General features: G+C 72.4%; 288 protein-coding genes, 2 tRNA genes and 2 pseudogenes (1 of these 292 cut by a window edge). 164 read left to right on the top strand and 128 right to left on the bottom strand.

Translation table 11 applies throughout. The features are described 5' to 3' along the window. Positions 1-336 precede the first annotated feature (336 nt). Both ACIO5E_RS20225 and ACIO5E_RS20220 read right to left on the bottom strand, forming a co-directional pair. Positions 337-2,724: a SulP family inorganic anion transporter gene (locus ACIO5E_RS20225; RefSeq protein WP_400669558.1), complete on the bottom strand. Its 2,388-nt coding sequence runs from the start codon at positions 2,722-2,724 to the stop codon at positions 337-339. Positions 2,725-3,184: 460 nt separating this feature from the next. Next, positions 3,185-4,192 (bottom strand): ATP-binding protein, encoded by a 1,008-nt coding sequence (locus tag ACIO5E_RS20220; protein ID WP_400669556.1) that lies wholly within the window; start codon positions 4,190-4,192, stop codon positions 3,185-3,187. Positions 4,193-4,411: 219 nt separating this feature from the next. Here ACIO5E_RS20220 and ACIO5E_RS20215 point away from each other — a divergent pair, with 219 nt between their 5' ends. Beyond that, positions 4,412-5,302 carry an oxidoreductase gene (locus ACIO5E_RS20215; RefSeq protein ID WP_400669555.1) on the top strand — a complete coding sequence of 297 codons (891 nt, stop codon included), beginning with the start codon at positions 4,412-4,414 and terminating at the stop codon, positions 5,300-5,302. Between the two features lie 467 nt (positions 5,303-5,769). On the opposite strand, the gene ACIO5E_RS20210 is transcribed toward ACIO5E_RS20215, so the two are convergent. Next, positions 5,770-6,669 carry an HAD family hydrolase gene (locus ACIO5E_RS20210; protein WP_400669553.1) on the bottom strand — a complete coding sequence of 300 codons (900 nt, stop codon included), beginning with the start codon at positions 6,667-6,669 and terminating at the stop codon, positions 5,770-5,772. A 725-nt stretch (positions 6,670-7,394) separates the two neighbouring features. Here ACIO5E_RS20210 and ssd point away from each other — a divergent pair. The 7 genes from ssd (at position 7,395) to ACIO5E_RS20175 (ending at position 13,180) form a co-directional block, all read left to right on the top strand. Further along, positions 7,395-8,519 carry a septum site-determining protein Ssd gene (gene ssd, locus ACIO5E_RS20205; RefSeq protein WP_400669550.1) on the top strand — a complete coding sequence of 375 codons (1,125 nt, stop codon included), beginning with the start codon at positions 7,395-7,397 and terminating at the stop codon, positions 8,517-8,519. A 95-nt stretch (positions 8,520-8,614) separates the two neighbouring features. Next, a complete protein-coding gene (locus ACIO5E_RS20200; protein ID WP_400669548.1) occupies positions 8,615-9,868 on the top strand; it encodes a TadA family conjugal transfer-associated ATPase in 1,254 nt (417 codons plus the stop codon). A 169-nt stretch (positions 9,869-10,037) separates the two neighbouring features. After that, on the top strand, positions 10,038-11,057 hold the full coding sequence (locus tag ACIO5E_RS20195; RefSeq protein ID WP_400669545.1) for a type II secretion system F family protein: 1,020 nt from the start codon (positions 10,038-10,040) through the stop codon (positions 11,055-11,057). Then, positions 11,057-11,845: a type II secretion system F family protein gene (locus ACIO5E_RS20190; protein WP_400669542.1), complete on the top strand. Its 789-nt coding sequence runs from the start codon at positions 11,057-11,059 to the stop codon at positions 11,843-11,845. The genes ACIO5E_RS20195 and ACIO5E_RS20190 overlap by 1 nt, the downstream gene beginning before the upstream one ends. A 144-nt stretch (positions 11,846-11,989) precedes the next feature. Continuing rightward, positions 11,990-12,262, top strand: a complete 273-nt coding sequence (locus ACIO5E_RS20185) for a DUF4244 domain-containing protein (protein WP_400669539.1) — start codon at positions 11,990-11,992, stop codon at positions 12,260-12,262. An 88-nt stretch (positions 12,263-12,350) separates the two neighbouring features. Continuing rightward, positions 12,351-12,692: a TadE family type IV pilus minor pilin gene (locus tag ACIO5E_RS20180; RefSeq protein WP_400669536.1), complete on the top strand. Its 342-nt coding sequence runs from the start codon at positions 12,351-12,353 to the stop codon at positions 12,690-12,692. Beyond that, positions 12,680-13,180 carry an Rv3654c family TadE-like protein gene (locus ACIO5E_RS20175; RefSeq protein WP_400669534.1) on the top strand — a complete coding sequence of 167 codons (501 nt, stop codon included), beginning with the start codon at positions 12,680-12,682 and terminating at the stop codon, positions 13,178-13,180. Before ACIO5E_RS20180 ends, ACIO5E_RS20175 begins: the two co-directional genes overlap by 13 nt. Here ACIO5E_RS20175 and ACIO5E_RS20170 read toward each other — a convergent pair. Continuing rightward, the gene (locus ACIO5E_RS20170) at positions 13,175-15,628 is read right to left on the bottom strand and encodes a DEAD/DEAH box helicase (RefSeq protein ID WP_400669531.1); all 2,454 of its coding nucleotides are present in this window, start codon (positions 15,626-15,628) and stop codon (positions 13,175-13,177) included. The genes ACIO5E_RS20175 and ACIO5E_RS20170 overlap by 6 nt on opposite strands. 221 nt (positions 15,629-15,849) lie before the next feature. Between ACIO5E_RS20170 and bldG the strand changes: the two genes are divergently transcribed. The 13 genes from bldG (at position 15,850) to ACIO5E_RS20105 (ending at position 33,214) form a co-directional block, all read left to right on the top strand. After that, on the top strand, positions 15,850-16,191 hold the full coding sequence (bldG, locus tag ACIO5E_RS20165) for an anti-sigma factor antagonist BldG (RefSeq protein ID WP_030240921.1): 342 nt from the start codon (positions 15,850-15,852) through the stop codon (positions 16,189-16,191). 158 nt (positions 16,192-16,349) lie between these two features. Then, positions 16,350-16,769, top strand: coding sequence for an ATP-binding protein (locus ACIO5E_RS20160; RefSeq protein ID WP_400669526.1), 420 nt, complete (start codon positions 16,350-16,352; stop codon positions 16,767-16,769). A gap of 194 nt (positions 16,770-16,963) precedes the next feature. Next, positions 16,964-17,332, top strand: a complete 369-nt coding sequence (locus ACIO5E_RS20155) for a cyclophilin-like fold protein (RefSeq protein WP_400669523.1) — start codon at positions 16,964-16,966, stop codon at positions 17,330-17,332. A gap of 142 nt (positions 17,333-17,474) precedes the next feature. Further along, positions 17,475-18,227, top strand: a complete 753-nt coding sequence (locus tag ACIO5E_RS20150) for a small secreted protein (protein ID WP_400669520.1) — start codon at positions 17,475-17,477, stop codon at positions 18,225-18,227. Positions 18,228-18,378: 151 nt separating this feature from the next. Further along, on the top strand, positions 18,379-19,911 hold the full coding sequence (locus ACIO5E_RS20145; RefSeq protein ID WP_400669518.1) for a methyltransferase: 1,533 nt from the start codon (positions 18,379-18,381) through the stop codon (positions 19,909-19,911). A 243-nt stretch (positions 19,912-20,154) separates the two neighbouring features. Then, entirely contained in the window at positions 20,155-20,613 is a 459-nt protein-coding gene (locus tag ACIO5E_RS20140) for a DUF3592 domain-containing protein (RefSeq protein ID WP_400669515.1), read from the top strand. 389 nt (positions 20,614-21,002) lie between these two features. After that, positions 21,003-23,873 (top strand): type I DNA topoisomerase, encoded by a 2,871-nt coding sequence (topA, locus tag ACIO5E_RS20135; protein WP_400669512.1) that lies wholly within the window; start codon positions 21,003-21,005, stop codon positions 23,871-23,873. A 236-nt stretch (positions 23,874-24,109) separates the two neighbouring features. Next, on the top strand, positions 24,110-27,559 hold the full coding sequence (gene tmk, locus ACIO5E_RS20130; RefSeq protein ID WP_400669509.1) for a dTMP kinase: 3,450 nt from the start codon (positions 24,110-24,112) through the stop codon (positions 27,557-27,559). Between the two features lie 270 nt (positions 27,560-27,829). After that, complete coding sequence (locus tag ACIO5E_RS20125) at positions 27,830-29,041, top strand: DNA polymerase III subunit delta' (RefSeq protein ID WP_400669575.1); 1,212 nt, start codon at positions 27,830-27,832, stop codon at positions 29,039-29,041. 295 nt (positions 29,042-29,336) lie between these two features. Then, positions 29,337-30,473 (top strand): hypothetical protein, encoded by a 1,137-nt coding sequence (locus tag ACIO5E_RS20120; protein ID WP_400669506.1) that lies wholly within the window; start codon positions 29,337-29,339, stop codon positions 30,471-30,473. A gap of 119 nt (positions 30,474-30,592) precedes the next feature. Continuing rightward, on the top strand, positions 30,593-32,296 hold the full coding sequence (locus ACIO5E_RS20115) for an alpha/beta hydrolase (RefSeq protein ID WP_400669504.1): 1,704 nt from the start codon (positions 30,593-30,595) through the stop codon (positions 32,294-32,296). Between the two features lie 105 nt (positions 32,297-32,401). Continuing rightward, positions 32,402-33,058: a leucine efflux protein LeuE gene (leuE, locus tag ACIO5E_RS20110; protein WP_400669574.1), complete on the top strand. Its 657-nt coding sequence runs from the start codon at positions 32,402-32,404 to the stop codon at positions 33,056-33,058. Positions 33,059-33,140: 82 nt separating this feature from the next. Continuing rightward, a tRNA-Thr gene (locus ACIO5E_RS20105) sits at positions 33,141-33,214 on the top strand. Here ACIO5E_RS20105 and ACIO5E_RS20100 read toward each other — a convergent pair. Further along, positions 33,214-34,620, bottom strand: a complete 1,407-nt coding sequence (locus ACIO5E_RS20100) for a tyrosine-type recombinase/integrase (RefSeq protein WP_400669573.1) — start codon at positions 34,618-34,620, stop codon at positions 33,214-33,216. The genes ACIO5E_RS20105 and ACIO5E_RS20100 overlap by 1 nt on opposite strands. Positions 34,621-34,726: 106 nt before the next feature. Continuing rightward, positions 34,727-35,044, bottom strand: coding sequence for a helix-turn-helix domain-containing protein (locus tag ACIO5E_RS20095; protein ID WP_400669501.1), 318 nt, complete (start codon positions 35,042-35,044; stop codon positions 34,727-34,729). A 144-nt stretch (positions 35,045-35,188) separates the two neighbouring features. On the opposite strand from ACIO5E_RS20095, the gene ACIO5E_RS20090 reads away from it, so the two are divergent. The 5 genes from ACIO5E_RS20090 to ACIO5E_RS20070 all read left to right on the top strand — a co-directional run bounded on the left by ACIO5E_RS20090 (position 35,189) and on the right by ACIO5E_RS20070 (position 39,937). Next, complete coding sequence (locus ACIO5E_RS20090; protein WP_400669498.1) at positions 35,189-35,689, top strand: VOC family protein; 501 nt, start codon at positions 35,189-35,191, stop codon at positions 35,687-35,689. A gap of 98 nt (positions 35,690-35,787) precedes the next feature. Then, positions 35,788-36,657: a hypothetical protein gene (locus ACIO5E_RS20085; protein WP_400669495.1), complete on the top strand. Its 870-nt coding sequence runs from the start codon at positions 35,788-35,790 to the stop codon at positions 36,655-36,657. Continuing rightward, a complete protein-coding gene (locus ACIO5E_RS20080; protein WP_400669492.1) occupies positions 36,654-38,459 on the top strand; it encodes a gamma-glutamyltransferase family protein in 1,806 nt (601 codons plus the stop codon). Before ACIO5E_RS20085 ends, ACIO5E_RS20080 begins: the two co-directional genes overlap by 4 nt. 26 nt (positions 38,460-38,485) lie before the next feature. Then, positions 38,486-39,187 carry an FMN-binding negative transcriptional regulator gene (locus ACIO5E_RS20075; protein ID WP_400669489.1) on the top strand — a complete coding sequence of 234 codons (702 nt, stop codon included), beginning with the start codon at positions 38,486-38,488 and terminating at the stop codon, positions 39,185-39,187. Positions 39,188-39,250: 63 nt separating this feature from the next. Next, positions 39,251-39,937, top strand: coding sequence for a hypothetical protein (locus tag ACIO5E_RS20070; protein WP_400669486.1), 687 nt, complete (start codon positions 39,251-39,253; stop codon positions 39,935-39,937). Here the strand turns inward: ACIO5E_RS20070 and ACIO5E_RS20065 are convergent. From ACIO5E_RS20065 to ACIO5E_RS20050, 4 genes are all read right to left on the bottom strand, one after another. Next, positions 39,922-43,740: a condensation domain-containing protein gene (locus ACIO5E_RS20065; protein ID WP_400669483.1), complete on the bottom strand. Its 3,819-nt coding sequence runs from the start codon at positions 43,738-43,740 to the stop codon at positions 39,922-39,924. The genes ACIO5E_RS20070 and ACIO5E_RS20065 overlap by 16 nt on opposite strands. Positions 43,741-43,744: 4 nt before the next feature. Continuing rightward, complete coding sequence (locus tag ACIO5E_RS20060; RefSeq protein WP_400669480.1) at positions 43,745-48,682, bottom strand: amino acid adenylation domain-containing protein; 4,938 nt, start codon at positions 48,680-48,682, stop codon at positions 43,745-43,747. A gap of 407 nt (positions 48,683-49,089) precedes the next feature. Continuing rightward, on the bottom strand, positions 49,090-50,913 hold the full coding sequence (locus tag ACIO5E_RS20055; protein ID WP_400669477.1) for a Xaa-Pro dipeptidyl-peptidase: 1,824 nt from the start codon (positions 50,911-50,913) through the stop codon (positions 49,090-49,092). An 83-nt stretch (positions 50,914-50,996) separates the two neighbouring features. Further along, positions 50,997-51,398 (bottom strand): MmcQ/YjbR family DNA-binding protein, encoded by a 402-nt coding sequence (locus tag ACIO5E_RS20050; protein WP_400669474.1) that lies wholly within the window; start codon positions 51,396-51,398, stop codon positions 50,997-50,999. Positions 51,399-51,551: 153 nt separating this feature from the next. Here ACIO5E_RS20050 and ACIO5E_RS20045 point away from each other — a divergent pair, with 153 nt between their 5' ends. Next, positions 51,552-51,944 carry a VOC family protein gene (locus ACIO5E_RS20045; protein WP_400669472.1) on the top strand — a complete coding sequence of 131 codons (393 nt, stop codon included), beginning with the start codon at positions 51,552-51,554 and terminating at the stop codon, positions 51,942-51,944. Between the two features lie 80 nt (positions 51,945-52,024). Here the strand turns inward: ACIO5E_RS20045 and ACIO5E_RS20040 are convergent, their stop codons facing one another. The 3 genes from ACIO5E_RS20040 to ACIO5E_RS20030 are packed head-to-tail and all read right to left on the bottom strand — an operon-like array spanning position 52,025 to position 54,957. Continuing rightward, positions 52,025-53,827, bottom strand: a complete 1,803-nt coding sequence (locus ACIO5E_RS20040) for a PA domain-containing protein (protein WP_400669469.1) — start codon at positions 53,825-53,827, stop codon at positions 52,025-52,027. A gap of 46 nt (positions 53,828-53,873) precedes the next feature. Beyond that, positions 53,874-54,281: a nuclear transport factor 2 family protein gene (locus tag ACIO5E_RS20035; RefSeq protein WP_400669466.1), complete on the bottom strand. Its 408-nt coding sequence runs from the start codon at positions 54,279-54,281 to the stop codon at positions 53,874-53,876. A gap of 34 nt (positions 54,282-54,315) precedes the next feature. Further along, the gene (locus ACIO5E_RS20030; protein WP_400669464.1) at positions 54,316-54,957 is read right to left on the bottom strand and encodes a DNA-binding response regulator; all 642 of its coding nucleotides are present in this window, start codon (positions 54,955-54,957) and stop codon (positions 54,316-54,318) included. A 393-nt stretch (positions 54,958-55,350) separates the two neighbouring features. Here ACIO5E_RS20030 and ACIO5E_RS20025 point away from each other — a divergent pair, with 393 nt between their 5' ends. From ACIO5E_RS20025 to ACIO5E_RS20015, 3 genes are read left to right on the top strand one after another with little or no spacing between them, the layout of a single operon-like run. After that, on the top strand, positions 55,351-56,643 hold the full coding sequence (locus tag ACIO5E_RS20025) for a cation:proton antiporter (protein ID WP_400669461.1): 1,293 nt from the start codon (positions 55,351-55,353) through the stop codon (positions 56,641-56,643). Continuing rightward, positions 56,640-56,831: an MbtH family protein gene (locus ACIO5E_RS20020; protein WP_395295468.1), complete on the top strand. Its 192-nt coding sequence runs from the start codon at positions 56,640-56,642 to the stop codon at positions 56,829-56,831. Before ACIO5E_RS20025 ends, ACIO5E_RS20020 begins: the two co-directional genes overlap by 4 nt. A 25-nt stretch (positions 56,832-56,856) precedes the next feature. After that, a complete protein-coding gene (locus ACIO5E_RS20015; protein ID WP_400669457.1) occupies positions 56,857-60,180 on the top strand; it encodes an amino acid adenylation domain-containing protein in 3,324 nt (1,107 codons plus the stop codon). A 185-nt stretch (positions 60,181-60,365) separates the two neighbouring features. Here ACIO5E_RS20015 and ACIO5E_RS20010 read toward each other — a convergent pair whose 3' ends face one another. Beyond that, positions 60,366-61,469 (bottom strand): ParB N-terminal domain-containing protein, encoded by a 1,104-nt coding sequence (locus ACIO5E_RS20010; RefSeq protein ID WP_400669454.1) that lies wholly within the window; start codon positions 61,467-61,469, stop codon positions 60,366-60,368. A gap of 53 nt (positions 61,470-61,522) precedes the next feature. Further along, positions 61,523-62,275: a leucyl/phenylalanyl-tRNA--protein transferase gene (locus ACIO5E_RS20005; protein WP_400669452.1), complete on the bottom strand. Its 753-nt coding sequence runs from the start codon at positions 62,273-62,275 to the stop codon at positions 61,523-61,525. 83 nt (positions 62,276-62,358) lie between these two features. On the opposite strand from ACIO5E_RS20005, the gene ACIO5E_RS20000 reads away from it, so the two are divergent. The 3 genes from ACIO5E_RS20000 to ACIO5E_RS19990 are packed head-to-tail and all read left to right on the top strand — an operon-like array spanning position 62,359 to position 65,405. Next, positions 62,359-63,150 (top strand): thioesterase II family protein, encoded by a 792-nt coding sequence (locus ACIO5E_RS20000; protein WP_400669449.1) that lies wholly within the window; start codon positions 62,359-62,361, stop codon positions 63,148-63,150. Positions 63,151-63,165: 15 nt separating this feature from the next. Beyond that, the gene (locus tag ACIO5E_RS19995; protein ID WP_400669447.1) at positions 63,166-64,176 is read left to right on the top strand and encodes a fatty acid desaturase; all 1,011 of its coding nucleotides are present in this window, start codon (positions 63,166-63,168) and stop codon (positions 64,174-64,176) included. Further along, the gene (locus ACIO5E_RS19990; RefSeq protein ID WP_400669445.1) at positions 64,173-65,405 is read left to right on the top strand and encodes an acetyl-CoA carboxylase biotin carboxylase subunit family protein; all 1,233 of its coding nucleotides are present in this window, start codon (positions 64,173-64,175) and stop codon (positions 65,403-65,405) included. The genes ACIO5E_RS19995 and ACIO5E_RS19990 overlap by 4 nt, the downstream gene beginning before the upstream one ends. Here the strand turns inward: ACIO5E_RS19990 and ACIO5E_RS19985 are convergent. The 4 genes from ACIO5E_RS19985 to ACIO5E_RS19970 form a co-directional block, all read right to left on the bottom strand. Then, complete coding sequence (locus ACIO5E_RS19985; protein ID WP_400669443.1) at positions 65,392-65,535, bottom strand: hypothetical protein; 144 nt, start codon at positions 65,533-65,535, stop codon at positions 65,392-65,394. The genes ACIO5E_RS19990 and ACIO5E_RS19985 overlap by 14 nt on opposite strands. A gap of 36 nt (positions 65,536-65,571) precedes the next feature. Beyond that, positions 65,572-67,407, bottom strand: a complete 1,836-nt coding sequence (locus tag ACIO5E_RS19980; RefSeq protein ID WP_400669441.1) for a carbamoyltransferase — start codon at positions 67,405-67,407, stop codon at positions 65,572-65,574. Continuing rightward, positions 67,400-69,547, bottom strand: coding sequence for an iron-containing redox enzyme family protein (locus ACIO5E_RS19975; protein ID WP_400669439.1), 2,148 nt, complete (start codon positions 69,545-69,547; stop codon positions 67,400-67,402). Before ACIO5E_RS19975 ends, ACIO5E_RS19980 begins: the two co-directional genes overlap by 8 nt. 102 nt (positions 69,548-69,649) lie before the next feature. Continuing rightward, positions 69,650-70,687 (bottom strand): Inducer of phenazine A, encoded by a 1,038-nt coding sequence (locus ACIO5E_RS19970; protein WP_400669438.1) that lies wholly within the window; start codon positions 70,685-70,687, stop codon positions 69,650-69,652. A gap of 210 nt (positions 70,688-70,897) precedes the next feature. On the opposite strand from ACIO5E_RS19970, the gene ACIO5E_RS19965 reads away from it, so the two are divergent. The 17 genes from ACIO5E_RS19965 to ACIO5E_RS19885 all read left to right on the top strand — a co-directional run bounded on the left by ACIO5E_RS19965 (position 70,898) and on the right by ACIO5E_RS19885 (position 90,392). Further along, positions 70,898-71,392, top strand: coding sequence for a GNAT family N-acetyltransferase (locus ACIO5E_RS19965; protein ID WP_400669436.1), 495 nt, complete (start codon positions 70,898-70,900; stop codon positions 71,390-71,392). Between the two features lie 516 nt (positions 71,393-71,908). Beyond that, entirely contained in the window at positions 71,909-72,874 is a 966-nt protein-coding gene (locus ACIO5E_RS19960) for a fatty acid desaturase family protein (RefSeq protein ID WP_400669433.1), read from the top strand. 30 nt (positions 72,875-72,904) lie between these two features. Continuing rightward, on the top strand, positions 72,905-74,668 hold the full coding sequence (locus ACIO5E_RS19955) for a SidA/IucD/PvdA family monooxygenase (RefSeq protein ID WP_400669431.1): 1,764 nt from the start codon (positions 72,905-72,907) through the stop codon (positions 74,666-74,668). Next, a complete protein-coding gene (locus ACIO5E_RS19950; RefSeq protein WP_400669428.1) occupies positions 74,665-74,871 on the top strand; it encodes an MbtH family protein in 207 nt (68 codons plus the stop codon). Before ACIO5E_RS19955 ends, ACIO5E_RS19950 begins: the two co-directional genes overlap by 4 nt. Further along, entirely contained in the window at positions 74,868-76,544 is a 1,677-nt protein-coding gene (locus ACIO5E_RS19945) for a carbamoyltransferase N-terminal domain-containing protein (protein ID WP_400669425.1), read from the top strand. Before ACIO5E_RS19950 ends, ACIO5E_RS19945 begins: the two co-directional genes overlap by 4 nt. Then, positions 76,537-77,619 carry an amidinotransferase gene (locus ACIO5E_RS19940; RefSeq protein ID WP_400669422.1) on the top strand — a complete coding sequence of 361 codons (1,083 nt, stop codon included), beginning with the start codon at positions 76,537-76,539 and terminating at the stop codon, positions 77,617-77,619. The genes ACIO5E_RS19945 and ACIO5E_RS19940 overlap by 8 nt, the downstream gene beginning before the upstream one ends. An 88-nt stretch (positions 77,620-77,707) precedes the next feature. After that, positions 77,708-79,507, top strand: a complete 1,800-nt coding sequence (locus tag ACIO5E_RS19935) for an ABC transporter ATP-binding protein (RefSeq protein ID WP_400669419.1) — start codon at positions 77,708-77,710, stop codon at positions 79,505-79,507. Beyond that, positions 79,504-81,300 (top strand): ABC transporter ATP-binding protein, encoded by a 1,797-nt coding sequence (locus ACIO5E_RS19930; protein WP_400669416.1) that lies wholly within the window; start codon positions 79,504-79,506, stop codon positions 81,298-81,300. The genes ACIO5E_RS19935 and ACIO5E_RS19930 overlap by 4 nt, the downstream gene beginning before the upstream one ends. Positions 81,301-81,550: 250 nt before the next feature. After that, a complete protein-coding gene (locus ACIO5E_RS19925) occupies positions 81,551-82,429 on the top strand; it encodes a chlorinating enzyme (protein WP_400669413.1) in 879 nt (292 codons plus the stop codon). After that, positions 82,429-82,710, top strand: a complete 282-nt coding sequence (locus ACIO5E_RS19920; protein WP_400669410.1) for a hypothetical protein — start codon at positions 82,429-82,431, stop codon at positions 82,708-82,710. The genes ACIO5E_RS19925 and ACIO5E_RS19920 overlap by 1 nt, the downstream gene beginning before the upstream one ends. Before the next feature lie 61 nt (positions 82,711-82,771). After that, on the top strand, positions 82,772-83,704 hold the full coding sequence (locus ACIO5E_RS19915; RefSeq protein WP_400669407.1) for a hypothetical protein: 933 nt from the start codon (positions 82,772-82,774) through the stop codon (positions 83,702-83,704). Continuing rightward, entirely contained in the window at positions 83,701-86,022 is a 2,322-nt protein-coding gene (locus tag ACIO5E_RS19910) for an amino acid adenylation domain-containing protein (protein ID WP_400669405.1), read from the top strand. The genes ACIO5E_RS19915 and ACIO5E_RS19910 overlap by 4 nt, the downstream gene beginning before the upstream one ends. Positions 86,023-86,039: 17 nt before the next feature. Further along, positions 86,040-87,446 (top strand): FAD-binding oxidoreductase, encoded by a 1,407-nt coding sequence (locus tag ACIO5E_RS19905; protein ID WP_400669403.1) that lies wholly within the window; start codon positions 86,040-86,042, stop codon positions 87,444-87,446. Next, on the top strand, positions 87,443-88,333 hold the full coding sequence (locus ACIO5E_RS19900) for an LLM class flavin-dependent oxidoreductase (RefSeq protein ID WP_400669401.1): 891 nt from the start codon (positions 87,443-87,445) through the stop codon (positions 88,331-88,333). Before ACIO5E_RS19905 ends, ACIO5E_RS19900 begins: the two co-directional genes overlap by 4 nt. Positions 88,334-88,407: 74 nt before the next feature. Continuing rightward, complete coding sequence (locus tag ACIO5E_RS19895) at positions 88,408-89,265, top strand: aspartyl/asparaginyl beta-hydroxylase domain-containing protein (RefSeq protein ID WP_400669400.1); 858 nt, start codon at positions 88,408-88,410, stop codon at positions 89,263-89,265. Between the two features lie 246 nt (positions 89,266-89,511). Continuing rightward, a complete protein-coding gene (locus ACIO5E_RS19890) occupies positions 89,512-90,051 on the top strand; it encodes a hypothetical protein (protein ID WP_400669397.1) in 540 nt (179 codons plus the stop codon). 125 nt (positions 90,052-90,176) lie between these two features. Then, positions 90,177-90,392, top strand: coding sequence for a hypothetical protein (locus ACIO5E_RS19885; RefSeq protein WP_400669395.1), 216 nt, complete (start codon positions 90,177-90,179; stop codon positions 90,390-90,392). A 71-nt stretch (positions 90,393-90,463) separates the two neighbouring features. Here the strand turns inward: ACIO5E_RS19885 and ACIO5E_RS19880 are convergent, their stop codons facing one another. The 13 genes from ACIO5E_RS19880 to sbnA all read right to left on the bottom strand — a co-directional run bounded on the left by ACIO5E_RS19880 (position 90,464) and on the right by sbnA (position 116,470). Further along, positions 90,464-91,108, bottom strand: coding sequence for a LuxR C-terminal-related transcriptional regulator (locus ACIO5E_RS19880; RefSeq protein ID WP_400669392.1), 645 nt, complete (start codon positions 91,106-91,108; stop codon positions 90,464-90,466). Then, complete coding sequence (locus tag ACIO5E_RS19875) at positions 91,072-92,391, bottom strand: sensor histidine kinase (RefSeq protein ID WP_400669390.1); 1,320 nt, start codon at positions 92,389-92,391, stop codon at positions 91,072-91,074. Before ACIO5E_RS19875 ends, ACIO5E_RS19880 begins: the two co-directional genes overlap by 37 nt. Positions 92,392-92,582: 191 nt before the next feature. Next, positions 92,583-93,086, bottom strand: a complete 504-nt coding sequence (locus ACIO5E_RS19870; RefSeq protein ID WP_400669388.1) for a MaoC family dehydratase — start codon at positions 93,084-93,086, stop codon at positions 92,583-92,585. Positions 93,087-93,311: 225 nt separating this feature from the next. Then, on the bottom strand, positions 93,312-94,343 hold the full coding sequence (gene sbnB, locus ACIO5E_RS19865) for a 2,3-diaminopropionate biosynthesis protein SbnB (RefSeq protein WP_400669386.1): 1,032 nt from the start codon (positions 94,341-94,343) through the stop codon (positions 93,312-93,314). A gap of 68 nt (positions 94,344-94,411) precedes the next feature. Continuing rightward, complete coding sequence (locus ACIO5E_RS19860; RefSeq protein ID WP_400669384.1) at positions 94,412-96,112, bottom strand: phytoene desaturase family protein; 1,701 nt, start codon at positions 96,110-96,112, stop codon at positions 94,412-94,414. Positions 96,113-96,123: 11 nt separating this feature from the next. Continuing rightward, positions 96,124-96,852, bottom strand: a complete 729-nt coding sequence (fabG, locus tag ACIO5E_RS19855; protein WP_400669383.1) for a 3-oxoacyl-ACP reductase FabG — start codon at positions 96,850-96,852, stop codon at positions 96,124-96,126. Beyond that, positions 96,849-97,970 carry a beta-ketoacyl synthase N-terminal-like domain-containing protein gene (locus ACIO5E_RS19850; protein ID WP_400669380.1) on the bottom strand — a complete coding sequence of 374 codons (1,122 nt, stop codon included), beginning with the start codon at positions 97,968-97,970 and terminating at the stop codon, positions 96,849-96,851. Before ACIO5E_RS19850 ends, fabG begins: the two co-directional genes overlap by 4 nt. A 2-nt stretch (positions 97,971-97,972) precedes the next feature. Next, a complete protein-coding gene (locus ACIO5E_RS19845; RefSeq protein ID WP_400669377.1) occupies positions 97,973-99,241 on the bottom strand; it encodes a beta-ketoacyl-[acyl-carrier-protein] synthase family protein in 1,269 nt (422 codons plus the stop codon). A gap of 61 nt (positions 99,242-99,302) precedes the next feature. After that, positions 99,303-99,551 carry an acyl carrier protein gene (locus tag ACIO5E_RS19840; protein ID WP_280673314.1) on the bottom strand — a complete coding sequence of 83 codons (249 nt, stop codon included), beginning with the start codon at positions 99,549-99,551 and terminating at the stop codon, positions 99,303-99,305. A 288-nt stretch (positions 99,552-99,839) separates the two neighbouring features. Further along, on the bottom strand, positions 99,840-100,043 hold the full coding sequence (locus tag ACIO5E_RS19835) for an MbtH family protein (RefSeq protein ID WP_280673312.1): 204 nt from the start codon (positions 100,041-100,043) through the stop codon (positions 99,840-99,842). A gap of 80 nt (positions 100,044-100,123) precedes the next feature. Next, positions 100,124-107,404, bottom strand: a complete 7,281-nt coding sequence (locus ACIO5E_RS19830; protein WP_400669374.1) for an amino acid adenylation domain-containing protein — start codon at positions 107,402-107,404, stop codon at positions 100,124-100,126. Beyond that, the gene (locus ACIO5E_RS19825; RefSeq protein ID WP_400669371.1) at positions 107,401-115,356 is read right to left on the bottom strand and encodes an amino acid adenylation domain-containing protein; all 7,956 of its coding nucleotides are present in this window, start codon (positions 115,354-115,356) and stop codon (positions 107,401-107,403) included. The genes ACIO5E_RS19830 and ACIO5E_RS19825 overlap by 4 nt, the downstream gene beginning before the upstream one ends. Positions 115,357-115,432: 76 nt before the next feature. After that, a complete protein-coding gene (gene sbnA, locus ACIO5E_RS19820) occupies positions 115,433-116,470 on the bottom strand; it encodes a 2,3-diaminopropionate biosynthesis protein SbnA (protein WP_400669368.1) in 1,038 nt (345 codons plus the stop codon). Between the two features lie 220 nt (positions 116,471-116,690). Here sbnA and ACIO5E_RS19815 point away from each other — a divergent pair, with 220 nt between their 5' ends. Further along, entirely contained in the window at positions 116,691-123,842 is a 7,152-nt protein-coding gene (locus ACIO5E_RS19815) for an amino acid adenylation domain-containing protein (protein WP_400669366.1), read from the top strand. Between the two features lie 149 nt (positions 123,843-123,991). On the opposite strand, the gene ACIO5E_RS19810 is transcribed toward ACIO5E_RS19815, so the two are convergent. The 15 genes and pseudogenes from ACIO5E_RS19810 to ACIO5E_RS19740 form a co-directional block, all read right to left on the bottom strand. Next, positions 123,992-124,672, bottom strand: coding sequence for a BTAD domain-containing putative transcriptional regulator (locus tag ACIO5E_RS19810; RefSeq protein WP_400669364.1), 681 nt, complete (start codon positions 124,670-124,672; stop codon positions 123,992-123,994). Between the two features lie 214 nt (positions 124,673-124,886). Further along, positions 124,887-125,177, bottom strand: coding sequence for a helix-turn-helix transcriptional regulator (locus tag ACIO5E_RS19805; protein WP_280675737.1), 291 nt, complete (start codon positions 125,175-125,177; stop codon positions 124,887-124,889). Between the two features lie 243 nt (positions 125,178-125,420). Next, entirely contained in the window at positions 125,421-127,646 is a 2,226-nt protein-coding gene (locus ACIO5E_RS19800; RefSeq protein ID WP_400669361.1) for an MMPL family transporter, read from the bottom strand. 153 nt (positions 127,647-127,799) lie between these two features. Beyond that, positions 127,800-128,375 carry a 4'-phosphopantetheinyl transferase family protein gene (locus tag ACIO5E_RS19795; protein WP_400669358.1) on the bottom strand — a complete coding sequence of 192 codons (576 nt, stop codon included), beginning with the start codon at positions 128,373-128,375 and terminating at the stop codon, positions 127,800-127,802. 203 nt (positions 128,376-128,578) lie between these two features. Then, complete coding sequence (locus tag ACIO5E_RS19790; protein ID WP_400669355.1) at positions 128,579-129,739, bottom strand: acyl-CoA dehydrogenase family protein; 1,161 nt, start codon at positions 129,737-129,739, stop codon at positions 128,579-128,581. Beyond that, on the bottom strand, positions 129,736-130,458 hold the full coding sequence (locus ACIO5E_RS19785; RefSeq protein ID WP_400669353.1) for a hypothetical protein: 723 nt from the start codon (positions 130,456-130,458) through the stop codon (positions 129,736-129,738). Before ACIO5E_RS19785 ends, ACIO5E_RS19790 begins: the two co-directional genes overlap by 4 nt. After that, positions 130,455-131,348: a hypothetical protein gene (locus tag ACIO5E_RS19780; RefSeq protein ID WP_400669350.1), complete on the bottom strand. Its 894-nt coding sequence runs from the start codon at positions 131,346-131,348 to the stop codon at positions 130,455-130,457. The genes ACIO5E_RS19785 and ACIO5E_RS19780 overlap by 4 nt, the downstream gene beginning before the upstream one ends. 2 nt (positions 131,349-131,350) lie before the next feature. Continuing rightward, positions 131,351-131,617 carry an acyl carrier protein gene (locus ACIO5E_RS19775; protein WP_280675725.1) on the bottom strand — a complete coding sequence of 89 codons (267 nt, stop codon included), beginning with the start codon at positions 131,615-131,617 and terminating at the stop codon, positions 131,351-131,353. 47 nt (positions 131,618-131,664) lie between these two features. Beyond that, complete coding sequence (locus ACIO5E_RS19770; RefSeq protein ID WP_400669347.1) at positions 131,665-132,951, bottom strand: type III PLP-dependent enzyme; 1,287 nt, start codon at positions 132,949-132,951, stop codon at positions 131,665-131,667. Between the two features lie 2 nt (positions 132,952-132,953). Further along, positions 132,954-134,354, bottom strand: coding sequence for an ATP-grasp domain-containing protein (locus ACIO5E_RS19765; RefSeq protein WP_400669344.1), 1,401 nt, complete (start codon positions 134,352-134,354; stop codon positions 132,954-132,956). A 75-nt stretch (positions 134,355-134,429) separates the two neighbouring features. Further along, positions 134,430-135,362, bottom strand: coding sequence for a 3-oxoacyl-[acyl-carrier-protein] synthase III C-terminal domain-containing protein (locus tag ACIO5E_RS19760; RefSeq protein ID WP_400669342.1), 933 nt, complete (start codon positions 135,360-135,362; stop codon positions 134,430-134,432). Positions 135,363-135,450: 88 nt separating this feature from the next. Further along, positions 135,451-135,669, bottom strand: a pseudogene (locus ACIO5E_RS19755) (ATP-binding cassette domain-containing protein); the annotation flags it as partial. Between the two features lie 129 nt (positions 135,670-135,798). Continuing rightward, positions 135,799-136,383 (bottom strand): TrmH family RNA methyltransferase, encoded by a 585-nt coding sequence (locus ACIO5E_RS19750; protein ID WP_280675713.1) that lies wholly within the window; start codon positions 136,381-136,383, stop codon positions 135,799-135,801. Continuing rightward, positions 136,380-137,024 (bottom strand): class I SAM-dependent methyltransferase, encoded by a 645-nt coding sequence (locus tag ACIO5E_RS19745; RefSeq protein WP_400669339.1) that lies wholly within the window; start codon positions 137,022-137,024, stop codon positions 136,380-136,382. Before ACIO5E_RS19745 ends, ACIO5E_RS19750 begins: the two co-directional genes overlap by 4 nt. 181 nt (positions 137,025-137,205) lie before the next feature. After that, positions 137,206-137,682 carry a carboxymuconolactone decarboxylase family protein gene (locus ACIO5E_RS19740; RefSeq protein WP_400669336.1) on the bottom strand — a complete coding sequence of 159 codons (477 nt, stop codon included), beginning with the start codon at positions 137,680-137,682 and terminating at the stop codon, positions 137,206-137,208. A 200-nt stretch (positions 137,683-137,882) separates the two neighbouring features. On the opposite strand from ACIO5E_RS19740, the gene ACIO5E_RS19735 reads away from it, so the two are divergent. Further along, positions 137,883-138,080 carry a hypothetical protein gene (locus ACIO5E_RS19735; RefSeq protein WP_400669333.1) on the top strand — a complete coding sequence of 66 codons (198 nt, stop codon included), beginning with the start codon at positions 137,883-137,885 and terminating at the stop codon, positions 138,078-138,080. 10 nt (positions 138,081-138,090) lie between these two features. Here the strand turns inward: ACIO5E_RS19735 and ACIO5E_RS19730 are convergent, their stop codons facing one another. After that, positions 138,091-140,709 (bottom strand): lysylphosphatidylglycerol synthase domain-containing protein, encoded by a 2,619-nt coding sequence (locus tag ACIO5E_RS19730; RefSeq protein ID WP_400669331.1) that lies wholly within the window; start codon positions 140,707-140,709, stop codon positions 138,091-138,093. 170 nt (positions 140,710-140,879) lie between these two features. On the opposite strand from ACIO5E_RS19730, the gene ACIO5E_RS19725 reads away from it, so the two are divergent. From ACIO5E_RS19725 to ACIO5E_RS19710, 4 genes are all read left to right on the top strand, one after another. Continuing rightward, positions 140,880-141,146, top strand: coding sequence for a UBP-type zinc finger domain-containing protein (locus tag ACIO5E_RS19725; protein WP_280675703.1), 267 nt, complete (start codon positions 140,880-140,882; stop codon positions 141,144-141,146). A 168-nt stretch (positions 141,147-141,314) separates the two neighbouring features. Further along, on the top strand, positions 141,315-141,587 hold the full coding sequence (locus ACIO5E_RS19720; RefSeq protein WP_400669329.1) for a hypothetical protein: 273 nt from the start codon (positions 141,315-141,317) through the stop codon (positions 141,585-141,587). A 188-nt stretch (positions 141,588-141,775) separates the two neighbouring features. After that, positions 141,776-143,005 carry a serine hydrolase domain-containing protein gene (locus ACIO5E_RS19715; RefSeq protein ID WP_400669327.1) on the top strand — a complete coding sequence of 410 codons (1,230 nt, stop codon included), beginning with the start codon at positions 141,776-141,778 and terminating at the stop codon, positions 143,003-143,005. A gap of 70 nt (positions 143,006-143,075) precedes the next feature. After that, a complete protein-coding gene (locus tag ACIO5E_RS19710; protein WP_400669325.1) occupies positions 143,076-144,053 on the top strand; it encodes a sigma-70 family RNA polymerase sigma factor in 978 nt (325 codons plus the stop codon). On the opposite strand, the gene ACIO5E_RS19705 is transcribed toward ACIO5E_RS19710, so the two are convergent. Then, positions 143,961-144,287, bottom strand: a complete 327-nt coding sequence (locus ACIO5E_RS19705) for an STAS domain-containing protein (protein ID WP_400669323.1) — start codon at positions 144,285-144,287, stop codon at positions 143,961-143,963. The genes ACIO5E_RS19710 and ACIO5E_RS19705 overlap by 93 nt on opposite strands. Positions 144,288-144,517: 230 nt before the next feature. Here ACIO5E_RS19705 and ACIO5E_RS19700 point away from each other — a divergent pair, with 230 nt between their 5' ends. Continuing rightward, a complete protein-coding gene (locus ACIO5E_RS19700) occupies positions 144,518-144,955 on the top strand; it encodes an SRPBCC domain-containing protein (RefSeq protein WP_400669321.1) in 438 nt (145 codons plus the stop codon). Positions 144,956-145,037: 82 nt separating this feature from the next. Then, a complete protein-coding gene (locus tag ACIO5E_RS19695) occupies positions 145,038-145,529 on the top strand; it encodes an NUDIX domain-containing protein (RefSeq protein WP_400669318.1) in 492 nt (163 codons plus the stop codon). An 81-nt stretch (positions 145,530-145,610) separates the two neighbouring features. Here the strand turns inward: ACIO5E_RS19695 and ACIO5E_RS19690 are convergent, their stop codons facing one another. From ACIO5E_RS19690 to ACIO5E_RS19675, 4 genes are all read right to left on the bottom strand, one after another. After that, positions 145,611-146,372 (bottom strand): Clp protease N-terminal domain-containing protein, encoded by a 762-nt coding sequence (locus ACIO5E_RS19690; protein WP_400669316.1) that lies wholly within the window; start codon positions 146,370-146,372, stop codon positions 145,611-145,613. A 115-nt stretch (positions 146,373-146,487) separates the two neighbouring features. Next, positions 146,488-147,228: a tyrosine-protein phosphatase gene (locus tag ACIO5E_RS19685; RefSeq protein ID WP_400669314.1), complete on the bottom strand. Its 741-nt coding sequence runs from the start codon at positions 147,226-147,228 to the stop codon at positions 146,488-146,490. Between the two features lie 127 nt (positions 147,229-147,355). Further along, complete coding sequence (locus ACIO5E_RS19680) at positions 147,356-148,069, bottom strand: VC0807 family protein (RefSeq protein ID WP_400669312.1); 714 nt, start codon at positions 148,067-148,069, stop codon at positions 147,356-147,358. A gap of 171 nt (positions 148,070-148,240) precedes the next feature. Continuing rightward, complete coding sequence (locus tag ACIO5E_RS19675; RefSeq protein WP_400669310.1) at positions 148,241-148,504, bottom strand: hypothetical protein; 264 nt, start codon at positions 148,502-148,504, stop codon at positions 148,241-148,243. 53 nt (positions 148,505-148,557) lie between these two features. Here ACIO5E_RS19675 and ACIO5E_RS19670 point away from each other — a divergent pair, with 53 nt between their 5' ends. The 3 genes from ACIO5E_RS19670 (at position 148,558) to ACIO5E_RS19660 (ending at position 152,546) form a co-directional block, all read left to right on the top strand. Beyond that, positions 148,558-149,454, top strand: a complete 897-nt coding sequence (locus ACIO5E_RS19670) for an RNA polymerase sigma factor (protein ID WP_400669307.1) — start codon at positions 148,558-148,560, stop codon at positions 149,452-149,454. Next, positions 149,451-150,545 (top strand): hypothetical protein, encoded by a 1,095-nt coding sequence (locus tag ACIO5E_RS19665; protein ID WP_400669304.1) that lies wholly within the window; start codon positions 149,451-149,453, stop codon positions 150,543-150,545. The genes ACIO5E_RS19670 and ACIO5E_RS19665 overlap by 4 nt, the downstream gene beginning before the upstream one ends. Positions 150,546-150,995: 450 nt before the next feature. Continuing rightward, complete coding sequence (locus ACIO5E_RS19660; RefSeq protein WP_400669301.1) at positions 150,996-152,546, top strand: protein kinase; 1,551 nt, start codon at positions 150,996-150,998, stop codon at positions 152,544-152,546. A gap of 69 nt (positions 152,547-152,615) precedes the next feature. Here ACIO5E_RS19660 and ACIO5E_RS19655 read toward each other — a convergent pair whose 3' ends face one another. From ACIO5E_RS19655 to ACIO5E_RS19615, 9 genes are all read right to left on the bottom strand, one after another. Further along, complete coding sequence (locus ACIO5E_RS19655; RefSeq protein WP_400669298.1) at positions 152,616-153,071, bottom strand: pyridoxamine 5'-phosphate oxidase family protein; 456 nt, start codon at positions 153,069-153,071, stop codon at positions 152,616-152,618. 54 nt (positions 153,072-153,125) lie between these two features. Next, positions 153,126-153,752: a glyoxalase gene (locus ACIO5E_RS19650; RefSeq protein WP_400669295.1), complete on the bottom strand. Its 627-nt coding sequence runs from the start codon at positions 153,750-153,752 to the stop codon at positions 153,126-153,128. Between the two features lie 5 nt (positions 153,753-153,757). Then, positions 153,758-154,186 (bottom strand): helix-turn-helix transcriptional regulator, encoded by a 429-nt coding sequence (locus tag ACIO5E_RS19645; protein ID WP_400669292.1) that lies wholly within the window; start codon positions 154,184-154,186, stop codon positions 153,758-153,760. Positions 154,187-154,273: 87 nt separating this feature from the next. After that, entirely contained in the window at positions 154,274-154,684 is a 411-nt protein-coding gene (locus ACIO5E_RS19640) for a VOC family protein (protein ID WP_400669289.1), read from the bottom strand. Positions 154,685-154,774: 90 nt separating this feature from the next. After that, positions 154,775-155,338, bottom strand: coding sequence for a potassium channel family protein (locus ACIO5E_RS19635; RefSeq protein ID WP_400669286.1), 564 nt, complete (start codon positions 155,336-155,338; stop codon positions 154,775-154,777). 85 nt (positions 155,339-155,423) lie between these two features. Next, positions 155,424-156,800: a hypothetical protein gene (locus ACIO5E_RS19630; protein WP_400669284.1), complete on the bottom strand. Its 1,377-nt coding sequence runs from the start codon at positions 156,798-156,800 to the stop codon at positions 155,424-155,426. A gap of 158 nt (positions 156,801-156,958) precedes the next feature. Further along, positions 156,959-157,270: a Sec-independent protein translocase subunit TatA gene (gene tatA / locus ACIO5E_RS19625; protein WP_400669282.1), complete on the bottom strand. Its 312-nt coding sequence runs from the start codon at positions 157,268-157,270 to the stop codon at positions 156,959-156,961. A 229-nt stretch (positions 157,271-157,499) separates the two neighbouring features. Continuing rightward, positions 157,500-158,069, bottom strand: a complete 570-nt coding sequence (locus tag ACIO5E_RS19620) for a methyltransferase family protein (RefSeq protein ID WP_400669279.1) — start codon at positions 158,067-158,069, stop codon at positions 157,500-157,502. Positions 158,070-158,397: 328 nt separating this feature from the next. Next, a complete protein-coding gene (locus ACIO5E_RS19615; protein ID WP_400669276.1) occupies positions 158,398-159,948 on the bottom strand; it encodes an MFS transporter in 1,551 nt (516 codons plus the stop codon). A 109-nt stretch (positions 159,949-160,057) separates the two neighbouring features. Between ACIO5E_RS19615 and ACIO5E_RS19610 the strand changes: the two genes are divergently transcribed. Further along, positions 160,058-160,648 carry a TetR/AcrR family transcriptional regulator gene (locus ACIO5E_RS19610; protein ID WP_400669273.1) on the top strand — a complete coding sequence of 197 codons (591 nt, stop codon included), beginning with the start codon at positions 160,058-160,060 and terminating at the stop codon, positions 160,646-160,648. 34 nt (positions 160,649-160,682) lie between these two features. Here the strand turns inward: ACIO5E_RS19610 and ACIO5E_RS19605 are convergent, their stop codons facing one another. Next, a complete protein-coding gene (locus ACIO5E_RS19605; protein WP_400669270.1) occupies positions 160,683-161,000 on the bottom strand; it encodes a cupin in 318 nt (105 codons plus the stop codon). A 192-nt stretch (positions 161,001-161,192) separates the two neighbouring features. Here ACIO5E_RS19605 and ACIO5E_RS19600 point away from each other — a divergent pair, with 192 nt between their 5' ends. Further along, entirely contained in the window at positions 161,193-161,459 is a 267-nt protein-coding gene (locus ACIO5E_RS19600; RefSeq protein WP_400669267.1) for a hypothetical protein, read from the top strand. Positions 161,460-161,568: 109 nt separating this feature from the next. Here ACIO5E_RS19600 and ACIO5E_RS19595 read toward each other — a convergent pair whose 3' ends face one another. Next, positions 161,569-162,726, bottom strand: a complete 1,158-nt coding sequence (locus ACIO5E_RS19595; protein WP_400669265.1) for an acyl-CoA dehydrogenase family protein — start codon at positions 162,724-162,726, stop codon at positions 161,569-161,571. Between the two features lie 333 nt (positions 162,727-163,059). Here ACIO5E_RS19595 and ACIO5E_RS19590 point away from each other — a divergent pair, with 333 nt between their 5' ends. Continuing rightward, positions 163,060-164,211 carry a TetR/AcrR family transcriptional regulator gene (locus ACIO5E_RS19590; protein ID WP_400669263.1) on the top strand — a complete coding sequence of 384 codons (1,152 nt, stop codon included), beginning with the start codon at positions 163,060-163,062 and terminating at the stop codon, positions 164,209-164,211. A 77-nt stretch (positions 164,212-164,288) separates the two neighbouring features. Here the strand turns inward: ACIO5E_RS19590 and ACIO5E_RS19585 are convergent, their stop codons facing one another. Next, entirely contained in the window at positions 164,289-164,603 is a 315-nt protein-coding gene (locus tag ACIO5E_RS19585) for a hypothetical protein (RefSeq protein WP_400669261.1), read from the bottom strand. 338 nt (positions 164,604-164,941) lie between these two features. Between ACIO5E_RS19585 and ACIO5E_RS19580 the strand changes: the two genes are divergently transcribed. The 8 genes from ACIO5E_RS19580 (at position 164,942) to ACIO5E_RS19545 (ending at position 176,745) form a co-directional block, all read left to right on the top strand. Then, positions 164,942-166,873, top strand: coding sequence for an ATP-binding protein (locus tag ACIO5E_RS19580; RefSeq protein WP_400669259.1), 1,932 nt, complete (start codon positions 164,942-164,944; stop codon positions 166,871-166,873). A 148-nt stretch (positions 166,874-167,021) separates the two neighbouring features. After that, a complete protein-coding gene (locus ACIO5E_RS19575) occupies positions 167,022-169,379 on the top strand; it encodes a hypothetical protein (RefSeq protein WP_400669257.1) in 2,358 nt (785 codons plus the stop codon). 185 nt (positions 169,380-169,564) lie between these two features. Then, entirely contained in the window at positions 169,565-170,218 is a 654-nt protein-coding gene (locus tag ACIO5E_RS19570) for a DedA family protein (RefSeq protein WP_400669254.1), read from the top strand. 209 nt (positions 170,219-170,427) lie between these two features. Next, positions 170,428-172,149 (top strand): threonine/serine exporter ThrE family protein, encoded by a 1,722-nt coding sequence (locus tag ACIO5E_RS19565; protein WP_400669252.1) that lies wholly within the window; start codon positions 170,428-170,430, stop codon positions 172,147-172,149. A gap of 78 nt (positions 172,150-172,227) precedes the next feature. After that, positions 172,228-173,301 (top strand): hypothetical protein, encoded by a 1,074-nt coding sequence (locus tag ACIO5E_RS19560; protein ID WP_400669251.1) that lies wholly within the window; start codon positions 172,228-172,230, stop codon positions 173,299-173,301. Positions 173,302-173,539: 238 nt separating this feature from the next. Further along, a complete protein-coding gene (locus tag ACIO5E_RS19555; RefSeq protein WP_400669249.1) occupies positions 173,540-174,781 on the top strand; it encodes a C40 family peptidase in 1,242 nt (413 codons plus the stop codon). 121 nt (positions 174,782-174,902) lie between these two features. Further along, positions 174,903-175,424: a GNAT family N-acetyltransferase gene (locus tag ACIO5E_RS19550; RefSeq protein ID WP_400669246.1), complete on the top strand. Its 522-nt coding sequence runs from the start codon at positions 174,903-174,905 to the stop codon at positions 175,422-175,424. 40 nt (positions 175,425-175,464) lie between these two features. After that, positions 175,465-176,745 carry a GNAT family N-acetyltransferase gene (locus tag ACIO5E_RS19545; RefSeq protein WP_400669243.1) on the top strand — a complete coding sequence of 427 codons (1,281 nt, stop codon included), beginning with the start codon at positions 175,465-175,467 and terminating at the stop codon, positions 176,743-176,745. A gap of 82 nt (positions 176,746-176,827) precedes the next feature. On the opposite strand, the gene ACIO5E_RS19540 is transcribed toward ACIO5E_RS19545, so the two are convergent. Beyond that, a complete protein-coding gene (locus ACIO5E_RS19540) occupies positions 176,828-177,628 on the bottom strand; it encodes a TetR family transcriptional regulator (RefSeq protein WP_400669241.1) in 801 nt (266 codons plus the stop codon). A gap of 183 nt (positions 177,629-177,811) precedes the next feature. Here ACIO5E_RS19540 and ACIO5E_RS19535 point away from each other — a divergent pair, with 183 nt between their 5' ends. Beyond that, complete coding sequence (locus ACIO5E_RS19535; protein ID WP_400669238.1) at positions 177,812-178,387, top strand: GNAT family N-acetyltransferase; 576 nt, start codon at positions 177,812-177,814, stop codon at positions 178,385-178,387. 34 nt (positions 178,388-178,421) lie between these two features. On the opposite strand, the gene ACIO5E_RS19530 is transcribed toward ACIO5E_RS19535, so the two are convergent. Further along, positions 178,422-178,901, bottom strand: a complete 480-nt coding sequence (locus tag ACIO5E_RS19530) for a macro domain-containing protein (RefSeq protein ID WP_400669236.1) — start codon at positions 178,899-178,901, stop codon at positions 178,422-178,424. A 9-nt stretch (positions 178,902-178,910) separates the two neighbouring features. Then, entirely contained in the window at positions 178,911-180,170 is a 1,260-nt protein-coding gene (locus ACIO5E_RS19525) for an MFS transporter (protein ID WP_400669235.1), read from the bottom strand. 128 nt (positions 180,171-180,298) lie between these two features. Between ACIO5E_RS19525 and ACIO5E_RS19520 the strand changes: the two genes are divergently transcribed. After that, positions 180,299-181,258 carry a LysR family transcriptional regulator gene (locus ACIO5E_RS19520; RefSeq protein WP_400669234.1) on the top strand — a complete coding sequence of 320 codons (960 nt, stop codon included), beginning with the start codon at positions 180,299-180,301 and terminating at the stop codon, positions 181,256-181,258. Between the two features lie 194 nt (positions 181,259-181,452). Here ACIO5E_RS19520 and ACIO5E_RS19515 read toward each other — a convergent pair whose 3' ends face one another. Continuing rightward, positions 181,453-182,061: a YceI family protein gene (locus ACIO5E_RS19515; protein WP_400669232.1), complete on the bottom strand. Its 609-nt coding sequence runs from the start codon at positions 182,059-182,061 to the stop codon at positions 181,453-181,455. A 208-nt stretch (positions 182,062-182,269) separates the two neighbouring features. Between ACIO5E_RS19515 and ACIO5E_RS19510 the strand changes: the two genes are divergently transcribed. From ACIO5E_RS19510 to ACIO5E_RS19480, 7 genes are all read left to right on the top strand, one after another. Then, positions 182,270-185,482 carry a DEAD/DEAH box helicase gene (locus ACIO5E_RS19510; RefSeq protein WP_400669230.1) on the top strand — a complete coding sequence of 1,071 codons (3,213 nt, stop codon included), beginning with the start codon at positions 182,270-182,272 and terminating at the stop codon, positions 185,480-185,482. Then, positions 185,479-185,760: a hypothetical protein gene (locus tag ACIO5E_RS19505; protein WP_400669227.1), complete on the top strand. Its 282-nt coding sequence runs from the start codon at positions 185,479-185,481 to the stop codon at positions 185,758-185,760. The genes ACIO5E_RS19510 and ACIO5E_RS19505 overlap by 4 nt, the downstream gene beginning before the upstream one ends. Positions 185,761-185,831: 71 nt before the next feature. Next, positions 185,832-186,725, top strand: a complete 894-nt coding sequence (locus ACIO5E_RS19500) for an RNA polymerase sigma-70 factor (protein WP_280675615.1) — start codon at positions 185,832-185,834, stop codon at positions 186,723-186,725. Between the two features lie 34 nt (positions 186,726-186,759). Beyond that, a complete protein-coding gene (locus ACIO5E_RS19495) occupies positions 186,760-187,872 on the top strand; it encodes a MerR family transcriptional regulator (RefSeq protein ID WP_400669224.1) in 1,113 nt (370 codons plus the stop codon). Positions 187,873-187,960: 88 nt separating this feature from the next. Then, positions 187,961-188,425, top strand: coding sequence for a helix-turn-helix domain-containing protein (locus tag ACIO5E_RS19490; protein ID WP_400669222.1), 465 nt, complete (start codon positions 187,961-187,963; stop codon positions 188,423-188,425). Between the two features lie 2 nt (positions 188,426-188,427). Next, positions 188,428-188,979, top strand: a complete 552-nt coding sequence (locus tag ACIO5E_RS19485; protein ID WP_400669219.1) for a hypothetical protein — start codon at positions 188,428-188,430, stop codon at positions 188,977-188,979. A gap of 121 nt (positions 188,980-189,100) precedes the next feature. After that, positions 189,101-189,451, top strand: a complete 351-nt coding sequence (locus ACIO5E_RS19480) for a DUF2516 family protein (RefSeq protein WP_400669217.1) — start codon at positions 189,101-189,103, stop codon at positions 189,449-189,451. 79 nt (positions 189,452-189,530) lie between these two features. On the opposite strand, the gene ACIO5E_RS19475 is transcribed toward ACIO5E_RS19480, so the two are convergent. Beyond that, a complete protein-coding gene (locus ACIO5E_RS19475; RefSeq protein WP_400669214.1) occupies positions 189,531-191,003 on the bottom strand; it encodes a PP2C family protein-serine/threonine phosphatase in 1,473 nt (490 codons plus the stop codon). A gap of 235 nt (positions 191,004-191,238) precedes the next feature. On the opposite strand from ACIO5E_RS19475, the gene ACIO5E_RS19470 reads away from it, so the two are divergent. Further along, the gene (locus ACIO5E_RS19470) at positions 191,239-191,802 is read left to right on the top strand and encodes an O-acetyl-ADP-ribose deacetylase (RefSeq protein ID WP_400669212.1); all 564 of its coding nucleotides are present in this window, start codon (positions 191,239-191,241) and stop codon (positions 191,800-191,802) included. A gap of 200 nt (positions 191,803-192,002) precedes the next feature. Here ACIO5E_RS19470 and ACIO5E_RS19465 read toward each other — a convergent pair whose 3' ends face one another. Further along, the gene (locus tag ACIO5E_RS19465; RefSeq protein WP_400669210.1) at positions 192,003-192,833 is read right to left on the bottom strand and encodes a class I SAM-dependent methyltransferase; all 831 of its coding nucleotides are present in this window, start codon (positions 192,831-192,833) and stop codon (positions 192,003-192,005) included. A gap of 215 nt (positions 192,834-193,048) precedes the next feature. On the opposite strand from ACIO5E_RS19465, the gene mshA reads away from it, so the two are divergent. Continuing rightward, positions 193,049-194,422: a D-inositol-3-phosphate glycosyltransferase gene (gene mshA / locus ACIO5E_RS19460; RefSeq protein ID WP_400669207.1), complete on the top strand. Its 1,374-nt coding sequence runs from the start codon at positions 193,049-193,051 to the stop codon at positions 194,420-194,422. Positions 194,423-194,517: 95 nt separating this feature from the next. Beyond that, entirely contained in the window at positions 194,518-195,030 is a 513-nt protein-coding gene (locus ACIO5E_RS19455; RefSeq protein ID WP_400669205.1) for a YbjN domain-containing protein, read from the top strand. Between the two features lie 55 nt (positions 195,031-195,085). Here ACIO5E_RS19455 and ACIO5E_RS19450 read toward each other — a convergent pair whose 3' ends face one another. After that, positions 195,086-196,408 carry an MDR family MFS transporter gene (locus ACIO5E_RS19450; RefSeq protein WP_400669203.1) on the bottom strand — a complete coding sequence of 441 codons (1,323 nt, stop codon included), beginning with the start codon at positions 196,406-196,408 and terminating at the stop codon, positions 195,086-195,088. A gap of 150 nt (positions 196,409-196,558) precedes the next feature. Here ACIO5E_RS19450 and ACIO5E_RS19445 point away from each other — a divergent pair, with 150 nt between their 5' ends. Then, positions 196,559-197,317, top strand: a complete 759-nt coding sequence (locus tag ACIO5E_RS19445; protein ID WP_400669201.1) for a phosphoglyceromutase — start codon at positions 196,559-196,561, stop codon at positions 197,315-197,317. A gap of 273 nt (positions 197,318-197,590) precedes the next feature. Further along, entirely contained in the window at positions 197,591-198,178 is a 588-nt protein-coding gene (locus ACIO5E_RS19440; RefSeq protein ID WP_400669199.1) for a lytic polysaccharide monooxygenase, read from the top strand. A 109-nt stretch (positions 198,179-198,287) separates the two neighbouring features. Here the strand turns inward: ACIO5E_RS19440 and ACIO5E_RS19435 are convergent, their stop codons facing one another. Further along, the gene (locus tag ACIO5E_RS19435) at positions 198,288-198,470 is read right to left on the bottom strand and encodes a hypothetical protein (protein ID WP_400669197.1); all 183 of its coding nucleotides are present in this window, start codon (positions 198,468-198,470) and stop codon (positions 198,288-198,290) included. 261 nt (positions 198,471-198,731) lie between these two features. Further along, a complete protein-coding gene (gene phoU / locus ACIO5E_RS19430; RefSeq protein WP_280675590.1) occupies positions 198,732-199,412 on the bottom strand; it encodes a phosphate signaling complex protein PhoU in 681 nt (226 codons plus the stop codon). Positions 199,413-199,719: 307 nt separating this feature from the next. Between phoU and ACIO5E_RS19425 the strand changes: the two genes are divergently transcribed. Together ACIO5E_RS19425 and ACIO5E_RS19420 are read left to right on the top strand one after the other, a co-directional pair. After that, positions 199,720-201,093: a sensor histidine kinase gene (locus ACIO5E_RS19425; protein WP_400669194.1), complete on the top strand. Its 1,374-nt coding sequence runs from the start codon at positions 199,720-199,722 to the stop codon at positions 201,091-201,093. Between the two features lie 2 nt (positions 201,094-201,095). Further along, on the top strand, positions 201,096-201,791 hold the full coding sequence (locus ACIO5E_RS19420; protein WP_031069385.1) for a response regulator transcription factor: 696 nt from the start codon (positions 201,096-201,098) through the stop codon (positions 201,789-201,791). Between the two features lie 109 nt (positions 201,792-201,900). On the opposite strand, the gene ACIO5E_RS19415 is transcribed toward ACIO5E_RS19420, so the two are convergent. After that, positions 201,901-202,575, bottom strand: coding sequence for a DUF461 domain-containing protein (locus tag ACIO5E_RS19415; protein ID WP_400669192.1), 675 nt, complete (start codon positions 202,573-202,575; stop codon positions 201,901-201,903). Positions 202,576-203,002: 427 nt separating this feature from the next. Here ACIO5E_RS19415 and ACIO5E_RS19410 point away from each other — a divergent pair, with 427 nt between their 5' ends. The 7 genes from ACIO5E_RS19410 (at position 203,003) to ACIO5E_RS19380 (ending at position 210,248) form a co-directional block, all read left to right on the top strand. Then, a complete protein-coding gene (locus ACIO5E_RS19410; protein WP_030244332.1) occupies positions 203,003-203,485 on the top strand; it encodes a CarD family transcriptional regulator in 483 nt (160 codons plus the stop codon). A 318-nt stretch (positions 203,486-203,803) separates the two neighbouring features. Beyond that, positions 203,804-204,529 carry a 2-C-methyl-D-erythritol 4-phosphate cytidylyltransferase gene (ispD, locus tag ACIO5E_RS19405; RefSeq protein WP_400669190.1) on the top strand — a complete coding sequence of 242 codons (726 nt, stop codon included), beginning with the start codon at positions 203,804-203,806 and terminating at the stop codon, positions 204,527-204,529. After that, on the top strand, positions 204,519-205,070 hold the full coding sequence (gene ispF / locus ACIO5E_RS19400; protein WP_400669188.1) for a 2-C-methyl-D-erythritol 2,4-cyclodiphosphate synthase: 552 nt from the start codon (positions 204,519-204,521) through the stop codon (positions 205,068-205,070). The genes ispD and ispF overlap by 11 nt, the downstream gene beginning before the upstream one ends. A 240-nt stretch (positions 205,071-205,310) precedes the next feature. After that, on the top strand, positions 205,311-205,706 hold the full coding sequence (locus ACIO5E_RS19395; RefSeq protein WP_400669186.1) for a PPOX class F420-dependent oxidoreductase: 396 nt from the start codon (positions 205,311-205,313) through the stop codon (positions 205,704-205,706). A gap of 112 nt (positions 205,707-205,818) precedes the next feature. After that, the gene (cysS, locus tag ACIO5E_RS19390) at positions 205,819-207,228 is read left to right on the top strand and encodes a cysteine--tRNA ligase (RefSeq protein WP_400669184.1); all 1,410 of its coding nucleotides are present in this window, start codon (positions 205,819-205,821) and stop codon (positions 207,226-207,228) included. Between the two features lie 135 nt (positions 207,229-207,363). After that, on the top strand, positions 207,364-208,356 hold the full coding sequence (gene rlmB / locus ACIO5E_RS19385; protein ID WP_280675576.1) for a 23S rRNA (guanosine(2251)-2'-O)-methyltransferase RlmB: 993 nt from the start codon (positions 207,364-207,366) through the stop codon (positions 208,354-208,356). Positions 208,357-208,652: 296 nt separating this feature from the next. Beyond that, positions 208,653-210,248, top strand: a complete 1,596-nt coding sequence (locus ACIO5E_RS19380) for a DoxX family membrane protein (protein ID WP_400669181.1) — start codon at positions 208,653-208,655, stop codon at positions 210,246-210,248. Between the two features lie 122 nt (positions 210,249-210,370). Here the strand turns inward: ACIO5E_RS19380 and ACIO5E_RS19375 are convergent, their stop codons facing one another. The 3 genes from ACIO5E_RS19375 to ACIO5E_RS19365 form a co-directional block, all read right to left on the bottom strand. After that, positions 210,371-211,162: an NDP-sugar synthase gene (locus tag ACIO5E_RS19375; RefSeq protein WP_400669179.1), complete on the bottom strand. Its 792-nt coding sequence runs from the start codon at positions 211,160-211,162 to the stop codon at positions 210,371-210,373. Between the two features lie 163 nt (positions 211,163-211,325). Further along, complete coding sequence (locus ACIO5E_RS19370; protein WP_400669176.1) at positions 211,326-211,805, bottom strand: hypothetical protein; 480 nt, start codon at positions 211,803-211,805, stop codon at positions 211,326-211,328. Positions 211,806-211,987: 182 nt separating this feature from the next. Beyond that, positions 211,988-213,079 (bottom strand): sn-glycerol-3-phosphate ABC transporter ATP-binding protein UgpC, encoded by a 1,092-nt coding sequence (locus ACIO5E_RS19365; protein ID WP_280675568.1) that lies wholly within the window; start codon positions 213,077-213,079, stop codon positions 211,988-211,990. A 284-nt stretch (positions 213,080-213,363) separates the two neighbouring features. Here ACIO5E_RS19365 and ACIO5E_RS19360 point away from each other — a divergent pair. Next, positions 213,364-213,440: transfer RNA gene (locus ACIO5E_RS19360), tRNA-Thr, on the top strand. A gap of 86 nt (positions 213,441-213,526) precedes the next feature. Here the strand turns inward: ACIO5E_RS19360 and ACIO5E_RS19355 are convergent. The 3 genes from ACIO5E_RS19355 to ACIO5E_RS19345 all read right to left on the bottom strand — a co-directional run bounded on the left by ACIO5E_RS19355 (position 213,527) and on the right by ACIO5E_RS19345 (position 216,241). After that, complete coding sequence (locus tag ACIO5E_RS19355) at positions 213,527-214,645, bottom strand: tyrosine-type recombinase/integrase (RefSeq protein ID WP_400669174.1); 1,119 nt, start codon at positions 214,643-214,645, stop codon at positions 213,527-213,529. A 317-nt stretch (positions 214,646-214,962) separates the two neighbouring features. Next, positions 214,963-215,568 carry a hypothetical protein gene (locus ACIO5E_RS19350; RefSeq protein ID WP_400669172.1) on the bottom strand — a complete coding sequence of 202 codons (606 nt, stop codon included), beginning with the start codon at positions 215,566-215,568 and terminating at the stop codon, positions 214,963-214,965. Between the two features lie 55 nt (positions 215,569-215,623). Continuing rightward, complete coding sequence (locus ACIO5E_RS19345) at positions 215,624-216,241, bottom strand: helix-turn-helix domain-containing protein (protein WP_400669170.1); 618 nt, start codon at positions 216,239-216,241, stop codon at positions 215,624-215,626. 266 nt (positions 216,242-216,507) lie between these two features. Between ACIO5E_RS19345 and ACIO5E_RS19340 the strand changes: the two genes are divergently transcribed. The 3 genes from ACIO5E_RS19340 (at position 216,508) to ACIO5E_RS19330 (ending at position 217,287) form a co-directional block, all read left to right on the top strand. Further along, a complete protein-coding gene (locus ACIO5E_RS19340; protein WP_400669167.1) occupies positions 216,508-216,702 on the top strand; it encodes a helix-turn-helix transcriptional regulator in 195 nt (64 codons plus the stop codon). Further along, positions 216,699-216,926 carry a hypothetical protein gene (locus ACIO5E_RS19335; RefSeq protein WP_400669165.1) on the top strand — a complete coding sequence of 76 codons (228 nt, stop codon included), beginning with the start codon at positions 216,699-216,701 and terminating at the stop codon, positions 216,924-216,926. Before ACIO5E_RS19340 ends, ACIO5E_RS19335 begins: the two co-directional genes overlap by 4 nt. A 139-nt stretch (positions 216,927-217,065) precedes the next feature. Next, entirely contained in the window at positions 217,066-217,287 is a 222-nt protein-coding gene (locus ACIO5E_RS19330) for a hypothetical protein (protein WP_400669164.1), read from the top strand. A gap of 301 nt (positions 217,288-217,588) precedes the next feature. On the opposite strand, the gene ACIO5E_RS19325 is transcribed toward ACIO5E_RS19330, so the two are convergent. The 4 genes from ACIO5E_RS19325 to ACIO5E_RS19310 all read right to left on the bottom strand — a co-directional run bounded on the left by ACIO5E_RS19325 (position 217,589) and on the right by ACIO5E_RS19310 (position 220,441). After that, on the bottom strand, positions 217,589-218,278 hold the full coding sequence (locus ACIO5E_RS19325; RefSeq protein ID WP_400669162.1) for a hypothetical protein: 690 nt from the start codon (positions 218,276-218,278) through the stop codon (positions 217,589-217,591). A 34-nt stretch (positions 218,279-218,312) separates the two neighbouring features. Beyond that, complete coding sequence (locus ACIO5E_RS19320) at positions 218,313-219,350, bottom strand: C40 family peptidase (protein ID WP_400669160.1); 1,038 nt, start codon at positions 219,348-219,350, stop codon at positions 218,313-218,315. 223 nt (positions 219,351-219,573) lie between these two features. Then, positions 219,574-219,786 carry a hypothetical protein gene (locus ACIO5E_RS19315; RefSeq protein ID WP_400669158.1) on the bottom strand — a complete coding sequence of 71 codons (213 nt, stop codon included), beginning with the start codon at positions 219,784-219,786 and terminating at the stop codon, positions 219,574-219,576. 211 nt (positions 219,787-219,997) lie between these two features. Further along, positions 219,998-220,441, bottom strand: coding sequence for a hypothetical protein (locus ACIO5E_RS19310; RefSeq protein WP_400669156.1), 444 nt, complete (start codon positions 220,439-220,441; stop codon positions 219,998-220,000). Positions 220,442-220,750: 309 nt separating this feature from the next. On the opposite strand from ACIO5E_RS19310, the gene ACIO5E_RS19305 reads away from it, so the two are divergent. From ACIO5E_RS19305 to ACIO5E_RS19255, 11 genes are all read left to right on the top strand, one after another. Then, positions 220,751-221,068, top strand: a complete 318-nt coding sequence (locus ACIO5E_RS19305; RefSeq protein WP_400669154.1) for a hypothetical protein — start codon at positions 220,751-220,753, stop codon at positions 221,066-221,068. A 7-nt stretch (positions 221,069-221,075) separates the two neighbouring features. Further along, positions 221,076-221,825 (top strand): hypothetical protein, encoded by a 750-nt coding sequence (locus tag ACIO5E_RS19300; RefSeq protein WP_400669152.1) that lies wholly within the window; start codon positions 221,076-221,078, stop codon positions 221,823-221,825. A gap of 31 nt (positions 221,826-221,856) precedes the next feature. Continuing rightward, positions 221,857-223,668 (top strand): hypothetical protein, encoded by a 1,812-nt coding sequence (locus ACIO5E_RS19295; RefSeq protein ID WP_400669150.1) that lies wholly within the window; start codon positions 221,857-221,859, stop codon positions 223,666-223,668. Then, a complete protein-coding gene (locus ACIO5E_RS19290) occupies positions 223,665-225,206 on the top strand; it encodes an SCO6880 family protein (RefSeq protein WP_400669148.1) in 1,542 nt (513 codons plus the stop codon). Before ACIO5E_RS19295 ends, ACIO5E_RS19290 begins: the two co-directional genes overlap by 4 nt. Positions 225,207-225,454: 248 nt before the next feature. Next, positions 225,455-226,699 carry a VirB4 family type IV secretion system protein gene (locus ACIO5E_RS19285; protein ID WP_400669145.1) on the top strand — a complete coding sequence of 415 codons (1,245 nt, stop codon included), beginning with the start codon at positions 225,455-225,457 and terminating at the stop codon, positions 226,697-226,699. A gap of 1 nt (position 226,700) precedes the next feature. Then, on the top strand, positions 226,701-228,512 hold the full coding sequence (locus ACIO5E_RS19280; protein WP_400669142.1) for a type IV secretory system conjugative DNA transfer family protein: 1,812 nt from the start codon (positions 226,701-226,703) through the stop codon (positions 228,510-228,512). Next, the gene (locus ACIO5E_RS19275; protein WP_400669139.1) at positions 228,509-229,294 is read left to right on the top strand and encodes a DnaB-like helicase N-terminal domain-containing protein; all 786 of its coding nucleotides are present in this window, start codon (positions 228,509-228,511) and stop codon (positions 229,292-229,294) included. Before ACIO5E_RS19280 ends, ACIO5E_RS19275 begins: the two co-directional genes overlap by 4 nt. Beyond that, on the top strand, positions 229,291-230,118 hold the full coding sequence (locus ACIO5E_RS19270) for a hypothetical protein (RefSeq protein ID WP_400669137.1): 828 nt from the start codon (positions 229,291-229,293) through the stop codon (positions 230,116-230,118). Before ACIO5E_RS19275 ends, ACIO5E_RS19270 begins: the two co-directional genes overlap by 4 nt. After that, complete coding sequence (locus tag ACIO5E_RS19265; RefSeq protein WP_400669134.1) at positions 230,115-231,152, top strand: DnaB-like helicase N-terminal domain-containing protein; 1,038 nt, start codon at positions 230,115-230,117, stop codon at positions 231,150-231,152. Before ACIO5E_RS19270 ends, ACIO5E_RS19265 begins: the two co-directional genes overlap by 4 nt. Positions 231,153-231,163: 11 nt before the next feature. Further along, positions 231,164-231,412 (top strand): hypothetical protein, encoded by a 249-nt coding sequence (locus ACIO5E_RS19260; protein WP_400669131.1) that lies wholly within the window; start codon positions 231,164-231,166, stop codon positions 231,410-231,412. A 144-nt stretch (positions 231,413-231,556) separates the two neighbouring features. Then, positions 231,557-232,414, top strand: a complete 858-nt coding sequence (locus ACIO5E_RS19255) for a methyltransferase domain-containing protein (protein WP_400669129.1) — start codon at positions 231,557-231,559, stop codon at positions 232,412-232,414. A gap of 7 nt (positions 232,415-232,421) precedes the next feature. On the opposite strand, the gene ACIO5E_RS19250 is transcribed toward ACIO5E_RS19255, so the two are convergent. The 8 genes from ACIO5E_RS19250 to ACIO5E_RS19215 are packed head-to-tail and all read right to left on the bottom strand — an operon-like array spanning position 232,422 to position 242,238. Further along, positions 232,422-232,952, bottom strand: a complete 531-nt coding sequence (locus tag ACIO5E_RS19250) for an adenylyl-sulfate kinase (protein WP_400669127.1) — start codon at positions 232,950-232,952, stop codon at positions 232,422-232,424. Then, complete coding sequence (locus ACIO5E_RS19245; RefSeq protein WP_400669124.1) at positions 232,949-233,683, bottom strand: sulfotransferase family protein; 735 nt, start codon at positions 233,681-233,683, stop codon at positions 232,949-232,951. Before ACIO5E_RS19245 ends, ACIO5E_RS19250 begins: the two co-directional genes overlap by 4 nt. Then, entirely contained in the window at positions 233,676-234,473 is a 798-nt protein-coding gene (locus tag ACIO5E_RS19240) for a hypothetical protein (protein ID WP_400669122.1), read from the bottom strand. Before ACIO5E_RS19240 ends, ACIO5E_RS19245 begins: the two co-directional genes overlap by 8 nt. A 5-nt stretch (positions 234,474-234,478) precedes the next feature. Beyond that, entirely contained in the window at positions 234,479-236,131 is a 1,653-nt protein-coding gene (locus ACIO5E_RS19235; RefSeq protein WP_400669119.1) for a pyridoxal phosphate-dependent decarboxylase family protein, read from the bottom strand. Next, positions 236,124-237,161 carry a radical SAM/SPASM domain-containing protein gene (locus ACIO5E_RS19230; RefSeq protein WP_400669116.1) on the bottom strand — a complete coding sequence of 346 codons (1,038 nt, stop codon included), beginning with the start codon at positions 237,159-237,161 and terminating at the stop codon, positions 236,124-236,126. Before ACIO5E_RS19230 ends, ACIO5E_RS19235 begins: the two co-directional genes overlap by 8 nt. Continuing rightward, the gene (locus ACIO5E_RS19225; RefSeq protein ID WP_400669113.1) at positions 237,158-238,357 is read right to left on the bottom strand and encodes a glycosyltransferase; all 1,200 of its coding nucleotides are present in this window, start codon (positions 238,355-238,357) and stop codon (positions 237,158-237,160) included. The genes ACIO5E_RS19230 and ACIO5E_RS19225 overlap by 4 nt, the downstream gene beginning before the upstream one ends. An 11-nt stretch (positions 238,358-238,368) precedes the next feature. Further along, a complete protein-coding gene (locus ACIO5E_RS19220) occupies positions 238,369-240,378 on the bottom strand; it encodes a radical SAM protein (RefSeq protein WP_400669110.1) in 2,010 nt (669 codons plus the stop codon). Positions 240,379-240,426: 48 nt separating this feature from the next. Then, positions 240,427-242,238, bottom strand: a complete 1,812-nt coding sequence (locus ACIO5E_RS19215) for a hypothetical protein (RefSeq protein ID WP_400669108.1) — start codon at positions 242,236-242,238, stop codon at positions 240,427-240,429. 341 nt (positions 242,239-242,579) lie between these two features. Here ACIO5E_RS19215 and argS point away from each other — a divergent pair, with 341 nt between their 5' ends. After that, positions 242,580-244,340, top strand: coding sequence for an arginine--tRNA ligase (argS, locus tag ACIO5E_RS19210; RefSeq protein ID WP_400669105.1), 1,761 nt, complete (start codon positions 242,580-242,582; stop codon positions 244,338-244,340). Positions 244,341-244,590: 250 nt separating this feature from the next. Here argS and ACIO5E_RS19205 read toward each other — a convergent pair whose 3' ends face one another. The 3 genes from ACIO5E_RS19205 to ACIO5E_RS19195 all read right to left on the bottom strand — a co-directional run bounded on the left by ACIO5E_RS19205 (position 244,591) and on the right by ACIO5E_RS19195 (position 247,600). Beyond that, positions 244,591-245,448 carry a DUF1932 domain-containing protein gene (locus tag ACIO5E_RS19205; protein WP_400669102.1) on the bottom strand — a complete coding sequence of 286 codons (858 nt, stop codon included), beginning with the start codon at positions 245,446-245,448 and terminating at the stop codon, positions 244,591-244,593. Then, positions 245,445-246,830 (bottom strand): hypothetical protein, encoded by a 1,386-nt coding sequence (locus ACIO5E_RS19200; RefSeq protein ID WP_400669100.1) that lies wholly within the window; start codon positions 246,828-246,830, stop codon positions 245,445-245,447. The genes ACIO5E_RS19205 and ACIO5E_RS19200 overlap by 4 nt, the downstream gene beginning before the upstream one ends. Before the next feature lie 428 nt (positions 246,831-247,258). Next, positions 247,259-247,600, bottom strand: coding sequence for a hypothetical protein (locus ACIO5E_RS19195; RefSeq protein ID WP_400669098.1), 342 nt, complete (start codon positions 247,598-247,600; stop codon positions 247,259-247,261). Between the two features lie 21 nt (positions 247,601-247,621). Between ACIO5E_RS19195 and ACIO5E_RS19190 the strand changes: the two genes are divergently transcribed. The 12 genes from ACIO5E_RS19190 to ACIO5E_RS19135 all read left to right on the top strand — a co-directional run bounded on the left by ACIO5E_RS19190 (position 247,622) and on the right by ACIO5E_RS19135 (position 261,582). Beyond that, positions 247,622-248,131 carry a hypothetical protein gene (locus tag ACIO5E_RS19190; protein WP_400669096.1) on the top strand — a complete coding sequence of 170 codons (510 nt, stop codon included), beginning with the start codon at positions 247,622-247,624 and terminating at the stop codon, positions 248,129-248,131. A 70-nt stretch (positions 248,132-248,201) separates the two neighbouring features. Continuing rightward, complete coding sequence (locus ACIO5E_RS19185) at positions 248,202-249,695, top strand: amino acid permease (RefSeq protein WP_400669094.1); 1,494 nt, start codon at positions 248,202-248,204, stop codon at positions 249,693-249,695. Beyond that, positions 249,692-251,107 (top strand): glutamine synthetase family protein, encoded by a 1,416-nt coding sequence (locus ACIO5E_RS19180; RefSeq protein WP_400669092.1) that lies wholly within the window; start codon positions 249,692-249,694, stop codon positions 251,105-251,107. Before ACIO5E_RS19185 ends, ACIO5E_RS19180 begins: the two co-directional genes overlap by 4 nt. Positions 251,108-251,205: 98 nt before the next feature. Continuing rightward, entirely contained in the window at positions 251,206-252,747 is a 1,542-nt protein-coding gene (locus ACIO5E_RS19175; protein WP_400669089.1) for a Mur ligase domain-containing protein, read from the top strand. A 29-nt stretch (positions 252,748-252,776) separates the two neighbouring features. Continuing rightward, positions 252,777-253,295 carry a hypothetical protein gene (locus ACIO5E_RS19170; protein ID WP_400669088.1) on the top strand — a complete coding sequence of 173 codons (519 nt, stop codon included), beginning with the start codon at positions 252,777-252,779 and terminating at the stop codon, positions 253,293-253,295. Further along, entirely contained in the window at positions 253,292-253,543 is a 252-nt protein-coding gene (locus ACIO5E_RS19165; RefSeq protein WP_400669085.1) for a hypothetical protein, read from the top strand. Before ACIO5E_RS19170 ends, ACIO5E_RS19165 begins: the two co-directional genes overlap by 4 nt. Positions 253,544-253,617: 74 nt before the next feature. Continuing rightward, complete coding sequence (locus ACIO5E_RS19160) at positions 253,618-254,562, top strand: hypothetical protein (RefSeq protein ID WP_400669083.1); 945 nt, start codon at positions 253,618-253,620, stop codon at positions 254,560-254,562. Then, positions 254,559-255,008, top strand: coding sequence for a hypothetical protein (locus tag ACIO5E_RS19155; protein ID WP_400669081.1), 450 nt, complete (start codon positions 254,559-254,561; stop codon positions 255,006-255,008). The genes ACIO5E_RS19160 and ACIO5E_RS19155 overlap by 4 nt, the downstream gene beginning before the upstream one ends. Before the next feature lie 32 nt (positions 255,009-255,040). Next, complete coding sequence (locus ACIO5E_RS19150) at positions 255,041-256,966, top strand: glycoside hydrolase family 15 protein (protein ID WP_400669078.1); 1,926 nt, start codon at positions 255,041-255,043, stop codon at positions 256,964-256,966. Positions 256,967-257,061: 95 nt separating this feature from the next. Continuing rightward, a complete protein-coding gene (locus ACIO5E_RS19145; protein WP_400669076.1) occupies positions 257,062-258,957 on the top strand; it encodes an endonuclease/exonuclease/phosphatase family protein in 1,896 nt (631 codons plus the stop codon). A gap of 11 nt (positions 258,958-258,968) precedes the next feature. Then, on the top strand, positions 258,969-259,586 hold the full coding sequence (locus ACIO5E_RS19140) for a 2'-5' RNA ligase family protein (protein WP_400669074.1): 618 nt from the start codon (positions 258,969-258,971) through the stop codon (positions 259,584-259,586). Positions 259,587-259,905: 319 nt separating this feature from the next. Continuing rightward, positions 259,906-261,582 (top strand): hypothetical protein, encoded by a 1,677-nt coding sequence (locus tag ACIO5E_RS19135; protein WP_400669072.1) that lies wholly within the window; start codon positions 259,906-259,908, stop codon positions 261,580-261,582. Between the two features lie 134 nt (positions 261,583-261,716). Here the strand turns inward: ACIO5E_RS19135 and ACIO5E_RS19130 are convergent, their stop codons facing one another. After that, complete coding sequence (locus ACIO5E_RS19130; RefSeq protein WP_400669069.1) at positions 261,717-262,208, bottom strand: hypothetical protein; 492 nt, start codon at positions 262,206-262,208, stop codon at positions 261,717-261,719. A 279-nt stretch (positions 262,209-262,487) separates the two neighbouring features. On the opposite strand from ACIO5E_RS19130, the gene ACIO5E_RS19125 reads away from it, so the two are divergent. Both ACIO5E_RS19125 and ACIO5E_RS19120 read left to right on the top strand, forming a co-directional pair. Further along, positions 262,488-263,309, top strand: coding sequence for a hypothetical protein (locus ACIO5E_RS19125; protein ID WP_400669066.1), 822 nt, complete (start codon positions 262,488-262,490; stop codon positions 263,307-263,309). Between the two features lie 75 nt (positions 263,310-263,384). Then, positions 263,385-264,128, top strand: a complete 744-nt coding sequence (locus ACIO5E_RS19120) for a hypothetical protein (RefSeq protein WP_400669063.1) — start codon at positions 263,385-263,387, stop codon at positions 264,126-264,128. On the opposite strand, the gene ACIO5E_RS19115 is transcribed toward ACIO5E_RS19120, so the two are convergent. Beyond that, a complete protein-coding gene (locus ACIO5E_RS19115) occupies positions 264,122-265,189 on the bottom strand; it encodes a hypothetical protein (protein WP_400669060.1) in 1,068 nt (355 codons plus the stop codon). The two genes, ACIO5E_RS19120 and ACIO5E_RS19115, sit on opposite strands and share 7 nt — an antisense overlap. Before the next feature lie 217 nt (positions 265,190-265,406). On the opposite strand from ACIO5E_RS19115, the gene ACIO5E_RS19110 reads away from it, so the two are divergent. After that, positions 265,407-265,802, top strand: a complete 396-nt coding sequence (locus ACIO5E_RS19110) for a hypothetical protein (RefSeq protein WP_400669057.1) — start codon at positions 265,407-265,409, stop codon at positions 265,800-265,802. A 45-nt stretch (positions 265,803-265,847) separates the two neighbouring features. Here ACIO5E_RS19110 and ACIO5E_RS19105 read toward each other — a convergent pair whose 3' ends face one another. Then, positions 265,848-268,373, bottom strand: a complete 2,526-nt coding sequence (locus ACIO5E_RS19105; protein WP_400669054.1) for a hypothetical protein — start codon at positions 268,371-268,373, stop codon at positions 265,848-265,850. A 1,144-nt stretch (positions 268,374-269,517) separates the two neighbouring features. Here ACIO5E_RS19105 and ACIO5E_RS19100 point away from each other — a divergent pair. From ACIO5E_RS19100 to ACIO5E_RS18995, 22 genes are all read left to right on the top strand, one after another. Next, positions 269,518-271,233 (top strand): ParB/RepB/Spo0J family partition protein, encoded by a 1,716-nt coding sequence (locus ACIO5E_RS19100; RefSeq protein ID WP_400669052.1) that lies wholly within the window; start codon positions 269,518-269,520, stop codon positions 271,231-271,233. A gap of 98 nt (positions 271,234-271,331) precedes the next feature. Further along, the gene (locus ACIO5E_RS19095) at positions 271,332-271,883 is read left to right on the top strand and encodes a hypothetical protein (RefSeq protein WP_400669049.1); all 552 of its coding nucleotides are present in this window, start codon (positions 271,332-271,334) and stop codon (positions 271,881-271,883) included. After that, positions 271,880-272,557 carry a hypothetical protein gene (locus tag ACIO5E_RS19090; RefSeq protein WP_400669047.1) on the top strand — a complete coding sequence of 226 codons (678 nt, stop codon included), beginning with the start codon at positions 271,880-271,882 and terminating at the stop codon, positions 272,555-272,557. Before ACIO5E_RS19095 ends, ACIO5E_RS19090 begins: the two co-directional genes overlap by 4 nt. A gap of 205 nt (positions 272,558-272,762) precedes the next feature. Beyond that, a complete protein-coding gene (locus ACIO5E_RS19085) occupies positions 272,763-272,966 on the top strand; it encodes an antitoxin VbhA family protein (RefSeq protein ID WP_400669045.1) in 204 nt (67 codons plus the stop codon). Further along, entirely contained in the window at positions 272,966-273,673 is a 708-nt protein-coding gene (locus ACIO5E_RS19080; RefSeq protein WP_400669042.1) for a Fic/DOC family protein, read from the top strand. The genes ACIO5E_RS19085 and ACIO5E_RS19080 overlap by 1 nt, the downstream gene beginning before the upstream one ends. 578 nt (positions 273,674-274,251) lie before the next feature. After that, positions 274,252-274,533, top strand: coding sequence for a hypothetical protein (locus ACIO5E_RS19075; RefSeq protein ID WP_400669040.1), 282 nt, complete (start codon positions 274,252-274,254; stop codon positions 274,531-274,533). A gap of 14 nt (positions 274,534-274,547) precedes the next feature. Then, positions 274,548-275,054, top strand: coding sequence for a single-stranded DNA-binding protein (gene ssb, locus ACIO5E_RS19070; RefSeq protein ID WP_400669038.1), 507 nt, complete (start codon positions 274,548-274,550; stop codon positions 275,052-275,054). Between the two features lie 63 nt (positions 275,055-275,117). After that, on the top strand, positions 275,118-275,789 hold the full coding sequence (locus ACIO5E_RS19065) for a hypothetical protein (protein WP_400669036.1): 672 nt from the start codon (positions 275,118-275,120) through the stop codon (positions 275,787-275,789). Positions 275,790-275,862: 73 nt separating this feature from the next. Continuing rightward, entirely contained in the window at positions 275,863-276,132 is a 270-nt protein-coding gene (locus ACIO5E_RS19060) for a hypothetical protein (RefSeq protein WP_400669034.1), read from the top strand. A gap of 52 nt (positions 276,133-276,184) precedes the next feature. Continuing rightward, complete coding sequence (locus tag ACIO5E_RS19055; RefSeq protein WP_400669031.1) at positions 276,185-277,096, top strand: hypothetical protein; 912 nt, start codon at positions 276,185-276,187, stop codon at positions 277,094-277,096. Between the two features lie 490 nt (positions 277,097-277,586). Next, on the top strand, positions 277,587-278,009 hold the full coding sequence (locus ACIO5E_RS19050; protein WP_400669028.1) for a DUF2958 domain-containing protein: 423 nt from the start codon (positions 277,587-277,589) through the stop codon (positions 278,007-278,009). 49 nt (positions 278,010-278,058) lie between these two features. After that, the gene (locus ACIO5E_RS19045) at positions 278,059-278,331 is read left to right on the top strand and encodes a hypothetical protein (protein WP_400669025.1); all 273 of its coding nucleotides are present in this window, start codon (positions 278,059-278,061) and stop codon (positions 278,329-278,331) included. 486 nt (positions 278,332-278,817) lie between these two features. After that, positions 278,818-279,267: a hypothetical protein gene (locus tag ACIO5E_RS19040; RefSeq protein ID WP_400669024.1), complete on the top strand. Its 450-nt coding sequence runs from the start codon at positions 278,818-278,820 to the stop codon at positions 279,265-279,267. Positions 279,268-279,331: 64 nt separating this feature from the next. Then, positions 279,332-279,859 (top strand): hypothetical protein, encoded by a 528-nt coding sequence (locus ACIO5E_RS19035; RefSeq protein ID WP_400669021.1) that lies wholly within the window; start codon positions 279,332-279,334, stop codon positions 279,857-279,859. A gap of 118 nt (positions 279,860-279,977) precedes the next feature. Next, positions 279,978-281,126, top strand: coding sequence for a DUF932 domain-containing protein (locus ACIO5E_RS19030; protein ID WP_400669018.1), 1,149 nt, complete (start codon positions 279,978-279,980; stop codon positions 281,124-281,126). An 80-nt stretch (positions 281,127-281,206) separates the two neighbouring features. Further along, positions 281,207-281,479 carry a hypothetical protein gene (locus ACIO5E_RS19025; RefSeq protein WP_400669015.1) on the top strand — a complete coding sequence of 91 codons (273 nt, stop codon included), beginning with the start codon at positions 281,207-281,209 and terminating at the stop codon, positions 281,477-281,479. Between the two features lie 146 nt (positions 281,480-281,625). Then, positions 281,626-282,141, top strand: coding sequence for a hypothetical protein (locus tag ACIO5E_RS19020; protein WP_400669013.1), 516 nt, complete (start codon positions 281,626-281,628; stop codon positions 282,139-282,141). A gap of 82 nt (positions 282,142-282,223) precedes the next feature. Then, positions 282,224-282,640, top strand: coding sequence for a hypothetical protein (locus ACIO5E_RS19015; RefSeq protein ID WP_400669010.1), 417 nt, complete (start codon positions 282,224-282,226; stop codon positions 282,638-282,640). A gap of 88 nt (positions 282,641-282,728) precedes the next feature. Beyond that, positions 282,729-283,646: a DUF2637 domain-containing protein gene (locus ACIO5E_RS19010; RefSeq protein WP_400669008.1), complete on the top strand. Its 918-nt coding sequence runs from the start codon at positions 282,729-282,731 to the stop codon at positions 283,644-283,646. After that, the gene (locus tag ACIO5E_RS19005) at positions 283,609-284,457 is read left to right on the top strand and encodes a phosphoadenosine phosphosulfate reductase family protein (RefSeq protein WP_400669006.1); all 849 of its coding nucleotides are present in this window, start codon (positions 283,609-283,611) and stop codon (positions 284,455-284,457) included. Before ACIO5E_RS19010 ends, ACIO5E_RS19005 begins: the two co-directional genes overlap by 38 nt. Continuing rightward, positions 284,454-285,641: a hypothetical protein gene (locus ACIO5E_RS19000; protein WP_400669005.1), complete on the top strand. Its 1,188-nt coding sequence runs from the start codon at positions 284,454-284,456 to the stop codon at positions 285,639-285,641. Before ACIO5E_RS19005 ends, ACIO5E_RS19000 begins: the two co-directional genes overlap by 4 nt. Positions 285,642-285,829: 188 nt before the next feature. Further along, positions 285,830-286,831, top strand: coding sequence for a hypothetical protein (locus tag ACIO5E_RS18995; RefSeq protein ID WP_400669002.1), 1,002 nt, complete (start codon positions 285,830-285,832; stop codon positions 286,829-286,831). 99 nt (positions 286,832-286,930) lie between these two features. Here ACIO5E_RS18995 and ACIO5E_RS18990 read toward each other — a convergent pair whose 3' ends face one another. Further along, positions 286,931-287,812 (bottom strand): hypothetical protein, encoded by an 882-nt coding sequence (locus tag ACIO5E_RS18990; RefSeq protein ID WP_400669000.1) that lies wholly within the window; start codon positions 287,810-287,812, stop codon positions 286,931-286,933. Between the two features lie 94 nt (positions 287,813-287,906). After that, on the bottom strand, positions 287,907-288,368 hold the full coding sequence (locus ACIO5E_RS18985) for a hypothetical protein (protein WP_400668997.1): 462 nt from the start codon (positions 288,366-288,368) through the stop codon (positions 287,907-287,909). Between the two features lie 315 nt (positions 288,369-288,683). Between ACIO5E_RS18985 and mobF the strand changes: the two genes are divergently transcribed. Continuing rightward, positions 288,684-293,708: a MobF family relaxase gene (gene mobF, locus ACIO5E_RS18980; RefSeq protein WP_400668994.1), complete on the top strand. Its 5,025-nt coding sequence runs from the start codon at positions 288,684-288,686 to the stop codon at positions 293,706-293,708. Between the two features lie 46 nt (positions 293,709-293,754). Here the strand turns inward: mobF and ACIO5E_RS18975 are convergent, their stop codons facing one another. Together ACIO5E_RS18975 and ACIO5E_RS18970 are read right to left on the bottom strand one after the other, a co-directional pair. Then, positions 293,755-294,012 carry a hypothetical protein gene (locus ACIO5E_RS18975; protein WP_400668991.1) on the bottom strand — a complete coding sequence of 86 codons (258 nt, stop codon included), beginning with the start codon at positions 294,010-294,012 and terminating at the stop codon, positions 293,755-293,757. 83 nt (positions 294,013-294,095) lie between these two features. Further along, on the bottom strand, positions 294,096-294,950 hold the full coding sequence (locus tag ACIO5E_RS18970; RefSeq protein WP_400668988.1) for a hypothetical protein: 855 nt from the start codon (positions 294,948-294,950) through the stop codon (positions 294,096-294,098). Positions 294,951-295,410: 460 nt separating this feature from the next. Between ACIO5E_RS18970 and ACIO5E_RS18965 the strand changes: the two genes are divergently transcribed. From ACIO5E_RS18965 to ACIO5E_RS18955, 3 genes are read left to right on the top strand one after another with little or no spacing between them, the layout of a single operon-like run. Next, the gene (locus tag ACIO5E_RS18965) at positions 295,411-295,959 is read left to right on the top strand and encodes a hypothetical protein (protein ID WP_400668985.1); all 549 of its coding nucleotides are present in this window, start codon (positions 295,411-295,413) and stop codon (positions 295,957-295,959) included. 25 nt (positions 295,960-295,984) lie between these two features. Further along, on the top strand, positions 295,985-296,839 hold the full coding sequence (locus ACIO5E_RS18960; RefSeq protein WP_400668982.1) for a hypothetical protein: 855 nt from the start codon (positions 295,985-295,987) through the stop codon (positions 296,837-296,839). Between the two features lie 58 nt (positions 296,840-296,897). After that, complete coding sequence (locus tag ACIO5E_RS18955) at positions 296,898-297,629, top strand: HNH endonuclease (protein ID WP_400668979.1); 732 nt, start codon at positions 296,898-296,900, stop codon at positions 297,627-297,629. Positions 297,630-297,791: 162 nt separating this feature from the next. On the opposite strand, the gene ACIO5E_RS18950 is transcribed toward ACIO5E_RS18955, so the two are convergent. From ACIO5E_RS18950 to ACIO5E_RS18940, 3 genes are all read right to left on the bottom strand, one after another. Then, positions 297,792-298,202, bottom strand: a complete 411-nt coding sequence (locus ACIO5E_RS18950; protein WP_400668976.1) for a hypothetical protein — start codon at positions 298,200-298,202, stop codon at positions 297,792-297,794. 429 nt (positions 298,203-298,631) lie between these two features. Next, entirely contained in the window at positions 298,632-299,567 is a 936-nt protein-coding gene (locus tag ACIO5E_RS18945) for a restriction endonuclease (protein ID WP_400668973.1), read from the bottom strand. Between the two features lie 171 nt (positions 299,568-299,738). Further along, complete coding sequence (locus tag ACIO5E_RS18940; RefSeq protein WP_400668970.1) at positions 299,739-300,524, bottom strand: hypothetical protein; 786 nt, start codon at positions 300,522-300,524, stop codon at positions 299,739-299,741. 203 nt (positions 300,525-300,727) lie between these two features. Between ACIO5E_RS18940 and ACIO5E_RS18935 the strand changes: the two genes are divergently transcribed. From ACIO5E_RS18935 to ACIO5E_RS18925, 3 genes are all read left to right on the top strand, one after another. Continuing rightward, the gene (locus ACIO5E_RS18935; protein WP_400668967.1) at positions 300,728-302,032 is read left to right on the top strand and encodes an MFS transporter; all 1,305 of its coding nucleotides are present in this window, start codon (positions 300,728-300,730) and stop codon (positions 302,030-302,032) included. A gap of 253 nt (positions 302,033-302,285) precedes the next feature. Next, the gene (locus ACIO5E_RS18930; protein WP_400668964.1) at positions 302,286-302,519 is read left to right on the top strand and encodes a hypothetical protein; all 234 of its coding nucleotides are present in this window, start codon (positions 302,286-302,288) and stop codon (positions 302,517-302,519) included. A 137-nt stretch (positions 302,520-302,656) separates the two neighbouring features. Continuing rightward, positions 302,657-303,202, top strand: coding sequence for a methylated-DNA--[protein]-cysteine S-methyltransferase (locus ACIO5E_RS18925; RefSeq protein ID WP_400668961.1), 546 nt, complete (start codon positions 302,657-302,659; stop codon positions 303,200-303,202). 88 nt (positions 303,203-303,290) lie between these two features. On the opposite strand, the gene ACIO5E_RS18920 is transcribed toward ACIO5E_RS18925, so the two are convergent. Continuing rightward, complete coding sequence (locus tag ACIO5E_RS18920; protein ID WP_400668958.1) at positions 303,291-304,370, bottom strand: ATP-grasp domain-containing protein; 1,080 nt, start codon at positions 304,368-304,370, stop codon at positions 303,291-303,293. Positions 304,371-304,745: 375 nt separating this feature from the next. On the opposite strand from ACIO5E_RS18920, the gene ACIO5E_RS18915 reads away from it, so the two are divergent. Both ACIO5E_RS18915 and ACIO5E_RS18910 read left to right on the top strand, forming a co-directional pair. Then, positions 304,746-306,167, top strand: coding sequence for a family 2B encapsulin nanocompartment shell protein (locus ACIO5E_RS18915; protein WP_400668955.1), 1,422 nt, complete (start codon positions 304,746-304,748; stop codon positions 306,165-306,167). A gap of 255 nt (positions 306,168-306,422) precedes the next feature. After that, entirely contained in the window at positions 306,423-307,472 is a 1,050-nt protein-coding gene (locus ACIO5E_RS18910) for a family 2 encapsulin nanocompartment cargo protein polyprenyl transferase (protein WP_400668952.1), read from the top strand. 134 nt (positions 307,473-307,606) lie between these two features. Here the strand turns inward: ACIO5E_RS18910 and ACIO5E_RS18905 are convergent, their stop codons facing one another. Then, positions 307,607-308,647: an NAD-dependent epimerase/dehydratase family protein gene (locus ACIO5E_RS18905; protein WP_400668949.1), complete on the bottom strand. Its 1,041-nt coding sequence runs from the start codon at positions 308,645-308,647 to the stop codon at positions 307,607-307,609. A 262-nt stretch (positions 308,648-308,909) separates the two neighbouring features. Here ACIO5E_RS18905 and ACIO5E_RS18900 point away from each other — a divergent pair, with 262 nt between their 5' ends. Next, complete coding sequence (locus tag ACIO5E_RS18900; protein WP_400668946.1) at positions 308,910-310,016, top strand: DUF1254 domain-containing protein; 1,107 nt, start codon at positions 308,910-308,912, stop codon at positions 310,014-310,016. After that, on the top strand, positions 310,013-311,347 hold the full coding sequence (locus tag ACIO5E_RS18895; protein ID WP_400668943.1) for a DUF1254 domain-containing protein: 1,335 nt from the start codon (positions 310,013-310,015) through the stop codon (positions 311,345-311,347). Before ACIO5E_RS18900 ends, ACIO5E_RS18895 begins: the two co-directional genes overlap by 4 nt. Positions 311,348-311,378: 31 nt before the next feature. Here ACIO5E_RS18895 and ACIO5E_RS18890 read toward each other — a convergent pair whose 3' ends face one another. Then, on the bottom strand, positions 311,379-313,289 hold the full coding sequence (locus tag ACIO5E_RS18890; protein WP_400668940.1) for a sigma-70 family RNA polymerase sigma factor: 1,911 nt from the start codon (positions 313,287-313,289) through the stop codon (positions 311,379-311,381). 148 nt (positions 313,290-313,437) lie between these two features. On the opposite strand from ACIO5E_RS18890, the gene radA reads away from it, so the two are divergent. After that, on the top strand, positions 313,438-314,937 hold the full coding sequence (gene radA, locus ACIO5E_RS18885) for a DNA repair protein RadA (RefSeq protein WP_400668937.1): 1,500 nt from the start codon (positions 313,438-313,440) through the stop codon (positions 314,935-314,937). A 201-nt stretch (positions 314,938-315,138) separates the two neighbouring features. Next, the gene (gene disA, locus ACIO5E_RS18880; protein ID WP_063351299.1) at positions 315,139-316,197 is read left to right on the top strand and encodes a DNA integrity scanning diadenylate cyclase DisA; all 1,059 of its coding nucleotides are present in this window, start codon (positions 315,139-315,141) and stop codon (positions 316,195-316,197) included. A 75-nt stretch (positions 316,198-316,272) separates the two neighbouring features. Here disA and ACIO5E_RS18875 read toward each other — a convergent pair. Continuing rightward, positions 316,273-317,393 (bottom strand): annotated as a pseudogene (locus ACIO5E_RS18875) (IS30 family transposase). Positions 317,394-317,631: 238 nt separating this feature from the next. Continuing rightward, entirely contained in the window at positions 317,632-318,507 is an 876-nt protein-coding gene (locus tag ACIO5E_RS18870) for a hypothetical protein (protein ID WP_400668934.1), read from the bottom strand. Between the two features lie 300 nt (positions 318,508-318,807). Here ACIO5E_RS18870 and ACIO5E_RS18865 point away from each other — a divergent pair, with 300 nt between their 5' ends. Beyond that, positions 318,808-319,683 (top strand): A/G-specific adenine glycosylase, encoded by an 876-nt coding sequence (locus ACIO5E_RS18865; RefSeq protein WP_280675803.1) that lies wholly within the window; start codon positions 318,808-318,810, stop codon positions 319,681-319,683. 125 nt (positions 319,684-319,808) lie between these two features. Here ACIO5E_RS18865 and ACIO5E_RS18860 read toward each other — a convergent pair whose 3' ends face one another. Further along, positions 319,809-321,413 (bottom strand): MDR family MFS transporter, encoded by a 1,605-nt coding sequence (locus ACIO5E_RS18860; protein ID WP_400668931.1) that lies wholly within the window; start codon positions 321,411-321,413, stop codon positions 319,809-319,811. A gap of 219 nt (positions 321,414-321,632) precedes the next feature. On the opposite strand from ACIO5E_RS18860, the gene ACIO5E_RS18855 reads away from it, so the two are divergent. Beyond that, positions 321,633-322,265 (top strand): TetR/AcrR family transcriptional regulator, encoded by a 633-nt coding sequence (locus tag ACIO5E_RS18855; RefSeq protein WP_400668929.1) that lies wholly within the window; start codon positions 321,633-321,635, stop codon positions 322,263-322,265. A 10-nt stretch (positions 322,266-322,275) separates the two neighbouring features. On the opposite strand, the gene ACIO5E_RS18850 is transcribed toward ACIO5E_RS18855, so the two are convergent. Then, positions 322,276-323,202 (bottom strand): M23 family metallopeptidase, encoded by a 927-nt coding sequence (locus ACIO5E_RS18850; RefSeq protein WP_400668926.1) that lies wholly within the window; start codon positions 323,200-323,202, stop codon positions 322,276-322,278. Between the two features lie 360 nt (positions 323,203-323,562). On the opposite strand from ACIO5E_RS18850, the gene ACIO5E_RS18845 reads away from it, so the two are divergent. Next, positions 323,563-324,735 (top strand): threonine aldolase family protein, encoded by a 1,173-nt coding sequence (locus ACIO5E_RS18845; RefSeq protein ID WP_400668923.1) that lies wholly within the window; start codon positions 323,563-323,565, stop codon positions 324,733-324,735. 141 nt (positions 324,736-324,876) lie between these two features. Here ACIO5E_RS18845 and ACIO5E_RS18840 read toward each other — a convergent pair whose 3' ends face one another. From ACIO5E_RS18840 to ACIO5E_RS18770, 15 genes are all read right to left on the bottom strand, one after another. Further along, positions 324,877-327,234, bottom strand: a complete 2,358-nt coding sequence (locus tag ACIO5E_RS18840) for an immune inhibitor A domain-containing protein (RefSeq protein ID WP_400668920.1) — start codon at positions 327,232-327,234, stop codon at positions 324,877-324,879. Between the two features lie 342 nt (positions 327,235-327,576). Continuing rightward, complete coding sequence (locus ACIO5E_RS18835; RefSeq protein WP_280675510.1) at positions 327,577-330,096, bottom strand: ATP-dependent Clp protease ATP-binding subunit; 2,520 nt, start codon at positions 330,094-330,096, stop codon at positions 327,577-327,579. A gap of 689 nt (positions 330,097-330,785) precedes the next feature. Next, complete coding sequence (locus ACIO5E_RS18830) at positions 330,786-331,136, bottom strand: Lsr2 family protein (protein ID WP_400668916.1); 351 nt, start codon at positions 331,134-331,136, stop codon at positions 330,786-330,788. Between the two features lie 91 nt (positions 331,137-331,227). Then, positions 331,228-331,764: an amino-acid N-acetyltransferase gene (locus ACIO5E_RS18825; RefSeq protein ID WP_400668914.1), complete on the bottom strand. Its 537-nt coding sequence runs from the start codon at positions 331,762-331,764 to the stop codon at positions 331,228-331,230. Positions 331,765-331,774: 10 nt separating this feature from the next. Continuing rightward, complete coding sequence (locus ACIO5E_RS18820) at positions 331,775-332,212, bottom strand: BlaI/MecI/CopY family transcriptional regulator (protein WP_400668912.1); 438 nt, start codon at positions 332,210-332,212, stop codon at positions 331,775-331,777. Positions 332,213-332,476: 264 nt separating this feature from the next. After that, on the bottom strand, positions 332,477-334,033 hold the full coding sequence (gene lysX / locus ACIO5E_RS18815; RefSeq protein ID WP_400668909.1) for a bifunctional lysylphosphatidylglycerol synthetase/lysine--tRNA ligase LysX: 1,557 nt from the start codon (positions 334,031-334,033) through the stop codon (positions 332,477-332,479). Between the two features lie 94 nt (positions 334,034-334,127). Beyond that, complete coding sequence (locus tag ACIO5E_RS18810; protein ID WP_400668906.1) at positions 334,128-334,868, bottom strand: hypothetical protein; 741 nt, start codon at positions 334,866-334,868, stop codon at positions 334,128-334,130. Positions 334,869-334,992: 124 nt separating this feature from the next. Continuing rightward, positions 334,993-335,781 (bottom strand): type III pantothenate kinase, encoded by a 789-nt coding sequence (locus tag ACIO5E_RS18805; RefSeq protein ID WP_280675500.1) that lies wholly within the window; start codon positions 335,779-335,781, stop codon positions 334,993-334,995. A gap of 29 nt (positions 335,782-335,810) precedes the next feature. Continuing rightward, positions 335,811-336,782 carry a carboxylating nicotinate-nucleotide diphosphorylase gene (gene nadC / locus ACIO5E_RS18800; protein ID WP_400668902.1) on the bottom strand — a complete coding sequence of 324 codons (972 nt, stop codon included), beginning with the start codon at positions 336,780-336,782 and terminating at the stop codon, positions 335,811-335,813. Between the two features lie 4 nt (positions 336,783-336,786). Further along, positions 336,787-338,460: an L-aspartate oxidase gene (locus tag ACIO5E_RS18795; protein WP_400668900.1), complete on the bottom strand. Its 1,674-nt coding sequence runs from the start codon at positions 338,458-338,460 to the stop codon at positions 336,787-336,789. A gap of 16 nt (positions 338,461-338,476) precedes the next feature. After that, positions 338,477-338,926 (bottom strand): aspartate 1-decarboxylase, encoded by a 450-nt coding sequence (gene panD / locus ACIO5E_RS18790; protein WP_400668897.1) that lies wholly within the window; start codon positions 338,924-338,926, stop codon positions 338,477-338,479. A gap of 81 nt (positions 338,927-339,007) precedes the next feature. After that, positions 339,008-339,913, bottom strand: coding sequence for a pantoate--beta-alanine ligase (gene panC / locus ACIO5E_RS18785; RefSeq protein ID WP_400668895.1), 906 nt, complete (start codon positions 339,911-339,913; stop codon positions 339,008-339,010). 145 nt (positions 339,914-340,058) lie between these two features. Continuing rightward, the gene (locus ACIO5E_RS18780; RefSeq protein WP_400669572.1) at positions 340,059-340,925 is read right to left on the bottom strand and encodes a Rossmann-like and DUF2520 domain-containing protein; all 867 of its coding nucleotides are present in this window, start codon (positions 340,923-340,925) and stop codon (positions 340,059-340,061) included. A 199-nt stretch (positions 340,926-341,124) separates the two neighbouring features. Further along, positions 341,125-341,814: a response regulator gene (locus tag ACIO5E_RS18775; protein ID WP_400668892.1), complete on the bottom strand. Its 690-nt coding sequence runs from the start codon at positions 341,812-341,814 to the stop codon at positions 341,125-341,127. A gap of 39 nt (positions 341,815-341,853) precedes the next feature. Further along, a protein-coding gene (locus ACIO5E_RS18770; protein WP_400669571.1) for a sensor histidine kinase crosses the window boundary here: on the bottom strand, positions 341,854-341,929 show its 3' portion. The gene runs 1,115 nt beyond the window's last position; the window shows 76 of its 1,191 coding nt (coding positions 1,116-1,191); its start codon lies off the right edge, out of view — the gene reads right to left on this strand; the stop codon is at positions 341,854-341,856.

Here is a 341,929-nt window from a genome sequence, read left to right as displayed (position 1 = left end):
CGCCGCGGTGACGTTCGCGGCTGCGGCGAGCTCTGCCGGCGGGGCGAAGCGCCGCTCCTCCTTGAGTAGGTTGGCCAGGCTCTCGTTGCTCAACGCGCACTCCCTATCGAGTCATGATCGGGGACGATCCCGTGCGTGGGGACTGTCCCGTGTGTCCCAGCGCACAGCTCACCAGGCGAATGGGGCAGTTGACAAGAGGCTTCGGGTTATTGGTGTAGACCTTTGACCGACGGTCGAACAACGCGCCGTACGGACCACCGCCTCGGGGGCGGCAGGCCGTACGGCGGCCGGAGGGCCCGTGCCCCGGCCCGCCCGGCGGGGACACGGGCCCGGCTCTCAGGCGGCCAGCTGGGGGCCCTCCTCGCCGCCGTCGACGGGGGCCATGGCGTCCGCATTCACCCGTTCGGGCGTGTCGCCCGTCGCGGGCCCGGCCGGGGCCGCTTCGACGCGCGCCTCGACCGGGCTGAACGTCCCGGCGGCCCGGTCGAGCACGTAGGCCTGCGCGGTCGCGAAGTCGAAGTACATCCCGACCAGCCGCAGGGTGCCCTCCTCGACCCGGCGCTCCACGGCCGGGTTGGCCATCAGCTGGTCCAGCTGCTGGACCACGTTGGTGATGCAGAGCTGCTCCACCAGGTCCACCACCGGCCGGGCGGCGAACCCGGCGGGCGCCCGGCGGAGCCGGTCCAGCGAGCCGCGGCCGTTGCGCAGCCAGCGGGCCAGTGCGGTGGGTGGCCCGGGGCGCTCGTGCACGCCGTCCAGCAGGGCCTTCATCGCGCCGCAGCCGGAGTGGCCGCAGACCGTGATCGAGCGCACCTCCAGGGCCTCGACCGCGTACTGCACCGCGGCCGCCACCGAGTCGTCGGCCGCGCCGGGCTCGTACGGGGCCGGCACCAGATTGCCGACGTTGCGGACGGTGAAGAGGTCGCCCGGGCCGCTGTTGGTGATCATGCTGGTGACCATCCGCGAGTCCGCGCAGGTCAGGAAGAGCTGGGAGGGGGTCTGCCCCTCCCGGGCCAGCCGGGCGAGTTCGGGCCGGATCAGCGGGGCGGTGTGCTGCTGGAACACCCGGACGCCGTCCAGCAGGCGGCCGTGCGGGTCCTCCTGCTGGTCGATGCAGTGGTGGCCGACCCAGGGCGTCCAGGCCCGGCAGCGGTGCGGGCCGGGTGAACTGCCCGCCCGGACGGTGCCGTCGGGGTCGAGCACCTCGTCGTCCCTGCGGCGCGTCACCGTCGAGACCCGGCCGCCCGCGCCCTGGCGCCCCGTCCGCCAGCTGTGCAGCGTCTCGTACGCGGCGTGGTCCAGGAAGGAGCCGTCGTGGACCACCGTGACCTCGGCGTGGGCGGGGATGCCGGCCAGCGCCCGGCTCAGCCGGGGGACCGCGGTGAAGGTGAGCGGCCCGTGCGTCTGGACGGTGACCGAGCCGTCCGGTCCGGCCAGCACGTCCACGTGGGCACGGGTCAGCCGGTAGAGCGCGAGCAGGACGGCGGTGCCGGCGCCGAGCGCGACGCCCCACAGCACACCGAGGGCCACCACGCCGAGCATGGTGGTCAGGTAGACCGGGAACTCGCGGTGCCGGTGCACGTTGCGGATGTGCGCGAAGCTCACCATCTGCAGCCCGACCACCAGCACCAGCGCGGCCAGCGCGGCCAGCGGGATCCGGCGCAGCCCGCCGGTCAGCGCCAGCGCGGCGGCGAGCACCCAGACGCCGTGCAGCACCGAGGCCCACCTGGTCCGGCCGCCGGCCCGCACATTGGCGGTGCTGCGGACGGCGCCGCCGGCGACGGGCAGCCCGCCGACCAGCCCGCTGACCACGTTGGCCAGGCCCTGGCCGCGCAGTTCGCGGTCGAGGTCGCCGGTGCGCCGGGACATCCGGTCGACCGCGACGGCGGACAGCAGCGACTCCACGCTGGCGACGGCGGTGACGGTGAGGACGGCGGCCAGCACCCCGGCGAGCGGGCCGTGCGGCAGCGCGGGCACGAGTGCGTGCGGCTGCCAGGCGGGCAGTCCGATGTGGGCGAGCCGCAGGTCCAGGGCCAGGGCGAGCGCGGTCGCGGTGGCGACGGCGGCCAGCGGGCCCGGCACCTTGGCCAGCCGGGCGCCGAACTCGCCCGCGCGGCCGGGGAGTCGGCCGAGCCGGGGCCAGCCCAGCAGGACGGCCACGGTCACCGTGCCGACCAGCAGCGCGGGCGGGTGCGGGCCGGCCAACTGGCCCGGCAGCGCGAGGAGGTCGGCGATCGCCGAGCTCTGCGGGGAGCCGCCGAGGACGACGTGCAGCTGCGCGATGGCGATGGTGAGCCCGACCCCCGCCAGCATGCCGTGCACGATGGCGGGCGAGACGGCGAGCGCGGTCCGGGCCACCCGGCGTGCGCCGAGCAGGAGTTGGAGCAGCCCGGCGGCGAGGGTGATGGCGCAGGTGGCCCGCCAGCCGTACTGGACGATCAATCCGGCGGTGATCACGGTCAGCGCGGCCGAGGGGCCGCTGACCTGGAGCGGGGTGCCGCCGAACAGCCCGACGACGATGCCGCCGACGGCCGCGGCGGCGAGGCCGGCGGTGAGCGGGGCGCCGGTGGCGAGCGCGATGCCGAGGGAGAACGGCACGGCGATCAGGAAGACCACCAGGGAGGCGGAGAGGTCCTGGGCCCAGCGGGCGCCGGTGCCGGGGCCCGGTGGCGCGTGGTCGGTGGTGTCGGAGGCGATGGGTGCGCTGGAGATGTCGAGGGTCATTGTCTTCCCGTCTGTCCGGGGGAACGAACGCAGTCAGGTCCGGCGGTGAGTCCGGGGTGGGGCTCCGGGGCGGATCGGCTGTCGTGGGTCGCGACGGTGTGGCGGGATGGCGTGGGCGCGGCGGGGAGTACGGGTGCACCGGCCGAACCTTGACCATCAGGGCCCGCCAGGGACCTGGGCGAGGTGCGGGACGTCTCGCCGAGGGCCGTCGGGACGGACCATCAAGACTCGGTAAACCGAGGGTAATGAAAGCTTTGCACAGCGTCATTCGGGGAGGGAAGGGGAAACCCCCCGGATTCACCCCATTGGGTGGTGTTCGAACCGCTGGGAATCTGCTGGTGGTGCCGGCTGCCCGGGCATGCGGAACGGGCCGCGGCCCTCCCCGGGCGAAGGGGGAGGGCCACGGCCCGTTCGGGGTGGAGCGGGGTCAGGCGTGCGCGCCCGCCGGAGTGGAGCGGGGTCAGGCGTGCGCGCCCGCCGGAGTGGAGCGCTCGCCGTCGGCCGCGAGCCCGCCCAGCGCGAACGCGTCGTCCACCTGGGTCGCGAGGTCGACGCCGACCTTGGCGTTGGCCCAACTCTCCGCGTTGCGCAGGTGGAACAGCACGGCCTGCTCGGTGTAGCGGCGCGGGTCCCGCTGCCCGTAAGCGGCCTCGGCCTCGGCCCTCAGCTCCTCCAGGACGGCCCGGTTGGCCGGCTCCAGCGACTTCAGCGGCGGCTCGGCGCCCTGCTCCAGGCGGCGTACCCAGTCCGAGTGCCCGAAGGTGGTGAGCAGGTCGTCGCCGACCTCGCGGCGCAGGAACGCCAGGTCGTCCGGGCCCTGCACCTTGTTGCCGATCACCCGCAGCGGCACGTCGAAGTCGCGGGCGTAGTCCATGTACTGGCGGTAGACGGAGACGCCCTTGCGGGTCGGCTCGGCCACCAGGAAGGTCAGGTCGAAGCGGGTGAACAGGCCGGAGGCGAAGGAGTCTGAGCCCGCCGTCATGTCGGTGACCAGGTACTCGTCGGGGCCGTCCAGCAGGTGGTTGAGCAGCAGTTCCACCGCGCCGACCTTGGAGTGGTAGCAGGCCACCCCGAGGTCCTCCTCGGTGAAGGCGCCGGTCGCCAGCAGCCGGACCGAGCCCTCGTCCAGCGCGATCGGGCGGGCGCAGGCGGCGTAGACCGGGTTCTCCTCGACGATCCGCAGCAGGCGCGAACCCCGGCCGGGCGGCGTGGTCTTGATCATCTCGTCGGCCGAACGGATCAGCGGGTTGCTGCCGCGCAGGTACTCCTTGATCTCCGGCAGGTGCGCGCCGAGCGAGGGCAGCTCGCCGGCCTGAGCATCCGTCAGTCCGAGGGCGGGGCCAAGGTGCTGGTTGATGTCGGCGTCGACGGCGATGACCGGCCGGCCCGCGGCGGCCAGATGGCGGATGAACAGTGCGGACAGCGTGGTCTTGCCGCTGCCGCCCTTGCCGACGAAGGCGATCTTCATCTGGGACTCCGGCTCTCGCTCTGGGCCCGCGCTCGGGGCCGCCTGCTCAGGGGTCGCGCATGCCGAGGCGCCCCTAATTGGAAATAGTTATCGTCTCCGATAGTGGCCATGCTAGCCGGGGTTTGGGCCTCCCCGGCGGAGGGAAGTGAGGATTGCCTCTAACGGGTGATCCGGGGTTGCTGTTCCGGGAGGGGCCGGCTGTTCATTACCCTCGGGTAGGTGAGCACTGGAACAGATCCCCTCGCCCCGCTGGCCCAGCTCCCCGGGGTGCCCGACGCCGTGGCCGAGGTCCGCAAGGCCGTCGACCGGCTCTACGGCCACCGGGTGATGCGCCGCCGCGCGGCCGAGGTCACCTCCGAGTCCGCGCTGCGCGGCGCCCGCGCGTCGGCGGCGCTGGCCGGGGCGGACTGGCCGCTGGAGGAGGTCCGGCGCCGCAGCGACTTCAGCGCGGACGCCGAGGCCCGGACCGTCGGCGCGGCCCTGCGGATCGCCGCCGAGGCCGGCCAGCTGCTCAGCATCTGGCGGCACTCGCCGCTCCAGGTGCTGGCCCGGTTGCACCTGCTCGCCGTCGGAGACGGCGAACCGTCCGCCGGGCGGCCCCGCCGCGCGGGCGAGGGCGCCGAGGAGCTGTTCCCGCTGGAGCTCAAGCCGGTGGAGAGCGTCGAGGTCGTCCAGGCGGACGGGCCGCCGCCCGCGCTGCCGCCCGCCCCGGGCGCGGAGGAGGTCGCGGCCCGGCTCGACCAGCTCTCCCGGCTGCTGGTGGCGCGCGCGGAGGGCCAGGGCGTGGGGACGCCGGCCCTCGTGGTGGCCTCGGTGGTGCACGGTGAACTGCTCGCATTGCGGCCGTTCGGCGCGTACAACGGCGTGATCGCGCGGGCCGCCCAGCGGATCGTGCTGCTCGCCGAGGGGCTCGACCCGAAGTCGATCTGCCCGGCCGAGGTCGGGCTGGCGGAACTCGGCACCGACGCCTACCGGCGGGCCCTGGCCGGCTATCTGGCGGGCACGCCCGAGGGGATGGCGGCCTGGATCGCGCACTGCGGCAGGGCGCTGCGGCTCGGCGTGCGGGAGAGCACGGCGGTGTGCGAGGCGATGCAGCGCGGAATGGTCTGAGCGGCCCCCCGGGCAGGCGCCCTCGGGTGCGCGGACCCGGATGCGCGGATGCGGACGTGGGGATCCGGGCGCGAGGATCCGGACAGGAAGATGCGGCGGCACCTGATCCTGCTTGGTGCCGCCGCTGGTGCAGATCCCGGGTGACCATGCATGCACCGGAAGTGCCGATCAGACGGGGATCCTGCCCGTTCGTCTGGTCCGGCGGCCCGACAGCGGGTCGGCTGCATGTGGGTGCTCGGTCATCTGTACACGCGGTCCGTGGGGCCTTAACTGCGTTGTCGGTTTGACCTCTTCGGTCCTGACCGGGTCTCGCGGGCCGTGCTTCATTTGTATCGCGTTTCGGGCGAAAGGGGAACCCGAAATGAGAAGTCTGTGTGGAATGACCGATTTGCTGGCAGAGTCCGGTGGCGTTCATCGGTGTCCGGCGACGCCCGGCAGCGTCCGGGGGGCGTCCGGGGGCGTGCGGCTCAGGCCGTTGGGCGGCGCCGGTGGGCCAGGTACCAGATGACCCCGGTGGTCACGACGGCCGTCCCGATCGCCACTGCCGTCAGCACCGAACCGCTCGGTGCGGAGAACTCCGGGAGCCGCCGCCGCAGTTCCACCGGCCGGTCGAAGACGAGCACCGGCCACTCCCGGGCCTGCGCCTCCTTGCGCAGCGCGCGATCGGGGTTGACCGCCGACGGGTGGCCGACGGCCGCCAGCAGCGGCAGGTCGGTGGAGGAGTCGCTGTAGGCGTAGGACTCGGCCAGGTCGTAGCCCTCGGACTCGGCCAACTCCCGGATCGCGGCGGCCTTGTTCTCGGCGTAGGCGTAGTACTCGATCTCGCCGGTGTAGCAGCCGTCCTCGACCTTGAGCCGGGTAGCGATCACGTGGTCCGCGCCGAGCAGCGCGCCGATCGGCTCGACCACCTCGGAACCCGAGCTGCTGACGATCACCACGTCCCGCCCGGCCGCGTGGTGCTGCTCGATCAGTGAGGCGGCCTCGTCGTAGATGATCGGGTCGATCAGGTTGTGCAGCGTCTCCGCGACGATCTCGCGGACCTGCTGGACGTTCCAGCCCCGGGTGAGCGAGGAGAGGTACTCGCGCATCTTCTCCATCTGGTCGTGGTCCGCGCCGCCGACCAGGAAGACGAACTGTGCGTACGCGCTGCGCAGCACGGCCCGACGGTTGATCAGGCCGCCCTGGTAGAAGGGGCGGCTGAAGGCCAGCGCGCTCGACTTGGCGATGATGGTCTTGTCCAGGTCGAAGAAGGCCGCCGTGCGCGGCCCGCCCGCCCGGGGGTGCGCGGGTGAGCGGAGCTGCTCGGGCCCGGTGGCCTCGCCCGGGGAGTCGTCGGCGCGGTCGTCGGCGTTCTCGGTGGTGTCCACGGGAACCGAGGATAGAGGGAGCCGCAAAACAGGCCGCCATTCGGTGTACTCGTGGGCGTGCGGGTTTGTGTTTCTGGCCGCTCGGGTACACCATGGAAGTCACGGATCGTTCGCGACCGTGCTAACCCGGTCCGGCTCCTCCCCCCCGAGTCGGGCTGTGGATAGACGACCCCCGCTCTCCCCCCCGGCGGGGGTCGTCGCACGTCCGGGGCCATTTTCAGGGCTTGAAGGCCCTTCGCGGCGGATGCTGCGGCCGACTCGTCGGCGGTTTACACGGGGTGTCGACACTCTGGTCCGTCGACCACCTTTCGTCACTCTGTGTCGCTGTTTGCTCATGGCCGACCATGGCTCTTCGGCTGGTTCCGGTTGGCGCTCCGGGAGGCCGCGGTGGTGTGCCCGCGCGGCGCCGGGAGACGGTTCGGCGGGCGGCCGGCCCGGGGTGCGACGGGCCTCCGATTCATCTCCGTGACCCCCGATCGTCAATTCTTTGCCGAATAGCCCCCCGCCCGGGTGAACGTTTTCCTCCACAGCCCACGAGTTGTCCACAGGCATTCGGAACGTGGATGACGGAATCCGGATCTCCCCCCACCGTGATGGTCGGCGGCGGTCGCCGGGCGGATCTCACCTCCCTCTCCCAGAGGTCTGCCGGGCGGCCGCTCGCCGGAACCGTCCGACGCGCGCCCCGGACCGCCCCTGGCGGCCGGCGGCACAGAGGGGAGCCCGCCATGTCGACGCCGATCGCCGACCACGCCACCACCGAAGGGCCCGGGGCCACCGGCCCGCTCGTCGTCACCGAGGACGAGGGCCTGGCCGAGCACCTGCTGCGGCTCTGCGCGGCCGCCGGCACCGAACCGAGGCTGATCCGGGGCGCGCCGCCGCCGCGCGAGGTCTGGGAGGGCGCCCCACTGGTGCTGGTCGGGGACGACCAGGCCGCCCGGTGCGCCGGGCTCGGCCGGCGCACCGGGGTGCTGCTGCTCGGGCTGGACCTGGACGATGCCGGGGTGTGGGTCCGAGCCGTCCAACTCGGCGCCGAGCACGTGCTGTTCCTCCCCGATGCCGAGGCCTGGCTGCTCGACCGGATCGCCGACGCGGCCGAGGGCGTCGGCTCCCCGGCGCTCACCGTCGCCGTGCTCGGCGGCCGGGGCGGGGCCGGGGCATCGACGCTGGCCTGCGCCCTCGCGGTCACGGCCGCGCGGGCGGGCCGGCGGACCATACTCATCGACGGCGATCCGCTGGGCGGCGGCCTCGACATCCTGCTCGGCGGCGAGGCGGTCCGCGGGCTGCGCTGGCCCGATCTGGCCGGTTCGCGCGGGCGGGTCAGCGGGGCCGAACTCGCCAGGGCGCTACCGGCGCTCAAACGGCTGTCCGCGCTGTCCTGCCTGTCCTGGGACCGCGGCGACACCCTGACCGTGCCGCCGGAGGCCATGCGCAGCGTGCTGGCCGCCTCCCGGCGGCGCGGCGGGCTGGTGGTCGTCGACGTGCCGCGCCACCTCGACGCGGCCGCCGGGCAGGCGCTGGAGCAGTCCGACCTGGCGCTGCTGGTGGTGCCGGCCGAGCTGCGCGCGGTGGCCGCCGCCGACCGGGTCGCGGCGGCCGCCCGGATGCGGCTCGGGGACGTCCGCGCGGTGGTGCGATCGCCGCGGACCTTCGGGCTCCCGGCCCATCGGATCGCCCGCGGGCTGCGGCTGGAGCTCGCGGGGGAGTTGGAGCCGGAGCCCGGGCTCGCGGACGACGTCGAGAAGGGTGTCCCGCCCGGGATCCGGGAGAGCGGCCCGCTCGCGCGCTTCTGCGAGACCTTCCTGGACGAGGTGTTGCCGCCGGTGCCGGCGGTCGGAGGAGGTGTGTACTGATGGTCCGTCTGCGGAGAACTGGCCCCACTGCACGGGCATCGGGCGGGCCTCCGGATCGGGACGACGGTGCGCGGGAGCACCGGTCGCTCCGGAGCGTGCCGCCGCCCGGCGGGCCGCCCGAGGCGCCGCACCGGCCCTGCCCGTACGGGCGCACGGCCCGGGAGGAGCGGACAGCGGCGCTGGTGGACGCGGTACGGCTGCGGCTGGCCGAGTCGGGTGCCGCCCCGACGGCGGGTTCGGTCGCGGCGGTGCTCCGGGCCACCCGGCCGCCGCTCGGCGGGGACGAAGTCCTGGACACCGTGCGCTCGCTGCGCGCCGAACTGGTGGGTGCGGGCCCGCTGGAGCGGCTGCTGGCGGCGCCCGACGTCACGGACGTCCTGGTGAACGGTCCGGACGAGGTGTGGGTCGACCGTGGCGGCGGCCTGCACCGGGCCACCGGAGTCCGGTTCGCCGACGCCGAGGCGGTGCGGCGCCTCGCCCACCGGCTGGCCACCGCGGCCGGGCGGCGGCTGGACGACGCACGGCCCTGGGTGGACGCCCGGCTGCCGGACGGCACCCGCCTGCACGCCGTGCTGCCGCCGATCGCGGCCGGCTGCACGCACATCTCGCTGCGGGTCTGCCGACCCCGGCCGTTCACGCTCGACGAACTCGTGGCGGGCGGGGCCCTTCCGCCGGAGGGCGCCGGCCTGCTGGCCGGCATCCTGCGGGCCAGGCTGTCGCTGCTGGTGTCCGGTGGGACGGGCACGGGCAAGACCACCCTGCTCGCGGCCCTGCTCGGCCTGGTCGGGCCGGAGGAGCGGATCGTCGTCGCCGAGGACTCCGCCGAACTGCGGCCGGCCCATCCGCACGTGGTCCGGTTGCAGAGCAGACCGGCCAACCAGGAGGGTCTGGGCGAGCTCACGCTGCGGGACCTCGTCCGGCAGGCGCTGCGGATGCGCCCGGACCGGCTGGTGATCGGGGAGGTCCGCGGGGCCGAGGTGTCGGACCTGCTGGCCGCGTTGAACACCGGGCACGAAGGAGGCTGCGGCACGGTCCACGCCAACACGGCGGCGGACGTGCCGGTGCGGCTGGAGGCGCTGGGCTCGCTCGCCGGGCTCGACCGGCCCGCGCTGCACAGCCAACTCCGGGCGGCGCTCGACCTGGTGGTGCACCTGGTCCGGGAGCCGGGCTCCGGGCGGCGCCGGGTGGCGGAGATCCACACGCTGGCCGCCGGCCGCGACGGCCTGGCCGTCACCACGCCGGCGGTGGAGTTCCCGGCGGCGGGCGGTCTGGTACCCGGGGCGGGCTGGGACCGGCTGGTCGGGCTGCTGGCGGTGCGCGGGGTGTCGCTCGCGGCGGGGCCGACGTGACGGCGGGGCCGGCCGATGCGGTGGCGGTGGCGGTGGCGGGGTTGGCGGGTGCGGCCGCGCGTGCGGCGGAGCTCACGTTCGTCCTGCTGCTGGGCGGGTGCGCGACGGGCGCCCTGGTGCTGCTCGGGGAGCAGCGCAGGAAGGCCGATGACAGGGAGGTTTTGAGGTGATGAGCAGTCAGATCGCGTTCCTCTGGACCGTGGTGTTGTGCCTGCTGGCCGTCGTCGGGTGGCGCGCGGTGCAGGAGCAGCTGCCGGGCGGGCGGCGTTGCAGATCGGTGCTGGCCGGCAGCGGGCCTCCTCCCGTTCCGGCACCGGGCCCGCCGGGGGCCGGGAGCCGCAGGTTGCGACCGCCCGGTTGGCTGGCACCCGAACTCCTGGTGGTGCCAGTCGGGTTGTCCGCCGGGTGGGTCACGTCCTCGCCGGTGCCGGTACTCGCCGCCGTGCCGGCCGTGCTGCCGCTGCGGAGGTGGCGGCTGCGGCGGTCGCTGGCGGTGGAGGCCGGGCGGCGGGCGGCCGCCGTGGTGGAGCTCTGTGCCGGATTGGCAGGGGAGTTGCGCAGCGGGGCGACGCCGGAACAGGCGCTGCACCTGGTCACGGCGCGCCTCGCGGCCGATCCGGACGGGCTGCGCCGGCTCGGCGAGGAGCCGGTGGCGCGGCTCGCGGCGGGCCGGTACGGCGGGGACGTGCCGGCCGCGCTTCAGCTGCTCGCCGAACTGCCGGGTGGGAGTGGGGCGTCGGCGATCGCGGCCTGCTGGCTGGTCGCCTCCGACGGCGGGTCGGGGCTGGCCGTCGCGCTGGACCGGGTGGCGGAGGCGCTGCGCGGCGAGCGGGCGCTGGCGGAGGAGATCGCCGGGGAACTGGCGGGTCCGCGGACCACGATCGCCGTCCTGGCCGCCCTGCCGGCCGCCGGGCTGCTGCTGGGCGCGGCACTCGGGGCCCGGCCGGTGGACGTCCTGCTGCACACGTCGGCCGGGTTGGGCTGCCTCGCGGTGGGGGCGGCGCTGGAGGGCCTGGGCGTGCTCTGGACGGCGCGCATCGTCCGGGCGGCCGCCCAGGGCGGGGTGGAGGCTCCCCGGCGGGCCGTCGGGGAGCGGGGAGGTGACGGCGGCGGGAGCTGCGGGATTGCCCGGATGAGCGTGCGCGTGAGGGCGCGGGATCGGGCTCGGGCGGAGGCGTTGTCGAGGTGATGCGGGGCGTCGAGTGGGCGGTCGTCGGACTGCCGGTGGTGGTGGCCGCCGTGGTGCTGGTGGACCGGCGGGCGCGGCAGCGGCGGGCGTTCGGCCTGGTACGGGTACGGCTGCGGGCGTCGGCGGGTGAGGAGGCGAGGAGGCGGGTGGGGCCGTCGGCTTCAGGCGGTGGCGGGCGGTGGCGGCGGGTGGCCCTGGCGGTCGGCGCCGGGGCCGGCGCGGCGGTGCTGCTCGGCGGCGCCGTCGGGGTGGTCGGTGGTGCGCTGCTGGCCGTGGGCGTGCACCGGTGGTCGGCCCGGGCGCGGTCCCCGACGGATCGGCGGGCGGCCCTGGAGGAGGAGTTGCTGGCCAGGCAACTTCCTTTGAGTGCCGAGCTGTTGGCGGCTTGCCTCGGTTCGGCGACCTCGCCCTCGGCGGCGGTGTCGGCGGTCGGCCGGAGCGTGGGGGCGCCGATGGGGCCCCGGTTGGTCGCGATCGGTGCCGAACTGGCCCTGGGCGCACCGCCGGAGCTGTGCTGGAGCCGTCTGGGCGAGCAGCACCCGTCGCTGGCACCGCTGGCACGGTGCCTGGTCCGGACGAGCCTCGGTGGGGCTCCGGCGGCTGGGCCGTTGATCGGGCTCGCGCAGGGTTGCCGGGCTGCGGCCACCCGGGCGGCCCACACCAGGGTCCGCCGGGCGGGGGTGTTCGCCACCGCGCCGCTCGGGCTCTGCTTCCTGCCGGCCTTCGTCCTGATCGGCGTGGTGCCGGTCGTCATCGGCCTCACCACCCGCTTCGCCCAGGACATGTGAACGCGGGGCGGCGCCAGGCGGATCGACGGCGGGGCGTCGTCGGAAGCATCGGCGTCGTCGGAAGCGTCGGCGTCGTCGGCATCGGAGATCGCGCGGCACACATGCCGCCGGCACAGGTATCGGTATCGGAGACAGGAGAGATTCATGACCGCAGTGATCGCAACGAGGCCCGCCGGCGGGCGCCCGCTCCGGCAGTTGCTCGGGGCATGGCGGCGCAGGGGCCGCTGGGCGGCCCGCGGGATGCGCGGGGTGGCGCGGAGCCGGGGCCGGTCGGACGCCGGGATGACCACGGCGGAGTACGCCGTCGGCACCTTGGCCGCCTGCGCTCTCGCGGCCGGGCTGTACAAGGTGGTGACCAGCGCGACCGTCATGGGGGCGCTGACCGACGTACTGGAACGGGCGCTTCATGCGACCTAGCCGGGCGGTGGGATGTCGCGGCGGGCGCGCGTGGTCGCTGCGGCCGGGCCGTCGCGGCGATGCGGGTTTCGCCACGGCGGAGACCGCAGTGGCCCTGCCGGCGCTCGTCGTGCTCGCGGCGATGCTGATCTGGGGTGTGCTGGCGGCGGCCGCGCAGATCCGCTGCGTGGACGCGGCCCGGGTCGGGGCCAGAGCGGCCGCGCGCGGGGAGGCGGACGCCGCCGAACTCGCCCGCGCGGCCGCGCCGCCGGGGGCCCAGGTGCGGATGGAGGTGGCGGCCGAGGTGGTGCGGGTCGAGGTGGACGCGCCGTGCGCGGCGCCGGGCAGGCTCGGCGAACTGCTCGCGGTACGGCTGGTCGCGGTCGCGGTGGCGGCGAGGGAGGACACCCTCGTGGGGGTCGCGGGGGGAGGTGGTTCATGGCCGTCCTGACCGGGGTGAGGTCGGCGGCGCGGCGATGGGCGGGTGCTCGTACCGTCCGGGCGGCCGCGGTGGGCGGGCGCGGGCCGGACACCGGCTCGGCGACGGTCTGGCTGCTCGCCCTGGCGATGCTGGGCACGGCGGTCTTCGCCGCGACGATCGCGGTCGGTGCGGTGGTCGCCGCCCGGCACCGGGCCGAGTCGGCCGCCGACCTGGCCGCCCTCGCGGCCGCGGACCGACTGCTGCTGGACCCGGACGGCGGGTGCGGGCGGGCTTCCGGGATCGCCGCCGCGCAGGGTGCCGCTCTGGTCTCCTGCGCGGTGGACCGGGCGGGGGACGCCGTCGAGGTGGTGGCCGAGGTGGCGGTCGGCGGGCTGCCGGTGCGTCTGCCGGTCGGTCCGGCGCGGGCGAGGGCCCGGGCCGGACCGGTGCGGGCCGCGGTCACCGCCGCCGAGGACGGCCTCGGCGGGGCGCCAGGTGAGGCGGTGGTGGGCTCATGAGCCGACCGGTGGTCCATCGTCCGCGTCCGGCTCGGACCTTGGCCGGGAGCCGGCAGCCTCGGAGCCTGCCTCTTCGGAGTCCGCCGCCTCGGAGCCTGCCACCCCGGCGTCCGCCGCCTCGGAGCCGGTCGCCGCGGGGGCGCCGGCCAGCAGGATGTCCAGGAGCTGAACGGCGGCGGCCTTGTCCAGCGGCTCGTTCCCGTTGCCGCACTTGGGTGACTGGACGCAGGACGGGCAGCCGCGCTCGCACTCGCAGGAGGCGATCGCCGCGCGGGTGGCCGCCAGCCACTCGGCGGCTCGTTGGAAGCCGCGCTCGGCGAAGCCGGCCCCGCCCGGGTGGCCGTCGTAGACGAACACGGTGGGCAGTTCGGTGTCGGGGTGCAGCGGGACGGAGACGCCGCCGATGTCCCAGCGGTCGCAGGTGGCGAACAGCGGCAGCAGCCCGATCGAGGCGTGTTCGGCGGCGTGGGCGGCGCCGGGCAACTGGTCGAGCGGGAGGTTCGCGTCCAGCAGCTGGTCCTCGGTGACGGACCACCAGACCGCGCGGGTGCGCAGCGTGCGGGGCGGCAGGTCGAGCTTGCTCTCGCCCATGATCTCCCCGGTGGAGATCCGCTTCCGGAGGTAGCCGACCACCTGGTTGACCACCTCCACCGAACCGAAGCTGAGTCGGCCCTCGCCCCAGGGAACCGTGGTGTCGGTGTCGAGCACGGAGACGGAGGTGATGTCGCGGGCGGCCGTGGTGTACGGCGGGTCGGCCGGCTCGACCAGGGCGACGGAGTTCTCCAGGTCGAGCTCCCGGACCAGGAAGGTACGGCCCTGGTGGAGGTGGACGGCTCCGGTGTGGACGGTGGTGTGGGCGGCCGCGGCGTCCACCGTGCCGAGCAGACGGCCGGTGTCGGCCTCGACGATCTGCACCGGGCTGCCACCGCTGCCGCGCAGGTCGACGGCGTCGGCCGCGCGTTCGCGGCGGGTCCAGTACCAGGAGCCGTCGCTGCGGCGGCGCAGCAGGCCGCGCCGTTCCAGGACCGGCAGCAGCGGTGCGGTGGAGGGCCCGAACAGCTCCAGGTCGGCGTCGGTGAGCGGTAGTTCGGCGGCGGCCGCGCACAGGTGCGGGGCGAGGACGTACGGGTTGTCCGGGTCGAGCACGGTGGCCTCGACGGGCGCCGCGAACAGCGCCTCCGGGTGGTGCACCAGGTAGGTGTCCAGCGGGTCGTCCCGGGCGATCAGGACGGCCAGCGCCCCCTGGGCCTCGCGGCCCGCCCGGCCGGCCTGCTGCCAGAGCGAGGCCCGGGTGCCGGGGTAGCCGGCCATCAGGACGGCGTCGAGGCCGGAGACGTCGACGCCGAGTTCGAGAGCGGAGGTGGAGGCGAGCCCGAGCAGTCGGCCGGAGTGCAGGGCGCGTTCCAGCTCCCGGCGTTCGTCGGCGAGGTAGCCGCCGCGGTAGGCGGCCACCCGGTCGGCGAGCGGTCGGCCGAGCTGGTCCTGGGTCTGGAGGGCGACGAGTTCGGCGGCCCGGCGGGAACGGACGAAGACGACGGTGCGGGTCTGCCGCTCGACCAGGTCGGTCAGCAGGTGCGCGGCCTCGGCGGTGGCCGTGCGGCGGACGGGCGCGCCGTGCTCGCCGACGTTCTCGGTCAGCGGCGGCTCCCAGAGGCCGAAGACCATCGGCCCGCGCGGCGAGGCGTCCTCGGTGACGGCCTGGGCGGGCAGGCCGGTCAGGCGCTCGGCGGTGGCGGCCGGGTCGGCGGTGGTGGCGGAGGCGAGCAGGAAGGTGGGTGACGAACCGTAACGGGCGCAGATGCGGCGCAGCCGCCGCAGCACCTGGGCGACGTGCGAGCCGAACACGCCCCGGTAGCTGTGGCACTCGTCGACGACCACGTAGCGCAACACCTTGAGGAAGGAGGCCCAGCGCGCGTGGGCGGGCAGGATGCCGCGGTGCAGCATGTCCGGGTTGGTGAGCACGTACGAGGCGTACTGGCGGACCCACTCGCGCTCCTCGGGCGGGGTGTCGCCGTCGTAGAGGGCGGCCCGGACCCGGGGCGGCGCGAGTTCGGCGGCCCGGCGGCGCTGGTCGGCGGCGAGCGCCTTGGTCGGGGCGAGGTAGAGCGCGGTGGCGCCGCGGCCGTTGCGGGCCTCGGTGCCGTCCAGCAGATCGCTGAGCACCGGGGCCAGATAGCCGAGCGACTTGCCCGAGGCGGTGCCTGTGGCGATCACCACAGTCTGACCGCTTTTGGCCAGTTTCATCGCTTCTGCCTGGTGCGCCCAGGGTCGCTCCACCCCGACGTCGAGCGCGGAGGCCACGATCTCGGGCCGGATCGACTCGGGCCATGGCGCATAACGTGCAGGTCGGGCGGGAAGGTGCTCCGTATGGGTGAGCCGGTCGGACCGCCCCCGGCTGGCTGACAGGGTCGTGAGCAGTGCCTCGGGCGGGCTGTGTCGGGGCGGCATGAGGACCCAGTGTGTCACCGGCGTGACGGAGAATCGTCGTAAGCCATCGTGCGGGCATGGTCACAGGTGGTTGAATGTGGCCGTGACGGCCGGATGGCCGTGGGTCGCAGCGCCGAGGCTTGCCACGCGTGGCTGGGCGCGCCCGGGCTCGCGACCATGCGGTGGCGGCCGGCCGGCCGAGGATCGCACATGACGTAGCAAGGCAAGGTGCTGGAGGTTCCGTGGACCTGTCCCTGTCGACCCGTTCAGTCGGCGATCGTACGGTCGTCGAGGTTGGCGGCGAGATCGATGTGTACACCGCCCCGAAGCTGCGGGAGCAGCTGGTCGAGCTCGTCAACGACGGCAAGTACCACTTGGTCGTCGACATGGAAGGCGTGGACTTCCTGGACTCGACCGGGCTCGGTGTGCTGGTGGGCGGTCTGAAGCGAGTGCGTGCCCACGAGGGTTCGCTGCGCCTCGTCTGCAACCAGGAGCGCATCCTGAAGATTTTCCGCATCACCGGCCTGACCAAGGTCTTCCCGATCCACACCTCGGTGGACGACGCGGTCAGCGCGACCGACTGACGCGGCCGGGCCGGCCCGCAGTGGTCGGCCCGTTCGCTCCACGCGTCCGGGTGCCGGGGCCTGCGGGCCCCGGTGCTTCCCGGCCGCTCCAGGGCCGGTTCCACCGGCCCGCAGGGGCCGCATCGTCGGCCCCGGTCGGAACACCCCGAGGGGGAGAGATGGCAACCGTCGAACTTCGATTCAGCGCGCTTCCGGAGCACGTGCGAACGGCTCGGCTGGTCGCCGCGGCCGTCGCCAGACGGGCCGGGGTCGACGAGTCGGTGCTCGACGAGGTACGGCTCGCGGTCGGTGAGGCGTGCTCCCGCGCGGTCGGCCTGCACCAGCGCGGCGGCATCGGCGGCACGGTCCGGGTCGCGTTGACCGATCAGGAGAAGCGTTTCCTCATCGAGGTCGAGGACGAGGCCGGCCCTGCCGCCGTCCCGGCCGAAGGTGCCGCCGAGGGCGCGGACCCGGACGAGGACACCCTGGGCCTCGCCGTGATCACCGGCCTGGTCGAGGACCTGGAGGTCACCAACGGTGCGGACGGGGGCCTGATCCGGATGAGCTGGCCGGTCTCGGTCGAGTCCGTGGCGGTCTGAGGGCCCATCCTCCGGGCGCCGGCTGGTCCAGCCCCGGGCAGTTCAGCCCCAGGGTGGTCCAGCTCCGGGCAGTTCAGCCCCAGGGCGGTCCAGCCCTCGGGAGTCCGTTGACAAATTGTTGAACCTGGCGGTTCGCTGCTTCCGGCACGACCGGGTCCGATCGGTGATCGGACCTGTCGCGGAGAAGGAAGATCATGCGGATTCGCATTCTGTGGTCGGCCGGGCAGGCCACCGCCACGCTCGCGGCCACACCCACCGCCGAGGCGCTCTGGGCCGAGCTGCCGATCAGCTCTTCGGCGAGTACCTGGGGCGAGGAGGTCTACTTCGGCACGCCGGTCAGCGTGCCGTGCGAGGCCGACGCCCGGCAGGTCGTCGAGCCGGGCACGGTCGCGTTCTGGACCGACGGCGACAGCCTCGCGCTGCCGTACGGGCCGACGCCGATCTCGCGCGACGGCGAGTGCCGGCTGGCCGGCCCTTGCAACGTCCTCGGCGCGCTGGACGGGGACGCCCGGGTGCTGCGCACCGTCCGGCCCGGTGATCCGATCCGCGTCGAGCGCGCCTGAGCGGGCCCGCACGTCCTGACGGGCGGAGGCCTGCGGCCCCGGGCGTCCGAGGACGGGCAACCGGCAACCGGGAACCGGGGAGCCGACACCGGCCGTGTAGGTTCGACGACCGAAGACGACCGAAACCGAAAGGCTTCTCCCGGTGAACAAGCGACTGCTGGCCGTACCCGCCCTCGGCGCGCTGCTCGCGTTCGGCGCCGTCGGCTGCGGCGACGACAACGGCAAGCAGCTGGAGGCCTGGGCGTCGAACGTCTGCGGCTCGGCCAAGGACCCGATCGCCCAGGCGCAGACCGCGCTCGCCGACACCGGCCAGGTGAAGACCGGCGAGGCCCCGGCCGACCTGCAGAAGCGGCTGTCGGCGGACATCGGGCGGCTGGCCAAGACCAACCAGGACATCGCGGCGGCCATCAACGCCGCCGGTGCGCCCAAGGTGGCCGACGGCGCGAACCTGCAGAAGGACACCGTTGCCGAGCTGACCAAGGCGGCCGACGGCTACCAGGACGTCCAGAAGAAGCTGGACGCCCTGTCCAGCGACGACCAGGCGAAGTTCGCGGACGGGCTGCGCAGCGTGGCCGACCAGGTCCAGCAGCTGGCCTCGCTGTCCACTCAGGCACAGGGCAAGCTGCAGCGCGGCGACCTCGGCGCGGCCATGGCCAAGCAGGAGGGCTGCAAGCCCGCCGGCTCCACGGCCCCGAGCGCCGGGGCGGGCGCCACGTCGGGCGGCGGCGCGTCCGCCACCCCGAGCGCCGGGGCGGCCGGTGGGACGCCCGCGCCCGGCGCGACGGACGGCGCGAGCCCGGCGGCCACCCCGTCCACGGGCACCGACACCACCCCGGCGGCCCCGCCGGCCACCCCGTCGACGGCTCCGACCACCCCCGCGCCCAGCGCGAGCTGAGCCCAGGGTCGTCGGGCCCGTCGGGCGGGCCGGGCCCCGGACCGGACTCGACCGGCCCCGGGGCCCGGCCCGCCCGAGTCGTCGCGTGACTGCGCAGCCGCCCCGCCCCGGTGCGGCGGCTGCGCACCCTGCCCCGGGGGACAATGACGGGGTGATCAGTAGCCCCGTTCTCGACCTGACCCGCCTCGCCAAGCTGCGCGAGGCGCTGCTCGACGCCTCGTTCACCGCCGACGGCTGCCTCGACCTGCTCGGGCCCACCGGCTATGCGGCGTTGGCCCGTAGTGAGGCGGTGCCGGCCCTGCGGGCGACCCGGGGCGGCAGCCCGCTGGAGACGCTGGTCCGGCTGTTCCTGCTCCAGCAGCCGGTGCCGTACCGGGCGGCCGCGGCCGCGCTGCCGGTCGAGGACTGCCTGGCCGACGGCTGGCTGCGCTCCGACGGCGATCTGGTGCGTGCCACCGTGGACGTCCGGCCGTACGCCAACGAGGTGGCCGGGATGCCCAGTTCGGACGCCTGGGTGGTCTCCGACCTGGGCTGCGCGGTGGGTGGCGCGGGCGGTATCGGGTCCGGTGAGACCGCGCACGGGGTGGCCCGCAAGGATCTGGTGCTCGGGGTCGGCGGCGCGTCGACCACGCTGGCCAACATCACCGTGCGCCGCCCGGTCCGGGCCGCGCTGGACCTCGGCTCGGGCTCCGGCGTGCAGGCGCTGCACGCGGCCCGGCACGCGCGGCAGGTGACCGCCACCGACCTGAACCCGCGCGCGCTGCGCTTCTCCGAACTGACCCTGGCGCTGTCCGGTTTCGGCCAGGCGGAGGCGCTCACCGGCAGCCTCTTCGAGCCGGTCGGGGAGCGGCGGTTCGACCTGATCGTCTCCAACCCGCCGTTCGTGATCTCGCCGGCCGGTCGGTTCACCTACCGTGACGGCGGCATGGCCGGCGACGACCTGTGCCGCAGCCTGGTCCGCTCCGCCGCCGACCACCTGGAGCCGGGCGGCTACTGCCAGTTGCTCGCCAACTGGCAGCACGTCAAGGGCGAGGACTGGCACGAGCGGCTGGCCGGCTGGGTGGCGGGCACCGGGCTGGACGCCTGGATCGTCCAGCGCGAGGTCCAGGACGTGGCCCAGTACGCCGAGTTGTGGCTGCGGGACGGCGGCGACCACCGCGGCCCCGGCGGCGACTACCAGGCCCGGTACGGCGAGTGGCTGGACGCCTTCGAGGCGGGCCGGGTCGAGGGCATCGGCATGGGCTGGATCACCCTGCGGGCGAGCGGCGCCGAGCGCCCGACCGTCCGGGTGGAGGAGTGGCCGCACCCGGTGGAGCAGCCGCTGGGCCCGCACATCGAGGAGTGGTTCGACCGGCAGGACTTCCTGCGCTCGCACGACGACGCGGGCCTGCTCGCGGCCCGCTACGTGCTGGCCGACGAGGTGGTCCAGGAGCAGGTCGGCGCGCCGGGTGCGGAGGATCCGGAGCACGTGATCCTGCGCCACAACCGGGGCATGCGGCGCGCCACCAAGGTGGACACCGTGGGCGCCGGTTTCGTCGGGGTCTGCGACGGGACGCTGTCGGCGGGCGAGATCGTGGACGCCATCGCGCAACTGCTCGGCGAGGACCGGGTGGTCCTGCGGGACCGGGTGCCGGAGTCGCTGCGGCTGCTGACCGAGCAGGGGTTCATCCGCCCGGCGGGCTGACCGGGCCGCGGTTCGAGGCGGCCGGTGCCGGTCCGTCTGGGTGGCCGGAGCCGGTCCGTCGAGGTGGCCGGGACTGGTCCGTCGAGGTGGCCGGGACTGGTCCGTCGAGGTGGCCGGAACCGGTTCACCGTCCCGTACTCCCTGGTTCGTCCGGCCGTCGCCGGTCGGCCGCCGCGCGTTGGCCCCCTGCTGTGAAGCTCTGTCCACAGGCTGTGGACAGGGCTGGGGAGCCGGGGGCCAGGGGTGGACACGACGACGGCGACGGTGGGCGGGCTGGTGCTCGCCCTCTTCGGTGGCGTGCTGCTGCTCTGGTGCGCCGCCGAAGTGCGCCTTCGCCACCGGGTGCGCCGACGGGGGGCGTCGACGGTGGCCACGGTCGTCGCCGAGGACGAGGCGCACGGCCAGCTCGACAGCGCGCCGCTGCTCTCCTTCTCCGTCCTGCCGCCGGCCGGCGGGTCCGGCACGGGCCGGATCGCCGAGCTGGTGCTCACCCGTCCGCGCGGCCACACCCCGCTGCGCCGTCCGGACCGCTTCACGCCCGGCGCCTCGGTGCGGATCTGCTACGACCCGCGCCGCCCGAGCCGGGTGGTGCTGGCGGCCGGGGAGATCGGCCGGGCGGCCGTCGCCGACCTGTTGTGGAGCGTGCTCGGCGTGGGCTGTCTGGTGGCGGGCGCCGGGCTGCTCACGGCGGTCAACGGCTGATTCCGGGGCGCACCGCCGACCCCGCGAGGCGTTCGCCGGGAACCGCGGTCGCCGCCCCCGGCGGGCGTCCGGGCAGTCGTCCCCCAGTGCCGCCGATACTCCGTTGACAGATTTCGAAATCCGTCATTCCATCCTCCGGAACCCGCCGGAGCCCCCTCCACGGGGCGCGAACCTCCGTCATCGGGTTACCGTTCGAGTGGCGTCGGTGAGCTCGGTAACTGAAAACGCGGGATGCGTCCGTTTGACAAGGGTGGCCGGGGTACGGTCACACTCCGCTGGTGGGGTCGTCGTACAGCGGCACCCCCGGGACGGTGGAGGGGTCGGGCGGAGCGCAGCCCGGGCTGCCGGCGCCGACCAGCCCACATAAGGACCGGGAGAGAAGAGCGAAGGTGTCCCCGAGCAGCGAGACCGCGCACGGACAGCGACTCGTCATTGTCGAGTCGCCGGCCAAGGCGAAGACGATCAAGGGCTACCTTGGCCCCGGCTACATCGTCGAGGCGAGCGTCGGGCACATCCGCGACCTCCCCAGCACCGCGGCGGAGGTCCCGGACAAGTACACCGGTGAGGTGCGCCGCCTCGGGGTGGACGTCGACCACGACTTCGCACCCATCTACGTGGTCAACGCGGACAAGAAGTCCCAGGTCAGCAAGTTGAAGTCGCTGCTCGCGGAGTCCGACGAGCTCTTCCTCGCCACCGATGAGGACCGCGAGGGTGAGGCCATCGCGTGGCACCTCCAGCAGGTGCTCAAGCCCAAGGTGCCGGTGCACCGGATGGTGTTCCACGAGATCACCAAGTCGGCGATCCAGGAGGCGGTGGCCAACCCGCGCGAGCTCAACCAGCGCCTGGTCGACGCCCAGGAGACCCGCCGCATCCTCGACCGCCTCTACGGCTTCGAGGTCTCGCCGGTGCTGTGGAAGAAGGTCATGCCGAAGCTCTCGGCGGGCCGCGTGCAGTCCGTCGCGACCCGCCTGGTGGTCGAGCGCGAGCGCGAGCGGATCGCCTTCCGCACCGCCTCGTACTGGGACCTGGTCGGCACCTTCGGCACCGGCCGCACCGCGGCCGACGCGGCGAACCCGGAGACCTTCGGGGCCCGGCTCTCCTCGGTGGACGGCAAGCGGATCGCCAGCGGCCGTGACTTCGGTTCGGACGGCCGGCTGAAGGCCGGCAGCGCCAACACCCTGCACCTGGACGAGCAGGCCGCCCGGCAGCTGGCCGCCGCCCTGGAGCAGACCGCGTTCAGCGTCCGCAGCGTCGAGTCCAAGCCGTACCGTCGCTCGCCGTACGCGCCGTTCCGCACCACGACGCTCCAGCAGGAGGCCAGCCGCAAGCTCGGCTTCGGCGCCAAGCGGACCATGCAGGTGGCCCAGAAGCTGTACGAGAACGGCTTCATCACCTATATGCGTACCGACTCCACGACGCTGTCGGACACCGCGGTCTCCGCCGCCCGCGCGCAGGTCACCCAGCTGTACGGCGCCGACTACCTGCCGGACGCCCCGCGCACCTACGCCAGCAAGGTCAAGAACGCGCAGGAGGCGCACGAGGCCGTCCGCCCCTCCGGCGACCGCTTCCGCACCCCCGCCGAGACCGGCCTGAGCGGCGACGACTTCCGGCTCTACGAGCTGATCTGGATGCGCACCGTCGCCTCCCAGATGAAGGACGCGGTCGGCCAGTCGGTGACCGTCAAGGTCGGCGGCGCCTCCGCCGACGGCCGCGACGTCGAGTTCTCCGCCTCCGGCAAGATCATCACCTTCCACGGCTTCCTCAAGGCCTACGTCGAGGGCGCCGACGACCCGAACGCCGAGCTGGACGACCGCGAGCGCCGGCTGCCGCAGGTCGTCGAGGGCGACCCGCTGGCCGCCGAGCAGCTCACCCCCGAGGGTCACGCCACCAAGCCGCCGGCGCGCTACACCGAGGCCTCGCTGGTCAAGGAGTTGGAGGACCGGGAGATCGGTCGCCCCTCCACCTACGCCTCGATCATCGACACGATCATCCAGCGCCGGTACGTGTTCAAGAAGGGGACGGCGCTCGTCCCGTCCTTCCTCTCCTTCGCCGTGGTCAACCTCCTGGAGAAGCACTTCGGCCGACTGGTCGACTACGACTTCACCGCCAAGATGGAGGACGACCTCGACCGGATCGCGGCCGGCGAGGCCAAGTCCGTGCCGTGGCTGAAGCGCTTCTACTTCGGCGAGGGCGACGGCCACGCGACCGGCGGTGCCGCCGAGGCCGGCAACGGCGACGGCGACCACCTGGGCGGCCTGAAGGAACTGGTCACCGACCTCGGCGCGATCGACGCCCGGGAGATCAGCTCGTTCCGGATCAGCGACGACATCACCCTGCGGGTCGGCCGCTACGGTCCGTACGTCGAGCGCGCCTCCGCCGTCGAGGGCGAGCCCGGCCAGCGCGCCGACATCCCGGACGAGCTGCCGCCGGACGAGCTCACCGTCGAGCTGGCCGAGGAACTGCTGGCCAAGCCCAGCGGCGACTTCGAGCTCGGCCCGGACCCGGTCAGCGGCAACATGCTGGTGGCCAAGGACGGCCGCTACGGCCCGTACGTGACCGAGATCCTGCCCGAGGGCACGCCCAAGACCGGCAAGAACGCGGTCAAGCCGCGCACCGCCTCGCTGTTCAAGACGATGTCGCTGGACACCGTCACCCTGGAGGACGCGCTGCGGCTGCTCTCGCTGCCGCGCGTGGTCGGGGCCGACGCCGAGGGTGTGGAGATCACCGCGCAGAACGGCCGCTACGGTCCGTACCTCAAGCGCGGCACCGACTCCCGCTCGCTCACCAGCGAGGACCAGCTCTTCACGATCACCCTCGACGAGGCTCTGGTCATCTACGCCCAGCCCAAGCAGCGCGGCCGGGCCGCCGCCGCCCCGCCGCTCAAGGAGCTGGGCACCGACCCGGTCAGCGAGCGCCCCGTGGTGGTCAAGGACGGCCGCTTCGGCCCGTACGTGACCGACGGCGAGACCAACGCCACGCTCCGCAAGGACGACGAGGTCGAGACGATCACGCCCGAGCGCGGCTACGAGCTGCTCGCCGAGAAGCGGGCGCGCGGGCCGGTGAAGAAGGTGGCGAAGAAGGCCCCGGCCAAGAAGGCGACCGCGAAGAAGGCGACGGCGACCAAGACCGCCGCCACCAAGACCGCGGCCGCGAAGAAGACCGCCGCCAAGAAGACCACGACGGCGAAGGCGGCCACGGCGAAGAAGACGGCGGCCAAGAAGACCGCCGCGAGCAAGGCCGCGGCGACCGACGAGGGCTGATCCTCCGGCAGCGCCCCGCCAGTGGCTCGGACGGCGATCGGACGGCGCTCGGAGGGCGCTCGGAGGGCGCTCGGACAGGGCCTCCACCAGTGCCGACGGGCCCGCGTCCCCACCTCGGGGACGCGGGCCCGAGGCCGGTCGGACTCTGTGCGCGGAACGTCACAACCCGGTGATGAGCGGGATCCGGAACCCCGTTCGTCTCATTCCGGCCAACCCCCGCCCGCTACGCTGACCGTATGACGAGCGAGGAGCAGCCCACCCCCAGCGCCGCCCCGGCCGCCAGCGCCGCCACGCCCGACCTGCCCGAGGTCGCGCCGGCCGGGACGCCGGTGGAACGGGCCCGGGCGCTGCTGCGGACACGCCCCTACCGGCGCCTGTGGACCACCCAGCTGATCGGCGGCACCGCCGACCGGCTCGGCCTACTGGTGCTGCTCGCGCTCACCGTGATCGCCGCGGCCCTCGGCGGCCAGTTCGGCGACCTGCCGCGCAGCCTCGCCTTCGCCGTCGCCGCGGTCCTCGCCGTCCGGCTGGCGGCCACCGGGCTGATCGGCGTCGCGTTGCTCGGGCCGGTGCACCGGCTGGTCACGGGCCGGCTGGACCGGCGCTGGACGCTGTTCGGCGCCGACACGCTGCGCGCGCTGCTGATCGGCCTCGCGCCCTGGTGGACCGTCTGGCTGGGCTCCGGCCCGAAGCCCTCCGGCGCCGCCACCTACGTCCTGCTCGCCACGGTGTTCGTCACCGGTGCCGCCGAGCGGGTCCGGGGGATCGCCGAGGACGCCGCCGTCCCCGGCCTGCTGCCGCCCGCCAACCCGCACGCGCCCGCCGCCGAGCAGCGGCCGGCCGCCGCCAACCTGGACACCGTCCGGAGCATCGACCGCTTCACCGGCTGGGCCACCGCGCCGCTCGCGGCCGTCGGCCTGGTCGTCCTCACCCTGCTGAACAACATCGGCGCGGCGCTCGGCTCGGACTGGCTCCGGGCCCACCAGGTCACCTTCGCCGCGCTCGGCGCGGCCGGCCTGTTCGCCGCCTCGGCCGCCCGCGGCTACCTCCAGCAGCTGCCCGTCGGCGCGCTGACCGTCGCCCCGCACTCGCCGCTGCAGGGCCTGCGCGCGCCCACCGACGCCACGCCGGGCCCCGCGCTGAGCAAGGGCCGCACCGGCAGCGCCCCGTACTTCACCTTCGCCGTCGCCGCCGGCTACGCCTCGATGGCCGGCGTCGCCGCGCTCGCGCTGCTCACCGCCGCCGAGCACCGGGCCGGGCCGATCGGCTACGGCCTGCTGGTGCTCGCAGCCACCGCGGCGCCCGCCCTCGGCTCCCGGCTCACCCGGGCCACGCTGCCCGCGCTCTCCCGCCGCCGCCTGCTCGCGCTGGCGCTGCTCACCGAGGGCGTGGCGCTGATCCTGGCCGGGCTGGTGCTGGACTTCGTGCTGGTCCTGGCACTCACCCTGCTGGCCGGCCTCACCGCCGGGATCGTCGTCTCCGCCGGGCGCACCCTGCTCGCCCAGGAGGTGGAGGAGGCCCGGCTGCCGAAGGTCACCGAGCACCTGTACGCGGTGCTGCGGGTCGTGGTCGGTGCCGCGCTGGTCGTCGTCCCGCTGATCGCCGCGGTCTACGGGGACGTCGAGTACGGCAGGGTCGAGCCCGGCTCCTTCACCTTCATCCACGGCGGCGCGGCCCTGGCCGTCGCCACCTCGGGGCTGCTCACGCTGGTCCTCGCCGCCGTCGTCCTGCTGCGGACCGACGACCGGCGCGGTACCGCGCCGTTCGGCCGGGACCTGGTGGACGCGGTGCGCGGCGCCGTCGCCCCGGCACCGCACCGGGGCGCCGGCACCGGCTTCTTCATCGCCCTGGAGGGCGGCGACGGCGCCGGCAAGTCCACCCAGGCCCAGGCGCTTGCCGAGTGGATCCGCGGCAAGGGGCACGAGGTCGTGCTCACCCGCGAGCCCGGCGGCAGCCCGGTCGGCCAGCGGCTGCGCGGTCTCGTCCTGGACGTCGGCAACACCGGCCTGTCGCACCGCGCCGAGGCGCTGATCTACGCGGCCGACCGGGCCGAGCACGTCGAGAACGTCATCCGGCCGGCCCTCGCCCGCGGCGCCGTCGTGATCACCGACCGGTACATGGACTCCTCCATCGCCTACCAGGGCGCCGGGCGCGACCTGGCCGCCACCGAGGTCGCCCGGATCTCCCGCTGGGCGACTGGCGGGCTGCTGCCCGACCTGACCGTCGTCCTGGACGTCGACCCGACCCGGGCCCGGGAGCGCTTCACCGAGGCGCTCGACCGGTTGGAGTCCGAGCCCACCGAGTTCCACCAGCGGGTCCGGTCCGGCTTCCTCGCCCTCGCGGCCGCCGACCCGGCGCGCTACCTGGTCGTCGACGGCAGCCAGGCCCCGGGCTTCGTCACCACCGCCATCCGGCACCGGCTCGACCGCGAGCTGCCGCTCTCCGAGCAGGAGAAGGCCGCCCGCGCCGAGCAGGAGCGGCTCGCCCGTGAGGAGGCCGAGCGCCGCGCCGCCGAGGAGGCCCGCAAGAAGGCCGAGGCCGAGGCGGCCGAGCGCAAGCGCCAGGAGCTGCTGGAGCAGCTGCGGGCCGAACAGGCCGAGAAGGAGCGGTTGGCCAAGGAGGAGGCCGAGCGGGTCGCCGCCGAGGCCCGACGCAAGGCGGAGGAGGACGCCCGCCGCCGGGCGGAGGAGGAAGCCCGCCGCCGCGCCGAGGAGGAGGCCGAGCGCAAGGCCGAGGAGGAGGCCCGGCTGGCCGCGGAGGCCGCCGAGCGCAAGCGTCTCGCCGACGAGGCGGCCGCCCAGGTGGAGCTCCAGCGCCAGCGTGAACTCCAGCGCGAGGAGCAGCGCCGCCGGGCGGAGGAGGCGCTGCAGCGGGCCGAGGAGGCCCGGCTGGCGCAGGCCGCCGCGCTCGCGGCCGCGGCTGCGGCGGCGGAGACGACGGCGGACCGGGCGGCGGCCGGGAGGCTGGGCGCCGGTCCGGTTCCCGGGGAGGCCGTGACCACCGAGCTGCGGGCCGTCCGGGACGTTCCGGGCGCGGGTCCTGCGGGCACCGTCGGCCCTGGTGGGGGCGACGAGGCGACGAGGGAGCTCTCGCTGCGGGACCGGCAGACGGCCGCCCGTGCGGCGGAGGCCGTCGACGCGACCACGCAGCTGCCGGTGGTCCCGCCGGCCGCCGCGGACGAGACGGCCGTGCTGCCGAGGGTCCCGGCCGAGGCGGACCGGACCGCGGTGCTGCCGCGGGTCGAGCCGGGCGGTACGCCGTCGGGTCGTACGTCGCCGGGTGGTGCGCCGTCGGATCGGGTGCCGGGCAGTGTGGCGCCGGGCGGAGTGGTGCCGGGTCGCGCGGAGGACCGGGTGCCGCCGGGGCTGTGGCGCGAGGAGCCGGTGGACAGCACCCGCGAGCTGCCGGTGGTCGGCGCCGAGCCCGAGCCCGCCGCCGAGTCGCAGGCCACCGCCGAGCGGCCCCGGCCGGAATGGGCCGAGGAGACGCCGATGGACGACCTGCCGAGCCTCACCGACACCCTGCTCGGCACGCGCGACGAGTGGGCGAACTGGGATCACGGCGGTGGCCAGGCCCCGCAGGACCCGCGTGGCGGCCAGGACCCTCGCGCCGGCGGCGACCGGGGCGGCGACAAGGGCGAGGGCGGCGGCAAGGGCAAGGGCCGTCGCTGGGGCCGCCGGGGCTGACCCTGGACGGCTGGACGGCTGGACGGCTGGACGGCTGGACGGCTGGACGGCTGGACGGACGACGGGCGGCGTCGTCGGGGTGGAGTGCCCCGGCGGCGCCGCCTTCGTCGTTCGGCGTGTCCGTCGTCCGATGCGGTGGGCGTCCCTCGGCGGGGACGTCCGTCGGCGGCGGGTCACCCGGACGGCGCCGTGGCTGTCCGAGCGGGCACGTATGCTCGACGGCGGGGAAGAGGCGCCGGGAGCGCTGCCGTACGGAGCTTGGGAGCAGCAGTGGCCGTCTGGGACGACCTGGTGGGCCAGGAGCGGGTGGTCGAGCAGCTGACCGCCGCCGCCCGGGCGGCCGGGGCGACGGTCGAGGCCGGTCGCGGGGCCGGTCCGCAGCCGGGCGGGAACGCCTCCCTGATGACGCACGCCTGGCTGTTCACCGGCCCGCCCGGGGCCGGGCAGGTCACCGCCGCGCGCGCGTTCGCCGCGGCCCTCCAGTGCACCAGCCCCGACCTCGCGCTCGGCGGCACGCCGGGCTGCGGATTCTGCGACGGCTGCCACACCGTGCTGGCCGGCAGCCACGCCGACGTCAAGTACGTCCGGACCGACGGCCTGTCCATCGGCGTCGGTGACATGCGCGCCCTCGTGCTGCGCGCCTCCAGCTACCCGACCGGCGGCCGCTGGTCGGTGATCCTGGTCGACGCCGCCCACCGGCTCACCGAGGCCGCCGCGAACGCGCTGCTCAAGGGTGTGGAGGAGCCCTCCCCGCGCACCGTCTGGCTGCTCTGCGCCCCCTCCGTCCAGGACGTGCTGCCGACCATCCGCTCGCGCTGCCGCCTGCTCGTCCTGCGCACGCCCGCCGCCGAGGCCGTCGCCGACATGCTGGTCCGCCGCGACGGCGTCGAGCCGGAGACCGCCCGGCTGGCCGCGCTCGCCGGGCAGGGTGACGTCGAGCGCGCGCGTCGCCTCGCCGTCGACGAGCAGGCCCGCACCCGCCGCACCGACGTGCTGCGGATCCCGCTGGAGGTCGCCGACATCGGCGGCTGCCTGGCCGCCGCCCAGCGCCTGGTCGACACCGCCAAGGCCGACGCCGAGGCGCTCGCCGAGACCCAGGACGCCAAGGAGACCGACGACCTGAAGGCCGCCTACGGCGCCGCCGAGGGCAGCAAGGCGCCGCGCGGCATGGCCGGGGCGGTCAAGGAGCTGGAGAAGCGGCAGAAGAGCCGCGCCACCCGCACCCGCCGGGAGACCCTCGGGGTCGCGCTGCTCGACCTGCTGGGCTTCTACCGGGACGTGCTCGCGCTCCAGCTCGGCTCCACCGGCACCCTCGCCAACGAGGACCAGCGGCAGGCGCTGAACCGGGTCGCGCAGGATGGTCCGCCGGAGGGCACGCTGCGCCGGATCGAGGCGGTGCTCGCCTGCCGGCGGGCGCTGGACCGCAACGTCGACCCGCTGCTCGCCGTCGAGGCGATGACGGTGGCGCTGCGCGCGGGCTGAGCCGCCTGTCGGGTGGGGGTGCCGGGGCAGGGTTGCCGGGCGGGGCTGCCGAGCCGTGCCGCTGGGCCGTGCCGCTGGGCCCTCCGAAGCGGGGTGTGCCCGGCGTAGGCCTCCCGGAGCTGGCCTGCTGTCCCACCTTCGAGTGAATGCTCGATACGCGCCGAGCACACCCACGTGTGACGGTCCGCCCGTTGTGCACGCTGGGGGCCGACTGCGCCCCGTTGCCGGGGCCGTCGCCCCCGTACGGCGCCGGGTCCCGTCCGGCGCCGGCCCTCCTCCCGAGGTGGTGCGTCCCATGGTTCGTTCGCTCCTCGTCATCCCCCTGCTGGCGGCCGCGCTGGGCGGGATCTGGCTGGCCCGCGGCGCGCTCCAGCGCTGGCGCGACCTGCGCGCCGCCCAGACCTACGAACTGGCCGGCGACCGCTGGCCGATGCTGGTGCGGGCGGCCGGAGCGATGGTCTGCGGGGTCTGTGTCACCGCGCTGACGCTGCTCACGGCGCTCGGGGCGTTCGGCGGCCTCGGCCACGGCGACCAGGAACCGGACCGCGCGGAGCCGGCGGTCGACGCGGTGAGTGCGGGCGCGGGCGAGGGCGCGGCGGCCAGGCAGCAGGCGGCGCCGCCCGTCGTCGCCGAGCCGGCCGCGGCCTCCGCCACGTCGTCGCCCACCGTGGCCAGCCGCTTCGACAGCGTCGGCCACCCGGGCGGCGGCGAACTGCTGCAGTCCGCCGTGCTCGGCCCGGACGGGCAGCCGCGCAACGTCCGGGTCTGGCTGCCGCCGCAGTACGCCAAGGAGTCGAACGCGCGCTTCCCGGTCGTCGTGATGCACGCGGCCGCCCCGAACAAGACCGCCGACGCCGAGGTCCCGGACGTCTTCGAGGGCATCAACTCGGCCCTGCAGACCGGCCGTGCCCGCCCGTTCATCCTGGTCACCCCCGAGGCGCCGAACGGCACCGCGCACCCGTGCGACCTGGTCGCCGCCGCCCCGGCCGCCGTCGCCGACGACGCGACGCTGCGCACCACCATCGCCGCCTCCTTCCGCACCCTGCCGCCCGGCCCGGCCTCCTGGGGCACCCTCGGCGTCGAGGGCGGCGCGTCGTGCGCGGCCGCCGCCGGACTGTCCCGCCCCGACCTGTACGGGGTGGCCGCCGCAGTCTCCGGCCGGTACGACGCCGCCGCGCTCGCCCAGACCGGCGCCGAGGCCCCGGCCGGCAGCGCCGCGAAGCTGCTGCTGGCCGCCGCCAAGGCGGACTCGGCCGGGCTGGACGCGGCCCGCAAGCTCCAGGCCGCGCTCAAGGCCGGTACCGGCCCGGCGGCCAAGGCCGAGGTGCGGATCTCGGACAACGTGCAGGACTACACCCCCGACCGGGAGCGGCTGCGGCTCGTTCGGCAGGCCGCGCAGTACCTGGCCGAGGCGCTGGCCAAGGCGTCCTGACCCGGCGTCAGTGCGTCATCGCCGCCCGGTGCCCACGGCGGGCACCGGGCGGCGCGCTGTGGTGCAATGCGAGTCCGGTCGCCGGTCGGCGACCCGGAGTGACGATCGAAAGGGAGCGGATGAGGGCCACCGGGCGAGTACTGGCTGCGGCGCTCGCCGCCGGGCTGCTGGCGGGCGGGTGCGGCGCGGGTTCGTCCGGGACGGGCGGCGTCGAGCCCTCCGGTTCCGCGGGCGCGACCCCGTCGGACTCGGCCGGGCCCGCGGCGCCGACTGCCGCCGCCGCGCCCAGGGTCACGCCGCTGGAGCCGCTGCCCGCCGCCGTACCGGCCGCGCTCGCCCCGTACTACGCGCAGCGGCTCGCCTGGAAGTCGTGCGACGGCGGGTTCGAGTGCACCACCTTCCGGGTGCCGCTGGACTACGACCGCCCCGGCGACGGCGACCTCACCCTGACGGCCGCTCGCGCCCTCGTCCTCCCGCCGCCCAAAACCAAAACCAAAACCGGAACCGGAACCGGAGCCAGGACCGGAGCGGGGGGCTGGAGTGGGGACCTGGGCGGGGACGGCTCCGGTCAGGGCAGCCGGATCGGCTCGCTGCTGCTCAACCCGGGCGGGCCCGGCGGCTCGGCGATCGAGTACCTGCAGATCGCCGCCGATACGTACGACAGCGGCGTGCGCGCCCGGTACGACCTGGTCGGCCTCGACCCGCGCGGGGTCGGCCGCAGCAGCCCGGTCAGCTGCCTGAGCGGCCCCCGGATGGACGCCTTCACCGCCGTCGATCTGACCCCCGGCGACCAGCGCGGGATCGACGCACTGGTCGCCGCCGACAAGGAGTTCGCCGAGGGCTGCCGACAGCACACCGGGGCGGCGCTCGGCCACCTCAGCACCGTCGAGGCCGCCCGCGACATGGACGTGCTGCGCGCCCTGCTCGGCGACAAGCGGCTGAACTTCGTCGGCAAGTCCTACGGCACCTTCCTCGGCGCCACCTACGCCGGGCTCTTCCCCAGCCGGGTCGGGCGGCTGGTGCTGGACGGCGCGCTGGACCCGTCGCTCGACGCCGCCACCAGCAACCGCACCCAGGCCGGCGGCTTCGAGATCGCCTGGGCCGCCTTCGCCAAGGACTGCGCCCCCCGCAAGGACTGCCCGCTCGGCCGGACCGAGCAGCAGGTCGGCGAGCAGCTCACCGCCCTGCTCGCCACCGTCCAGGCACACCCGCTGCCCAGCACCGACAAGGGTCGCCGGCTCACCGGGGCCCAGGCGAAGACCGGCGTCATCCAGGCCATGTACGCCGACTCCCTCTGGCCCAAGCTGCGCTCCGCGCTCACCGCCGCCAAGGCCGGCGACGGCACCGGCCTGCTGAAGCTCTCCGACTCCTACTTCGGGCGCGAGGCGGACGGCTCGTACCCCAATCTGATGTCCGCCAACACGGCGGTGAACTGCCTCGACCTGCCCGCCGCGTTCGCCGGGCCGGCGGACGTCCAGCGCGCGGTGCCGGAGTTCGAGCGGACCTCGCCGCACTTCGGCCGCGACATGGCCTGGATGGCGCTGGCCTGCACCTACTGGCCGGTCCGGGCCACCGGCGCGGCGCACACCATCCGGGCCGCCGGCGCCGCCCCGATCGTGGTCGTCGGCACCACCCGCGACCCGGCCACCCCGTACGCGTGGGCCCAGGCGCTGGCCGGGCAACTGGAGTCCGGACGCCTGCTCACCTACGACGGGGACGGCCACACCGCGTACGGGCGCCACAGCGACTGCGTGGACGACGCGGTCAACCTCTTCCTGCTGGAGGGCGAGGCCCCGGAGCACGGCGAGCGCTGCAACTGGTAGGCGGCGGAGCGCCCGGTCGCCCGGATGGTTTTCGCTTCAACCGACGGCCGGTGCGACGTTACGATGAGCGCCCCCCTGCTCTCGTCCCCCTCCCCGGAGCGCACCGTGCTCGGAGTCAACGACCTGGCGACCTACATCCTCGGCGCCCTCGTCATCGTCCTACTGCCCGGCCCCAACTCGCTGTACGTGCTGTCCGTCGCCGCCCGCAAGGGCGTACGGACCGGCTACCGGGCCGCCGCCGGCGTCTTCGTCGGCGACCTCACCCTGATCAGCCTCACCTCGCTGGGCGCCGCCTCCCTCCTGAAGGCCAACCCGGCCGTCTTCGCCGTGGTCAAGCTCGGCGGCGCCGCCTACCTGCTCTGGATCGGCTACGGCATGCTCCGCGCCGCCCGCCAGCTCTGGCGCGAACGCCAGGCCGCCACCGCTGCCGCCACCACCGCCGAACCGGCCGCCGAGCCCGTCGAGCGCCCATTCCGCCGAGCCCTGGTGATCAGCCTGCTGAACCCGAAGGCGATCCTCTTCCTGCTCTCCTTCTTCACCCAGTTCGTCGACCCCGGCTACGGTCAGCCGGCTCTCTCCTTCGGCCTGCTCGGCGGCATCCTCCAGACCTTCAGCGTGCTCTACCTCTCCCTGCTGATCTTCGCGGGCACCACCCTCGCCTCCGCCTTCCGCCGCCGCAAGCGCCTCTCCGCCACCCTCACCAGCGGCGTCGCCGTCCTCTTCGCCGGCTTCGCCGCCAAACTCGCCGTCTCCTCCGCCTGACCCCGCCCCCTCGCATCCAGGTGTGGATCACCCGCGAAACCCGTGTAGACTGGCCCGCGTTGCCACCACGCGTGGCAACGGTGCCGCCTTAGCTCAGTTGGCCAGAGCAACGCACTCGTAATGCGTAGGTCGCGGGTTCGAATCCCGCAGGCGGCTCAGAAACGGAAAGGCCCGGTCAGCACTCTGACCGGGCCTTTTGGCGTCTGCATCATGCGTCGGCGACGGCGGGCGCGGGCCGCCCGCGTGTTCGTGGTCTCAGTTGTGGTCTCACTTTCGGCCGGTTGGGGCCAGAGCGCGTTGCCCATCCGCCGGGCCGCTTCGCGGGTCGTCGGGGTGGTCGTCTTGACGTAGCGGCGGGTCATGCTGATCTGCGAGTGGCCGAGGATTTCCATGATGGTGAACGGGTCCACCCCCAACTCGTTGAGGATCGTCCCGGCGGAGTGGCGGCTGCCGTCGTGCTGGCGCCGGTCCTCGATCCCGGCCTCGGCCAACAGCTCCTTGAACTCCTCCCAGTCGGCGTGGGGGTCGACCGGCTGACCGTCTGGACGGCAGGTGACGAGGCCGTATTCCTGCCACTCCTCGCCGGCCGCCGTCCTCCACTCCTCCTGCTGCTGACGCTGCTCGCGAAGGAGCGGGATCAGCGGCGGCAGCAGGGGAGTCGTGCGACGGCTGCCCTTGGTCTTCGGGCGGGTGAACGCAAGGCCGCCGCCGTGCCGCTTCGGGCAGGTGCTGGCGTGCCGGTCGCACTTCGGCGGGCAGGGCTTCGGGCACCCGTGCGTGTAGCGGCGGTGCTTAGTACACCCGGGCTCGCACGCGTCTCGGTGCAGCCGTTCGCCGCACGCGTGAGGGTCGTCGCACCCGTGGCGCCACTTCAGCCGCTGGAGCTGCCAGGGCGTATCCATCTGCCCGGCATCCTCATCGACGTACTTCCAGCGCAGGCCAAGCGCCTCACCTTGGCGCAGGCCCTGACCGACGCCGATCACCCACCGGACCCGGGTCGGGCGCTTCATCGCGGCGACCAGGAAGCGCCGGGCCTCTTCCTGGGTGAACGGGTTCGCGTCCGTCTCCTCGACCGTGGGGGAGTCGACCAGCGTGGCGACGTTGCGGGCGACCTTCCCCCGGCGGTGGGCGATCTTCAGCGCGCGGGAGATGATCCGGTGCACCTTGAGGATGTGCGATCCGGCGCGGCCCTCGGCGCGGAGCTGCCCGTACAGCTCGTCCAGGTGCGCCGGCAGCAGCCGGTCCAGCCGGTGCTTGCCGATGCCGGGGATGATGTGGTTTCGGGTCTTGGACCAGTAGTCGTCGAGGCCGCGCGGCTTCAGCCTCTGGTTCGCGATGGTGGTCAGGTAGGTGGTCATCCACTGTTCGAGGGTCGGCGCCCGGCCAGCCGCTGCCACCTGACCCGCGTCGCGGTCGGCCTCCAACGTCTTTGCCTTGCACCGTACTTCGGGCTCAGTCTTGGCGCTGCGGTGGCGCCGGTCGGGGCTGCCGTCCGCCTTGACACCCATGGTCGCGCGGCCGTGCCAACGGCCGTCCGCGCCCTGGTAGATGGTCGATTCCATGGTGGGCGGGCGGGTCTTGCGCTCGCTCACGTGGTGCTCCTGAAGTGGCGAGGGCGCCGGGCATGGTGCTGCCCGGCGCCCTCGAAGGACTGGTCGGTGGTACTGGTCAGGCGACGTTGGCGGTCTGGCGCTCGATGTAGGCCTCGACATCGGCGGGCCGGATGCGGCGGGAACGTCCGATCCTGATGGACGTCAATTCCTTCTCCGCCAGGAGCTGGTAGAGCGTCGAGCGCCCGATGCGCAGCATCTTCGCGGCCTCCTCGGCGGTCAGCAGAACCGGGCGAATCGTGGCGGCGGGCACGGTCATGGGGGTTCCTCGGGCGGGGGCGAAGCGCCGGAGCTGTCCGCTGGCGTGGTGGGCGGTGCTGGGCCACTTCTTGGTGTGGGTCTCCGGGGGCGCGAGGAGGTTGAGGAGCTGGGTCATGGTGCCGGTTACGTGAACGACTGGCTGTAGTGCCGGTGTCCCATAAAGCGGGGAACTCCCCGAACCGCATTGGGGGGCGATCATGACATGGCGACAGTAGTGTCCGCGTCCGGACGCGACGTTTCCCCGCTGGAGTGATGAGACATGAGAGAGACGCCATCGGATGTCACCCTGGCGACCCAAGTCGGATTTCCCAGGCTGCGGTTTCATCATGTCGGAGTGCAGACGACTGACCTTGAGAACAGCGTCCGCTGGTACGGGGACTTTCTCGGGTGCCAGCGGGCGTGGTCGCTTGACCAGTTCTCCGAACTGACCCGTAGCCGCCTGCCTGGGATTCGCGAGTTGACTGAGATGGTTCTCGGCGACGTCCGCTTTCACCTCTTCGGCCGGCCCGGCCGTAAGTCCGAGCCGGCCGAGAGCGCCGTGCAGTTCCAGCACTTCTGCTTCAGCGTGAGCACCGCCGAGGACCTGATATGGCTTCGGCGGCGCTGGATCGAGCTCTACGAGTCCGGCCGTTACGCGTTCGCGACAGATGAGCAGCCGACCGACATCGTGATCGACGAAGACGGCGTGCAGAGCTTCTACACGTACGACGTCAACGGGCTGGAGTTCGAATTCACCTTCGTGCCGGACGGGCTGTCATGAAGCCAGCCGCTAGTGGTGCGCTGTGCGACGCGCCGGCCGTTGGGCGATGGGACTTCGGCGGGCTCCCGTATGGTCTCGAACCGCTGATCCTGCCGGCGGTGGGAGATCCCGACGGTCCGGCGGACGCGGTTCCGGCCTGGGACTACGCCGAGAGCTGCCGACGCCTGGCCGATCTCGGCGAACGCGGCCTGCTGACGCCCGAGGTCGAGCCATGCGAATCGCCGGACGAGCTGTTCTGGTTCCGGTGGCTCACTGGGCACCAGGTGTGCTTCGTCGTGTGGCGGCTGATCGCTCAGCTCGTGGACGACCTCGACCAGGGCCGCCGGTCGGCCGACGAGGTGCTGCCACAGATCAGCCACTACGTGGACGGCTACTCCGCGATGCTGCTCTACACCGGCTCGTGCCCGCCCGATGTCTACAACGTCCTGATCCGGCCGAGCATGCGGTTGCGGCACCGCGCGTTCAGCGGCGCCTGGGCGCCGGACTACTGGCCGATCCGGGATCTCTTCCGCCGCCGTCGGCTGCCTGGGAGCTCTGACACCGACGTCAGTGAGCTGCTGGACGCCATCACCCTGCTGCACCTCGTCCACGACGGGGTCGCCGCGCGCCTGGTCACCAACGGCCGGTCGCTGCTGCGCGAGGCCGCCGTCCGCGGTCCTGGTCACCGGCCCGCAGGGCTGATCTACGACTCCTATTTCACGACGCTGCGGGCACCGGTCCCCCGGCACGAGGTCGTGGCCCAGTTGCTGCGCCGGCTCGTGGCGATCGCCCAGGACGTCGCCGCGAACGGGCTGTACGCGGCGGGTGACGCTGACGAACGGCCTGCCGAGCTGCAGAAGCCCGAAGTGGTCAAGTGCGAGAACAGCCTCGTCGACATCCTGCTGGGCGTCGCGCAACACGCATGCGGCCTTCCGTCCCAGCCGCTGCCCACCTTCCGTATGAAGCCTGGCCGAGGAGTAAGTCTATGACCGTCCTGCGACCGGCGCTGACCGGAACCCTCGGCGGCGTGGCCGCGACGCACTGGCTCGCGTCCGCCGTCGGTATGGGCATCCTGGAGCGCGGCGGCAACGCCTTCGATGCGGCGGCGGCCGCCGGGTTCGCCCTGCAGATCGTCGAGCCGCATTCGAACGGGCCGGGGGGTGACGTCGTGATCGCCGTCTACTCGCGCTCGACCGGCGCGGTCCGCATCATCTGCGGCCAGGGCCCGATGCCACAGGCGGCGACCATCGACGCGTTCGGTGCGCTCGGCATCAAGCAGATACCCGCAGGCGGCCTGCTTCCGGCGACCGTGCCGGGAGCCTTCGGGGCCTGGATGCGACTGCTCGGTGAGTTCGGCACCATGCCGCTGGAGTCCGTCCTCGAACCGGCGATCGGATACGCCTCCCGCGGCTACCCGCTGCTGCCCGCTGCCGCGTCGACGATCGGGGCCATGGCCGACCTGTTTCGGACGGAGTGGACCGATTCGGCCCGCACCTACCTGCCGGGCGGCGCGGTTCCAGCAGCCGGTTCCCGGATGCGCAATGAGGCACTGGCCGACACCTATCGACGGCTGATCCGCGAGGCGCGGGCGAAGTCGGCGGACCGGGAAGCCCAGATCGAGGCGGCTCACACCGCCTTCTACCAGGGCTTCGTTGCCGACGCGATCGACCGCTTCGCGCGGACCAGCGACGTGTTCGACTCGACCGGCCGGCGCCATCGTGGCCTGCTGACCGGCGACGACCTGGCAACCTGGCGGCCGGGCGTCGAGGCCGCCTGTTCGCTGCCGTACGGCGAGTTCACCGTCCACAAGCCGGGACCCTGGTCCCAGGGCCCGGTGTTCCTGCAGCAGTTGGCCCTCCTGCAGGGGTGCGACCTGCGCGCCATGGGGCTGGGCAGCGGCGAGTACATCCACACCGTCGCCGAGGCGGCCAAGCTCGCGTTCGCCGACCGGGAGGCGTGGTACGGCGACCCGGAACACACGCCGGTGCCGATGGCCGAGCTCCTGGCGGCCGAATACTCCGCTGAGCGGCGCTCGCTCATCGGCGAGCAGGCGAACCTCGATCCGCGGCCGGGACGGCCGGGCGGCGCCGAGTCCTGGATCCCGCAGGCGGAGCCGGAGGAGCCGGGCGTGGAGGAGCCGGAGTGGATGGCCCATCTGCGCAGTGGCCTGCCCACCGTCACCCCGATCGGTCCGCGGGCCGGTGCCGGGAACACCTGCACGGTGGCCGTCGCCGACGCGTGGGGGAACCTGGTCGTCGCCGTGCCCAGCGGTGGCTGGCTCAAGAGCTCGCCGGTGATCCCGGAACTCGGTTTCGCGCTCGGCACCCGAGGCCAGACGGCGTGGCTCACCGAGGGACACCCCAACTCGCTCGCGCCCGGACGGCGTCCCCGCACCACGCTGAGCCCCAGCATCGTGCTGCGCGGCGGCGAGCCGTTCCTGGCCTTCGGAACGCCGGGCGGTGACCAGCAGGACCAGTGGACGCTCCACGCGTTCCTCGCAGTTGCCGAGTTCGGATACGAGCCGCAGGCGGCGGCCGAGCTGCCCGCCTGGCACATCGACCACTTCCAGCAGTCGTTCGCACCGCGCACCTCGCGGCCGGGCGTGGTGGTCATGGAGCGCTCGTTCGACCCCGCCGTGCTGGCCCTGCTGGAGAAGAAGGGCCACCGGCTCGACGTGGTGCCGGAGGGCACGCTCGGCAAGGTCTGCTCCGCCGGTGTCGACCCGGCCACCGGTTTCCTGCGGGCCGCAGCCGGTCCGCGCGGCCGCCAGGCGTACGCGGTGTGCCGTTAAATTTCCGATCATGTGAGGCGGTAGCCATGTTCGTGCCCAGCCACTACCAGATCCAGGACGAGCACTGGCACCGCCGGATCATCGACGGCCACCCGCTGGCGACGCTCACCACCAACGGTGCGACCGTGCCGTGGGCGTCACGCCTGCCGGCCCTCGTCGCTCCGGGCCAGCCCCGGTCCGGCCCGCTCACCGGCACGGAGCTCTTCGGCCATCTCAACCGCGCCAACCCGCACTGGAAGGCGCTGGCCGACGGCACGTACGCCCGGCTGATGTTCGACGGGCCGGGCGGATTCGTCACCCCGGCCGTCTACCCCGGTGACCCGTCCGCCCCGACGTGGAACTTCGCGGCCGTGCACGTCTGTGGGCGGATCCAGCTGATCCACGAGCCGGAGGAGACGCTCGAGGTCGTCCGGTGGACGGCCGAGCGCCTGGAGAAGCGCTTCGGCGCCGGCTGGGACCAGACCGCGTCGGTCGACTACTTCCGCCGGATCCTGCCCGGCGTCGGTGCCTTCCGGCTCCGGATCGACGAGGTCGAGGGGCTGTTCAAGTTCAGCCAGGAGAAGCCGGCGGACGTCCAGGAGTCGGTGATCCGGCGCTACGAGGCCGATGACAGCGGCACCGGTCGGCCGATCGCCCGACTGATGCGCGAGGCCGGGATGGGGCAGCCGGCCGGGGCCGGACTGCCTGGTCGGACGCCGGACGGCGCCGCCGGGGTCTGCCCGTTCTGACCGGCCCCGGACAGCGGAACGATCGGTCGACCACGGTGTGGGGCGCGCCGTAACGTTCGAGGCATGGCACTCATCGCTCACACCGCCCAGGCGCTCTCCACCGAGACGCTGAACCAGCTGCGTTCGGCCGTCGCGATGACAACTCGGCCCGAACGCCTGGGCGGCCGCAGCCCCTATCACTACACCTTCTGGTATCCGCTGGGGACGCCGCCGCGCAATGTGGTCGAGGCGGCCGTCCGGGACCATCTCGTGCACCACATACCCGCCGAGGTACGGGCCGCCGCCGTCGGCGTCGAGTGGTGGCTCGGTCGGCTGTCTCCGCCGTACGCCCCGAACTTCGAATTCGGTCTGCACCGTGACATCGGCGAGGATCCGGAGACCGGTGCGCTGGAGTCCCCGATGCTGTCCAGCGTCATGTATCTGAACGACGTTGACGACGGCCCGCTGATGGTCTTCGGCGGTGAGCCGTCGCCGGAGGCGCAGGACCGGGAGTTCGTCTTCCCGGCCGAGAACCTGTATGTCACGTTCCCAGGCCATCTGTGGCACTCCGTCGGCAGCCGGCGCGACGTGCACCAGGAACCGCCGGCCGTTCCCGAGCATCGGGAACGGCTGACGGTCCTGGTGAACTGGTGGCCCTACCAGCCGGGCGACATCGCCGCCGAGCCGATGAAGCAGGTCGCCGCGCCGTACGACGGGTCGATGTACCCCGAGCTGCAGGCGGCGGTCGCCGGCTCTCAGATCTCCTCGTAACCCATCCGCCGGGTGATGGCGCCCCTCATCGCCGTGGCCAGCTGGTCCACGTTCTCGGGATCGAACAGGCTCAGGTGGCTGCCCTTGACCTCGGTGCTCTCCAGTTCGGCGACGAAGGCGCCCCACCCGCGGTCGTCGTCCATGTAACCCGCGGGGAACCTCGGCGCGTCGGCGGGCAGCGGGTCGCTGGCGCGCAGCAGTTCCACCTCGGCCGGGTAGAACTCCGGCCAGTAGTTGAGAAATGCGGCGCGGTTGCGCTCGACCATCCCGGTCAGCTCGGCCAGCGCCATGGCGGCGCCGGGCTCGGCGCCCTCCAGGCGCAGCACGTCGAGCGCCAGGCACGCGTCCCGCACCTCGGCGGCCTCCTCCGCCGAGGACATGAACGAGGGCGGCGCCCAGGTGTCGAGCAGCAGCGTCGCGGCGACCCGCTCGCCGCGCAGCAGCCAGTGCCGGGCCATCTCGACCGCCACACAGCCGCCCATCGACCAGCCGGCGAGCACGACGGGGGCGACGCCGCGCACCGCGTCGACGGCGGCCACGTACCGGGCGGCGATCTCCTCGATCGTCGCCGGCGCGTCGTCCGGCAGCGACTGCAGGGCGTACACCGAGAACTCCCCGCCGAGTCGCTGGGCCACCTCGTAGAAGGGCAGCGCCGAACCACTCGCCGCGTGCACGAACACCACCAGTGGCGCGCCGGGGTTCTCGACCAGGTTGATCAGGTGGCCCTCGAGCGCCGGCGCGGCTTGCGCCGCACCCAGCGTGGCCGCCAGTTCGCGCACCTTCGGGCCGGTGAAGACGTCCTGGACGGACGGCCGCAGGCCGAGCTGGCTCGCGCATTCCTCGATCAGTCTGAACACCAGCAGCGAGTGGCCGCCCAGCTCGAAGAAGCTGTCGGTGACACTGACCGCGTCCCGGCGCAGGAGCCGGGCGTAGATCGCGGCCAGTCGGGCCTCCAGCTCGGTCTCCGGAGCGACGAACTCCTCAACCTCGACGAGTGCGTCGTCGCTGCGCAGTGCGAGCAGCGCGGCGACGTCGATCCGGCCGTCGTCGCTGCGGACGATCCGGTCCACCACCGTGACGCTGCCCGGCACAAGGTAGTCGGGCAGCTGCCGGGCGGCGCCGTCGGCGAGCTCTGTCGCCAACAGGCTCCGGCCACCGGCCGGCACCACGAAGGCGGCGAGGCCGCCCTCCGGCGCCGCGGTGACCGCGCACAGGGCCACCCCGCCCTGGCCGGTGAAGGCCGCCTCGACGGTGGCCCGATCGATGCGCATGCCGTGGACCGTGATCTGCCGGTCGACCGGGCCCAGGTGTTCCAGCACACCGTCCTCGCGGCGTCGGCAGAGTTCGCCGGTGCGCACCATGCGTGCGCCGGGCACGCCGAAGGGGTCGGCCACGAACTGCTCCGCGGTCGGTGCCGACAGCCCGTGGTAACCGCGGGCCGAGCCGGCCCCGCCGACGTACAGCTCGCCGACGACGCCGACCGGCGCCGGCTCCAGCGTCTCGTCCAGCACGTACAGGGCGCGGTGGGCCAGTCGCCGGCCCTTCTCGGTGACCCGGCCGGTGTCCGGCCATCCCTGCCACGTGATGACCTCGCCCGGAAAGCCGGAGACGGTCACCGGTTCGCCGCCGCAGAAGACCCGGCGCAGCGACCTGCCGCCGGAGCCGTCCAGCGGCACCGACGGCGTCGTCCACAGGGTGGTGACGCGGTACGTGTCGACGTGCTCCAGCAGGGTCCGCGGGTCCTGGTGCACCTCGGGCAGGCAGAGCGTGACCGTGCCGCCGTACGACAGCGGCCAGAACGCGCCGTCGGGAGTCTCCGGGAGCACCACCTCGCCGGCGCCGAGGGGATGGCTGCGCTGCAGTTCCGCCACCTCGGCCAGCTCCCCGGCGACGGGACGGGCGACGGTCCCCGGCCGGCCGGGGACGCGGACCAGGCGGAGCAGGTCGTACCCGGCTTCCGGGGCCGGCGGGTCGTCGGTGAGCGCCTCGGCCCACCGCTCGGCGTCCACGAACGAGACCACCCGCCACGATCCGGCCGGCACCTGAGCCGCGGTCGCCCGATCGGTGATCACCACGTCCGGAGCGGCGCCGGCCAGTTGCTCCGGCGCGATCGCCGTGTACGGGGCGCCGAGCTTGGCCGCGGCGTACCGGGCGACGATCTGGTCGGCGCCGTGGGCGAGGCACAGCGCCAGGACCGTGCCGGGCCGGACTCCGGCGTCGCGCAGGACCCACGCCAGCCGGTTGGCCCGGGTGTTGAGCTCCGCGTAGCTCACCGCACCTTCGCCGGTGTGGACCGCCACCGCGGCCGGGGTACGGCGGGCCTGCTCCTCGAAAGGCTGCGCCATCGTCCGGTACCGGATGTCCGGTTGCTCGGATCCGGTCAGCTCGCGCAGGCTGCGCTCCCGCTCGGCCGGTGCGAGCAGCGGCAGCTCGAACGCCCGTGTGTCGGGTTGCCCGGCACCCTCGGCCAGCAGGCTCTCCAGGATGTCGGCGAAGCGCAGGACGGTCGACTTCTCGAACAGGCCGGCGTCGTAGATCAGGACGCCGCTCATCCCGTCCTGGTCGGTGAACAGGCTCACGGCCAGGTCCCACATCGCGGCGTTCGTGTCCAGCTCGGAGCCCAGGTCGGCGGTGCCGCCCGCTCCGGTCGACTGCACGTTGACCATGGTCTGGAACACCGCCTGCACCCCGTCGAGTCGGGGCAGAGCCAGTTCTGCCACCACTCGGTCGAAGGGCACCGCCTGGTGGTCATGGGCCTCCAGGACGGTCTCGTGCACCTGGCGGACGACCTCGCGGAACGTGGGGTGGCCGCTCAAGTCGGTGCGCAGCGGCGCCGACTTCACGAAACAGCCGATGATCGTCTCGGCGACCTCATGGTCCCGGCCGGCCAGCGGGGCGCCGACGATGATGTCCCGCTGCCCGGTCATCCGGGCCAGGAACAGCTTGTACGCGGCCATGACGACGACGAACAGGGTGACCCCCTCGTCCGCCGCCAGCTGCCGCAGGCGGGCCAGCACCGGGCCGGGGATCGTGAGCGGCACGGTGCCCCCGGACCGCCTCGACTTGGCCGGCCGCGGATGGTCCTTCGGCAGGTCCAGCACCGGCAGGTCGCCGGCCAGCTTTCCGGTCCAGTAGGACAGGTCGCGCTGGACCGCCGTCTCGTCGGCGTTCTCCTGCTCCCAGGCCACGTAGTCGAGGAAGCCGACCGGCGGGGCCGGATCGAGTGGACGACCGGCCAGCAGAGCGTCGAGCTCGGCGACGACCATCACCCGGGACAGCCCGTCGATGACGATGTGGTGGAAGTTGATCGCCAGCATGGTCCGGTCGCCGGGCAGGGCGAACCCGATGATCTGGAAGAAGCACGGCCCGTCGAGCGGGAACGGGCGCTGAGCGGCCTCGTTGCCGCTCTCGGTCGCCCGCGCCTCCGCCTCGTCGGCCGACAGGTGCCGCAGGTCGTGCCAGGTCACCGGCGGCTCGATCGGGCCGTCGTCCTGCTGCATCGGCACACCGTCGAGCTCGAACATCCGTACCCGCAGGACGTCATGGCGGGCCATCAGCTTCGCTGTGACCGCGCGCAACGTCGGGAGGTCGAGTGCCCGGTCCAGGGTCCGCAGCTCCGGCAGGCTGTACTCGCTGGTGTCCGGATACTGGCGGCAGGAGAACCAGATCCTCGCCTGCGGCGGGTTGAGCGGCACCGGGGTGCCCTTCGGTACCGGCGTGATGTGCGGGCCCCGCGTCGCGGTGCTCCGCTCGCGCAGCAGCTTCATGAGCATCTGCTGCTTGTCCACGTTCAGTGCGGTCATCAGATCATCCCTCCTGGCTGTCGCGTTGCGCGGCGTCGTCGTCGGACAGCGCGGCCAACTCGGCGATCAGCGCCTTCTCCAGGTACTCGGCCACACCCGCGATCGTCGGCGCGCTGAAGAACTGTCGTACGGTGACCGCCACTCCGAACCGGGTCTTGACCCGGTGCAGCATTTGCAGGGCCGACAGCGAGCTGCCGCCTGCCTCGAAGAAGTTCTGCCGCCGGCCGATCTCCTCGATGTTCAGCAGTTCGCGCCACACTTCGGCGAGCTGCGACTCGATCAGCGAGGCGGCCTCCGAGATCCCGGCGCGTGCCCCGCGATCCTGCGCGGTCGGCGCCGGCAGTGCCTGCCGGTCGACCTTGCCGGACGGGGTGAGCGGCAGCGCGGCCAGCTTCACGTACACCGCCGGCAACAGGTACCGGGACAGGTAGCCGGTCGCGTACTCCGCCACGTCGGGGACGGCAGCATCGGGTCCCACCAGATAGGCGACGATCTCCTTGGTGCCGGGCTCGTTCTCCCGGATCCGCACGGCTGCCTGTTCGACCGCCGGGTGGCCGCGCAGCACCTCCTCGATCTCGCCGGGCTCCACCCGTACGCCCCGGACCTTGGCCTGGCCGTCGGACCGCCCGGCGTAGTGCAGCAGGCCGTCGTCGTCCCGGACGGCCAGGTCGCCGGTGCGGTACAGCCGCTCTCCCGGCGTCACGGGCCAGGGGTGCGGCAGGAACCGTTCCGCGGTGAGGTCCGGCCGGCCGAGGTAGCCGCGGGCCAGGCCGTCCACGCCCGCGACGTAGAGCTCGCCCACCACGCCGGGGGCCACCGGCTGCAGAGCCTCGTCGAGCACGAACAGCCGGTAGCCGTTCACCGCCCGGCCCATCGGGACGCTGCCGCCGTCCGGCCAGTCACGGCCGCTCCACAGCGCGACCTCCGAGGTCTCCGTCTGGCCGTACGCGTTGTCCAGCTCGACATCGAAGTGGGTGGCGAACCGCCGCAGCAACGCGGCCGGGACCGCCTCGCCGGACGTCTGCACGCGATCGAGGCCCGGGTACTCGGTGGCGTCGACCGTGGCCAGATACATGTCCAGCATCGACGGGACGAAGTGGGCGAGCACGGTGTCCGGTGTGGCGAGCAACTCGGCCAGGTACGGCACGTCCGTCTCTGTGCCGGCTTCGGCCAGCAGTACCGTCGCGCCGGCCCCGAGCGTCGCGAAGATCTCCCAGATCGCGACGTCGAAGATCAGCGGGGTTTTGTGCACCACTCGGCGGCCCGGGCACAGCTCGTAGCGCCGGGCGATCCACTCCACCCGCGACGCCGCGCAGCCGTGATCGATGATCACGCCCTTGGGCCGGCCGGTCGACCCGGACGTGTAGTAGACGAACGCCGTGTTGCGGGGGTGGATCCCGACATCCGGTCCGCCTTCCGGGGCGTCCGCAGCCGGGTCGATGACCGGCACGTGCTCCAGCCCGGCCGGCACCGTGGACGCGATCACCGCGGCCATCGCGGAGTCGGCAGCGATCCAGCGCAGCCGCTCGGCCGGATATCCGGCGTCCAGCGGCACGAATCCGGCACCAGCGCGAAGCACCCCGAGCAGCGCGGCGATCGAGGCGACCGAGCGTTCGACGCAGACCCCGACCAGCGACTCCGGACCGATGCCGGTGGCGGCCAGCGCGGCCGCGATCGCCTCGGCCCGGGCGTCGAGCTCGGCGTAGCTGACGGTGTTCGTCCTGGCCTGCACGGCGACCGCGGACGGGTCGCGGGCCAGCGCCGTGCGGAAGCCGTCGTGCAACAGCGTGTCGGCGGCGATGCGGTCCCGGTGGTCGGCGTTGATCGCGGTCAGCTGGGCGGTGGCCGCGGCGAGCGGCAGCAGCGGCAACTCGGCCAGCCGAGCCGACGGGTCCGCCAGCGCCGACTCGAGAAGCGTCACCAGGGCGTCCTGCCAGCGATCGGCGGACGGGCGGTCGAAGCGGCGGCCGGCGTACTCCACCTCGCCGGTGACCCCGCCGGTGTCCAGCCGCAGCGTGCAGGTCAGTGCCGCCTTGGCGGTGCCCGAGTGGATCAGCTGTTCGGTGATCTCAAGGCCGTCGATCGCACCGTCGTCGTCCACCGGGGTGGACTGCAGGACGAACATGGTCTGGAAGAGCGGGTTCTCGGTGGCGTCCGCGCCCTGGGAGATGCCGCCGGCCATCTCCGAGAACGGCAGGTCCTGCCGGGACAGTGCCTCGGCCAGTGCCGTATCGGTGCGCTCCACCAGCTCCCGGAAACTCATCCGGGGGGTGAACCGCATGCGGAGCGGCACGGTGTTCACCAGGTATCCGATCAGCTCCTCGGTGCCTGCCCGTCCCCGGCCGGCCATCGGAACACCGACCACGATGTCGTCGGCGCCTTCGGTCATCCGGTGCAGCGTGGCGAAGAAGCCGGCGAGCAGCACGCCGAACGGGGTCGACCCGCAGGCTCGGGCCACGTCCTCGACCTGGGCCGGGCCGAGCCCGCCGAGCCTGAGCGGTATCGAGAACCCGGATTGCCCCGGCGCCCCGGTCGGCCGGCCCGGCTCCACCACCGGTGCGTCGCCGGACAGCCGGTCCGTCCAGTAGCGCCGCTGCCCGGCCGCTTCCTCCGAGGCCAGCCAGCGCTCCTGCCAGGCGACGTAGTCGGCGTACCGCACGGCGGGCTCGGGCAGCGGGCGGCCCTGGTACAGCGCGGCGAACTCGCGCCGGAACACCCCGAGCGACCAGGCGTCGAAGGCGCTGTGGTGCACGTCGAGCAGCCAGAGGTGGTTCTCGTCGTCGACCCGGTAGCAGGAGGAACGCAGCAACGGGCCGGTGGACAGGTCGAACGGCCGGGCCGCATCCGCCTCGGCCCGGCGTGTCGCGGCGGCGCGGTCGGCCACCGCCGTCACTCGGGTGCGGACCGGCGCCGGCGGCTGGAGGCGGGCCCATACCCGGCCCTCGCGTTCCGCGAGGGTGGTACGCAGTGCCTCGTGCCGGGCCAGCAGTTCGGTGAGCGCGGCGTCCATCCGGTCGACGTCGAGCGGACCGGAGATCCAGTACCCGAAGGGCACGGCGTACGTCGCCGCGCCGCCGTGCAGCTTGTCCAGGTACCAGAGGGCGGCCTGGCCACGGGACACCGGCCGCCACTCGTCGCGCTCGTCGGTCGGCGTGACGGCTCCCACGCCGGGTTCGTACCGTGGCGCCCGGTCCACCAGTGCGGTGATGCCGGCCACGGTCGGGTCCGAGCGCAACTGCTCGAAGGTCAGCGCCGCCCCGGTGACCTGGGCTATGCGGCTGAGCAACTGCAGTCCGCGCAGGGAGTCGCCGCCCGCCGCGAAGAAGTCCTCGTCGGCGCCCGGCACCCGGCCCAGCACGTCCGCGACGAGGCCCGCGACGGTCTGCTCCGTGGTGGACGGCGCGACCGGGCCGGGCCGGTCGGCGACGGTCGGTGGCGGCGGCAGCTCGGACGGGACGACCTTGCCGCTCAGCGGGGACCGCGGGATCCGGTCCAGCCGCACGATGGTCCCCGGGAGCATGACGGCGGGCAGTCGGCCAGCCAGCTCGGTCCGGAGAGCGGCCTCCGCATCCGGTGCCGCGTCCGCCTCGACGTACGCGACCAGGCGCGCTCCGGAGACCGGGTCGTCGGTCGCGACCACGACGGCGTCGCGTACGCCGGCGCAGGCCCGCACGGCGTTCTCCACCTGGCCGGGCTCGACCCGGAATCCACGGATCTTCACCTGGCGATCCGAGCGGCCGAGGAACTGCAGGTTCCCGTCGGGCAGCCGCGCGGCCCGGTCACCGGCCTTGTACATCCGCGTGCCGGGCGGCCCGAACGGGTCCGGGCAGAACCGGTCGGCGGTGGCCGCGGGCGCGCCCAGATAGCCGCGGGCCAGCCCGAAGCCGGCGATCCACACGTCCCCCGGTTCACCGTCGGCCACCGGCGTCAGGTCGTCGTCGAGCAGGTGTACGGTCACCCCGGGCAGCGGCCGGCCGATCGGCACGAGTCCGATGTCGGGCAGGTTCGCCGGGTCCGGTCGGTACGTGGTGCAGCTGATCGTGGTCTCGGTGGGCCCGTAGTCGGCGACGAAGTCCACCGGTCGCGAGCCGACGACCTCCGTCCAGGCGGCGAACTTGTCCATGCGGATCTTGTCGCCGCCGATGAAGACCGTGCGCAACGTCTCGGGAAGCGCCACCACCCCGGCCCGAAGGTCGTCCGTCCACTGGTGCCAGTACGCGCTCGGCAGGCTCACCACGGTCACGCCGCGCGCGGTGATCAGCTCGGTCAGCTCGACGCTCGTCGGGCGCGGCGCGTCCGGCAGTACGACCGTCCCGCCGGCGAGCCAGACCGGCAGCACCTCCTCCAGCGAGGCGTCGATGGCCATCGAGGTGAACTGGAGGAACCGGTCGGTCGGCTTCAGGTCCAACTCGGCCCGGATCGCGGCGGCGTGGCCGGCCAGCGAGGCGTGCGAGATCCCGACAGGCTTCGGCCGGCCCGTGGAGCCGGAGGTGAACATGCAGTAGGCCAGGTTGTCCGGCGACATCGCCGGCGTCGCGCCGTCGACCGGGTCCGTGCCGGTCAGGTCGGCCAGCTCCACGACCGAGAAGCCGGAACCGGTCGGCACCGGACCGGATCCGGAGTGCAGCAGCAGTTCCCCCCCGGCGTCGGCCAGCATCGAGGCGGCCAGTTCGGCGGGGAGCGCGGAGTCGACCGGGACGTAGACGCCACCGGCCTTCCAGACGGCGAGCAGCGTCACCAGCCAGCGCGCCGACTGCTCGACGGCCAGCCCGACCCGGACCTCGGGGCGCACACCCCGCGCGACGAGCAGGCCGGCCAGATGCCCAGCCTGTTCGTCGAGTTGGGCGTAGCTCAGGACTCCGTCACAGGACATGACCGCGGGCGTGGTCGGCGTCCGTGCCGCCTGCGCCTCGATCAGATGGTGTACGCAGAGAGTGGACATAAATAGCCTGCCTCCGTATCCGTAAGGGCGTGAATCGCGCACGGGGAACGGGGATCTGCCACCGTGTCCAACTGTGTGAGATGCGCGGTCAGACAATGCCTAGAGCAGTACCTAAGCAGGCTAGACCGGGACTTCGCAGGTGGGGAATCGCTCCGTCATCGATGCGCAGTCGGTGATCCTGAAGCACGTTCAAGATGTGTGAAGCATCGCCGGCGCCTTGGCGGGGTGGACCCACACCAAGGCGCCGGCGACGAGCCGTGGCCCGCCGCCGTGTCGAGCAGCCGCTGGGCGCCGGTCCGGATGGTGGTGCGACAACCTCCTCAGGGAATCGAGGAGTTGTGGCCGTCGACGGCCTTTGTGGCCGGGGCGGTCGCGGCGGCCTCGACCTGCGGCGCCGTTGTCCTCGGCTACGGCAGCCTGGCACCCCCCACCACAGGCAGGGTCAGGTAGCTGCCGCGCAGGTCCAGTCGTACGGTGGCGCCGGTCGTGGCCGGGGTCGTGTATTCGAAGTCGCTCTGCTGCAGGATCAGCCCCAGCACGTGTCCGGCCGGGACGGTCTGGTCGGTGGCCTGCATCGGCACCGTGATCGAGTACCACCGCCCGGGCTGCAGCGGAACCCGGAAGCGCAACGAGATCCGGTGTGCGGCGTCCTGCCAGCCCCGGGTCAGGATGCCGCGGTCGCTGGTCACCACGTCCTCGACGGAGTCGCGGTAACACGCGTCGTCGGCTGCGGTCGACTCACCCCAGCACGATTTGGTGTCCAGCGTGCGGATGCCCTCGTTGGGGTAGACGGTGTTGACCCGCGAGGTGGTGCCGTAGTCGACGAGCCGGGCGCTGAGCTCGGTGGTCGGCCGGTCCACCTGGACGCGCAGCTGTACGGCCGGATTTCCGGAGATCCGTACGTCGCGGGTCAGCGGCTCGGAGAGGAAGGCGACCCGGCCGGCGACAGCGTCCTTCGGGTTGGCCGTGGCGGCGTCCTCGACCAGATCGGGGTTGTCCACCCAGGTCTTCTCACCGGTGCCGGGGCGGCTGCTCAGGGTGCCGGTGGTGCCGTTGCCGTCACCCAGACGGACCTGCACCTGCCGCGCGCCAGGGGCCGGCCAGGCAGGCTGGTCGATCCACGTCCCGGGCGTGGTCTCCATGGTCACCGGCGCTTCCCGGTCGATGCCGTTGTGCAGGCCCTGCAGGTAGAAGTCGAACCAGCGGTGCAGCGTGTCGACCCACTCGGCGCGTCGGAAGTCGAACGGGTCGAGGTGGCCCGTCTGGGAGAGCCACATCTTGCGAGGTACCTTCAGCCCCTCCCACCACTTGGCGAAATGGTCCGTCATCACGTTGCCGTCGTTGAGGCCGTGCACCAGGAAGACCGAGGCCCGCACCTTCGACGCGTCCGGCCGGAGGTCGCGCTCCGCCCAGTAGTCGTTGTAGTCGCCGGTCGCGTCGTCGCTGCCGGTGTTGAGTTCCTTCAGTGTCTGGGCACAGGCTTCCGCCGGGCGGCTGGTGACCAGGTTGAACAGGTACTCGTTGGCCTTCGGGGCGACCACCACGCCGTTGTGGCGCGCGTAGTCGTATCCGCTGGAGGTGGCCGCGATCGCCACGACGGTCTTCAGCCCGTCGACGCCGGTAGCCGCCACCTCGTTGGCCACCGTCCCGTCCGCCGACTTGCCGACCATGCCGACCTTGCCGTCGGTCCAGCCGGTCGCAACGGCCGGTGACCCGTCGGAGTACGTGGCCTTCGCCCGTCCGTTGAGCCAGTCGATGGCGGCCTTCGTGGCCAGCGTGTCCTCGCGCCCGTCGGTGTCCGTGCAACCGGTGGACCGGCCGGTGCCGGCCATGTCCACGGAGACGACGGCGTACCCGCGCGGCACGAAGTAGTTGTCGTAGAAGAGGGGCATCTTGGAGATCGTGCCTGCCGCGTCGTATTCCTTGCGCTCTTTCTCAAGACCGCGGCCCACGCTGGCGTTGTAGGGCGACGCCGTCATGATGACCGGCACCCGGACGTTGCCGGCCCGGGGCCGCACCACATCCACCGCCACCTTGTCGGGCACCCCGTCGTGGTCGTTGTCCAGTGGGGTCTGAACCCAGACGCTCTCGCGGATCGCGTCGGCGTACGAGTACACGGGCACCGTGCTGGTTCCGCGGATATGGGGAACGGCGGTCGAGGCACTCGCCGGCGCGGCGGCGGCGCCTATGACCGCGACCAGAACTGTGCAATACACGAAGAGTCGACGCATGATCAGATTTTATGGAGCCCTCGCCGGAGACGAAGCTTCGCAGTGCCGCATAATTCGGGGACTACGACGAGGCCCGCCGCCGGTCAACTGGCCGGTGGCGGGAGGTCGACCCGGGCGGCGAGAAACTTCGGGGCCATCTCGCGGTAGCTGTCGGTGATCAGTTCGGAAAGCTCGGTCCAGTCGGTGTGGTCACCGAGAACGGCGGCGGCGACGTTGTGGCCCCAGTCGGCACGGAAGAACGGGAAACCGTCGGCGGTCAGGCCGAGCAGGTCGTCGACGGTTACCCGAAAAGTCATGACGACCAGCTCTTGACCGGCAGTCACATACCGTGCGTAGAACGGGATGCGATCCGTGTCCGGCGAGTAGACATGGGCGAACGTCCGCGTACGTATCCGCCAGCGCACGCCGATCCAGGCCGGTTCCTCGTACGACTCGGGCAGCTGCCGGCAGATCGGCCGCAGCCGGTTCAGGATCTCCGGCGGCACGTCTCCAATGCTTGACATGGGCCGACTCTAGCGGCCGTCGGCGAACTCCGCGCCGGATGCGGGCGGGCCGGGCCGCTCGCGCGATTCCCCAAAACAGGGGGCATCGCGGAAGCCGCTGTTCGCCGGGTGAAGAAGCCAGAATGATTCTGCTTGATGCGACTTCAGACGGAGAGGGTGTGGCTCGTGGATTTCAGGCGTCGGACGATTGTTTTCGAGGCGGCGGATCTCGATGGGGAAAGCGCGTTCTGGGCGGGGCTGCTGGACGGCACGGTCGAGGCGAAGGGCACGTGGCACAACGTCTGGGTCGAAGGGGACTGGCACCTGGCCGTCCAGCTCGCGCCCGACCACGTCCCGCCCGTGTGGCCGGACGGGGCTTCGCAGCAGGTTCATCTCGACTTCTACGTCGATGACCTCGAAGCCGCGCACGACAAGGTGATCAAGCTGGGTGGACAGCTGGTGAAGTCGGCCGACGATCCCGCCGCGCGCACCGGATTCCGGGTCTACACCGATCCGGCCGGTCACCCCTTCTGCGTTGCCTGGCCGTAGTACCGCAACATCTCTGAGCAGAACACGGCGCTGGTGGCGGGTCTTCTCGAAGACCGCCACCAGCGCCGTGTTCGTGGTGGTCAGACGTCGAAGACGTAGAGACCGTAGTTGCGGTCGGTGACCAGGGCGTAGTTCTTCCCACCGATCTTGTGGACCACGACGCCCACGAAGTCGTTGCCGGGCTCGCAGTAGGCGCCGACCTCCCGCAGGCCGTCCGGGCCGTAGCTCAGGACGCGGAGCCCGCCCGAGTAGAAGGTGGCGTACACCAGGCGGCGGTCCGGATCGATCGCGACGTGGGACGCCGAGAGGTCGCCGAAGCCGATCGCGTACTTCGGGTCCTGCGACTCGGGGATGGCGTACGTGTCGATCTGTTCGATGGAGCCGCTGCCGACGGCCGGGACGAGTGTCCTGAACAGCCGGAGGTAACCCCATCCGTTGAACACCGACCTGAGGTCGATCGCGGGAATGTCCGGCGCGTCCGGTGTCGGGGTCGAGCCGGCCGTCTCCTCGGTCACATCGGTCACCCCGAGCAGCCGCAGACCGGTCAGGCGGTTGACGAAGATCAGCGGAATCGGTCCCTTGGCCGACGTGGGGTACTGGTGGAGCGCGTCCGGCCCCTGCCGGTTGAAGACGATGCCCGCCGAGTAACCGGCCGCGGCGACGGCTTCCAGTTTCTCCTGGAACGAGCACCCCGGATTCGACCCGGCGGTCAGCAGCGAAGCGTCACGTTCGATGAGCGCGATCCCGCGGCCGGGCCGCACCGTGCCCGGGCATCCGTTGCCGACGAAAGCCGGTGTGCCGGAGAGGCCGTTGTCGTCGATCGGTGCCGTGTCCGGGCTCCAGGCCGCAGTGAACTCCAGACCGGCGTCAGGCCCCGACGTGATGGTGCCGAGCAGGCGCACCGCTTCGTAGTTCTCGTCGGCGCCCACCAGGAACTGCGCGTCGGGCGAGAGCGCGCAGTGTTCGGCGTTGCCCTCCGGCGGGACCTGGTGCCCGTGCTTCGCACGCTCCTCGTCCAGTTCGGCGTAGAAGGACTGGGCGATCATCGAGACGTTGCCCGGCGTCGGGTCGGTCACATCGAGCAGCACGTATCCGCCGTCCCAGTACGTCGCGCTCATGACGTAGCGGTCGCCGGTCCGCGTCACATCGACGGCGTGTCCGAACAGCGAGTTGAGGCCCGCGGGGGACTCCTGTCCGACTCCGAACGGCGGCACCCGCAGGTCCAGGGAGTTGACCATCGTGGGGTTGCGCGGGTCGGTGATGTCCATGATGCAGATGTCGGTGGTGATCTTCACCGTGACCATGGCGACGTAGGTGCGGCCCGTGAAGCTGTTGGTCCACGGGAACACGTAGTAGACCTCGACGGCCTGGGACAGCGGTGAGCCGTCCACGTCCGTGTAGTCGCCGGCGTGGGCGGCCAAAAGCTGGGCGTGCTCCGGGTCGGTGATGTCCCAGATGTTGATGCCGCCCCGCTGGCGCGGCCCGGTCGGGTCGGGCGCATGGGCCTGGGCGTAGATCTCGTTCCCGTGAACGAACAGCACACCGCTGAAGTACTCGTTGTCGACCTCGATGACGCCCGGACCCTCGCCGACGTAGTTGCCCGTCGTCGTCTCCATGAACGCGCTTTCGACCTCGAACGGCGCCTGCGGATCGCTGATGTCGATGACGTAGGCGCCGGTTCGCTCACACGTCGGCTCACGATAGGCCGTGAGGAACGCGTGATTCCCGTACGCGGCCAGGTCGCAGATGTGCCGTTCGAGGCCGGCCCCCGACGGGTTGTTGACCTGCGTCCTGCCCACGCACCGCACCCCGTACGTGACGGTCGGTAGGTGGCCTCTCTCAAGCGCGTTCTGGTCGTCGTGGGCCATGCCGGTGCCGGTCATGCATACCTCCTGGCTGTGCCCGCCTTCGACAACGCGAAGGAGGACGTCATTTCTGCTCGGCGAACGGGGTCATCTGGAAGCTGATGAACTGCCAGCCGTCACGTTCGTGGCGGCGGAGGACCTGCGTCGCCACGCCCGCGAGCGTGCGTTCGCCGCCGTCCGGCGTACGCAGAAGGTTGGTGAGCTGGCCGGTGACGACCGCGACGTCGCCGACGAGCCGGATGAGCAACTCGCCCCGGGTGATGGCGAGATAGGGGCGTCGACTGGCGGTGTGTTCGAGAAGTTGCGTCTTGGTGTGGGTGATGCCGTGTGCGTGGGTGTGCACGAGAGTGTCGTCGAAGATCTCGTCCAGGACATCCAGGTCGGCGTCGACGAGCGCCCGCTGCCGACGGAGCTCGACGGCATGCAGTTCGCTGGCGACCTGCTGATCGGGTGGTCGAACGGTGGCGTGCATGCGGTCTCCACGGTGCCTTGGCGAAGGACTTCGGTCAGGCGGCGGACTTCGCCAGCCGGTTGAGCAGCGCGACCCGGGTGAGCTCGGCCTTGTTGCCGACGCCGAGCTTGGCGCGGATGCGCTTGACGTATGTGTCCACGGTGTGCGGGCTGATGCCGAGCCGGGTGGCGATCTGTCCGTGGGTCAGTCCCTGGGAGATCTGGCTGAGCACCTGTTCCTCGCGCGCGGAGAGGTTCAACGTGAGCAGGTCGTGGCGTTCCACCGGGGGCTTCGTGGCATGGCCCTCGGGCAGCACCCGGGTGCCGGCCGTCACGTTTCGCAGCGCCGCGACCAGACTCTCGCTCGGCTGGTGCTTGTGGATCACACCGACAGCGCCCGCCTGCAGGTACTCTTCGGCCAATGGCGACCAACTGTTGAGCAGGACCAGGACCGAGGTGGTGCGGGCCGTTTCGGCGATGTCGTCCAGGCCGTCCGCTTCCCCGAGGGCTTCGTTGTCGATCAGGGCCGCGTCGGCGAGCCAGGACACTCGTTCGGTCGGAGACTGGCGGGTCGAGACGACGGCAATCCCCTCATCGGAGAGAACCTGCATGAGACCGACGAGATAGACTGGATTGTTGACCAGTACATCAACTCGAAGCATGCTTCCCCCTGTAGATAGCTGGATGGGTTCATCCATCGTCAAGCGAGTAGCAGTCGGACCATGGTTGCCGGCTGCCACGAAGCGGTTCGGCGGGCGCATGACAGGTGGGTCGTGCCTGAGTCCGGCCTCCGGGAGCAGCGAGTCGTTATCCGGACAAGCGGCCGTGATCCACTACCGCCACCGATTATTAGTCCCTTCGAGGCGGCCCGCTTGTCGCGCCAACCGGGGACATGGACCCGCCTTGACGGCAACCGTAAGATCGTTTCTTTGGATTGCGTTCACTAGCCTCTGACCTGCGCAAACGTCGCAGCGGCAATGCATGGTTCCGCGCGACGGAGGGCGTCTGTCGCCGGTTCAGGTGACTGCGCGGCCCTGACCGGTCCCGCCTACTGTCGATCACACAGTGGGCTTGGTGAAGGGATGGGACCGGTGGCTATCGGCACGGCTGCGGCGCTGCTCCTGGCGCTGTTGGTGATCATCGTGGTCGCCCGGGTGCTGGGGCGCCTCTGTAGGCGGTTCGGCCAGCCGGAGGTGATCGGCGAGATCGCCGGCGGAATCCTGCTCGGTCCGTCCCTGTTCCACGGCGTGATCACGCGCACTTTGTTCCCGACCGAGATCCGTCCGGAGCTCAAGACGATCGCCAGTGTCGGAGTCTGCGTCTTCATGTTCCTTGTGGGGCTGCATCTGGCCGAAAGTCGTCTGCGCGGGCAGGGTCGGATCGTCTTGTCGTTGTCGATCGGCTCCATGGTCGTGCCGTTCGTTCTCGGCAGCCTTTTTGCGATCGGCATCGTTGGCGACCGGTCCGGGAGGACCGCGGTTCTCTTCTGCCTGTTCCTCGGCACGGCGATGTCGATCACCGCTTTCCCGGTACTGGCCCGGATCTTGACGGACCGCCAGCTGATCGACACGCCCATCGGTGGTCTGGCACTGGCCGTGGCCGCGGTCGGGGACTTCCTCGCCTGGGCGATGCTTTCGGTCCTGGTCGCCCTCTCGCACGGGAACCAGCCCCCCTGGCGGATTCTGCTGGTGGTGCCCTTCGTGGCCCTCCTCGTCGGGGTGGTGCGACCGGCGCTGGCCAGGCTGGCGAGCCGCCCGGCCGGGCGCAAGCGCGGGTCCGCTGCTCGGTTCACCCACGGCGCCGGCCTGCTGGTCGCGATCGCCGGCGCACTGTGGCTGTCGTCCGCGGCGACCGAGTGGATGGGACTGCATCAGATCTTCGGCGCGTTCCTGCTCGGCGCGGTGATGCCTCGCTCGGGCGCCGCCGACCTGCGTGAGCGGGTACTGCCCTGGGTCGAGCGGGTCAACCGGACCGTGCTGCTGCCGGCCTTCTTCGTGGTCGCCGGCTTCGCGGTGAACCTGTCCGGGATGGACGCCGGGGAGTTCGGCCTGCTGCTGTTGATCCTGCTGATCGCGATCGGCGGCAAGATGGCGGGTGCCTTCATGGCTGCGCGGCTCGTCCGGGTGTCACGCCGGCACAGCGTCGCGCTGGGCCTGCTGGTCAACACCCGAGGACTCACCGAGCTGATCGTCCTGGCCGTCGGCCTCCAGATCGGCCTGCTCGATCAACGCCTGTACTCGCTTCTGGTGCTGATGGCGCTGGTCACCACATCGATGGCGGGTCTACTGCTGCCCTTCGTCTACCCCCGGCAGCAGGCCGAGCCGCACCACGAGGGCTGCTCGGCCGCCGAGTTCGCACCCTTGGTGAGAGAGGAGTCGAGATGAACCCGTTCGACGACCCGGAAGGTCGTTTCCTGGTGCTCGTCAACGATGAGGAACAGCACTCGTTGTGGCCGAGCCGCCGGGCGGTACCTGCCGGTTGGCGGATCGTCCATGGCGAAGACAGCCGGCAGGCGTGCCTCGACTACGTCACGCAGCAATGGACCGACCTGCGCCCGCTCAGCACCCGCTGAGCGGTCCGCCGAGAAGAGGCAGCCCGTGATCCCGATCTCCGACTTCCTGGAAGAACTGCGCGTGGCCGGCGTACAACTCTGGCTTCAGGAAGGCAGGTTGCGCTATCGGCCGGCCGGGGCGCTCGACGCCGAACGGCTGGCGGTGCTTCGCGAGCGGCGCGACGAGGTGATCGCCACCATGCTCGCCGACCCGGCCCCGGCCCCAGCTGCCCGGCCGGACGTCATCCCGCTCTCCGACCACCAGCAGGGCATGTGGTTCCTCGAGCAGATGGGCGTGCTGGGCGCGGCGTACAACCAGACGGCGTTGCACCGCATCACCGGCGACCTGGATGTGGCGGCGTTGCGGTCGGCGATCGCCGAGATCATGCGACGGCACGAGATCCTGCGCACGGCGTTCCCGGCGCGCGACGGCATCGGCGTGCAGGTCGTGGAGCCGCCCGGTGATCCTCGCTTCACCTTTCTCGACATGTCCGAGCTGTCCGCCGCCGAGCAGCAACGGTGGCTGGACCAGCGGAAGCGGATGTACGCCGAGTACCGGTTCGACATCTCCGTGGCGCAGAACTTCCGGACCGAGCTGATCCGTTTCTCGCCGGCCGAGCACGTGCTGGTCTTCCGTTCGTACCATCTGGTGCTCGACGGCCCCTCGCACACCAACCTCTACCAGGAACTGCGCACGTTCTACCGGGCGTACCGGACCGACACCCCGGCCGAAGTGCCCGAACTGAGCATGCAGTACGCCGACTACGCCCTGTGGCAGAACAGCCGGGACGCCGCCGAGACGAAGCGGCACATGGACTACTGGACGCAGCGACTGGCCGGCGCACCGCACATCTTCGACCTGCCGACCGACCGGCTCCGCGTGGCCACCGCCGAACTCGACGGCGATGCGGTCGAGGTGCCGGTGCCCGCCGATGTGGCCGAAGGGCTGCGCCGACTGGCCCGGCAGGAGGGCGCCACGCTGTTCATGGTGCTGCTGGCGGCCTTTCACACGCTGCTGTACCGGTGGAGCGGCCAGACCGACGTGAGCGTCGGGATGATCGTCGACGGGCGGGCGCGCCCGGAGGTCGAGGCCAACATCGGCCACTTCGTCAACCCGGTCGTCCTGCGGGCCGACCTGGCCGGGCGGCCGACCTTCGCCGGGCTGCTCGGCCAGCTCCAACCGCTGCTGCTGGAGGCATACGAGCACCGGCACGCGCCGTTCGACCGCCTGGTGGCGGAACTCCGGCCGCAGCGGGACCTGGCGGTGCAGCCGCTGTTCCAGGTGCTGTTCACCTACCTGAGGGCCGAGCCGTTCGACATGCTCGACGGGCTGACCGTCACCCCGATCGAGCCGGACGAGCGCAAGGCGATGTTCGACCTCACGCTCTTCGCTCAAGAGAGCGAGACGGGGGAGTTGAGCGTCGGGCTGGAGTACCAGACCGCGCTGTTCGAGCGCGCGACCATGCAGCGCCTGGCCGGCTACCTGGTCACCCTGCTCGCCGGGGTGGCCACCACGCCGGACGTGCCGATCGACGATCTGCCCCTGATGTCGGCCGGAGAGCGGCACGAGGTGCTCGAACTCTGGAACGGCACGGTCACCCGGTACGACGACGACGTCTGCCTGCACCAGTTGGTCGAGCGGCAGGTCGCCGCCACACCGACCGCCGTCGCGGCGGTGTTCGACGGCCGGGAACTGACCTACCGTGAACTGGACGAGCAGGCGAACGCCCTGGCCTGGCAGTTGCGGGAGCTGGGCGTCGGCCCCGACGAGCGGGTCGGCATCGCACTGCGGCGCTCGCTCGACCTGGTGGTCGCCAACCTGGCGGTGCTCAAGGCGGGCGGTGCCTGCGTCCCGATCGACCCGTCCTATCCGGACGCCCGCCAGCAGCTGATCGCGCAGGACGCGGCGCTGCGCCTGGTGATCGGCCCGGCCGACGGTGAGGCCGGCCCGGACGGCTCCGCGCCGGTACTGGCGTTCAGCCCTTCGGCCGCCGCCACCGGCCCGGCGAGCCTGGCCGACCCGGCCAACATCGCCTGGGTGCTCTACACGTCCGGGTCCACCGGCCGGCCCAAGGGCGTGGCCATGTCACACCGGGCACTGCTCAACCAGGTGCGGTGGCAGCAGCGCCAGGGCCCCGGTGGCCGCGGGCGGACCCTGCAGTGGGCGGCGCTCAGCTTCGACATCTTCTATCAAGAGATGCTGACCACGCTGGCTGTGGGCGAGACGCTGGTCCTGGTCGAGGAGGAGGTCCGGCACGACTTCGAGCGTCTGCTCGACGTCATCGAGACGCAGCGCATCGAGCGGGTCTTCATGCCGTTCGTGGCTCTGCAGGGCATGGCCGAGCTGGCCGTGCGCCTCGACCGGTTCCCGCCGTCGCTGCGCGCGGTGCTCACGGCCGGCGAGCAGTTGCAGGCCACCCCGGCGATCCGGGAGTTCTTCACTCGGCTGCCCGACTGCACGCTGTTCAACCAGTACGGGCCGATCGAGGTACACCTGGCCACTTCGCACCAGCTCGGCGGGGACCCCGCGCAGTGGCAGGCATTGCCGCCGATCGGCCGGCCCTTCGACAACGCCCGGGCGTACGTTCTCGATGCCGAGCTGCGGCCGGTGCCGCCGGGGGTGGCCGGCGAGCTGTTCGTCGGCGGCACCCCGCTGGCCCGCGGATACCTGGGCCGCCCGGACCTGACGGCGGAGCGGTTCCTGCCCGACCCGTTCCGCGACGGGGCCCGGATGTACCGCACCGGCGACAAGGTCCGCTGGAACGCCGCCGGGCAGCTGGAGTTCCTCGGCCGGTTCGACGACCAGGTGAAGATACGAGGGTTCCGGGTGGAGGTCGCCGAGATCGAGGCCGTCCTCAGCGGCCACCCGCAGGTGCTGGAGTGCGCCGTCGCCGCCCATCGGTACGGCGTCGGCGACCGGCGCCTGGTCGCGTACGTCGTGCCGGACGCGCAGGCCCCGTCGCCCCCCGCCGAGCTGCGTGCCTTCCTTGCCGACAGGCTGCCGGACTACATGGTGCCGGCGGCCTATCTGACGGTGACGGAACTGCCGTGTACGCCGAGCGGGAAGCTCAGCCGCGCACTGTTGCCACGGCCGGACGACGAGACGGAGTGGGCAGGGGCGGCCGAGTACGAGCCGCCGGGTACACCGCTGGAGGAGCGCATCGCCGCGATCTGGACGGAGGTGCTGGCCGTGCCGCGGGTCGGTGTGCGGGACAACTTCTTCGAACTGGGCGGCCACTCGCTGCTGGCGGTCGCGGTCGTCAACAAGGTCGGGGACCTCGTCGGGCGCACAGTCGCTCTGCGTACGCTCTTCGAGACGCCGACCGTGGCCGGCCTCGCCACCCGCCTGAGCGAGCCGGACCGGAGCTGAGCGGCCGAAGCGGCGGACCCCTCCGTTCTGCCGGCCTTGAGTCGTCCCGGTCTGGGTGCACTCGGACCGGATCGGGCCGCGACCGGGGAGTACACGGGCAACAGCGCAGCAACGCCCTGCTGAAAATGCATGAGAACGGGCCGGTGTCCTGGTGGACACCGGCCCGTTGCGTTCCTGCCGAGGTCTCAGCCGGACAGTCCGCCGACGGCGGTGTTGCCGTGCTCGTCCTCGAGCCCCATCGCGAGCTGGACCCAGGCCGCCGCGCAGGACCTCGCCAGTGACCCGAGATTGAGCCGCGAGTGCGGCGGGATGTGGCTCAGCGTCAGTGGGATCTCGTCGGGCACCAGCACCCGCGGCCCCAGCCAGCGCAGCAGCACCCGGCCGGACTCGGTGTAACGCAGTGACGGATCCCGTTGGATGCTGTCCAGCAGCGACCGCAGTTCCTGGGAGGGGTCGGCCTCCGGCAGTTTCACCGTCATCTGCCGGTCCTCGTCGCGGTCGATACGTTCCGGCCGGGTCCGCCGGTCCAGCACTGGGTCCTCGCCGGCCCGCAGACGCGCCCGGACACTGCGCGCGGTCTCCACCGAGATGCCGGCCTCCTGAGCGATCCGGCGCAGCGTCGCCTCCGGATGCACGGCGATCAGCTCGGCCGCGGCTTGCCGGCCGGCCGCCCCGTTGATCGGCCGTACCCGGCCGTCACGGCCGATGCGCGCCTCGACCGGCGGGCTGTCGATCCCGCGGCGCAGCGAGCCCACGGTCTTCGCGGCGAGCCCGGCGGTGAAGGCGATCGACCGGTCTGACAGCTGCGGGTGGCTCTGGATGATCCGGACCGCGGCGGCGCGCCGATCGGCGAGCGTCAACGGCCTGCCGTGCGACACGTTGAGCCGGACGGCGACCAGGAACGCCTCGTGACTGTCGCCGTCGAACATCTGTGCGCTGATCTCCTGCTCGCCGCGCAGGCGGGCGGCGGTGAGCCGGTGCATGCCGTCGATGACGCGCATGGTCGCGCGGTGCACCACGATCGGTGGCAGGTCCGCCTCCATCTCCGCCAGCGAGCTCGCGTACTCCAGGTCCACGCCCGCGGATCGCGGCGAGTCGGCATCGTGGATGGCGGAGAGGGGCAGCTGCACGACTGCGTCGTCCCCGTCGGAAAGCGGCTGTGTGCACGGCTGCACACCGGTGGAGGTCGCGGTTTCGAGTGTGGATCTAGAGGTGTTGACCGGCACTGGTTCAGCTCCGTTTCTGTCACGGCCCCGATGGTCGAACGAAGACACACGGTCCTCGTTCATCCTGACCACGTGGCCGGACGCACGGCACTCACCTGTTTTGGGGGCAACGCCCGCTAACCGGGCGTGCGGAGGAACCCCAGGCGCCGTACCGGCTCCACGCCGCCGGCCATACGTACCGGATCGCTGCCGCGGGCCAGGGCCGCCAGGAACTCGTGGCGCGGCAGCGGCCCCGCGCCGAGCTGCCGGCTCCGCTCGCTGTCCCACTCGACGTCCAGCAGCGTCACGCCGGCGCCGGCCAGCCGGTGCTCCATGTCGAGCAGCGCCACCTTCGACGCGTTGCTGCGCCGGTGGAAGCAGGTGTCCAGGACGAACACCTCCCCGGTGCCGATGCCGATGGCACCGCCCACCAGCTCTTCGTCCTCCCACACTTCGACGCTGTGCGCCCAGCCCTGCCGGTTGAGCTCGATCATGCACTCGCACAGCTCGGTGGTCAGCCACTCGGGGAGGCGGTCCCGGCGGCACTCGGCGAGCACCCGGGCGAAGTCCTGGTTAGTCGTGGTGGTCCAGGTCAGTCGGTTGCGCAACAGCTTCATCAGGCTGCGCGCCTTGGTCAACCCGCCGTACGGTATGACCGGCCGTGGACCCGGGGACCACCAGACCAGCGCGTACGGGTCGGGCAGCGGCGAGTCGAGCACCACCGTCCTCCCGGACTCCACCGACTCCTCGTACAGGGCGTGATTCACCTCGATGTCGGCCGCCGTCGCGGCCGGCATCGGGAACGTGCCGTGCCGGTAGCCGCCGAGAACGGTGGCCGGGTCGAGCTCCCCACCGATCGCGATCGGCGCGTCGGCCGGGGCACTATCCATCGCAAATCCGTCCCAGACGCACCCCTCGCAAAGAATCACATGCAGATTCTGGCCTCAGACCCGCAACTGACGGGAGTCCCTCGATGACCGCACCCTCGACATTGGGCAGCACCGGCGCATCCGCGCGCTGGCTGCGCCGGCCCCGGCCACGCCAGGACCCGTCCGCACGCCTCGTGTGTCTGCCGCACGCCGGCGGCACGGCCAGCGTCTACAGCCCGTGGACCGACCGGCTGCCGACCGGGATCGAGCTGATCGGAGTGCAGTACCCGGGCCGCCAGGACCGGCTGGCCGAGCCGTTGATGTCGTCGGTCCCGCAGATCGCCGATGCTGTGGCCTCGGCGCTGGCGCCGTACACCGACCGGCCCCTGTTCCTGTTCGGGCACAGCATGGGCAGCCTCGTCGCCTACGAGGTCGCGATCCGCATGGAGGCCGGTCCGGGGCCGGATCCGGCCGGTCTGTTCGTCTCCGGCCAGCTCGCCCCGCAGCGGTCCGCGCCACCGAAGGGGGCGCTCGACGACGCCACCGTCGAGGCCGAGGCCCGGGAGTCCGGCTGGACCGATCCGGTGGTGTTCGACCACCCAGAACTGCGCGAGCTGGTGCTGCCGGCGCTGCTGGCCGACGTCCGGGCGTCCCTCACGTACCACCGCGAGGAACCGGTACGGCTGAGGTCCCCGATCGCCGCCTACGGGGGTCTCGGCGACGGCGGTGACGTGCCGGGTGAACTGGCCGCCTGGGGTGAGGTGACCTCAGGCAGCGCCGTGTGGCGGGCGTTCGACGGCGACCACTTCTACCTCCGGCCTCAGGAGGCCGACCTGGTTGCCGACATAGTGACCCGGATGTCTGACTGGGGAGAGCCGCCGGTTGGACATAACTGAGTGAGGAGAAGGACCGTGGCCGATTCTGATCTAGCCGAGCGGTACCGCTTCGCGCCGGACATCATGGTCGAGGTCCGGGCCGCGTCTCGGCCGGACAACTGGCACGGTCCGCTAGAAGCCGTCACGCACTGGGCCTGGATGGCGTTCTGGTGCGCGGCCTCGGTGCTGTCGTGGCAGCGCGCACCCTGGTGGCTGGCGCTGCCGGTGTACCTCGTGGCGGTGTTCTTCATCGGCGGCCGGCAGCGTGGCATCGCCGGCATGCTCCACATGGCGACACACCGGGTGTTCATGGCCAACCACCGGGTCGGCAGCGTGATCGGGGCGGTTCTCGGCGGATACCCCGTGCTGCAGAGCTACACCGGCTACCGGGCCTCGCACCTCGGTGAGCACCACGGCCGGCTGGGCGACCCGGACCGCGACCCGGACTACCAGCAGTACCGGGACAACGCGCTGTGCGGGGACAACCTGAGCCGCAAGGCGCTGCGCCGGTACCTGCGCACGGTGGTGACGCCGAAGGCGACCGCCTCGTACGTGGTCTACCTGCTGCGGCACCGCATCGTGGCGGCGGGGGAGCAGCCCGCCGAGCGGGCGTTGCGGGTGGTCCTGCTGGCGGGGGTGCTCATCTGGGCCGTCCTGGGCGGCTGGTGGCTGTGGCTGGTGCTGCTCTGGTTCGTGCCGCTGGTCACCACACAGGTGTGGATCGGTGCGGTGTCCGAGTTGATGGAGCACTTCCCGCTGATCGAGACCGCGCCCCGGGTGGACATCTACATGTCCTGGAACCGGGTCTACGGATGGGGCACCCGGTTCCTGCTGGGAGAGATCGACGGTGAGGGCTTCCACCTGGTCCACCACCTGTTCCCGCGGACGCCGATGTGGCGGCTGCGCGAGGTCGACGCGATCCTGAGCCGCGACCCGGTGTACGCGGCACTGCCGCGGCTCGGCGGCGCCCTGGGCGGCCTGGAACAGATCTACCGTTCGCTGCCCGCGCACCGCGGGCAGGACTGCACCGAGAGGGTCGACGCATGACCGAGACGGTGGTCGTGGTCTACACGGCCGGAGCCGCCACCCCGCTCGAACTGGCCGCCGACGCGGAGGGCTACGACCTCCTGTTCGCGGTGCCCGTCGATGAGCTGACGGACGGACTGGCCGACCTGTTGGCGGCCATCGGTGACGTCGTCGACGTGACCGACGAGGTGGCCGGCGCCGCCGTGCTCGCGGCCCGCCGCCCGGCAGGCATCGTGGCCTTCTCCGACCGTGACCTGCCGCTCGCGGAGCGGCTGGCGTCCCGGCTCGGCCTGCGGTTCCACTCCCGGAGCACGGTGCTCGCCGCCACCGACAAGCACGTCCAGCGGCAGCGGTTCCGTGAGGCCGGGCTTCGAGTGCCGCGGTTCCGGCTGCTGACGCGGCCCGGACAGGCGGTGGATGCGCTCGCCGAGGTGGGCACGCCGGCAGTGCTCAAGCCGGTCCGGGGTGCGTCCAGTCGGCAGACGTATCGCCTGGACAGCCCGGAAGACGCGGTGCGGTACGCCGCCGACGTGTTCGCCTCGGGCGACGCCGACGAGTTCGTGGTCGAGGAGATGCTGGTCGGCTGCCCGTCGGTGGCCGGACCCGGCCTCGGCGACTACGTGTCGGTCGAGATGCTGTGGTGGCGCGGCACGGTCGCGTGCCAGGTGCTCAACTCACGGCTGCCGTTGCGGGAACCGTTCCGGGAGCAGGGCTTCTTCCTGCCCGGTCTGCTGCCCGCGCCGGTCGAGGCGGAGGTCCACGAGATCGCCGCGGCGGCCTGCCGGGCTCTCGGCGTGCAGGACGGCTGGGCGGACATCGAGCTGAAGCTGACCGCCGACGGGCCCGTGGTGATCGAGGTGAACGCCCGCCTCGGCGGCTACTCGGCCGCGCTGTTGCACCGGTCGTTCGGAATGGAGGCGGTCCGGCTCGCGTTCGACGTCGCCGTCGGCCGACAGCCGGTGGTGTCGCTGGGGGAGCCTGCCGCAGTCGCCTTCGGCTACCAGATCCTGCCGCCGGTCGGCGACTGGCGGTTGGCCTCCTGGGGCAACGTGGCCGACCTCGCCGAGCGTCCCGACATCCTCTCGGTCGTCCTGACCGCGGAGCCCGGTGACCGGGTCGACTGGCGGCTGGGCGGCCAGGGCACGCTCGGCGTGGTGGAGGGCCTGGCCGAGGGGCCGGACGAGGTGCTCACCGCGATGCGCGCCATCGAACGGACCATCGCCGACCAGGTGGTCTTCAGCCCCGCGTGAGCGGCCTCTCCCAGTAGCTCGGCCGGCGCCGGGACCTCGACCGGCGCATCGGATCGCGCAGGACCCGTAGAACCAGGCCCGCCGGGATCACGAGCAGGACGTACGCGACGGTGAGCAGGGCCTTGCGCATCAGGAATCCCTTCGTTGTGGGATGGACGGCCGTTGGTCAGTCGAGGGGAACCTCGGTACGCCAGTCCACGTCCTCTTTCCAGTCCGGCTGGTCGGACTTGTGCAGCAGGAACCCGCCGAGCACGAGCACGTCCATGTCGGTCCGCATGAAGCAGGTGTACGCCTCGTGCGGCGTGTTCACGATCGGCTCGCCGCGGACGTTGAACGACGTGTTCACCACGACGCTGCTGCCGGTCTCCCGCTTGAGTGCCGTGAGCAGGCGGTGATAGGCGGGGTTGTCCCGGGGCCCGACGGTCTGCACACGCGCCGAGTAGTCCACGTGCGTGACCGCCGGGACCACCGACCGGGTGACCTTGAGCCGATCGATGCCGGTCAGGTCGGAATCCGTCTCGACGGCGAGCCGGGCCGCCTCCGCGACCGGCGCGACCACGAGCATGTACGGACTGTCCTGGGGGAGGTCGAAGAACTCCTTGGCGTCCTCGGCCAGTACGGACGGCGCGAACGGCCGGAACGACTCCCGGAACTTGATCTTCAGGTTCATGACCGACTGGGTCCGCGGATCACGGGCGTCGCCCAGGATCGACCGCGATCCGAGCGCCCGCGGGCCGAACTCCATCCGGCCCTGGAACCAGCCCACGACCATCCCCGCCGCGATCGACTTCGCGACTTCGGCAGCCAGCTCCGCCGGTTCGAGGCGGCGGTGCGGGACGCCGGCGTCGGTCAGGTAGGCCGCGATCTCGTCGTCGTCGTACTCCGGTCCGAGCAGCGACCCGGACATCGCGTCGTGTCCGGTCCCTGCGTGGGCACGCCCGGCGCCCCGGTCCATCGCGACCGCGAGCGCCGCGCCCAGCGCGCCGCCGGCGTCGCCGGCCGCCGGCTGGACCCAGACCTCGTCGAACAGCGCGCCGGCGACGATCTTTCCGTTCGCCACGCAGTTCAGGGCCACGCCCCCGGCCAGGCACAGCCGCGACTCGCCGGTCAGCTCGCGGGCCGTGTGCGCGAGCTTGAGGACGACCTCCTCAGTGACCAGTTGCACGGACGCGGCCAGGTCGAACTCCCGCCGGGTCAGCTCGCCCTCGGGCTCTCGGCGCGGACCGCCGAACAGCGTCTCGAATCCGCGACCGGTCATCACCTGACCGCGCAGGAACTCGAAGTAGCGCATGTTCAGGCGGAACGACCCGTCCGGCTTGACGTCGATCAGCCGCTCGCGGATCAGGTTCGCGTACCGCGGTTCGCCGTAGGGCGCCAGGCCCATCAGCTTGTACTCGCCGGAGTCCACCTTGAATCCGCAGAAGTAGGTGAAGGCCGAGTAGAGCAGGCCGAGCGAGTGCGGGAAGCGGATCTCGGCCATCGGCCTCAACCGGGTGCCCTGCCCGTGCCAGATCGAGGTGGTCGCCCACTCGCCGACACCGTCTATGCACAGCACGGCGGCCGATTCGTACGGGCCGGCGAGGAACGCCGAGGCGGCGTGCGACTCGTGGTGCCGCCGGCAGATGATCTCCGGTACGCGTCCGCGGTCCAGTGCCTCGAGCTCGCGACGGACCACGTCGGCGACCCGCCGCTTCGACGACCACCAGCCGGGCAGGGTGTCGCGGAACGAGGCGAGCCCGAACGGGACCGCGCCGAGATAAGTCGCCAGGACACGGCGGAACTTGAGCACCGGGTCCTCGTAGTAGGCGATCGCCGACACGTCCGCGAGTGTGGCGCCGACCTCGTCCAGGCAGTAGCCGACGGCGTTGGCCGGGAACGCGGAATCGTGGCGGCGGCGGGTGAAACGCTCCTCCTGCGCGGCTGCCACGGGGCGGCCGTCGGACACCAGCGCCGCGGCACTGTCGTGGTAGTAGGCGGAGATACCGAGAATCAGGTCAGACATGTGCGGATGCCTCCACTCGGGCGCGACGGGCCGCGTTGCGGGCCCAGAATCCGGATGGCGGGTTCAGCGAGCGGTACCCGGCCCGGATCCGGTCCCACGCGTCCGTGCGAGCTGCCGGCGTCTGCTGCGCCAGATATCCGTCGACGGCGTCCGCCGCCCACGCGGAGTGTCCGGTCGCGACATTGTCGATGGTGTTGTGGACGTCGACGAACGTGGTGCTGAAGCCGTAGTGCTTGAGCGCATGCCGGGCACGGCGATAACTGCCGCCGACACCGGACAACTCCATGGCCAGATTCAGGCCGAGGATCTCCGGTTCGAACGTGCGCGGGAACCGGCCGATCGCCAGCCAGTAGACGGGCAGTTCGAACGACAGGTCCCGGATGGCCGGCCAGGCCGCGAACTCCGGCGACCGGGTCGGTGGCAGGTCGATGTCCATCTCCCGCAACAGGGTGCGGTAGATCAGCGGATGGTTCAGCTCCAGCTCGCCGTTGCCCAGTTCGTCCCAGTAGGTGTTGAACAGGAAGTGGCCGCGCTCGGCGGAGGCGAGCTGGTAGTCGGTGTGGCCGGCCAGCCAGGCGCCGTCGATCAGGGTGAGCGGTGCCAACTGCAGCGTCGAGTCGATCAGCTCGGCGCGGCTCGGCAGGGGATCGTCCGAGCCGTCCTGGAACTCGCTGTTGTGGAGGTCGTGCTGGTCGAGCAGCCACGGCCGCAGGCCGTCCGTCGGCGGCTCGGCCGGCAGCGACTGGGCCGCCTGCTTCATGCGGTGGCGGGAGCGGGCCAGCCACCCCTCGACGTGGCGCAGCGCATACCGCCGGGTAGCCGGCGTGATCGTACGTCGCAACAGCCGGGTGTACGCCTCCCGCAGGTCGGCGGGAGCGACGCCGTCGTCGCCCGTGGTGTCCGGGGCCGGGCGGAATCCGATGCTCCGGGACTGATGCGCGGCCGGCCGAAGCCGCCCACGCTCAGCCGGATCGGCCGGCAGCGCATCGATCCACCGATTGATGACGTCCAGGTCGTCGTCGGGGAACACCCGGAACATCCGGCCGTTCTCCGACACCAGTTCGCCGGTGAGCCGGCTCTCCCCGGACCGGCCCGGCCGCACGAGGCGGCTGTCGGCGAGCGCGGCCAGGAACGGAGCCGGGTCGGTACGGGCCTCGGTGAGCCACTGCTTCAGTGGTCGCCCGCGCATGACGAACCGGTCGTGATAGGTCGACGCCTCACGGGCCCGGGAGCGCATCAGCTCGGCCATCTCGAAGGACGGGTCGCGAGCGGCGTCGAGCTCCCGGTACGCCTCGTCGCTCCAGCGCCGCAGGGCGGCGAACGCCCAGGCGAAGCCGCGCTCGATCGCCGTCGTACCGGCCGCGCCGGCCGCCGCCGTGAACTCGGCCGCGACGGCTCGTGCGTCGTCGACCGCCGGCGCCCGGCGCGGGCTGCGTGCGCGGCCCGGGTCCAGCGCGGCCCAGTCCGCCGTGTCCGGACCTCGGGTCCGGACACCGGCGAGCGGGGGCAGCAGCCCGACGGCGCGCAAGCAGAGATCAAGACCGATGATCTCGCCCTGGTACGCGTCCGGGCGTCGGCTCATCGTCAGTGCGAGAGCCGGCAGGTAGAAGGACGGGTCGGCGATCCGGCGGTCGTGTGCCAGGCGGGCGGCCGGGCGCGCGTGCACGGCTACCCGGACGTGCCGCATCAGGGCGAGGTACGCGTCGCCACGGGAGTCGCCCGGATGCCCGGTGCCGACATCGGCCGCGAACAGCGCGAGCGCCCGCATGGTGACCGGTTCCTCGGCGTTGCCCGGCTCGCTCATCCACTGCAGCCAGGCGCCCGATACCGAGGCCAGCGGCGCGCAGGCGAGCACCGCCCGGCGGACGAGCACATCCGCACAGCCCTCGCGCTCCGCGGTGGCGAACAGCGCGGTGAAGCGCGCCCGTTCGGCCTCGGCCCAGGCGGCGGCTGCCGAGGGTTCGCACCGAGGATCGCCGTCGTGGCCGGCACGATCCAGCTCGTCGGTGATCGCGGGCCGCAGCGTGTCGGGCAGCGGCGTGTCCTCCGGGTCGCACGCCCGCGCGAACACCGTCCGGACCGGCAACGTCAGCCCGTCGTCGCCCATCGCCTGATCAGAACATCGGGTAGATGGAGGCATCGGCCTTCTTCTTCTTGCGGCGGCCGAACAACCTGGCCATCAGCGTACGCAGGAACGACACGGAGAGGTCACCTCAGTTCACTTCGGGTCGGCGTCCGGACGTCACGTCAGTTCGAGGCTCTCGGCGAGCACCTGCGCGACGGCGTCATTGCCCTGGTCGGTGTAGTGACCGCGGTCGACGAAGAGCCAGTCCGACGGCTTCACCACCGCGGAGAGCCGGGAGAGCGTGTCGACGAACGGGATGCCCTTGCGCGCGCACGCCTCGCCGAGGGCCTCGGCATAGGCGGCGCCCGTCGCGATGCTGCCGACGTCGCCGTAGCGCTCTTCCCAGGTCCCGTAGTCGGAGGCATTGTCGAACTCGTCGAAGAGCAGCTTCTCCTGCGGCGCCGGCGTCTCCCGCAGCCAGGTCGCGAGCGGCTGGAGGGCGAAGCTCACCCGGGCGCCGGTCGCGGCGGCCATCGCGAGCCAGCTATCGAGGTTCCGCAGCGTGACGTCGACAGCGGACTGGATCATGCCGGCCGTCGTCGGGCGGACTGCTGACGGCGTGACCGACTGCGCCGGTGGCCTCGGGCCGGTCCGCCACCGCTTGGTCTTGGCCGGCTCGGCGTACCGTGCGCGCAACTCCTGCATCTTCTCGAAGTACTCGTTGCAGAAGAAGAACGGCTCCTGGCCGCCGACGTCCACCCCGGTCAGCTGTCCCATGACCAGCGTGTTGAAGCCGCTGAGGATGACTATCTCGTCGATCGGCGGCAGCAGGTGCCGGTGGAGCATGAACAGCATCAACTCCTGGGTGGAGTTGAGGTACGGGGCGCCGAAGGTGAACCACGGCCTGCTCGGCGCGTGTTTCGACCAGAGCCGAGAGGCGATCGTGGCCGCGTCGCTCGTGGCGCCGTAACCCAGCGACACCGAACCACCCACGAGCAGCCGGACCGGCCCGTCGAGCCGGTCGCCGCCGACGGACCCCGGTCCGCTCGGGCCGTGCGAGATCCGGAATCCGAGCCGGTCGGTGTTGATGGCCGCCGACCGGAAGTTCGGCCTGTTGAAGTACATCAGATAGGGGAGGTACCTCATCTCCCCGCGATCGAGGAAATCGAGATAGTCGGAGAGCTGAGGCGTCAACAGCTCGGTTTGCCGCACCATTAAGACGACCTCCAATTGCCAGCAGGTGGCCCTCCGGCCGGAATCCCTTCGAAGCAACCTAATGCCGTGTCGGCCAGGCGGCGTGTCCCGTAAAAGGGCTGCGGGCCGCCGGCCGGTTTCCGGGGCTCCCGAAGTCACCCGTCCGGCGTGCTAGCCTCGGCTCGGCTCTGACGTGGAACGACCCGTCGTTCCGTCCGACACGGAGATGTGATGACTGACGACGTGACCAGGGACATCTCGCTGCGACCCCTGACCGAGGATGACGTTCCGGCGCTCTTCGACATCCAACTCGACGAGGAAGCCCAGCTGTTGGCGGCCTTCACCGACGCCAGGACAGCCCGCGACGCCGACGCCTTCCGGCAGAAGTATCGGAAGATCCTGGCCGACGACGCGATCGTCAACCGGGTCGTCGAGATCCACGGTGAGGTCGTCGGCAGCGTGGCCACCTTCCCGATCGAGGCCGACACCGAACTCACCTACTGGATCCGTAAGGACTGGTGGGGCCGCGGTGTGGCCACGGCGGCCGTCGCGGCGCTGCTCGACGAGGTGACGGAGCGGCCGATCCACGCCCGGGTCGTGGAGGACAACGCCGGCTCCGTCCGGGTGCTGGAACGCAATGGGTTCGTGCGCGTCGGCAGCGAGGACTCGTTCGCCCCCGGCCGTCAGGCCACCGTCACCGAGCTGATCTTCAAACTGGCCGACTGACGACCCGGTGCGCATCCGCGCAGACCGGGCCAGGACAACGACATCCGTGCGCCGCATGGTCCTATGACCGTGCGGCGCACGGCTTTTCGTGCACGGTTCTCCCGTTCCAAGTGCCGACTGTGAACAGTTGGACGCCGGGCACGGCCTCATGCCCCTTCGAAGTCGGGCGAGGTCGAGGCGCCCGCGGTGGCGTGAGTGGTGAACGCCCGGTCGACGACCGGCAATGAGGCGCCGTGGTCCCGGGCGGCCTGCACGATCGTGTGCCCGGCGTCGGCGCCGCCGTGTCGGCACCCCGGCCGTGCCGCCCGCCGTGCGAGGGTCCGCTCCAGCCAGGTGACCCGCTCGCCTTCGAAGAGCCGACATCGTTGACAGTTCCAGCCGTGGCTAGCGTCGTCACCGTATCCCGGGCTCTGTAACCCATGACCCGATTCCCGATGCTTGCGAATTCGCGCAGGGAATCGCTACTTCGGGGAATCACCGGGCAGGTCCACCACGCGTACGGAAGGTACTGGTGAAATGGTCGACGCCAAACCACGGCAGTTCTGGCGAAACAGTCCGGCCGACGCCATCCTGCTCGCAATCACGCTGACCCAGTTCGCCGGGACGATCGCGCTCGCCGCTCTGACACCGGACGGATTGTGGCCCAGGCTCGGCTCCGCGGCCCTGGTCACGGCCATGATGACGTACTCGATCATCGTGGTCACCCATCTGTTCGTCCATCAGCCCTGGTTCACCGACAGCCGCCTGAACGCCGTTCTGTCGTTGGTGAGTTCGGCGAACATCGCGCAGTCGGTGCAGGGCTACTACCTGACCCACGTGCGCAACCACCACCGGTACAACAACGACCGCAAGCGTGACGGGACCACCGCCGACATCACCTCCACCTACCGGTACAGCCGCGACGACGGGCACGCCCCGCTGTGGCGGTACCTGGTCGGCGGCCTGGCCTCCTCCGCCCAGGAGTGGGTGGCCACCTGGGCGATGCTGCGCCGGGGGTGCGCGGTCGGCCCGCAGGAGGCCACGCTGCAGGGGCTGGCCTCCCGGAACCCGAAGCGCCGGGTCGCCGAACTCAGCCAGATCAGGTACGACCGGCTCGCGTACCTCGCGTTCACGGTGCTGCTGGCCGTTCTGTCCTGGCAGTGGACCCTGCTGTGTTACCTGCCCTCGGTGGCGCTCGCGTTCACCCTGGTCAATGTCCAGAACTATTACCGGCACTTCGGCGCGGAGCCGGAGAGCCGGTACGCGAACTCGGTGAGCCACTACGGCCGGCTGTACAACCTGCTGACCTTCAACGACGGCTACCACCAGGAGCACCACCTGCGCCCCGCGACGCACTGGAGTCGGCTGCCCGTGGTCGCCGAGCAGTACCAGGAGCAGTTCGAGGAAGCCGGTCGCGTGGTCTCCCCGGTGCCGGCCCTGGTCGGCTTCCTGGACACGGGCCGCGTCGGCCATTGCCCGTCGGCGAAACCGTCCGTCGGATGAGCCGCTAAGCCGTCGAGGAAGGAACAGTACGTGAAGGATCTCGGCACGCGGGACGACCCGTACGACGTGATCGGTCTGGGTTTCGGACCGTCGAACATCGCGCTGGCGATCGCCGCTCAGGAGATCGCCCCCGATCGCAGCTGCCTCTTCTTGGAGCGCTCGCCGGACGTCTGCTGGCACGAGGGCATGCTCATCGACGGGGCGCGCATGCAGATCTCGTTCCTCAAGGACCTGGTGTCCCTGCGCAATCTCGCCAGCCCGTTCACCTTCCTGGCGTACCAGAAGGCCAAGGGGCGGCTGGAGAAGTTCATCAACCTCTCCGAGTTCCGGCCGACCCGGCTGGAGTTCCAGGACTACCTGCGGTGGGTCGGCAGTCAGTTCTCCGGCATGGTGCGGTACCGCTCCGCGGTCACCGCGGTGTCCCCGGTCCGCGGCGACGACGGCACGCTGTCGCTGCTGCGGGTGACGGCCACCGACACCGCCACCGGTGAGGTGGTCGAGTACCACGCCCGCAACGTGGTGCACGCGCTCGGCGGCCTGCCGAAGGTGCCCACCGGGGTGACGACCGGCCCGTCCGTGGTGCACTCCAGCGCGTTCCTGTCCAAGTTCCCGGGCGCCTTCACCGACCACGACCGGGACTGGGAGTTCGCGGTCGCCGGGGACGGGCAGAGCGCCGGCGAGATCACCCACTACCTGCTGGACCGCTACCGCAACTCGCGTGTCCACCTGGTCCTGCCCGGGTACTCGCTGAGCGCCACCGACAACAATCCGTTCGCCAACGAGCAGTTCTTCGAGGCGAACGCCGACGACTTCTACTCCCGCAGCGAGGAGAACCGGCGCGACTACGCCGCCCGGCTGCGCAACACCAACTACGCCGTGGTCGAGGCGGGTTTCCTCGACGACCTGTACCGCCTGGTCTACGCGGACGAGGTGCGCGGCCGGACCCGGCTCGTGGTGCACGACGGCTCCCGGTTGACCTCGGCCGACTCCGACGGCGCGGGAGTCCGGATCGGCGTGTACAGCCGCTTCGGTGCCGGATCCCACGAGTTGCGCACGGACGGACTGGTGCTGGCCACCGGTTACCGGCGGGACCTCGACGCGGAGATGTACCGGGCCGTCCTGCCGTACCTCGAAACCGACGACCACGGCCGGCCCGTGGTCTCCCAGGACCACCGGGTACGTTCTGCCGAGGAGTTGACCTGCGGACTGTACGTGCAGGGCCTTTCCGAGGCGACGCACGGGCTCGGTGAAACGCTGCTGTCGCTGCTGCCGTTCCGGTCCAAGCAGATCGTCACGGCCATCGCGAAGGACGGCGGTTCGATGACGCGGGCGTTCCCCGCCGCGCAGGACGACTTCGAGGCCCTGGTCGCGCAGATCCGGCAGTGTGATTCCGGCACCGTGATCAGCGCCGGACCTTCGGAGTTCCCGGTCGCGACCCGGCTGCCGCTGAACCTGGATCGGAACCGGGGTCGGCAGGGAGTCCTGTTCGGAGTGCTGGACCGGACGGATGCGGTGCCGCTGACCGACGGCGGCAAGGTGCTGGTGGTGTTCGACCCGGCGTCGGCCCGGCCGCCGGCCGGCCAGCCGATGTCGGTCAACGTCCGCGGGCACGTCCGGCTGGTGAGCGACCGGGAGCGGATCGCCGGACACCTGGCCCGGTTGGACCCGGCGGAGTCGGCCGGTTCGCCGGAGGCCACGGTCGGAATCGAGATCGAGATCGAGATGCTGTCCGGCCGCGTCCACCCGTCCCGGGAACAGCGCGCCGTACGAACCGAGAACGAGGGGCAGTCATGACCGACATCGATGAGACGTACGTAGTCGTGCGCAACGACGAGGAGCAGTACTCGATCTGGCGGTCGGACCGACCGGTGCCGGCCGGGTGGACCCCGGTCGGCGAGCCGGCGCCCCGGGAGGACTGTCTGGCCCGGATCGGCGAGTTGTGGACCGACATGCGGCCGGCCAGCCTGCGGGCGGCCATGAGCGGGTCCCAGCGGTGATCGTCTGCGGAATCAAGGTTTCCCATGACGGCGCGGTCTCCGTGCTCGACGGGCAGCGTCTGGTCTTCAGCGCCGAGATGGAGAAGCTCGGCAACGGCCGGCGCTACAGCGCGCTCGGCGACCTCGACCGGATCTCCGCCGTCCTGGCTGATCACGGGCTCGAAGTCGCCGACGTGGACCGCTTCGTGATCGATGGATGGTGGTCGGAGGGCGACGGACCGACCCTGATCGACACCCTGTCCGGTGGAAAGCCGGTCAGCGTCGCCACCGCGCCGTACGCCGCCGACCCGTTCGTCCCCGCCCTGCCGCCGCGGTACACGTTCGACGGCATCGCCGGCAGCCCGCTGGCCGGGGGATACAGCAGCTACCCGCACGTGAGCCACCATCTGTACGCCAGCTACTGCACCGGTCCGTTCGCCGGCCAGACCTCGCTGGGCCTGGTCTGGGACGGCGGCACGCTGCCCCGGCTGTACCTCGTGCGCCCCGGCCAACCCGTGACCGGCGAGTACCTGGGTCCGCTGTTCGGCCTGGTCGGCGACATGTTCACGTACTTCTGCCTGGCGCTGGAGCCGTTCCACCGGTCGCTGGACGGGCTCACCGAGGTCCAGATCGTCGAACACCATCTCGGCACGGCGGGCAAGGCGATGGCGTACGCCGGTCTGGGCGCCGTGGACGACGACGTGCTGGCAGTGCTCGACAAACTCGTCGCCGAGCTGGGCGCCGACTTGATGGGCCCGGAGGTCGGCACGATGCTGGCCGCCCGCTGCACCGAGCTCTTCCCGTCGCATTCGAGCGCCGACCTCATCGCTTCCTGCCAGGAGTTCATCGGTCGGACGCTGGTCGGCGCGCTCACCGACGCGGTGGCCCGGCTCGAACTGCCCGCTCCGCTGCCGATCTGCCTCGCCGGCGGATGTGCGCTCAACATCAAGTGGAACAGCATGATCCGCTCCAGCGGGCTGTTCACCGGTGTCTGGGTGCCGCCGTTCACCAACGACTCGGGTGCCGCCATCGGCACCGCCCTCTGCGAGGTGCTGAGCGGTGGGGGCGGGCCGGAGCTGGAGTGGAACGTCTACTCGGGGCCGGCCGTCACGCCGAGTCGGCCGGCACCCGGCTGGTCGGCTAGGCCGTGCGACGAGGCGCAGTTGGCCGCACTGCTGCACACCACCGGTGAGCCGGTGACGGTGGTCGACGGGCGGGCCGAACTCGGCCCGCGGGCACTCGGCAACCGCAGCATCATCGCCGCCCCGGTGGCGCCGGCCATGAAGGACGAGCTGAACCGGATCAAGCACCGGGAGCCGTACCGGCCGGTCGCGCCGATCTGCCTGGAGTCGGCGGCGTCGGCGGTCTTCGACCCCGGCGGCGCCGACCCGTACATGCTCTTCGACCACCGGCTGCGGCCCGGCTGGGCGGAGCGAGTGCCGGCCGTGCTGCACCTCGACGGGACGGCCCGGCTGCAGACCATCCGGCCGGACACACCGCACACCAGGGTCGGCCGGGTGCTCGAGGAGTACCACCGGATCAGCGGGATCCCCCTGTTGTGCAACACGAGCGCCAACCTGTCGGGGCACGGGTTCTTCCCCGACGTGGCCACCGCCACCGCCTGGGGCGGCACACCGTACGTGTGGTCCGGCGGAACCCTGTACACCGACGAACGGAGGACGAACAGTGTCTGAGCCAGAGGGGGCGACCGGGTCGCCGGTCCGTGCCTACAACGAGTGGGACCCGCTGGAGGAGGTCATCGTCGGCACCGTCGACGGTGCGCACTTCCCGCCGTACGACACCGTGACGGCCGCGCCGCTCTCGCCGGAACAGCGTGCGGTGTTCAGGGAGAACGCCGGCAAGCCGTTCCCGGCCGACCAGATCGCCGCGGCCCGCGACGAGCTCGACCAGCTCGTCGACATCCTCAAGAACCACGGCGTGCGGGTGCGCCGACCGGATCCGCGCGACCACGGCCAGTCGTACGGCGCGCCGGGCTGGACCAGCACCGGCCTCTACGACGCGATGCCGCGCGACCTGCTGCTGGTGATCGGCGAGCAGATCATCGAGGCGCCGATGGCCTGGCGGTCGCGCTACTTCGCCAGTTCCGCCTACCGGCCGCTGCTCAAGGAGTACTTCCGTGCGGGCGCCCGGTGGTCCGCCGGCCCGCGCCCGGAGCTCAGCGAGGAGTTGTACGTCGAGGGCTGGACCGACCAGCCGGACGGCGAGCCGTTCCGGTCGGTGATCACCGAGTTCGAACCGACCTTCGACGCAGCCGACTTCATCCGATGCGGCCGGGACATATTCGCGCAGCGCAGCCACGTCACCAACATGATGGGCATCGAGTGGGTGCGCCGGGAGATCGGCGACGAGTACCAGGTGCACGTGGTCGAGCTGGCAGACGATCATCCGATGCACATCGACGCGAGCCTGATGCCGCTCGCACCCGGCAAGCTGCTCATCCACCCCGACCGGGTGGTCGAGGTGCCACGCCAGTTCAAGGACTGGGAGATCCGCCGGGCACCGGATCCGGTCATCCCGGACGGTCACCCGCTGTACATGACCAGCAAGTGGATCAACATGAACATCCTGATGCTGGACGAGACCCACATGCTGGTCGAGGCCGAGGACCGGCCGATGCAGGAACTCGCCGAGAGTTGGGGCATCACGCCGATTCCCTGCCCGTTCCGGAACTTCAACACCTTCGGCGGCTCCTTCCACTGCGCCACCACGGACGTGCGCCGACGCGGTGAGCTGCAGTCCTACTTCTAAGTCCGGGACATCGTCTCGACGTCGGTCGGCGCATCCGAGCCTCTCCGACCGGGTTCGACCAACGAGAGCGAAGGGCCAGGAAGGCGACATGACAGATCAGGTGACGGCCGGGCGGTTCAAACAGGTCCGGCGATCACGGGCGTTGCTGCTCGCCGCCTTCCGCTCCCACCCGGGCCCGATCACCTGGGGACTCGTCGGCTCGCTGCTGTACGGCACGAGCCTGGTCGCCTGGTCGGTGGCGCTCGGTGAGTTGTGCAACGACGTGGTGATCCCGCGGTTCGACAACGGCCACGTCGCCACCGGCACGATCGTCGCTGTGCTGCTGGTGGTGGCCGCCGTCGGCGTGCTGCAGGGTTCCGCGGGACTGATCCGGCGCTGGACTCTCGTCGTGACCAGGGCACGCTTCGACGCCACCTTGCGGGACGCCGTCGTCCAGCGGTATCACCAGCTGCCGATGACGTACCACCAGGTCCACTCGACCGGCCAGAAGCTGGCGCACGTCACGACGGACGCGGAAGCGGCGGCGGAGCTGCCCGCTCGGCTACCGGACGTGCTCGGCATGTTGGTGTTGTTCGTGGTCATCGTCGGCTGGGTGCTGGTCGTAGACCCGGTGCTGGCTCTGGTCGGCGGCATGATGATCCCAGCGTTGCTGCTGGTCAACTCGGTCTACCAGAAACAGGTCGAGGTGCCCGCCCAGGCGGTCCAGGAGCGCCTGGGGCGGGTGACCGAGGTCGCCCACGAGAGCTTCGACGGCGCGGCCCTGGTGAAGATGCTCGGCCGGGACCGCGTCGAGCGCGACCGCTTCGTCGCCGAGGCGGCCGGTCTGCGCGACGCGAAGATCAAACTGGCCGTCCGTGAGTGGATGCTGGACTCGCTGGTCGAGTCGATCCCGACGGTCACCTCGCTGGTCATAGTCATCGTCGGCGCGTTCCGGGTGAACAGCGGAGCGATCACGGTCGGCGCCCTGGTCAGCTTCGTCAACGTGTTCGCCATGGTGGTGGTCCCGATGCGTACCATCGGCAACGTGCTCGGCGACGTGCCGCGCATGCTGGCCGGGTACGCCCGGGTCCAGACGGTGCTCGACGAGCCGCTGCCGCCGGCCACGGCGGATCCGCAGCCGCTGCCGGACGGCCCGCTCGACGTATGCGTCCAAGACCTTTCCTTCACCTACCCGGGCGGCGCGGCAGCGCTCTCCGGAGTGAGCTTCCACGTACCGTCCGGCGCCACCGTCGCGATCACCGGCGGTACCGGGTCGGGCAAGACCACGCTGCTGCTGGCACTGACCGGCCTGCTGCCGCCGACCGGCGGCACGGTGCTGCTGAACGGGGCCGACCTGAGCCGGATCAGCCCGGCCGACCGGGTGGCGGCCATCGCGGCCGCCTTCCAGGAGCCGTTCCTGTTCGCCGGCTCGCTCGCCGGGAACGTGCTGCTCGACTTCGACGCCTCCGCCGCCGCCTCCGCCGCGGCCGATCCACGGCTGGACGAGGCGCTCCGCCTGGCCCGGGCGACAGCACTGGTGGACGGCCAGCCGAACGGGCCGGACACGCCGGTCGGCGAGCGTGGGGTCACGCTCTCCGGTGGTGAACGGCAACGCATCGCGCTCGCCCGGGCACTGGCCCACCGGCCACGGCTGCTGCTGCTGGACGAGGCGACCTCCGCCGTCGACGCCACCACCCGACAGGAGATCATGAGCGGCCTCACGACCGGCCTGACCTCCACCACGACGATCGTCGTCACCACCAGCGCCGCGACACTGGCTCTCGCCGACGCCGTCGTCTACCTCGAGCAGGGCCGGGTGGCCGGCGTCGGGTCACACGCCGACCTGTTGCGGATCGACGGCTACGACCGGTTGATCCGGGCCTACGAGCGAGAGCGGGTGCAGGCATGACCACGATCGACCCGGCCGACCCCGAGAGCGTCACGGGGTCGACGACCGCCGTGATCCGCCGCGGTCTGGCGGCCATCCCCGCGATTCGCAAGGGCCTGGCGCTGACGGTCGTCCTCGCCCTGCTCGGCGGGATCGGTCGGCTCGCCGTGCCGGTGCTGATTCAGCAGGTCATCGACCGCGGGCTCAGCACCGGTCACATCAACGGCGGCCGGCTGCTGGGGCTCGGCGCGGTGGCCGCGCTGGTGGTGGTGCTCACCGCGGTGGTCAACTGGGCGAGCCTGGTGCGTCTTGCGATCGCCAGCGAACGTGCGCTGTTCGACCTGCGGGTCCGCGCCTTCACCCAGGTGCACCGGCTGAGTGTGGCGTACCACTCGGCCGAGGCCCGGGGGAAGCTGGTGTCCCGGGTGACCTCCGACGTCGAGACCCTCAGCATGTTCCTGCAGTGGGGCGGTATCGCCTGGCTGGTGAACGGCGCCATCATGCTGGCCGCCCTCGCCGGCATGGCCTACTACGACATCGTGCTGACGGTGATCACGGTCGTGCTGACCGTGCCGCTCCTGATGCTGGTCCGGGCGGTGGTCGGCCGCCTCGGCCCCGCGCACACCGCGGTCCGGGTCCGGGTCGCCGAGTTGCTGACGGTGATCTCGGAAACGGTCCAGGGCGCCGCCGTCATCCGCGCCTACGGCGTCGTGGAGCCGAGCCTGCGGCGGACCACGGCCAGCATCCACCGGTGGCGGGACTCGAAGATCCGGGCCGGGTACCTGGGCAGCCTGCTGATCTCCCTCGCCGACCTGTTCTCCGTGGTCGTCGTGGTCGGCGTCGTCGCGGTGGGACTGGCGATCGGCCCGTCGACCGGGCACAGCGCCGGCGAACTGGTCGCGTTCATCCTGCTGGTGACCCTGTTCATGGCGCCGATCACGGAGTTCACCCAGGTCATCGACTTCACCCAGAGCGCGGTCGCCGGGTGGCGTCGCGTGCTGGCCCTGCTCGACATCGCCGACGACATCGCCGAGCCGGCCGAAGGCCGGCAGCTGCCACCCGACCCGCCCGGTGTGGTCGTGGAGAACGTGGTCTTCGGCTACCCGGGCGCCGGCGTGACTCTGGACGACGTGTCGTTCGAGGTGCCCGCGGGCCGCCAGGTCGTGCTGGTCGGCGCCACCGGATCCGGCAAGACGACGCTGACCAAGCTGATCGCGCGGCTGGCCGACCCGGACCGGGGCCGCATCCTGATCGGCGGCGTGGACGTCCGCGAGATAGCGACCGAATCGCTGCGCTCTCGCCTGGTGGTCGTGCCGCAGGAGCCGTTCCTCTTCGACACCACGGTGGAGGAGAACGTCCGGTACGGTCGCCCGTCCGCCACCCGCGCCGAGATCGAGCACGCCTTCCGCGAGCTGGGCGCGGAGGCGTTCCTCGCCGGTCTGGCGAACGGCCTTGACACCCCGGTGGGGCAGCGCGGTGAGAGTCTGTCCGCGGGGGAGCGGCAGTTGGTCGCCCTGGCCCGCGCGCACGTGGCCGACCCGGCCTGCCTGATCCTCGACGAGGCCACCTCGGCCGTGGACCCCGAGATCGAACTGACGCTCATCGAGGCGCTGCGCCGACTGACCGCGGGGCGCACCTCGGTGACCGTCGCGCACCGGCTGGCCGTCGCCGAGCTGGCCGACGAAGTGATGGTGCTCGAGGGTGGCCGACTGGTGGAGCGTGGCCGGCACGGGGAGTTGCTCGACGCGGGCGGCGTGTACGCCGGGCTCTACCGCAACTGGCGACAGGCCACCATCGACAGCGCCCCCGCCTGACGGCACGTCGGTGCGGCTGCAGGACAAGCGCCTGCCTGGCGATCGTGACCTGAACAGTCAAGCCGACGGTGACGTCGGCAACCGCCGCAGACCCCCGTTCTGGTGACAAGACGGGTCGCCCTGGCCCGCATACGGTGGGTCTGATCGGCCCCGCATTCCTCCCTGATTTCAGGTGGCTCAGACCGGCAGGCATCGTTGGCGAAAGGAAAAGAAGGTGGCTGAAAGCACCAGTGGAACGGCAATCCAAGGCTTGACGGCCGAGCAAGTGAAGTTCTTCCAGGAGAATGGTTTCATCGGACCGTTCGACCTCTACGAGGAGGACGAAGCCCGGCTTCTCTGGAACCAGGCCATGATCGAGATGGTCACGTCCCGCAACAAGCCGCACGACTCGACCATCATCAACTACGACCGCCACCTGGACTGCGACACCCTGTCGCAGCACATCGCCCACCCCACGGTCGTGCACAAGCTGCGCAGCCTGATGGACGAGGACATCATCTGCTGGAAGACGAACATCTTCGAGAAGCAGCCGGGTGAGGCCGGAACCGGGTGGCACCAGGTCGAGGCGTTCACCGTTTTCGAGTCGGAGACGGTCGCCTATCCCTCGCTGCGCTACACCGAGGAGAGCACCGCGACCACGCAGGAACTGACCGTGTGGACGGCGTTCTCCGACGCGGACGAGGAGCACGGCTGCCTCCGGTTCATCCCGGGCAGCCACAAGCAGTGGTACTACGACGAGACCAAGCCGATGTCGCGGAACGTGGAGAGCAAGTCCCACGACTTCTTCGGGTACGACTACTCGGAGCTGCAGCTCGACAAGGACTGGGACCCGGACGCCGGCGAGATCGTCACCGTGCCGATGAAGCCGGGGCAGTTCGTCATCTTCCTGGCCAAGTGCATCCACGGCTCGCTGCCGAACGTCAGTGACTCCAAGCGGCTCGGGCTCGCCACCCGGTACGTCTCGCCGTCCGTCCGGGTCTACGAGCACATCGACAGCCTCAGCGGGTTCGGTGACGAGATCAGCCTCGACTACCACGGCAGCGTCCTGGTCTCCGGTGAGGACCGGTGGGGCCACAACCGCATCCACGCCAACAACCTGAACGGCTTCCCGTTCCCGAAGGTCGGCTGATGAACACCGACGAGCGCCGGCGCAAGTTCGCCGACTTCCTCGCCACGCAGCCGATGACCAGCGACATCACGTACGAGCAGGTGGCTCGGGCGAAGACGCGCGACGAACTGGGAATCAGCTCGCTCAACATGGTCCTGATCCTCGTGAACTACATCGACAAGTACACGAACAACACCGTGACCATGCGCCCGGAATGGGTTTCCCTGCTGGGTGACGTCGACGGCATCCTTTCCGTGCTCCGCGAGATCGACGCGAGTTCGGTGGTACCGAATCGGGCCTGATGCCCGTGATACAGAGCCCGGCGCCGGCATTCACCCATCCGCTCGGCAGATCGAAGGAACCATGATCTCGGATCTCGAAAATGTCGGCATCGGCTCGTTCGCGTGCGCCTTCGGCGACCTGGAGAACAAGCCGGAGAACATACCCGATTTCGATGATCTCTGGCAGACCGTGTCGTTCGGCACGGACTTCAACGAAATGGGCTGCACCACCTACCGGAAGATGTCCGGGCCGGTGCAGGACTACGTCGTGGACGCCGTGCGCCGGACCCTGCGGGATTCCGGCGCCGGCGCCGCGGACATCGACCATCTCGTCATCGCGACCAGCGACCCGACTCTCGCGCTGTTGCCGTCCGACTTCGCGGAGCGGGTGCTGATCGCCCTGGGGCTGGACGACTGTGTCCCGCACCTCATGTCCTACCAGCGGTGCTGCAGTTCGCTGACTGCTCTGCGGCACAGCCGGGACCTGTTCGCCGATCCGGACGTGACGCACGTGGTCATGGTCGCTCTGGACTTCGTGCCGGTCGATCGTGACAGGATCCTGCCCTACGCCGTGTTCGGTGATGCGGCGGTCAGCTGCATGCTGACCCGGAACGACCCCGGGCTGGTGCGGATGTCCTCCTCCGCCGTCAAGGTGGACCCGGAAGGACTGCGCGGTCGCGACACGTTCGCCTCCCGCAAGACCGTCGCCGACCGTGCGCTGGCCGCCGTCCTGCGTGACGGCGGGCGGGAGCTCGGGCAGGTGACCAAGGTGTTCGCGGCCAACCTGCACAAGCCGCTGACCATGTTCAACGCGAGCGCGGTCGGCCTGTCGCCGGACCGGCTGCACTTCGCCGAGACGCTCTCCGCCTACGGGCACTGCGGCAACGCCGACTGGATGATCAATCTGGTCGACTATCACGATCGAGTCGGCATCCGCAGCGGGCAGACATATCTGGCGCAGTCCCTGGCACCGGGGTTCTACGCCTGCGCGCTCCTGGAAGGGACCGCGCCGTGAACGGGCTGCTGTCCAGGACGGACTGCATCGGGCCGATCACCGTGCCGGCCGACGTGACGCGCACTCTGCACTCGCTCTCCACGGTGGCCGGGGTCGACGATTTCGTCGCCCTGTCGATCTGCGCCGGTGTGCTGGCCGAACGGTTGCCGCGCCCCGGCACGGACCTCCGCGTCCGGGTCACCCGGCAGGAACTCGACGCGATCCTGCCGCGGCCCGATGCGCCGGACCCGGCGATGAGCTTCCGTGACGCGCTGCGGCAGGCCGCCCGATCCGAGGCCGCCGCCACGGCGGAAACCGAGGACGACGCCCCGGTCGCCGTGACGATTCTGATCTCCCGGGCCGGCCGGAACCTGTACGTCGAATCCATGACCGATTCGTCCGACGTCCCCTCCACGGAGGCATGGGCACACGCGTTCCTGCAGTTGCTCACCGGCATGACGGACGACCCGGACGCACCGATGCTCAGCCATCCGCTGGTCGGTCCGGAGGAACGCGAGCGGATCCGGCACGGCCTCAACCCGCACCAGGATCCGGAGATTCGGTACCGCACGATGGCGGAGCCGTTCGAGGAGCAGGCCGAACGCACCCCGGACCTGGTCGCCCTGCAGGACGAGGACGGCAACACCGTCACCTACCGCGAGCTGAACGAGCGCGCGAACCGGCTGGCCCATCACCTGCGGGGGCTCGGCGCCCGCCCCGGCACCCGGATCGGGATCTGCCTGCAGCGCGGCATCCACCAGGTCGTCGCGGTCTACGCCGCGGTCAAGACCGGCGCCACCTACGTTCCCCTCGACGCCGACCTGCCGGATCAGCGCATCGCTCTGATCCTGGCGGACTCGGAGCCCGGGTTGGTGCTGACCGATCCGGTCTGCCGCGACCACCTGCCCGACGGCCCGTGGGAGATCCACGACGTGGGCACCGAGCAGGCCGGGTCGGGCCGGCCGGCGACGAATCCCGTCGTCGACGACGGCCCGGGGCTGGTGCACATCCTTTACACCTCGGGGACGACGGGCCGCCCCAAGGGTGTGGTCTCCCGGACCGCAGGCACCCTGGCCAACGTCTTCTGGATGCAGCGGCAGTACCCGTTCCACTCCGGGGAGACGGCGCTGTTCAAGGCATCCCCGGGATTCGACATCTCGATCTGGGAGCTCTTCTGGCCGCTCTACCACGGTGCCCGTCTCGTGATCTGCCGGCCCGGCGGCGAGCGGGATCCCCGGCATCTGGCCCGGCTCACCCGGGACCACGACGTGTCGCAGATCTTCCTGGTGCCGACGATGATGACGGCCTTCCTGGAGGAACTGTCCCAGGGCGGTTCCGAGGCATTGAAGTGGGTGGTGTGCGGGGGCGAGCCGATGAGCCCGCGGATCCCCGAGGCGTTCGCCGCCGTTCTGCCCGGCAGCAACCTGGTCAACGCCTTCGGCCCGACCGAGGCCGGGCCGGTCACCGACAACGTCGTCGATCCGGGCTCGACCTGCGGGTCCGTTCCGGTGGGCCGGCCCGCCGACAACTTCCGGCTGACCGTGCTGGACGCCAACCTCGAGCTCGTGCCGATCGGCACGCCCGGTGAGGCGTACATCAGCGGGCAGGTCGGCTTGTCGGACGGGTACTGGCGGCAGCCGGCCCAGACCGCTGAACGATTCGTCGCGGACCCCTACGGGCCGCCGGGATCGCGGATGTATCGCACCGGTGATCTCTGCCGCTACCGCGCGGACGGCGCACTGGAGCACCTCGGCCGGATCGACCGGCAGGTGAAGATCCGCGGGCTGCGGATCGAACCGGGGGAGGTCGAGTCGGTGCTGGCCGCGCACCCTGCGGTCGGCGACTGCGCGGTGATCGCCCATGGGCAGCCGCTCCGCCTGCTCGCCTTCGTCGTGCCCGCCGGCCAGGGCTCCGTCACCGACCTGGACCCGGCGGCGATCCTCGAGCACGCGGCCGGGCTCCTGCCCGCGCAGATGCGGCCGGACCGGGTGGTGCCGGTCGACTACCTCCCGGCGACGGTGAACGGCAAGATCGACCAGGGCGAGCTGATCAGGATCTGGCAAGAGCTCGCCGAGCGGGAACGTCCGGTCGAGTCGCCCGCGGACGAGCTGGAAGCGGCCCTGGTCCAGATCTACCAACGGGTCCTCGGCCGGTCCCCGATCAGCGTGTTGGACACGTTCGTCCAACTCGGAGGCCACTCGTTGCTCACCTTCCGGCTGCTCGACGAGTGCAAGACAACCCTGCGGGCCGAACCCGACGTGACCCAGCTGCTGCACGGCACGCTGCGCGACGTCGCCGCGACGATCCGCAAGACGACAATCCCGTCACCGCGGGACTAGGACGGAGGACGAAGGCTTTGGACAGTCTCACGACCGGCGACTCGGAGAAGCTCGCCGACGCGCTGAGCGGCGATCTCATCACCGCCGCCGATCCGCGATACGACGAGGCCCGCAAGGTCTGGAACGGAGACATCGACCGGCGTCCCCTGTTGATCGCGCGTTGCGCGGACGTGGCGGACGTGACCGCGGTCGTCACCTTCGCCTCCGAGCGCGGACTGCCCATCGCGGTGCGCGGCGGTGGGCACAGCGTGGCCGGCCAAGGAGTCTGCGACGGCGGCGTGGTCATCGACCTGTCCCGGATGCGTGCGGTCGAGATCGACCCGGAACGCCGACTGGCCCACGTGCAGGGCGGGGCGCTCTGGCAGGACGTCGACCGGGCCAGCCAGGAGCACGGGCTGGCCACGACCGGCGGCATCGTCAGCGAGACCGGCGTCGGCGGGCTCGCTCTGGGCGGCGGGATCGGCCACCTCATGCGCCGCTGCGGGCTCACCGTGGACAACCTGGTGGAGGCCGATCTGGTGACCGCGGACGGCAGTTGCCTCCGGGTGGATGCCACCACGGACCCGGAGCTGTTGTGGGGCCTGCGCGGCGGGGGCGGCAATTTCGGGACCGTGGTGCGGTTCGGCTTCCGGCTGCACGAGATCGGACCGACCGTCCTGGCCGGGATGATCATTTATCCGCTGGACGTCGCACCGGCGTTCCTGACCCGGTACCGCGACCTGATCGCGGACGCTCCGGACGAACTCGGGACGATCCTCAACCTCCGGTTGTGCCCGCCGCTGGAAACCGTCCCCGAACGGTTGCACGGTTCTCCGGTCGTGGCCCTCAACGTGTGCTGGTCCGGTGACCTCGAGGAAGGGCTGGCGTTCCTGCGTCCGTTGCGTGAGTTCGGGCGTCCGCTGCTCGACACGGTCGGTCCGATGCCGTACGTCGAACTGCAGCAGACGGTCGACAGCACCTCCCCGCCCGGCAAGCACTACTACTGGCGGTCGGTGGACTTCGGGGAGCTCAGCGACCAGGTCATCGCGACCGTCGTCGAGCACGCGTCGCGGATCACCTCGCCGCTGGCGGCCGTGCCGATCTATCACCTCGGCGGGGCGGTCGGCCGGGTGCCGGCCACGGACACCGCCTTCGGTTCCCGGCACGCCGGTCACAACATCAACATGTTCGGCGCGTGGGAGCCCGGTCAGGACGACCGGGAGCGTCACGTCAGGTGGGTCCGGGACTTCAGCGACGCGATGGCGCCGTACGCGGTCGGACAGTACGTCAACTTCCTCAACGACGAGGGAGGCGACGGCGTACGCGCGGCCTACGGCGAGCGGTGGCGGCGCCTGGTCGCGCTCAAGCGGCGGGTCGACCCGCAGAACCTCTTCCGCTACAACTTCAACATCGATCCCGGCCGGCCGGGCGAGGGAGACGCATGAAATTCGGCATCATGATCGTCCCGGAGGATCGCTGGCAAACGGCGCGGCTGAAGTGGCGCCAGGCCGAGCAGATGGGATTCGATCACGCCTGGACCTACGACCACCTCAATTGGCGTGCGTTTCGCGCCAAGGAGTGGTTCACCATGGTTCCGACGCTGACCGCGGCGGCGGTGGAGACCGAGCGGATCGGACTCGGTGCGCTGGTCTCCTCACCCAACCTGCGGCACCCGGTGAACCTGGCCAAGGACGTCACCACCATCGACGACATCTCGGCCGGCCGTCTCATCCTCGGTCTCGGCGCCGGCGCGGCGGGCTTCGATTCCACCATGACCCGCCGGAACCCGTGGAGCCTGCGGGAGCGGACCGAGCGGTTCGCCGAGTACGTCGAGCTCACCGACCAACTCCTGACCCAGCAGGTGACCACGTTCGACGGCCGCTACTACCTGGCGGACGAGGTGCACTCCCAGCCCCTGTGCCGACAGGAGCCCCGTGTCCCGTTCGCGATCGCCGCGTCCGGGCCCCGTGGCATGCGCGTAGTGGCCCGGCACGCGTCGACCTGGGTCACCACGGGCGAACCCAACCTGTTCGCGAGCGCTCCGTACGAGCAGGCCCTCCCCGTCCTGCGCCGGCAGGTGGAGGCACTGGAAAAGGCATGCGTGGAGATCGGCCGTGACCCGTCCACCGTGTCCCGGCTGCTGGTCACCGGGCCCACCGTCGGCGGCGTCCTCGATTCGCCGGCAGCGTTCTTCGACGCGGCGGGCAGATTTGCCGAGGTTGGAATAACGGACCTCGTCGTGCAATGGCCGCGGCCGGACGAGCCTTTTCAAGGCCGGGTGGAAGTCCTGGAGAAGATCGGCGAGGACCTGGATCGTCACCGGGCCATGTGACTCCGCCCAGGAGAAGAAGACGTCCACCGTTCCAGGACAATTACGATTTCTACTGAGAAGGGCTGCTTGATCCGGTGCGAACCCATTATGTAGGGGACATCCGTCTCGACGAATCCCGCCTGGCGAAGGATCTTGAGCAGATCGATTCCATTCCGTGGTCCGAGGCATACAGTGATTATGTTTTCGGCGGCGCGTGGAAGAGCTGCATGCTCTGGGCGCGGGGCGGGATCGCCGGCGACGGTGTGGTCACCCATTACGACCACGACCAGCCCGCCGCCTTCTCCGAGCTCGCCGACAAGCTGCCCTATCTGCGGGAACTGATCGCGAACACAGCCGACCTGGACCGGCTGAACTTCGTGCGCCTGGCGAAGGTGCAGAACAGCGTGATCATCCCGCATCGAGACCTGCTGGAGCTCAGCGAGCTCGCCGACGAGACCCGCAACGCCCACCGGATGCACATCCCCCTTGTCACCGACGAGGACTGCTTCTTCAACGAAGGCGACACCGTTTACCGTATGCGTAAGGGCGAGGTGTGGTTCCTCGACGCCTCGGAGATCCACTCGGTGGCGGTGCTCTCCTCGCAGGAGCGGGTGCATCTGATGTTCGACTTCGTCGACGTGCCGTCCGCGAAGCCGTTGACCACGGTCGAGGGTGCGGGCTCGGGCGTCGGCATTCCGGCCGACCGGACAGTGAAGCGACCGCCGCTCACCGACGCCGACCGCGCCAACCTGATGGGGCTCGCGGACGTGCTGACGCTGGAGACGGTCAACGAAATCTTCAGCATTGTCATCAAAAAGCATTTCCGGTACGACGGTGGTGTGAATTTCGTCTGGAATACCATGATCGATATTGCGCGCGCCGCCGAGGATCCGGCCGTCCTCTCGCACATCGAGGAACTCCGTCGCCACTACACTCTGGAACGGGCGGCCTGATGATCCTTGGCTGTTCAGAGTGAGCCTCTTTAATCCTGAATAGTCGCATGTCGGTCGTACGTGGATTGCTTGGACGGTGCGGCTGATGCATCGAGCGGAGCAGCGTGCCTTGCGCATGATGTGCCAGGGCTTGAGAAGGGTGAAGGCGCATTCACCGGGGGGCTCGTAGTCGGCGTGGTCGTGGTTGAACTGCCGGTAGTGCTCGGGGTCGACCGCCGGGCCGGGGGATAAGGAAAGAGGTTGAATATGCCGCTAAAGATCGAACGCAAGTTTCTGATCGCCGCCAATTGGCCAGCTGCTGCGGCACAGCAGACGCTCGAACTAATGCAAGGGCATGTCCCTGTTGAAGGTGCGGATGGAGAGATGCATGTCCGTGCTTCTGGCGGCGGCTATTTTCTTGCTCTCGAAACCGGGCAGGGTCTCGTCCGAGAAGAAGTAGAGATCGGCATAACCAAGGGCGTCTTCCAGGCCCTGTGGGAGATGACTAGCGGACGGCGAGTGCAGAAGAAGAGGTCATCCATTGCCTATGGTGGAGGCATCATTGAGGTGGACGAGTTCGCGGGAGTTCACGCAGGGCTCACGCTGGCCGAAGTGAAATTTCCCAGCGAGGCCGACGCGCGAGTCTTCGTTGCACCGTCGTGGTTCGGCCAAGAGGTCACCGACGACGTGCGCTTCAAGAGCGCCTGCCTTGCCGAACACGGGATGGACCTCATTCGGTCGTATTCCGTGAGCCATCGGTCCGTTGGCTTCGGCGCTGCAGGAGAGAAACGGTTCATGTCCCTGTAGTGGTGTAGCCGGACCATTCTGATCCTTGCCCTGGGAGTAGATCTTGTCCATTATGGTCTCGTAATGCGTAGGTCGCGGGTTCGAATCCCGCGGGCGGCTCGGTGGAGGCCCAGGTCGGGTAGCTCATGACCTGGGCCTTTTGGCGTTCCTTGTCGTACGGGCAGGCGTCGGCGACGCGCTACGAGATCGCTTGCGTGAGCGCAGATTTTGATCTTGGTCTAACCCTGGGCTTTCTCGGCTCCGGCGGCATCCAGGTCCTCGGACTCGGCGTCGCCGACGACACCTTCGGGCGCGGGCTGTGGGGCGCCGTCCTGGCCGCGCAGACCGCCGGCGCCGCGTAGCAGGGCGGCTGTCCACGCACGCGGAAGGCCCGGGCCACGATGGCCTGGGCCTCTTGCGCGGGTGGGGCGGGCTACTGGTCGAGGTAGGCGAGGACGGCGAGGACGCGGCGGTTGTCGCCGTCGGTGGGGAGGAGGCCGAGCTTGGTGAAGATGTTGCTGATGTGCTTGGCGACGGCCTTCTCGGAGATGAACAGGCCCTGGGCGATGCCGGCGTTGGAACGGCCCTGGGCGACCCATTCGAGGACTTCGCGTTCGCGTTCGGTGAGGCTTCCGACGTTCTCGTCGCGCTCCTTGCGGATCAGGAGCTGGGAGATGACCTCGGGGTCCATCGCGGTGCCGCCGTCGGCGACGCGGCGGATCGAGTCGAGGAACTGGGAGCCGTTGGTGACGCGGTCCTTGAGCATGTAGCCGACGCCGCGGCCGCCGCTGGCGAGGAGTTCGCGGGCGTAGAGCGGTTCGACGTACTGGGAGAGGAGCAGGATCGGGAGGTCGGGCATGGTGCGGCGGGCCGTCAGGACGGCGCGCAGGCCCTCGTCGGTGAAGTTCGGCGGCAGCCGGACGTCGACGACCGCGACGTCCGGCTGCTGCTCGGTGAGGGCGGTGAGGAGGTCCGCTCCGTTGTCCACCGCGGCCACGACCTCGTGTCCGTAGGCCTGGAGGAGGCGGATCAGGCCGTCCCTCAGGAGGAAGTGGTCTTCGGCGAGGACAATACGCACGGAAGCTCCATCGTCACCATGGTCGGGCCGTTGACGGGACTGTTCACGGCCACCACCCCGTCGAAAGTGGCGAGCCTTCGCTCGATGCCGCGCAGGCCGGTGCCCCGGGAGGCGTCGGCGCCGCCGCGGCCGCTGTCGGTCACGGTGATGCGCAGCATGCCGTGATCGTAACGGATGTCGATCCAGGCCCGGTCGGCGCCGGAGTGCTTGGCGACGTTGGTGAGGATCTCCGAGATCGCGAAGTACGCGGCGGACTCGACCGGCATCTCGGGGCGGCCCGGCAGGTCCACCACGACCTCGGTGGGGACCGGGCAGACCATCGCCAACGCCCGCACCGCATCGGCGAGTCCGCGGTCGGCGAGGACCGGCGGGTGGATGCCGCGGACCAGGTTGCGGATCTCCTCCAGGGCCTTGGAGGAGGACTGGCGGGCCTCGATCAGCAGGGCCCGGACGGCCTCCGGGTTGGTCTCCAGCAGGTGCTCGGCGGCGTCCAGGGTCATGCCCATCGCGACCAGGCGGGCCTGGGCGCCGTCGTGCAGGTCGCGTTCGATCCGGCGGATCTCGGCCATCTGCGTGTCGACGGCGGTGCTGCGGGTGGTGGTGAGGTGCTCGATCCGGCTGGCCATCAGCTCCTGCTCGCTGGGGGCGAGCATCGCGTGGGTGTACAGGGCGTGCTTGCGGACCGCGCGGGGGGCCATCCACAGGGCCAGCGGCAGCTGCAGGACGCCGAGGACGCCGGCCAGCACCGCGGTGGCCTGGCCGTCGATCGGGATGAACTGGTACCAGAGGCCGTCCCACTGGGTCGACAGCGGGACGCCGAAGAAGGCCAGGAAGATGCCCCAGAAGCCGCTGAGCAGGACGGCGATCGGCATGAAGGCGAGGAAGCCGCCGGCGATCGGGTCGGTGAGCACCCAGGTGAACTCCCGCCGGGTCTGCGGGTCGCTCATGATCCAGCGGTAGCGGGCGACCGCTCCCGAGGCGCCCTCGGGCGCCGCCGGCAGGCCGCTGGGCGGGCCGGGGATCCGCACGCCGGTCCAGCGCTCGGACAGGGCGCGCTGCTTCGCGGCCAGTGAGCGGACGCCCTCCATGGCCCGCGGCACCATGCCGAGGCCGGGGCCGACCAGGGAGATCGCGCCGGTGACCCCCAGCGAGCGGCCGAAGGCCGCGATGGACATCCAGCAGAGGGACAGTGCCCGCCGCAGCCCGGTGAATCCGGCGGGGACGGAGAATCCCCTGATCTCGACCGCCGAGGGGCTTCCCCCGAGCTGCATCGTGCGGTCCATGACCCGCTCCTCTCTGGTGCCGTTCGCAGTGCCGCGGCCGTGGTGGCCGTGTGACCATTCTGGCGGGGGTGGGCTGGCGAAATCGGTAGTAATAACCCCCCTCTTGAACGGCCGGGAGGGGAGGTTCTGCTACCTCGCCGAACGGCCCTCGCCGCGTCGCCGCCCACCTCGCCGCACTGCCGTCGGTCGGCTCAGAAGCCGTTCCCGCCGGCCTCCGCGCCGGCTTCCCCGGCACCGTCCGGGGCGGCGACGAAGAGGGACAGGGTGTCCGCCACGCAGGCCGCGTGCTGCTGGCCCTCGACCTCCACCGTCATCCGGACCGCGGCCAGGTGGCCCATCGGCGTCTCACGGACGCTGGTGACCTTGGCGCCCCCGCGGACCCGGGCGCCGACCGGGACGGGGCGGGGGAAACGGACCTTGTCCAGGCCGAAGTTGACGCCCAGCTTGACGTTGTGGATCTCGAAGATCGCGCGCATCATCGCGGGCAGCAGGCCGAGCGTCATGTAGCCGTGGACGATGGTCCCGCCGAACGGCCCGGTGGCGGCGCGCTCGGGGTCCACATGGATCCACTGGAGGTCGCCGGTCGCGCCGGCGAACTGGTCGACGCTGTCCTGGGTCACTTCGAGCCACTCGCTGTAGCCGAGGTGCTCCCCGGTGGCCTCGGTGAATTCGGCCAGGCTGGCAAAGGATCTCATGCGGGTGATTCTCGGCGGCCGTCCAGGGCGCGGACAAGGCGCCGGGAGGCCGCGGGGCCGTTCGGTCAGCGCGCCGTCAGTTGGCCGTCAGCGCCGGGGCGCGAACCCCTGGTGGGAACCCCCGGCGGGAACGCCCGGTGGGAACGCTCGAGGCCCGCCGGCGCGTGGGGCGCGGGCGGGCCTCGGGGGTGGGGCGGGGCGGGGCCGGTCGGGGCCCGGGTGGGCTCAGCCGTAGCGCTTGAGCTCGTGGAAGAAGTCCGGGACGGTGTGCAGCTGCCCGGCCGCCCGGACGCTGTCGTAGACGTGCTTGGCGACGGCCATGTCGAGCACGCCGAGGCCGAACGGGGAGAAGACCACCGGCTTGTCGGACGGCGGGGTGATCGCGCCGGTGAGCACGTCGTAGAGCGTGCCGGCGACGAACTCGCGGTGGCCGACGAGCTGTTCGGCCAGGTGCGGCGAGGTGCCGGCCTTCATGCAGTGCTCGATGTCGTCGACGACGTTCCACGAGTCGAGGACGATCTCGGGGGAGAGGTCGCGCAGCGAGACGTGCAGCACCAGCGGGTTGTGCGAGAACCACTGCGGGTCCGTCACGTGCGGCTCGCCGGCGACGGTGGCGAAGACCACCAGGTCGCTGGCGCGGATCAGATCCTCGGCCTTGTCGTGGACGCTGATCTCGACGCCCTCGCCCTCGGCCCGGCGCAGGTACTCGGAGAAGCCCTCGGCGTGCTCGGCGGACAGGTCGTGGACGCCGACCGCGGTGAAGTCGAAGCCGTTGGCGGCGAGGTAGGTGTGCACGTAGCGGGCGATCAGGCCGACGCCGAAGAAACCGACCCGGGTCGGGCGCTCGCCGCGGGCGTCGGCGAGCCGGGCCGCCGCGAGGGCCGCGGAGGCGGCGGTGCGCGCCGCGCTGATGATCGAGCTCTCCAGGCAGGCGAACGGGTAGCCGGTCTCGGCGTCGTTGAGGATCAGGACGGCCGAGGCACGCGGGAGGCCGGCCGCCACGTTCTCCGGGAAGCTGGAGATCCACTTGATGCCGTGCACGCCGACCTCGCCCTTGACCGAGGCCGGCAGCGCGATGATCCGGGAGGACGGGCGGTCGGGGAAGCGCAGGAAGTACGAGTCGGGGTTGACCGTCTGCCCCTCGCCGTGCAGCCGGTACGCGGCCTCGACCGTGGCGACGACCTCGTCCTCGTGCCCGTTGAGGGCCTCGTGCACCTGGGCGCCGGAGACCACGGCGAAGGGAGGGACCTGATTCATGGGAACAGTGCTCCTGCTCGGAGGGGTGGAGAGGGTGGGAAGTCGGGGGCAGCGGGGCCGGGTGGCGCTCAGCCGATCCGGGCCAGGCCCTTGGCACGCTGGCGGGCCTGCCCGCGCGAGACCACCAGCGGGTCCCAGTGCGGGCCCCGGTCGGGCAGCCGGGCGGGATCGCCGAGCACCGCGCCGGCGAGCACCTCGGGGAACAGGGCGCGGCCCAGGATGTCCGAGGCGGCGGCGATGCCGCTGTTCGCGACGGCGGCCAGCCCGCTGCCGTAGCGCACGCTCTGACCGACCACGTACAGGCCCTCGACGTCGGTGCGCACGTCCGGCCGCTGGTTGAGGCCGCCCCAGTGGGCCATGCCGTACGGGGTGCCGCCGCTGCCCCGGATGTAGCGCTCGTGGGTGAGCGGGGTGGCCGTCTCCAGGTGCGTGATCCGCTCCCGGAACGGGCCGATGACCTTCTCCGCGGTGGTCACCATCAGCTCGGTCACCTGCTGCTTGCGCGCGAGGTAGGCGGAGTTGCGGCGGTAGGGCTCGCCGTCCACCGGTCCGCCCCGGACGCCCCAGAACTCGTAGCCGGGCAGGCTGGTCGTCATGATCTGGAAGTTGCTGTGGCCGGGCGGGCACACGGCGGCCGCGTTCGGGTCCTTGGCCGAGGCGAAGGAGAAGGTGAGCGCCGGCAGCGAGTCCAGCGAGCCGTCCCGCGCGTAGCGCTCCGTCATGGCCGCGTGCGCGGCCTCCATGTCGTCGCTGTCGTGCCACCAGATGTTGGCGTTGGGCACGCCGGGCAGCTCGGTGTCGAGCGCGACGTACACCGAGACGCCGGCGGCGCGCATGGTCGCCTCGCGGGTGCGGGCCACCAGCTCGGCGGGGAACGCCTCCTCGCCGCCGCACAGGTCGAGGACGGTGCGGCGGTAGTCCGCGTTGGAGATCACCAGCGGGGCCGAGACGCGCTGTCCGTCGGAGAGTTCGACGCCGGTGGCGCGGCCGTCCTCGATCAGGATGCGGCGCACCTCGCATCGGGTGCGCAGCTCGCCGCCGTACGACTCCAGCGCCTCGACGAACGCGGCGACCAGCGCCTGGCCGCCGCCCTCGGGGTAGTACGCGCCGCGCAGGTAGTGATCCATCATCGACGCGTGGTGGGAGAGGGTGATCCCGTCGGGCATGGTGCCGTAGTTGCCGGCCTGCGCCGCGACGAGCGTGCGCCCCTTGGCGGACAGGCCGCAGTGGTCCAGGGCGGCCGCGAGCGACCGGCGGGACCAGCGCATCGTCTGCGGGTTGCGGCGGAACAGCTCCACCATCGACTCGCCGGTCAGGCCGGCCCGGGTGGCGGCGGCCACGGCCTCGGAGAGGTCGATGAAGGTGTCGATCCGGTCGGCCTCCTCGGGGAGGGCCTGCCGGAGCCGGTCGCGGTAGGCGTCCCAGCCGGCCGGCACGTCGACCGTCGCGGTGGGCGTGATGATCCGGTCGAAGCCCTGCTCGTTGTCCATCGGCAGGAACGTCACCCGGTCCAGGACGCCGAGACCGGCCAGGACCGCCGGGAAGTGCCCGTCGGGCCCGCAGTCGCCGATGTAGTGCGTGCCGACGTCGAACTCGTACTTGCGCCGGCGGCGGAACACGTGCGCGTTGCCGCCGGCGATGTCGTGCTGTTCGAGGACCAGGACACTGCGCCCGTCCGCCGCCAGGTACCCGGCGGTGGTCAGGCCGCCGAGGCCGCTGCCGACGACGATCGCGTCGTAGTGGTCGCGAAGTCCCTGGGCCCCCTGCATGCGTGCTCCCATCAGAACGTGCCGCCGCCGTGGATCTCGAAGACCGACCCGCTGATGTAGGCGGCCCGCTCGGACAGCAGGAAGGCGACCAGGTCGGCGACCTCCTCGGGCTTGCCGGCCCGGCCGAGCGCGACGTTCTTCAGCATCCGCTCCACCGCGGAGTCGGACATGTCGCCGACCATGTCGGTGGCGATCAGGCCCGGCGCGACCACGTTGGCGCGCACGCCGCGCGGTCCGCACTCCTTGGCGAGGGACTTGGTGAAGCCGATGATGCCGGCCTTGGACGCGGCGTAGTTGGCCTGGCCGAGGTTGCCGTAGATGCCGGACACCGAGGACAGGTTGACGATCGCTCCGTTGCGGCGCTTGCTCATCGCGAAGGCTGCGGCGCGGCACACGTGGTAGACGCCGTCCAGGTTGGTCCGCAGGACCTGGTTCCAGTCGTCCTCCGGCATCAGGATCACCGGGCGGTCCCGGGTGATGCCGGCCGACGTGACGGCGGCATCCACCGGGCCGAACTCGCGCTCGGTGCGGGTGTACCAGTCGCGGACCTGCTCGGCGTCGGCCACGTCGCACTGGGCGGCGGTGATCCGGGTGCCGAACTCACCGGCCTCCTTGACGAGTTCCTCGGCCGCCTCGGCGTTCGAGCGGTAGCAGAAGGCGACGTCGTAGCCCTCCTGGGCCAGGCGCAGCACGATGGCCTTGCCGATGCCCCTGGACCCGCCGCTGACCAGTGCGATCACGCCTGCTCCCCGATCAGTCTCAGGACGGCGCAGCCCACGGCGCCGTCGCGGTCGACGGCGGACACCAGGGCGATCCGGCCCCGGGACGCCGGGTCGGCCTCGGCCACGCCGAGCACCGCCTGGATCTGGAAGGACGCGGAGGCCGCGCCGGTGTCGCCGAGCAGTTCCATGGACGGGACCCGGCCCAGTGCCTCGGCCGGCAGCAGCGCGGCCAGCGCCTCGTACTCGGCCCGGCCGGCCGCGGTGGGTGCGGCGCACGGGACGGCGGCCCACACCTCGTCGGCGGTGACGCCGGCGCGGTCCAGGGCGCGCCGGACACAGGCGGTGACGGCGGCCTTCGGGTCGTCGTCGATGTCGACGCGGGTCTCGACCGCGAGCACCGCGGCGAGCGCCGGGCGCTGGGCGGTGCCGGCGTGCTCGACCACGAACAGGCCGCAGCCCTCGCCGAGCAGCGGGGTGGAGTCGCCGGCCGCGACGGCGGTGTGCTCGATCCAGGCGTGCGCGGCGGAGAACTCCTCGGCCGAGCCGACCAGGTACTTGGTCGCCCGGCCCTGGCTCATCAGGCGCCGCGCGTAGTTGAGGGCGAGCAGGCCGCTGACCCGACCGCCGGCGACGGTGGTGTTGGGGCCCTTGAGGTCGTGCCGGATGGCGGTGGCGCCGGCGGCGTGGTTGAGGCTGCCGAAGGGGATGCGGCCGGCGTCGACGTGGAAGGGCAGCGCGTTGGTGTAGGACTGCTTGAGGAAGTTGGTGACGTTCTCCAGGCTGCCCATCGAGATGCCGAGGACCACACCGGTGCGGTCGTCGGTCTCCACCACCCGGTTGCCGTCGGCGTCCTTGAGCAGGCCGTCGGAGGCGACCAGGGCCAGCGCGGTGAGCCGGTCCATCTTGGCGGTGCCGCTGGGGCCGAGCAGGCCCTTGATGTCGAAGCCGGGCACCAGGCAGACGTCGGGCGACGGCAGCGTGCCGAGCGCGGGGTCCGCCTTGACGGCGGTCTTGGCGCCGGCGCGCACGCCGGACGCGAAGTCCTGGCGGGTCAGACCGTACGGCGACACGGCCGACCAACCGGTGATGACGAGTGTCTCCGGCGGCAGGGCCGCCGGGGTGGCTGCGGTGGTCATCGTCAGACTCGCTCTCCGTACGTGCCCAGAATCAGAATGGCGTTGTTGCCGGCGAAGGCGCTGGAGTTGTTCTCCACGATCCGGACCTCCGCGTCGACGGCCTGGTTGGGCACGACGTCCAGCGGGCAGTCCGGGTCGGTCTCCACGTGGTTGATGGTCGGCGGGATGAACTGGTGCTCGATGGCGAGGCTGCAGGCGATCGCGCCGAGCGCGCTGGCCGCGCCCATCGAGTGGCCGAGCATCGACTTCACCGCGACGGTGCGCGGCGGCGCGTCGCCGTACACGTCGAGGATGGCGGCCGACTCGGTCTTGTCGTTGGCCTTGGTGCCGGTGCCGTGCGCGGAGATGAAGTCGATCTCGTCCCGCTCGACCCCGGCGTCGTCCAGCGCGAGCCGGATGCCGCGGGCGATGCCGTCGCGGTTCGGCGCGGTCGGGTGGGCGGCGTCGCAGCTGAGGCCGTACCCGAGCACCTCGGCGTAGATGTGCGCGCCGCGGGCGAGGGCGGACTCCAGGCTCTCCAGCACGAGGATGCCCGCGCCCTCGCCGGTCAGGATGCCCTGGCGGTTCTTGTCGAACGGGCGGACCACGTCCGGGGTGAGCGCGCCGAAGCGCTTGAACAGCGCGAAGGCCTTGCGGCAGACGGCGTCGGCGCCGCCGCACAGCGCGATGTCGACCTCGCCGGAGCGGATCGCGTCCAGGCCGTAGCCGATCGAGTAGTTGCCCGCCGCGCAGGCCGTGGTGATGGTGGTCGGCTCCACGTTCGGCATGCGCAGTTCGCGGGCGATGACGGTGGTCAGCCGGCCGGCGTTGATCCGGCGGGACAGCACCGGGTCCATGGCCGCCGGATCCCCGGCCGCGATCTCCTGCTCGACCAGCACGCCGATGTCGTGCCCCTCGCCGTCGGTGGTGCCGACGCTGATGACCGCCTGGCGCTCACCGAGGTCGGCCTCGGTGAGCCCGGCGTCCTCCACGGCCATCCGGGCGGCGGCGACGGCGAACTGCCCGGCGCGGCCCATGTCGTCGAGGGGGACGTTGCGGATCCAGCGCTCCGGCTCGAAGTCGGGGACCTCGCAGGCGATGTTCTGGCCGAACCCCTCGGTGTCGAAGCGGGTGATCGGCCGCGCACCGGAGCGGCCGGTCCGCAGCCCCGCGGTGTACTCCTCGACACCCGTGCCGATGCTGGAGATCGCCCCGAGGCCGGTGAGGACGACCCTGCGGCGGTCGGCCGGCACGCCGTCGCGGGGTGCCGCTGGTGACTGTGCGGTGGACATGGGACTCCTTAAGCAGTGGGATGCCTGCGGGCGGGGGCTCCGGGCGCGGAACCCGCCCTGGTCACCAGCCGGCGGCCGTCGCGGTCACCTGGTACGTGGTCTCCACGTTCACCATCTTCGGCAGCTCGTTCATGTCGATGACGATGGAGTACTCCATCTCCAGGGCGCTCAGCACGTCGATGAGCTTCAGCGAGTCGGCGCCCAGCTCGTCGACGAACAGCGCGGTGTCGGCGAACTCGGTGTGCACGTCGATGTTCTCGGCGATGATTTCGCGGATACGGGTGAGGCGCTCCGGCGCTACCGTCGTCATGCTCGGTTCCTCCGTTTGTGCGGGTGCCCTGAAATGGGCGTCTGCGCAGAAAATTAGTCAGGCCCGATGACGGGTCGATGACGTCCAACTGACCGCTCACTGACGGGTCCTGGCGGGCCGTGGCGCGCCTGGTGGGAGGGTGTGTCGGGGACAAAACGACCAGCGGCGTCGGAGACAAAAAGGCCGCCCGCCGCACCGGTGGTCGAAGACCCCGGGGGTGCGGCGGGCGGCGGTGCCGGAGCCGCCCGGGGGCGGTGCTCCGAAAGTCGGGCGCGCGGGCCCGGTCGGTCAGCCCTGCTGCTGCAGGCTGAGCGGGCGCATGTCCGTCCAGTTGCTCTCGATGTGGGCCACGGCGGCGGCCCGGTCGGTGGCCTCCAGGGCCACCGTCCAGCCCTCCGGCACGGCGGCGAAGGACGGCCACAGGGAGTGCTGCCCCTCCTCGTTGACGAGGACGAGGAAGGTGCCGTCTTCGCGGTCAAAGGGGTTCGCCATGACTGTTCTCCAGGTCTCGGGATCTCGGGATGGGCCGGGTCGGTCGGTCGTCGGGTGGTCGCTCGTCAGGTGGTCCGGCGTCAGGTGGTCGGAGCGCCGTCGTGGGCGGCCAGGGCGGCCAGGGCGCGCTCGACCGCCGTGCCGATCGCCGCCGCCGGTGCGGGCTGCAGCATCTGCTGGTGCCCGCTGTCCACGTCGTGCGCGCGGACGGCGGAACCGACGTACGGCTCCCAGCTCTTGACCTTGAGGGCGCGTTCCTCCGGGCTGGGGCGCTCGTCGCCGCCGGTGGCCACGAAGAGCGTCATCGGGCAGCCGTCGAAGCGGCCCGGGGTGAACCGCTGGAACAGCTCCAGGTTGTTCCGCATGACGCCCAGCAGCCGTTCCAGCGTACCCGGTTCGAGCGCGGCGAGGGGGCCTTCGGTGCCGGCCAGGTGCGCGGCGACGTCCTGCGGGGTGAGCCGCTCCAGCCCCGTCGCGTCGACCCCGGCCTCGGCCAGGAAGTCGGAGAGGAACTCCGCGTCGCTCGGCCGGGCGCCCCGCGCGTCGTCGGGGTAGGCGTCCAGGTTGGCCAGGAACGCCACCTGCTCGCCGGCGGCGCGCAGCCGGACGGCCATCTCGTGCGCGACGACCCCGCCGTAGGACCAGCCGAGCAGGTGGTACGGGCCGTGCGGCTGCACGGACCGGACCCTGGTCAGGTACTCCTCGGCGACGTCCCCCAGGTCGGTCGGCAGCGGGCCGTCCCCGGACAGGCCGCGGGCCTGCAGGCCGTAGACCGGCTGCTCCGGGGCCAGGTGCTCGGCGAGCGCCGCGAACGGGATCGCGAAGCCGAGGCCGCCGTGCACGCAGAACAGCGGGGGCCGCTCGCCGGTGGGCCGGATCGGCAGGACGGGCCCGAGCAGGTCGACCGCACCGCCCCCTTCGACCGGCGCGGCGGCACCGGCGGCCAGCGCCGCCAGGGTGCGGTGCTCGAAGACCGCGCCGAGGCTGATCGGCAGCCCGGCCCGGCCGGCCGCGTTGACCAGCCGGATCGCCTTCAGACTGTCCCCGCCGAGGGCGAAGAAGGAGTCCTCGGGGCCGACCGGGCCGACGCCCAGCACCTCCTCGACGGCGGCGCAGAGCAGCCGCTCCGGCTCGGTGCGGGGCGCCTGCGGGGCGCGGTCCCGGCCGGTGGACGCGGGGGCGGGCAGGGCCTTGACGTCCAGCTTGCCGTTGGCGTTCAGCGGCAGTGCGGGCAGCGCGGTGTAGCTCTCCGGCACCATGTAGCCGGGCAGCGAGCGGGCCAGGTGGCGTTGCAGCTCGGCCGGTTCGGGGGCCGGCCGGCCGTCGGCGGGCACCAGGTAGGCGACCAGACGGCGTTGGCCGGTGGCGTCGGCGGGGGCCAGCACGGCGGCCCGGGCGACGGCCGGGTGCTCGGCCAGCAGCCGTTCGATCTCGCTGAGTTCGATCCGGTAGCCGCGGATCTTGACCTGCTGGTCGGCGCGCGCGACGTACTCGATCCGGCCGGCGCGGTCCCAGCGGACCAGGTCGCCGGTGCGGTACATGCGCTCCCCGGGCGGGCCGTACGGGCAGGCGGTGAAACGGGCGGCGGTCAGCGCGGGTTGGCCGAGGTAGCCGCGGGCCAGGCCCTCGCCGGCCAGGTACAGCTCGCCGACCACGCCGCGCGGCACCGGCCGCAGCGCCTCGTCCAGGACGTACGCGCGGGTGTCGCCGATCGGCAGGCCGATCGGGACGGTGCCGTCGGCGCGGCCGAGGTCCTGGCCGGTGGCGAAGGTGGTGGTCTCGGTGGGGCCGTACACGTTGAACACCGTGGTGTCCGGCAGTGCGGCCCGCAGCCGGTCCAGGTGGTCGCGGGAGTGCGCCTCGCCGCCGGTGAGCAGCGCCCGCAGTGGGGCCAGGGCGCGCGGGCGGGTGTCGGCGAGGGTGTTGACGAACTGGGTGGTGAGGAAGGCGACGCTGACCCGGGCCCGGGCCAGGAAGGACTCCAGGGCCTGCGGGTCGGCCGGGCCGGGCGGGTGGATCGCCAGCCGGGCGCCGTGGGCGAGCGGGCCCCAGATCTCGAAGGTGGAGGCGTCGAAGGCGACCGGCGCGAAGTAGAGGAAGGTGTCCGCCGCGCTCGGCGCCAGCTCCGGCAGGCCCAGGACCAGGCGGACGGCGGCGCGGTGCGAGACCGCGACGCCCTTGGGCTTGCCGGTGGAGCCGGAGGTGTAGATGACGTACAGCAGGTCGTCGGGGTCGACCGGGGCGGCGGGCACCGGGGCGGTGGTGGGCCGGGCGGCCAGCTCGGCCACGGTCTCCGGGGCGTCCAGGACCAGCGGCACGACCCCGGCCGGGAGCTCCCGTTCCGCCAGCGACCGTTCGGTCAGCAGCAGTCGGGCGCCGCTGTCGGCCAGCATGTCGCGGACCCGCTCGTCGGGGTAGGACGGGTCGATCGGCAGGTAGGCCGCGCCGGTGCGGGCGATCGCCAGCAGGGCGCTCACCACGGCCGGGCCGCGCTCCAGCCGCAGCGCCACCAGGTCGCCCCGGTGGGCGCCGCGGTCGGCCAGCAGGTGGGCCAGGCGGTTGGCCTCGGCGTCCAGTTCGGCGTAGCTGGTGTGCAGCAGGCGCTCGGGGTGACCGGGCTCGGTGTGGACCAGCGCGACCGCGTCCGGGGTGGCCGCGATCCGGCGGTCCACCAGGGCGGTGAGGGTGCTGCGCGGGGTGCCGGCCCGGTGGGTGCCCAGGGCGAGCAGGTCGGCCTCCTCCTCGGGTCCGAGCAGGTCCAGCCGGGACAGCGGCCGGGCGGGCTCGGCGAGGGCGGCGGCGAGCAGCCGCAGGTAGGCGTCGGTGATCCGGCGGGCGGTGGCGGGCTCGAACAGGTCGGTGCGGTACTCGACGGCGAGTGCGAGCCCGCCGCCGGCCTGTTCGGTGAGCTGGAAGAACAGGTCCCACTTGGCGGTCCGGACCGGCACCGGCTGCTCGGTCACGGCGAGCTCCGGGTCGTCCTCGGGCGCCGGGGCCGGGCCGGCCTGCTGGAAGCCGAGCATCACCTGGAACAGCGGGTGCCGGGCCATCGAGCGCTCGGGGTTGAGCACCTCGACGAGCTTCTCGAAGGGCACGTCCTGGTGCTGGTGGGCGGCCAGGTCGTAGGCCCGGACCCGCTCGGCGAGTTCGCGCAGGCCCGGGTCGCCGGAGGTGTCGGTGCGCAGCACCAGGGTGTTGACGAACATGCCGACCAGCTCGTCGAGCCGTTCGTCGGTGCGGCCCGCGATCGGGCTGCCGAGCGGGATGTCGGTGCCCGCGCCGAGCCGGGTGAGCAGGGCGGCGAGCCCGGCCCGCAGCAGCATGAAGACGCTGACGCCCCAGGCGGCGGCGAGCCGGTGCAGCTGCTCGGTGACCGGCTGCGGCACGGTGGTGCGCACGACGTCGCCGCGGTGGTCGGCCCGGGTGCCGCGCGGGTGGTCGAAGGGCAGCGCCAGTTCCTCCGGCAGGCCCTTCAGGGTCTCGCTCCAGTGGCCGAGCTGGCGGGAGAGCTCGCTCTCCGGGTCGCTCTCCGCGCCGAGCAGTCCGCGCTGCCACAGGGCGTAGTCGGCGTACTGGACGGGCAGCGGCGGCAGCTGGGCCGGGCGGCCGGCCCGCCGGGCCCGGTAGGACGCGGTGAGGTCGCGGGCGAGCGGGGCGAGCGACCAGCCGTCGCCGGCGATGTGGTGCAGGACGATCGTCAGCACGTGCTCGTCCGGGCCGAGCCGGAACAGGTGGGCGCGGAAGGGGATCCGGTGCTCCAGGTCGAAGCCGTGGGCGGCCTCGGCGGCGAGGGCGGCGGTCAGGCCCGCCTCGGTGGTCTCGCTGACCGGGAGCGGGACGGCGGCCTCGGCCGGGGCGAGCACCCGCTGCTCGGCCGGTCCGGTGGCGGCGTCGGCGGCCCCGGGGGCGAGCTGCGGGAAGACGGTGCGCAGCGCCTCGTGGCGGGCCACCACGTCCTGCAGGGCGCCCTCCAGGGCGGCGACGTCGAGGCGCCCGGAGAGGCGGATCGCCAGCGGGATGGCGTACAGCCCGCCGGGCGCGCCCAGGTGCTCGACGAACCAGAGCCGCTGCTGCGCGTACGACAGCGGCAGCACGGCCGGGCGCGGGCCGGCGACCAGCGGGGCGCGGCCGGTCGCGGCGGCGGCCAGCCGTTCGGCGAGGCGGGCGGGAGAGGGGGCCTCGAAGAGGTCCCGGACCTGGAGTTCGGCGCCGAGCTCGGCGCGCACCCGGTTGACGATCCGGGTGGCGAGCAGCGAGTGGCCGCCGAGGGTGAAGAAGTCGTCGTCGACGCCGACCCGGTCGAGTCCGAGCACCTCGGCGAAGACGCCGCAGAGCTGCTCCTCCTCGCGGGTGCGGGGGGCGCGGGCGGAGGTGGCGTACGCGGGGGCGGGCAGGGCGCGGCGGTCGAGCTTGCCGTTGGCGGTCAGCGGCAGCGCGGCGAGCGGGACCACGGCCGCCGGGACCATGTACTCGGGCAGCCGCTCGGCGGCGAACTCCCGCAGGCGCGAAGGGAGTTCGCTGTCGGCGTCGCCGCGCGGCACCACGTAGGCGACCAGGCGCTGGTCGCCGGGCCGGTCCTCGCGGGCGATCACGGCCGCCTCGGCGACCGCGGGGTGCCGGTCGAGCACGGTCGCGATCTCGCCCAACTCGATGCGGAAGCCGCGCAGTTGAACCTGCTCGTCGGCACGGCCCAGGTACTCCAGGGTGCCGTCGGCCCGCCAGCGGCCGAGGTCGCCGGTGCGGTACATCCGGGTGCCGCCGGGCTCGAACGGGCAGGCCACGAAGCGGGCCGCGGTCAGGTCGGGGCGGCCGAGGTAGCCGCGGGCCAGACCGGGGCCGGTGATGTACAGCTCGCCGGGCACGCCGGCCGGGACGGGCTGCAGGGCGCCGTCGAGCAGGTAGACCCGCAGGTCCGGGATGCCGCGCCCGATCACGCTGCCGCCGCCGGCGGCGGCCGTCGGGGCGTCCAGCTCCTGGTAGGAGACGTGCACCGTGGTCTCGGTGATGCCGTACATGTTGACCAGGCGCGGTGCGTCGTCGGCGTGCCGGGCGTACCAGTCGGTGAGCTTGCCGATGTCCAGCGCCTCGCCGCCGAACACGACGGTGCGCAGGTCCAGTTGGCGCGGCCGCTCGGCGTCGGCGCGCATCAGCTGGTAGAAGGCGGACGGCGTCTGGTTGAGGACGGTCACCCGCTCCTCGGCGAGCAGGTCCAGGAAGGCGTCGGGGGAGCGCGACACGTCGTACGGCACCACGACCAGCCGGCCGCCGCGCAGCAGCGCGCCCCACAGTTCCCAGACGGTGAAGTCGAAGGCGATCGAGTGGAACAGCGTCCACACGTCGCCGGGCCCGAAGCCGAACCAGCCGTCGGTGGCCTCCAGCAGCCGCACCACGTTCTGGTGCGGCACCACGACGCCCTTGGGGCGGCCGGTGGAGCCGGAGGTGTAGATGACGTAGGCCGGGTGCTCGGGGGAGGCCGCGGCGCCCGGCGCGGTGGCCGGGCAGGCGGCCAGCGCGGCGGCCGTCTCGGGTGCGGCCAGGTCGAGGCGCGGCACGTCCGGGGCCTCGGGCAGCTCGGGCAGCACGCCGTCGGCGGTCAGCAGCAGCACCGGGCCGGCGTCGCGCAGGGTGTAGCCGATCCGGTCGGCCGGGTGGCCGGGCTCCAGCGGCAGGTAGGCCGCGCCCGCCTTGAGGACGGCGAGGACGGCGACGATCAGCTCGGCGCCGCGCGGCAGCGCGACCGCCACGAGGCTCTCCGGGCCGGCGCCGTGGGCGGCGATCAGGTGGGCGAGCCGGTTGGCCCGCTCGTCCAGCTCGCGGTAGTCGAGGGCGGTGCCGGGCGCGGTGACCGCGACGGCGTCCGGGGTGCGGGCGGCCTGCTCGGCGAACAGCTCCGCGATGGTGGCGCGCCGCGCGGGCTCGCCGGGGGCGGCCGAGGCGCCGCTCCACTCGTCGAGGATGCGGGCCAGTTCGGCGGGTTCGGGCGCGCCGAGCCGGGCGAGCGGGGCTTGCGGGTCGTCCGCGACCTGCTCCAGGACGCGGCGCAGCCGGTCCAGGACGCGCTGCGCGGCGGCCTCGGCGGCCTCGGCGGCGTCAGCGTGCTCGGTGGCCTCGGTGAAGGCCGAGGGCTTGTAGGCGAGGTGCAGGTCCAGCCGCTCCCCGGGGAAGACGGTGAGGCTCAGCGGGTAGTGGGTGGCCGAGAGCACCTGGGCGGCGCTGACGGTGCCGCCGGACTCGCGGTACAGCGCGGCCTCGTCCAGCGGGTAGCTCTGGAAGGCGAGGACGGTGTCGAACAGCTCGCCCTGGATGCCGGACGCGGCCTGCGCCTCGGCGAGCGGCAGGTGCTCGTGCGGCATCATCGCGAGCTGCTGGCGGGCCAGCGCCTCGAACAGCTCGCTCGCCCGCTGGTCGGGGCGCAGGTCGGCGCGGACCGGCAGGGTGTTGGCGAACAGTCCGATCATCGACTCGACGTCCGGTACCTCGGCCGGGCGGCCGGAGGTGACGGCGCCGAACACCACGTCCTCGCGGCCGGTGAGCCGGCCGAGCAGCAGCGCCCAGCAGCCCTGCACCACGGTGTTGAGGGTCAGGCCCCGGGAGCGGGCCCAGCCGGTCAGTGCCGCGGTGCGCTCCGGCGACAGGAACCCGCGGACGAACGACGGCAGTTCGGGCGTCCGGCCGGCCTCGGCCTCGGGCAGCGCCCGGACCGGCCCGTCCAGGCCGTCCAGCAGCTCCGCCCAGGCCGCCCGCGCGGCGGTCCGGTCCCGGCCGTTCAGCCAGGTCAGGAACGAGCGGTACGGCGCGGGCGCGGGCAGCGCCGCGGCGCCCGCCTCGTCGCCGAGCAGCACCAACTCGCGGACGGCCAGCGGGAACGACCAGCCGTCCATGACGATGTGGTGCACCGACCAGAGGAACCGGTGGTGCCCCTCGCCGAGCCGGATCAGGGTGAACCGCATCAGCGGCGGCCGCGCCAGGTCGAACCGGCGCAGCCGGTCCTCGCGCATCAGCCGCTGCGCCGCGGCCTCCCGCTGCGCCTCGGGCAGGTCGGTGAGGTCGTGCAGCCGCCACTCCGGCTCGACCTCGCTCTCCTTGAGCACGACCTGGACGGGCTCGCCGGTCTTGCGGTTGCGGAAGCAGGCCCGCAGGTTGGGGTGCCGGCGCAGCAGCGCGGCCGAGGCCTGGCGCAGCCGGGCGGCGAGCTGCTCGCCGTCGCCCGCGCCCGGCCCGTCGATCTCCGCCACGAACTGGAGGGTGTACAGGTCGGGCGAGGCCTGGTCGTACGAGGACAGGAACAGCAGCCCCTGCTGGAGGGGGGAGAGCGGAAGTACTTCGCTGATCTTCGACCCGGTTCTGGGGGCGGTCGTCACGAAAGTTCCTCATTCAACTCGAATTCCAGATCGGCCAGTTCCTCGTCGGACAGGGCGATCAGACTGCTTTCGGGCTCCACCGGGGCGGCCTCGGCGGGGCTCTCCACCTGCTCCTCGGCGACCTGGGCCAGGGCGGCGGCGGTCTTGTGGGTGAAGATGTCGCGGGTGGTGAGGGTCAGGCCGGCCTTGCGGGCGCGGCTGACCACCTGGATGGAGCGGATGCTGTCGCCGCCGAGGGCGAAGAAGTCCTCGTCGATACCGACCCGGCCGGTGCCGAGCACCTCGGCCAGGATCTCGGTCAGCACCTGCTCGCGCTCGGTGCGCGGGGCACGGGCCTCCTGCTGGTCCCCCAGGTCTGGCTTGGGCAGGGCCTTGCGGTCGAGCTTGCCGTTGGGGGTGAGCGGCATGGCGGGCAGGACGATCCAGGACGCGGGGATCATGTACCCGGGCAGCAGCTCGGCCAGTTCGCGGCGGATCCGGTCGGGGTCGACGCCGGGGCCGGTGAGGTAGCCGACCAGGCGGGGGTTGCCGGAGGCGTCGGGCAGGACGGCGACGGCGGTGTCGGTGACGGTGTCCAGTGAGCGGATGACGGCTTCGATCTCGCCGGTTTCGACGCGGCGGCCGCGGATCTTGACCTGGTGGTCCCGGCGTTCGATGAACTCGAGTTGTCCGTCGGGGCGTTGGATGACGCGGTCGCCGGTGCGGTACATCCGGGTGCCGGGTCCGGCGTAGGGGTCGGCCATGAAGGTGGCGGCGGTGCGGGCGGGGTCGTGGAGGTAGCCGCGGCCGACGCCGGCGCCGCCGATGTAGAGCTCGCCGGGGACGCCGACGGGGACGGGCTGGAGTTCGTCGCTGAGGACGTAGAGGCGGGTGTTGCGGACGGCGGTGCCGATCGGGACCCGGGCGCTGAGGGCGTCTCCGGCGGCGATGACGGCGTGGGTGACGTCGTCGCTGCATTCGGTGGGGCCGTAGGCGTTCATCATCGGGATGTGCGGGTGGCGGTCGTGCCAGCGTCGGCACAGGTCGGCGGGCAGGGCCTCGCCGGTGACCATCAGCCAGCGCAGGTCCGGGAGTTGGGGCGCGTCGCCGTCGAGGTCCCAGGCGTCCAGCGCGGCGCGCAGCAGCGAGGGGACGACCTCCAGGACGGCGATCTTCTCGTCCCGGGCCATGCCGAACAGCGCGGTCGGGTCGGCAGCCATCTCCGTCCCCGACACGCGGACGGTGCCGCCCACGACCAGCGGGGCGAGCATCTGCCAGACGGAGACGTCGAAGGTGAGCGGGGCGTTCTGGACGACGGCCTCGCCGGCGGCCAGGTCGAGGTCGCCGACCTTGGCCCAGAGGTGGTTCATCATGCCGGAGCGCTGCACCATCGCGCCCTTGGGCTTGCCCGTCGAGCCGGAGGTGAACATCACGTACGCCAGGTCCAGCCCGGTGCCCGCGCACTCCGGCAGGGCCCGCGCGGTGGCGGCCTGCTCCAGGCCGATGACGGTGACCGGCTCGCCCTGGACGGCGGCGGCGAACTCCGCGGCCTGCTCCTCGTACCCGGCGCCGACCAGCAGGTGGCGGGCACCGCCGTCCTCCAGCAGCCCGGTGTTGCGGGCGGCCGGGGCGGCCGGGTCCAGCGGCAGGTAGGCGCCGCCGGCACCGAGGACGCCCAGCACGCCGGTGATGAACGGGACGCCGGGCTCGGCGAACATCGCGACCACCGAGCCGGTGGTGACCCCGGCCTCGACGAGGCCTGCGGACAACCCGCCGGCCGCCTCGACGAGTTCCCGGTAGGTCAGCGATCCGGCGCCGTCGGTGACGGCGGTCGCCTCGGGGGTGCGGGCGGCCACCGCGCGCACCCGCTCGACGACGCCGAGGCTCTCCTCGGGGATCGACGGGTCCCAGGCGCCGAGCAGTCCGCCCAGTTCGCCGGGGGTGCCGGTGCCGGTGAGGTCCGCCGGGGCGGTCACGTCGATCCGGGCGAGCGGCAGGTCGGGCCGGTCGGCGACGGTGCGCAGCAGGTGCTGGAAGATCGCCGCTACCCGCTCGATCTCGGCCCGGCCGAACAGGTCCGGGTTGTAGTCCAGCCGCAGGTGCAGAGTGTCGCCGGGGTGGACCACCATGCTCAGCGGGTGGTGCCGGGCGTCCCGGGCCTCGGCGTGGACGACGCGCGGACCGTCGGCGAGGCCGGTGTCGAGGCCGTTCTCGTCCAGCGGGAAGTTCTCGAACAGCACCACGGTGTCGAAGACCTCGCCGGACAGGCCGGCGGCCTGGTGGATCGCGGCGAGCCCGAGGTGCTCGTGCGGGAGCAGCGCGGTCTGCTGGTCCTGGAGGGCGTGCAGCAGTTCGGCGAGGGTGGCGCCGGGGTGCAGGCGGGCCCGGACCGGCACGGTGGTGAGGAACATGCCGATCATCGACTCGACATCCGGGACCTCGGCCGGGCGGCCGGAGGTGACGGCGCCGAACACGACGTCCTGGCGGCCGGTGAGCCGGCCGAGCAGCAGCGCCCAGCAGCCCTGCACCACGGTGTTGAGGGTCAGGCCCTGGGTGCGGGCCCAGCCGGTCAGCGCGGCGGTCAGCTCGCGGGGCACCTCGGCGAGCACCGCGTCGGGCAGTGCCGGGAGGCGGCCCGGGTCGGCGGGGACGAGCAGGGTGGGCTCGTCGATGTCGGCCAGCACCTCGTGCCAGGCCGCCCGGGCCGCGGTGCGGTCCTGCGCGGTCAGCCAGGCCAGGTACGAGCGGTACGGGGCCGGATCGGGCAGCAGGGCGACGTCCGCGCCGGGGGCGCAGAGCGCGAACAGCTCGCGGACGAGCAGCGGCATCGACCAGCCGTCGACCAGGATGTGGTGGCTGGTCCAGATGAACCGGTGCCGGCCCTCGCCGGTGGTGACGAGCGCGAAGCGCAGCAGCGGCGGGGCGGCGAGGTCGAAGCGGCGGGTGCGCTCGGCCTCGGTGATCCGGTCCAGCTCGGCGGCCCGGGCGGGCTCCGGCAGGTCGGTCAGGTCGGCGTCCAGCCAGGGGAGTTCGGCGTGCTGCGGGACGACCTGGACCGGCTCGCCGGTGGCCCGGGCGCGGAAGGAGGCGCGCAGGTTGGGGTGCCGGTCGAGCAGGGCCTGCCCGGCGGCGCGCAGGGCGGCGGCGTCGAGGTCGCCCTCGATGTCCGCGACGATCTGCAGGGTGTAGACGTCGACCGCGTCCGCGTCGCTCTCGGCGGCGGTGTCGTAGTCGGCGTGGAAGAGCATGCCCTGCTGGAGCGGGGTGAGCGGCAGGACGTCGGCGAGGGCGGTGCCGGCCTGGGCGAGCTCGGCCTCGTACTCCTCGATCTCGTCCTGGGCCAGGCTGACCAGCGGCAGGTCGGAGGGGGTGCGGCCGCCGGCCTCGGGGGCGGTGGCGTGCCGGGCGAGCAGTTCCAGGGCGCGGAACCAGGTGTCGGCGACGTCCTGGGCGTCCTCCTCGGCGACGGTACGGCCGGCCCAGGACCAGTTGGCGATCAGGTGCGGGCCGTCGTGCCGGTCCTCGGTGGCCGGGGTGACGTCGAGCAGGTGCGGCAGCGGCATGCCGGGGTGCGCACCGGTGCCGACCACGCCGTCGCCGCCGGCCGGTTCCCAGAGGTCGGCCTCGCGGGCGTCGAAGCGGCCCATGTAGTTGAAGCCGATCTGCGGCTTGTGGTGGCCGGCCAGGGCGCGGGCGGCGTGCGGGTTGAGGTAGCGCAGCAGGCCGTAGCCGACGCCGCGGTCGGGCAGCGCGCGCAGCTGCTCCTTGATCCGCTTGAGGGCGGCGCCGAGGGCGGGGCCGCCGGCCCAGAGCTCGTCCCAGTCGAGGGTGCCGGGGTCGAGGCGCATCGGGAAGGCGCTGGTGAACCAGCCGACGGTGCGGGACAGGTCGAGGGTGTCGCTGAGCTGTTCGCGGCCGTGGCCCTCCAGCTCGATCAGGGTCTGAGCGTACTCGGCGTGGCCGTGCCGGCGGCGCCAGTCGGCGACGGCGAGGGCGAGGCCGGTCAGCAGGACGTCGTTGACCTCGGCGTGGAAGGCCGCGGGGACGTCGGTGAGCAGCGGGCCGGTGACCTCGGGGCCGAGCTCCAGGCGCAGGGTGCGCTGGGTGCCGTAGACGTCCGTCCCGGGGTCGAGCCGGTGGGTGCCGACCAGCGGGTCGGGGCCGGTCAGGATCGACTGCCAGAGGGCGAGTTCCGGTCCGCGGACCTGGGTGCGGGCCTGTGCGGCGAGCAGCTGCGACCAGGCGCGGTAGGAGGTGCCGACCGGGTCGAGGGCGGGGGTGCGGCCGGCGGTCAGCGCCTCGCAGGCGGCGGCGAGGTCGGGCAGCAGGATGCGCCAGGACACGCCGTCGATGACCAGGTGGTGGGCGGAGAGCACCAGCAGGGCGGTGTCGGCGCCGGGCGCCGCGCCGATCAGCACGGCCTGGATCATCACGGCGGCGGCGGGGTCGAGCCGGGCGCGGGCGGCGGCGGCCTGCCGTTCGGCGAAGCCGAGGGCGTCCTGGTCGTCGGCGCCGCCGTTCTCGGCGGTGGCGACCAGTCGGACGCCGGCGAGTGCGCCGGGCGCCAGCGCCTCCAGGTGCCACAGGCCCGGGGCCGGTTCGGTGGCCCGGGTGCGCAGCGCGTCGTGGTGGTCGACCAGGGTGTGCAGGGCGGCGTCGAGCAGGTCGGCGTCCAGGGTGGCGGGGACCCGGACGACGACGTGCTGGCTGTACTTGACGACCGGGCCGGTGAGGCTGTGGGTGTCGTCGTGCAACTGGCCCATGATCGGCGTGAGTTCGTACGGGCCGGTGCCGCCCGCGTCCTCGGCGGGGTCGGCCGCGGCCTTGGGCTCCGCCCCGCCGGCGACCCGGGCGAGGGCGGCGGCGGTCTTGTGGGTGAAGATGTCGCGGGTGGTGAGGGTGAGACCGGCCCGGTGGGCGCGGCTGACCACCTGGATGGAGCGGATGCTGTCGCCGCCGAGGGCGAAGAAGTCCTCGTCGATGCCGACCCGGCCGGTGCCGAGCACCTCGGCGAGGATGTCGCAGAGGACGCGCTCGCGCTCGGTGCGGGGGCCGCGGACGGCGTCCTGCTCGCCGATCTCGGGCTTGGGCAGGGCCTTGCGGTCGAGCTTGCCGTTGGGGGTGAGCGGCATGGCGGGCAGGACGATCCAGGACGCGGGGATCATGTACCCGGGCAGCAGTTGGGAGAGCTCGGCCCGGATCCGGTCGGGGTCGACGCCGGGGCCGGTGAGGTAGCCGACCAGGCGGGGGTTGCCGGAGGCGTCGGGCAGGACGGCGACGGCGGTGTCGGTGACGGTGTCCAGTGAGCGGATGACGGCTTCGATCTCGCCGGTTTCGACGCGGCGGCCGCGGATCTTGACCTGGTGGTCCCGGCGTTCGATGAACTCGAGTTGTCCGTCGGGGCGTTGGATGACGCGGTCGCCGGTGCGGTACATCCGGGTGCCGGGTCCGGCGTAGGGGTCGGCCATGAAGGTGGCGGCGGTGCGGGCGGGGTCGTGGAGGTAGCCGCGTCCGACGCCGGCGCCGCCGATGTAGAGCTCGCCGGGGACGCCGACGGGGACGGGCTGGAGTTCGTCGCTGAGGACGTAGAGGCGGGTGTTGCGGACGGCGGTGCCGATCGGGACCCGGGCGCTGAGGGCGTCTCCGGCGGCGATGACGGCGTGGGTGACGTCGTCGCTGCATTCGGTGGGGCCGTAGGCGTTCATCATCGGGATGTGCGGGTGGCGGTCGTGCCAGCGTCGGCACAGGTCGGCGGGCAGGGCCTCGCCGGTGACCATCAGCCAGCGCAGGTCCGGCAGTTGGGGCGCGTCGCCGTCGAGGTCCCAGGCGTCCAGCGCGGCGCGCAGCAGCGAGGGGACGACCTCCAGGACGGCGATCTTCTCGTCCCGGGCCATGCCGAACAGCGCGTCGGGGTCGGCGGCCATGTCGGTGCCGGAGACCCGTACGGTGCCGCCGACGATGAGCGGGGCGAGCATCTGCCAGACGGAGACGTCGAAGGTGAGCGGGGCGTTCTGGACGACGGCCTCGCCGGCGGCCAGGTCGAGGTCGCCGACCTTGGCCCAGAGGTGGTTCATCATGCCGGAGCGCTGCACCATCGCGCCCTTGGGCTTGCCCGTCGAGCCGGAGGTGAACATCACGTACGCCAGGTCCAACCCGCCGCCGACGGAGGGCAGTTCGCCTTCGTGCGCGGCGTCCGCCGGGTCGGCCAGCGGTAGGACGGCGGTCGCCTCGGTGGCGACGTCGGCGGCCTGCTCCTCGTACCCGGCGCCGACCAGCAGGTGGCAGGCGCCGCTGTCGTTCAGCAGCCCGGTGTTGCGGGCGGCCGGGGCGGTCGGGTCCAGCGGCAGGTAGGCGCCGCCGGCGGCCTGGACGGCCAGCACGCCGGTGACGAAGGGGACGCCGGGCTCGGCGAACATCGCGACCACCGAGCCGGTGGTGACCCCGGCCCCGGTCAGCCGGGCGGCCAGGCCGGCCGCGCGGGCGACCAGTTCGCGGTAGTCGATCCGCTCGGTGCCGTCGGCCGCGGCGATCGCGTCGGGCGTGCCGGCCGCGATGGCGCGGACCCGCTCGACCAGGCCCTGGTCGGCGGCGGTGGCCGGGTCCCAGGCGCCGAGCAGCCCGAGCGGCTCGTCGGTCGCACCCAGGCCCACCTGGCCGAGCGGACGGTCCGCGGGCATGGTGGCGAGGGTGCCGAGGAAGGTCTCGAACCGGGCGAGGTGGGTGGCGAGTTCGGCGGCGGTGTACAGCTCGGGGTTGCCGTCGAGGTGGATCTCGACGGTGCCGTCGTCCGCGTTGAGGACCGTCATGATGAGGTCCTTGACGATGCCGGTGGACAGGTTGACCACGACACCGCGGCAGCCGTCGCCGAAGGCCAGCTCCGGGTCCTGGTTGAGCACGTTGATGAACGGGCCGAAGGCGCGCTGGTCGTCGATCCGCAGACCGATGTCGCGGCGGACCTTGTCGCCGCGGTAGCGCTGGTGCTTCAGGGTGCCGGCGACCTCGATCCAGGCCGCGCGCAGCAGCTCGGTGCGGGTCATCTCCGGGCGGACCCCGACGGCCAGCGGCAGGTAGTTGGCGAGCATGCCGGGGATCTCGCGGCTGACCGCGCCGACCCGGCCGGTGACCGGCAGGGTCAGCAGCGGAGCCGGGATCCCGGTGACGCGCTGGGTGTAGGCGGCCATCGCGGCGACCATCAGGACCGGCATGGTGACCTTGCCGTCCTGGGCGAGGGCGTGCAGCGCGGTGGTGGTCCCGGGGGAGAGCCGGGCCGTCTCGCGCAGCGCGACCCGGCCGGGGGCCGGCTCCTGCTCGGAGAGCGAGACCAGCTCGGGCACCGCGCCGTGCCGGGCGGAGGTGAGGCGGTCCGTCCAGTAGGCGCGGTCCTTCTCGACCATCGACGAGTCGAGGTACTTGCGCTCGGCGTCCAGCAGCCGGTGGAAGGCCGGCATGCTGTCGGCGTCCAGCTCGGCCGGCCCCTCGCCGGCGGCCAGCCGGGTGTAGACGCCGGACAGCTTCGGGTAGAGCAGCGAGCGGCTGAACCCGTCCGCGAGGATGTGGTGCATGCACAGGTAGAGCAGGTGGTGCTCGCGGTCCAGCCGGATCAGCGCGCCGCGGAACAGCGGGAAGTCGGTGACCTTCATCGGGTCGGCGTGGTCGGCCCGCATCCACCGCTCGGCGGCCGCCAGCGGCTCCGCCTCGCCGCTGAAGTCCAGCGTCTTGAGGGGGATCCGGGCGAGCGGGCGGATGATCTGGCCGGGGACGCCGTCCTCCTCGACGAACTGCACGCGCAGCCCCTCGGCCTCGTGGCCGAGGCGCTGCAGCGCCCGTCCGAGCAGCTCGGCGTCGAGCGGCCCGCGCAGATCGATGTAGTCCGCCATGTTGTAGGCCAGCGGCCCGGCGGCGAACTGCTCGTCGAACCAGATCTCGGCCTGCGCCGCGGTGAGCGGCAGGACAGCGTTCCGGTTTGTCGTCACTGCTTTGCTCTCCGTCATCCTCAGCCTCAGCCCCGCCTCGAAACTCTCGACCTCTGACACCGCCCCGTACGTCCGCTCAGCCGGACACGGTCTGGAGCCCGGCGGCGACGCCCGCCCCCAGCCCCCGGTGCTCGACCCCGGGCAGCAGGCCCTCCGGGCCGACCGAGCCGCGGACCCACTCGTCGTGGTAGACGGTGTCCATGTAGCGCTCGCCCAGGTCCGGCGAGATGGTCACGGCGGTCACCCGCTCGCGCACGCCGCCCGCGTCGTCGCCGTAGTGCTCGTTCAGCCAGCGCAGCGCCCCGCTGACCGCCGTCCCGGTGGAACCGCCGAACAGGAAGCCGTTCCGCATCAGCTCGCGGCAGGTGCGGACGGTGTCGGTCTCCTCGACGTGGATCGCGCTCTCCACCAGCGACTCGTCGAGCAGTGCCGGGCGCACGCTGGTGCCCAGGCCCGGGATGTGCCGGGTGGCCGGCGGGGCGCCGAAGGTGACCGAGCCGACGCTGTCGACCGGGATCACCCGCACCGAGGGGCGGCGCTCGCGGAAGTACCGGGCGCAGCCCATCAGCGTCCCGGTCGTGCCCGCGCCGATGAACAGCACGTTCAGGTCCGGGAACTGGCGGGCGATGGCCGGCGCGGTGGTCCGGTAGTGCGACATCCAGTTGCCCGGGCTCAGGTACTGGTTGAGCCAGACCCGCTTCTCGTCGGCGGCGAGCAGCGCCTTGACGTGGCGGATCCGCGCACCGAGGAAGCCCTCGGTCTCGTGCGGCTCGGTGATCAGGTGCACCTCGGCGCCGTACGACTCCATGGTGCGGCGGGTGACCTCGTTGCAGCGAGAGTCGGTGACACAGATGAACCTGTAGCCGCGGCTGGCGGCGAGCACGCTCAGGGCGACGCCCATGTTTCCGGACGAGGATTCGACCAGGGTCGAGCCGGGGCCGAGCACGCCCGCCGCCTCGGCCTGCGCGACCATTTCCCGGGCCGCTTTCAGCTTGATGGACCCGGCGAAGTTGAACCCTTCGACTTTCAGAAAGAGACGGTGCCCGAAGAACGGCTGCAGATTCACGAAGAGGTCGCTGACCTCGAATTCGTGCGACGCGGAAATGACCGGCACTGGAGACTCCTGGCCTTCGGTAACGAATTAGCCTCGGCGGCAAGCCTCTCGCCAGGCGCTGACGAGGGGCTGACGGACTGCTGACGGTGGCCGCCACCAGGGTTTCGGGCCGGTTCGGCGGTGCGCGTCAGCGGTTCGTCAGCTGCCGGTCAGTTGCCCGTCAGCGCCATCGGAAAGCGTTTCTTATTCCGCACCTGCAGGCCTTCCCGAGGAGCCCGGTTTGAATCGGCCGTCCGCCATCAGTGAAGTCCTTCCGCTCTCGCCGCTGCAACAGGGACTGCTCTTTCTCTCGGAGTACGACCGTGAGGGGACGGACGTCTACACCATTCAGCTGGTCCTCGACCTGGACGGGCTGACCGACGCCGACGCCGCCGCGCTGCGCACCGCGGCGGGCCTGCTGCTGGAGCGGCACCCCAACCTGAAGGCCTGCTTCCGGCACCGCAAGAACGGCGAGGCGATCCAGGTCGTCCCGACGTCGGTCGACCTGCCGTGGCGGGAGGTCGCGGTCGCGGCCGGTGCGGCCGGGCCGGAGGCCGAGTTCGACCGGCTCGCCGAGGAGGACCGGCTGCGCCGCTTCGACCTCGCCCGCCCGCCGCTGCAGCGGCTCACCCTGGCCCGCGCCGAGGGCGGGCGCAGCCGGCTGGTCTGGACCGTCCACCACATCCTGGTGGACGGCTGGTCGATGGTCTCGCTGATCGGCGAACTCGCCGCGCTCGCCGAGGAGCTGAAGGCCGGCGGCACGCCGGCGAACCGACCGGAGGCCGGCTCGGCCCGCTACCAGGCGCACCTGGCCTGGCTCGGCGCGCAGGACAAGGAGGCCGCCCGGCAGGCCTGGACCACCGCCCTGGCCGGGGTCACCGACCCGACCCGACTGGTGCCGGCGGGCCGGGCCCGGGCCGAGGGGGCGGGGGCGCTGCCGCAGGCCGTCCCGCTGGAGCTGACCCCCGAGGTCTCCGCGGCGCTGACCGGCTTCGCCCGCTCGCGGGGCCTGACCGTCAACGCCGTGGTGCAGGGCTGCTGGGCGCTGCTGCTGTCCCGGCTGACCGGCCAGGACACCGTGCTGTTCGGCGCGGTCAGCTCCGGCCGGCCGGCCCAGATCCCCGACGTCGAGCGGATGGTGGGCCTGTTCGCCAACACGCTCCCGGTCCGGGTGGACGTCGACCCGGCCCGCACCCCGGCCGAGCTGTTCGCCGACGTGCAGCGCTCGCAGACCGACCTGCTGGCGCACGAGCACCTGACCCTGGCGGAGGTCCAGCAGCTCACCGCCGTGCGCGGCGAACTCTTCGACACCGCCCTGATGTTCCAGAACTACCCGATGGGCGGCCTGCCGCTGGCCACCGGCACCGGCCCCCGGGTGGTCGGCGCCGACGTCCGCTCCGCCACCCACTTCCCGGTCACCCTGACGGTCTTCCCGGGCACGCCGTTCGGCCTCGCGGTCAACCACGTGCCCGCGCTGGTCACCCGGGCCGAGGCCGAGCTGGTCGGGCGGCGCTTCGCCCGGCTGCTGGCCGCCGCCGTCGACCGGCCCGACGAGCCGTGCGGCCGGCTGGACGTCCTGGACGAGGCCGAGCGGGCCGCGGTCACCGACGGCCGCAACGCCACCGGGACTGCGCTGTCCGGCCACTGGCTGGCCCCGCTGCTGGACGCGCAGGCCGCCCGCACCCCGGACGCGCCCGCCGTGCGCTGCGGCGGGGAGCGCCTGACCTTCCGTGAACTGCACGACCGCGCGGACGCGCTGGCGAACGCCCTGCGGGCAGCCGGGGCCGGCCCGGAGCGGGTGGTGGCGATCGCGCTGGACCGCTCCTGCGACCTGGTGGTGGCCGCCCTGGCCGTCCTCAAGTCCGGCGCGGCCTACCTGCCGCTGGACCCGGACTACCCGGCCGACCGGCTGCGCTACATGCTGGCGGACGCCGCCCCGGTGGTCACCCTCACCCACCGCCGGGTGCGCGAACTCCTCGCCGACGAGGGCGGGATGAGCACCGGCGAGCTGTGGGTGCTGGACGGGCCGGACGCCGTGCCCGGTGCGCCCGGGCAGCGCGCACCGCTGGCGCCGCTGGCCGACCACCCCGCCTACGTGATCTACACCTCCGGCTCCACCGGCCGTCCCAAGGGCGTCGTGGTGCCGCACCGGGCGCTGGTCAACCTGGTCGAGGACATGGTCGCCCGCTTCGCCGTGACCACCGGGGACCGCTTCCTCGCCGTCACCACCTTCGGCTTCGACATCGCCAACCTGGAGCTGTTCGTCCCGCTCGCCGCCGGCGCCGAACTGCTGGTCGCCGACCGCGAGACGGTCCGCGACCCGGCCGCCCTGGCGGACGCCGTCACCGGCCTGGACGCCACCCTCCTGCAGGCCACCCCCAGCCTCTGGCAGTCGCTCGCCGCCGACCACGCCCCCCGGCTGGCCGGCCTGCGCGCCCTGGTCGGCGGCGAGGCGCTGCCCGAGCCGCTGGCCCGTACCCTCACCGCGCACTGCGCGTCCGTGACCAACGTGTACGGCCCGACCGAGACCACCATCTGGTCCACCGCCGCGCCGCTGACCGCCGCCGTGGCCGGCCCGCCGCCGATCGGCGGTCCGATCGCCAACACCCGGGTGTACGTCCTGGACGGCGCGCTGCGCCCGGTCCCCGACGGCACCTTCGGCGACCTCTACATCGCCGGCACCGGCCTGGCCCGCGGCTACCTGGGCCGCCCCGGCCTGACCGCCGAGCGCTTCGTCGCCGACCCGTACGGCCCGAGCGGCGCGCGGATGTACCGCACCGGCGACATCGTCCGCTGGGACGGGGCCGGCGCCGCGCTGGAGTACGCGGGGCGCAGTGACCACCAGGTCAAGATCCGTGGCTACCGCATCGAACTCGGCGAGATCGAGTCCGTGCTCGCGGCGCAGCCCGGAGTCCGGCGGGCCGTCGTCACGGCCCGCACCGACCGGGCGGGGGACGCCCGCCTGGTCGCCTATGTCGTACCGGCAGGGGTCGACCGCGACCGCTTGCGGGAGCGGGCGTCATCGGTGCTGCCCACGCACATGATCCCTGCCGTGTACGTTCCCTTGGACGATCTGCCGCTGACCCCCAACGGCAAGATCGACCGCAAGGCCCTGCCCGCCCCGCCGGACGAGCGGGCGGGCACCGGACGCGAGCCCGCGGGGGAGCGCGAGGAACTGCTCTGCGCGGTCTTCGCGGAGGCCCTCGGGCTCGACCGGGTCGGCGCCGACGACGACTTCTTCGAACTCGGCGGCCACTCGCTGTCCGCGACCAGGGTCGCCAACCGGCTGCGCGCCGCGCTCGGCGTGGACGTCCCGGTGCGGGCGCTGTTCGACGCCCGGACGGCCGAGGCGCTGGCCCGCGCCCTCGACCCCGGGGCGCCCCGGGGCGCCGCCGCGGCGCAGCCGGTCCCCGGCCGCCCCGCGCTGCGCGCCGTCCCGCGGCGGCCGTCCTCGGTGCCGCTCTCCTTCGCCCAGGAGCGGCTCTGGTTCCTGGACAAGATGGACGGCCCCACCGGCAGCTACAACATCCCGCTGGCGGTCCGTCTCACCGGCCCGCTGGACGCCGCCGCGCTGGCCGACGCCGTCGGGGACGTGGTGGCCCGGCACGAAAGCCTGCGCACCGTCTTCGCCGAGGCCGACGGGCTGCCCTCGCAGCTGGTGCTCTCCGCCGAGGAGGCCGACCAGGCCGGCGCCCGGCTGGTCGTGGCGGACCTCTCCCAGGAGCCGCCGGGCGCGCTGGCGGCGGCGCTGGCCGCCGAGGCCGCCCACCCGTTCGAGCTGTCCGCCCAGGTGCCGCTGCGGGCCCGGCTGTTCACCCTCGGCCCGGACCGTCACGCACTGGCCCTGACGGTGCACCACATCGCCGCCGACGGCTGGTCGCTCGGCCCGCTCGCCCGCGACCTCTCCGACGCCTACCGGGCCCGGCTGGCCGGCGCCGCCCCGCGCTGGGAGCAGCTGCCGGTGCAGTACGCCGACCACGCGCTCTGGCAGCGCGAACTGCTCGGCTCCAAGGACGACCCGGGCAGCCTGGCCAGTGCCGAACTCGCGCACTGGCGCGAGGTGCTGGCGGGCATCCCGGAGGAGCTGGACCTGCCCACCGACTTCCCCCGCCCGGCCCGGGCCGGGCACCGCGGCGCCGAGGTCGAGTGCACGGTGCCCGCCGAGACCCACGCCCGGCTCGCCGAACTGGCCCGGCGCGGCGGCGCCAGCCTGTTCATGGCCGTCCAGGCCGGTCTCGCGGCGCTGCTCACCCGGCTGGGCGCGGGCACCGACATCCCGCTGGGCAGCCCGGTGGCCGGGCGCACCGACGACGCGGTCCGCGACCTGGTCGGCTTCTTCGTCAACACCCTGGTGCTGCGCACCGACACCTCGGGCGACCCGGCCTTCACCGACCTGCTCGGGCGGGTCCGGGAGACCGACCTGACCGCCTACGGGCACGCCGAACTGCCCTTCGAGCACCTCGTGGAGGAGCTCAACCCGGTCCGCTCGATGGGCCGCCAGCCGCTCTTCCAGGTGATCCTGGCCTTCGAGAACAGTGCCGACCCGCTGCCCGCGATGCCCGGCCTCACCGCCGAGGTGCTGCCGGTCGACAGCACCACCGCCAAGTTCGACCTGTCCTTCCAGGTGCAGGAGCGGACCGGCCCGGACGGCGCCCCGGCCGGACTGGACATCCGCCTGGAGTACCGCGAGGACCTGTTCACCGGGGCGACGGCGGCCCGCCTCGCCCAGGCCCTGGCCACCCTGCTCGGCTCCGCCGCCCGCACCCCCGAGGCCCCGCTCAGCGCCCTCGACCTGCTCACCGCCGAGGAGCGCCGCGTCCTGCTGGAGGAGTGGGCCGGCCCGACCGCCCCGTGGGCCCCGGTCACCCTGACCGCGCTGTTCGAGGGCCTGACGGCGACGGACCCGGACCACCCGGCCGTGGTCGCCCCCGACGCGGTGCCGGCCGGCGAGGCGACGCTGCGGCTGTCCTACGCGGCGCTCAACGAGCGCGCCAACCGGCTCGCCCACCTGCTGCTGGAGCGCGGGGTCGGCCCGGGGGACGTGGTGGCGCTGGCGCTGCCGCGCGCCCCGCAGCTGGTGGTCGCGCTGCTGGCGGTGCTCAAGACCGGCGCGGCCTACCTGCCGGTCGACCCGCAGTACCCGGCCGAGCGGATCGCCTACATGCTCGGCGACGCGGCGCCCGCCCAGGTGCTGACCAACGAGGCGGTCGCCGACCGGCTCCCCGGGCTGCCCGACGGCGTCGTCCCGCTGGTCCTGGACTCCCTCGGCACCCGCAGCGACCTGACCGGCCGCCCCGGCACCGACCCCGGTGACGCCGACCGCACCCGGCCGCTCGGCCCGCGGGACACCGCGTACGTCATCTACACCTCCGGCTCCACCGGCCGCCCCAAGGGCGTCGCGGTGCCGCACGCGGGGGCGGCCAACCTCGCCGCCAACCACCGGGCGCGGATGGGCGCCGGGCCGGACACCCGGGTGCTGCAGTTCGCCTCCTTCAGCTTCGACGCCACCGTCTGGGAGCTGTGCGTCTCGCTGTTCTCCGGCGGCACCCTGGTGTTCGCCACCGACGAGAGCCGGATCTCCGGGGAGGTGCTGGGCGCGCTGCTCGCCGAGCACCGGGTCAACCACGCCGTGCTGCCGCCGACCGTGGTCGCGGGCCTGCCCGAGGACGTGGCGCTGCCCGCGGACCTGCGCCTGCTGGTCGGCGGCGAGGCCTGCCCGCCGGCGCTGGTCGACCGCTTCGCCCCGCTGGTCGAGTTCCGCAACGCCTACGGCCCGACCGAGACCTCGGTCTGCGCCACCTGGAGCGACCCGCTGCGCCCGGGCGGCGGCCGCCCGCCGATCGGCCGCCCGCTGGACAACCACCGGGTGTACGTCCTGGACGCGGCCCTCGCCCCGGCCCCGGTCGGCGTCACCGGCGAGCTGTACGTCGCCGGCGCCGGCCTGGCCCACGGGTACCTGGGCCGCCCGGTCACCACCGCCGAGCGCTTCGTCGCCGACCCGTACGGGCCGGCCGGCACCCGGATGTACCGCACCGGCGACCTGGTCCGCTGGCGGGCCGACGGCACGCTCGACTACGTCGGCCGGGTCGACCACCAGGTCAAGCTGCGCGGCTTCCGGATCGAGCTAGGGGAGATCGAGGCCGCCCTGGTCCGCCACCCGGTGGTCACCCAGGCCGCGGTGCTGGTCGCCCCCTCGCCCACCGGCGTGCCCCAGCTGACCGGGTACGTGGTGCCGCTGCCCGGCGTCGCCGCCGTCGACGTGCCGGTGCTGCGCGCGTTCGTCGCCGAGTCGCTGCCCGCGCACATGGTGCCCGCGACCCTGGTGACGCTGCCCGCGCTGCCGCTGACCGCGAACGGCAAGCTCGACACCCGCGCCCTCCCGGCGCCCGGTGCCGCGTCCGCCGCCGCCGTGGGGGCCCCGGAGCAGCCGCCGAGCACGCCGGCCGAGGAGATCATCGCCGGGGTCTTCGGCGAGATCCTCGGCCTCGACCGGGTCGGCGCCGACGGGGACTTCTTCGCGCTCGGCGGCGACAGCCTGCGCTCGGTGCAGATCGTCAGCCGGGCCGCGAAGGCCGGGCTCACCCTCTCGCTGGCCGATGTCTTCACCCACAAGACGGTGGCCGCCCTCGCCGCGGCCGCCCGGCCCGCCGCCTCGCACCGGATCCCCACCGCGGTGCTGGAACCGGTCCTGCCGATCCGGCCGACCGGCACCGCCGAGCCGCTGTTCTGCGTGCACGGCGGCGTCGGCTTCGGCCTGCCGTACGCGGAGCTGGCCCCGCACCTCGACCCGGACCGGCCGGTGTACGCGCTGCAGTCCGACGGTGTCGCCGCGCCCGAGGGGGAGTGGGAACGGCCGGAGGGCGTACGGGAGTTGGCGGCCACGTACCTGGCGAGGATCCGGCGGGTGCAGCCGCACGGCCCGTACCACCTGCTGGGCTGGTCCTTCGGGGGGCTGGTCGCGCACGAGATGGCGGTGCAGCTCCAGGCGGCGGGCGAGCGGGTGGCCTTCCTGGCGGCGCTGGACGTCTTCCCGGTGCGGCCGGGCGACCACGACCCCACCGACGAGGAGATCCGCGAGGCCTTCCTCGCCCACCACGCCACCGGGACCGGCATCGACGACGGGGAGCTCCGCCGGCTGATGACGGTGATGCGCCACCACACCGACATCGCCCGGGAGTTCACCCCGGGTCGGTTCGACGGCTCGCTGCTGCTGTTCACCGCCGCCGACGAGGTGCAGGGCGCCCCGGCCGCCGAGCTCGCCGACCGCTGGCGCGCGCACCTGACCGGCCCGCTCACGGTGCACGCTGTCGCCTGCGGCCACGAGGAGATGCTCGGCCGGGCAGCGGCCCGCCGGATCGGGGAGGTGGCCGACGCCGCGCTGCGCCGGTCCTGAACGGCCGGACGGCCGGGCCCGGACTCCGGGCCCGGCCGCTGCGGGGCCGATGCGCACGCACCGGTGTCGGGGCACCCACGCCAAAGCGCCGACGGCCCCCCGGGGGGAGCCGTCGGCGCGACGGGGCGTGCTGCCCGCGCCCCGGCGGACTACAGCGACGGATCCTGCATCAGGATCGCCTGGTAGAGGTGGTGGAGACGACGACTCGGCTTGAGCCCCAACTCGTCGTCGAGCCACTTCCGGGTGCGGTGGAAGATGTCGACGGCCTCCGACTGCCGGCCGCACCGGTACAGGGCGATCATCAACTGCTCGCTGAACCGCTCGCGTTCCGGGTACTGGGCGAGCAGCTGCTTCAGCTCGGCGACCACCGCCCCCGCCTCACCGGCCTGCAACTGCGCCGAGATCAGGTCCTCCCGGGCGGTCTTGCGCTGCTCGTCCAGACGCAGCGCGACGGCCCGGCACCAAGGCCCGTCGCTCGTGTCGAGCAGAGCCGGTCCGCGCCACATCGCGAGCGCCTCGCGGAGCGTGTCCATCGCTTCGAACGGCCGGTCACCGACCAGCCCCGCGCCCTTCTCCGCCGTCCGCAGGAACCGGTACGCGTCGACCGAGCCCTCCGAGACGTTCAGCATGTATCCGTTGTCGACCGTGCGGATGAGCTCCTGGTCCGGCCCCTCCAGACCAAGCTCCGCCAAGGACTTGCGCATGCGTTTGACATTGGCCTGCAAAGCATTGCGCGCGTTCTTGAGCGGCGCCTCCCCCCACAGCTCGTCGATCAGCTCGTCGAAAGCGACCACCTGACCGGCGTTGAGCGCCAGCATGGTGAGCATCACGCGGTTCTTCTTCGCCCGTAGACCTACGGTGCGCTGACCGTCGCCGATCAATAGTGGGCCTAATATGGAGATGTACACCAAATTCCCCGTCCCTAGCGATGAACTCCAGCCACAAGCTTTTCTCTTGCGACCTCAGACCTGCCACCGCAAACAGTGGTCGACGTGTTTAGGGTGGCCTGACGAAGGGGAAAAGCCTGGGTATCATTCGCGCTGGTCAAGTATCGGACACGCAAGGCTCGTCCGGCCATGTACCTTCGTACATGAGTTGATGAACCTGTGCGACCAGCCCCACCTGAAGTCGGGACTCCACCCCCAGTTTCGCCAGGATGTTGGCGACGTGCGCCTTCACCGTGCGCTCTGTGACGTGCAGTCGGTCGGCGACGCCGCGGTTGGAGTGTCCGGCCCCGATCAGGTAGAAGACCTGTCGTTCCCGTCCGGACAGTGTCCCGACCCGGGTGAGTTCATTGCGCCAGCGCGCTGAGGCGAGGCTGCCGTCACTGTGCATGGCCACCCCCCTGACCGCCCTGCTTCCCCGTGGTGCGTCCACCGGCAGGTGTGCCCCCCGGCGCCGGGAAGGCTCTCACGTGACGACGAACGCGCATGCGATTCTACAACTCCCGTAACAAACCACCATGGGACAGTCGGCGTCAAACCCCTTGTCACAACCGGTTGCGTCCGGGTGTACGCACGGAAACGGCCGGGGAGGGGCTAAGCCCTTCCCCGGCCGTCGAGTTGGCCGCTCCCCGTGTTACGGGAGGGTCGTGCGCGCTGCGGAGGCCGCCGCCGCGGCCGCCACGATGGCCGGCAGCCGCGGGATCCGGGTCGTGGTCTGGCGCGCGAGCCGCGAGGGCCAGAAGGTCTTCCAGCCGAGCAGGGTGACCACGGCCGGCAGGACGACGATCCGGATCACCGTCGCGTCGAGCAGCACCGCGCAGGCCATGCCGACCCCCATCTGCTTCATCTCGATGAAGTTCAGCGAGGCGAGCAGGGCGAACACGCAGACCATCACCACCGCGGCGCTGGTCACCACGCCGGCGGTGCGGGTGATGCCCTGTTCGACCGCCTCCCTGACGGAGAGCCCGCCGCGCGCCGCCTCCCTGATCCGGCTGACCACGAAGACGTGGTAGTCCATCGACAGGCCGAGCAGGATCACGAAGAGCATCAGCGGCAGCCAGGCGACCACCCGGCCGGTGGACTCGAAGTGCAGCAGGTCCTCCGCCCAGGTGTGCTGGAAGATCAGCGCGAGCAGGCCGAAGGAGGCCGCCGCGGACAGCACGTTGAGCACCACGGTGATCAGCGCGAGCACCACCGAACGGAACGCGGCGGTCATCACCAGGAAGGTCAGCACCAGGGCCACGCCGAGCACCCAGGGCATCTTGTGCATGACGTTCGCCCGGTAGTCGACGTCGAACGCGACGTCGCTGCCGCCCACCGCGAACTCGGCGCCCGCAACCGCGCCGAGAGTCTGCGGGGCGAGGTCCTGGCGCAGCCGGGCCAGCGAGGCGCGGGCCTGCGCGGAGCCGCTGTCGAACCGGGTGCCGATCGCGACGGTGGCGACCGTGCCGTCCGGGGAGGTGTGCACCACCGGCGCCGGGTCGTGGACGAAGAGCTCGTCCTGGCCGGCGCGTTCGACCAGCGCGGCCACCGCCGTGCCCAGTTCCGCGGTCCGGTCGGCCGGGACCTTCACCGCGACGGTGTGGGTGTCCGCCTGGCTCGGGAAGGAGTTGGTCAACCGCTCGTTGGCCTGCATGGCCGGGATCGACCGGGGCAGGTCGTCGATCCCGGTGGCCTTGAGCTTCAGGCCGAGGGCGGGCACCGCGAGGAGGAGCAGCGCACCGACCGAGAGCACCAGCGCGATGACCGGGTGGCGCAGCGAGGGCTTGAGCATGGTCGACCACAGCCGCGGCTTGACCCCGCCCTTCTGGGTGAGCCGCCACACCAGGGGGATCCGCGGGGAGTCCAGGTAGCGGCCGAACCGGGACAGCATGGCCGGCAGGACGGTCAGCGAGGAGGTGATCGCGATGGCGACCACCAGTACCGCGCCGGTGGCCATCGACTCGAAGGCGATGTGCCCGGCGAGGTAGAGCGCCCCCATCGAGATCATGACGACCACTCCGGACACCAGCACCGAGTGCCCGGAGGTGGCGGCCGCGATCTCGATGGCGTCGATGTTGTTCGCGCCCAACGCCCGCTCCTCGCGCTGGCGCTTGAGGTAGAACAGCGAGTAGTCGACTCCGATGGCCATGCCCATCAGCACGATGACGTGGGTCACCGGCCCCGGGTCGGGCACCAGTTGGGAGGCCACCCCCCACAGGCCGAGCCCGGCGAGCACCGAGGACAGGCCGAGCACGACCGGGACGCTCGCGGCGACGATGGCGCCGAAGACGAAGACCATGACGAGCAGCGTCACCGGCAGGCTCAGCACGGTCGCCTTGCCGAGGTCCTTGCTCAGCATCTCGTTGAGCCCGGCCTTGATCGAGCCGGCGCCGACCAGTTCCATCCGCAGCCCGGTGTGCGACTCGTGGGTCCTCGCCACGCTGTCGATGAGCGGCTGCACCCGGTCGGCGGCGGTCTCCGGATCCCCGTCGAGGGTCACCGGGACCAGCAGGGCCGAGCCGTCCGGGGCGGGCACCGGGGCGTCGATCGCCCGGATGCCGGGGAGCGCCTTCAGGTCGCGGGTGGCGTCCGAGGCCGCGGACTGCGCCTGGACGGGGTCGAGCCGGCCGCCGCCCCACGGGGTGATGAGGACGTTCTCCACCGCGCGCTCCTGGAGGCCGCCGCTGCGTGCGATCGCGGCGGCCCGGCCGGACTGGCCGATGGAGAGGTCGGAGGTGGTGGCCTGCCGGGTGCCCGTGACGCCGCCGACCACGAGGGCCCCCACGACGAACGCCACCCAGAGCGTTATCGCCCACCAGGGGTGGACGGCGCTCCACCGAGCGGCCCTGGTGATCACGTTCCTGCCTTCCACGATCACGTTCCCCTCCTCAAAAGAAATGCCCGGATCGGACACGGGCCTGACCAATGAGTCCGGCCGGTGCGGTGCGGCGTGCGCCTGCGTCTCTGAATCTAGTGACGCTTCGTCGCATGATCACGGGTACAACTTCGACGATTGGAGGGGGAGTTTCTTCTACTTGACAGCCGACGTACGAGGGTTTCCGTCGGATTCCCCAGGCGGCATTTGATACCACATCCGCCGGGACACGTTAAAGGGCCCGTCGCCGATCAGTGCGACGGACCCCGCGTATTGCTCGGGAAGCGGCAGGTCGGCGACTCTCCACGGCCCGGGTAGTGGCCCGGAGCGTGCGTGTACGGTCGCCTCCCGCCCGGTGTGCGCGACCGGGATCCCCATGCCCTGGGTGAGTCTGCCGCCCGAGGCCTTCACGCACGCCTCCTTCCTGGTCCACAGCCGGGTGAAGGCGTCGTGCCCGTCCCGGGCCACCAACCGCCGTTCCTCCGGTGGGAAGAAGCGACCGGCCAGCCGGTCGATGTCCAGGTCGGCGCGGGCCAGCTCGACATCCACTCCGACCGGCCGCGATGCCAGTGCGAGCAGGGCGATCTCGCCCGAGTGCGACAGGCTGAAGTACAGACCGGCCGCGCCCTCGACCTCCGGCTTCCCCCACGGGCCGCGGGTGAAGCTCAGCGCGGCCGGGGGGCGGCCGAGCCGCTCGCCGAGGACGATCCGGGTGGCGGCGTGCGCGAGCACGAAACGGCGCCGCAGCCCGGGCAGTCGTCCGCACCGGGCTCGCGCCTTCTCCTGCTCGTCGAGCAGCTCCTCCAGGTGCCGGGGGTACCCGTCCGGGTCGTCCCCGGGGGCTTCGCCGCCCGGTTGATCCGGGTGGTCCCCGCCGTTCAGCGGAATCTGCCAGACCTCGACCGAATCTCGACCGGCCGGTTGTTCTGTCCCGTTCAGGGCCGGCCCACCTTTCCGGTGTGCAGCCCCTGGAACAGATTCAGCTTCTGGATGTTCCGTGTCCCCTCCATGAACTCGGTGCCCCGGGCGTCCCGGGCGAGTTTGTCGAGGAGCGGGTGATCCAGCCGGGCACCCGGTCCGAAGAATCCGAGCGCGTGCATCGTCACGTCCTCGGCGAGTTCGCAGGCGCGCGCCTTCGCGGCCGAGGAGAGGTGTCCGGCGGCCGGCCGGCGGTCCACCGCGAGGGCCGCCCGGTAGGTCAACTGCCGGGCCGCGTCGATCCGCTGGCCGAGCGACTCGAACAGCTCGCGCTCCGCGCCGCGCAGCACCTCGCGGTTCTCGGCGACGTAGTCGTGGGCGGCGCGGGCGATGCCGAGGGCGATCGCGGCCACGCTCGGGCGGAGCTGGTTGAAGACCGAGACGATGCTCCACATCCCGCGCCGGGTCGGCGGCAGGTGGGCGCCGAGCACCCGTTCGGCCGGCACGTGCACCCGGTCGAGGGTGATCCGGGTCAGCTGGACGCCGCGCAGGCCGAGGGTGGGCAGCGGCTCCGCCCGGAAACCGGGGTCGGCGGTGTCCACCAGGACGGCCAGCACGCCGAGCCGCTCGGTGCCCGCGACCCGGGCGAACACGGCGCCCAGGTCGGCCCGCGCGGCGTTGCCGACGTAGCGCTTCTCGCCGTCCAGGAGGTACGAGCCGTCGCCCACCGGGGTCAGCGTGGTGGTCATCTCGCCGATGGCGGAGCCGCGGTCGGGCTCGGTGAGGGCGAAGCAGGTCCAGCGGGGGCGTTCGGCGAGCCGGCCGTACACCCAGTCCTTCTGCGCCTGGCTGCCGAGCACGCTCAGCAGCACCCCGCACATCGAGGCGCCGGGCGCGCCCAGCATCATCCCGGCGTCGCCGCGCGCCAGTTCCTCGCTCACCAGGACCCGCTCCAGGGTGGCCAGGCCGTGCGCGGGGCCGGCGCCGGCCCCGGCGGACGCGCGGTCCCACTCCGGCGGCACCTGGCGGCCGGCCAGGAACCGGACGGCGGGCAGGTCCAGGTAGCGGTGGACGGCTTCCGGGTCCCGGTCGATCTCGAGCGCGCCCGCCCGCAGGTCGTCGGCCCACCGCCGCACGTACCGGTGCGTGGTTTCCAGCGAGCCGGGCAGGCTGATCACACGTTCCCCTTCCGGGAGTCGACGTTCGGTGCGGAGTCGCCGGCCGGCCGCGGCCAGCCGCAGTACACGTCGGCGAGGAGCTCGGAGGCGTACGCCGCCCGGCCCGGTCCCTCCGCGGTGAAACCGTACGCGCCGAGCAGCCGCAGCAGCGCCCGGTCGGCCTGGGTGATCTGTGCCTGGAGCCGGGCGAGGGCCGGCCCGTCCAGGGGCAGGCCGGGGGCGAGCGGGGAGTCGTCCGGGCCGGAGCCATCGGCGAGGTCGTCGAGGACGCCCTCGATCTCCAGGTGGTCGATCAGCACGTCGGCGAGCGCGCCCTTGACCAGCTGCTGCAGCAGCAGCGAGCTGCCCTCGACCTGCCGGGCCGCCAGGTAGGCGAGGCAGGCCTCCCGCAGCCGCTCGGACGCGCCGAGCCGCAGCCAGGCGAGCCCGGTGCCCCAGTTCCGGGCGTCCGGGGCGGACGGGTCCGGGGGCGGGCCGGCGGGGCCCAGGACGGCGAGGCCGGGCACCGGGTCCCGGTCCCCGTCCGCGTCGTCGTCACCCGACTCGGCGAGATCGCCCAGGAGCTCGCGCGGGACCACGGCGTGCCCGCGCGGGCCGCGCGGCGCCACCCCGGGGGACAGCGCGCGGGAGAGCAGGGTCAGTGCGGGGACGAGGCCGTCGTTGCGCGCGCTCGTCCGTGCCTCCCGCCAGTGCTCGCGCACCTCGGCCGGAACCGTCATCGGACCCCCAACTCCCCCGTGTCGAGTGTGCAGTAGGCCAGGAAGTCGCGTTCCCGGTCGTAGTCGGCCACCACCACCGGGCGGTCCCGGTCGGCGGCGGCGAGCAGGGCGGCCCAGCCGCCGGTGGCGGGCCGTCCGGCCGCCACCCTGATCAACGGTCCGTCGTGGGCCGGAAGTTCAGCGCCGCCCTCGGACAGCCCGGAACCGGCGACCAGCGCGGCCGAACCGTCCCAGTCGGCGAACAGCGCCGGCTCCGGGCGGCCCTGCGCCATCCCGGCCGGGGCCGCGTCGCCGCCGTCCCAGTGGATCAGCAGCGCGACCGCCGTGTCCCCGTGGACGGCGGCCTGTCCGGTCGCGGGCAGCGGGAACGGCTGGGTGCCCTGGTCCACGACCAGCAGCAGCAGCCGCGACCAGCCGCACCGCCGGGCGTACTCCACGGCGACCCGCAGCGCGCTGAACGGCGCCAGCACGCCCTGGTCGGACAGGGCGAAGGAGAGCGGCTCGCCCGGCAGCCGCCGCTTCACGCAGGAGGCGACCAGTTCGGAGTGGTCGAAGTCCGGTGCGGCGTAGGCGACCACCACCACCTCGGGGCACTCCTCGGCGGTCAGCGGCCCCAGCGCGTCGAGCGCGCCGTAGGCCAGCTCCACCGAGGTGCGCCGCCCCGAGTCGGCGAACTGCCCGCGGTCGAAGGCGGCCCCGTAGAGCGCCCCGAGCTCGCGGTAGAAGTCCTCCCGCGCGCCCTCCGGCTCGTACGGCGCACCCGGACCCGGCGGGGTGTGGACGCCGGCCCGGACCAGCCGCGGCAGGACCGCCGTCGCCGTCGCCGGGCCGGACGGGCCGTCCGCGCCGGCCGGGGCCGGGGGCCGCACGGGCGCAGTCGCGCGGAACATGCTTAGGCGCTCGCTTCCGCGGCGACGAAGCCGGCCAGCGAGCCCACGGTCTCGAAGTGGGTCATGTCCAGCTCGTCGGCGTCGAACTGCACGTCGAGGATCTCCTCGATGGTGATGAGCAGTTCGAGCGCGCTGCTGGAGTCCAGGCCCAGCTCGTCGAAGAGGCGGACGCTCGCGTCGGCGCCGGAGACGTCCTTGTTGAGGACCTCCGACAGGCCCTTGCGGACGGCGTCGACGTACTTCGCGTCGGTGGTGGCGGTGTCGGTCATGCTGTTCTCCTTGGGCTGGTCCCGGCCGTCGGTCGGCCGGTCGGTGGTCAGTTCTGGTCGTCGCCGGCGGCGCGGTAGAGCCGCTGGCGGCCGAGCATCGCCTCGACGTCGTCGCGCTCCCGGATCAGGTGCGGCCGTCCGTCCAGGACGAGCACCTCCGCCGGGTAGCCGTGGCTCAGGAAGTGCACCGGGGAGGCGGTCGGCCCGTACGCGCCGGAGCGCTGCACCCCGATCAGCTCGCCGGCCCGCAGCGCCGGCATCGGGACCTTCTTGCCGATGACGTCGTTCGGCGTGCAGAGCGGGCCGGTGATGTGCCAGGGCTCGGTGGCCGGCTCGTCCAGGCGCTCCAGCGCGGCCATCGGGAAGTTGCGCTTCACGTACGAGCCGATGCCGACGGCCGCCATGTGGTGGTTGGTACCGCCGTCGGTGACCGCGAAGTTCTCGCCCATCGAGGTCTTGGTGTAGCGCACCCGGGTCACGTAGGTGCCGGAGGCGGCGACCAGGAACCGGCCCAGCTCCATGATCATCCGGGTGTCCGGGTGCCGCTCGCGGAAGGCCGCGATCAGCGGGTTGAGCTGGGCGGTCAGCTCGGCGACGTCGAGGTCCTTCTCGTTGTCGAAGTAGGCGATGCCCAGGCCGCCGCCGACGTCGACCGTCTCCAGCGGGAAGCCCAGCTCGGTGGAGAGGCGCTCGGCCAGCTCCAGGATCCGCCGGGTGTTCTCGACGACGGACTCCTCGATCAGGATGCGGGTGCCCAGGTACACCTGGACGCCCATCAGCCGGATGTTGGGGTAGCGGGCGGCGAGGCCCTTGCCCTCGGCGAGCAGCAGCTCCTCGTCGGTGCCGAACTGGCGCGGCTTGCCGCCCATCGTCAGGCCCGAGCCCTTCACCGAGAAGCTCGGGTTGACCCGCAGCGCGACCCGCGCGGTGATCCCGCGCTCGCGGGCCACCTCGTCGATCAGGTCCAGCTCGCCGATCGACTCGCAGACGATCGCGTGGATGTCCTCGTCCAGGCAGGCCGCCACCTCGCCGCGGCTCTTGCCCGGGCCGAGGAAGATGATGTCGTGCGGCTCGACCCCGGCCCGGCGCGCGGTGACCAGCTCGGTCAGCGAGGACACCTCGGCGCGGGAGCCCAGGCTGTGCAGCAGCGCGCAGACGGAGATGTTGGGGTTGGCCTTGAGCGAGTAGAAGACCTCCAGCGCCGGGTGCAGCGCCTCGCGCAGCCCCTGGAAGCGGGTGGTGATCTCCTCACCGTCGTACAGGTAGAGCGGGGTGCCGAACTCCTCGGCGAGCTCGGTGATCCCGAGGCCCTGCACCTCGAATGCGACGCTCACGGTCAGCTCCGTTCCGGGTAGGCCGCGAGGCGGCGGGTGATGTCGGTGTCCAGCGCCTCGATCTCCTCGTCGGAGGCGCCGACGAGCACGCCGTACAGCCGGCCCTCGAAGCCGTCCGCGTCGGTGCCCGCGGCGGCGTTCACCGTGGCGTAGTTGTTCACGAACAGGCCGCGCGGGCGCGCGCCCCGCTCGGTCAGCAGCAGTCCGTCCAGCACCTCGGCCAGCTCGGCGAAGGGCAGCGGGCGGGCCAGGCGCAGCGGGAAGTGCCGGGCGACGGCGACCTCGTCGGCCCCGGCCAGGCCGCCCTCGTGCACCACGTTCTGGTACGTGGACATGTTGTTGCGGGCGTTGATCTCGATGACCGGGTACAGGCCCTCGTCCGGGTCGACCATCGCGTCGACGCCGACCACGCCGTAGTAGCCGTCGGCGGCGAGCCGCTCGCCGAGCCGCAGCGCGGTCGCGGAGATCTCGGCGACCTGCGCCCCGGTCAGCCGGGCCGGAATCCGGTGTCCCTTGTGGACGCCGTTCTCGGTGAGCAGCTCCTTGACGAAGTCGAAGTGCGTGGAGCCGTCCCGACCCACCGTGAACTGGTAGTTGAGGTCGCAGCGCTTGGCGACCCACTCCTCGATCACCAGCGCGGTGCGCGGGGCCCCGCCCGCGGCCTTGGCGGCGCGCTCGGCCTGCTGGACGGCCATCCGGTGCAGCCGGCCCAGCCGGGCCTCGCTGTCCAGCACGACGATGCCCTTGCCGGACACGCCGAACGCGTCCTTCAGCACCACCTTGCGGCCCGACGCCAGCAGTTCGCCGGCCGCGGCCACCGCCTCGGCCAGCTCCTCCAGCGTCTCGCAGGCCCAGCCGCGGGCCTGGCGGATGCCCAGCTCGTCGGAGAGCCGGCGGCTGTACACCTTGCTGTTGACCCGCTTGCAGACGGCGGCGCTCGGGGCGCCCAGCCGCAGCCCGGTGCGCTCGGCCAGCTCCTCCTCGACGGTGGAGATCCCGTGCGCGGTCAGCCGGGCGCCCTCGCCGGCGACGGCGGACAGCGCGCGCAGCAGCTCCGGGTCGGCGAGGGCGTCCTCGCTGACGGTGCGCTGCGGGTCCTGGTCGGCCACCACGTGCACGGTGGGCAGCGCCAGGCCGAGGCCCTCCAGGTAGCCGCGGTAGCCCTCGTCCAGGGCGGTCTTCAGCACGACGTGGTCGTTCTTGCCGCCGAGCAGCAGCGCGAACTCGTCCATCCGGTTCACCACCGCGCTGCCCGCGTGCGAGGCGACCCGGGGCAGCGCGGGCTCGCCGAGCGCCCAGTGGTTCTCCACCTCGAAGTTGCCCAGGAACACCAGCGGGGTGTCCGCGGACCCGGTCACGGCGCGCTTGAGGCGCGCGCTGAAGCCGGAGGACGGTAGATGCATGTCGACCTCGTCATTTCTCGTGTGCGCTCGGGCGCGGTGCGCGGGGTGCGCGGCGGGCTCAGGGCCTGGCGGCCCTCAGTGCTCGAAGACCATGGCGGCGAAGGTCGCCCCGAGCCCCACGCTGGTCATCAGGTAGCGGTCGCCGGGGCGCAGTCGCCCCAGTTCGGTGGCCTTCTGCAGGTTGATGAAGGGGTCGGCGCAGAAGCAGTGCCCGGTCTCGCCGATCAGGTCCAGGAAGACCTTGTCGAGCGGCAGTCCGAGCGTCTTGCACACGCCGATCCACGACAGCCGGTTGACGTTGTGCGGCAGCACCAGCGCCAGCTCGTCGAGGCCGCAGCCGGCCTCTTCCAGGGCGGCGCCGATCACCTCGCAGAGGCCGGGCCCGTACAGGTCCTGGAACTCCTTGGCGGCGGCGTCGCCCATGATGAACTCGTCGCCGAACTGGGTGTGGGTGCGCGTCGCGTAGCCGAGCATCCGGTCGGAGCCGGTGCGGTCCGCGCTCACCAGGAAGGCCACCGTGCCCTCGCCCATGACGGTGACGTCCGGGATGGACTGCGTCTGGGCGGTGGCCGCCTTCTCCCCGGCCAGGACCAGGGCGAGCGCGTCCGGATCCGGGTCGGCGGCCAGCAGGGTGCCCGCCAGGTCCAGCGCGAGCAGCCCGGAGGCGCAGGCGTGGTGCGAGACGACGAACCCGGCGGCGTGCTCCAGGCCGAGCTCGACCTGGAGCGGCCGCAGTGAGGTCATCGGGTACGGCAGCGGCGACGGCATGGTGCGGGCCTGCAGGACGTACTTGACGCGCTGTTCCTGTCCGCGCAGCTCCACCAGCTTGGTGGCGGCGCGCAGCAGCAGCTCCGTCTCGGTGGCCGCGGGGTCGCGGCACACCTCGGCGAGCCCGTAGAAGCGCTGGTAGCGCCGGAGCTGCACATCCGTCAGCTGGAGTTCCTTTTGGAAGCGCGCAATCGGGATGGTGTCGGGAAGACAGCTGGAGACTGCCGTGATCGACGTCATGCCAACTACAGTCGCCTGGAGCGCTGACGCTTAGCTGACGCTGCGCTGACCACCCCTCTCCCGGCAGGTCGGCCCGGATCCCCGGGGCGATGTCCGCCCCCTCCCGGAGCACCCGCCCCGAGGTGGGCCGGGTGACCGTGGCCAGGATGCGCATCAGGCTGCACTTCCCGGCGCCGCTGGCTCCGAGCAGGCCGAGCAGGCCGGGCACGCCGGGCCGCAGCGTCGGCGGGAACGAGTCCACCGCGCGCTTGCCGCGGCGGTGCTCCTTGGTCAGGTCGAGGATCCGGAGTTCCGTCACGCCCGCCATGCTTCCGGCGCGTGCGGCCGCGCACATCTGCCGTTCGGCAGAGACGCCGGGCGGAAACGACCGGAGGGGTGGGCCTTTCGGCACACCCCTCCGTCGGTCCGGTCAGCTCCTGCCCGTCCCGGTCAGGTCCTACTCGTCGTCGGCCCCGCCGAGGTCGGCCTCACCGAGGTCGAAGCCGTCCGGGGCGCCGCTGATCGCGTAGCCCTGGCGGCGCGCCTCGTAGCAGGCCACCGTCGCGGCCGCCGACACGTTCAGCGAGCCGACCCGGCCCAGCTGCGGCACGAACACCACCTGGTCGCAGAGCGCCAGCGCCTCGGGCGTGATCCCGCGGTCCTCGTGGCCCAGCACGAAGGCCACCGCCGGGGTCAGCTCGGCGGCGAACATCGGCACCGCCTCGTCCGCCAGCTCCAGGCCGACCACCTTGAAGCCGTCCGCCTTCGCCGCCGCGACCGCCTCGGCCACCGTCGGGAAGTGCTCCACCTTCAGGTACTTGTCGGTGCCCATCGCGGCCTTCTGCGCGCCCGAGGAGCGCACCGACGGGGTGTCCCCGGTCAGGTACAGCTTCTCGGCGCCCATCGCCGCTCCGGTCCGCACCACCGAGCCGACGTTGAACGGCGACTGCAGGTTCTCCAGGATCATCGCGAGCCGGAACTCGTTGCTGCGCCGCCAGGAGCGGTGCAGTCGCTTGAGTTCGGTCCCGCGCAGCTGCTTCACGTCGACGTACCCCGTCCACTCTCCGTGCCCTCGCCCGAATCAGGGCGGGGCCGTGCTTCCAGAATCCGGAACCCGTTGACCGACGCGACCCGGCTGGTCGGGTAGCCCTGGTCGTTCAGCCACTTCTGCAGCGAGTCCGAGCCCAGGTGCTTCTGCACCACCAGGAACGCCGAGCCGTCCGGGGTGAGCCGGCCGAGCCAGTGCACGAGGAGGCGGCGCAGCGCGGCCTTGCCGATCCGGATCGGCGGGTTGGAGTAGATCGTGGCGAACCGCACGTCCTGCGGGACGTCCTCGGGCAGCGCGGCCTGGACGTTGCCCAGCCGCAGTGCCTCGGCGTTCAGCCGCACCAGCTCCAGCGCGCGCTCGTTCACGTCCACCGCCCAGACCGGGAGGCGCTTGCGCCGGCTCGCCCAGGTCAGCGCGATCGGACCGTAGCCGCAGCCGACGTCCAGGATCGGGCCGCGCACCCGTGGGGGCGGCGCGTGCTCCAGCAGGATCCGGGTACCCGGGTCGAGCCGGCTGCGGGAGAACACCCCGGCGTCGGTGGTCAGTTCGAGGGTGAGGTCCGGCAGGGAGACCGTGATCGGCCGGCGCTCGCTGGCGACCTCGGGTGCACCGGTGAAGTAGTGCGAGCCGGACATGATTTCCCCGTCGTTCGTAAGGGCCTCGGGGCCACCGGGTGGGTGTGGGTAAGCCCTTGGTACGGCACCGATCGTACCCCCGGTGGCCTGCGGCGCGTTCCGTGCGGGCCGCCGGCCCCGGCGCCGCGGGGGGTCGCCGGGCGCCGCCCGGTGCCGCCGCGGGACCGGGCGCCACCGGGTGCTACCGGTTGCCCGGGGTCTTGCGGGTGGCCACGTTGATCCGGTTCCAGGCGTTGATGGTGAAGCACACCGAGATCAGCTGGGCCAGCTCCGCCTCCCCGAAGTGCGCGGCGGCCCGCGCGTACACCGCGTCCGAGACCCCGTCGCCGATCCGGGCGACCTCCTCGGCCAGCGCCAGGGCCGCCCGCTCGCGCTCCGAGTACACCCCGGCCGGGGCCTCCGGCCACACCGGCAGCAGGTAGATCCGCTCGTCGCTCTCGCCGGCCTTGCGGGCGTCCTTGACGTGCATGTCCAGGCAGTACGCACAGCCGTTCAGCTGCGAGGTGCGCATCTGCACCAGCTCCACCAGCGCCGGGTCCAGGCCGTCGCGGGCGGCGGCGTCCAGGGCGATCATCGCGCGGAAGACCTTGGGGGCGGTCCGGGCGAAGTCGATGCGGGCCGGGGAGGCGGTGGTCGCGTTCGTCTCGTTCGTCGTCATGACGATGAGCCTAGGTGCGGAATGAACCTGTGCCATGGGTCATTCGATCGCCGGTTTCACGGGTCAATCGTCCTCGTCGCGGCGGGTCCGGCCACCCACCCGGGCGGCCGCGGCACATCGCGCCCGGCCGTCCGGCGGCGGATACTGCCAGTACCGCCACCCGGGCCCGTGGGAGCCTCCGAACAGCGAGGACGGACGCCATGCCGCAGAATCACGAGGACTACCTGATCGACGAGGCCGTCGAGACCGTCGAACCCGACGACGCGGCGCCCGAAGGCGACGAGTACGACGAGGTGGCCGAACGCCGGGCCCTCGGTGCCGACCCGGCCACCGACGTCGCCGACGCGGCCGAGCAGAGCCGCGTCGTCGAACTCGACGAGGACGAGTACCGCGAGTAGCCGTCTGGCACTAGAGCGCCCGGCGGCGCTGCAGCCAGGTCATCGCCGCCCAGCCCGGCAGCACCGGCAGGATCAGCGTCAGCAGGCGGTACATCGCCACCGCCGCCAGCGCGCCGCCCTTCTCCATCGACGCGGTCTGCTGGAGCAGCGTGATCAGCGCCCCGTCCACCGCGCCGGCCCCGCCCGGGGTCGGCGCCACGTTGCCCGCCGCGTTGCCGACCAGGAACACCACCGCCACCGAGGCGAAGGACGGCGCCCGGCCGATCGCCCGGGTGCAGCAGTACAGGCAGCCGATCAGGCAGATCGACACCATCAGCTGACCGGTCAGCCCCACCGCCAGCCGGGCCGGGCTGCGCAGCAGGTCCAGCAGCCGCGGCAGCACCTCGGCGGTCAGCGGCCGCAGCCGCGCCGCCAGCCAGCGCCGGGCGGGCGGCACCGCCGACACCACCGCCAGCAGCGCCGCCGCCCCCGCCAGCCCGCCCACCACGGCGGGCAGCGCGTCCAGCTCCGAGCCGCCCGGCTGCAGATCCAGCAGGTAGACGAAGGCGCCCAGCTGGAGCAGGTGCAGCACGAGGCCGATCAACTGCCCCACCCCGACGCTGGACAGCGCCTGCGCCGTCGGGATCCCGGCCTGCTGCAGCAGCCGGGTGTTCAACGCGACCCCGCCGACGCCCCCGGGCGACACCAGCTTCGCGAACGCCCCGGCCAGCTGCGCCAGCACCGCGTTGCGGAAGTCCAGCCGCTCCGGCACGAACCCGACGAACCCCATCGCCGCCGTCACGTGGCTCAGCGCCGCCGCCACCAGCGCCAGCGCCAGCCACGCCGGGTCGGCGTCGGCCACCGCCGCGATCGGGTTGTCCTCGGCGGCGAACAGCTGCGGGATCAGCAGCCACCCGGCGGCCACCCCGCCCACCACGGCCAGCAGCGTCCGCGGCTTCAGCCGCTCCAACCGCACCGGCCGCACCACCGCCTGCGGCCGGGTTCGCAGCACCTCGGCCCGGATCTCCTCCAGCAGCCCGCCCGCCGCACCTTCGGCGGCGGCGGTGTCCGGGGCGGTCCGGGGGGCGGGCAGGACTTTGGCGGTGCCGCCCGCCCGCGCCGTGGTGCCGCCCGCCCGCGCCGTGGTGCCGCCCGTCCGGGCCGCGGTCGCGGTCGCCCGGTCGGCGCGTTTGAGCGCGTGGCGGGTGCTGCGGGCGAGGGCGATGGGCTGCAGGAGGGGGAGCGCGGCGCCGACCGTGTCGGGACCGAGGACGGCGACGGCGGTGCGGACCGAGCGGGCCGCACCGGCGCGCAGGGCGAGGGTGGTGAGGAGCTGGGCGAGGTCACAGCGCAGGACGAGTTCGCTGGCCGCGATGTCGCCGTCCGCGAAGTCGACCAGGTGCACCGCGCCCGTCTCGTCCACCAGCAGCGAGGACGGGACGAGCGCCCGGTGGGCGACCTCCCGGCGTTGGAGCCGGGCGAGTTGCCGCCAGGCGTCGGCGAGCAGCTCGTCGGTGATCTCCTGGTCGGCGAGCAGGTCGAGGGTGCGTCCGGGGAGGCGTTCGTACGCGATGAGGGCGGTGTCCTGGCCGAGGCCGGCGGTGGCGGCGATGCGGCGGGTGCGGACGCCGGCGGCGAGGGCCGCGTAGGTGACCAGTGCCTCGTGTTCGAGGCCGGCGCGCGGGGAGCGCAGGGCACGTGGGTGGGGGGCGGTGCGCAGCCGGAGCCGGCGCCAGGCGCGCTGGACGGCGGCGGCGGTGACGGCCTGGCGGTCGAGGAGCTGGACGTCCAGGCCGGGCCGGTCGCCGCCCTGGCGGACCAGGTAGCGGTCGGGCCCGGCCGGGTGGGCCTCGACCGGGCGCAGGCCGCTCTCGTGCAGCGCGCGCAGGATCTCGCCGGGCCTGGGCAGGGGGTCCGGGGTGCCGACGGCGTAGAGGGTGCCGTGGGCGCCGGTCCAGCCGATGAGCAGGCCGAGCAGGAGGGCGGTGGGGGTGGCGTAGCCGCCGGCGAGTCCGGCCAGGCCGGAGAGGGTGAGGACGGCCCAGGGGACACGGTGTTCGCGGGTGCCGGAGGCGGTCATGAAGGCCAGGACGGGGGCGAGGTAGCCGTAGACGGGTTCGGTGTGGCCGAGGACGCCGTCGGGCCGGGCCTGGGTGAGTGCGGCGAGCAGCGAGACCGGGGAGAAGCGGTCGGCCCACAGGTCGAGGGCGAGGGTGGCACCGTAGGCGAGGACGGCGGCGAGCAGGCCGTCGGAGACCTGTTGGAGGGCGCGGCGCCGGTCGGGGCCGAGCAGCCGGCGGGCGGCGAGGACGACGGGCAGGAGCAGGACGGCGGCGGTGGTGAGGCCGCCGGCGAGCCCGGCGAGCGGCCGGGGCACCAACTCGGCGGCTCCGGCGACGTCGGCGGCGATGCCGCCGGTGGTGGCCTGGGCGTAGTCGGCGAGCAGCAGGGTGAGGGCGACGGCGACGAGCCCGGCGAGCAGCCGGATGAGGGCGACGGGCTGCCGGATCCGGCCGGTTTCCGGCACCGCCCGGGGCGAGGACCGGTCGGTTCCGGTGCGCGCCGGTATGCCGGTGTCCGCCGGTGCGGGCGTCCCGGTGGCTTCGCCACCGCCGGTGTCGCCGTTCGTTCTCCCCGTCACGATAGCCACGGGTGGCATGCTCCCATGCCTCCCGTGGCGGCGGAGCCGGAGCCCACAAGCCGTCCAGCCGCCCGTGCCGGGCGGCTGGACGGCCCCGGGGGGAGGGCGCCGGGAAGGCCGACCGGGCGCGCGGCGTGTCCTGGGACCGGGCCCGGCCCGGCCGTCACTACCCTGCGTGCATGAGCGCCTGCGAAGACCTCGCCGCGGCCCCCCGGGACATCGACCCCCTCCCGCCGGCCGACGGCTGCGCCGACTGCCTGGCCCAGGGGCGCCGGGACTGGGTGCACCTGCGGATCTGCCTGGACTGCGGCCACATCGGCTGCTGCGACTTCTCGCCGCAGCGGCACGCCACCGCGCACTTCCACAACACCTCGCATCCGGTGATCCGCTCGTACGAGCAGGGCGAGGACTGGCGCTGGTGCTTCGTCCACGAGGTCATGGGCTGAGGTCATGGGCCGAGGTCATGGGCGGGGGCCCGGCCCGAGGGCCCGGGCCGGCTGTTCACCGTTCCCGGTGGCAGCGGCGGGCAAGCCCGATAAAATCCGGACATGACGCCCGTGCGGCCCCTCCGGTCGACAACCGTCCGGCCGGTGACCGCCGAAGGGAGGCCGACGATGACCAAGCGAACACCGGGCAGTACCGCCAAGCTCCGCCAGGGCACCCAGGAGCTGCTGGAGCGCCGCGGCATGGCGACCGCGCCCATCCGGCTGGTGCCGAGACTGCGCGCCGACGCCATGTCCACCGCCGGCGCCGGGTACGCCGCGCCCGACGCCTTCCGGCACGGCGGGCGCGACCAGGCGTCCTTGGCGGCGCACGCCACCCCGGCGATGCACGCCGAGCTCAAGGGCCACCGGCACCGCGGTGCGGAGAAGCACTCCGCCCACTGATCGGTTCCGAGTCCGGGGGCGGGCGCCGCGTTCCGGCGCCCGCCCCTGACGCATGCTCAGGGGTGTTCTCCGGGACGGTTCCGGGTCGGCTCGGGGTCGCCCCGGATGGTCCGGACGGTGGCTCTGCCGAAGACTCGTCCCGTCCGAGCCACCGCCCGACGGGCGAGCCGCAGTTGGAGAGCCGTCAGATGAACACCCTTGTGCGCAACCGCCGTTGGGCCACCCTCGCGGCGGCGGGCGCGCTGCTCGCCGCCGTCACGGCCGGCGCCGCGACGCCCGCGCTGGCCGCGGACGCCCCGTCGACCGCCGCCGCCACCGCCTCCGGCGCCCGGCCGGGCCCGCTGGACCGGGACGCCCTCGCGCGGACCCTCGACACCCTGCCCGCCGACATCACCGGAGGGCAGGTCCGGGTCGGCGGCCCGGACGCGCGGTGGCGCGGCACCTCGGGGGCGGACGTCCCGGCGGACGCCCGGTTCCGGATCGGCAGCATCTCCAAGGTGTTCACCGCGACCGTGATGCTCCAGCTCGCCGCCGAGGGCAGGGTCGACCTGAACGGCACCGTGCAGCAGTACCTGCCCGGGCTGCTGCCGGCCGGCTACCCGGCGGTCACCGTCGGCCAGCTGCTCGACCACACCAGCGGCCTGCCCGGCGGTGGCGGCATGACCTCGGGGGACGGCAGCACGGCGTGGTTCGCCGCGCACAAGGCGGACTCCTTCACGCCCGAGCAGGTGGTGGCGGACATGCTCACCCAGCCGATGGGCTTCGCGCCGGGCACCGCGCAGCAGTACAACGGCAACAACACCTTCGTCGCCGGGATGGTGATCGAGAAGATCACCGGCGACACCTTCGCCGACCAGGTGCGGCAGCGGATCACGCGTCCGCTGGGCCTGCACGCCACCTACGTCCCGGCCGCCGACGACCTGTCCCTCCGGGGCCCGCACGCCTCCGGCTACGTGGACGTCCGCGCCGCCGACGGCACGACGACCCGGGTGGACGTGACCGAGCAGAGCCCGTACCCGTGGGCCGAGGGCGGCATGATCTCCTCCGCCGCCGACCTGGAGCGCTTCTTCACCGCGCTGTTCCGCGGCCGACTGCTGCCGCCCGCCCAGCAGGCCGAGCTGTTCGCGGTGCCGGACGTGCCGAACAACCACAACAAGTCCTGCGACCTCGGCCCGACCGCCGGGCACGCCTGCTTCAGCAAGGGCCTGATGCGCGCCGTCCTGCCGAACGGCACGGAGATCTGGGGCAAGACCGGCGCCCGGCCCGGCTACAGCAGCGCCGTGTTCGCCACCCGGGACCTCTCCCGCACCGTCGTCGTCGGCCTCGACCCGACCGGGATCAGCGGCGAGGAGTTCCCCACCCTGTGGAAGCTGGTGACCACCGGGTTCGGCTCCGGCCAGGTGTACGGGAAGCAGTGAGCCGACTGTCGGTGCCCTGCGCTACGTTCGTCCCGTTCGGCAAGGCACGGCAGGACGACGGGGGCACACCATGACCGACCTGATCACGGAGGAGCCGGTCGAGCTCCAGCTGGAGCGGTACCGGACGGAGCTGACGGGCTACTGCTACCGGATGCTCGGTTCGGTCTTCGAGGCCGAGGACGCGGTGCAGGAGACGATGGTCCGCGCCTGGCGCGGCCACCGGGGCTTCGAGGGCCGGGCCGCGCTGCGCTCCTGGCTGTACCGGATCGCCACCAACGTCTGCCTGGACGCGCTGAACGGCCGCAACGGCCGGGCCCGCCCGATGGACCTGGCCGGCCCGGTGACGGTGGCCACCGCGAACGGCACCCAGCTGCCCGAGGTGACCTGGATCGGCCCCGCGCCGGACGGCCGGGTGCTGCCCGAGACGGGTGATCCGGCCGAGGTCGCCGCCCAGCGCGAGTCGGTGAAGCTGGCCTTCGTCGCCGTGCTGCAGCGCCTCGCACCCCGGCAGCGGGCGGTGCTGATCCTGCGTGAGGTGCTCGGCTGGAAGGCCGCCGAGGTGGCCGAACTGCTCGGCGTCACGGTGGCCTCGGTGAACAGCGCGCTGCAGCGGGCCCGGGCGGTGCTCGCCGCGGACGGCGAGGCCGCCCGCCCGGCCCCCGCCCTGGACGACGACCACCGCGCCCTGCTGGACCGCTACGTCCGCGCCTTCGAGGCGTACGACATGGACGGCCTCGCCGCGCTGCTGCACGAGGACGTCACGCTCAACATGCCGCCGTTCGCGATGTGGCTGCGGGGACGGGACGAGATCCGGGACTGGATGCTCGGCCCCGGCCACGGCTGCCGCGGCTCCCGGCTGCTCCCGGTGACGGCCAACGGGGGCCCGGCCTTCGCCCAGTACCGGCCGAGCCCGGCGGGCGGGCACGAGCCGTGGGCGCTGATCGTGCCGGAGGTGTCAGCGGGTCGGATCACCGGGTTCACCAGCTTCCTGGACACCGACGTGCTCTTCCCGCTGTTCGGCCTCCCGCCCCGGTTGGACGCCGAGTAGCCACTCGACGCCGAGGGGGTCCACGGCCCCCGGCAACAGGGCGGCGAGCCCGCTGAACGCGAGCAGTTCCCGTAGCGGGCCGCTCGCGTTCAGCAGTACCACGCCCACCCCGTACCGCGCGGCGGCGAGCCGCAGCCGGGCGAGGGCGTCGACGACGGCCAGGTCGGGCGCGGCCAGCGCGCCCAGGTCACAGGTCAGGACGGGGGCGGTCAGGGTCTTCCGGGCGGTCTCCATGCTGCTTGGACCGGCCGGGCGGCCCGGGCTCATCGGCTCCGGCGGAACTTTCCCCGGAACTCCGCAGAACTCGGCGCTCCGCCGCACTGCTGAGCACGTCTCAGAACTGCTCAGCGCTGCTCAGAACTTCTCGAAAACATCTCCGCGGGGAGCGATGAGTTTCGGATGCGGCCCCGGTCTACCCCTGTGCAAGCGCACCACTGACACTCACGAACGCGAAGGACCACACCATGACCGAGAACCCGGGCGAGCTGACCATCACCCGCGAGCTGCCGGCCACCCCGGACGCGGTCTTCCGCGCCTACGTCGAGCCCGAGCAGTTCATCCGCTTCTGGGGCCCGGTCGGCACCCACGTCGAGTTGGACACCGTGACCATCGAGCCCACGGTGGGCGGGCGCTACGACAGCACCATGACCATCGACGAGACCGGTGAGAAGTACCCGATGCGCGCCACGATCACCGAGATCCGCCCGGGTGAGCTGATCGCCCTGGCCGAGGAGGGCGTGGGCATGCGTTCCACGCTGACCTTCAAGGACCTCGGCGACGGTCGCTCCGAGGTGGTCCTGCACCAGACCGAGGTGCCGGCGATGTACTGCGGTCCGGAGGCCGAGGCGGGCCTCAACTCCAGCTTCGACCGCCTGGTCGAGCACCTCGCCGCCCGGCACTGAGCCCTCCCCGCCACCGGGCGGCCGCGGGCGGCCCGGTGGCAGAGTAGGCGGTCCAGGACCACCGTGCCCCAGGAGGATCGCAGTGACGGCTGAGCCCTTGAAGTCCCGCGAGGAGTGGTTGGCGTCCTTGCCCAGGATCTACGCGGCGGCCGGCTGCCTGCTGCGGGACGAGTCCGGCCGGGTCCTGATCGTGAAGGCCGGGTACCGCGAGCACTGGCAGTTCCCGGGCGGCACGATCGACCTCGGCGAGGGCCCGGTCGAGTGCGCCGCCCGGGAGCTGTGGGAGGAGACCGGCATCGTCAAGGCGGCCGGGGAGCTGCTGGCCATCTCCTGGACCCACCCCTCGGCCGAACTCGACCACCCCGCCGAGCACTTGATGTTCGACTTCGGCACCGTCCCGGACGGCACCCCCGTGACCGTCCCGGCCGGCGAACTCGACGCGCACCGCTGGGCCACCGTCGAGGAGGCACTGGAGCTCCTCGGCCCGGCCCGCTCGGCCCGGTTGCGGGCGGCGCTGGAGGCGGCCGTCGACGGCCGGGTGCGGATCGTCACCACACACGTCTCCGGCTTCTGAGCGGTCCAGCCGAAGTGCCGTGCCCCGGGTGGGAGTTCCATCCGGGGCACGGCTAAGACGGTCGGTCTAAGGCGCAGTGCCTCACTGCTGCTGCTCGGGCTCCGCGTTCCGGGCGGCGATGATGGCGGCGATGGTCTCCGAGACGAAGGTCTCCGTCTCGGGCTTGTCCACCTTCAGGCCGGCGAGCACGCCCTCGCCGTGCTCCAACTCCAGCAGCGCGAGCAGGATGTGCTCGGTGCCGACGTAGTTGTGCCCGAGCTTGAGCGCCTCGCGGAAGGCCAGCTCCAGCACCTTCTTGCCCTGTCCGTCGTACGGGATCAGCGCGGGCGGCGTCTGCTCGACGGCGGCCGGCAGGACGGCGGTGGTCGCCGCCCGGACGGCCTCGGGGGTGACGCCCTGGGCGGCGAGCGCCTTGACCGCGATGCCCTCGGGCTCGGCGAGCAGGCCGAGCAGGATGTGCTCGGCGGTGATCTCGGCGTTGTTCGCCCGCCGGGCCTCCTCCTGCGAGGCCACCACGACCTTGCGGGCCCGGGGCGTGAACCGGCTGAAGCCCTGGCTGGGGTCGAGGTCGGTGGGGGCGCCCGGGTCCTTGGGGACGAATCGCTTCTGGGCGGCCTGCTTGCTGACCCCCATGCTGCGGCCGATGTCGGTCCAGGACGCGCCGGAGCGGCGGGCCTGGTCGACGAAGTGGCCGATCAGGTGGTCGGCGAGGTCGCCGAGGTGGTCGGCGGCGATGACCGCGTCGGACAACTGGTCGAGCGCGTCGGGGTGGACCTTCTTGATCGCGGCGATCAGGTCGTCGAGGCGCAGCGGAGTGGTGTTGGGAACGACGGGATTCTCCATGCGTCAACCGTAGGTTGTCGATCCCGCGCCGTCAACCATTGGTTGACGATGTGCGTGGATGGTCTTCCCCGGTGACCAGGAGGGTTCGGATGGTCCGTCAATCACGGCCGAGGTGTTACGAGTTGGGCAGGAGGCGGGCCCGGGCGGCGGCGACCTCGGCGGGGGTGGCCCCGGCGGCGAGCAGGTAGCCGGCCGGGTCGAGGTCGTCCAGCGCGCCCGACAGGGCGGCCTCGGCGGTGGTGCCGGCCTCGGCGAGCACCGCGTCGATCCGGCGGTACGGGTCCGGCAGGCCCAGCATCCCGTACAGCGGGCGGACGTTGGGGCCGCTGAGCAGGTAGTCCTCGACGATCGCGGCCCGCTCGACGCCGGCCAGGGCGAGCAGCAGCAGGGCCGCCAGGCCGGTGCGGTCGCGGCCGGCGCCGCAGTGCACGACCAGGCCGCCGGGGCGGGCGCCGGCGATGGCGGCGATCAGTGCGGCGGCGGCGTGCGGGCAGTGGTCCAGGTAGCGGCGGAGCGCGAGCGGGGTGCCGTCCAGCCGGCCGTAGGCCTCCCACCAGGTGGGGCCGGCGAGTTCGTCCAGCGGGACGCGGATCAGCTCGACGCCCTCGGGGAGCGGGAGGAGCGGCTTGTACTCCTCGGCGTTGCGCAGGTCGACCACGGTGCGGACGCCGTGGTCCAGGAGGGCGTCCCAGCCCTCGGCGGTGAGGCGGTCCAGGTTGTCCGCCCGGACTATCGCCCCGCGGGCGGTCGGCCGGCCGGAGACGGTGGGCAGCCCGCCCAGGTCGCGGACGTTCAGGCAGCCGTCCCAGACGAGGGTGCGTTCCTCGGTGGTGCTCAGCGCGTGCGTCCTGCTCATGGGATCCCCGTTTCCTCGACCGGGGGTCCCGTTACCCCCTCGTTATGAAGGACTCCCGGGAGATCCGGATGGTTCCTCGCCGTTCGGATCGCCGGCACCCTTCGTTCGGCTCGTCGAGGGGTCCGGGTCAGGCGGCGGTGGGGGCCTCGGCCTCGGCGCGGACCAACTTCTCCATCGGCTCGACCGCGATCTGACCGAGCATCGAGCCGGCCACGATCGCGCCGATCAGGAACACGGTGGACAGCCAGGCCATGGTCGCCACCGGGAGGGTGAAGGCGCCGACCACCCGGGCGACGCACTCCGCCAGCAGCGCGGTGCCCCAGATGCCCGCGAACACCCGCTCATGGTGGCGGAAGGCCCGGGAGCCGGCCGCCCGGCCCTCGACCAGCCGCTGCCAGGCGGCGGCGCGGTCGCGCTTGCCCTTGGTGATGAAGGGCATCACCATCGGGGTCATCACCGAGCGGCCGATCAGCCCCGAGACCAGGACCGCCAGCGCCACGGTGCCGGTCAGCCCGCCGTCCTTGGCGATCATCAGCCGGGCGTCGCCGGTGACGAAGGTGAGCGCCAGGCCGGCCAGGTTCACGACCAGCATCAGCGTCGCCCACAGGTTGAGCCTGCGCTCGCGCAGCAGGCCGAGGACGGTCCGGCCGGCCGGGATCGCGCTGCTCCACGCCAGCGCGGCGAACTCGCTCAGGCCGCAGGCCGAGTGCAGCAGGTAGTAGCCGACCAGCGGGGCGGCCACGTCGAGGGCGAGCGGGCGGAGTCCGGAGACCGCCGGGTTCGGGGCCTTGCCGGCCTTGGCGGGGGCGGTGGGGGCGGCGGCGCTGACGGTCTGGCTCACGGTGGGTTCCTCCCCGACTGGTGGCCGCGGGCCGGTGCCCGCGTCGTGTCTCCAGTCTTTCCGTCCGACCCTCCGTCAGAGCAGTGTCGTCCGTTGCGGGATCCGCGTGACAGTTGTCATGGTGCGAGCCGTGGCACCCGCTCCGACCTGCGGCTTCCCCGGCCTCCGAGGTCACCGGCCGGGCGGGAAGCACCACAGCTCGCGGCCCAGGGTGTCCAGGCCGCGGACGGTGTGGAAGCGCTCGTCCCCGGCCGAGAGGAAGCCCCGCGCGACACCCTCCAGGACGGTCCGGGCGACGCCGCCGCCCCTGGTCCAGGCGTCGGGGCCGTGGATCCGGCCCGGACTGCTTCGCCTACTGACAACGTAGGCGGGGGAGGAGCGCCGGGGCCGTGGGTGAAGGACAGCGGCCGGCAGGATCTTGGACCCGGTGGCCACGGTCCTTCGCCCGCACCCCGAGGCGTTCGCCCGGATGGCGCATGATGTGGCGGGTGCAGAGTGCAGAGCGCCCCGGAGCGGGCACCGGCAGCCCCGTCGGCCGGTCCGGACCAGTACCTCCCGCCGGGCCGCCAGCGGGTCGGGCCCCCGCTCCCGTCGATCTGACCGAGGCCGTCCGGGCCGCCCAGGCGGGGGACGAGGAGGCGTTCCGGCTGCTGTTCCGGACCGTCCAGCCGGGCCTGCTGCGCTACCTGCGGGTGCTGGTCGGCGGCCGGCCCGAGGACGCCCAGGACGCCGAGGACATCGCCTCCGAGACCTGGCTGCAGATCGCCCGCGACCTGCACGGTTTCTCCGGCGACGGGGACGGCTTCCGCGGCTGGGCCGCCACCGTCGCGCGCCACCGCGCCCTCGACCACCTGCGGGCCCGGCGCCGCCGCCCGGTCGCCGACCTGCCCTTCGAGTACCTGGCCGGGCTGGCCGCCGGGGACGACACCGCGGGCGCCGCGCTGACCACGGTCGGCACCGCCGACGCGCTGGCGCTGATCTCCCGGCTGCCGCGCGACCAGGCCGAGGCCGTCCTGCTGCGGGTGGTCATGGAGCTGGACGCCGAGAGCGCCGCCCGGGTGCTCGGCAAGCGGGCCGGCAGCGTCCGGATGGCCGCCCACCGGGGGCTGCGGAGACTGGCCAAGGTGCTGGAACAGCCCTTCTCCGCCGGGGTCGGGATCCCGGCCGCGCGCGAGGCCGCACCGGCGGCGGGGTGGCCCGTGCGGCGGCCGGCGCAGAAGCCCGCCGGGGGAGCCGCCGAAGAGCCCGCTGAGGAAGCCGCCGGGACAGCGGAAGCCGCCGGGAAAGCGGAAGCCGCCGGGAAAGCCGCGGGGAAGCCCGCGAGAAAAAGTTCTCCGCAAGGTGTGACAGAACGCCGGGCCGCGACGCTGAAGGACATGAGATGAGCACCAACCGATCCCGTCGGATCGACCGTGACGCTGCCGAGCATCTGCTCGGCGGTGCCGTGGGCGGCCCGTCGGCCGGGCAGGACGCCTCGCTCACCGGACCGGACGACGGTCCCGGGCCGCTCGCCCGGGTCCTCGCCGCGGCCGCCGCCCCGGCGACGGCCCGCGAACTGGCCGGGGAGGAGGCCGCCCTGGCCGCGTTCCGGGAGGCCCGTCTCACGTCCGACCCCGTAGTGACCGCACCCGTCCGGAGACGATCGATGGCGACCGCCGCGCTGGCCAGGGCCTTCAGCACGAAGGCCACTGCCGCCGTGCTCGGCGCCACCGCGCTGTGCGGGGTCGCGGTCGCCGCCGGCACCGGCAACCTGTCGTCCCCGCTGGGCGGCGGCTCCGCCACACCGGAGCACACGCTTGCCGCCGCAGGCGGGTCCTCCGGCAGCGCGCCCGGTACCCCGTCCGCCGATTCGTCCGCCGGTTCCCCCTCCGCCTCGCCCGGTGCCCCGTCCGCCCGTCCGTCCGGTGGTTCCTCCGGCGGCGGCCCACAGGTGGTCGGGCCGTCCACCGCCCCGACGACGCCCGGCAGCCCCTCCGCCGACGCGGACGCGGACGGGCACGGCACCCGGTCGGTCCCGCCCGCTCTGATCGCACTCTGCCGCGCGTTCGCCGACCGGACGGGCAAGGGCGAGCGCCTGCCGGGCACCGAGCCGCAGTTCGGTCCGCTGGTCGCGGCGGCCGGCGGGGCGGAGAAGACGGCGGACTTCTGCGCGGAGGTGCTCGGCACGGCGGGCGACGACCACCAGGGCGCCACCGCGCCGTCCCGCGAGCCCGGCAGTACCGTCCCCGGCGCGACGAAGGGGAACGGTGGCGACGGGAAGGGCAGCGGGCAGGACAACGCCGACGGCGGAAACACCAACGGCGGGAACGGCAAGGGCAACGGCCAGGACCGGGCCAACGGCGGCACCGGAGCCAAGCCCGGCCGGCCCGGCGCGACGATCCCGGCGCTGCCGGCCGTGCCGCCCCCGCCCGACGTCCGCCCGAGCAGGCCCGACCGGTCCGGCAGCAGCCAGTCGGATCAGCCGGATCAGAGGTAACCCCCAGAACTCCGGGTGGGCGGCGAGCGACTCCCCCCGGGCTCGCCGCCCACCCGGATCGCACCACCCGCAGTACCGCAGTACCCGCACCACCCGCAGTACCCGCACCACGGCAGTGCCGCCGCCGCGCGGCACCGCCGGTCAGCACCACCCGAAGACCCCGGGTGGCCGGTCGGCTCCCCCGTGCCCGCCGGCCGCCCGGCCGGCCCCGGCCGGACCGGCACGCGCTCTCCCCGGACGCGCCGCCGGCCCGGCCGGCCCGGAACGTGCGGCCCGCCCTCCCGCAGTCAGGGCGGGCCGCACTCCCCCCGTGCCGGCGGCCGGGGGACCGCTGCCCGGTCCCCCGACCGCCTCCCCGCCCCCGGCGGAGCGGTCGGGCGGGGCGGCTATCGTGCACAGGTGCACGAGGCGGCCCGGAACCCCGGGCGCGGCACGTGAGGGGAGTCCCAGGTGATCGGACGGGCGCTGAACGGGCGTTACGAACTCGTCGAGATACTCGGCGTCGGCGGCATGGCCACCGTCTGGCGCGGCGTGGACCACGTGCTGGGCCGTCAGGTGGCCGTCAAGGTCCTCAACGGAGGGCTCGCCGACGACCCCCGCTTCGCCGAGCGGTTCAGCCGCGAGGCGCAGCACGCGGCCATGCTGGTGCACCCGAGGATCGTCATGGTCTTCGACTCGGGCGTCGACCAGGGCACGCCGTTCATCGTCATGGAGCTCGTCCACGGCCGCTCGCTCGCCGCCGTGCTGGCGCAGCAGCCGAACCTGCCGGTGGAACGCGCCGTCGGCATCGCGGCGGCGGTCTGCGAGGCGCTGGCGGTCGCGCACGCGGCCGGGCTGGTCCACCGGGACATCAAGCCCGGCAACATCATGATCACCGACGACGGCGGGGTGAAGGTCGTCGACTTCGGCATCGCCCGGGCCGGGTCGTCCAGCAACCTGACCCAGACGGCGAGCGTGCTGGGCACGGCCGCGTACCTGTCGCCCGAGCAGGCCACCGCCTCGGCCCTGGACGGTCGCACCGACCTGTACGCCGTCGGCTGCGTGCTCACCGAAATGCTCACCGGCGAGACCCCGTTCACCGCCGAGACCCCGGTGGCGATCGCCTTCAAGCACGTCAGCGAGCAGCCCCTGCCGCCGTCCGTGCGCCGGCCCGGCCTGCCGCCCGCCCTGGACGCGGCCGTCCTGCGCCTGCTCGCCAAGAACCCCGCCGACCGGCCGGTGGACGCCGCCGCGGCGCGCGTCGAACTCCTCTCCACCATCCCCGGGTTGGCCATCGGCGACCCGACGGCGGAACTCCTCGCCACCGCCGCCCCGACCCAACTCATCCCGCCCGTACGGCCGGTGAGCCCCAACCAGCAGCACACCACGCTGCTCCCGTCGCAGGCCCCGCCCGCCACCTCGCTGATGGCCGCCGTCCCGGCGGACCCGCCCGCACGGGCCGGCCGGAGCCGGAGCCGTGGCCGCAAGCCCCTCGTCCTCGGCGCGCTGGGCGTGGCCGGACTCGCCGGCGTCGCAGCCCTGGCCGTCACCGCCTTCGACGAGCCCGCCGCCCCCGCCGCCACCAAGGCGCCCGCAGCCACCGCCAGCAAGGCACCCACGGCCCCCACCCCCACCCCCACGCCGACCCCGACGCCCACCACCGCGGCCCCCACCACCCCGGCCACCCTCCCCGTCGTCCCCAGCCCGACCGTCCCCCGCAACCAGGCCCCGGCCCTGCAGCTCAACGCCTTCCGCCAGGCCGTCGCCCAGACCCAGATCGGCGGCAAGGAGCGCGACCACCAGGTGGAGCTGCTGCGCATCCTCGACGACGCCTCCGCCCGCCTCAACGAGGGCTCTCCCGACGACGCGGCCCAGGAGCTCAAGGACGCCCAGAAGGTGATCCGCGACCTGGCCAAGAAGCACGCCATCGACGGCCCCACCTACGCCAACTGGAACACCCGCCTCAGCGCCCTGTTCCTCACCCTGCACGCCACGGCCGCCACCGACAACCAGGACTGGTGACCCGGGGTCCGGCGTCGGACCCCGGCCTGCGTGGCGGCGCCGGGGCGCGGACCCCGGGCGCCGGCGGGCTCAGCCGAGCCAGCGGCCGTCGCGCATGAGGTCGCGGCCCTGGATCTCGTTCGCCTCCCGCCAGGCCTGGACGCGCTGCGGCCGGATCCGGAAGTACTGGTAGGGCTCGTCGAGTCCGCGCGGGTCGAAGCCGGTCCTGGCCGCGAACGCGTCGCCCGTCTCCGGGTCGAGGTCGGCGGCGTCCACCGGCTCGGCGAGGCCGTCCGCGATCACGACGTCGCGGGTCGGGCCGAGCCCGAGGCGCACCCGGCCGTCCGCCAGCAGGTTGCGGCCGGTGAGCGAGGCGCGCGGTGTCGCGACGAGGAACGCCACCCCGTCCCAGAGGTACGAGAGCGGGACGAGGTGGGCGCCGCCCGAGGCGCCCGCCGTCGCGACCCAGAGGTCGACCTCGCCCGCCAGCTTCGCGCGGGTGTCCCGCAGCCTCTCCTCGAACCCGCGCGGCGCCGTGTCCGTCATGCTTCCTCCGGTCGTCTCGGGACGGCCCCTCCTGCGGCGGACGGGCTTGGTCGGTCAGGACGTGTGGGCCGGCTGCGGGGTCTCCCAGGCGAACCCGTCCGGGTCGGTGAAGGGCCCGGCGGCGCTGCCGATCGCGATCCGGTGCGATCCGGTGCCGTCGGGGGAGACGCCCGCGTCCTTGGCGAGGGCCCGGCGCTTGTACAGCGCCAGCTGGACGGGTCCCGACCCGGTGGCGAACTCCACGTACACGGGGCCGAAGCTCTTCGCCACGGCGAGGCCGCGTTCGACGTAGAACCGCTTGCTCGCGCCCACGTCCGCGACTCCCAGCAGGAGCACGATCCGGTCGATCTCCCGGGTGGCCGGGCCGGTGTCCTTCTTCGCGGAGGTCGCGATCTTCCAGATCGTCCCGTCCGGGGCCTGGACGACGCCGCCGTAACCCCACAGCGACTTCGCGGCGGGCTTGAGGGCCGTGGCGCCGGCGGCGAGGGCGGCGTCGACGAAGCCGTCGACGGTGGCTGGCCGGGCGACCGTGAGCGAGAGCGTGAACCCGCGGAAGCCGGTCGTCGCCGCCTGGGAGGCCCGCAGGCGCAGCTGCGTGTCGAGGCCGAAGGCGGTGGTGTAGAAGCGCTGGGCGGCCGTGGGGTCGGCCACGTCGAGGGTGATGGAGTCGATGGAGGTCATGTCCGTCACGCTAGTTGTGGCTCGGTGGCCGGGGCTTCTCGAATCCTGACCGGTCCCACCGCCCGTCGGACCCGGCGTCGGTACTCGGCGGGCGGCATGCCGACCAACTCGGTGAAGCGGGCGCCGAAGGCGGCCGGCGACGGGCAGCCGACGGCGAGGCGGGCCTCGGTGACACCGAGGGCGCCGCAGCGCAGGAAGGCGGCCGCGCGCTCGATGCGACGCGCGGTCAGGTACCCGTACGGCGAGTCGCCGTACGCCAGCCGGAACTCGCGACCGAGCTGCCCGGCCGCCATGCCCACGCCGCGCGCGAGCGCCACGACGTCCAGCGGCCGCGCGTACTCGCGGTCGATCCGGTCCCGGACGCGGCGCAGCCGCGCGAGGTCGCTCAGGCGCTGCGCCTCGGCGCGTGCGCGTGCCCACGAGGGGTGACACACGGGGAGGACTCCTTTCGTCGACTCACGTCGGCCATCGGCGGCCTCCGTCGGCCTCCGTCGATCGCGGAACCGGTGGTCGGGGCCGGTTCAGCGCACCTCCTGGATGCGGATCAGGTTGCCCGCGGGATCGCGGAAGGCGCAGTCGCGGATGCCGTACGGCTGCTCGGTCGGCTCCTGGACGACCTCGGCGCCGCTGCCCTGCACCTTCTCGAAGGTGCCGTCGAGGTCCCGGCTGGCCAGCAGGATCCAGCCGTAGGTGCCCTTGGCCATCATCTCGGCGATGGTGCGGCGCTCGTTCTCGGTGATGCCGGGGTCGGCGGCCGGCGGCGCCAGCAGGATGGAGGTGTCGGGCTGGCCGGCGGGGCCGACGGTGATCCAGCGCATCCGGCCCTGTCCGACGTCGCCGCGGACCTCGAAGCCGAGGACGTCGCGGTAGAAGGCCAGGGACGCGTCCGGGTCGTCGTGCGGGAGGGCGCTGGTGTGGATGGTGATGTCCATGGCGCCGATGCTAGGTCCGGCGCTGCGGCCGTGCTTCTCGATTCCTGACCGCCACCGGATCGTCCACAGCCTGTGGACAACCTGCGCACGCTAGGGCCGGGGCCCCCGGTGGGCCCGGACGTCGAGGCCCGCCCGGATCGTCCGCGACAGCGTCCCCGCCGCCGCCGCGAGGAAGACGAAGTTGTACCCGATCTGCAGGATCACCACCAGGCGCGGCCCCTGGCCGGACGGGGTGATGTCGCCGTAGCCGACGGTGGCCAGGGTGACGATGGTGAAGTAGAGCGCGTCCAGCCGGGTCCGCAGCCCCTCGAACTCGCCGGTCCGCTCGGCGAGGACGTAGTAGGTCGTGGCGAAGACGGTCATCGAGAGCCCGATCAGGAAGACCAGCCAGATCACCGGACGTCGCTCGGTGCCGCGCACGGCGCCGAGCATCTTCTCCAGCAGCAGGGTGCTCAGCCCGGTCAGCGCGGCGGCGAACGCGAGCCAGCCGAGCAACGGGTGCGCCAAGCCGAGGAAGCGCAGCGGCAGGGTGAAGTACGCGGCCATCAGGAGCGTGAAGGAGCCCAGCAGCAATCCGGTGGCCCGCAGGTCGACGAAGCCGCCCGGCGGCGGTGACGGCGGTGGTGGTGGCGGTGGTGACTGGCTTTCGGACATCCCGTCCAGCCTCCGGCCCCGTCCGGCGGGCCGCTGCCCGGGCTGGGCCGTTCGAGGCCGGCCGGCCGGTGCCGCTGACCGCCCCTCAGGTGGAGGCCGGGGCTCCGCCTTCCGGTCGGCCCGGTTCGTCCAGCAGCTCCAGCACCGCCAGGACGCCGACCAGCGCGAGCGCCAGGCAGAGCGTCACCAGCACCGTCGGGTAGCTCCACAGCACGAACGCCAGCGCCGCGCCCGCCACCGCCGCCCAGCCCAGCCAGGCCTTCCAGCGGTGGACGAACCGGCCGACCGGTCCGAGCCGCAGCCCGGCCCGTTCGGCGGTGTTCCGGGCGGAGCCGAGCGCCGCGTGCCAGCCGCCGCGCACGGTACGGGCCCAGCGCCCGCCGCCGCTGATCCAGGCGCCGAGTGCGACGACGAGTCCGAGCGCGATGATCACCCGGACGGCGGAGCGCAGGTAGCGCACGAGCGTGTCGTACACCGCCTGGGCGGCCGCCTGGTCCACCCCGGCGGGGAGCCTGTCCAGGTAGACGGCCCGGAACACGCTCAGCCCGAGGCCCAGCAGCAGCGCCCCGGCGGCCATGCCCAGCGCCGCCGTGACCGCCGCCCGGCGCCGCCGACCGGCCAGCAGCACCCCGCCGACGGCGCAGGCCAGCGCGAGCACCGGCACCCAGAAGCCGGCCAGGTCCAGCAGCCGGAGGCCGGTGCGGACCTTGGGGATGGCGTCGGACTGCACCAGCGTGTACGAGGTGTGGATCTCCGGGATCTTCGAAGCCACCGAGAGCCCGTTGTCGACCAGCGCGGTCTTCACCCGGGCGATCACCGGGGCGAGGTCGAGCACCACGGTGTCGTTCCTGATCTCGACGGCGCCGCCGCCCTGCCCGGTCAGCATCCGGTCGATCGCGGCGTGCGCCTCCCGGTTGACGTCCGTCCAGATGGTGACGAAGGCGTCGCTGTCCACCACCCGCTGGACCTGGGTGTGGACGAAGCCGGTGAGCCCGCTGGTGAGGGCCTGGCCGATGCCGTTCAGCAGGGCGCCGAGCTTGGGCCGGTCGTCGGGGGCGACGTTGTCGAGCAACGAGTCGACCGGGATCTGCTGCATGATCGCGTCGGTGACCCGGTTGGTGACGGCCGCCTTGACCGCCGGGTCCCTGGCCAGCGGCGCCATGGTCGCGACGTACCGGTCGGTGTCGCCGACCTGCGATTTCGCCCAGACCGCGACGGCGCCGAGCGGGGTCAGCACGCAGGCCAGCAGGATCAGCAGGACGGCGAGCAGGGAGCGCGCCCGGTGGCGGCCCTGACTGGCCTGACTGGCCTCCAACTGTCGGTCCAGCCGGGCCTCGTGGGCCTCGACGGCGCTCAGTCGGGCCCGCAGGTCGGCCAGTTCGTCGGGCGATCCGCCGGGCGGTCCGGTGGGCCGGCCGGCGGGCGGCTCGTCGGGGGACGCGCCCGGCTCGTCGGTGGGCATGCCGCGACTCCGTTCCTCCGGTGGTGCAAACTAGGAGATAACGGATCAGATCGGACGGCCAGTCGAGCGCGCTCCGGGGTCCACCCCTCCCCGGACACGGCGGAAGCCCCCGGTACCGTCGTCGGACGGTGCCGGGGGCTTCCGGAGGAACGCGGGACTCAGGCGGTCGTCTCGGGCCGCTTCGTCTCGGTGGCCTTGGTCACGTTGGTCGGCGTGACGGCGGCCGGCTGCTGCGCGGCGGTGCTCTGCGCGGTGCCGGCGCCCGGGGCCGCGGTGCTCTGGGCGGTGGCGTTCTGCGCGGCGTCCGCCGGAGCGTCGTCCTCGCGCAGCGCCTTCGTCTCCGCCTTCAGGATGCGCATCGACTTGCCGAGGCCGCGGGCCATCTCCGGCAGCTTCTTCGATCCGAACAGCAGGACTACGACCGCCAGCACCACCAGGAGGTGCCAGGGCTCAAGACCGTTCCGCAGCATCCCTGGCCACCGGTCCCTTCTTGTCTAGAGTCACGGGTGGGCTAGCGCCCATGCTGGCCAGTATGCCTGGCTGCGACGGTGAACGGATACACCGGCCGGGAAACGCTGGCCAAAAACCAGGTGCCGTTCGAGCGGAACGCGAGCAACTGCGGCGGCGACGGGCCCGGTCGGGTCGGTTCGCGGCCCCGGTGACCAGCCCGCGCGCCCCGCGCGCCCGGCGGGGCGGGGATCAGTACACGAAGGGCACCAGCCGCTTCGAAACCCGCCGGTACTCGGCGTACGCGGGCCCGAAGGCGGCCAGCAGCAGTCGCTCCTCGGCGCTGATCCGCCAGCCGTACGCGGCCAGTAGCAGCGCCGCCACCAGCAGGGTGGCCGGCCAGCTGCCCAGCCCGAGCGCGTAGCCCGTCCAGACCAGCAGGCTGCCGGCGTAGCCGGGGTGGCGGATCTGCCGGTACGGGCCGCTGCGGACGACGTGCTGGGTGTCCACGGTGCGCAGGGTGCGGGTGTAGTAGCGACCCAGGGTGCGCATGCCCCAGCCCCGCAGCGCCAGCCCGGCGGCGATCAGCGCGATGCCGAACCAGCGCGCCCAGGTGGGAAGTTCGCCGATCCCGGCGCGGCCGAACAGCACCACGACCAGCACCGAGGCGAGGTAGCAGGCGAGCAGCAGCCCGGTCGAGCCGCGGTCGCGGCCGTCCGCGCGCCAGGTGCCGGCGGCGGAGTCCTCGCGGCGGCGCAGCATCAGCTCGTAGCCGACCCAGCACAGCATGCCGAGGAGGGAGAGCAGGGTCGTCGGGGACATGCGGTGGCTCCTGGCGGTCGGAGGTGCGGGCCACGTACCCCTTCACGGTCCTCCGCCGGGGCCGCCGACGCATGCACCCGCAGGTGGAGGGCCCGGGCTCCACCCCCGGGTGGACCCCCGACCCGCCCGCCGGCCCCGGCCTCCACGCCGGGCCGTTCCGCCGGCCGGCCCGGCAGGTGAGCCGCGCCGGGTGGGCGCCTCCCCGGCGAGGCCGTCGCGCGCCGGGCACGCCGTCACCACCGGTAGGCCCGGGGCCGTGGACGGCGGAGAGCCCCCGCCCGGGGTGGGCGGGGGCTCTCGATGACTCGCGTGGATCGGACCGGGTGGGTCAGGCGGTGGCGGCCTCGGGCTGCGGGGCCGGGGCGGCGGCGGGGAGGTGGCGCATCAGGCGGTAGGCCAGCAGGGAGGCGCCGAGGGCGAAGACCAGGCCGACCACGGCGGCGACGTGCAGGCCGTCGGTGAAGGCGGCCCGGGCGGTCTCCAGCAGGTCGGCGCCGACCCGGCCGGGCAGGTGGGCGGCGGCGGTGACCGCCCCCCCGAGGGTGTCCTGGGCGGTGCGGGCGGTCTCGCCGTCGACGCCCGCCGGGAGGGCGCCGTCCAGCTGGTGGCGGTAGACCGCGGCGCCGGCCGCGCCGAGCAGGGCGATGCCGAGCGAGCTGCCGAGTTCGACGGCGGTCTCGGAGGTGGCGGAGGCGGCGCCGGCCCGCTCGACGGGGGCGGCGGAGACGACCATCTCGGCGGTCATGGTCATGGTGCCGACGGTGCCGGCGGCGAGCACGCCCGCCGCGATGAGGATGAGCGCCAGCGGGGAGTGCGCGCCGACCTGGGTCATCAGCGCGAAGCCCGCCGCGCCGACCAGGAAGCCGCCGCCCATCAGGGCCGCCGGGCGGACCTTGCCGGCCAGCGCCGAGCTGATGCCGACGGCCGCGCCGACGCCGACGCTGGGCACCAGCGACCAGAGCGAGGCGGTGAGCGGGCTCATGCCCTTGACCAGCTGCAGGTACTGCGAGGTGAAGAGGGCGAAGCCCATCATGGCGAACATCGCGATGGTGTTGACGCTGATCGCGCCGCTGAAGGTGCGGATCCGGAACAGGCCGAGGTCGAGCAGCGGATCGGCGGCGGTGCGCTGGCGCCGGACGAACGCGGCGGCGAGCAGCAGGCCGGCCGGGACGGCGAGTGCGGGCAGCGGGCTCCAGCCGTCCACGGCGAGGGTCTTGACGCCGTAGACCAGCGGCAGGATCGCGGCCATCGACAGCGCGGCGCCGGGCAGGTCGAAGCGGCCGGTGCGGGCGGCGGCGCGGTACTCGGGGAGCAGAGCCGGGGCGGTGAGCAGCACCAGGGCCATCACCGGGACGGCGATCAGGAACACGGAGCCCCACCAGAAGTGGCCGAGCAGCAGACCGCCGGCGACCGGGCCGAGGGTGGCGCCGGCGGTGAGGATGCCGCCCCAGGCGCCGAGGGCGATCTGCCGCTGCTTGGGGTCGTGGAACATGGTGCGGATCAGCGCGAGCGTCGAGGGCATCACGGTGGCCCCGGCGGCGCCGAGCAGGGCGCGGGCGGCGATCAGCTGGCCGGCGCTGTCGGCCCAGGCGGCGAGCAGCGAGGCACCGATGAAGCCGGCGGCGCCGATCATCAGCAGCCGGCGGCGGCCGATCCGGTCGCCCAGCGAGCCCATGGTGATGAGCAGCCCGGCGAGCAGGAACGAGTACATGTCCATGATCCACAGCTGCTGGGTGCCGCTGGGCGCCAGCGTGGTGGAGATGTACGGGACGGCGAAGAAGAGCACGCCCATGTCCATGGCGAGGACGAGGGTCGGGAGCAGGAGGACGGCCAGGCCGATCCATTCGCGACGGCCTGCGCGGCCGGTGGTTGCGGTCATGGGGAAGACCGTACGGTCGTGTCAGACGTTTGTCTAGTACAGATGTGTAAATCGATCGTGTGAGACATTCGTGCAAGACGCCTGTGCAGTCCTTCCGTAGGATCGGGTCATGGGAAACCGCGAAGACCTGATGGCCGGCGCCAAGCGCTGCCTCTACGAGAAGGGCTACGGGCGCACCACCGCCCGTGACATCGCCACCGCCTCGGGCGTCAGCCTGGCCGCGATCGGCTACCACTTCGGTTCGAAGGACGCGCTGCTCAACGCGGCGATGATCGAGGCGATCGGGGAGATGGGCCAGGCCCTGGGCGCGGTGGTGCACGCCGCGAACCAGGTGTCGGACGACCGGGAGGAGCGCTTCGCCGCGGTCTGGGACGGACTCAAGACCGTCTTCGTCGAGCACCGCGGGCTCTGGGCGGCCCAGTTCGAGGCGCTCGCCCAGGCCGCGCACGAGCCCGAGCTGGCGCACGCGTTCGCACAGGCGCAGAAGGACGGCCGGCTCGGCCTCGCCGCGCTGTTCCAGGGGCTGCCCGAGGTGCCGGACACCGAGGAGGAGGTCGCCCGCGGGGCCTTCTACCAGACCCTGCTGGCCGGGTACGCCGCCCAGTGGCTGGCGGCCCCCGAACTGGCGCCGAACGGGCGGGACTTCCTGCGCGGGCTGCGGCTGGTCAGCGCAAGCGTGCTCAGCCCCGCGACGCGGTGACCGCGCCCGGCGGTGCGACGCGGCGCCGCCGCCGCTAGGCGGTGACCACGGTCAGCAGCACCACCGAGTCGACGTGGGCGAGCAGTCCGTGCCGCTCCTGGGGCACCGGTTCCAGCCGTCCGACCGGCAGCTCCTGGTGCCGGCCGGCGATGGTCAGCGAGACCCGGCCGCGCAGCACCTGGACACTCCCGGCGCTCGGCGGGGTGTGCTCGTCCAGCGAGGTGCCGGCGGTCAGCGCGATCACGGTCTGCCGCAGGACGCCGTCGTGGAGTACCAGGTGGGCGCTGCGCCCGTGCGGGCTCTCGGCCGCCCGGGCGGCGTGCTCCACGGCGAGCTGTTCGAGATCGGGCATCGCGCGTCCTCCTGACCCGGTGCGCCCGGGCCGGCCCCGTGCGTCCGGGCCGACGCCGTGTGCCCAGGTTCGCGGACGCGGTCGGCTCCCGCACCCGGAGCCCCGTTCTCCGCGCGCCCCCGGCATCGGTGGCCGTCCGCACCCGGAGCCGTTCGAAGTGCAGCCCCCGGCGAGTGCACTCATCGTGGAGGCATGGCGATCAACGAGAGAAGCTCCGGCGGGTTCCAGGTCAACCGCTCGCTGCTGGTCGGCGGCGCGGTGCTCACCGGCATCGGCGCCGTGCTCGGCGCGGCCGGGGCGGCGATGGTGTGTGCGGCGCTGGCCACGGCCGGCCGCAGCTGGGTGCGGAGCCTGGAGACCGCGCCGGCCGCGTTCGCCCAGCGGGCGCTGCGCGAGGCGAAGGTGGCGTCCGCCGCCGGCTGGGAGGCCTGGCGCGCGGAGCACGGTTCGCCCAACTGAGCGCACCCGGTCGGGGTGCGGCGGGCCGCCATGGGGGTGCGGCCCGCCGCGGCTGTGTCCCCGCCCGCAGGCCGAGCGCCCACAGGCCGAGCGACTACGAGCCCGGCAGCTACAGGCCCATCGACTTGGCGATGATGCTGCGCATGACCTCGCTGGTGCCGCCGTAGATCCGGAACACCCGGTTGTCGGTGTAGAGCCGGGCGATCGGGTACTCCAGGATGTAGCCGTAACCGCCGTGCAGCTGAAGGCACTTGTCGATGACGGTGGAGGCCGACTCGGTGCAGAACAGCTTGGTGGCGGCCGCGTCGGCGACGGTCAGCTCGCCCTCCTGGTACAGCTCCAGCGCGCGGTCCACCATCGACTGCTGCGCCACCACCTGGGCCTCGCAGTCGGCCAGCGTGAACTTGGTGTTCTGGAACTCGGCCACCGCCTTGCCGAACACCTTGCGGTCCTTGACGTACTGCACCGCGAACCGCACCGCCGCGGCGGCCGCCGCGTACGCGCCGACCGCGATCGCCAGCCGCTCCTGCACCAGGTTGTGGGTCAGGTAGGTGAAGGCCCGGCCCTCCTCGCCGAGCAGGTTCTCCACCGGCACCTTGACGTCGCTGAACGCCAGCTCGGCGGTGTCCGAGGTGCGCAGGCCGATCTTCTGCAGCTTGCGGCCGACGGAGTAGCCCGGGGACGTGGTGTCCACGCAGAGGATGGACAGGCCGGCCCGGCGGTTGTCCGGGTCGTACGGGGAGGTGCGGCAGACCACCAGGACGAGGTCGGCCAGCACGCCGCCGGTGATGAAGGTCTTGGCGCCGTTCAGGACGTAGTGGGTGCCGTCCTCGGAGAGGCGCGCGGTGGTGGTGATGCCCGCGAGGTCGGAGCCGGCGCCCGGCTCGGTCATCGCGATGGCGGTCATGATGTCGCCGGAGATGAAGCCGGGCAGCCAGCGCCGCTTCTGCTCCTCGGTCGCGTACTCCAGCAGGTACGGCAGGACCAGCCCGGTGTGCACGCCCGAGGATCCGAAGCTCACGCCCGCCCGGGCGGTCTCCTCGGCGATCACCGCCTGGTACTTGAAGCCGCTCTCGCCCGCGCCGCCGTACTCCTCCGGCACCTCGATGCCGTAGATGCCGAGCGCGCCGAGCTGCCGGTAGAAGTCGCGCGGCGGGTGGCCCTCGGCCTCCCAGCTCTCGTAGACCGGGACGACCTCGTTGGCGACGAAGTCCCGGATGGTCTCCCGGAAGGCCTCGTGGTCCTCGGTGAAGACGGTGCGGCGCACGGCGGCGCTCCCTTCGGTGGTGACCGGCTGCGGGCGCCGGCCGGGACTGAACGTGCCAGGTGATGGCCTCACAAGTTAATCCCGGGTAGCTTCGGCTGTCCAGGGTCGGCGACCCCGGGGAAACCCGGTGGTCGTCGGCGGAAGACCCCCTTAAGACCGACCGGCACATGGTGGGCGTATGAAGGAGCGGCGTCCGGGCGACAGACTGGGCGTCGCGCCGCCGCCCACCATGTGCCGGTCGGTCTAAGTGAATCCTTGCTAGCCTTCGGTCGGCGGTCCGGAGCGTGAGCAGTCCGGAGCGCGGGCGGTCCGGAGTACGGGAGGGGGCTCGCCATGGTGGTTCGACGGCCCCCCGGTCGGCGCGCCCAGATCCTGGCCGTGGCGGCCGACCGGTTCCACCGCAGCGGCTACCACCAGGTCTCGATGACCGAGGTCGCCGCCGGGGTCGGCATCACCGCGCCCGCCCTCTACCGGCACTTCCGCGGCAAGCCCGAACTGCTCGACCGCGCCGTCCGGCTGGGGCTGGACGCGCTCGCCGACGGGCTGCGCGCGGCCCGTACCGCCGATGACCTCGGCGCCGCGCTGGCCGCCGTCGCGGTCGGGCACCGCCCGCTCGGCATCCTGGTGCAGCGCGACGCCCGGCTGCTGCCGCCGGCCCGGCGGGCGGCGCTGCGCCGCGAGCTGCGCGCGGACGTCGCGCTGATGACCGCCGTGCTGTCCGCCGAACGACCCGAACTCCCGCAGCCGGACGCCGAGATGCTCTGCTGGTCGGCGCTCTCGGCCTGCGCCGGGCTCTCCTACCAGTCGGTCGCGCCGCAGCCCCGTCGCGCCGAGGCGGTGCTGCGCGAACTGGTCGCGGCGGTCCTCGCGGCCCGCCCGGGCGGTGCCGCGACCGGTCCCGCCCCCGTCCCCGCACCGCCGGAGCCCCGGCCCCAGGCGCGTCGCGAGGAACTGCTCGCGGCGGCCGTCCGGCTCTTCCACCAGCGCGGCTTCGACAACGTCAGCACCGACCAGCTCGGCGCCGCCGTCGGTATCGCCGGCCCCAGCGTCTACCGGCACTTCGACAGCAAGGCCCAACTGCTCGCCGCCTCACTGGTGCGCAGCCGCGAACGGCTCTGGCACGAGGTGGACGGCGCGATCGCGGCCGCCACCGGGCCCGAGGCGGCGCTGGCGGCCGGGTTGGGTGCGTACGTCGGCTTCGCCCTGGGCCACGGCGACTACCTGGGCGCGATGCTCAGCGAGACGGAGCGGCTGGCCCCGCCGGACCGCCGGGTCGCGGTGGACTTCCGGCGCGACTTCCTGCGCACCTGGGTCGCCCTGCTGCGGCAGGTCCGCCCCGGGTACGACGCGGTCGAGGCCCGGATCCGGGTCCACGCCCTGTTCGCGCTGGTCAACGACGGGGTGCGGAACCGTCCGCACAGCGCCCGGCCGGACCTCGGGGACTGCCTGCTGCGCCTGGGCCGGGCCGTCCTGGGACTGTCCTGACGAACGGCGGCCGGGTGCCCGCCCCGAGGTGACGGGGCGGGCACCCGGCCCGTGGCTGCGCCCGTGGGGCGGGAGGCCTAGTGGTGCGGGAGGTGGACCTGGGCGTCGAGGTTGCCGTTGCCCTGCAGGGCGCCGATGTTGCCGGCGTTGCCGGCGGCGGCGAGGCCGTTGTTCTGGTTGCTCGCGCCCGAACCGGTGGCCGTCTGCTGGGTGATGACCACGTTGCCGTTGACGTTGCCGACGACGTTGGCGGAGCCGTTGTTGTTCACCACGCTGCTGTTGGAGTGGTCGAGGGCGCCGGCGCCGTTGTCGGCGTGGGCGCTGGCGGCGCCGAAGCCGACGAGGAGGAACGCCCCGAGGGCGGTGGCGGCGGCTGCGCGAATACGGGACACGGTGTCTCCCTGAGCTGGTGCGAAATTGGCGCGATCCGGAGTGGCCGCTCCGTTGCGCCGTTGCCTGACGTCGCACGTTCAGCATTCACCAGCGGTGTGGACGAACTCCACCAAACGGGTGGCAATTCCCCCGATGGTGTCATGGTGACGCCACATCCGGAGATTGCCGACGGTCCCGGCGGGGGCTTCGGTGGCGTTCAACGCTGCTGGTGAGGGCGGGATTTGGCGTGCAATGCGGTAATCCCCGGCAACCCTTCGCTGTCAACACAGAGTTGACCGAGTTTCTTCATGGAGAAAGAAATGGTCGCCGGATAGTCGCACTGGCACACTGGGGACCCATGTCTGAAGGTGCCCCGCCCGAGCCCACTCCCGCCGAGGATCTGCGTACGACCGAGGTCGATCTCGGCGGACTGGTGAACGTCCTCGCCACCCACCTCTACTCCACCCCGCTGGTCGCCCTGCGCGAACTCGTCCAGAACGCCCACGACTCGCACACCCGCCGACTCCTGGAGGACCCGGACGGCGACCACCGCCCGCTGATCAGGGTGCGCGGCGACGCCGCCCGGCGGACCGTCGCCATCGAGGACACCGGAGCCGGCCTCACCGAGCCGGAGATCCACGCCTACCTCGCCACCGTCGGCACCGGCTACACCCGGATGCTGCGCGACCTCACCGGCAACCAGGAGCTGATCGGCGCCTTCGGCCTCGGGTTCCTCTCCGCCTTCTCGGTGGCCGACGAGGTCGTCGTCACCACCACCTCGCACCGCGAACCGCAGCTGGGCCACCGCTACCGCAGCCGGGGTGGCGAGCAGTACCAGGTCGACCCGGTGCCCGCCCGGCCCCGCCCGGGCACGGTCGTCGAGCTGACGCTCAAGGCCGAACACGCCCACCTCGCCGACGAGGACGCGCTGCGCGAGGTGCTCGGCCGGTACTGCGTGCTGCTGCCGATCCCGGTCTACGTCGGCGACGACGAGCAGGCCGTCAACAGCGTCGAGGTGCCCTGGCGCGGCACCGGCCGGCCGGCCACGGACCCCGCCCCCGACGAGCACGCCGCCCGGATGCGCTTCGCCACCGCCTTCGGCCGCCGCTTCGAGCCGCTCACCGCCTTCCCCGTCGACCCGGTGGAGGGCGGCACCGACGCGATCGGCCTGCTCTGGGTCCAGGACGGCGGGACCTACGGCAGCAGCGACAACCGCGACCTCGCCGTCTACCTGCGCGGCATGCTGCTCGCCGAGGACGCCCGCGACCTGCTGCCCAGCTGGGCCGGGTTCATCGGCGGCGTGGTCGAGTCCAACCGGCTCACCCCCACCGCCAGCCGCGAGGACCTCCAGCGCGACGAGCACTACCGCGCACTCCAGCGCACCCTCACCGACGCCATCGTCGACGGCCTGTACGAGACCGCCCGGCTGCGGCCCGCCGCCTGGCGCCGGATCCTCACCCGGCACGGCCAGGACCTGCTCGGCGCCGCGCTCTGCGACGAGCGGCTGTTCACCCTGCTCGCCGACGACGTCCCGGTCCCCACCTCCCAGGGCGACCTCACCGCCGGCGCGCTGCGGGCCATGGGCGGGGGAGCGGTGCACGTCGCGCTCGGCAGCGGCGGCGGCTTCGAGGAGATGCTGTACCGGGCGATGCGGGTGCCGATCGCCCGCGGCGACCGCTACGCGGTGCTGCCCTTCCTGCGCCGCTACGCCCAGCTGCGCGGCTGCCGGCTGGTCGAACTGGGCAGCGAACACGGCGACCGCGAGCTGTTCCGCGACCCGGAGCGCCCGCTGCCGGCCGGGGAGGCGGCCTGGCTGGCCGGCGCCCTCGCCGACGAGGGCGAGCAGCTCGTCCCGGCCCGGTTCGACCCGCCCGGCCTGCCACTGGTCCTGGTGCCGGACCGCGAGGCCGAGCTGAAGGCCCGGATCGAGGACGACCAGGCCGACGCCCGGATCCCGTCCGCGGCGCTGCGGCTGGCCCGGGCGTTCACCGCCCGCACCGACGGCGAGGTCAGGGCCCGCCTCTACCTCAACCTGTCCTGCCCGGCCGTGCTGGACCTGCTCGCCGCGTACCGCACCGGGCACACCGGAAGCGCCACGGCGGCCGGGCTGCTCCGCTCGCTCAAGGTGATCATGGCCGCCGCCTCGGCCGGCTCGGCGGACTCCTCCGGCGGCGACCTCACCGCGGCGCTGTCCGGCATCGGCACCGCGGTCTCCGCCCTGACCGCCGCCGTCCCGGTCGGCCTGCCGGACGTCCCGGACACCCTCGACGCCCTCTCGGAAGAGACGTGAGCGGAGGAGAGGTGAGCGGAACAGGCGTGAGCGGGGCGCGTCCGACCCTTCGCGCGCCCGGCGGGAACCGCCCGGCGCGCCCCGGCCCCGACGGACTGTCCGTGGCCGACGGCAGACTTCTCAACAGCACCACGCAGGGGGACACGACATGAGCACCGACATCTGGGCCTGGGTGCACGACGCCCACCGCCAGCTGGCCGAGGCCGGCCACCGCCGGCTGGCCGACGCCATCTACGAGCTGCCCGGCCACGCCAACGAGGGCCGCAACGACCAGCTGGACGCGGTCTACCCGGAGGCGCTGGCCGCCTCCCGGGCGCTCGGCCTGCCCTGGGTCGAGGTCTACCTGCGGCACTGGCGGATGCAGAACCTGCTGAACAAGCGCCACCAGGGCGAGCAGGCCCTGCCCGAGGCGGTCGACCTGCTGGAGTTCGCCCACCGGGAGGAGACGGCGGGCTGCCCGCAGTCCGTCTGCGTGGTGCAGGACTTCGCGATCTGCCACGCCCGGGTCGACGGCCCCGGCTACGTCCCGGAGCGACTGGCGGTGCTCGGCGAGACGCTGGAGCGGATCGAGCCCGCCCGGGCCTGCTTCGACTGCCTCTCCCGCGAGTACTCCGACGCACTGGAGGACGACGGCCGCCACGCCGAGGCGCTCAGCCACCTGGACACCGCCGCCGCCCGGATCCAGGCGGCCGGCGAGCGGCTCTCGCTGCACTTCCACCACGCCCGGGCCGGCACCCTGAACCGGCTCGGTCGGCACGAGGAGGTGCTCACGCTGGTCGACACCGCCGAGCAGACCGAGCGCTCCCGCGGCCGCGAGATCGACGAGAGCGACCGGCTCTGGGGCGGTCTGCTGCGGGCCCGCGCGCTGGCCTCGCTCGGCCGCACCGAGGAGGCGCTGGCGCTGCTGCCCGCCCGGGAGGCCGCCGAGCGCCACGCCGACCTGCGGGACGGCTGGACGCGCACGGTCGAGCTGCTGGTCGCGGCCGGTGCCTGGGAGAACGACGCCGAGCTGGGCGCCGTCCTGGCCGGCTGGGTCGGCTACCTGGACGGCACCGGCTCGCACCGCCCGTGCGTGGACCTGCTGCTGGCGGCGGGTCGGCTCGCCGTCGCCCGCGGCGCCCGGACGGTGGCGCTGACCCTCGCCGGGACCGGGGAGCGCAAGCTCGCCCGGCTGCGCCGCACCGACGGCGTGGCCGAGGAGGTCGCCGCGCTGCGGGCGGCCGCCGAGGCGCTGCCGGTGCCCGAGCTGCCCGTCCCGCCGGGTGAACTGGCGGCCCACCTGGCCGAGGCCGGGGTGCCCTACGAGACCGGCGCCGACCTGCTCTCCGTCGCCCTGGACCGGTACCGGGGTGAGCCGGCCGGCGCCACCGAACTGGCCGTCAACCTGGCCGCGGTGCTCGGCGGCCTCGGCCACGCCCGGGCCGCCGCCGACCTGCTCTGGCAGTGGCTCGACGCCGCCCCGGGCGACGAGGTGCTGACCGGCATGCTCGGCTCCGCCCTGATCGACGCGGGGGATGCCGAGGGCGTCCGCCGCCTCGCCGACCGGCTGGCCGGCACCAGCCCGGCCGACGGGCACTGGATACGCGCCCGCTGGGCCGCCGCCGAGGCCCGCTGGGCCGAGGTGCTGGAGCAGTGCGAGGCGATCCTGGCCCTGGACCGGAGCCGGATCAACACCCGCCGGCTGGCCGCCGGCGCCGCCACCGAGCTGGGCGACCACGCCACCGCGCAGCGGCTGTACCAGGAGCTCCTGGAGCACGCGCTGCCCGCCGAGGCCGCCCCGGAGGAGGAACGCCACCGCACTGTCCAGGAGCCCGACCTCTGGCACCTGATCACCGCGGCCACCGCCAACCGGGACTGGGCGGCGGTCCGCTCCGCCGGCGCGCTGCTCGGCATCGAGTTCGACGAGCCCGAGGGGCCGGTGGACGAGGAGTGGCAGCTGGTCACCGTCCGCGCCACCCGCACCAACGGCGCCACGGCCGACCTGCCCGCCGTCCGCACCGGTCCGGCCACCGCCCGGATCCTGCCGGTGCTCGGCGACGACCTCACGCTCAACCACGGCGACGTGGTGGTCTTCGCCCCGGCGCTGCTGGAGCCGCCGCCGGCCGAGGACGCCCCCGAGGAGGAGCGGCGGGGCTGGCGCCCGGTGTTCGAGCTGCTCACCCTGCTCGACCCTGCGGGGTACGCCACGTACTGGATCGACGGCGGCTGGCCCGGCGACGAGCCGTGGGCGGCGCTGCGCGAAGACCTGCAGCAGGCCGGCTACGCGGTCTGGGCGTACAGCGGGGAGCAGTACGGCATCACCGACCCGGCGGACGAGGACGCCACGCTGCCCGGCGTCTACGCCGCCGTCGGGGTGCCGCCGACCGCCTCGGCCGCCGAGGCCGACGCGCTGCTGCACCGGCTCACCGGCGACTGGCCGCACCCGCTGGCCTGGCTGGACCTGGCCAAGGCGGCGGGTGCGGACGTCGCCCGGCATGAGGAGATCATCGAGCGCTACGGCCTCTGACGGCCCCGCACCTCCGCACCCGCACCCCCGCACCTCCGCGCCCGCACGCCCCGGCCCGTACGGCCGCGTGCGGGCGCGGGTGCGTCCGGGTGCGCACAGGCCCGTCACGACCTGCTGGTTTATTGATTCTTGGTGAATGCTTTACTGTTTCATTGCCAAGACTCGACCCTCAGGAGTGTCCGCACGTGACCAGCCTCGCCCTCGGCCCGTCCTGGCTCGATCCGACCAACCTGATCTCCACCTTCGGCCTGATCGGCATCCTGGCCATCGTCTTCGCCGAGTCCGGCCTGCTGATCGGCTTCTTCCTGCCCGGCGACTCGCTCCTGTTCACCACCGGTCTGCTGGTGGCCGGCGGCACCTACCTGCACCAGCCGCTCTGGCTGGTCTGCGCGCTGATCGTGGCCGCCGCGGTGGCGGGGGACCAGGTCGGCTACCTGTTCGGCCGCAAGGTCGGGCCGGGCCTGTTCCGCCGCCCCGACTCCCGGATCTTCAAGCAGGAGAACGTGGAGAAGGCCGCCGCCTTCTTCGACCGGCACGGGCCCAAGGCGATCGTGCTGGCCCGGTTCGTGCCGATCGTGCGCACCTTCACCCCGATCGTCGCCGGGGTGAGCAGGATGAACTACCGCACCTTCGTGGTCTTCAACCTCGTCGGCGGTGTGCTGTGGGGCGTCGGCGTCACCGTGCTCGGCTACTTCCTGGGGCAGATCCCGTTCGTCCGGGACAACATCGAGGCCATCCTGGTCGGCATCGTGCTGGTCTCGGTGGTCCCGGTGGCGTTCGAACTGCTGCGGGCCCGCCGTTCCGGTGCGGCGTCCACCGACCGCCACCGCGCCGGGTAGGCGCCCGCCGCCCCCGTCGCGGTACGCCGCGTACATGTGCGTCGGACTGTTCGATCAGGCAAGGTGTATCCCGAGATCGAACGGTGGCCGGCGGCCACCAGGGGCGGCAAGGAGTGGAAGTGCCTAAGCGGGGCCGACCGGGCGGAGGCAAGCGGGCGAGGGGAGGCCGGGCGGTCCGTCAGACACGGCGGACGCCGCCGGTACGGCCGGTGCACCCCGCCGACGCGCCGCCCACCGAGGGCCTGCTGGGCCACCCGGCCCCCACCGTCGAGCCCGCCACCGTCATCCCGCTCGTCCCGCCGGTCCCGGAGACCAGGGGCCTGCTGTCCCCGGAACCGGAACCGGAACCGGAAGCCGAACCGCACCGCGAGCCGGCGCCCGAGGGCGCGCGCCCCGCCCGCCGCCGCTCGGTCGCCGAGGACACCCTCACCCCCGAGGAGTGGCGCGCCGCCGGCTACACCCCGCCCACCGGCATCCCGATCCCGGAGCTGACCGCCGGCGCCCCCGGCGAGGCCCCCTGGCCGGACCGGATGCGCACGCTGCTGCGCACCCCGATGTCCGAGCGCCCCGCCTTCGAGCGGACCGCCCGCGAGCTGCACCCCTCCGCGGCGGCCACCCGCAACGTCCCCCGCATCCTCGACCTGACACTGCGCATCGGCGAGCTGCTGCTGGCCAGCGGCGAGGCGGCCGAGGACGTCGAGGCGGCCATGCTCGGCATCGCGCACGCCTACCGGCTGGACCACTGCGAGCCGCAGGTGACCTTCACCCTGATCGGCATCTCGCACCAGCCCTCGCTGGTCGAGCCGCCGATCACCGCCGACCGGGTGGTGCGCCGCCGCACCTCCGACTACACCCGGCTGAACGCGGTCTACGAGCTGGTCGCGGACATCACCGCCGAGAAGGTCACGGTCAACGACGCCTACCGCCGGCTCGCCGTGATCCGCCGCAACCGGCACCCCTACCCGGCCTGGATGCTCGCGCTGACCACCGGTCTGCTGGCCGGCGCGGCCACCTTCCTGGTCGGCGGGCGGATCGACGACAAGGCCTGGCTGGTCTTCGCCAGCGCCTTCGTCGCAGCCGTCCTCGGCGACCGGCTGGCCTCCATGCTGGCCCGGCGCCGGCTGCCGGAGTTCTACCAGTTCGTGGCGGCCGCGATGCCGGCCGCCGCCTCCGGGATCATCCTCTCCTTCAACGACTGGGGCCTGCGCGGCTCGGTGGTGATCACCGGTGGCCTGTTCGCGCTGCTGCCCGGGCGGGCCCTGGTCGCCGCCGTCCAGGACGGTCTGACCGGCTTCTACATCACCGCCGCGGCCCGCCTGCTGGAGGTGATCTACCTGGTCGCGGGCATCGTGATCGGCGTGATGCTGATCCTCTACCTGGGGGTCGGCTTCGAGGCGAAGCTGCGGCCGGACGAGAGCCTGGCGGGCGTCAGCTACCCGCCGGTCCAGTTGGCCGCCGCGATGCTGCTGACCCTGGCCTTCGCCACCCTGCTGCAGACCGACCGCCGCTCCCTCGCGCTGGTCACCCTGAACAGCGGCATCGGCTGGGCCAGCTACGGCGTGCTGGCCTACAACGCGGGCTTCTCCCCGATCGTGGCGACCGGGGTGGCGGCCGGCCTGGTCGGCCTCTTCGGCCAGCTGATGGCGCGCTACCGCAACGGCTCCGCGCTGCCGTACGTGACCGCCGCGATCGGCCCGCTGATGCCCGGTTCGGCGCTCTACCTCGGGATGCTCTCCTTCGCGCAGGGGCACTCCAGCGCCGGCCTGGTGTCCGTCTCCCGGGCGGCCGCGATCGCGATGGCGCTGGCGATCGGGGTGAACCTCGGCGGCGAGATCGCCCGGCTGTTCATGAAACTGCCGGTCGGCGGCGAGCGCCCGTCGCTGTACCCGGTCGTGCCGCGCCGGGCGGCCAAGCGCACCCGCGGGTTCTGACCGCGCGTTGGACCGGTGTTGGGCTCCGGACCATGTCGCGGCAGACCGGAGGAAGGACCAGGAACGAAGGTAAGACGCATGACCACACTGCTGGACGGCTACCGCGAGCACATCGTCGCCGCGCACAAGCAACCGCTGTTCCTGCTGCTGGTCGGCTTCATCACCTCCTTCGTGTTCATCCGGTTCAGCGTCCGGATGATCCGCGCCCAGGTGCGCTGGTGGCCCGGCAACGTCACCCCCGGCGGCCTGCACATCCATCACATGGTGTTCGGCCTGGGCTTCCTGCTGGCCGGCGGCGTCGGGGTGTTCGCCACGTACGGCGGTCACCCGTGGATCGACTGGTTCGGGCTGGTCTTCGGCATCGGCTGCGGCCTGGTGCTGGACGAGTTCGCGCTGATCCTGCACCTGGACGACGTGTACTGGAGCGAGCAGGGCCGCAAGTCGGTGGACGCGGTGATCTGCGGCATCCTGTTCACCGCCCTGCTGCTGGTCGGGTACGTGCCGCTCGGCGTGGTGCCCAGCCAGGAGACCAGGTGGGGCCTGATCACGGTGATCTCGGTGAACGCCCTGGCCTCGGTGATCAGCCTGATCAAGGGCAAGCTGTGGACCGGCCTGCTCGGCATCATGGTCCCCGGCCTCTCCTGGATCGGGGCGGTTCGGCTGGCCCGCCCGAGCAGCCCGTGGGCCCGCTGGCGGTACGCCAAGCGTCCCCGCCGCCGGGCGCGCGCGCTCCGGCGCGAGCGCCGACTGCACCGGCGTGCTGACCGGGCCCGAACCTGGCTTTTCGACCTGATCGCCGGCGCTCCCGACAAGGTGCCCGCGAACCACCCCGCCGCCCACCGGGTGGCCGAGCGGATGGCCGCCCGGGCCACCGCCCACCTCGACGCGCACGCCGCCCGGGCGCTGGCCCGGCGCCAGGCGCGGCTGGCAGACCGCCGCTCGGCGGCCGCCGTCGGGGCCGCCGGGGCGGCGGAGGGCGGGGCGTACGGCGCGGGCGGCAGCGGCCCGGTCCGGTCCCACGGGGCGCGGCAGCGTCGCCGTACGGTCCGGGCGGGGCGCAGTCGGACGTACGCGGTCCGTCCGACCGGGGTGGAGCGCCGGTCCGAGCGACACCTCCAGCTGCGGACGCGCACCCGCCGGATCCACCGGTAGTTCGCACACCCTGTGCGCCTGGCCGACGGTGACTCCTGGTCGGATCATCTGATAGTCACCCGGCTGGCAGGGCGCGTTCGAGGTGTGAAAAGCGCCGGAGTTGAGAACATGATCGACGAGTGACCGTTCTGTCACGTGATGGGATGATTCGTCGGACCTCCTCCGCCAGGCCGCCCGGTCCGAGCGTCGCGCTCCGTCCGACCGCCGTCCCCTCCGGACCCGTGAGAAGGGATGTCTCGTGGCGCGCAGGCTCCTGCCGACCCTCCTGTTGTCCCTCACCGCCCTGCTCGGGCTGCTCCCCGCCGCCCAGGCCGCCCCGGCGGACCCCGAACCCACTACCGGCCCCGCCCGACCGGACGACCCGTACCCGACCGCCGAGGAGATCGACCGGGCCCGCGCCGAGGCCGACCGCACCGCCGCCTCCGTCACCGCCATCGAAGCCGGACTCACCGCCGCCCGGGCCGAACTCGACCGGGCCGGCCGCAGCGCCGAACAGGCCGTCGAGGCCTACAACGGCGCGCAGCTCGCCCTCGCCCGGGCCCGCACCGAGGAGGCCGCCGCCGGCCGGCGCGCCACCGCCGCCGAGGCCGAGCGCTCCGAGGCGGCCGCGGACGCCGCCCAACTCGCCGCCGAAACGTACCGCCAGGGCGCGGGCGCCGAACTCTCCGCCCTCAACGCGCTGCTCGGCGCCCGCGGCCCGCGCGAGGCCGGCGACCGCGCCGCCGTGGTCGGCGTCGCCAGCGAACGCACCCGGCAGATCCTCGACGCCGCCACCTCCACCGCGGCCGCCGCGACCCGCGCCGCCGCCGCCGCCCGCACCGCCACCGAGGCCGCCGAGAAGGCCGCCACCGAGGTCGGCGCCGCCAAGACCAGGGCCGAGGCCCGGCTCGCCGCCCAGCAGGGCGCGGTCGTCGCCGCCGACCGGCGCCGCGAGCAGTTGCTAACCGACCTGGCCGCCGCCCGGCACACCACCGTCGACCTGGAACGCCGCCGCAGCGAGGCCCTGGAGGCGACCGCCGTCCGGGAGGCCGAGGCCGCCGCCGAGAAGGCCGCCGCGGCCGAGGCCGCTGCCAAGGACACCCAGGCCGCACCCCCCGCCGACCGCCCGTGGTCCGCCGAGGGCGCGGCCGCCGCCATCGCCTTCGCCCGCTCCAAGATCGGCCTGCCCTACATCTGGGGCGGCGAGGGCCCGGCCGGCTACGACTGCTCCGGGCTCACCATGATGGCCTGGCAGGAAGGCGGCAGACAGCTCAACCACTTCGCCGCCGACCAGTACGCCCAGAGCACCCCGATCAGCTACCGCCAGCTGCGCCCCGGCGACCTCGTCTTCTGGACGGGCACCGGCCGCGCCGCCGACATCTACCACGTCGGCCTCTACATCGGCGACGACCAGATGATCGAGGCCCCCCGCGTCGGCATGCCGGTCAAACAGGCCAGCCTCTGGATCATGGGCACCCCCGACTTCTACGCCCGCCCGTAGGGCCCGCCTGCACCCCCGGCCCGCGCGCCGGACGTGTCGGTGGTGGGCGTTAGGGTCCGTCCGGCGAGATCCGCCGGACCGGCCCCAGCGGGGCCGGTTCGAGCACTCGGGAGGAGACGCGATGAGGCTGCGTGATGTCGAGGCGGGGGACGTCGACGCGTACGTCCGGATGCGGTGCGACGCGGTGATGATGGCCGGGCTGGGCGGGCCGCTGCCACGGGATCGGGTGGAGGCGCGGCTGCGCAAGGACGTCGTGGAGGTGGCGGAGGACCGCGCGTGGATCAAGATGATCGTCCCGGACGGGGCCGGGCCGGAGGTGGTGGCCGGCGGGGTCACGCTCTGGTCGTACGAGGAGGACGGCGCCGCCGTGACCGAGGTCGGCTGGATGGTGCTGCCCGAGTTCCAGGGGCGCGGCCTCGCCAAGGCGGCCGTCCGGGAGCTGCTGGACGCCGCCGCCGCGGACGGCCGGTGGGGCCCGGTGCACGCCCACCCGGCGGTCACCAACGGCCCGTCCAACGGGATCTGCCGGGCGCTCGGCTTCTGGCTGCTCGGTGAGCGGGACGTCTCCTTCGCGGACCGCGTCCTGCGCTGCAACCACTGGGTGGTGGCGCCGGGGGAGCACGTCGGGTCGGGCACGGAATAAATCGGGTGCCGTCGGACAACGGCGGCCGTACGGTGGCCCGATGGGCAACACAACCGATGACGGGGCCGTCGACATCGTGAACGGCCTCCAGATCCGCGCGATCACCGAGGGCGAGGTGGCCGCGTGGGATCGGGCCCTCGCCTTGGGCTTCCTGCGCTCGCACGCGGACAGCGCGGCCGACTTCCGCCGGCGGCAGTGGCAGCCGGGCCGCATGCTGGCCGGCTTCGACGGCGACCGCTGCATCGCCACCTTCCGCAGCTTCGACGTAGAACTGACCGTCCCGGGCGGGGCCGTCGTCCAGGCCGACGCCGTCACCGGTGTGACGGTCAGCTCCACCCACCGTCGCCGGGGCCTGCTCGGCACGATGATGCGCCGCGACCTCGCGGCCGCCGCCGAGCGTGGATCGGCGGTCGCCATCCTGATCGCCGCCGAGTACAACATCTACGGCCGCTACGGCTACGGGCCGGCCACCCGCGGTCACGGCTGGAACATCGACCTGCTCCGCACCCGCGGCCTGCGCGACGACCTGCCCACCGTGCCCGGCGGGCGGATCGACTTCGTGACCATGGCGGAGTTGCGCGAGCTGGGCGCCGACCTGCACGAGCGCTGGCGGCGCACCCAGCCGGGCGCGATCGCCCGCGACGAACTGTGGTGGAAGCGGAGCACCGGTGAACTCCAGGTGCCGGGCTTCGAGTTCAAGGAGCCGTTCGCGGCCGTCCACCGTGACGCCGACGGCGTGGTCACCGGCCTGGTGGTCTACCGGATCGACGACAAGTGGGACGGCAGCTACCCGAACTGCGTCCTGACCGTGGCCGACTTCCTCGCCCTCGACCGGGCGACGGCCGCCGAGCTGTGGCGCTTCGTCCTCGCCGTCGACTGGGTGCGCAAGGTCGTCGCGGAGAACATCGGCCCGGACGACCCGCTGCCGCTGCTGCTCCAGGACCCGCGCGCCGCCACCCCGTACGTGGACAACGCCGACTTCACCTGGCTGCGGGTGCTGGACGTGGCGGCCGCGTTCGACGCCCGGACGTACGGCGCACCCGGCCGGGTGGTGCTGGAGGTGGAGGACCGGCTCGGCTACGCCTCCGGCCGCTGGGCGATCGAGGTCGCCGCGGACGGCACCGGCCGCTGCACCCGGACCACGGACGACGCCGATCTCGCCCTGGACGCCTCCGGGTTGGGTTCGCTCTACCTGGGCGGCGAGACGGCGCCCCGGCTGCTCGCGGCCGGCCTGCTCACCGAACTGCGCCCGGGCGCGGCGGCCGCCGCCGACCTGCTGCTGCGCACGCCGTTGCAGCCCTGGAACCCGGACCTGTTCTGAGCGGGCTTCCGCACCCCGCCGAAGGCCGGTCCGCACTGCCGCGGGCCGGCCTTCGGCCTGTCCAAGCCGGGCCTGGCGCAGGCTACTTGACGGCGGTCTTCCCGATGGTGGGCAGGATGAAGTCCTGGATGAGGCCCTTGGCGTCGCGGACGATCGGCCGGAACACCCGATAGCGCGACAGGTTGATCACCCGGGCCGCCATCGGGGTGGAGCGGCGGACGAACTCCCTGGTCCGCTCGGTGTCCTCGGTCCGGTCGAAGACCCAGTAGAGGACCACGATCATCAGGTACAGCCAGAGCACGTCGGGCAGCAGCTCGACCAGTTCGGCGTCCAGCTTCGGCGCCAGCTCCGAGCCCTGCAGCACGTCGCGGAACAGCTCCACGGCGGTGGCCCGCGCCGGGTGGGACTCGCTGGAGAACGGGCTGAGCGAACTGCTCGGGTCGGCGGCCGTGCGGAAGAACTGCGCGGCGAACTCGTGGTACGGCGCGGCCGTGTCGAGCCAGGACGTCAGCGCGATTTCCAGGCGTTCGGCGAAATCCCGGGTATTGGCCATGCGATTCCTGGCATCCGCCGCATGGTCGTAGGTCATTCGGTCATAGAATCCTTGAATCAAGAATTCCTTCGCCGCAAAATAGTAGTAAGCATTGCCGACCGAGACGCCCGCCTCGGTGGCGATCGCGCGCATGGTGGTCTTCTCGTAGCCGCGCTCCTGGAACAGCCGCATGGCCGTCTCCAGGATCAGGGCCCGGGTCTGCTCGCTCTTGTCGGTCTTCGGTTGTGCCCGGCCGCCGGGCAGGGGCCCGCTTTCGGTGCCGGGCGCGGCCGCGGGTTCGGCCGCACCGCTCGTGCCGTCCGTTCGGTTCGTCGCTGCCAGGTCGTCCACGGGGACGAGCCTAACCGGAGACGAGGCTCCAGCCCGTGTCGGTGGATGCGGCACCGGACGTCCCCTCCACGCCCGGTGCCGCACCCACCGCCCCCATGATTTCGAACACGTTCAAAGGCATGGCGGAACTGTAGAGGCTTCGATTGAACATGTTCAACTCCAATGATGTGGGAGGCTCGTCACATGATCAGTTCCGTGCGGACCACCATCCGGCGCGGCGGCGCGCAGGACGCCGCGGCCGTCGCCGACCTGCACGCCCGCAGTTGGCGCACCACCTACCGCGGGATCGTCCCCGAGGAGGCGCTCGGCGACGGGCTGCCGGTCCAGCGGCGCGAGCTGTGGGAGCTGCGCCTGACCGTCGACTACGGCGATCCGGCCGCCGAGCCCGAACTGCTGATCGCCGAACAGGCCGGGGAGGTGGTCGGGTTCGTCTACCTCGTCCCGCAGCCGGACGGCCGGGTGCTGGTCGACAACCTGCACGTCCGCCCCGGCCGGACCGGCGGCGGCATCGGCCGCGCGTTGTTCGCCACGGCCCGCGCCCACGTCGCCGAACGGCACCCCGGGGCCGAGTTGTACCTGGAGGTGCTGCGCGGCAACACCCGCGCGGTCGCCTTCTACGAGCGCGAGGGCGGCGTGCGGACGGGTGCGCAGGAGGGTGTGTTCCCGGGCGGGTACGTGCTGCCCGAGTACGTGTACAGCTGGCCCGCCGAGCGCCGTGCGACGGACCCGGTGGGCGGAGCGGGCCGGGCGTCCGCCTAGGGCCTGCTGTCCAACTCCTGGTACGCGACCGGCTCTAGTCGTGGTCGTAGACCGTCACCGGCACCCCCCGCGCGACCAGCCGCGCGGCCACCAGCGGTTCGACCCGCTCCCAGCGGCCGCCGGCCAGCCCGCAGCCGATCCGCGGCATGTGGACGGAGGCGCCGAGCTCCAGCGCCCGGTCGCCCAGCGCGGCCAGTGCGGTGTCGATCGCCTCGTACCGGACCGGCACCCCGGTGGAGCGCCCCGTCCGGATGCCGCGCTGGCCGACCAGGTTGGCCACCCAGACGTACGGCTCGACCTGCACCACCTGTAGGGCGCCGAGACCGAAGTCGTTCCCCGCCCGCTCCCGGTGCCAGCGCCGGAACGCGGCCTCGGGCTCGGGCCAGCGTCTGGACAGCGCGAGCACGAAGCCCCTGCCCCAGCCGCCGAGGTCGTTGCAGACATGCGCGATCACCTTCACGCCCTTGCCCCGGGGCGCGGTGGCATCGCCTCGGACATAGGTGATTTCCGCCATGCCCGAACGCTAGACCGAGGTACTGACAGCCCGCTCGGCATTTTCCGCCGGGGCCTTCCGGGCGGGCGCGAGCGAACGGCGCCCGGCCAGGGCGATCAGCAGGGCGAGCACGGCCGCGGCGGCCGGCAGCACGTAGCCGGTACCGGGGGCGGTGTGCTCGGCGACCGCGCCGGCGAGCGCCGCACCGCCCGAGATGCCGACCACGATGCCGGACACCGCGACCGCCATCCCCTCGTTGAACTGCCGCTGCGGCAGCAGCTCCTGGACCAGCGTCATCCCGGTCACCATGGTCGGCGCGGTGGCCGTGCCGGCCGCGAACAGCACCACCCCGAGCAGGCCGAGCCCGGCCCCGCCCAGTCCGGCGGCGAGCGGCAGCAGCAGCACGCCGGCCATCGCCGCCGTCCCGCACCGGAAGCGCACGCCGGGTGACCGACGCGGCGTCAGCAGCCCGAACAGCAGCCCCGCCGCGCAGGATCCGGCCGCGACCAGCGCCAGCAGCCCGCCGGCGGCGGCCTTGTGCCCGAGCGCGTCGGCGTACGCCACGGTGGTGATCTCGGTCGAGCCGAAGACCATGCCGGTGGCGAGGAAGGTGAGCAGCAGCACGCGCAGTCCGGGTACCCGCAGCGGCGAGCCGTGGCGGTCGCCCGCCGAGCGGGCGGGCAGCGGCGGTTCGGTGCGCCGTTGGGCCGCGAACAGCAGGGCGCCGGTGGTGCCGAGAGTCCCGGCCGCGAGCAGCCCGGCCTCCGGGGTGACCGCTGTGCAGAGCGCCATCGCGAGGACGGGCCCGGCCATGAAACAGAGCTCGTCCAGGGCCTGTTCGAGGGAGTTGGCCAGGTGCCGGGCGGCCGGGTCGGCCCGGTACAGGTGCGCCCAGCGGGCCCGGGCCATGCCGCCGAGGTTGGGCGCGGCCGCGCAGGCGGCCCAACAGGCGTAGAGCGTCCAGTCGGGGGCGCCGAGCCGGACGCAGAGCAGCAGGGCGGCGAGCGGGACGGCGTTGTAGAGCGCGGCCGGTACGGCCACCCGCGCCTGCCCGTACCGGTCCACCAGCCGCCCGAGCAGCGGCATCCCGATCGCGCCGGTGACCAGCCCGGCCGCCGAGACGGTGCCGGCCAGCGCGTACGAACCGCGCCGCTCGGCGAGCAGCACCACCAGCGAGACGCCGTTCATCGACAGCGCGAGCCGGCCGAGCAGCCCGGCGAGGGTGAAGGCGGCGGCGCCGGGGGCCGCGAACAGCCGCCGGTAGGAGGCGAAGAGGGCGCGCGAGGGCATCGGGCTCCTGGGGAGGGTGAAGGGGAAGGCCCCCAGCCTCGCCGCGTCGCCCGGTGGCCGTCCAACACCTGTTCCGCCGCATTCACAACAGGATGTTGTCGAAACGGCGTGTTGTTAACCTGCCGCCCATGCCCCGCGACCTGCACCCCCGCCTGCTCCGCGGCTTCGTCGCGACCGCCGAGACCCTGCACTTCGGCCGGGCCGCCGGGCGGCTGCACGTCGCCCAGCAGGCGCTCAGCCGGGACATCCGGACCCTGGAGGGGCTGCTCGGCGACGCGCTGTTCACCCGTACCACCCGCAGCGTCGAACTCACCCCGGCCGGGCTGCGGTTGCTGCCCCGGGCGCGCCGGCTCCTCGCCCTGCACGACGAGATCCTGGCGGGCGCCGCCCGGCCGCTGCTGCTGGACCTGAACAGCGACGTCACCGGCCCGGACCTCACCGCCGACCGGGTGCTCGAACGGGCCCGCGCCGCCTGGCCGGAGGGGGAACTGCTGGCCCGCTTCCACGGCGGCCTCGCCGCGGCGGCCGCCGAACTGCTGGCGCACCGGCTGGACGTGTCCTTCGGCCGGTACGCCGGCCTGCCCGCCCAGCTGCGCGACCAACTCGCCCAGCGTCCGGTCCGGTTGGAGCGGATCTCGGTGATGATGGCGGACACCCACCCGCTGGCCGGCCGCCCCGCGCTGCGTCTCGCCGAGCTGGCCGGGCACCCCGTCGACGTCTGCGCCGGCAACCCGGCCACCACCGAGTGGACCGATCTCGGCGTCCGCCTGCTGCGCGAGCACGGCCTGACGCCGGCCGCGCCGTACGTCCCGCCGGTGGGCGTGGACGAGACGGCCCGCTACCTCGCCCGGCACGGCGACCCGATGCTGACCACGGTCGGCGGGCCGAGGATCCCGGGGGTGGTGAACCTGCCGCTGGTGGAGCCGGTGCCGCTGAGCCTGGTCAGCCTGGTGCACCGGCCCGGTGAGCGCCACCCGGGGCTGGCCGCGCTGGTCGCCGCGGCCACCGGGCTCGGTGCGGCCGAGGGCTGGTTGCGCCGGCCGTCGGGGAGCTGGCTGCCGGTGGCGGACGCGGCGCTGCTCGGCTGATCGGCACGGTCGGCCGGGGAGGGTGCCGAGGGCCCCGGTGCGCGGGGCACGGGTGCCAGGGTCCGAAAACGCGGCCCCCGGGGCGTGCGGGCGGACATGGCACCGCCCCTGCCGTCGGGGGGCGGCAGGGGCGGTGGGCGGGCGGACCGGGCCGTACGGCGGGTCCCGCTGGGGTGGCAGCCGTGGTCGGCCGGTCAGGCCGCCTTGACGGCGGAGATGTCGAAGCTGAGCTTGACCTTCTCGCCGATCAGCACGCCGCCGGTCTCCAGGGCCGCGTTGTAGGTCAGGCCGAAGTCGGTGCGGTCGAGGACGGCGCTGCCCTCGAAGCCGACCCGATCGGCGCCGTAGGCGTCGGTGGCGCTGCCGGTGTACTCCAGGTCCAGGACGACCGGGCGGGTGGTGTCCTTGATGGTCAGCTCGCCGTGCATCCGGTACGTGTCGCCGTGCCGGCGCTCGGCCGAGGTGCTGCGGAAACGGATCTCCGGGTAGGTCTCGGCGGCGAAGAAGTCGCCGGTGCGCAGGTGCTCGTCGCGCTGGGCCTGGTTGGTGTCGATGCTGGCGACCTTGATCACCAGGTCGGCGGAGGAGTTGCCCGGGGTGGTGCCGTCCAGGTGCAGCTTGCCGTCGTACTCGGTGAAGCGGCCCTTCACGTTCGTCACCATGGCGTGACGGACCGAGAAGGCGACCTCGCTGTGCGTGGTGTCGATGGTCCAGTCGCCGGTCAGGTGGGCGAGGTCCGGGCCCGCCGGGGTCGCGACGGCGGTGGCGGGGGCGGCGGTCTTGGTGCGGTTGAAAAGGCCCATGGCTCCTCCTCGGGTTCGAAGCCATTTGTTTAGGCTTCAACTTGTTGGCTCCAGCGTAAGGCTCCTTCGTTCAAGTTTCAACCACAACCGCTGGGCGTGTTCCGGGGGCGTGTTCCGGACCGTGTTCCGGACCGTTCGACGGACCGGCCCTGTCGGAGCGCCCGGTTAGGCTGCGAAGGACGGTTCCGCCCACCGGAAGGCCCCCCACATGTTCGTCCTGCACGCGCTCTGGCGGGCGGACGGACGGCTGGCCCTCTGGGCCGAGGACGCCCGCGCCCACCCCGGCGTCACCGGATCGCGCCCCGACCGGTCGGCCCCGCGCGCCCACCCCTACGCCTGCCCGGCCGGCGAACTGGCCGCCGTGCTCGGCGGCATCGGGCCCGGCCTCGGCTGGCTCGCCGGCCAGGCCCCCGAGCGCTGGGCCACCCTGCTGCTGCCCACCGTCGGCGCGCTGCCCGCGCCCTCACCCGATCTGCCGGTCACCCCGGCGCGGGGCGCGGCCGTCCTGGCGCCCTGGCGGGTGCCGGCGCTGCTCTTCGACGCCGGGGCGGCCGCCCAGCTGTTCGGCGAGGTCTTCGACCCGTACTGGGCCGTCACCAGCACCGACCTGCCCGGCGCCGGGCGCGCCGAGGTCGTCCAGGGGCCCTCGCTGCGCTGGCTCACCGGCGTGCACGACCTCGCCTGGCGGACGGTCGGCCGGGGCCGGGTGCTGCCGCTGCCGGTCCTGACGGACGGCCGCCCGCAGGCCCGCTGGCGGCCCGACCTCACCCCGGCCGCCCGTCGGGAGGCCGCCGAGCTGGCGGCCGGCTGCCCGCCCGTCCTGCGGGGGGAGTGGCCGGCCGGCGGCGGCACCGGCGAGGCCCTGCTGGACGCCGCGCTGGGCGCACTGGTGGATGCCGAGGCCCGGGCCGCGCTGGTCGGCGCGCCCCCACTGGTCCCGGGCGGCGAGACTCGTGCCGCCGAGACCCGTGCCGCCGAGACCCGTGGCGGCGGAACCGTTGGCGCCGGAACCGAGGGCTCCCGCACCCGTCGTGCCGCCGAGCGCTGGCTGCACGCCCTGACCACCCCGGACGGCGGCCTCACCGACGTCCCCTCCGACGGCTTCGCCGAACTGCGCCGCCGGATCGCCGTCTGGTACGCCGCCGCCGAGCCCACCGCGCCCGCGCTCCGGCTCTGCTTCCGCCTGCTGGAGCCGCTCGGGCCCGCCCCGGACGACCCCGAGGGCAGGCCCTCCGACGACGCCTGGCAGCTGGAGTTCCTGCTCCAGGCCGTCGACGAGCCCTCCCTGCTGGTCCGCGCCGCCGACCTGCACGAAGGCGGCGCCGCCCGCGCCGCGCTGGCCCGCAAGGTGCCGGACCCGGCCGATGTCCTGGTCTCCGAACTCGCCCGCGCCGCCCACCGCTGGCCGGCCCTGGACGGCCTGCGGCACCGCTCCCGCCCGGCCGCCCTCCCGCTCGACCGGGCCGGGGCACTGGACTTCCTGCGCACCGCCGCGCCGGCCCTCGCCGAGGGCGGCTTCGGCGTGCTGCTGCCCGCCTGGTGGCGCCGCCGGCCCCGGCTCGGCCTCAGCCTGCGAGCCACCACCCCGCCCGCGCCCGGCACGCTCGCCGTGACCGCCCAGGTGGACCGGGACGCCGTGGTCGCCTTCCGCTGGCAGGCCGCGCTCGGCCCGGACGGCGCGCCGCTCACCGAACAGGAGCTGGCCGAACTCGCCGCCGCCAAGCAGGGGCTGGTCCGGGTCCGCGGCACCTGGCTGGAGGCCGACCCGGCGCAGATCGCCGCCGCGCTCGCCTTCCTCGCCGACCAGCGCGACGGCGTGCTGGCCACCGCCGACCTGCTGCGGCTGGCCCTCGACCCGGAGGCGACCGTCGCCGGGCTGCCCGTCACCGGCGTCCGCGCGGACGGCCCGCTCGGCGACCTGCTCGCCGGGCGCGCCGCCCCGGCCCCCGCCCCCGTGTTGCCACCGGACTTCCGGGCCACCCTGCGCCCGTACCAGGAACGGGGCCTGGCCTGGCTGCGGTCGATGAGCGGGCTCGGCCTCGGGGCCGTGCTGGCCGACGACATGGGCCTCGGCAAGACCGTCCAGACCCTCGCCCTGCTGGCCGCCGAGCAGGCCGAGGGGGCGGTCGGTCCCACCCTGCTGGTCTGCCCGATGTCCCTGGTCGGCAACTGGCAGCGGGAGACCGAGCGCTTCGCCCCCGCCCTGCGGTGGCACGTCCACCACGGCTCCGGCCGGCTCGACGCCGACCGACTCGCCGACGCCGTACGGGAGGTGGACCTCGTCATCACCACCTACGGGCTGGTCCAGCGGGACCTCGCCGCGCTGCGCGCGATCCGCTGGCGCCGGGTGGTCGCCGACGAGGCGCAGCACGTCAAGAACGCCGGTACCGCCCAGTCCCGGGCCGTCCGCGCCCTGCCCGTCACCGGCCACCGGATCGCCCTGACCGGCACCCCGGTGGAGAACCGGCTCGCCGAACTGCACGCCGTCCTCGACTTCGCCAACCCCGGCCTGCTCGGCCCGGCCGAACGCTTCAAGGAGCGCTACGCGATCCCGGTCGAACTGCACCGCAGCCCCGAACGCACCGCCGAACTCCAGCGCCGCACCGCCCCGTTCGTGCTGCGCCGGCTCAAGTCCGACCCGGCGGTGGCCGCCGAGCTGCCGGCCAAGCAGGAGATGACGGTCTGGTGCAGCCTCACCGCCGAGCAGGCCGGCCTCTACCAGGCCGTGGTGGCCGACCTGCTGCAGCGGGTCGAGGGCATCCGGGGCGTGGAGCGGCGCGGCACGGTGTTGTCCGCGATCGGCAAACTCAAGCAGGTGTGCAACCATCCGGCCCAACTGCTGCACGACGGCTCGGCGTTGGGCGAGCGCTCGGGCAAGGTCGCCCGGCTGGCGGAGTTGCTGGAGGAGGCGCTGGCCGAGGGTGATCGGACGCTGGTCTTCACCCAGTACGCCGAGTTCGGCGCGATGCTCCGCCCGTACCTGGCCCGCCGGCTCGGCGAGGAGGTGCTCTACCTGCACGGTGGCGTCCCCCGGGGTCGCCGCGAGGAGATGGTGGAGCGCTTCCAATCCCCGGACGGGCCAAGGGTGTTCCTGCTCTCGCTGCGGGCCGGCGGCACCGGCCTCAACCTGACCGCCGCCAACCAGGTGATCCACCTGGACCGCTGGTGGAACCCGGCGGTCGAGGAGCAGGCCACCGACCGCGCGTTCCGGATCGGCCAGCGCCGGGACGTCCAGGTCCGCCGCCTGGTCTGCGTCGGCACCGTCGAGGAGCGGATCGACGAACTCCTCGCCGCCAAGCGCGCGTTGGCCGAGGCGGTGGTGGGGGAGGGGGAGCGCTGGCTCACCGACCTGCCGGTCGAGGCCCTGCGCGAACTGGTCGCGCTCACCCGCGAGGACGCCGTCGCGGAGGAGGACGCATGACGGACGGACGGCCCATGCCCGACGACGGCCGCACACCCGACGGCGACCACGCCCCCGCCGTGACCACTCCCGCGGTGAACACCCCTGCGGTGAACACCCCCGTCGTGAACGTCGCCGCCTACTGGGGCGGCGACTTCACCCTGCGCCCGGCCCCGCCCGAGCCGGCGGACGACCCCGACGAGCCCTCGCCGCACCGCCTCGGCCGCTCCGGCGTCACCGTGCGCGGCCGCGACCTGGCCGCCCTGCTCGCCCCCGCCTACGAGGCCTTCCGCAGCTGACGCGACCGGTGCGGCCGATCCGGCTGACGCGCCCCCAGTCGCGCCGACGCCCGTGCGGTAGCGTCGGAACGGTGACCGACATCCTCAGCGCCCCCGGCCTCGACGACTTCGAGCGGCACCGCCGGATGATCTTCGGCATCGCCTACCGGATGCTCGGCAGCATCGCCGACGCCGAGGACCTGGTCCAGGACACCTGGCTGCGCTGGAGCCAGGTCACCGGCCCGGTCGCCAACCCGGGCGGCTACCTGGCCCGGACGGTCACCAACCTCGCGCTCAACCGGCTCGACTCGGCCGCCGTCCGCCGTGAGGCCTACGTCGGCCCGTGGCTGCCCGAACCGCTGGTCGTGGAACCGGACGCGACCGGTGACGTCGAGCGCGCCGAGACCGTCTCGCTCGCCCTGCTGGTGGTGCTGGAGAGCCTGTCCCCGCTGGAGCGGGCCGTCTTCGTGCTCAAGGAGGCCTTCGGCTTCTCCTACCGGGAGATCGCCGAGGCGCTGGAGCGCACCGAGGCTGCCTGCCGGCAGGTCGGCAGCCGGGCCAAGGCGCACGTCCAGGCCCGCCGGCCGCGCTACGACGCCCCGCCGGAGCTGCGCCGCCGCGCCACCGACGAGTTCCTCGCGGCCTGCGTCGGCGGCGACCTCAACCGGATGCTGGAGCTGCTCGCCCCCGACGTCACCGCCTGGACCGACGGCGGCGGCGTGGTCCGCGCCGCCCTGCGCCCGGTCACCGGCGCCGGCAACGTCGCCCGCTTCCTGCTCGGGGTGCTCGACCAGCTGGGCGAGGGCGTCGCAGCCCGGCCGGTCCTGGTCAACGGCCAGCCCGGGGTGCTGCTCACCCTGGACGGCGCGGTCGACGCCGTCTCGGTGTTCGACTTCGTGGAGGAGCCCGACGGCCGGCTCCGGATCGCGGAGCTGCGCACCGTCCGCAACCCGACGAAGCTCACCCACCTCACCGGCCGGGCTTGACCCTCGACCTGGTCGAGCCCGCAGAGTCACCGGCATGGAGAGCGAGCTGCACAGCATCGGCGAACTGGCCCGCGCCAGCGGCCTGGGCGTCGGCACCCTGCGCTACTACGACGGCGCCGAGGTGCTCACCCCCGCCTGGGTCGACCCGCAGACCGGCTACCGCTGGTACCGGCCCGGGCAACTCGCCGACGCCCGCCTGCTGGCCCGGCTGCGCCGGGTCGGCCTGCCGCTGGCCGACATCCGCGCCGTGCTCGGCGCGGTGCCCGGCTCCGGCCAGGCCCGGCGGGTGCTCGACACGCACCTGCGCCGGCTGGAGGACGGCCTCGCCGACGCCCGCCGCGAGCTCTCCCTGATCCGCGTGATGATCGACCAGAGGGAGCAACCGATGACCACCACCCCCGCCGAACTCCGCTGCACCGTCCCGGCCGAGGAGCTGGCCGCCGCCTTGGACGCGGTCCGCTTCGCGGTCGGCGGCGACCCCGAAGTCCCCTCGCTCGCCGGGGTGCTGTTCGAGCCGGACGGCCCGGTGCTGCGCCTGGTCGCCACCGACCGCTACCGGATGGCGCTCGCCGAGGTGCCCGCCGCCGAGGTTCCCGCCACCGCGGTGCCCGACCGACCGGTCGGCGGCACGATCGTCCCGACCGCCCTGGTGGACGCCCTGCGCGCGCTGCTCGGCGCGGGCGCGCCCGAGGTCGCGCTGACCCTCGGCGGCGGCCTGGTCCGGGCCGAGACCGGCGGCCACCGGATCGAGGGCGCCGCCCTGGACTTCGACTACCCCGACTACCGGACGCTGACCCGGCTCGAACCCGGGCACCGGATCGACCTGTCCGCCGCCGAACTGCGCGGCGCCGTCGAGAACGGCGTCACCCGCACCCTGCCCTCCGGTCCGAACGGCGCCGACTGCCCGGTCACCGTCCTCACCCTTACGGCGGACGGTCGCGTCGCGGTCGCCGGCCCCGAGTCCACGCCCGGCGACCTGAGGGTGGCGGTCAACCGCGACTACCTCCTGGACGCCCTGCGGGCCGGCCGCCCCGAGCAGCTGGTGCTCGAACTCGGCGGCCCGATCGTCCCCTTGGCGATCCGCACCCCGGGCCGGGCCGGCACCTACTCCCTCCTGATGCCGGTCCGCGCACCCGAGCTCACCTGATCCCCCGGTCGGGGCCCGGGCCGCCGCGCCGTTTGCTGCTGCTAGCGTCCTGCTTGCATTTGCAAGCGGAGTGTTGCAGGCTGCTGGTATGGCCTCACTGAACGTCGGCTCGCTGGGCGAGTACATCCGCGAGCAGCGCCGCAACGCGCAGTACTCCCTGCGCCAGCTGGCGGAGGCCGCAGGCGTGTCCAACCCGTACCTCAGCCAGATCGAGCGCGGGTTGCGCAAGCCGAGCGCGGAGATCCTGCAGCAGATCGCGAAGGCGCTGCGGATCTCGGCGGAGACGCTGTACGTCCAGGCCGGGATCCTGGAGGAGCGGCGCGGTGAGGGCCTGGAGCTGCGGGCCTCGATCCTGGCCGATCCGCTGATCAACGAGCAGCAGAAGCAGGCGCTGCTCGCGGTCTACGACGCCTTCCTCAAGGAGAACGCCGCCCTGCGGGGCCCGGTGGCCGAGGGTGCGCCCGCGGCCGGTGCCGGTATCGGCGTTCCACCAGCCTCCGGCCCGACGACCGACGGCTCAGCCACCCAGAACACCCACCGGGAGGACCGGTAATCATGCCGATCACCGACGAGATCAAGAAGACCCTCAGCGACCCGACCCCGCTGTACGCCATCGCCGGCGCCGGGGATCTCGCGTACGAGAAGCTGCGCGAGGTGCCGGGCCGGGTGGAGGCGCTCACCGCGGACCGCAAGGGCGCGCAGGAGAAGGCCACTGCCCGGTTCCAGGAGGCGCAGACGAAGCTGGTCGAGGCGCAGGCCAAGGTCGCCGAGACCGTCACGACGCTCCCCACCGACCTCAGGGCGCTGCAGGAGCGGGCCCAGGGTTTCGCCCTCCAGCAGGTCGGCCGCGCGGTCGAGCTGGCGGTGAAGGCCAAGGAGACGTACGACGAGCTGGCCGAGCGCGGCAAGGTCGTGGTGGACCGGGCCCGTCCGGGCGCGCCCGCCGAGACCACGCCGTCGGCCGAGGTGCCGGAGTCGCTCGAAGCCGAGCCGATCGAGGCCGAGCTGGTCGAGGACGACGCCGACGCCGACACGGGCGACGCGGGCACCCAGGCGGCCCCGAAGAAGGCCGCCCGCGCCCGGAAGGGCCCCGACCGCGCGGAGTGAGTGAAGGCGCGCCGGACGGGCACATCCGGTGACCGCGGAACGTTGACACGGATCGGACGGCCCGCCGTGCCAGGATGGGCGGCGGCCGGTGCGCCGGAGCCGAGAGACAGAGGAGAGCACGATGGGCGGAGTGGCCCAGATTCTGGACTTGGCCTACCTGAACCCGATCTGGTGGCTGTCCGTGGCCATCCTGGGTTTCAAGCTGTTCGCCCTGCTCGACGCGGTCACCCGCCGTGAGGACGCCTACCGGGCGGCGGACAAGAAGACCAAGCCGTTCTGGCTGATGATCCTGGCGATCGCCTTCGGCTGGGACCTGCTGTTCGGGGTGAACTTCTTCACCGGCATCGGGACGCTCGCCGGGCTCGTCGCGTCGATCGTCTACATGGTGGACGTGCGTCCGGCGATCCGGGCGCTCACCGGCGGCGGCGGCCGCGGCGGTCGCAGCAACACCGGCCCGTACGGGCCCTGGTAGGCCGAACGATCCGACAACACCACGGCCCGGGCGGGGAGTTCACCCGCCCGGGCCGCGTCGTGTCCGGCACCCGGTCGGCTCAGCCGAGGATCAGCTGCACCGGGTTGCGCTCCAGCAGCAGCACCGCGACGTCGTCCGTCAGCGCGCCGCCGTTCAGCTCCTCGACCTCGGCGATGGCGCTGTCGACGAGCCGGCCCCGGGTGAGCCCGGCGGACTGGTGGTCGCCGATGAGGTCGGCCAGCCCGTCCTGTCCGAGGCGGCGGGAACCGGCCCCGACCCGGCCCTCGATCAGTCCGTCGGTGTAGAGCAACAGCCGCCAGCCGGGCTGGAGTTCGAGCTGGTGGGCGGGCCAGGCGGCCTGCCCGTCGTAGCACGGCAGCAGACCGAGCGCCGGCCCGGCGAGGTCGGCGGGCAGGGTGACCGGCGGGTGGTCGCGGCCGAGCAGCAGCGGCGCCGGGTGCCCGGCCAGGTAGAGGCGGGCCTGCTCGCCGGCGCCGAGCGAGCCGAGGTCGCCGCTGGCGCCGCCGGGTTCGATGACGAGCATGCAGAGCGTCGCGAAGATCTCGTCGCTGCGCCGCTCGTGTTCCAGCACGTGCTGGAGGGTGGTCAGCAGGGCCTCGCCGGTGAGTCCGGCGAAGACGAGGGTGCGCCACGCTATCCGGAGGGCGACGCCGAGCGCGGCCTCGTCCGGGCCGTGGCCGCAGACGTCGCCGATCACGACGTGGACGGTGCCGTCGTCGGTGCGGACGGCGTCGTAGAAGTCGCCGCCGAGCAGAGCGCGGCGGCGGCCCGGGCGGTAGCGCCGGGTGAAGGAGAGGCCGGCGCCGTCGAGCAGTGGGGTGGGCAGCAGGTGGCGCTGGAGGCGGGCGTTCTCCTGGCCGCGCAGTTCGGCCTCGACCAGGCGGCGCTGGGACTCGTCGGCGCGCTTGCGTTCGACGGCGTAGCGCAGGGCGCGGGCCAGCAGCGGGCCGTCCGTCTCGTGCTTGATCAGGAAGTCCTGGGCGCCGGCCGCGACGGCGGCCGCGCCGAGTTCGGCCCCGGCGGCGTCGGTGAGCACCACGACGGCGGTGTGCGGGGCCCGGCGGAGCAGCTCGTGCAGGCCCTCCAGACCGTCGGAGTCGTCGGAGGGGTGCGGCAGGTCGGCGGGCGCGGCGAGGTCGAGCAGCACGCAGCTGAACTCGCTGCCGCGGGAGCGCCCGCGCCGGGGGCCGTGCGAGGGCACGGCGAGCAGTTCGCCGGCCTGTTCCAGGCCGCGGGCCCAGTGGATCTCGATCGAGGTGCCGCTGTCGGCGACCGCGGCCTTGATCAGCTGGGCGTCGGAGGCGTCGTCCTCGATCACCAGCAGTTTGAGCGGCGCGGTGCCGCCGGCGGCGGGTGCGTCGGCCGCGGCCGGGAGGTTTCCGGTCCGGGGCCGGGGGTGAGGTATCGGGGGAGCGGCCGTCGCCGAGCCGGTCGCGTGCGGGCGGTTGCGGGCATGGTCAACGGAGGCACCGTGATGGGCGCCCGACAGGCTCGCGGCACCAGGTGCCCGCCCGTCTCCCGTTGCGGGCATCGGTGGTTCCTCCCTTTCCCCGAGTGCGTAACGGTCAGCGTCCGTCCGCAGTGCCCGCCTGGCACCGTGCGCCGGGGAACTTCTCGCGACCATAACGTGATCTCCGGGGATTTCTCTGGCCGACCGGCGCCGTTGTGGCTTTTGCCACGCCGGTGGCGGTGTGGTGATCGGACTCGGACGACGACTGACATCCCGTCCCGGCGGCTGCCGGGCGGGGAGAGGAACGGGACGGGCGATGGTGACACGGATCACCCTGGTCGAGGGTGACATCACGGAACAGCAGGTGGACGCCGTGGTGAATGCCGCGAACTCCTCTCTGCTGGGCGGCGGCGGGGTGGACGGTGCGATCCATCGCAAGGGCGGGCCGCAGATCCTGGAGGAGTGCCGACGGCTGCGCGCCTCGCACTGGGGCGGGGGGCTGCCCACCGGGCGCGCGGTGGCGACGACGGCCGGACGGCTGCCGGCCCGGTGGGTGGTGCACACCGTCGGGCCGGTGTACCTGGCGGAGGAGTACGAGGAGCGGGCGGAGCTGCTGGCCTCCTGCTATCGCGAGTCGCTGCGCACGGCGGCGGAGCTGGGCGCGCGCACGGTGGCGTTCCCGGCGGTGTCGGCCGGGGTGTACGGCTGGCCGCCGGCGGACGCGGCCCGGATCGCGCTCGGTACCGTCGCGGAGGTGCTGGACGGCGGCGACGCGCAGGCGGGCGCGGAGCTGGCGGAGGTGCGGTTCGTGCTGTTCGGGGCGGAGATGTGCGGCGTGTTCGAACGGGCCTTGCGGGAGCTGCTCGGGCAGGGCGGGTGACGACGGAGAAGGGCGAGCCGGGCAGGGCTGGGGCCGAGCGGCGGTGGTGGCGCCGTTCGGTGGCGTCCATCGTGGCGTGACGGGACGTCAACACGCCAGGGGTATTCGATAACTCGTTCGAGTGAATGCGCTGGGTTGCTCGCCGCGTCGGGTCGCTCACCGCGCCGGACCTCGCGTCCCGGGCTGCGGCGAGACCCGGGCTACGGCGCGAGCGCCGCCCAGGGCACCGTGACCTCGCCCTGCCGCCACCGCCCGCGCGCGTCCACCAGCGGCCAGTCACCCGCCAGCGCCGTGCAGGCCGCCACCCAGCGCTGCCGCGCCCCGAACGCCCCGTACGGCGCGGCCGCCGCCCAGGCCCGGTCGAAGTCGGCGAGGAAGGCGTGTACCGGCCGGCCCGGCACGTTGTGGTGGATCAGCGCCTTCGGCAGCCGTTCGGCCAGGTCGGAGGGCTGGCCGAGGCCGCCCAGCCGGGCCGCGAAGGTCACCGTCCGGGGCCCCTCCGGGCCGAGCGCGACCCAGACGTGCCGGCGCCCGATCTCGTCGCAGGTCCCCTCGACCAGCAGCCCGTCCGGGGCCAGCCGGGCGCAGAGCCGCTGCCACACCCCGGCCACCGCCGACTCGTCGTACTGCCGCAGCACGTTGGCGGCCCGGATCAGCTGGGCCGGCGTGCCGCCGTCCAGCGGCACCTCGAAGCCGCCGCGCCGGAAGGTGAGCAGCGGCGGATCGGCGTACGGCAGCGCGGCCGCGACCCGCTCCGGCTCGATCTCGATCCCGACCACCCGGACGTCCGGGCGCACCGCGCGCAGCCGCCCGGCCAGCTCGACGGCCGTCCACGGCGCGGCGCCGTACCCGAGGTCGACCGCCACCGGCGGGCGCCCGGCGGTGCGCAGCGCGCGGCCGAGGGTGTGGGCGATCCAGCGGTCCATCCGCCGCAGCCGGTTGGTGTTGGTGGTGCCCCGGGTGACCGTCCCCACCGGCCGTCCGGTCCGCCCACGGGAGGACGCGGTCGCGGAGTCGAAGGAGGCAGCCATGCCTGGAAGGGTAGTCGGGCCGCCGCCGACACCGCTGTGACCTGGGACGTCACCCCGCCCGGCATCTCGTCCGCCGGACCGGGAATGCCGGACGCCGCCCAGGCGGTTGGCACTCTGTCGGTGATGTGTGCCCGGGACGGGGCAGCGCACACCGGACAACGGGCGGCCCGTGCGCGGGCCGCCGAGACGGGCCGCACAGAGGAGGCTTCAGCCAGGTGATCCAGCACCCCGTCCGTTCGGTACGCCGTGCCCAGCCCGCCCCGCCCGCGCGAGGCCTGCTGCAGTCGCTCGTGCCGGGCCGCCGCCGCCCGCGCCGGATAGCGATGCTGAGCGTCCACACCTCGCCGCTGCACCAACCCGGCACCGGGGACGCCGGCGGGATGAACGTCTACATCGTCGAGCTGGCCAAGCGCCTGGCCGCGCTCAACATCGAGGTCGAGGTGTTCACCCGGGCGATCTGCTCGGACGACGCCCCCACCGTCGAGCTGAGCCCGGGCGTGCTGGTGCGGCACGTCACCGCCGGGCCGTACGAGGGCCTGGTGAAGGAGGACCTGCCGGCCCAGCTGTGCGCCTTCACCCACGGGGTGCTGCGGACCGAGGCGGGCCACCGCCCCGGCCACTACGACCTGGTGCACTCGCACTACTGGCTCTCCGGGCAGGTCGGCTGGCTGGCCGCGCAGCGCTGGGGGGTGCCGCTGGTGCACACCATGCACACCATGGCGAAGGTGAAGAACGCCGCGCTGGCCGAGGGCGACACGCCCGAGCCCGCAGCCCGGGTGATCGGCGAGACCCAGGTGGTCGAGGCGGCCGACCGGCTGATCGCCAACACCACCGAGGAGGCCGCCGAGCTGGCGCTGCACTACGCCGCCCGGCCGGACCAGCTGGCCGTCGTCCACCCCGGCGTCAACCTGGACGTCTTCCGCCCCGGCGGGTCGTCGGCGCGGGCCGCCGCCCGGGACCGCCTGGGCCTGCCGCAGGACGCGGCGGTGCTGCTGTTCGCGGGCCGGATCCAGCCACTGAAGGCCCCGGACGTGCTGCTGCGGGCGGTCGCCGAACTGCTGGCGCGCCGCCCGGGGTTGCGCGAGCACCTGGTGGTGCCGGTGGTCGGCGGCCCCTCCGGCACCGGGCTGGCCCGGCCGGAGAGCCTGCACAAGCTCGCCGCCCAGCTGGGCATCGGCGACGTGGTGCGGTTCCACCCGCCGGTCGGCCAGGCCGAGCTCGCGCAGTGGTACCGCGCGGCGACGGCCCTGGTGATGCCCTCGTACAGCGAGTCCTTCGGGCTGGTCGCGCTGGAGGCGCAGGCCTGCGGCACCCCGGTGGTGGCGGCCGCGGTCGGTGGTCTGCCGGTCGCGGTGCGGGACGGCGAGACCGGCACGCTGGTGCCCGGCCACGAGCCGGCGGCGTGGGCGCAGGCGCTGGAGCCGTACGTCACCGACCCGGGCCTGGTCGCCCGGCGCGGCGAGGCGGCGGCCCGGCACGCGGGCGGGTTCGGCTGGGACACCGCCGCCGCGACCACCGCCGAGGTGTACGCGGGCAGCCTGGCCCGCCCGGCCGGCCGGCTGGCCACCGCCCGGCGGCGGCTGGCCTGACCGCCGCCCCGGACGATCCCCGGGGCCGGGCGCCGATGCCGGGGGCGCGTCACCGCTGGTGCGCGCCCCCGGTACCGCCGAGTAACGTCACCCCCATGGCAATCCGCACCAAGGACGAGGCCCTGACCCTCCTGCGCACCGCCCTGGACGACGCCGGAGCGGCCTGGGAGCCGGCCACCACCGACCCGTACACGCTGGTGGCGACGCTTCCGGGCACCCGCAAGCTGAGCACCACCTGCGCGCTGCGGGTCGGCGACCACACCCTGTCGGTGAACGTCTTCGTGATCCGCCGCCCGGACGAGAACCACGAGGCCGTCTACCGCTGGCTGCTGGAGCGCAACACCCGGCTGTACGGCGTCGCGTACGCGATCGACCCGCTCGGCGACGTCTACCTGGCCGGCCGCCTGCCGCTGGAGGCGCTCACCCCGGACGCCGTGGACCGGCTGCTCGGGACGGTCCTGGAGAACGCCGACGAGCCGTTCAACACCCTGCTGGAGCTGGGTTTCGCCTCGGCGATCCGGCGCGAGTGGGAGTGGCGCACCAAGCGCGGGGAGTCCACCCGCAACCTGGCCGCCTTCGCCCACCTGGCCGCCCCCGCGGCCGACTGAACCGCGGCCGACCGACCGGGGCCGTCCGGCCGCGGTCGGCGGGCCGTCCCCGGCGTCAGGCGCCCGCCGGGGCCTTCCCCTCCACGGCGGGCACGGCCACCTCGGCAGCGGGCACCGCCACCTCCACGGCCTCCACGGTTTCGAACGGACCGCCGTCCGCCGCAGCCCCGGTGCGCCGCCCCAGCACCGCGTATCCGGCCGCGGCGACCGTGCCGCACACCCCGCACGCGCCCCACAGCACCCCGCCACCGGCCCGCTCCAGCAGCACGCCACCCACGGCCGGGCCGATGAACGAGGCGAGCGACCAGGAGAGCGAGTAGACGCCCTGGTAGCGGCCGCGCGCGTGGGTCGGCGACAGTTCGGCGACCAGCCCCATCAGGGTCGGCGTGTAGAGGATCTCCCCGACCGTCCAGACCGCCACGGTGAGGGCGTAGAGCCACGCGGACGACCCGGCCAGGGCCGTCATCCCGAATCCCCAGCCGATGAGCAGTGCGGCCGCCGCCAGCATGGCCGTCCGGCTGCGGCCCTCGACCCACCGGGTGAGCGGGATCTGCAGCAGCACGATCAGCAGCCCGTTCAGGCCGATGACCAGGCCGTACTCGGTGGACGTGATCCCCTGCTCGCCCATGTCCACCGCGAGCGTGGTGGCGCCCTGCTGCATCACCAGGGCGAGCAGCAGGGTGAGCCCGACCACCGACATGAAGCGGCGGTCGCGGATCACCGTGACGAGGCCGACCGCCGGGGCGTCGGCCTGCGCGGCCGGGGCGTCGGGCTTGGTCTCCGGGATCTTGACGAAGATCACCACCGCGCAGAGCAGGGTGGAGACCGCGTCCAGCAGGAACAGCGTGAGGTAGCCCTGGGTGGCGATCAGGCCGGCGACGGCCGAGGAGAGGCCGAAGCCCAGATTGATGGCCCAGAAGTTCAGCGAGTAGGCGCGGACCCGGTCGGCGGCCGGGACGATGTCCGCGATGATCGCCGAGATGGCCGGGCGGGTGGCGTTGTTGCAGAAGCCGACCAGGAAGGCCACCACGGCGATCGCGACCTGGCCGTCCGTGAAGCCGAGCACGGCGGTGAACAGGGCGGTGCCGAGCTGGGCGCCGACCAGGGTCGGCCGGCGCCCGATCCGGTCGGTCAGTACGCCGGCGACGATCGACGAGACCGCCGCGCCGAGGCCGAACAGGGAGGCGACCAGGCCCGCGTAGGAGGCCGAGTACCCCCGGCTGCTGGTGAGGTAGAGCGCCAGGAAGGTGACCACGAAGGCGCCGAGCCGGTTGACCAGCGTCGAGACCCAGAGCCACCAGAACTGCCGTGGCAACCCGCCCGCCGTCTCCTGCACCATTCTTCGGATCCGGGGGTTGGTGACCAGGGTGAAGAGCATGTGGGGGGCTCCCGGGGGCGGGCGTCCGCTGAGCGGCATGGGCAGGTTCGGTCAGCCGACGCTTGTAAGTGGTGGATAAGCGGAGCACACGTTACCCACGGGCAGAAGGTCCCGACCAGCGCTTTTCGGGCCTCCACTAAGCTGGGGGCCATGGCTGACACGACGTACCGACTCATCCTGCTCCGCCACGGCGAGAGCCAGTGGAACCAGAAGAACCTGTTCACCGGTTGGGTCGACGTCGACCTCAACGAGAAGGGTGAGAAGGAGGCCGCGCGCGGTGGCGAGCTCCTCGCCGCCGAGGGCCTGCTCCCCGACGTGCTGCACACCTCGCTGCTGCGCCGCGCGATCCGCACCTCGCAGATCGCCCTGGACAAGGCCGACCGCCACTGGATCCCGGTCAACCGCAGCTGGCGCCTGAACGAGCGGCACTACGGCGCGCTCCAGGGCAAGGACAAGGCCCAGACCCTGGCCGAGTTCGGCGAGGAGCAGTTCCAGCTGTGGCGCCGCTCGTACGACACCCCGCCGCCGGTGCTGGCCGATGACGCCGAGTACTCGCAGGCCGGTGACGCCCGCTACGCGGAGATCCCGAGCGAGCTGCGTCCGCGCACCGAATGCCTGAAGGACGTCGTCGAGCGGATGCTCCCGTACTGGTACGACGCCATCGTCCCGGACCTCGCCGCCGGCAAGACCGTCCTGGTCACCGCCCACGGCAACAGCCTGCGCGCGCTGGTCAAGCACCTCGACGGCATCTCCGACGAGGCCATCGCGGGCCTGAACATCCCGACCGGCATCCCGCTGGTGTACGAGCTCGACGCCGACTTCAAGCCCGTCACCAAGGGCGGCCGCTACCTCGACGCGGAGGCCGCCGCCGCCGCCATCGAGGCGGTCAAGAACCAGGGCAAGAAGTAGGCCCAGCAGCAGAACGGCCCCCCGCCGGCGCCTCCGGTGCCGGCGGGGGGCCTTCGCGTGTCCACCTCGCTTCTGCTTCAACTGGCCCACCTGGTCGGTGAGTTGTCGGCCGCGAGAATGGTTCAGACCATTGACGGGTGGCGGTGGCGGCTCCTACCGTGAGCTCACCGGAATGGCGCAAGCATGCCAAGGATCCCCCTGTCCTGGCCGCCGTACCCCACGCGCGCGTCTGCGCCCCGGCGCACTCTCCATCCACCCCCACGGAGGAGCACCATGCGCACACGCCACATCGTCGGGGCGGCGGTCGCCGCGCTCGCGATACCGCTCACCTTCGCGCTCCCGGCGCAGTCCCACGGGTACATCTCGACGCCGCCCAGCCGGGCCGCCCTGTGCGGCGCGGAGGTCGTCACCGACTGCGGTGAGATCCAGTGGGAGCCGCAGAGCGTCGAGGGCCCGAAGGGCTTCCCGGCCGCCGGCCCGTCCGACGGCACCATCTGCGCCGGCGGGAACTCGCGCTTCGCCGAACTGGACGACCCGCGCGGCGGCGCCTGGCCGACCACGGCGGTGACGGCGGGGCAGCAGCTCACCTTCACCTGGACGTTCACCGCCCGGCACGCGACCACGAGCTTCACGTACTACCTGACCAAGCCGGGCTACGACGCCAGGCAGCCGATCACCCGGTCGAGCCTGGAGCTGACGCCGTTCCTGACCGTCCCCTACAACGGCCGTCAGGTGCCGAGCACGGTCAGCCACACCGCGACCATCCCGAGCGGGCGAACCGGCCACCAGGTGGTCGTCTCGGTGTGGGAGATCGCCGACACCGGGAACGCCTTCTACTCCTGTACCGACGTCCGGTTCTGACGGATCCCGCCGGGCTCACGGCCCGCGGAAGACCGGGGTGCACGCCCGTCTCCCACGGCGGCCGTGCACCCCGGAACCCCCGGGCCCGCCGCTCTCGCGGCGGCCCGGCTCAGTGGCCGCCGCCGCAGCAGCCACCGTCCGCGCCGCCGCACTGGCAGGGCGCGCCGGACTGGCAGCCGCAGCCGCAGCCCGGGCCACAGCCGCAGCCGGCCGCGAGGACGGGCAGCAGCTTCGGGGAGGGCGGCGCGACGGTGTCGTGTGCCGGTGTCGATCGGGTCGGGTTGGCCTTCATCGTGCTGAACCCTCCTTGTGACGGGCACACTTCGGTGCCTCCAGCTTCGAGTGAAGCCGCCGATCGGAGGGAGCGTCAACAGGCGCGCAGTGGTGGGGCGTACGGGACGTCGTGCGCCCCCGCCACCCCCGTCACGGGTTTATCCGCCCTCGGAGCGAGCGGCCGCCCCTCGGAGCCCCATGCTCCGGGACTCCCGGGACTCCCGGGACTCCCGGGACTCCCGAGGCCCGGACCGGGCGGCCGCACCGCACCGGCGGGAGGTCACTCCGCCGCCGCGGCCTCCGAGGCGGCCACGAACTCGGCCACGTGCTCGCCCGTCACCAGGTACACCACGCGCTTGGCGACCGACACCGCGTGGTCCGCGAAGCGCTCGTAGTAGCGGCCGACCAGGGTGATGTCGACGGCCGTCTCGATGCCGTGGTGCCAGCGGTCGTCGATCAGGTGCGACAGCAGCTCGCGGTGCAGGGTGTCGATCGCGTCGTCGTCCTGCTCCATCTCCAGGGCCTTGTCGACGTCCTTGGTGGCGATCACCAGACCGGCCTTGGCCACCAGGCGCTGGGCGAGCTGGCCCATCTCCAGGACGGTGGAGTGGAGGTCGCCGGGGACGGCGGAGTCGGGGTAGCGCATCCGCGCGACCTTGGCGACGTGCCGGGCGAGGTCGCCGCAGCGCTCCAGGTCGGAGCTCATCCGCAGCGAGGTGACGACGATGCGCAGGTCGGTGGCGACCGGCTGCTGGCGGGCGAGCAGGTCGATGGCTCGGTTCTCCAGCTCGTGGTGGAGATCGTTGATCTTCTGGTCGGCGGCGATCACGCTCTCCGCCAGCGCCAGGTCCGCGTCGAGGAGTGCGGTGGTCGCCCGGCCCAGTGCCGAGCCGACCAGCCGGGCCATCTCGACCAGGCTGTCGCCGATCGCATCGAGTTCCTCGTGGTACGCGTCGCGCATGCTCTCTCCTCAGTAGCTGTGTCGGTGGCGGTGCCGACCGGCCGGCCCGTCCGACCGTCGTTCCGGTGTCCGGGTGACCGCTGCTGGTGGCGCGAATCGTACGCGCACACCTGAGGCGGCGGCCGGTGGTCCGGCCCGCCACCCACTCCCACACGGGCTGCACGGCCAACTCTGCGCCGTCCGGGCGACGATGCACGGCCGGTGTGGTGAATCGGCAGCCACGTGGAGGTGAATTCTCGGCAACGCGCGGCCGATGCCTTGATCGGCCCCTTGGGGAGTGCCCTGGCCATGCGCTTACGCTGGCCACATGGACGTGAACGTGGCCGCCGCCGCTGCCTGCGCCATAGCCGGGCTCGGCGTCGGCCTCACGGCCTCCATCGCCTTCCGCTGGAGCGAACGCGAGCAGGCCAGGGGCAGGCACAGCGGCACCAACAGCAGACACCACGGTCGGCAACAGGGATTGGGCGCCGGCACCCCGGAGCCCCCGCTGCCGCCGGGGGTGGACACCGTACTCTCCGTCCTCCGCTCCTGCGCGATCGTGCTGGGCGAGGGCGACGAGGTGGTCAAGGCCAGCTCCGCGGCGTACGCGATGGGCCTGGTGCGCGGCGGCGCGGTCGCCGTGGACCAGATGCTCTCGCTGGCCCGCGCCACCCGCCGGGACGGCGAGATCCGCCAGGTCGAACTGGAGGTGCCCCGCCCCGGCGTGGCCCGTGCGGGCGAGCCGCTCGCGGTCTCCGTCCGGGTCGCCCCGCTGGGCTCCCGGCTGGTGCTGGTGCTGGTCGAGGACCAGACCGAGCGCCGCCGGGTGGAGGCCGTCCGCCGGGACTTCGTGGCCAACGTCAGCCACGAGCTGAAGACCCCGGTCGGCGCCCTGTCGCTGCTCTCCGAGGCGGTCGCCGACGCGGCCGACGACCCGGAGGCGGTGCAGCGCTTCGCCGGCCGGATGCAGATCGAGGCGACCAGGCTGGCCAGCCTGGTCCAGGAGATCATCGACCTCTCCCGGGTGCAGGACGACCGGCTGATGGTGGACCCCGAGCCGGTCGCGGTGGACGAGCTGATCGCCGAGGCGATCGACCGCTGCCGCCAGCAGGCCGCCGCCAAGCAGATCCTGATCACGGCCGGCGGCATCGCCGGCCTCTACCTGCACGGCAACCGCGGCCAGCTCGCCGCGGCCCTGGGTAACCTGGTCGAGAACGCCGTCAACTACAGCACGCCCCGCACCAGGGTGGCGATCGCCACCCGCCGGATCTCCAGCGCCGCGGCGCTCGGGGAGGCGGACGGCGAGCTGATCGAGATCTCCGTCACCGACCAGGGCATCGGCATCTCCGAGAAGGACCGCGAGCGCGTCTTCGAGCGCTTCTACCGGGTCGACCCGGCCCGCTCCCGGGCGACCGGCGGAACCGGCCTCGGCCTCTCCATCGTCAAGCACGTCGCCGCCTCGCACGGCGGCACGGTCTCGGTGTGGAGCGTCGAGGGCCAGGGTTCGACCTTCACCATCCGCCTGCCCGCCGGGCAGGCGCCCGAGGCCGAGGACACCGACGACCTCGACCGTGACCAGCACGCCCAGACCCTCACCACGGACCGGACGGCCACCACGGGCCGCGCGGACCGTTCGCTCCCCACGGGGGAGCGGGAACACCCCCTGTCAGACACAACCCCCCAGCTTGCCCCGGAGGCCTGATCGTGACCCGAGTACTGGTGGTCGAGGACGAGGAGTCGTTCAGCGACGCCCTCTCGTACATGCTTCGCAAGGAGGGCTTCGAGGTGGCCGTCGCCGCCACCGGCCCCGACGCACTGGAGCAGTTCGAACGCAACGGCGCCGACCTCGTCCTGCTCGACCTGATGCTGCCGGGCCTGCCGGGTACCGAGGTCTGCCGCCAGCTGCGGGTGCGCTCCAACGTCCCGGTGATCATGGTCACCGCCAAGGACAGCGAGATCGACAAGGTGGTCGGCCTGGAGATAGGTGCGGACGACTACGTCACCAAGCCCTACTCCACCCGTGAACTGGTCGCCCGGATCCGCGCGGTGCTGCGCCGCCGCGGCGAGGACGGCGGCGCCGGCGACAACGGCGGCGGCCCGGGCGCCCTGGAGGCGGGCCCGGTCCGGATGGACGTGGACCGGCACGTGGTGACCGTGGACGGCGCCAAGGTCGACCTGCCGCTGAAGGAGTTCGACCTGCTGGAGATGCTGCTGCGCAACGCGGGCCGGGTACTCACCCGCATGCAGCTGATCGACCGGGTCTGGGGCGCGGACTACGTCGGCGACACCAAGACCCTGGACGTCCACGTGAAGCGCCTGCGGGCCAAGATCGAGCCGGACCCGGGCGCCCCGCGCTACCTGGTCACGGTCCGTGGCCTGGGCTACAAGTTCGAGCCGTAAACCGCGACTGCGGACAGACGCGGAAGGCCCCCGCCGGCAGTTGCCGGAGGGGGCCTTCGCGTTGCGTCCGACAGGCCCGGGAGGGGCCCGCCGGACGCGGGGTGGCGCGTTAGTGGGCGCCGGCGGACGCAGTGGCGCCCGCGGGGGTGGTGGCGGCACCGGACGGCGTGGCCGCACCGGTGGTGGCCGGGGCGGCCGGGGTGGTGCTGCCGGTGACCGGGGCGGTCGCGGCGGGGGTGGCGCCCTTGGTGGGCACGGCGGCCGGGGTCGCCGTCGGGCCGAAGCCCTGGTAGAGGCCCTTGTTGGGGCTCACACCGGCCTGGGCGTCGACCTTCTGACCGTCCTTGAAGGTGAACGAGGCCGGGACGAAGCCGCCGACCTGGACACCGACCGAGGCGACCTTGGCGGACGGGTTGCCGTTGCCACCGATCGCCACGGCGCCGCCGGCCGGGACGACGATGGTGGACAGCGGGGCGCCCGCCGCGTCGGTGAACGCGGCGGTGGCACCGTTGCCGACGGTGATGGACTGCAGCTCCGCCGGGGTGTCGCCGGTGTTGGCGATGTTGACGGTCACGTTGGCGGGGCCGGTGTGCTCGCCCGAGGACTCGTCCCCGGTGACGACCACGATGTTGTTCAGCCGGAGGTTCGTTCCGAGGGTTGCCGCCGCGTTGTCGGGCTTGACCTGCAGCGTGTCCGGCGTGTTGCCGGCGGCGCAGGACGACAGCGAGGCGATGGCGATGGCGGCGATGGCGGCGATGCTGCCGCGTCGAAGGCTGCGGCTCACGGCGGCGGCTTCTCCTAAGTCACGTGTCGGTAGGTCAGGTCTCAGATTATCGACCTCACTTATGCGGTCCTCACGGGGTGGTCCCCGTGTCGCACTCCGGAGGCCCGCGGGGCGGCCGTCCGGCCGCATCCGTGGCGTGTCCAGGTCACTCTCGGGACAAGCTTCGACCAAGATCGAATAACGATGTGGATACGGCCCGATAAACGGTGAAAACCCAAGATCCAATCACGGTTTCGGGGGTGTTGCGCAAGGTTTCGCCGAGCGCCGGAACGGCCTCCGACCTGCGGGAAGCCCCTCTCGAACATCGGTCGCAGCACGTCATGGGGGTCCTTGTCAAGCCCCGAGACCGGCCCTGACCTGCGAAAACGCCCTTCGAGTGCGCCGAAAAGCGTGTTATTCTGGAAAGCCACGGAAGGGGTCCTGTCACATGACGTTCAAGGTTGGCGACACGGTGGTCTACCCCCATCACGGGGCTGCGCTGATCGAGGCCATCGAAATTCGCCAGATCAAAGGTGTGGACAAGACCTACCTGGTGCTCAAGGTGCAGCAGGGAGACCTGACGCTCCGCGTGCCCGCCGAGAACGCGGAGTTCGTCGGCGTGCGCGATGTAGTCGGCCAGGAGGGTCTGGACCGGGTCTTCGAGGTGCTGCGCGCACCGTACACCGAAGAGCCGACCAACTGGTCCCGTCGCTACAAGGCGAACCTGGAGAAGCTCGCCTCGGGTGACGTTATCAAGGTCGCCGAGGTTGTGCGCGACCTCTGGCGTCGTGAGCGCGAGCGTGGTCTGTCGGCCGGCGAGAAGCGGATGCTCGCGAAGGCGCGCCAGATCCTCGTCAGCGAGCTCGCGCTGGCGGAGAACACCAACGAGGACAAGGCGGAGACGCTGCTCGACGAGGTGCTCGCCTCGTAGTGCAGTCGGGCTACCGCCCACCGCTCACAGCGCCCGGTGTCGGCGCGCCGCTCCCAGGACGAAGCGTCCGGGGGTGGTGCAGTGGCACTTCGGGCGCTGAGGCGTGTCCGGACGACGCCCCCGGCCCGAGCCGGTCCAGGCCCACAGGACCACACCGCCCCGCAAGACGCCTTGCAAGACCGATTCTGCGGGTTGTGCGGCGGACGGTGGACCGTGGTTCTTCGGAAGGGGCCCGTTGCGCCCGCCGGGCACGCCAAGGCCATACCCACTTCGCCGAAGGAGTGAAACCTGAACGCCTCAGCAGCAGTCGCAGCAGCAGTGGTGCCCGCCGCCGGACGCGGTGAGCGGCTGGGGCCCGGCGCCCCGAAGGCCCTGCGGGAACTGGGCGGTGTGCCGCTCCTGGTGCACGCCGTGCGGGCGCTGGCCCGCAGCCGGGCGGTCGGCCTGGTCGTGGTCGCCGCGCCCGCCGACGGGGTGGCCGAGGTGGTCGCCCTGCTGGACAGCCACGGGCTGGACGACAAGGACATCCGGGTGGTGGCCGGTGGCGCGACCCGCCAGGAGTCGGTCCGGCTCGGCCTGGCCGCGATCCCGGCCGAGGTGGAGGTCGTCCTGGTGCACGACGCGGCCCGCCCGCTCGTCCCGGTCGAGGTGGTGGACGCCGTGGCGGCCGCCGTCCGGGCCGGAGCCGAGGCGGTGGTGCCGGCGGTGCCGCTGGCCGACACGGTGAAGCGGGTCGAGCCGAGCCCGGGTCGCCCCGAGCCGGTGCTCGACACGCCCGACCGGTCCACCCTGCGTGCGGTGCAGACCCCGCAGGGCTTCGACCGGGCCACCCTGGTCGAGGTGCACGCCAAGGCCCTGGCCGAGGAGGCCGCGGGCGCCGCCGACACGCCGTCGGTCACCGACGACGCCGGCCTGGTGGAGCGCTACGGCGGCCGGGTCGTCGTGGTGCCCGGCCACGAGGAGGCGTTCAAGGTCACCCGTCCGCTGGACCTCGTGCTCGCCGAGGCCGTACTCGCCCGCCGGAGGGCCTCCGATGCCTACTGATCCGCTGTCCACCGACGCGTCGGCCACCGAGTCACCGGCCCCCGAGCCGTCGGCGCCGGCTCGCGCGCTGCCGCGCATCGGCATCGGCACCGACGTGCACGCCTTCGAGGCCGGTCGCCCGCTCTGGGTGGCCGGACTGGAGTGGCCGGACGCCGAGTTCGGGCTCTCCGGGCACTCGGACGCCGACGTCGCCGCGCACGCCGCCTGCGACGCGCTGTTCTCGGCCGCCGGAATCGGCGACCTGGGCGCGCACTTCGGCACCGACCGGCCGGAGTGGGCCGGCGCGTCCGGGGTGAAGCTGCTCGGCGAGGCGGCCCGGCTGGTGCGTGCGGCGGGCTTCGAGATCGGCAACGTCGCGGTCCAGGTGATCGGCGTCCGGCCGAAGATCGGCAAGCGGCGGGCCGAGGCGCAGGCCGCGCTGTCGGCCGCGGCCGGTGCGCCGGTGTCGGTGTCCGGCACCACCACCGACGGCCTGGGCCTGACCGGCCGGGCCGAGGGGCTGGCCGCGATCGCCACCGCCCTGGTGTACGAACGGCGTTGAGCCCGTCGGTCCGGGGCGGGGCGGGCCGGCGGCCGGTCGGGAAGGCCCGGTGCGGGACCGGCACAGGTCCGGCACCGGTCCGGTGCGAGGTCGGTGCGGGGTCGGGAATTAATCCGCGGTGACGGGTGTTCAGGAGTCGGTGCCAGGGCTCGAATCGATACGGTTCGGTGCGGGCCCGGGCGCAGGCTCCGCCTGGCAGTGGCCCGACCTCCGACCCGACCGACCGGAAGAAGGTCCCCGATGACCACCCAACTCTCCGACCGCGCCAAGGCCTTGATCGACGGCAAGAGCTTCGCCGTGGTCTCCACCATCCAGCCCGACGGCAGCCCCCAGTCCTCGGTGGTCTGGGTGGAGCGCGACGGCGAGGACATCCTGTTCTCCACCGTCGAGGGCCGTCGCAAGCACCTCAACCTGCTGAAGGACCCGCGCATCTCGCTCGTGGTCAACCCGCCGGAGAGCCCGTACGAGTACCTGGAGGTGCGCGGCTCGGCCACCCTCACCACCCAGGGCGGCCGCGAGTTGATCAACCGGTTGGCCGCCAAGTACCGCGGTGAGGACGTCTACACCTTCGACGGCCCGGAGGACGTGCGGGTGATCGTCCGGCTCACCCCGCGCAAGGTGGTCGGCAGCATCTGACCCCGGAGGAGTGGGTGCCTCCGACAGGACGCGGCGAGGAAACGCCCTTGTCGCGGTATTGACATTCGGGAATGTCGCGGGGCACCCCCTCCTGCCCACTACGCTTGACGCTGTGAGCATTCGCCTGTACGACACCAGCACCCGCCAGGTACGCGACTTCGTCCCGCTTGTACCGGGCTGTGTCTCGATCTACCTGTGCGGCGCTACCGTCCAGTCGGCGCCTCATATCGGGCACATCCGGTCCGGGCTCAACTTCGACATCATGCAGCGGTGGTTCGCCTACCGCGGCTACCAGGTGACCTTCGCCCGGAACGTCACCGACATCGACGACAAGGTGATCGCCAAGGAGCGCGAGCTCGGCACCCCGTGGTGGCAGATCGCCTACGAGAACGAGCGTGCCTTCAACGACGGCTACACCGCGCTCGGCTGCCTGCCGCCGACCGTCGAGCCGCGGGCCACCGGGCACATCCCCGAGATGGTCGAGATGATGCGGGGGCTCATCGAGAAGGGCCACGCCTACGCGGCGGACGGCAACGTCTACTTCGACGTGAAGTCGTACCCCGACTACCTCGCGCTCTCCAACCAGAAGCTGGCCGACCTGCGCCAGCCCTCGGCCGAGGGCGAGACCGGCAAGCGCGACCACCGCGACTTCGCGATGTGGAAGGCCGCCAAGCCGGGCGAGCCGAGCTGGGAGACCCCGTGGGGCCGCGGCCGTCCCGGCTGGCACCTGGAGTGCTCGGCGATGGCCCACAAGTACCTCGGCCCGGCCTTCGACATCCACGGCGGCGGGCTGGACCTGATCTTCCCGCACCACGAGAACGAGATCGCCCAGTCCAAGGCCTACGGCGACGACTTCGCCAACTTCTGGGTGCACAACGCCTGGGTCACCATGGCCGGCGAGAAGATGAGCAAGTCGCTGGGCAACTCGGTGCTGGTCTCCGAGATGGTCCAGCGGTGGCGGCCGATCGTGCTCCGCTACTACCTGGGCGCCCCGCACTACCGCTCGATGATCGAGTACAGCGAGGAGTCGCTGCGTGAGGCCGAGGCCGGTTTCGGCCGGATCGAGGGCTTCATCCAGCGCACCATCGAGCGCTGCGGGACGGTCGACGCCGCGCCCGAGGTGCCGCCGGCCTTCGCCGAGGCGATGGACGACGACCTGGGCGTGCCGCAGGCGTTGGCCGTCGTGCACACCGCCGTCCGCCAGGGCAACAGCGCCCTGAACGCGGACGACAAGGAGAACGCGGTGGCGCGACTCGCCGAGGTCCGTGCGATGCTCGGAGTGTTGGGTCTCGACCCGCTCGACCCGCAGTGGGCCGGGACGGAGCGCGGCGAGGCTGGGACACTGAAGAGCATGCACGGTGTGGTCGACTCGCTGGTCCGCCTGGTCCTGGACCAGCGGCAGGCGGCGCGGCAGCGTAAGGACTTCGCCACCGCGGATGCCATCCGCGACCAGCTCGGCCTCGCCGGGCTGGTGATCGAGGACACCCCGTCCGGCCCGCGCTGGACGATCAACAGCCAGTAACCCCATCTGACGATCGGGGTGAGGGTGGGCCGTACCGGACCGGTGCGGCCCTCCCGCATGACGTAGCGCATGCCGTCGGCCGCCGCCGGACAGAACGGGGCGGCCGGGCATGCCGAACAGACAGGATGTACAGCCATGGCCGGCAACAGTGCGCGCAGGAACCGCCGCAACCCCGGATCGAAGAAGGGCGCGTCTGTCGGTACCGGCGGGCACAGCCGCAAGGCGCTCCAGGGCAAGGGCCCGACCCCGCCCGGGGAGGAGCGCAAGGGCCACCCGAAGCAGCGCGCCGCCAACGCCGCGATCAAGCGCGAGCGGGACGCCAAGGCCCGTGCCGGCATGCGCCGGTCCGGCGGTGGCGGGCGCGGCGGCCGCGGTGGCGCGGGTGCCGCCGAGCTGGTCTTCGGCCGCAACTCGGTGGTCGAGGCCCTGAAGGGCGACGTGCCGGCCACCGCGCTGTACGTCATGCAGTTCATCGACACCGACGACCGCGTCCGCGAGGCCTTCCAGGCCGCCAACGACCGCGGCATCCCGCTGATGGAGGCCCCGCGCCCGCAGCTGGACCAGATGACCGGCGGGCTCAACCACCAGGGCCTGGTGCTCCAGGTCCCGCCGTACGAGTACGCGCACCCCGAGGACCTGCTGGGCGAGGCCGCCGACGCCGGCCAGGACGCGCTGATCATCGCGCTGGACGGTGTCACCGACTCGCGCAACCTCGGCGCCGTGGTCCGCTCCGCCGCCGCCTTCGGCGCGCACGGCGTGGTCATCCCCGAGCGCCGCGCGGCCGGCATGACCGCCGGTGCCTGGAAGACCTCCTCCGGCGCCGCCGCCCGGCTGCCCGTCGCCCGGGCCACCAACCTCACCCGCACCCTGGAGGCCTACCAGAAGGCCGGCCTGATGGTGGTCGGCCTGGCCGCCGACGGCGAGGCCGAGCTGGGCGACCTGGAGCTGCTGACCGGCCCGGTGGTGATCGTCGCGGGCAGCGAGGGCAAGGGCCTGTCCCGGCTGGTCTCGGAGACCTGCGACATGCGGGTGCGGATCCCGATGTCCGGGCTGACCGAGTCGCTGAACGCCGGTGTCGCGGCGGGCATCGTGCTGTACGAGGCCGCGCGGCTGCGGGCCAAGCGCTGACCCCTGGCGCACCGGCGGCTGCCGCAGCGCGGGTCGTCGCCGCAGCACACGCGGTGGCCGGTGCGCAGGGGATCTTCCGAATTCTCCGCAGTCCGAGTGAAAAGCGATCGGGCCCGACCGGGCCCGATCGCTTTTCTCATGATCATTTCAAGCAGGCGCCGGATATCCACTCGGGAGAGTGTCCTAAGCGGCCGTCACCCGGTTAGACGGGCGTGGACACCAGAACACCTCGGCGCCCCCTGTTCGGCGGCGGCAGCACCGGGATAGACGCGGGCCCCGGCCTTGACACGGTCAAGGTGCCGTCCGACCCCGCGCGCCTCAGCAACACGCAGGCGAGCTTCCGGCTCCGGCTCGGCGCCCCGGTGGCGCCGCTGATCGAGGCCCCGGCCGGACTGCTGTCCACCGGTGCCGCGTTCGGCGACCCGTACGCCAACCAGGGCCTGATCCGCCGTCCGCTGGTCACCCCGCAGGTCGTCGTGCCCGCCTCCGCCGTCCCGGCGATGGCGGGGGCCGCCGGGGGCGGTGCGCCGCGCCGCAAGGGCCGGGTCACCGCCGTCACCTGGACCGGGCAGGCGCCCCCCGGGGACCTCGCGGCCACCCAGCTGCTGGAGGCCGTCCGGCTCACCGGTTCCGCCTCCGGGGGCGTCGGCCTGGCCGAGTCGGACACCCAGGTGATCCCGACCTACTCGGGTGCCCGGACCGTCCCGCGCCAGCCCCGGTCGGGTGCCGGCACCGCCACCTACGCGGGCGTCGGCCCGGTCGGCGCGCCGCAGGGCTGGACCCCGAGCGGCGAGCTGCCCGAGGTCTCCGCGACGGCCACCGAGGGTCGGCAGGCCTGGTACCCCGGACGCCGGGTCGACCTCGGCCTGGTCCTGCTGCCGCTGCGCGCCGTCCTCGGCTCGCTGTCCGTCTACGCCGGGTTCAGCAAGCTCTGCGACCCGGTGTACTTCGACGGCGGCGAGCGCGGCTCGATGATGCGCTGGCTCGCCTCGCTGCACCCCTGGAAGGTCGCCGAGCCGCTGCTGGCCTTCGCCATGGCGCACCCGGTCGGTGCCGGCCTGGCGGTGTCGTTCACCGAGATCGTGGTCGGCGTGCTGACCGTCCTCGGCCTCTGGCAGCGGCTCGCGGCCGGGGCGGCGATGCTGCTCTCCGCCGCGCTGCTGTTCACCGTCAGCTGGCGGGCCGTACCGGTCTACGACACGCCCGACCTGATTTTCCTGGCGGCCTGGAGCCCGCTGCTGATCGCCGGCGCGCCGTTCGCCTCCCTGGACGGGCGGCTCAACCTGGAGGCCTGGCGGCGGTACGGCGCGGACGCGCCCGCCGCGCTGCGCCGACGGGTGCTGCGCCGCGGCACGGTGGTCACCACGGTCGTCGTCGGGCTGACCCTGCTGCTCGGCTCGATGCTCGGCGCGGCGGTGCGCACCGGCGCCCGGCCGCACCAGGCGCCGGCCCGTCCGGCCACCGACTACGGCACGCCGGTCTGGCCGGGCGGCGCCCCGACCGGCACCCCGGGCGGCCAGGGCTCGTCCACCTCGCCCTCGCCCGCCGCCCCGCGACCGGCCACCCCCACACCGAGCCCGACCGCTCCGCCCTCCTCCGCCCCGGCCTCCCGGCCGACCGGCCCGACGCCGAGCGGCAAGGGGCACTCCACCAAGGCGGAGAGCGGGGCCGGTGCGAGCCCGGCCGCGCCGTCCGCCGCCGTGCCGCCGGCCGGCTCCTCGCCCGCCCAGCGCAGCACCCCGGCCCCCGGCGGCTCGGGGACGGCGTCCAAGCCGAGCCCGAGCTCCGGGGCGGGCTCCGGGCTGCTCGGCGGGGTGCTGGGCAGCGGTCCGCTGACCGACCTGTCCGGCGGTGCCCGCTCCTCCCGCCCGGGGGCGCCTACGTCCACCTGAGGGGTCTGACGGTTCGCGGACGCGGTCGGTCGGGTGCTCCATGGCGGAGCACCCGGCCGATTGCCGTTGCCGCTCGCTTGTGCCCAGAGGGGTTGCCGCTTCGCCGTTCGTGCCCGGGGGCGTTACTGCGGGGCGCGGCCGGCCCCGGCGGCGAGCTCCTTGGCGGCCTCGGTGAGGTCCTTCGCGGTGTCGATGGCGCGCCAGTACACGCCCTGCGGCAGCTGGTAGCCCGCCAGCCGCTTGCTGCGCGCCAGTTGCGGGAACGTGGTGCGCTCGTGGTCGCCCACGTCCGGCAGCAACTCGGCGAACTCCGGGCTGAAGACGTACAGCCCGGCGTTGATCAGGAACGGCGAGGGCGGTGCCTCGATGAAGTCCAGCACGTTGCCGAACTGGTCGGTCTCCACCGCCCCCCACGGGATCCGCGGCCGGGCCAGCGCGAGCGTCGCGACGGCGTCCCGCTCGTGGTGGAAGGCGGCCATGTCGCGCAGGCTGAACCGGGTCCAGATGTCGCCGTTGGTGGCGTACCAGGGCTCGTCCGGGCGGGGCAGCGCCTTGGCCGCGTACTTGAGTCCGCCGCCGCGCCCGAGCGGCTCCTCCTCGACCACCGTGCGGACGCGCAGCGGCAGGTCCGCCTTGTCGAGCCACTCCTCCAGCACGTCGGCGAGGTGCCCGCAGGAGACCACCACGTCGGTGACGCCCTCGGAGGCCAGCCAGGCCAGCTGGTGACCGAGGATCGGCGTGCCCGTTCCCGGGATCTCGACCAGCGGCTTGGGGCGGTCGTCCGTGTAGGGCCGCAGTCGCGAGCCCTGGCCGCCGGCCAGGATCACGGCCTGGGTGACGGGCGTCGTGGTCGGCCGGGGCGGATGGGGCGGCGGGGACGTGAGGTCGGCGGTGGGGCCGGAGTCAGCGGTCATGCCTGAACAATAAGGCGCCCACCGGGCCGGTCGGCCGGAGCTGCGGACGCCGGTCCGGGCCGCCGGTGGGGGCCGACCGGCCGGGGCCGCGGGCCGGGGCCGAGGGGGCGGAGCCGAGGGGGCGGCCGGATCTGCCGCGGGGCAGCCCGAGCCGCCGACGTCGTCAGCCGGCGATGCCCGCCGCGAACGACCCGTCGCAGACCGGGCGGGCGAACGACCGGGCCCGCTGCACGTCGCCCTGGTACTTGCGCACCGCGGCCTTGCCCAGCTCGGTGGCGAGCGAGGTGCAGTACGGCGTCAGTGACGGCTGCTCGCGCATCGAGCGCTCCAGCAGGTCCAGCGCGGCGGACGGGTTCTTCGCCCGCAGCTCGTCCAGCAGCGCCACCCGCAGCGACTCCTGCGGGGCGAGCCCGTCCGAGGACTTGCCCGCGGCCGCGTTGGCGGTGGTGCCGGTGGCCGCGTTGGCGGTGGCGGAACGCCCGATCCCGGCACCGTCACCGCTGGACGCCGCCACGACCTGCTGGTCGAGGCCGGCCGGCGGGGCCCACGGTACCCGGGTCACGGCGAGGGTGCCGGTGGTCACCAGGACGACCGGCAGGGTCAGGGCGACGGTCTGGCCGATACGGCGCACAAGCTGCTTCACCCTCAGGAGAGTAGCGGTGGGTGCGGGCGAGATCGCCCTCCGTTACACCATCGAGTGACACCGTGTCCGGTTTCGTCCCCACGCCGTGTTGACGCGGGGGTGTACGGGCGGAGCCCGCCGGACCGGGAGTGGTCCGACGGGCTCCGCGTGGTGGCTCGCCCGGACGACCGGGCACGCCGTGCTCAGCTGCTCAGGCGGGCACCCGAGCTGGTGGAGAACACGTGGGTCTCATTGGCGATCGGCACGACGTGGATCGTCTCGCCGCGGGCCGGGATCTGCCGGCCGTGCACGCGGACGACCAGCTCCTTGTCCTCGCCGCCGATCTTGGTGGTGCCGTACACGAAGCCGTCCGAACCGAGCTCCTCGACCACGTTCACGGTCACCGCGACGCCCTCGATGCCGCCCGCCGGGACGATCTCGAAGTGCTCCGGGCGGATGCCGACGGTCACCGACTTGTCGGTGCCGGCGCCGGCCAGGTCGTCACGCGAGACGTTGACCACCGAGCCGCCGAACTTCACGCCGCCGTCCACCAGCGGCACCTCGACCAGGTTCATCGCCGGCGAGCCGATGAAGCCGGCCACGAACAGGTTGGCGGGCTTGTCGTACATGTTGCGCGGGGTGTCGACCTGCTGCAGCACGCCACCCTTGAGCACCGCGACCCGGTCGCCCATGGTGAGCGCCTCGGTCTGGTCGTGGGTGACGTACACCGTGGTGATGCCCAGGCGGCGCTGCAGGCCGGCGATCTGGGTACGGGTCGAGACGCGCAGCTTGGCGTCCAGGTTCGACAGCGGCTCGTCCATCAGGAAGACCTGCGGCTGGCGCACGATCGCGCGGCCCATCGCGACACGCTGGCGCTGACCGCCCGACAGCGCCTTCGGCTTGCGGTCCAGGTACTCCGTCAGGTCGAGGATCTTCGCGGCCTCCTCGACCTTGGTGCGGATCTCCGCCTTGTTCACACCGGCGATCTTGAGCGCGAAGCCCATGTTCTCGGCGACGGTCATGTGCGGGTACAGCGCGTAGTTCTGGAACACCATGGCGATGTCCCGGTCCTTCGGGGGCAGGTGCGTGACGTCCCGGTCGCCGATCCGGATCGAGCCGCTGTTGACGTCCTCCAGACCGGCCAGCATGCGCAGGCTGGTCGACTTGCCGCAGCCCGACGGGCCGACCAGCACGAGGAACTCGCCGTCCGCGATCTCCAGGTCCAGCGCGTCCACCGAGGGCTTGTCCGCCCCGGGGTAGACACGGGTTGCCTGCTCGTACGTGACAGAAGCCATGGTCGTACTCTCCTCCACCGGCAGGAACGTGCCGGACGATCCGAGTAAAGGGGGATTCGTTCGTCTTCATCAGCCCGCCCAGTGGTCTGAACCACCACGCGAACCGACTTCCGGCGACGCTACCTGCGCTTCCGTGGCTTGTCAGCCCCCAGCCCACCCGATTTCGGCATCGGTTCCATCACGCCCACCCCACTCCACCAACCCCCGGATATCCCCACACCCCACCACCCCGGCCCGGTAGACTGCCCCCGGTGCCGCCGTGATCCCTCGCGGACGGTCACCGTGCCTCCTTAGCTCAGCTGGCCAGAGCACCGCTCTTGTAAAGCGGGGGTCGTCGGTTCGAACCCGACAGGGGGCTCCACAACTCGCTTATCTGGCGGGGAAGTTGAGGGCCGACTCCGACAGGGGTCGGCCCTCAACGGGTTCCCGGCACACATTCAGCACACGTCAGGCCGCAGCGGCCAGTTCGCCGGCCTCCAGGGCCGCCAGCTGCTCGGCGAGTTCCCGGGCCTTGCGCGCGGCCTTCTCGGCCTTCTTTCGGGCCTTCCCCAACGCCTTGGTGCGCTGGGCGTCGAGCCGGTCGGAGACCTCGTCCAACCGGTCCGGCCAGAGGTGACCGTACGTGTCCAGGGTCAGCGTCGCGGTCTTGTGGCCAAGCATGGTCTGGACCACCTTGACGTCAGCTCCACTGGCGATCGCCAGCGAGGCCGCAGTGTGCCGGAGTTTGTGCAGGGTGATTCCCAGATCGCCGAGTCCAGCCGCTATGAGTGCGCCCTTGAAGTGCCTCCGCATAAAGTTGCGGATCATCAGGACGCCGCCGCGTGGTGCGACGAAGAGGTATTCTTCCGGCTTTCTCCCGGCGATGATCTTAGTCAGTTCGGCAATGAGAAATGCCGGGATGGGGACAGACCTTCGTTCGTGGTTCTTAGGGCTGTCCTCCAGGTACAGCTTTCCCTTATCCGACCCCCATGCCTGCGCAATTCTGACGCGCCTGGTTTTCAGATCCACGTGCTTGATCTGGACCGCCGTTGCCTCACCCCAGCGAACTCCGGTGTAAGCCAAGAAGAGGATGAGGGCCCGGTATTCTCCGCAGGCTTCCGCAAGCGCTTCTACTTGTACATCTGTCAGGTAGACGTGTTCGGCGGGTGTGTACCGGGGGAGTGGCACTCCGATGGCGGGGTTGTGCGCGATCTTCTTCGTCCGAACCGCATAGCCGAGGACGCTCTTGAGGACGACCCAGATCTTCCGGATGGTTGCCGCGCTCAGAGGTGAGCCGGAGGCAATCGAGTCCGACATGATGGTTCCCAGCCAGGTCACGATGTCTTCGTGCTGCACATCGGCAACTGCGGTGGTGCCCCAGCGAGGAATCACGTGGAGGTCGAGGACGCCTCGGTAGCGGCTTCGGGTCGATCGGCGGACGTCGACCTTGGAGGTGAACCAGCCTTCCGCGATCTCGGCAACCTTGGTACGGCCGGCCCGGGGGTCTCGGTACGTTCCGAGGCCGAGGGAGCTCTCGATCTCGGTTCGCTTGGATTCGGCGTCGACCTTCCTGAGGAAGGTGAGCATGCGGGGTTTCCCGCTAGGGTCGTACCAGCGGACCCGGAAGCGGCCCGGCGGCTTGCGCCCGGTCGGCTTCGCCTTTGCGGCGGCCGTCTTGTAGGCGGCGTGGTTAATGCGGTCTTCTATCCATACGCGGGACATAAATCACCTGGAGATGCTTTGCAGTGTTCATGGTCATATCCATTCCTTCTTTCTGCCCGTTCGAATGTGCGGCTTCTGCCGCATTTCGGGTTTCATGGTTTATCGGTGATCCGCACGTCGCGCAGGTGGTGAACACGGGGCGCGGAAGGGGTGGGCCGGAGGCCGGGGTACTTCGCCGGAGATCAGGCCGGTCGGGCTAGCGGCCTGATGCCGAGCGCGGGGTTGCTGGGCAAGTGCCTGTTGCGGACGCCGTGCTCCAAGACGCGCTTGAGCGCTGCGAGGACGCTGTTGATCGTGGCGGCGCTCAGCCGGCCTTCGGCATGTAGATCCGCCATCAGGCGCTCGACGTCTGTCCGGGTGATCGTGATGGCGAGCCTGCGCCCAAGGCGCGGCAGCACGTGTAGGTCGAGCGGCCTGCGGTTCGGGAACCTCGGTGCCCCCGGCCGGGCGGACTGCACCGGCAGGGACGACCAGCGATCGACCAGGCTGCTGAGCGTCACTGGCGCCAGGCCGTGGGCGATTTTTGCCCGCACGGCCGCTGCGAGGTGCGGGGTCGGCAAGCTCAGGCTGTGGGAAGTGCCCGACTCGTCGCGCCAGCGGACGCGGTAGCGGGCTGGCGGGGTGCGGCCGGCGGCGCGAGCGCGTTCGACGGCCAGGAGGTAGTCCGCGTGCTTACCGCGGTCCTCGATCCGAGCGTGGAGCATGGTCTTCTGCCGATCATTGATGGATACATGCCATAAAGTTCCTCTTCTCTGCCCGTACGGGTGCGGGACCGGCTGGTCGCGCAATCGGGTTCGCTGAACTGGCGTCTCGGCGTTACCGGACGCAAGTGTGGTGCAGGTCCTACTTCGAGCCGGGGTCGCCCGGCTTGAGCAGCGCGGCGAGTTCCTCCGGGCTGGCGCCCGACGCGACCGCACTGTTGATCTTCTCCAGCATCGCCGTCACCTCCGAGTTGAAGGACTCGGTGAGCGCCGCAGCGCGGTCCTGGAGTACCGAGCGGGTGAGGTCGGCGACGGCCTGCTGGCCATCGTTGGCCGGCATCCGCTGGAGGGCCGCCGAGTAGAACTGCCGCGAATCGCTTTGGGGCAACGCCTGCCGCCCACAGAGCCAATCCAGTATCAACTGGCCGTCGCTGACTGCCAGTTCGGGGGTCAGCCGAAGCCTTGTCCCGGGTTCGGCGTTGTCAGGCAGGCCCAGCAGGTGGATCGGTGCGATGTCCAACACCACTGCCAGTACTACGAGTTCGTCGATGGACAGCTCGCGCCGTCGAACCCCGTCCGCGTCTCGGCGGCCGGTTTCGATGTTGCTCAGCGCGGCGGACGTCAGCTTGACCGCGCCGACCGCAGCGCAGGCGTCGGCCAGTTGCTTGGTGGTCCACCCGCGTCGAGTCCGCGCTTCCTTCAGCCGGACCGCTGCCGCATCGCTCACCGACAGTGTCGGGGGAGCTGAGCCGCTGGACATCTGGCCTCCTTGCTCGTCGTATCGGCGACTCTACCTAATCGCTTGTCGATTGTGCAATCGACAAGCGATAGGCCATGGATGAGGCGTCGATTCGACGAATGTGCCCTTCTTGGGTGGTCGGGGCGCTGAACTAGGCCTACATGCGTCGAAACGACGAGTGTGATCGCCGTATTGACAACCCGAAGGGCTCTGGTTGATGCTCATCTCGGTTGTTCGAACGACGAGTTAACTTGTCGAAACGACGAACGAGATGGATGTGAGCACCCGTGAGCACGGACAGGTTGTGGACCTTGCAGGAACTCGCGCAGTTCCTTGGCGTCCCAGAGCAGTCGATCTACCAGATGAACTGGAAGGGGACCGGCCCGCGCTCCTTCAAGGTGGGAAGGCATCGGCGCTACGACCCGCACGACGTGCGGCAGTGGCTCGAATCCCGTTCCTCCGACATGGGGAGCGGTCGATGAAGCGATGGAGTGCACCCCGCCGCCCCTGGTGGTCGGTGGACGACGCGGCGTCTTACCTCGGCATCGGAACGGCGGACCTGCGAGAGCTTGGAGCCGTTGGCATCGGTCCGAAGTACACCGAGGACGCCGAAGCCGTTCGGCACTACCGGCCGGCGGACGTTCGGCTGTGGGCCTCGACCGGCCTGGTGCGCGACGGCCGCGGCTGGAACGCGGAGGCACGGTGACCCGCGACCGAGAGAGCGCCCTCACCGCGAACCCGCCGACGGACCGGGGCGGGTGCCCGCTGCCGCCCCGCCCGCCCTGACTGGCTCGCGCTCGCCCGCCAGCACGGTCCGACGCCGACCCCCACCTCAGGAGATCACCATGCAGAGCTTCACCCACGACCGCTACGCCGAACAGCCGCCCACCGGCTGGATCGGCCGGCACTGGATGTCGACCGCGAAGGACGGCTCCGGCCGGTACCTTCGCGGAGTGATCCTCGATGTCCGCCCTGGAAGCGTTCACGTTCAGTGGCAGTCCTCCGAGGACCGAGTCGTTCCCCCCGAGTGGACAGCCACCGACAGGGGGACGCTCGCCAGAGAGTGAGCAGGGAGAAGGCCGGGGGCCTCACCGTTCGTGGTGAGGCCCCCGGCCTTCTCCCTGTCGTCATTCGGGGAGCCTGTCTTCGACGACCGGGGCGACGGCACCCTGCCCCAAGGCGGCAGGCCTTGTGCTGGTCGAGCAGTTCCCGCACGTCGGAGATGCGGCCGGCTGCGGCGGTTGCCGACCTCGTCCACCAGGCTCTTGAGAGGCTGGCTGAAGTGGCCGGGGCCGGGTATCAGCGGGCGAAGGCCCGTACGGACAAGGTTGTCCGTACGGGCCTTCGCTGTGTCCTCTGGTGGTCAGGTCAGCCGACGCGGCGCAACAGCGCCACCACGGCGTCGCCGTACGCCCTCGAACGCTCCCAGACTGCGCGCCGATCACGGTTGGCTTGCTGGAACTCGTCCTCCCGGTCGGCCCTCACCCGCATCCCGAGCCGGGGGTTGACCCACGTCTGCACCTTCCAACTGGTCTTGCTGCCGAGCCGGCGGAGCGGCTCAACCGACGTGCCCTCGCCACGGTGTCCGTCCGGTTCGAACGCCTCGTAGAAGGCGTCGCGGTTCTGGTGCCCGAGCAGGCTGGCCTGGAGGAGGCGTGCCTGCTCGGCGACGGCCAGGACCAGCGGGTCGTCTTCCGGCAGCCCGACGAGGCGCTCGGGGCCGGGCAGCGGGATCACCCGCCAGATTCCGGCGTCGTCCCGGGTGGCCGCTTCGCGCCACCAGCGAGGGGTGGCTGCTCCGGGCAGTACCCGCCCGTGCGGAAGCCACAGCGGTGCGGGGCGGCCGGCGGCGCGGCGGCACAGAGCGAACCGGGCGGCCTTGAGCAGGGCGGCATCCCGGGCCCGGCTGAGCGCGACGTTGGAGAGGAGGCGTCCTCGGCTGCTGCGGTCTCCGGAGTGCTGGGTGAGAGCGGCTTCCGCCCAGGACGCGGTGCTGTGCGCCAGCTCCGCCCGTTCGGCGAGTTCGCGGACCGTGCTGCTCCACGAATGTTGGATCATGCTTCCTGCTTCGATCGAGGCGGTGCTGGCTGCATCAGGACGGGACGATCCGCCGGAAGGCCACGGCCTGTTTGTCCCAATATCCACCCGTGAAATGGGTGATCTGGATGTTCTTGCCAGTCCGCGGGGCGTCGAGGACCAGGTTCGAGCCCAGGTACATCCCGACGTGTCCGGGTGCACTCGGCGTGCCGTCGGAGCCGGCGAGGAAGATCAGGTCCCCGGGCTTGAGTTGCTGCGCGCCGTAGACCGGAGTCCCATCGTAGACCTGCTCGAAGGTGGTCCTGTGGATGGTGAGCCCGGCGGCCTGGTAGGCGCGGAGCATCAGGCCGGAGCAGTCGTAGCTCGGGTTTCCGGTGCCGCCCCACTGGTAGGGCATGCCCAGTTTGGAGATTCCGAACTGGATTGCGGTCACGATCGTGGTCGGGGTTCCGGCCGGTAGCGAGAAGCCGGCGGGAAGGCTGATGGCCTCGGTCGTCGTCTGGCCGTCCCCGTTGCCGAGCGAGCAGTTCGTGGCGTTCCCGCCGAAGGTGGCTGCCAGGTGCTGAGCGAGCCCCTCCCACTTCGCGTAGGCGTCTGGCAGCGCGCTCCGCTGGACCCGCTGAGCGGCCACGGTGACCGGCAGGATCTCCCACATCGGCACCTTCACCAGCTGCGCGTAGAACATCTTCGACGAGTAGACCGGGTCCATGATCTGCGCAGGCGATCCCCACCCCTGGCTGGGGCGCTGCTGGAACAGTCCGAGTGAATCCCGGTCTCCGGAGGTCAAATTCCTCAGCGTCGACTCCTGCATCGCGGTCGCCAGCGCGACCACGGCCGCCTGCGACGGCAGCTGGAGCTCGACGGAGACCTGGTAGATGATCTGCGCGTTGTTGATCTGCTCGGTGGTCAGCTGCTGCCCGCCCGCGACGGTCTCTCCCGGGGCGACCGGTTTGAAGCACCCGAGACCGATGCCGTTCCCGGCCGTGACCGCTGGCGTGGCGGCTGCTGTTCCTCCGCCGGATAGCGCGACGCCGAAGACCACCCCGAAGGGCGCAAGGACGCTGACCAGCGCCAGGTGTGCTGCTTTCTTCACGTGCCACCTCTGAGCCGGCTCGCGACGGGCGCAGCCGTTTCACATCAGCTAATTGGACTGATGCGAACAATAAGCTGATGCGTGAGTGGTTGGTCAACTGAAGTGATGGTGATCAGTGACACTGATTAGCCATAGTGAAGAGTTCTGGGCATGGTTCGCCGCCGAGAGGCCTCAAGGGGTGGGGTGGCGGTTCGGGCCGGCGTCCGGTCTCCGGTGGTCGGAGCTAGAGGTCGAGCCAGCCGAAGTGCTGAAGGGCTGCCGGCTGGAGGTCGGGGAACACGGCGTCGAAGGCGGCGCTCGCCGCGGTGGCGCGCCCGGCAGGACGGCTCGGGGCGTCCGCCAAGATCCGGTCGAGCTGCTGCTCGGGCCCTGCTGCGACCGGGGTGACGCCGACCGGCGCGGGTGGAGCGGCCAGCGGGGCCGCCTGGCAGTCCACCTGTGAAGGTGTGCCACGGCCTGCTTGTCGAGTGCCGCAGAGCTGGGTCACGCCCATGAAATTGCCTCCCTGATCGGGAGGCAGTGCTGTGGAGCGAACGACGGTAGTCGGTCGGTCACTCCTTCCTCCCGACCCGCAGAACTGTATGCGACCGATCGCCGAGAGTGCGTCGCTCATGTGAAGTTGTGATGCGCGGAAGGAGTGGCGTGCATCACTCCTGCGCGGAGTCGGGAACCGGAAGCCCTTCAATCGCCCGCGCCGATTGGATCATGGTGGAGATCGCCGCGAGGCTGTTCTCGGAGAGGCCGTCTGCGTCGAGCGCCAGCTGCCGGATCGCCGGGTTGCGCAGCGCGGCCGCCAGGCGGAGCTGCGCGTCGGTCCGCTTCGCGGTCTCCTCCTCGTAGAAGTACATCGGGGAAACGCCGAAGAAATCCGCAAGTGCCTTGAGACGACTGTGGGTTGGGTCCTGGCGCTTGCCTTTCCGGAGCTGCCACAGGTAGGTGGCGCCGAGGACCTGATGGCCGGCCTTCTCGTTGATCGCCTGGGCGACTTCGGTATTGGCGTACGGGCCCCGGTCGGCCGGGTGCACGGTCGCGAACAGGTGGTTCAGGCGAGCCGCAACGACCCCGCCCTCGGCGGACTCTTCGACTGTCATGACGCGCGTAGCACTCCTCACTTCTGACTGAGTCTCATCGTTGCGCACAGTGACGCCCATTAGCCACTGTAAACAGAGAGTGGTCGAGTGAGTCTAGTCACATTCACTCTGGTTGACGAGTGCGGCCCGGGCCCGTCTATCGTTTGCCCACGGCTGATTAGCCAGAGTGAAACGCATTGACCTTGCGTGCTGAACTCGGGTGAAGGCCGTTCATTCGCCTCCCCGTGCCCGATCAAGCAGGGGCGGCTCCTTCTGGCCAGCGCAGGTCCTGCGGGATCGCTGGCACGTCCGTACTCCCGGGAGCCCGGTATGTCCACCACCCTGCAAGTCGTCCATCACCTCGCTGACGTTCACTACCTCGCCGACATCCAGAATCCGGCACCGGCGGATCCGACGAACGGTTCGAAGGGCGCGAACCTTCTGCTCTCGTACGCGAAGTGGGGCGCCCTGATCGCGTGCGCCGTCGCCGCGGTGGTCTCGGGCGGCCTGATGGGCATCGGCCACCTCTCGAACAGGCCGGACTCTGCGGAGAAGGGGAAGAGGAGCCTGGTCTGGTCGCTGGGTGGAGTGATCGTGACCGCGTGCGCGATCCCGGTCGTGAACACCGTCTTCAGCGCGGCGGCCTAACCGCGCCATGAACCAGTTCCTCGACCACCGCCCCCGCCGCCGGATTCTGCCGCTGCTCCTCCTCGGTGTCGTTGGCCTGCTCGCCTTCGTCGCCGTTGGGGTCGCCATCGAGTCCGGCAGCGAGCCCCGCGGGCCCAAGGTGTTCACGCCGCCGGCCGCCATCCCGCCGCCGGGTTCGGTCACCGGTGTGGACTCCACCGGGTCGCCCGCCCCCGGGCTGACCGGCCCGCTGCAGCTCGTCCGCGGAGAGCGCCTCGTCAACGGGGTCCAGGTGGGCTACCCGCATTCCACGGTAGGCGCTGTTTCGGCGGCGGTCGAGTACTGGCGCCAGCTCGGCTCCACCCTTGAACCCGACCGCGCGGCGGCCGTCGCCAGGCTCGTCGCCGTCGACTCCTGGTCCAGCGCCGCTGACGTCCTCGCCCAGGGCCCGGTCGCCACGCGTAAGGGGCTCGGCCTGCCGAAGAGCGGCCAGTTGCCGCCCGGTACCTCCGTCGTCCTGTCGCCCGTCGAGTACCAGGTGCGTTCGGTCGCCCCGGACAACGTCCAGGTCCTCCTGCTGGCCACCTACACCACCAGCGTGCCCGGCACCGGGATTCAGACCCGCATGGGGGTCTACCCGCTCGACCTCACCTGGTCCGCGACCGACTGGCGCATCCCCGCCCCCTCGGGCAACTCCACCACCGACTACACCAGCCTCGTCGCCGAGCCGGGCAGCCCCCAAGCCTCGGCCAAGGGCTGGCAGGAATTGAAGCGATAGCCATGGTCACCAGCACCACCAGGGGGCTCGCATGCCCTGCGGCCTGACCAGTCCCCTCGACTGCATCCCCGGGCCCGGCGACACCATCCTCGGGAGCCTCGCGGGCGACGCCGCCACCAACGTGGCGAGCGGCGCGTGGGAGTCGATCTGCAAGAGCTTCGCGGACGCCGCGACCGAGTTGCTCAAGACGTTCGCCACGGCGTTCGTCAAGATCCCGCCCCCCGACCTCGCCAGCAACGGGATACGCAGCGTCTACGCGATATCCCTCGGCATCGCCGGCCTCGTCGCCTGTCTGCTGGTCATCGTCCAAGTCATCCGTACGGTGATCACCCACGACGGCCGGCCACTGGCCACCGCCGCGGTAGGCGTCGGGAAAGCGGCGCTCGCGTTCATGCTCACGCTGATCGTCGCCTCGACGGCGCTGGTGGCGAGCGACGAACTGACCAAGTACATCGTCGACAACTCCCTCGGCGGAGAGAAGGCGCTCAGCGACAAGATCGCCAAACTGGTCTCCTACACACCGGGGACCGCTGCCTCGCTTCTGCTGATCATCGCCATCATCGGCATCCTGCTGACGCTGGTGCTCTGGTTCGAGATGCTGCTGCGCAACGCCGCGATCGTCGTGCTGATCGCCACCTCGCCGATCAGCGCGGCAGGGCAGGTGTCCGACTCCACCAAGAGCTGGTGGTCGAAGCTGGTCTCCTCCACCGTCCAGCTGATCATCCTCAAGCCGGTCATCGCGATGGTCTTCGCCCTCGGCTTCAACGTCGCGGGCGACTCGAAGGACCTCCAGACGACCCTGTCGGGAATGCTCATCCTGCTGCTCGCGGCCCTGGCGTGGCCGGCCATCGCGAGGTTCTTCACGTTCGCCAGCGCCCAGGTCGGCGGCGGTGCCGGTCTCGCCGCGCTGCTCGGCTTCGCCGGAGGTCGGCTGAGCGCTCCGGGCGGTCCGGCGACCGGCGCCTCCCCGGACTCCTTCGGGCAGGAGAGCGCCAGCCGCACGATGAGCAGCTTCGCCGGCAAGGGCGGCGGCGCTGCCGCCAGCGGTGCCTCGGGCGGTGTCGGAGGGGCTGCCGTCGGCGGAGCCGGTGCCGCAGCGGGCCCGGCCGGGATGATCGCCGCCGCAGGAGTTCGGGCCGCGCAGCAGGCGGTCAACAGCCTGGCCACAGGCATGGAGAAGATGGCCGGCCACGCAGGGGTGCAGGGCGCGAACCCCTATGCGGCGCAGCCCGCCGGGTACGTCAACCGCCACGCGGGCGCGCCCCTGCCCACCGCCGGCGGACTGCTGCCGGACCAGCCGACGCCGGACTGGTCGGACCAGCAGGAGCCGCAGGTCGAGACGGAGGGAGCGGCCAGTCCGCAAGCCGATCACCAGCAGGCGCTCCGGGACATCACCCCGGACCTGCCGGTCGCCGGTCCTCCGCGCAGCGACCCGCCCACCATCGAGATGCCCCCGGTGCCCGCAGGCCCGTCCACCGGCGCCTCGGCGGGAGCGGGCTCCCCGGCCGGGCCTGCGCCTCAAGGGCGCCCCGTGCCGGGACCCCCGCTTCGGGCGGCCCAGCCCGGCGAGCCCGGGAGCGTGCCGTCCGGATCCGGCTCTGCGGCGCCTGCCCAGGCCCCGGCTGCCGCGAGCCGGCCCGCTTCCGGTGCCACACCGCTCCAGGCCAGCCGACCCGTGTCCGGCCCGACGTCAGAGCCAGCTCACGAGCGCCCCGCGCCCGCGCCGGCCCCGGCGGACCGCCCCAGCGGGCCCCGCGCCCAGGCCGCCCCGGTCGAGCGCCCCACCGCGCCGCCTGCCAGGACCACCCGCCCTGACCACTCCGAAGGAGGGGACAAGTCATGAGTACCGAGACCGCTCCCACCCGCACGTACTTCGGGTGGCAGCAAGAGAAGGTCGCCTTCCTCTTCGGCCTTAGCCTCCAGCGCGCCGCCATGCTCGGCGTCGGCATCCTCGCGCTGATCTGGCCGTTCGCAATCTCGTACATCCGGGCCGGCCTTGTGACCTGGCCCCTGTCGTTTGTCCTCTTCCTACTCGCGTTCGTCCGGATCGCCGGCCGTACGGTCGATGAATGGGCGGTCGCCGCAGTGTCCTACGAACTCCTCCGCTTCCGCGGGCAGAATCGTTTCCTCTCCGGAGCCTTCGCGCCCCGTACGTCCGAGACGGACGAGCCGAAGATGGACCTGCCCGGCATCCTCGCCCCGCTGGCGATCCTCGAAGCGGACGGGGGCAGCGGCGCCCCGATCGCGGTGATCCATCACCAGCTCGACCGCACGTACACGGCGGTCGCCCGGGTGCGCTTCCCCGGCATCGGCCTGGCCGACTCCAGCAGGCGCGACCAGCGGGTTGCCAGCTGGGGCTCGCTGCTCAAAGCCCAGTGCACCGAGGGCAATCCGATCATCCGAATACAGGCACTCCAGCGCATCGTCCCGGAATCCGGTGCCGCTCTCCAGCGCTGGCACAGCGACCACGTCGCCACCGAGGCGCCCGCCGTCGCGGTCGACGTCACCAAGTCGCTGCTGTCCACCGCCACCCTGGCCACCAGCCAGCGGGAGGCGTACCTGGCGATCACGATGGCCGCCGCCCGTGCCGCCGGCCCCATCAAGGCGGCAGGCGGCGGCGACGGCGGAGCCGCAGCCGTCCTGGTCCGCAACCTTCGGGCCATGACGTCCTCGATCGCCTCCGCAGACCTCCAGGTCGAAAGCTGGCTCAACCCCCGGGAGCTGGCCGAGGTCATGAGGACCGCGTTCGACCCGGACTCCAGCCGAATGCTCGCGGAGCGCCGGGCGGCGGCCAACGCAGCTGTTCTCCGCGGTGACGAGGTTCCCTTCGAAGCCGGAGTGGACCCGGCAGCGGCCGGTCCGTCCGCCGCCCACAGCTGGCGCGGCAGGTACGAGCACGACGGCGCGCTGTCGGTCACCTACTCCGTCCACAGCTGGCCGAAGAACAAGGTGTACTCCACCGCCCTCGCGCCTCTGCTGGGCGAAGGCAAGTACCGCCGAGCGCTGAACATCCACTACGAGCCCCGCAGCCCGCGCGCCGCCGAGCGCGAGATCATGCAGGAGCGCACCGCCCGCGAGGTCGCCGTCAGCATGCGGCACAAGACCGGACAGATCATCCCGGAGCACGAGAAGCAGGCCCTGCGCCGCGCCGAGGCCCAGGACCAGGAACGCGCCGCCGGCCACGGTACGGTCCGCTACACCGCGTACTGCACCGTTACCGTCACCAACCCCGCAGACCTCGAAGACGCGTGCAGCGAGCTCCTGGCCGACGCCAACCGCGGCGGCATCGAACTCCTGCGGATGTGGCTCACCCAGGACATCGGGTTCGCCGTCGGCGCGCTGCCGGTCGGCATGGGCCTGCCCAAGAAGCGGGCGGCGTGATGTTCCGTCGCCGACCCACCACCGAACTCCCCGTCCTCGACCTCACCGACGTGCTCGGCCGCCCGGCCCCGGTGGCGCCGAAGCCCGCGGCGCGGAAGGCGCCGAAGCAACGAAGGGAACCGGTCGCGCCCCGGCGCGGCTACGCCCGCCCGTTCGCCGGACGTGCACCGAGAATGCCTCAGGTCCCGGTCTTCCGAGGCAGCACCGGCCAGGTCCAGGGGCTGTACCCCTGGCTCTACGGCGCATCCATGCCCGCGGCCGGCGCCTACATCGGTGTCGACTGCCTGTCCGGCGGCGCCTTCGCCTGCCACCCCATCGAGTGGCTCCACCGTGGGCTGATCACAAATCCTAATTTGCTGATCACCGGCGTCCCCGGCACCGGCAAGAGCGCGACGATCAAGGCCCTGGTGACCCGCCTGGCCGCCTACGGCGTCCGGTCGTTCATCTTGGGCGACATCAAGAACGAGTACGCCGGGCTGGCCCGGGCGTTCGGCGTCGAGCCGGTCGAACTCGGCCCAGGGTTGAGGAACAGGCTCAACCCGTTGGACGCCGGACCTCTGGGCACCAACTTGCCCACCGACCCGGAGGAACTGCGCGAGCGCCTGGACGAAGTCCACCGCCGCCGGACCACCCTGCTCTCCTCCCTCCTGGTTATGAGGCTCGGCCGCAACCTCACGCCCACGGAGGAGGCGGCACTCTCCCTCGCCATCCACCACGTCTCCGGCCAGGCCACCGGTGCGAGCCACCTTGTGGACCCGACGATCCCGCAGGTCTGGGCCCTGCTGCGTGATCCACTGCCCGATATGGCTGAGGACCTGCGCGTCCGCGGCGCCGACGTGACCGAGCTACGGGAGATGATCCGCCCGGTTGCCGATGCCCTCGGCAACATGGTCAAGGGATCGCTTAGCGGGCTGTTCGACGGGCCGACCACCGTTCGCCCGGACTTCGACGCCCCGATCCAGACTGTCGACCTGTCCAGGATCGACGGTCGCGGTGACGAGACGGTGGCCATGACCCTTGCCTGCGTGAGCAGTTGGGGCCAGGCCGCAATCGACGAGCCGGGCGGCCCCGTGCGCCTGGTGGTCCGCGACGAGCTGTGGCGCGCGATGCGCATACCGGTGATGATCCGCAAGCTCGACAGCGACCTGCGGCTCTCCCGCGCCAAGGGCGTCATCGAGGCAATGAGCACGCACAGGCTGGCCGACTTCGAGGCGGTCGGCGCCCAGGGCAGCGAAGAGGTCAGCATCGCCCGCAACCTGATCTCCAGTTGCGACGTGCGGATCTGTCTGCGCCAGGACACCGCACCCCTGGCGATGACGCGCGACGTGATCGGCTTGACCGACACCGAGTGCGCGCACATCGCCTCTTGGAGCGGTGAACAGATCGGTCGCGCGATCTGGAAGATCGGCAGGAACTCCAGCCACGTTGTGCAAACGATCTTGAGCCCGGCCGAGCGGCAGTTGTACTACACCAACGAGCGGATGGCTGTGTGAGATGGCCTCCGCCTCGAACGCCACCGTCGCCCGGCGGCCGGTGCTGGACGGCCCTGCGGACTACCTGATCGTCCTGCTGATCATCGTCGTGGTCACGGTCACCGTGGGAACCTGGGCAACCGGCCAGGTCGCCGGGCTGATCACCCACGCCGCCTGGCCGGCCGTCCCGTTTGGCGACGCCTTCGCCGTCGCCAAACAGATCCCCCACCACCTGGACGACCCGAGAACAGCCTGGCCCGAGCCGGTCCGCTCCGACCTGCCCGGCCCGGCCGGCTTCGCCATCGCCGCCGTGATCGTCGCCAGCGGCATGCTCACCGCGGGCGCCTTCGCCCTGCGCCGCCTGCGCCGCACCCGCTCGGTGCGCGGCTTCGCCTCCGCCTCGCAGCTGTCGAAGACCCTGTCCGCCAAGGCTGTCGAGAAGCGCGGGCCCATCGTCCGGCCCTCCCTCAAGGGTCGCCCGATCACCGCCGCCGACGTCGCGGTGACGCTCGGCCGCACCCTGGCCGGGATGCTGTTGTGGGTGGCCGTCGAGAACTCGGTGCTGATGCTGGCCGCCCCCCGCCAGGGCAAGACGAGCCAGGTGATCATCCCGTGGATCAAGGCGTGGCACGGCCCGATGCTGGTCACCAGCGTCCGAGGCGACGTGCTCGACGCGACCGCGCTGATCCGGCGCCGCCGTGGTCCGGCCCTGGCGATGGTGCCGACCGGCATGGTCGACTGGCCGGACCAGGTGCAGTGGTCGCCCACCAGCGGCTGCGAGGACTTCGGCAAGGCGATGCAGCGGGCCGACCTCATGGTCAAGATCGGCAAGAGCGAGACCACCGACTCCTCCGGTGCCGGCTTCTTCGGTGCCACCGCGACCAGCCTGCTGGCCGGCTGGCTGCACGCCGCGGCGATCACCTCCCGCAGCATGGAGGACGTCCTGCGGTGGGGCTTCAACGCCCACATCGAAGAGCCGATCAAGCTGCTCGCCGAGTCCCGCCGCGCGGAACCCGGCGTCGCCGAAATGCTCGACGGCCTCTACCGCAACCCCGGCGACACCAGGGCGAACCTCTTCGCCACCGTGCAGACCGCGCTGACACCGCTGTTCTCGCCGCTGGCCCGCGCCACCTTCGTCCCCAAATCCGGCAACGGCATCGACATCGAGGACTGGCTGCGGAGCAACGGCACCATCTACCTGCTCGTGGACAAGGAAGAGGCCACCGCGCTCGCCCCCCTGATCTCCGCCTTCGTCTCCGAGGTCTTCGGTGCCGCCAAGCGCCTCGCCGACCGGTCGCCCGGCGGCAGGCTCGACCCGCCGCTGGGAGCGCTGCTGGACGAGGTCGCCAACGTCACCCCGCTGCCCAACCTCCCCGACCTGATGTCCTTCGCCGGCGGCTCGGGGATCTTCACCGTCGCCGTGCTCCAGAACATGGCCCAGGCCAGGAAGACGTGGGGGCGCGAGGGGGCCGAAATGCTCTGGGGAAGCTCCACCGTCAAGATCGCCCTCGGCGGCCTCGGCGGCGACGAGCTCGAAGAGTTCTCCAAGTTGGCCGGCATCTACCGCGAGTCCCTGACGACCTACCAGAGCGGCGCGCAGGGCACCACGATGCAGACCACCCTCCAGGACCGCAAGACCGTCACCCCCGACGAGATCCGCACCCTGGACGAGGAGAAGCGCGAGGCCCTGGTCATCCACGCCACCACCCCCATCACCAAGGTCCGCATGCAGCGCCACTACGAGAGTCCCGACCGCAAGCTCTACGAGGAGAGCAACGAGTGGTCGAAGCGGTACCGCGCGGGCGAACTCGACCCCATCGAGGCCGCCGCGTGACCCCCCGACCCGCATGGAGCGGGTACCACGCCGAGGCGCACACCGATGCCGACCGGCGCTGGGAGTCCCGATTCGACCACCGGCACCACCAGGGCCTGCTCCGCCGCCCCGAGCCCCCGGCCGACTACACCCTGAGGTGGAGCGGGCCGGTGCGCGGAATCGACGGCGCGCTCTACCACGCCGGAGAGGACCACATCGGGGCTCCGGTGATCTCCGTGTTCAGCCCCGGCTACCAGGAGGTCGTCCCCGTCTCCTGGGCCACGGACGACTGGGCCGAGCACCGCGCGCTCACCGACGGCCCGTTCGTGGCCCTCAGCGACTGGCGCCCGGCGCGCGCGGACCACGAGGACCTGGTGCTCGCCTACCTCACCCAGCGCCCGCGTGAGCTGAACGACTTCGGCAGGTGGGTGCCGGTGGACACCTTCACCACCCACGTCCGCTACGGCATCTACGAGGCCATGCTGGCGTTGCACGCCGCTGCGGAACCGGTCACCCTCGCCGCCGTCGAGGAGCGCGTGCGCCGGAGCACCGAAGAGCTGTCGCCCCGCCTTGCGCAACTGGTCGCCGACACCATGGACACCCCCGCCTACCTTCGGCGGCTCATGCTCACCCCGAGCACGTCGATCGAAGCACTCGACGCCGCCGTGCACCTCGTGATGGCCGACTGGAACGCCGCATCGGCCGCCCGCCGTACGGACACGAGGCACCAGCACACCGGGCACCCGGACAATCCCGCCGAGGCCAGCCCGCACCCGCCAGCCCAGCTCCAGGACCAGCCATGACCGAGCCCACGATCACGCCGATCGGCAGGGTCAAGCACCGCCCGCGCACCCACATCCGACGCTCCCGCGGGCGCCACGCCACCCCCGGGCCGGCCACCGGCACCCAGCCGACCGCTACCGAGGCGAGCCCCCGCACCCGGCTGGTCGAGTGGCACACCATGACCGGCCCCGAGCGCATCGCGGCTTGGGGCGGCCTCTGCGACTGGGTGACCTGGCTCCACGACCGCTACGAGCTGGCCGTGGAATCCAGGCTGCCGCAATGCTGGGCGGAACACCCCGGACTGATCGAAGAGCTGTGGGCGCTCAAGGCCTGGCGGGAAGAGATCTACGGCGCCGCCCCGGAACAGCAGGTCGGCCAGGCCGCCCGCTACTGGCACACCGAGCTGCGCACCGTGGTGGCCAACGCGACCGCCGTCTACGCCACCGCCTGCCGAACCGGGCACCGCACCCCCGACTTCCGGGCCGCCGACTCCCCGAAGCTCCAAGAACGCTGGACCGGCGCCGACGCCTGGGCCGGCATCCCCAGCCGCCTGCTCGCCGCCCACGCGGACACCGCCGAAGCCGGCAGCCCGGACCGGCTCACCGCGGCCCAGATGGACGACGCCCGAACCCGCGGCCTCGCCACGCCGATCAGCCCCGGCATCCCCGAGTACGTGCGATTCGCCGACGCCTGGTGGGCCGTCGACATCGACGGGGCCTGGCTGCGCGTCGTCAACGAGGAACTGCTGGAACGGCTCGAAGACGCCGCCGCCCGGATGGCCGCCGCCGATGACGCCGCCCGCCGCTACCGCGAAGCCACCACCGGAACGAGGACGAACCGATGACCCACCCCGAACTCGTGCTCCGCGCCGAGCAGGCCGTCATCGGTGCCGCACTACGCGACCGCCAGCGCCTGGACGACATCGCCTACCTCACCCCCGACCGCATGGCCCACCCCACCCACCGCGCCCTGATGGCCGCGCTGATCGAGTCGCGCACCAGCGCCCCGACGGCGTCGGCCGCCCACCTTCCGGAGCTGATCGCCCAGCGCACGGCCATCAGCGGAGCCAACGCCGACTACCTGCGCCGCCTCGCCGACGCCGCGCCGCAGCCCCGCAACATCGCAAGCTACGCCCGCATGGTCCAAGAGGCCGCCGTCCGCCGGGACCTCGCCCTTCACGTCGACCGGCTCCGGACGACCGCCCCGGGCCTGCGCGGGCCGGACCCGGTGCTCGACCGCCTCGCCCAGGCGATGCGGCGCACCGAGCAAACGGTTCCGGTGGCCAGGATCAACGAGCCGGCCCCCGCACCGTACGAACCCCGGGCGAGGACGTCCGGAGAACAAGAGGTTCGGGTCGACGTCCGTCTTGAGCGCCAGGACGCCGTGCTCGCAGAGCTTCTCCAACACCCGGAGCAGGTCCGGGAGGTCGGCAGCTGGCTGTACCCCGAGGTGTTCGAGGAAGGTCCCCGCCGCGAGGTCTACGAGGCCATCGTGGTCGTCGCCGAGCGGGGAGAGCCGGTCGACCAACTGACCGTCGAGTGGGAGGTCTACCAGCAGGACCCCCAGGCGTACGAGGTGACGGTGGAGGTGAACGTCGAGGAACGCCCCGACTACCTCGCCCGGCTCGCCGCCACCGCGGTCGTCGTCGGAACCGCCATCGATCTTTCCGGGGAGATGATGGCCGACGACATCCGAACGAAGCTCGCCACCGACTTCGCCAACACTGCTGACGTCACCGCCCGCACCCCCGCGGCAGAGCCGAAGACGAGCCTGGACGTCAGGACCACCACGCCGACGGTGCGCGTCGAGCCAGCGCCGCTCCTGCAACCGCCGCCGGTTCAGCAGACCCCCACCATCCAGCCGAACGTCCGGCCGTGAGGGGGAGCGCAATGACCAACACCGACGCGGGCACGCTGGCCGACCTCAGCCACGCCGCCATGGACACTGCCCTCGTAGACGGGACCGCCCGGTACCTCAGCGAGACGATCCGAGACTTCGCCCGGTACCAGGAATCCTGGTGGATCTACGACCGGGCCGGCTGGTGGCAGGTCACCAGAGTAGACGTTGCCGCCGGACTGGACCTGATGGCACAGAACATGCGCCTCGCTGATCAGGCAGTTCAGCGCAGTGCCAGCTGAGACAAGGGCAGGAGCTTGTCGGTGCGAGTACGCCATGCGGCTCTCGACAGAAGGACATTGTCCAACTCATCCCATATTGTGCATATGCGCATTAGATGAGCTGGTGTCCGGAAGCAGGTGGGCCACGAGAGGACGGGCCGTGTCGTGTCCAACAGCGCCGAGGCGATTCATTCCCGACTTGCTGAGCTGACCGCGCCGACGGCCCACAGCCGGGTTATCGAACTCGGCTGCGGTTCCGGGCCGACTCTTCTCGCGCTGAGTCGAATGGCTCCCGAGGCTGCGCTGATCGGGATCGACAGGTCGGTCCCGTTCCTGAGGCAAGCGCGGGAGGAGCTCCAGAAGCACCGTGGGCCAGTGATGACGCTGGCTGCGGACCTGCGTGCGCCACTTCCGTGCGGGAACGAGAGCGCGGACATTGTCGTTTCGTACAACACCGTCGAGTGCCTGCCGGACCCGGAGCAGCTGCTGGCAGAGGTCGCGCGGGTTCTTGGGCCGGGCGGGAGGGCGATCCTGGCGCACGTCGACTTCGATTCTCTGGTGATCGCCGGCGCGGATGCGGATCTTGATCGGCTGGTCTGCCACGCCTTCGCGGACGACGTGCAAAGCTGGATGGATCACGCGGACGGGCGGATCGGCCGCAAACTGGGGCTGCTGCTGGCGAGCAGCCCACTGAGGCTGGTGAGCGTCGAGCCGCTGTTGACATGGTCGACCGAGCTGTCGGGACACGCGGAGGCCAGGATCGGCGAGATCCGAAAGGCGTTGTTGTCGGCAGCCAGGCATGGTCGCGGCGCGGTGAGCGCGGCCGATGTCGAGGAGTGGTATGCGGCGGTGCAGGAGGCGGATCGCCTGGGCGGGTTCTTCTTCTCTGAGCTGGCCTTCATCGCGGTCGCCGAGCGTCCCAGCGATGGGGACTTGAGCGGTGGTGCCGCTCCGTCGACCCGGGACGAGGTCCTGCCCGGGCATGAGGGCCGCTGGATGTCGGGGCGTTCCGAGGCAGCGTGACGGACGGCTACGGCGCGCTGCCGTCCCGGAGCACGTCGTCGGCGAACGAGCAGAGCGCCCTCTCCGAGACGCTGATCGGAGCCGTGGTGTCCAGGGTGAGCGCCGTGCGCTCGGGCTCGGTCCAGGATAGTTCGGGTGCGTCTGGTGCGGGGTCGGCGCGGTAGGCGGGCGAGGAGCGGAGGGCGTCGCGGGCATACCGGAGCTCCGCGGGTGCGCGGACATGGATGAGGTGGAGTCGCCCGCCGAGCAGGCTGGCGGCGAGCCGCTGTTCTACGGGCGTGGAGGTCACGAGCGTGACGATGCCGATGGGATGCTGGCTGGCGGCGTGCGAGAGCGCCCGGATGGTGGCGTTGCGGTCTTCCGGGGACCAGCCGAGGTCCCGCAGAAGGCCGGTGGCCCGCTGCTCGTCGGCGTCGTACAGGCCGCAGCCTGGGTGCTCGGGCGCGAGGTGGGCAAGGAGTCGGCGGGCGAGGGTGGTCTTCCCGGAGGCCGGCAGGCCCATGAGCCAGAAGACCGCGGGGGCTGGTGGGTGCTTCACGCGGGGTAGCCCCACTTCTCGCACCAGTGCTTGAGCAGCGGCGGTACGTCGGCGCCTGCGGGCGGTGGGGTGGCGTCCTGGATCCGGCCGGAGGCGATCTGGGGTGACCAGTCGCCGATGCCGTAGACGAACGGGCCGTGGTCGTGGCGGCCGTAGTCGAGCATGGCCGGTTCCCAGGGGATGCCGATGTACTCGCACAGGGCTTTACAGGTGGCTTCCGGGTCGGCGGTCAGCTGCTCGTAGGTGATGCTGATGGAGGTGGGGACGTGGGCAGCTGCTTCGTCAAGGGCGGTGGCGAACTTGTCGACGATGACGGCCGCTTCGGCGAGGCCGGCGGCGTCGCCGGCGCGGCGGACAGAGTCGGCGATGGCCACCGGGTGGCGGCGCAGAATGATGTAGCGGGCGCCGGGCCAGCAGGTCACGAGGCGCTGCCAGATGAAGACGTTGCCGGGGGACTTCTCGGTGAGCACGGTCTTGCCCGCTTCGGTGAGTCGGCGGTGCAGCAGCCGGTCCCACAGCAGGTGTTCGAGGTCCTGGCGGTCGTGGTTGAGGGTGCCCATGGCGAGGTCGGTGAACTCGTCGTCGACCGTGACGGTGAGGCCTCCGAGGTGAAGCTCGTGCGGGGCATGGACGTCAGGGTGGGAGCCGAGCAGGCAGCGCAGCAGGGTCGATCCGGAGCGGATCGGGGAGAGGATGAAGACGGGTGCGGGAACGAGGCGGTCGTCAGGCACGGAACTCCTCCTTCGCCTGCTGCTCGCGTTCGGCGAAGACGCGCAGGCGGGTCGCGAGGTCCCGGCGGTAGTGGGCTGAGCCGGGAACGGTCTTCTCGTCGCAGTGGAAGACCCGAAGCGAGAGTTGGTGCAGGTAGCCGACGCCGGGCCCGGCCGGGTGGGCGAAGGTGTGGGAGAGCCAGTCCTCATAGTTCATCCAGCTCTGGCCGTCGTCGTGGAACCGGTCGCCGGGGATGCCGCCGGCTGCGGCCATGACGGGCCGCGCCCGATGGGTGTCGTAGATCAGGAAGTGGGAGGAGACCCGGTTGACCGAACGCGCGTTGGCGCTGAGGGCGGGACCGGCTTCTTCGAGTCGCCACTGCCAGCAGTCGTGATCGTCGATGCGCTGGGCGAGGGCGAGTTGGGGGCAGCTGTCGAAGGTGTCGGCGATCTCGGCGAGGACGTCCGTCGCACCCGGGTCGCGGAAGGCGACGACGTCGCCCTCGACGGTGATCAGGAAGCGGCTCTTGTCGGTGACGAAGTGGGTGTGGATGTTGTTGGCCTGGTCGCCGGAGGCCCGGTGACGGGTGCGCCAGCGTAGCCGTACTTCGTCGAATCCCCAGGTGGAGTGGGCGAGTTCGGTGATCTCGTCGACCGGCGCGGTTTCGGCGCCGTCTACGACGAGGACCAGGTCGTACGGGTGGTGGGTGCCGCGGGTCAGGGCGTCCAGGGTGGTAGGGATGGTGCGGCGCAGGAGTTCGACGTCGCTGTGGACGAGGTAGGCGATGGTGAAGGCGGGCGGGTAGGTCACGGCACTCACCAGCCCGCCGGTCCGGTCACGTCCGCTGCGGCACCGCCGTCGGAGGGCACCGGGGCGGTGAGGATCGTGCGGGCATCGGTCAGCATGGCGGCGGTGAACTCCTGGGCGAGGTCGAGGATGGTCTGCTCGATCTCGTGCTCGACCTCGTCGGCGATGTGGGGATGGCCGACGCACATGCCCATGACCTGGTACTTGGCGGCGGTGCCGAGTCCGATGCGGTCGGCGAGGTCCTGGAGGGCGAAGAGGTCGAAGACCACGGCGCCGCTGCGGTAGAGGTGGTCGGCGAAGGCCGCGGTGTAGCGGGAGACGAGTTCGCGCGCCGCCGGGTGGAGTTCCGGTCGGCTGTAGGTCTCCTGGAGGACGTGGGCGACCTGGTCGGGCAGGAAGACGAACGCGCACCGGTAGAAGTCGGACGTGCCGAGCGGGCGGAAGCTGCCGGCGCGATCCAGCAGGTCGACCATCCTCTGGTAGGTGGCCTGCCGGGCTTCGACGAGCCGGCCGATGCCGTCGGTGCCCTGGTGCTTCATGAGGGCCCAGAGCTTGAGTGACTCGAAGCCGCGGGAGCCGTAGAAAGGGGTGATCAGCCCGAGGTCGAGGCAGTCGGGGTCCTCGGCCCGGTCCGGGTAGCGGGCGAAGCGGCCGAGCGTGGTCGGGTCGCGGAAGAGCGCGTAGCTGGAGGGGTAGGAGACGAACAGGCCCTTGTGGGGGTCGAGGGCGACGGAGTCGGCGTGTTCGATGCCTGCGAGCTGGATCTTGAGTTTCTCGGAGAAGAGCAGGCTTCCGCCGTGGCAGGCGTCGACATGGAACCAGACGCCGTGTAGCCGGCAGAGGTCGGCGAGCGCCTGCAGGTCGTCGATGCCGGTGGTGCGGCAGTTCCCGGCGACTCCGACGACCATGAAGATCCGCTTGCCGGATGGTGGGGCGGCAAGCAGGTGTCCGATGGAGTGGGGGTCGCTGGTGAAGTCGGGGGTGGCGTCGGCCCACAGCAGCCCGTCCGTACCGAGGCCGAGGGCTTGGGCGGCGGCGAGGTAGGAGAAGTGCTCGACGCCGCTGGCGAGGAGGATCACGGGCTGTTCGGGAAGGGCGCGCAGGCCGCCTTGGCGGACCTGGGGGTACGTGTGCGCGAGGGCGGCGGCGATGGCGACGTGGTTGCTCATGTTGCCGCCGGAGGTCCACATCCCGCCGAGCGAGGCGAGTCCCTGGTACTCGGCCAACGGCGTGACCTGGTAGCCGATGAGTTCCCGCAGCCAGGTGATCAGCTGGGCTTCGATCACGCTGGCGGCGGGCGCGCTGCGGTCGAAGGCGATGAGGTTCTGGTTGAGGAAGGTGGCGACGATGTCGGCCGCAAGGCCGGCGAGGCTGTCGCCGGTGTCCGGGAAGGCGAGGTAGCGCGGGTCGGCCTGGGCGATCGACCAGCTGGCGATCTCGCCAAGCGCGCTCATCAGGTGGTCGTCGCTGCTTCCGGTGACGGGGATCGATTCGGAGAGGTGGTCGATGAGTTGCTGGACCGTCGCGTGCCGCAGTACGCGGTGGTCTCGCAGCTTGCCGGTGGCGAAGTCGAGTCCGAGGTCGACCGCGCGGTGCAGCATCTTCCGGCTTTCGCCGATGGGCCGGCTGCTCAGCAGGGCGGGCGGTTGGGGGTCAAGCACGTCCGAACTCCATTCGATACACGCAGCCTTCGCACGAGGACCAGGCGGGGCCCTGGAGGAAGGAGTTCCGTAGGGATCGGTACGCCGGCGAGGTCCAGATCTCGGCCATCGGCGTCTGGTGGATGTTGCCGAGCACGTTGCCCGGGGAGGACTCCATGTGGACACAGCACGGCGTGATGTCGCCGTCCTTGGTGATGTAGCCGGCGTCCCACGGCCAGGGGCACACGGCATCTGCGGCGGCCGGGGAGGCGAGGCGGGAGTAGTCGAAGATCGACAATTGCAGGCCGAGTTCGTCGGCCCGTGCGAGGCCGACCTCCAGGTGTGGCACGACGTCCCGTGGTGGGAGGGCGAACAGGGACTCGGCGTTGAGGGTCTTGTCCTCGCCCCAGTGGTGCAGGCTCTCCACGCTCACGCGCTTCACACCGTGGTCGGCGACGAAGTTGACGATCGCCGGGAACTGATCCAGGTTCACGGTCGAGAGCGTCACCGCGGCGGAAAGCCCCGTCGCCCGGTCCTCGGTCAGCCTGACCGCTTCTCGCAGGGCCGTGCTCAGCTGGGTGAGACGCAACCCTGAGCGCATCCGACCGAGCGTGACGTTGTCCGCACCGTCGACACTGATGGCGAGAAGCCTGAGCCCGGCGTCGAGGACCGGCCGGAGCCGACGTACGAGCAGGCCATTGGTGTTCGTCGAGGTGAAAACGGAGCGGTCAGTGCACAACTGGACGTAGGCAGCGAAGTTCCCGACGATCAGTGCTTCTCCCCCTCCGACGAAGGAGACGTGGTCGAGGTCGGGGAGTTGGTCAAGGAGCGCGACGAACACTTCCAGAGACAGGTGGCCACCGCTGCTCTCGTGTACGGCGCGCAGGCAGCCGGCGCAGGCGAGGTTGCACAGGTCGGTGAGTTCCACCTGTAGGTACTGCGGAGTGGGGGTGGGCCGGCCGGGAGTGAGGCCATAGCGGTCGAAGTCGTCGGTGACGAGGAACTTCTGGAACCGTTCGGGCACCGTGATCGGCGTGTCCTCGGGCATCATCTGGCTACCACCTTCCGGTACACGGAGACGGTCTCGTCGGCGAACAGCTCGAACTCCTGCGCCCGGCGGCCGAACGACGGGGCCCAGGAGGCCCGGTGCTCGGACGCCGTCTCGATCGCCCGCGTCCAGGCGGCCGGGTCCCGGTAGTCCTCCACGAGGTGGATGCCGGGGTCGTCGGCGAGGTGGCGCATGGACGGCACGGCCGAGGACCACACGGGAACGCCAAGGGCCCGTGCCTCGTGCGCCACGAGCGGATGGTTCTCCCACCACTGCGAGGGCACCAGCAGGGCCCGCGCGCCGGTCAGCAGCGAGCCGACCTCGGCACGCGAGTGCGGGGGAAGCCAGCGCACCCGGGGGTCTGCGGCAGCGTCGGCGCGCAGCCGTTCCTCGTAGGTGCCGTCGTCCGGCACGGTCACGATCACCAGCGGGAGTTCGGTACGGCTGGTGCGGTAGGCGTCGAGCAGGAGATGGAGGCCCTTCTCGGGTGAGCATCTGCCCAGGAACAGTAGGTACCGTCCGGAGGATCCGTTGGTGGCGAGTGGTGCCCACTCGCTGGGGAGTCCGTAGCAGGCCCGGTCGCGGGCGACCTTGCTCGTGTCGGCGCCGGCTTTCGCCAACTCTGCTGCCTGGTGGGGTGTCTGTGTCCACAGGGCCTGTACCCGCTCGTTCAGCCAGGCGATGTTCCGCGCCCGCCATCGCGCCACGTCCTCGTAAGTGTTCGTGGGGGCATTGAGGCAGCCGAGGCAGTCCAGGGTGGGCGCAGTCGCCGTGCACTGCGAGCTGGTGGACCGGACGAGGAGCTGGTGGTCGGGGCAGACCGCGGTGTAGTCGGTCAGCGTCGCGACGACGGGTACCCCTCGCAGGGACGGAGTGTTCAGGAACTCCAGGCCGAGGCGGCTGAAGTGCAGCACGTGAACGACATCGATGGCCGGGCGCGTCGCGAGCGCCTGCGCGATGCGTTGGGCCTGCTTCGTCTCCTGGGCGAGCCAGCCGACGGGGTAGTCGTCGGCAAAGGCCGCGGGCACGCTCAGGTACTCATCGGCCGTGCGGCGGTGCGGCGGCGGCGGTTCGCCCGCTGCGAGCCAACTGACGTGCAGGCCGCGGGCTTTCAGCGCCTGGGCCAGGTCGTCGGCCAGGATCTCCGTGCCGCCGGCGGCGTCGTCCGCGAATCGGTGGGTCGTCAAGAGGATGCGCACCGTTCCACTCCTCAGCAGGTGTTGCCCTGGAGACCGGCCCAGCGGCCGATCGGGGTGAGCCCGGCGGGCATCCGCCCGTTCACACTGGCCGCTTCCGGGTGCACGGGTGCTTCCGGTCCCGACAGCCGCAGGACTCCCGTGCGGGAGCGGTCGAGGAGCGCGACCGGCTCGTGCAGGGTCAGGGCGGTCCAGCCGCCGTCCTCGAAGTCGACGAACACGTTCACCCCCAGCTCGGCCACCAGCTCCTGTGCGGGCAGGGGCACCGTGAGCCGCACCTGCTGGGGTGCCCAGGACAGGTCGACGTCGACGGCGTCCTCCCAGACGGGGTCGGGGTGCGGAACGCGGCGGAAGCGGGCGGTCGGAGCCTGCAGCCACCGGGCGCCGTCGCGGCTGCAGCTCAGCTGCTGCTCGCCCGGCCACTGTTGAGCGGCGAGGTCGTGCAGGGTGAAGGTTCCCGATCCCAGCGGCTGCAGCCGGACTCGGACGGCACGCACGATGCTGGGCGTGCCCCCGAAGTCCAGACGGACCGCGAGGTGACCGTCGTCGAGCGAGAACCGAGCGCGCAGGCCTTCCGGGTTCACCAACCCTCCCCGGAGACGACCCGGCCCAACCAGCGGGATCACCGCGTCTTCGTCGCCCGAGGTCGCGTGCAGGCGGGCCGCCGGCATGTAGTCGGCCTCGGGGGGTGCGGTCAGGGCCTCGTCGGTGAGCCCGTACGGGGCCGGGAGGGCGTCCAGCACCTCGGGGTGCTTCTCGCGCAACGTGATGACGAGACGGACCGCCAGGTCGGTGAGGAACCGGATCAGGTCGCACTTGACCTCGTCGGGCTTGGTGATGTCCCCGTTCGCCAACACGGCCTGGTAGTAGCAGCCGCCGCCGCAGACGTACCGCGACGGGCAGGTGGAGCACCCGTCGCGGTCGTCGACGACCAGGTCGAGGTAGCGGCTGCGTTCGCTGTCCTCGACGCCGGTGGAAGCGTGTCCGATGTGCCAGCCGGACTTCCCGATGAAGTGCGCGCAGGGGTAGAGGTTGCCGTTGGTGTCCAGGTACGTGCCGCTCTTGCCTGCTCCGCACCGGTAGACCTGCGCTGCGCGGTCCTTCACCCGGTAGAAGTACCGCATGAAGAAGTCCTCGGAGTTCAGGGCGAGCAGTCGGGCGAGGATGCCCTCCGGCGGCTGGGCGAGGATGTGCTCGACGAGGTCTGCGTAGCCCCGGCGGAAGGCCGGCAGCGTGGCGGCGTTGAGGGCGTAGTCCTTGTCGTGGGTCGCGTTGACCGGCTTCATGTAGATGTTGCGGGCGCCGACGTCCTCGAAGAGGTGGCGGAAGATCGCGACGAAGTCGGTGCAGTACGCGGTCAGCACCGCGGAGACACCCATGTCGGGGTGGCGGGCCAGCACCCGGTCCAGGACCAGGCGCACGTGGTCGTAGGTGCCGCCGCGCCCACTGGTGTAGAAGCGGACCCGGTCGTGGACATCCTTCGGGCCGTCGAGGCTGATGTCCTGCGGCGGGCCGAGCCGGTCGGCGAGCTCCGGCGTCATCGACAGCGTCGCGTTGGTGACCATCGGACCGGCCCACAGCACGCTGACCGGCGAGTCGGCCAGGCCCTCCTCCACCAGGGCTTGGACCTCCTCGTGCATGTGCCGCACCAGCATCGTCTCGCCGGCGAGGCCGAAGTCGACGCGGCTGTACCGCGCGCCCTCCTCGACAAGGCGTTTGCGGTGGGTTGCGAGGCCCTGCACCACCGTCTCCAGGGGGACCCTCACCGGCTTGCCGTCGGCGTGGACCCGGTCGCGGAACGAGCAGTACGTGCAGCCCATGTTGCAGGCGTCGGTCAGGGACAGCTGCGCCTGCGGGTACGCCTCGCGGTACGTCGTGACCTGGTGGACAGCCTCCAGGTCGGCGCACGGGCACGGTTCGCCCGGGGCGGTGATCTGGCCCCCACGGACATGGAAGACGTAGCCGTCCGCGAAGAAGACGTGCGCGGTGTCGCTGGTCGAGAGTGGAATCGCGTCGCTGATCACGGTTGACCTCTCGGGTCGAGAATGGTGCGGATCGGGGCGGTACCGGAATCACAGGTGTCTCGGGCCGGGCAGTCCAACGCGCTGACGAAATCGCTCCAGCCGGTCGGCGAGCCTGGTGATCTCACCCTTGGCCTGGTCCTCGACCGGGTGGGCCGAGCCGGACTTCTCCCGCAGGGCAAACGTGGCATGGACAAGATCGCGCAGCTCGGTCGCGTCCTCGACACCAATCACCTGCGGGATGATGGCGAGTTGCCTCTCCAGAGTTACAGGCATCCGAGAGACGTCCGAGGCGGTGTAGGCAAGACGCGCCAGCGCGGCCCGGGACTCGAACCACAGGTACTTGGCAGTGCCTTCGCGGCCCTGCTGCTCGTACTGGCTCGGGCGAGCGACAGTACCGGCGGACGGCGATGTCAGCAAGTCCGTTGTCCAGCCCGGGTCTTGGAGTTCGGAGCCAGGTCGACGCAGCTCGAACCATTCGTGCAGGTCGCGGCTTGTACGGCTGTCCGCGCTGACGAGGTCGCACTCGGCTGGGCGCGCGGCGGATCCCTCGGCCATCAGCCCGAGGCAGGCGAGCGCCTCGATCAACAACTCCTCCGCGGGCCGGTGACCGGCCGGGTGCTCGGCTGAGCTCAGCTCGAAATCGACATCACTGCCACGGGCCATCACGCCTTGGGCGCACGACCCCCGCAGCAACAGATCCAGCGCCTCGTCGAACCGCAGGACGGCAAGGATGGCGGCAGCGAGCCGGCCGGTGATCTCCGCCGCCGTTGCGGCTCTCTCACATGCCGCCGCCCAACTGCTTGCGGACGCCAACTGGTCAATAAACTTGACCAGTTGCTCCAGCGGCGGCTCGGGTGCGGGTATGAGGCACGACTCGGCGGCCGCGAACAACGTCAGCACCCATGCTCGCCTCAATCCCTCCGACTTCGGTGAAGAAGTGGCCGGCCGGCAGCTCGATACCAAGGTGTTCAACTGCCCGAGCAGGAGCGCGTAGGCATCCTCACCGCGCTGCTCGCGCAGGCGCGCGGTCAGCACACTGTGGAAGACGCCGAGCCCCGACGGAAGGACGTCCTCGGCGAGGTGTCCCAACGAGGCGGCGCTCACCGATCCGTGCTTCACCAGGGGGAGTTCGCTCGCGAGTGTCACCTCGATCCCGCGACGCCGGACGTCTCGGCGCGTCATGGTCGCGGGTAGCCAGCCCGCGAGGACGGTCTCGAAGCCGTCCAGATCCACATCCTGGATTGGGACCGAGGCGGGGATGCGCTCTCGGAGCCTGAGATCACGCCCGAGCAGGTCGGACCAGGCGATGTCCCACTTCATCAGGGTCACCTCGTCCGGGGCGGCACCGGCTGGCACCAGGAGTGCGTCCTCCCAGTCGATCAGCACCGTCTCGCCATCCCGACGGAACATGTTCCGCGGTACACACCCCGATGCCTCGACCCCTCGGCCGAGCAAGGCCACCAGCAGGCCGACAATGGCGGATACGGAAAGGCGGCTCGCCCCGTTGTCTCCGGAGGACAAACGTGTGCCCAGGTACGGCGAGACCAGCGCAGCCCTCTGCCTGCTCAAGGGAACCAGCTCGGGGACGCAGACCTTGACGACCCCAAACCCGTCGATGGCCAGTTGGCCCAGACGACGTGCGGCCTCGGCAGCCAGGGCCCGCTCCGAGCGCGCCGCCCCAAGCGGCCGGAGCTTCGCCACAAGATCACGCCCGCGGTGCCGAAAACGACGCACCTGCCCACCGATGTCGACGAAGTCGACGTCGTCGAACGCGACCCCGTCGCTTCCTCCGTCGAACAGCTGCCGAATCGATGCCGTGAGCTTCCCCGATTCATGCGCGCCCCCTGCGACCTTGCTCACTCCACTCCCCTCCTGAGCGTCGTGCGGATGCTTGCCACCGTAGCCGCTCCGTCACCGTGCGTTCGATCGAATTGATGGACTCGATCACCGACTTCCGCGCGCACACGGACCACGCAGGGTAGGAGAGTGCGTGTCGGTTGGTGATGATCTTTCAATTTTGTTGCCCTTACTTCCTGTTGGAAAGCGCCAGCTCCATGGCCGGCCGGACTTAATCGGCCTCTCGTTCACGGGGAGCATGGGATAATCGGCGCGCGGCGCCGACGTCCACGTGGTGCGGTTGCTGTGCGATTCCCGCGGCTCGTTTGCGGATCCGCCCTCTCACAGAAGTGGTCCTTCGTTCTATGACTACGGTCACCTCCATCGCCGACGCGCTGCAGCAGCGCCTTGCTCAGGCGATCTCCACTGCGTTCCCCGACGCCGCGGACGGCGACCCCCAGCTCCGACGAAGCGACCGTGCCGACTTCCAGGCCAACGGCATCATGGGCCTCGCCAAGCCTCTACGGGCCAACCCCCGCGAGGTGGCCGCTCGCGTCCTCGAACACCTGGCCGCAGACGAGGTCATCGCGAACCTGGAGGTCTCCGGCCCAGGCTTCATCAACGTCACCGTCACCGACACCGCGATCCTGGAGCGCTTGGCCGCCCGTGCTGCGGACAGCCGACTGGGCGTCCACAGTTCCGCCGAGCCCGGCGTCACGGTGATCGACTACAGCCAGCCGAACATCGCCAAGGAAATGCACGTCGGCCACCTCCGATCCACGATCATCGGCGACGCGCTCGCCCGCACACTGGAGTTCGCCGGCGAGAAGGTCATCCGGCGCAACCACCTCGGCGACTGGGGCACCCAGTTTGGCATGCTCATCCAGTACCTCATCGAGCACCCTGACGAACTCGGCGACGACACCGAGAGCACCGACACCAACCCGTCGATGTCCCGCCTCAACCATCTCTACAAGGCATCACGCGCCAAGTTCGACAGCGACACTGACTTCGCCGACCGCTCTCGCCGGCGCGTCGTCGAGTTGCAGGCCGGCGACGCGGACACCCTCGTCTCCTGGCAGAGCATGGTTGATGAGTCGAAGGTCTACTTCGAAGCCGTCTACGCCCGCCTCGGCGTCCTCCTTGAAGACGCCGACGCCGTCGGTGAGAGCTACTACAACCCCATGCTCGCCGATGTGTGCGCTGACCTCGAAGCGTCCGGCGTCGCCGTCCGCTCCGACGGGGCCCTGTGCGTCTTCTTCGACGACATCAAGGGGCCTGACGGCGAACCAACTCCGCTGATCGTCCAGAAGAGCGACGGTGGCTATGGCTACGCCACCACCGACCTCGCCGCCATCCGCGACCGCGTCGGCATGCTCGGCGCCACCCAGCTCCTCTACATCGTTGACGCCCGCCAGGCCCTCCACTTCCAGATGGTCTTCGAAACCGCTCGCCGCGCCGGCTGGCTCCCCGAGGACGTCCGCGCGCTGCACCTCGGCTTCGGCACCGTTCTCGGCAAGGACGGCCGGCCTTTCAAGACCCGCTCCGGCGAGACGGTCCGCCTCATGGGCCTCCTCGACGAGGCCGTCGACCGGGCCCGCACCGTCGTCTCGGAGAAGAGCCCTCAACTCGCTTCAGAGGAACTCGAAGAGCGAGCCAAGCAGGTTGGCATCGGCGCGGTCAAGTACGCCGACCTGTCGACCTCGCGCACCCGCGACTACGTCTTCGACGTCGACCGCATGGTCTCCCTCACCGGCGACACCGGCACCTACCTCCAGTACGCCTACGCCCGCATCCAGTCCATCCTGCGCAAGACCCCCGAGGGCGTCGCCCCGGCTACCCACCAGGACCTCGCCCTGGAGCCGGCCGAGCGTGCGCTCGGTCTTCTCCTCGACGAGTTCGGTGCCGCCGTCAACCAGGTGACTGGCACGTTCGAACCCCACCGCCTCTGCGCCTACCTGCACAGCCTCGCGTCGACCTACACCACCTTCTACGAGCACTGCCCCGTCCTCAAGGCGCCCAGCCGCGAGGTCATGGAGACCCGGCTGCTGCTCTGCCAGCTCACTGGCCAGACTCTCCGCCAAGGCATGGACCTCCTCGGAATCGGAACACCCGAGCGGCTGTAGAAGCGACCACGCCGATGGGAAGGTGGCTCACGACAGCCGTCCAGGGCCAGCCTGCTGGCGGCCTCGCTCAAGTCCTGCAAGCAGCACAGTCCTGCCGTAGGTCGCCACGCCAACGAGTACGGCCCCTCAGATTGCAACCTGAGGGGCCGTCGAGCACCGCGCGTCCCAGTGACGGAGGGCTACTGCCACCGGGGCTCGTCAGGCCGTCTTCCGGCTCCTCTGACCAGGCCAGGCTGACGTGGAGAGTCAATTACGGATTACCGCCTACATCGGGCTTGGCCGTGTGGAGGTACGCAATGGCATCGGCTGCTGTCGGCCGGGCGTCTTTCAGCGGTTCCCACCTGCCGAGCACTTCGGCTGTGGCGTGTGCCAAGGCCGCCGGGAGGCCGGCTTCGTCCAGGGCAGCGGCAATCTCAAGCATCTCCGCGTCCCACCGCCAGGCTCGGCGCGCGACGCTCCCAAGGTACTCGCGATCGGCGAGTAGCGGACCGGCCATCTTCCGTCCCTCTTCGACCAGTTGACCTGTGACTCCGTGTTCATCGGCGAGGCCGTGGGCGAGGGCGACAAGAGTACGGGCGGACTTCTGGTAGCTCGCGAACGCCATCTTCAACGCGGATGCGGCGCCGATCGGCCGGTCAAGCAGGCGTGCGTCTACCACCGTCTCGGTGAACAGCTTGACGACCTGCCCACCTGGGCCCGGCTCCCCGGAGAGGTAGAGACGGGCACTGATTGATCCACCAGGCGGTGGGCCGATGATGGATCCGTCGAGCGGTGTCCCCCCTGCCTCCGCGATAACGGAGGCGATCTCGGATGCTCGCCTCGGGCTGATCGCGTTCGCATCGACGTAGATGCCGCAGAACGCACGGGCGGCGACGGCGCGGGCCACCTCATCGGCGTAGGCCGGTGGGCAGATGGACAGAGCGACTTCGCTCGCCCCCAGGGCCAGTTCCAGGTCGGGTACGGCCTCCAGGCCTGCGGCTGACGCACGATCGCGGGTAGCGGCGCTTCGTCCAGAGTCGACCCAAAGTACGCGGTGCCCGCGTAGGACTGCCTGTGCCGCCACGGCAGCACCCATTTCTCCTGGATGGAGAACTGTAATCGTGGTCATCGGGTTCCTCCCGAAGGCAGTTGGCGCGCGTTCCGGCGATGGTGCGCGATCCCGTCCTGCATCGTCAGTCCCAGCGGTGACGATCCCGCCGGCACCGCTGCAAGCTGCCGGGCGAACTGATCCAGTCGCCTGTTCACCGCCTCCGTCGGTCTGCGCGAAGCTACGGCCAAGACCGCATCGATTTGGTCGGCGGCACCCTCGACCTCGCCGGACCCGAGTTCGGCCAGGGCCAGATCCATCCGCGCCAGCGAAAGCTCGCCGAGTCGTTGCCGCTCGACCGGTTCCGATTGGTACAGCGCGACCGACTCTTCAGCGTCGGCTGCAGCCTGCTCAAGGTGGCGCGCACCCCCCAGCCACAAATGGGCGGTACTGGAGTAGAAAGCCTGCTTCGCCGGCGGAAAGGCCATCATGCCGCCCGGCAGATCCTCGCCGCCGTCACCTTGCTGGCGATGTTCTTCGGCGAGACGGAGCGCATCCAGCGCCTCGTTCTCTCGGCCCAAGCGGGCGTAGGCCCTGGCCGCGATGCTGGCCAACCTGATGTGCGCGGTGCCGCGCTCGGGCATGTACTGCTGACCGTCCTGGGCCAGGTGAACGGCATCTCGGAGCCGGTCGTCCCAGTAAGCAACCATCGCCTGGGTTCCGCGGATCCACGAGCGCAGTCCGTTGTGTGCTGCCTGCTCGCCGCAGAGAAAAGCGGTGCGGGCCTGAGTCTCGGCCGACCGGTAGTCGCCAAGGTCGAACGAGGCGTTCGCGAGGATCCCGCACAGCACCCCGGCTGCCAAGTACAGGTCGCGCGTGTAAGCCGGGGGCTGGCGCCCCTCCAGCAGTTCAAACGTCCGGTCGCGCAGGGCGCGGACCTCGTTGAAGAGCGGGACGACGGGTCGGTTGGGGTAGGTGATGACGATTCGCCGGATGTCGGAGTCAAGCTGTTCGAGGGTGTGGGGTCCCACGTTGCTCTGTTCCGCATAGCTGGCGAAGCGGGCTGATTCATTCGCGGCTGTCATCAGCATGTCCTGGTGATGGGCGTCCGAGCCGGTGCTCGGCTCCACCCATTGTCCCTCGGAGCCGCCTCCACCGATCTGGTGAGTCGCTCCTGCTGGCGTAATGATCGCGAACAAATCGTCAATCCGTCGCTGAAACAGATGTTCCAGCACCCTGGCCGTGAGCGGACGCGGCTTGCTCAGGCGTTCTCCCCCCCGGACACCCTCCATCCAACGGCCGAACTGCCTGCCGCCGATGGTGACCTTCGCCAGCGCCGGGTTCCTCTCGATCTGGGCGAGCTCCTGGCCTGCGGCTTCAAGCCGCCGGAGGAAGACGCGGTACTCGGCCATGCCTCGCTGGCGGACCAGCGTCTGAAAGAGCGTCTGCGATTCGGTCTCCATGGCAGCTCCGCAACAGGCAGGTGGATGGTCCGGATTGGTCGTGCCAGATTCAACGATGGCCGATTGCTCCCGACTGCGACAGCGGGATACGACAAATGTCGAGGCAATGTCGACTCATGTCGCCCTGTGTCATGACGATGTCACTAGCCGTTCCTGCGTCACTTGGGCCACGCTTCTCTCGCCGCCTAGACCGTGCTTCTCTCCTCGGCAGTCAGCTGCCCCCACGACACTCGGTCTGGCTGACGCCCCTCCTCGCCTCCGTGCTCGGTGGCGTCGTTGGAGGAGAGCGGCACCGATGGACCACGAAGGGGGAACAGGCCATGCCATCAGCGCCCGTGGCTGGTGCCGGTCAGCTCGTGCAACACCCCGCCGGCCATGACGGCGACCTGCGAGCGGCGGTCGAGGAACTGCGGCACGGACGGTGGTATTCAGTGCGAGCGCTTCTCGCCCACTCCTGGGGCGACCCGGGATTGTGGGTGTCGCGAACCCAGGTTCTGGGAGCGGTAGCCGGCCACAACGATGTCCTCCGGCACTGGGCCGCCGAGGAGCCCGCCGCGTTCGGCCTGACCGCGCTGCATACCCGCGTTGCCGTCGATCAGGCTCTGCTGGGTGGCCAGCGGCAGGGCGGGGCTCGGGAAGCCGTGGCGCTCGAAGGCACGGCCCGGCAGTGGTGCTGGCTGGCAGCTTCGGTACTTGGGGGTGATCCCGTGCCGTGGCTCGGGCTGCTCACTCTCGCGCAACTGGACGGCGGCCAGGCGCGGCCCGAGCATCGTGTTCCGGCACCTGACCAGATGCTTCCGCCCGGCCCGTGGGGCCTGTTCGACCAGGTCCGGCAGGTGGATCCGTGGAACAGGGAGGCGTTTCACCGGATGCTGCGCTTCTGGCTGGCCCGCGGTGAGAGCGGTCCGGCGGCCAGCTTCCTGGCCACCTATTTGCCCGGTGCACCGGACGGTTCCGCGCTTCATGCCCTGCCGCTGTACCTCTACGTCGACCGCTACCGCCGCGCCGAGCGCAAGGACGTGGTCCAGCTGCAGTGGACGGACGAGGAGACGGTCCGCGCCACGGTGCTCGGCGCTTTCTCCCACTGGCGGGCCGCACTCGGGCAGGAGGTCCGGTGGCCGGTGGCGGACGAGAGCCACCTCGCCCACGCGCTCTGGGCGAGCCGCCAGCGCCAGCAGGCGGCCGAGGTCTTCGCCGCGATGGCCCCGTTCATCTCCATGCAGCCCTGGCAGAGCCTGGCGGACCGACCGGGCGACCTGCTGCGGAAGGCGATGGCCCAGTCCTACGCCGTCGTCGGCTGACGATCGTCGGCCACTGTCCGCCCGGCACCGCGCTGGGTTCGATCCCCGTCTTCTTCCCGGAGGTTTCGCCATGTCCTGGCCCCAGTCCACCGCGTCCGCACCCGAGGACGACCATCTTCGGTCGCTCGGCTACGAGCCCGAACTCGTCCGAAGGATGGGCGGCTTCGGCAACTTTGCGGTCAGCTTCTCGGTCATCTCGGTGCTCAGCGGCTGCATGACGCTGTTCGGGTTCGGGCTGGTGACCGGCGGCCCGGCCGTGATGATGTGGGGCTGGGTCGCTGTCGGTTTGGCTGTGTTGTTGGTTGGTGCGGCGCTCGCCGAGGTCACCAGCGCTTACCCCACGTCCGGCGGCCTCTACTACATGGCCCAGCGGCTCGGCGGCCCTCGGTGGGGCTGGACGACCGGCTGGTTGAACTTGCTCGGCTTGCTGGGCGGGATCGCCGGCATCGACTACGGGGCCGCGTCGTTCATCGCCGCGTTCGCCGGGCTGCAGTGGGGAGTCGCTCCGACGCCGGGCCTGATCCTGGTGATATTCGCGGGCGTCCTGGTACTGCACGCCCTTCTGAACGTCTTCGCCGTGAACGTGGTCAGCCTGCTTAACTCGATCTCGGTGTGGTGGCACCTGCTCGGTGTCGCCCTGATCGTCGGTATGCTCGCCGTCGTCCCCTCCCACCACCAGTCCCTTTCCTGGGTGTTCACGCACTTCGAGAACGGCACCGGCTGGGCCAGCCCCATCTACGTCTCGGCGATTGGCCTGCTGCTGGCCGGCTACACCTTCTGCGGCTATGACGCGAGCGCGCACCTGTCGGAGGAGACCAAGGACGCCAGGATCGCGGCGCCGCGCGGCATCGTCCGCTCGATCTGGGTGTCCCTGCTGGCGGGCTTCGTCCTGCTGGCCGGCCTGCTGTTCGCCGTCCAGGACTACTCCGGCACAGTCGGCGCCGCGGCGCCGCCCGCGCAGGTCTTCCTGGACGCGGTCGGAATGACCGGCGCGAAGCTGCTGCTGCTCGTCGTCATCGGCGCCCAGCTGTTCTGCGGCAGCGCGGAGACCACTGCGGCCTCCCGGATGATCTACGCCTTCTCGCGGGACGGTGCGCTGCCAGGATCGGCGACGTGGCGACGGGTCTCGGCCAACGGCGTGCCGGTCCCCGCGGTGTGGCTGGCGGTGTCGGTGGCGTTCGTCCTGGCCGTCCCGTCGCTCTGGTCCGCCACCGCGTACGGCGCGGTGACGGCGGTGAACGTGATCGGGATGACCCCCTCCTACGTCATCCCGGTGTTCCTGCGGCTGCGGCAGGGCGACCGATTCGTCCCGGGCCCGTGGAGCCTGGGCCGGTGGAGCAGGCCGATCGGGGTCGCCGCAGTGGTGTGGGTGGTGGTGCTGACCGTGCTGGTGTGCCTGCCGCAGCGTTTCCCGGTGACGATCGAGACGTTCAACTACGCGCCGGTCACCCTGGCTGCGGTCCTCGCCCTGGCGTGGGTGTGGTGGCGGATGGCCGGCTCCAAGTTCTCCGTCCCGGTGGTGGACGACCCGCACCTGGCCCGGGTCGAGGAGCTGATCGTATGAGGGCGACGATGCGGGCCGCCCGCCTCCGCGCGGCCAAGCCCCCGACTCCGTCGGCAGTCTCGCCGACCGGGCCGCTGGAACAGCTGGTGGCCGCCTTCGGTGTCGACACCGTGCTGCTGGCGACGGTCGACGTGCAGGGCCGGCTCAAGGGCAAGGAGCACGACGCGAGGACGCTGCTGGAGCGGCTGCGGTCGGGGGCGCTGTCCACGGAGATGTGCGCGTACGTCCTCGGCACCGACCTGGGCATGACCCCGGCGGCTAGCGGGCCGTTCTCCTGGGCGAGCGGCTTCGGTGACGTCGGTCTGCTGCCCGACACGAAGCGGGCCCGGCTGCTGCCGTGGCTGTCGGACACCGCGCTGGTGCTCGCAGAGCCGGTCGGCGGTGGGTGGCCCCACCCGCTGAGTCCGGGCACGGTGTTGAACGAGCAGCTGCACCGGCTCGCCGGGCTCGGCATGGTGCCGGCGGTGGGGATCGAGACGGAGTTCGTGCTGTACGAGGGCACCGCCCGGGATGCGGCGGCGGCCGGTTGGCGGGGGCTTCGCCCCGTCGTCCGGGACAACCGCGACTACGCCCTGGACCAGCCGCCGGTGGTGCGGGAGTTCGGCCGACGGCTCCGGGAGGTTCTCGCGGGTGCGGACCTGCCGGTCGAGGCCGTCAAGGGGGAGGGCGGTGCCGGCCAGGTCGAGGTCACCTTCCCGTACGGGGAGGCGCTGGCCGCGTGCGAGCAGCACGTGCTGTTCAAGCACGCCGCGAAGACGATCGCGGACGAAGCCGGTCTGACGGCGTCGTTCATGGCGGCCCCGTCCACCGGGGTCGGCAGCGGCCTGCACCTGCATGTGTCGCTGGCCGACTTCGACGGCCGGACGGTGCTTGCCGCTGACCCCGTGGACGGGACCGAACTGTCGGAGCTGGGCGAGCAGGCGGTGGCCGGGCTGCTGACGGTGCTGCCCGAGGTCGCCCCGCTGTGGGCGCCGTACGTGAACAGCTACAAGCGGCTCGTGGACCACTCCTTCGCCCCCGCCCGGCTCGCCTGGGGCCGGGACAACCGGACGTGCGCGGTGCGGGTGGTCGGCCACGGCCGCAGCCTGCGGCTGGAGGTCCGCCTGCCGGGCGCGGACGCCAACCCGATGCTCGCCCTGGCAGCGGTGCTCGCCGGTATCCGGCACGGCGTCGAGGCCGGCCTCAAGGCGCCGCCCGCCGTCAGCGGCGACGCCTACGAGCACGACGAGGCGCCGTCGGCGCCGCAGTCCCTGGCCGAGGCGCTCGATGCCTTCGAGACCAGCGAACTGGCCGGGGACCTGCTCGGCGAGCCGGTCGTCGCGCACCTGGCGCGCGTCGCCCGGATGGACCTGGAACACCACGCCGCCCGCGTCACCGACGCCGAGCTGGAGCGCGGTCTCACCCAGGCATGAGCCCCGGGTCGGTCGCGGCGCTAAACCCCCGGGCCCGCGACCGGCCCGGTCCAATCCACATCCCTCACCCTCACCTGTTGGAGGACTCCTTGGAGAGCATGGACGCTGTCTCCGTCCAACCCCGCGCGAACGGCAGGACGAAGCCGACACCCGGCCGGCCCGATGTGCTGGCCAAGGCGCACCTGGTCGACGCCGCGAAGCCCGGCATGGAGGGCCTGGCGCTGTGGCTGGCCAAGGCACACCTGGACATCACCGGCAGCATCGACCCCGCAGACCTCGACGGCGCCGCGGCCGCCCGGCTGCGCGAGGCCGGGGTGAGCGTGCTGGCCGGCTTCGACGCCCGCAACGTCCGGGACGACAGGACCTGTGCGGTGTGGCCGGGGGCGGTGGCTGCACCTCACCCCGAACTCGACCGAGCCCAGGAGCTGCGACTGCCGGTGCTCGCCCGCGAGCACGCGCTCGCCTCGGCGACCGCGGGGTTCAGCGGTCAGCTGGTGGCCGTCGGCGGCAGCCACGGCACCGCGACGGCGGCGGCGGTGCTCGCCGCCGCGTTGGACGACGGGCACACCGGCTGGATCCTCAACGCTCCCTCCCGGAACGGCGCGCCGGGGCACGGCGGCGACCGGCGGCTGGTGGTGGACCTGTGTCCGGACGCCACCACCTACGAGGCCGCTCCCCTCAGGCCCTGGAGCCACCGCCCCGGCACCGCGACCCCGTACCGGCGTCCCCACCCCTCGGTGACGCTGATCACCAGCGCCTCCAGGAACGAGCCGCACTTCGAGGACATCATCGAGGCGCTCAACGAAGCCACCTGCCTCGCCCGATCGTCCGCCGCGGTGGTGCTGCCGCTGTGGGACAAGGGCGCCAAGATCGTGCACGAGCGGATCTCGGACCGGCCGTCGCTCACGGGCGGGCCCGGCCCCACCGTGGTGACTGTCGGCCTCGCCGAGGGTGCCGACGTGTGGGTCCTCACCCCCCGGTGGCTCGGCGGCGAACACCTTCTCACCCTCCACTACCAGGACGTGCAGCACCAGTTCACCGTCCCGGTCATCGGCCGCCACCATGCCCTGGCGGCCTGCGCCGCCCTCGCCACCGCTCTCGTCGCCGGCGAGGATCCGCAGGCCATCGCGGAGCGCGTCGGCGCCTTCCGCGGGGTGCAGCGCTCGCTCGCCGTGCTCGGCACGCAGTGCGGCATCACCGTCGTGGATTCCCGCGCCCGGCATGCCCGCGAGATCGCCCAGGACGTCACGGCCGCCCGGATGCTCACCGAGGGGTCCGTGCTCGTGGCCCTGGAGCCGGACGGCCTCGCCCGCACCAGCGCCCACGCCGACGAACTCGGCGCCGCCCTCGGCGATGCCGACCACGTGCTTCTCCTGCCGGTCAGCACACCGCTGACCGAACACGACGGGCCCGACCCGCTGGACGCCGTCGAGCGGGCCGCCGTTCGAGTCCTCGGAACCGGTGCGGTCCACCGCGTCCGATCAGGTCCGTGCGAGCCCGGCCCCGAGCAGCGACTCGCCGAGATGACCGCCGAGGGCGACCTCGTCCTGGTCGTCGGGACCGGCCAGGCCCAGCAGCTCGGGCCCCGACTTCTCGACCACCTCCCCCCCACCGTTGCCCCAGGCGCCGGACGCCCGTGAACCGCCCTTCGACCACCGGAGACGCCACCATGGCCACCGCCCTTCCCGCCCACGCCCTGACCGAGCAGCAGGTCCGTCTGCTCGGCCACATCGCCGCCGAGTCCACCGTCCGCACGATCGTGGCCGACCCCGAACTCCCGTGGGAAAGAAGCGAGATCGACCACGCCATCCAGGATCTGATCGCGGCCACCGGCACCTGCACCGCGTCCCAGCTCGCCGCGTGGGGCACCGCGCGCCGCATCATCACCGCCACCTCGGAGCCCTGCGCCGCGCTCACCACCCCGATCTGCCTCCCCCCTCGCCTGTACCGGGTCCTCGTGGGCTGGGTCGGCGGGCGCACCACCCTGGAACTCACGGTCGACTTCGACGTCACGGCCGCTACGCTGCGCGGCTACGGCCGGGACCTGCGTGCCTGGCTGGGCGTGCGCACCCAGATTCAGGCGAGCATCGCCGCCGTGCTGTCCGGTCTGGTCTATCTCAGCGACATCGACCCCACGTGGCCCGCCGAGCCGCTCCGCCACGCCGCACCCCGCGGCCGGGCGGCGTGAGCCCCCGCAACACCGGCGGCAGAGCAGCGATCGGAGCCGTTTGCTTCCTCCTCGGAGTTCAGGTCGGGGCCGCCGTCCTCTACCTCGTTCAGCACCGAGCCGACGTCTCCCAGCCGCTCTACCTGGCGATCTTCTCCCTCACCGCCTTCAGCACCCTGGCCGTCGCAGACCGCCTGCTCACCTCGCGTTCTACGCCGAAGTGCCGGACCGGCTCCTCCCAGCAGGACCCGCCTCGGCCGGCCGACTGAACACCCGCTACACCGCACCACCCCATGGCGGCCGTTTCGGGCCAGGGCCGCACCCCGACAACACCAGACAGAAGATGAGCACCTTACGACCTGCCGACGGAATCTCGGCCCGCGACCTGGACCGACACCTGATCACCCGCGAAGGCCTCCTCGTCGACGCCAGCGCCCTCATCCAACTGCCCGCCTCCCGTCTGTCCGGCGCCGACCCGGTCATCCTGGCCGCAGGTGCCCCCGGGCCAGCCACCGTCCCTGCCCCGCTGCTGCGGCTGCTGATGCGCGCCGGGTCCATGGCCATCCCGTGCGCGCTGATCGCCGAGCGCCTCGGCCGCCACGTGACCGCCATGCTCGCCTCCCAGCGCGTCACCAACGTGTGGACGACCTCCGTGTCCGCGGCAGAGCACCGCGAGCAGGGAGCCAACCCGTACGTGGCCGCGGCGCGCGCCCTCGGGCTTTCGGCTGAGAGCTGCTTGGCCGTCGCGACCGATCCGACGCTGCGCGAGGCCCGGGCCAGCAGGGTGCGCCGCGTGCTGGTCAGCCACACCGGATCCCTCCGTGTAGCCGCCAAGAACACCGACGGACTCAGTCGGCACGAGCACGACGTCGCTCTGCAGCTCGCCCTCGGCCACACCTACGACGGCGTCGCCGAGCAGCTAGGCTGCTCCACCGGCAGCGCCTCCAACGCGATGTCGAAGGTGATGCGCCGCCGAGGCTTCGGCGACCGCACCCGCGCCATCGCCGACCTCATCCTCTCAAAGCTGCTCGACACCGCCGAGCTTCGCGCGGCGCTGCCCGATCAGCTCCCGGAACTCGCCCCGCGCGACCACCAGGTGCTCACCCTGCTCGCCACCCACGATGTGCACACCGTCGCACGGATGACCGGCATCAACCCGAGCAACGTCGGCGGTGTCATCACCGGGGCCACCAACGCAGTCGGAGCCAAGACCCGTACCCACGCCGTCGTCATGGTTCTCCTGCTCGGCTTCCCCAGCCCGGTGGCTGCCTCCGGCGGTGCCCGATGAACCTGGTCGAGTACCCGCAGCACTTCAGCCCCAACGGCAGCCCGACGCTGTACCTGGACTGTTCGGGCGCCGGCCGCCCGGGCTGGCAGCGCGACGCCGTCGCCCTGCTGGACGCGGCCGGCTTCACCGGCACCGTCCTCAACCCCCGGCCCCTCTTCGGGACAAGAGCGCCGTTGGGCTGGCAGGAGCACAACCTGCGACGCGTCAGCGCCGTCCTCCTCTGGTGCCCGCGCAGTGCCCAGCACGTCCGCGACGTCCAACAGCGGTTCCTTCGCCTCTCGCGCACCGCTCTGGTCGTCGGCTGCGACCACACAGAGCGCGAGCAGCGGTTCGTCCACGCAGAACTCCAGGGCACGATGCCCCGGTTGGCCGTCGCCGCCGACCTCGCCGCCGCCGTACGGGCGGCCCTCGACCACCTCGGCGCACCGGCCGCGACCCAGGCCTGAACTCCCCTTCGACCCACCCCGTCAGGAACACCATGCCCACCGCCGCCCTGCCCCGCCGTTCCCGGTTCCTCATCGAGGACCACGGCCTGATCGGCAGCACCGCCACCGGCGCCCTCGTCCGCAACGACGGCACCGTCACCTGGGCGTGCCTGCCCAGGTTCGACTCCTCCGCCGTGTTCGCCGCCCTGCTCGGCACCGAGGAGCACGGCTTCTGGCGCCTCGGCCCCACCACCGACGGCGAGCCCGCGGCGGCCGACCGGCGCTGCTACCGCGAGGGCACCATGTCGCTGGAACACGACTGGGACACTCCCACCGGCAGCGTGAGGGTCACCGACTTCATGCCGCTGGGCACCAGGACGTCCCAGATCATCCGCAGCGTCGAGGGCCTGAGCGGCACCGTGACGATGACCTCGAAGTTCCGGGCCCGCCCCGGCTACGGCGCCCACGCCCCCCTGTACACCCGCACTTCGCGAGGCGCCACCGCGCGCCTGTGCGCCACCGTCCACCCCGACTCCTACTGGCTCGACGGCCCCCACCACGTCCTCACCCGCGCCGGTGCGCGCTGCGACTTCACCATCACCGCCGGCGAGCGCATCGCCTTCACCCTCACCTGGTCTCCCTCCTCCCACCCGGCCCCCGACCTGCGCAGCCCCCGCTCGGCGCGCACCCGTACGGAGGTGGCCTTGCACGAGTGGGCGTCCCGCTGCGCATACCAGGGCCCCTACCGGGAGGCGGTCGTCCGCTCCGCCCTCGTCCTCAAGTCCCTGTGCCACCCGGGCGGCGGGATCGTCGCCGCCCCCACCACCTCCCTGCCGGAGCAGATCGGCGGCGAACGCAACTGGGACTACCGGTACGTGTGGCTGCGGGATTCCGCCCTGACCGTCACAACCCTCGCCCGCCTCGGCCACACCGAGGAAGCCGACGCCTGGCGCGACTGGCTGCTCGCCGTCCTGGGCACCGACGTCCCGAACCTCCAGGTCCTGTACGGCCTGCACGGCGAACACCACCTGCCCGAACGCGAGTTGGAGCACCTTCCCGGCTACGAGGACTCCCGGCCCGTGCGGGTCGGCAACGGCGCAGCCGGCCAGCTCCAGCTCGACGTCGCCGGCGAGGTCGCCGATGCCCTGCTCGCCGCCGAGAACGCCGGGCTGCCCGACTCCCTCGACGCCGACGCGATGCTGCGCGCGCTCGCCCGCTGGACCGAACACCACTGGACCGAGCGGGACGAGGGCATCTGGGAGGTCCGCGGCCCGCGCCGGCACTTCGTCCACTCCAAGGTGATGGCCTGGGTCGCCGTCGACCGCACCCTCACCCTGCTGCGCCGGCGGCCGGCCACCACGGCCGCCGAACTCGCCCACTGGGAGCGGCTGCGCGACCGGATTCACGCGGACGTCTGTGAGCGGGGCTACGACCCGGAGCGCAACACCTTCACCCAGTACTACGGCGGCAAGGAGCTGGATGCCTCCCTCCTGCTGATCCCCCAGGTCGGCTTCCTGCCACCGGACGACAAGCGCGTCATCGGCACCATCGAGGCGATCCAGCGCGAACTGTCCACCGAGGACGGCTTCGTCCTGCGCTACCCGACCCACGACGAGTCCGGCAACAACGTCGACGGCCTCTCCGGCCACGAGGGCGCCTTCCTGGCCTGCTCCTTCTGGCTCGCCGACGACCTCGCCATGATCGGCCGCGTCCAGGAGGCCCGCGAACTGTTCGACCGCCTGCTGGCGCTGCGCAACGACGTCGGCCTGCTCGCCGAGGAGTGGGACCCCCGCCTCAAGCGCCAGGTCGGCAACTTCCCCCAGGCCTTCAGCCACGTCCCGCTGATCGACACCGCCCTGCGGCTGGCCGCCTGCGGCGACGCGCACCTGCCGGCCCAGCGCGCTCAGCCCGCCGGAGCGCCCCCCGAGCGGGAGCAGGGCACGCTCACGATCGCGGGCGTGCGGCAGGAATGCCGCTGATGACCGTCCCCGTCCTGTCCGTGTCCAACAGCATCACCGACACGTCGACGCTGGCCCGCTTCATCCAACCTGCCTAGAAAGGAACGGAGTTCACCGTGCATAGCACCCCGCGCACAGCCCTGGTGAGCGGCTCCACCGTCCGGATCGGCGAACTCGCCGGCCACGGCCGCCCCAGCGAGGACCGGGTGGTCACCACCTCCGACACCGTGATCGTCCTGGACGGCGTCTCCACCGTCACCGGCGACCGGCCCCTCGGCGCCTGGTACGCCGACACCCTCGGCGCGGCCATCGCCGAACTCCTCTCCCTGGAGCCGGGCATGGACCTGCGCCAGGTGCTCGCCGAAGCCATCGGGACGGTGGCCGGCGGCCACGGCCTCCTCGCGGGTTCCTCGCCGGCGTCCACCGTGGCGGTCGTGCGGCGGCGGGCGGACCGGATCGAGGCGGCCGTCCTGGGCGACAGCCCCGTTGTCGCCATCGGCCGCGACGGCACGGTGCACACGGTGCGCGACGACCGCCTCGCCCGGCTCGTCGACGCCCAGCCCGAGGCGCAGGAGTACCGCGATCTCCTGCGCGCCGGGCACGGCTTCGGCGACCGGCACCGCCTGATCCTCCAGGAGCTGCGCGACTTCCAGAGCGGCGTGGTCAACCGCCCCGGCGGGTACTGGATCGCCGAGGCCGTGCCCGAGGCGGGCCTCCACGCGGTCACCGCCTCGTGGCCGGCCGACGACCTGGCCGAGGTCGTGATCGCCACCGACGGCATCACCGCCGGCGTCGAGGAGTACGGGCTGTACTCGTGGCCGGAACTCGCCCGCGCGTGCCGGGAAGACGGGCCGCAGGCGGTCGCCGACGCCGTCGCCCGCGCCGAGCACGAGGACCCCGCCGGACAACGGTGGCCCCGCTACAAGGCCGCGGACGACAAGGCCCTGGTCTGGTGGCCGCTCACCGACGGTGAGGAGCCTGGCGTTGAGCGGGCCGGAGGGCAGGAGGCCGGCGTGGTTGCGGGCACCGCCGAGCTGGTCACCTTCGCGAACCTCAACGCCTACAAGCTGCATCCCCGCGACGTCGGCACCGACGGGTGGAAGGCCCGGGTCACCGCGATCCGCGAGGTCGCCCCCGACGTCCTGTGTCTGCAGGAGGTCCTGGTCGACGAGGACGCGCCCGAGGACGCCGACGAGCACGGGACCGTCGACGAGGCGAAGCGGCACCGCCGCTGGGACGCGCAGGCCGCCGCCGTCATCGAGCGCCTGGCCCGCGAGTGCGGACTCACCGCCACCACCGTGCGCTCCGACGGCAGCACCGGGCCGGTCGCGATGGCCCGCAACGCCCACCGCCCTTGGTTCACCGCGGTGCTGTGGCGCCCGGCGACGGTCACCCCGGTACCCGGAGGGTTCCGGCCGTACGGGTCGCCCGACTACTGGCACGGCTGCACCACGATCCAGCTCGACATCGGCGCACAGGCCCCGCTGCTCGTCGTCAGCTACCACGGCGACCCGTTCCGCCCCGACTTCCGCGCGGACGAGGCCCTCCGGCTCAAGGGCGGCTTCCGCCGCACCGGCGGCGCCAAGCCCGGCCTGGTCCTCGGCGACTTCAACTCGATCTCCGCCGCCACCGTCGGCGGCGTGCAGCAGTTCTACGACGCCGAGCCCTATAGCGGCCAGGACCACGACGACCTCGAATACCAGTGCGTCGAGACGGTCGGCGACACCACCGTCGCCGACCGCCGGCCCACCGCCATGCTGCTGCGCCGCGGCTTCATGGTCGACGCCGCCGCTCACCTCGGCGCGCCGTGGGAGCCGACGGTGGGGCACTGGGAGGACGGCCAGGGCGACCCGGACCCGTGGGGGCCGCGCCGGATCGATCTCGCCCTGGCGACCAGGCCCGTGGCCCCGGCGCTGGTCGGCTACCGCACCCACCGAAGCCCCGCCGCCCGGGCCGCCTCCGACCACCTGCCGATCGTGTGCGTCATCGACCCGTCCAAGATCGTTCCCTGACCGGAGAACATGTGAAGAACTTCTTCGGCCCGAAGCGGATCTGGTCGACCAGCCCCTACCCGCACTTCCTGATCCTGCTCGACCGGTACCCGCAGTACGTCGAGTACGCGCGTCAGCACGTCGGCCTCCTCGGCCGCTTCGAGCACCTGGCGGCGGTGCCGGCCCAGTGGCTGCACATCACCGTGCAGGGCGTGCACCACCCGGCCGGCCCTGAGCAGGTGAAGCGGCTGGAGGAGGAGGCCCGCGCGGAACTCGCCGACGTGGTGCCGTTCGAGGTCCAGCTCGGTCCGACGTGGCCGGGCGTCACCGCGGTCACCGTCGCCCCGTATCCGGAGGAGCCGATGGCCGCGCTCAACCGGAAGGTGCGGGCGGCGGCCGACCGGGTGAAGGGCATCGAACTGCGCCCGGAGGAGAAGAGGTTCTGGCCGCACACCGCAATCGCCTACGCCAAGGCTGACGCCGGCCAAGCGGATGACTACCTCCTGAACCGGGCCTTGCGGCAGCTGCGACCCGAGCGGGTCACCATCACCGTCGATACCGTGCACCTGGTGATGCAGATCCAGGACCCGGACGCGGGCTTCTACCGTTGGGAGCCGGTGGCCGAACTTCCGCTCCACGGCAGCGTGTGAGCGCTACCGGTGCCCCGCGAAGCCGCGTGGGGCACCGGTAGCGTGCCGGGAAGCGAGCAACGGCACGGAGGGAGTCTGCGTGGCCGTGGACGGCGACGGCGAGGCCGGCTGCGGGCCTGGGACGCTTGTGTGGAACTCACGACCCGCCCGCCGCTGGCGCCCGTGCGGCCGACGGCCGGGCCCCCGGGGGGCCAGCTCGTCCGCGATGCCAGTGCCCTCGACACGGCGCTGGCCGCCATCCCGGTTGCGTGCGTGTCCGGTGAGCGTGATCCTGGCGGGCGGCTTGGCCACGGGCCTGCCGACGCACTACGGTCCGATCATGCCCCAGCGTCAGCTTCCCGATCTGGCCGCCAGCCTGCGAGCGGACCATCTGCGCTTCCTACGGTCGCCGGACAGCCGGTCGCTGTACAGCTTCTTCGAGTCCGAGGGCCACCCGCCCCTGTGCCCGGCCGCGTGGACGGCGCTGCCACGCCCCCAGAGGGTCGAACGGGTCCTCGCGGCCGAGGACCGCCGCGTCGCCGCAGGGTGCACGTTCGTCCTCGACACCCCCGTGGTGGACGCCGTCAGGGCCGTGGCCGCGGACCGGACCGTACCGCTGGTGTTCACCGAGGACGTCCTGCCCGCCCCGTCCGGCATGCTCGTCACCGCGGCACCGCTGCACGACCTCGGCCAGTACTCGGTCGTGGCCGCCTCCTGGGGCCCGGCCATGGAGGGCTTCGGCCCCGGGGTGCACCTGACCTGGTGGACCGACGGCCGCGCCGTCAACGAGGGCAAAATGCCCCTCATGCGGGACTTCGAGCTGCACCTTCCCTTCCCGCCCATCGTGGACTCCCGCCTGATCCAGGCCGACCTGCCGGACGGCCTCTCCTACTCCGCCGGGCCCCTGCGCGCTGTCGTCGCCGCCTGGTACGCGCTCACCGACCCCGGCACCGAGATCACCGAACAGCGGCCCTCGCCCGTCATCGGACGCGAGCTGGCCGCGCAGAAGGCCAGACGGCGCGCCGTCCGCGTGGCCACCACGACCTCCGCCGACGCCACCCGCCAGGCAGTCCTCGACCGGTCCGCCGCCCAGCACGCCCGGCTCCTCGACACCCACGGCCCGCAGATCGGCGGCATCGACCCGTCTGCCACCCCGCCCGGACCCTCCCACGGCCCGTTCCCCGCCGAACTCGACCACCAGCTCCCCCCGGACCAGCGGCGCACCGCCCAGCTCTACCGCGAAGCCGCCGACCGGTGGACCCGGCGGGAGACGGAGATCTTCCAGCAGTACCCCGGGGTCCTGGAGCAGCTGGAGGAGCTGCGGGTGCGCGGCCACGGGGCCTGGGAGCCGTGGTGCTGGATGCCCGTCAGCGAGGTCGCCCGCTGGCTCGTCCAGCAGTGGAGCGCCCCCGCGGAGCAAGCACTCTGGGACGCTGTGCGGATCGCGGCCGTCGGTGCCTGGCGCAGCGGCGGGCGGCACGCCCTGGTGCACGGCGGCACGGGCTACTGCCAGGAGCCCGACGAGGGGGTGCCCGCGCGGGCGCTTCGCGGCCTGCCGCTTCCCGGGGTCGGCGTGGTGGTCGAGGACGGCCCGCAGATCCGGCTGTTCCTCGCCTACCTCGACCAGCCCGCCGGTCAGGACGGCGGTGAGCTGGTCCTCCTCGACGACGGGGGCGAGCGGGGCCGCGGCTTCCGGGACCTCACCAAGACCAGCCTTCTCCTTGCCGACGGTCTGTGCCTCACCGACGCGGTGAGGGCCACCAGCCGGTACTACGACGAGGCGGAGCAGACAGAGGGCGGAATGCCTCCGCAGCCGCAGCCGGACGACGCCGCGTTCGTCCAGCAGGCCGCGTTCATGGGGTGGTTCACGGGCCTGCTGTCCGCCGCGAGTGTTCCCGGCGCCGCGTACGACGCGGGCGCCGCCGCCGGCCGCAGGCCCACCGCGACGTGGCCTCCCGCACCCGGCCTGCTGCCCGAGCTGGTGCTGTGGCAGATGCGCCGCGGCGAGGAGGCGTAGCCCGGCAGGCCGGCGGTTAGGTGCTCGCAGGGCGACCGCGTGCCCGTCTTCCGCCCGGTCCTCACCGGGACGTCGGCGAGCGCGGCGCCGCTCCCCCCCCGGCCCGGCACCGGCGGTCGGCCGCGGTCGGCCGCTTACGGCAGGAGCTGCTCCAGGGGCCATCCGTCGCGCAGCAGCGGGTAGGCGGTCGCGGGATCTTCCAGGACGCCGTGGCCATCGGCACCGGGGCGAAGTGCGGGGTCGGTGAACAGGACGCCGAAGTAGGCGCTGCCTCCAGCGCCGGACCAGGACCAGGTCGGGTCAACGACCACCCCCTCGGCGGTCGTGCACCAGCCGTGTGCGAACGGGATTCCGGCGCGCACGGAGACCGCCCAGCCCTCCGTGTAGACCAGGGACGGGTGCGCCAGCTCGGTACGCCGCGCGTTGGCGTAGCAGTGCCGTTCCGGCATGGGGCCGACTCCGGGCGGAAGCGCCGCAGGAGTACACCACTGGCCATGGGCGAGCAGGAAGTCGTACACCGACCGGTATGCCCAGTCGACGGTGCCCCAGCGGTCGAAGGACCGTTCCAGTTCGGCCTGCTGCCGTATGAGGCCGATCAGCATCCGTTCGGCCGGGGTGAGCGCCATGATTGGCAGGTTGCCGCTCGCCTTCCCTTCGGGGCTCGCCCTCGACGCGGGCCGCGACGAGACTCCGGGCTGCCGTCCTGCAGTACCGCGTGGTGGCCCGCAGCCCGGACGACGGGGTGACGGTGTCGCGCCCGCCGGTCCCGTGCGTGCCCGCCACACTGCTAGACGCCGAGCACGCCCTCGCCGCCCCGACCATCGTGTCGGCCACCGGGCGACGTCGGCCGCCGATCGCGGGCGAAGTCCGTGACGGCCGCTCCCTGTCGGCCCTAGGCTGGGTAGGTGACCTGGACGTTCCCCACGAGCCGCATCAGCCACGACGGCGCCGGCACCGTGGCGCTGGAGACCTGCCACCGCGTCAGCGACTACACCGCCGTCGCCAGGCGGCGCGGCCAGGTGTTCTGGACCAGCAGCCAGCTGCCCGACGGCGCGACCGCGCTGGACGTCCACTGCCCCGAGTGCGCGGCGGACCGCGGTCTGACCGTCTCCGGCACCTGGGGTGCCCCGGCCGAGCTGACCTGCCTGTGCGGACACTCCTGGACGCCCCGGCTACCGGGGCTGCTGCCCGAGCAGCTGCTGCGGCAGTTGATCCGCCTGGCGGCCGACGGGCCGATCAAGGCGATCCGCTACCACCTGATCAAGGTCGACGCGGCCGACACCCACCCGACCCCGCTGCACGATGCCGTCCGCCCCCTCGTCGCCGACGCCGGACGTGAACTCCACCGCAGGGCGTGGATCTTCAGCGACGACGAGACCCGCGTCGCCTCCGACCTGCTGACGCAGGCCGGCCTCCGGGCGTACTGGAGCCCCGAGGCCCTGGAGGCCCTGGCCCGGCAGACGCGCACGGAGGAGGAGCAGCTCGCCAGGGTCGTCGACATGTACCGGGCGCTGGCCGAGCGCAGCAGGTGGACGGGCAATCGCCTGGGACGCTTCCTGGCACAGGCCACGGCCGTGCTGAAGCCGATCAAGGTGTTGACCATGGACGGCCTGGAGCCCGGCCCGACGTGGTCGGGCGTGTCGCCGGTCCTGGAAGACGCCCGCAGCGCACTGGGCGCGGTCCACGTGATCCTCGCCGCGGGCGCCACCGGCGATGTCGACTACTGACCGCCCGGCCTCCCGCTGGCGCGGGCCCGCCGCCGAGGCCGTACGGCTAGGGTGGGGACGGTGACGTGGAGAATCGTGACCAGGCGCCTCGGGTATGACGGCGCCGGCATCCTGCACGTCGTCATCCGCCACCACGTGCCGCACGGGACACCCTTCGACCTCCCGCGGCCGTCCCCGGAGACGGTCAAGCGCTTCCCGGCCGTGTGCTGCCCGGAGTGCCGCCGCGACGGCGACCTCACCGCGGCCGGGCGCTGGGGCGAGCCCGCGCAGCTGATCTGTCCGTGCGGATACTCCTGGACGCCGCACCTGCCGCGGCTGACCCCGCAGGCGCTGCTGCGCGAGGTCGTGCGGCAGGCCCTGGGAGCCGGTGGCCTCACCTACCGGGAAGCCCGCACCGATCCCGACGCCGCCGCGGCGACGCCGCGTCAGGAGGCTGTCCGTGCCCCGCTCACCACGGCCGCGCGGGCCCTCAACCGCGGGACGTGGGTCTTCGACGGCTACGAGCGCGCCGTCGCGACCGACCTGCTCACCAGACTCCGCCCCGACGGCACGGAGACGGAAGCGGCGAGCAGCGACGGCCGGCTTCGCACGCTCCACCGCCGCCTCGACGCCCTCGCCGAGTACGCCGCCATGGCCACCGGTCCCCTCGGCGAACTCCTGGAAGCCTGCAGCACCGCCCTGCTTCCGGCCCGCGGGCTGACGGCCGACGACCTCGAACCCGGCCCGGACGATCCCCCGGCGCTGTCGGACGCCGACCTCGCGCTCGGCGCCCTGGCCACGGTGCTGCGCGCCGGATCCACGGGCGAAGTCGACTACTGACCGCCCGCTTCCCCGGGCCCGGGGTCCCCGGACCTGCGGCGCCACCATGGGGCCTGCCAGTCGATCAGCCTGGCGGAGGCGATCCTGGCGGTGCTGTCCGTGCCGTCCGGCGCGACCACCTGCACGGCACCGGTGCGCGGCAGTACCGCGTCCGGCCTGTGGCGCCCGCGCACCCGGCCGGGAGCGGGGTCGGTGAGGTCGAACCGGCGCAGCGCCGCCCACACGGTCCACTCCCGCAGGGCGATCCCCGCCCAGACGGCCTGGTCCTCCTCGGTGTCCAGTTCGACCAGCAGCGGCGACCAGGACCGGTCCGGCCGGCGGGATCCCCGTTCCAGCAGCACCGCGCACCGGCGGGGCGAGACGATGCCGACGACGTCCTCGATCAGCAGGTCGTGGAGAAGCCGCCCGAGAACGAGCTCGACCGCATCGTCCTCCAGTCCCGGCAGGGCAGCCAGGAGCAGGCCGTACCCCGTGCCTGCGTGGAGAAGGTCGCAGGCCCCGGGGCCGGTCGCGTACACACCGGTGTCGATGACGGTGTCGTCGCGGGTGTACGGCGAATCGCTGGACTCGCGGTACAGCGACAGGCTGACGCGCGGCGGGGCGGAAGGCCCTCGGTCGTCCACCACGGCCCTCGCCCACGCTCCGGCTCTGTCGCCGAGCACGGCGCTGCCTGCCATCGCCGCCCCCAGTCCGCGGTCGGGACGCTCCCTCAGCATCTCCGCCAGCGCATGCCGGCGCGCACCGACCGCCGACGACGATCCAGAGGCCACGGCCTCACGGTGGCAAGCGAGCACCCGCCCCACCTGCCGGGCCGCCGCGCTCCCGTCTCCGACGGACGCCGCCACCTCCTCCAGCGGGGCCGTCACCAACGGCGCGCCGAACCCGAGCGGCGTTCTCGGGAAGCGATGCAAAGCCTCCGCGAGCAGTCGTACCGCCTCCTCGCGGCCCGGGACGCCACCGATCCGCTGCTCCGCCCAGGCCGTCAGGCACTCCGCCCACTCCCGGCACTGGCCAAGCCCGTCATCGGCGGCCAGCTGCCCGAACACCGCGTCCGGTTGCACGTCGGTCCTGTTCCTCTCCAGCCGGCCCAGCCTCACCGCTCAGTTCGAACAGCGCGCCCAGAACGCCGTCTCCTCGGACGGGGCCTCCGGCGCGCGTTCACGCAGGCTACCTCGCGGCCGACTCCGCTGCTGCGGATCGATTCCCGTGGCCGCCGGTCACGGTCACGGGTCGGGAAGCGCGTTACGCCGGCCGCCCGTCGCTCGCTTCCATGATGCAATGGAGAAGCCAACTCCCGTCACCATCAACGGTTTTCACCGTGACGGCTACTGCGTGTTACCCGGCGTCCTGACCACCGGGCTGATCCGGCGCTGGCGCTCGCTGCTCAGCAGGCACATCGCCCTCACCCCGCCCGCACCCGACCGCACCGGTCCCTACTTCCTGTGGCCGACGCTGGCCCAGGACGCCGAGCTGCGCGACCTCTACCAGATCAGCGGGATCACCGACGCCGTCCAGCCGGTCCTGCGTGCCGGGCTCGGCCTTCCGGCACCCGAAGTCGCGCAGCTAGCCTTCACCTTGCCGCCGCACCCCCACCACCCCGGCGCCCCGCACATCGACGGCCTTACCCCCACCGAGGACGACGGCGAGGACTTCACCAGGGATGGCGGGCGATGATCAACCTCCTGCAGAACACCGGCTGAGCGGAGGCCAACACCGCGCCTACATCTTCAGGATCAGCGTCTCGGCGTCCGCCAGGCCCGCAGCGCTGCCCTCCGCAGCGTCGCGCACCGCCGTCAGCCTCTCCATCCACTGGATCCGCTGGTCGGCCGGGAGCGGGTCCTCGTCCAGGTGGATCCGCAGGTCGATCGCGTCCTTGAAACCGTCCATGAGTACGCCGGCGGCGGCAGCAGCACGCCGGTAGCCGCCTTCGACCAGTTCGATCCGCGCGGCCATCTCCTGGCGCAGGACGGCGAGCAGGTCCCGGGGCTCCGGCGGCGCCTGCCCGGTCGCGGTGGTCGACGTGGTGTCGGCGCTGTTGTCGGAGGCCGTGGTGCCCTCGGCCGCGGTGTTCGCGTCGTTCCCCGGGTTCGTGCTCTGGGCGAGGTCCGGCGGGAACATGTCGTCGAACCACGCCTTGTCCGCGACGAGGCCGGTGGGCGCGCCGTCGATGCCCGGGACGAGGATCATGCCGGGAACGATCGGGCTTCGCTGGTCCTCTCCTACCTCACGCTCGCCGTAGCAGATCGGCTTGCCCCCGTCGGGGGCCTGCGGCGCCAGGACGGAGTCGGGGTGCCCCAGGACTGAGCGCGCGAAGGCGAGCAGAAGGGCGCGGCTGATGTTCTCCGCCCCTGCCCTGTAGGCCATGGTGAGCGCTGCGACGGCGTTGGCCGGAGTGCGGCGCACGCCCTTGCGCCCGGCTCCGGCCTCGCTGCCCTGGCCGGGCGTGACGAGGGGCTGGGGAGCGTGGATCAGCGCGGGCACCATGCGCCGGACCAGTGCGGCCCAGGCCGTCGGTTCGCCGGCCTCGGCCCGCAGGAACAGCTCCTTGAGCGGCCTGGGGTCCTGGTTGGAGCCCTCCTTGGCGTCCGTCACCGTGAACAGGCCGAGCGCCGACAAGATGTTGGCCCGGTGGAGGAACAGCTGCGCGACGGCCGCCGACCACAGCCGCGTACGGGTGTCTGCGTTCGGGGCCCTCGTCTGGCTCCACGCCGGCTCCTGCAGGCTCGCCCGGACGATCGGCCAGAACGCCCCGGTGTCGCGAACCTGCCGCTTCCCGTTGCCGGGCTGGGCCGGGGGGACGTCCGGGAAGACCAGGGTGGTGATGGCCCGGACGGCGATGTCCCGCAGGGTGACCGGCGAGACCTTCTCGTCTGCGGGCAGGAGGGCGGCCAGGGGGTCGAGGGGGCCGTTCGCCGTCAGGGCGTTGCGGACGCCGTCCAGGTCGAGGAGGTCCGCGCCCTGGGCCTCGGGGAACGTCTCGCCGAGCAGCTCGGCGAGCTGGTCGTCCCTGGCGTAGGCGTCGACGAGGGTCGCGAACAGGGCGACCAGCCGGGCTTCGTCGTCGTAGGGCTGGACCCCGCGGAGGTGGTCGTTGACGTTCAGGCCGCGCAGCACGTGTTCCAGCGCGGCCGGCTTGCTGCAGCCGACGACGATCTCCATCGGCACCGTGGCGATCTTCGCAGCCCGCCGGGCCGCGTGCTCCGGCTCCGTCTCCTCGTTGGCGTCGGCCTCGTTGAGGCGGTGCGAGACCCGGTTGAGGACCTCCCGCTGGTTCAGGAGCAGCACGCTGGGGTCGTGCGTGTCCGACGGCAGCGCCACGAGGGTCCGCGGCATGCCGGTGACGATGTGTTCGGGGCGCAGGCCGAAGACGTCGAGGCGGGCCAGGGCGCGGTTGTTGGCGGTCACGGCGACCATCCGCCACAGTTCGGACAGGGTTCCGTCCGTGTTCCTGATGCGCCACTGCTGCAGGACGCTCATCCCGCGCGAGAGCTGGCCGGCGGCGACCAGGGACTCGGCGAGGTCGTATCCGCGGCCTTTGCCGAAGCGCCGCAGGTGCTCGGCGGCGTAGCGCTGGATGTGGACGGCCTGCTCGTAGGTCTGCTCGGCGAGGGTGAGCGCGGCCATCGGCTCGCCGTTCTCCTCTGCCGCCCGCACCACGGGGCGCGGACGGCGGTTGCCGAGCGAGGTGAGAAGCGCGGCCCGGGCACTCTCGGCTTCACGCGCCCGCCGGGCGGCGTCCGCCAGCTTGGTCTCCGCGGCGGCGAGGGCGGCGGCGTAGTGGGGGTCGTCGCTCGGAGCGCGGCGGCGGGTCTCGCGCTCCTTGTCGGCCGCCTTCCTGGTCTTCTCGGCGGCGTCGAGCGCGGCCTCGGCGGCGATCAGGTCGGCGACGCGCTTGGTGGCCTCGGGGCTGGGCGGGGACCAGGTGCCGACGGTACGGTCGTTGAGGTCCCATGGGGCCACCGCGGCGCCATGGACATCGCAGATGAGCAGGAGGACACGGTCGTTGCCCGACTCCACCACCCGCGACGCCGTGGGGTTGAGGATCTTCTTGCCCCGCGTGGTGCGGACGAGCTTCTTGATCTCGGTGTCTCCGAGGGCAGTTGCGAGGCCCTCCGTGATCGCGGCACGAGGCGGAGGTACCAGGCCCTCCTCGTCGCAGGTGTTCTCGACGGCGTCGGCCAGGTGCTCGGCCCACAACTGGGTGCCGATGTACGAGTAGATGCCGGTAGGTCGCTTGGCGGCCACGAGGTCCGCCCTTCTCCCGGTCGAGCCGGGGCAGTAGGGCACGCCTCCGTCCAGGGGCGCGACACGCGCCCGAGGACTCGACCTCGCGCCAGCGGGAGATCTGCTCCAGGAAACGGAAGGCATCCTGCGCGACCCGCTACGTACGATTCAGCTGCCGACGCCCGCAGAGGGATCACACCGAACAACACCCACAGGCCGGGCGTCTGGGATCTCGCATCTGGTTTCCCGCTCCGCCGACGGCGGCATGAGGCAGACGGCGGTGATGAACCACCGACGTGCGGCACCGACTGTGCCAGCGCCCCGGGGCGGCCTGCGCACCTCAGCCGGAGTATTCACTCGATCAGGTGAAATCCATCCCAAAAGGCCACCACGGCAAACGAGTTGCCACCGTGAGTATCGAAGCGGCGCTGCGACCCGGGGCGTTTCCCCGGGCCGGACTCCGAGATGTTCACGGCTGCGGCAACCCGTGTGCCTGGCCCGGCACTCACCTGGGAGCCGCCGCCTGGCTTCGCGAGCACGGGGTCGACACCTGCGGCACAGGGGCGCCGCCAACCGACGACGGCATGCCGACCGAGGTCAGCGCCCACTTCCCGAGCGTGATCCCGCTGTCGCCGGCCAGGCTGCGGATCTGCCGATCGGACCAGTACAGGAACCTGCCAACGTCATCCTTGCGAGCCACCGGAACTTCTCCTTGTGCCGCCCGAGAGACCCCGGGAGCGCAGCGTGCGAACGGGATCGGCGATTTGAGCCGAGCTGCGTGCCTCCGTGCTCCCGGAGTGCTATCAGGGGGTGGCCGGGGCTCCGTCCCCCTTCCGCGGCCCAGTATCCGGGGCCGGCCGTCCGCCTCAAGGGCGCTGCGCGTGGCTGCGCCACCGGCCTGCGGCCGGCCCTTGACCCGGCCGGCCTCTTTGCCCCGGACCCCAGGCAGCTATCAGGGGGACGGGGGAGGTGTGTATGGGCTGCTCAAGTGCACCGTCGTACCTTCCGCGCCGCACGAAAACGATCATGGATCCCTTGCGCCCGACGGGCCCGGGAGCGCCCGGCTCTATTGACCTATAACCCTCTTTGAGGTATTATTGTTCTTGTTGGGAGGGGATGGCACCCCCGCCCAACAGGCAGAGACCAGGCACCTGTTGGAGGATTTGTGACCACCGTACTTGCCCCCGCTGAGCTGCTGAACGACGAGGCTTGCTCGCCGGAGCTGACCGAGCTGACGGCCGTAGCCGAGGTCGGGCCTGCCGACCTGGTGGAGACCCCGGCGAAGGTCCTTCTCGAAGGCATCAACCCGTCTGAACTGATCTTCACGCGCAACGTCCGTAAGGCCGAGCTGACGCCGGACTTCGTCGACTCGATCGCGGAGCACGGCCTGTTCCAGCCGATCATCGCGACGCCCTACGAGGCCGGGATCGCGATCATCCTGGGCAACCGGCGCGCCAAGGGCTCGATCGAGGCGGGCCGGACCGTCGACGTCATCGTGCGCAACGACCTGAGCGCCGAAGAGGCGCGGATCATCGCGCAGCTCATCGAGAACATGCACCGAGAGGACATGCGCGAGAGCGAGATCGCCGACGCCTACGCGCAGCTGTCCATCGAACTCGGCCTCGACGCCGACCAGATCGCCGCCCGCGTCGCCCAGGACCCGAAGAAGGTCCGGGCCTCGATCGCGCTCGCCGCGATGCCGAAGACCGCGCGGCAAGCCGTGGACCAGGGCGAACTCACGCTGGAGGACGCAGAGAAGCTGGCCGAGTTCGAGAGCGACCCGAAGGCGTACAAGCGGCTGCTCGACACGATCGAGCGAGGCGGAAAGCTCGAATGGGCCCTCAGGAACGAGCGGCGCAAGACAGTGAAGGCCGTGCTCCGGAAGGAGACCGCGCTGGCCCTGGAGACGGCCGGTGTCCGGATGGTCGGCGAGCCGTCCGGGTTCAGCTGGAACGGGTCGAAGGAGGTCGGCCTTGACCGACTCGCCGACGCGGACGGAGTGGTCCTGACCCCGGAGAGCCACAAGAGCTGCCCCGGCAACGCGGCGTTCTTCAACGAGTCCGTCACCGACGACCTCAAGGCGACGTTCCTGTGCCGCGACCCTCACCAGTACGGCCACCACGTGACCGGGCACTACTCCTTCCACAGCCCGGACGAGAAGGCCGCCAAGGAGGCAGCGCAGCAGGCTGATCGGGAGCGCAGGGAAGCACTGGCCATCTCCGAGGAGGTCCGGCACGAGTTCATCCAGGAGCTCTGCCGCTCCAAGAAGGTGCCGAAGGGGCTGACCAAGCGGGTGCTCGGGATGCTGTACACGCTGGGGTCGGACGAGACGAGCCCCGAGGCGCTGGAGTTCCTCAAGGCGCCGGGAGACGACGACCGTAGCGCGCGGTACGGCCGATTCGTCGGACGGATGGCAGAAGCCCGGCTGCCGCTGGTGCTGCTCGCCAGCGTCGCGGTCAGGGCGGAGCGCGAGGTGCGCAGCGCGATCGGCGGGTGGGGGAAGAAGTGGGCCGCTGTTGCCTGGTTTGAGCTTCTGGCCGACTACGGCTATGAGCTGAACGAATCTGAGGTCGAGCTGGTCGACGGACTTCGGGTGCAGATCGCCGAGGCCGAGGCGAGGGCGGCGGCCGAAGCCGAGGAGCTGGACGAGGAGGACGAGGAGCTGGACGAGGAGGACGAGGAGCTGGACGAGGAGGACGAGGAGCTGGACGAGGAGGACGAGGAGCTGGACGAGGAGCAGGAAGACGCGCTGGACAGGTACCTGGCGATCGTGAAGGACGACGAGTCCGACGACCCGGACGACGAGGGCGCGGGGGAGCAGAGCGAGGAAACCGACTGGGAAGCCCGCTACCCGGAGATCAACGAGCCGATCGCGGCCTGACCGCAGGGAGGGTGATGCCCTCCCCACCACGCCGGGGGTGTCCGATGGCACCGGACACCCCCGGCCCCGCAGACCACACCCCCAGGCCGGAGGCCCGCATGCACCTGTACCTCGCCACCACCGACGACCCGCCGCTCACCGCCCGGACAGATCTCGCCGTACACCTCGCTGGCCGCCACGAGACGCACGCCGTGCTGCTCGCCCGGACGATCCTGATGACCATGCCCTCCGCCCGCATCCGTCTGGCCCACCCGCAGCCCGCCTACGAGGCGTACGCCGCGTGGTCGGGCGCCGCCGACCAGGCCGCCGAACTGTTCGCGCGGGTGCGGTCCGGCGTCGTCCCGGAGCCCGAGGGCCAGATATCCGGGCACCTGCGCCTTGACGCCCCGGTTCGCCCGCCGATCGTGGAGACGCTGCCCGCGAAGATCAGCCCCACCCGCGCGCCGCAGCTGCGCGTCAGCCTCGGCGGCCTGCTGACGATCGTCACCGACATGGACGCCTTCACCAGCCAGCTCAACCTCTGGACCAACGCCTACCGGCACGCCGCGCGCCGCTGGGACAACCTGCCCGACATCGAGGAGCTGGCCGCCGGGAAGGTCCCGGCCTTCGAGGACACCGAGGCCCCCGCGCTCACCCGGGCGGCGGCATGACCAGCACCCGGCCGACCGGCCCGCAGTACGTCACCCTGGTCACCGAAGGCGGCTACCGGATGCACGCCACCGTCACCCTGGACTGGGAGCTTGGAGCCGCCCTGTACCGCGTCGCAGAGCTGTGCGGCACCATCACGGTGGCGTGGGATTCGAGCGACTACGACCGGAACTGCTGCGACAGGGACGCCATGGAGGTGACGTTCGGCAGGCCGTCGCCGAGCCCCTTCCACCAGCGCTTCGAGGACGCCCCGACCGTGTACGGCGTCCTGCTCGCCGGGCGAGCGAACTTCCACGCCGCGCGGATGAAGCCGACGAGTCCGTGGTGGCTGTCCGTCCGCAGGGCGCAGGGCACCAGCGACGACGCCGAGGCTCCGGACGGCACCCGCCGCAGGACCGCCGCCATCGTCCACACGATCACCCAGCACATGCTCACCCGCCCCTGGGCGGCTGAACTGCGCCGGGCCCACGACCACCGGCACGCCCCCGCCCGCTACCGCCAGCACCAGCAGGCCATCCGAGAACTGGAGGAAGAGGCAGCCCAACTCCAGGAGAAGCTGAACCGGGAGCGGGAACGGGCAGCAGCGCAGGCCGCCATGATCGAGGCCGTCACTGGCGGGGCGCGCGTGACGGCGCTGCCCGCGCCGGTGGCGAAGGCCCAGCCGCTCGCCGCCTGATCCGGCCGCCGGTCCGGCGGCCGGCACCGAGGGGGAGGGGGCATCGAGCCCCCTCCCCCTCGCACGCGCCCGCCGGTCGGGGCGGGCCACCTGCCGCGCCCGCCCCGACCGGCCGCCCGGAGCACCAGCGCGCCGGTCAACACCGGGCACGTACGCTGAGGAGAACCACCCGCGCCCGCCCCGCGCGAAGACGAGGAGCACCACCATGCACGACCCCGCCACCCCGGAGAGCCGCCGCCGCGGGCTCTCCTCCGCCCTGGGCTCCGTCCGGGCCGAGGGGCTCACCCCCACGACGGGCTACGCCGCCGACGCGGAGGAGTACGCCGCCGGACGGATCTCCGCCGACGAGCTGGTGGCCCGCGCCGAGGCCCGCCACCGCGCCCCGGGCACCGAGCAGCCGGCCCCCTGATGGCCGACCCGTACGCCGACCCGGACAGCGGCGTCCTGCGCAACAAGCTCGGCATCACCGACCCCCAGGCCCTCGCCGCCGCCGAAGCCGACATCACCGCCGCCCGCCTCACCCGCCTGGCCGAGAAGCCGATCCCCGGCGCCTACGACCTGGCGCACCTGCAGGCGTTCCACCGGGAGGTCTTCGGCAGCATCTACCCGTGGGCCGGCCAGACCCGCAGTATCGAGATCGCCAAGGACAGCACGCGGTTCTGCCTCGTCCGCATGATCCCCGACTTCGCGAACGACACCTTCGGCCGCCTCGCCCGCCACCAGAACCACCTCCGCGGCCTCGACCGCGACAACTTCCTCACCGGCCTGGCCGACCTGTACGGCGACGTGAACGCGCTGCACCCCTTCCGGGAGGGCAACGGGCGGACGCAGAGGGCCTTCCTAGGACAGCTCGCGGCCGAGGCCGGACACCCGATCGACTGGACCCGGCTCGACCCCGACCGCAACACGCTCGCGTCCATCGCCAGCTTCAACGGCAACAACGGCCCGTTGCGCTCGATGCTCTCGGAGCTCACCGTCGACCAGCCGGCACCACGGGCCCGTGCAGCCACCGCGACCGGCGCGGTCGTCAGGGCAACCCCGGCGCCGACACCGGCACCGGTGATCCAGCCCCCGCCGCCGGTTCGACCGGCCAACCAGCCGACCATCCGGCGCTGACCCCGGAAACGATGGCGGCCGGCGGACACCCCCGCGAAGCGGGTTGGCACGGTCCACCGGCCAGAGACCACAGCACCCCCGCGAACGCGGTGGAGCATGCGGACCTCCAGGGTAGAGCACTGGCCGACGCGCCCAGGTGCTCGACCGCGAACCGGCCGGACCGGTCTCCGGCTGTCGCCGCTGGCCGCCTGCGGCGGCGGTAGCGGTCGCGCCTTCGGCGCGGCGCCCTTTTCTGGTCCGGGTGCCCCGCTGCGCGGTTCCCCCGGCCCCCCTTCGCGGCCCAGTATCCGGAGCCGGCCGCCCGCCTCAAGGGCGCTCCCTTCGGTCGCGTGGCACGCCACCGGCCTGCGGCCGGCCCTTGACCCGGACGGCCTCTTTGCCCCGGACCCCAGGCAGCTGTCGGGGGGACGGGGGAGGTGCGCCCGTGAATCTGACGTCCAGTCAGCCGCCTGACCGGCGCGTGCGTCCATGCCCCAGAGCTTGACGAGAAACCCTTTATGAGGTAATATTGTTCTTGTTGGGAGGGGAGGGCACCCCCGACCAACAGACAGAGACCACGGCACAACCGGAGGCCGGACGTGAGCCCGCGCTACATCGCCTACTTCACCATCCCGTTCTCCGGCAGCGGCAACCCCGAGCCCGTCGCGTCGATCCGCCAGGCGGCGGACCAGCTGCGGACCCGGGCCCGCGACCCCCGAACGGGCTGCACCGAGCAGTCGTTCGCCGACCTCTACCTCATCACCGACGAGCAGATGCTTGCGGAGGCGGAGGAGATGGCCGGGGTGGGAGTGCCGTTCGGTGACGGTCCGGACCTCCGGATCACCCTGGGCCCGCGCGGCGGCGCCCGCATCGAACGCTAAGAGGAGCAGGAACCATGGCAGGCGAAACCAAGATCACCATTGTCGGAAACCTCGCGGACAACCCGACGCTCAAGTACAGCGACAGCGGAGCCGCCCGGGTCGTCTTCACCGTCATCTCCAACGAACGGGTGTGGGACAGCTCCACCCGTAGCTACCGCGACGGCGACTCGATCTCGATGCCGTGCGTCGCCTGGCGGCAGTATGCGGAGAACATCGCGGCGAGTCTGGCCAAGGGGACGCGCGTCGTCGTGACCGGTGTCCTCAAGCAGCGCACCCACCAGCCGGCCGACGGACCCCGCCAGGTCTACACCGAGCTCCAGATTGACGAGGTCGGCGCGTGCATGCGCTTCGCCACCGTCGAGGTCACCAAGGCGGGAAGCCGCCCCGCCCGGCATGCAGCGGTCCCCGCCCAGGCTGCTCCCGGCGCGTTCGACGCGACCTGGCCGCCGGTCCAGGCCCCGCCTGCCCCGACCACCCCGCCCGCCGTCGGCTCCTGGCCGACTCCGGCCATGGCCAGCTGATCACCCCGTGGCCGGGCGGACTCCTCCGCCCGGCCCAGCCCACCCCGCCCACGAAGGGACAGCTTGAGCACCGCCATGCCCGCCGCAGAACCCACCAGCGGCACCCCCGCCGCACCAGTCCGCCAGGCGCCCGCGAAGACACCGGCCACCGTGGCTGCCGTCGTCGCCTACACCCGTCGCCACGGCTGGAACGCCGAGGCGGCGTGGTCCCCGGCCGACGACACCAACACCGGCGATGGATGGGTGGTGACAGCATCGGCCGACACCGCGCGCGGGCGCGGCGAGTTCCGGCTGGTCTGGCGCTATCGAGGTAACGGCCTGCGCTACGAACGCCACTTCTCCGACGGGCGAAGCCCGAGCAAGTACAGCCACGGCCCGACCCTTTCGTTCGTGCGCTGGGCCATGCGGAACAACCCGATCCCCTCGGCGGCGGAGGGCGACGATCCGCCGGTCTGGCGCTGGCGCGAGCCGGACGCCCTACCGCCCACGGTCGAGGACCTGACGGAGGCCATGCTGGCACCGGTGAGGCGCAGCGCCGAGCAGTCGTGGCTACCCCAGACCGTCTACGCGTCACGGTGGATCGGATGCGACTTCCTTGGCCAGGACTGCCTCCTCATCAGCGCGGCCATGCCGCGCGACGGCTACCAGCCCGAGGACGTCCACCCCGACAGCCCCATGCCGTTGCTGACCCTCCTTCCCTCCTTCTACTACGGCACCGTCCCCATGGGAAGGTGAGCCGTCCACGCCGAACGACCCTGGTCCGACACCCCGCTCCACCAGCCGAACACCGCTGACGAAAGGCCCCACCATGCCCACCGCCCCGCCCGCGGGCGAGCTGACCCGCACCATCAACACCATCCAACGCGGCATGTTCGCCGCCGTCCTGGTGGTCGTCGTCGCCGCCGCCGTCTGCGCCCTGCGGGACCAACTCCTCATCACCTACCCGCTGCTCGCGGTCGTGGCCGGTCTGCTCTGGCTCCAGTCCGTCGTGGTGCTCCGCCTGCCCCGGGCCATCAACCAGGCCGCCGAGCAGCACGGCGGGCCGCCCCTGCTGCCCGGCACCGCCCCCCGAAGCTGATCCAACCCGGCCGGTCGGGCCACCCGGCCCCGGCCGGCCACCCGGAGAACTCTTGATCACCACCTACACGTCCACCCGTCTGCTGCTCCGTTACGAGGTCGAGCACGCAGAGACCGGCCTCACCTACTACACCGTCCGCGCGCCCCACGTCACCGGCACCATCACGCTGCACCCCCACGCCGCCCCCGGGGCAGCCGACAACCCCGACGCCTACACCCTGCTGCGATTCGTCTCCGGCCGCTACGACCCCGACGAGGGCCCCAGCAGCTACACCGACCGACTCACCGTCTACAACTCCTGGATCTACGACGGCATCACGATCCCCGAGCCCGGCACATCCACCGACCGCGACCCGTGGGACCGACTCCACCGCAGCACCTACGAACTGGCCACCGAGAAGACCCGCGCCCGAGCCAAAGAGGTCGGACAAAAGATCATCAACGAGTACCGGCTGGACCGCGACCGCCACGTGCAGCACAGCCGCTACCTCCGGTCGGCGGCCGACCGCCAACTGGCACGGGCCACCTGCGAAGCTGACGAACTCCGCCCGGCGGTCGACCGGCTAGGCGTGCTGGAGACCCAGATCGACCGCTGGACCCGGCTCCGCCGCCCCGGGACGAGCACCACCGCGACCGTCGAGGTCGAAGGCCACCTGGCCGACTGGATCGACGCCCGGCTGTCCGGCCGCCAGCCGCTCACCCCCGCCGACAGCGAGGTCTACCGCTCCTGGGCCGCCGCCCGCCGACTCGGCGACCGCGCGGCGATCTTCCAGCCCCGCCGCATGATGCTGCACACCGCCGCCGCCCTCGCCAGCTTCGCCCGCATCCTCACCGAGGCCAACCTGGAGTCACCGAGCACGGCCGCCCGCGCCGACGCCCGTTGCCGCCTCCGCCGCATCGCCGAACTCCACCCCGCCCTCGCCCCGATGGTTCCCCGCCGGGAAGACGAGGAAGCACCCCGCTAGCCCAGGCGGGGCACCGCCGCCGGCCCCCGGTCGCGGTGCCCCGTCCCGGGGGTGGTCGCGCCTGCGGCGCGGCGGTGTTGTTGGGCGGCTGTCGCCGCCGGCCGCCTGCGGCGGCGGGTGCGGTCGCGCCTTCGGCGCGGCGTTCTTTTTTGCCGGGCGCTCCGCTGCGCGGTTCCCCCGGCCCCCCTTCGCGGCCCAGTATCCGGAGCCGGCCGCCCGCCTCAAGGGCGCTCCCTTCGGTCGCGTGGCACGCCACCGGCCTGCGGCCGGCCCTTGACCCGGACGGCCTCTTTGCCCCGGACCCCAGGCAGCTGTCGGGGGGACGGGGGAGGTGCGCCCGTGAATCTGACGGCCAGTCAGCCGCCTGACCGGCCCGCTGGACTGCGCCTTCGCGCTTGACGAGAAACCCTCTACGAGGTAGTATTGTCCTTGTTGGGAGGGGAGGGCAACCCCGACCGACACCCACGAAGCGCGAACCGAGAGGCCGAACATGACCGAACTGCACAGCGCGAACGTCGAACCGGCGAGCTGGGCCTGGGGGGCGATGCCCGAGCAGAACCGCCACGCGCGCGGGCACGAGTTCTACCCGCCCTTCGCCGACCTGGAGAAGATCCCCGCGCTCTACGCGACCGAAGAGCAGCCCAACGCGCAGAAGACGCTCCACGTCCACTACTTCACCGGCGGCTCGGACTGGTACATCGCCGAGGTGGACCCGGCCAGCGGCCTGGCCTTCGGCTGGGCCAGGGTCAACTACCCCGAGGGCGAGTGGGGTTACATCCACCTGGTGGAACTGGAGGAGCTCTACCTCGCCCCCGCCCTGCGACCGGGGGTCCTGAGCCTGCCCATCATGGTCGAACGAGACCTGGACTTCACCCCCACCCGCGCGGCCGACATTCCGGCCATAGCCTCGTAGAACCGGCGCCCCAAGCCGCCCACCCACCCGCAGCAACAGGGAGCCGAACATGACCGTCCTCACCATCGAGCGCCGCGCCGACGACTCCGCCGACGTCGCGCTGGTCGCCCTCCGGGCCTTCATCGCGGCCGACCCCGCCGCCTACCGGTACGAGCCCGCCGATGCCGAAGGCACGGCCGCGATCATCGCCGACCTGATCACCTCCGCGCTCCACCTGGCCGACGCCGTCGGTGTCACGGGTGACCGGGAAGAGTTCGTTCACCAGGCGTACCGCCGCTACCGCGAAGGAGCCGCGTACGAGCGGCTCGCCAACTCCTACTGAGGCCGACCCCCGGCCCCGGCAATCGCCGGGGCCGGGGCCGGAGGGGTGGTCGCGCCTGCGGCGCGGCGGTGTTGTTGGGGCGGCTGTCGCCGCTGGCCGCCTTCGGCGGTGGTAGCGGTCGCGCCTTCGGCGCGGCGCCCTTTTCTGGTCCGGGTGCCCCGCTGCGCGGTTCCCCCGGCCCCCCTCGGCGGCCCAGTATCCGGAGCCGGCCGCCCGCCTCAAGGGCGCTCCCTTCGGTCGCGTGGCACGCCACCGGCTTCGCCGACCCTTGACCCGGACGGCCTCTTTGCCCCGGACCCCAGGCAGCTGTCGGGGGACGGGGAGGTGCGCCCGTGGATCTGACGGTTCGTCAGTCGTCCGACCGGCGCGCGCTTCCATGCCCTAGGGCTTGACGAGAAACCCTCTATGAGGTAATATTGTTCTTGTTGGGAGGGGAGGGCAACCCCGACCGACACCCACGATGGACCGAACGAAAGGCGTCATCGCATGACGATCACTCTCGACCGCGCCCGACTCGAAGAGATCAACGCGGCCAAGCAGGCCGAGTGCGGCCACAGCGGAGGGTCGGGCTGCGCCTGGTGCTGGCTCACCCCCGACGCGATCGCGGAACTCCCCTACGCCGAGCGCCTCGCCGTCGCGGTCGATCTCGACCACCGGCTCACCGAACTCGGCATCCCCCGCGCACCCCGCACCGTCGTGATCGTTCACGACGCCCGCACCTACGCGGTCCAGGTCATGTGCGAGGAACTCGGCACGTGGGAGCTGCGCATCCCCGCGCCGAGCGAGGAGTACGCCCTGTTCCGGGGGCCGATGTGGGCCGACCCCGACTCCCAGGTCCGCAGTGACCAGGTTCCGGCGTGGACCAGGGGGCGGGACGACGTCGCCGACATCGCCCGCAGCTTCGCGGGTCTGCTCTGGGCAGCCGGCCTCCGGTGATCCATTGCCCACCCCCGGCCCGGCGGACCGCCGGGCCGGGCCCCGCACTCCTGGGAGACGCCCCTTGAAGATCATCGACGTCCACCACGATTCCGAGACGGCCCGCCCCGCCCGCTCTCGCGAAGTGCTCGCGACCCTCGGTGGCATCGGCGAGAAGTTCGACGCCGCCGCCGCCGTCGTCCGGGAAGTCGCCCCGGCCGAGTTGGCCGCGCTCCCGCCGGTGCCGACTCTCTCCGTCGCCGACTGGCAGCAGGCGTGCCGAGCGCTGGTCGAGCTCGACGCCTTCCTGGCCGCCGCTCATGCCAACGTGGCTGCTGCTCTGTCCGAAGGCGGATTCACCCCCCGGCGACAACTGCGCTGGTCGTTCGTGCTGGCGCTCCACACCATCGGCCTTGCCTGGCGTGACGCCTACCTTCCCGGCGCGCACTTCGTGATCAGCCCCGAACTGCCCGTCCGGCCGGGCCTGTCCGCCGCCGCTGCGTGGGGCGCGGCCAGCGGGGCCACCGCCGCCCGCGCCCGCCGCTGGGCGGTCGCCGTCACCGTGCCGCACTTTCGTGCGATGTCGGACGAGGTGAACGCCATGACCTGGTGAACCCATGCCCACGGGGTTGACAATAAACCCTTAATGAGGCAAAATTGTTCTTGTTGGGCGGGGAGGGCAACCCCGGCCGGCACCCACGACAGACGAACACGTGCGAAGGACTTCACACATGACCATCACCCTGGCCAGGACCTCCACCCGCAACGCGAGCCTTTCCGAGATCGTGGGCAATCTCCGCGAGCAGCACCCCCGCAAGACCGACGTCGTCGCCCCCGTCCAGAACATCCGGGCCGAGGGTGGCCGACTGATCATCGAGGGAGCGGACTACGACCTCACCCCGGACGGAGTCACCCGTAAGGTCGCGGAGTACCGGCTCACCGACGTGTGCGAATCCGGCGTCGCCGAGAAGCTCGGCATTCCGGTCGGCTACCTGCGGAAGACCCGGACCGAGGCCCCGCACCTGTGGGACGCCAACGTCAACGGATGGCTCAGCCACGAGAGCCGCGCCGACAAGTCGTTCATGGTCCGCACGCTGAACCCGGCCCCGGGCGAGGACACCGGCATGGCCCGCGCCTTCCTCAGCCCCAGCTACCGGATCATCGACAATCTGGACATCCTGACCGCTGCCCTCCAGGGTGTGCGGGACGCCGGTGTCGAGGTCCGGCTGGACAAGTGCGATCTCACCGACCGGAAGATGTACGTCAAGATCACTGCCCCGCAGGTCCGTGCCTACGCACCGGAGCTCTTGCGGGACTACCGGAGTCCGTTCAGCGGCGCGCGCGGTGCGGACAACCCGGTCGTTTCCGCCGGATTCGAGATCAGCAACTCCGAAACCGGGTGCGGGGCGTTCACTATCGTGCCCCGGCTGGTCGTCCAGGTCTGCGACAACGGGATGGTGATCACCAAGGACGTCATGCGGTCGGTGCACGTCGGCGGACGCCAGGAAGACGGGGTGATCCGGTGGAGTGACAACACTCGGCTGAAGACCCTCGAATTGGTGACCGCCAGGACCACCGACGCCGTCAGCACCTTCCTTGATCATGACTACGTCGTCCGACAGCTGCGGTCGATCCAGGAGACCGCCGCCGCCCGGATCAAGAACCCGGAAGCCACCATCACCACCGTGGCCCAGCGGCTCAAGTTCACCGAGGAGCGCCGGGCCGACATCTTCGCCCACTTCATCCAGGGCGGAGACCTGTCTGCCGGTGGCGTGATGCACGCCGTCACCTCCGTCGCCCAGACCCTCCCCGACGCCGACGACGCCCACGAGTTCGAAGCACTCGGCATTCGCGCCATGGAGCTGGCCGCCTCCCTGTGACCGACTCGCCGCCTGGCCCACCAGGGCCGGGCGGCCCGCCACAGGCCGCCACCAGCACACCGCGAGAACCGGGACGCCCGTTGAACACCGCCGTTGAACGCCTTCGCAACCTCGTAGCCGACGTCACCACCTTCGAAGAGGAGTGGGAGGACAAGTTCCGCACAGAGCTGCCGTCCTACGACCCGAACCGCCAAGACTTCCCCGTCGACCCCGACGAGGAGGAGAGCTACTACACGCTCTGCGCCGACCGCGCGGCCAAGGCCCGCGACCAACTCCACCGGGTGACCATCGGCATCGAAGCCGTCGCCCGCGAGCTGACAGACACCGTCGCCGAGGCGGACCAGCCCGGCTGACCGAACCACCGGCCGCCCAGCGCGAAGCTGGGCGGCCCCGGCCGGGAGCGCCGAGCTGCGGGGATCGACCCCGCACCACGGCCCAACCCCGCGCGGCGCCGCCTGCTGCCCACCTTCACCCCTTCCCGCACCACCAGGAGAACCACGTGCCGACCCTGCCCCACACCCGGCTCCAGACCCCAGACCAGCCCCGCTACGAGGTCACCAGCTGCCAGGAGCTGACGCTGCTCCGGGCGACCCCGTTCCTGGCCGTCCTCAGCCACGGAGGCCGCAAGATCGGCAGCGCCCAGAACTACGGCGACGGGGACGCCACGGAGTTCGTTCCCCACGGCGACTTCGACCTGGCCGACTTCGCCCGCTTCGCCGACGCCTGCCGACTCGACGGCCAGCCCGTCAGCCTCTCCCTGCTGCTCGACCTGCTGATCGAGGAGTTCAACGTCAGCCGCTCACTGCGCGCACAGGCCCTCCAGGGCCGCACCCTGCTCCGCGAAGTCGGCCGCGACGGCACCGTCACCATCAGCGGCACCATCCCGATGCCCGCCACCGCGGACGACCGCCGCCGCGCGCACGCCGCCCTCGGGCTGCCGCTCACCGCCGGTGCCGCGACCCAGTTCTGGAACGGCAACTGCTGGGAGCACCTGGCCGGCGGCTCCGCGGCCTGACCCGTCCCGGCGCGGCCCGGGACGCCCGGACCGCACCGAGGTTGATCAGACCTCGCCCCGTTCACCGACAGGAGACACCAGCATGCCCAAGTTCATCGTTCCCATCGACGTCATCACCGTCCACGTGGTGCCCGTGCTCGCACCCACCCCCGAGGCGGCCCAGGCGGAGGCGGAACGCATCGTCGAGGCCGAGTGGGACGCCCAGCAGGAAGCCTCCAGCCGTGAGGACCTCGAACGGGTGACCGTCCCGTTCCCGGCCCGGCCGATGAAGACGAGCACCCCCGCCGCCCGCTTCCGCGCACCGCGCACCGACCACCACGCCGACGGCAGCGCGTGCCCGCCCGAGCACCGGCACACCACCTCCGGCAAGCCCCTCACCCAGGGATGCTCCGGACGCGCCTACTCCCAGGCCCAGTGCAGCTGCGGCGAGTGGTCGGTCAAGGACACCGGCAAGGGCTACGTGGACGAAGCGCGTCGCCAGCACCTGATCGCGCACTGACGGCCCGCTCCAACCCGAACTGATCAACGGGTGTGGCCCGGAGGGCAACCGGGCCGTACCTGCCCACGAAACCCGAGAGAACAAGATCGTGACCCCGACCTCCACCGACAGAGACGCACTCACCGCGGACCTCACCGTCGGCATCCTCGGCGTCTGCGCGTTCGCCGTCAGCTTCACCCACGTTGTGCAGACCGCCACCGAAGCCGGCCAGACCGGATGGGTGGCCTACGCCATCGCCGTGTCCGTCGAACTGATGGCGCTCGGCGCCGTCGCCGAGATCCGCCGCCGCAAGCGCGCCCGGCAGCCGGCCCGCTGGCCCCGCGGGGTCCTGGTGCTCGGCGTGGCGATGAGCCTAGCCGCCAACCTCGCCGTCGCCCGGCCCACCCCGTGGGGATACGTGATGGCCGCCTGGCCCAGCCTGGCGTTCCTCGCCGCCGCCGGAATCATCGAGTCCCGTCCCTCCGGCCGGCCGCCCGGCGCCGCACCGTCCCTGCCCGCCGACGCAGACACCCACGAGCACCAGGACGTCGCCGCCGACCCGCCACCGCCCGCCAAGCTCCCGGCGGAGCCGGACGACCAGTCCCACGCAGACGACCCTGTCGACGCGGCCGACGACGCCGAAGCCGATGAACCCGACGAGCAGCCGGCCACCGAGCCGCCGACGGAGCGGCCGAGCAAGCTGCGCGTCATCACCGACCTGCTCGCCGCGATGCGCGCCGACCCCGACTGGCGCCCCGACTACGACGAGCTGACCACCAGCACCGGCTACAGCCGGTCGTGGTGCGAGAAGCGGGTGGCCGACGCCCGCACGCTCCACGGCCGTACGGAGCCCGGCCCCGCGCAAGAGCCCCCCGTCCACACGGGAGACCTGCGCTCCCGCGCCCCGATCCGTACAGCCGAGGACGCCGACGACCGGCCCCTCTCACCCACCTCCCGACCCGCCCCGAACCCGTACGAGGAACCCGCACATGAGCACCACCCTCCACATACCGCCGCAGCTGCATGACGCCGACACCGTCGTGTGGAACAACAGCGGCGGCAAGGACTCCGCCGCGAGCCTCCACCTGTGGGCCACCACCGCCCCCAAGGACCTGTTGAAGCGCACCGTCGTCCTCCACCTCGACCTCGGCGACGCGGAGTGGGACGGTGTGCCCGCCCTCGCCGCCCAGCAGGCCGCCGCATACGGACTCCGCTTCGAGGTCCGCCGCCGCGAGCGCGGCGGACTCCTCGACCTGGTTCGCGACCGGGGCCGCTGGCCCGGGCCCAGCACCCCTTTCTGCCGCAGCTACCTCAAGCGTGACGTCGCCCGGAAGTTCTACACCGAGCTGACCAACGAGCTCGGCATCATCGGCCGGCCCGCCCGCATCGTCACCGCGCTCGGACTGCGCGCCGCCGAGAGCACCGTCCGATCACGCCGCCCCACCGTCGCCCTGGACCGCGCGGCCAGCTCCGGCCGACGCCAGGTCACCACCTGGCTGCCCATCCACCAGCTCAACACCACCGACGTGTGGAAGACCGTACGGGCCAGCGGAATCCCGCCCCACCCCGTCTACCAGCAGCTCGGCCGCCTGAGCTGCCGCCTGTGCCCGTTCGCCGGACGCAAGGCCCTCATCACCGCCGCACGAATGGCGCCCGACACCGCACTCGACTACGCCCTGGTGGAAGAAGAGATCGGCGTACCGTTCCGCCGTGACCTGCCGATGGCCGAGATCATCACCGCTGCCGAGCGTGAGGACCCGGGCCCCGTACGGGCCCTGCGCCCGTGCGGAGCTGCGCTCCGTACGCTTCCGCACCGTACGGGGGTGTGTGCCGCATGACCCGTACCGACTCGGCGGCCCTCCAGGTGGTGCTCAGTTTCGGCATGGGAGTCGACAGCGGCGCCGTCGCCGCCCGGTGGCTCACCGAGCCGGCCAGCCGGGACTTCCCGCTCGACCGGTTGACCGTGCTGACCGCGATGACGGGCGACGAGCCGGACGTCACCCGGCGCCTGGTCGAGCAGCACCTTCTGCCTCTGATGCGCGACAACGGCGTGCGGTTCGTCCAGCTCAGCCGGACCAGCCAGCGCGGCGGGTACACCGTGCTGGACGACTCCCGCAGCCCGCGCCGCCTGATCACCCGCGGACCGTGGCGGTTGAGCGACGAACTCCGCACCAGCGGCACCGTCCCGCAGATCGCCGCCAAGCGTCGGCTGTGCAGCTTGCACGCGAAGGGAGACGTGCTCGACGGGTGGCTGGGCGACGAGTTCCAGGGGAGCCCCTTCCGGCACGTCCTCGGCTTCGCCGGCGAGGAACTGCGCCGAGCGGAGCGGGACGAGGGCTTCACCGCCATCGGCCGCATCCCCGAGTACCCGCTGATCAACGACTGGGGGTGGGACCGCCACCGGTGCGAGCAGTACCTGCTCGACCGCTTCGGCGAGCCGTGGATGCGGTCCGCGTGCGGGTACTGCCCGTTCTCCGCCGGGCGACGCGGGAGAGCCGAACTGGTCGAGCGCTGGCGGGCGGAGCCGGACATCGGAGCCCAGGCCCTCGCCCTGGAGTACACCGCGATGGCCCTCAACCCGCGCTCGAAGCTCTACGGCACCGTCGCCGCCCAGGACCTCGCCCGCTCCCACGGCCTGGTCGACGTCCTCGCCGCGTTCGAGCACCACCTTCGGCGGCAGCACTGGAGCGTCTACGAGGTCCGGCGGATCATCCACCCCCGACGCCACGACCCCACCGCCAAGGGTGCCGCTTGGCGAAGTGTGCGCACGGTGTTCACCGGCAGCCGGACCGACGCCGCCACCGCGCTGGCGGCCATGGCCGCTGGCGGAGCCGTCACCGACGAGTACGGGATCAGCAGGGCCGAGATCATTCCTCGCACCGGCGGGTTCCCCGCGATCGAGATGACCCTGGCCCTGGCACCGGCAGGGGTGGCCGACAAGGAACGGCCGGCGTTCGCGGCGTGGTGGGAACGACTGCACCACCAGGCCGATCTCGTACCCCCGGTCGCGCTCGCGGCGTGAGCGGAATGCAAGACGGGGGCCAGCAGCACGGCCGAAGCCGTGCCGGCCTCGATGGACCGGCTGGGCAAGCCGCTGGCCCCCTCCCACGAAGACCGATCCCGAAAGACCGCTACTCCGCGCCGGTAGATTAGTCCATGTCGAGCCGGGGAGGGTCCTCCCCCTTGAACAACCACCCCAAGGAGACTCCTGTGGCCCCCGCCCCGACGCTCGCCGAACGGCTGGACACCGCCACCGCGGACAGTCTCAGCGTCGCCGACATCAGCAACGCGACCGGGCTGTCCGAGTCCACCGTCCGCCGCCTCGCCAAGGACCCGCAGTGGCCGGCCTCCGAAGAGTCCGGCGACCACCGCGAGCAGCGGTACCCGCGCGAGGCCGTCGCCGCGTGGATGCGCGACAACCAGGCCGCCCGCGTCAACGCGGAGGAACTGCCGGGCGACGACGCCGACCGCGTCACCCTCACCGAGATCGCGGGCCGCACCGGCAGACCGCGCGAGACCGTCAGCCGCATGCCCTCCACCTACCGCACCAGCGCCGACCCGTTCCCCGCCGCCGATCCGCTCGGTACCTACAGCTGGGGCGAGGTCAAAGCCTGGCTCGGCCGACGGTCCAGCCGCACCGGCCCCCGCGGAACGGTCCAGCCGCCCACCCCCGCTGCCGAGCCCGCCACCCAGCCGGTGCTCGACAAGCTGACCACCGCCATGATCGAGCGCCTGACCGGCAAGAGCAAAGAGGCCGTGAAGACCCTGGTGCGCAGGCCCGAGATCGCCGAGCTCAGCACCAAGGTCGGCCGACGCCGGGTGTGGCCGGCCGACGCCCTGCTGCCGCTGCTGTGGCAGCTCGGCTACCTTCCGGCCTCCGGCCCGCTCGGCGCCGAGCCGACCGCCGTCTTGGTCGAGCTCGGTTACCTGCCCGCCACCGGGAAACCGACCGCAGAGCAGCGCGCCGTGCTGCACAAGTTCGGCTACGACGAGGAGGGCAGCGTCGAACACCGCGCTTGGCTCGCCGGACCACCCCGTTCCGCGACCGAGCTGGCCAAGTACTACGGCGTCAGCATCAGCGCGATCAGCAAGCGCATTGCCCGCGCCCAGGAAGCCGGCCAGCCCGTGCCGCACCCGACCGACACCGAGGACGGCAAGCGCTACGACCCCCGCGTCTTCGACGCCTTCTGGAACCCCCAGGCCCCCGAGTAGCGATCGCCGAACACCACGACGGCGCTGCCGACCAGCTCTCGGTCGGCAGCGCCGTTGTCTCCCTCCCGGCCCTGCGCCAACGCACGGGATCACGCTCGACTAGCTCGGGGCAACGCCGCTGCTGCCCGTACCGACGGGCTCCGGGTAGGACTTGAGGAGCATGTGGTGCCTGGCCCCTCCCTCGATCGCAGCAGTCGCCTCCCGGGGGATGGCCACGATCCCCTCCAGGAACCCCACGGCGCGACGGTAGGCGGTCTGACGCTCGGCGTCGGACGCCCCCTCGCCCAGCGCGGTGCGCAGCAGGCGCTGAGCCTGCGCAACCGCCGCGCGCTCCCCCTCCGGCAGCCGGCCCGTTCCGACCTTGCGAGCGTGGCGATCAGCGACCTGCCAGGCGATCTCCAGTGCCGTCACCGCTCGCCCGTACTCTGCGGCACCGTCCGAACCGGCGGTGCGGGCGTCGGACGCCGCAGCGAGCGCGTGTACCAGATCGGCGGTCTCCCGCACAGAGGTATCCGTCAGCAGCGGACGCTCCAGCACCGCCAGGATGTCGGAGGTGAAGGCGCCGTACTGCTCCAACACAAGATCGTGCCGATCCTCGATGCGCTGACGCCGCAGCCGCGCGGCCCGGCCGGCCGCCCGGCGCTTCCTCACCGCCAGGGTGACCACGCCCGCCCCGGCAACAGCCGCGACTGCGCCCGCCACCCAACCGACGATGCCCCATGGCACCCCGAAGCCGCTGTCCGTCGCCACCGGCTCTGCCTGTGGCGAGCCGATTGCCGCGGCCCACAGGGCCGGGAGTACGTTCAGCACCAGCGCCGGGCACGCGGCGACACCCACTCCCATGAGGAGGCCGCGGATCGGAGAAGTGTCCCGCCGCCCCATCAAGCCGTTCACGGCGGACCGGACCAGCGAGCCGAGTGCGATCACAGCGCCGAGCGTCAGCCCGATCCACTGGACCCACTGATCAGGGTTCTGACTCATCCGTGACATGCCCCAAGCAATAGTTCGAATACCACCGCATCGTCTCACGCTGCCCGCAGCCGAAGCAGTGACGAAGGACACCGGCACCTACCCGTCACCCCCGCAGCGGCTCACCGCCCACGGCGCCGTCGGAGCCAGCCGCTGTGCTTCCCGGGCCGGGCCCCGCAGCCGTAACCGCTTCGACACTGCGACCGTCGCCGCGCGGCCTCCCAGCCCCGCTGACCTCCGCCAGGACTGTCCGTACGTCCGTCAGCGACAACCCGGTCAGCTCCGCGATCTGATCGCGCGGCTCACCCAGATCAGCGAGCGCTGCCACCGCCTCCCGCGCCCGCCGCTCCGGCTCCACCGCAGCCACTTCCGCGTCCGCCAGGATCTTCTCCGCCCGAGACCGCGCGGCCACCCGCAGATGCTCCGCCCTCCCCGTCTGCTCGTAGAAGTCGATCAACGCCGACTCCACCTGCCGCTCGCGCCGGAGACGCTCCGCATCCCGCGCTGCCTTCGCCTGCTGTGCCGCCCGGACCGCGCTGGCCCGCGACGCCGAAATTCTTCCGCTCATGCATCGAACATAGCTGAAAAATCCGAAGTCGCAAACCCCTTTGAATCCCTCTCGATAAACGTCGATAAACGTCGAGAAGGGCCGATAGAGAAACCGAGGCCCACGTCACAAATCCGCCCCAGTAAGCGCTCTGACCTGGCTATATGCCAGCGCCATCATGTCATCCAGACACCTCTTGCAGATATTCTGAGCATGGTCCGCTGCGCGGGGCTAAAGTACTCGCATGGCATTTGATGAGGCAGGTGAATCGGCGGCTCGAATAGCCGTCGCACTTACCCTCATCCAGGTTCCGGAAAGCTGGGGGTGGTCGCGTTGATGACCATCCACAAGCTCACCGCCGGCAACGGCTACACCTACCTGACGCGCCAGGTCGCGGGCGGCGACGTACAGCGTCAGCGGGGTCAGTCCGCCGAGGAGTACTACACCCAGAAGGGCAACCCGGCGGGCGTCTGGCTCGGCCGCGGCGCCCCCCTGCTCGAACTCGACGGGACCACCGTCACCGAGCAGCAGATGAAGCACCTGTTCGGCCTCGGCCAGCACCCCGACGCCCAGCGCATCATCGACGAGCACCTGGCCGCCAACGTGCGCGCCGACATGGACGACGACCAGCTCCAGGCCGTCCGCACCGCAGCGATCAAGGCCGCCACCCTCGGCCGCAAGTACCCCGAGTACGAGCCCCTCGACCCGTTCGCCGAGCGCGTCGAGCGGCGCCTGGCCGTCATCGAGAAGGAAGCCCGGCGGGCGCCCACGAGTGCCGAGATCAAGAAGGTCCAGCACGAGGAGTCCCGTCGTCAGCGCGCCGCCGTCGCCGGGTTCGACCTGGTCTTCGCCCCGGTCAAGTCCGCCGCGGTCCTGTGGGCACTGGACGAGCGCCCCGAGGTCCGCGCCGCCGTCCGCGAGGCCCACGAGGCCGCCCGCGACGCCGCGCTGGAGCTGCTGGAGGAGCACGCCGCGTACACCCGCACCGGCAGCACCGGCCAGGCCCAGATCGACACCAAGGGCCTGGTCGCCGTCGCCTTCGACCACTACGACAGCCGGGCCGGCGACCCCAACCTGCACACGCACCTTGTCGTCGCCAACAAGATCCAGGGCGTCGACGGGAAGTGGCGTTCGCTCGACGCCCGCGGCCTGCTGGCGATGACCGTGGCCACCTCCGAGTTCTACAACTCGCGGTTCGAGACCGAGCTGACCGCCCGTCTCGGCGTCACCTTCGAGGCCCGCGAGGACTCCGCCACCAAGCGCCAGCCGGTGCGCGAGATCGTCGGCGTCCCCGTCGAGGCGATCACCCACTTCTCCTCCCGCCGGACCGAGATCGAAGCTCGCTACGAGCAACTCCTTCGGGAGTACCGGCGCGAGCACGGGCACGACCCCTCCCGCGGCATGACCCACCAGCTCGCCCGCCAGGCGAACCTGGACACCCGCGAGGGCAAGAAGGCCGCCCGCTCCCTCGAAGAGATGCGCGCCGACTGGACCCACACCGTCACCACCGCCCACGGCCAGGACATCGTCCACCGCGTGATGGCGGCCGTCCCCGCGCCTGAAAGCACCCCGGCCACCACCCAGCAGGAGGAGCCGAAGCCGGTCGAGATCCCCACTCTCGCCGCCGCCGTGATCTCCGCTGTCGGTGAGGAGCGCGCGGTGTGGACGGTGTGGAACCTGCGCGCCCACGCCGAGCGCCTGGCCCGCTCCGAGCACCCCACCACCAGCACCACCGAGCACCGGCAGCTGGTCGAGGCGATCGTCACCGAGGCCATCTCCCCGGCGCACAGCGTCCGCATCGACGCCCCCGCGCTGCTCACCGAGCCCGAGGAACTGCGCCGCGCCAACGGCGACTCCGTGTTCGTCCAGCACGCTTCCACCCGCTACACCAGCACCGCCATCCTGGACGCCGAGCGCCGCCTGGTCACCGCCGCCCTCACCCCTGTCACCGAGGGCCCGAACCCGGCCTTCGTCGGCGCCGCCCTGGACGGCTTCGAGGCCCGAAACCGTGCACTCGACGAGGGCCAGCGCGCCCTCGTCACCGCGTTCGTCACGGACCCCCGGTTGGTCTCCCTCGGCCTCGGCCCGGCCGGCTCCGGCAAGACCACCGCGATGCAGGCGTACGTCCACGTCGCCAACCAGGCCGGCCAGCGCGTCGTCCCGCTCGCCACCTCCGCCGCCTCCGCCGCCGTCCTCGCCAAGGACCTCAAGCAGCCCGCCGAGAACCTCCACAAGTTCCTCTGGGAGTACACCGGCGGCAAGTACATGGGCGAGCTGCTCAGCGGCCAGAAGGTGCCCAAGAGCCGGGCCGGCTTCGTCCTGAACCCGGGCGACGTCGTCCTGGTGGACGAAGCCGGGATGGCGGGCACCCTCAACCTGGACAACCTCGTCAAGATCGCCGCCCAGCGCGGCGCGAGCGTGCGCCTGCTCGGTGACTACCGCCAGCTCAGCAGCGTCGAAGCGGGCGGCGCGCTGCGGCTCATCGCCGCCGAAGCCGGCGCCGTCGAGCTCACCACGCTCCACCGGTTCAGCGACAAAGCCGAAGCTGCCGCCACTGTCAAGATCCGCACCGGCGACACCGCCGCGCTGGACTTCTACTTCAACAACCAGCGGGTGGTCAGCGGCTCGCGCACCGCGATGGTCGAAGCCGCCTACGAAGGCTGGAAGACCGACATGCTCGCGGGCCGCACCACCCTGATCAGCGCCCGTACCGGCACCGACGTCACCGCCCTGTCCGCCCGCGCCCGCGACGACCGCGTGGCCGCCGGCCAGGTCGAGGCCGACGGCGTCCTGCTGCGCGACGGCAACCGCGCGGGACGCGGCGACTGGATCGTCACCCGCAAGAACGACCGCAAGCTCACCACCAACCGGGGCCGCGACTTCCTCAAGAACGGCGACGCCTGGGAGATCCTCCAGCGCCACCAGGACGGCTCCCTCAAGGTCCGCCACATGGAGCACCGCGGACGCCTCACCCTGCCCGCCGAGTACGTCGCCGCCAACGTCCAGCTGCTCTACGCCTCCACCATCACCCGCTCCCAGGGCGGCACCGTCGACACCGCCCACCCCCTGGTCACCGACGACACCACCCGCGAGGAGCTGTACGTCCAGCTCACCCGCGCCCGCCACACGACCACCCTCTACACCGCCACCCACGAACTCCTCCCCTTCGACACCGACGAGCAGCTCGACCAGCCGAAGAACGACCCCGACTCCTTCGCCGCCCGCGAAGTCCTGGAGCGCGTCCTGAGCCGTGAGGGCGCCCAGCTCTCCGCCACCGAGACGATCCGCAACGCCCAGGAGGACGCCGTCTCCCTGGCCACGCTCGCGCCCCGCCACCAGCACGCCGTCGAGACCCTGACCACCCCCTACTACCACCAGCTGATCCACCGACTCCTCGGCCCCGCCCTCGCCGAACAGATCACCACCGACGACGCGATGACCGCCGTCACCCGCGCCCTGCGCAACGCCGAAGCCGGCGGCTGGCAACCCGAGCGCCTGCTCGCCGCCGCCACCTGGCGTGGTGACCTGACCACCGCCGACTCCCCGGCCCAGGCCCTCGCCTGGCGCCTGAACACCATCACCGACGACCGCCCCGCCCCCGCCCACCTCAACGCACCCACCACCGCCGACACCACCCGCTACGCCGCCCTGTTGGCGGCGCACACCGGCCTGCCCGTCCACCGCTTCGACCCCGAGGCCGCGACCACCGAACCGGCCGCCCTGAGCATCGCGCCCGCCGCCACCCAGGCCGCCGACGCGCACCCGCACGTCTCCGCCGACACCCTCAACCGCTACGCCGCCACCGCCGCAACCGCGCTCAACACGGCCACCGACAAGGTCACCGCCCACCCGCAGTGGCCCCACCTCGCCGGGGCCCTGGCCGCCGCCGAACGCACCGGCCGCGACACCACCACCCTGCTCACCACCGCCGCCACCCACACCACCGGCGCGAGCGACCCGGTCACCGCCCTGACCCGCGCCGCCCGCACCAACCTGGCCGCCGACGGCATCCCCGAACACCACCAGCAGGCACCCGAAGCCCTCCGCCACCAGGCCCTCGCCGCCACCGTCCTCGGCGACGGGCACGCCACCCGCGCCCTGGGCGAGAACACCTGGCCCGCCCTCACCGCCGCCCTGCGCCGCGCCGAGACCGCCGGCCACGAACCCGCCACCCTGCTGCGCCAGGTCGCCGAGAGCCGCCCGCTCACCGGTGCCGACAGCCTCAGCCAGGTCCTGGCCTGGCGCATCGGCCGTTCCCTTGCCGCGCAGGCCCCCGCGACCGCCGGCCAGCATGGCGACCGCGCCGAAGCGGAGCTCTGGCGCACCCTCGCCTGGACCCTCAAGGCCATCGAGAACACCGGCACCACCGCGGAGACCGCCCTCTGCGAGGTGACCGGCCGCACCGCACTGCCCGAACTGCTCCAGCACGCCCAGCAGCAGGCCCTCGCCCACACCCGCGCCGCCTCCGGCCGGGCTGACCTCCCGGCCTGGATCAGCCCGGTGCCGCGCTCCTCCACGGCCAACCCCGTCCACCACGAGTACCTCACCGACAGCGCCGCCCTCGTCGCCAACCGGCTCTCGGTGCTCGCCGACCGCACCGCGGAGAACCGCCCGGAGTGGAGCCGCACCCTCGGCGAAGCCCCGACCGACCCCACCCAGCGCGCCCAGTGGCAGCAGCAGCTCGCCCTCGTCGCCGCCTACCGCGACCAGTACAAGGTCACCGACGACAACGCCGCCCAGCCCGCCGGCCCCTACATCGAGGAAGGCCGCACCGGCCACGACGCCTACTGGCAGGCCACCGCCGCAGCGATGGCCGCCCGACGCATCACCGCCGCACCGGCGAGCGCCGAGTCCACCCTCGCGACCACCGACCAGCAGGCCCGCCTCCAGCTCGCCGCCGACGTCTACCGCGCTCTGCCCGAGGCGGACCAGGCCGAGATTCTGCGCACCGTCGCGACCCGCACCGGTGCCACCTGGCTCGCCAGCCTCCCGCGCCTGGACGACGCCGCCCTCAGCCAGCAGAACGTCGCAGAGCAGGTCACGACCGCGCTCGCCGAGCGCCGCCAGCTCACCGCAGAGGCCCTCCGGCCCGAGCAGCCGCAGGCGGAGGAACGGCGTCAGCCGACCCTTGCCGAACGCCGCCGAGCCGGCCGCCAGGCCGAGCGCCAGGCCCACCGCGACCAGCTCCAGCACCGGGGCGGCGGACAGCCCACCCGGACCGCCCGGCCTGCGCCCGGCCGCAGTGCCGACGTCGAACAGCGCCAGGCTCAGGCCCCGGCTCAGCGCCCCGCCGCTCCGCAGCCGCAGGTCCAGCAGCCGCCGCAGGTTCGCCAGGACCAGCGCGGTCCGCGCATCCGCTGACGATCACGATGCGTTGAGGCCGAGGCACCCAGCCCCGATGCCGGGGTCAGACCCGGCGAAGCGCCCTCTCACACTCACGGCATCGCCGGTCCTCAAGCTCCGCCGGGTACCAAGGCTCCCCATAACCAGCCCGGTAGTGCGTGTGCACCAACGGGTCGGTGCGGATGCCGCAGAGCGTCGTCGGCAGCGGGTCCTCCGGCACATCGGGATCGCTCGCGGCGGCGTGGACCGACCGGACGAAGACGGGGTCCGCCGCATCCGGGTCGAATCCCTCAAGAACCTCCAGCAGCACCAGTACACCCATACCTCGACGGTGCCCGCAGCGCCTGGATAGCGCACGCTGGGAACCCTCCGAGTGGGGGCTGCCGAACGCGGTTGGGCGGCCCGCTAGCTGGGCCGCGCCAGTTCGATGGCGGCCGGCCCGAGCCTCAGCACACTGACATCGAGCTCGTCAGGGTCGGAGACGTGGACGGCGTCGGCGATTCGGATGGCGCTGTTGACCAGGAGATCCCCCACCTCCGCGCAGGACGGCCCCTTTCGCCATGTCAGGCAACGGCTGGTGTTGCTCCGGCGCGCGGGAACAATCTCGGCAGTGTGGGGCCAGTGCCTCCACCAGGTGCTCGCGCGCACCATCAGCCGACTGCGCAACGGCGTACACGGAGTGGGGGCCCAGTGGGCGGAAGCACTTTCCTCTGCATCCGTGAGACCCGACGTGCGCCAGAACGTGAGGTTTTCCGGGCTCTCGTCGGAGCCGGTTTCCCACCGCAGGCGCGAGTGCATCAACCGGACGGTGCCATGGTGGGATTCGCGTAGTTCGAGACGGCCCTGCGTGGGCAGGTGAAGCAAGTGCACGGCGCGAGCAGAGACACGTTCGACCCGCAGGCCCGGGATGCCGAAGTGCACATGTGAGCCGTCAGCATAGGTCACGGTCTGCGGCAGCAAGTAGTGCGCTACCCGGGGAGCCACGCTCGCCTGAATCGTCAGCTTGTGCGGCGCTGGCATGATCCACTCGTAGTACCCGGCGAGCTCGCGGAACGACCTTCCGCCGCGGTGGTCCCACGGGTGAGAGCGACCGGAGCTGAACAGCAGGTCCCACAGAAGGGCCTGGAACCTCTCCTGGCCGGCGTCCTTGGTGTCCAGCTCGATCCGTCCGTTCACCGCGGCCGCCCGCAGCACATGCTGGGGCACGGACATGAGAGCCAAGTACTGCTTGAGGCGCGCACGGTCGTTGACATGCGGCATTGAAGATCCTCGCTGGCGACAGCCCGGACTGCGCCGCGAAGTGAGACGGTGATGTCGTCTGATGGCACGGCGAATCGCGAGGAGGTTGGGCATCCCACCCGCCGGCTCCCTAGCACAATTCGTCCGGGCGAACGGCCAGCCGTGGACCACCTCCGGGCCCAAGACGAGAGTAGGGGAGTCCGTTGCGATCAGCACTTCGCCACGCCGATGCACCGAACTCCCGCGGGGCGCGGTTCGGAGGGCCTGCGGCGGCCTCATCGCGGGGCCGACGCCGATGGCGGATGGGACGGGTCACCTGGATTCGCGGCTCACCGAGCCAGTCCCCAGCGCCCCGGCCAGCATGCGGCGGCTGCTGCGCGCCCCCTTGAGCTGCGGTTTGCACCGGTTGTCAAGGAGCCTTGACAGTGCATCACAGGCTGAGAACTCTGGTGCCGTACTCCACGGACGTGAGGGACACGGCATGCCATGGGTTGACGAGAGCAGGCGCCACCGGGGCTTCCCGGCAGCGGTATTGGCAGACGGCAGCGAGCCAGCGCCGCTGCCGGACGGGCGGACCACCTGGTGGCTCTACAACGGCGCAGACGGCCCCCGGGCCTCCGGGGTGCGCGGTGGCTGTAGCTGCGGCTGGCGGGGTGAGCAGAGGCACCTTCTGGACTTCGGCGACGATGTGGCGACCGAGGCAGTGGGCGAGGCGACCGGGCCGTACGCGGACTGGGAGCGGCACGTCGAACTGGTCGAGGGCGTGGTGCCGCACGAGGTCGAGAAGCTGATCGCGATGCTGGTGGACCGGATCTGCGACCTGACGGACAGCACGCCCTACGCCGCCGCCCGTGCAGCCAACCGTTTCGAGCGCGCCGCGGCTTCGACCGCGCTGATGGCTGGCCGCAAGGCCCGCAGCAGCATGATGACCTGGGAGTACATCGGCCGTGCCTACGGTTGCGGGGCGCAGGAGGCGCGTGAGCGGTTCGGGGAGACCCTGGACGACGTCGACCATGGTGGAGAGGTGTAGGTCGCCAGCTACTACCCTCCTCGACATGTCGAAGAACCCGAGGCCGCCCCGCCACGAGGAACTGGCCGCCGAGACCCTGGTCAACCACGTCCTCGGCACCTTGACCGATCGCCGGGACGACAACTCCCTGCCCGGCATGATCGACGCGCTGCTCGCGGAGCCCGGCCGGGCAGAGCCGACGTACGCGCTGGAGGTCACCTCCAGCCTCGATCGGGAGCGGGTCGGGCTGTGGGCTGCAATCGACAAGAAGCACGTCGGGACGGAGTACCCGCAGCTCGCGGCTGGCTGGTTCGTGGAGTTCGCCCAGGACGCCCGGGTCGGCGGAGACGCCCAGGGGGAACTGATCGACTTCCTCGCTGACCTGGAGTCCCGGGGCGTGGAGCGGGTCAGTGTTCGCGAGTGGGAGGCCGGCGCCCCGGCCGACGCCCCGATTCCCGAGGACATCGCCCGGGTCCGCGGCCTCGGCCTGCGGGCCGTTGCGCGGGTCGGTGACGGGCCGGAGGTCCGTGGACGGATCATCCCCAGCACCCTCGACACAGGCACAGCCACAGCCACCGCCGACGCGGTCACCCCATACGCCGACGCCTTCCTGTTGACCGACACCGCCGCGAACAAGATCGGCAAGCTCCAGCGCGCCAAGAACGACGGCCTGCACACGATCCTGTTCGTCTGGGCGGACTCCTCGCACATGAGCATCGGCATGGCACTCACCAACGCGTTCCAGCCCACCGGCAACCCGAACGTCCCCGAGCACGTGGACGAACTTTGGCTCGCCAGCTACTTCGCGCCGGACACCCTGTTCCGGTGGACCCGAGCGGCTGGCTGGGCCGTCGTGGCGGCGCCCGGCGTCTTCGCTTCCGTGCCCTGGCCAGCGGCGTAGCCGTAACCGAGCAGTGGGGCGGGGCGCTGTGTCAGCAGACTGCTCTACCCTGATAGCCATGCCCGCCAACCGCCCAGCAATTCCAAGGGAATTGGACCGCAGGGTCCGAGTCGAAGCCGGCCACCGGTGCGCCATCCCGCATTGCCGCATGCCCGTTCTCGTGATCGCTCACATCAGGCCCTGGGCCACGGTCAAGCGCCACGAGTTCGAGAACCTCGTCGCCCTCTGCCCGAACTGCCACACGCTGTTCGACCGGGGCGATATCGACCGGAAGTCCATGCTCCACTACAAGGGGAGACTGAGCCCGTTCTCCCCGTACGCGCTTGCCGAACACCCGGACCACATCGACCTCCTCGCGGCCTATCAGAAGTTCCGGGTGTTCATCGACATGTGGCTCGATGCCGCCCGTGCTTTCAGCGCGGCGAAGCAGCAAGGAGCCGGGGCCGACGAAGGTCGGCGGGTCTTTCGGACTACGGGCGACGCGGCCATGAAAGCAAGCCATGCACGGCTGTACCTCGCTGCGGAATCGCCGCCCCCTGTCGCGAAGGCGGCGGACCAGATCATGAACGCGGCCGTGTGGAGCGCCTGTACGACCATGGGCATGCCCGTCCCCGCTGAGTTCCTGCACCTGAAACCGGCCACTGACGATCTCCCCGCTCTGTGGGCGGATCTGGAACACGAGATCCACGAGGTGCTCAATGCCCCTGCGCGGAAGAAGGTCAAGCTCATGCCGCAACGTCCGCACTACGTGGATGAGCTTGACGAAGGTCAGCGGCAACGGTTCGCATGACGCAGACGGGAGACCCCACGCCGGGTCCCGCTGAGCATCATTGGTCACCCAATTCTGCACGCCCTGACGCCCGCGCCGCCGCTGGTTTCCTGCTTGGTGGACGCAGCAGACCGATAGCCCCTGCGGGGTGCCGACAGGTTCTGCCGACCAGGGAGCCGCGATTCAGCCCGCTGGCCTGGACTTCCAATCGAAGCCGGAGTTTCGGAAGGCGTGGATCGAGCACCCGGCGTACTGGAGTGCGGCCCGAGTCGCTGCCTCTCGGGACATGGCCTTCCCGCCTTCGGTGAAGATGGCGCCCTCCACACGGTCGCCGATGGCCTCCCGGAGAACGACCGAGGCACTTTCCGGGATGCGCATCTCCGTCAGCCCAGTCTTCGAAATGCCAGCGGCGGACAACGTGGTGGCGGTCGCGTCCCGGACGTCGAGAGAAAGGAAGTCCGCAAGGTTGAACTTGACCTCCGCAAGCAGCACCCACAAGGCGCGGTGAGCGACAGGAATGGTCGAGTCCGAGAGCAGTTCGTCGAACCGCTGAGGGGTGATGGTGTCGATGTGCAAGGTCAGCTCCTCGGTCACGTTCCGTGATAGTTGGGGTGGGTCGGGGAGGCTGCCACCCACAGGTCCGCAGCGACGTCCAGCCCTGTTCGGCGCCCGCGAGGGAGCGGTGCGCCTGCGATACTTGTACAGCGGCCGAACGGCCGAGCAGCGAGGCAGTTGGCGGCGGCCAGAAGGCGGGCCGACTACCTCGCAGCACGGAATCGGCACACATGAGGCCGAGAAACGTGGAGAGGCTGCGAGAGTCACCGAGAGTGACTTTCGCAGGTCAGACGGCCTGTCAGTCACGTTTGTGCAGGTCAGCGGCTTGCCCGCCGAAAACTTGTAAAGCGGGGGTCGTCGGTTCGAACCCGACAGGGGGCTCACAGCACGAAGGGCCAGTTCGCCGGGGTGATCCCGGTCGATCTGGCCCTTCGGCGTTGTGGCTTGCTTGGGCTGCGCCTGGGTGAGTTAGAAGGTGAGGGTTGGGTCGGTGCTGAGGTATGTCTTGGCGTGAGGCCAGATGACGGTGCAGTTTTGGCTCGTTGCGAGGTTGAGGAGGTCCTCGCGCGGCTCGGACGGGACGAGGATTGCCTTGGCCGTGGCGACGGGGAGGAAGCGCGAGTAGTCGGCGAGTTGGCCGATGGCCATGCGGATGCTTTCGCGGGTAACGCTGCCCTTGGCTTCGACGAGGAGGTTCAGGGACTCCGCGTAGAGGTCGGTGAAGAGGGGGCGGGTCTCTCCCTCGGGGCGAATCTGGTGACGGTCGACCTTGTGCTTCCTGGTCTGCAGGTAGTCGGCGAAGGCGGTCAGCAGCTTTCCTTCCCTTCGCTCGGCTTCGTAGGGTTCGCGGTTCGGGTCGACGAACGCCTTCTCGGTCAGTTGCTGTTCGAGCGGGACGGTCTTGACCGGCTCGGCATTGGCCTTGAGGAAGACGCCGAGCTTGGTTGCGGGGGCTTGCGGTTTGGCGTCGATGGGGCGAAGCCGGAAGACGATGACCTTCCGCAGAGGGCCGTTGTTGGTTTCCGGGGCATCGGCTTCGTACCAGGGCTGGGTGTCGTCGACTTCGAACTCGCCGGCGTAGGTGACGGTTCCGCGGGCGCCCTCGAACACGCGGAGAGCGCGGTGCTCGGCCTTGTGGTTGAGGATGCTGGCGTTGCCGGAGAGCATCCGCTGGTCGCCGTACTGGCCCTCGCCGCTGTAGTGGAAGAGCCCGTCGATCCAGTCGTCGTAGTAGCCGTGCTTCGCGCCAGCCACCGGCTCGGTGAAGATCATCACGTTGGGGCTCTTGGCGGAGGGGCCGATGCCGCCCTGGGTCCGGCCTCCGAACTTGGAGTGGAGCTGCTTGCGTTCTATCTGGTCGCCGGGCTTGAGATCCCACTCGATGGCGGGCTCGGTCGTGGACATGCATCCCCCTGGTGGAGTCGACGGGTACTCAACCAGGAATGTAGTAGTACTACATGTAAATCGGATACCGAATTTCTGCATCTGATCCGCATGGTGCATGGGGAGGGTTGGAGAAGTCGTCCATCGCGGCTTCGCGACGAGGAGCTGTGGGGCGGGCCGGGCCGGTGGGGGTCAGTGGGGTGGGCGGAGCTGGCGCAGGGTCCAGCCGGGGGTGTGGGTGGTGAAGAGTTCGGCGGCGCGGCGGTAGGAGAGGCGGGCGCGGCCGGTGTGGGGGCAACGGTCGGTGGTGGGGGTGCCGGCGGGAGCGCGGCGGTCGGTGAGGAAGAGCGGGCCGGTGGTGCGGCCGGCGGTGAGCAGGGGGAGTAGGCGGGCGGTGCCGGCCTGCCAGTGGACGGTGGTGCGGCCGGGCCGGGGGAGGGTGCGGCGGCGGGGCAGGTCGAGGTCGTCGGTGTTCAGCGCGAGGACGGTTTCGATGGCGGCGCCGGACTCGTGGAGCAGGTGCCAGAGCGCCTGTTCGCGCAGGGGTGCGCGGAGGGCGAAGAGGGTGCGGAGGTCGTCGGGGGTCAGGGGGGCGGTGGCCGGTTCGGGCCGTGGGCGGGGGTGCAGGTCGGTGGTCGGGTCGCCGGCGAGCCAGTGTTGGACCCGCCACCAGGCCACGGCGGCGCGCAGGGTGGAGAGTTCGCGGTTGAGCGTGCGCGGGTCGGTGTCGGCGCTGCGGCGGTCGGCGGCGGCGCGCAGGCGGTGGGCGGCGTCCGGGTGGTCGAGCAGGGCGAGGGGGAGGACGGGCGGCCGGGCGCGCCGCCGTTCGGGGCCGGTGGGGGCGGGGCGGTCGGCGAGGGCCCAGGCCCAGGTGTTCAGGGCGATCCGATAGATCCGACGGGAGCCCTCGGCGAGCCCGGAGGCGGCCAGGTAGCGCTCGACGGCGACGGCGTACTCGACCGGGGGAAGCTCTGCCATGTCGGGACTCATTCCGCAGTAAACCAGCTGGGATCGGCCACCCAGAGAATACTCGCCAGGTGCAGTAAATAGCAGGTGAATGGCTATGGATGGAGGTGTTTACTGCGGCATTCGGCGCGATTGGAAATATTGAGGCCAAAAGGCTCAACTTTTCCCCGGAAGCCCTTGAACGCCACTCCTGGCCGGAGGCAGACTTGCCGCCCATGGCAGTGGACACCGAACGGATCCCGGCCCGCCGGAGGCGGCTGGGAGACCGGCTCGCCGTGCTGGGCGAGCGCGACTTCACATGGTTCTTCGTCGGCTACTCGACCTCCCTCCTCGGCTCCTCGATGGCGCCGGTGGCGGTGGCCTTCGCGGTGCTCGACGGCGGTGGCAGCGGGACCGATCTGGGGTGGGTGATGGCGGCCCGGATCCTGCCGGTGGTGCTGGTGCTGCTGGCCGGCGGGGTGATCGCGGACCGGTTCGGCAGCCGCCGGGTGATGCTGGGCTCGGACGTCGTGCGCGGGCTCGTCCAGGCGGTGTTCGCCGCGCTGCTGGTGGCCGGGCGGGCGCCGCTCTGGGCGATGGTCGTGCTGGTGGCCGTGTGGGGGCTCGGCGAAGGGCTGTTCCTGCCGGCCCTCGGGGCGATCGTGCCCGACCTGGTGGGCAGGAAGGAGCTCCTGGCGGATGCGAACTCGCTGCTGGGGCTGTCCCGTTCGGTGACCACGGTGGCCGGTCCCACGGTGGCCGGTCTGGTGACGGCGGCTCAGGGCCCGGCGGCGGTGCTGCTGGTCGACGCGGTGACGTACGGCGTCGGCGCGTTCGCCCTGGCCAGGCTCAGGCTGCCCGCGCGGGCGGCGAACGCGGACGGCGGTGCGGAGTCGATGCTCGCCGACCTGCGGGCGGGCTGGTCGGAGTTCGCCTCCCGGCCGTGGTTCTGGATCACCACGGCGCACATGGGGCTGTTCAACCTGCTGGTCTGGGCGCCCTTCCTGGTCCTCGGCCCGCTCACCGCGCGGCAGGAGCTCGGCGGCGCTCGCGCCTGGGGCTTGGTGATGGGTGTGTACGGCGTCGGTGCGGTGCTGGGCGGGCTGTTGATGCTCGGGCGCCGGCCCGGCCGACCGCTCGCGGTGGCCACCGTGGCCGCGCTGGGGTGGGCGCTGCCCTCCGGCGCGCTGGCGGCCGGTGCGCCGCTGCCGTGGGTGGTTGCCGGCGCGCTGGTGGCGGGCGGCGGTTCGGCGGTCTGCGGGACGCTGTTCAGCACGACGATGCAGCACTGGGTACCGCCGGAGGTGCTCGGCCGGGTCAACTCCTTCGGGGCGCTGGGCGCGTTCGTCCTGGGGCCGCTCGGGCTGGCGGCGGCCGGTCCGGTGGCCGGTCGGATCGGGGTGGAGAAGGTTCTGCTGCTCGGCGCGGTCTGGCAACTCGCCTCCTGCGCTGCGGTGTTGGCGGTCCCGGCGGTGCGGAACCGCCGCTGGGAGGGGGACGGTGGCCGGGAGGGCGAACATCACGGCGGGCGGGAGCGTTGACTGGACGGGCGGGCGCCGCAGGAAGGGCGAGCGCCCCAGGGAGGGGGACGTCCGCGGCGAGGCCCGCCCCCGACCCGCCCCGAACGGCTCCGGGGCGCACCCCCGGCCCCCGGTGCGGCCCACCGCGCACCGTCCCCGGCCGGCCCCGGAGCGTGGCCCGGCCCGGCCGCCGCACCCCCACAGCCCTGTGGCGGGCACGGCGGCCGGGCCGGTCGTACCGTGGAGGGTGCGGGGGTGGACGGAGGAGGTTGCCATGCCCGGTTCGCTCACCATCAGCCACCACGAGTCCGCGGTCACCCTGGACCACACGGACGCCGAGCGCCTCGCCACCGTACTGGCGGAGCTGGCGTACCTGCTGGAGATCCCGGGGCCGAACCGGATCAACGACGCGCAGCTCACCCTGCTGTGCGAGGGCCGGGCGCCGGACCGCGCCGAGCTGTCGCACTGGTCCCGGGCGCTCGCGACCGAGCTGAAGGGGCGGCTCTGACGGTCCCGGTGCCGGGCGAGGCCGACGAGGCGCCGCCCCGCCCGCCGTACGATGGCGCGCGGGGCGGACGGGTCGCGAACGCCCTGCGGGCGCCGGGGTGGTCGGCGGCCGGCCCGGCGGAGGGTGGGGGCCCGAGCGTGCCGCAGTCCTGGTCGATGTCCTGGCTGACCGTGGAGACACCGCTGCCCAGCGGCCCGATGCACATCGCCGTGACGCCGCTGGGCGTGGCGGCGGCCGGGTACGGCGGCCGGGACGGAGAGCTGCCGCCGTGCACCGACGCGTCGAAGATCGCCGCCGTCCGGGAGCGGATCGGCGCCTATCTGGCGGGCCGCAGCCACGAGTTGGGCCTGCCGATCGACTGGAGCCTGAGCTCCGGGCCGCACCGCACCGTGCTGCGCACGCTCTGGCAGGAGGTGCCGTACGGCCGGACCATCACCTACGGCGAACTGGCCGCCCGTAGCGGGGTGTTCGAGGACGTGGCCGAGCCCGGCCTGGCGGCGCGGACGGTCGGCCAGATGATGGCCGCCAACCCCGTTGCCCTGCTGGTGCCCTGCCACCGGGTGGTGGCGGCGGACGGGATCGGCGGCTTCGGCGGCGGCCGGGTGGGGATCGACGTGAAGCGCTGGCTGCTCACCCTGGAGGGGGTGCTGGAGCCGACCCTCGACTGGAACGGCCCGCTGTAGCGGCAGCCCGGGCGGGCGCTGCCGCCCGAGACCGGCCGTAGCGTCCCCGGCCATCGCTGCCACCCGAGACCGGCCGTAGCGCCCCCGGCTACCGCTGCCGCACCAGGGAGACCACGCTCGGCGCCCGGCGCGGCCGCACCGGCTGGATGCCCGAGACCAGCGTGTACTCGACGCCGTGCACGTCCGGCTCCACCCCCGTGGGCTCCGGCCGTTCACCGAGCGCCAGCCGTACCGCCTCCCAGGGCAGGTTGAGGCCGCACAGCCGCAGTTGGTGCAGCCCGGCGGCGGGCCGGGTGTTGACGTCGATCACCACCGGCCGCCCGGCCAGTTCGCGGAACTGGACGTTGGACAGGTACGCCATCCCGCCCGCCCGGACCAGCCGCCGGACCGGCTCCAGGTACCGCGCGTCGGTGGTGAAGCCCCGGCGCCGGCCCTCCTTGGTGCGGCCGACCACGGTGAGCGGGCGGCCGTCCCGGTCGGCGAGGCAGTCCACCGAGACCTCCGGCCCGTCCAGGTAGGGCATCACCAGCAGGTCGAGCGGGTCGATCCCGTCCTCCCCCGGACCCGGTCGGGCGGACAGGGCGGCGGCCACCTGCTCGACCTGGACCCGGTGGTCCCAGTCGCTCAGCCGCTGTGGCCCGTACGGCTCCCGGGTGAGCACCCGGAAGCCCGCTCCGCCCGCGCCGGTGGTGGGCTTGAGGCAGGCGGTGTGCCCGGCGGCCTCGATCCGGTCGACGGCGTCGAGCAGTTCGTCCGCGGTGCGGACCCGCCACCAGGGCGGGGTGGGCAGCCCGGCAGCGGCGATCGCGCGGTAGCCGTCGGCCTTGCTGGCGTACGTGGCGATCGCGGTGGCGGGGGGACAGAGCAGGGTGGTGCCGATCGCCTCGAACTCGGGCCTGGCGAGGGCGATGGCGAGTTGGTGGAGCTGCGGCAGGAAGACGGTTATGGAGTGCCGGGCGCAGTAGTCGAGCGCGTAGCCGACGTAGGCGTCGGCGGGCAGGTCGGCGGGTTCCAGGGTGCCGTGGTCGGCGGCGGCGAGCACCGGGGAGTCGGGGTCGGCGTGGGTCGCGTGGACCGTCACCGGGCGCGGGGCGGTGCGGAGTTGTTCGATGAAGAAGATGTTCTCGGCGTAGGTGCGGTTGAACCAGACGCGTGCGGGAGCTGTCAAGACTGCCTCCCCGGGCATGGAGTGACGGAAGGTCAGGATCCGGTCCGGCCGTGCTCGTCAACTGGCCTGGCGGCCCTGTGGGGTGGCACCTTAGCGGCCGGTTCCTCGGGCCCGAGTGGGAGGGGCGTCGCGCGCGAGGGTGTCCGGAGACGGCCTCGGAGGGGGCGTCGATGGGGGAGGATGGGAGGCGACGCTCCGATAAGTTCGATTAATCATTCGAACAAATATCGATCGGGTGATCCAGTCGTGCTATTTGATCGGTTATTCCGACCACTCGAATGAGTGATTGCGGCATACCGCCGAATGGGCCCACCATGAAGCTGCAACATGAATGTGCAAGGCGACACTTCATCGGGCATGCGAAGGGCTCCCCTTATGTCGACCGAAACCAATGCCGGTGTTCCCGCCCAGGGCGGGCAGCCCGATATCCGGCAGCAGCAGAGTCTGAGCACGGCGGGTGCGCGCAACCTCGCCACGACCACCAAGTCCGCGCCGCAGATGCAGGGCATCAGCCCGCGCTGGCTGCTCAGGATGCTGCCCTGGGTGCAGGTTTCCGGCGGTACCTACCGGGTCAACCGCCGCCTGCGCTACTCGGTCGGCCGAGGTCGGGTGAGCTTCGTCAAGACCGGTGCCGAGGTGCGGATCGTCCCGCCGACGCTCGCCGAGGTGCCGGTGCTGCGCGGCTTCCAGGACGAGGCCGTCCTGGAGGAGCTGGCCGGGCGCTTCGTGCAGCGGGAGTTCTCCGCCGGCGATGTGCTGGTCTCGGCCGGGACGGCGATCGACGAGGTCTTCGTCATCGCGCACGGCAAGCTCGACCGGATCGGCACCGGCAAGTACGGCGAGGAGACGGTGGTCGGCACCCTCGCCGACGGCGACCACCTCGGCGACGAGGCCCTCCAGCAGGAGGACGGTGCCTGGCCGTACACCGTCCGGGCCGCCACCTCCGGCACCGTGATGGCGCTCTCCTGGCCCGCCTTCCAGGAGCTCCACGACCGCTCCGAGGCACTGCAGCTCCAGGTCATCGAGTACCTGAACGGCTTCCAGCAGGCGCAGAACAAGCACGGCGAGGCCGCGATCGACCTCTCCGCCGGCCACCAGGGCGAGTACGAGCTGCCCGGCGCCTTCGTGGACTACGAGCTCAAGCCCCGCGAGTACGAGCTGAGCGTCGCGCAGACCATCCTCAAGGTGCACTCCCGCGTCGCCGACCTCTACAGCCAGCCGATGAACCAGACCGAGCACCAGCTCCGGCTGACCATCGAGGCGCTGCGCGAGCGTCAGGAGCACGAGCTCGTCAACAACCCCGAGTTCGGCCTGCTGGAGAACGCCGCGTACGACCAGCGGATCCAGACCCACTCCGGCCCGCCCACCCCGGACGACATGGACGAGCTGCTCAGCCGCCGCCGCAGCACCAAGATGTTCCTCGCCCACCCCAAGGCCATCGCCGCCTTCGGCCGGGAGTGCAGCAAGCGCGGCCTCGTCCCGGGCACGGTCGAGGTCGAGGGCAGGCACGTCACTGCCTGGCGCGGGGTGCCGGTCTTCCCGTGCAACAAGATCCCGGTCATCGGCGGGAGTACCACCTCGATCATCGCGATGCGCGTCGGCGAGGACAACCAGGGCGTCGTCGGCCTGCACCAGACCGGAATTCCGGACGAATACCAGCCGGGCCTTTCGGTGCGGTTCATGGGAATCGACGACAAGGCCATCATTTCCTACCTGGTCAGCGCCTACTACTCCGCCGCGATTCTGGTGCCGGACGCGGTCGGTGTCCTGGAGAACGTGGACGTCGCGCAGCGCTAGGGCCGGACGGTCGCGCAGCACCGGAGCCCGACAGCCGAGCAGCCACGCAGCACCAGAAAACCGGAAAGTCACCGGAACCCGACAGTCACCAGGACCGACCGGGCCGGTCGGAATCGAAGCCGCGCCGCCCGGCCGGGGAGCCCACACCCCGGCCGGGCGGCGTGCCGCGGCACGTCCGGAAGCCGGGCCGGCCATCCCACGGCCGGCACCTCACACCAGGCCGCCTCACGGCAGGCCGACAGGGGGAGAAGACCCATGACGAGTCCCACGCTGGAGCGGGATCACAAAGAGGGGCACGAGGCGGCGGACGTCCTCGCCCGGGCCCGCACTCTGGTCGACCCGGTCCTGCGGGCCGCCGTCGACTCGCTGCCGGGCGCGATGCGCAAGGTCGCCGGCTACCACTTCGGCTGGTGGGAGGCGGACGGCTCGCCCGCCGAGGCGCCCTCCGGCAAGGCGATCCGGCCGGCCATGGTCCTCGCCGCCACCCAGGCGCTCGGCGGTACGCCCGCCACGGCCACCGCCGCGGCCGCCGCCGTCGAGCTGGTGCACAACTTCACCCTGCTCCACGACGACGTCATCGACCGGGACGAGACGCGCCGCCACCGGCCCACCGCCTGGCGGGTGTTCGGCACCACCGAGGCCATCCTGGCCGGGGACGCCATGCACTCGCTGGCGCTGCGCCTGCTCGCCGAGGACGCCCACCCGGCCGCCCGGAGCTCCGTGCGCCGGCTCACCGACTGCGTGGTCGAGCTGTGCGAGGGCCAGCAGATCGACTGCGCCTTCGAGCAGCGCAGCGACGTCTCGCTCGCCGAGTGCCTGGCGATGGCGGAGGCGAAGACCGGCGCCCTGCTCGGTGCCGCCTGCGCGATGGGCGCCATGTACGGGGGCGGGTCGGAGGAGGCCGCGCAGGCGATGGACGGCTTCGGCCGGGAGATCGGGCTGGCGTTCCAGCTGATCGACGACCTGATCGGGATCTGGGGTGATCCGGCGGTGACCGGTAAGCCGGTGGGTGCGGACCTGGTCGCCCGGAAGAAGTCGCTGCCGGTGGTCGCGGCGCTGGGCTCCGGCACCCCGGAGGGGGACCGGCTCGCCGCGCTGTACGCCCTCGAACGCCCGCTCAGCCCGGAGGAGTTGGTGCACTGCGCGGCGGCCGTCGAGGGTGCCGGTGGGCGCGGCTGGGCACAGGGCGAGTCCTGCGAGCGGATGGCCGCGGCGATGGCGCAGCTGGCCACGGCCGTTCCGGAGCCGTCCGCGGCCGACGAACTGCTGGCGCTCGCCGAGCTGGTGACCCGCCGCACCCACTGACCGGATTCGTCGGGAGTGGGAAGTCGGCCGGCCCGACTTCCCACTCCTCAGGCGTCCGCCCCGCATCTGCGGCCACTCCCCAGGCGCCCGCCCCGCACCTGCGGTCGGGCCTCACCCGTGCCCGCCACCGGCCCTCAGCCGAACGCGGCCAACAGTCGCTGCTCCTTGGTCGGTTCGATGCCCTGCCGCACCTGGGCCTCCTTGCGTCCCTTCCTCCCCTCGGCGTCGGTGTCCTCGGCCGGGCCGCGGGTGCGCAGCCACTCCCAGGTGTCCCGCGCGGTCTCGGCGAACGGGCGGCAGCGCAGCCCGGCCGCCTCGGCCCGGGTGGTGTCGGCGAGCCAGACGCCCGCCATCTCGGGCAGGTCCGGTGCCCAGAGCGGGAGTTCGGTCCACGGGTCGACCTTGTCCGGCCCGTCGGCGAGCAGCGGCGCGTCCTCGACCCAGGCCAGCCGGGTGTCCGCGGCGCCGGCGATCTCCCGGCAGGTCTCCAGCCACTCCCCGAAGGTGAGCCGTCCGGGCAACGCCGTGGTGATGTAGCGGCCCGCCGTCCGGGCGGTCAGCAGGTCGAGCCCGAAGGCGGCGAAGTCCCGGACGTCGATCACCTGCATGGTCCGCTCCGGGTCGCCCGGGGCCAGCACCTTCCCGCCGCGGGCCATCCGCTCCAGCCACCAGGGCAGCCGGCCGCCGTTCTCGTACGGTCCGATGAGCAGCCCGCTGTTGAGGACCAGCGACCGCTCGGCGCCGAAACCCTCCAGCACCGCGCGCTCGCAGCCGGCCTTGAGGTGGCTGCCGAGCGGCTGGTCGGGCGGGGTGTCGGCGGGGCAGGGGTGCAGCGGCGAGTCCTCGGTGACGGTCCGGGCGGGCCAGTCGGTGAAGGCGTGCACGGAGGAGACGAGGGTGTAGTGGTGGGCGCGTTCGCGCAGCAGCCGGGCGGAGATCGCGGCCTGGGCGGGCTGTTGGGCGGAGGTGTCGACGACGGCGTCCCAGGTGCGGCCGTCGACCAGCCGGGCGAGGTCGTCGGCGCAGTCGCGGTCGCCCCGGACGGCCTCGACGCCGGCCAGGTCGTCGGCGCTGCGGCCGCGGTTGAAGGTGGTCACCTCGTGGCCTCGGGCGAGCGCCTCGGAGGCGTAGGCCCGTCCGAGGAAGGACGAGCCGCCGAGCAGAAGGATCTTCATACCGGTCACCCTCTCCCGGTCGCCCCGGTCGCATGCCCGGATTCGCGCTGAGCAGAGCGGGCGCCCGGGTACCGGCGGCAGCGCCCGGCGTCCTGGCCGACGCCCCGCGCACCGGCCGGCCCGACCCCGGCTCCCGGACGGTGGACCACCCGACATGCTGACCAGCCCCACCCCGCATAGCATCCCCTATGTACTGGTATGTCCTGGATTCCGGTGCGCTCCGGCGCCGCCGGCCTTCCGTGCACTGGGGAGAGCGACGAGCATGGCCAACCCGGCACTCGTGGACCCGGCCACCATCCGCGCGACCACCGCCGAGGCCTGGATCCGCGGCTACCCGATCCTGCAGAACTACCGCACCCTGTACGCACAGGCGCTGGACGACGCGGACCCGGGGTACGTCGGCGGCTTCGGCGTCTTCCGCCACCACCCGCCGCCGCCCAGCCCGGCCGCCGCCGGCACCCCCACCCCCACCCCCGGCACCCCCACCCCCGGCATGGCCACCGCCGAGAGCGACACCGCGTACTCCCGGGCCTGGCTCGACCTGCGCACCGAGCCGTGGGTGCTGTCCGTCCCGGCCATGGACCGCCCCTACGTCCTCCCGCTGCACGAACTCGACACCGTGTACGCCGGGTTCGTCGGCACCCGGACCACCGGCCGGGAGGCCGGCGACCACCTGGTGGCAGGCCCGGACTGGCGCGGCGAGGCCCCGCCCGGCGTCCGGGGCGTGATCCGCACCGCCACCCGACTGGTCGGCATCCTCGGCCGCACCTGCCTCGCCGACCGCAGCCCGGCGGACGTCGCCGACCTGAAGACCGCCCAGCAGCAGTACCGGCTGCGCCCGCTGCACGAGTACGCCGGCACCCCGGCGCCCGACCCCGCACCGGAGCCGGTCTGGCCGGTCTGGCGAGCCGAGGTGCTGGACACCGTCGAGTTCCTCGGCTTCCTCGACTTCCTGTTCGGCTTCTTCCCGCTCCGCGGGGCCGTCGAGCTGCCGCCCGCCGAGATCGACCTGCGCGGCCGCCTCACCGACCTCGGCATCGACGGGCGCGGCGAGTTCGAGCCCGCCACGCTGCCGATCGAGGTCCGCGCCGAGATCGAGCGCGGCATCGCCGACGGCCGCGCGCGGCTGGAGCGGGCTGCCGCCGGACCGGGCGCCCCGGCCGGGTTCTGGGGCACCCGTGAGCAGATCGGCGCGGACTTCCTCAGCCAGGCCCTGGGCGCGCGGCTGGGCCTCTACGCGCTGCCCACCGAGGAGTCCCGGTACGGCGGTTCGGCGGCGGACGGCACGAACGGCCCGGACAGCGGGGGTACCACAGGCAGCGCGGACCACACGGAGCCCGCGACGACCGGACGAAGGACACCCCGATGAACCAGCCCGAGCTGGAGGCCCTGGCCGCCGACGCCTACGTCTACGGCTACCCGCTCGTCGCCGGCCTCACCATGGTCGAGCGCTTCGCCCGGGGCGGCCTGGGCACCCTGCCGGCGGCGTCGTTCAACCACTTCAGCCACGCCACCCGGTTGGCCGGGCCCAAGGACCACTTCGTCTCGGTCAACAACGACACCATCTACTCGATCGCCCAGCTCGACCTCTCCGAGGGCCCGCAGGTGCTGCGGGTCCCGGACACCGCCGGGGCCTACTACGTGCTGCAGGTCGTCGGCGCCTGGACGGACAACGTCGCCTACATCGGCAGCCGCGCCACCGGCACCGGTGAGCAGACCTGGCTGATCGTCCCGCCCGGCTGGCACGGCACCCCGCCCGACCCGACCCGGGTGATCGAGGCGCCGTCCAGGGTGGCCACCATCGTCGGCCGCTTCGCCTGCAACGGCCCGGACGACCTCCCCCGGGTCAAAACCCTCCAGAAGCGCCTCACCCTGGAGCCGCTGGAGCCCGGCGGGCTGGTCGCCGGACTGCCCGAGCCCGACCCCGAGGTGCCCGAGCGGCTGGCCTTCTTCGAACGGCTACGGGTCTGGATGCAGGCCTTCCCGCCGGCCGGCCCGGACGTCGAGTACCAGCAGCGCTTCGCCCCGCTCGGCCTGCTCGACGAGGGCATCTCGCCGTACCGCGCGACCGCCGCCGACTGGACCCTCACGCTGGCCAAGGGCCTGGCCGCCGGCCGCGAACGGGTCGAGGACGCCACCCGCCCGCCCGAGGAGCACCCGCCCGGCGAGTGGCGCTCGGCGCTCCACCTGTTCGACTACAACATCGACCACCTGGGCCCCGGCACCCTGGACGACCCCGAGTGGCGCATCCCCGACCGCCGCGCCGGCTACCTCAGCCGGGCCGGCGCCGCCCGGGCCGGCCTCTGGGGCAACCACGCGTACGAGGCCTCGTACGCGACGACCTACGACGACTCCGACGGCCGTCCGCTCACCGGCGCGCACAGCTACACGCTGCGGTTCGACCAGCCGCCGCCGGTCGAGGCGTTCTGGTCCGTCACGATGTACGCGCTGCCGGACTACTACCTGGTGGACAACCCGATCGGGCGCTACTCGATCGGCGACCGGACCCCGGGCCTGGTGTACGGCGAGGACGGCTCGCTCACGCTGACGCTCCAGCACGAGCAGCCCGAGGACGCGGTGGCGGCGGCCAACTGGCTGCCCACGCCGGTCGGCGAGTTCCGGCCGATCATCCGGCTCTACCACCCGAAGCCGGCCGTGCTGGACGGCAGTTACCGGGTGCCGCCGATCGATCGGAGCTGACCGCCGCCCGGCGCCCACCAGCGCCACCCGCTCAGTGCGCCGCCGGGGACGCGGTGCCCGTCGGGACGGCCGTGGCGGTGCCCGAGGGCGGCGGCGAGGACGGGTGCGCGGACGCCGACGAGGACGGCGACGGTGATGCCGACGACGACGGCCCGGCGGACGAGGACGAGGGCGACCCCGACGGCGTCGCCGTGCCCGTGCCCGACGGGTGCGGCGTACCACTCGGCGTCGGACCCGCCGTGGCCGTCGCCGGGCCCGACGCCGTGGCCGTCGGCGACGCGCCCGACGTGCCCGGGTCGGCGGGGGAGGAGGCCGACCCGCCCCGGTTGTGCGGGCCGCCCTCCAGGGTGACCACCGCCTGCGAGGGCGGCAGCGCGATCCGCGCCGTCCAGTGCGTCGTGGGTGCGAGGTCCTCGTCCACGGTGACGATCACGGTGATCCGCTGGCCCGGCGCGAGGGTGCCGCAGTCGCGGCTGAGCCGCAGCCAGCCGGCGTCCGTCGCGGCGCGCCAACGGATCTCGGTGGTACCGGAGTTGGTGAGGGTGAGGACGGTCCGGCTGCCGTACTCGGCGGCCTCGACGGTGAGCAGCCCGGCCGGAGCCGGGTCGGCGACGCCCGGGCCGGCCCCGGGCGCGGAGGCCCGCCCGACCGTGGGGGCCGGGGCGGCGACCAGGGTCGGACTGCTGATCGGGGTCGCGCCCCGGGCCGGCACCGGCACCACCGGCCCCAGGATGGCCAGTCGAGGAAAACCGGGAAGCAACGTTTCTGCACCGGCCTCCTCGGCACTCACCGCCCCCGCACCCGCCAGCTCCATCCCCGGCATCCCCGGCGCCCCCGACAGCCCCGTGCCCGCCGGGGCACCCGCCGCCGGCCGCCGGCCGTCCGGCTGTCCGGCCTCCTCCACCCGCACCGTGGACACCGCGGCCGTCGCCCCCGACCCGTCGCCCCGGTGCCCCGCCCACAGCGCGACCACCGGCGCCGCCAGGACGGCCGCGAGCACCCCGGTGGTCACCATCCGCCGCCGCACCGCCAGGGCCCGGCCCGCGTCCGGAGCCCGGTGCCGGGGGAAGCCGCTCTGGTCGAACCGCAGCCCCGGCTCGGCCGCCGGCACCGCCCCCGCCCGCCGCACCGCCCCGACCGCCGACGGCGGGTATGTCACCGACCCCGCGTCCGAGGCCGCCGCGGAGGACGCCACGGAGGGCACCGCGGCGGACGCCACAGAGGACGCCGCGGCCGGGGCGGGAGCCGCCAGCAGCGGCAGCCCGGACACCCCCGCCGAGCCCTCCGCCGCCTCGCCGGCCACCCGCTCCGCCGTCCCCCGGCAGGTCGGGCAGTCCACCACGTGCTGCACCAGTTCCCGGCGCAGCGCCGGGCCCAGCACCCAGTCCCGCCAGGACTCCGTTCCGGCCCCGCCGAGCCGGTCCAGTTCCGGGCAGCTGCCCACGCCGAGCACCAGCAGGGCCGCCCTGGTCCGGGCGACCTCCGCCTCGGCGGCGCCGAGCAGCGCCCGGGTCCGCTCGAACGGCAGGCCCAGCACCGCCGCCACCTCGTGCGGGGTCAGCCGGTGCCGGACGGACAGTTCCAGCGCCTCGCGCTGCTCCGGATCGGTGCCGGCCGCCTCCGGCCAGGCGAGCGAGGCCAGCTCGCGCCGCCGCCGGGCCGTCTCGGCCTCGGTCGGCTCCGCCGTGGTCTCCCGCCCGGCGCCGTCCGAGAGCCGCCGCAGGCAGCAGTACCGGGCCAGCGAGAACAGCCAGGCCCGGACCAGCCCGGGCTCGGCCAGCCGGGCGCCGTGCTGCCGCGCCAGCTCGCGGACCTCGCGCAGGGCGCCGGCGGCCGCGTCGTGCTCGCACAGCACCGAGAGACAGTAGGTGAACAGGCCGTCCACCTGCCGGTCGTACGCCGCGAGCACGGCGGCCGGTGGCCCTTCAGTACGCGTTGTCACCCGTCCGACGGTAGAGACGGCGGGCGGCGCACCCCAGCCCTTCGCCGCGTATGTACTTCTTTCGGGTAACAACATCGTCCATCTGTGTGGACGTCGCCGGCGTCCGGCCCGTCCGGCCTTGTCGGACCCAGGCGCTACGGTGGGCCGCATGGCTGCCCGTTCCAAGACCACCGCCAAGCCGCGCCCGGCGTACCGCTGCACCGAGTGCGGCAACCAACTGCCCAAGTGGGTCGGCCGCTGCCCGGAGTGCAACGCCTGGGGCACCGTCGAGGAGTACGGCGCGGTGCCGGTCCGGACGACCGCCGCGGGCCCGGTCAGCGCGCCCGCGCGCCCGATCGCCCAGGTGGACGGCCAGGTCGCGACGGCCCGTTCGACGGGCGTGCCGGAGCTGGACCGGGTGCTCGGGGGCGGGCTGGTCCCCGGCGCGGTGGTCCTGCTGGCCGGCGAGCCCGGCGTCGGCAAGTCCACCCTGCTGCTGGACGTCGCGGCCAAGGCGGCCAGCGAGCGGCACCGCACGCTCTACGTCACCGGCGAGGAGTCGGCCGGTCAGGTCCGGCTGCGCGCCGACCGGATCAACGCCCTCTCCGAGCACCTCTACCTCGCCGCCGAGTCCGACCTCGGCGCCGTGCTCGGGCACGTCGAGGCGGTCAACCCCGGCCTGCTGATCCTGGACTCGGTGCAGACCATCGCCTCCGCCGAGCTGGACGGCGCCCCCGGCGGCCCGGCCCAGGTCCGCGAGGTGGCGGCCGCGCTGATCCGGGCCTCCAAGGAGCGCGGGATGGCGACGCTGCTGGTCGGCCACGTCACCAAGGACGGCCAGATCGCCGGCCCGCGCCTGCTGGAGCACCTGGTGGACGTGGTGCTCAGCTTCGAGGGGGACCGGCACGCCCGGCTGCGGCTCATCCGCGGGGTCAAGAACCGCTACGGCGCCACCGACGAGGTCGGCTGCTTCGAACTGCACGACGAGGGCATCGTCGGCCTGGCCGATCCGTCCGGCCTCTTCCTGACCAGGCGCGACAAGCCCGTCCCCGGCACCTGCCTCACCGTCACCCTGGAGGGCAAGCGGCCGCTGGTGGCGGAGGTGCAGGCGCTGATGGTGGATTCGCAGATCCCGTCCCCGCGGCGCACCACCTCGGGCCTGGAGTCGCCCCGGATCGCGATGATCCTGGCCGTGGTCGAGCGGCACGGCGGGGTGAAGCTCGGCAAGCAGGACATCTACACCGCGACGGTGGGCGGGGTGAAGCTGAGCGAGCCGTCCGCCGATCTCGCGGTCGCGCTCGCGGTGGCCAGCTCCTCCTCGGACACCCCGCTGCCCAGCAACCTGGTGGCGATCGGCGAGGTCGGCCTGGCGGGCGAGGTACGGCGGGTGACGGGGGTGCAGCGGCGGCTCGCCGAGGCGCACCGGCTGGGCTTCACCCACGCCCTCGTGCCGCCGGATCCGGGCAAGGTGCCGCCGGGCATGAAGGTGGTCGAGGTGGCCGACATCGGCGAGGCACTGCGGGCCATCCCGGGTCGTCGCCGGGCCGCCGCCAAGCCGCGTGCTGAGGCACCGTCGGCGCCGCCGGCCCCGCGCGCGGCCCGGGTCATCGCGCACCCGGAGGAGCTGATGGAGGGCTGGGAGCCGCTCGACTCCGACGAACTGCGCTGACCCAAGCCCTGTCGATGCCGCACGCAGTTAGACTTTCCCCAGTCTCATTGGCCAGAAGGCAGTACCGAGCGGTACTGAGCGACAGAGCAACAGACCGCGGACCGGCGCACGGCGCGAGGCGCGCGGCACGGGGTCGACCGGAGGAGTCACGTGGCAGCCAGCGACCGGGGGGCGGACAAGGCCTCCCGTGAGGAGGCCCTGCTGCGGGCCTCCCTCAGTGCCATCGCGCCCGGCACGGGGCTGCGCGACGGCCTGGAGCGGGTGCTCCGGGCCAACACCGGCGGCCTGATCGTGCTCGGTTTCGACAAGACCGTCGAGTCGATCTGCACCGGCGGTTTCGTCCTGGACGTCGAGTTCACCGCGACCCGGCTGCGCGAGCTGTGCAAGCTCGACGGCGCGGTGGTGCTGGACAAGGACATCACCAAGATCGTCCGGGCCGGCGTGCACCTGATGCCGGACTCGACCATCCCCACCGACGAGACCGGCACCCGCCACCGCACCGCCGAGCGGGTCAACCGGCAGACCGGTTTCCCGGTGGTGGCGGTCTCGCACTCGATGCGGCTGATCGCGATGTACGTCAACGGCACCCGCCGGGTGCTGGAGGACTCGACCACCGTCCTGTCCCGCGCCAACCAGGCGCTGGCCACCCTGGAGCGCTACAAGCTGCGCCTGGACGAGGTGGCCGGCACGCTGTCCGCGCTGGAGATCGAGGACCTGGTGACGGTCCGGGACGTCACCGCCGTGGCCCAGCGGCTGGAGATGGTCCGGCTGATCGCCACCGAGATCGCCGGCTACGTGCTGGAGCTCGGCATCGACGGCCGACTGCTCTCGCTCCAGCTGGACGAGCTGATCGCGGGCGTGGAACCGGAGCGCGAACTGGTCGCCCGGGACTACTTCCCGGAGCGGGCCGCCAAGAAGGGCCGGACGGTCAACGAGGTGCTGGCCGACCTGGAGGCGCTCACCCACGCCGAGCTGCTGGACCTTCAGACGGTCGCCAAGGCGCTCGGCTACTCGGGCTCCCCGGAGTCGCTGGACTCCGCGGTCTCGCCGCGCGGCTACCGGCTGCTGGCGAAGATCCCGCGCCTGCCCAACACGGTGATAGAGCGCCTGGTCGAGCACTTCGGGGGCCTGCAGAAGCTGCTCGCCGCCAGCATCGACGATCTGCAGACGGTCGAGGGCGTCGGTGAGACCCGGGCCCGCTCGGTCCGCGAGGGCCTGTCCCGCCTTGCCGAATCGTCCATCCTGGAGCGCTACGTCTGATCCGACGCGCCACCGCGACGGCCCCCGGCGAGTGGTGGCGGTTTCTAGCGGTCGTTGCAACACGTGGTCGGTTGTTCAGACCGCGAGCAGTTTATGCAGGCGCTCGGCTGGGGTTTCCCAGCCGAGCGTTTTGCGTGGGCGGCCGTTGAGTTCGGCGGCTACGGCGACGAGGTGTTCGGAGCTGTGGGCGGACAGGTCTGTGCCCTTCGGGAAGTACTGCCGCGGCAGGCCGTTCGTGTTCTCGTTCGAGCCGCGCTGCCAGGGGCTGGCGGGGTCGCAGAAGTAGACCGGGACGCCGGTGGCGACGGTGAACGAGCCGTGCGCGGCCATCTCGCTGCCCTGGTCCCAGGTAAGGGACCGTTCGAGGTGGCCGGGCAGGGTCCGCACGGTTGCCACGAGGGCGTCGCGCACGTGCTCGGCGGTGCGGCCGTTCGGCAGGTGCAGGAGCATCACGTAGCGGGTCGCGCGTTCGACCAGCGTGCCGATCGCCGAGGCGCCGTCCTTGCCGGTGATCAGGTCTCCCTCCCAATGACCGGGCACCGCCCGGTCCTCGGCCTCGGCAGGGCGCTCGCTGATCATCACCATCGGGTCGATGAAACGCGGCCGGCGCGCGGTCGCCTGCCGGTGGGGGACGCGGCGGGCCCGGCCGGTTCGCAGGGCGCCGGCCAGCTCGCGGCGGAGCTCCCCGCGCCCTTGGACATAGAGGGCCTGGTAGACCGTCTCGTGGACCACGTGTATCTCCGGCCGTTCGGGAAAGGTGTCCCGCAGAGCCTGGCAGATCTGCTCCGGACTCCACTTCCGGTCCAGGTGGTTCTGGATGAAGTCCCGCAGCTCGGGGTTCTGGCCGATCTTGCCGGGCTCGGGGCGCGGCCGGCGCCCGTCGGCTCGGGCCTGGGCCGCGAACGGCCGGTACTGGCCGTTCGCGGGATGCCGGTTGCGCCGCATCTCGCGGCTGATGCTGGACGGGCTGCGGCCGAGCTCGGCGGCGATCGCGCGGATCGTGGCCTTCTCCCGTAGGCGGTCCGCGATGTGGATCCGGTCGGCCTCGCGCAGGTACCGGGGAGCCCGGACGGGGGCGCCGCCCGCCGGACGGGCGGCGCCCCCGTGGTCCTGCCTGTGGGGTTGCGGCCGTTACGCCACCGCTTGCCGGTCCGGGAGTTGATCCCGACGATCCGGCAGGCTTCCGTACTGCTCAGACCCTGGTCCATGAGCCGGAAGTATTCCTCCCGCTCACGGACCAGTTTCCGTCGTCCCCGCCCGGTCCGGTCCTTGCGGATCTCGAAGTCCATCGCACCCCTTGAACCGGGGTGTTGCAACGATCCCTAGAACCCAAGACGCTCCCCGGGGGCCGTCGCGCATCCCGGGCGGGTCCGGAAGACGCCGAAGCCCCCGACCGCAGCGCGGTCGGAGGCTTCGAAGCGGGTTGAGGAGGGCTCAGCTCTCCAGGCGGATCGAGGAGCGCGCCGAGACCTGGCCGCCGGAGAGGCCGGTGAGGTCGGCGACCACCAGGTAGGTGCCCGCCGCGGGGGGCGTCGGGTCGGCGGTGGCGCACTGCGGCTTGCTGCGGCTGCGGTCCCAGGTGAAGGTCTCGGTCAGCCCGTTGTTGGCCGGGATCTGCACCCAGCTGCTGCCGCGGTCGGCCGGGCAGTCGCCGGAGGACCAGACCCGGTCGCCGTTGCTGGCGGTCACGGTGATCGCCGAGGCCGTCCGGCCCAGGTCCACCCGGCAGTTGGCGCCGGAGGCGTTCTTCACGGTGAGCGAGAGCCGCGGCTTGTCCTTGGGCTGGTACGAGTTCTGCGCGCTGGCCAGTTCCAGGGTGACCTGGGAGGAGGCGCAGACCGGAAGCGCCATCACCTCGGGCGTGTTCACCACCGGGGCGCCGCCGGAACCGCCGGAACCACCCGCGCCGCCCGAACCGCCGGCCGCCGCGCCGTTGCCCGTGCCACCGCCGGTGGCGGGAGCCGGGTTGGGGGCGCCGCCGGTGCCGCCGGTGCTGAGGCTGACCTCGCCGCCGCCGGATCCGGCCACCGGGCCTCCGCCGGTGCCGCCGCTGCCTCCGCCGGGGCGCGCCGCGGGGCCGCTCGGGGACGCGCCGGGCGTGATGGACTGGGCGGGGGTCGGGGGCTGGGACTGGGGCGGAACGGCCTGCGCGGCCTTGCCTTGTGAGCCGCCGTCACCGCCTCCGCCCTGATCGGTCATCAGCCAGGCGATCAGGGCGACGACCGCCGCGACGGCGGCGAGCACGACGACGCGCCGACGCCAGTAGATCGAGGCCGGCAGCGGTCCCACGGGTTGACGCAGAGAGGGCACGCCCAAACTCTACGAGACTGTGTGTGCTCCATGACTCACCAACACCGCACAGTCGCCCCTTCCTTCACATGATCCGCCATTTGCGCCGTTCGAGGGAGTCCCGAAACGGTGATTCCGGCAGATCCGCCGGCCGGTTCGCGGGCCGATCCGCCGGAGGATCCGCCGGAATATCCGGAGTATGATCCTCCGATTTGGCCGGGTCCATCGGCATGGGAGGATCGAAGGGCCATGGCTGCCATCACCGTCACCCCCGCCCCCGTCTCCCCGGCAGGCGCCGCGCCGGACGCCGTCCGGCCGCCGATGCCCCTGCCGCTGCTGCACGCGACCGTCCTCGACTGGTACGAGGCCGGAAAGCGCGACCTCCCCTGGCGAACGCCCGAGGCCACGCCCTGGGCGATCATGGTGAGCGAGTTCATGCTCCAGCAGACCCCGGTGAAGCGGGTGCTGCCCGCCTGGGAGGCATGGCTGACCCGCTGGCCCACCCCGGCCGACCTCGCGGCCGACGCGCCCGGCGAGGCGGTCCGGATGTGGGGCCGGCTCGGTTACCCGCGCCGTGCGCTGCGGCTGCACGCCGCCGCGGTGGCGATCACCGCGGACCACGGCGGCGAGGTGCCGGACGACCACGCCACCCTGCTGTCACTGCCCGGGGTGGGGGAGTACACGGCCGCCGCCGTCGCCTCCTTCGCCTTCCGCCAGCGGCACGTGGTGCTGGACACCAACGTCCGCCGGGTGTTCGCCCGCGCGGTGTCCGGCGTCGAGTACCCGGCCCAGGCCACCACCGCCGCCGAGCGCCGGACGGCGACCGCGCTGCTGCCCGACGACGCCGAGACCGCGGCCACCTGGGCGGTCGGCGTGATGGAGCTGGGCGCGCTGGTCTGCACCGCGCGCGGTCCGGAGTGCGGGGACTGCCCGCTGTTCGCCCACTGCGCCTGGCAGCGGGCCGGCCGCCCGCCGTACGAGGGCCCGGCCCGGCGCGGCCAGTCCTACGAGGGGACGGACCGTCAGGTGCGCGGCAAGCTGCTCGCGGTGCTGCGGGAGGCGCACGACCCGGTGCCGCAGGCCCGGCTGGACGCGGTCTGGCCGGACGCGGTGCAGCGGGCCCGGGCACTGGACGGCCTGGTCGCGGACGGCCTGGTGGAGCCCGTCGAACAGGGCGTCTACCGGCTGCCCCAGTAGCCGGACCGGCCCCGGCGGCCGGACCGCCCCGGTGGCCGCACTGCCCCGATAGCCGGCGACGGTACGACGAAGGCGCCCCCGGAAGCGGTCTTCCGGGGGCGCCGTACGTCAGCGGAAGCGCCGGGTCAGACGGCCGCCGCCTCCAGCGAGGCCTCGGCCGACTTGTCCGCCTTGCCCGCGCCAGCACCGCGCAGCGGCACCTCGCGCATGAACACCGCCGCGGCGATCGCGACCACGGCCACGCCCGCGCCCCACAGGAACACGGTGTGCATGCCGTTGGACACCGCGTGGTGGTAGGCGTCCTGGATGTTCTCGGGGAGCTTGCGCAGGTCGGCCGGGCTCATCTGGCCCGGGTCCTTCATGCCGCCGCCGCCCGCCGCCGCGTGGTCGCCGAGCCGCTCCTTCATGGTGTCGGTGACCCGGTTGTTGAACAGGGCGCCGAACAGCGCGACACCGAAGGAACCGCCGATGGTGCGGAACAGGGTGGCGGTCGAGCTGGCCACGCCCATGTCCTTGAGCTCGACGCTGTTCTGCGCGACCAGCATGGTGATCTGAATCAGGAAGCCCATGCCGGCGCCGAGCACGACCATCCAGCAGGCGGAGGTGAAGCTGCTGGTCGTGGTGCCCATGGTGGAGAGCAGCACCATGCCGACGGTCATCACGATGGTGCCGATGATCGGGAAGATCCGGTACTTGCCGGTCTTGGTGACGGCCTGGCCGACCACCAGCGAGACGACCAGCATGCCGAACATCATCGGCATCAGCAGCAGGCCGGAGTTGGTGGCCGAGGCGCCCTGGACGATCTGCTGGTAGAGCGGCAGGAACACGGTCGCGCCGAACATCACGAAGCCGACGATGAAGCCGATCACCGCGACCAGGGTGAAGTTCAGGTTCTTGAACAGGCTCAGCGGCAGCATCGGCTCCTGCACCCGCTGCTCGACGTAGCAGAAGGCGATCAGCGTCGCGGCGGCGAGCGCGGCGAGGCCCAGGATCTGCTTGGAGCCCCAGTCGTACTGCTGGCCGCCCCAGGTGGTGATCAGGACGAGCGAGGTGATGCCGGTGGTGAGCAGGATGGCGCCCAGGTAGTCGATCCGGGCCTTGTTGTGGACCTTCGGCAGCTTCAGGGTGACGACGACCACGGCGAGCGCGATCACGCCGAGCGGCAGGTTGATGTAGAAGGTCCAGTGCCAGCTCAGGTGGTCGGTGATGAAGCCGCCGACCAGCGGGCCACCGATGGTGGCGAGCGCCATGACCGCGGCGAACATGCCCTGGTACTTGCCGCGGTCGCGCGGCGGGACCAGCGCGCCCATGATCGACATGACGCCGACCATCAGGCCGCCGGCGCCCAGGCCCTGGAGGGCGCGGAAGCCGATCAGCTCGTTCATGTTCTGCGACAGGCCGGACAGCGCCGAGCCCACCAGGAAGATCACGATCGAGGTGAGGAAGGTGCCCTTGCGGCCGTAGAGGTCGCCGAGCTTGCCCCAGATCGGGGTGGAGGCGGCGGTGGCCAGGGTGTACGAGGTGACCACCCAGGACAGGTGCTCGGCGCCGCCGAGGTCGCCGACGATGGTCGGCATCGCGGTGCCGACGATCAGGTTGTCGAGCATGGCCAGCAGCATGGTGACGACCAGGCCGACCATGACGAGGCGGATCTCGCGGGGTGACCGCGGCTGCTCCTCCTCGGCTGTCTTCTCCTCCGGTACCGGGCCGGTGGTCTTTGACTCTGACATGAGGTGGTGTCTCCCGGAGGGGTGTTTCGGACGGGCGGAAGCCGCGCGATGATTCACTTACTTGTCGCCCGGCTAGTTTGCGGACCGTCGGCACGGTAAGTTGTTTCCTAGCCGGTCGTCAAGCCAGTTTCCCGCCCGGCTGCCTGGGCAGGGAGAATGGGCCCGGGGCGGACGCCACCGGGGTCCGCAGCAGTCACCGACGCAGTCATGAGGCAGGCCATGGGCACTCCGCACAGCCCCCGCAGCGACACGCGGGCTCGCATCATCGAGGTGTCCCTGGAGCTCTTCTCCGAGCAGGGCTACGAGCAGACCTCGCTGCGGGAGATCGCCGACCGCCTCGGTGTCACCAAGGCCGCGCTCTACTACCACTTCAAGACCAAGGACGACATCGTCCTGGGCATCGTCGAGCGGATGGCCGCGCCGATCGACGAGACCATCGAGTGGGGCCGGCAGCGGTCCTGGAGCCCCGGCATGCGCGACGAGCTGATCCGCCGCTTCGCGGACGGGATGGCCGAGCGGGCCCCGCTGCTGCGCTTCTTCCACGAGAACCAGCCCGCGCTGCGCGACTCCCCGGCCGGGCTGGCGTTCCGGAACCGCATGCTCACGATGATCCAGCTGGTGCACGGGCCGGAGGCGGACTTCCGGGAGCGGCTGCGCGCCACGATGGCGCTGTTCACCGTCCACTCGGCGATGTTCCTGCTCAAGCAGGACACCTCGGGCTGCGGCCACGGCGACAGCGTCTGGGGCGAGCCGCTGCAGGCGGCCACCCTGGAGGAGGCGATCGGGGCGGCCCGGGAGGTCGCGCTGGAGATCGGCGGCCGGATCAGCCACCCGGCCCCCGCCCACTCCTGAGCGGACGGGCTCAGAAGTCGGTGACGCCGTGCCCCGCGAGGTACGCGATCGGGTTGACCACCGCGCCGTAGCGGTTGCTGGTGCGGATCTCGAAGTGCAGGTGGGGCCCGGTCGAGTTGCCGGTGCTCCCGGACCGCCCGATCTGCTCGCCCGCCGACACCCGGTCGCCCTCCGAGACGCCGAGCGAGGACAGGTGCGCGTACTGCGCGTAGTGCCCGTCCGCCAGCCGCAGCACCACCTCCTTGCCGTACGAGCCGTCCCAGCCGGCCGACACCACGGTCGAGTTCCCGACCGCCAGCAGCGGCGTGCCCGGGCCGACCGCGAAGTCCACCCCGGTGTGGTACCCGGCCGCGTACTCGGAGTTGGGCACCCCGTACGGATTGCTGGTCGGCGCGTCCGGCACCGGGGCCGACCACTCGGGCGCCGGCGCGGGTGCGGGTGCGGGGGCCGGCTCGGCCTCGGGCTCCGGCGCGGGGGCCCCGGGCGGCGCGGCGGCGGTCGGCGGCTCGACCGGCAGCAGGTTGGCGGCCACCGCCACGAACTCCTGCGCCGAGTCGCCGTCGTTCGGGAGCCGGTACGGGCTCGGCCCCGCGACCTGGACCATCCCCGGGCTGGGCACGGCGGCCTGCGGCGCGGTGAAGGCCGAACTGCCGGGGGTGGTGGGCCGGACGGTCTGCGCCGAGGCGCTGCCCGGCGCGGCCACCAGCAGGGCGCCGGCGAGCAGCGCCGCAGCCGCTCCGGCGGAGACCACCGCGCGGTCGCGCTCGGCCTGCGGCCGGCCACCGGGCAGCGGGTGCCGGGGCGTGGCGAGCACACGCAGCGGCGCGGCGTGGGTGCGGACGGCATGGCCGAGCCGGGGCTGCCAGGCCGCCGCCCGGGCCGCCGTACGGGCGGCGAGTCGGTGCAGGGCCGACCTCGCGGGCGGGACAGGGGACATCGGTAGCCGTACCTCACGGTCGTACGAGGGCAGCACGAAGGGCCCGTTCGGGCGCGTGCTGAGCGGGGGACCACTCAGGTGTAACCGTCACCGAGCGGACGCCCAAACGGTGTGACCTACTACGGCGTGTAGTCAGCGTCGCGCCGGAGATTCAAGCCGACGGAGTAACGATCATGAAATCCGATCGCCTGCCACCGGTTCGGGAGGGCCGCCCGTCCCGGCGGCCCGGCTACTACCGCCGGTCGTACCTCGCCGGACCGGTGTGACCAGCGCCACGGCCCACCGGGGTTTGGCCCGGCCGCCCGGCTTTCCGCCGTCCGCCCCGCTGACCTGGCGGGCCCGCTGCGGGACCATCGACGCATGTATGGCAACAGGAGTGAAGACCTCGACGGCAATGACCGCCCGAGCCTGCCGGACCGCCGCTTCGCCGCCCTGCGCGGCTGCGAGCGGATCCTGTCCGGCGACCGGCCGCAGAGCATGCGCGAACGCCTCGCCGCCCTCGCGGGGGAGGGCGGCGACCACGATCTGGACCAGCGCCCGGACCACTACGGTGACGGCGTGGTCCGCACCCTGGAACGACGGGTCGCCGAACTGCTCGGCGCCGAGGACGCGGCCTTCTTCCCCACCGGCACGATGGCCCAGCAGGTCGCCCTGCGGATCCACGCCGAGGCGGCCGGGCTGCGCACCGTCGCCACCCACCCGCAGGCCCACACCGACCAGCACGAGCGGCACGCACTCGGCGTGCTGACCGGCCTGCGCAGCGTCTGGCCGACCACGGCCCCGCGCCAGCCCACCGCCGCGGAGCTGCGTTCCTTCGACGAGCCGTACGCCGCGCTCAGCCTGGAGCTGCCGCTGCGCGAGGCCGGGTTCGTGCTGCCCGACTGGGCGGAGCTGGCGGCCCTGTCCGGGGTGGTCCGAGAGGAGTGCGGCGCCGCCCTGCACCTGGACGGCGCGCGGATCTGGGAGTCGGTGTTCCGCCTCGGCCACTCGCTGCCGGAGATCACCGCGCTGGCCGACTCGGTCTACGTCTCCTTCTACAAGACGCTCGGCGGCATCAGCGGCGCCGCGCTGGCCGGCTCGGGGGGCTTCGTCCGCACCGCCAAGGCCTGGCGGCACCGGTACGGCGGCCAGCTCTACCAGCAGTGGCCGGCGGCACTCGCCGCGCTGGCCGGTCTGGACGGCCAACTCCCGCTGCTGGAGCGGTACGTGGCGCACGCCAGGACGGTCGCCGAGGCACTGGAGGCGGCCTTCGCGGCGGTGCCCGGCGCCCGGGTGCACCCGGCTCCGCCGCACACCCACCAGTTCCAGGTCTGGTTGCCGTACGCCGCCGAGGAGTTGGACGAGGCCGGGCTCGGGCTGGCCGAGGAGACCGGGGTCGGCCTGTTCGGCGGCTGGCGAGAGCGCGACCTGCCGGGCCTGGCGATGACCGAGGTCACGGTGACCGCGTCCGCGCTGGACTGGACGGCGGCCGACGTCGTCGAGGCGGCCGCCGCCTTCCTGGACCGGTTGCCCGCCCGCGGCGCCAAGGCCTGACGAAGCGGCCGGCCCGCCCCCGCGCGATGCGGGGACGGGCCGGCCGTGGCGGGTCGGAACCGCCTGGTCACAGGTTGATCGTCAGTGCTCGACCGATCAGTGCTCGACCGATCAGTGCTCGATCGATCGGGGCTCGACCGATCAGTTGTCGACCGGGCGGACCCGGATCCAGGTCTCCAGGTAGTTCGAGGACTCGTTCTCGACCTCGATGCTGGTACCCGTCTTCGGGACGATCACGCTGCTGTACGGGTTGTCGCTGGACCAGTACTCCTTCAGGTCCGAGAACTCGTCGACGCCCTTGGCCTTCGGGATGACCGTCTCGACGCCGTTCTTGTGCAGCGACAGCGCGCTGACCTTGCGCGAGCCGAAGGTCGAGTCGTAGCCCTGCATGCGCGGACGCATCAGGGTGCCGTCGCTCCACTTCAGCGGGGTCGGGTGCGAGTCGATCGGCAGGATCAGACCGTGGCCCTTGTGGGCGCTGACGTTGTTGTTGGGCTGCGACTCGTCCCAGAACCAGATCAGCAGACCGGGCTGGTACGGGTAGTACTCGACCCACTTCGGCCGGCTGTTGCCCCAGCCGAAGTTGTACGGGCCGGTCTTCAGGGTCTGGTCGAAGGAGACGTACTGGCGGTTCTCCGCGATGTAGTACTGCCCGTAGTCCTTGGTGTAGCTGCCGGCGAAGCGGGTGAAGCCCTTGGCCACCCAGCCGTTGTCACCGTTCTCGACGTCGTCGCTGAAGATCGTCGAACCGTCGGCGGTCACCGAGATGTCGTCGACGGCGAAGCCGCGGTAGTGCAGGCCCGAGTCGGTGGTGTTGTGGAAGCGGACCTTGACGGCCTTGCCGGCGTAGGCGTCCAGCGGGAAGGACAGGTCGCCCCAGGCGGCGGTGAGGCCGGACAGGGCCGCGCGGCCGCTGGCATCCTTCGGGAGCGGCTGGCCGTTCCAGGTGCCGTCCAGGGCGGTCCAGTTGCTGCCGCCGTCGGTGGAGACCTCGGCGAAGGCGTAGTCGAAGTTCGCCTCCAGCTCGTACCAGGCCTTGGCGTTCAGGCTGGCCTTGGTCTTGCCGGTCAGGTCGACGTCGCGGGTGAGCGTGACGTTCAGGTTGTCGGCACTGCCGCTCCACCACTCGCTCTTGCCCGAGGCGGGCTTGTTGATGTCGGTGGGGATGGTCTTCTTCGGCAGCTCGACGACCAGCGCCTGCGGGAGGCTGCTGTTGTACTCGACCGGGCCGATGTGGTGGGTCGACTCGGTGCCGGCCTTGGCCTTGTCGAACTTCAGCCAGCCGAGCTTGAGCTTGCTCCAGGCGTCGAGGTCGTTCGGCATGTCGCCGATGGCACCCTTGCCCTCGCCGAGCCAGGAGCCGGAGGACATCAGCGACCAGAAGCCGACCGAGTTGTCGACGCCCGTGCCGGCGGTGTCGTAGAGGTCCGGCAGACCGAGGTCGTGGCCGTACTCGTGGGCGAAGACGCCGAGGCCGCCGTTCTCGGGCTGCATCGTGTAGTCGCCGATCCAGAAGCCGGAGTCGCCGACCTGGACGCCGCCGAGCTTGTTGTCGGCCGGGCCCGCCTGGCCGTTGAGGTTGCCGTAGGCGTACGAGCGGTGCGCCCACAGGGCCTTGCTGCCCTGCTTGCCGCCGCCGGCCGACTTGTCCTCACCGGCGTGCACGATCTGGAAGTGGTCGATGTACCCGTCGGGCTGGTTGAAGTTCCCGTCGTTGTGCGAACCGTAGCGGTCCCACTGGTCGTACGACGCCAGGGTGGCCTTGACCTGCTCCTTGGTCTGCCCCTTGGCCAGCTGGTCCTTGTACCAGATGTCCACGGCGTCGCGGATCAGGTCCTGGGCGCTGTCGCAGACGTTGGAGCCACAGTAGTCCGAGCCGTACCGGGCCTCGTTCCACGGCACCCGCACCCAGTCCGAGACCACGCCGTCGACCGAGTAGCGGCCCGAGGACTGCTTCTCGTAGAAGGTCTTCAGCGAGGGCTTGTCCTTGGCGAAGTACAGGTCCTGGAAGTGCTGCTGGTTGTAGTCGGCCTGCCAGGCGGTCGAGTTGTCGTTGGCGCGGTCCGGCTTCTCGATCTCGTTGTGCTTCGGGCCGGGCTCACCGCCGTACATGACCTTGCCGTCGGCGGTCTTGGTGGTGTTGTCCACCTGGTCGCCGAAGTCGACCAGGATGGTGAAGATCTTGTCCGTGCGCTCGCGGCCGAGCTCCACGTACTTGTCCTTGCCCAGCTTGATGCTGGTGCTGCCGTTGTGGTTCTCGACCTGGGCGGTGCCGGCGATCAGCTGCTCGGTGGCGGCCTTCTGCTCGGCCTCGACCTTCTCGGTCAGCGGGCCCGGCAGGTTGTGCTCGATGTTGGCGGACTGGACGGCGTCGGCCGGGTCCCGGGGCGCGGGAGCCGAGCCTGCTGCGACGGCCGTGGCCGGGAACAGGCCCGCGCCGAGCGTGACTATGACCGCCGCGGCCGTGGCAGCCCCAGCGGTTCTCCTGATGTTCTTCAACGTTGTGACGTCCTCCCCGACCGGGGCCAGCTCTTGGCCAAAGCCCGGCAAACCAAAATGAAAGACAGGTGGACGTCATTTGATACAAGCGTGGACAGAAAAGATAGACCTTGACCATGACATGGCCACGGCGCTATCCTCCGCAACTTCCCATCAGCTGACCGTATGTCAACAGGATGTCCGTTAAAGGTTACTGAGAAATGGGACGCACCCGTACCATCCAGCCCCCGGCGGCACCCGTCCCCGCCTGCGGGAACCCCGGATCGGAGCGACCGGAACGCACCGAGCCCCCGGCGCGGACGCCGGGGGCTCGGTGGCTGTGAAGTTGTCTGTTAAATGTTGCTACTTCGTCAGGTCCGGACCGGACGAGGCAACCGCGGCCGGGGTGTCCGCGACGGCCGACTTCTCCTCACCGCGGAAGGTGAACTTGGCCTCCTTGCCCTCACCCTCGACGTCGACGACGACGATGTGGCCGGCCCGCAGCTCGCCGAAGAGGATCTTCTCGGAGAGGTGGTCCTCGATCTCGCGCTGGATCGTGCGGCGCAGCGGACGGGCACCCAGGATCGGGTCGTAGCCGCGCTTGGCCAGCAGCTTCTTGGCCTCGACGCTGAGCTCCAGGCCCATGTCCCGGTCCTTGAGCCGCTCGTCCACCTTGTCGATCATCAGGTCGACGATCTGGATGATGTCGTCCTCCGACAGCTGGTGGAACACCACGATGTCGTCGACGCGGTTCAGGAACTCGGGGCGGAAGTGCTGCTTGAGCTCGTCGCCGACCTTCGCCTTCATCCGCTCGTACCCGCTCTGGGTGTCACCCGTGGCCGCGAAGCCCAGGTTGAAGCCCTTGGAGATGTCCCGGGTGCCGAGGTTGGTCGTCATGATGATGACGGTGTTCTTGAAGTCGACCACGCGGCCCTGGGAGTCGGTCAGGCGACCGTCCTCCAGGATCTGCAGCAGCGAGTTGAAGATGTCCGGGTGGGCCTTCTCGACCTCGTCGAAGAGGACGACCGAGAACGGCTTGCGGCGGACCTTCTCGGTCAGCTGGCCGCCCTCCTCGTAGCCCACGTAGCCGGGGGGCGAACCGAAGAGCCGCGAGACGGTGTGCTTCTCGGAGAACTCGGACATGTCGAGCGCGATCAGCGCGTCCTCGTCCCCGAAGAGGAACTCGGCGAGCGTCTTGGACAGCTCGGTCTTACCGACACCGGACGGGCCGGCGAAGATGAACGAGCCGCCGGGGCGCTTCGGGTCCTTGAGGCCCGCACGGGTACGCCGGATGGCCTGGGAGAGCGCCTTGATGGCGTCCTTCTGGCCGATGACGCGCTTGTGCAGCTCGTCCTCCATGCGCAGCAGACGCGAGGTCTCCTCCTCGGTCAGCTTGAAGACCGGGATGCCGGTGGCGGTGGCCAGGACCTCGGCGATGAGCTCCTCGTTGACCTCCGCGACGACGTCCATGTCGCCGGCCTTCCACTCCTTCTCGCGCTTGGCCTTGGCCTGCAGGAGCTGCTTCTCGTCGTCGCGCAGGGACGCGGCCTTCTCGAAGTCCTGCGCGTCGATCGCGCTCTCCTTCTCGCGGCGCACGTCGGCGATCTTCTCGTCGAACTCGCGCAGGTCCGGCGGCGCGGTCATCCGACGGATCCGCATTCGCGAGCCGGCCTCGTCGATCAGGTCGATCGCCTTGTCCGGCAGGAAGCGGTCCGAGATGTACCGGTCGGCCAGGGTGGCGGCGGCGACCAGCGCGGCGTCCGTGATGGAGACCCGGTGGTGGGCCTCGTAGCGGTCGCGCAGACCCTTGAGGATCTCGATGGTGTGCGGCAGCGACGGCTCGGCGACCTGGATCGGCTGGAAGCGGCGCTCCAGCGCGGCGTCCTTCTCCAGGTGCTTGCGGTACTCGTCCAGGGTGGTGGCACCGATGGTCTGCAGCTCGCCGCGGGCCAGCATGGGCTTGAGGATGCTGGCGGCGTCGATGGCGCCCTCGGCGGCGCCCGCGCCGACCAGGGTGTGCAGCTCGTCGATGAACAGGATGATGTCGCCGCGGGTGCGGATCTCCTTGAGTACCTTCTTCAGGCGCTCCTCGAAGTCACCGCGGTAGCGCGAGCCGGCCACCAGGGCGCCCAGGTCCAGCGTGTAGAGCTGCTTGTCCTTGAGCGTCTCCGGGACCTCGCCCTTGACGATCGCCTGCGCCAGGCCCTCGACCACGGCGGTCTTGCCCACACCGGGCTCGCCGATCAGGACCGGGTTGTTCTTGGTGCGGCGGGACAGCACCTGCATGACCCGCTCGATCTCCTTCTCGCGCCCGATGACCGGGTCGAGCTTGGCCTCGCGGGCGGCCTGGGTGAGGTTGCGGCCGAACTGGTCCAGGACCAGCGAGGTCGACGGGGTGCCCTCGGCGGGACCGCCGGCCGTGGCCGACTCCTTGCCGCCGCCGGTCTGGTAGCCGGAGAGCAGCTGGATGACCTGCTGGCGCACCCGGTTGAGGTCGGCACCCAGCTTGACCAGGACCTGGGCGGCGACGCCCTCGCCCTCGCGGATCAGGCCGAGCAGGATGTGCTCGGTGCCGATGTAGTTGTGGCCGAGCTGCAGCGCCTCCCGGAGCGACAGCTCCAGGACCTTCTTCGCCCGGGGGGTGAAGGGAATGTGACCGGACGGGGCCTGCTGGCCCTGGCCGATGATCTCCTCGACCTGCTGGCGTACGGCCTCAAGAGAAATCCCGAGGCTCTCCAGGGCCTTTGCGGCGACACCCTCGCCCTCGTGGATCAGACCCAGGAGGATGTGCTCGGTGCCGATGTAGTTGTGGTTGAGCATCCGGGCTTCTTCCTGAGCCAGGACGACAACCCGCCGCGCGCGGTCGGTGAACCTCTCGAACATCGTTTATCGCTCCTCAGAGCGGTCGGGCAGTTCGGGGTCGGTCCCCGCCCTGTCCTTCCGCATGCTAGTCCCGCTCAGCGGCGCGGCCCACGGATTCACTCCCCGGTACGGGAGCGAGATGCTGCGCGACCAGCCGACACCAATCCCAACCTGATGCTGGGAAACGGTGTTCCCACAGGTGGCCCGGATGCACCGGATACCGCTACGCCATCGGCGAACAAGCGCCGCCGGGACGGAGCCGGGCCGTCTCCGGCCGGTCACGCATACTGCCCCTGGACGGGTCGACGAACCCGTCCACCTGCATTCATACCCGGTATCGGGGTGGTTCTCGCGCAGTTTCCGCGGTGGCGGTGTTCGCCTGGCGAGAAGTCGCGCCGCGGGAACGGCCGTTCAGTGCGGCCGGGGCGGCCGGTACGCCACCCGGTGGTGTCGGCGTTACCGCTCCGCCTCTACAGCGTTGCACAGCTTGTGATTGTTCCGCCGTCCTAGGGCCTGTCTTCAAACCCCCGCCTGCGTGGAGACGCCCCAGCCCGCACCCCGGACGCCCCCGGTCCCGGCGGCCCCGCGCCCCTGCGGGTGTGTGCCGCGGGGCGCGGAGGAGAGTCCTCCGCGCCCCGCGCGTGTGTCGTCGGCGCCCTGTGCGGCCGCCGGGGCCCCGCACCCGCAGGGGCGTTCCGGCGGCGCCGGGGTCAGGACGCGTTGGCGTCCTCGTAGGCCTGGCGCACATTGCTCGGCACCCGGCCGCGGTCGTTGACCTCCATGCCCTGCTCCTTGGCCCACGCGCGGATCTTCGCGGTGTCCGGCGCGCCGCCCGAGGGGCGCGGCGCGGTGCCGCGGCCCGGGCGCCGGGCGCCTGCGAGCCGGCCGCTCTGCTTGCGGCCCTTCTCCACGTACGGCGCCAGCAGACCGCGAAGCTTGTCCGCGTTGGCGCTCTTCAGGTCGATCTCGTAGGCAACGCCGTCGAGCGCGAACGTCACCGTCTCGTCCGCCGAACCGCCGTCGAGATCGTCTTCAAGAATGACCTGCACCCTCTGTGCCACGGGCTTCCCTTTCCGCTAAACGACCCATTGCCTAAGGAAAGGAAAGCGCCTTTCTCCGGAAAACACAAACCCTTGACCGGCGCGGAGCGGCTCAGAGGTGCAGCAGCATGCGCGAGTTGCCCAGTGTGTTGGGCTTCACCCGCTCCAGGTCAAGGAACTCCGCGACACCTTCATCGTACGAGCGGAGAAGTTCCTCATAGACATCCGTAGCGATCGCCGCCGGGTCTGTCGTACCATCATCGGTTTCCTGAAGCTCACCGATCTCGACGAAACCGTGTTTCGCGAAGAACGGAACCTCGAACGTCAAGCAGAAAATCCGACGGACGCCGAGCCAGCGCGCCGTCTGCAGTAGCTTGTCCAGCAGCAGATGCCCGACCCCGAAGCCCCGGCAGGACGGATCGACCGCGAGCGTGCGGACCTCGGCGAGGTCCTCCCACATCACGTGCAGGGCGCCGCAGGCCACCACCGTGCCGGTGTCGTCGCGTTCCGCGACCCAGAACTCCTGGACGGATTCGAACAGTGTGACTGTGGGCTTGTCGAGCAGAATGCCGTCGCGTGAGTAGGCGTCGATGAGCCCGCGCACTGCCCGCACGTCCGTGGTCCGCGCACGGCGGATGGTGACCTCCATGGCGGGGACGTTATCGCGTCGCGTCCGGCGCGGTCTCCCCGGTATCCGGCCCCGGCTCCGCGGAATCGGCGGGCGGCGGATCGGGCGGGAACAGAGCGGAGACCCGCAAGGCGTCCCGGAGTGCCTCGCGCTGCCCGGGGGACATCAGGCCGAAGAAGTGCACCAGGGCCGCCGCCGGATTGTCACTGGTGGCCCACGCGTCGTTCATCAGCGCCGCGGTGTACGCCTCGCGGGACGAGACCGGTTCATATCGATAGGCCCGGCCGACCCGCTCACGGCGCAGCCAGCCCTTTCTGTGGAGCTTGTCCAGGACGGTCATCACGGTGGTGTACGCGATTTCGCGTTCCGACTGCAGATCCAGGAGAACCTCGCGAACCGTCACCGGTCGGTTCCACCGCCACACCCGGGTCATGATGGCGTTCTCAAGTTCGCCGAGTTGCCGGACCATAGTGCGGCCAGGATAGGGAGTGAATGGGGCAAATCTTGTGAAGTGCGCCAAACCGGCGCGCCGCCACCCCCGGAATCGGGAATGGCGGCGCGCCGTTCGTTCGGGCGGCTGACGGCGTCAGTCGCGGGTTCGCTCGCGGGTCAGTCGAGGTCTTCCTTGGCCTTCTGGGCTCCGCCCTGGCTGCGGATGATGGCCCGCACCAGGAATCCGAAGCCGATCGCCATGACCAGCGGCGGCACGATCGCGCTGACGTAGTCCATCAGGTCACTCCTCCTCGGTCTTCTCCGCCGTCACGGCGGAAGCCTTCGCCTCCGGCTTCACCAGCGGGAAGAGCACGGTCTCCCGGATGTTCTTGCCGGTCAGCAGCATGATCAGGCGGTCCACCCCGAGACCGAGGCCACCGGTCGGCGGCATCGCGTACTCCAGGGCCCGCAGGAAGTCCTCGTCGATCTGCATCGCCTCGACGTCGCCGCCGGCCGCCAGCAGGGACTGCGCGGTCAGGCGGGCGCGCTGCTCGACCGGGTCGACCAGCTCGGAGTAGGCGGTGCCGATCTCGGTACCGAAGATCACCAGGTCCCACTTCTCGGCCACGCCCGGCACCGAGCGGTGCTGGCGGGTCAGCGGGGAGACCTCGGTCGGGTAGTCCTTGATGAAGGTCGGCCGGACGGCGTTCTCCTCCAGCAGGCGCTCGACCATCTCCAGCACGATCTGGCCGTGGCCCCAGTCCTTCTCGAACGGGATGCCGTGGTCGAAGGCCAGCTTGCGCAGCTCCTCGACGCCGGTCTCCGGAGTGACCTCGACGCCCAGGTGGGCGGAGATGCCCGGGTAGACGGAGACCTCCTCCCACGGCTCGGCCAGGTCGATCTCGTGCTCCACGCCGTGCGCGTCCACGCCCTTGATGACCGTGGTGCCCAGCGCGTCCCGGGCCGCGTTCACGATCGTCTCGCGGATCAGCTCGGCCTGGGTGTCGTAATCGCCGTACGCCTCGTACGACTCCAGCGAGGTGAACTCCGGGTTGTGGGTGGAGTCCGCGCCCTCGTTGCGGAAGTTGCGGTTGATCTCGAAGACCTTCTCGGCGCCGCCGACCACCAGCCGCTTGAGGTACAGCTCGGGGGCGATGCGCATGTAGAGGTCGATGTCGTACGCGTTGATGTGCGTCTTGAACGGGCGCGCGTTGGCGCCGCCGTGCACCGGCTGCAGCATCGGGGTCTCGACCTCGATGTAGCCGCGGTCCTCGTAGGTGCGGCGGATCGAGCGGACCACCTTGCTGCGCAGGTGCAGGATCTCGCGGGCCTCGGGGTTGACGATCAGGTCGACGTACCGCTGGCGGACCCGGGCCTCCGGGTCGGTCAGGCCCTTGTGCTTGTCCGGCAGCGGGCGCAGGCACTTGGCGGTGAGCTCCCAGCGGTCCACCATCACCGACAGCTCGCCGCGCTTGGAGGTGATCACCTCGCCCTCGACGCCGACCTGGTCGCCCAGGTCGATGTCCGCCTTCCAGGCCGCCAGCCGCTCCGCGCCCAGCTTGTCCAGGGAGAACATCACCTGGAGGTCGCCGGTGCCGTCGCGCAGCGTGGCGAAGCAGAGCTTGCCGCCGGTGCGGGAGAGGATCACCCGGCCGGTGACGCCGGCCCGCTCGCCGGTCGCGGTGTCGGGCTCCAGGTCCGGGTGCTTGGCGCGCAGGTCAGCGATGGTGCTGGTGCGGGGGAATCCGACCGGGTAGGGGTCGACACCGGCCGCCCGGAGCCGGTCCAGCTTCTCGCGCCGGACGCGCATCTGCTCGGGAAGGTCGTCGGTCGCGGGGATGGGGCTCTGATCGCTCACCCCACAAGGGTAGCCAGCCACACACCGTGCTCCGCCACGGGATAACCGTGAGGGGAGACCGCGTCGGCGGTCTCCCCTCACGGGCGGGGGCGGCTCAGCCCGTGCCGGTGGCGAGTTCGATGTCGTCGGGGGCCGGGGTGGCGGGGGGCGTGGGGTGGGTGGGGGGCTTGGGGCGGCGGCCGAAGAGTTCGGCCGGGGTGGGCATCCGGCGCGTCCGGGGCGGGGTCTGGGGGGCGGCGGGCCGCTCGGCGGGGGAGTCGGTGCTGCTCATCGTGATCCGTCCTCCAAGAGGGGTGGGGAGACTGCTCGGGGGTGCGGCGGGGCTCGGTACGGCGACGAGGTGGCGGTGCTGCCCGGTGGTGAGGGCGAGCCGCTCGCGGACGGCGGCTTCGGCCAGCGCGTGACAGCGGCCGGCCAGCCGGGAGCGGCGGGCGCGTTCGCTGTGGCCGCAGGGCTGGCGGGTCAGCCCGCGCAGCGCGGTGAGGTCCTCGGGGCCGGGCAGGTAGCCGTCGGTCACGGCCTCCTCCAGACGCTCCAGGTAGCCGGGGGCGCTGCCGGGCAGGGCGGCCCGGTAGCGCCCGAGGTCGGCGAGCAGGAAGGCGCGCAGTCGGCCGCCCTCCCGAACGGCCTCGTCGATCGCCTCGGTCAGACGCAGCGCGTCCTGGACGTCCTCCGCCCACAGCTCGGCGCCCGGACCGGCGAACACCGGACGGTCGGGCCCCTGGAGGTGGACGGGGACGGCGGGGTGGAGGGCTTGGGCGAGGGCACGGCGCAGCACGCGGACTTCGTCGGCGCTGAAGGCCATGCCGCCGCGCGATCCGTGTGGCGTAGGCATGGGCTGACACTACGTGAGGAATATCCGATTTGTCGGTAACGTCGCGCCGACGCCCCACGTTCGGCCCGGCGGAATCGGCCGTGGGAGTGGGAGGACGTCCCGGGGCAGGGGGCCTGAGGCCTGCTCAGGTGGTGGGGCGGTTGCGCTCGTAGACCAGGCGCAGGCCGATCAGGGTGAGCCAGGGCTCGTGGACGTCGATGGTGGTGGCCTCGCCGAGGACCAGCGGGGCCAGGCCGCCGGTGGCGATCACCTGGACGTCGTCCGGGTCCTTGGCGAGCTCCTTGGCCATCCGGTCGACCAGGCCGTCGACCTGGCCCGCGAAGCCGTACAGGATGCCGGACTGCATGCCCTCGACGGTGTTCTTGCCGATCACGTTGCGCGGCCGGGCCAGCTCGATCTTGCGCAGCTGGGCGCCGCGGACGCCGAGCGCCTCCACCGAGATCTCGATGCCGGGGGCGATCGCGCCGCCCACGTAGTCGCCGCGGGCGTTGACGGCGTCGAAGGTGGTGGCGGTGCCGAAGTCGACCACGATGCACGGGCCGCCGTACAGGTGGTTGGCGGCCAGCGCGTTGACGATCCGGTCGGCGCCGACCTCCTTGGGGTTGTCCATCAGGACGTGCACCCCGGTCTTCACGCCGGGCTCCACGATCACCGCGGGGACGTCGCCGTAGTAGCGGCGGGTCACCTCGCGGAGCTCGTGGAGCACGGCGGGAACGGACGAGCAGATCGCCAGGCCCTCCACCGAGGCCTCCCGCACCGCGGTGTGGTTGCCCATCAGCCCCTGCAGCAGCACCGCCAGCTCATCGGCCGTGCGGCGCGGATCGGTGGAGATCCGCCAGTGTTCGACCACTTCCTCGCCGTCGAACAGGCCGAGCGTGGTCTGGGTGTTGCCGACGTCGATGGTGAGGAGCATGGGGCGCTTTCTGCGAGTCGGGACGAAGGTCAGGCGCGCAGGTCGAGGCCGATGTCCAGGATCGGCGAGGAGTGGGTGAGCGCGCCCACGGCCAGGTAGTCGACACCAGTCTGGGCGACCTCGCGCGCGGTGGCCAGGGTCAGACCGCCGGAGGCCTCCAGCTTCGCCCGCCCGGACACCAGCTCGACGGCCTCCTTGAGCTGCGGGACGGGGAAGTTGTCCAGCAGGATCAGGTCGGCGCCGGCCTCCAGCACCGGCGGGATCTGCTCCAGGGTGTCGACCTCGACCTCGACCGGCAGGTCGGGGTAGGCGGCCTTGACGGCCCGGAACGCCTCGGCCACGCCGCCGGCCGCGACCACGTGGTTGTCCTTGACCAGGGCGGCGTCGGACAGCGCCATCCGGTGGTTGGCGCCGCCGCCGCAGCGCACCGCGAACTTCTCCAGCGAGCGCAGGCCCGGGGTGGTCTTGCGGGTGTCCCGGACGACGGCGCCGGTGCCCTCCAGGGCGTCCGCCCAGGCGCGGGTCGCGGTGGCGATGCCGGACAGGTGGCAGAGCAGGTTGAGCGCGCTGCGCTCGGCGGTGAGCAGGTCGCGGGTGCGGGAGCGGACCGAGAGCAGTACCTGGCCGGCCTCGACCCGGTCGCCGTCCTGGACGTGCCGCTCGACCTCGAACTCCTCCTCGCAGACCAGCGAGACGACCGCCTCGGCGACCCGCAGGCCGGCCACCACGCCGGCCTGGCGGGCGGTGAAGTCGGCGGTGGCGACGGCCTCGGCGGGCACGGTGGCCACCGAGGTGACGTCCTCGCCGCCGGCCAGGTCCTCGGCCAGCGCCAGGGTGGCGATGTCCTCGACCTCGATCGGGTCCAGTCCGGCCTGCTCCAGCAGCTCGGCCAGCTGCGGGTCCAGGCCGGTCTCGTAGCCCTCGCCGTCCCCGCAGGCGCAGCCGTCGCCGCAGCCGCCCTGGTCGTCCGCCAGGGGGAGTTCCTCGTGGGAGTGGGTCATGGTTCTACTGCTCCTCAGGGGTGCTGACGGGGTCGCCGGAGGCGGTGAGGGTGGTGATCAGGTGGCGCCGCCAGTGGGCGTCGTCGCGCTCGGGGAAGTCCTCGCGCCAGTGGCAGCCGCGGGTCTCCCGGCGCTGCGCGGCGGCCGTGACCAGCGCGGTGGCGACCAGCAGCAGGTTGGCGGCCTCCCAGGTCTCCACCCGCGGGTCGGCGGGCTTCTCCTCGGCGACGTGCGCGTACGCCTGCTCGGCGAGCAGGGCCAGCCCGGCGGCGGTACCGGCCATCGACGCGGCCGAGCGCAGCACGCCCGCGCCGCGCGACATCAGCCGCTGGATCTCGGCGCGCGCCTCGGGTGCGGGCAGCGGCACCGGCTGGGCGGCGCGCGCGGCGGCGACGTCCACGGCGCGCTCGGGCAGGTCGCCGGACCGGTGCAGGCCGGTGAGGTCGGCGGCGATCCGCTCGGCGAAGACCAGGCCCTCCAGCAGCGAGTTGGACGCCAGCCGGTTGGCGCCGTGCACCCCGGTGCAGGCGACCTCGCCACAGGCGTACAGGCCGGGGACGCTGGTGCGGCCGTGCGGGTCGGTGCGGATGCCGCCGGAGGCGTAGTGTGCGGCCGGGGCGATCGGGATGGGCTCGGTGACCGGGTCGATGCCGTGCGCGCGGCAGGACGCGAGGATGGTCGGGAAGCGCTGCTCCCACATCTCGGCGCCGAAGTGCCGCCCGTCCAGGTACATGTGATCGGCGCCCTGGAGCTGCATCTGCCGGGTGATCGCCTTGGTCACGATGTCCCGCGGGGCCAGTTCGGCCAGCTCGTGCTGCCCGAGCATGAAGCGGGTGCCGTGCGCGTCCACCAGGTGGGCGCCCTCGCCGCGGACCGCCTCGGAGACCAGCGGCTGCTGGCCCTCGGCCTCCGGGCCGAGCCAGAGCACGGTCGGGTGGAACTGGACGAACTCCAGGTCGGTGACGGCGGCCCCGGCGCGCAGCGCGAGCGCCACGCCGTCGCCGGTGGAGACCGCCGGGTTGGTGGTGGCGGAGAAGACCTGGCCCATGCCGCCGGTGGAGAGCACCACCGCGCGGGCCCGGACGGCGCCGACGCCGTCGCGCTGGCCCTCGCCCATCACGTGCAGGGTGAGGCCGGCGGCGTGCCCGTCGGCGTCGGTGAGCAGGTCGAGGACGAGGGCGTGCTCGATCAGCTCGATGCCCGGGTCGGAGCGGACCGCCTGGACCAGGGCGCGCGATATCTCGGCGCCGGTGGCGTCCCCGCCGGCGTGCGCGATCCGGCGGCGGTGGTGGCCGCCCTCGCGGGTGAGCAGGATCTCGCCGTGGGCACCGCGGTCGAAGGCGGCGCCGACGGCGATCAGCCGGCGGACGGCGTCCGGGCCCTCGGTGACCAGGGTGCGCACGGCCTCCTCGTCGCAGAGCCCGACGCCGGCCACCAGGGTGTCGTCCAGGTGCTGTTCGGGGGTGTCGCCCTCGCCGAGGGCGGCCGCGATGCCGCCCTGGGCCCAGCGGGTGGAGCCGTCGTCCAGCATCGCCTTGGTGACCACCATGGCCCGCAGGCCGGCCTTGCGGACGTTGAGGGCGACGGTGAGACCGGCCACCCCGGAGCCGACCACGACCACGTCGGTGGTGGCGGTCCAGCCGGGGGCGGGGGCGGTGAGGCGATGCGTGGCGGACATGACGTCAGTGGCTCCTTCAGCGCGCGGCGGTCGGGACCGCGCCGTTGCCGTCACCGTACGCCTTGTCGCCGCGGAGCAGTCCGGTGCCCTCCGCGGCCTCGGCCGGGTCGCCGCCCAGGCCGGTGATCCGGTTCCGCTCGTCCACGAAGACGATCCGCGGCTCGTAGCCCTTGGCCTCGGCCGTGTCCATCTGCCCGTAGGCGATGAGTATGACGAGGTCGCCGGGGTGGACCAGGCGGGCGGCGGCGCCGTTGATGCCGATCACGCCGGAGCCGCGCGGGCCGGCGATGGTGTAGGTCTCCAGCCGGGCGCCGTTGTTGATGTCGACGATGTGGACCAGCTCGCCGGGGAGCAGGTCGGCGGCGTCGAGCAGGTCCTCGTCCACCGTGACCGAGCCGACGTAGTGCAGGTCGGCCTGGGTCACGGTGGCCCGGTGGATCTTGGACTTGAGCATGGTGCGGAGCATGGGGTCACGCCTCCTGTGAGTGCATGCCTGGGGAACGAGCTGCCGAACGATGGTGGGGACGGGGTCCTGCGGACCGGCGGGCTAGCGGACGATGATGCGGACGTTGTCGATCAGGCGGGTGGTGCCCACCTTCGCGGCGACGGCCAGCACCGCCTCGCCCTGGAAGTCCTCCGCCGCCTCGGTGAAGTCGTGCGGGTCGATCAGGGCGAGGTAGTCAAGGGTGACACCCTCGGCCGCGTCCAGGACCGCCGAGGCGGCCTCGCGGACGGCCTTGGGGCCCTGTGCGGCCGCGTCCCGGCCGGCGAACAGGGCCTTGGAGAGGACGAGGGCCTGCTCGCGCTCCTCGGCGGAGAGGTAGCGGTTGCGAGAGGAGCGCGCCAGCCCGTCCTCCTCGCGGGCGGTCGGCACCCCGACGATCTCGACGTCGAAGTCCAGGTCGGCGACCATCCGCTGGATGACCGCCAGCTGCTGGGCGTCCTTCTCGCCGAAGAAGGCGAAGTCCGGGTCGGTGATGTGCAGCAGCTTGGCCACCACCGTCAGCACGCCGTCGAAGTGGCCGGGGCGGGTGGCGCCCTCGAAGCGCTCGCCCATCGGGCCGGCCGACAGGCGCACCTGCGGCTCGCCGTTCGGGTACACCTCGTCGACGGAGGGCGCGAACACCACGTCGGCGCCGTTCTCCTCGGCCAGCCGCACGTCCTCGTCCAGGGAGCGCGGGTAGCGCTCCAGGTCCTCGGCCGGGCCGAACTGCAGCGGGTTGACGAAGACCGTCACCGCCACCCGGCCGTCCTGGCCGACCTGCTTGCGGGCGGCCCGGATCAGGGCGGCGTGGCCCTCGTGCAGCGCGCCCATGGTCATCACGACGGCGTTGTCGACCGGTCGCTCGTCCGGCCAGAACGCGGCCTCGAAGTCGTCCACGGTGTGGGTGACGACGGCCCGGTGGACCTTCGGCGCCCGCTGGGGCTTGCTTCGCTGGGCCTTGCCCGCCATTCCTGCACTCCTTCGCTCATCGGCTGCGCGAGGTTCCGCCGCCTTGTTGCGCTCCGTCCCGTGCGGTGACGCACCGGGCCGGGCTTGTCCGTCATGAGGCCGCTCCGGCGGCCGGGTGGGGAGTCCGGTCACGGCCGGGGCGGAGTCACTGGCGTTTCTCCTCGTCGAGGGCGTCCAGCACGGCGGCCGCGGAGTCGGTCGAGAGGGTTCCGTTCGCCACCGCCCGCTGGGCGGTGGCGCGGGCCATCGCCCGGTAGGCCGCCGGGATGTCCGGGGACACCGTACTGAGCTGCGCCAGGTGGCGCCGTACGGTCCCCGCGTCGCCCCGGGAGACCGGTCCGGTGAGGGCCGCGTCGCCGGAGCGCAGGCTGTTGTCCAGGGCGGCGCCGAGCAGCGGGCCGAGCAGCCGGCCGGGCTCGGCGACGCCGGCGGTGCGCAGCAGGTCCATCGCCTGCGCGACCAGGGTGACCAGGTGGTTCGAGCCGTGCGCGAGGGCCGTGTGGTAGAGCGGGCGGACGTCCTCCGGCACCCACTCCGGCTCGCCGCCCATCTCCACCACCAGCGCCTCGGCGACCGGCCGCAGCTCCTCGGGGGCGGTCACCCCGAACGGGCAGCCGGCCAGCCGGTCCAGGTCGACGGAGGTGCCGGTGAAGGTCATCGCCGGGTGCAGCGCCAGCGGCAGTGCCCCGGCCAGGGTGGCGGGCTCCAGGATGCCGACGCCGTGCGCGCCGGAGGTGTGCACCAGCAGCTGCCCGGGACGGACGGCGCCGGTCGCGGCGAGGCCGGCCACCAGGTCGGCCAGCGCGTCGTCCGGCACGGTGAGCAGCACCAGGTCGGCGGCGGCCAGCACCTGCGGCGGGGTGACGATCCGCACCCCGGGCAGCAGCGCCTCGGCGCGGCGGCGGGAGGTGGCGGACACCCCGGAGGCGGCGACCACGGTGTGCCCGGCGAGCTTCAGGGCGGCGCCCAGCGCCGGGCCGACCCGGCCGGTGCCGACCACGCCGACGGCCAGCCGGGCCGGGCGGTTGCCGGGGTCGCCCGGGTCGCCGAAGCCGTCGGCGAGCGGGGCGAAGTCGCCGTAGGCGGCGCGGTCGGCACTGTCGGACGTGTTCACGGCCCGGCCCTCGTCCTTAACTCCTCGTTCCGGTCCTCTTCGGGTACCGGACGTACCGCGCCATTCTACGGGCGCTCAGCCGGTCCTCGACGGGTGCTCAGTCCGTCGCCCCGGCCCGGATCAGCCCGGCCTCGTAGGCGAGCACCACGGCCTGGACCCGGTCGCGCAGGCCGAGCTTGGCCAGGATCCGGCCGACGTGGGTCTTCACGGTGGCCTCGGAGAGCACCAGCCGGGCCGCGATCTCGCCGTTCGACAGGCCCTGGGCGACCAGCAGGAACACCTCCCGCTCGCGCTCGGTCAGCGGGCCGAGGACGTCCTGGCCGGGCGCGTTCTGCGGGGTGGGCAGCACCTCGGCGAAGCGGTCGATCATGCGGCGGGTGGTGGTCGGCGCGACCACGGCGTCCCCGCCGTGCACCGCGCGGATCGCGGCCACCAGCTCGGTCGGCGGCACGTCCTTGAGCAGGAAGCCGCTGGCGCCGGCCTTGAGCGCGGCGAAGGCGTACTCGTCCAGGTCGAAGGTGGTCAGGATGAGCACGTGCGGGGCGTCGGGCCGCGGGCTGCCGTCCTCGGCCAGGCAGATCCGGCGGGTGGCCTGCACCCCGTCCAGGCGCGGCATCCGGACGTCCATCAGGATCACGTCCACCTGGGTGTGCCGCAGCCGTTCCAGGGCCTGGGCGCCGTCGCCCGCCTCGGCGGCGATCTCGATGTCGCCCTGCGACTGCAGGATCATCCGGAATCCGGTGCGCAGCAGTTCCTGGTCGTCGACGAGCATCACGCGGATGGTCAAGGTGGCTCCTTCGGGGGGCGTCGGGGCGACGGAGGGGGGTTAGTGGGCCGCCTTGAGCGGCAGGACGGCACGGATCCGGAAGCCGCCGCCGGGGCGGGGGCCCACGTCGAGGCTG

It is taken from the genome of Kitasatospora sp. NPDC087314, assembly GCF_044744365.1.
Taxonomy (GTDB): domain Bacteria; phylum Actinomycetota; class Actinomycetes; order Streptomycetales; family Streptomycetaceae; genus Kitasatospora.
The sequence above is the reverse complement of the archived record's forward strand: the minus strand, read 5'-3'. Positions and strand labels throughout refer to the sequence as shown.

What these genes read in the sequence shown, in the direction of transcription:
- ACIO5E_RS19765 (WP_400669344.1), bottom strand. Translation starts at nt 134,354, where the DNA reads ATGCATCTACCGTCCTCCGGCTTCAGCGCGCGCCTCAAGCGCGCCGTG.
- ACIO5E_RS19395 (WP_400669186.1), top strand. Translation starts at nt 205,311, where the DNA reads ATGACCACCCAACTCTCCGACCGCGCCAAGGCCTTGATCGACGGCAAG.
- ACIO5E_RS18910 (WP_400668952.1), top strand. Translation starts at nt 306,423, where the DNA reads ATGACGAGTCCCACGCTGGAGCGGGATCACAAAGAGGGGCACGAGGCG.
- ACIO5E_RS19305 (WP_400669154.1), top strand. Translation starts at nt 220,751, where the DNA reads ATGTCCACCACCCTGCAAGTCGTCCATCACCTCGCTGACGTTCACTAC.
- ACIO5E_RS19515 (WP_400669232.1), bottom strand. Translation starts at nt 182,061, where the DNA reads ATGGGCCTTTTCAACCGCACCAAGACCGCCGCCCCCGCCACCGCCGTC.
- ACIO5E_RS19860 (WP_400669384.1), bottom strand. Translation starts at nt 96,112, where the DNA reads ATGCAGGGGGCCCAGGGACTTCGCGACCACTACGACGCGATCGTCGTC.
- ACIO5E_RS19040 (WP_400669024.1), top strand. Translation starts at nt 278,818, where the DNA reads ATGACGATCACTCTCGACCGCGCCCGACTCGAAGAGATCAACGCGGCC.
- ACIO5E_RS19875 (WP_400669390.1), bottom strand. Translation starts at nt 92,391, where the DNA reads ATGGACCGCACGATGCAGCTCGGGGGAAGCCCCTCGGCGGTCGAGATC.
- ACIO5E_RS19445 (WP_400669201.1), top strand. Translation starts at nt 196,559, where the DNA reads ATGGCTGACACGACGTACCGACTCATCCTGCTCCGCCACGGCGAGAGC.
- ACIO5E_RS20010 (WP_400669454.1), bottom strand. Translation starts at nt 61,469, where the DNA reads ATGAACGAGGACCGTGTGTCTTCGTTCGACCATCGGGGCCGTGACAGA.
- ACIO5E_RS19600 (WP_400669267.1), top strand. Translation starts at nt 161,193, where the DNA reads ATGGCGATCAACGAGAGAAGCTCCGGCGGGTTCCAGGTCAACCGCTCG.
- ACIO5E_RS19260 (WP_400669131.1), top strand. Translation starts at nt 231,164, where the DNA reads ATGACCAACACCGACGCGGGCACGCTGGCCGACCTCAGCCACGCCGCC.
- ACIO5E_RS19345 (WP_400669170.1), bottom strand. Translation starts at nt 216,241, where the DNA reads ATGTCCAGCGGCTCAGCTCCCCCGACACTGTCGGTGAGCGATGCGGCA.
- ACIO5E_RS19715 (WP_400669327.1), top strand. Translation starts at nt 141,776, where the DNA reads ATGAACACCCTTGTGCGCAACCGCCGTTGGGCCACCCTCGCGGCGGCG.
- ACIO5E_RS20060 (WP_400669480.1), bottom strand. Translation starts at nt 48,682, where the DNA reads ATGTCCACTCTCTGCGTACACCATCTGATCGAGGCGCAGGCGGCACGG.
- ACIO5E_RS19270 (WP_400669137.1), top strand. Translation starts at nt 229,291, where the DNA reads ATGACCGAGCCCACGATCACGCCGATCGGCAGGGTCAAGCACCGCCCG.
- ACIO5E_RS19090 (WP_400669047.1), top strand. Translation starts at nt 271,880, where the DNA reads ATGACCAGCACCCGGCCGACCGGCCCGCAGTACGTCACCCTGGTCACC.
- ACIO5E_RS20005 (WP_400669452.1), bottom strand. Translation starts at nt 62,275, where the DNA reads ATGGATAGTGCCCCGGCCGACGCGCCGATCGCGATCGGTGGGGAGCTC.
- ACIO5E_RS19485 (WP_400669219.1), top strand. Translation starts at nt 188,428, where the DNA reads ATGCCGATCACCGACGAGATCAAGAAGACCCTCAGCGACCCGACCCCG.
- ACIO5E_RS19130 (WP_400669069.1), bottom strand. Translation starts at nt 262,208, where the DNA reads ATGGCGCTCACCCCGGCCGAACGGATGCTGATCGGCCTCATACGGCAG.
- ACIO5E_RS19775 (WP_280675725.1), bottom strand. Translation starts at nt 131,617, where the DNA reads ATGACCGACACCGCCACCACCGACGCGAAGTACGTCGACGCCGTCCGC.
- ACIO5E_RS20195 (WP_400669545.1), top strand. Translation starts at nt 10,038, where the DNA reads ATGAGCAGTCAGATCGCGTTCCTCTGGACCGTGGTGTTGTGCCTGCTG.
- ACIO5E_RS19135 (WP_400669072.1), top strand. Translation starts at nt 259,906, where the DNA reads ATGCCCCAGCGTCAGCTTCCCGATCTGGCCGCCAGCCTGCGAGCGGAC.
- ACIO5E_RS20020 (WP_395295468.1), top strand. Translation starts at nt 56,640, where the DNA reads ATGAACCCGTTCGACGACCCGGAAGGTCGTTTCCTGGTGCTCGTCAAC.
- ACIO5E_RS19530 (WP_400669236.1), bottom strand. Translation starts at nt 178,901, where the DNA reads ATGGCGGAAATCACCTATGTCCGAGGCGATGCCACCGCGCCCCGGGGC.
- ACIO5E_RS18810 (WP_400668906.1), bottom strand. Translation starts at nt 334,868, where the DNA reads ATGCCTACGCCACACGGATCGCGCGGCGGCATGGCCTTCAGCGCCGAC.
- ACIO5E_RS19470 (WP_400669212.1), top strand. Translation starts at nt 191,239, where the DNA reads ATGGTGACACGGATCACCCTGGTCGAGGGTGACATCACGGAACAGCAG.
- ACIO5E_RS19195 (WP_400669098.1), bottom strand. Translation starts at nt 247,600, where the DNA reads ATGCTCGGGCCGCGCCTGGCCGCCGTCCAGTTGCGCGAGAGTGAGCAG.
- ACIO5E_RS19480 (WP_400669217.1), top strand. Translation starts at nt 189,101, where the DNA reads ATGGGCGGAGTGGCCCAGATTCTGGACTTGGCCTACCTGAACCCGATC.
- ACIO5E_RS19330 (WP_400669164.1), top strand. Translation starts at nt 217,066, where the DNA reads ATGCAGAGCTTCACCCACGACCGCTACGCCGAACAGCCGCCCACCGGC.
- ACIO5E_RS19780 (WP_400669350.1), bottom strand. Translation starts at nt 131,348, where the DNA reads ATGTTCCGCGCGACTGCGCCCGTGCGGCCCCCGGCCCCGGCCGGCGCG.
- ACIO5E_RS19520 (WP_400669234.1), top strand. Translation starts at nt 180,299, where the DNA reads ATGCCCCGCGACCTGCACCCCCGCCTGCTCCGCGGCTTCGTCGCGACC.
- ACIO5E_RS19930 (WP_400669416.1), top strand. Translation starts at nt 79,504, where the DNA reads ATGACCACGATCGACCCGGCCGACCCCGAGAGCGTCACGGGGTCGACG.
- ACIO5E_RS19610 (WP_400669273.1), top strand. Translation starts at nt 160,058, where the DNA reads ATGGGAAACCGCGAAGACCTGATGGCCGGCGCCAAGCGCTGCCTCTAC.
- ACIO5E_RS19230 (WP_400669116.1), bottom strand. Translation starts at nt 237,161, where the DNA reads ATGATGCCCGAGGACACGCCGATCACGGTGCCCGAACGGTTCCAGAAG.
- ACIO5E_RS19900 (WP_400669401.1), top strand. Translation starts at nt 87,443, where the DNA reads ATGAAATTCGGCATCATGATCGTCCCGGAGGATCGCTGGCAAACGGCG.
- ACIO5E_RS18905 (WP_400668949.1), bottom strand. Translation starts at nt 308,647, where the DNA reads ATGAAGATCCTTCTGCTCGGCGGCTCGTCCTTCCTCGGACGGGCCTAC.
- ACIO5E_RS18835 (WP_280675510.1), bottom strand. Translation starts at nt 330,096, where the DNA reads ATGTTCGAGAGGTTCACCGACCGCGCGCGGCGGGTTGTCGTCCTGGCT.
- ACIO5E_RS18850 (WP_400668926.1), bottom strand. Translation starts at nt 323,202, where the DNA reads ATGTCCCCTGTCCCGCCCGCGAGGTCGGCCCTGCACCGACTCGCCGCC.
- ACIO5E_RS20090 (WP_400669498.1), top strand. Translation starts at nt 35,189, where the DNA reads ATGAGAGAGACGCCATCGGATGTCACCCTGGCGACCCAAGTCGGATTT.
- ACIO5E_RS19050 (WP_400669028.1), top strand. Translation starts at nt 277,587, where the DNA reads ATGACCGAACTGCACAGCGCGAACGTCGAACCGGCGAGCTGGGCCTGG.
- ACIO5E_RS19000 (WP_400669005.1), top strand. Translation starts at nt 284,454, where the DNA reads ATGACCCGTACCGACTCGGCGGCCCTCCAGGTGGTGCTCAGTTTCGGC.
- ACIO5E_RS20045 (WP_400669472.1), top strand. Translation starts at nt 51,552, where the DNA reads ATGCGACTTCAGACGGAGAGGGTGTGGCTCGTGGATTTCAGGCGTCGG.
- rlmB (WP_280675576.1), top strand. Translation starts at nt 207,364, where the DNA reads ATGGCCGGCAACAGTGCGCGCAGGAACCGCCGCAACCCCGGATCGAAG.
- ACIO5E_RS19710 (WP_400669325.1), top strand. Translation starts at nt 143,076, where the DNA reads ATGACCGACCTGATCACGGAGGAGCCGGTCGAGCTCCAGCTGGAGCGG.
- ACIO5E_RS18940 (WP_400668970.1), bottom strand. Translation starts at nt 300,524, where the DNA reads ATGGCAGAGCTTCCCCCGGTCGAGTACGCCGTCGCCGTCGAGCGCTAC.
- ACIO5E_RS20040 (WP_400669469.1), bottom strand. Translation starts at nt 53,827, where the DNA reads ATGACCGGCACCGGCATGGCCCACGACGACCAGAACGCGCTTGAGAGA.
- ACIO5E_RS19160 (WP_400669083.1), top strand. Translation starts at nt 253,618, where the DNA reads ATGAGCACCTTACGACCTGCCGACGGAATCTCGGCCCGCGACCTGGAC.
- ACIO5E_RS19845 (WP_400669377.1), bottom strand. Translation starts at nt 99,241, where the DNA reads ATGTCCACCGCACAGTCACCAGCGGCACCCCGCGACGGCGTGCCGGCC.
- ACIO5E_RS18975 (WP_400668991.1), bottom strand. Translation starts at nt 294,012, where the DNA reads ATGGGTGTACTGGTGCTGCTGGAGGTTCTTGAGGGATTCGACCCGGAT.
- ACIO5E_RS20070 (WP_400669486.1), top strand. Translation starts at nt 39,251, where the DNA reads ATGGCACTCATCGCTCACACCGCCCAGGCGCTCTCCACCGAGACGCTG.
- ACIO5E_RS19280 (WP_400669142.1), top strand. Translation starts at nt 226,701, where the DNA reads ATGGCCTCCGCCTCGAACGCCACCGTCGCCCGGCGGCCGGTGCTGGAC.
- ACIO5E_RS19295 (WP_400669150.1), top strand. Translation starts at nt 221,857, where the DNA reads ATGCCCTGCGGCCTGACCAGTCCCCTCGACTGCATCCCCGGGCCCGGC.
- argS (WP_400669105.1), top strand. Translation starts at nt 242,580, where the DNA reads ATGACTACGGTCACCTCCATCGCCGACGCGCTGCAGCAGCGCCTTGCT.
- panC (WP_400668895.1), bottom strand. Translation starts at nt 339,913, where the DNA reads ATGGCGGGCAAGGCCCAGCGAAGCAAGCCCCAGCGGGCGCCGAAGGTC.
- ACIO5E_RS19635 (WP_400669286.1), bottom strand. Translation starts at nt 155,338, where the DNA reads ATGTCCGAAAGCCAGTCACCACCGCCACCACCACCGCCGTCACCGCCG.
- ACIO5E_RS19985 (WP_400669443.1), bottom strand. Translation starts at nt 65,535, where the DNA reads ATGCGCAAGGCCCTGCTCACCGTCGCGTACGTCCTGCTCGTGATCCCG.
- ACIO5E_RS19290 (WP_400669148.1), top strand. Translation starts at nt 223,665, where the DNA reads ATGAGTACCGAGACCGCTCCCACCCGCACGTACTTCGGGTGGCAGCAA.
- ACIO5E_RS19355 (WP_400669174.1), bottom strand. Translation starts at nt 214,645, where the DNA reads ATGCTCACCTTCCTCAGGAAGGTCGACGCCGAATCCAAGCGAACCGAG.
- ACIO5E_RS19685 (WP_400669314.1), bottom strand. Translation starts at nt 147,228, where the DNA reads ATGAGCAGGACGCACGCGCTGAGCACCACCGAGGAACGCACCCTCGTC.
- ACIO5E_RS19150 (WP_400669078.1), top strand. Translation starts at nt 255,041, where the DNA reads ATGCCCACCGCCGCCCTGCCCCGCCGTTCCCGGTTCCTCATCGAGGAC.
- ACIO5E_RS19960 (WP_400669433.1), top strand. Translation starts at nt 71,909, where the DNA reads ATGGTCGACGCCAAACCACGGCAGTTCTGGCGAAACAGTCCGGCCGAC.
- ACIO5E_RS19970 (WP_400669438.1), bottom strand. Translation starts at nt 70,687, where the DNA reads ATGGTGCGGCAAACCGAGCTGTTGACGCCTCAGCTCTCCGACTATCTC.
- ACIO5E_RS19545 (WP_400669243.1), top strand. Translation starts at nt 175,465, where the DNA reads ATGGGCAACACAACCGATGACGGGGCCGTCGACATCGTGAACGGCCTC.
- ACIO5E_RS18825 (WP_400668914.1), bottom strand. Translation starts at nt 331,764, where the DNA reads ATGGAGGTCACCATCCGCCGTGCGCGGACCACGGACGTGCGGGCAGTG.
- ACIO5E_RS19885 (WP_400669395.1), top strand. Translation starts at nt 90,177, where the DNA reads ATGACCTGGGCCTTTTGGCGTTCCTTGTCGTACGGGCAGGCGTCGGCG.
- ACIO5E_RS19550 (WP_400669246.1), top strand. Translation starts at nt 174,903, where the DNA reads ATGAGGCTGCGTGATGTCGAGGCGGGGGACGTCGACGCGTACGTCCGG.
- ACIO5E_RS18805 (WP_280675500.1), bottom strand. Translation starts at nt 335,781, where the DNA reads ATGCTCCTCACCATCGACGTCGGCAACACCCAGACCACGCTCGGCCTG.
- ACIO5E_RS18945 (WP_400668973.1), bottom strand. Translation starts at nt 299,567, where the DNA reads ATGTCCACGACCGAGCCCGCCATCGAGTGGGATCTCAAGCCCGGCGAC.
- ACIO5E_RS19080 (WP_400669042.1), top strand. Translation starts at nt 272,966, where the DNA reads ATGGCCGACCCGTACGCCGACCCGGACAGCGGCGTCCTGCGCAACAAG.
- ACIO5E_RS19180 (WP_400669092.1), top strand. Translation starts at nt 249,692, where the DNA reads ATGAGGGCGACGATGCGGGCCGCCCGCCTCCGCGCGGCCAAGCCCCCG.
- ACIO5E_RS19720 (WP_400669329.1), top strand. Translation starts at nt 141,315, where the DNA reads ATGACCAAGCGAACACCGGGCAGTACCGCCAAGCTCCGCCAGGGCACC.
- ACIO5E_RS19365 (WP_280675568.1), bottom strand. Translation starts at nt 213,079, where the DNA reads ATGGCTTCTGTCACGTACGAGCAGGCAACCCGTGTCTACCCCGGGGCG.
- ACIO5E_RS20030 (WP_400669464.1), bottom strand. Translation starts at nt 54,957, where the DNA reads ATGGATGAACCCATCCAGCTATCTACAGGGGGAAGCATGCTTCGAGTT.
- ACIO5E_RS19690 (WP_400669316.1), bottom strand. Translation starts at nt 146,372, where the DNA reads ATGGAGAATCCCGTCGTTCCCAACACCACTCCGCTGCGCCTCGACGAC.
- ACIO5E_RS18895 (WP_400668943.1), top strand. Translation starts at nt 310,013, where the DNA reads ATGAACCAGCCCGAGCTGGAGGCCCTGGCCGCCGACGCCTACGTCTAC.
- ACIO5E_RS18935 (WP_400668967.1), top strand. Translation starts at nt 300,728, where the DNA reads ATGGCAGTGGACACCGAACGGATCCCGGCCCGCCGGAGGCGGCTGGGA.
- nadC (WP_400668902.1), bottom strand. Translation starts at nt 336,782, where the DNA reads ATGACCCACTCCCACGAGGAACTCCCCCTGGCGGACGACCAGGGCGGC.
- ACIO5E_RS19615 (WP_400669276.1), bottom strand. Translation starts at nt 159,948, where the DNA reads ATGACCGCAACCACCGGCCGCGCAGGCCGTCGCGAATGGATCGGCCTG.
- ACIO5E_RS19640 (WP_400669289.1), bottom strand. Translation starts at nt 154,684, where the DNA reads ATGGACATCACCATCCACACCAGCGCCCTCCCGCACGACGACCCGGAC.
- ACIO5E_RS20160 (WP_400669526.1), top strand. Translation starts at nt 16,350, where the DNA reads ATGGCAACCGTCGAACTTCGATTCAGCGCGCTTCCGGAGCACGTGCGA.
- ACIO5E_RS19300 (WP_400669152.1), top strand. Translation starts at nt 221,076, where the DNA reads ATGAACCAGTTCCTCGACCACCGCCCCCGCCGCCGGATTCTGCCGCTG.
- ACIO5E_RS19505 (WP_400669227.1), top strand. Translation starts at nt 185,479, where the DNA reads ATGACGGACGGACGGCCCATGCCCGACGACGGCCGCACACCCGACGGC.
- ACIO5E_RS20185 (WP_400669539.1), top strand. Translation starts at nt 11,990, where the DNA reads ATGACCGCAGTGATCGCAACGAGGCCCGCCGGCGGGCGCCCGCTCCGG.
- ACIO5E_RS19735 (WP_400669333.1), top strand. Translation starts at nt 137,883, where the DNA reads ATGCCGCAGAATCACGAGGACTACCTGATCGACGAGGCCGTCGAGACC.
- ACIO5E_RS19205 (WP_400669102.1), bottom strand. Translation starts at nt 245,448, where the DNA reads ATGACCACGATTACAGTTCTCCATCCAGGAGAAATGGGTGCTGCCGTG.
- ACIO5E_RS19590 (WP_400669263.1), top strand. Translation starts at nt 163,060, where the DNA reads ATGGTGGTTCGACGGCCCCCCGGTCGGCGCGCCCAGATCCTGGCCGTG.
- ACIO5E_RS19285 (WP_400669145.1), top strand. Translation starts at nt 225,455, where the DNA reads ATGCCCGCGGCCGGCGCCTACATCGGTGTCGACTGCCTGTCCGGCGGC.
- ACIO5E_RS19335 (WP_400669165.1), top strand. Translation starts at nt 216,699, where the DNA reads ATGAAGCGATGGAGTGCACCCCGCCGCCCCTGGTGGTCGGTGGACGAC.
- ACIO5E_RS18820 (WP_400668912.1), bottom strand. Translation starts at nt 332,212, where the DNA reads ATGGTCCGGCAACTCGGCGAACTTGAGAACGCCATCATGACCCGGGTG.
- ACIO5E_RS19650 (WP_400669295.1), bottom strand. Translation starts at nt 153,752, where the DNA reads ATGACCTCCATCGACTCCATCACCCTCGACGTGGCCGACCCCACGGCC.
- ACIO5E_RS19785 (WP_400669353.1), bottom strand. Translation starts at nt 130,458, where the DNA reads ATGACGGTTCCGGCCGAGGTGCGCGAGCACTGGCGGGAGGCACGGACG.
- ACIO5E_RS19700 (WP_400669321.1), top strand. Translation starts at nt 144,518, where the DNA reads ATGACCGAGAACCCGGGCGAGCTGACCATCACCCGCGAGCTGCCGGCC.
- ACIO5E_RS19015 (WP_400669010.1), top strand. Translation starts at nt 282,224, where the DNA reads ATGCCCAAGTTCATCGTTCCCATCGACGTCATCACCGTCCACGTGGTG.
- ACIO5E_RS19155 (WP_400669081.1), top strand. Translation starts at nt 254,559, where the DNA reads ATGAACCTGGTCGAGTACCCGCAGCACTTCAGCCCCAACGGCAGCCCG.
- ACIO5E_RS19410 (WP_030244332.1), top strand. Translation starts at nt 203,003, where the DNA reads ATGACGTTCAAGGTTGGCGACACGGTGGTCTACCCCCATCACGGGGCT.
- ACIO5E_RS18795 (WP_400668900.1), bottom strand. Translation starts at nt 338,460, where the DNA reads ATGTCCGCCACGCATCGCCTCACCGCCCCCGCCCCCGGCTGGACCGCC.
- ACIO5E_RS18955 (WP_400668979.1), top strand. Translation starts at nt 296,898, where the DNA reads ATGCCCGCCAACCGCCCAGCAATTCCAAGGGAATTGGACCGCAGGGTC.
- ACIO5E_RS18985 (WP_400668997.1), bottom strand. Translation starts at nt 288,368, where the DNA reads ATGAGCGGAAGAATTTCGGCGTCGCGGGCCAGCGCGGTCCGGGCGGCA.
- ACIO5E_RS19310 (WP_400669156.1), bottom strand. Translation starts at nt 220,441, where the DNA reads ATGACAGTCGAAGAGTCCGCCGAGGGCGGGGTCGTTGCGGCTCGCCTG.
- ACIO5E_RS20100 (WP_400669573.1), bottom strand. Translation starts at nt 34,620, where the DNA reads ATGGAATCGACCATCTACCAGGGCGCGGACGGCCGTTGGCACGGCCGC.
- ssd (WP_400669550.1), top strand. Translation starts at nt 7,395, where the DNA reads ATGTCGACGCCGATCGCCGACCACGCCACCACCGAAGGGCCCGGGGCC.
- ACIO5E_RS18930 (WP_400668964.1), top strand. Translation starts at nt 302,286, where the DNA reads ATGCCCGGTTCGCTCACCATCAGCCACCACGAGTCCGCGGTCACCCTG.
- ACIO5E_RS19095 (WP_400669049.1), top strand. Translation starts at nt 271,332, where the DNA reads ATGCACCTGTACCTCGCCACCACCGACGACCCGCCGCTCACCGCCCGG.
- ACIO5E_RS19975 (WP_400669439.1), bottom strand. Translation starts at nt 69,547, where the DNA reads ATGCCTCCATCTACCCGATGTTCTGATCAGGCGATGGGCGACGACGGG.
- ACIO5E_RS20055 (WP_400669477.1), bottom strand. Translation starts at nt 50,913, where the DNA reads ATGCGTCGACTCTTCGTGTATTGCACAGTTCTGGTCGCGGTCATAGGC.
- ACIO5E_RS19425 (WP_400669194.1), top strand. Translation starts at nt 199,720, where the DNA reads ATGGACGTGAACGTGGCCGCCGCCGCTGCCTGCGCCATAGCCGGGCTC.
- ACIO5E_RS20115 (WP_400669504.1), top strand. Translation starts at nt 30,593, where the DNA reads ATGAGGGCCACCGGGCGAGTACTGGCTGCGGCGCTCGCCGCCGGGCTG.
- ACIO5E_RS19440 (WP_400669199.1), top strand. Translation starts at nt 197,591, where the DNA reads ATGCGCACACGCCACATCGTCGGGGCGGCGGTCGCCGCGCTCGCGATA.
- ACIO5E_RS19510 (WP_400669230.1), top strand. Translation starts at nt 182,270, where the DNA reads ATGTTCGTCCTGCACGCGCTCTGGCGGGCGGACGGACGGCTGGCCCTC.
- ispF (WP_400669188.1), top strand. Translation starts at nt 204,519, where the DNA reads ATGCCTACTGATCCGCTGTCCACCGACGCGTCGGCCACCGAGTCACCG.
- ACIO5E_RS20065 (WP_400669483.1), bottom strand. Translation starts at nt 43,740, where the DNA reads ATGACCGCACTGAACGTGGACAAGCAGCAGATGCTCATGAAGCTGCTG.
- ACIO5E_RS19475 (WP_400669214.1), bottom strand. Translation starts at nt 191,003, where the DNA reads ATGCCCGCAACGGGAGACGGGCGGGCACCTGGTGCCGCGAGCCTGTCG.
- ACIO5E_RS19490 (WP_400669222.1), top strand. Translation starts at nt 187,961, where the DNA reads ATGGCCTCACTGAACGTCGGCTCGCTGGGCGAGTACATCCGCGAGCAG.
- ACIO5E_RS20220 (WP_400669556.1), bottom strand. Translation starts at nt 4,192, where the DNA reads ATGAAGATCGCCTTCGTCGGCAAGGGCGGCAGCGGCAAGACCACGCTG.
- panD (WP_400668897.1), bottom strand. Translation starts at nt 338,926, where the DNA reads ATGCTCCGCACCATGCTCAAGTCCAAGATCCACCGGGCCACCGTGACC.
- ACIO5E_RS19170 (WP_400669088.1), top strand. Translation starts at nt 252,777, where the DNA reads ATGGCCACCGCCCTTCCCGCCCACGCCCTGACCGAGCAGCAGGTCCGT.
- ACIO5E_RS20095 (WP_400669501.1), bottom strand. Translation starts at nt 35,044, where the DNA reads ATGACCCAGCTCCTCAACCTCCTCGCGCCCCCGGAGACCCACACCAAG.
- ACIO5E_RS18865 (WP_280675803.1), top strand. Translation starts at nt 318,808, where the DNA reads ATGCCCCTGCCGCTGCTGCACGCGACCGTCCTCGACTGGTACGAGGCC.
- ACIO5E_RS18970 (WP_400668988.1), bottom strand. Translation starts at nt 294,950, where the DNA reads ATGCCGCATGTCAACGACCGTGCGCGCCTCAAGCAGTACTTGGCTCTC.
- ACIO5E_RS18960 (WP_400668982.1), top strand. Translation starts at nt 295,985, where the DNA reads ATGTCGAAGAACCCGAGGCCGCCCCGCCACGAGGAACTGGCCGCCGAG.
- ACIO5E_RS20190 (WP_400669542.1), top strand. Translation starts at nt 11,057, where the DNA reads ATGCGGGGCGTCGAGTGGGCGGTCGTCGGACTGCCGGTGGTGGTGGCC.
- mobF (WP_400668994.1), top strand. Translation starts at nt 288,684, where the DNA reads ATGACCATCCACAAGCTCACCGCCGGCAACGGCTACACCTACCTGACG.
- ACIO5E_RS19455 (WP_400669205.1), top strand. Translation starts at nt 194,518, where the DNA reads ATGGCAATCCGCACCAAGGACGAGGCCCTGACCCTCCTGCGCACCGCC.
- ACIO5E_RS20080 (WP_400669492.1), top strand. Translation starts at nt 36,654, where the DNA reads ATGACCGTCCTGCGACCGGCGCTGACCGGAACCCTCGGCGGCGTGGCC.
- ACIO5E_RS19805 (WP_280675737.1), bottom strand. Translation starts at nt 125,177, where the DNA reads ATGCACAGTGACGGCAGCCTCGCCTCAGCGCGCTGGCGCAATGAACTC.
- ACIO5E_RS20170 (WP_400669531.1), bottom strand. Translation starts at nt 15,628, where the DNA reads ATGCCGCCCCGACACAGCCCGCCCGAGGCACTGCTCACGACCCTGTCA.
- ACIO5E_RS19535 (WP_400669238.1), top strand. Translation starts at nt 177,812, where the DNA reads ATGATCAGTTCCGTGCGGACCACCATCCGGCGCGGCGGCGCGCAGGAC.
- ACIO5E_RS19200 (WP_400669100.1), bottom strand. Translation starts at nt 246,830, where the DNA reads ATGGAGACCGAATCGCAGACGCTCTTTCAGACGCTGGTCCGCCAGCGA.
- ACIO5E_RS19580 (WP_400669259.1), top strand. Translation starts at nt 164,942, where the DNA reads ATGTCTGAAGGTGCCCCGCCCGAGCCCACTCCCGCCGAGGATCTGCGT.
- ACIO5E_RS19920 (WP_400669410.1), top strand. Translation starts at nt 82,429, where the DNA reads ATGAACACCGACGAGCGCCGGCGCAAGTTCGCCGACTTCCTCGCCACG.
- radA (WP_400668937.1), top strand. Translation starts at nt 313,438, where the DNA reads ATGGCTGCCCGTTCCAAGACCACCGCCAAGCCGCGCCCGGCGTACCGC.
- ACIO5E_RS19085 (WP_400669045.1), top strand. Translation starts at nt 272,763, where the DNA reads ATGCACGACCCCGCCACCCCGGAGAGCCGCCGCCGCGGGCTCTCCTCC.
- ACIO5E_RS19575 (WP_400669257.1), top strand. Translation starts at nt 167,022, where the DNA reads ATGAGCACCGACATCTGGGCCTGGGTGCACGACGCCCACCGCCAGCTG.
- ACIO5E_RS18900 (WP_400668946.1), top strand. Translation starts at nt 308,910, where the DNA reads ATGGCCAACCCGGCACTCGTGGACCCGGCCACCATCCGCGCGACCACC.
- ACIO5E_RS20120 (WP_400669506.1), top strand. Translation starts at nt 29,337, where the DNA reads ATGGTTCGTTCGCTCCTCGTCATCCCCCTGCTGGCGGCCGCGCTGGGC.
- ACIO5E_RS19190 (WP_400669096.1), top strand. Translation starts at nt 247,622, where the DNA reads ATGCTTCCGCCCGGCCCGTGGGGCCTGTTCGACCAGGTCCGGCAGGTG.
- ACIO5E_RS19560 (WP_400669251.1), top strand. Translation starts at nt 172,228, where the DNA reads ATGACCACACTGCTGGACGGCTACCGCGAGCACATCGTCGCCGCGCAC.
- ACIO5E_RS19375 (WP_400669179.1), bottom strand. Translation starts at nt 211,162, where the DNA reads ATGACCGCTGACTCCGGCCCCACCGCCGACCTCACGTCCCCGCCGCCC.
- ACIO5E_RS18845 (WP_400668923.1), top strand. Translation starts at nt 323,563, where the DNA reads ATGTATGGCAACAGGAGTGAAGACCTCGACGGCAATGACCGCCCGAGC.
- ACIO5E_RS19325 (WP_400669162.1), bottom strand. Translation starts at nt 218,278, where the DNA reads ATGATCCAACATTCGTGGAGCAGCACGGTCCGCGAACTCGCCGAACGG.
- ACIO5E_RS19965 (WP_400669436.1), top strand. Translation starts at nt 70,898, where the DNA reads ATGACTGACGACGTGACCAGGGACATCTCGCTGCGACCCCTGACCGAG.
- sbnB (WP_400669386.1), bottom strand. Translation starts at nt 94,343, where the DNA reads ATGAATCAGGTCCCTCCCTTCGCCGTGGTCTCCGGCGCCCAGGTGCAC.
- ACIO5E_RS20075 (WP_400669489.1), top strand. Translation starts at nt 38,486, where the DNA reads ATGTTCGTGCCCAGCCACTACCAGATCCAGGACGAGCACTGGCACCGC.
- ACIO5E_RS19630 (WP_400669284.1), bottom strand. Translation starts at nt 156,800, where the DNA reads ATGCCCACCGACGAGCCGGGCGCGTCCCCCGACGAGCCGCCCGCCGGC.
- ACIO5E_RS19990 (WP_400669445.1), top strand. Translation starts at nt 64,173, where the DNA reads ATGACCGAGACGGTGGTCGTGGTCTACACGGCCGGAGCCGCCACCCCG.
- ACIO5E_RS19915 (WP_400669407.1), top strand. Translation starts at nt 82,772, where the DNA reads ATGATCTCGGATCTCGAAAATGTCGGCATCGGCTCGTTCGCGTGCGCC.
- ACIO5E_RS19725 (WP_280675703.1), top strand. Translation starts at nt 140,880, where the DNA reads ATGAGCGCCTGCGAAGACCTCGCCGCGGCCCCCCGGGACATCGACCCC.
- ACIO5E_RS20000 (WP_400669449.1), top strand. Translation starts at nt 62,359, where the DNA reads ATGACCGCACCCTCGACATTGGGCAGCACCGGCGCATCCGCGCGCTGG.
- ACIO5E_RS19620 (WP_400669279.1), bottom strand. Translation starts at nt 158,069, where the DNA reads ATGTCCCCGACGACCCTGCTCTCCCTCCTCGGCATGCTGTGCTGGGTC.
- ACIO5E_RS19110 (WP_400669057.1), top strand. Translation starts at nt 265,407, where the DNA reads ATGGAGAAGCCAACTCCCGTCACCATCAACGGTTTTCACCGTGACGGC.
- ACIO5E_RS19850 (WP_400669380.1), bottom strand. Translation starts at nt 97,970, where the DNA reads ATGACCACCGCAGCCACCCCGGCGGCCCTGCCGCCGGAGACACTCGTC.
- tmk (WP_400669509.1), top strand. Translation starts at nt 24,110, where the DNA reads ATGACGAGCGAGGAGCAGCCCACCCCCAGCGCCGCCCCGGCCGCCAGC.
- ACIO5E_RS19980 (WP_400669441.1), bottom strand. Translation starts at nt 67,407, where the DNA reads ATGTCTGACCTGATTCTCGGTATCTCCGCCTACTACCACGACAGTGCC.
- ACIO5E_RS19835 (WP_280673312.1), bottom strand. Translation starts at nt 100,043, where the DNA reads ATGGCGAACCCCTTTGACCGCGAAGACGGCACCTTCCTCGTCCTCGTC.
- ACIO5E_RS19870 (WP_400669388.1), bottom strand. Translation starts at nt 93,086, where the DNA reads ATGAGATCCTTTGCCAGCCTGGCCGAATTCACCGAGGCCACCGGGGAG.
- ACIO5E_RS20175 (WP_400669534.1), top strand. Translation starts at nt 12,680, where the DNA reads ATGGCCGTCCTGACCGGGGTGAGGTCGGCGGCGCGGCGATGGGCGGGT.
- ACIO5E_RS18860 (WP_400668931.1), bottom strand. Translation starts at nt 321,413, where the DNA reads ATGTCAGAGTCAAAGACCACCGGCCCGGTACCGGAGGAGAAGACAGCC.
- ACIO5E_RS19705 (WP_400669323.1), bottom strand. Translation starts at nt 144,287, where the DNA reads ATGGAGACCGCCCGGAAGACCCTGACCGCCCCCGTCCTGACCTGTGAC.
- ACIO5E_RS20225 (WP_400669558.1), bottom strand. Translation starts at nt 2,724, where the DNA reads ATGACCCTCGACATCTCCAGCGCACCCATCGCCTCCGACACCACCGAC.
- ACIO5E_RS19030 (WP_400669018.1), top strand. Translation starts at nt 279,978, where the DNA reads ATGACCATCACCCTGGCCAGGACCTCCACCCGCAACGCGAGCCTTTCC.
- ACIO5E_RS19740 (WP_400669336.1), bottom strand. Translation starts at nt 137,682, where the DNA reads ATGACGACGAACGAGACGAACGCGACCACCGCCTCCCCGGCCCGCATC.
- phoU (WP_280675590.1), bottom strand. Translation starts at nt 199,412, where the DNA reads ATGCGCGACGCGTACCACGAGGAACTCGATGCGATCGGCGACAGCCTG.
- ACIO5E_RS19045 (WP_400669025.1), top strand. Translation starts at nt 278,059, where the DNA reads ATGACCGTCCTCACCATCGAGCGCCGCGCCGACGACTCCGCCGACGTC.
- ACIO5E_RS18855 (WP_400668929.1), top strand. Translation starts at nt 321,633, where the DNA reads ATGGGCACTCCGCACAGCCCCCGCAGCGACACGCGGGCTCGCATCATC.
- ACIO5E_RS19450 (WP_400669203.1), bottom strand. Translation starts at nt 196,408, where the DNA reads ATGCTCTTCACCCTGGTCACCAACCCCCGGATCCGAAGAATGGTGCAG.
- ACIO5E_RS20035 (WP_400669466.1), bottom strand. Translation starts at nt 54,281, where the DNA reads ATGCACGCCACCGTTCGACCACCCGATCAGCAGGTCGCCAGCGAACTG.
- ACIO5E_RS19665 (WP_400669304.1), top strand. Translation starts at nt 149,451, where the DNA reads ATGAGCACCAACCGATCCCGTCGGATCGACCGTGACGCTGCCGAGCAT.
- ACIO5E_RS19745 (WP_400669339.1), bottom strand. Translation starts at nt 137,024, where the DNA reads ATGTCCGGCTCGCACTACTTCACCGGTGCACCCGAGGTCGCCAGCGAG.
- ACIO5E_RS19495 (WP_400669224.1), top strand. Translation starts at nt 186,760, where the DNA reads ATGGAGAGCGAGCTGCACAGCATCGGCGAACTGGCCCGCGCCAGCGGC.
- ACIO5E_RS19950 (WP_400669428.1), top strand. Translation starts at nt 74,665, where the DNA reads ATGACCGACATCGATGAGACGTACGTAGTCGTGCGCAACGACGAGGAG.
- ACIO5E_RS19060 (WP_400669034.1), top strand. Translation starts at nt 275,863, where the DNA reads ATGCCCACCGCCCCGCCCGCGGGCGAGCTGACCCGCACCATCAACACC.
- ACIO5E_RS18990 (WP_400669000.1), bottom strand. Translation starts at nt 287,812, where the DNA reads ATGAGTCAGAACCCTGATCAGTGGGTCCAGTGGATCGGGCTGACGCTC.
- ACIO5E_RS18965 (WP_400668985.1), top strand. Translation starts at nt 295,411, where the DNA reads ATGCCATGGGTTGACGAGAGCAGGCGCCACCGGGGCTTCCCGGCAGCG.
- ACIO5E_RS19655 (WP_400669298.1), bottom strand. Translation starts at nt 153,071, where the DNA reads ATGACGGACACGGCGCCGCGCGGGTTCGAGGAGAGGCTGCGGGACACC.
- ssb (WP_400669038.1), top strand. Translation starts at nt 274,548, where the DNA reads ATGGCAGGCGAAACCAAGATCACCATTGTCGGAAACCTCGCGGACAAC.
- ACIO5E_RS19005 (WP_400669006.1), top strand. Translation starts at nt 283,609, where the DNA reads ATGAGCACCACCCTCCACATACCGCCGCAGCTGCATGACGCCGACACC.
- ACIO5E_RS19265 (WP_400669134.1), top strand. Translation starts at nt 230,115, where the DNA reads ATGACCCACCCCGAACTCGTGCTCCGCGCCGAGCAGGCCGTCATCGGT.
- ACIO5E_RS18915 (WP_400668955.1), top strand. Translation starts at nt 304,746, where the DNA reads ATGTCGACCGAAACCAATGCCGGTGTTCCCGCCCAGGGCGGGCAGCCC.
- tatA (WP_400669282.1), bottom strand. Translation starts at nt 157,270, where the DNA reads ATGCTGCGGAACGGTCTTGAGCCCTGGCACCTCCTGGTGGTGCTGGCG.
- ACIO5E_RS20155 (WP_400669523.1), top strand. Translation starts at nt 16,964, where the DNA reads ATGCGGATTCGCATTCTGTGGTCGGCCGGGCAGGCCACCGCCACGCTC.
- ACIO5E_RS19840 (WP_280673314.1), bottom strand. Translation starts at nt 99,551, where the DNA reads ATGACGACGGTAGCGCCGGAGCGCCTCACCCGTATCCGCGAAATCATC.
- ACIO5E_RS19175 (WP_400669089.1), top strand. Translation starts at nt 251,206, where the DNA reads ATGGACGCTGTCTCCGTCCAACCCCGCGCGAACGGCAGGACGAAGCCG.
- ACIO5E_RS19890 (WP_400669397.1), top strand. Translation starts at nt 89,512, where the DNA reads ATGCCGCTAAAGATCGAACGCAAGTTTCTGATCGCCGCCAATTGGCCA.
- ACIO5E_RS19465 (WP_400669210.1), bottom strand. Translation starts at nt 192,833, where the DNA reads ATGGCTGCCTCCTTCGACTCCGCGACCGCGTCCTCCCGTGGGCGGACC.
- ACIO5E_RS19435 (WP_400669197.1), bottom strand. Translation starts at nt 198,470, where the DNA reads ATGAAGGCCAACCCGACCCGATCGACACCGGCACACGACACCGTCGCG.
- ACIO5E_RS19605 (WP_400669270.1), bottom strand. Translation starts at nt 161,000, where the DNA reads ATGCCCGATCTCGAACAGCTCGCCGTGGAGCACGCCGCCCGGGCGGCC.
- ACIO5E_RS19185 (WP_400669094.1), top strand. Translation starts at nt 248,202, where the DNA reads ATGTCCTGGCCCCAGTCCACCGCGTCCGCACCCGAGGACGACCATCTT.
- ACIO5E_RS19525 (WP_400669235.1), bottom strand. Translation starts at nt 180,170, where the DNA reads ATGCCCTCGCGCGCCCTCTTCGCCTCCTACCGGCGGCTGTTCGCGGCC.
- ACIO5E_RS19760 (WP_400669342.1), bottom strand. Translation starts at nt 135,362, where the DNA reads ATGACGTCGATCACGGCAGTCTCCAGCTGTCTTCCCGACACCATCCCG.
- ACIO5E_RS19935 (WP_400669419.1), top strand. Translation starts at nt 77,708, where the DNA reads ATGACAGATCAGGTGACGGCCGGGCGGTTCAAACAGGTCCGGCGATCA.